Annotated in this window: 397 protein-coding genes, 1 tRNA gene, 18 pseudogenes and 1 riboswitch (2 of these 417 running past the window's edge); of the genes and pseudogenes, 217 read left to right on the top strand and 199 right to left on the bottom strand. The window is 66.8% G+C overall.

Features of this window, described 5'->3' with window-relative positions; all coding sequences use genetic code 11:
- Both GKZ92_RS21275 and GKZ92_RS21270 read right to left on the bottom strand, forming a co-directional pair.
- On the bottom strand, positions 1 to 60 hold the 5' end (the start) of the coding sequence (locus GKZ92_RS21275) for a hypothetical protein (protein WP_373278702.1). The gene continues 603 nt to the left of window position 1, outside the view; the window shows 60 of its 663 coding nt (coding positions 1-60); the start codon lies at positions 58 to 60; its stop codon lies off the left edge, out of view.
- A gap of 383 nt (positions 61 to 443) precedes the next feature.
- On the bottom strand, positions 444 to 1,118 hold the full coding sequence (locus GKZ92_RS21270; RefSeq protein ID WP_006357064.1) for a slipin family protein: 675 nt from the start codon (positions 1,116 to 1,118) through the stop codon (positions 444 to 446).
- On the opposite strand from GKZ92_RS21270, the gene GKZ92_RS21265 reads away from it, so the two are divergent.
- Positions 1,117 to 1,281, top strand: coding sequence for a hypothetical protein (locus tag GKZ92_RS21265; RefSeq protein WP_155225629.1), 165 nt, complete (start codon positions 1,117 to 1,119; stop codon positions 1,279 to 1,281). The two genes, GKZ92_RS21270 and GKZ92_RS21265, sit on opposite strands and share 2 nt — an antisense overlap.
- Before the next feature lie 264 nt (positions 1,282 to 1,545).
- Here the strand turns inward: GKZ92_RS21265 and GKZ92_RS21260 are convergent, their stop codons facing one another.
- Both GKZ92_RS21260 and GKZ92_RS21255 read right to left on the bottom strand, forming a co-directional pair.
- Positions 1,546 to 2,403: an alpha/beta fold hydrolase gene (locus tag GKZ92_RS21260; RefSeq protein WP_006357065.1), complete on the bottom strand. Its 858-nt coding sequence runs from the start codon at positions 2,401 to 2,403 to the stop codon at positions 1,546 to 1,548.
- A 32-nt stretch (positions 2,404 to 2,435) separates the two neighbouring features.
- The gene (locus GKZ92_RS21255) at positions 2,436 to 2,756 is read right to left on the bottom strand and encodes an ArsR/SmtB family transcription factor (protein ID WP_006357066.1); all 321 of its coding nucleotides are present in this window, start codon (positions 2,754 to 2,756) and stop codon (positions 2,436 to 2,438) included.
- A gap of 93 nt (positions 2,757 to 2,849) precedes the next feature.
- Here GKZ92_RS21255 and GKZ92_RS21250 point away from each other — a divergent pair, with 93 nt between their 5' ends.
- From GKZ92_RS21250 to GKZ92_RS21230, 5 genes are read left to right on the top strand one after another with little or no spacing between them, the layout of a single operon-like run.
- Positions 2,850 to 4,481, top strand: coding sequence for an ABC transporter substrate-binding protein (locus GKZ92_RS21250; protein WP_155225628.1), 1,632 nt, complete (start codon positions 2,850 to 2,852; stop codon positions 4,479 to 4,481).
- Positions 4,436 to 5,554, top strand: a complete 1,119-nt coding sequence (locus GKZ92_RS21245) for an ABC transporter permease (protein ID WP_006357068.1) — start codon at positions 4,436 to 4,438, stop codon at positions 5,552 to 5,554. The genes GKZ92_RS21250 and GKZ92_RS21245 overlap by 46 nt, the downstream gene beginning before the upstream one ends.
- Complete coding sequence (locus GKZ92_RS21240; protein WP_006357069.1) at positions 5,551 to 6,417, top strand: ABC transporter permease; 867 nt, start codon at positions 5,551 to 5,553, stop codon at positions 6,415 to 6,417. Before GKZ92_RS21245 ends, GKZ92_RS21240 begins: the two co-directional genes overlap by 4 nt.
- Positions 6,414 to 7,265, top strand: coding sequence for an ATP-binding cassette domain-containing protein (locus GKZ92_RS21235; protein WP_006357070.1), 852 nt, complete (start codon positions 6,414 to 6,416; stop codon positions 7,263 to 7,265). The genes GKZ92_RS21240 and GKZ92_RS21235 overlap by 4 nt, the downstream gene beginning before the upstream one ends.
- Complete coding sequence (locus GKZ92_RS21230; RefSeq protein WP_006357071.1) at positions 7,262 to 7,873, top strand: ABC transporter ATP-binding protein; 612 nt, start codon at positions 7,262 to 7,264, stop codon at positions 7,871 to 7,873. Before GKZ92_RS21235 ends, GKZ92_RS21230 begins: the two co-directional genes overlap by 4 nt.
- A 120-nt stretch (positions 7,874 to 7,993) precedes the next feature.
- Here GKZ92_RS21230 and GKZ92_RS21225 read toward each other — a convergent pair whose 3' ends face one another.
- Both GKZ92_RS21225 and GKZ92_RS21220 read right to left on the bottom strand, forming a co-directional pair.
- A complete protein-coding gene (locus tag GKZ92_RS21225) occupies positions 7,994 to 8,950 on the bottom strand; it encodes a R2-like ligand-binding oxidase (protein ID WP_035753747.1) in 957 nt (318 codons plus the stop codon).
- Positions 8,951 to 9,051: 101 nt separating this feature from the next.
- Positions 9,052 to 11,181: an MMPL family transporter gene (locus GKZ92_RS21220; protein WP_035753748.1), complete on the bottom strand. Its 2,130-nt coding sequence runs from the start codon at positions 11,179 to 11,181 to the stop codon at positions 9,052 to 9,054.
- A gap of 233 nt (positions 11,182 to 11,414) precedes the next feature.
- Between GKZ92_RS21220 and GKZ92_RS21215 the strand changes: the two genes are divergently transcribed.
- Positions 11,415 to 12,542 (top strand): NDMA-dependent alcohol dehydrogenase, encoded by a 1,128-nt coding sequence (locus GKZ92_RS21215; protein ID WP_006357074.1) that lies wholly within the window; start codon positions 11,415 to 11,417, stop codon positions 12,540 to 12,542.
- 34 nt (positions 12,543 to 12,576) lie between these two features.
- Here the strand turns inward: GKZ92_RS21215 and GKZ92_RS21210 are convergent, their stop codons facing one another.
- Entirely contained in the window at positions 12,577 to 13,155 is a 579-nt protein-coding gene (locus GKZ92_RS21210; RefSeq protein ID WP_006357075.1) for a potassium channel family protein, read from the bottom strand.
- The gene (locus GKZ92_RS21205; RefSeq protein WP_006357076.1) at positions 13,152 to 15,143 is read right to left on the bottom strand and encodes a M13 family metallopeptidase; all 1,992 of its coding nucleotides are present in this window, start codon (positions 15,141 to 15,143) and stop codon (positions 13,152 to 13,154) included. Before GKZ92_RS21205 ends, GKZ92_RS21210 begins: the two co-directional genes overlap by 4 nt.
- Before the next feature lie 85 nt (positions 15,144 to 15,228).
- Here GKZ92_RS21205 and GKZ92_RS21200 point away from each other — a divergent pair, with 85 nt between their 5' ends.
- The 3 genes from GKZ92_RS21200 (at position 15,229) to GKZ92_RS21190 (ending at position 18,311) form a co-directional block, all read left to right on the top strand.
- Positions 15,229 to 16,704 (top strand): dihydrolipoyl dehydrogenase family protein, encoded by a 1,476-nt coding sequence (locus GKZ92_RS21200; protein WP_006357077.1) that lies wholly within the window; start codon positions 15,229 to 15,231, stop codon positions 16,702 to 16,704.
- Positions 16,705 to 16,833: 129 nt separating this feature from the next.
- A complete protein-coding gene (locus GKZ92_RS21195) occupies positions 16,834 to 17,595 on the top strand; it encodes a FadR/GntR family transcriptional regulator (RefSeq protein WP_035753749.1) in 762 nt (253 codons plus the stop codon).
- Complete coding sequence (locus GKZ92_RS21190) at positions 17,595 to 18,311, top strand: sterol desaturase family protein (protein WP_006357079.1); 717 nt, start codon at positions 17,595 to 17,597, stop codon at positions 18,309 to 18,311. The genes GKZ92_RS21195 and GKZ92_RS21190 overlap by 1 nt, the downstream gene beginning before the upstream one ends.
- A 41-nt stretch (positions 18,312 to 18,352) precedes the next feature.
- Here GKZ92_RS21190 and GKZ92_RS21185 read toward each other — a convergent pair whose 3' ends face one another.
- Positions 18,353 to 19,114 (bottom strand): pirin family protein, encoded by a 762-nt coding sequence (locus tag GKZ92_RS21185; RefSeq protein ID WP_006357080.1) that lies wholly within the window; start codon positions 19,112 to 19,114, stop codon positions 18,353 to 18,355.
- A 188-nt stretch (positions 19,115 to 19,302) separates the two neighbouring features.
- Between GKZ92_RS21185 and GKZ92_RS21180 the strand changes: the two genes are divergently transcribed.
- Positions 19,303 to 20,940 (top strand): NTF2-like N-terminal transpeptidase domain-containing protein, encoded by a 1,638-nt coding sequence (locus GKZ92_RS21180; RefSeq protein ID WP_035753751.1) that lies wholly within the window; start codon positions 19,303 to 19,305, stop codon positions 20,938 to 20,940.
- 36 nt (positions 20,941 to 20,976) lie between these two features.
- On the opposite strand, the gene GKZ92_RS21175 is transcribed toward GKZ92_RS21180, so the two are convergent.
- Positions 20,977 to 21,426 carry a DUF3054 domain-containing protein gene (locus tag GKZ92_RS21175; protein WP_006357082.1) on the bottom strand — a complete coding sequence of 150 codons (450 nt, stop codon included), beginning with the start codon at positions 21,424 to 21,426 and terminating at the stop codon, positions 20,977 to 20,979.
- Positions 21,427 to 21,432: 6 nt separating this feature from the next.
- Positions 21,433 to 22,590, bottom strand: coding sequence for a lysylphosphatidylglycerol synthase transmembrane domain-containing protein (locus GKZ92_RS21170; protein WP_006357083.1), 1,158 nt, complete (start codon positions 22,588 to 22,590; stop codon positions 21,433 to 21,435).
- 76 nt (positions 22,591 to 22,666) lie between these two features.
- Here GKZ92_RS21170 and GKZ92_RS21165 point away from each other — a divergent pair, with 76 nt between their 5' ends.
- From GKZ92_RS21165 to GKZ92_RS21155, 3 genes are read left to right on the top strand one after another with little or no spacing between them, the layout of a single operon-like run.
- Positions 22,667 to 23,947, top strand: a complete 1,281-nt coding sequence (locus tag GKZ92_RS21165; protein ID WP_006357084.1) for an AI-2E family transporter — start codon at positions 22,667 to 22,669, stop codon at positions 23,945 to 23,947.
- Positions 23,944 to 25,164, top strand: a complete 1,221-nt coding sequence (gene macS, locus GKZ92_RS21160) for a MacS family sensor histidine kinase (protein ID WP_155225627.1) — start codon at positions 23,944 to 23,946, stop codon at positions 25,162 to 25,164. The genes GKZ92_RS21165 and macS overlap by 4 nt, the downstream gene beginning before the upstream one ends.
- 34 nt (positions 25,165 to 25,198) lie before the next feature.
- Positions 25,199 to 25,894: a response regulator gene (locus GKZ92_RS21155; protein WP_006357086.1), complete on the top strand. Its 696-nt coding sequence runs from the start codon at positions 25,199 to 25,201 to the stop codon at positions 25,892 to 25,894.
- Between the two features lie 42 nt (positions 25,895 to 25,936).
- Here GKZ92_RS21155 and GKZ92_RS21150 read toward each other — a convergent pair whose 3' ends face one another.
- The 4 genes from GKZ92_RS21150 to trmB all read right to left on the bottom strand — a co-directional run bounded on the left by GKZ92_RS21150 (position 25,937) and on the right by trmB (position 32,453).
- On the bottom strand, positions 25,937 to 27,283 hold the full coding sequence (locus tag GKZ92_RS21150) for an MFS transporter (protein WP_155225626.1): 1,347 nt from the start codon (positions 27,281 to 27,283) through the stop codon (positions 25,937 to 25,939).
- Positions 27,284 to 27,467: 184 nt separating this feature from the next.
- Positions 27,468 to 30,752 (bottom strand): MMPL family transporter, encoded by a 3,285-nt coding sequence (locus GKZ92_RS21145; protein WP_155225625.1) that lies wholly within the window; start codon positions 30,750 to 30,752, stop codon positions 27,468 to 27,470.
- Positions 30,753 to 30,981: 229 nt separating this feature from the next.
- Entirely contained in the window at positions 30,982 to 31,668 is a 687-nt protein-coding gene (locus GKZ92_RS21140) for an NYN domain-containing protein (RefSeq protein ID WP_155225624.1), read from the bottom strand.
- Positions 31,665 to 32,453, bottom strand: coding sequence for a tRNA (guanosine(46)-N7)-methyltransferase TrmB (gene trmB, locus GKZ92_RS21135; protein WP_006357090.1), 789 nt, complete (start codon positions 32,451 to 32,453; stop codon positions 31,665 to 31,667). The genes GKZ92_RS21140 and trmB overlap by 4 nt, the downstream gene beginning before the upstream one ends.
- 191 nt (positions 32,454 to 32,644) lie before the next feature.
- On the opposite strand from trmB, the gene GKZ92_RS21130 reads away from it, so the two are divergent.
- From GKZ92_RS21130 to GKZ92_RS21095, 8 genes are all read left to right on the top strand, one after another.
- Positions 32,645 to 33,511 carry a hypothetical protein gene (locus GKZ92_RS21130; RefSeq protein WP_230461854.1) on the top strand — a complete coding sequence of 289 codons (867 nt, stop codon included), beginning with the start codon at positions 32,645 to 32,647 and terminating at the stop codon, positions 33,509 to 33,511.
- The gene (locus GKZ92_RS21125; protein WP_035753753.1) at positions 33,508 to 34,992 is read left to right on the top strand and encodes a hypothetical protein; all 1,485 of its coding nucleotides are present in this window, start codon (positions 33,508 to 33,510) and stop codon (positions 34,990 to 34,992) included. The genes GKZ92_RS21130 and GKZ92_RS21125 overlap by 4 nt, the downstream gene beginning before the upstream one ends.
- Positions 34,989 to 35,435: a DUF6802 family protein gene (locus GKZ92_RS21120; RefSeq protein ID WP_035753754.1), complete on the top strand. Its 447-nt coding sequence runs from the start codon at positions 34,989 to 34,991 to the stop codon at positions 35,433 to 35,435. Before GKZ92_RS21125 ends, GKZ92_RS21120 begins: the two co-directional genes overlap by 4 nt.
- A gap of 173 nt (positions 35,436 to 35,608) precedes the next feature.
- Positions 35,609 to 37,435, top strand: coding sequence for a phosphoenolpyruvate carboxykinase (GTP) (locus tag GKZ92_RS21115; RefSeq protein WP_035753755.1), 1,827 nt, complete (start codon positions 35,609 to 35,611; stop codon positions 37,433 to 37,435).
- Positions 37,436 to 37,496: 61 nt separating this feature from the next.
- On the top strand, positions 37,497 to 38,504 hold the full coding sequence (locus tag GKZ92_RS21110) for an esterase-like activity of phytase family protein (RefSeq protein WP_035753757.1): 1,008 nt from the start codon (positions 37,497 to 37,499) through the stop codon (positions 38,502 to 38,504).
- 166 nt (positions 38,505 to 38,670) lie between these two features.
- Entirely contained in the window at positions 38,671 to 39,498 is an 828-nt protein-coding gene (locus GKZ92_RS21105) for an ABC transporter ATP-binding protein (protein ID WP_006357096.1), read from the top strand.
- 21 nt (positions 39,499 to 39,519) lie between these two features.
- Entirely contained in the window at positions 39,520 to 42,066 is a 2,547-nt protein-coding gene (locus GKZ92_RS21100) for an ABC transporter permease (RefSeq protein WP_035753759.1), read from the top strand.
- 96 nt (positions 42,067 to 42,162) lie between these two features.
- On the top strand, positions 42,163 to 42,936 hold the full coding sequence (locus GKZ92_RS21095; protein ID WP_006357098.1) for a hypothetical protein: 774 nt from the start codon (positions 42,163 to 42,165) through the stop codon (positions 42,934 to 42,936).
- Between the two features lie 3 nt (positions 42,937 to 42,939).
- Here GKZ92_RS21095 and GKZ92_RS21090 read toward each other — a convergent pair whose 3' ends face one another.
- Positions 42,940 to 43,701 carry a class I SAM-dependent methyltransferase gene (locus tag GKZ92_RS21090; protein WP_075863737.1) on the bottom strand — a complete coding sequence of 254 codons (762 nt, stop codon included), beginning with the start codon at positions 43,699 to 43,701 and terminating at the stop codon, positions 42,940 to 42,942.
- A 68-nt stretch (positions 43,702 to 43,769) separates the two neighbouring features.
- Between GKZ92_RS21090 and GKZ92_RS21085 the strand changes: the two genes are divergently transcribed.
- Positions 43,770 to 44,918, top strand: coding sequence for a glycosyltransferase family 4 protein (locus GKZ92_RS21085; RefSeq protein ID WP_006357100.1), 1,149 nt, complete (start codon positions 43,770 to 43,772; stop codon positions 44,916 to 44,918).
- Here the strand turns inward: GKZ92_RS21085 and GKZ92_RS21080 are convergent.
- Together GKZ92_RS21080 and GKZ92_RS21075 are read right to left on the bottom strand one after the other, a co-directional pair.
- Complete coding sequence (locus tag GKZ92_RS21080) at positions 44,884 to 46,599, bottom strand: hypothetical protein (RefSeq protein WP_155225622.1); 1,716 nt, start codon at positions 46,597 to 46,599, stop codon at positions 44,884 to 44,886. The genes GKZ92_RS21085 and GKZ92_RS21080 overlap by 35 nt on opposite strands.
- 15 nt (positions 46,600 to 46,614) lie before the next feature.
- A complete protein-coding gene (locus GKZ92_RS21075; protein WP_143933495.1) occupies positions 46,615 to 47,550 on the bottom strand; it encodes an HpcH/HpaI aldolase/citrate lyase family protein in 936 nt (311 codons plus the stop codon).
- 111 nt (positions 47,551 to 47,661) lie between these two features.
- Here GKZ92_RS21075 and GKZ92_RS21070 point away from each other — a divergent pair, with 111 nt between their 5' ends.
- Positions 47,662 to 48,852 (top strand): lipopolysaccharide biosynthesis protein, encoded by a 1,191-nt coding sequence (locus tag GKZ92_RS21070; protein WP_006357103.1) that lies wholly within the window; start codon positions 47,662 to 47,664, stop codon positions 48,850 to 48,852.
- Between the two features lie 68 nt (positions 48,853 to 48,920).
- A complete protein-coding gene (locus GKZ92_RS21065; RefSeq protein WP_006357104.1) occupies positions 48,921 to 49,391 on the top strand; it encodes an SRPBCC family protein in 471 nt (156 codons plus the stop codon).
- 3 nt (positions 49,392 to 49,394) lie between these two features.
- Here GKZ92_RS21065 and GKZ92_RS21060 read toward each other — a convergent pair whose 3' ends face one another.
- Positions 49,395 to 50,597, bottom strand: coding sequence for a DUF3068 domain-containing protein (locus GKZ92_RS21060; RefSeq protein WP_187346522.1), 1,203 nt, complete (start codon positions 50,595 to 50,597; stop codon positions 49,395 to 49,397).
- A gap of 44 nt (positions 50,598 to 50,641) precedes the next feature.
- Here GKZ92_RS21060 and GKZ92_RS21055 point away from each other — a divergent pair, with 44 nt between their 5' ends.
- Entirely contained in the window at positions 50,642 to 51,973 is a 1,332-nt protein-coding gene (locus GKZ92_RS21055; RefSeq protein ID WP_006357106.1) for an acyltransferase family protein, read from the top strand.
- An 830-nt stretch (positions 51,974 to 52,803) separates the two neighbouring features.
- On the opposite strand, the pseudogene GKZ92_RS21050 reads toward GKZ92_RS21055, so the two are convergent.
- The 5 genes and pseudogenes from GKZ92_RS21050 to GKZ92_RS21030 form a co-directional block, all read right to left on the bottom strand.
- Positions 52,804 to 56,079, bottom strand: a pseudogene (locus GKZ92_RS21050) (DUF3367 domain-containing protein); the annotation flags it as partial.
- A gap of 106 nt (positions 56,080 to 56,185) precedes the next feature.
- Positions 56,186 to 56,386 (bottom strand): DUF2613 domain-containing protein, encoded by a 201-nt coding sequence (locus GKZ92_RS21045; protein WP_005196483.1) that lies wholly within the window; start codon positions 56,384 to 56,386, stop codon positions 56,186 to 56,188.
- Between the two features lie 80 nt (positions 56,387 to 56,466).
- Positions 56,467 to 57,189, bottom strand: a complete 723-nt coding sequence (locus GKZ92_RS21040) for a DJ-1/PfpI family protein (RefSeq protein WP_155225620.1) — start codon at positions 57,187 to 57,189, stop codon at positions 56,467 to 56,469.
- Between the two features lie 37 nt (positions 57,190 to 57,226).
- A complete protein-coding gene (locus tag GKZ92_RS21035; RefSeq protein WP_127962215.1) occupies positions 57,227 to 58,192 on the bottom strand; it encodes a GlxA family transcriptional regulator in 966 nt (321 codons plus the stop codon).
- Between the two features lie 67 nt (positions 58,193 to 58,259).
- Complete coding sequence (locus tag GKZ92_RS21030) at positions 58,260 to 58,817, bottom strand: universal stress protein (protein WP_155225619.1); 558 nt, start codon at positions 58,815 to 58,817, stop codon at positions 58,260 to 58,262.
- Positions 58,818 to 58,846: 29 nt separating this feature from the next.
- On the opposite strand from GKZ92_RS21030, the gene GKZ92_RS21025 reads away from it, so the two are divergent.
- A complete protein-coding gene (locus GKZ92_RS21025) occupies positions 58,847 to 60,046 on the top strand; it encodes a glycoside hydrolase family 3 N-terminal domain-containing protein (protein ID WP_155225618.1) in 1,200 nt (399 codons plus the stop codon).
- Between the two features lie 99 nt (positions 60,047 to 60,145).
- Entirely contained in the window at positions 60,146 to 60,748 is a 603-nt protein-coding gene (locus GKZ92_RS21020) for a TetR/AcrR family transcriptional regulator (protein WP_042375238.1), read from the top strand.
- A 117-nt stretch (positions 60,749 to 60,865) separates the two neighbouring features.
- On the opposite strand, the gene GKZ92_RS21015 is transcribed toward GKZ92_RS21020, so the two are convergent.
- Positions 60,866 to 61,753: a MaoC/PaaZ C-terminal domain-containing protein gene (locus GKZ92_RS21015; protein WP_006357113.1), complete on the bottom strand. Its 888-nt coding sequence runs from the start codon at positions 61,751 to 61,753 to the stop codon at positions 60,866 to 60,868.
- On the bottom strand, positions 61,753 to 63,117 hold the full coding sequence (locus tag GKZ92_RS21010; RefSeq protein WP_075863741.1) for a 3-oxoacyl-ACP reductase: 1,365 nt from the start codon (positions 63,115 to 63,117) through the stop codon (positions 61,753 to 61,755). The genes GKZ92_RS21015 and GKZ92_RS21010 overlap by 1 nt, the downstream gene beginning before the upstream one ends.
- 89 nt (positions 63,118 to 63,206) lie before the next feature.
- Here GKZ92_RS21010 and GKZ92_RS21005 point away from each other — a divergent pair, with 89 nt between their 5' ends.
- The 3 genes from GKZ92_RS21005 to GKZ92_RS20995 all read left to right on the top strand — a co-directional run bounded on the left by GKZ92_RS21005 (position 63,207) and on the right by GKZ92_RS20995 (position 67,335).
- Positions 63,207 to 64,520: an acetyl-CoA C-acetyltransferase gene (locus GKZ92_RS21005; protein WP_006357115.1), complete on the top strand. Its 1,314-nt coding sequence runs from the start codon at positions 63,207 to 63,209 to the stop codon at positions 64,518 to 64,520.
- A gap of 268 nt (positions 64,521 to 64,788) precedes the next feature.
- Entirely contained in the window at positions 64,789 to 66,474 is a 1,686-nt protein-coding gene (locus GKZ92_RS21000; protein ID WP_051405971.1) for a VanW family protein, read from the top strand.
- A gap of 81 nt (positions 66,475 to 66,555) precedes the next feature.
- Positions 66,556 to 67,335 carry an SDR family NAD(P)-dependent oxidoreductase gene (locus tag GKZ92_RS20995; RefSeq protein ID WP_155225617.1) on the top strand — a complete coding sequence of 260 codons (780 nt, stop codon included), beginning with the start codon at positions 66,556 to 66,558 and terminating at the stop codon, positions 67,333 to 67,335.
- A gap of 70 nt (positions 67,336 to 67,405) precedes the next feature.
- On the opposite strand, the gene GKZ92_RS20990 is transcribed toward GKZ92_RS20995, so the two are convergent.
- The gene (locus GKZ92_RS20990; RefSeq protein WP_006357118.1) at positions 67,406 to 68,461 is read right to left on the bottom strand and encodes a zinc-dependent alcohol dehydrogenase family protein; all 1,056 of its coding nucleotides are present in this window, start codon (positions 68,459 to 68,461) and stop codon (positions 67,406 to 67,408) included.
- 180 nt (positions 68,462 to 68,641) lie between these two features.
- Entirely contained in the window at positions 68,642 to 70,477 is a 1,836-nt protein-coding gene (locus GKZ92_RS20985) for an acyl-CoA dehydrogenase (RefSeq protein ID WP_035753780.1), read from the bottom strand.
- Between the two features lie 306 nt (positions 70,478 to 70,783).
- Here GKZ92_RS20985 and GKZ92_RS20980 point away from each other — a divergent pair, with 306 nt between their 5' ends.
- Positions 70,784 to 71,299 (top strand): hypothetical protein, encoded by a 516-nt coding sequence (locus GKZ92_RS20980; RefSeq protein WP_035753782.1) that lies wholly within the window; start codon positions 70,784 to 70,786, stop codon positions 71,297 to 71,299.
- An 8-nt stretch (positions 71,300 to 71,307) separates the two neighbouring features.
- On the opposite strand, the gene GKZ92_RS20975 is transcribed toward GKZ92_RS20980, so the two are convergent.
- Positions 71,308 to 72,078 carry a deoxyribonuclease IV gene (locus tag GKZ92_RS20975; protein ID WP_006357122.1) on the bottom strand — a complete coding sequence of 257 codons (771 nt, stop codon included), beginning with the start codon at positions 72,076 to 72,078 and terminating at the stop codon, positions 71,308 to 71,310.
- A 70-nt stretch (positions 72,079 to 72,148) separates the two neighbouring features.
- The gene (locus tag GKZ92_RS20970) at positions 72,149 to 72,364 is read right to left on the bottom strand and encodes a hypothetical protein (RefSeq protein WP_005194730.1); all 216 of its coding nucleotides are present in this window, start codon (positions 72,362 to 72,364) and stop codon (positions 72,149 to 72,151) included.
- 248 nt (positions 72,365 to 72,612) lie between these two features.
- Between GKZ92_RS20970 and GKZ92_RS20965 the strand changes: the two genes are divergently transcribed.
- The 3 genes from GKZ92_RS20965 to GKZ92_RS20955 all read left to right on the top strand — a co-directional run bounded on the left by GKZ92_RS20965 (position 72,613) and on the right by GKZ92_RS20955 (position 75,099).
- Positions 72,613 to 73,890 (top strand): phosphatase PAP2 family protein, encoded by a 1,278-nt coding sequence (locus GKZ92_RS20965; protein WP_006357123.1) that lies wholly within the window; start codon positions 72,613 to 72,615, stop codon positions 73,888 to 73,890.
- A gap of 88 nt (positions 73,891 to 73,978) precedes the next feature.
- Complete coding sequence (locus GKZ92_RS20960; protein ID WP_052362759.1) at positions 73,979 to 74,338, top strand: hypothetical protein; 360 nt, start codon at positions 73,979 to 73,981, stop codon at positions 74,336 to 74,338.
- A 71-nt stretch (positions 74,339 to 74,409) separates the two neighbouring features.
- Positions 74,410 to 75,099 carry a DUF305 domain-containing protein gene (locus tag GKZ92_RS20955; RefSeq protein WP_042375110.1) on the top strand — a complete coding sequence of 230 codons (690 nt, stop codon included), beginning with the start codon at positions 74,410 to 74,412 and terminating at the stop codon, positions 75,097 to 75,099.
- 63 nt (positions 75,100 to 75,162) lie between these two features.
- Here GKZ92_RS20955 and GKZ92_RS20950 read toward each other — a convergent pair whose 3' ends face one another.
- Entirely contained in the window at positions 75,163 to 76,224 is a 1,062-nt protein-coding gene (locus GKZ92_RS20950; RefSeq protein WP_035753787.1) for a DUF4185 domain-containing protein, read from the bottom strand.
- 69 nt (positions 76,225 to 76,293) lie between these two features.
- Positions 76,294 to 77,160, bottom strand: coding sequence for an acyl-CoA thioesterase domain-containing protein (locus GKZ92_RS20945; RefSeq protein ID WP_035753789.1), 867 nt, complete (start codon positions 77,158 to 77,160; stop codon positions 76,294 to 76,296).
- 89 nt (positions 77,161 to 77,249) lie between these two features.
- On the opposite strand from GKZ92_RS20945, the gene GKZ92_RS20940 reads away from it, so the two are divergent.
- The gene (locus GKZ92_RS20940) at positions 77,250 to 77,831 is read left to right on the top strand and encodes an HdeD family acid-resistance protein (RefSeq protein WP_035753790.1); all 582 of its coding nucleotides are present in this window, start codon (positions 77,250 to 77,252) and stop codon (positions 77,829 to 77,831) included.
- A 15-nt stretch (positions 77,832 to 77,846) separates the two neighbouring features.
- Here the strand turns inward: GKZ92_RS20940 and GKZ92_RS20935 are convergent, their stop codons facing one another.
- Positions 77,847 to 81,728 (bottom strand): Pls/PosA family non-ribosomal peptide synthetase, encoded by a 3,882-nt coding sequence (locus tag GKZ92_RS20935; protein ID WP_155225616.1) that lies wholly within the window; start codon positions 81,726 to 81,728, stop codon positions 77,847 to 77,849.
- A gap of 143 nt (positions 81,729 to 81,871) precedes the next feature.
- Here GKZ92_RS20935 and GKZ92_RS20930 point away from each other — a divergent pair, with 143 nt between their 5' ends.
- From GKZ92_RS20930 to GKZ92_RS20920, 3 genes are read left to right on the top strand one after another with little or no spacing between them, the layout of a single operon-like run.
- Positions 81,872 to 82,846 (top strand): alpha/beta hydrolase, encoded by a 975-nt coding sequence (locus GKZ92_RS20930; RefSeq protein ID WP_155225615.1) that lies wholly within the window; start codon positions 81,872 to 81,874, stop codon positions 82,844 to 82,846.
- Positions 82,847 to 82,850: 4 nt separating this feature from the next.
- Positions 82,851 to 83,225: a YidH family protein gene (locus GKZ92_RS20925; protein ID WP_006357132.1), complete on the top strand. Its 375-nt coding sequence runs from the start codon at positions 82,851 to 82,853 to the stop codon at positions 83,223 to 83,225.
- 47 nt (positions 83,226 to 83,272) lie between these two features.
- Positions 83,273 to 83,554 (top strand): hypothetical protein, encoded by a 282-nt coding sequence (locus tag GKZ92_RS20920; RefSeq protein ID WP_155225614.1) that lies wholly within the window; start codon positions 83,273 to 83,275, stop codon positions 83,552 to 83,554.
- A gap of 56 nt (positions 83,555 to 83,610) precedes the next feature.
- Here GKZ92_RS20920 and GKZ92_RS20915 read toward each other — a convergent pair whose 3' ends face one another.
- Positions 83,611 to 85,530, bottom strand: a complete 1,920-nt coding sequence (locus tag GKZ92_RS20915; protein ID WP_035753793.1) for an ABC transporter ATP-binding protein — start codon at positions 85,528 to 85,530, stop codon at positions 83,611 to 83,613.
- A gap of 182 nt (positions 85,531 to 85,712) precedes the next feature.
- Here GKZ92_RS20915 and fgd point away from each other — a divergent pair, with 182 nt between their 5' ends.
- A complete protein-coding gene (gene fgd, locus GKZ92_RS20910; protein WP_006868839.1) occupies positions 85,713 to 86,723 on the top strand; it encodes a glucose-6-phosphate dehydrogenase (coenzyme-F420) in 1,011 nt (336 codons plus the stop codon).
- A gap of 42 nt (positions 86,724 to 86,765) precedes the next feature.
- Here the strand turns inward: fgd and GKZ92_RS20905 are convergent, their stop codons facing one another.
- Positions 86,766 to 87,665 (bottom strand): LysR family transcriptional regulator, encoded by a 900-nt coding sequence (locus GKZ92_RS20905; protein ID WP_081724841.1) that lies wholly within the window; start codon positions 87,663 to 87,665, stop codon positions 86,766 to 86,768.
- Positions 87,666 to 87,748: 83 nt separating this feature from the next.
- Here GKZ92_RS20905 and GKZ92_RS20900 point away from each other — a divergent pair, with 83 nt between their 5' ends.
- From GKZ92_RS20900 to GKZ92_RS20880, 5 genes are all read left to right on the top strand, one after another.
- Complete coding sequence (locus GKZ92_RS20900; protein WP_042375114.1) at positions 87,749 to 88,807, top strand: DMT family transporter; 1,059 nt, start codon at positions 87,749 to 87,751, stop codon at positions 88,805 to 88,807.
- Between the two features lie 84 nt (positions 88,808 to 88,891).
- Complete coding sequence (locus GKZ92_RS20895; protein WP_006357138.1) at positions 88,892 to 89,449, top strand: TetR/AcrR family transcriptional regulator; 558 nt, start codon at positions 88,892 to 88,894, stop codon at positions 89,447 to 89,449.
- A 7-nt stretch (positions 89,450 to 89,456) separates the two neighbouring features.
- Entirely contained in the window at positions 89,457 to 91,067 is a 1,611-nt protein-coding gene (locus GKZ92_RS20890; RefSeq protein ID WP_155225613.1) for an FAD-binding oxidoreductase, read from the top strand.
- A gap of 16 nt (positions 91,068 to 91,083) precedes the next feature.
- Positions 91,084 to 93,264 carry a phosphate acetyltransferase gene (gene pta / locus GKZ92_RS20885; protein ID WP_155225612.1) on the top strand — a complete coding sequence of 727 codons (2,181 nt, stop codon included), beginning with the start codon at positions 91,084 to 91,086 and terminating at the stop codon, positions 93,262 to 93,264.
- A complete protein-coding gene (locus tag GKZ92_RS20880) occupies positions 93,261 to 94,484 on the top strand; it encodes an acetate kinase (RefSeq protein ID WP_155225611.1) in 1,224 nt (407 codons plus the stop codon). The genes pta and GKZ92_RS20880 overlap by 4 nt, the downstream gene beginning before the upstream one ends.
- Here the strand turns inward: GKZ92_RS20880 and GKZ92_RS20875 are convergent.
- The 3 genes from GKZ92_RS20875 to GKZ92_RS20865 are packed head-to-tail and all read right to left on the bottom strand — an operon-like array spanning position 94,481 to position 99,587.
- Positions 94,481 to 97,129 carry a serine/threonine-protein kinase gene (locus GKZ92_RS20875; RefSeq protein WP_155225610.1) on the bottom strand — a complete coding sequence of 883 codons (2,649 nt, stop codon included), beginning with the start codon at positions 97,127 to 97,129 and terminating at the stop codon, positions 94,481 to 94,483. The two genes, GKZ92_RS20880 and GKZ92_RS20875, sit on opposite strands and share 4 nt — an antisense overlap.
- A complete protein-coding gene (locus tag GKZ92_RS20870; protein ID WP_006357143.1) occupies positions 97,129 to 98,145 on the bottom strand; it encodes a glutamate ABC transporter substrate-binding protein in 1,017 nt (338 codons plus the stop codon). The genes GKZ92_RS20875 and GKZ92_RS20870 overlap by 1 nt, the downstream gene beginning before the upstream one ends.
- Positions 98,142 to 99,587 carry a hypothetical protein gene (locus GKZ92_RS20865; protein ID WP_006357144.1) on the bottom strand — a complete coding sequence of 482 codons (1,446 nt, stop codon included), beginning with the start codon at positions 99,585 to 99,587 and terminating at the stop codon, positions 98,142 to 98,144. Before GKZ92_RS20865 ends, GKZ92_RS20870 begins: the two co-directional genes overlap by 4 nt.
- Before the next feature lie 275 nt (positions 99,588 to 99,862).
- On the opposite strand from GKZ92_RS20865, the gene GKZ92_RS20860 reads away from it, so the two are divergent.
- Positions 99,863 to 100,345, top strand: a complete 483-nt coding sequence (locus tag GKZ92_RS20860) for an NUDIX hydrolase (RefSeq protein WP_006357145.1) — start codon at positions 99,863 to 99,865, stop codon at positions 100,343 to 100,345.
- On the opposite strand, the gene GKZ92_RS20855 is transcribed toward GKZ92_RS20860, so the two are convergent.
- On the bottom strand, positions 100,342 to 100,710 hold the full coding sequence (locus tag GKZ92_RS20855) for a hypothetical protein (RefSeq protein WP_006357146.1): 369 nt from the start codon (positions 100,708 to 100,710) through the stop codon (positions 100,342 to 100,344). The two genes, GKZ92_RS20860 and GKZ92_RS20855, sit on opposite strands and share 4 nt — an antisense overlap.
- 350 nt (positions 100,711 to 101,060) lie before the next feature.
- Positions 101,061 to 101,732, bottom strand: coding sequence for a thiamine phosphate synthase (gene thiE, locus GKZ92_RS20850; protein ID WP_230461853.1), 672 nt, complete (start codon positions 101,730 to 101,732; stop codon positions 101,061 to 101,063).
- Positions 101,733 to 101,779: 47 nt separating this feature from the next.
- A riboswitch (TPP riboswitch) is annotated at positions 101,780 to 101,889 on the top strand.
- Here thiE and thiO point away from each other — a divergent pair.
- The 6 genes from thiO (at position 101,883) to GKZ92_RS20820 (ending at position 108,583) form a co-directional block, all read left to right on the top strand.
- Entirely contained in the window at positions 101,883 to 102,947 is a 1,065-nt protein-coding gene (gene thiO / locus GKZ92_RS20845) for a glycine oxidase ThiO (protein WP_155225608.1), read from the top strand. It overlaps the preceding riboswitch by 7 nt.
- Positions 102,944 to 103,144, top strand: coding sequence for a sulfur carrier protein ThiS (thiS, locus tag GKZ92_RS20840; RefSeq protein ID WP_006357149.1), 201 nt, complete (start codon positions 102,944 to 102,946; stop codon positions 103,142 to 103,144). The genes thiO and thiS overlap by 4 nt, the downstream gene beginning before the upstream one ends.
- Positions 103,137 to 103,958, top strand: coding sequence for a thiazole synthase (locus GKZ92_RS20835; protein ID WP_042375133.1), 822 nt, complete (start codon positions 103,137 to 103,139; stop codon positions 103,956 to 103,958). The genes thiS and GKZ92_RS20835 overlap by 8 nt, the downstream gene beginning before the upstream one ends.
- A gap of 131 nt (positions 103,959 to 104,089) precedes the next feature.
- Positions 104,090 to 105,058 (top strand): ABC transporter ATP-binding protein, encoded by a 969-nt coding sequence (locus GKZ92_RS20830; RefSeq protein WP_035753816.1) that lies wholly within the window; start codon positions 104,090 to 104,092, stop codon positions 105,056 to 105,058.
- Entirely contained in the window at positions 105,055 to 105,813 is a 759-nt protein-coding gene (locus GKZ92_RS20825) for an ABC transporter permease (RefSeq protein ID WP_035753818.1), read from the top strand. Before GKZ92_RS20830 ends, GKZ92_RS20825 begins: the two co-directional genes overlap by 4 nt.
- A 130-nt stretch (positions 105,814 to 105,943) precedes the next feature.
- Positions 105,944 to 108,583, top strand: a complete 2,640-nt coding sequence (locus tag GKZ92_RS20820) for a LuxR C-terminal-related transcriptional regulator (protein ID WP_155225607.1) — start codon at positions 105,944 to 105,946, stop codon at positions 108,581 to 108,583.
- Here the strand turns inward: GKZ92_RS20820 and GKZ92_RS20815 are convergent.
- The 4 genes from GKZ92_RS20815 to GKZ92_RS20800 form a co-directional block, all read right to left on the bottom strand.
- Complete coding sequence (locus GKZ92_RS20815; RefSeq protein ID WP_155225606.1) at positions 108,525 to 109,193, bottom strand: phosphoribosyltransferase; 669 nt, start codon at positions 109,191 to 109,193, stop codon at positions 108,525 to 108,527. The genes GKZ92_RS20820 and GKZ92_RS20815 overlap by 59 nt on opposite strands.
- A gap of 11 nt (positions 109,194 to 109,204) precedes the next feature.
- Positions 109,205 to 109,666: a nuclear transport factor 2 family protein gene (locus GKZ92_RS20810; protein ID WP_006357155.1), complete on the bottom strand. Its 462-nt coding sequence runs from the start codon at positions 109,664 to 109,666 to the stop codon at positions 109,205 to 109,207.
- Positions 109,663 to 110,529 (bottom strand): SCO6745 family protein, encoded by an 867-nt coding sequence (locus GKZ92_RS20805; protein WP_035752978.1) that lies wholly within the window; start codon positions 110,527 to 110,529, stop codon positions 109,663 to 109,665. The genes GKZ92_RS20810 and GKZ92_RS20805 overlap by 4 nt, the downstream gene beginning before the upstream one ends.
- Before the next feature lie 63 nt (positions 110,530 to 110,592).
- Positions 110,593 to 111,708 (bottom strand): DMT family transporter, encoded by a 1,116-nt coding sequence (locus GKZ92_RS20800; protein ID WP_155225605.1) that lies wholly within the window; start codon positions 111,706 to 111,708, stop codon positions 110,593 to 110,595.
- 231 nt (positions 111,709 to 111,939) lie between these two features.
- On the opposite strand from GKZ92_RS20800, the gene GKZ92_RS20795 reads away from it, so the two are divergent.
- The 4 genes from GKZ92_RS20795 (at position 111,940) to GKZ92_RS20780 (ending at position 116,484) form a co-directional block, all read left to right on the top strand.
- Positions 111,940 to 113,124, top strand: coding sequence for an ATP-grasp domain-containing protein (locus GKZ92_RS20795; protein WP_075863754.1), 1,185 nt, complete (start codon positions 111,940 to 111,942; stop codon positions 113,122 to 113,124).
- A 152-nt stretch (positions 113,125 to 113,276) separates the two neighbouring features.
- Positions 113,277 to 113,465: a hypothetical protein gene (locus tag GKZ92_RS20790; protein WP_006357159.1), complete on the top strand. Its 189-nt coding sequence runs from the start codon at positions 113,277 to 113,279 to the stop codon at positions 113,463 to 113,465.
- A gap of 110 nt (positions 113,466 to 113,575) precedes the next feature.
- Complete coding sequence (locus tag GKZ92_RS20785) at positions 113,576 to 115,156, top strand: MFS transporter (protein WP_035752973.1); 1,581 nt, start codon at positions 113,576 to 113,578, stop codon at positions 115,154 to 115,156.
- A gap of 65 nt (positions 115,157 to 115,221) precedes the next feature.
- Positions 115,222 to 116,484 carry an oxygenase MpaB family protein gene (locus GKZ92_RS20780; protein WP_155225604.1) on the top strand — a complete coding sequence of 421 codons (1,263 nt, stop codon included), beginning with the start codon at positions 115,222 to 115,224 and terminating at the stop codon, positions 116,482 to 116,484.
- Here GKZ92_RS20780 and GKZ92_RS20775 read toward each other — a convergent pair.
- The 10 genes from GKZ92_RS20775 to GKZ92_RS20730 all read right to left on the bottom strand — a co-directional run bounded on the left by GKZ92_RS20775 (position 116,436) and on the right by GKZ92_RS20730 (position 129,005).
- On the bottom strand, positions 116,436 to 117,092 hold the full coding sequence (locus tag GKZ92_RS20775) for a pyridine nucleotide-disulfide oxidoreductase (RefSeq protein ID WP_155225603.1): 657 nt from the start codon (positions 117,090 to 117,092) through the stop codon (positions 116,436 to 116,438). The two genes, GKZ92_RS20780 and GKZ92_RS20775, sit on opposite strands and share 49 nt — an antisense overlap.
- A gap of 163 nt (positions 117,093 to 117,255) precedes the next feature.
- Positions 117,256 to 117,984 (bottom strand): TetR/AcrR family transcriptional regulator, encoded by a 729-nt coding sequence (locus GKZ92_RS20770; RefSeq protein ID WP_155225602.1) that lies wholly within the window; start codon positions 117,982 to 117,984, stop codon positions 117,256 to 117,258.
- A 42-nt stretch (positions 117,985 to 118,026) separates the two neighbouring features.
- Complete coding sequence (locus GKZ92_RS20765) at positions 118,027 to 118,773, bottom strand: ABC transporter ATP-binding protein (RefSeq protein WP_035752968.1); 747 nt, start codon at positions 118,771 to 118,773, stop codon at positions 118,027 to 118,029.
- Entirely contained in the window at positions 118,770 to 119,648 is an 879-nt protein-coding gene (locus GKZ92_RS20760; RefSeq protein WP_006357165.1) for an ABC transporter ATP-binding protein, read from the bottom strand. Before GKZ92_RS20760 ends, GKZ92_RS20765 begins: the two co-directional genes overlap by 4 nt.
- Positions 119,641 to 121,650 (bottom strand): ABC transporter permease, encoded by a 2,010-nt coding sequence (locus GKZ92_RS20755; RefSeq protein WP_006357166.1) that lies wholly within the window; start codon positions 121,648 to 121,650, stop codon positions 119,641 to 119,643. Before GKZ92_RS20755 ends, GKZ92_RS20760 begins: the two co-directional genes overlap by 8 nt.
- A 146-nt stretch (positions 121,651 to 121,796) precedes the next feature.
- The gene (locus GKZ92_RS20750; protein ID WP_006357167.1) at positions 121,797 to 123,065 is read right to left on the bottom strand and encodes an ABC transporter substrate-binding protein; all 1,269 of its coding nucleotides are present in this window, start codon (positions 123,063 to 123,065) and stop codon (positions 121,797 to 121,799) included.
- A 343-nt stretch (positions 123,066 to 123,408) separates the two neighbouring features.
- Entirely contained in the window at positions 123,409 to 124,584 is a 1,176-nt protein-coding gene (locus GKZ92_RS20745) for a phosphatase PAP2 family protein (protein WP_155225601.1), read from the bottom strand.
- Positions 124,585 to 124,714: 130 nt separating this feature from the next.
- Positions 124,715 to 126,001: a hypothetical protein gene (locus GKZ92_RS20740; RefSeq protein ID WP_006357169.1), complete on the bottom strand. Its 1,287-nt coding sequence runs from the start codon at positions 125,999 to 126,001 to the stop codon at positions 124,715 to 124,717.
- Between the two features lie 149 nt (positions 126,002 to 126,150).
- Positions 126,151 to 126,786, bottom strand: coding sequence for a TetR family transcriptional regulator (locus tag GKZ92_RS20735; protein ID WP_075863755.1), 636 nt, complete (start codon positions 126,784 to 126,786; stop codon positions 126,151 to 126,153).
- Positions 126,787 to 126,788: 2 nt separating this feature from the next.
- A complete protein-coding gene (locus GKZ92_RS20730; RefSeq protein WP_155225600.1) occupies positions 126,789 to 129,005 on the bottom strand; it encodes an MMPL family transporter in 2,217 nt (738 codons plus the stop codon).
- Between the two features lie 145 nt (positions 129,006 to 129,150).
- On the opposite strand from GKZ92_RS20730, the gene GKZ92_RS20725 reads away from it, so the two are divergent.
- A complete protein-coding gene (locus GKZ92_RS20725; protein WP_155225599.1) occupies positions 129,151 to 130,242 on the top strand; it encodes an IS630 family transposase in 1,092 nt (363 codons plus the stop codon).
- A 190-nt stretch (positions 130,243 to 130,432) separates the two neighbouring features.
- Here the strand turns inward: GKZ92_RS20725 and GKZ92_RS20720 are convergent, their stop codons facing one another.
- Positions 130,433 to 132,337, bottom strand: a complete 1,905-nt coding sequence (locus GKZ92_RS20720; protein ID WP_230461852.1) for a Vgb family protein — start codon at positions 132,335 to 132,337, stop codon at positions 130,433 to 130,435.
- Between the two features lie 295 nt (positions 132,338 to 132,632).
- Between GKZ92_RS20720 and GKZ92_RS20715 the strand changes: the two genes are divergently transcribed.
- The gene (locus GKZ92_RS20715; protein WP_035752957.1) at positions 132,633 to 133,922 is read left to right on the top strand and encodes a sensor histidine kinase; all 1,290 of its coding nucleotides are present in this window, start codon (positions 132,633 to 132,635) and stop codon (positions 133,920 to 133,922) included.
- Complete coding sequence (locus GKZ92_RS20710) at positions 133,855 to 134,535, top strand: response regulator transcription factor (protein ID WP_035752955.1); 681 nt, start codon at positions 133,855 to 133,857, stop codon at positions 134,533 to 134,535. The genes GKZ92_RS20715 and GKZ92_RS20710 overlap by 68 nt, the downstream gene beginning before the upstream one ends.
- 20 nt (positions 134,536 to 134,555) lie before the next feature.
- Here GKZ92_RS20710 and GKZ92_RS20705 read toward each other — a convergent pair whose 3' ends face one another.
- A complete protein-coding gene (locus GKZ92_RS20705; protein WP_006357175.1) occupies positions 134,556 to 134,942 on the bottom strand; it encodes a DUF5997 family protein in 387 nt (128 codons plus the stop codon).
- A gap of 41 nt (positions 134,943 to 134,983) precedes the next feature.
- Here GKZ92_RS20705 and GKZ92_RS20700 point away from each other — a divergent pair, with 41 nt between their 5' ends.
- Entirely contained in the window at positions 134,984 to 135,766 is a 783-nt protein-coding gene (locus tag GKZ92_RS20700; RefSeq protein WP_035752953.1) for a LysR family substrate-binding domain-containing protein, read from the top strand.
- A 15-nt stretch (positions 135,767 to 135,781) separates the two neighbouring features.
- Here GKZ92_RS20700 and GKZ92_RS20695 read toward each other — a convergent pair.
- The 4 genes and pseudogenes from GKZ92_RS20695 to GKZ92_RS20685 form a co-directional block, all read right to left on the bottom strand.
- A pseudogene (locus GKZ92_RS20695) lies at positions 135,782 to 136,465 on the bottom strand (NADPH-dependent F420 reductase); the annotation flags it as partial.
- A gap of 148 nt (positions 136,466 to 136,613) precedes the next feature.
- Positions 136,614 to 138,077 carry a sodium:solute symporter family protein gene (locus GKZ92_RS20690; RefSeq protein WP_006357178.1) on the bottom strand — a complete coding sequence of 488 codons (1,464 nt, stop codon included), beginning with the start codon at positions 138,075 to 138,077 and terminating at the stop codon, positions 136,614 to 136,616.
- The gene (locus GKZ92_RS23890) at positions 138,074 to 138,205 is read right to left on the bottom strand and encodes a hypothetical protein (RefSeq protein ID WP_006357179.1); all 132 of its coding nucleotides are present in this window, start codon (positions 138,203 to 138,205) and stop codon (positions 138,074 to 138,076) included. The genes GKZ92_RS20690 and GKZ92_RS23890 overlap by 4 nt, the downstream gene beginning before the upstream one ends.
- Before the next feature lie 738 nt (positions 138,206 to 138,943).
- Positions 138,944 to 139,017, bottom strand: a tRNA-Gly gene (locus GKZ92_RS20685).
- A 158-nt stretch (positions 139,018 to 139,175) separates the two neighbouring features.
- Here GKZ92_RS20685 and GKZ92_RS20680 point away from each other — a divergent pair.
- The 4 genes from GKZ92_RS20680 (at position 139,176) to GKZ92_RS20665 (ending at position 144,656) form a co-directional block, all read left to right on the top strand.
- Positions 139,176 to 140,675: an HNH endonuclease gene (locus GKZ92_RS20680; protein WP_155225598.1), complete on the top strand. Its 1,500-nt coding sequence runs from the start codon at positions 139,176 to 139,178 to the stop codon at positions 140,673 to 140,675.
- A 20-nt stretch (positions 140,676 to 140,695) separates the two neighbouring features.
- Positions 140,696 to 141,268 carry a dCTP deaminase gene (gene dcd, locus GKZ92_RS20675; protein ID WP_006359909.1) on the top strand — a complete coding sequence of 191 codons (573 nt, stop codon included), beginning with the start codon at positions 140,696 to 140,698 and terminating at the stop codon, positions 141,266 to 141,268.
- A 76-nt stretch (positions 141,269 to 141,344) separates the two neighbouring features.
- Positions 141,345 to 142,781, top strand: coding sequence for a UDP-glucose dehydrogenase family protein (locus GKZ92_RS20670; protein WP_155225597.1), 1,437 nt, complete (start codon positions 141,345 to 141,347; stop codon positions 142,779 to 142,781).
- Between the two features lie 81 nt (positions 142,782 to 142,862).
- Positions 142,863 to 144,656, top strand: a complete 1,794-nt coding sequence (locus GKZ92_RS20665; RefSeq protein ID WP_155225596.1) for a hypothetical protein — start codon at positions 142,863 to 142,865, stop codon at positions 144,654 to 144,656.
- Between the two features lie 12 nt (positions 144,657 to 144,668).
- Here the strand turns inward: GKZ92_RS20665 and GKZ92_RS20660 are convergent, their stop codons facing one another.
- Complete coding sequence (locus GKZ92_RS20660; RefSeq protein ID WP_155225595.1) at positions 144,669 to 145,259, bottom strand: TetR/AcrR family transcriptional regulator; 591 nt, start codon at positions 145,257 to 145,259, stop codon at positions 144,669 to 144,671.
- Positions 145,260 to 145,365: 106 nt separating this feature from the next.
- Here GKZ92_RS20660 and GKZ92_RS20655 point away from each other — a divergent pair, with 106 nt between their 5' ends.
- The gene (locus GKZ92_RS20655; protein ID WP_155225594.1) at positions 145,366 to 147,000 is read left to right on the top strand and encodes a DHA2 family efflux MFS transporter permease subunit; all 1,635 of its coding nucleotides are present in this window, start codon (positions 145,366 to 145,368) and stop codon (positions 146,998 to 147,000) included.
- On the opposite strand, the gene GKZ92_RS20650 is transcribed toward GKZ92_RS20655, so the two are convergent.
- The 6 genes from GKZ92_RS20650 to GKZ92_RS20625 all read right to left on the bottom strand — a co-directional run bounded on the left by GKZ92_RS20650 (position 146,962) and on the right by GKZ92_RS20625 (position 157,465).
- On the bottom strand, positions 146,962 to 148,089 hold the full coding sequence (locus GKZ92_RS20650; protein WP_035752944.1) for a PDR/VanB family oxidoreductase: 1,128 nt from the start codon (positions 148,087 to 148,089) through the stop codon (positions 146,962 to 146,964). The two genes, GKZ92_RS20655 and GKZ92_RS20650, sit on opposite strands and share 39 nt — an antisense overlap.
- 9 nt (positions 148,090 to 148,098) lie before the next feature.
- Entirely contained in the window at positions 148,099 to 149,010 is a 912-nt protein-coding gene (locus GKZ92_RS20645) for a metal-dependent hydrolase (protein ID WP_155225593.1), read from the bottom strand.
- Positions 149,007 to 150,785 carry an SDR family oxidoreductase gene (locus tag GKZ92_RS20640; RefSeq protein WP_127962251.1) on the bottom strand — a complete coding sequence of 593 codons (1,779 nt, stop codon included), beginning with the start codon at positions 150,783 to 150,785 and terminating at the stop codon, positions 149,007 to 149,009. Before GKZ92_RS20640 ends, GKZ92_RS20645 begins: the two co-directional genes overlap by 4 nt.
- 185 nt (positions 150,786 to 150,970) lie before the next feature.
- A complete protein-coding gene (locus GKZ92_RS20635) occupies positions 150,971 to 152,224 on the bottom strand; it encodes a pyridoxal phosphate-dependent aminotransferase (RefSeq protein WP_040004266.1) in 1,254 nt (417 codons plus the stop codon).
- Positions 152,225 to 152,344: 120 nt separating this feature from the next.
- Positions 152,345 to 155,851 (bottom strand): (Fe-S)-binding protein, encoded by a 3,507-nt coding sequence (locus GKZ92_RS20630; RefSeq protein ID WP_155225592.1) that lies wholly within the window; start codon positions 155,849 to 155,851, stop codon positions 152,345 to 152,347.
- 240 nt (positions 155,852 to 156,091) lie between these two features.
- The gene (locus GKZ92_RS20625; RefSeq protein WP_042375164.1) at positions 156,092 to 157,465 is read right to left on the bottom strand and encodes a WS/DGAT/MGAT family O-acyltransferase; all 1,374 of its coding nucleotides are present in this window, start codon (positions 157,463 to 157,465) and stop codon (positions 156,092 to 156,094) included.
- 167 nt (positions 157,466 to 157,632) lie between these two features.
- On the opposite strand from GKZ92_RS20625, the gene GKZ92_RS20620 reads away from it, so the two are divergent.
- The 4 genes from GKZ92_RS20620 (at position 157,633) to GKZ92_RS20605 (ending at position 161,999) form a co-directional block, all read left to right on the top strand.
- Positions 157,633 to 158,202: a SanA/YdcF family protein gene (locus GKZ92_RS20620; RefSeq protein WP_042375166.1), complete on the top strand. Its 570-nt coding sequence runs from the start codon at positions 157,633 to 157,635 to the stop codon at positions 158,200 to 158,202.
- 131 nt (positions 158,203 to 158,333) lie between these two features.
- Positions 158,334 to 159,359, top strand: coding sequence for an extracellular solute-binding protein (locus GKZ92_RS20615; protein WP_155225591.1), 1,026 nt, complete (start codon positions 158,334 to 158,336; stop codon positions 159,357 to 159,359).
- A gap of 13 nt (positions 159,360 to 159,372) precedes the next feature.
- Positions 159,373 to 160,914, top strand: coding sequence for an ABC transporter permease (locus GKZ92_RS20610; RefSeq protein WP_230461851.1), 1,542 nt, complete (start codon positions 159,373 to 159,375; stop codon positions 160,912 to 160,914).
- On the top strand, positions 160,911 to 161,999 hold the full coding sequence (locus GKZ92_RS20605) for an ABC transporter ATP-binding protein (protein ID WP_155225590.1): 1,089 nt from the start codon (positions 160,911 to 160,913) through the stop codon (positions 161,997 to 161,999). Before GKZ92_RS20610 ends, GKZ92_RS20605 begins: the two co-directional genes overlap by 4 nt.
- Positions 162,000 to 162,020: 21 nt before the next feature.
- On the opposite strand, the gene GKZ92_RS20600 is transcribed toward GKZ92_RS20605, so the two are convergent.
- Positions 162,021 to 164,249, bottom strand: a complete 2,229-nt coding sequence (locus GKZ92_RS20600; RefSeq protein ID WP_006359894.1) for an acyltransferase family protein — start codon at positions 164,247 to 164,249, stop codon at positions 162,021 to 162,023.
- Between the two features lie 156 nt (positions 164,250 to 164,405).
- Here GKZ92_RS20600 and GKZ92_RS20595 point away from each other — a divergent pair, with 156 nt between their 5' ends.
- The 3 genes from GKZ92_RS20595 (at position 164,406) to GKZ92_RS20585 (ending at position 167,527) form a co-directional block, all read left to right on the top strand.
- Positions 164,406 to 164,957: a dihydrofolate reductase family protein gene (locus GKZ92_RS20595; RefSeq protein ID WP_035752932.1), complete on the top strand. Its 552-nt coding sequence runs from the start codon at positions 164,406 to 164,408 to the stop codon at positions 164,955 to 164,957.
- A gap of 122 nt (positions 164,958 to 165,079) precedes the next feature.
- Positions 165,080 to 166,438 (top strand): styrene monooxygenase/indole monooxygenase family protein, encoded by a 1,359-nt coding sequence (locus GKZ92_RS20590; protein ID WP_006359892.1) that lies wholly within the window; start codon positions 165,080 to 165,082, stop codon positions 166,436 to 166,438.
- Between the two features lie 156 nt (positions 166,439 to 166,594).
- Positions 166,595 to 167,527: an oxidoreductase gene (locus GKZ92_RS20585; RefSeq protein ID WP_035752931.1), complete on the top strand. Its 933-nt coding sequence runs from the start codon at positions 166,595 to 166,597 to the stop codon at positions 167,525 to 167,527.
- 79 nt (positions 167,528 to 167,606) lie between these two features.
- Here GKZ92_RS20585 and GKZ92_RS20580 read toward each other — a convergent pair whose 3' ends face one another.
- The 3 genes from GKZ92_RS20580 to GKZ92_RS20570 all read right to left on the bottom strand — a co-directional run bounded on the left by GKZ92_RS20580 (position 167,607) and on the right by GKZ92_RS20570 (position 171,267).
- The gene (locus GKZ92_RS20580) at positions 167,607 to 168,692 is read right to left on the bottom strand and encodes an NAD(P)H-dependent amine dehydrogenase family protein (RefSeq protein ID WP_006359890.1); all 1,086 of its coding nucleotides are present in this window, start codon (positions 168,690 to 168,692) and stop codon (positions 167,607 to 167,609) included.
- Between the two features lie 21 nt (positions 168,693 to 168,713).
- Positions 168,714 to 170,021 (bottom strand): ISL3 family transposase, encoded by a 1,308-nt coding sequence (locus tag GKZ92_RS20575; protein WP_155225589.1) that lies wholly within the window; start codon positions 170,019 to 170,021, stop codon positions 168,714 to 168,716.
- Between the two features lie 181 nt (positions 170,022 to 170,202).
- The gene (locus GKZ92_RS20570) at positions 170,203 to 171,267 is read right to left on the bottom strand and encodes a Rieske 2Fe-2S domain-containing protein (protein WP_035752929.1); all 1,065 of its coding nucleotides are present in this window, start codon (positions 171,265 to 171,267) and stop codon (positions 170,203 to 170,205) included.
- A gap of 210 nt (positions 171,268 to 171,477) precedes the next feature.
- Between GKZ92_RS20570 and GKZ92_RS20565 the strand changes: the two genes are divergently transcribed.
- On the top strand, positions 171,478 to 172,506 hold the full coding sequence (locus tag GKZ92_RS20565; protein ID WP_042375179.1) for an alpha/beta fold hydrolase: 1,029 nt from the start codon (positions 171,478 to 171,480) through the stop codon (positions 172,504 to 172,506).
- Between the two features lie 64 nt (positions 172,507 to 172,570).
- Positions 172,571 to 173,227: a TetR/AcrR family transcriptional regulator gene (locus GKZ92_RS20560; protein WP_075862671.1), complete on the top strand. Its 657-nt coding sequence runs from the start codon at positions 172,571 to 172,573 to the stop codon at positions 173,225 to 173,227.
- Here GKZ92_RS20560 and GKZ92_RS23885 read toward each other — a convergent pair.
- Entirely contained in the window at positions 173,224 to 173,349 is a 126-nt protein-coding gene (locus GKZ92_RS23885) for a hypothetical protein (RefSeq protein WP_262338850.1), read from the bottom strand. The two genes, GKZ92_RS20560 and GKZ92_RS23885, sit on opposite strands and share 4 nt — an antisense overlap.
- A gap of 228 nt (positions 173,350 to 173,577) precedes the next feature.
- Between GKZ92_RS23885 and GKZ92_RS20555 the strand changes: the two genes are divergently transcribed.
- The 4 genes from GKZ92_RS20555 to GKZ92_RS20540 all read left to right on the top strand — a co-directional run bounded on the left by GKZ92_RS20555 (position 173,578) and on the right by GKZ92_RS20540 (position 177,340).
- Positions 173,578 to 174,222 (top strand): hydroxyethylthiazole kinase, encoded by a 645-nt coding sequence (locus GKZ92_RS20555; RefSeq protein ID WP_155225588.1) that lies wholly within the window; start codon positions 173,578 to 173,580, stop codon positions 174,220 to 174,222.
- A gap of 64 nt (positions 174,223 to 174,286) precedes the next feature.
- Positions 174,287 to 175,663 carry an LLM class flavin-dependent oxidoreductase gene (locus GKZ92_RS20550; protein ID WP_155225587.1) on the top strand — a complete coding sequence of 459 codons (1,377 nt, stop codon included), beginning with the start codon at positions 174,287 to 174,289 and terminating at the stop codon, positions 175,661 to 175,663.
- Positions 175,660 to 176,541 (top strand): sulfurtransferase, encoded by an 882-nt coding sequence (locus tag GKZ92_RS20545; protein ID WP_155225586.1) that lies wholly within the window; start codon positions 175,660 to 175,662, stop codon positions 176,539 to 176,541. Before GKZ92_RS20550 ends, GKZ92_RS20545 begins: the two co-directional genes overlap by 4 nt.
- Before the next feature lie 133 nt (positions 176,542 to 176,674).
- On the top strand, positions 176,675 to 177,340 hold the full coding sequence (locus tag GKZ92_RS20540; protein ID WP_035752921.1) for a GntR family transcriptional regulator: 666 nt from the start codon (positions 176,675 to 176,677) through the stop codon (positions 177,338 to 177,340).
- Positions 177,341 to 177,347: 7 nt separating this feature from the next.
- Here GKZ92_RS20540 and GKZ92_RS20535 read toward each other — a convergent pair whose 3' ends face one another.
- A complete protein-coding gene (locus GKZ92_RS20535; RefSeq protein ID WP_155225585.1) occupies positions 177,348 to 178,061 on the bottom strand; it encodes a cutinase family protein in 714 nt (237 codons plus the stop codon).
- Between the two features lie 161 nt (positions 178,062 to 178,222).
- Here GKZ92_RS20535 and GKZ92_RS20530 point away from each other — a divergent pair, with 161 nt between their 5' ends.
- The 3 genes from GKZ92_RS20530 to GKZ92_RS20520 all read left to right on the top strand — a co-directional run bounded on the left by GKZ92_RS20530 (position 178,223) and on the right by GKZ92_RS20520 (position 181,495).
- Positions 178,223 to 178,606 carry an SRPBCC family protein gene (locus GKZ92_RS20530; RefSeq protein ID WP_196222059.1) on the top strand — a complete coding sequence of 128 codons (384 nt, stop codon included), beginning with the start codon at positions 178,223 to 178,225 and terminating at the stop codon, positions 178,604 to 178,606.
- Between the two features lie 289 nt (positions 178,607 to 178,895).
- Complete coding sequence (locus GKZ92_RS20525; protein ID WP_196222019.1) at positions 178,896 to 179,786, top strand: alpha/beta hydrolase; 891 nt, start codon at positions 178,896 to 178,898, stop codon at positions 179,784 to 179,786.
- A 65-nt stretch (positions 179,787 to 179,851) separates the two neighbouring features.
- Positions 179,852 to 181,495 carry a flavin-containing monooxygenase gene (locus GKZ92_RS20520; RefSeq protein ID WP_155225583.1) on the top strand — a complete coding sequence of 548 codons (1,644 nt, stop codon included), beginning with the start codon at positions 179,852 to 179,854 and terminating at the stop codon, positions 181,493 to 181,495.
- Between the two features lie 590 nt (positions 181,496 to 182,085).
- On the opposite strand, the gene GKZ92_RS20515 is transcribed toward GKZ92_RS20520, so the two are convergent.
- The 7 genes and pseudogenes from GKZ92_RS20515 to GKZ92_RS20485 all read right to left on the bottom strand — a co-directional run bounded on the left by GKZ92_RS20515 (position 182,086) and on the right by GKZ92_RS20485 (position 188,034).
- Positions 182,086 to 183,015, bottom strand: coding sequence for a vWA domain-containing protein (locus GKZ92_RS20515; protein ID WP_155225582.1), 930 nt, complete (start codon positions 183,013 to 183,015; stop codon positions 182,086 to 182,088).
- 66 nt (positions 183,016 to 183,081) lie between these two features.
- Positions 183,082 to 184,035, bottom strand: a pseudogene (locus GKZ92_RS20510) (AAA family ATPase); the annotation flags it as partial.
- 140 nt (positions 184,036 to 184,175) lie between these two features.
- Positions 184,176 to 184,385, bottom strand: a complete 210-nt coding sequence (locus tag GKZ92_RS20505; protein ID WP_155225580.1) for a dodecin — start codon at positions 184,383 to 184,385, stop codon at positions 184,176 to 184,178.
- A gap of 59 nt (positions 184,386 to 184,444) precedes the next feature.
- Complete coding sequence (locus GKZ92_RS20500) at positions 184,445 to 184,963, bottom strand: hypothetical protein (protein WP_155225579.1); 519 nt, start codon at positions 184,961 to 184,963, stop codon at positions 184,445 to 184,447.
- 357 nt (positions 184,964 to 185,320) lie between these two features.
- Positions 185,321 to 186,487: an acyl-CoA dehydrogenase family protein gene (locus GKZ92_RS20495; RefSeq protein ID WP_155225578.1), complete on the bottom strand. Its 1,167-nt coding sequence runs from the start codon at positions 186,485 to 186,487 to the stop codon at positions 185,321 to 185,323.
- 57 nt (positions 186,488 to 186,544) lie between these two features.
- The gene (locus tag GKZ92_RS20490; RefSeq protein WP_155225577.1) at positions 186,545 to 187,276 is read right to left on the bottom strand and encodes an SDR family NAD(P)-dependent oxidoreductase; all 732 of its coding nucleotides are present in this window, start codon (positions 187,274 to 187,276) and stop codon (positions 186,545 to 186,547) included.
- Complete coding sequence (locus GKZ92_RS20485) at positions 187,273 to 188,034, bottom strand: SDR family NAD(P)-dependent oxidoreductase (RefSeq protein WP_155225576.1); 762 nt, start codon at positions 188,032 to 188,034, stop codon at positions 187,273 to 187,275. The genes GKZ92_RS20490 and GKZ92_RS20485 overlap by 4 nt, the downstream gene beginning before the upstream one ends.
- Positions 188,035 to 188,687: 653 nt before the next feature.
- Here GKZ92_RS20485 and GKZ92_RS20480 point away from each other — a divergent pair.
- Complete coding sequence (locus GKZ92_RS20480) at positions 188,688 to 190,034, top strand: MFS transporter (protein ID WP_196222018.1); 1,347 nt, start codon at positions 188,688 to 188,690, stop codon at positions 190,032 to 190,034.
- A gap of 202 nt (positions 190,035 to 190,236) precedes the next feature.
- On the opposite strand, the gene GKZ92_RS20475 is transcribed toward GKZ92_RS20480, so the two are convergent.
- Positions 190,237 to 191,757 carry a class I adenylate-forming enzyme family protein gene (locus GKZ92_RS20475; protein ID WP_155225575.1) on the bottom strand — a complete coding sequence of 507 codons (1,521 nt, stop codon included), beginning with the start codon at positions 191,755 to 191,757 and terminating at the stop codon, positions 190,237 to 190,239.
- 239 nt (positions 191,758 to 191,996) lie between these two features.
- On the opposite strand from GKZ92_RS20475, the gene GKZ92_RS20470 reads away from it, so the two are divergent.
- Positions 191,997 to 192,326, top strand: coding sequence for a putative quinol monooxygenase (locus GKZ92_RS20470; protein WP_155225574.1), 330 nt, complete (start codon positions 191,997 to 191,999; stop codon positions 192,324 to 192,326).
- An 87-nt stretch (positions 192,327 to 192,413) separates the two neighbouring features.
- On the opposite strand, the gene GKZ92_RS20465 is transcribed toward GKZ92_RS20470, so the two are convergent.
- From GKZ92_RS20465 to GKZ92_RS20440, 6 genes are all read right to left on the bottom strand, one after another.
- A complete protein-coding gene (locus tag GKZ92_RS20465) occupies positions 192,414 to 193,514 on the bottom strand; it encodes a 3,4-dihydroxy-2-butanone-4-phosphate synthase (protein ID WP_155225573.1) in 1,101 nt (366 codons plus the stop codon).
- Positions 193,511 to 194,017, bottom strand: coding sequence for a flavin reductase family protein (locus GKZ92_RS20460; RefSeq protein ID WP_442903319.1), 507 nt, complete (start codon positions 194,015 to 194,017; stop codon positions 193,511 to 193,513). Before GKZ92_RS20460 ends, GKZ92_RS20465 begins: the two co-directional genes overlap by 4 nt.
- Positions 194,018 to 194,044: 27 nt before the next feature.
- Entirely contained in the window at positions 194,045 to 195,226 is a 1,182-nt protein-coding gene (locus tag GKZ92_RS20455; protein WP_155225571.1) for an acyl-CoA dehydrogenase family protein, read from the bottom strand.
- A gap of 19 nt (positions 195,227 to 195,245) precedes the next feature.
- Complete coding sequence (locus GKZ92_RS20450) at positions 195,246 to 196,031, bottom strand: enoyl-CoA hydratase/isomerase family protein (RefSeq protein WP_230461850.1); 786 nt, start codon at positions 196,029 to 196,031, stop codon at positions 195,246 to 195,248.
- Positions 196,032 to 196,195: 164 nt separating this feature from the next.
- On the bottom strand, positions 196,196 to 197,962 hold the full coding sequence (locus GKZ92_RS20445; protein ID WP_155225569.1) for a sigma-54-dependent Fis family transcriptional regulator: 1,767 nt from the start codon (positions 197,960 to 197,962) through the stop codon (positions 196,196 to 196,198).
- 225 nt (positions 197,963 to 198,187) lie between these two features.
- Positions 198,188 to 198,784 carry a TetR/AcrR family transcriptional regulator gene (locus GKZ92_RS20440; protein ID WP_155225568.1) on the bottom strand — a complete coding sequence of 199 codons (597 nt, stop codon included), beginning with the start codon at positions 198,782 to 198,784 and terminating at the stop codon, positions 198,188 to 198,190.
- A 151-nt stretch (positions 198,785 to 198,935) separates the two neighbouring features.
- Here GKZ92_RS20440 and GKZ92_RS20435 point away from each other — a divergent pair, with 151 nt between their 5' ends.
- Together GKZ92_RS20435 and GKZ92_RS20430 are read left to right on the top strand one after the other, a co-directional pair.
- A complete protein-coding gene (locus tag GKZ92_RS20435) occupies positions 198,936 to 199,667 on the top strand; it encodes an SDR family NAD(P)-dependent oxidoreductase (protein WP_155225567.1) in 732 nt (243 codons plus the stop codon).
- A 33-nt stretch (positions 199,668 to 199,700) separates the two neighbouring features.
- A complete protein-coding gene (locus GKZ92_RS20430; protein WP_155225566.1) occupies positions 199,701 to 200,156 on the top strand; it encodes a MaoC family dehydratase in 456 nt (151 codons plus the stop codon).
- A gap of 76 nt (positions 200,157 to 200,232) precedes the next feature.
- Here GKZ92_RS20430 and GKZ92_RS20420 read toward each other — a convergent pair whose 3' ends face one another.
- A complete protein-coding gene (locus GKZ92_RS20420) occupies positions 200,233 to 201,138 on the bottom strand; it encodes an alpha/beta hydrolase (RefSeq protein ID WP_196222017.1) in 906 nt (301 codons plus the stop codon).
- Between the two features lie 25 nt (positions 201,139 to 201,163).
- Complete coding sequence (locus GKZ92_RS20415; protein WP_155225563.1) at positions 201,164 to 202,231, bottom strand: LLM class flavin-dependent oxidoreductase; 1,068 nt, start codon at positions 202,229 to 202,231, stop codon at positions 201,164 to 201,166.
- 350 nt (positions 202,232 to 202,581) lie between these two features.
- Between GKZ92_RS20415 and GKZ92_RS20410 the strand changes: the two genes are divergently transcribed.
- Positions 202,582 to 203,433 (top strand): mycofactocin-coupled SDR family oxidoreductase, encoded by an 852-nt coding sequence (locus tag GKZ92_RS20410; RefSeq protein WP_155225562.1) that lies wholly within the window; start codon positions 202,582 to 202,584, stop codon positions 203,431 to 203,433.
- Positions 203,434 to 203,538: 105 nt separating this feature from the next.
- On the opposite strand, the gene GKZ92_RS20405 is transcribed toward GKZ92_RS20410, so the two are convergent.
- From GKZ92_RS20405 to GKZ92_RS20355, 11 genes are read right to left on the bottom strand one after another with little or no spacing between them, the layout of a single operon-like run.
- Positions 203,539 to 204,570, bottom strand: a complete 1,032-nt coding sequence (locus GKZ92_RS20405) for an NAD(P)-dependent alcohol dehydrogenase (protein ID WP_155225561.1) — start codon at positions 204,568 to 204,570, stop codon at positions 203,539 to 203,541.
- Between the two features lie 42 nt (positions 204,571 to 204,612).
- Positions 204,613 to 205,023 (bottom strand): MaoC/PaaZ C-terminal domain-containing protein, encoded by a 411-nt coding sequence (locus tag GKZ92_RS20400; RefSeq protein WP_230461849.1) that lies wholly within the window; start codon positions 205,021 to 205,023, stop codon positions 204,613 to 204,615.
- Between the two features lie 23 nt (positions 205,024 to 205,046).
- Positions 205,047 to 205,544: an FAS1-like dehydratase domain-containing protein gene (locus tag GKZ92_RS20395; protein ID WP_155225559.1), complete on the bottom strand. Its 498-nt coding sequence runs from the start codon at positions 205,542 to 205,544 to the stop codon at positions 205,047 to 205,049.
- A 26-nt stretch (positions 205,545 to 205,570) separates the two neighbouring features.
- Positions 205,571 to 206,329: an SDR family NAD(P)-dependent oxidoreductase gene (locus tag GKZ92_RS20390; protein WP_155225558.1), complete on the bottom strand. Its 759-nt coding sequence runs from the start codon at positions 206,327 to 206,329 to the stop codon at positions 205,571 to 205,573.
- Positions 206,329 to 207,447, bottom strand: a complete 1,119-nt coding sequence (locus GKZ92_RS20385) for an acyl-CoA dehydrogenase family protein (RefSeq protein ID WP_155225557.1) — start codon at positions 207,445 to 207,447, stop codon at positions 206,329 to 206,331. Before GKZ92_RS20385 ends, GKZ92_RS20390 begins: the two co-directional genes overlap by 1 nt.
- A complete protein-coding gene (locus GKZ92_RS20380) occupies positions 207,444 to 208,625 on the bottom strand; it encodes an acyl-CoA dehydrogenase family protein (protein WP_155225556.1) in 1,182 nt (393 codons plus the stop codon). Before GKZ92_RS20380 ends, GKZ92_RS20385 begins: the two co-directional genes overlap by 4 nt.
- Positions 208,625 to 209,098 carry a Zn-ribbon domain-containing OB-fold protein gene (locus GKZ92_RS20375; protein ID WP_155225555.1) on the bottom strand — a complete coding sequence of 158 codons (474 nt, stop codon included), beginning with the start codon at positions 209,096 to 209,098 and terminating at the stop codon, positions 208,625 to 208,627. The genes GKZ92_RS20380 and GKZ92_RS20375 overlap by 1 nt, the downstream gene beginning before the upstream one ends.
- On the bottom strand, positions 209,095 to 210,273 hold the full coding sequence (locus GKZ92_RS20370) for a thiolase family protein (protein ID WP_155225554.1): 1,179 nt from the start codon (positions 210,271 to 210,273) through the stop codon (positions 209,095 to 209,097). Before GKZ92_RS20370 ends, GKZ92_RS20375 begins: the two co-directional genes overlap by 4 nt.
- A complete protein-coding gene (locus tag GKZ92_RS20365) occupies positions 210,273 to 211,400 on the bottom strand; it encodes a hypothetical protein (protein WP_155225553.1) in 1,128 nt (375 codons plus the stop codon). Before GKZ92_RS20365 ends, GKZ92_RS20370 begins: the two co-directional genes overlap by 1 nt.
- On the bottom strand, positions 211,397 to 212,143 hold the full coding sequence (locus GKZ92_RS20360) for an SDR family oxidoreductase (RefSeq protein ID WP_155225552.1): 747 nt from the start codon (positions 212,141 to 212,143) through the stop codon (positions 211,397 to 211,399). Before GKZ92_RS20360 ends, GKZ92_RS20365 begins: the two co-directional genes overlap by 4 nt.
- Entirely contained in the window at positions 212,143 to 213,321 is a 1,179-nt protein-coding gene (locus GKZ92_RS20355; RefSeq protein ID WP_155225551.1) for a thiolase family protein, read from the bottom strand. The genes GKZ92_RS20360 and GKZ92_RS20355 overlap by 1 nt, the downstream gene beginning before the upstream one ends.
- Before the next feature lie 179 nt (positions 213,322 to 213,500).
- Between GKZ92_RS20355 and GKZ92_RS20350 the strand changes: the two genes are divergently transcribed.
- On the top strand, positions 213,501 to 214,886 hold the full coding sequence (locus GKZ92_RS20350) for an epoxide hydrolase family protein (RefSeq protein ID WP_329602392.1): 1,386 nt from the start codon (positions 213,501 to 213,503) through the stop codon (positions 214,884 to 214,886).
- A 532-nt stretch (positions 214,887 to 215,418) separates the two neighbouring features.
- Here GKZ92_RS20350 and GKZ92_RS20345 read toward each other — a convergent pair.
- Positions 215,419 to 216,120 (bottom strand): helicase associated domain-containing protein, encoded by a 702-nt coding sequence (locus GKZ92_RS20345; protein WP_155225549.1) that lies wholly within the window; start codon positions 216,118 to 216,120, stop codon positions 215,419 to 215,421.
- Between GKZ92_RS20345 and GKZ92_RS20340 the strand changes: the two are divergent.
- From GKZ92_RS20340 to istB (GKZ92_RS20325), 4 genes and pseudogenes are all read left to right on the top strand, one after another.
- A pseudogene (locus GKZ92_RS20340) lies at positions 216,041 to 217,338 on the top strand (Mu transposase domain-containing protein). The gene GKZ92_RS20345 and the pseudogene GKZ92_RS20340 overlap by 80 nt on opposite strands.
- Entirely contained in the window at positions 217,335 to 218,183 is an 849-nt protein-coding gene (gene istB / locus GKZ92_RS20335) for an IS21-like element helper ATPase IstB (RefSeq protein WP_155225548.1), read from the top strand. Before GKZ92_RS20340 ends, istB (GKZ92_RS20335) begins: the two are co-directional and overlap by 4 nt.
- Positions 218,184 to 218,655: 472 nt before the next feature.
- Complete coding sequence (gene istA, locus GKZ92_RS20330) at positions 218,656 to 220,167, top strand: IS21 family transposase (RefSeq protein ID WP_075863973.1); 1,512 nt, start codon at positions 218,656 to 218,658, stop codon at positions 220,165 to 220,167.
- Positions 220,164 to 220,949 (top strand): IS21-like element helper ATPase IstB, encoded by a 786-nt coding sequence (gene istB, locus GKZ92_RS20325; RefSeq protein WP_006361228.1) that lies wholly within the window; start codon positions 220,164 to 220,166, stop codon positions 220,947 to 220,949. Before istA (GKZ92_RS20330) ends, istB (GKZ92_RS20325) begins: the two co-directional genes overlap by 4 nt.
- Before the next feature lie 346 nt (positions 220,950 to 221,295).
- On the opposite strand, the gene GKZ92_RS20320 is transcribed toward istB (GKZ92_RS20325), so the two are convergent.
- Both GKZ92_RS20320 and GKZ92_RS24020 read right to left on the bottom strand, forming a co-directional pair.
- Positions 221,296 to 222,549, bottom strand: a complete 1,254-nt coding sequence (locus GKZ92_RS20320; protein WP_075862536.1) for an IS256 family transposase — start codon at positions 222,547 to 222,549, stop codon at positions 221,296 to 221,298.
- Between the two features lie 416 nt (positions 222,550 to 222,965).
- On the bottom strand, positions 222,966 to 223,538 hold the full coding sequence (locus GKZ92_RS24020; RefSeq protein WP_442903318.1) for an HNH endonuclease: 573 nt from the start codon (positions 223,536 to 223,538) through the stop codon (positions 222,966 to 222,968).
- 1,425 nt (positions 223,539 to 224,963) lie between these two features.
- On the opposite strand from GKZ92_RS24020, the gene GKZ92_RS20310 reads away from it, so the two are divergent.
- Positions 224,964 to 226,442, top strand: coding sequence for a hypothetical protein (locus GKZ92_RS20310; RefSeq protein WP_155225546.1), 1,479 nt, complete (start codon positions 224,964 to 224,966; stop codon positions 226,440 to 226,442).
- A 365-nt stretch (positions 226,443 to 226,807) separates the two neighbouring features.
- Here GKZ92_RS20310 and GKZ92_RS20305 read toward each other — a convergent pair.
- A protein-coding gene (locus tag GKZ92_RS20305; RefSeq protein ID WP_155225545.1) for an IS3 family transposase occupies positions 226,808 to 228,108 on the bottom strand; the annotation gives its coding sequence in 2 pieces (ribosomal slippage) (positions 226,808 to 227,835 and positions 227,835 to 228,108; 1,302 coding nt in all).
- An 808-nt stretch (positions 228,109 to 228,916) separates the two neighbouring features.
- Here GKZ92_RS20305 and GKZ92_RS20300 point away from each other — a divergent pair.
- The 6 genes from GKZ92_RS20300 (at position 228,917) to GKZ92_RS20275 (ending at position 235,398) form a co-directional block, all read left to right on the top strand.
- A complete protein-coding gene (locus GKZ92_RS20300) occupies positions 228,917 to 229,135 on the top strand; it encodes a hypothetical protein (protein ID WP_155225544.1) in 219 nt (72 codons plus the stop codon).
- Between the two features lie 188 nt (positions 229,136 to 229,323).
- Positions 229,324 to 230,489 (top strand): IS3 family transposase gene (locus GKZ92_RS20295; RefSeq protein ID WP_085948641.1). Its coding sequence is split into 2 segments (ribosomal slippage): positions 229,324 to 229,608 and positions 229,611 to 230,489, totalling 1,164 coding nucleotides; the frame shifts between segments, so codons are not numbered across the junction.
- 19 nt (positions 230,490 to 230,508) lie between these two features.
- Entirely contained in the window at positions 230,509 to 231,699 is a 1,191-nt protein-coding gene (locus GKZ92_RS20290) for a hypothetical protein (protein WP_155225543.1), read from the top strand.
- Positions 231,696 to 233,051, top strand: a complete 1,356-nt coding sequence (locus tag GKZ92_RS20285; RefSeq protein WP_155225542.1) for a lipase family protein — start codon at positions 231,696 to 231,698, stop codon at positions 233,049 to 233,051. Before GKZ92_RS20290 ends, GKZ92_RS20285 begins: the two co-directional genes overlap by 4 nt.
- Positions 233,052 to 233,247: 196 nt before the next feature.
- Positions 233,248 to 233,760: an alpha/beta hydrolase gene (locus GKZ92_RS20280; protein ID WP_035752911.1), complete on the top strand. Its 513-nt coding sequence runs from the start codon at positions 233,248 to 233,250 to the stop codon at positions 233,758 to 233,760.
- 153 nt (positions 233,761 to 233,913) lie between these two features.
- Positions 233,914 to 235,398: a DHA2 family efflux MFS transporter permease subunit gene (locus GKZ92_RS20275; protein ID WP_035752908.1), complete on the top strand. Its 1,485-nt coding sequence runs from the start codon at positions 233,914 to 233,916 to the stop codon at positions 235,396 to 235,398.
- 40 nt (positions 235,399 to 235,438) lie between these two features.
- Here GKZ92_RS20275 and GKZ92_RS20270 read toward each other — a convergent pair whose 3' ends face one another.
- Entirely contained in the window at positions 235,439 to 235,858 is a 420-nt protein-coding gene (locus GKZ92_RS20270; RefSeq protein WP_035752906.1) for a DoxX family protein, read from the bottom strand.
- Positions 235,859 to 236,143: 285 nt separating this feature from the next.
- On the opposite strand from GKZ92_RS20270, the gene GKZ92_RS23600 reads away from it, so the two are divergent.
- The 3 genes from GKZ92_RS23600 (at position 236,144) to lon (ending at position 239,420) form a co-directional block, all read left to right on the top strand.
- Positions 236,144 to 236,287 (top strand): hypothetical protein, encoded by a 144-nt coding sequence (locus GKZ92_RS23600; RefSeq protein ID WP_006359874.1) that lies wholly within the window; start codon positions 236,144 to 236,146, stop codon positions 236,285 to 236,287.
- 68 nt (positions 236,288 to 236,355) lie between these two features.
- Positions 236,356 to 236,961, top strand: a complete 606-nt coding sequence (locus tag GKZ92_RS20265; protein ID WP_075862677.1) for a glyoxalase — start codon at positions 236,356 to 236,358, stop codon at positions 236,959 to 236,961.
- Between the two features lie 131 nt (positions 236,962 to 237,092).
- Positions 237,093 to 239,420, top strand: a complete 2,328-nt coding sequence (gene lon / locus GKZ92_RS20260; RefSeq protein WP_006359872.1) for an endopeptidase La — start codon at positions 237,093 to 237,095, stop codon at positions 239,418 to 239,420.
- 57 nt (positions 239,421 to 239,477) lie between these two features.
- On the opposite strand, the gene GKZ92_RS20255 is transcribed toward lon, so the two are convergent.
- From GKZ92_RS20255 to GKZ92_RS20245, 3 genes and pseudogenes are all read right to left on the bottom strand, one after another.
- Positions 239,478 to 240,296, bottom strand: a complete 819-nt coding sequence (locus tag GKZ92_RS20255; RefSeq protein WP_006359871.1) for a DUF1353 domain-containing protein — start codon at positions 240,294 to 240,296, stop codon at positions 239,478 to 239,480.
- Positions 240,297 to 240,413: 117 nt separating this feature from the next.
- Positions 240,414 to 241,678, bottom strand: a pseudogene (locus GKZ92_RS20250) (sulfotransferase).
- Complete coding sequence (locus GKZ92_RS20245) at positions 241,678 to 242,760, bottom strand: DUF1214 domain-containing protein (protein WP_155225541.1); 1,083 nt, start codon at positions 242,758 to 242,760, stop codon at positions 241,678 to 241,680. The pseudogene GKZ92_RS20250 and the gene GKZ92_RS20245 overlap by 1 nt, the downstream one beginning before the upstream one ends.
- Positions 242,761 to 243,260: 500 nt before the next feature.
- Between GKZ92_RS20245 and dnaK the strand changes: the two genes are divergently transcribed.
- The 8 genes from dnaK to GKZ92_RS20205 all read left to right on the top strand — a co-directional run bounded on the left by dnaK (position 243,261) and on the right by GKZ92_RS20205 (position 250,770).
- Positions 243,261 to 245,108, top strand: a complete 1,848-nt coding sequence (dnaK, locus tag GKZ92_RS20240; RefSeq protein WP_035752900.1) for a molecular chaperone DnaK — start codon at positions 243,261 to 243,263, stop codon at positions 245,106 to 245,108.
- Positions 245,105 to 245,728, top strand: coding sequence for a nucleotide exchange factor GrpE (grpE, locus tag GKZ92_RS20235; protein WP_035752899.1), 624 nt, complete (start codon positions 245,105 to 245,107; stop codon positions 245,726 to 245,728). The genes dnaK and grpE overlap by 4 nt, the downstream gene beginning before the upstream one ends.
- Before the next feature lie 248 nt (positions 245,729 to 245,976).
- Complete coding sequence (dnaJ, locus tag GKZ92_RS20230; RefSeq protein WP_035752897.1) at positions 245,977 to 247,173, top strand: molecular chaperone DnaJ; 1,197 nt, start codon at positions 245,977 to 245,979, stop codon at positions 247,171 to 247,173.
- Between the two features lie 3 nt (positions 247,174 to 247,176).
- The gene (locus GKZ92_RS20225) at positions 247,177 to 247,575 is read left to right on the top strand and encodes a heat shock protein transcriptional repressor HspR (RefSeq protein ID WP_006359865.1); all 399 of its coding nucleotides are present in this window, start codon (positions 247,177 to 247,179) and stop codon (positions 247,573 to 247,575) included.
- A 54-nt stretch (positions 247,576 to 247,629) separates the two neighbouring features.
- Positions 247,630 to 248,097 (top strand): SRPBCC family protein, encoded by a 468-nt coding sequence (locus tag GKZ92_RS20220; protein WP_006359864.1) that lies wholly within the window; start codon positions 247,630 to 247,632, stop codon positions 248,095 to 248,097.
- 75 nt (positions 248,098 to 248,172) lie between these two features.
- The gene (locus tag GKZ92_RS20215; RefSeq protein ID WP_006359863.1) at positions 248,173 to 248,475 is read left to right on the top strand and encodes an antibiotic biosynthesis monooxygenase family protein; all 303 of its coding nucleotides are present in this window, start codon (positions 248,173 to 248,175) and stop codon (positions 248,473 to 248,475) included.
- Between the two features lie 40 nt (positions 248,476 to 248,515).
- Complete coding sequence (locus GKZ92_RS20210) at positions 248,516 to 249,610, top strand: hypothetical protein (RefSeq protein WP_006359862.1); 1,095 nt, start codon at positions 248,516 to 248,518, stop codon at positions 249,608 to 249,610.
- A gap of 83 nt (positions 249,611 to 249,693) precedes the next feature.
- Positions 249,694 to 250,770 (top strand): hypothetical protein, encoded by a 1,077-nt coding sequence (locus tag GKZ92_RS20205; protein WP_155225540.1) that lies wholly within the window; start codon positions 249,694 to 249,696, stop codon positions 250,768 to 250,770.
- A 16-nt stretch (positions 250,771 to 250,786) separates the two neighbouring features.
- Here the strand turns inward: GKZ92_RS20205 and GKZ92_RS20200 are convergent, their stop codons facing one another.
- Complete coding sequence (locus tag GKZ92_RS20200; RefSeq protein WP_006359860.1) at positions 250,787 to 251,938, bottom strand: FAD-binding oxidoreductase; 1,152 nt, start codon at positions 251,936 to 251,938, stop codon at positions 250,787 to 250,789.
- 131 nt (positions 251,939 to 252,069) lie between these two features.
- On the opposite strand from GKZ92_RS20200, the gene GKZ92_RS20195 reads away from it, so the two are divergent.
- Entirely contained in the window at positions 252,070 to 253,197 is a 1,128-nt protein-coding gene (locus GKZ92_RS20195) for an amidohydrolase family protein (protein WP_040004269.1), read from the top strand.
- A gap of 15 nt (positions 253,198 to 253,212) precedes the next feature.
- Here GKZ92_RS20195 and GKZ92_RS20190 read toward each other — a convergent pair whose 3' ends face one another.
- Positions 253,213 to 254,172: a serine/threonine-protein kinase gene (locus tag GKZ92_RS20190; protein WP_006359858.1), complete on the bottom strand. Its 960-nt coding sequence runs from the start codon at positions 254,170 to 254,172 to the stop codon at positions 253,213 to 253,215.
- An 87-nt stretch (positions 254,173 to 254,259) separates the two neighbouring features.
- Complete coding sequence (locus GKZ92_RS20185) at positions 254,260 to 254,685, bottom strand: nitroreductase/quinone reductase family protein (RefSeq protein WP_006359857.1); 426 nt, start codon at positions 254,683 to 254,685, stop codon at positions 254,260 to 254,262.
- Between the two features lie 87 nt (positions 254,686 to 254,772).
- On the opposite strand from GKZ92_RS20185, the gene GKZ92_RS20180 reads away from it, so the two are divergent.
- Positions 254,773 to 256,137, top strand: a complete 1,365-nt coding sequence (locus GKZ92_RS20180) for an FAD-binding oxidoreductase (RefSeq protein WP_035752887.1) — start codon at positions 254,773 to 254,775, stop codon at positions 256,135 to 256,137.
- Here the strand turns inward: GKZ92_RS20180 and GKZ92_RS20175 are convergent.
- Entirely contained in the window at positions 256,115 to 257,323 is a 1,209-nt protein-coding gene (locus tag GKZ92_RS20175) for a GGDEF domain-containing protein (RefSeq protein ID WP_006359855.1), read from the bottom strand. The two genes, GKZ92_RS20180 and GKZ92_RS20175, sit on opposite strands and share 23 nt — an antisense overlap.
- Before the next feature lie 293 nt (positions 257,324 to 257,616).
- Between GKZ92_RS20175 and GKZ92_RS20170 the strand changes: the two genes are divergently transcribed.
- Complete coding sequence (locus GKZ92_RS20170; RefSeq protein WP_035752884.1) at positions 257,617 to 258,528, top strand: LysR family transcriptional regulator; 912 nt, start codon at positions 257,617 to 257,619, stop codon at positions 258,526 to 258,528.
- 19 nt (positions 258,529 to 258,547) lie between these two features.
- Here the strand turns inward: GKZ92_RS20170 and GKZ92_RS20165 are convergent, their stop codons facing one another.
- From GKZ92_RS20165 to GKZ92_RS20155, 3 genes are all read right to left on the bottom strand, one after another.
- A complete protein-coding gene (locus GKZ92_RS20165; RefSeq protein ID WP_006359853.1) occupies positions 258,548 to 260,230 on the bottom strand; it encodes an acyl-CoA dehydrogenase family protein in 1,683 nt (560 codons plus the stop codon).
- Positions 260,230 to 260,871, bottom strand: coding sequence for a TetR/AcrR family transcriptional regulator C-terminal domain-containing protein (locus GKZ92_RS20160; RefSeq protein WP_006359852.1), 642 nt, complete (start codon positions 260,869 to 260,871; stop codon positions 260,230 to 260,232). The genes GKZ92_RS20165 and GKZ92_RS20160 overlap by 1 nt, the downstream gene beginning before the upstream one ends.
- Positions 260,872 to 260,948: 77 nt before the next feature.
- A complete protein-coding gene (locus tag GKZ92_RS20155; protein ID WP_006359851.1) occupies positions 260,949 to 261,782 on the bottom strand; it encodes an alpha/beta fold hydrolase in 834 nt (277 codons plus the stop codon).
- Between the two features lie 76 nt (positions 261,783 to 261,858).
- Here GKZ92_RS20155 and GKZ92_RS20150 point away from each other — a divergent pair, with 76 nt between their 5' ends.
- The 4 genes from GKZ92_RS20150 to GKZ92_RS20135 all read left to right on the top strand — a co-directional run bounded on the left by GKZ92_RS20150 (position 261,859) and on the right by GKZ92_RS20135 (position 264,733).
- The gene (locus GKZ92_RS20150) at positions 261,859 to 262,314 is read left to right on the top strand and encodes a MarR family winged helix-turn-helix transcriptional regulator (RefSeq protein WP_081474357.1); all 456 of its coding nucleotides are present in this window, start codon (positions 261,859 to 261,861) and stop codon (positions 262,312 to 262,314) included.
- Positions 262,315 to 262,616: 302 nt separating this feature from the next.
- A complete protein-coding gene (msrB, locus tag GKZ92_RS20145) occupies positions 262,617 to 263,090 on the top strand; it encodes a peptide-methionine (R)-S-oxide reductase MsrB (RefSeq protein WP_006359849.1) in 474 nt (157 codons plus the stop codon).
- The gene (msrA, locus tag GKZ92_RS20140; protein ID WP_006359848.1) at positions 263,087 to 263,635 is read left to right on the top strand and encodes a peptide-methionine (S)-S-oxide reductase MsrA; all 549 of its coding nucleotides are present in this window, start codon (positions 263,087 to 263,089) and stop codon (positions 263,633 to 263,635) included. Before msrB ends, msrA begins: the two co-directional genes overlap by 4 nt.
- A 147-nt stretch (positions 263,636 to 263,782) precedes the next feature.
- The gene (locus GKZ92_RS20135) at positions 263,783 to 264,733 is read left to right on the top strand and encodes a PfkB family carbohydrate kinase (protein ID WP_006359847.1); all 951 of its coding nucleotides are present in this window, start codon (positions 263,783 to 263,785) and stop codon (positions 264,731 to 264,733) included.
- Here the strand turns inward: GKZ92_RS20135 and GKZ92_RS20130 are convergent.
- Positions 264,730 to 265,362: a flavin reductase family protein gene (locus GKZ92_RS20130; protein ID WP_006359846.1), complete on the bottom strand. Its 633-nt coding sequence runs from the start codon at positions 265,360 to 265,362 to the stop codon at positions 264,730 to 264,732. The two genes, GKZ92_RS20135 and GKZ92_RS20130, sit on opposite strands and share 4 nt — an antisense overlap.
- Positions 265,363 to 265,417: 55 nt before the next feature.
- On the opposite strand from GKZ92_RS20130, the gene GKZ92_RS20125 reads away from it, so the two are divergent.
- Both GKZ92_RS20125 and GKZ92_RS20120 read left to right on the top strand, forming a co-directional pair.
- Entirely contained in the window at positions 265,418 to 266,167 is a 750-nt protein-coding gene (locus GKZ92_RS20125; RefSeq protein WP_006359845.1) for a tyrosine-protein phosphatase, read from the top strand.
- Between the two features lie 134 nt (positions 266,168 to 266,301).
- Entirely contained in the window at positions 266,302 to 266,646 is a 345-nt protein-coding gene (locus tag GKZ92_RS20120; RefSeq protein ID WP_230461847.1) for a DUF2470 domain-containing protein, read from the top strand.
- On the opposite strand, the gene GKZ92_RS20115 is transcribed toward GKZ92_RS20120, so the two are convergent.
- The 6 genes from GKZ92_RS20115 to GKZ92_RS20090 all read right to left on the bottom strand — a co-directional run bounded on the left by GKZ92_RS20115 (position 266,647) and on the right by GKZ92_RS20090 (position 273,076).
- On the bottom strand, positions 266,647 to 267,885 hold the full coding sequence (locus GKZ92_RS20115) for an acetyl-CoA C-acetyltransferase (RefSeq protein WP_035752876.1): 1,239 nt from the start codon (positions 267,883 to 267,885) through the stop codon (positions 266,647 to 266,649).
- On the bottom strand, positions 267,882 to 269,579 hold the full coding sequence (locus GKZ92_RS20110; protein ID WP_006359842.1) for an AMP-binding protein: 1,698 nt from the start codon (positions 269,577 to 269,579) through the stop codon (positions 267,882 to 267,884). Before GKZ92_RS20110 ends, GKZ92_RS20115 begins: the two co-directional genes overlap by 4 nt.
- On the bottom strand, positions 269,576 to 270,448 hold the full coding sequence (locus tag GKZ92_RS20105) for an alpha/beta fold hydrolase (protein ID WP_006359841.1): 873 nt from the start codon (positions 270,446 to 270,448) through the stop codon (positions 269,576 to 269,578). Before GKZ92_RS20105 ends, GKZ92_RS20110 begins: the two co-directional genes overlap by 4 nt.
- Entirely contained in the window at positions 270,445 to 271,179 is a 735-nt protein-coding gene (locus GKZ92_RS20100) for a hypothetical protein (RefSeq protein WP_006359840.1), read from the bottom strand. Before GKZ92_RS20100 ends, GKZ92_RS20105 begins: the two co-directional genes overlap by 4 nt.
- A complete protein-coding gene (locus GKZ92_RS20095; RefSeq protein WP_006359839.1) occupies positions 271,176 to 272,369 on the bottom strand; it encodes an acyl-CoA dehydrogenase family protein in 1,194 nt (397 codons plus the stop codon). Before GKZ92_RS20095 ends, GKZ92_RS20100 begins: the two co-directional genes overlap by 4 nt.
- Positions 272,370 to 272,452: 83 nt before the next feature.
- The gene (locus GKZ92_RS20090) at positions 272,453 to 273,076 is read right to left on the bottom strand and encodes a TetR/AcrR family transcriptional regulator (RefSeq protein ID WP_035752851.1); all 624 of its coding nucleotides are present in this window, start codon (positions 273,074 to 273,076) and stop codon (positions 272,453 to 272,455) included.
- A gap of 119 nt (positions 273,077 to 273,195) precedes the next feature.
- On the opposite strand from GKZ92_RS20090, the gene GKZ92_RS20085 reads away from it, so the two are divergent.
- Positions 273,196 to 273,684: a nuclear transport factor 2 family protein gene (locus GKZ92_RS20085; RefSeq protein WP_006359837.1), complete on the top strand. Its 489-nt coding sequence runs from the start codon at positions 273,196 to 273,198 to the stop codon at positions 273,682 to 273,684.
- 54 nt (positions 273,685 to 273,738) lie between these two features.
- Complete coding sequence (locus GKZ92_RS20080) at positions 273,739 to 274,551, top strand: mycofactocin-coupled SDR family oxidoreductase (RefSeq protein WP_006359836.1); 813 nt, start codon at positions 273,739 to 273,741, stop codon at positions 274,549 to 274,551.
- 15 nt (positions 274,552 to 274,566) lie between these two features.
- Here the strand turns inward: GKZ92_RS20080 and GKZ92_RS20075 are convergent, their stop codons facing one another.
- On the bottom strand, positions 274,567 to 275,574 hold the full coding sequence (locus tag GKZ92_RS20075; RefSeq protein ID WP_042375221.1) for a LacI family DNA-binding transcriptional regulator: 1,008 nt from the start codon (positions 275,572 to 275,574) through the stop codon (positions 274,567 to 274,569).
- Positions 275,575 to 275,709: 135 nt separating this feature from the next.
- Between GKZ92_RS20075 and GKZ92_RS20070 the strand changes: the two genes are divergently transcribed.
- Together GKZ92_RS20070 and GKZ92_RS20065 are read left to right on the top strand one after the other, a co-directional pair.
- Positions 275,710 to 276,882 (top strand): acyl-CoA dehydrogenase family protein, encoded by a 1,173-nt coding sequence (locus GKZ92_RS20070; protein ID WP_006358185.1) that lies wholly within the window; start codon positions 275,710 to 275,712, stop codon positions 276,880 to 276,882.
- Positions 276,879 to 278,015: a CaiB/BaiF CoA transferase family protein gene (locus GKZ92_RS20065; protein ID WP_006358184.1), complete on the top strand. Its 1,137-nt coding sequence runs from the start codon at positions 276,879 to 276,881 to the stop codon at positions 278,013 to 278,015. Before GKZ92_RS20070 ends, GKZ92_RS20065 begins: the two co-directional genes overlap by 4 nt.
- Positions 278,016 to 278,109: 94 nt before the next feature.
- Here the strand turns inward: GKZ92_RS20065 and GKZ92_RS20060 are convergent.
- Together GKZ92_RS20060 and GKZ92_RS20055 are read right to left on the bottom strand one after the other, a co-directional pair.
- A pseudogene (locus GKZ92_RS20060) lies at positions 278,110 to 278,643 on the bottom strand (hypothetical protein); the annotation flags it as partial.
- Between the two features lie 47 nt (positions 278,644 to 278,690).
- Positions 278,691 to 279,683: an isopenicillin N synthase family dioxygenase gene (locus GKZ92_RS20055; RefSeq protein ID WP_006358182.1), complete on the bottom strand. Its 993-nt coding sequence runs from the start codon at positions 279,681 to 279,683 to the stop codon at positions 278,691 to 278,693.
- Positions 279,684 to 279,850: 167 nt separating this feature from the next.
- Between GKZ92_RS20055 and GKZ92_RS20050 the strand changes: the two genes are divergently transcribed.
- A complete protein-coding gene (locus tag GKZ92_RS20050) occupies positions 279,851 to 280,534 on the top strand; it encodes a GAF and ANTAR domain-containing protein (RefSeq protein WP_006358181.1) in 684 nt (227 codons plus the stop codon).
- Between the two features lie 24 nt (positions 280,535 to 280,558).
- Here the strand turns inward: GKZ92_RS20050 and GKZ92_RS20045 are convergent, their stop codons facing one another.
- Positions 280,559 to 281,005, bottom strand: a complete 447-nt coding sequence (locus GKZ92_RS20045; RefSeq protein ID WP_006358180.1) for an STAS domain-containing protein — start codon at positions 281,003 to 281,005, stop codon at positions 280,559 to 280,561.
- A 420-nt stretch (positions 281,006 to 281,425) separates the two neighbouring features.
- Between GKZ92_RS20045 and GKZ92_RS20040 the strand changes: the two genes are divergently transcribed.
- Entirely contained in the window at positions 281,426 to 282,232 is an 807-nt protein-coding gene (locus tag GKZ92_RS20040) for a SigB/SigF/SigG family RNA polymerase sigma factor (RefSeq protein WP_155225539.1), read from the top strand.
- A gap of 73 nt (positions 282,233 to 282,305) precedes the next feature.
- Here GKZ92_RS20040 and GKZ92_RS20035 read toward each other — a convergent pair whose 3' ends face one another.
- The gene (locus tag GKZ92_RS20035) at positions 282,306 to 283,484 is read right to left on the bottom strand and encodes a zinc-dependent alcohol dehydrogenase (protein ID WP_006358178.1); all 1,179 of its coding nucleotides are present in this window, start codon (positions 283,482 to 283,484) and stop codon (positions 282,306 to 282,308) included.
- Position 283,485: 1 nt separating this feature from the next.
- On the bottom strand, positions 283,486 to 283,920 hold the full coding sequence (locus GKZ92_RS20030; protein ID WP_006358177.1) for a hypothetical protein: 435 nt from the start codon (positions 283,918 to 283,920) through the stop codon (positions 283,486 to 283,488).
- Between the two features lie 298 nt (positions 283,921 to 284,218).
- Here GKZ92_RS20030 and GKZ92_RS20025 point away from each other — a divergent pair, with 298 nt between their 5' ends.
- On the top strand, positions 284,219 to 284,644 hold the full coding sequence (locus GKZ92_RS20025; RefSeq protein ID WP_006358176.1) for an anti-sigma factor: 426 nt from the start codon (positions 284,219 to 284,221) through the stop codon (positions 284,642 to 284,644).
- Between the two features lie 9 nt (positions 284,645 to 284,653).
- On the opposite strand, the gene GKZ92_RS20020 is transcribed toward GKZ92_RS20025, so the two are convergent.
- From GKZ92_RS20020 to GKZ92_RS20000, 5 genes are all read right to left on the bottom strand, one after another.
- Positions 284,654 to 285,559 carry a glycosyltransferase family 2 protein gene (locus GKZ92_RS20020; protein WP_042375273.1) on the bottom strand — a complete coding sequence of 302 codons (906 nt, stop codon included), beginning with the start codon at positions 285,557 to 285,559 and terminating at the stop codon, positions 284,654 to 284,656.
- Positions 285,556 to 286,533 (bottom strand): hypothetical protein, encoded by a 978-nt coding sequence (locus tag GKZ92_RS20015; RefSeq protein WP_006358174.1) that lies wholly within the window; start codon positions 286,531 to 286,533, stop codon positions 285,556 to 285,558. Before GKZ92_RS20015 ends, GKZ92_RS20020 begins: the two co-directional genes overlap by 4 nt.
- Positions 286,530 to 287,639, bottom strand: coding sequence for a glycosyltransferase family 4 protein (locus tag GKZ92_RS20010; protein WP_006358173.1), 1,110 nt, complete (start codon positions 287,637 to 287,639; stop codon positions 286,530 to 286,532). The genes GKZ92_RS20015 and GKZ92_RS20010 overlap by 4 nt, the downstream gene beginning before the upstream one ends.
- Complete coding sequence (locus GKZ92_RS20005; protein ID WP_006358172.1) at positions 287,632 to 288,798, bottom strand: glycosyltransferase; 1,167 nt, start codon at positions 288,796 to 288,798, stop codon at positions 287,632 to 287,634. Before GKZ92_RS20005 ends, GKZ92_RS20010 begins: the two co-directional genes overlap by 8 nt.
- 153 nt (positions 288,799 to 288,951) lie before the next feature.
- A complete protein-coding gene (locus GKZ92_RS20000) occupies positions 288,952 to 289,599 on the bottom strand; it encodes a PAS and ANTAR domain-containing protein (RefSeq protein ID WP_006358171.1) in 648 nt (215 codons plus the stop codon).
- Between the two features lie 294 nt (positions 289,600 to 289,893).
- Here GKZ92_RS20000 and GKZ92_RS19995 point away from each other — a divergent pair, with 294 nt between their 5' ends.
- The 5 genes from GKZ92_RS19995 (at position 289,894) to GKZ92_RS19975 (ending at position 295,569) form a co-directional block, all read left to right on the top strand.
- Positions 289,894 to 290,757 (top strand): SDR family oxidoreductase, encoded by an 864-nt coding sequence (locus GKZ92_RS19995; protein WP_006358170.1) that lies wholly within the window; start codon positions 289,894 to 289,896, stop codon positions 290,755 to 290,757.
- Positions 290,758 to 291,023: 266 nt separating this feature from the next.
- Positions 291,024 to 292,169: a CynX/NimT family MFS transporter gene (locus GKZ92_RS19990; RefSeq protein WP_006358169.1), complete on the top strand. Its 1,146-nt coding sequence runs from the start codon at positions 291,024 to 291,026 to the stop codon at positions 292,167 to 292,169.
- Between the two features lie 56 nt (positions 292,170 to 292,225).
- On the top strand, positions 292,226 to 293,578 hold the full coding sequence (locus GKZ92_RS19985) for a hydroxysqualene dehydroxylase (protein ID WP_155225538.1): 1,353 nt from the start codon (positions 292,226 to 292,228) through the stop codon (positions 293,576 to 293,578).
- A gap of 13 nt (positions 293,579 to 293,591) precedes the next feature.
- A complete protein-coding gene (locus GKZ92_RS19980; protein ID WP_006358167.1) occupies positions 293,592 to 294,380 on the top strand; it encodes a PaaI family thioesterase in 789 nt (262 codons plus the stop codon).
- A 250-nt stretch (positions 294,381 to 294,630) separates the two neighbouring features.
- Entirely contained in the window at positions 294,631 to 295,569 is a 939-nt protein-coding gene (locus GKZ92_RS19975) for a phytanoyl-CoA dioxygenase family protein (protein WP_006358166.1), read from the top strand.
- 66 nt (positions 295,570 to 295,635) lie between these two features.
- Here GKZ92_RS19975 and GKZ92_RS19970 read toward each other — a convergent pair whose 3' ends face one another.
- From GKZ92_RS19970 to GKZ92_RS19960, 3 genes are read right to left on the bottom strand one after another with little or no spacing between them, the layout of a single operon-like run.
- On the bottom strand, positions 295,636 to 296,775 hold the full coding sequence (locus GKZ92_RS19970) for a CoA transferase (protein WP_006358165.1): 1,140 nt from the start codon (positions 296,773 to 296,775) through the stop codon (positions 295,636 to 295,638).
- 33 nt (positions 296,776 to 296,808) lie between these two features.
- Positions 296,809 to 297,828, bottom strand: a complete 1,020-nt coding sequence (locus tag GKZ92_RS19965) for a MaoC family dehydratase (RefSeq protein WP_006358164.1) — start codon at positions 297,826 to 297,828, stop codon at positions 296,809 to 296,811.
- Positions 297,821 to 298,636, bottom strand: coding sequence for an HpcH/HpaI aldolase/citrate lyase family protein (locus tag GKZ92_RS19960; protein WP_081790077.1), 816 nt, complete (start codon positions 298,634 to 298,636; stop codon positions 297,821 to 297,823). Before GKZ92_RS19960 ends, GKZ92_RS19965 begins: the two co-directional genes overlap by 8 nt.
- Positions 298,637 to 298,838: 202 nt before the next feature.
- On the opposite strand from GKZ92_RS19960, the gene GKZ92_RS19955 reads away from it, so the two are divergent.
- Positions 298,839 to 299,990, top strand: a complete 1,152-nt coding sequence (locus GKZ92_RS19955; RefSeq protein ID WP_042375229.1) for an acyl-CoA dehydrogenase family protein — start codon at positions 298,839 to 298,841, stop codon at positions 299,988 to 299,990.
- Positions 299,991 to 300,036: 46 nt separating this feature from the next.
- Positions 300,037 to 300,780 (top strand): GntR family transcriptional regulator, encoded by a 744-nt coding sequence (locus GKZ92_RS19950; RefSeq protein ID WP_006358161.1) that lies wholly within the window; start codon positions 300,037 to 300,039, stop codon positions 300,778 to 300,780.
- 72 nt (positions 300,781 to 300,852) lie between these two features.
- Here the strand turns inward: GKZ92_RS19950 and GKZ92_RS19945 are convergent, their stop codons facing one another.
- A complete protein-coding gene (locus GKZ92_RS19945; protein WP_006358160.1) occupies positions 300,853 to 302,331 on the bottom strand; it encodes an MFS transporter in 1,479 nt (492 codons plus the stop codon).
- Positions 302,332 to 302,426: 95 nt separating this feature from the next.
- Between GKZ92_RS19945 and GKZ92_RS19940 the strand changes: the two genes are divergently transcribed.
- The gene (locus tag GKZ92_RS19940) at positions 302,427 to 302,930 is read left to right on the top strand and encodes a MarR family winged helix-turn-helix transcriptional regulator (protein WP_006358159.1); all 504 of its coding nucleotides are present in this window, start codon (positions 302,427 to 302,429) and stop codon (positions 302,928 to 302,930) included.
- Positions 302,927 to 303,799: an SDR family oxidoreductase gene (locus GKZ92_RS19935; RefSeq protein WP_006358158.1), complete on the top strand. Its 873-nt coding sequence runs from the start codon at positions 302,927 to 302,929 to the stop codon at positions 303,797 to 303,799. Before GKZ92_RS19940 ends, GKZ92_RS19935 begins: the two co-directional genes overlap by 4 nt.
- A 43-nt stretch (positions 303,800 to 303,842) precedes the next feature.
- Here the strand turns inward: GKZ92_RS19935 and GKZ92_RS19930 are convergent, their stop codons facing one another.
- The 7 genes and pseudogenes from GKZ92_RS19930 to GKZ92_RS19905 all read right to left on the bottom strand — a co-directional run bounded on the left by GKZ92_RS19930 (position 303,843) and on the right by GKZ92_RS19905 (position 309,839).
- On the bottom strand, positions 303,843 to 304,259 hold the full coding sequence (locus GKZ92_RS19930; RefSeq protein WP_155225537.1) for a carboxymuconolactone decarboxylase family protein: 417 nt from the start codon (positions 304,257 to 304,259) through the stop codon (positions 303,843 to 303,845).
- A 43-nt stretch (positions 304,260 to 304,302) separates the two neighbouring features.
- Complete coding sequence (locus tag GKZ92_RS19925) at positions 304,303 to 305,091, bottom strand: IclR family transcriptional regulator (protein WP_006358156.1); 789 nt, start codon at positions 305,089 to 305,091, stop codon at positions 304,303 to 304,305.
- 50 nt (positions 305,092 to 305,141) lie between these two features.
- Positions 305,142 to 306,002 (bottom strand): carbon-nitrogen hydrolase family protein, encoded by an 861-nt coding sequence (locus tag GKZ92_RS19920; RefSeq protein ID WP_006358155.1) that lies wholly within the window; start codon positions 306,000 to 306,002, stop codon positions 305,142 to 305,144.
- Entirely contained in the window at positions 305,999 to 307,003 is a 1,005-nt protein-coding gene (locus GKZ92_RS19915) for an LLM class flavin-dependent oxidoreductase (RefSeq protein ID WP_006358154.1), read from the bottom strand. The genes GKZ92_RS19920 and GKZ92_RS19915 overlap by 4 nt, the downstream gene beginning before the upstream one ends.
- Position 307,004: 1 nt before the next feature.
- Complete coding sequence (locus GKZ92_RS23880; RefSeq protein WP_269320238.1) at positions 307,005 to 307,631, bottom strand: amidohydrolase family protein; 627 nt, start codon at positions 307,629 to 307,631, stop codon at positions 307,005 to 307,007.
- Positions 307,579 to 308,418, bottom strand: a pseudogene (locus GKZ92_RS23875) (amidohydrolase family protein); the annotation flags it as partial. The pseudogene GKZ92_RS23875 and the gene GKZ92_RS23880, both read right to left, overlap by 53 nt.
- Before the next feature lie 62 nt (positions 308,419 to 308,480).
- Positions 308,481 to 309,839: an aminotransferase class III-fold pyridoxal phosphate-dependent enzyme gene (locus tag GKZ92_RS19905; protein ID WP_006358152.1), complete on the bottom strand. Its 1,359-nt coding sequence runs from the start codon at positions 309,837 to 309,839 to the stop codon at positions 308,481 to 308,483.
- A gap of 346 nt (positions 309,840 to 310,185) precedes the next feature.
- On the opposite strand from GKZ92_RS19905, the gene GKZ92_RS19900 reads away from it, so the two are divergent.
- The 3 genes from GKZ92_RS19900 to GKZ92_RS19890 are packed head-to-tail and all read left to right on the top strand — an operon-like array spanning position 310,186 to position 312,589.
- Entirely contained in the window at positions 310,186 to 311,028 is an 843-nt protein-coding gene (locus tag GKZ92_RS19900; RefSeq protein ID WP_006358151.1) for a substrate-binding periplasmic protein, read from the top strand.
- A 24-nt stretch (positions 311,029 to 311,052) separates the two neighbouring features.
- A complete protein-coding gene (locus GKZ92_RS19895) occupies positions 311,053 to 311,709 on the top strand; it encodes an amino acid ABC transporter permease (RefSeq protein WP_006358150.1) in 657 nt (218 codons plus the stop codon).
- A 49-nt stretch (positions 311,710 to 311,758) separates the two neighbouring features.
- Positions 311,759 to 312,589: an amino acid ABC transporter ATP-binding protein gene (locus tag GKZ92_RS19890; protein ID WP_006358149.1), complete on the top strand. Its 831-nt coding sequence runs from the start codon at positions 311,759 to 311,761 to the stop codon at positions 312,587 to 312,589.
- A gap of 116 nt (positions 312,590 to 312,705) precedes the next feature.
- On the opposite strand, the gene GKZ92_RS19885 is transcribed toward GKZ92_RS19890, so the two are convergent.
- Positions 312,706 to 313,578: a siderophore-interacting protein gene (locus tag GKZ92_RS19885; protein ID WP_006358148.1), complete on the bottom strand. Its 873-nt coding sequence runs from the start codon at positions 313,576 to 313,578 to the stop codon at positions 312,706 to 312,708.
- A 106-nt stretch (positions 313,579 to 313,684) separates the two neighbouring features.
- On the opposite strand from GKZ92_RS19885, the gene GKZ92_RS19880 reads away from it, so the two are divergent.
- Positions 313,685 to 314,758, top strand: coding sequence for an enoyl-CoA hydratase/isomerase family protein (locus GKZ92_RS19880; protein WP_006358147.1), 1,074 nt, complete (start codon positions 313,685 to 313,687; stop codon positions 314,756 to 314,758).
- 30 nt (positions 314,759 to 314,788) lie between these two features.
- A complete protein-coding gene (locus GKZ92_RS19875) occupies positions 314,789 to 315,565 on the top strand; it encodes an enoyl-CoA hydratase (RefSeq protein WP_006358146.1) in 777 nt (258 codons plus the stop codon).
- 91 nt (positions 315,566 to 315,656) lie between these two features.
- Here GKZ92_RS19875 and GKZ92_RS19870 read toward each other — a convergent pair whose 3' ends face one another.
- Complete coding sequence (locus GKZ92_RS19870) at positions 315,657 to 316,547, bottom strand: LysR substrate-binding domain-containing protein (protein WP_006358145.1); 891 nt, start codon at positions 316,545 to 316,547, stop codon at positions 315,657 to 315,659.
- 90 nt (positions 316,548 to 316,637) lie between these two features.
- On the opposite strand from GKZ92_RS19870, the gene GKZ92_RS19865 reads away from it, so the two are divergent.
- The 4 genes from GKZ92_RS19865 to GKZ92_RS19850 are packed head-to-tail and all read left to right on the top strand — an operon-like array spanning position 316,638 to position 320,097.
- Positions 316,638 to 317,873: an acetyl-CoA C-acetyltransferase gene (locus GKZ92_RS19865; protein ID WP_006358144.1), complete on the top strand. Its 1,236-nt coding sequence runs from the start codon at positions 316,638 to 316,640 to the stop codon at positions 317,871 to 317,873.
- Positions 317,870 to 318,655 carry a 3-oxoadipate enol-lactonase gene (gene pcaD, locus GKZ92_RS19860; protein ID WP_006358143.1) on the top strand — a complete coding sequence of 262 codons (786 nt, stop codon included), beginning with the start codon at positions 317,870 to 317,872 and terminating at the stop codon, positions 318,653 to 318,655. The genes GKZ92_RS19865 and pcaD overlap by 4 nt, the downstream gene beginning before the upstream one ends.
- A complete protein-coding gene (locus GKZ92_RS19855; protein WP_006358142.1) occupies positions 318,652 to 319,434 on the top strand; it encodes a CoA transferase subunit A in 783 nt (260 codons plus the stop codon). Before pcaD ends, GKZ92_RS19855 begins: the two co-directional genes overlap by 4 nt.
- Positions 319,435 to 319,443: 9 nt before the next feature.
- A complete protein-coding gene (locus GKZ92_RS19850; RefSeq protein WP_006358141.1) occupies positions 319,444 to 320,097 on the top strand; it encodes a 3-oxoacid CoA-transferase subunit B in 654 nt (217 codons plus the stop codon).
- A gap of 55 nt (positions 320,098 to 320,152) precedes the next feature.
- Here GKZ92_RS19850 and GKZ92_RS19845 read toward each other — a convergent pair whose 3' ends face one another.
- The 4 genes from GKZ92_RS19845 to benA are packed head-to-tail and all read right to left on the bottom strand — an operon-like array spanning position 320,153 to position 327,694.
- On the bottom strand, positions 320,153 to 322,837 hold the full coding sequence (locus GKZ92_RS19845; protein WP_006358140.1) for a helix-turn-helix transcriptional regulator: 2,685 nt from the start codon (positions 322,835 to 322,837) through the stop codon (positions 320,153 to 320,155).
- A 43-nt stretch (positions 322,838 to 322,880) separates the two neighbouring features.
- Positions 322,881 to 325,694: a benzoate 1,2-dioxygenase electron transfer component BenC gene (gene benC / locus GKZ92_RS19840; protein ID WP_006358139.1), complete on the bottom strand. Its 2,814-nt coding sequence runs from the start codon at positions 325,692 to 325,694 to the stop codon at positions 322,881 to 322,883.
- Positions 325,695 to 325,748: 54 nt separating this feature from the next.
- Positions 325,749 to 326,288: a benzoate 1,2-dioxygenase small subunit gene (gene benB / locus GKZ92_RS19835; RefSeq protein WP_006358138.1), complete on the bottom strand. Its 540-nt coding sequence runs from the start codon at positions 326,286 to 326,288 to the stop codon at positions 325,749 to 325,751.
- Positions 326,289 to 326,299: 11 nt separating this feature from the next.
- Complete coding sequence (gene benA / locus GKZ92_RS19830; RefSeq protein WP_006358137.1) at positions 326,300 to 327,694, bottom strand: benzoate 1,2-dioxygenase large subunit; 1,395 nt, start codon at positions 327,692 to 327,694, stop codon at positions 326,300 to 326,302.
- A gap of 227 nt (positions 327,695 to 327,921) precedes the next feature.
- Here benA and GKZ92_RS19825 point away from each other — a divergent pair, with 227 nt between their 5' ends.
- The 4 genes from GKZ92_RS19825 (at position 327,922) to catC (ending at position 331,180) form a co-directional block, all read left to right on the top strand.
- Positions 327,922 to 328,869, top strand: a complete 948-nt coding sequence (locus GKZ92_RS19825; protein ID WP_006358136.1) for a LysR family transcriptional regulator — start codon at positions 327,922 to 327,924, stop codon at positions 328,867 to 328,869.
- Positions 328,866 to 329,969, top strand: a complete 1,104-nt coding sequence (locus tag GKZ92_RS19820; RefSeq protein WP_006358135.1) for a mandelate racemase/muconate lactonizing enzyme family protein — start codon at positions 328,866 to 328,868, stop codon at positions 329,967 to 329,969. The genes GKZ92_RS19825 and GKZ92_RS19820 overlap by 4 nt, the downstream gene beginning before the upstream one ends.
- Positions 329,970 to 330,032: 63 nt before the next feature.
- Positions 330,033 to 330,899 carry a catechol 1,2-dioxygenase gene (gene catA / locus GKZ92_RS19815; protein ID WP_006358134.1) on the top strand — a complete coding sequence of 289 codons (867 nt, stop codon included), beginning with the start codon at positions 330,033 to 330,035 and terminating at the stop codon, positions 330,897 to 330,899.
- On the top strand, positions 330,899 to 331,180 hold the full coding sequence (gene catC, locus GKZ92_RS19810) for a muconolactone Delta-isomerase (RefSeq protein ID WP_006358133.1): 282 nt from the start codon (positions 330,899 to 330,901) through the stop codon (positions 331,178 to 331,180). The genes catA and catC overlap by 1 nt, the downstream gene beginning before the upstream one ends.
- A gap of 66 nt (positions 331,181 to 331,246) precedes the next feature.
- On the opposite strand, the gene GKZ92_RS19805 is transcribed toward catC, so the two are convergent.
- Together GKZ92_RS19805 and GKZ92_RS19800 are read right to left on the bottom strand one after the other, a co-directional pair.
- A complete protein-coding gene (locus GKZ92_RS19805) occupies positions 331,247 to 332,122 on the bottom strand; it encodes an alpha/beta fold hydrolase (RefSeq protein ID WP_006358132.1) in 876 nt (291 codons plus the stop codon).
- A 21-nt stretch (positions 332,123 to 332,143) separates the two neighbouring features.
- Entirely contained in the window at positions 332,144 to 333,319 is a 1,176-nt protein-coding gene (locus tag GKZ92_RS19800) for a metallophosphoesterase (RefSeq protein WP_042378483.1), read from the bottom strand.
- A gap of 116 nt (positions 333,320 to 333,435) precedes the next feature.
- Here GKZ92_RS19800 and GKZ92_RS19795 point away from each other — a divergent pair.
- The 17 genes and pseudogenes from GKZ92_RS19795 to GKZ92_RS19715 all read left to right on the top strand — a co-directional run.
- Positions 333,436 to 334,020, top strand: a pseudogene (locus GKZ92_RS19795) (sulfurtransferase); the annotation flags it as partial.
- A pseudogene (locus GKZ92_RS19790) lies at positions 333,932 to 334,156 on the top strand (IS3 family transposase); the annotation flags it as partial. The pseudogenes GKZ92_RS19795 and GKZ92_RS19790, both read left to right, overlap by 89 nt.
- A gap of 59 nt (positions 334,157 to 334,215) precedes the next feature.
- Positions 334,216 to 335,418: pseudogene (locus tag GKZ92_RS19785) on the top strand (NAD(P)/FAD-dependent oxidoreductase).
- 134 nt (positions 335,419 to 335,552) lie between these two features.
- The gene (locus tag GKZ92_RS19780) at positions 335,553 to 336,620 is read left to right on the top strand and encodes a BtrH N-terminal domain-containing protein (RefSeq protein ID WP_006358127.1); all 1,068 of its coding nucleotides are present in this window, start codon (positions 335,553 to 335,555) and stop codon (positions 336,618 to 336,620) included.
- 77 nt (positions 336,621 to 336,697) lie between these two features.
- Positions 336,698 to 336,922: pseudogene (locus tag GKZ92_RS19775) on the top strand (ATP-binding protein); the annotation flags it as partial.
- A gap of 406 nt (positions 336,923 to 337,328) precedes the next feature.
- Positions 337,329 to 338,036: an MlaE family ABC transporter permease gene (locus tag GKZ92_RS19770; protein WP_006359633.1), complete on the top strand. Its 708-nt coding sequence runs from the start codon at positions 337,329 to 337,331 to the stop codon at positions 338,034 to 338,036.
- A 10-nt stretch (positions 338,037 to 338,046) separates the two neighbouring features.
- The gene (locus GKZ92_RS19765) at positions 338,047 to 338,910 is read left to right on the top strand and encodes an ABC transporter permease (RefSeq protein ID WP_006359632.1); all 864 of its coding nucleotides are present in this window, start codon (positions 338,047 to 338,049) and stop codon (positions 338,908 to 338,910) included.
- A gap of 8 nt (positions 338,911 to 338,918) precedes the next feature.
- Entirely contained in the window at positions 338,919 to 339,953 is a 1,035-nt protein-coding gene (locus tag GKZ92_RS19760) for an MlaD family protein (RefSeq protein WP_040004233.1), read from the top strand.
- The gene (locus tag GKZ92_RS19755; RefSeq protein ID WP_155225536.1) at positions 339,954 to 340,958 is read left to right on the top strand and encodes an MlaD family protein; all 1,005 of its coding nucleotides are present in this window, start codon (positions 339,954 to 339,956) and stop codon (positions 340,956 to 340,958) included.
- Positions 340,955 to 341,950 (top strand): MlaD family protein, encoded by a 996-nt coding sequence (locus GKZ92_RS19750; protein WP_042378899.1) that lies wholly within the window; start codon positions 340,955 to 340,957, stop codon positions 341,948 to 341,950. Before GKZ92_RS19755 ends, GKZ92_RS19750 begins: the two co-directional genes overlap by 4 nt.
- On the top strand, positions 341,944 to 342,993 hold the full coding sequence (locus GKZ92_RS19745; protein ID WP_035756044.1) for an MlaD family protein: 1,050 nt from the start codon (positions 341,944 to 341,946) through the stop codon (positions 342,991 to 342,993). The genes GKZ92_RS19750 and GKZ92_RS19745 overlap by 7 nt, the downstream gene beginning before the upstream one ends.
- A 32-nt stretch (positions 342,994 to 343,025) precedes the next feature.
- Entirely contained in the window at positions 343,026 to 344,030 is a 1,005-nt protein-coding gene (locus GKZ92_RS19740; protein WP_230461845.1) for an MlaD family protein, read from the top strand.
- Positions 344,031 to 344,056: 26 nt separating this feature from the next.
- Complete coding sequence (locus GKZ92_RS19735; protein WP_006359626.1) at positions 344,057 to 344,989, top strand: MlaD family protein; 933 nt, start codon at positions 344,057 to 344,059, stop codon at positions 344,987 to 344,989.
- Positions 344,990 to 345,038: 49 nt separating this feature from the next.
- Entirely contained in the window at positions 345,039 to 345,725 is a 687-nt protein-coding gene (locus GKZ92_RS19730) for a hypothetical protein (protein WP_230461844.1), read from the top strand.
- A gap of 460 nt (positions 345,726 to 346,185) precedes the next feature.
- A complete protein-coding gene (locus tag GKZ92_RS19725; protein WP_004023647.1) occupies positions 346,186 to 346,467 on the top strand; it encodes a transposase in 282 nt (93 codons plus the stop codon).
- Positions 346,468 to 346,580: 113 nt separating this feature from the next.
- Positions 346,581 to 346,751, top strand: coding sequence for an IS3 family transposase (locus tag GKZ92_RS19720; RefSeq protein ID WP_155225535.1), 171 nt, complete (start codon positions 346,581 to 346,583; stop codon positions 346,749 to 346,751).
- A gap of 44 nt (positions 346,752 to 346,795) precedes the next feature.
- Positions 346,796 to 347,125 (top strand): annotated as a pseudogene (locus GKZ92_RS19715) (helix-turn-helix domain-containing protein); the annotation flags it as partial.
- A gap of 35 nt (positions 347,126 to 347,160) precedes the next feature.
- On the opposite strand, the gene GKZ92_RS19710 reads toward GKZ92_RS19715, so the two are convergent.
- Positions 347,161 to 348,299, bottom strand: a protein-coding gene (locus GKZ92_RS19710; RefSeq protein ID WP_085948638.1) for an IS3 family transposase whose coding sequence is annotated in 2 segments (ribosomal slippage) — positions 347,161 to 348,029 and positions 348,029 to 348,299 — 1,140 coding nt in all. Because the reading frame shifts where the segments join, the coding sequence is not laid out codon by codon here.
- 81 nt (positions 348,300 to 348,380) lie between these two features.
- Between GKZ92_RS19710 and GKZ92_RS19705 the strand changes: the two are divergent.
- Positions 348,381 to 349,349: pseudogene (locus GKZ92_RS19705) on the top strand (Mu transposase domain-containing protein); the annotation flags it as partial.
- 6 nt (positions 349,350 to 349,355) lie between these two features.
- Entirely contained in the window at positions 349,356 to 349,505 is a 150-nt protein-coding gene (locus GKZ92_RS19700) for a hypothetical protein (protein WP_230461843.1), read from the top strand.
- A 9-nt stretch (positions 349,506 to 349,514) separates the two neighbouring features.
- Here the strand turns inward: GKZ92_RS19700 and GKZ92_RS19695 are convergent.
- Positions 349,515 to 350,680, bottom strand: a protein-coding gene (locus GKZ92_RS19695) for an IS3 family transposase (protein WP_085948641.1) whose coding sequence is annotated in 2 segments (ribosomal slippage) — positions 349,515 to 350,393 and positions 350,396 to 350,680 — 1,164 coding nt in all. Because the reading frame shifts where the segments join, the coding sequence is not laid out codon by codon here.
- Positions 350,681 to 350,877: 197 nt separating this feature from the next.
- Here GKZ92_RS19695 and GKZ92_RS19690 point away from each other — a divergent pair.
- Entirely contained in the window at positions 350,878 to 351,402 is a 525-nt protein-coding gene (locus tag GKZ92_RS19690; RefSeq protein ID WP_196222016.1) for an integrase core domain-containing protein, read from the top strand.
- A gap of 267 nt (positions 351,403 to 351,669) precedes the next feature.
- Here GKZ92_RS19690 and GKZ92_RS19685 read toward each other — a convergent pair whose 3' ends face one another.
- Positions 351,670 to 354,774 (bottom strand): MMPL/RND family transporter, encoded by a 3,105-nt coding sequence (locus GKZ92_RS19685; RefSeq protein ID WP_240199397.1) that lies wholly within the window; start codon positions 354,772 to 354,774, stop codon positions 351,670 to 351,672.
- 42 nt (positions 354,775 to 354,816) lie between these two features.
- Positions 354,817 to 355,158 carry a DUF4873 domain-containing protein gene (locus GKZ92_RS19680; protein WP_006361213.1) on the bottom strand — a complete coding sequence of 114 codons (342 nt, stop codon included), beginning with the start codon at positions 355,156 to 355,158 and terminating at the stop codon, positions 354,817 to 354,819.
- A gap of 133 nt (positions 355,159 to 355,291) precedes the next feature.
- Between GKZ92_RS19680 and GKZ92_RS19675 the strand changes: the two genes are divergently transcribed.
- The 6 genes from GKZ92_RS19675 to GKZ92_RS19650 all read left to right on the top strand — a co-directional run bounded on the left by GKZ92_RS19675 (position 355,292) and on the right by GKZ92_RS19650 (position 361,674).
- Positions 355,292 to 356,260, top strand: coding sequence for an AurF N-oxygenase family protein (locus GKZ92_RS19675; protein WP_006361212.1), 969 nt, complete (start codon positions 355,292 to 355,294; stop codon positions 356,258 to 356,260).
- Positions 356,261 to 356,418: 158 nt separating this feature from the next.
- Positions 356,419 to 357,942 carry a flavin-containing monooxygenase gene (locus GKZ92_RS19670; RefSeq protein ID WP_006361211.1) on the top strand — a complete coding sequence of 508 codons (1,524 nt, stop codon included), beginning with the start codon at positions 356,419 to 356,421 and terminating at the stop codon, positions 357,940 to 357,942.
- A 39-nt stretch (positions 357,943 to 357,981) separates the two neighbouring features.
- A complete protein-coding gene (locus GKZ92_RS19665) occupies positions 357,982 to 358,851 on the top strand; it encodes an SDR family NAD(P)-dependent oxidoreductase (RefSeq protein ID WP_006361210.1) in 870 nt (289 codons plus the stop codon).
- Positions 358,848 to 359,918, top strand: coding sequence for a ferredoxin--NADP reductase (locus GKZ92_RS19660; protein ID WP_035756060.1), 1,071 nt, complete (start codon positions 358,848 to 358,850; stop codon positions 359,916 to 359,918). Before GKZ92_RS19665 ends, GKZ92_RS19660 begins: the two co-directional genes overlap by 4 nt.
- A gap of 4 nt (positions 359,919 to 359,922) precedes the next feature.
- Positions 359,923 to 360,840 carry an alpha/beta fold hydrolase gene (locus GKZ92_RS19655; protein WP_155225743.1) on the top strand — a complete coding sequence of 306 codons (918 nt, stop codon included), beginning with the start codon at positions 359,923 to 359,925 and terminating at the stop codon, positions 360,838 to 360,840.
- An 81-nt stretch (positions 360,841 to 360,921) separates the two neighbouring features.
- Positions 360,922 to 361,674, top strand: coding sequence for a TetR/AcrR family transcriptional regulator (locus tag GKZ92_RS19650; protein WP_155225532.1), 753 nt, complete (start codon positions 360,922 to 360,924; stop codon positions 361,672 to 361,674).
- A gap of 199 nt (positions 361,675 to 361,873) precedes the next feature.
- Here the strand turns inward: GKZ92_RS19650 and GKZ92_RS23970 are convergent, their stop codons facing one another.
- Entirely contained in the window at positions 361,874 to 362,239 is a 366-nt protein-coding gene (locus GKZ92_RS23970; RefSeq protein WP_316042977.1) for a hypothetical protein, read from the bottom strand.
- Positions 362,240 to 362,485: 246 nt separating this feature from the next.
- Between GKZ92_RS23970 and GKZ92_RS19640 the strand changes: the two genes are divergently transcribed.
- Positions 362,486 to 363,478 (top strand): IS481 family transposase, encoded by a 993-nt coding sequence (locus tag GKZ92_RS19640; RefSeq protein ID WP_035754036.1) that lies wholly within the window; start codon positions 362,486 to 362,488, stop codon positions 363,476 to 363,478.
- Between the two features lie 411 nt (positions 363,479 to 363,889).
- On the opposite strand, the gene GKZ92_RS19635 is transcribed toward GKZ92_RS19640, so the two are convergent.
- From GKZ92_RS19635 to GKZ92_RS19620, 4 genes are all read right to left on the bottom strand, one after another.
- A complete protein-coding gene (locus tag GKZ92_RS19635; protein WP_006359124.1) occupies positions 363,890 to 364,804 on the bottom strand; it encodes a metal-dependent hydrolase in 915 nt (304 codons plus the stop codon).
- A gap of 590 nt (positions 364,805 to 365,394) precedes the next feature.
- Positions 365,395 to 366,945 (bottom strand): flavin-containing monooxygenase, encoded by a 1,551-nt coding sequence (locus GKZ92_RS19630; protein WP_042378920.1) that lies wholly within the window; start codon positions 366,943 to 366,945, stop codon positions 365,395 to 365,397.
- Positions 366,946 to 367,224: 279 nt separating this feature from the next.
- Entirely contained in the window at positions 367,225 to 368,739 is a 1,515-nt protein-coding gene (locus GKZ92_RS19625) for a 4Fe-4S binding protein (RefSeq protein WP_042378911.1), read from the bottom strand.
- A 31-nt stretch (positions 368,740 to 368,770) separates the two neighbouring features.
- Positions 368,771 to 369,811, bottom strand: coding sequence for an AurF N-oxygenase family protein (locus tag GKZ92_RS19620; RefSeq protein WP_006359127.1), 1,041 nt, complete (start codon positions 369,809 to 369,811; stop codon positions 368,771 to 368,773).
- Between the two features lie 406 nt (positions 369,812 to 370,217).
- Between GKZ92_RS19620 and GKZ92_RS19615 the strand changes: the two genes are divergently transcribed.
- The 3 genes and pseudogenes from GKZ92_RS19615 (at position 370,218) to GKZ92_RS19605 (ending at position 373,844) form a co-directional block, all read left to right on the top strand.
- Positions 370,218 to 370,712 carry a MarR family winged helix-turn-helix transcriptional regulator gene (locus GKZ92_RS19615; protein ID WP_230461842.1) on the top strand — a complete coding sequence of 165 codons (495 nt, stop codon included), beginning with the start codon at positions 370,218 to 370,220 and terminating at the stop codon, positions 370,710 to 370,712.
- Positions 370,713 to 372,342, top strand: a pseudogene (locus GKZ92_RS19610) (MDR family MFS transporter).
- A 202-nt stretch (positions 372,343 to 372,544) separates the two neighbouring features.
- Positions 372,545 to 373,844, top strand: a pseudogene (locus tag GKZ92_RS19605) (IS3 family transposase).
- On the opposite strand, the gene GKZ92_RS19600 reads toward GKZ92_RS19605, so the two are convergent.
- Both GKZ92_RS19600 and GKZ92_RS19595 read right to left on the bottom strand, forming a co-directional pair.
- Positions 373,784 to 374,554 (bottom strand): IS3 family transposase, encoded by a 771-nt coding sequence (locus GKZ92_RS19600; RefSeq protein WP_230461841.1) that lies wholly within the window; start codon positions 374,552 to 374,554, stop codon positions 373,784 to 373,786. The pseudogene GKZ92_RS19605 and the gene GKZ92_RS19600 sit on opposite strands and share 61 nt — an antisense overlap.
- A gap of 29 nt (positions 374,555 to 374,583) precedes the next feature.
- The gene (locus GKZ92_RS19595) at positions 374,584 to 374,865 is read right to left on the bottom strand and encodes a transposase (RefSeq protein WP_004023647.1); all 282 of its coding nucleotides are present in this window, start codon (positions 374,863 to 374,865) and stop codon (positions 374,584 to 374,586) included.
- A 141-nt stretch (positions 374,866 to 375,006) separates the two neighbouring features.
- On the opposite strand from GKZ92_RS19595, the pseudogene GKZ92_RS23870 reads away from it, so the two are divergent.
- The 3 genes and pseudogenes from GKZ92_RS23870 to istB (GKZ92_RS19585) form a co-directional block, all read left to right on the top strand.
- Positions 375,007 to 375,588 (top strand): annotated as a pseudogene (locus GKZ92_RS23870) (transposase); the annotation flags it as partial.
- A pseudogene (istA, locus tag GKZ92_RS19590) lies at positions 375,562 to 376,896 on the top strand (IS21 family transposase); the annotation flags it as partial. The pseudogenes GKZ92_RS23870 and istA (GKZ92_RS19590), both read left to right, overlap by 27 nt.
- Positions 376,893 to 377,678 (top strand): IS21-like element helper ATPase IstB, encoded by a 786-nt coding sequence (gene istB / locus GKZ92_RS19585; RefSeq protein WP_006361228.1) that lies wholly within the window; start codon positions 376,893 to 376,895, stop codon positions 377,676 to 377,678. The pseudogene istA (GKZ92_RS19590) and the gene istB (GKZ92_RS19585), both read left to right, overlap by 4 nt.
- A gap of 284 nt (positions 377,679 to 377,962) precedes the next feature.
- Here the strand turns inward: istB (GKZ92_RS19585) and GKZ92_RS19580 are convergent, their stop codons facing one another.
- From GKZ92_RS19580 to GKZ92_RS19570, 3 genes and pseudogenes are all read right to left on the bottom strand, one after another.
- On the bottom strand, positions 377,963 to 378,328 hold the full coding sequence (locus GKZ92_RS19580) for an XRE family transcriptional regulator (protein ID WP_006359780.1): 366 nt from the start codon (positions 378,326 to 378,328) through the stop codon (positions 377,963 to 377,965).
- Positions 378,328 to 378,729 (bottom strand): hypothetical protein, encoded by a 402-nt coding sequence (locus GKZ92_RS19575; protein ID WP_006359781.1) that lies wholly within the window; start codon positions 378,727 to 378,729, stop codon positions 378,328 to 378,330. Before GKZ92_RS19575 ends, GKZ92_RS19580 begins: the two co-directional genes overlap by 1 nt.
- A gap of 190 nt (positions 378,730 to 378,919) precedes the next feature.
- Positions 378,920 to 379,372: pseudogene (locus GKZ92_RS19570) on the bottom strand (HNH endonuclease); the annotation flags it as partial.
- A gap of 262 nt (positions 379,373 to 379,634) precedes the next feature.
- Here GKZ92_RS19570 and GKZ92_RS19565 point away from each other — a divergent pair.
- Entirely contained in the window at positions 379,635 to 380,708 is a 1,074-nt protein-coding gene (locus GKZ92_RS19565) for an ADP-ribosylglycohydrolase family protein (RefSeq protein ID WP_006359783.1), read from the top strand.
- A gap of 54 nt (positions 380,709 to 380,762) precedes the next feature.
- Here GKZ92_RS19565 and GKZ92_RS19560 read toward each other — a convergent pair whose 3' ends face one another.
- Positions 380,763 to 381,470: a type 1 glutamine amidotransferase gene (locus GKZ92_RS19560; RefSeq protein ID WP_006359784.1), complete on the bottom strand. Its 708-nt coding sequence runs from the start codon at positions 381,468 to 381,470 to the stop codon at positions 380,763 to 380,765.
- 58 nt (positions 381,471 to 381,528) lie between these two features.
- On the opposite strand from GKZ92_RS19560, the gene GKZ92_RS23810 reads away from it, so the two are divergent.
- Together GKZ92_RS23810 and GKZ92_RS23805 are read left to right on the top strand one after the other, a co-directional pair.
- Positions 381,529 to 381,888, top strand: a complete 360-nt coding sequence (locus tag GKZ92_RS23810; RefSeq protein ID WP_006359785.1) for a hypothetical protein — start codon at positions 381,529 to 381,531, stop codon at positions 381,886 to 381,888.
- A gap of 608 nt (positions 381,889 to 382,496) precedes the next feature.
- Positions 382,497 to 382,733: a hypothetical protein gene (locus tag GKZ92_RS23805; protein WP_230461840.1), complete on the top strand. Its 237-nt coding sequence runs from the start codon at positions 382,497 to 382,499 to the stop codon at positions 382,731 to 382,733.
- Here the strand turns inward: GKZ92_RS23805 and GKZ92_RS19545 are convergent.
- The 6 genes from GKZ92_RS19545 to GKZ92_RS19520 form a co-directional block, all read right to left on the bottom strand.
- Positions 382,730 to 383,461 carry a mycothiol-dependent nitroreductase Rv2466c family protein gene (locus GKZ92_RS19545; RefSeq protein ID WP_040004259.1) on the bottom strand — a complete coding sequence of 244 codons (732 nt, stop codon included), beginning with the start codon at positions 383,459 to 383,461 and terminating at the stop codon, positions 382,730 to 382,732. The two genes, GKZ92_RS23805 and GKZ92_RS19545, sit on opposite strands and share 4 nt — an antisense overlap.
- A 75-nt stretch (positions 383,462 to 383,536) precedes the next feature.
- Positions 383,537 to 385,777, bottom strand: coding sequence for an NADP-dependent isocitrate dehydrogenase (locus tag GKZ92_RS19540; RefSeq protein ID WP_006359787.1), 2,241 nt, complete (start codon positions 385,775 to 385,777; stop codon positions 383,537 to 383,539).
- A 220-nt stretch (positions 385,778 to 385,997) separates the two neighbouring features.
- On the bottom strand, positions 385,998 to 387,665 hold the full coding sequence (locus GKZ92_RS19535; RefSeq protein ID WP_006359788.1) for a SulP family inorganic anion transporter: 1,668 nt from the start codon (positions 387,663 to 387,665) through the stop codon (positions 385,998 to 386,000).
- On the bottom strand, positions 387,662 to 388,027 hold the full coding sequence (locus tag GKZ92_RS19530; protein ID WP_005198129.1) for an ArsR/SmtB family transcription factor: 366 nt from the start codon (positions 388,025 to 388,027) through the stop codon (positions 387,662 to 387,664). The genes GKZ92_RS19535 and GKZ92_RS19530 overlap by 4 nt, the downstream gene beginning before the upstream one ends.
- 151 nt (positions 388,028 to 388,178) lie before the next feature.
- Complete coding sequence (katG, locus tag GKZ92_RS19525) at positions 388,179 to 390,404, bottom strand: catalase/peroxidase HPI (protein WP_005198130.1); 2,226 nt, start codon at positions 390,402 to 390,404, stop codon at positions 388,179 to 388,181.
- Between the two features lie 49 nt (positions 390,405 to 390,453).
- Positions 390,454 to 390,885 carry a Fur family transcriptional regulator gene (locus GKZ92_RS19520; protein ID WP_006359790.1) on the bottom strand — a complete coding sequence of 144 codons (432 nt, stop codon included), beginning with the start codon at positions 390,883 to 390,885 and terminating at the stop codon, positions 390,454 to 390,456.
- A gap of 193 nt (positions 390,886 to 391,078) precedes the next feature.
- On the opposite strand from GKZ92_RS19520, the gene GKZ92_RS19515 reads away from it, so the two are divergent.
- A complete protein-coding gene (locus GKZ92_RS19515; RefSeq protein ID WP_035754652.1) occupies positions 391,079 to 391,822 on the top strand; it encodes an alpha/beta fold hydrolase in 744 nt (247 codons plus the stop codon).
- Between the two features lie 33 nt (positions 391,823 to 391,855).
- Here GKZ92_RS19515 and GKZ92_RS19510 read toward each other — a convergent pair whose 3' ends face one another.
- The 4 genes from GKZ92_RS19510 to GKZ92_RS19495 form a co-directional block, all read right to left on the bottom strand.
- The gene (locus GKZ92_RS19510; RefSeq protein WP_006359792.1) at positions 391,856 to 392,320 is read right to left on the bottom strand and encodes a cupin domain-containing protein; all 465 of its coding nucleotides are present in this window, start codon (positions 392,318 to 392,320) and stop codon (positions 391,856 to 391,858) included.
- A gap of 209 nt (positions 392,321 to 392,529) precedes the next feature.
- Positions 392,530 to 393,546, bottom strand: coding sequence for a hypothetical protein (locus GKZ92_RS19505; RefSeq protein WP_035754513.1), 1,017 nt, complete (start codon positions 393,544 to 393,546; stop codon positions 392,530 to 392,532).
- 259 nt (positions 393,547 to 393,805) lie between these two features.
- A complete protein-coding gene (locus tag GKZ92_RS19500; RefSeq protein WP_005198135.1) occupies positions 393,806 to 394,651 on the bottom strand; it encodes a 3-hydroxybutyryl-CoA dehydrogenase in 846 nt (281 codons plus the stop codon).
- 496 nt (positions 394,652 to 395,147) lie between these two features.
- Positions 395,148 to 396,536, bottom strand: a complete 1,389-nt coding sequence (locus tag GKZ92_RS19495; RefSeq protein WP_006360329.1) for an IS1380-like element ISGosp1 family transposase — start codon at positions 396,534 to 396,536, stop codon at positions 395,148 to 395,150.
- A gap of 128 nt (positions 396,537 to 396,664) precedes the next feature.
- On the opposite strand from GKZ92_RS19495, the gene GKZ92_RS19490 reads away from it, so the two are divergent.
- The 3 genes from GKZ92_RS19490 to GKZ92_RS19480 all read left to right on the top strand — a co-directional run bounded on the left by GKZ92_RS19490 (position 396,665) and on the right by GKZ92_RS19480 (position 403,590).
- On the top strand, positions 396,665 to 397,723 hold the full coding sequence (locus tag GKZ92_RS19490; protein WP_035754515.1) for an alpha/beta hydrolase: 1,059 nt from the start codon (positions 396,665 to 396,667) through the stop codon (positions 397,721 to 397,723).
- 175 nt (positions 397,724 to 397,898) lie between these two features.
- Positions 397,899 to 402,161 carry a non-ribosomal peptide synthetase gene (locus GKZ92_RS19485; protein ID WP_006359795.1) on the top strand — a complete coding sequence of 1,421 codons (4,263 nt, stop codon included), beginning with the start codon at positions 397,899 to 397,901 and terminating at the stop codon, positions 402,159 to 402,161.
- 79 nt (positions 402,162 to 402,240) lie between these two features.
- A complete protein-coding gene (locus GKZ92_RS19480; RefSeq protein WP_230461839.1) occupies positions 402,241 to 403,590 on the top strand; it encodes a sensor histidine kinase in 1,350 nt (449 codons plus the stop codon).
- Here the strand turns inward: GKZ92_RS19480 and GKZ92_RS19475 are convergent.
- From GKZ92_RS19475 to GKZ92_RS19465, 3 genes are read right to left on the bottom strand one after another with little or no spacing between them, the layout of a single operon-like run.
- Positions 403,551 to 404,240, bottom strand: a complete 690-nt coding sequence (locus GKZ92_RS19475) for a response regulator transcription factor (protein WP_035754655.1) — start codon at positions 404,238 to 404,240, stop codon at positions 403,551 to 403,553. The genes GKZ92_RS19480 and GKZ92_RS19475 overlap by 40 nt on opposite strands.
- 58 nt (positions 404,241 to 404,298) lie before the next feature.
- Positions 404,299 to 404,778, bottom strand: a complete 480-nt coding sequence (locus tag GKZ92_RS19470) for a DUF2231 domain-containing protein (protein ID WP_006359798.1) — start codon at positions 404,776 to 404,778, stop codon at positions 404,299 to 404,301.
- A 52-nt stretch (positions 404,779 to 404,830) separates the two neighbouring features.
- Positions 404,831 to 405,727, bottom strand: a complete 897-nt coding sequence (locus GKZ92_RS19465) for an MBL fold metallo-hydrolase (RefSeq protein ID WP_035754517.1) — start codon at positions 405,725 to 405,727, stop codon at positions 404,831 to 404,833.
- 92 nt (positions 405,728 to 405,819) lie between these two features.
- Between GKZ92_RS19465 and GKZ92_RS19460 the strand changes: the two genes are divergently transcribed.
- On the top strand, positions 405,820 to 406,593 hold the full coding sequence (locus GKZ92_RS19460; protein WP_035754519.1) for a DUF427 domain-containing protein: 774 nt from the start codon (positions 405,820 to 405,822) through the stop codon (positions 406,591 to 406,593).
- Here the strand turns inward: GKZ92_RS19460 and GKZ92_RS19455 are convergent, their stop codons facing one another.
- Positions 406,594 to 407,193, bottom strand: a complete 600-nt coding sequence (locus GKZ92_RS19455; RefSeq protein ID WP_006359801.1) for a mycothiol-dependent nitroreductase Rv2466c family protein — start codon at positions 407,191 to 407,193, stop codon at positions 406,594 to 406,596.
- A 43-nt stretch (positions 407,194 to 407,236) separates the two neighbouring features.
- The gene (locus tag GKZ92_RS19450; protein WP_006359802.1) at positions 407,237 to 408,475 is read right to left on the bottom strand and encodes a cytochrome P450; all 1,239 of its coding nucleotides are present in this window, start codon (positions 408,473 to 408,475) and stop codon (positions 407,237 to 407,239) included.
- 116 nt (positions 408,476 to 408,591) lie between these two features.
- On the opposite strand from GKZ92_RS19450, the gene GKZ92_RS19445 reads away from it, so the two are divergent.
- A complete protein-coding gene (locus GKZ92_RS19445) occupies positions 408,592 to 408,978 on the top strand; it encodes a DUF2784 domain-containing protein (protein WP_006359803.1) in 387 nt (128 codons plus the stop codon).
- Positions 408,979 to 409,033: 55 nt separating this feature from the next.
- Here GKZ92_RS19445 and GKZ92_RS19440 read toward each other — a convergent pair whose 3' ends face one another.
- Positions 409,034 to 410,275 (bottom strand): esterase/lipase family protein, encoded by a 1,242-nt coding sequence (locus tag GKZ92_RS19440; protein ID WP_035754521.1) that lies wholly within the window; start codon positions 410,273 to 410,275, stop codon positions 409,034 to 409,036.
- A 407-nt stretch (positions 410,276 to 410,682) separates the two neighbouring features.
- Here GKZ92_RS19440 and clpB point away from each other — a divergent pair, with 407 nt between their 5' ends.
- Positions 410,683 to 413,235 carry an ATP-dependent chaperone ClpB gene (gene clpB / locus GKZ92_RS19435; protein ID WP_006359805.1) on the top strand — a complete coding sequence of 851 codons (2,553 nt, stop codon included), beginning with the start codon at positions 410,683 to 410,685 and terminating at the stop codon, positions 413,233 to 413,235.
- A gap of 158 nt (positions 413,236 to 413,393) precedes the next feature.
- Positions 413,394 to 414,485: a GIY-YIG nuclease family protein gene (locus GKZ92_RS19430; RefSeq protein ID WP_006359806.1), complete on the top strand. Its 1,092-nt coding sequence runs from the start codon at positions 413,394 to 413,396 to the stop codon at positions 414,483 to 414,485.
- 160 nt (positions 414,486 to 414,645) lie between these two features.
- On the opposite strand, the gene sigK is transcribed toward GKZ92_RS19430, so the two are convergent.
- The gene (gene sigK / locus GKZ92_RS19425) at positions 414,646 to 415,206 is read right to left on the bottom strand and encodes an ECF RNA polymerase sigma factor SigK (RefSeq protein ID WP_006359807.1); all 561 of its coding nucleotides are present in this window, start codon (positions 415,204 to 415,206) and stop codon (positions 414,646 to 414,648) included.
- Between the two features lie 223 nt (positions 415,207 to 415,429).
- Here sigK and GKZ92_RS19420 point away from each other — a divergent pair, with 223 nt between their 5' ends.
- From GKZ92_RS19420 to GKZ92_RS19375, 10 genes are all read left to right on the top strand, one after another.
- Positions 415,430 to 416,023, top strand: coding sequence for a DNA-3-methyladenine glycosylase I (locus GKZ92_RS19420; RefSeq protein WP_006359808.1), 594 nt, complete (start codon positions 415,430 to 415,432; stop codon positions 416,021 to 416,023).
- Positions 416,024 to 416,053: 30 nt separating this feature from the next.
- Positions 416,054 to 416,800, top strand: a complete 747-nt coding sequence (locus tag GKZ92_RS19415) for a maleate cis-trans isomerase family protein (protein WP_006359809.1) — start codon at positions 416,054 to 416,056, stop codon at positions 416,798 to 416,800.
- Complete coding sequence (locus GKZ92_RS19410) at positions 416,797 to 417,189, top strand: PPOX class F420-dependent oxidoreductase (RefSeq protein WP_006359810.1); 393 nt, start codon at positions 416,797 to 416,799, stop codon at positions 417,187 to 417,189. Before GKZ92_RS19415 ends, GKZ92_RS19410 begins: the two co-directional genes overlap by 4 nt.
- Before the next feature lie 250 nt (positions 417,190 to 417,439).
- On the top strand, positions 417,440 to 417,538 hold the full coding sequence (locus tag GKZ92_RS19405; protein ID WP_081474355.1) for a potassium-transporting ATPase subunit F: 99 nt from the start codon (positions 417,440 to 417,442) through the stop codon (positions 417,536 to 417,538).
- Positions 417,539 to 417,544: 6 nt separating this feature from the next.
- On the top strand, positions 417,545 to 419,353 hold the full coding sequence (gene kdpA, locus GKZ92_RS19400) for a potassium-transporting ATPase subunit KdpA (RefSeq protein WP_006359811.1): 1,809 nt from the start codon (positions 417,545 to 417,547) through the stop codon (positions 419,351 to 419,353).
- Positions 419,350 to 421,491: a potassium-transporting ATPase subunit KdpB gene (gene kdpB, locus GKZ92_RS19395; protein ID WP_006359812.1), complete on the top strand. Its 2,142-nt coding sequence runs from the start codon at positions 419,350 to 419,352 to the stop codon at positions 421,489 to 421,491. Before kdpA ends, kdpB begins: the two co-directional genes overlap by 4 nt.
- Before the next feature lie 5 nt (positions 421,492 to 421,496).
- The gene (locus GKZ92_RS19390) at positions 421,497 to 422,132 is read left to right on the top strand and encodes a potassium-transporting ATPase subunit C (protein ID WP_006359813.1); all 636 of its coding nucleotides are present in this window, start codon (positions 421,497 to 421,499) and stop codon (positions 422,130 to 422,132) included.
- A 19-nt stretch (positions 422,133 to 422,151) separates the two neighbouring features.
- Complete coding sequence (locus tag GKZ92_RS19385; RefSeq protein ID WP_081474356.1) at positions 422,152 to 424,737, top strand: sensor histidine kinase; 2,586 nt, start codon at positions 422,152 to 422,154, stop codon at positions 424,735 to 424,737.
- Positions 424,734 to 425,432, top strand: coding sequence for a response regulator (locus GKZ92_RS19380; RefSeq protein WP_035754527.1), 699 nt, complete (start codon positions 424,734 to 424,736; stop codon positions 425,430 to 425,432). Before GKZ92_RS19385 ends, GKZ92_RS19380 begins: the two co-directional genes overlap by 4 nt.
- Positions 425,429 to 426,364, top strand: a complete 936-nt coding sequence (locus GKZ92_RS19375; protein WP_155225530.1) for an aminoglycoside phosphotransferase family protein — start codon at positions 425,429 to 425,431, stop codon at positions 426,362 to 426,364. Before GKZ92_RS19380 ends, GKZ92_RS19375 begins: the two co-directional genes overlap by 4 nt.
- A gap of 3 nt (positions 426,365 to 426,367) precedes the next feature.
- Here the strand turns inward: GKZ92_RS19375 and GKZ92_RS19370 are convergent, their stop codons facing one another.
- Positions 426,368 to 427,093 (bottom strand): maleate cis-trans isomerase family protein, encoded by a 726-nt coding sequence (locus GKZ92_RS19370; protein WP_035754657.1) that lies wholly within the window; start codon positions 427,091 to 427,093, stop codon positions 426,368 to 426,370.
- A 59-nt stretch (positions 427,094 to 427,152) separates the two neighbouring features.
- Here GKZ92_RS19370 and GKZ92_RS19365 point away from each other — a divergent pair, with 59 nt between their 5' ends.
- From GKZ92_RS19365 to GKZ92_RS19350, 4 genes are all read left to right on the top strand, one after another.
- Positions 427,153 to 428,559 carry an amidase gene (locus GKZ92_RS19365; RefSeq protein ID WP_035754531.1) on the top strand — a complete coding sequence of 469 codons (1,407 nt, stop codon included), beginning with the start codon at positions 427,153 to 427,155 and terminating at the stop codon, positions 428,557 to 428,559.
- Positions 428,556 to 429,068 (top strand): DUF3830 family protein, encoded by a 513-nt coding sequence (locus tag GKZ92_RS19360; protein ID WP_035754533.1) that lies wholly within the window; start codon positions 428,556 to 428,558, stop codon positions 429,066 to 429,068. Before GKZ92_RS19365 ends, GKZ92_RS19360 begins: the two co-directional genes overlap by 4 nt.
- A gap of 10 nt (positions 429,069 to 429,078) precedes the next feature.
- On the top strand, positions 429,079 to 429,867 hold the full coding sequence (locus tag GKZ92_RS19355) for a GntR family transcriptional regulator (RefSeq protein WP_081724860.1): 789 nt from the start codon (positions 429,079 to 429,081) through the stop codon (positions 429,865 to 429,867).
- 125 nt (positions 429,868 to 429,992) lie between these two features.
- Positions 429,993 to 431,387, top strand: a complete 1,395-nt coding sequence (locus GKZ92_RS19350) for an MFS transporter (RefSeq protein ID WP_035754538.1) — start codon at positions 429,993 to 429,995, stop codon at positions 431,385 to 431,387.
- Here the strand turns inward: GKZ92_RS19350 and GKZ92_RS19345 are convergent.
- From GKZ92_RS19345 to GKZ92_RS19320, 6 genes are read right to left on the bottom strand one after another with little or no spacing between them, the layout of a single operon-like run.
- Positions 431,384 to 432,595 (bottom strand): M20 family metallopeptidase, encoded by a 1,212-nt coding sequence (locus GKZ92_RS19345; protein ID WP_035754539.1) that lies wholly within the window; start codon positions 432,593 to 432,595, stop codon positions 431,384 to 431,386. The two genes, GKZ92_RS19350 and GKZ92_RS19345, sit on opposite strands and share 4 nt — an antisense overlap.
- Positions 432,592 to 433,842 (bottom strand): aminotransferase-like domain-containing protein, encoded by a 1,251-nt coding sequence (locus GKZ92_RS19340; protein WP_035754541.1) that lies wholly within the window; start codon positions 433,840 to 433,842, stop codon positions 432,592 to 432,594. The genes GKZ92_RS19345 and GKZ92_RS19340 overlap by 4 nt, the downstream gene beginning before the upstream one ends.
- Before the next feature lie 48 nt (positions 433,843 to 433,890).
- Complete coding sequence (locus GKZ92_RS19335; RefSeq protein ID WP_042378519.1) at positions 433,891 to 435,084, bottom strand: M24 family metallopeptidase; 1,194 nt, start codon at positions 435,082 to 435,084, stop codon at positions 433,891 to 433,893.
- Positions 435,085 to 435,142: 58 nt separating this feature from the next.
- On the bottom strand, positions 435,143 to 436,648 hold the full coding sequence (locus GKZ92_RS19330; protein ID WP_042378521.1) for an NAD-dependent succinate-semialdehyde dehydrogenase: 1,506 nt from the start codon (positions 436,646 to 436,648) through the stop codon (positions 435,143 to 435,145).
- A complete protein-coding gene (locus GKZ92_RS19325; protein ID WP_155225529.1) occupies positions 436,645 to 439,734 on the bottom strand; it encodes an FAD-binding and (Fe-S)-binding domain-containing protein in 3,090 nt (1,029 codons plus the stop codon). Before GKZ92_RS19325 ends, GKZ92_RS19330 begins: the two co-directional genes overlap by 4 nt.
- Entirely contained in the window at positions 439,718 to 441,025 is a 1,308-nt protein-coding gene (locus GKZ92_RS19320) for an aspartate aminotransferase family protein (protein ID WP_006360984.1), read from the bottom strand. The genes GKZ92_RS19325 and GKZ92_RS19320 overlap by 17 nt, the downstream gene beginning before the upstream one ends.
- Before the next feature lie 87 nt (positions 441,026 to 441,112).
- Here GKZ92_RS19320 and GKZ92_RS19315 point away from each other — a divergent pair, with 87 nt between their 5' ends.
- From GKZ92_RS19315 to GKZ92_RS19300, 4 genes are all read left to right on the top strand, one after another.
- On the top strand, positions 441,113 to 442,126 hold the full coding sequence (locus tag GKZ92_RS19315; RefSeq protein ID WP_155225528.1) for a D-2-hydroxyacid dehydrogenase: 1,014 nt from the start codon (positions 441,113 to 441,115) through the stop codon (positions 442,124 to 442,126).
- A gap of 37 nt (positions 442,127 to 442,163) precedes the next feature.
- Positions 442,164 to 443,084, top strand: a complete 921-nt coding sequence (locus GKZ92_RS19310; RefSeq protein WP_006360986.1) for a hypothetical protein — start codon at positions 442,164 to 442,166, stop codon at positions 443,082 to 443,084.
- Positions 443,085 to 443,182: 98 nt separating this feature from the next.
- Positions 443,183 to 443,764 (top strand): orotate phosphoribosyltransferase, encoded by a 582-nt coding sequence (gene pyrE, locus GKZ92_RS19305; RefSeq protein ID WP_006360987.1) that lies wholly within the window; start codon positions 443,183 to 443,185, stop codon positions 443,762 to 443,764.
- Positions 443,757 to 444,443: a TrmH family RNA methyltransferase gene (locus GKZ92_RS19300; protein WP_006360988.1), complete on the top strand. Its 687-nt coding sequence runs from the start codon at positions 443,757 to 443,759 to the stop codon at positions 444,441 to 444,443. Before pyrE ends, GKZ92_RS19300 begins: the two co-directional genes overlap by 8 nt.
- A 4-nt stretch (positions 444,444 to 444,447) precedes the next feature.
- On the opposite strand, the gene GKZ92_RS19295 is transcribed toward GKZ92_RS19300, so the two are convergent.
- On the bottom strand, positions 444,448 to 445,179 hold the full coding sequence (locus tag GKZ92_RS19295; RefSeq protein ID WP_006360989.1) for a VTT domain-containing protein: 732 nt from the start codon (positions 445,177 to 445,179) through the stop codon (positions 444,448 to 444,450).
- Between the two features lie 76 nt (positions 445,180 to 445,255).
- Positions 445,256 to 446,236 (bottom strand): DUF368 domain-containing protein, encoded by a 981-nt coding sequence (locus GKZ92_RS19290; RefSeq protein WP_035754557.1) that lies wholly within the window; start codon positions 446,234 to 446,236, stop codon positions 445,256 to 445,258.
- A gap of 186 nt (positions 446,237 to 446,422) precedes the next feature.
- Between GKZ92_RS19290 and fbaA the strand changes: the two genes are divergently transcribed.
- The gene (gene fbaA / locus GKZ92_RS19285) at positions 446,423 to 447,460 is read left to right on the top strand and encodes a class II fructose-bisphosphate aldolase (protein WP_006360991.1); all 1,038 of its coding nucleotides are present in this window, start codon (positions 446,423 to 446,425) and stop codon (positions 447,458 to 447,460) included.
- Positions 447,461 to 447,590: 130 nt separating this feature from the next.
- On the opposite strand, the gene GKZ92_RS23800 is transcribed toward fbaA, so the two are convergent.
- Positions 447,591 to 447,755: a hypothetical protein gene (locus GKZ92_RS23800; RefSeq protein ID WP_230461837.1), complete on the bottom strand. Its 165-nt coding sequence runs from the start codon at positions 447,753 to 447,755 to the stop codon at positions 447,591 to 447,593.
- Positions 447,756 to 447,907: 152 nt separating this feature from the next.
- A complete protein-coding gene (locus GKZ92_RS19275) occupies positions 447,908 to 449,659 on the bottom strand; it encodes an Rv0361 family membrane protein (RefSeq protein ID WP_329602388.1) in 1,752 nt (583 codons plus the stop codon).
- Positions 449,660 to 450,169: 510 nt separating this feature from the next.
- Here GKZ92_RS19275 and GKZ92_RS19270 point away from each other — a divergent pair.
- From GKZ92_RS19270 to GKZ92_RS19250, 5 genes are all read left to right on the top strand, one after another.
- Positions 450,170 to 450,616 carry a DUF3151 domain-containing protein gene (locus GKZ92_RS19270; RefSeq protein WP_006360994.1) on the top strand — a complete coding sequence of 149 codons (447 nt, stop codon included), beginning with the start codon at positions 450,170 to 450,172 and terminating at the stop codon, positions 450,614 to 450,616.
- Positions 450,617 to 450,635: 19 nt separating this feature from the next.
- A complete protein-coding gene (locus GKZ92_RS19265; protein WP_006360995.1) occupies positions 450,636 to 451,757 on the top strand; it encodes an FUSC family protein in 1,122 nt (373 codons plus the stop codon).
- Between the two features lie 52 nt (positions 451,758 to 451,809).
- Positions 451,810 to 452,721 carry a cation diffusion facilitator family transporter gene (locus tag GKZ92_RS19260; protein WP_035754561.1) on the top strand — a complete coding sequence of 304 codons (912 nt, stop codon included), beginning with the start codon at positions 451,810 to 451,812 and terminating at the stop codon, positions 452,719 to 452,721.
- A gap of 48 nt (positions 452,722 to 452,769) precedes the next feature.
- The gene (locus GKZ92_RS19255) at positions 452,770 to 453,597 is read left to right on the top strand and encodes a polysaccharide deacetylase family protein (RefSeq protein ID WP_035754563.1); all 828 of its coding nucleotides are present in this window, start codon (positions 452,770 to 452,772) and stop codon (positions 453,595 to 453,597) included.
- Positions 453,598 to 453,705: 108 nt separating this feature from the next.
- Complete coding sequence (locus tag GKZ92_RS19250) at positions 453,706 to 455,109, top strand: MFS transporter (protein ID WP_035754565.1); 1,404 nt, start codon at positions 453,706 to 453,708, stop codon at positions 455,107 to 455,109.
- Between the two features lie 12 nt (positions 455,110 to 455,121).
- On the opposite strand, the gene GKZ92_RS19245 is transcribed toward GKZ92_RS19250, so the two are convergent.
- A complete protein-coding gene (locus GKZ92_RS19245) occupies positions 455,122 to 455,778 on the bottom strand; it encodes a hypothetical protein (RefSeq protein ID WP_035754567.1) in 657 nt (218 codons plus the stop codon).
- Positions 455,779 to 455,869: 91 nt separating this feature from the next.
- Here GKZ92_RS19245 and GKZ92_RS19240 point away from each other — a divergent pair, with 91 nt between their 5' ends.
- Complete coding sequence (locus tag GKZ92_RS19240; RefSeq protein ID WP_006361000.1) at positions 455,870 to 457,156, top strand: adenylosuccinate synthase; 1,287 nt, start codon at positions 455,870 to 455,872, stop codon at positions 457,154 to 457,156.
- Between the two features lie 308 nt (positions 457,157 to 457,464).
- On the opposite strand, the gene GKZ92_RS19235 is transcribed toward GKZ92_RS19240, so the two are convergent.
- Positions 457,465 to 458,871: a carotenoid oxygenase family protein gene (locus GKZ92_RS19235; protein WP_035754664.1), complete on the bottom strand. Its 1,407-nt coding sequence runs from the start codon at positions 458,869 to 458,871 to the stop codon at positions 457,465 to 457,467.
- A 148-nt stretch (positions 458,872 to 459,019) separates the two neighbouring features.
- On the opposite strand from GKZ92_RS19235, the gene GKZ92_RS19230 reads away from it, so the two are divergent.
- Positions 459,020 to 460,648, top strand: a complete 1,629-nt coding sequence (locus GKZ92_RS19230; protein ID WP_006361002.1) for an adenylate/guanylate cyclase domain-containing protein — start codon at positions 459,020 to 459,022, stop codon at positions 460,646 to 460,648.
- A gap of 4 nt (positions 460,649 to 460,652) precedes the next feature.
- On the opposite strand, the gene GKZ92_RS19225 is transcribed toward GKZ92_RS19230, so the two are convergent.
- A complete protein-coding gene (locus GKZ92_RS19225) occupies positions 460,653 to 461,045 on the bottom strand; it encodes a hypothetical protein (RefSeq protein ID WP_006361003.1) in 393 nt (130 codons plus the stop codon).
- 119 nt (positions 461,046 to 461,164) lie between these two features.
- On the bottom strand, positions 461,165 to 461,373 hold the end of the coding sequence (locus tag GKZ92_RS19220) for a Na+/H+ antiporter (RefSeq protein WP_006361004.1). 1,384 nt of this gene lie beyond the right edge of the window; 209 of the gene's 1,593 nt are visible here — the last part of the coding sequence; the start codon falls outside the window, past its right edge — the gene reads right to left on this strand; the stop codon is at positions 461,165 to 461,167.

Below are 461,373 nucleotides of genomic sequence, written 5' to 3'. Positions count from 1 at the left end.
CGATCCGCCCGAGGCCCGGCCGGTGGTCACGTGGACGAGGCTGAGATCCGGATGGAGCATGGGTAACTCGTGAAGGGCTGCGGCGGAGACGTGGCTGAGTGGATGACCGTCGGAGGGGCCCGAGGTTGCGACCGCCAGGGCACGTAGGCGGTGGCGCTTCTCCAGGGAGTCCACGCCGGTCGGTTGGTCGGCGGCGGGAACCCAGACACCCGGTACCAGTCGTACGAGTTCGCGGCGCGTGACGGCGCCGGACAGTTGCTCGTCGGAGAAACCCGCGTGCAGTGCGCGTCGCGATGTACGAGCCCGAACCGATCGGTGGGGAAGGGTGGCATGGAGATACGACGCAGCGCGCGGCGATTGGGTTCCCGCTTGAGCGATCGCTCACACGATCCGTTCCCGCTCACTTTTCATGGGTGAGCGGGAACGGACATTGTGAGCGAAACTCAGTCCGCCGACGGCACCTCGGCACCGCCGACGCTGAGCACGACGCGCGCACCGTAGGGCACCGACTCGACGAGCCGCAGCTGCGCCAGCGCCGGGTGCGCGTCGAGGAGGCGACCCGCATTCGCAAGTGCCCGCAGTGACGCGGTCTCGGCCCGGGCCGCCTCGAGCTTCGCCAGACCGCGGGTCCTCGCGGTGACCACCTCGAGTGCGGCACTTCGGATCTCCGACGGCACGATGATGTCGCGGATGACGGCATCGAGGACCTCGACACCGACGGTTGCGGCGACCTCGGCCGCCGCCTCGCGGATCGGGCCGACGTCGACGACATCACCGCGTCGGATCAGGTCCTCCGACGCGGTGTCGGCGCAGACCTGGCGCAGTGCGATCTGCGCGGCCAGGTAAACCGCACCGATCGGATCGGCTGCCCGCTCGACGAACGCTCGCGCGTCGACAACCCGGGCACGCAACGACATCGAGACACGTATCGAGATCGAATCCGAGGTGAGGATCTCCTGCGGCGCAACAGGGATCAGTCGGTCGCGCAGGTCGACTGTCACCGTCGAATCGGGCTTGGAGATCCGATGACGACCGGTCGGCAGGGACCGGACCTCGGTACCCCGGTAGGTCAGCACCGTGTGACCCGGTGGGACGGTGATCTCGCGGTAGAACAGCATGGCGATCCTCCTTTCCGTTGCGTCGCAATGCTCGTCGGTCTACGTGGTGGCGACACCGCTCGCGGGCGGTCCGGCCGGTGGGATCGCATCGTCGAATCGCGAACGATCCGTCGACACGACCGCAGGACCGACCGATCCCGTGATCCCGGGAGCGGTGCCGTGATCAGGACTCGAACCTGAAAGGGTTGAGAAGACCCGTTGCCATCAAGGTAGGCACCAGGATTCCGACGCGCAGGAACACGTCGCGGTACCCCGCTCCGGCCTGCTGGTCCTCGTGCCGAACGGGAACTATGCCAGCGAAGAGGATTCGGGGCAACGGATTATTCAGAGACATTCCCGCGGAACGGTTGCCTTCCGGCTTATCGAGCTCGATAAGCCGGAAGGAAACGGAACGGGTTGGAGGAGACGGCGCCGCGGGAACGAGCGGTCAGCGGGACAGGAAGGAAGTGACCGTCGCCTCGAAGGCCTCCTTGGCCTCGATCATCACCCAGTGGCCGCACTTCGGGAAGATGTGGAGCTCGGCGTCGGGGATGAGACGCATGGGGACCATCGCCATGTCGGGCGGGCTGACGCGGTCGTCGCGGCCCCATGTAAGCAGTGTCGGGCAGGCGACCTTGTGCATCGACGCCCAGTACGGCGGGGTGTCGGAGGCGGCCATGAACTGCTGCTGCATCTCGAAAGCCGCAGAGCCGTACATCATCTGGGCGGTCTTCTGGGCGTCGGGGTTGATGGCGGCTTCCCATCGTTCCGCGATGAGTTCCTCGGTGACCAGGGAACGGTCGAAGACCATCGAGTTCAGCCAGCGGACGAGCTTGTCCTTGTCGGGGGCGTCGGTGAACTCCTGCAGGAGTCGCAGGCCCTCGCTCGGGCTGGGGCTGAACACATTCGGGCCCACGCCGCCGATGGTGACGAGCTTCTCGACGCGGTCGGGCTTCTTGATCGCCAGGTTGACGCCGACGACGCCGCCCATCGAGTTGCCGATCATCGGGGCCTTGTCGATGCCGAGCGCATCCATGAACCGGATGACCGAGCCGCTGGCGGTGAGGACCGGGTGACCCTCGACCGCATCGCTGACGCCGAAGCCGGGGAATTCGATCACGTAGCAGTGGTGCGTTTGCGCGAAGTGCCCGAGGTTGCCCCGGTAGTTGCGCCAACCGGTGACACCGGGACCCGACCCGTGCAGCAGGATCAGTGGCGGCGCGTCGGCGTCACCCGCCTCGTGGTAGCGCAGGGTGCCCTGGTCGGTCGTCAGTTCCCGTTTGGTCGCATCGAAGGAGACATCCACGCGAATAGACTAGAACGTGTTCTAATCCGTTGTCACGGGTGTGCGTGATCGTGCCTGTGAACTGGGGTGATGTGACCCACTCCGATGATGTCGTGGAGGATGCGGTGCACGATCGCGTCGCCGACGACCTCGTAGTGGACCCTCCGGCCGACCTTCTCCGACCGGACCCAGCCCTGATCGCGGAGGGCGCGGATCGACTGCGAGGCCGCGTTCTCGGTGATGCCGATGGAGGCGGCGAGTTCGGCGACGGTGGAGCCGGGGTGGGCGTGCATCTCGGCGACGAGCCGCAGTCGCGTCGGGTCGCTGAGCAGTGTGAAACGTGCCGCCCATGAGTCCGCGTCGAAATCGGTCACTGGAGCCTCCTCTGCTCGTCCCGCCCCACGAATTACACCACCGGTCGAGATCGCCGGGGTCGAGTGGCGACAGTCGTATGTCTGGGAGAACATATGTCTGTGACGACACGTGTAGGCCGCCGGTCCCTCGGACGCCGCGGACGACCGGTGACCGTGTCGGTTGCCACGACGCTGCTCGCCGGATTCGTTCTCGCGGGATGCGCCGATGGGCAAGGCTCTCCGGAGTCGGATCAGATCGTGCTCGCCGAAAGCCAGGAGCTCGGACAGTTCAACCCGATGCTCGGCTACGGGCAGTCCGGGGTGTCGCCGATCTACGACGGACTGTTGGTGCCGGCCGCCGACGGCGACGACCGCATCCCCGATCTCGTACCGGCGCTGGCCGCGTCGAAGCCCGAACGCGTCGCACCGCGCACGTGGCGGATGCCGCTCAAGGACGGCGTCACCTTCTCCGACGGCAGTGCCTTCGACTCGGCCGACGTGGTCGCGACCTATCGCGCCGCTGTCGACCCGAAGGTCGCGTCGAGCATCTCGACCGACTTCGCCCCGATTGTCACCGTCGAATCCGACGGGCCGCAGGCGATCAGGCTGACCATGAACACCGACGCCGATCCCTCGCCGTACCTGCTGCTGGGCATCGTCCCGTCGGAGAAGGTGGAGACGGTGCCCGCCGCGCGGTGGGCGCTCAACACCGAACCAGTCGGGACAGGCCCGTATCGCCTAGAATCCCTCGACCCCGACCAGGCGGTCCTCGTCGCCCGCGACGACCGTCCGGAGCCGCCCGCGCTGCGCAAGATCGTCTACACACATGTCTCCGAGGACAATTCCCGTGCGCAGCGGGTGCAGGCCGGCGAGGCCGACGGGGCGAGCCTCCCGCCGCGACTCGCCGACGGGTTCGTCGATCGGCCCGGTGTCGACGTCGCCGTGGTGGCGTCGGCGGACTGGCGGGGCGTGTCGTTGCCGTCCGAGAACGCCTTCACCGCAGATCCTTCCGCGCGGCTGGCGATGAACGTCGGCGTCGATCGATCGGCGATCGTGGATGACGTCCTCGTCGGCAAGGGTGAGCCGGCCAGCACGCCGATCGCGAAAGTCTATGGAGACGCCTACGATTCCGACGCCCAGTTCGCCTACAACCGGTCACGAGCCGCGTCGATCCTCGACGATGCAGGCTGGCGGCCCGGGCCCGATGGCGTGCGTGTCCGCGACGGTGTTCGCGCATCCTTCGTGCTCCTCTACAACGCCGAGGACACCCTGCGTCGTGATCTGGCGGTGGCGTTCGCGGCGTCGATGAAGAGGATCGGGGTCGAGGTGCTGACGCGGGGCACCAGCTGGGACGAGATCGTCACCAAGATGGACACGGCGGGTGTGCTTCTCGGCGGTGGCGCGACCCCGTACAGCATTGACGCCCAGGTCTACGACGCCCTGCACACCCGTGTGCCGGGCTCCTCGCCCTACTCCAACCCCGGGAACTTCACGGCACCCGGTCTCGACGAATTGCTGGACGCGGCACGCGAATCAGCAGCGGGGCCGGAGAACGACGAACGGTACCGTCGCATCCAGCAGGTCTACGCCGCCCGGCCGTCGCAGGTCTTCCTCGCCTTCGTTCACCACGCCTATGTCGCGAGGAGTGTCGGATGGTCGCATGATGCGCCGATTCTCGAACCCCACTCGCACGGCGTGACGTGGGGGCCGTGGTGGAATCTGCCGTCCTGGACGCCGACGTCGTGACCACGCAGACCCGAGCGGCCACCGAGCCGGTCGCGGGTACCCCGCGTCCCGCCCCGGAAAGGCCCTTCGGCACAGTCGAACACACACGACGCCCCACTCGCTCCCGGACCGTCCTTCGACTCCTCGGACGTCGAATCCTGGTGATGATCCCCACGGTGCTTCTCGTGTCGCTGGGGGTGTTCGCGGTCGCCGCGGCCTCGCCGTTCGATCCGCTGACGGCGCACCTCGGCGACAATTACCAGTCGGCGACGCAGGCGCAGCGGGGTGCCGTGACGCAGGCATACGGACTCGATGACCACTGGTTCGCGGCCTGGTGGAAGTGGTGGGTCGCGGTGTTCCAGGGGGACCTGGGGTGGTCGTCGACCATGCGCCAGTCGGTGGCGGACGTGATCGGCCAAGGGCTCCCGTTCACCCTCGGAATGTCATTGGCGGCGTTGCTGTCTGCCGCGGCCGTCGCCATCGCTCTCGGCGCGGTCATCGGCATGCGGCGTGGTGGGCTCCTCGACCGCGCCTGCACGGCGCTCGCCGCGATACTCGCCGCCACCCCGCCGTTCGTGGTGTCCCTCGTGCTGGTCAGCGCATTCGCGGTGGGGCTCGGGTGGTTCCCGACGTCGGGCGCACGACGACCGGGTGACGACTATTCGTTCGACGGACTGATCACGCACGCGGTGTTGCCCTATCTGGCGCTGACGATCTCGATGATCCCGTGGCTGCTGTTGACGATGCGCTCGGCGGTCGTCGACGCGGCCGCTTCCGACGCGGTCCGGGGCGCCCGTGCCCGAGGTGTGGGCGGATGGACCTTGCTGCGCGGGCACGTCGTTCCGGTGTCGGTGTTGCCCACGCTGGCCCTGCTCGGGACACGGTCGCCCGAACTCATCGCGGGCGCCGCGATCGTCGAAACCGTCTTCGGCTGGCCGGGTCTCGCCGAGGCACTGGTCGATTCGGCAGTGGCACTCGACTTCTCACTTCTCGCGCCGTTGGCCGTCGGATCGGTTGTCCTCGTCCTGATCGGATCGGCATTGTCGGATGCGGCCGCGGTGTGGATTGACCCACGGATCGGGTTACGGGCATGACCGCGGTCTTCCAGCCGGCGTTGCGCGACGAGAACCGTTGGGCCACAGCGGCCGACCGGATCAAGACTGCCGCCCCGTGGATTGTTCTCGCCGTCATCGGAGTGCTCGCGGTCGGATGGCCGCTCATCGCGGGAGACCAGACCGCCGACTTCGCGCAGGCGTTGCGCGCCCCCGGCGACGGTGCACTGCTCGGCACCGACCATTCCGGGTACGACCTCGGGGTGCGCACCGCAGAGGGCCTGCGGATCTCGTTGCTGATCGCGCTGGCGTGCGCGGTCCTGGCCACGCTCCTCGGCGTGACGATCGGCATCGCGTCGGTGACGGCCGGGGGGTGGGTCGACGCGATCGTGATGCGCGTCGTCGACGGCGTCAACGCGTTACCGCACCTCGTCGTCGGCGTGGTGATCGCCGCGATGTGGCGCGGCGAGCCCGTTGCGATCATCGCCTCGATCGCGCTGACCCACTGGCCGGCCGTGGCACGGGTGGTTCGCGCCGAACTGCTCGAGGCGACCTCAGCGGGGTGGGTGGAGACCGCCCGGCTCGCCGGGGCGTCGCGGACGTTCGTCGCGACCCGCCACCTCCTGCCTGCGGTGTCGGGCCAGGTGCTGGTGGCGATGACGGTGCTTCTCCCGCACGCGGTGTGGCATGAGACGACGCTGTCGTTCCTCGGCGTCGGCCTCTCTCCGGACGCTGCGAGCCTGGGCACGCTCCTCGGGCAGGCCCGCGGCGACGTCATCACCGGCGCCTGGTGGACGCTGGTGGTACCCGGTGTGGCGCTCATCGTCACCGCGCTCGCGTGCTCGGGCGCTGCGGCCTCGCTGCGTCGGGCCACGCTGCCGCCGAGCGGGGAGGTGTGGCGTTGAGCGCTCGTCTCGACGGGGTGACCGTCGACGTCGCAGTCCGACGCCGCGAACGGGTACGGGTACTCGACGACGTGACCCTGGAACTGCCTGCCGGGTCGATGACGGCGCTCGTCGGCGAGTCGGGTTGCGGGAAGTCGATGGTCGCGGCCTCGCTTTGCGGACTGCTCCCACCTGGGTCGAGCGTGACGGGGCGACTCTCGTTGGGCGACGACTCTTTCAGCGGGGAGGAGATCAGTGGACGCGACCCACGCTGGCGAGAACTGCGTGGTCGCCGGGTCGGGTTGGTCCCCCAGTCGGCGGCGACGTCGTTCACGCCGGTGCGCACGCTCGGCTCTCAGCTCCACGAGGTGATCGCCGGCCTTGACGGCGCGCGCGACGCCGTCGAGCTGTGTCACGCTGTCCATCTCGATCCCGATGCGTTGGAGCTGTACCCCCACGAACTGTCCGGCGGTATGGCGCAGCGTGCCGCCATCGCCGCAGCCCTGGCCGGCGATCCGCAGGTGCTGGTCGCCGACGAGCCGACCTCCGCTCTGGACCCCGAACTCGCCGCCGCCATCTGGGACCTCCTGGCGGCTACCGCCCGACGCGGAGCCGCAGTACTGGTGATCACCCATGACACGGAGACGCTGAGGGGGGGCCTTCGTGACGCGTCCTCCGCAAGCTCCGGACGCTCCTCAGGGGGCGAGGGGTTGGGTGTCGCCGCAAGGGTGGGGGTTCGTTCAGGGGGCGAGGGGTTGGCCGGGGTCGCGGTCATGCGCGCCGGCCGGGTCGTCGAGCATCGCCCAGCCGCCGACCTCGCTACGTCCGATGACGAGTACGTCGCCGCCTTCTTCGAGCCGGTCTCATGACGGCGACGCTCGTCGGCAGCGGCCTGACCGCGAGTTTCGGCGATCGTGAGGTGTTCACCGGCCTCGACATCGCGGCGCACGCAGGATCGATCACCGGCGTCGTTGGACGGTCGGGAACCGGTAAGACGACGCTGCTGCGCATCCTCGCCGGTCTCGCCGAGCCCGCAGCAGGCAGCGTGGAGCAGCGCGGTGTGGACCCACGCCCGGGGAACATCGGGTTACTCGCGCAGCATCCCCGCGTGGTCGCGAACCCACGATGGACGTTGCGACGGATCGTTGCCGAACCCGCCGCGATCGTGCGACGGAACTGTGACGTCGAGGCGATCGCCGGCCGCGTGGGCCTCGACCCCGCTCTGCTCGACCGCTTCCCGTCACAGGTCTCCGACGGTCAGCTCCAGCGCGCCTGCGTCGGCCGCCTGCTGGTGCAGGCTCCACGGTTCGTGCTGTGCGACGAACCGACCGCGATGCTCGATCCCATCTCGGCGCGGGCGGTGATCGGACTACTTCAGGAGCTGGTCGACGACGGTGCGGGAATGGTCCTGGTCAGCCACCAGCGTCGGCTCGTCGGCGCGCGGAGCGATCAGATCATCGACCTGGACCCGTCGTGACGGGCGGTCGGCTCGCAATTCCGGCCCCCTGAGCGCCGTCCGAGGGCACATTGCCCTCGAACCACGCTGAGAGGGACGGAAATCACCACGGCGTCGAGGTCCTTGGCGGAGGGACGTGACCTACATCTGCAACCGCGCCGCGTCGTCCTCGCCCATGGCGTCTTCGAGAACCTCGGGGGAGTAGTCGACGTCGATGTCGGCGACCGAGCGGCCGCGGGCGGATTCGATCGCGGAGAGTCGGCGTTGGGCGCGGTCGGCGGCGTAGGTGAGGAACTCGTTGTTGTCGAGGCCGAAGGGTTGCTCGTCGAACTGCTGGTTGACCCAGTCGATCATGCCGAGCGCCAGGGGGAGGAGCTCGTCCATCCGCTCGCCGACGGTGGCCCACAGCGAGTCGTCGGCGGCGACGTGTCGGCGGCAGGTGAAGGTGCCCCACGCCATGTGGCGACGCTCGTCGTCGCTGATGAACCGGATCAGCTTCTGCATGCCGGGGAAGATGTCGAAGCGGGTGCAGACCTTCTGCCAGGCGTGATACCCCGTCAGCGCCAGGCTGCCCTCGATGACGTGGTTGTAGGTGACACTGGCGCGGATCTGGTTGCGCGGGGACGCGTCGTGCTCCAGAGCGTGCAGAGATTCTGGCAATTCCTCGTAGAACAGCCGGCGATAGAAGGGGTTCTCCGCGACGAAGGCCTGGAGATCGCCGCGCAGGCCGACGGAGTCCATCCACATCCGGAAGACCTGGGTGTGTTTGGCCTCTTCGAAGCAGAACTGGGTCAGGTACATCTCGTCGCCGAAGCGACCCTCGGTGGCCATCGCCTTCATGAACGGCTGGATGTCCTCGGTGACCGCTTCCTCGCCCGCGATGAACTGACTCACGAGATAGGTTGCGCTGCGGCGCTGCTCGTCGTTCAGCTCCACCCAGTCCTGGGCGTCGCGCGAGAAGTCGATCGCCAACGGGTCCCAGAACCGTGAGTTCCCTTTGATGAAGAGACGCAACGGGAATGAGTCCCAGTTGAGACCTCCCGGCCGCAATGACGTGAAGTCTTGGCGGCCCTCTTCCTTGTGCTCGATAAGGGTCATGAGATCACCAGCCACTGACGGGGAATATGCGAATACCCGACGCTAACCCTTTACTGCGCGAACGGCATCAGGTTCAGCGAATTCGCTTGTCGTAGCTGATGTTACGCCTTGTCGAGGACCGGCTCCCGGGCCGCGTCCGGATCTTGTTTCATCGTGAGGGCGCTGGGCCACCAGATCTTGCGGCCGATGTCGAGGGTCAGGGCGGGAACCAGAAGCGTGCGCACGATGAGGGTGTCGATGAGGACACCGAACGCGACCAGGAACGCCACCTGTGCGAGGAACAGCAGCGGGATCACGGCGAGTGCCGCGAACGTCGCCGCCAGCACGACACCGGCCGAGGTGATGACACCGCCGGTCGCGGTGAGACCGCGGATCATGCCGATCCGGGTCCCGTGCCGCAGCGCCTCCTCGCGCACCCGGGTCATCAGGAAGATGTTGTAGTCGATGCCGAGCGCCACGAGGAACACGAAGGCGAACAGCGGGACCACCGGATCGGCGCCGGGGAAGCCGAACGGGCCGTTGAACAGCAGCGCCGCCACGCCCAGCGTGGTCGCGAACGACAGCACCGTGGTCGCCAGCAGGATCGCCGGTGCCAGGATGCTGCGGAGCAGCGCGACCAGTACGAGGAACACCACGATCAGGACGATCGGGATGATCAGGTTGCGGTCGTGGATCGACGTCTCGCGAGTGTCGAGATCGATGGCGGTGGTGCCGCCGACCAGCGCGTCGGCGTTCGGGACGGAGTCCACCGCCGATCGGATGTCGGTGACGGTCTCCTGGGCGGCAAGCGACTCCGCGTTGTCGGTCAGCGTCGCGGTGATCGCGACCTTGCCGTCGACGACCTTCGGGGCGTCGCCCTCGGTGATCAGTTCGGCGTTGGCCACGCCGTCGGTCGCACGAACCGCCTCGAGAACCGCGGTTCCGGCGGCCTGATCGGCGATGACGTAGGTGGGCGTGCCGCTGCCGGCGTCGAAGTGCTTCGCCTGGATCTCGGCGCCCTCCACGGACTCGACCGAGCCCATGAAGAAGTCGGTCGAGGCGATGCCGTCGGCCTTGAAGGTGGGGGCGAACGCCGCGCCGATGAGCAGCACGATCAGCGTGCCGGCCCAGATGGCGCGCGGCTTGGAGGCGACGGTGTCCGCGATGCGCTTCCACAGGCGGTGGGTGGCACCGCTGTCGGCCGAGGTCTCGGGGGCGTACTTGGGGCGAAGCGGCCAGAACGCGGAGCGGCCGAGGAGCGCGAGCGCGGCGGGCAGGAAGGTCATCGACGCCAGGAACGATGCGACGATGCCGATCGCGGCGACCGGGCCGAGGCTCTTGTTGGAGTTCAGATCGGACAGCAGCAGACACAGGACACCGGCGATGACTGTTCCCGCCGACGCCGCGACCGGCTCGATCGTGGCGCGCCACGCCTGCCGGAGCGCCGCGTATTTGTCCTCGGTCGCGATCAGTTCCTCGCGATACCGGGACACGAGCAGCAGCGCGTAGTCCGTCGCCGCGCCGAACACCAGGATGAACAGGATGCCCTGGCTCTGACCGTTGAGGTCGAGAACGCCCTGCTTGGTCAGGAAGTAGACGAGCCCCGACGCGAGTCCGAGGGCGAAGACCGCGGAGATGACCACCACGAACGGCAGGATCGGGCTGCGGTAGACGACGATCAGGATCAGGATCACGACGGCGCCCGCGACCAGTAGCAGCAGCCCGTCGATGCCGGCGAAGGCCTCGCCGAGGTCGGCGACCTGGCCCGCTGGGCCGGTGACCGCGACCGTCAGGCCGTCGGGGGCGTTCGCCAGTTTGTCGCGCAGGATCTCGACCGTGTCGGCGGGTTCGCCGGCGCTCTGGATCGGGACGAAGACCTGCGCGGCCTGGCCGTCCTGCGACGGGATGGGCGGGGAGACCGCCGGACCGAAACCGGGCGTGCCGGCCAGGTCGGAGGTGGTGGTGCGCAGGAACTCGAGGTCGCCGGGGGTGATCCCGCTCGAGCGTTCGGCGATGACGATGCCAGGGATCTCGTCGGTGTCCTGGAAGTCGGCCAGAAGGTTCTGAACCTGCGTCGACTCGGCCGAGGCGGGAAGGAACGAGCTGTTGTCGTTGCTCGCGACGCTCGCGAGCTTGCCGGCGAAGGGTCCCGTGATCCCGCCGACGATCAGCCAGGCGAGGAGTAGGAGCGCGGGGATCAGCCAGCGGAGCTTGCGGGTGGGACGGGGACTCGAAACGGTCTTGTCCGGCATGGGGCCATCGTTCCATGTGTTGCTCTCACGTGCCGACAAGGGGCTCGAGGACGGTCGCATGCAACCGATTCGACGCCGAGCACGTGCCGGATGGCCGCCGCGCAAACACACGGCACGGATCGCGTGAAATGGCTGCGGCAACCGAGTGCGTGGACCAACATGTGAGCTACGTCGCGTAAGTAGACGGCGATATCTGACGCCCTGTCTCGGGGCGGCACGAGCGAGGAGTACATGTGAAGACCAAGGGTGCAGTTCTCCGGAATCCGGGTGAGAAGTGGCAGATCGAGGAATTCGAGCTCGGCGACCCGGTGGCAGGCGAAGTCCAGGTGAAGCTCGTCAGCTCGGGTCTCTGCCACAGCGATCATCACCTCCGCACCGGTGACAGTCCGGCACCGATGCCGGTGCTGGGAGGTCACGAAGGTGCCGGTGTGGTGACCAAGGTCGGCCCGGGCGTCTCGAACTTCAAGGAAGGCGACCACGTCGTGACCGCGTTCATCCCGGCGTGCGGCACCTGCGAACCCTGTTCGCGGGGCCAGCAGAACATCTGCGACGAGGGTGCGCGTCTGCTGACCGGCCTCGCGATTTCCGACGACACGAACCGCGCGCACACACACGACGGGCTCCCGCTCGTGCAGATGTGCATGCTCGGCACCTTCGCGCCGTACATCACCGTCAACCAGGCATCGGTGGTGAAGATCGAGGACGACATCCCGCTCCAGGCCGCGGCACTCCTCGGATGCGGTGTGGCGACCGGTTGGGGATCGGCGGTCGAGATCGGTGGCACCCACGCCGGCGACACCGTGATCGTCGTCGGCATCGGCGGTGTCGGCATCAACGCGATCCAGGGTGCGGCCGCCGCCGGCGCCCGGCACGTGATCGCCGTCGACCCGGTGCCGTTCAAGCTGCAGATGGCCGAGAAACTCGGTGCGACACACACCTTCCCGTCGATGGAGGCGGCACTCGAGGCGATCGGCGACATCACCTGGGGCAAGATGGCCAACACCACCATCCTCACCGTCGGTGAGATCGACGGCTCGATGATCGCGCCCGCTCTGGCCCTCACCGGCAAGGGCGGACAGGTCGTCGTCGTGGGTATGGGCAACTTCCAGGCGATGGACGCCCAGATGAACCTGTTCGACCTCACGCTCATGCAGAAGCGGGTGCAGGGTGCGATCTTCGGCGGCGCGAGCCCGCGGACCCAGGTCCCGGCCCTGCTCAACGAATACCGCGCGGGCAAACTCAACCTCGACGACCTGGTGACCAACACCTACCGGCTCGACCAGATCAACGAGGCCTACGACGACATGCTGGCGGGCAACAACATTCGCGGCATGATCGTCTACGGGGAAGACGACTACTGATCGCTCCGACGACACGCGAATCGACGACGCCAGGTCACCCCGCGGTGGCCTGGCGTCGCTGATTGATCAGCAGGTTGAGGAATCGCAACCCCAGGCCGAGGAGCACCAGGGTGCTGGCCATCTGGATCGACACCGCTACCCGGGCGCCCTGTGAATCCGCGGCGATGTCGCCGAAGCCCGTCGTGGTGAACACCGTCAGGCAGAAATACAGGGCGTCCACGCGGGTGAGGTACTCGTTGAAGCTGCCCGGATCGTATTCGGAGAACAGGTAGTACGTGGCGGCGAAGGCGACGACATAAAAGGTCGCCAGGGCGACCAACATCTCCATCGCGGTCGCGATCGGATGGATCGACCGGGCGAACCTGCGGACCTCCCAGACGCAGAACGACACGAGCAGGGTCGCGCCGAGCAGCATGCCGAGGACGTTGAGGTCGCTGTTCTTGTTGATCGGCAGCAGAAAGTACCCGGCCAGCAGCACGACGGCGGCGCCGATGGGCCGGAGGAGCGCGACCGTCAGCTCGCGGCCCTTCGCCAGGACGAGGGCATCCCGCGACCCCGGTACCGGCGGCGGGGCGCCGTCATGCGGGCCGCGGGCGCCGGATGCCTCGCTCACCAGATCCGAACCCGCTGCTCTTGTTCGAGATACAGGTCGTCGCCGGGCTTCACGTCGAAGGCCTCGTAGAACGCATCCATGTTGCGCACGACGCCGTTGCAGCGGAACTCCGGCGGCGAATGCGGATCGATGGACAGGCGGCGGATCGCCTCGGCGTCGCGGGTCTTGGTGCGCCAGATCTGCGCCCAGCTGAAGAAGACTCGCTGCGTACCCGTCAGCCCGTCGATCACCGGGGGTTCGGTGCCTTCATTGGCGATCTCATAGGCAACCAGCGCGATCGACAGCCCGCCGAGGTCGCCGATGTTCTCACCGATGGTGAAGTCGCCGTTGACCTTGTGCTCCGGGTCGAGGCCCGTCGGGGTGAACTCGCCGTACTGATCGATGAGTTTACGTGTGCGGGAGGAGAACTCGGTGCGGTCGAGGTCCGTCCACCAGTCGACGAGGTTTCCGTCGCCGTCGTACTTCGCGCCCTGGTCGTCGAACCCGTGGCCGATCTCGTGGCCGATGACCGCGCCGATGCCGCCGTAGTTGACCGCGTCGTCGGCCTCGGGATCGAAGAACGGCGGCTGCAGGATGGCCGCGGGGAAGACGATCTCGTTCATGCCCGGGTTGTAGTAGGCGTTGACCGTCTGCGGGGTCATGAACCATTCGTCGTGATCGACCGGTCCGCCGATCTTGGCGAACTCGCGGTCCTGCTCGAACGACGATGCGCGCGCGACGTTCCCGATGAGATCGCCACGGTCGACGCTCAGTGCGCTGTAGTCGCGCCACTTGGCCGGGTAGCCGATCTTCGGGGTGAACTTCTCGAGTTTCGCGAGGGCCTTCTCCCGGGTGTCCGGGGTCATCCACGGGAGTTCGGAGATGTTGCGGCGATAAGCCTTCACCAGGTTGGCGATCAACTCGTCCATCCGGGCCTTGGCCTCCGGCGGGAAGTGTTTGGCCACATAGAGTTTGCCGACCGCGAAGCCCATCGCGCCCTCGACGAACCCGACGCCGCGCTTCCAGCGGTCGCGGATGGTCTCCGCGCCGGTCAGCGTGCGGCCGTAGAAATCGAAGTTCTCGTCGACGAAGTCCGACGACAGGTACGACGCCGCGGAGCGGAGGAGGCGCCACGTCAGCCAGGTCTTCCACTCGTCCAGCGGACGCGAGGCGATGAGTGCCGACGCCCCGGACACGAACGAGGGTTGGGCGACGACGACCTCGGCGAAGGTCGGATCACCAGTGGTGCCCAGGCCGCCCAACCACTCGCCGATCGGGAAACCGTCTGCGGCGGATGAGAATTCGTCCAGCGTCATCAGGTTGTAGGTGAGTTCGGCGTCGCGGCGCTTCACCACGTCCCAGTGCTCGGCCGCGATGGCGGTCTCGAGGTCGAGGATGGTGGCGGCGCGGGTGGCCGCATCGTCGAACCCGGCGAGGGCGAACATCCGCTCCACATGCGCCATGTAGGCGGTGCGGGTCTCCGCGTGCTTGTCCTCGCGGTAGTACGACTCGTCGGGCAAGCCGAGCCCGGACTGGGTGACGTGCACCAGATAGCGGTCGGACTTCTTGGCGTCGGTGTCGACGTAGTAGCCGAACAGTCCGCCGGCGCCGTGACGCTGGAGCCGGCCGATGCGCCGGGCGAGTGCGTCCACCGAGTCGATGGCGGCGATCTTCTCGAGCTCGCCGGTGATCGGGCCGATGCCGAGCGCCTCGATGTGGTCGGTGTCCATGAACGACGCGTAGAGGTCGCCGATCTTCTGTGCGTCGGAGCCGCTCGCGGGGCTCGACTTCGCACACTCGGTGATGATGTCGCGAACGTTCTCCTCGGAGTTGTCGCGCAGCACGTGGAACGCTCCGTCGACGGAACGGTCGTCGGGGATGACGTGCGACTCCAACCACTTGCCGTTGACGTGGGCGAACAGATCGTCCTGGATGCGGACGGAATCGTCGACCCACTCGAGGTCGAGTCCGGACTTGAGATCGGTATTCGAAGCAGTCACGCGCTCCATCCTGTCACCGGATGGGCGATCCGTCAGCAGCGTTCGGTACCGGCGAAATCGCGCGAGGTCCCGCGCAGGTCCCTACGGTGGATCCATGGTGGGAGAAACCAGCTACGACGTCGTCGTGATCGGCGGCGGGCCGGTGGGCGAGAACGCCGCAGACTATGCGATACGGGGCAGCGATCGCACCGCCGCGATCGTCGAACACGAACTGCTGGGCGGGGAGTGCTCCTACTGGGCGTGCATGCCGTCCAAGGCGCTGCTCGGCCCCGGGAACGCTCTCGGCGAGGCGCGATCGCTGGGCGGATCCCGGGAACGGGCGTCGGCGTCGAACCCGGAACCCTCCGGCGTGCTCGAGTGGCGCGACACGGTCACCGGCCGGCTGGACGACAGCTCGGCACATCGGGGCGGGGCGACGCACGACGACGCCGGTCAGGTGCGGTGGGCCAACGGTGCCGGTATCGAGGTGATCCGCGGCCATGGCCGGCTCGTCGGCGAGAAGCAGGTCCGAGTCGGTGACCAACTGCTGACCGCGCGCGAGGCGGTGGTCATCGCCACCGGAAGCACCGCCTCCGTCCCGCCGATCCCGGGACTGCGCGAGGCGCTGCCGTGGACGTCGCGCGACGCGACCAACATCCTCGAGATCCCGGAGCGGGTGGTGGTGCTCGGCGGCGGGGTCGTGGCCTGCGAGGCCGCGACGTGGCTGCTCGACCTCGGCGTGCGCGGCCTCGTGATGGCGATCCGCGGGGACCGGCTGCTGCCACGGATGGAACCCTTTGCCGGAGAACGGGTTGCCGACGCGCTGCGGGCGCGCGGCGCCGACCTCCGCTTCGGGACGACGATCGAGGCGGTCGACCGGCCCGATGCCACTGGCTCGGGATACGGGCGACTGCACGGCGGCCCGGCGGTCGTCCGGCTCACCGGCGACGGTGCGGGTGAGCTCACCGTCGACGAGATCCTGGTTGCGGCCGGACGGTCGCCGGCGACAACCGATGTGGGTCTCGACGCGCTCGGACTGACGGCCGAGGGGCCGCTGGGGGTCGACGATCACCTCACCGTGCCGGGCCACCCCTGGCTCTACTCGGTCGGAGATGTCAACGGCCGCAATGCGCTGACCCACATGGGTAAGTATCAGGCGCGGGTCGCCGGTGACGTCATCGCCGCGCGGGCCGAGGGCCGGGAACTCGACGACATCAGGTACGTCGCCGGTTCCGACCATGCCGCGGTGCCGCAGGTGGTGTTCACCCGACCGGAGATCTCGTCGGTCGGGCTGACCCGGGAGCAGGCCGCCGACGCCGGGATCGACGTGCGGGTCGCCGAGGGTGAGATCTCGGTGGCCGGGTCGTATCTGCTGGGGCCGGACTACTCGGGGTACGCGTCCGTGGTCGTCGACGCGACGCGGGATGTCCTCCTCGGCGCGACCTTCGTCGGACCGCAGACCGGTGAACTCGTGCACTCGGCGACGGTCGCGATCGTCGGAGAGGTTCCGCTTGCGCGGTTGTGGCACGCGGTCCCGTCGTATCCGACGGTCAGCGAGGTGTGGCTGCGGCTCCTCGATCAGCTGCGCTGACCTCGCAGAATCGCGACTTCATCACGGATTCGCGACGTCGAGACAGCGCGGCCACGTGCAGCGCTTCCGACCAGGCGAAATTGGTCTGACCACTTGACCACCTGACCGAGCGTGGTTACCGTCACACGTATGCCCTTCGAGCCGGTGACCCAGCAGAGCGCACCCGAGATCGTCTTCGACCAGATCGTCGAAGGCGTGCTGTCCGGCGATCTGGCTGCCGGCGAGGCGCTCCCCAGCGAGCGGGAACTGGCGCGGATGCTGGGGGTCTCCCGGCCGACGGTGCGCGAGGCTCTCAAGCGAGTCGCAGCGGCCGGCCTGGTCACCATCCGCCAGGGCGACGGCGCGCGCATCCAGGACATCGCCCGCACGGGCGGACTCGACCTGCTGCCGAGGCTGCTCCTCCGCGGCGGGGCGCTCGTGCCCGGCGTCGCGCGGTCGATCATCGAGGCGCGTGCCGCCGTCGGACCGGAGGTCGCCCGCCTCGCGGCGCGGCGTGCCACCGACAACGATCTCGTCGCGATCAGAGCGGTCCTCGATCATCTCGCCGCCGAGTCGGACCCGATCGGCCAGCAGGTCGCCGCCCTCGAGTTCTGGAGCGCCGTTGTCGACGCGGGCGACTCGATCGCCTTCCGGCTCATGTACAACTCGCTGCGCGCCGCCTACGAGCCCGCTGTCCCCGCTCTCGCCGGGGTCCTGGAACCCGAGGTCGGGAACATCGAGGGCTACCGGGCGCTCGTCGACACCATCGCCGCGCACGAACCCGAACGGGCCGAGGTCGCGGCCAGAGCTCTGCTCGAACCCGCGACGGCGACTCTGCTCGCAGTGTGCGAGGCACTCGAGAACGCCGAGACCGACCAGAAAACCGACACCAAACAGGGAGAGGGACACTGATGTCCGCCGACGAGATCGACATCCGGGCACGCCGACAGGTGGCCGCCGAGGAACGACGCATGCGATCGCGGCACTCGATGTCGTTGCGCGACGCCTTCGCCGAGTTCCTCAGGCACCCGTCGCCGTGGATCATGGCGGCTTTCCTCGTCGCCGCGCTGGTGGCACGAGTGTGGTTGGGCGGCTGGGGTCTCGCCGACCTGATCGTCCCCGTCGTCATGGTCGCGAGCTTCCCGCTGGTGGAGTGGCTGATCCACGTGTTCGTCCTGCATTGGCGCCCCAAGCGGCTGGGGCCGATCACCATCGATCCGCTCGTCTCGCGCAAACACCGGGAGCATCATCACAACCCCCGCAACATCCCGCTCATCTTCATCCCATGGCAGGTGCTGATCGTCGTGATCGTCGCCGCGCTCGTCGTCGGACTGCTGGTCTTCACCAGCGTCGAGCGGGGACTCACGTTCCTCGTCGTACTTCCGGCGATCGGCCTGGTCTACGAGTGGACGCACTACCTGATCCACTCCGACTACCGGCCGCGACACGCGTTCTACCGCCGACTCTGGCGCAACCACCGGTTCCACCACTACCGCAACGAGCACTACTGGTTCACGGTCACCACCGCCGGGACCGCCGACCGGTTGCTCCGGACCTACCCCGACCCGGACACCGTTGAGAAGTCGCCGACGGCGAAGGATCTGCACGCGCTGTCGCGGACGGAGTAGGACAGGGCTTCGACACGGCTCGTCGCAAGCTCCTCGCCCACTCAGCCGGCGGAGGAACCCCCGAGCCCTGTCGCCATCGACCAGACGAGGATCTCGGCGCCGGCGCCGGAGGTGATCGACATCAGTTCGGCGTCGACGGCGCGCACGGCGTCCCCGGCGTTCAAGGCGGCGGATTCCCCCTCGACGGTGGCCTCTGCCTGGCCCTCGACAACGAACAGGTGTGTGAAGCGGGCAGTCGGGAGTTCGACCGTCCCGCCGGGGCTCAGCCGAGCGGCAAAGAGGGTGGCGCCGGCGTTGGCGACCGAGATCGCGGCCCCACGGTCGGGGTCACCGGAGGCGACCGGGACCAGCTCGCCGGCCGCCAGTCGGTCGGCGACGTCGGCCTGGTCGTAGGACGGAGCGAGTCCATGCCGGTCGGGCATGAGCCACATCTGCACGTAGCGCACCGGTTCGGTCCCGGAACCCGGTAGCCCGGGCCAGGAGTCGTTGCGCTCGGAGTGTTCGACGCCGGTGCCGGCACTCATCCGTTGCACGAGACCCGGATAGAGCACGCCCGAGTGCCCGGCCGAATCGCGGTGCACGAGCGTCCCGGAGACCACCCAGGTGACGATCTCGCTCTCCTGATGGTGGTGGAGTTCGAAGCCCTCGCCGGGCGCCACCTGTTCGTCGTTGAACGCGAGGAGGGCGCCGAAGTGGGTGTTGTCGGGATCATAGTGATCGCCGAAGGAGAACCCATGCCGCGAGGTGAGCCAGTCGGTCGTCGTGACCATGCGATCGTCGCCGGGGATCACCGTGAAAGCCATGGGTCCATCATCGCAGTCGGACGACTCGGGCCGGGGTCCGGTTTGCCGCGGTTTCGTGAACGGAACCACCCCCGGCCGTCAGCTGTGGCGCGAAGATTGCGGGACGAGACGCGTTCGTGACCGGCTTGATTCCCGAATGGAAGCTGGGAGCGTCGATTTCGAGTGTTACAAGAGTGAAAATTGTCGTCATGAAGATCTGGGTCAAGCGCGCAACGTCCGCCGCTTGTGCCGCGGTCGCCTGTGCCGTCGTTGTGAGCTCCTGTTCGCTCACCGGAACGTCCAACACCGGTGCCGCCGCCGCCATCGACGCTTTCGCCACCGCGCTGAGCCGCCAGGACGCCGGCGGTGCCGCGCAGTTCACGACGGCCCCTGGTCAAGCCGGTGAGAGTCTGACCACGACGCTGAAAGAGATGTCGGCACAACGGATCGACGTCGACATCGAGAAACCCGTCGAGTACAGCGACGGCACCGCGACCTTCGCCCTGACCACCAAGTGGAACTGGGACAAGGGGCGCGTCTACGAGGCGAACAGCGAGGGAACCGCGCGGAAGCTGTCGTCCGGGTGGAAGGTCACCTGGGATCCGGCGGTCCTGCATCCCGGCCTCGGTGCCGGCGGCCACCTCCGCGAGATCCGCACCGACGCGACACCCGCGCCGTCGGTGCGCAGCTGGTCGGGCAAGGTCTTCATGTACCTCCAGCCGGTCAACGAAATCGTCATCGACCCTGCACAAACCCGCGATCTGGCGGCCACGACGCGAGCGCTGGCCGGCGTGATCGCGCCGATCGCGCCGCTGATCACCCCCGCGGTCATCGGCGAGAAGCTGGCCGAGACGCCGGGTAAGCCGGTCATCGCCGTCACGCTGCGCGATCCCGACATGCAGGTTCTCGCCGGCGACCCCGGGCGGGTGCCCGGTGTGAGCGTCAACCGCACGGACAAACTCGTGATGGCCGACCGTCGGTTGTCGTCGCCGCTCGAGGACGGCCTGACCAACTACTGGCAGGCGATCCGCGATGCCACGGCCGGCTGGCAGGTCGAGATGGTCAACCCGGGCCTCCGGCCGCGCCGCCTCGCCGGTGAACAGGGGCCGCCCGGACCGGATGTGTTGTCGACCGTCGATCAGGGTGTGCAGCTGACCCTCGGCGACGCTGCGGTCGAGGTGGGGCAGCCGGCCACGATCCTGACCCTCGACGCGCAGAGCGGCGCCATCCTGGGCATGGCGCAGAACACCTATGCGGTCGAGCGTGGCATCGAGATCGATCGGGCCTACCCGGTCGGCTCGACGCTGAACCCGGTCTTCGACGAGGTCGGGCGCATCGCCGGGCCGCAACCCGAGAAGGCGGAGACGTTGCTCGACCGCCTCGGTCTCGGTGTCCAGTTCACTGTGCCGGGGGCCAGTGTTCCCACGCCGGGCCAGCCCGGGATCGCGACCATCGGCTACCGCCCGGGCCAGACCAACATGTCGATGACCAACATGGGTGCGTTCGGCGTCGCACTGGCACGCGCCGCGGCGGGACAGCCGTCATCGGTGGCGCCGTTCGTCCTGAAGAACGTGCCCACCAAGGTCGCCGGTGGTGAGCTCGGCGGCCTCGACCCCGCGCTCGTCGGTCCGATCCTGAAGGCGATGACCACCACCGCGGCCACCGGAGACGCCAGCGACCTCACCCGTGCACCCGGCTTGAAGGCGCTCGTCGGGACCAACGGCCCGGAAGGCCCCGGCTGGTTCGTCGGTGTCCAGGGCGGTCAGGTCGTCGTGATCTACACCGAGGGGCCGAAGTCGGGCACCGCTGCGCTCCAGGTGGCGCAGAAGTACTTCACCATCAAGTAGGCGCGAACACCGGCAGTCCGAGACGCCGGCGAGGGGTCAGCGGGTGGCGGCGCGGCGGCCCAGGTAGGCGAAGACCGCGCGCCACCCGAGCAGGAACAGCGCCAGCGTCACGGTCGCGACGATGACGAAGCTGACCGCCACACCCTGGCTGAGGATGAACCGCAGGATCATCGCGACGGTCACCGTGCAGAACCAGATGACGATCCCGACCGGCACGACGCGGTCGGGCCGGAAGTCGTGGCCGAAGAAGTCGCTGGACCGCACGTGGGCGTACACGTAGGTGATCGACCAGCCGGCCGCACATCCGACCAGGAACGGCCACAGCGTGTGCAGGAAGGCGGCCGGTGCGTACCCCTCTTCGTGGCTGGCCCGGCCGATCACCACGAAGATCGTGATGGCCACCGCGTCGAACAGGGCGGCGACCGGTCCGGTCGCGGTCCCCCGCACCGGCGAGGTCCCCTCCTCGGCGGGGTTCGGGATCGACATGGTGGATTACCGTACCGGGTCCGGCGGCGGATCAGTGTCGGACCCTTGACCGGGTTCCGTACCGGAGGAGTCCTCGCGCGCGGCCGCGTCGACGTCGCGCTCCACCTCGTCGATGAAGGTGTCGTCGCGCCTGATCCGGTTGCGGAACATGAGCGCGATGACGACCCAGCCGACCGCCGCGACGAACACGTAGCTGATGATGCGGTAGATCAGGACGGCGGTGATCGCGTCGGCGGCGGGCATCCCGGCACTGGTGAGGGCCGGGACCAGCACGGCGTCGACTACCCCGATCCCGCCCGGGAGCAGCGGGATCGCCGTACCGACGGCCTTGCCCGCCGCGTAGGCGACCATCAGTCCCGCGATGCTCGGATGTGCGTCGACGGCCCAGCAGGCGAACATCAGACAGGCGACGTCGGCGACCCAGTTGAACAGGCTCCAACCGAAAGCGATGGAGGTGTCGCGCTTGGTGAGCTGGACCGCCCGGAGCTGTTCCAGCAGCTCGAGGAGCTTCTCGGTGCCGTGATCGTCGGGCTTGTTGCGGATCTGGTTGGTCCACCCCAGCATCCGGATGCCGGTGCTCTTCAACGATTCGGGATGGCTCGCGAGGTACTGCAGGACGACGGCGACGGCGAGCAGCCCGGCCACCGAGAAGACGACCGAGAACGGGCTGGTCTTGGCGCCGGCGAGCAGTGCGCCGCCGAAGCCGAGAACCGCGAGTCCGACACCCGCGAGCAGACCCGACATCACGACCTGCCACGACGCGACGACCGGGGTCGCGCCCCACTTGCGGGTCTCGCGGTAGGTGAAGGCCGGGGCGAGCACCTGGCCGCCCGGCATCGTCTGGCTCAGCGAGTTGGCGGCGAGGATGACCGAGAGCGACTTCCACTGCGTCACCCGGACGCCGGCCGAGCGCAACAGCGCACGCTGGACCTGAGCAAAGCTGTCCATCGACAGCATCGCGGCCACGACGCAGGCGAACACCCAGTGCCATTTGATCTCGCCGATGCGTAGCCACGCGCCCTTCAACTCGGGCCAGATCAGCACGATCTCGACACCGAGGATCACCAGGACGACGGCAAGGAGGACCCAGCGCACCCACCAGAAGCGGGGACGGGAGGCGGGGCGGGCGGTCACGTCCCCCGGCGAGCCAACATCCTCCGACATAGGTGACACCCTAGGCCAGGGTGTACTCCAGCATGTCCACCACCGTCGGGTGACTCCACTGTCTACTGTTGCTCTCGTGAGCGAAGCCGAACCGGCCGGTCGGCCGTCCGTTGCCCCCGACCTCGCGTCCCTCGACCGTGCCAGGGTCCACCCGCAGGTGCGGGCCGCCGCGGAATGGGCGTGGCGACTGCTCCTGCTCCTCGTCACCGCTTACGTCGCCGCGAAGCTGTTCGTGGAGTTCGAAGAGGTCCTGGTCCCGGTCGCGCTGGCGATCCTCGTGGCGGCGATGCTCGTGCCCGCGGTCGACGCCCTCGACCGTCGCGGGGTGCCGCGATCGCTGGCGGTGCTCCTCAACATCCTCCTGGCCCTGGGCTTCATCGCCGGGGTCATGACCTTCGTGGTGCGCGAGTTCATGCGCGGCGTCCCGCAGTTGGTCGAAGAGGTCAGCGCCACCGTGGAACGCACCAAGTCGTGGTTGATCGAGGGGCCGCTCGATCTCGACCCCGAGCAGGTTCGCAACGCGGGCACCGACATCCTCGACTTCCTGCAGCACAACCAGGACCGGGTCACCAGCGGTGCGCTCGCGACCGCCACCACGGCGAGCGAGATCATCACCGGTGCTCTGCTCACCCTCTTCCTCCTCATCTTCTTCCTCTACGGCGGCGGCCAGATCTGGCGGTTCTCGACCGGCGTCGTGCCCGACGGAAGTCGCGATCGGGTGTGGCGAGCGGGGATCGCCGGGTTCGGAACGCTCGTCGGCTATGTCCGGGCAACGGTCGCCGTGGCCTTCGTCGATGCCTGTGGAATCGGCGTCGGCCTCGCGATCCTCCAGGTGCCGCTCGCGCTTCCGCTGGCGTCGCTGGTGTTCCTGGGAGCGTTCATCCCGATCGTCGGTGCGCTGCTGAGCGGTTCGCTGGCCGTGCTGGTCGCCCTGATCACCCAGGGCTGGATCGCGGCGGTCGTGGCACTCGCGATCGTGGTCGGCGTGATGCAGCTCGAAAGCCATGTGCTGCAGCCGTTCCTGCTGGGCCGTTCGGTCCGGTTGCATCCGGTCGCGGTGGTCCTGGGCATCGCCGCGGGCCTGGTCTCGGCGGGGATCATCGGCGGCTTGCTGGCGGTGCCGCTGATCGCCTTCCTCAACACCGCGATTCGGCACCTGAAGGGCACCTCGGACGCCCACGCCGCTTCCGAGGCGGTCACCGGCGGGTACGTCGCCGAACCCAGTGAACCCGTGTGGGACACCGCCGATCCCGATGCGACCGCGGACGTGCTGGCCGAAGGCGGGACGACGGCGGACGGAGAGACCCCGAAATCGGCCGAGCCCGAGTCGAAACCGCAGGACCCCGGGACGTCATGAGCGCGCAGCCGTCGGCGCGGTGGGTCGCGCAGATGCGGGACACCGAGGCGGGCCGGTTGGCCCGCGCCGCCGACGTCGATCCGGTCGGCCCACTATGGCGTGGTGCGCAGATCTTCCGGCTCCTGTCCTATCTCTACGCGCTCGGCTTCCAGCTGGCGATCAACGACGACCTGGAACATCGGGCCGTCGCGTGGGCGCTCTTCGGTCTGCTGACCGTCTGGACGGCGGTCAGCGGCGTCGGGTACTTCGTCGGCTTCGCCCGCAACCGCTACTGGGTGAGCGTCGAGGTCGTCGTAGTCTGCGGCCTGATGCTGTCCACCTCGTATGTCGCCGACGCCGATTGGGCGTGGAACAACCAGACCTGGCCGACGACGCTGTGGGCCACCAACGCGGTCATCTCGGTGGCGATCCTGTCGGGACCGGTCGGCGGGATCGTCGCCGGACTCGTCGTCGGGGGAACGAGCACGTTCGTCAAGGGCGAGCTGAACCTGAACTTCGGACGCAACGCCACGATCATCGTGATCGTCGCGACCGGTATGGCAGTGGGGCTGGCCGCGGCGAATGCCCGGCGCTCCCATGAGAAGCTCTCGGCGGCAGCACGAATCGCGGCGGCAGCCGAGGAACGCGAACGCCTGTCGCGCGAGGTGCACGACGGAGTGTTACAGGTGCTCGCACTCATCGCCCGGCGCGGACGTGAGATCGGCGGGCCCACCGCAGAACTGGCTTCGCTCGCCGCCGAACAGGAACGGGCTCTGCGCCGATTGATCTCCGACGGCGACGCGAGCCCGGAATCCGTGCTCGACGGCGCAGGAGGAACCGCCGACGTCGACCTCGCGGCCGCCCTGCGGGTCTTCGCCGACGACCGGGTCTCGGTGAGCGCACCCGCCGACCCCGTTCCGGTACCGGCTCACATCGGGCAGGAGATCCGCGCCGCGGTGGTCAACGCCCTCGACAACACCCACCACCACGCGGGTCCCGGAGCGCGGGCCTACATCCTGGTGGAGGATCTCGGGGACGACGTGGTGGTGAGTGTGCGCGACGACGGCGTCGGGATCGGTGAGGGCCGGTTGGCGCAAGCGGTGTCGCAAGGCCGTCTCGGTGTCGCGAAATCCATTGTCGGACGGATCGAGTCGCTGGGTGGCAGGGCCGTCCTCGACACCGAACCCGATGGCGGGACCGAGTGGGAGTTCACCGTTCCGCGGCAGCTGGGCCGGTAGGACCGAGGGTCGGCGGGACTGATGGGAGAGACGGATGGGCACGGTCGAATCGGAGGGTGGGCGCATGGTGGACGGTGAGGCCGGACGGCTGCGGATCATGGTCGTCGACGATCACCCGATCTGGCGCGACGCGGTCGCCCGAGATCTCGCCGACGAGGGCTTCGACGTGGTCGCCACCGCCGACGGGGTGGCCAGTGCGGGCCGACGTGCCGCCGCGGTCACGCCGGACGTCGTGCTGATGGACATGCAACTCCCCGACGGCTCCGGCGCCGATGCGACCGCGGAGGTGCTCGAGGTCTCGCCGCGCACCCGCATCCTCGTGCTGTCGGCCTCCGGGGAGCGCGACGACGTTCTCGAGGCCGTGAAGGCCGGGGCGAGTGGATATCTCGTGAAGTCGTCATCACGTGAGGAGCTGGTGTCCGCGGTCCGTGCGACCGCCGACGGACAGGCGGTCTTCACACCCGGACTCGCCGGCCTCGTCCTCGGCGAGTACCGCCGGATGTCGCAGCAGCCGGATGCCTCCCCGGCGACGCCGGTACTGACCGAGCGGGAGACCGAGGTTCTACGACTCGTGGCGAAAGGGTTGAGCGCCAAACAGATCGCCCGGCGATTGTCCCTCAGCCACCGCACGGTCGAGAACCACGTCCAGGCCACGCTCCGTAAGTTGCAGTTGGGCAATCGGGTGGAGCTGACCCGCTACGTCATCGAGCACGGCCTGGAGGAGGACTGAGTCCTCGTCCCGACCGTCCGTCGAACCTGTTGTGCCTGGCGACTATTCGGTGGCAGCGAGCGCGGTCGGCAGGACCGGCGTCGGCGGCGCCTCCCTCGGTGTGACCACCAGCAGCGTGGCCGCCGCGCCGACCAGCGCGATGCCGGCAAACAGGTAGAACGCCGTGCCCGACGAGATCCCGGCGCCGATCAGCAGACCGCCGACGGCCGGACCGACGATCCCACCCAGGCGGCCGAAGCCGGCACACCAGGCGACACCCGCGCCGCGGGCCTCGGTCGGATAGAAGTTCGACACGAAACCGTAGATCAGCACCTGGGTTCCGATGGTGCCCGTGCCGGCGACCGCGACCGCGGCGAGCAGGATCGGCAGCGGCAGACCGAAGGTCAGGCACACGAGCGCAAAGGTGGCCAGGCAGAACGATGTCGCGACCACCTGCTGCGGGCCGCGGCGATCGGCGAACCGGGCGGCGATCAGGCCGCCGACGATGGCGCCGCCGTTGAGGACCAGCAGGAACGACAGCGATCCCTTCGCATCGAATCCGTTCGCCTTCATGATCTGCGGAAGCCAGGTGTTCAGGCCGTAGGTCAAGAGCAGTCCGACGAAGCTCATCATTCCCAGAAGCATTGTGGGAACAGCGAATCGGCGCGTGGCGAGGGCGGCGAAGCCGAGTTTCGCGGGCACGGATTCCGGCGCGATGCCGAGATGGCGTGCGCGCAGATCGACGGGAATACCGGTGTGCGTACTGATCCGACGGGCCTCTTCGTACCGTCCGCGTGCCGCGAGCCACTGCGGGGACTCGGGCATCTTGAGCACCGCCAGCGGAAGGAGCGTGACGAGGGGCAGTGCTCCGATCCAGAACAGACCGCGCCACCCGATGTGATCGGCGAGCAGCATCGCCAGCACCGAGGCGAGGACACCGCCCGCCGGGACCCCGCTGTAGACCATGGCGTTGAACAGGTTTCGCTTGGAGGTCGGCGCGAACTCGGCGACCATCGCCCCCGCGGTCGCGACCAGGCCGCCGATGCCGATACCGGTGAGACAGCGCAGGATTCCGAACGAGACGAGGTCGGTCGCGAGCGCGGTGAACGCCATGCCGACCGAGAACCACACGATGTTGAACAACATCATCCGGCGCCGGCCGACCCGGTCGCCGAACGCTCCGGCCGCCAGGGCGCCGATCATCACGCCGACGAGGGCGTAGGAACCGAGAGCGCCGGCGGTGGCCGGGGTGAGACTGCCCAGTTGTCCCGGGTCCTCGAGCAGCGTGGGCAGGACCGTGCCGTAGACGACGAGGTCGTAGCCGTCGAAGACGATCGCGACGGCGGCGAGGGTGACGATCCAGAGCACACTGCGACGGTGCTCCGGAGACGTCCAGGTCGAAGAGTCCATGCGGGCTGTACCTCCAGCGTTGGTGGGCTGGAAGACATCATGCGTCAGGTGTGGGCACAGTCACATCGGGGCAATGTCCAGTCCTGACCAATCCGCGATTGATCCACGCCGACACCGGATCCATAACGAGAACGGCCGGCGGGGGCGAACCCCCACCGGCCGTCGGCGACTCACTTCTCGGTGCTCATTTCTCGGAGCGGCTGCGCTTCAGCAGCTCCTGCACGCTGATCTGGGCGTCGTCACCGGTCTCGTCCGAGCGGGCGTGCCGGTCGGTCCGCGGGCGTCGACGGCCCGAGTCGGCCTCCCCGGACGGCGGGACGGGGCCGGTTCCCGGACGGGGCGTGGCCGCCGGGGTGGCGTCCGGACTCAGTCCACGCTCCATCGGCGACGGTCCGGAGGTCCGGCGACCACGAGTCGTCGGCGTCGAGTTCTCCGGCGACACAGATGCGGCCAGCGGCCGGCGACCCGCGTCGTCGAGGGTCGGGCGTCGACCCAGTGGGGACCGCGAATCGGCGTCACGCGCAGGTGCGGCGGCCGGCTGAGGCGCCTGGACCGGCGGTGCCGGCGGGGGAGTGGTGCCCGTCGGGCGGTCGCCGTTCCCCCGCGGGGCGGCGTCGCCGAGGCGGATGCCGCCCTCGCCGAGCGTCCACCCGCCGGTGTCCGGACGGTCGCTCTTGGGTAGACCCGATCGCCGGTACGGCGCCATCGGGCGCCGCTCGGGACGAGGTGCCTCGGCCGACGCGCCCGGTGCCCGGGAACCGGCCGGCTGCGCGGTGGGCGGTGCCGACGGACCGACACGGCCGGGGGCCGCGCGACCGGGGGAGTCCCCGGGCATGGGTGCGGGCGGGACGGGACCCGGGCCTCCGTTGCGCTGCACGGGTGCACCGGGTTGGCGCGTCTTCGCCGCCGGCGCGTTGGTGAGCGGCCCGTTCGGCTGGGGTACACCGGGCTGGGGCGCGTTCGTCATGGGTGCGCCGGGTGCGGGACGCGGGGGAACGGGCTGCCGGCCGTCGCGTCCGGGTGCCCCTCGGCGAGCGGGTGCAGGTCCGGTGGGCGCGGTGCGCGGCCGGGCTGCGGCCATGACCGAGGTCGGGGCCTCCGCGACCAGCGTGCCGGCACTCATCTTGCGGGCCGCGCGGGAGTCGCGCTGCTCGTCGGGCTCGTCCTCGAGGACGGCCTCGCCGAGACCGATCTTGCGCTGCACGGTCTGCATCCAGCGAGGTGCCCACCAGCAGTCGTCGCCGAGCAGCTTCATCACCGACGGCACGAGCAGCATGCGGATAACGGTGGCGTCGAGGATGAGCGCCGCGATCATGCCGTACGCGATGTACTTCATCATCACGATGTCGGACAGGCTGAAGGCGCCGGTCACGACGACCAGGATCGCCGCCGCCGCGGTGATGATCCCGCCGGTGTGGGCGATGCCGCTCCGGATGGACTCGGTGGTGCTGGCTCCCCGCTGTCTGGCCTCGACCATTCGGGAGAGCAGGAACACCTCGTAGTCGGTGGAGAGACCGAAGATGATCGCGATGATCAGGACCAGGATCGCGGCGAACAGCGGACCCGGGGTGAAGTTCGCGAGGCCCGCGCCGTGGCCGTCGACGAAGATCCAGGTCAGGATGCCCAGGGTCGCGCCGAGACCGAGAGCGGTCATCAACGCCGCCTTGATCGGCAGGACCAGCGATCCGAACTGCAGGAACATCAGCAGTCCGGTGATCAGGACCAGCATGATCGCCATCAAGGGCAACCGGTTCATCAGCGCGTCGATCGAATCCTGGGTGAGCGCAGGGGTGCCCGTCACGTACATGGTGAGGCCCTGGGTGTCGATCGCCCGGAGCTGGTCGATCGCCTTGGCCGCCTTGGTGCGGTCGACCAGGCCGGCCGAGACCTGGTAGACGCCCACGTTCGGGTACCGCTCGGCGTCGTACGAACCGAAGCCGGCCTTGTCGGGATCACTGAACTTGTTGGTGAAGCCCGGAACCTGGTCGGCCTGGCGGGCGATGGCCTCGAGCTTGTTCTGGTCTTCCTGGTTTGTCTCGTCGTAGACGATGACGAGCTTGACCGCCTCGGTGCGCTCGCTGGGGAAGTACTCGTCGAACTTCTCCTGCGCGACACGTGCGGAGTTGTCCGGCGGCAGGAACTTCTCGCTGATGCCGCCGAACTGGATGCTGCCGAACGGGACCGTCAGGGCGAGCAGGAGGAGCACGGTCGGGATCGCCGTCTTCAGCGGGTTCTTCATCACCCACGTCGCGAGGCGTCCCCAGAAGCCGTTCTCGACTTCCTGGCTGGTCTTCATCCGGCCGGAGAAGCGGTTCTCCAGCGCGACGGCGCGCTCCTCGGTCGAGAAGCGGCGGACCAGCGGGATCGCGGTGTACTTGAGGATCGAGCCGATCGACAGCATGTTGACCCGTGGCCCGAGGATGCCCAGGATCGCCGGCAGCACGGTGATCGACAGGATCGCGGCGAGGGAGACCGAGGCGATGGCGCCGTAGGCCACCGACTTGAGGAATCCCTGCGGCATGATCAGCAGGCAGGCGAGAGCGGCGACGATGATGGTCGCCGAGAAGACCACCGTCTGGCCCGCGGTCATCACGGTTCTTCGGACCGCCGCCTTGGTGGAGTAGCCCTCGCCGAGTTCCTCTCGGAAGCGCGAGACGATGAACAGGCCGTAGTCGATCGCGATGCCGAGACCGATCAGCGTGACCACCGACTGCGCGAAGATGTTGAGCTCGGTGGTCAGCGCGAGGATCTTCATGATGCCCAGCGATCCCGCGATCGTCAGGCCGCCGATCAGGACCGGCAGACACGCCGCGACGACGCCCCCGAAGACGAAGAACAGCATGAGCGCGACGACCGGCAGCGCGATCACCTCGGCGCGCTTGATGTCCTTGTCCATGCCGTCGGCCATCGACCCGGAGACCGGCTGCAGGCCGGCGAGTTCGAAGGTGGCGCCGGGTATGTCGAAGCGTTCGGCGATGTCGTCGAAGAACGGTTCGATGGTGTTGTAGTTGGCCAGCACCGTGGTGTCGTCGTTGCCGGCGACACCGATGCTGATGAAGGCCTGACGTTTGTCCGGGGTGAACAGTCGCTCCTGGACTGCACTCTGTGCGGGCTGGACGAGGAACGGGTCGTAGAGGCCCGGGTCGGCGCGCCCGACGATGTCGGGGTGCGTGGCGATCAGGTCTTCGACGAAGGTCTCCACCTTCTTCCCGAACGCCGGGTCGTCGACCGTCGTGCCCTCCGGTGGTGTGACCAGGAGGATGACATCAGACGTGTGATCGCGTCCCAGTGCCTTGTCGGCGTAGCGGGCACCGAGATCGGATTCCGACGTGGGGTCGAACCAACCGCTCTGACTCAGATGCTTGCTGAGATCGAGACCGTATAGTCCGAGTCCCGCCATCAGTGCGATCATCACCGCGATGACGAGGAAGCGCATTCGATACACGAATGTGCCGATTACTCGGAACACGCTGATGTCCTTTCGTGTGCGACGTGTCGGGCGCCGGCCGCGATCGGGGTTGTCGGGCCGTCGATGCGCTCGGACGGGGCGCCGTGCCGGAGGTGAACGGTGCCGGTCGCGATTCTGTCAGTTCTTCGTGAGATCTTGACAGTGTTGCCTGAGTGATCCCTGAGGTGTCGGGGTCGGTGACGCCCTCAGTGAGCACCTCGGCGTCCTGCGACCAGGCACCATACGCCGGTCAGCGAAGTAGTGCGCTGAGCGGTCGGAACGGTGTGAGCCAGGCGCCTTCGTCCGGGAGCGAGTCCAGCCCGATGCGGGGCAGGGGCTCCCGGAACACGCCCGGGATGTCCTCGAGTTCGATGAACTCCAGTTCCTCGGTGGTGAGGGCCCAACTGGCGTGTTCGCGGAATCCGATGACGGTGACGGGCACTCCGTCGCCGGCCACTTCGAGGAGCGGCTCGCGGAACGCCTGGCCGTCGGCGGACGCCACGATCACGCCGGCTAGTCCCACAGTGTGCCTGCGAAGTTCGATGTGGTCGAGCATGTCGGAGTCCACATCGCTGTCCTCCGACAGCTTCGGCTTGGCGAAAACCGCAAAACCGACGTTACGCAGGGCATCCACCCAGGGACGCACAACATCGGCACTACCTGGGGCGATGTTGGTGAAGACGGTCGCCTCGGGCTCGACGCCGCCGCCGTTCTCCGTGAGAGCCGACACATCTGCCGTGCGTTGCAGCAGCCAGCGGCCCAAGGCGTCGAATCGAGGGCGATGTGCGGCGGTCGGACGGCCGCCAAGCAGGGCGCCGAGGCCCATGTCCATGTTGGGTGCGTCCCAGACCAGCAGCATCCGGCGTGTGCCGGTCTGGCCCGCGATGGTGTCCGCGAATCCGCCGGTCGTTCCGGCCGGGGTGGTCTGGTCGGTCATGCCGGGCTCCCGTCGAGGGTGTCGCCGGACGCGGAAGCCGGCGGGATGGGCCGCGTGTACACGAACTCGCTGACGTACCGGCCCTCTCGTTCCGCACGACCCTCGAACTTCGTCGTCGGCCGCTCCAGCAGGATCGGGGACTCGCGGGTGAGCTGAACGACGTGGGGGCGGTCGGCGTCCTGGGTGGCGAGCTTCTCGGCGATCCACTCGGCATAACCCGCGTGGTCGGTGGCGATGTGCAGCACGCCCCCGGGGACGAGACGGTCGGCGATCAGCTCCAGTGTGCCCGTCTGGACGAACCGGCGCTTGTGGTGACGCGACTTCGGCCAGGGGTCGGGGAAGAACAGCCGGACGCCGGTGAGGCTCGACGACGGGATCAGTTCCCGCAGGACGATCGACGCATCGCCGCGGATCAGGCGCACGTTGGTCAACCCGTTGCGGTCGACGAGACCGAGCAGCTGGGCCAGTCCCGGCTTGTAGACCTCGACCGCCACCACGTCGACGTCGGGTTCGGCCTCGGCCATCGCGGCGGTCGAGATGCCGGTGCCGCTGCCGATCTCCAGCACCTTCGGGTTGTCCCGGCCGAACATGGCGTCCAGGTCGAGCTGGGGTTCGGGAATGCGCTCCGGACCGATCTCGAGGTCGCGGCCCAGGACGGGCCAGAGGGTCTCCCAGTTGCGTTGCTGTCCGGTCGTCAAGGTCCCCCGGCGGAATCGGAAGCTCGTCACGCGGGGGTACAACCGTGACCTGTCAGCGCTGTTGTTCACCCGTCCATCGTTGCGCATCGTGGCCTGTCCGCGAAGTCGCGGGTGATCGTGTCCGTCGAGCGGTCGGGGATTCGTGGGGACAGAACGCGCTGTCGGCGGGGATGTGGAGGTCCGGAAGCCCATCGGGGCCAATCCGGATTAGTCTCGGGCCAGCCGCGGAACACGCGGGGTGTCGGGTGGGGAAGGGCTGTTGAGACGTGGGGGCGAACGTGCGCACGACGACGAACCCGCCACCCGGGTGGCGGCCGCCCCGGGATCCGCTTTCGGCGGCCGCTGAGCAGGGCGGACTCGCCGACCTCGTCGAGCCGTCGTCGCCGCTGGTCCCGGTCCTCTCCGCGGCCGGACACCGCTTTCTGCGTCCTCTACATGTGCAGGTGGTCGGCCGGCCGGGCGTCGGGCGCGACACGATGGCGCGCGCCCTGCGCGAGCGACTCGCGCCGACCGTGACCGGTCTGGGCGAGGACGCACCCGCCGCCGACCTCTGGCTGCACGTCCTGGCCGGGCCGCCGCGCCGCGCCGACCACGAACTGCTGAGCTCGCTGCCCGCCGACCGCGTGGTCGTCGTCCTCGGCAAGGCCGACACCCACCCGGACTGGGAAGCCGCCGTCGATGTCGCCAGGCGATGCTCGACGCAGCTGGGCCTTCCCGTGCACGCCGTCTCCCAACTGCTCGCGTGTGCCGACCTCGGCGCCGCGGAGTTCGCCGCCCTCACCCGGCTGGCCGCCGAGCGGGCCGAGATGCCGTCGATGGCCGGCCGGTTCCTCGCCGGTGCGCCCGAGTTGCAGGAGCGGTTGCTGCGGCAAGGACTGCTGTGCCGGATCGACGCGTTCGGCATCGGCACCGCGCTGCGGCTGATCGCGGAGGAATCAGAAGAGGCGGCCGACGCGGACGCGCTCAACCGTGCTCTTCACGCCCGAAGCGGGGTTACGCAGCTCGGCGCGGCGTTCGGTGACCGCGTGGGCCGCGTCCGCTTCTGGCGCGAGGTCGAGATCCGCGCCGAGCTCGAACGTGCCGCGGCCCGGGGCTGCGATCGGGAGAACGCCGAACGTCTGCTCGCGGCCGGAGGTGCCGGATGAGTACGCGGGTTCTCGAGGCAGCGCGGGAACTGACCGGATTCGACGCCGCGGCCGTCGGTACCGGCTCCGGGGTCCTGGTCGTCGGGACCGACGGCGTCGGAGTGCGCACACTCGTCGACGCCGTGCGGGAACTGGCCCCCGATCTCGAAACCCACGCCCGGGCCCTGGAGGTCGGAAACCAGCCGGGCGTCGCGCTGGTCGTCGTCGACCCGTCGTCGTCGGTGGGTGACGAGGAACTCCACCTCGTCGAGCGGGTGCGTGGGACGGTCGGGACCGTCGCGCTGGTGTGCACCAAGATCGACGCCTTCTGGGAATGGCCCCGCATCGTCCGTGCCCATCGCAAGACCCTCGATCCGTTCGGGACGATGCCGCTGTTCGGGGTGTCGGCGGCCGCTTCGCTGGGCGGCGCCGTCGAGGAGTCCGGGGTCGACGCACTGGTCGGCTGGATACGTGAGGCGCTCGAGGCCCCCGCCGCGGTGCGCATCGAGCGGGCCCGCCTCGCTGCGGGAGCCGGGGCCGTCGAACATCTGCTGGACGACACCGACGCCGGAACCGACACCGACACATCCGGCGCGCTGGACGAGCTGATGAGTACGCGGCGCCGGCTGGTGTCGTCGCGGGATCGCGGTCGGGTCGATCGACTCGCGGCCGTGCGCGCCGGCCTGACCCGAGCCCGCGCGCAGTCCTCGGCCGAACTGCAGTCTCGAGTCCGCGGGCTCGCGGCGCTGGTCGCCGACGCCGCGCCGGGGACCGGCGCCGAGCACCAGTCGTGGCTGCGCAGTCGGTGGGCCGACCTCGCCGACGGAATCCGCCGGGACGCCGACGAGCGCATCGACGAGGTCGCGGCCACCTCGCTCGTCGGGCTCGACCCCGAACCGTCCCCGCAGGAGCCGTGGCCGGAGACCCCGTTGCCCGCCGACGGGCCGGGCAACCGGCGGCGGCGCGGAGGTGCGGAGGACGCGCTGCTCGTCATCATCGGCGCCTCGACCGGATTGGGCGTGGGGCGTCTCGTCGTCGCGCCGATGGCGTCGGTGCAGACACTGCAGTGGATCAGCATGCCGCTGACCCTGTTGCTGGGGATCGGCGTCGCGGTCTGGGTGATCCGCGTCCGGCGTGGTGCGCTGGATCGCGCCGACCGCACGGGCCGCAGCACCGAGCGGCTGACCGTCGCCCGCTCCGCACTCGACCACCAGCTCGGACTGCGGTTCGCCGCGGCCGAGACCCGGATCGCGGGGCAGATCGCCCGGGCCCACGAACGCAGAGCCCGGCGGACGAGCGAGCAGGTCGCGCAGATCGACGACGAGATCCGGAGGCTGCGCAGCGGCACGGCGAACCAGGACGTGCGTGTTCGCCGCGACCGCGCGGAAGCCGTGCACCGCGAACTCCTCGCCCGCTCCGAACAGCTGTGGGCGGATGACAAGGACGAGAACGACCCGAGCACGAATGATCAGGCCGGCTCCGGCGAGGACGGGACAAGGTGAACGAGATGGATTCGATCTTCGACGGCGACCACGCAGGGGCCGATCCGCGCGACAGCGGCCGACCCGACGCGGCGGCGCTGTCGGGCGGGTCGTTCGAGACCGCCGACCTGCCCGGCACCGGCCCCGGGTTCGAGCCGCACGTCGACTCGGTCGCCGCGGTCCATGCGGAATCGGCCGCCGACGACCTCGACGACCACCTGTGGATGCACGAGGACGGCCGCATCTGGGATCTCGGCCCGGCGGAGGTCGACACCGACAACGACGGGGTCAACGACTCCCTCACGCGAAACGGTCCGGACGGGTTCACCGTGTACACCGACAGCGACCGGGACGGCCAGGTCGACAAGATCACCGAGATCGGCGCCGACGGCGGCTTCAGCTCGGCCGTGCTCGACCCGGAGACCGGCGAGTGGATTCCCGGCGGCTCGGGGCGTATCGGCTGAGCAGGCCGACGGCCGTCTTCCAGGGACTTTGGTCCCATATCGCCTGAGTGTGGGATAAGCCGCAGTCGCCGACCCCCACACCTAGCGCCCGCTCGGTGCACGTATCCTGGACACCTAGACGACTGACCGGTGACCATTCCAGCAGGTCACACGCTCGCCAGGAGGCCCCAACGATGACCGCAGCCACCATTCCCGGACTGGACCCGAGCAGCGCGCCGACCAACCATCAGGGTCTGTTGGCCTGGATCGCCGAGATCGCGGAACTGACGCAGCCCGATCGGGTCGTGTGGTCCGACGGCAGCGACGAGGAGTGGGAACGCCTCACCGACGATCTGGTGAAGGCCGGCACCCTCGTGAAGCTCAACGAGGAGAAGAAGCCGAACTCCTTCCTCGCCAGCTCCGACCCCGCCGATGTCGCCCGCGTCGAGTCGCGGACCTACATCTGCTCGGAGAAGGAAGAGGACGCCGGTCCGACCAACAACTGGGTCGAGCCCGCCGAGATGCGCGCCACCATGACCGAGCTGTACCGCGGCTCGATGCGCGGCCGCACCATGTTCGTCATCCCGTTCTGCATGGGCCCGCTGGACTCGGATGACCCGAAGCTGGGCGTCGAGATCACCGACTCCGAGTACGTCGTCCTGTCGATGAAGATCATGACCCGCGTCGGTCCGCGCGTCCTCGAGATCCTCGGCGACGACGGCTTCTTCGTGAAGGCACTGCACTCGGTGGGTGCGCCGCTCGAGCCCGGCCAGGCCGACGTGCCGTGGCCGTGCAACACCGAGAAGTACATCACCCACTTCCCCGATACCCGCGAGATCTGGTCCTACGGTTCGGGTTACGGCGGCAACGCCCTGCTCGGCAAGAAGTGCTACGCCCTGCGCATCGCCTCGGTCATCGCCCGCGACGAGGGCTGGATGGCCGAGCACATGCTCATCCTCAAGCTCACCAGCCCGGCGAACAAGGTCTACTACGTCGCCGCGGCGTTCCCGAGTGCCTGTGGCAAGACGAATCTCGCGATGCTGCAGCCCACCATCCCGGGCTGGAAGGCCGAGACCGTCGGCGACGACATCGCCTGGATGCGCTTCGGCGAGGACGGCCGTCTCTACGCGATCAACCCGGAGTTCGGTTTCTTCGGCGTCGCGCCCGGCACCAGCTACGACTCGAACCCGAACGCGATGAAGACCATCGAGGCCGGAAACACCTTGTACACCAACGTCGCTCGCACCGACGACGGCGACATCTGGTGGGAGGACATCGACGGGCCCACGCCTGCGCACCTCACCGACTGGCTCGGCAACGACTGGACTCCGGAGTCCGGTCACAAGGCCGCACACCCGAATTCGCGCTACTGCACCCCGATCTCGCAGTGCCCGTCGCTGGCCGACGAGTGGGACGACCCGAAGGGTGTGCCGATCTCGGCGATCCTGTTCGGTGGCCGCCGCAAGACCACCGTCCCGCTGGTGACCGAGGCCCGCGACTGGCAGACCGGCGTCTTCATGGGCGCCACCGTCGGCTCCGAGCAGACCGCCGCGGCGGAGGGCAAGGTCGGCACCGTGCGTCGCGACCCGATGGCGATGCTGCCGTTCATGGGCTACCACGTCGGCGATTACTTGCAGCACTGGGTCAACATCGGCAAGAACGCCGACGAGTCCAAGCTGCCGAAGGTGTTCTACGTCAACTGGTTCCGACGTGGCGACGACAAGCGCTTCCTGTGGCCCGGATTCGGCGAGAACAGCCGCGTGCTGAAGTGGATCATCGGCCGCATCGAGGGCGAGGCCGACGGTGTCGAGACGCCGATCGGCATCGTCGCCAAGCCGGAGGACATCGACGTGTCCGGGCTCGACGTGCCGGCCGAGGACGTCGCCGAGGCGCTGGCGTTCAAGGCCGACGAGTGGCGCGAAGAGATCCCGTCGATCGAGGAGCTCTTCGAGTTCATCGGCCCGAAGCTGCCGACCTCGCTGCGCGACGAGCTCGAAGGTCTCAAGCAGCGTCTCGCCTGATCCGCGGCCATCAGGCAGTTCGGCCTGAGGCTGATGTGACGGTTGAGGTATCGTGCCCCTCATGAAGCCACGTTTGTGGGGGGCCACGATCGCCGGAGCCTGTGTACTCGGGCTGTCCTCTCCGCTCGCAGTTCAACCAGCCACTGCCGCACCGGCTTCCGGTGCCGGCGTCAGCGCGTACTACACCGACACGACGACGCTCGGCGACTTCGTCCCGACGTTCAACCGGATCACCGGCCTGGACCGGACCGGTAACGGTCAGTACGCGCTGATCGCCGAAGACGTGCTCCCCGCACGGTTCTTCACCGCCCGGATCGGATACTCCTCGGAGACCGCATCATTCGTCGGTCGTCCCGCACTCAACGGTGGCGGCACGGTCCTCGGGCCGTGGTTCGTCCCGTTGCTGCCGGGCGGCGCGCAGTTCGAGGGCATCCGGAAGACCAACGGCGGTTACACCGTCGTCAGCGGCGGCAACAACCAGTTCGTCCGGCAGATCGGTCCGCTGGGCCAGTTCACCCGCGATCTCCCGCTGCCGGCCGCATGGCGTCCCTCGTCCAAGTCGGGCGTCGCCGGACAGCGTGGGCTCACCGGCCTCGCCGTCGGTCCCCAGGGCCAGGTCTCGGTGCTCACCGCGGGCGGACTCAAGCAGGACGGTCGCACCTCGGCGCGACTGCTCACCTTCGGCAAGCCCAACCGCGAATTCGTCTATCGCACCGACGCCAACAAGGTCGCGGCCGACGTGCTGGCCATCAACTCCACCGACTTCCTCGTCCTCGAGCGCGGTGCAGGGAAGCTGACCAACATCTTCTGGACCACCACCCGCGGCGCGACCTCGGTGACCGGCAACAAGAAGCTCTCCGGCAAGGAGAAGGCGATGCCGAAGCGTCGCATCTTCTCCACGACCGGCACGCCGCGCCTCGTCACCGGCGACATGTCGGGCCTCGCCTGGGGCAACTGGCACCCCGACAACCCGTTCGCCAACGCGCGCAGCAGGACACTGCTCGTCGTGTCCCAGAACGCCGGCGCGCCCACCCGCGTCCACTCGTTCGAGGTTCAGCTGCCCAGATAGCGACTCTCGGAAGCTCTGCCCTACCCAGCGAGCGGTGGGGATCGGTCCTCCGTCGGTTCGGGGCTGAGCGGGGAGCGGATGGGAAGGTGTGACAATTCCCGCCTCAGGGTGGTGTCAGGGGGTTACCTGATAGCCATTCGGCGTCGGATTTGGCACCGTTGAGGGCATGACGACGACTGATGCGGCCGCCCGCGATGCCGGAGCGCCGAAACACGGAGTGGCTGCGGGTGCGGAGAACCTGTCCAAGAGGTACGGCACGGGCGACACCGCCGTCGAGGCCCTGAAGGGCGTCTCGATCGAGTTCCGCGAGGGCGAGTTCACCGCCATCATGGGCCCGTCGGGGTCGGGCAAGTCGACGCTGATGCACTGCCTCGCCGGCCTGGACGTCGCGAGCGACGGCCGTGTCCACATCGGCGACACCGATCTCACCGCGTTGTCCGACAAGGCGATGACCATGCTCCGCCGCGACCGCATCGGGTTCGTCTTCCAGGCGTTCAACCTGGTGCCGACGCTCACCGCGAAGGAGAACATCACCCTCCCGGTCGACATCGCCGGCCGTACCGTCGACACCGAGTGGTTCGACGCGGTCACCGAACGACTCGGCATCACCGACCGACTCGGGCACCTGCCCAGCGAACTCTCCGGCGGCCAGCAGCAGCGTGTGGCGTGTGCCCGGGCGCTGATCGGCAAGCCCGCGATCATCTTCGGCGACGAACCCACCGGCAACCTCGACTCGCGGTCCTCGGGTGAGGTCCTGTCGATCCTCCGCGCCGCCACCGACGAGTTCGGGCAGACCGTCGTCATCGTGACCCACGATCCGCGCGCGGCGTCGTACGCCGACCGGGTGGTGTTCCTCGCCGACGGACAGATCGTGCAGGAGCTCGCCCGCCCGAGCGCCGACGACGTCTTCGAGGTGATGAAGAACCTCGACGTGGTCCACCACGCCGACGCTCCCTCCCAGTCGGCTCCCGCCGAGACCTCCAGAGCGCTCTGAGCCGTGGCGTCATCATCGGTGATGCGCCGGGTTTCCCTGCGAAACCTGCGGGCGCACAAGCTACGTCTGTTCCTGACCCTCTTCTCGATCGTCCTCGGCACGTCCTTCGTGGTCGGTTCGATCGTGTTCACCAACTCCGTCTCGAAGGCCTTCACCGACATCTTCGACAGTGCCGCGCAGGGTGTGGCGGTCGAGGTGACGCCCGCTGATCGGCAGTCGCCGGGCGTTCCGCTGTGGGTGGTCGACCAGTTGCGTGACCAGCGCACCGCACTCGGCATCGACAAGCTCGTCGTCAACAACAGCGGGTTGGTCACCGTCGCCGACTCCGACGGCAAGGCCATCCAGACGGGTGGTGCGCCGAGCGTGGGCACCACCTACATCCCGGAGAACGAGGCGCTCGATCCCGACGAGTCCCGGATCCTGCCGGGTGGTCGCGGGCCGGCCGACGCCGGCGAGATCGCCCTGAACGCCTCGGCTGCCGAGGAGGCCGGGCTGAAGGTCGGGTCGAAGACCAAGGTCGTCATCGGCCAGGGCAGTTCCACCCCGCTCGACGTCACCGTCGTCGGACTGATCGACCTGCCCGCCTCCACCGGCGGGTACGTCAACGCACAGTTCGACGCGGCGACCGCGTTGGGGCTCTTCACCGACGGGCGCCACGTCGGGCTCGTCGACATGTCGGCCGTCGACGGGGTGTCCCCGAAGCAACTGCAGGAGCGGGTGCGCACCTTCCTCGGCTCCGACGCCGATCTGTACGAGGTGCGGACCGGCGATCAGGTACGGGAGGACCAGAAGGCGCAGGTCAACGAGTTCCTGCAGATCTTCCAGTACATCCTGCTGGCGTTCGCGGCGATCGGCCTGGTCGTCGGCACGTTCATCATCTACAACACCTTCTCGATGATCGTCGCGCAGCGTAACCGCGAGTTCGCGCTGCTGCGTGCGGTCGGGGCGAGTCAGCGACAGGTGTCGCGGTCGGTCCTCTTCGAGGCGTTCGTCGTCGGTGTGCTCGGCGGAGCGCTGGGCCTGGCCATCGGCATAGGCCTGGCGGCCGCGCTCAAGGCGTTCACCAGTGCGTCGTCGGGTCTGCCGGAGGGCGAGCTGACGATCGGGGTCGGCGCGGTACTCGCGGGCATACTGGTCGGCGTCGTGGTGACGATGATCAGCGCATGGGTACCGGCAGCTCGTGCCGCCCGGGTGCCGCCGGTGGAGGCGATGCGTGCCTCGGCCGCCGAGGGATCGGCATCCCTGCGCAACCGCACCCTCATCGGTGCGGTCATCGGCCTGGCCTCGATCGTGGCGATCGTCGTCGGCGCGATGGACGAGGGCTCCGGACCGGCGCTGACGGTCGGCGCGGGCGCGGCCGGTCTGGTGCTGGCCGCGGTGCTGGTCGGACCGGCTTTCGCGCGGCCGTTCGTGGGAGTGCTCGGCCGTGTGGTCGGTGCGCCCTTCGGCACGATCGGACGGCTCGCACGCACGAATGCTGTTCGGAATCCCCGACGTTCGGCTGCGACGGCGTTCGCCCTGACGCTGGGCCTGATGCTGGTGGCGATCATCGGCACGCTCGGCCAGTCGTTCAAGGGCACGGTCGACGAGGCCGTCGACTCCGGCATCACCGCCGATTACATCCTCTCGGGCACCAACCAGGGGCCGTTGCCGCCCACGGTGGGTCCCTCGGTGGAGAAGGTGCCGGGTGTCGGCGAGGTGGTCTCGTTCGGCGTCGTGCAGGCGAAGGTCGACGATCAGCCGGTGCAGGGTTTCTCCGCGCTCGGTGGACCGCTGAGTGACGTCACGGTCATGGACATGGAGGACGGCGCGTCGTCGACGCTGCCGGCCGACGGGATGCTGATCAGTCACCGCACGGCGATGACGAAGGGCTGGGAGCGCGGCCAGGTCCTGAACTTCACCTCACCCATCGGTGAACAGGTTCAGGTCCCCATCGCGGGCGTGTACGCCGACAACGAGGCTCTCCAGCCGTGGGTCGTCGGTCCCGCGGTCTACGACCGCCTGGTCCCGCCCCCGGCGCGTTTCGACATCACGGTCTTCGTGAAGGCCGAGGCCGGTGCCGATCTGGAGACCCTGCGGACCGGGCTCGAGGACGCGACCGCCGGGTACCTGACCGTCCAGGTCAAGGACCGCGACCAGTTCAAGGGCCAGATCTCCGCGCAGATCGACCAGATGCTCGGCACGCTCTACGCGATGCTCGGCCTGGCGCTGCTGATCGCGGTGCTGGGCATCATCAACACCCTGGCGTTGTCGGTGGTGGAGCGGAAGCGCGAGATCGGCATGTTGCGTGCGATCGGCATGGTCCGAGGTCAGGTGCGTCGTTCGATCTACCTCGAATCGGTGCTCATCTCGATCTTCGGTGCCGTCGTCGGCGTCATCCTCGGAACGCTGATCGGCGTCGCCCTCGTGCGCACGCTGGCGGCGTGGGGTCTGGGCGCGCCGGTGATCCCGTGGTCGCTGATCGTGATCACGCTGGTCGCCTCGGCGGTGGTCGGTGTGCTGGCGGCGCTCTGGCCGGCGGTCCGCGCCGCCCGGACGGGGCCGCTCGAGGCGATCGCCGACCTCTGACGCCCTCCTCCTGTTCTGTGGCCCACGCGACCCGGGTTCTGTCCGGGCCGCGTGCTCACAGGTCGATATCAGGAACCGGATGACAGAATCGTCCGCATGACGCGACCACCCCAGGGCGATCCGAACGATCCGCGGAACAATCCGCCGGAGACCCGACAGTTCGATCCCGACTTCGACCCCTCGGCGCCGCCGTCGCAGGCCTACACCCAGCCGCACGCCGGTGAGCCGTATCCCGGGCCGTACACCGAGCCGCACGCCGGACCCCAGTACGACGAACCCCAGTACGCGGATCCCCGGTACACCGGCGGCTCGCCGTATGCGGGATCGCCGTACGACGCACCCCCGGGTGGTGAGCCCCCACGCGGCGGATCGTCGAAGGGACGCACCATCGGCCTCGCGCTGGTGGCGCTGGCCGCCCTGGTGATCCTCGGACTCGTCGTCGTGCTGGTCACGAAGTCCGGCGGTGACGAGGACTCACCCACCGCAGCGGGTTCGTCGTCGACGACGGCCACCAGTGAGGAGACGACGACCACCAGTTCGTCCCCGACCACCACGACGACGACGACCGAGGAGACGACGTCGAGTCCGAGCAAGAAGCCGGGTCCGGCGACGGTGGTCTACCAGCTCACCGGAAACGGTGACGTCGTGGCGCTCAGCTTCAGCAAGGGTGGCGGTTCGCCGACGGTCATCGCTGCCACCGGTTCGCCCTGGTCGCAGCGGGTGAACGTGAAGGGCAACAAGGCGACCCTGTCGGCCATCGTCGTCCGCGGTCCGGTCACCTGCAGCATCCTCGTCGACGGGGAACAGCTCGCGACCGCCACCAGCAACGGCGGCACGCTGAACTGCACCGCCGATCTCCCCGCGGAATAGGGGCTACCGCTTACGCAGCACCAGCACGAGGTTCGTGCCCAGCACCTCGCGGAGGCCCGGGACGCGCATGACCCACCACATCCAGCGCGGGATGTAGCGGGGGAAGGCGGCCAGCAGCTCGGCCCGATCGGTCACCGATCCCGCCCAGCGCAGGCCGTCGGCGGCGTGGACGGCGAACAGCGAGGTCCCGAAGAGGTTCTTGGGCGGGTGGCCGTGGCGTCGGGTGTAGAGACGTGCGGCGCGGTGTCCGCCGAGGTAGTGGGTGAGACCCATCTCGTGGCCGCCGAACGGACCCCACCACAGCGTGTAGCTGATGATGACGACGCCGCCGGGACGGGTCACGCGCAGCATGTCGTCGGCCATCTCCCACGGCGTCGGCGTGTGCTCGACGACGTTCGACGACACCGTCACGTCGATGCAGTCGTCGGCGAAGGGCAGATTCTGGCCCGACCCGCGGACCGAACCGCGATGTTCGAGACCGCCGGCGTGCATCTCCGTGGGGTCCGGCTCGACCGACATGTAGTGCGCGCCCCGTGCGCGGAAGGCGTCGGCGAAGTAGCCGGGACCGCCGCCGACGTCGAGGATGACGCCGCCGTCGAGGTCGGGTACGAACGCCTGCACCATCTCCGCGGTGTCGGCCGCCAGGGCGCCGTAGAACCGGGCGGGATCGGACTGCTCGTAGCGGAAGTCGTTCAGCAGCCCGGCCGCGCGCCGCAGGGTGGCCAGTCGGGCCATACGGTCGCGGCCGGAAGTCGTGGTCGTCATCGTCGGGAAACTCTAATCGACCGGAGTCTCGGCAGTTCATCAGCTACTCGGCGGTAGGCTGTCGTGCGATGCGCGTACCTTCCGACGTCCTGCTGCTGTGCTGGCGGGATACCCGCCACCCTCAGGGCGGTGGCAGCGAGACATATCTGGAGCGCGTCGGTGCCGAACTGGCCCGACGCGGTACCCGCGTCACCTTTTTGACCTCGGCGTATCCGGGCGCCGCCGGCGAGGAGTACCGCGACGGCATGCGGTTCGTGCGCGCCGGCGGGCGGATCAGCGTGTATCCGCGCATGCTGGCGACGATCCTGGCCGGGCGTCTCGGCTTCGGGCCGCTCCGGGACTGTCGGCCGGAGGTCGTCGTCGACACCCAGAACGGGGTGCCGTTCTTCGCGACCGCCGTCGCCTCGGCACCGACGGTGGTGCTGGTCCATCACTGTCATCGCGAGCAGTGGCCGGTTGCCGGTCGGTTACTCGGGCACGTCGGATGGTTCATCGAGTCACGACTCTCGCCGCGGGTTCATCGCCGGAACCGCTATGTCACCGTGTCCACGCCGTCGAAGACCGAACTCGTCGCGCTCGGCGTCGACGCGGATCGGATCTCCGTCGTGCGCAACGGCATCGACCCCGTCCCCGCCGGCGCTGTGCTCGCCGTACGGTCGTCCGACGCCGGCTCCGAGCCGGTGCGCCTGTGTGTCCTGTCGCGACTGGTGCCGCACAAGCAGGTCGAGGACGCGCTCACGGTGCTGGCGCAGCTGCGTCGTTCCGGGATCGATGTCCACCTCGATGTCATCGGCGGTGGTTGGTGGTCCGACGAACTGCGCTCGGCGGCAAGCGAACTCGAGGTCACCGACGCGGTCACCTTCCACGGTCACGTCAGTGAGGAGCGCAAGCACGAGCTGCTCTCGCAGGCGCGGGTCCACCTGATGCCCTCGCGCAAGGAGGGTTGGGGTCTGGCGGTGGTCGAAGCTGCGCAGCACGGGGTTCCGACCATCGGCTACCGCAGCTCGGTCGGTCTCGCCGACTCCATCGACGATGGCAACACCGGTCTCCTCGTCGACGGCGTCGACGAACTGGTGAGTGCCACCAGGAAGCTCATCGACAACCCGGACGAGGCCCAGCGGCTGGGGGACAGCGCCCGGGTTCGGGCGGGCCGCTACTCCTGGGCCGCCACGTGCGACGGGTTCATCGAGACGTTCGACGCCGTTCTCGCGCGCTGACGACGATCGCCCCCACGACCCCGGTCCCCAGCATCGCCGCCCAGAGAAGGTGTGCGGCGATCGCCATGGTCCGATCGGCCGCTCCCGCACCGCGATCGGCCGGATCGTCGACCCGGTACAACCGGAGATCGTCCCCGTCGTGGGCGAGGCGCGCGTCCGCCGCGAGCCGGGCGGGCGGGGAATTGTTCTCGACGAGAACCCAACCCACACCGAGTGCCGCGAGATCCTCGGGTGAGCCGCCGGCCTCGAGCGCCGACGCCACGGCCGCTGCGTGCTCACTCGGTGGGTCGACGACCTCGCCGTCGACGGTGAGTGCACCGGACTCGATCACCGGGGCCCGCAGCATCCGCGCCGCCGGATCGAGCGAGACGCCGTCCGCGAATCGGTAGTGCCGCACGGTGTCCGCGGGCCAGAGGGCGACCGAACCCTGATCGTCGGGCACTATCGCCGACACCGCGGCCCAGTCGTCGGGGTAGGCCACCGGCCGCACCGAACCGCCGGCACCCCAGGCGAGATCGGGCAGCGGGGCGACGACGAGTAACACGACCCCGACGAACGCGAAGCCCGACGGCACGCGCCGGCAGGCCGCCGCGACCGCACCGGCCACGGCCAGCGTGACCCCGGGGACGAGCAGTGCGGAGAACTTCTGGGTGTCGCGGAGCAGACCGGCACCGGGGACGTGTTCGACCGCGAACTCCAGCAACCACTCTCCCGGACCGAAGCTGCCGCCGATCAGCAGAACCGCGACGGCGACAGACAGTGCGGCGATTCCTCGCACCAGCGGATCGAGGGTCGTCCGACGACGGAAGAGGTGGACGGCGCCCATCGCGACCACGAGCAGCAGGCACAGCGTCGCGATCGCCGCCCACCAGATGGAGCGACTGGTGGGCACCGCATCAGCGTTCCAGATGCCGCCCAGCGAAAGGACGGTTCCCACCGGTCCCAGGCCCGGCTCCGACCGGAGGCCGAACGCATCGACGCCGGCGGCGGCGGAAGTCGTGGTGGCGTCGCTGATCACGGCCGTCACGACCCACGACAGAGTGCTCAGGACCCACAGTCCGGCGGCGATGAGTGCGGGGCGCAGGCCGACCGGACGGCACCCGAGCCCCACGATCAGCACGACCCCGGCGAGCACCGATCCCGTCGGTGTCAACCCCGCAGCGGCCAGCAAACCACCCAGCCGGAGAAACCGCGCCGCGTCGTGGTGATCCCGAAGTTCCGATGCCGCAACGAGAATCCAGCCCAGCGCGGCGTACCCGACCAGCAGACTCCAGTGCCCCTGCAGGAGACGTTCGGCGACATAGGGATTCCAGATCGCCGCGAGAGCGGCGGCCGCCGCGCCCGTACGCCCGGCGCCGGGGACGAGCCGGAATGCCAATCGGCCGAAGCCGACACCCGCGAACACCAAGGCGGCCAGCAGGATCGCGGTGACCACCGTGCCACCGTCGACCACTGTCGACGCCATCGCGACGAACCAGTCCTGCGGTACCGCGCGCGGCGGCAGGTCACCGATGCCCAGCGTGGTGTCGGTGACGTGGGTGCGCGGCGTCGACACCGCGTCCCGGTACAGCAGGTAACCGGGTCCGACGCCGATCGATCCGGGGAGCAGCGGCGCCAGGACGGCCACGGCCGCAACGGCACTCACCAGGTAGAGCGTCGGGAGCAACCGTCCGGAGAACACCGCGGCCCGGGTGGCTCAGAAGTGGTGGGTGTCCGACGGCGCGGGTGCGTGCACCGGGTCGTCGTCGAACTCCGACTCGGTGATGCCGTAGGCGCGCGCGAGGTCGAGGATCTTGGTGGCGCGTGCGATGCGGGGGAGGTCCGAACCGTTGCGGATCTCCCCGCCGTCGCGCTCGAACTCCGCGAAGAATTCCCGCGCCCAGGTGATCTCGTCCTGGGACGGCGACAGGCCCTCGTTGACCGGGGCGCACTGCGCGGGCGTCAGGCAGATCTTGCCCGTCATGCCGAACTCCGCACTCACCGCGGTGGCCTCGCTCAGTTTGAGGGCGCTCGAACCGACGGTCGGGCCGTCGATGGCACTGGGAAGGTGAGCGGCCTTGGCGGCGATGGTGAATCTCGACCGGGCGTAGGCGAGGGTCTGCGGGCTGTCGCCGAAGCCGGTGTCCCGGCGGAAGTCACCGATACCGAAGGCAAGGCGGAAGGTGCCCTTGGCGGAGGCGATCTCGCTGATCCGCTCGAGTCCGCGGGCGGTCTCGACGAGAGCGACGATCGGGAGGCCCGGTAGGCGCTTGGCGGTCTCGGTCACGTGGTCGACGGACTCGACCATCGCCAGCATCACGCCGCCGATCGCGGTCCCCGCGAGTGCCTCGAGGTCATCGGCCCACCACGGGGTGCCGAAGCCGTTGATGCGGACCCATTCACCGGCGCCGGGACCGGAGCCGTCCTTGGGGCCGATCCAGCGCACGACGTTGTTCCGCGCCTCGACCTTGTCCTTGGGAGCCACGGCGTCTTCGATGTCGAGCACGACGATGTCGGCGCGCGAGCGAGCCGCCGGCTCGAACTTCGCGTAGTGGGCGCCGTTGACCAGGAGCCAGCTTCGGGCCAGCACCGGATCGATACGCGAACCGACATCGGTCGATTCGGCGTCGTAGGTCGTGTTGTCGTCGTACATCGATATCTCTCGTTCGTGAATTCTGCAGCCTACCCATCGTTGCCTATGCCCGATGACCGGTGCAAAGCACCCTGCGCGCGGGAGCCGGTGTCAACTCGGCACACTTGTGCCATGCAGCAGACCAGGCCGACCGGACGGCGCCGGGCCGCTTCGGGCACCGTCGGCGCCGTCGGATCGGTGGCCGTCGGCTCGATGGTCGCCAACATCTGCATGTACGTGGTCCATCTGAGCGCGAGCGCGCGCTATCTGGATGTCAGCGAATACGGCGAGTTCGCGGTCCTGCTGTCGGCGATGCTCGTGTTGGGCGTACCCGCGCTGGCGCTGCAGAACGTCGTCGCACGCGAGGTGGTCCTGGGCTGCGACGAGCGCCGTCTGCGGCGGGTGGGGATTCAGACGACCCTGTATGTGGTCCTCCTGGTCGCGGTCGCCACACCGCTGGTCGCCCTGCTGATGCGCACCGATGTGGTCACGACACTGGCCGCCCTCGGCGCTGCCCCGTTCCTCGCACTGATCGCCGCAGGTCAGGGCATTCTGCAGGGGCGCGGCGAGTTCCGGACGCTGTCGTGGGTGTTGGCCGCGGTCGGGATCCTGCGCTCGATGCCCATCGTGGGCGCTTTCGTCGCGGGTGCCGGTCCGGCGGGCGGACTCCTCGCCGGAACCGTGGGTGCCGCGGTCTCGGCGGTCGTCGTCTGGCTGGTCGTCGGGAAAGTCGGGGAGCGCGCGTCGGACGCGGGCACGGTGGGAGTCCTCAGCGTGGTCCGCGCGTCGCAGGTCCAGTTGGTGCTCATCGTGGCGTCGTCGGTGGATCTGCTGCTCTCACCGCGGGTTCTCGACGCCGAGTCGGTCGGCGTCTACGCGCTCGGCGCGATAGCCACCAAGGTCGCGTTCTGGCTGCCGCAGGCCATTGGCGTCGTCTTCTACCCGCGCCTCGCCGACCCCGCCCGGTCCCGGGTCTCCCTGCGGCAGGCAGTGGCGGTGGTCGCCGGCGTCGGCGTGGTCCTGACTCTCGGCGCGGGGCTCGCGGGACCGCTGGTGCCGACCGTGTTCGGCGACGGCTACGACCAACTCGTCCCACTCCTGTGGCTCTTCGCCTACATCGGTGCCGCCCTCGCCGTCCTCCAGGTCGTGTTGCTGTCGGCGATCGCCCGTGATCGCACCCGCGTCGCCTTCGTGACGTGGATCGTCGTGGCGATCGAGGTGGTGGTCATCCTCACCGCTGCCGGTTCGGTGCTCGGGGTCGCGGCCACCGCGGCGGTCGCGGTGACGATCGCAGCCGCCGGCACGTGGGCGCTCACACGCTGATCGGCGGTTACATTCGGCCCAGACGCAGGAACGTTGCCGGGATCGGGAAGTTTCGGCAGGGTTGTGTGATGAGCGACAACGGAGTCACCAAGGTCACTGTCCAACGAGTCATCGAGGCACCGGTCGACGCGGTGTTCGACGTCCTCTCCAATCCCGAGAGGCATCAGGCACTCGACGGTTCGGGGTTCATCCGCGGCGTCGACCACGCCGATCGCATCCAGAACGTCGGTGAAGTGTTCACGATGAACATGGCGGGCGACCACATGGGCGGCGAGTACAAGACCGACAACCACGTCACCGGGTACGCCAAGGACAAGCTGCTGGCGTGGAAGACGACTCCCGCCGGCACCGAGCCTCCCGGCTGGGAGTGGTTGTGGGAGCTGGAAGCCCAGGGCCCCAACGAGACGCTGGTCCGGCACACCTACGACTGGTCGAAGGTCACCGACAAGAAGCTCCTCGAGCAGGTGAAGTTCCCGCTCGTGACCGAGGCCCAGCTCGAGGACACCCTCGGCCGTCTTGCGGCCGAGGCTGCTTCCTGAGTTCTATCCGTCGGTTCCGGCGGTGCCACCGCCGCCGGACCGCCGGAACCTCGCGGGCATCCACGCCGGGTTGATCAGGAGCGCCCCGACGACCAGCGCGGCGACGCCGAGGACGCCGGTCACGATCGGCACGATACGACCCCAGATCGTGATCGGCGTCGCGAGATCCGAAGCGAGACGCGACATCTGGGACTGTGTCGTGTCGTCGTAGGAGAAGGTCGCCTGCAGGTGCGGCAGCCGGAAGTCCGGCGGCACACCGGGAGTGCCGTCGGGGAAGGCGTAGAACTCGTCGACGGTGATCTTCGCGTCGACGATCGTGCCCGTCCGCGGTTCGACGGCCAGGTCCCACGAACTGCGGTGTCGCAGAGTGGCAGTCAGGTCGCGGCGCGGGCCGTCGATGCCGAACCACGATGCCGGCCGGGTGATGACGACATCCGTGCCGACCGGCCTGCCGAGCGCGGCCCGGGCGAGGTCGGTCTCGGGGACCTCGGCGCGGAACCGGGCGACGTCCTTGCCGACGACCTCGGTGTCGCCGTCGTACTTCAGGGGCACGGTCGTCCGCGTGACGACGTCGAAGAACTCGTGGTCGGTCAGGCGGGTGTCGAAGGGCAGCAGGTAGGTGAAACCGCGGCGGTCGGGCACCAGCACCGGCGCCTGATTGCTGTCGTACTGGATTTCCGACGCCCCGCGCGCGGACAGCTGCGGTTCGGCGGTCTCCCGGTCGAGGGTCACCCGGTCCTTGACCGCGTTGACCGTGGCGTCGTTGCAGGCGTCCGGCGAATCGGCGTCGGCGCCACTGCCGGGCCGCGGATCCTCCGGCTCCACCGCCCGGTCGTCGATGCGCAGCGTCTCGGCCTGGACCGAGGTGCCGGCCTGCAGCGTGACCCGATGTTCGTCGGACGGCTGGACCGCGACGACCCGCTGCTGGCGGACCAGATCGGCGTCGAGTGTCCGTGCCGCGGGTGTCGCCAGCGAGCAGCGGTCGAGGATCGTCGCGTCCTCGGCGGTGGCCACCGTGGTGAAGTCGGTGCTCAGCGGGATCTCGCGGAAGTTGCCGACGAGCAGTGTCGGCAGCGCGATGGTCACCGCGACGAGGAAGCTGCCGATGAAGATGAGCGTCGGTCCGGCCAGATCCGCGGTCGACCAGCGGTGAGGTGCGGACTGTTCCACCGCGGATGGGGGCACCGGGGACGGCTCCGAAGACATGGTGGCGAGGGTAGTGGATGCCACCGGGCTACCCTGTCACCAGCATGACCAGCACCGACTCCGCCCGCGACTCAGTCGCAGCATCGAACACCGATTCCCGCTCCGGCGCGCCGCGCTCCGACGCCGCCGGTCCGGCGGCCACGTCGCGACGCTTCTACCCACAACTCGAGGGCATGCGTGCGCTCGCCGCGATCGGCGTCCTGATCACGCACGTGGCCTTCCAGACGCGGGCCGTCGAGATCGCGGTCCTCGGCCCCGTCCTCGGTCGCCTCGACCTTGCCGTCGCGCTGTTCTTCGGGCTCTCCGGGTTCCTCCTGTGGCGGCCGTGGGTCGACGCCGCGCACCGAGGTGCCGGGCATCCGTCGATCCCGCGGTATCTCAAGCACCGCGCCGTCCGCATCTGGCCCGCGTACGTCGTGGTCGTCGTGCTGGTGCTTCTTCTCCTGCCGGAGGCCCAGGGCGCCGACTTCGACGTCTGGCTCGCCAACCTCACCCTGACCCAGGTCTTCGTGCCCCTGACGCTGACCGCAGGACTCACCCAGATGTGGAGCCTGTCGGTCGAGATCGCCTTCTACGCGCTGCTCCCGCTCATAGGTCTCGCACTGGTGCGGTTGCGGGGCCGACAAGCTGGTGCGCGCATCCCGGTGCTCTTGGTGCTCGGCGTTCTCAGCCTCGGCTGGGCCTGGGTCGGCACCTCGCTCCCCGTCGCCGATGGTGTGGAGACCAAGAACTGGGTGTTCGGTCACCTGCCGTGGTTCGTCGCCGGCCTGATCCTCGCCGAGGTCGCCGGCGTGCTCGACACCGCAGGAGCGCCACGCGGGCGGTGGATGAACCTGGCGATACGGCTCAGCGCGAACCGGTGGCTGATGTTCGGGGTCCTCGTCGTCGCCTACGGGCTGGCGTGCACCCGCTTCGCCGGTCCGACCGGTCTCGGCGACGTCACCAACATCGAGTTCGTCGCCAAGATGACTCTCGGTGCGCTGTGCGGCTACGCGCTTCTCGCGCCGCTCGTCTGCAACCCGGGGCCGTTCCGGTTCCTCACCTCACGCGTGATGCTCGCGCTGGGACGCTGGTCCTACGGCATCTTCATCTGGCACGTCGCGGTCCTCGCAGTAGTCTTTCCGCTGTTCGGCATCGTGCCGTTCAACGGCAACACTCTCCTGGTCCTGGTGATCACTCTGGGACTCTCGGTCGGGATCGCCGCGGCGTCTTACGCCTTCGTCGAGGAACCGGCGCGGAACTGGTTGCGCAACCGCGACACCCGACGACGCAACCGGCCGGCTGCTGCTTCCTCGTCGGCGGATTCTTCGGATTCCCCGGCCGACCAGAACACCAGCCAGCCGGTCATCAACACCGCGATCAACGCGGGCAACTGAACCCACCACTCCCAGCCGTGGTAGCCGCCGGCGGCGTGCCACGGACCGGCGGTCAGACCGACGGTCGCGAGCATCATCATCGCGAAGGTCGTTGTCACCCCGGCTTTCGGCGGGATCGCCGCGGCGACCACACCCACCCCGATGCCCACGGCCAGGCCCCACCAGCCCGACAACAACCACGACGCACCGAGAATCCCCAGACCGGCAGCCATCAGGGTGAACCGCCCGGTGGTCACGGTTCGCGGTTCGGCGACGGCCTCCCGTCGCGAGGACGGCCACCATGCCGCGACGAGCAGCAGGGCCATCAGCACGAGTCCGACGACAAGCGACCAGCGGTACAGCGAGTCGAACCGGTAGGTGAGCTCGACCGTGCCCGACGCCCCGGCCGGCACGATCCAGCCCTGCTGCCAGCCGTTCACGACCACCGGCGACAACTCCCGGCCGTCGACCCGCGCGACCCAGCCCGGGTTGGTGGATTCGGGGACCACGAGCAGGCGTTCGGGACCGGAATCGATCTGCACCGCACGACTCGCCGCGGTCCACTCGGAAACGTCCGGCGTGGTCGTCGCGGCGCCGTCCACCGGCGACCCGACCGTCAGTGACACGGCGTCGACGGTGAACGCCTGACCGGGATTGACGGACACCTCCTGCTGCCCGGCGGGCAACCGCAGCTCGCCCGGCGTGCAGGCACGGGCCACCACTGGTTCCCCGGAACGCAGTGCGGCCGTGGTGGTCCGCGCGGAGATCCCGACCACCTGACCGGCGGCGGTGATGCCGAGGCCATCGCCGCAGCGGATCTCGACGACCCGGTCACCGTCAGCGGGTGCGCGCGGTGCCGGGAAGACCTCGACCTCGGCGATGCCCGGTGGTGCGGGCGTCGCGAATCCGAGGCTGTTGACGTCGATCAGGTCGCGCTGTTCGCGGATGGTGATCTCGATGCGGTCGGTGATCGCCGGGTCGAGCCGCAGGACGCCGTCCTTGCCGACCTCACGGATCTGTTCGCCGGTGCCGAGATCGACGGCGACCTCGGTCGGGGTGGCCGGGTAGTCGCCCGGCGCAACGAGTTTCACTGATTCGACACGCTGCTCGGCGGGCAGGTGGACGACCAGGGTCGGCGTGGCGTCGTCGGCCGGCTCTTCGTCGTCCTCGCGATCCTCGGGCTTCTCCTCGTCGGGGATCTGCGGCGCGGTCCACGTGGTGCCGGGGTCGCCGTCGACGGCCGCGGCCGGGCTGCCGCGGGGGTCGGTGACCGGTCGCGGTCCGGTGGCCGTCATGCCGCCCGGTGTGGCGAGCAGTCGGTTGAGTGCGGCGCCGGGACGTGGCCGGAGAACGGCCGACGGGGTGACCGCGGTGTCCTGGGGAACCGACAGGGCGCGGCTGAACACCGACGACGTCTCCGGTGACAGGCCGAGGCCCGGTGCGCAGCGGGTCTTCTCGCGAGCCGGATCGGCGACGCACCAGGCCCGCCCGTTGAGTTCGGAGTACAGCAGCCACTGGGCGACGGTGGTGCCCGCCCCGAGTTCGGGCAGGACGACGCGGTGTCTGATCTGCAGCGGCGTGGAGGTGCGCAGGTTCGACACCTCCACCTCACCGAGGGCGAACTGGTTTCCGGCGGTGCCGTCCTCGGTGCGCAGGGCGCGGATCTGAATCCAACGGGTCGGGCCGCTCGGGGCGGTCACCGTCGTCGGCTCACCCGGCTCGAGCCCCGACGCCACGGTGCTGCCGGCCTCCGTGGTGATCAGGACGCTGGTCACGTCCGAGCCGAGGGCCTTCGCGGTGGTCAGCGACAACGCGAGATCCGTCTGGGGAGTGGTGAACCCGATCCGCATCCACCGGCCGACAGCCCCTTCGAGTCCGCCGCTGACCCAGGCCGTCTGGGGGTTGCCGTCGAAGGCCGCGGCGGGGGAGTTCGCCGGCGAGGTCTGTCCCGGTTGCACCGCGTCCGATGCCGAGCCCGACGTCGTGACCTCGATCTCGCCACTCCGGTTGTCCAGCAGCCATTCCCCGCGGACGAGCGGCTGATCGTCGACCGGGTAGTCGGCGGCCGCGTTCTGCGTGCGCCGCGGGTCGTCGGCCGACCGGATGGCGGAGCTGTGGTCGTCGACCCGTCCGAAGTCGGTTTCGCGGTCGCTCGGGGTGTCGGTGACGATGAGTGGGCCGTCGGCGATCCCGGCGCGTCGGGCATCGGCGTCGAGCAGGACCGGTCCGAGAGGCGGAAGGCCTTGTCGTGCACGTACTTCGGCGAGCGCCGCGATGGCCTCCGGGCCGCCGGCCACGCGCGGGATGCCCCGCTCGTCGACGAGGAGGGGGCCGGTGCCGTCGAATCCCGTCGCCTCGACCGCATAGATCTGGACGGCGGGCATGGTGGGTCGCAAACCGTTGTCGCGCATCACGCCCCGGACGCTCGGCGGTCCGACCTGGGGACCGAACTGTGCCACCCGCGTCAAGCCGGGGGAGGTGTCGAGTGCCTGCTGCGCGAGGAGGGGTCGCGCGGACCGGGAGGTCTCGGGGTCGAGATCTGCGCGCAGCACGACGAAGCCCACGCCCTGCTGGGCGAGGGTCTCGGCCAGGCCGGGTGACCCCCGGCCGGCGGCGATCTCGCGTTGCACGGAGTCGAGTGCGCGGATGGCTCCGGGCGGGGTCAGCGGGATGGCGTCGCGCACGGCCCACGGGGCGTCGGCGAGCGGTTGCAGGGGTTCGTCGCGGGTGAGACCCCACAGCTGATCGGCGAACGGCGCGCCCGGGACGACGAGGGCGCGCGCTGGTGGCGAGTCGTCGGGGCGAGCGCTGTGTTCGGACAACCAGTCCGCGGTCTGCTTCCAGTGGTTCGGGATCGCGGTGTAGGTGCCGGCGGGAGCGAGCTGACCGGTCCAGATGAGCGACCCGGCGCCGATGACCGCCACCAGCAGCACGATGGCCGCGGCCACCGGGCGGGATCGCTGGGGATGTGCGAAGGCCGAGAGTGTCTCCCGAACGGAGACGGTGCCGGGCAACGGGACCCGTGCCAGCAGGTGCGCGACACCGAGTACCAGCGGGATGCGGATGAAGGGTTCGAACTTGTGGATGTTGCGCAGCGGCGCACCCGAACCGTCGAGGAACACCCGGACCTGCTCGGCGATCGGCGACCCGAGACCCCCGGCGAAGCCGACACACATGACCACCAGGCCCACGCCCAGGATCGCCACGAGGCGACCGCGGAACGGCATGTGCCGCATGCACAGACCGGCGAGTCCCGCAGCGGCGATCGTGCCGGTGGCCAGTACCGCGGCCGGTTGGGTGACGAGGACCGCGCCGGCGACACGCTCGGTCGACACGAACGGGGTCCACGAGCTCGCGCCGCGCATGACCTCGGTCAGCGACGTCCACTGCGTCGTGACGCGGGCGGACTCGATGTAATCCAGGAAGGGCGGGCTGACGCGGGACAAGATGAGCAGCGGGACGATCCACCACGCGCACGCCAGGAACAGGCCCAGGGCGGTCCAGGCACCGAAGCGCCACCAGCGGCGGTCTCGTGGCCGGTGCAGAAGCCACCACATGGCCGCGACGCCGAGCGCGGCGGCCGTGGCGACCGCGTTCACCGCACCCATCAGGGCGACGGCAGCCGCTGACCGTGCGGCCTCCCGCCAGAGCGGCCGACCATCGGAGGCAGAGGCGTCGAGCGCCCGGATCACCGGCAGCAGGACCCAGGGCGCCAGCATCATCGGCAGTGTCTCCGACGAGATCGAGCCGAGGGTGGTGAGGACGCGCGGACTCAGGACGAAGACGACGCCCGCGAAGATCCGCGACGCCGGTGAGCCCAGTCGCAACGCCTCCGCGACACGCACGATGCCGACGAAGCCGACGGTGAGGAGCAACGCCCACCACAACCGCTGGACGATCCAGGGCGGGACCGACAGCAGATCACCGAGGGCGAAGAAGGCGCCGTGCGGGAAGAAGTATCCGTACGCCTGGTTCTGGACCTGCCCCATCGGGGCATTCGGGGTCCACAGGTGCGCCGCCCGCGCGAGGAACCCGAGCGGGTTCGCCGTCAGGTCGAGCTTGGTGTCGGCGGCGATCTGGCCCGGGGACTGCAGCAGGCAGACGATCAGCGCGATCGCGGCAGCCACACCGATCCCACGTGCCGACAGGACACCTGTGGAAGCGGTGGTCGATGTACTACTCAGTTGCTGCTGCCGTCAGAAGGGCCCCGACGCCGAGCATCGGGGGCGGGCGTCAGTTGGTCTCGCCCGCGCCGCCGCGCGATCCGTAGTCGACCGAACCCTGGACGAATCCGCTGTTCGGATTGATGTTGTTCAGGTCCGTCGACGGGCTGTTCTCGGAGGCGAGGAACCCGCCGAGGAACACCGCGCCGAGTCCCACCAGGATGCCGGCCACTCCGGCGACAGCGCCGGCCACAAGGCGGTTGTTGGTCATGGCGAAGAAACTACCATCGCGCGGTGTCTCACCTCGGTGTCACCCGCGCATGTCCGGCGGTTCGGGCACGGGTTTCGACATCAGCGGCGCGAGCGGACCTTCGCCAGCGTGCGATCCCACAGCAGTTGGGTGCTCAGTTTCAGCACCTCTGGCTTGTGGACGTCGCGGCTGAGCAGCAGCGTCGACGCCGTGATCGTGCCGGCCGACGCCTTCGACCGGTGGCCGGAGTCCAGATGCGGTTGCGGGTCGTATTCGATGGCGAGCTGGATCGCCTCGGCCTTCTTCGTCCCGGCGATCTCGTCGGCGAGCCACAGCGCGAGGTCGATGCCGGCGGAGACACCGGCCGCGGTCACGATGCGTTCGTCGGGGCCGGCGCGCACGATGCGCTCGTCCGGCACCGCGGTCACGCCGTAGAGGGACAGCGCGGTCAACGACGACCAGTGGGTGGTCGCGCGGAGACCGTCCAGCAGCCCGGCGGCAGCCAGGACCACCGAGCCGGTGCAGACCGACGTCGTCCATTGCGCGCCCGGGCTGACAGCACGCAGCCAGTCCAGGAGCTTCTCGTCCTTCGCCGCGCCGAAACACCCCGGGCCGCCGGGGACGAGGATCAGATCGGGTGACGGCGTCTCGTCGAACGAATGCGTCGCACCGATGAGGAGAACACCGGAATCGGCGACGACCGGTCCGGCCTCGTGCGTGACGAACCGGACCTCCGCGTCGGGAAGCATGCGCAGCACCTCGTAGGGGCCGATGAGGTCGAGGGCGGTGAACCGCGGGTAGAGGACGATCGCGATCTGCGTCATGGGTGTGCCTGTCTGTTCGGTGATGGTGGTGCGGTGGTCAGCGAAAGGTCTTGCGATAGTGATCGGGGGAAACGCCGAGGCGTCGGATGAATGTGCGGCGCAACGACTCCGAGGAGCCGAATCCGCAGCGCGCGGCGATCACCGGCATGGTGTCGGAGGATTCGGTCAATGCACGACGAGCCGCGTCGGTGCGGACCCGCTCGATGTAGTCGCTGGGCGGTTCGCCGGTCTCCTCGGTGAAGACGCGGGAGAAATGGCGAGGACTCATCGCGGCTTCCTGCGCGAGGTCGTGAAGCCGGTGGGGCAGTCCGGGTTCGGCCTCGATGCGTTGCTGCGCATCGCGGATCACGTCGCGGCGCGCCCGTGGCATCCACACCGGCGGAGCGAACTGGCTCTGCCCGCCGGGGCGCCGCATGTAGAGGACCAGCCAGCGGGCGACCAGCTGGGCGAGCTCGGTGCCATGGTCCTCTTCGACGACGGCGAGGGCGAGGTCGATGCCCGCGGTGACGCCGGCCGACGTCCAGACGTGATCGGAGCTGCGGACGAACAGCGCCTCGGCGTCGACCTGCACCGTCGGGTATCGCTCGGCGAGGTGCTCGGCCATGGCCCAGTGCGTCGCCGCGCGCCGGCCGTCGAGGAGACCGGCCTCGGCGGCCAGGAAGGCGCCGTTGCAGACGCTGATGACGCGCCGCGCCCGGGTGGCCGCCTCCCGAATCCACTCGATGAGTTCGGCGTCGTCGACGGCCCGGTGGACGCCCATGCCGCCGGGCAGCAGCAGGGTGTCGACGGGTTCGGCGGGGTCTGGCAGTGCGTGGGCGACGAACTGCAGTCCGACGCCGGTGTCGATCGGCTGCCCGTGCTGCGACACCAACCGCAGGTCATAGGTGACGGGCGACCCCTGATCACGCAGGGCGATCGACGCGGTGGTGAAGACGTCGGCCGGTCCCGTCACGTCGAGCGACTGCACCCCTGGGAACCCGAGAACCAGCACGGTTCGTGTCATGAGCTCATCGTGGCCGACACGGCTCACGTCGTCCAGGACATGCATCCCACACTTGAGGACATCGGGACTAGAGCGTCACCTGCGGTTGCGTATCGCATTTCGCCGGGACGATGAACACCGGTCGGTGGCAGTGCTTGAGTACGCGCTCGGCGACGCTGGACCGCAGCAGCGCCTTGAGGCCCGACGCCCCGCGGGTCCCGGTGACGAGCAGATCGACGTCGAGTGCCTCGGCGGCGGCGACGAGAGCGCCCCACACCGTCGACTCGACCTCGACGAGCGTGCCCTTCGTCGACAGTCCGCATTCGCGGGCCAGGGCCACGCCGCGTTCGTTGATCTTCGCGGCCTCGTCCTCGAGGGCGCGGTCGACCCCGGCGTCGAGTTGCGTGTCGACGAACGGCTGCATGCCGCCGGCGAGGGTGGACATCCGGGCGGGTGTCATGCCGCCGGGTTGCCAGGCGGTGACGACGACGGCGGATTCGGCGCGCAGGAAGTGTCCGGCATAACGGATCGCACGATCGGCGTTCGGTGAGCCGTCGTAGGCGATCATCAACGTCTGTCCGGCGCGATTGGCACCGCGACCGCTGGGGGCGGTCGCGGATTCGGCCGAGATGGACCCCACGTCCATTTGCTCAGGTTACATGCCAGACTCGAGCCATGGGCCCAACTCGACGACCTCGCTGGATTCGGAACGCGCTGACGACTGCGACGGTCGCGGCATTGGGTCTCGGTCTCGTCGCCTGTGATTCGTCGACGCCCGAATCCGCGCCGCCCACACCGTCCGCGTACAGCTCGCCCACGGCGTCCCCGTCGTCGGTGGCCGCGACGACCACTCCTGTCGCAAACGCTTGTGGCGCGGAACAGCTCGCGAAGCTCACGCTGCGGCAGAAGCTGGCCCAGCTGATCGTCGTGGGTGTCACGGGCGCCGGCGACGCGCAGCAGATCGTGGAGGACGAGCAGATCGGCGGGATCTTCGTCGGGAGCTGGACCGACAAGGCGATCCTGACGAGTGGTGCGGCATCACGGATCTCGCAGAACTCGTCTATCCCGCTGATGGTCACCGTCGACCAGGAGGGCGGTCGGGTGTCGCGGCTGTCGGCGCTCGGCATCGACCACGCCTCGCCGCGTGAACTGGCGCAGACCAAGACGCCCGCCCAGGTGAAGGAGATCGCCGCCGGCGTCGGTCGCAAACTCAAGAACCTCGGCGTCACCGTCGACTTCGCGCCCGTGGCCGACGTCAGCGACGAATCCGACAACGAGGTGATCGGCGACCGTTCCTTCAGCAACGACCCGGCCGTCGTCACCGAGTACGCGGCCGCCTACGCCGCCGGCCTCGCCGAGGCCGGAATCACGCCGGTGTACAAGCACTTTCCCGGACACGGCCACGGTTCGGGCGATTCGCACCTCGGTGTGGTGACCGTCCCGTCGCTGGCCGAACTGCAGAACAGCGATCTGGTGCCCTTCCGCAATCTGCTGCGTGACCCGGGCATTGCGGGCGCCATGGTCGGTCATCTCATCGTGCCCGGCCTGACCGACGGATTGCCGGCGTCCATCAGCCGGCCGGCCATCCAGATGCTGCGGACGGGCGTGGGCTACAACGGGCCGCGGTACAACGGCGTGATCTTCTCCGACGACCTGTCGGGCATGGCGGCGATCAGTCAGCGCTACCCGATCGAGCAGGCGGTCGAGAAGTTCATCCTCGCGGGTGGCGACGTCGCGCTGTGGCTGTCCACCGACCGCGTCCCGTCGGTCCTCGACAACCTCGAGACCGCGGTGAAACGCGGACGCCTCGCACCCGCGCGCCTCGATGCGAAGGTGACACGCATCCTCCGGTCGAAAGGCGTCATCACCTGCTGAGTAATCTGTCGTGGGCGGCCCGAGCGAACGTTAAACTTACCGATTGGTAAGTTTATTGGGTATGGTCCTTCGGACACGACAGTGAGGATGGAGGCGGCCATGTCGGGCGGAACCAAGCGCCTGCCGCGTGCAGTGCGGGAGCAGCAGATGCTCGACGCCGCCGTGAAGGTGTTCTCGCAGAACGGTTTCCGTGAGACCTCGATGGACGCCATCGCGTCTGAGGCGCAGATCTCCAAGCCGATGCTGTACCTGTACTACGGCTCCAAGGAGGAGCTGTTCAGCGCCTGCATCGCCCGTGAGTCCGGACTGTTCATCGACGCGATGAGCGTCGGTTTCGACCCGTCACTCACCCAGCGCGAGCAGGCCGTCACCGTCATCCGCGAGTTCCTGCGCTTCGTGCACGAGAACCGAGAGTCGTGGCGCGTGCTGTACCGCGTCGCGATCGGGACCGCGAGCTTCGCCGGCATCGTCTCCGACAGTCGCCAGCGGGTGACCGAGATGGTCGCGGCGCTCATCAAGGCCGGCACGACCGTCGAGACCGCCGGCGACATCGACTTCGAACTCACCGCCGTCGCCATCGTCGGCGCCTGCGAGGCGGTCGCCGACCGCATCACCGAGGGCGACGTCGACCTCGACAAGGCCACCAACATGCTCGTCGGCATCGCCTGGCGCGGCCTGAAGGGTGTCGGTACCGACATCTGAGCAGCGAGCTCGCGAGCGTATCGAAGGGTCGCTCACTCGATCCGTTCCCGCTCACGCGATCCGTTCCCGCTCACGCGAATGGTGTGAGCGGGAACGGAAACGGTGAGCGAAAAGCCCTCAGCCCTTCCGCGTCGTCGCGGTGAGGTGCGGGAATCCCTTGCGACGGTCGCGGATCGCGATGTCGAAGTTGCCCTCGCCGTCGATGCGGCGGGTGTAGAGGTTCACCTTGGCGGGCAGCAGGATCGGCTTGCCGAACTTGACGTCGTAGGTGACCGCGCCGGGCAGCTGGGCCTCGACGTTTGCGATTGCCGCTGCGGCGCTCCACATCCCGTGGGCGATCGCCTTGGGGAAGCCGAAGGCCTTGGCGGTCAGGTTCGCCATGTGGATCGGGTTGCGGTCGCCCGATGCGGCGGCGTACTCGCGGATGCGTCCCAGGTCCACGGACAGAACCGAATCCGGCGGCGGCGGGGTCTTCGACTTCGGTTCGGGACCGCGCGGCTCGTCGGACAGGCTGGTCCGCTGCTGCTTGAGGAAAGTCGCGGTCTGTGTGGTCACCAGTTCGGTGCCGACGCTGATCTCGCTGATGACGTCGACGAGGATGCCCTTGCGGTGCTCCCGCAGGTTCTCCGCGTGGGTCTCGATGGACAGCGGCTCGCCGACCTCGATCGGACGCTTCCGCTCGATCTTGTTCGTCATGTGGACCGAACCGATTGCACCGAACGGGAACTCGTCCGACGTCAGCAGCTTCATGACCACCGGGAACTGCAGCACGAACGGGTACGTCACCGGCAGAGTGGCGCCGAAGCGCTGACCGGTTGCATGGCAGTACGCCTGCAGCGCAGCGGGATCGACGCGGACGCCCTCGAGCCGGTAGTGAGTGTCGGGCAGCGGCGCGTCGGCCGGGACGCGGGCCGGCTTGCCGACGCCCGGCAGCATCCCGGTGACGGCCTTGCCGTACAGCTCGCCGGTGCCGGGGGCGCCGGGAAGAGTGATCGTCTTACCCATCACGCACCCAGGAATCCCTGGCCGCAGACGCGGACCACGTTGCCGGTGATGGCGCTGCTCGCCGGGTTGGCGAAGTAGGCGACGGTCTCGGCGACGTCGACGGTCTGGCCGCCCTGCTGCAGCGAGCTCATCAGGCGACCGGCCTCGCGGGTGGCCAGCGGGATCGCCGCGGTCATCTTGGTCTCGATGAAGCCGGGGGCGACGGCGTTGATGGTGATGCCCTTCTCGCCCAGGATCGGCGCGTAGGCGTCGACCAGGCCGATGACACCGGCCTTCGATGCGCCGTAGTTGGTCTGGCCGCGGTTACCGGCGATCCCGGCGATCGACGAGACGTCGATGACCGCGCCGCCCTCATGGAGCGCACCCTTGTCCAGCAGCTTCTCGACGAGGGTCTGCGGAGCGATGAGGTTCACCGCGATGACGGCGTCCCAGCGGGCGTCGTCCATGTTGGCGAGCAGCTTGTCGCGGGTGATGCCGGCGTTGTTGACGATGATGTCGATGCCGCCGTGCCGCTCGAGGGCGTGCTCGGCGAGCTTGTCGCCGGCGTCGGGTGCGGTCACGTCCAGCGGGAAGGCGGTGCCGCCGACCTTGTTGGCCGTCTCCGACAACGCGTCACCGGCCTGCGGGACGTCGGCGGCGATGACGTGGGCGCCGTCGCGCGCGAGCACCTCGGCGATGGTGGCGCCGATGCCGCGGGCGGCACCGGTCACCACGGCGACCTTGCCCTCGAGCGGACGATCCCAGTCCTTCGGCGCGATCGCGTCGGCCGACCCGACGCGGATGACCTGTGCGTCGACGAAAGCGGACTTGGCCGACAGCACGAAGCGTACGGTCGATTCCAGGCCGCTCAGACCGGTCTTGGCGTCGGGCGAGACGTACACGAGCTGGACGGTGGAGCCCTTGAGTAGCTCTTTACCGAGCGAGCGGGTGAAGCCCTCGAGAGCACGCTGTGCGACGCGCTCGGACGGGTCGGTCACCAGCTCCGGCGTGGTGCCGATGACGAGGAAGCGAGCGCACGGCGCGGTCGAGCGCATGGCCGGCTGGAAGAACTCGAACAACTGACGCAACTCGGCCGGGGAGGTGATGCCGGTGGCGTCGAAGACCAGGCCGCCGTACTTGTCGGCGCTGCGGCCGGTCAGGGCGTTCTGGATGAGGTCGTAGTCGTCGCCCGAGAGCATCTCCCGGAGCGGTTCGACGAGGCGTCCCGAACCTCCGAGCAGCACCGGACCCGGCAGCGGCGGCTCCGACGCCTTGTAACGCCGCAGGGGCGGCGGGACGGGGAGCCCGGCCTGCTTGGCGATGAATGCGCCCGGGCCGGAATGGACGAAGCTCGAGTACAGGCCAGTTGTTCCGTTGGCGGCCATGTTGGATCTCCTCTGACTGTCGTTCGACAAGGAACTTACTCTTGAGTAAGAATACGCTATAGATACCGCACACGACCCTGGAGATCGACGTGGCAGAGAACAGCACCACCCCGAAGAAGCCCGAGACCCGCACCGAGCGCCCGGTGGCGATCCTCGGCGGCAACCGCATTCCGTTTGCCCGCCAGGACAAGGCATATGCCAAGGTCAGCAATCAGGAGATGTTCACCGCCGCTCTCGACGGCCTGGTGAGTCGCTTCAACCTGCAGGGTGAGCAGCTCGGCATGGTCGCCGGCGGCGCCGTGCTCAAGCACGCCCGTGACTTCAATCTCATCCGCGAATCGGTGCTGGGCTCGGCCCTGTCGCCCTACACCCCCGCCTTCGACATCCAGCAGGCGTGCGGCACCGGTCTGCAGGCCATCACGACCGTCGCCGACGGCATCGCACGGGGCCGCTACGACGCCGCGATCGGTGGCGGCGTCGACACCACCTCCGACGCCCCGATCGCCGTGGGCGAGGGCCTGCGTCGCCAGCTGCTCGAGGTCAACCGCGCCCGCTCCACCAAGGACCAGATCCTCGGCGCCGCGAAGCTGCTCACCAAGCTCGGGATCGAGATCCCGCAGAACGGCGAGCCGCGCACCGGGATGTCGATGGGCGAGCACGCCGCCATCACCGCCAAGGAATTCGGCATCAAGCGCGCCGACCAGGACGAGCTCGCCGCACGCAGCCACCAGAACATGGCGGCCGCCTACGACGACGGCTTCTTCGACGACCTGATCACCCCGTTCATGGGTCTGACGCGCGACCAGAACCTGCGCGGCGATTCGACCGCGGAGAAGCTCGCCAAGCTCAAGCCCGTCTTCGGTGTCTCCCTCGGCGACGCGACCATGACCGCGGGCAACTCGACCCCGCTCACCGACGGTGCATCGACCGTGCTGCTCGGCAGTGACGAGTGGGCCGCCGAGCGCGGTCTGCCGGTGCTGGCGTACTTCGTCGACAGCGAGACCGCGGCCGTCGACTACGTGAACGGGCCCGACGGCCTGCTCATGGCCCCGACCTATGCCGTGCCGCGCCTGCTGGCCCGCAACGGTCTCACCCTGCAGGACTTCGACTTCTACGAGATCCACGAGGCGTTCGCGTCGGTCGTGCTCGCGACGCTGCAGGCGTGGGAGTCCGAGGAGTACTGCAAGGAACGTCTGGGCCTCGACTCGGCGCTCGGACCCATCGACCGGTCCAAGCTCAACGTCAACGGCTCGTCGCTCGCCGCCGGTCACCCGTTCGCCGCGACCGGCGGCCGCATCGTCGCGCAGGCGGCGAAGCAGATCAAGGAGAACGGCGGCGGTCGTGCGCTGATCTCGATCTGTGCCGCCGGCGGCCAGGGCGTCACCGCCATCATCGAGGGCTGACCCCTTCGATAAGGCGACGGATCGGGCGACGAATCGCCCGATCCGTCTCTTTTTCGACCTCGAAATGGGGTCCTTCGTCACATGTTTGGACTAAACGTGGCCCCGAACGTGTCATCGGCCGAAAAGTAGCGTAAACATGAAGACAGCTCCGGCAGAGCTGTCAGACCCCCGACCCGACAGCTCAGCCGGAGCACCTACATTTCTGGGGTATGAGTTCTGCGGCCACCACCCCGACTGGCCCAGGTAGTCAGCCGTGATGGATGGAGTTGTGACCACAAGCGCCCGGCGAGCACGCCACGCGGTACGCGCTGCGGTCGTCGTCGTCATCATTTTGGCGCTCGCCCTCTCCATCGACTTCGTGGCCACCCGCGATCACTCCGCACGCGGAGCCGTCGTCGGCGGGATCTCGGCGGGCAACCGCCACGCCGCCGAGCTGAACCCCGTCATCGACGAGCTGACCGCCCGCTCCACGCAGCCGGTCGTCCTGCGCACCCCCGAGGGCTCGGCCGAGGTCGCGCCGACCGAACTGGGGCTGACCTTCGACGCGGACGCGACCCGCGCACGTCTTCTCGAACAGCCGCGCAACCCGCTCACGCGCTTCCTGTCGCTCTTCGGTCGTGACCTCGACGTCGAGCCCGTCGTGACGATCGATCCCGCCGCCATGAACAAGGCCCTCGACGCCCACCGCAGGTCGCTGGAGAAGGCCGCGGTCGAGGGTGGAGTCCACTACGACGGCGCCACGCCGGTCGGCGACGAGCCGGCACCGGGTGAGCGCGTCGCCCGCCAGGCCGCCGCCGTCGTGCTCGTCGACCACTGGCTCGACGGCACGCCGATCGACATGCCGATGGAACCGTTCTCGCCGACCGTGACCTCGGAGGTCGTCGCCGCCACCGTGGCCGGCCCCGCCGACCGCGCGACGTCGGGGTCGGTGAAGCTCATCGACCGGCGCAAGCGCACGGTCGAGGTTCCGGCAGGCGACATCGGGGCGATGCTGACCTTCGTGCCCGACGGAAAGGGCGGTCTCACCCCGCACGTCGACGTCAAGAAAGCGCGCGAGTCTCTCGGCCCCGATCTCGATCCGTCCCAACGCCCCGCCGTCAGTGCGACATTCAGTTTCGCCAGTGGCCGCCCGACCGTCGTGCCCGCGATCACCGGTTCGAAGATCAACTGGGACAAGACACTTCAGGCGCTCGCCACGACGGCGACCGCAGCCGGTGGCAACCGTACCGCCGATGTCGTCTACGACGATGTCGACCCCAAGCTCACCACCGACGCCGCCCGCAAACTCGGTGTGCGCGAACTGATCAGCGAGTACACCACCGACGGCTTCTCGAGTGCCTCCGGTGAGAACATCCGCCTCGTCGCGGCCGAGGTCGACGGCGCGTTGGTCCTGCCCGGCAAGGTCTTCTCGCTCAACGGCCACACGGGTCCGCGAGGCACGGCCGAGGGTTACGTCGACTCGACGATCATCAACAACGGCCGCGCCGCGACGGCCGTCGGCGGCGGCATCTCCCAGTTCGCGACCACCCTCTACAACGCCGCGTACTTCGCGGGTCTCGAGGACGTCGACCACACCGAGCACGCGTATTACATCTCGCGCTATCCGGAGGCCCGGGAGGCCACCGTCTTCGAAGGCGCCATCGACCTGAAGTTCCGCAACAACACCCGGCACGGGGTGCTCATCGAGACCGGCTGGTCGCCGTCCGCGGTGACCGTGAGGTTGTGGGGCACCAAGGCATTCGAGGTCGAGTCGATCACCGGCGAGCGGACCGACCCCACCGAACCGGAACGGATCAAGCTCCCCAAGGGCGACGACTGCATTGCGAGCAGCGGCAGCAAGGGCTTCACGACGTCGAACACGCGGATCATCCGCGACGCCCGCACCGGACAAGAGGTCGACCGGCGCACCCGGACCGTGCGCTACGCACCGGAGCCGATAGTGAAGTGCATCTGAGACGAGCACGTACCGTGAGGTGAATGGAACAGCGCCCCGCATGTGTTCCACATCTCACGAACGTTCGATATATTCCGAGACGTGGATATCAACGGAGCTAGTGCAATCGTCACAGGTGGAGCGTCGGGCATCGGCGCAGCGTCGGCCCGCCAGCTGGCGGCCAAGGGTGCGAAGGTCGTCGTCGCCGACCTGAACGCCGACAAGGGGGAGGAGCTTGCCAAGGAGATCGGCGGTGTCTTCGTCAGCGTCGACGTCACCTCGACCGAACAGATCGAAGCCGCCATCAACGCGGCCACCGAACTCGGCCGGCTGCGTGCCCTGGTCAACTCGGCCGGCATCGGCTGGGCACAGCGCACCATCGGCCGCGACGGGGAGTTCGGTTCGGCGCACAACCTGGACGCCTACAAGAAGGTCATCGCGATCAACCTGATCGGCACCTTCGACTTCATCCGTCTCGCCGCCACCGCGATGAGCCGCAACGAGCCGCTCGACGCCCACGGCGAGCGCGGCGCGATCGTCAACATGGCCAGCGTCGCCGCCTTCGACGGCCAGATCGGTCAGGCGTCGTACTCCTCGTCCAAGGGCGGCGTCGTCGGCATGACCCTGCCGGTCGCGCGTGACCTGGCGGCGGTCGGCATCCGCGTCAACACCATCGCCCCCGGCCTGATCGACACCCCGATCTACGGCGAGGGCGAGGCCGCCGAGGCGTTCAAGGCGAAGCTGGGCGAGTCGGTCCTGTTCCCGCACCGTCTGGGCGCTCCCGACGAGCTGGCCTCGATGGTCGTCGAGCTGGTCACCAACAGCTACATGAACGCTGAAGTGATCCGCGTCGACGGCGGCATCCGGATGCCTCCGAAGTAGTCCGAACCAACCACTTCCCAGCCGAACCCACTGCCCCGCGGGGTGGTGGGTTCGGCCGTTCGTGGGTTACTCAGGCCTGTAGGACCACCTTGAGTGCCTTGGTCTCCGCGGCCCGGCCGAAGACGTCGTAGGCCTCCATGATGTCGCCGAGGGCGAAACGGTGGCTGATGAACAGGTCCGGGTCGATCCGACGCTGCGCGACCAGCTTGAGCAGGACGCCGAGCGTGTCCGTGTTCACCAGGCCCATCGAGACGTTGATGTTGGAGATCCACAGATCCTGGAGAGCGAACTCCACCGGGGCGCCGTGCACGCCGACGTTGGCGACATGACCCGCGGGCCGGACGACATCCAGACACATCTGGAAGGTCTGCGGGATGCCCACCGCCTCGATCGCGACGTCGACGCCGAGCCCGTCCGTCATCGCGAGGACCTGGTCCTTCCAATCGGCATCCGACGACACGACGCCGTCGGTCGCGCCGAAGGACTTGGCCTGCTCGATGCGGTTGGGGTCGATGTCGATCGCGATCACGCGGCTCGGTCCGTAGAGTCCCGACGTCGCGATCGTCGCGAGACCCACCGGTCCGGCTCCGACGACGGCCACCACGTCACCGGGTTTGACGTTGCCGTAACGGATACCGATCTCATGCCCGGTCGGCAGGATGTCGCTGAGGACGACGCCCTGCTCGGGCGTGACGCCCGACGGCAGTTTGTAGACCGAGGTCTCGGCGTAGGGGACTCGTACGAGCTCGGCCTGGGTGCCGTCGATGAGGTGTCCGAAGATCCAGCCGATACCCGACGCCCCCTCGTCACCGAGGCAGTGTGAGTGCACTCCCTGCTTACAGAAGTCGCACTTGCCGCAGGCCGATATGCACGACAGGATCACCTGGTCGCCGACTGCGAGAGTGGTTACCGCAGGGCCGATCTCGGTGATCGTCCCGACGCCCTCGTGGCCGAGGATTCGCCCCTTCTCGACCGCGGGGACATCACCTTTGAGGATGTGCAGATCGGTGCCGCAGATGGTGGTGGCGTCCATCTTCACGATGACGTCGGTGGGTTGGAGGATCTTCGGATCGGGTACGTCGTCCCAGCTCTTCTTGCCCGGTCCGTGAAAGACGAGTGCCTTCATGGCTCTCCCTCTAGTTGTCCCCGACTGCCTGTGGTTCCCTTCCCGAGGCTAGGAAACATCGACGGGACTCGCCCGGAGCATCTCGTATTGAGATGCGACCGCAACCGGAAACCCACCACAGATCAGTAAACCCACCGCCTCGCAAGGCGGTGGGTTTACCGATCAAGGGTGGGTGTGCTGTCAGAAGGCCGCTTCGTCGAGCTCCATGATGTCGTTGTCGACGTTCTCGACGGTGACACGGACGGCGGTGAGCAGCGGCAGCATGTTCTTGGCGAAGAAGCTCGCCACGGCGACCTTGCCCTCGTAGAAGGCCTTGTCGCTGTCCGATGCGCCGTTGTCGAGTGCGGCGAGGGCGATCTCGGCCTGGCGCAGGAGCAGCCAGCCGATCATCAGGTCGCCGACGGACATCAGGAAGCGGACCGAACCGAGGCCGACCTTGTACAGCTCGGCCGAGTTCTCCTGGGCGGCCATGAGGCTGCCGGTCAGAGAGGCGGCCATTGCCTGCACGTCTTCGAGGGCGGTCTTCAGCAGGGCGCGCTCGGACTTCAGGCGACCGTTGCCGGCCTCGGAGTCGATGAAGCTCTGGATCTGGCCGGCGACGTGTGCCAGCGCCTGGCCCTTGTCGCGGATGATCTTGCGGAAGAAGAAGTCCTGCGCCTGGATGGCAGTGGTGCCCTCGTAGAGCGAGTCGATCTTCGAGTCACGGATGTACTGCTCGATCGGGTAGTCCTGCAGGAAGCCGGAACCACCGAGGGTCTGCAGGGACTCGTGGCCGAGGGTGCCGTAGGCGCGCTCGGAACCGACACCCTTGACGATCGGGAGCAGCAGATCGTTGACCCGAGCGGCCATCTCGGCGTCGGCGCCGGAGACGATCTTCGCGGCGGCGACGTCCTGGTGCGACGCGGTGTAGAGGTAGACCGCACGCAGGCCCTCGGCGTAGGCCTTCTGGGTCATGAGCGAACGACGCACGTCCGGGTGGTGGGTGATCGACACGCGCGGTGCGGCCTTGTCGGTCATCTGGGTCATGTCGGCACCCTGGATGCGCTCCTTGGCGTACTCGAGCGCGTTCAGGTAGCCGGTCGACAGGGTCGAGATGGCCTTGGTGCCCACCATCATTCGAGCGTGCTCGATGACCTCGAACATCTGGGCGATGCCCTTGTGGACCTCGCCGACGAGCCAGCCCTTGGCGGGGATGCCGTGCTGACCGAAGGTGACCTCACAGGTGGCCGACGCCTTGATGCCCATCTTGTGCTCGACGTTGGTGACGAAGACGCCGTTGCGCTCGCCGAGTTCACCGGTCTCGAAGTCGAAGTGGAACTTCGGCACGAAGAACAGCGACAGGCCCTTGGTGCCCGGGCCGGCGCCCTCGGGGCGGGCGAGCACCAGGTGGAAGATGTTCTCGGTCATGTCCTGGTCGGCCGAGGTGATGAAGCGCTTCACACCGTCGATGTGCCAGGAGCCGTCCTCCTGCTGGGTGGCCTTGGTGCGGCCGGCGCCCACGTCCGAACCGGCGTCCGGCTCGGTGAGGACCATGGTGGCGCCCCAGCCGCGCTCGGCGCAGATGGTGGCCCACTTCTTCTGCTCGTCGGTGCCGTTGTTGTAGAAGATCTCGGAGAACCCGGCGCCGGCGGCGTACATGAACACCGGCGGGTTGGCGCCGAGGATCATCTCGCCGATGGCCCAGTACAGCGAACGCGGGGCGGGGAGGCCGCCGAGTTCCTCATGGATGCCGATCTTGTCCCAGCCGCCTTCGACGAGGGCGTTGTAGGACTTCTTGAAGCTCTCCGGGATGGTGACGCTGTGGGTCTCCGGGTCGAAGACCGGCGGGTTGCGGTCGGCGTCGACGAAGGATTCGGCGATGGGGCCCTCGGCGAGTGCCTTGACCTCGCGGAGCATGTCGACGGCGGTCTCGTGGTCGAGATCGCCGAAGTCGCCCGACTCCAGCACCTTGTCGAGCTCGAACAGCTCGAACAGGTTGAACTGCAGGTCGCGCATGTTGCTCTTGTAATGGCCCATGGTGAATTCCTTCTCTGGTGTGGCCGTATGGGTGATGACGGTGTTGTCTTCCAGGTCCGGTCCGACCCCACTCGGTTGAAGTGGGTACCGGCCGGGCGTGGTGTAGCTGTCTCGGTTCGAGCTAAGTTACTCGCCGGTAACCCCCAATATAGACCCATATCGCCAGGGGATCAATCGCCGTTTATGTGATCTCCTCCGGCGGCAGGACGGACTAAGTCCCACGACAATTCCGACAACCGCTGCAGGTGAGGGCCGGATGCGGTCCAATCGGACATGCGCACACGACGCGGGACCAGAATTCGGATCATGACCTTCGTGGCAGCGGTCGTCGCTGTCGGACTGGCACCGATGGTGAGCGCCGCTCCGGCGCACGCCGCCGATCCCGCGTGGAACGGGGTGTACTCGCTCAAGCGGTTCGCGGCGTCGAAGACGGGCACCAGCCTCGCGGCGAGGCAGGCGGAGCCGGACTTCTCCGACGACTACACCTTCACGACCTCATGCGACGGCGGTACGTGCGTGGCGACGGTGATCGACGGGCCGAAACCCGCGAACCCGACGCTCCCGCAACCGCCTCGCTACACCTGGGAGGCGGGATCGTGGGTGCACCGCTACGACTGGCAATGGGATTGCTGGCAGGGCGCGGGTGTGCCCAAGGTGTGGCGACCGGCGACGTCGGTCGCCACGTACGCCCCACAGGGCGACGGCACGCTGAAAGGCGTGTGGCGAACCACGATCGACGGCGGGCCCTGCGACGGGACGGTGGTCATGAACGTCGCCGCGTATCCGGTGACTCCGCCGGCTCCCGGCTGGAACCTGTCGTGACAGACGCCCTACAGCGCTGAGCGCAGGTACTCGAGGTCTTCGGGGATGCCCTCGGCGGGTGTCTCCAGGATCACCGGTGCGTCGGCGGCCTTGGCCACGGCGGCGAGTATCTCGGGGTCGATCTGACCCGACGCCAGGTTGGCGTGACGGTCGCGGCCGGAGTCGAACTCGTCGCGAGAGTTGTTGAGGTGCACCAGGTCGATGCGTCCGGTGATCTCCTTGACGCGCTCGACCAGTCCGACGAGATCCTCCCCGCCGGCCCAGGCGTGGCAGGTGTCGAGACAGAAGCCGGCCTGCTCGAAGTCGCCGACTGCTTCCCACAGCCGGTCGATGGACTCGAGGGTGCGTGCCATCGCGTGGTCGCCGCCGGCGGTGTTCTCGATCAGGATCGGCACCCCGAAGCCGCCCTTGTCGACCTGGCGGTCGAAGAGCTTGCGCCAGTTGGCGAATCCCTCGGCCGACGCCTCGCCGTCACGCAGATGACCACCGTGTACGACGAGGCCGAAGGCGCCGAGTTCGGCGGCCGCGGCGGCCTGCTGTTCGACGGCCTTGCGCGACGGCATGCGCAGCCGGTTGTTCAGGCTCGCGACGTTGATCTGATAGCTGGAGTGCACGACGACGTCGATGTCGGATTCGCGGATCGCGGCCGCATGAGGATTCGGTTGCGGCTTCTTCCAGCTCTGCGGATCGGTGACGAACATCTGGAAGACGTCGATGCCGAGTTCGGCGGCGGTGACCAGTGGGTCGGTGTCCTCGCGAAGGTGTGCTCCGATGCGCATGGGTCAACGATAGTGGCCGCCTCCGGGCGGCACCGCCGATGCCCGGGGTCGGCTCGCTCGGCGCGTCGGGTCACTCGCCAGGCGCCGGCTCCGTCTCGATCGTGATCGGCACACCGGCTGCGATCAGCAGACGGCAGGGGGCCGCGCTGTCGTGATACAGATTCAGCCACTCATGGCCGCGGGTCCCGTCGGAGTACACCGCATCGAGGGTGCGATTCAGTCGAGCCTCCGCCTCCTTGGTGATGATGTAGCGCTGGTCGCCGTAGCGCAGGTAGCGATTGGGCACCGAGACCTCCTCTGGGATGGGGCATTGCAGGTCTTCAGTGTGATCCACGACACGCCCAGTGGACGTGAATCCGTCGAAACGGGTCGTCGGCGCGGGTGATCACGGTGGTCGCGACGACCAGCCCGCACGTGCTGTGCAGCGGTGGCTCACCAATCGGACATGGCCACTACACTGACGGCAGGTTACGAGCGTGGGTGCCCTGAGGGGCGTGACGGGCGGGATTGTGTCGGGTGAGTGTTGACGAGTCGGTGGGCTTCCCGCGGCCGGGTAAGTCCTCGGAGCGCGGTGAGGGCCAGGAGCCTGATGACACGACCTCGGCGGAGGTGACGCTGTCGAAGTCTGACCGGTCGAGCGCAGGATCAGACGTCGACCCGCCCGAGATGGCGCCGGTCTTCGACGACCTGGCCGCTGCCGCCGAGATGGAAGCCCACCCGGAGAACCGTCGCGACCTGACCATGGTCCGGCGCATCGCGGTCACGGCTTGGTTCCTGGTGATGGCAGTGCACATCTACCTCGAGGGTCTGGCGTGGGACCGCACGCGGCTCATCATCCTGCTCTGCCTCGGACTGGCTGCGGCGAGCATCGGGCGCCGCAAGTTCATCACGATCATCCTCGACTGGGCGCCGTTCGCGCTGATCCTGATCCTCTACGACTGGACGCGCAACATCGCCCAGATCGTCGGCATGCCGACTCACTGGCACCTGGCGATCGATTTCGACAAATGGCTCATGGGTGGCGACATCACCCCGACCGCGTGGCTGCAGGAGCAGCTCAAGCAGGCGAGTCCTCCGTGGTGGGAGGTCATCGTCAGCATCGTCTACATGTCGTACTTCATCGTCCCGTACGCGGTGGCGGCCTGGCTGTGGCTCAAGGACCGCACGGCCTGGCGCCGTTACGCGGCCTGCTTCGTGGCGACCACATTTCTCGCGCTGGTCGGCTACACCCTCGTCCCCGGCGCACCGCCGTGGGCGGCGGCGCGGTGCACCGCGGTCGAGGTGCAGGACTACCCCCGCGATCCGATCTGCATGTACTCGACGGAGGCCGACGATCAGGGAGGTCTCCTCGGACCCCTGGACAATGCGTACCCCGACGCCGAGCCGTACGTCGAGCGGATCTCCGCGCGTGGCTGGAACTACCTGAACATCAGCATGGCGTCGCAGCTCGTCACGCTCGGACAGGGCAAGTCCAATCTCGTCGCCGCCATCCCGTCCCTGCATGCCGGTCTCACCATGTTGCTGGCACTCTTCATGTGGCCACGGGTCAAGGCGCTCGGAAAAACGCTCTTCATGGGCTACGCGCTCGCGATGGCCTTCGCCCTCATCTACACCGCCGAGCACTACATCTTCGACATCCTGCTCGGGTGGGGTCTCGCCGCGGGCGTGATCGCGGCGTACCGGATCATCGACCGGAAGTACCTGATCCCGCGGCAGAAGCGTCTGGCCGCCGAGGCGGAAGCCGAAGCCGCCGAGGTCGAATCCGACAGCGAGGACCCGGACGCGGAGAAGGTCTCGACGCCCGCGTCATGACCTCGCTAGGCTGGGAGAGGTGAGCCGGCCTGGGCCCCGGGCCGCCATCTGGTTCCGGGGGCTGATAGTTCCTCTCGCGCTCGCGGTGATGCTCATGCACACCGTGATCGCGGGTCCGGCCACGGCGTCCAGCCATCCCGACGCCCACTTCGACCCTGCCGGTCACCACTCGCCGTCGACGGGTTCGGCGATGACACCAGCCGCAGTGATGGGCGAACACCCGTCGATGTCCGGTGAGGACTGCGGCGACCATGACCACGCGTGTGTGTTCACCCGCGCCGCCGGCATCGACATCCCGCCCGTGGTCCTCGTACTACTGATCTGGGCATTCCTGTCCTTGTCGGTGGCCGGGCTGTACCGTCCGGCTCGCCGGGGCATCGTCGTCCTGGGGCGTCCGCCCCCGTGGGCGATCCGAACCCACCTGCAGTTGCAGGTGGTCCGCTGCTGAGGAGACGTCTGCGGACCTTTCGGGTCCGCCATGTCGTCGTATCCGAAAACCCTCAGTAGCAAGGAAATCCAATGTCTGTACAGCACAATGCCAATATTCGACGCCGCGTCGCGGTCGGAACCGTCGTCGGCGCCGCGCTCGCTCTGGCCCTCGCCGGGTGTTCATCCGACGAGTCGCCTTCCGGCACCACCACCACCGCCGACCGCCCGGCGACCTCGTCCCCGGCGGACGCGTCTGCGCCGGGCCAGTCGCCCGCCGCGAAGCACAACGACGCGGACGTCGAGTTCACCACCGAGATGATCCCCCACCACCGGCAGGCGGTGATGATGGCCGACCTCGTCGAGGGCCGGACGCAGAACCGCGAACTGATCACCCTCGCCGACACCATCGAGGACGCGCAGGACGACGAGATCGACCAGATGACAGCGCGTTTGAAGTCGTGGGGGGTGCCGGTGGCCGGACACATGGACGACGACGGGGACATGGGCCACGGGAACATGGGCCACGGGAACATGGGTCACGGGGACATGCCGGGAATGATGTCCGCCGAGCAGATGGCGGCGCTCCGTCAGGCGAGCGGTGGCGAGTTCGACCGGCTGTGGCTCGAGGGCATGATCCGGCACCACGAGGGTGCCATCGCGATGGCCGACGAGGTGCTGGCCAACGGCACCGACCCGGCGACCAGAGCCCTTGCCACACAGGTCAAGACGACACAGCAGGCCGAGATCGACCAGATGCGGGCGATGCTGGGCCAGAACTGACGGCATGAAAGCGAGGTGGGGCGGTTCGGAGGAGATCTCCGAACCGCCCACATCTCTCGAGCGTCATCGCTTGAGCGGCAACCTCATCAGGTAGACCTGGTAGCCGATCGAGATCGAGTACGTGAAGTACAGGGTGCTGCCCTTCGACCACGGGTGGATGTACGGCGCATAGCCGGTGTACGGGTCGGCGGACGGCGCCACGAGCTCACCCGAAGTCCACGGACCCCAGGGCTTGTCGGCGGTCCGGAGGGTCACGCCGATGTCCTGGCTGGCCAGCGAGATGTACTTGCCGAGATAGTCGTTCCACGCGACAGACATCTCGCCGGTCGGCGCGCCCATCACCGGGGTGGCGGCGCCGGGGTTGTTGCGGACCCAGCGGCCGTAGGAGAAGTAGTCCCACTTGCCGAGGTTCTCGATGTCCTTCTCGTCGACCCGGGCCAGGTACACGCCGCCCCAGCGGCCGTCGGGGGTGCCGTAGTGGTAGACGGTCTTGCCGACCTTCAGGAAGGCGCCCATCTGGAACTTCTTGTTGCCACCGCCGTTGGGGCGGAAGGCGTCGAGCGCACGCCAGTTCTCGCCGTTGTCGTCGGACACCACCAGGCCCGACCAGTTGGTCGTCCAGATGCCCGGCGAATCCCACCGTTTGACCGACATGACGGTCATGTACTGCTTGCCGTTGGCGGCGACACCTGCGGTCGGGATGATGGTGACCTCGCGACGGACGTTCGGCTTCAGTAGCCGCTTGGCGTGCCCGGGACGGCCGGCGTGCGAGGTGAACGTCATGCCGTCGGCCAGGTTGCGGTCGGTGCTGCGCAACAGGACGTTGGACCGCCAGTAGTACAGCTCGCCGTACAGCAGTGACCAGCCGTTGAACGACTGGGTGTCGCCGAAGGCGGTGAGAATCTCGCCACGTCCGTTGTCCCACATGACGCCCAGATCGGTGCCCACGATATTGTGGCGGCCGACGGTGTCGTTCATGGCGAACGGGCCGGTGAGGCGGTTGACGATGGTCGCCGGGCCCGCGGCGTTCGTGGCCTGCGCCGGCGAGGCCAGCGTGGACGTCAGGGCAAGCGCGAGGGTCGAGACGACGAGACCCAGGAGAAGCCGATGAAGGCGTCGTGTCATGGGCGTGACCATATCAAGACCTGAGAGCCCTGTGGGAAGTAATTTGCCTGGTTAAATACAGGTTCTTCCTCATGCTTCGCGGTAGCGCTCGGAGGTGTCCACAGTGGTGAAGTCGATCTGGGCGGCGGCGTTGTTGACCGCCGTGACGAGGGCCGTCCCGAACATGCCGTCGGCGTCGTAGAGACCGGCGTTGCTGACCGAGACCCCGTCGTCCTCGATGTGGATGTCCGCCTCGACACCGATCCGCTCACCGTGGGGCAGGCGGCTCAGCGCAACGGTGAGATCGCAGTTGATGAAGCCGATCCCGGTACTACCCCAGTTCGAGATGAGGCTCGCCGACTCGGCGCTGACCACCGCACGCTGGAACGGCGTCGGCTCCTCGCCCGGCACGATCGGGGCCGCGCGGGTCCAGATCCGCTTGCGGTGACCGTTCTGGTGACCCGACATGTCCCGCTGCCACTCGCCGAGGCCGCCGTCCGGCGCGTCGGAGGCGAATCGCGGTGCGAGGTCATCGCCGGTGGTCGCCGGCGGATGAAAGGTGACCATCTCCGGCGGCCGGTGCCACCGCTCACCCGGAGGGTTGGTCGACGTTCGCAGGAACACCGTCGTCCCGCGTGCCACCACCACCTCGTCGGCGCCGTCGGGATGCTGGACGATTTCCACGTCGACGACGCGGATTCGCCCGCCGGAACGGATGAGCCGCGTCCGGGTCGAGGTGAGAACGTCTCGGGCGGCCTTGAACAGATCGATCGTGCACCGGGCGGGCAGGAACTCTTCCGTGCCGAATTCCACCTCGACCGCCCGAGCGGCGAGCGCGCACACCGCCGGACCGTTGAGGGTTCCCGGGGCCCAGAGACTCGCGGCGAAGGCGGTCGGACGGTACCTGATCTCGCCGGACGGGTCGCCGGCCCTCTCGAAGAACGCGATGGAGGTCATTCGATACTTACTACCGGTACGAGTATCAGTTTGTGCCACGGGCCCTCAAGGACAGCGTGTCACGGCCCTCCGGGCGATAACCTTCGACCATGACTTTCGCGACGGCGTACACGAAGCATTTCCCTGATGAACTGATCGGCGCCGTCCGGACGGCCCTGATCATCACCTCGATCGTCGGCATCGTGCTCGGCATCGTTGCCATCATCTGGCCCGGCCCGACCATCGTCGTGGTCGCGATCCTGTTCGCGATCTCGCTGATCATCGCCGGCATCTTCCGCATCTACCAGGCCTTCGCGGCGTCGTTCCTGAGTACGGGCGTCCGTGCCCTGCTCGGTGTGGTCGGCGTGATCGTGCTGCTCGCGGGCATCATCGCGCTCTTCAGCCCCGGTGACGCGGTCTGGCTGCTCGCGGTCTTCATCGGCATCGGCTGGATCTTCCAGGGCGTCGCCGACCTCTACGGCGCGGTCACCAAGTCCGGCCACAGCCCGACCTGGTTCCTGATCCTCTCCGGCATCATCTCGGTGATCGCCGGCATCGTGATGATCATCCTGCCGGTCTTCTCGCTCCAGGTCCTGGCCTGGGTCGGCGGCATCATGCTTGTCGCACTGTCCATCGCGACGCTGCTGACGCTCCCGAAGAAGGTCGAGGCCCCGGCCGAGCCCGCGGTCTGACCGCAGCGGCGAGACCTATCTCGCCGTCGGCCATGGGGCGATGGGGTTGCCCTGCCAGCGGGTGTGCGCGGGTACGACGTCGCCGCGCATGACCAGCGATGCCGGTCCGACCGTTGCCGATTCGCCCAGCCCCGACGCCGGGAGCGCGACGCAGTGCGGCCCCAACGTCGCGCCGGCGTCGAGGGTGACACGGTCGATGGCCATGACGCGGTCGTGGAACAGATGGGTCTGGACGACGCAGCCGCGCTGGACGGTCGCGCCGTCGCCGAGGCTGACGAGGTCGGCCTCGGGGAGCCAGTAGGTCTCGCACCACACGCCACGTCCGATGCGGGCGCCGAGCAGGCGCAGCCACAGGTTGAGGATCGGTGTCCCGGTGGCGGCGTTGGCGAACCACGGTGCGGCCACGGTCTCGACGAAGGCGTCGGACAGTTCGTTGCGCCAGACGAAGGAGCTCCACAGCGGGTGCTCGCTGACGGTGATGCGGCCGACGACAAGCCATTTCGCGGCGGCCGCGGTGCCACACGCGACGGCGCCGACCCCGAGCAGCAGTAGTCCGCTGACCAGCGCGGTGACGCCGTAGTGCACGTGGACGGCGACGTACTGCAATGCGATCAGCATGCCGACGCCGAGCCCGAAGGACACCATCACCGGGATGAGGCGGAGGGTCTCGATGACCGAACGTGCCACCTTCAGCTTCGTCGGCGGATCGAAGGTGCGGGAGGTGTCGGTCTCGGCGGCGGTGCGGCGCAGGCGGACCGGGGGACTGCCGAGCCAGCTCGACCCCGACTTCGCTCGGTTCGGCGTCGCCGACAGCACGGCGACCAGGCCGTTCTTGGGCACCTTGCGGCCCGGGCCGGTCATCCCCGAATTGCCGAGGAACGAGCGTTTGCCGATCTTCGCCTCGTCGATGTGCAACCAGCCGCCCCCGAGCTCGTACGACGCGACCATCGTGTCGTCGGCGAGGAAGGCGCCGTCGCCGATGGTGGTGAAGCGCGGCAGCACCAGTGCCGTCGAGATCTCGGTGCCCTTGCCGACCTTGGCGCCCAACACGCGGAACCAGACCGGCGTGAGCAGGCTCGCGTAGAGCGGGAACAGGTAGGTGCGGGCGGCGTCGAGGAGGCGTTCGGTCAGCCAGACCTGCCAGCCGACGCGTGACCGCACCGGGTGGTAGCCGGTGCTCAGGCCCAGGGATGCCAGCCGCACCAGCACCGCGGTGATCGCGGCGAAGACGGCCAGACTGGTGAGGGTCGCCGCCGGCAGGAGGATCACGGCGCGGATCGCGACGTCGCGCAACCGCTCGGCGGACAGGGCCCACAGGGCGATGACGGCGAGTCCCGCGGCCAGTGAGATCAGTGGGATCGCGGCCAGCACCAGCGACGACAACCCGTATATCGGCACCCAGGCGCGGGCGCGTGGCGGCCGATGATCGGGCCATGGGTGCATGGCCTTGCCGACCTTGACCGCGGGTGAACCGGCCCAGTGCTGGCGCGCCTTCACCCGGCCGAACACCGCCGACCCGGGTGCGACGACGGCGTCGCGTCCGACGACGGCCCCCGGCATGAGCGTCGAGCGCGCACCGATCGACGCCCCGCGCTTGATGGCGATCTCCCCGATGTGGACCACATCGCCGTCGATCCACCAGCCGGCGAGGTCGACCTCCGGCTCCACCGACGCGCCCTCACCGACCGTCAGCAGACCGGTGACCGGCGGGATCGTATGCAGGTCGACGTCGCCACCGATCCGCGCCCCGAGTGCCCGGGCGAGGTAGATCATCCACGGCGCACCGGACAGGTTCGCCGCGCCGCTCGCGTCGAGGAGCCGTTCGGCCACCCACAGACGCACATGCACGTTGCCGCCGCGCGGGTACTCACCCGGTGTGACCCCGGCGAGGAGCAGGCGGGAGCCCAACGCCGCGATGCACATCCGGCCGGGCGGGGTGATGAAGAGCAGGAAGGCCGCGAGCAGGACCCACCAGTTCACCTCGACCAGCCACGGGACCGAACGATCCAGCCGGTCGGCCACGACGGCGCCCAGGTTGTTCACCACGCCGAGCCAGGTCGCCCACTGCAGACCGGTCAGGGTAGTCAGCGGAACGGTCAGCGCGAGCTGGGCGAGACCCGTCGCGCGTGGCGTGGGTGCGACATCGCGTTCGACGATGCTGGTCGCCGGTCGGCGCGCGTCGAGCATCTCCGCCATCGATCCCAGTCGCGGATGGTCGTAGAGGTCGGCCACCGAGATGTCGGGGTGGCGCCCACGGATCGCGGTCACCAGCTGCGCGGCCGCGAGCGAACCACCGCCCTCCGCGAAGAAGTCCACGTCGGGATGGGTGATCCGGATGCCGAGCACATCGGTCCACAACTGGGCCAGCCACAGCTCGGTCTCGCCGAGTTCGACGTCGTCATCCACTGGTCTGCTGCTGCCCGGCAGAGGCCAGGGCAGCGCATCACGATCAACCTTTCCCGAAGTGCGCGTGGGCAGTTCGTCGACGACGGCGAGGGTTGGGACCATCGCGGCGGGCAGATGGCGGGTGAGCTCGGCGTGTGCTGCCGAAGCGTCGAAGTCGGGGTCGGTGGAGACCAGATAGCCGACGAGCAGGCTGTTGCCCGCCGCGGACTTGCGGACTGCGGCGGCAGCTCCGCTCACGCCGGGCAGATTCTGCAGGGCGTTGTCGATCTCGCCGAGTTCTATGCGTCGACCGCCGACCTTCACCTGGTCGTCGGCGCGGCCCATGAAGATCAGGCCCGTGGGGTCGAGCCGCACGAGATCTCCGCTGCGATAGGCGCGTTCCCAGCCCAGGGCCGGCATCGGTGCGTACTTCTCGGCGTCCTTGGCCGGGTCGAGGTAGCGGGCCAGGCCGACGCCGCCGATGACCAACTCGCCGACCTCGCCCTCGGCGACGGGGTTGCCGTCCGCGTCGACGACCGCGAGATCCCAACCCTGCAAGGGCAATCCGATGCGCACCGGCCCGGGGCCGCCCAGTGGGGCGGCGCAGGCGACGACCGTCGCCTCGGTGGGGCCGTAGGTGTTCCAGACCTCGCGACCGGGTACGGCGAGGCGGTCGGCGAGTTCCGGCGGGCAGGCCTCGCCGCCGAAGATCAACAGCCGCACGGCTTCCAGGGCCTCCGGTGGCCACAGCGAGGCCAGGGTCGGCACGGTGGAGACGACGGTGATGTCGCGGGCCACCAGCCACGGCCCCAGGTCCATGCCGCTGCGCACCAGCGATCGGGGCGCCGGGACGAGGCAGGCGCCGTTGCGCCAGGCCAGCCACATCTCCTCGCACGAGGCGTCGAAGGCGACCGAGAGCCCGGCCAGGACCCGGTCACCGGGTCCGATCGGCTCGTCGGGGAGGAACATGTGTGCCTCGGCGTCGACGAAGGCTGCCGCATTGCGGTGCGTGACCGCCACGCCCTTCGGCGTTCCCGTGGAGCCCGAGGTGAAGATGATCCACGCGTCGTCGGCAGGGGTCGGCCGTGCCGGGGCCGTGCTCGTCCCGGCGGCGGGTTTCGTCGGGCGAGGGCCGTCGGCGTCGACGATCGCATCGACACCGGCCTCGCCGAAGACGAGTTCGGCGCGCTCATCGGGGTCGTCGGCGTCGACGGGGACGTAGGCGGCACCGGCGTAGAGGGTGGCCAGGATGGCGACGTAGAGGTCACGCGACCCGGAGGGCATCCGGATGCCGACGCGGCTGCCGTGTCCGACGCCGACCTCGGCGAAACGCGCGACGGTGCGGCGGATCAGGGCCAGCAGCTGGCCGTAGGTGAGGGTGACGTCGCCGTCGTCGATCGCGGGCGCATCGGGGTGCGCACGCGCGGTCGCGGTGAGGACATCGCACAGGGTTCGCGGATCGCCTGCCTGCGCGGACCGCAGGAACTGCGGAAGGATCTGTACCTGCGTCACGGCCACCGTCTTGTCACGAGTTCGAGAATATAGCGGACCCAGGTGGCCGGCAGGCCAAGGCTTGGTGAATGTTTTTGCTCGGCGTTTACCGGTTATACGGAGGCGCCGAGGGTGTAGCTTCGGCTCAGACTAGGAGGAGTCCCATGCCCATCGTTCACCACCGGCGGCCGAGCCTCCTGTCGTATCCCCTCTGGTTCGGCTCCCGCGTGTTCCTGAAGCCGCTGCTCACGCTGTGGCCGATCAACAAGGCGGGCATGGCCGGACTGTTCCTCATCGACCGGGTCGTCGCCGTGGGGCCCAAGCCCCGGGGGGTGGTCCGTGAACAGCTGACCCTCGCCGGGCGCTCGACGGAGCTGGCGATGCCGGCCGGCCCGTCACGCCGCGACAGCGACACGGCGATGCTGTACCTCCACGGTGGTGCCTTCGTCGTCTGCGGTATCGGCACCCATCGCTCGATCGCCGCGCGGCTGGCCCGGGCCTGCGAGGTCCCGGTCTTCTCGCTCGAGTACCGGCAGCTGCCGGAGGCCGGGGTGGGCGCGTCGGTGGCCGACGCCGTCGCCGCCTACGCCGAGCTCATCAACGAACGCCACTATCGACGGGTCATCGTCGCCGGCGACTCGGCCGGCGGGTTCCTGGCGGCGAAGGTCGTGGAGGCCGCCGTCGAACGCGGACTCCCCGCCCCGGCCGCACTCGTCGGCTTTTCCCCGCTGCTCGACGTCGACCTGGGCACCAACCCGGACCGGTCCAGCCGCTCCGACGCCTACATTCCGAAGTCGAAGATGGCGAAGCTGGCACCGCAGTTCGATCGCGGTCCCGTGCCGCTGACCGGGGTGCGCCGTATCGCCGACCTCGACCCGGTCGAGTTCCCGCCGACGGTCATGGTCACCGCAGAGGGGGAGATGCTCGAACCGGACGTCATCGGCCTGATCGAGATTCTCGACGAGGCCGGGGTCGAGGCCCTCGCCCACAGTTACGCTTGGCAGGTACACGCGTTCCCGGTGCTCGCCTCGCATCACCCGGAGACGATCCACGCGATCGAGGTGACCGCGGCCTTCGCGAAAGAGGCGATACGAGAGGGCAAGAGCGCTGACGACCGAGAGGACCAACGGGCCGGCTGACGGAGTGGGCGCCGGACCCGGCGAGGGCGCGACTCCGACCCCCGCGCCACCTGGTGCGATCGACGCGCGCTTCACCCTCGCCGCCGAACGCACACTCCTCGCGTGGGTTCGCACCGCCCTCGGGTTCATGGCCGCCGGGATGGCGATCGTCTACCTGGCCCCGGACATCGACAATCCGGTCCTCGAACTGATCCTGGGGCTCATCCTCGTCGCTCTGGGCTGCTCCCTGGCGGTGATCGGTGCGTGGCGCTGGCGTCGAACGATGCGCGTCCTCCAGCGCGGTGGGCAGATGCCGGGCCCGGCCCAGATCCTGTTCGTCGTCACTGCGATAGTGGTGGTGGCCATCCTGATCGCGGTCGTCGTCGTAATCCAGACGTGATCGGGTCCAGACCTGATCGCCAGCAACCGTTCTATCCAGGAGTTCCCGTGAGTACCGGCCCCGACTTCTCCCGCGGCGCGCAGACGCTGTCGACGACGATGACCAGCATCGGAGCGGCCATCCTCGTCGTCTGCATCGGCTGGCTGACCGTCGGCTGGTGGCAGGACGGCCGCTGGTTCTGGGTGGCCGTCGGCATCGCCGTCATCGTGGTCAACATCGTGCTGATCGGCATGCAGCTGCGCCGCCGCCTGAGCGAGCGCGTCAACGATCCCCGGAAACCCCGCCGCCCGCTGATCGACACCTTCGACGACCTCGAAGACGAGCAGTGAGCCCTGCGTCCCCTGTCGCCTGAGGTGCGAGGAGCGCAGCGACGAGCCTCGAAGGCCTAGGCGCTCAGCGTGCCGTCGTCGTCCTCGTCCCCACCGTCGGCGAACTGCGTGCGGTAGAGCTCGGCGTAGCGACCGTTTCGTGCGAGGAGCGTCGGATGATCGCCGCGTTCGACGACGCGTCCCGCTTCGAGCACCACGATCTGATCGGCCGCGCGGATCGTCGAGAGCCGGTGCGCGATCACGATCGAGGTACGACCTTCGAGGGCCTCGCCCAAGGCCTCCTGAACTGCCGCCTCCGAGGTCGAATCCAAGTGTGCGGTCGCCTCGTCGAGGATCACCACCGACGGCTGTGCCAGCAGCAGGCGTGCGATCGTCATCCGCTGACGCTCACCGCCGGAGAGCCGGTAGCCGCGTTCGCCGACGATGGTGTCGAGTCCGTCGGGCAACGATGCCACGAGCTCCTCGAGGCGTGCTCGGCGTAGCGCGTCCCAGATCTCCTCATCGGACGTGTCGGGCCGTGCGAGAACGAGATTGGCGCGGATGGTGTCGTGGAAGAGGTGGCCGTCCTGGGTGACCAGGCCGACCGTACGATGAACCGACGCGATCTGCAGGTCACGGATGTCGACGCCGGCGAGCTGGACCGAGCCCTCGTCGACGTCGTACAGCCTCGTGGCGAGACTCGCGATGGTCGACTTGCCGGCACCCGAACTGCCCACGAGCGCCACCATGCTACCCGCGGGAACATCGAGGTCCACGTGGTGCAGGACGGTCTGTCCGGCCCGGTTGTCCAGCTGCGCAACCTCTTCCAGCGACGCCAGCGAGACCTTGTCGGCCGACGGGTAGGCGAAGGAGACGTCGTCGAAGCGCACCGACACCGGCACCGGCCGGCCGCTCTCGGTGCCGGGCACCGGGCGAGCGTCCGGGGCGTCGACGATCAGCGGTGTCAGGTCGAGGACCTCGAAGACGCGCTCGAAACTCACCAGCGCGCTCATGATCTCGACGCGGGCGTTCGCCAGGGCGGTGAGCGGCGCGTACATCCGGGTCAGCAGCAGTGCGAGGGACACGACCGCGCCCGCCGACAGATGTTCGTGCACGGCGAGCCATCCGCCGAGGCCGTAGACCAGTGCGAGCGCGAGTGCCGACACGAGAGTCAGAGCGGTGAAGAAGTAGGCCTGCAGCATGGCGCGCCGGACGCCGATGTCGCGCACGCGATCTGCGCGGTCGGCGAACTCGCGGGATTCCAGGTCGGGCCGTCCGAACAGCTTGACCAGGGTGGCACCGGGAGCGGAGAACCGCTCGGTCATCTGCGTCGACATGCGCGCGTTGTGCTCGGCTGCTTCACGTGACAGGGCAGCCATCCGGCCTCCCATCCGACGTGCCGGGATCACGAACACCGGGAGCAGCACCAGGGCGAGAATCGTGATCTGCCAACTGATGTAGATCATCACGCCCAGAGTCAGGGTGAGCGTCACGATGTTCGACACGACACCGGAGAGGGTGTCGCTGAAGGCGCGCTGGGCGCCGATCACGTCGTTGTTGAGCCGGCTCACGAGCGCGCCGGTCCGGGTTCGGGTGAAGAAGGCGACCGGCATGCGCTGGACATGGTCGAAGACCGCCCGCCGAAGATCGAGGATGAGACCCTCACCGATGTTCGACGACAACCAGCGGACACCGATCCCGGCCGCGGCCTCGGCCACCGCGATCAGTGCGATCGCCACCGCCAGCCCGACGATCATCGATTCGGCCCCGTTGTCGGTGATGAGGTTGACGACGCGCCCGGCGAGGAGCGGGGTCACCACGGTCAGGACCGCGGTGAACACCGACAGCACCAAGAAGAGGGCGATCCGCCGCCGGTGGGGGCTCGCGAACCCGCCGATCCGGCGCAGCGTTGCGCGCCGGTCCCCGCGCAACCGCTTACCGCCCGGCGAGGTCGACGACTTGTACATCATGTCCCAGGCGACCGACTCCATGCTCATGTCGCCCAGGGTAGAACTTAAAGTTGACTTGAGGTCCAATCGAGGGACTGCGGCGCCGAATCGGGCGGGAAGAGTCGCACCTCCATCGATGCTCTAGGTTGGTAACCGTGGTCACAGCGGCGATCACGATCAGCGGATCGACCGGGAAAGGTCGGCACGGCCGACGGTTAGGGGCGAGGCTCATGGCAGAACTCAAGCTCGGTTTCAAGGCGTCGGCGGAGCAGTTCGATCCGCGCGAGCTGGTGGAGATCGCAGTCGCGGCCGAAGAGCACGGGCTGGACTCCGTCGCGGTGAGCGACCACTTCCAGCCGTGGCGGCACAACGGCGGCCACGCTCCCTTCTCGCTCGCGTGGATGGCTGCCGTCGGCGAGCGCACCAAGCGAGTCCAGATCGGCACGTCGGTCATGACCCCGACCTTCCGCTACAACCCGGCCGTCATCGCCCAGGCGTTCGCGTCGATGGGCTGCATGTACCCGGGCCGCATCATGCTCGGCGTCGGAACCGGCGAGGCCCTGAACGAGTACGCCACCGGATTCCAGGGCGAGTGGCCCGAGTTCAAGGAGCGCTTCGCCCGCCTGCGCGAGTCGATCAAGCTCATGCGCGAACTGTGGACCGGCGAAGAGGTCAACTTCGACGGCGAGTACTACCACACGCAGGGCGCGTACATGTATGACGTTCCGGAGCAACCGATCCCGGTGTACGTCGCCGCCGGCGGGCCGGTCGTCGCACGCTATGCCGGCCGCTCCGGCGACGGCTTCATCTGCACCTCGGGCAAGGGGGCCGAGCTCTACACCGAGAAGCTGCTGCCCGCGGTGAAGGAAGGTGCGGAGAAGGCCGAACGTGATTTCGACGCCATCGACAAGATGATCGAGATCAAGATCTCCTACGATCCGGATCCGGAACTGGCGCTGGAGAACACGCGCTTCTGGGCGCCGCTGTCGCTGACTCCCGAGCAGAAGCACAGCGTCAACAGCTCCACCGAGATGGAACGCCTCGCCGACGAGCTGCCCATCGAGCAGGTCGCCAAGCGTTGGATCGTCGCCTCCGATCCCGACGAAGCCGTCGAGAAGGTCAAGTTCTACACCGACGCCGGACTCAACCACCTCGTCTTCCACGCGCCGGGGCACGATCAGCGTCGCTTCCTGGAGAACTTCCAGCGCGATCTGGAACCGCGCCTGCGCAAGCTGGGCTAGCCGGGTTTCGTAGCAATAGTGCGCGCTATGGCCGCACTATTGCTACGAAATCGACTGCAGTACAGCAGCATCGAGCAGTTCCAGCACCCGCCGGACCGGCGGGAGGTCGTGTGCGCTCTGGCGCACGCGCACCCGGATCGCGCGGGTGGGTGTGGGATCGACGATGGGGATCGCCACCACCCCCGGGGGCAGGTCGGTGAGCGCGAGTTGCGGTACCACCGTGAGGCCGACGCCGGCGGCGACGAAGCGGATCGCCGTCGGGTAATCCTGTGTCTCGATGCTGAAGTCGGGCACGAAGCCGACGGACGTGCACGCGCTGAGGAGCGCCTGCCGGCACGGGCCGCGCGCGACGTCGTTGTCGACCCAGGGCACCTGGGAAAGCTCGCGCAGGGTCACCGACTCGTGTGCTGCCCACGTCGAATCATTCGGCACCACAGCGTGATACGGATCTGAGGTCAGCGGCCGGCTGATGAGCCCGGGGGCGTCGAGGGCGGGTCGCTCGGTGTCCTCGACGTAGATCTCCACGTCCGGCGACGCGGTGGACGGCGAGACGAGCTCGATGAGTCGCAGGTCTAGGCGTAGGCCGGGGAACTCCCGCGAGATCGTGGCCACGATCGGTGGAATCCAGGCGGCGCCGGCGGATGCGAAGTAGTTCATCCGCAACTGCCCGAGCCGCCCGTCGCGCAGTTCGGAGATCAGCCCGTCCACCCGGGACAGTTCCTCGAACACCGCCTCGGATTCGGCGGCGAGGATGGTGCCGGCCTCCGTGGGCACGATGCCGCGCCCGTCCCGTTCCACCAGGGTCAATCCGGTCTCGCGCTGAAGGGCGGCGATGTGCTGGCTCACCGCCGACGGTGTGTAACCCAGGGCGTTGGCGGCCCCGCCGATGGAACGCTCGCCGATGACCGAGCGCAGAACCCGAAGCCGGTGGACGTCGACCATGAACATGACGATACAGCCAGACTTAACAAATCGATAGAAACTTTCACTTGTCCTGAAGTGGCTCATGCCGGACGCTGAATGACATGACCTCGCGCCCCTCGTCTCCTGCAATTCTCGGCGTCTCCCTCCCGGCTCTGGCTGCCCTCGTCACCGTCGTGCTGTGGGCGTCGGCGTTCGTGGGCATCCGGGCGCTGGGCGAGTCCTTCTCGCCGGGTGCGATGGCGTTCCTGCGATTGCTCGCGGCGGTCCTCCCGCTGACGGTCATCGTGCTGGCGGTGCGACTGCGCCGGCGCAGTGTCGGCGGCGACGACCGTCCGGTCACCACCCGGTTCCCGCGCGCGCGTCCGTTGATGCTGGTCATCGCGTATGGCGTCGCGTGGTTCGCCGGCTACACCATCCTGCTGAACTGGGCCGAGCAGCACCTCGACGCCGGGACCGCGGCGTTGCTGGTGAACCTGGCCCCGATCCTCGTCGCCGTCGCGGCCGGGCTGTTCTTCGGCGAAGGGTTCCCACGGCATCTGGTGATCGGCATGACCATCGCGTTCGCCGGTGTCGTGCTGATCGCCACGGGCGGATCCGCCACCACCGACGCACACGCCGACTGGCTCGGAGTGCTCCTCGGGATCGCTGCCGCGGTGCTCTATGCGGCGGGCGTCCTCATCCAGAAGTCTGCACTCCGCACGGTCGACGCGCTGACCGCCACGTGGCTCGGCGCGCTCGCGGGTCTGGTCGCGACGCTCCCGTTCGCGCCGACCGCGGTCTCCGAACTCGCGCGTGCCGACGCGTCTGCGATCGTCGCGGTGATCTATCTCGGCGTCGGACCCACTGCGATCGCTTTCTCGACGTGGGCATATGCCCTGGCGCGCACCGACGCCGGTGCCATGGCCGCGACGACTCTGGTGGTCCCCGCGATCGTCATCGTGATGTCCTGGGCACTTCTCGACGAACTGCCGACCGGCGTCGGGATCGTCGGAGGCGTGCTCTGCATCGGCGGGGTGGCGATCGCTCGCCGGTTGTTTCCGCGCACCCGCAGGGGCGGCCGCGTCGACGCCGCTCGTTCTCACCCGGTGATCGACGAGGCGCCCGGTGCGGACCTCGAGACGGAATCCCGGGTCGCGGATAGAAGCGCGACTTCCACGTAGCGCTACCGACGCGAAGTGGCGACTCTTCTTCGACAACCGCGACCAGGTCGGCCACGCCCCACCCCGATTCGATAGATTTTTCGCATGGATCGTGACCGCATGGTGGATGTCGGAGTGGGACTCGTCTCCCGCTTCGGCGCCAAGACGTTGAGTCTGACGTCCGTGGCGCGTCACGCAGGTGTCGCCCGGGCCACCGCATACCGCATGTTCGGCGGACGGAATGCGCTGGTCGCGGCGATCGTCGACCGCGAGGTGTCACTTCTGCGCGTGAAGCTGCGGGAGTGGTCGGCCTCCGCGCCCGACGCCGCGGGCAAGGTCCGCGCGCAGGTCGTGAACGTGCTGCCCTACATCCGTGAGCACGAGGCGCTGCAGTACGTGCTGCGCAAGGAACCCGAGGAGATCGTGCGGGCGCTCGTCGCGACGAGCGATTCCTCTGGTTCCACCCTCATCCACCAGATCGTCGACCAGACGCTGCCCGATCTCGATCCGCTGATCCAGGACCAGCTCGTCCCGGACCCGCGTGGGGCCGCGGAGTTCCTGGTGCGGACGATCTACTCGCTGATGCTCATCCCGGACAGTTCGCTCACCGACGAGCAGATCGCCGATCTCGTCGTGCGGGCGGTCGTCAAGAACGAGGAGTGATCGCAGGATGACCGGGAAACAGGGGTCCACCGCGGACGAGACCGCGATCCCGGTCGTCGACATGCGCCGGCCGCGTTGGGGCGACCCGGCGCGCGTCACCGAACTGCCCGCCGCCGCGGCCGCGCTGGCCGGCGACGCCACCGAGGATCGCGGTGTCGCTCCCGAGGCGGTCACCCCGCCCGCGCAAACCGTGCCGTCGGCCGTGCGTGCCGATCTCGAAGCCCTCGTCGGCTCCGAGCACGTCGTCGGCTCCGACGACGCACGCGTGCAGCACACCCGGGGCTACTCGACGCCCGATCTGCTGCGGCTGCGCATCGGCGACGCCTCCGACGCTCCGGACCTGGTGGTCTATCCCGCCGGTCACGACGAGGTCGTGGGGACCCTGCAGATCTGCGCCGCGGCGAAGGTCGCGGTCGTGCCGTTCACCGGCGGGACCTCGGTCGTGGGCGGGCTCGCCCCCGACCGTGCCGGGTTCGCCGGTGTCGTCAGCCTCGACCTCCGCCGCCTGGACCGTCTCGTCGAGATCGACGAGATCTCTCGTGTCGCCACCCTCGAGGCCGGGCTTCGCGGGAGCGCCGCCGAGGCACTTCTGCGTGAGCGGGGATGGACACTTGGTCACTTCCCGCAGTCCTACGAGGGCGCCGGGATCGGCGGCTACGCGGCGACCCGGTCGGCGGGGCAGTCGTCGGCCGGCTACGGACGCTTCGACGAGATGGTCGAGGGACTCGTGCTCGCCACCCCGCGTGGCACCGTCGAACTCGGGACTGCACCCCGGTCGGCGGCCGGACCCGACCTCCGCCAGCTGATTCTCGGCTCCGAGGGCGCCTTCGGTGTCATCACCAGCGTCCGGCTGCGCGTCCGTCCCGCCCCGACGACCCGGATCTTCGACGGCTGGCGGTTCGCCTCCTTCGCCGACGGCGCCGCCGCGTTGCGTCGCCTCGCCCAGGACGGCCCGCTGCCCACCGTCATCCGCCTGTCCGACGAGGTCGAGACCGCGATCAATCTCGCCGATCCCGCACAGCTCGGCGGTGAGTCGACGGGATGTCTCGTCGTCACCGGATACGAGGGCGAAGAGCGCGAGGTGCTCCGACGCCGCGACGCCGCGTCGGAGGTGCTCGTCGGCGCCGGTGGCACGGCACTCGGGGCCGGCCCCGGAGAGTCTTGGCGCACAGGACGTTTCGCCGGACCCTACCTACGCGATCCGCTGCTCGACGCCGGTGTGCTCGTCGAGACCCTGGAGACCGCCACCTATTGGTCGAAGCTCCACGAGCTGCGGGCCTCGGTCACCGCCGCGATCACGGATACGCTGACCGCTTCGGGTACTCCGCCGCTCGTGATGTGTCACATCAGCCACGTCTACTCTTCCGGTGCCTCGCTGTACTTCACCGTGGTCGCACCGTTCGGCGCCGACCCGATCGCGGAGTGGGCGGCGGCGAAAACCGCGGCGAACGCCGCGATCCGGGCCACCGGCGCGAGCATCACCCACCACCACGCCATCGGCCGCGACCACCGCGACGCCTACCACGACGAGATCGGTCCGCTGGCGCTCGAGGCTTTGCGGGCGGTGAAGGCGACCGTCGATCCCGACGACGTCTGCAATCCCGGCATCCTGATCTGAACCCCAGGGCGCCACTATGCTGGGGCGCATGGCCACCGACGCTGCCGTTACCGACCCCGCCGCTGGAGATCGAACCGCCAGGGATGGAGGTGCTGCGGACGAGTCGACGACCAGCATCTATCTCGCGTCGGCGGAGGGGGAGACCGGGAAATCCGTCGTGGCGCTGGGCCTGCTGGCACTGCTCGCGGCGACCGGCGGCCGGGTCGGCGTCTTCCGCCCGATCATCCGTGCCAACGGTGACAAGCGGGACCCGTTGCTCGACCTCCTGATCGACTACGACTCGGTGGACGTGCCCTACGAGGACTGCCTGGGCGTGACCTACGAGGAGGTTCACGAGGATCCCGACGCCGCGATCGGCGAGATCGTCGCCCGATTCCATGCGCTGGCAACGCACTGCGACCGAGTCGTGATCGTCGGGTCGGACTACACCGACGTCGGAACCCCGTCGGAGCTGAGCTTCAATGCCCGCATCGCTGCCAACCTGTCGGCCCCGATGGTGATCGCGTTGAAGGCCGACGACCGGTCTCCCGCCGAGATCGCCGATCTCGCCGCGGGGTTGGTGTCCGAGGTCGGCGCGGCCCATGCCACGCCGATTGCGATTGTCGCGAACCGCTGCGACCCGGACCGACTCGACGAGATCCGGACGACGCTGCGCCGCACCGGGGTACCGAGTCTGTGTCTGCCCGAGGAGCCGATCCTGTTCGCGCCCACCATGGCCGAACTCAAAGAGGCGCTCGGCGCCACCATGTACAGCGGTGACGAGGAACTCCTCGACCACGAGGCCTTGCGGGTGATGGTGGGCGGCATGACCGTCGAACACATCCTGGAACGCCTCACCGACGGCACGGTCGTGATCACCCCTGCCGACCGCTCCGACGTCCTCTTGGCCCTCGTGAATGCCAATACGGCGCACGGATTCCCGAGACTGTCGGGCATCATCCTCAACGGTGGACTCAAACCGCACCCGATGATCGAGGCGCTGGTGAGCGGGCTCAAGCCGACGCTGCCGATCATCAGTTGCCCGCACGGCACCTACGACACCGCGCGGACCGCGGCCCACACCCGGGGCCGACTCAATGCCGGATCGGCCCGCAAGATCGAGGCGGCGCTGTCGCTGATGGAGACCTATGTCGATCCCGAGGTCGTCATGCGCAACCTCAACGTCGACGTCCCGTCGGTCGTCACCCCGCAGATGTTCGAGTACCGGCTGATCTCCCGGGCGCGGGCACAGCGCAAGCACATCGTGCTGCCCGAGGGCGGCGACGATCGCATCCTGCGGGCGGCGAGCAGGCTCCTCCGTCGCGGCGTCGCCGACCTGACTCTGCTCGGCGACCCGGAGGCCGTGCAGGCGAGGGCGATCGAACTCGGCCTCGACCTCTCGGAGGCCATCGTCATCAACCCGGCCACCTCGGAGTACCTGGACGAGTTCGCCCGGATCTACACCGACCTTCGCAAGCACAAGGGCATGGATCTGGAACGCGCACAGGAGAAGATGCTCGACGTCTCCTATTTCGGCACCATGATGGTGCACACCGGGCGCGCCGACGGGATGGTGTCGGGAGCGGCTCACACGACCGCCCACACCATCCGACCGGCCTTCGAGATCATCAAGACCAAGCCGGGCGTCTCCACGGTGTCGAGCGTGTTCTTCATGTGCCTGGCGGACACCGTGCTCGCCTACGGTGACTGCGCGATCGTCCCCGATCCCACGGACGAACAGCTCGCCGACATCGCCATCTCGTCGGCGGAGACGTCGGCGGCCTTCGGCATCGACCCGCGCGTGGCGCTGCTGTCGTACTCCACCGGGACGTCCGGCTCGGGTGTCGACGTCGAAAAGGTCAAGACCGCAACAGAACTCGTTCGGAAGCGTGCTCCCGAGCTGCTCGTCGAGGGGCCGATCCAATACGACGCGGCGGTCGAACCGTCGGTCGCGGCGACCAAGATGCCCGACTCCCCGGTCGCCGGTCGGGCGACCGTGCTGATCTTCCCGGATCTCAACACCGGCAACAACACCTACAAGGCGGTGCAGCGCAGCGCCGGTGCCGTCGCGATCGGTCCGGTCCTGCAGGGTCTGAACAAGCCGATCAACGACCTGAGCCGTGGCGCGCTGGTGTCCGACATCGTGAACACGGTCGCCATCACCGCGATCCAGGCGCAGCAGGTCGACGCCGACACGGTCGCCGGAGACGTGCGTTGAGCGCCGACACCGCCGGGGCGGTCCTGGTTTTCAACGCCGGCTCCTCGTCGCTGAAATATCAACTGGTACAGCCCGACACCGGGGTGGTCATCGCGGACGGAATCGCCGAACGCATCGGTGACGCCGGATCGTCGATGACGCACGAACAGAACGGGGACACGGTCACCGAGTCGGTGCCGCTGCCCGATCACCTGACGGCGGTTCGGCGGGCCGAACAGTTCTTCGCCGACAACGGCACCGATCTGGTGCACGCCGGGCTCGCCGCGGTCGGGCACCGCGTGGTGCACGGAGGCCGGTCGTTCTACGAGCCGACCCTCGTCGATGACTGGGTCATCTCGGAGATCAAGCGGATCTCCACCCTTGCGCCGCTGCACAATCCGGCCAACCTGGTGGGCATCGAGGCGGCCCGGACCCTGCTCCCCGACGTGCCGTCGGTCGCCGTGTTCGACACGGCCTTCTTCCACGGCCTGCCCCCGGCGGCCGCGACCTACGCGATCGACCGCGCGGTGGCGGCCGAACATGCCATCCGGCGGTACGGATTCCACGGCACCAGCCACGAGTACGTGTCGGGCCGCGTCGCCGAGTTTCTCGGGAAGGACCCCGCCGGCCTGGACCAGATCGTGCTGCACCTCGGCAACGGCGCGTCGGCGTCGGCCATCTCGGGCGGACAACCCGTCGACACCAGTATGGGCATGACCCCGCTGGAGGGGCTGGTCATGGGAACCCGCAGCGGCGACATCGATCCCGGCCTGGTGCTGCATCTCAACCGAGTGGCCCATCTGTCCGTCGATGAGATCGACACCCTGCTCAACCAGCGGTCGGGACTCCGAGGCCTGTGCGGCGAGAACGACTTCCGTTCCATCGCCGCACTGGTCGACGCCGGTGACGAGGACGCCCGGCGCGCCTACGACGTCTATATCCACCGGCTGCGGCACTACCTCGGCGCGTACACCTTCGGGCTCGCCAAGCTCGACGCGATCACCTTCACCGCCGGCGTCGGCGAGAACTCGGCCCGCGTCCGGGCGGATGCGCTCGAGGGGCTGCAGCGTTTCGGGATCGTCCTCGACCCGGACCGCAACGCCGCCGCGGGCCGGTCGGCGCGTCGGATCTCCGCCGACGACAGTGCGGTCGAGGTCCTGGTGGTCCCGACGAACGAGGAGCTCGCCATCGCGCGGCAGTCGGCGGCGCTTGTCGCGGACTCGGCCGGCGGGCAGCCCTAGAACAGCGTGTTCGGCCGCACATAGTTCGCGAGATCGACCAGCATGAACCGATGCTCGCGGTTGTTGCGGGTCTGACGTGCGAGCTGGCGCAGGGATCTCTCGGTGCCGGTGCGGATTCCGTACTCGGTGAAGGGGAAGCCGAGCAGGGTGGAGGGTTCCTTGTCCGAATCCTCTTCCTCGGGGTTGTCGTGGATCCAGCCGAGCGCGGTGCCGAGCACGATCAGCAGCATCCGCGACTTGCGGGGTTCGGTGTCGGGGATCTGTTCGAGTCGTCGTGCGGCCTCGACGATCTGGTTGCGGGTGACCTGCGAGGTGGGCCGGCCGTGTACCAGGGCGATGATCGCCGTCGCCCGGGCGGTGTTGAAATGCCTACTGGTGGCGGGCACTTCGTCGAGGGGGCGGATCGCGCCGTCGTAGTCGCCGGCCGCCACGGCGAGGCGGGCCAGCCCGAAGGCGGCGGTCACGATGCTGTGATCGGTGAGCCACAGGTCGTGATAGTGGTGTTGCGCGACATCGTAGAGCCGGGAGATCTTGTCGGCCGACTTCGACGACCCGTTCTCGTCGGCGAGCCAGCGTCCGATCAGTTCGGCGGTCCCGGCGACCGCGAGTTTCGGCGCCACCTCGCCGGGCATCGCGCCCAGCACCTCGTCGAAGCGTTCGTAGGCCAACTCGGGCTCGTCGTTCATCAGCGCGCAGATGCCCATGTACCACTCCACCCGCCACGAATCACCGTGGTGCTCACGGACATCGCGGAGCAGCGCCAGAGCGGTGTCGACGTCGTCGAGCTGCAGGTGGGCGCGCGCCTCGGCCAGGTCGATCTCCAGCGACGGATGGGCGTTCTTCACCGGCCGGCCGCCGAACAGCGACGCGAACCCTTCGGCGCGTGCGGTGTTGATCGAGTCGAGAGTCTGCCGCGGGTCCGACAGGGCCGCCGACGTCAACAGGCTCGCGGCCGGATCCAGCGGATTCACCAGGGGCAGGGGGAGTGCGGTGGCGATGTCGACCGGATCGTAGAACGCGGCCTGGTCGGGGTCGAAGAAGCCGTCGACCGGGGCGAGCATCAGGTCGGTGCCGAACGTCGACCGCTGCGGGGTGAAGACCGTGGACAGCGAGGGCCGGGGGACGCCGGTGTGTACGGCGACCGTCTCGCGCAGCACGTTGAGCACCTGGGTGCTCATCTCCTCCGCGGAGGCGAACCGGTCGGCCGGATCGGGGGCGGTGGCACGTTGCAGCAGAAGGTAGAACGACGGATTGTCGCGGAAGACGGCAGTCTCGTCGGGGGCCGGCAGACCGTCGACGTAGCGGCCGTTGCGCATCTCCATCGGCACGGTCAGCACCGCGAGGGTGCGTCCGACGCTGTAGATGTCGGTGGCCACCTGGGGCCCGGTCTTGACGATCTCGGGGGCCTGGAAACCCGGTGTGCCGTAGAGATGTCCGTAACCGTTGATCGGTGAGACCGCCCCGAGGTCGATCAGCTTGACCTCGTCGCTGCCGACCATGATGTTCTCGGGTTTGACGTCGTTGTAGACCAGGCCCACCGAGTGGAGATAGCCGACGGCCAGCAACACCTCGAGGATGTAGGCGAGGCCTTGTTCGACCGACAGCAGCGACTTCTCCGGGTCGCCCGAGGTGATCTGTTTGAGCGTCTGACCGCCGATGTACTCCATGACGATGTAACCGAAACGCTCACCGTCGTCGCTGATGTGTTCGACGAAGTTGTAGATCTTGACGATGCCCGGATGGTTCACCGACGCGAGGAACTGCCGCTCGGCCACGGCGACGCGTTGGGCCTCCGAATCAGAGGAATTCAGAAGGCCTTTCAGAACGACGGGCCGGTCGCTGACGTTGCGGTCGATGGCCAGGTAGATCCATCCGAGGCCGCCGTGGGCGATGGCGCCGGCGATCTCGTACTGGTCCGCGACCAGTGTCCCCTGGGCGAGTCCCGGCACGAACGAGTACCGCGCACCGCAGTTGGCGCAGTCGCCGGTGGGTGGGCCCTCGCCTTCGCCCTCGAGTCGCCCGACGGGTTTGCCGCAGCGCCAACAGAATCGCTTGCCCTCGGCGATCACCGGATCGTCGATGACCGCGTCCTCGGGTTCGATGTCGGTGATCTTCGGCATCTCGACCAGGCCGCTGCCCAGACGGCGCTCGTGGACCGGCGGGCGACGCCGTGGGACGAGTCGCCGCCCGAGCGGACCCGAATCCGGTTCCGGTGTCGCCCGGGTACGGACGACCCGGTCGGTCCGGCCGTCGAAGCGATCCTGCGGCGCGATGCCGACGGTGAATGCGGGTGCGGCCGCCTGTGTTCCGACCTCGGGGTCGGTCACCGCGCGGGGTCTGGTGGTGTCGTCGGCGGTGTTGTCGCCCTCGGCCATGAGTGCGTCGAGATCGACCTTCTGCGTGCCGACTTCGACGACCTGGTCGGTGGTGCCCTCGTCGGGGGAACGGACGTCGGTCGTGTGGTCGTCGGTCGTGTGGTCGTCGGGGGTGTGCCGGTCGGTGTCCGTCGCGTCGTCACCCATCAGGTCGGCGAGCGAGACGCGCTGGGTACCGACCTCCTCCGGGGTGTCGGGGGTGGGTGCGTCCGGACCCTCGGGTCCGTGAGGGTCTGCCTGGGATGGTTCGCCGGCGTAGTCCATGGGCATCAGTCCCGGTAGTACGGCTGCGGAGCGCCGAATCCACTGTCGAGGATGGTGAGCCAGCGATCGCGGATCTGTTGCCAGCGCCCGGTCGCGCGGGCGCGTTCGAGGACCCCGTTGACGAAGCGGACCATGTCGTCCTCGCCCTTCGGGATGCCCACGCCGTAGAACTCCTCACCGAGGCTGGGGCCGACGACCCGGACCCACGGGTCCTGCGCGGCGAGCCCGGCGAGGATGGCGTCGTCGCTGGTGACCGCGTCGACCTGACCCTGCTGCATGAGCACGAGGCAGTCGGCCCAGGTGGTGGTGCTGACGATCCGCACCCGCGGCTGGATGGACTGCATCCGGCCGATCGAGGTGGTGCCGCGTGCGGCGCAGACCCGCTTGTCGGCGAGCTGGGACGGTCCGACGATGTTCGAGTTACGGAACGACAGGATACGTTGCGACGCCACGTAATACGGGGCCGAGAACGAGATGTCGCGGAGGCGGTCGCAGGTGATGCTCATCGTCTTGATGACGACGTCGACGGTCTTGTCCCGCAACGCGTCGATGCGTTGCGCGGAGCTGAGCACCTGGAATTCGACGCGGTTCGGGTCGCCGAAGATCGCACCCGCGATCTCGCGGGCGATGTCGACGTCGAAGCCCTCGATGTCGCCGGAGATGGGGTCCCGGAAGCTGAACAGGTTGGACCCGATGTCGAGTCCGACGATGAGCCGCCCGCGTTCGAAGATGCCGGCCATCGTCGAGTTCGGCGGCATGCGTCCGGGCGCCGGCATCTGGGCGGGTGGGCGCAGGGTGAGGGTCGCGTTGCACGCCTCCGAACTCGGCGGCGGCTCGACCGGCACGTCGGTCTGGACGCCGGGCAACACCAGCGGTCCGGCGGTCGCGGTCGGAGGCGGTGCGTCCGGGGCGGGAAACCGGACACAGCCCGTGGCGACCAGAGCCACGAGCAGGAGGACCGCAACGACCAGCGGTCGCCGCGAGCGGGCGGGGCCGGACAGATGGAATCGGGGGCGGGTCATCGGTACTCCCGTATTCGGGGGACGAGTCCGCCGACGATCGCGACGGCGGCGAGGACCGCGAGCAGGAGTATCCCGGTCCCGGTGAAGCCGAGTACGCGCTGAGCGGTGTTGATGTCGTCGCGGAACGACGTTCGCGCGGTGGTGATCGCGTCGACGAGTGCACTGTCCACGGCTGTATACGCGCGGGCCGAGCTGTTCAGCCCGTCCCCGACGGTGAGTTGCCGGGCGCGGTCGAAGTTGCCGGTCTGGATGTACCGCCGGACGCCGGCATCGGTGCGTCTCCACTCCGCCAGCGCCGAGCTCACCGTGTCGAGCTGCTCCGCCGACACCGATCCGGTCTCCTTGGATGTGCGGACGTCGTCGACGATGCCGCCGATCTTGGCGGTCGTCGCGGCGAAGGTGCGTTCCAGCCCACCCTGATCGCCGCGGCGGATGAGGGACAGGGTCTCGGCCGATCGCGCCTGCTGGGTCAGGATGCGCGCGGCGGTGAGTTCGCGGAGCGGGTCGGCGCCGTCGGTCCGGGCGTTGCTGGTCGCGGCGACCGACATCAGGCCGGACGCGAGCAGCCACACCGTCCCCAGGAAGAGCGCGCCGATCGCGGCGACCAGTCCGATGTTGAATCGGCGGCGGGTCCTGCGTGCCAGGTAGCGGGACGTCAGCACCATGGCCGTGAGCAGCAGCAGCAGGGGGATGTAGACCGTCCACGGCGGGCGGGTCAGCGAATGCTGCGGATCGGCGATCGCCATCGAACGTCGCTCGTAGAGGCGCTGGGCGGCCGGCAGGATCTTGTCCTGCATCAACGACGACGCCTGGCCCAGGTACGCCGACCCGACTGGATTGCCCAACCGGTTGTTGGTACGGGCCGTCTCGATGAGCCCGCTGTAGACCGGGATCGACGTCGACAGGGTGTCGAGGTCCGACGACAGGGCCCGCTCGGTGGCGTCCTCCGTCATCCCCGGTCCCGGTTCGCTCGAGGTTCCGGTCGCGAGAATCAACGACGACGCTGCCGTCGCCAGCGCGTCGGAGTAGCGTTGCCGCAGCTCCGGCGTCTCCAGGCCGCCCGAGATGAACGCGGCGTTCGCGGACGCGTCGGCGATCGACAGGGAGCTGTAGAGAACCTGCGCGGCCTCGGCGAGCGGTTCGGTGCGATCGATCAGGCGCTGCAGGGTCTGGGTGCGGTCTTCGAGCACGGTCGAGGCGTACAGGCCGGTGGTCACGCAGCCGAGGAAGAGGATGACGCAGATGATGATCAGCTTGCCCGGCGTGGTGACCGAGTAATGCCGCAGCGTTTGGAACGGTGACTGCGCACGCTCGCGGGCCGTGGCGACGAGCTCTCGACGATCGGCGAGGACCTGGCGGATCGGCGGCGACGACTGGGCGGGACGGATCATGCGACCGCCACGGGTGAGTGCCGTCCGCACGGAGGACGCATCGCCGGTCACCTAGCTGATCCCCTTCTCGAACGCTGGATCGTCTCCGGTGTGGCCGCTCGGTCGCCGGTCCCCGTTCCGGCTCCCGCGACCTGTAAGAAGAAATGACTCATCAGGGTCATCGCTCACCGGGTCGTGCGTGTTTCAGCCTATGCCATCGGGGAGGGTTCCTCCGGGCATCGCCGTCGCCACGCCGACGGGTTCGTGATCGCCCTGGCAGGTCGCGCGTGTCTCACTTACGGTGGAGGAAATCCGGCGATCGGCTCGTCGGGCGGCAAGGAGGCGTGGTGCGCGGAGACGGCGACGGCTGGCTGATCGATCCCGACGGTTCACGGTATTGGGGTGTTCACGGCGCGGCGGGTCTGCTGCTCCGGGCGCCGCTGACCGACGGCGCGACCGGCGTTCTGCTCCAGCATCGCGCCGCGTGGTCGCACCAGGGCGGCACCTGGGCCCTGCCCGGCGGTGCGCGCGACTCCCACGAGGGCGCCATCGACACCGCGATGCGGGAAGCCGAGGAGGAAGCCGGCATCGACAGCGCCGACCTGCGTGTCGTCGCCGCCGTCGTCACTCACGAGTCACCGGGCGGCTGGACCTACACGACGGTCATCGCCGAGACCGATGCGCCGGTCCGCACGGTCGCCAACTTCGAGTCGACGGAACTGCGCTGGGTCGAAGAACAGCACGTCGATCAACTCCCGCTGCATCCGGCGTTCGGCCGGGCCTGGCCCACCCTGCGCGAGCGGATCGCCGCACTCGACCCGCAGGGTTAGGGGCTGAGCAGCCGGTTGGCGCCGGAGATCAGCGCGGCGATGTTCGCCTCGTCCCCGGTCCTGCCCTCGCCGAAGGCCCACGCCTGCCGACCGTTGTTCTCACACAGCAGGAACGTGGCGATCGCCCCGTCGACCTCGCGCTGGTGCAGCCGCAGGATCTGAACGGGTGCGCCGAGGTCGTACAGGATCGACGTCATCGCGCCGAGCGGTCCGGCGGCGACAGCGCTGCACGACATGAGGCGATCGGCGATCGCGATGGTCGCGCGGCATTCGACGAGGTCCTGCCGCGCCGGTGCGACCGACCACGATCCGAGCCGGATGGCTCCGTTGCCCGCGTACTCGTCGGTGAAGTGTTGCCAGCTCATCCCGATGGCCTCCTCGCGCATACCCGCGGGCAGCGGACGGCCGAAGTGTTCGGTGATGGGATCTCCCGACGGCGCGGTCGTGTGCCCGTGTCGTGAGAAGGATGGGTGAGGCAGATGAAGAAGGTGCATCTCGAAAGCCGATTTCGGTCGAAGAACGGATGACCGACAAGAGCGTGCAACCGACCCGCAGCGGGGGGTCGGTCAGAATCAGACCCCGCTGCGGCGGGTTACGAGCGCGCTCTTGATGCACATCATGATCGGTCCAGGCTAGACCGCGGTGTCCGGATCAGGCAAACGGATTCCGCCTCGGCAGTCCACTCTGACAACCGACCCTGAGGACCGCCCCTGGGCTACCACCGGCCGAGGAGGTCGGCGGCCGCGGCAGCGGGATCGGTGGCGGCGGTGATCGCCCGCACCACGACGATCCGGCGGGCACCTGCGGCGGTCACCTCCGGCACCCGCGGGGCGTCGATGCCGCCGATGGCGAACCACGGCTTGCCGGGCGCGGCGCCGGCGGTCGTCGTCACCAGGTCGAGGCCGGCAGCACTGCGACCAGGCTTGGTGGGCGTGGTCCAGCACGGGCCGACGCAGAAGTAGTCGACGTCGGGGTCGGCGGCTGCGGCCGCGGCCTGCTCGGGGTCGTGGGTGGACGCCCCGATGATCGCGTCGGGGCCGACGATCCGGCGCGCCACCGCCGGCGGCAGGTCGCCCTGTCCGACGTGGAGGACGTCGGCGCCCGAGAGAGCGGCGATGTCCGCGCGGTCGTTGACCGCCAGCAACGCGCCATGGGCGTCGACGACGCCCCGCAGCGCGGCGAGGATCTCGAGCTCCTCACGGGCCTCGAGCGTGCCGAACTTCTTCTCGCCCGCCGACCCCTTGTCGCGTAGCTGCACGATGTCGACGCCGCCGGCGAGGGCGGAGCCGACGAAGTCGAGCAGGTCGCCGCGCTCGCGTCGCGCGTCGGTGCACAGATAGAGCCGGGCGGAATCAAGGCGGCGGCGCGATTCGGAAGCAGTCGTCACGGCGACCAGGCTAGCCCCGCGTCGACCGGCCGGGCGTAGGGTGGACCGCGAGAACACACGGGAGCCCGGGCAGGCGGGCTGAGAGTGCGGACCCCTCCGCAGACCGTCGAACCTGATCCGGGTCATTCCGGCGAAGGAAGGTGATCTGGCTTGAGCAACACCCCAGCAGGATTCGACCGTGCACTCACCGTCGTCGGCGGTGGCGTGATCGGTCTGACCTGTGCGCTCGCCGCCGCCGACGCCGGCTGGCAGGTGCTCGTCGTCGACGCCGGTCACGACGAGCGGGCCTCATGGGTTGCGGGCGGCATGCTCGGCTCGCTGGGCGAGGGACATCCGGGGGAGGAGGCCGCGCTCGCGCTGTCGGTCGAATCGGTGCGGCGCTGGCCGACGCTGGTGAAGCGGCTCGCCGACCCCGCGATCGTGACGGCCACCGACTCCCTGTTCGTCGCCGGTTCGGCAGCCGACGCCGAGTACCTGCGCCATCTCGCCGACTTCGTCTGGGCCAATCAGCCGCGCACCGACGCCACGCTCAGCACGGTGACGGGTCGTGAGATCCGTTCCCTGGAGCCGTCGTTGAGTTCGCGGCTCGTCGGCGGCTACCGGGCGGTCGGGGAGTGGTCGATCGACAACCGACGGCTGCTGGCGACCCTGCGCAGCGCCGGGGCCGCGGCCGGGGTGCGGTTCATGGATGCACGGGTGGAGAGCCTCGCCGACGTCCGCGAACAGGCCGGCCCGCGAGATCAGATCCTCCTCGCCGCCGGAATCGCCACGGCGGCACTGCTTCCCGAGGTGCCCCTCCACGCGGCCAAGGGGGAGATCCTTCGCTTGCGCCGGACACGGTGGTCGGTTCCGCCGCCCGGCCACGTGGTCCGGGCCCGGCTCCACGGCCGGGCGGTCTACCTGGTCCCGCGCGAGGACGGGATCGTGGTCGGCGCAACGCAATACGAGGCCGGTGACTTCGGCGACCGCACTCCGCAGGCAGGTGGCGTCGCCGATCTGCTCGCCGACGCGATCGAGGTCATGCCGGGACTGCGCACCTACGAACTGACCGAGGCGGGCGCCGGACTACGGCCGTGCACCGCCGACGGACTGCCGATCGTGGAGCGGATCGACGACCGTACAGTGGTCGCGACCGGCCACGGCCGCAACGGCATCGTTCTCGCACCGGGCACGGCGGACAGGGTGCTCGGGATTCTGGAAGGAGCATCCGCGTGACCATCACCGTGAACGGAGAGAACCTCGACGTGGGCGACGACGAGTCGGTGAAGGATGTCGTCACCCGCCTCGGACTGCCTGACCGCGGGATCGCGGTGGCCGTCGACGGCGCAGTCGTACCGCGAGGACGATGGTCGGAACACACGATGACCTCGGGAGCCGTAGTGGAGATCGTGACGGCGGTGCAAGGTGGCTGAGTCCGGCATCATCGACGGCGCAGACGTTTCCGAGGCAGACCCGCTTCGGATCGCCGGCCGCGAGTTCTCCTCCCGCCTCATCACCGGAACCGGTGGCGCGACGAATCTCGCGTCCCTCGAGCGTGCACTCGTCGCGTCGGGTACCGAACTCACGACCGTCGCCGTGCGTCGCGTCGACGCCGCGTCGGGGACGGGGGTGTTCGACCTGCTGCGCCGCCTGGACATCGCGGTCCTGCCCAACACCGCCGGATGCCACACCACCGCCGAGGCGGTGCTCACCGCGCAGTTGGCCCGCGAGGCGTTCGAGACGAACTGGGTGAAGCTCGAGGTGGTGGCCGACGAACGCACCCTGATGCCGGATGCCGTCGAACTCGTCGACGCCGCAGCCGCATTGGTGGCGGACGGATTCGTTGTGCTCGCCTACACCAACGACGACCCGGTCCTCGCTGCGCGACTCGCCGACCTCGGCGTCGCCGCGGTGATGCCACTCGGCTCACCGATCGGGACCGGACTCGGAATCCTCAACCCGCACAACATCGAGATGATCATCGACCACTGTTCCACGGCCTTCGACGATCCCCTCCCGGTGATCCTCGACGCCGGTATCGGCACCGCCAGCGACGCCGCTTGTGCGATGGAACTCGGTTGCGACGGAGTGCTTCTCGCGACCGCCGTCACCCGTGCGGAGAATCCGGAGCGAATGGCGACCGCGATGCGGCATGCGGTGATCGCCGGACGACTCGCCGCACGGGCGGGTCGCATCCCGAAACGGTTCTGGGCGCAGGCATCGTCGCCGACGCCGGAGCGGGGCTGATCCCACGCAACTGCCTGCTGCCCGACCCGCCCTTTGCTGCCTGAGGTGCGGGGAGCGCAAGCGACGAGCCTCGAGGGCCCGGTGTGTCGCAACCACCCGGCGCACCCCCGGTCGGCGGCTATGGTCGACTCGTGTTGCGGGTAACGAATCTGACGAAGGACTTCGGGAGTCAGCGCGCGGTCGACAACCTCACCTTCGAGGTGGGGCCGGGGCGGGTCACCGGCTTCCTGGGGCCCAACGGTGCTGGTAAGTCGACGACGATGCGCATGATGCTCGGACTCGACCGTCCGACGTCGGGGACCGCGACCATCGACGACGTGCCGTACCGCGATCTCGACCATCCGCTGCGCCAGGTCGGTGCGCTGCTCGACGCACACTGGGTCCACCCCAATCGGAGTGCGCGTTCGCATCTGCGTTGGCTCGCCGCGAGCAATCGGATTCCGAAGTCCCGGGTGGACGAGGTGCTCGAGATCGTCGGCCTGGCGTCGGTGGCCCGGAAGCGTGCCGGTGGGTTCTCGCTCGGTATGTCGCAGCGGCTCGGACTCGCGGGTGCGCTGCTCGGCGACCCGCACACCCTGTTGTTCGACGAACCGGTCAACGGGCTCGATCCCGAGGGCATCGTGTGGATTCGGGGCTTCATGCGGCAGTTGGCCGCCGAAGGCCGCACCGTACTCGTCTCCAGCCATCTGCTGACCGAGATGTCGCTGACGGCAGACCATCTCGTCGTCATCGGTCGTGGGCGTCTCATCGCCGACTGCTCAGTCGGTGAGTTCACCGGCCGGGCCCGGCAATCGGTGCGGGTGCGCGGTCCCGAACTCGAGAAGCTGCACACCGCACTGGCGAAGGCCGGCCTCGCGCCGGCGCCCGGTGCACCCGACGCCCACGGGCGGCCGGTGATGCGGGTACCCGACACGACGACCGACCGCGTCGGGGACATCGCCGCCGCGGCCGGCGTGACGCTGCACGAGCTCGCCGCCGAATCGGCCTCGCTGGAGGAGGTGTTCATGTCGATGACCGCCCACGCCGTCGACTATCACGGTGGCGACGGCTTCCGGTCCGTCGAATCCGGTCCGGGCACCCCGGAAGGGAGCCGGCGATGATCGGCCAGGCGCTCGCGGCGGTTGACGCCGAACGCATCAAGCTGTCGAGCACCCGTGCCCCGTACTGGTGCCTCGCGATGGTGGTCCTGTTCGGCATAGGCGTTGCGGTCCTGCTCGGTTGGCTGCTGTCGGGCGGTTACGCCGACTCGGCGTCGGTAGACACCCGGACCATCGACTACCTGGTCGGCGTCAACCAGTTCGGGGCCGCGGTCTTCGCGATCATGGCCGTCCTGGGCGTGACCACCGAATACCGGTTCGGCACCATCCGGCCGACCTTCGCCGCAGTACCCCGACGGCCCCTCGTGATCCTCGCGAAGACCGTCGTGTTCGGTGGACTCACCTTCGTGGTGGCCGCGATCGTGGGGCTCCTCGGTGTCGTTCTGGGGCAGGCGCTCACCGGTAACGGCATCGCGCTCGGTGGTCCGGACACGATACGACAGCTCTGGGGCACGCCGGTTTTCGCGATGCTGTGCGCACTGATCGGGCTCTCGGTGGGTGCTCTCGTACGGCATTCCGCCGGAGCGGTGGCGATCGTGCTGGGATGGATGTTCGCGCTCGAACGCATCCTGTCGGTGCTCCCGCGTATCGGCGAGAACATCACGCCGTTCCTGCCGTTCCTCAACGGCTGGAACTTCTTGTCCGGCGGCGACCCCACCTTCCACTGGAACGCCTACGGCTCTTTGGCGTACTTCGCGGTGGTCACCGCGATCCTCTTGACGATCGCAATTGTCGTGACCAGTGCCCGGGATGCGTAGTTCGCGGATCTGCTCATACGTCCTGTGACCCGGAACGGCCGCCGAGAGAGGTGCGATTCGGCGGCCGAATGACGATTGACGATCCTTCGCGCAGCCCGCCGAAGGCCGCCGCGGACTAGAATTCAGTGGCATGTCCACAAATTGGCCGATGGTCGAGCGTGAGCGTGAGTTCCGCACGATCCTCGCCGCACTCAGTGGAAAGACGAACGGATGCGGGGTCGTGCTCACCGGCGATTCGGGGGTGGGCAAGACGACCCTCGCCCGGCATGTCACCGCCGAACTGCCGACCGGCGTGCGCTGGGTGGCCGGGACCGAGTCGGCACGATCGATTCCGTTGGGGGTCTTCGCCCACCTGGTCGGTCCGGCGACGTCGAGCGATCCGGTCACTTATCTGGCGGCCGCCCGGGAATCTCTGCTCGCCGACGGTGATGTCGTCATCGGAGTCGACGACGCGCATCTGCTCGACGAGTTGTCGGCCACCCTGCTGCATCAGCTCGCGATCGACCGTGCGGTGCACATCGTGGCGACCGTCCGGAGCGGGGAGGCGGTGCCGGACGCCGTCACCTCCCTGTGGAAGGACAATCACCTCACCCGGATCACGCTGTCGCCGTTCACCAAAGAGCAGAGCGTCGAGCTGATCGAATCCGTCCTCGGTGGGCAGCTCGAAGAGCATTCGGCCTCCCTGATGTGGGAGGCATCGGGTGGAAACGCCCTGTTCCTGCGGCATCTCGTGGACGGCGCCCGCCAAGCGAACACCTTGCGACAGGTCAACGGGGTCTGGCAGTTGCGCGGCCGCGCGGCCATCACCTCCGAACTCGCATCGCTGCTCGAGGGGCGGATCGAACAACTCGATGCGTCGGTCCTCAGCGCGCTCAAGTACCTGAGCCTGTGTGAACCGCTCGACATCGACGTGCTCGCCGAACTCGCCGGCGAGGAGGCCGTGGAGGAGGCCGAGATCGCCGGCCTCGTCCGCATCACGCGCGACGGCCGCCGGTTGAATGTCGCCTTCCACCACCCGCTGTTCGGCGAGGTGATCCGCCGCAGACTCGGGATGGTGTCGTCCCGACGACTCCGCGGCAACCTCGTCGAGGCGCTGCGATCCCGCCCCACCGACACGCCCGCCGAGCGGATCAGGCTCGCCGACCTCGCGATCGAGAGCGACGTCGAGATCGATCTGTCGCTCGTTCGCACCGCGGCGAGCGACGCCCTCAAACTCGCGCAGACCTCACTCGGTGAACGGTTCGCGCGGGCGGCCCTCGACGAGGGCGCCGGGGTCGACGTCGCCGAACTGCTCGCACGCGCCCGGATGTGGCAGGGCCATCCCGACGAGGCCGAGGAGATCCTGTCGCGGTTCTCCCCGGACGATCTGGACGAGGCGCAACTCCTGCTCTGGGGGAATCTGCGGATCGGCAACGCGTTCTGGGCCCTGGGCGACGCCGACCGTGCCGGTGAGATCCTGCAGATGCTGCGCAAGCGGGACATGCAGCCCGCGCTCGTGCCCATCGTCACCGGCATCGCCTCGGCCTGCGCGCTGTTCGAGAACCGGATCGGTGAGGCGATCGCGTTGTCGGACAGTGTCTTCGCCGAGAAGCGCAAACTTCCGTGGGCGATCGAGTGGGCCGTGTTCGGTGGTTCTCTCGCGCGAGCAGTCGCAGGGCGCGGCAACGAGGTGGAGGCCCTGGCCGCGCACTCGCGTGAGGTGGAGGTCGACGGACTCCTCCGGTTCCCGACGGGTTTCGGTGAGATCCTCGCCCTCACGCTGACCGGCCGGCTCGACGACGCGGACACTGCCGCCGGGCGCTTCCTGACGGCCGCCCAGACCGCGCAGTACCTGGGCTGGGCCATGTCGGAGATTCTCGTTGCCGCAGTAGAACTCTCGCGCGGCGCATGCGTCTCGGTGACCCGGCGGATGGAGCAGACCCTCGCCACCCTCGACAGCGGTGAGTTCTCCGAGTCCTGGAACTTCCCGGCCCACATCTTCCTGATCCAGGCACTGAGTGCACTCGGTCAGGTCGACCGTGCCGCCGAGGTGCTGGAGAAGGCGAGGGCCCGGTACGGCAGGCACGTCGCGATCTTCGGTCCGATGCTGGCCATTGCGCAGGCCTGGCAGTCGGCGGCCGCCGGCACCATCACGCCGGCCGTCGCGCTTCTCCGTCGGACCGCCGAAGAGGCAAGGGAGACAGAACAACTTGCCATCGAGGCGGAGGCGCTGCACTCGGCTGCCAGGTTCGGTGACGCCACCGTCGCCCAGCGACTCACCGAACTCGCCGGACTCGTCGACGGCCCACTGGCGCCGCTGTACGCCCGGCACGCCATCGCGCTCGCTGCCGGTGACGCCGTCGAACTCGACCTGTGCTCAGCCGATTTCGAGTCATTGGGCGTTCGGTTGTCGGCGGCCGACGCCGCCGCGCAGGCGAGTGTGCTGCATGATTCGGCGGGCAGCAGGTCGGCGACCGTTGCCTCGGCGGCGGTGGCCAACCGACTCGCCTCGGAATGCGGCGGTCTGCGCACTCCCGCGCTCATCACCGCCGCACAACCGCTCCCGTTGACCTCACGTGAACGCGAGATCGCGAATCTCGTTGCGGCAGGCCTGTCCAACAAGGAGATCGCGGAGCGGCTCACTGTTTCGGTGCGCACCGTCGAGGGGCACATCTACCGTGCGTCCACCAAACTCGACGTCACCGACCGTGAGGGCATCGCCAAGCTGTTGCTCAAGGACGGTGATCGCGCTCCAGGCACTCGATCACCTCTTCGTCGTCGACCTGACTGAAGTCGTCGTAGGAGAGTCCGACCGCCTCGAACGGTTCCGGGGTGGTCAGTACGACGACGTCGTCGACGCCCCGATCGATGAGGCGGCCGACCGAATCCGACGGTGCCGTGGGTACGGCCACGATCAACCGTGCGGCACCGGCGGCATCCATCGCGTCGATGGCCACCGCCATCGTCGAGCCGGTGGCGAGACCGTCGTCGACCAACACCACGACCCGGTCCTCGACCTCGACCGGTGGCCGTCCGCCGCGATAGAGCTCCTCGCGGTTGTGCAGGATGCGACGTTCCCGGTCGGCTACCGCGTCGAACTCGGCACGCGAGACGCCCAACCGGCGGGGTATGTCGTCGTTGACCACGAGATGGCCGGCGGTCAGGGCGCCCATCGCGAACTCCTCGTGTCCCGGTGCGCCGATCTTGCGTACGACGAGGGCGTCGAGGTCGCCGCCCGTCGCATCGGCGACCTCACGGGCCACGGGCACCCCGCCGCGCGCCAGGCCGATGACCACCGGCCTGGCCCCGTGGGTGTCCTCCCGGGACCGCAGGCCCTCCGCGACCCGGGCGCCGAGGGCACGTCCCGCCGCGATTCGGTCGGGGAAGACGCGGCCGGACATGTCGGGTGTCCTCAGAGGTGCACCGCGGGACCGACCTCGAGCTTGAAGCTCGGCAGATCGGCCAGTCCGATGGTGGCCTCGTAGGTGCGGTCGTAACCGGTGGCGCTGATGCGCCAGCCGTCCTCGGTCCGGCGGTAGGTGTCCTCGTAGAAGGCGGCTCCGATCAGCATGAACGAGAACTCGGCGACGATCACGCGGTCCTGCAGATACCAACGGCCGCGGGCGGTGTCGCCGGAGACCTCGATCTCGGGGTGGTTCACGCGGTGCTCGGTGATGACCGCCGGACCGACGTTGGCCTCCATGTACCCCACGAGCTCGTCCCGGTTGGCGAAGGACAGGCTCGCACCGTAGTTGCCGGTCACATCCTCGGTGAGCGTCGACGCGAACGTCTTCCAGTCCTTGGTGTCGAGTGCCCTCAGGTAGCGGTACTTGAGGTTCTCGATCTCGCGGACGTCTTCGTTGTGATTGCTCACTTGCGCCTCGTTCCGGGCAGGACGCCGGCATCGAGCACGGCCTTCACGATCGGACGGGTCCGTTCGAGTAACTCGGAGTTGCCCGACCACAGCGACTCGCCCGCGGCGTCGGTGGTCGCCTCGATGTCGTCGTACACCGCGGCACCCTGTGCCGTGAGTCGATGGCCGTCCTCGGTCCGTTCGGCCAGGCCCGCCTCCGCCAGTCGGTCGATGCTGTCCTCCCAGTCCTGTTCGGTGTAGCCACGCGTGAGCAGCACGACGCGCTTGCCCATGACCTTGCGTTTGACCGTCGGGTCGGGCAGCTGGGCCTCGTGGAAGACCGCCGCATCGAAGCCGTTGAGTCCGTGCAGGACGAGGGCGGCGATGTGGTTGTCGCCCCGCCACTCCCGCAGTACAGCGGTCGCCTGCCACAACCTCAGGCGCGGTGTCTCCGGGATCGGCGCCGACGCCCACGCCGCAGCGAGGGGACGACCGCCGAGCGGAAGGTCCGCGGCGAGCCGGGTGTACCCGGAGGCGAGTTCGTCGAGGAGGGCGTCGTCGGCGGAATCGCCGAGGATCTGCCGCAGGGAGTCATCCAGCATCGCGTTGCGACGTTCGTGGACTCGGTCGAGGCCTGCGTCGACCGCGGCGTGCCAGGACTTGGCGACCAGGTCGGGGTTGAAGTTGTAGAACGCGGCGGAGACGACCGGGGCGGCGCAGGGGCCGAGGGGAGCTCCGCGTGCGCCCACGTAGAAGGCGTGGCCGTCGAGACCGGTGTCCTCTTGTGCGGGGCCGAGTCCCGGGTTGAAGTACGCGAGAATGTGGAAGGGCTCGAGGGTCTCGTAGGCGAGGCGGGAGAGCGACGTGGTCGCTGTGGGCGTCATCACCCCACCTTCTCCACCGGCGGAACGGGTGTCAACCACTTTCGCGGCGATGGACGCTCGCGATCAGTTGTGCCGCGAGTCCCGGCTGCCGACGGATCGATCGCCGGACGCGGAGCCGTCCGGACGCAACCCTGCGTCGTCGTCGCGCGAGTCGGGATCACCCGGTCCACTTCGGAACTCCGCCTCGAAGGCCTCCGCCTCGAACGCGCCGGGTTCGGACTTCTCTGGGTCGGAATACTCCGGCTCCTCGCGGCCGCGACGCCAGCCGCCCTTCATCGGCGGAGCCTCACCGAGGTGGTCGGGGTCGACCGAGCCGTACCACGCCACCAGCACGGCACCGATGACGGCGCCGACGAAGCCGAGGATCGCAAGCCAGCCGAGTCCGGGCTTGGCCGTGTCCTCGAGGAACACCACACCCACCAGGCTGGGTCCGGCGGTCTCGCCGACCACCAGCACGGCGGTGACGCCGTTGACCGCGCCGAGCTGGAGCGCGACGGTCTGGATGTAGAAGCCGACCGCGCCCGCTGCGGCGATGGTCCACGCCGCCGGGTCGGTCAGGAGCGCAACGGGATCGAACGGCTGGACGCCGTCGAGGATGCGGACCGCGATGGCGATGATGCCGAACAACAGACCCGCGGCGGCGCCGCCGACGATGGCGCCGGCGGCCGAACCGAGGTTGTAGACGGCGACGAGCGCGAAGGCGCACAGCGCGACGGTGGCGAGGAACAGACCCCAGTGGAAACCGACCTCTTCGCCGCCGCCGGTGTGATGCGACGAGGAGACACCGAGCAGGCACAGCGACATGACGACGAGCCAGATGGCGACCCATTCGCGGGTGTGCAGGGCGATGTTGAGGATGATCGTGCCGAGGAGTGCGGTGACGACGAGGTTCGCCGACACGATGGTCTGCGACAGGAAGAGCGGGAGGAACCGGGCGGCGAGTGCCCCGCCGGCGAAGCCGAAGACGACCATCGTGGTGCCGAGGATGAAGGCGGGATCGACGAAGGTCGACATCGTCGAGGAGATGGTGGGAGCACCCGTCTCGGTGGTAATGCCCTTACCCTCTTCGGCGGCTGCCGCGGCGACACGACGCGCGCCGAGCGCGCGGAGCACCGTCGACATCCCGTAGGCGACAGCGGCAAGGCATGCGGCGATGACGCCGACCACGAACAGTTGCATGCCTCCTCCAACTCGGTCCGGAACCCCCGGTTCTCGAGGTCATCCGGTCCGTCGCCCAATCCGACTGCCTGCCACCACAGGCTCGACCGGCACAAAAGCCCGGTCGTGCGGAAACTAACAGGACGAACCGACAGATAGATACCGAATATTCCCGTAGTGTCCGATTCCATTCAACAGGCGTAGGGCCGACGCGGCGCGTCAGGGTCCGGAGTACCCCCTAGACTCTGTCGGGTGGACAGCGCCGGACGAGCTCATGTACTGATCACCTTCGGTCGGTCGTTCCTCTCCCTGGAACTCGCACGACTCATGGCTGCGGGTGGTCATCGCGTGACGACCGTCGACTCTATTCCCGTCGCCATCAGCAGATTCTCCAACGCGGTAGGCGAATTCCACCGTGTTCCGCCGCCGAAGTTCGAGCCCCTCGAATACTGCCGTGCCCTCGCCCGGATCGTCGAGGAGAACGACGTCGACATGGTGATCCCGGTGCACGAGGAAACCGACATCATCGCGATGCTCGCCGAACTGTTCCCGCCGACATGTCGGCTCTTCCTCTCCGACTTCGACATCGAGAACCGGCTGCACCACAAGTACGAATTCCAGGAACTGCTCGTCGAACTCGGAATCCCCACCCGCACATTCGCGCGGGTCGCCGGCCCCGAGGACGCGGGTTCACTCGACTTCGACAAGCCCTTCGCGCTCAAGCGGTGTTACTCGCGCGGTTCGCAGAAGGTGCACAAGGTGCAGCCGGGGGACCCGCTCACCTGGCTCGAGCACGACGAACAGAACCCGTGGGTTGCACAGGAATGGGTCTCGGGCGACAAGTACTGCACCTACTCGGTGTGCCACGAGGGCCGGATCTACGCGCACGCCACCTATCCGGTCGACTACGCCATCGACGGCAGCTCATGCCTGAACTTCCGGTCCGTCGACCACCCGCGCATCCAGGCGTGGGTCGCCGACATCGTCGAGCGCGTCAACTTCACCGGGCAGATCGGCTTCGACTTCATCGAGGACGGACCGGACGAGGACCTGTTCTGCATCGAGTGCAATCCGCGCGCGACGAGCGGCATCATGATGTTCTCTCCGGAGGACGGCGTGGACCGCGCCTTCCTCGGCACCTCCGACCCCGACACCGAGATCATCACTCCCGCACCCGGTGTCGACAAGATGATCGGTGTCGGCATGATGCTCTACGGATGGCGTGCGCCCTCTCGCAACGGCCGGTCGTTCCGTCAGTTCGCACGCGACTTCCGCGGCGCGTCGGATGTGATCACCCGGTCCGGCGACCAGAAGCCGGCGGTCCTGCTCCCGTTCGCCTACGCGGGCATCCTCCGCAGCTGTCTGAAGTACCGGGTCGGGCTCGCCGAGGGGTTCATGCACGACCACGAGTGGGACGGTCTGCGGATCAGCCTCTGAGCCCGGTCCACGGACCGGTTCCACCCGTGTCCCCCAGATGTGCGACACGATCTCCGGCCCTGTCGGCGTAGACTCGAAACCTAGCACCACCTGCGGCGATGGGTCACGTGAGCGGGTTCGGTGCGGGGGAAACGTGCTCGAGGGGGCTCGCTATGTACACATCCAAGATCACTCGTCGTCTGACTGTCGGGATCACGACTGTCGCCGCGGCCGGCGCACTCGCACTCGCCGGTGCGCCCACCGCCGCAGCGGCGCCGGTCGAGGCGCAACCCGTCGTGGGGTCCGTGGCGCTCTGCTTCGGAGTCCCGCTGGGTTCGCTGTCGTTCAACATCTGCATCTGACGGCACGACTCTCCCGTCCCGGGGCCGATGGTCCCCGGGACGTGACAATTCCGTGCCGCTGACGCGCGGAAGTCCTGCTCGGGCAGTGATTCCGCACGTACGATTCACCGATGACGTCGACGACGCCCGAGGTTGACACCGGTACGGCACCGGCACGCGCGCGTGCGATCCTCGTCGCGCTGATCCTCGTCGCGGGCGTGGCCAACATCAACCTCGCGGTGGCCAACGTCGCGCTGCCCGACATCGGCAAGGATCTCGACGCCAGTTCGACGCAGCTGAACCTCATCGCGGTCGGGTACTCGCTGGGTCTCGCGGCGTCGGTGCTGTACTTCGGTGCGCTGGGAGATCGCCACGGCCGCAAGCGGATGCTCGTGTTCGGCATGGCTCTGTCGATCCCGGCGTCGCTCGTGGCCGGCTTCGCGCCGAACGTCGAGGTCTTGTTCGGTGCCCGTCTGGTCGGCGGCATCGCGGCCGGCCTGGCCTTCCCGACGACCCTCGCGGTGATCACCGCGCTGTGGTCGGGTCCCAAACGCACCCGGGCGATCGCCGCCTGGTCGGCGTTCGGCGGAGCGATCTCCGCTCTCGGACCGGTGATGTCGGGTGGTCTGCTGGAGGTGTTCGACTGGCATTCGGTGTTCCTGGTGACCCTGCCGCTGGCGGTCCTCGCGCTGGCGGCGGCATGGAGGCTGGTGCCCGACGACACCGGCGACGAGGCGGCGGTCGTCGACAACCTCGGCGGCATCGTCTCGATCGTGATGGTCGGGGCGCTGGTCCTCGCCATCAATTTCGCCCCCAACAGCGATCAGCGGCTGCAGGTCTACATCCTCGCCGCGATCGCGATCGTCGCCGGTGCCGGATTCGTGTGGCGGCAACTGCGCGTGCGTGTTCCGCTCTTCGACCTCCGCATCGCATCCCGACGCACCTTCTGGGTCGCGGCGCTCGGCGGGCTCATCGTCTTCGGCACGCTCATGGGCGCGATGTTCATCGGCCAGCAGTACATGCAGAACGTGCTCGGCTACTCGACTCTCGCCGCGGGCGCGACGATCCTGCCCGCCGCCGGCGCGATGGTCGTCGTCGCACCGCGGTCGGCCAAACTCGTGCAGAGCATGGGATCACGGTTCACCCTGCTGTCCGGGTACGCCTTCATCGTGCTCGGGCTGGTGTTCGCGATGCTCACCTGGGATCAACACGCCCACTTCTGGCACGTCGGGCTCGTCTACGTCCTCGTCGGCATCGGCGTGGGCCTGGCCGGCACCCCGGCGTCGCAGTCGCTCACCGGATCGGTGCCCGTCCAGCGGGCGGGCATGGCGTCGAGCATGTCGGATCTGCAGCGCGACCTCGGCGGAGCCATCCTGCAGTCGACGCTCGGCGCGATCCTGACGGCCGGTTACGCCAACCAGTTGCGGGAGACGATCGCGAACTCCCCGCAGGCGGATCAGGTCACCGACCAGACCGAGGCGGCGCTCACCAAGTCCTTCTCGAGCGCCGAGGTGCTCGCCGAGCGGTATCCGCAGTACGCCGATCAGATCATCGGCGCCGCCCGGGACGCCTTCGTGCACGGGGACAACCGCGCCTACGGTGCCGCCGCGGCGATCGTGCTGGTGGGCGCCGCCATCGTCTTCTTCTTCTATCCGGATCACGACGGCGAGCGCGCGGCCATGGCCGAGTACGCGGAGCAGCGCAGTCTCTGAGGTCGCTCTCGGCCGGCGCGGGAAAAACGAATGGAAAGTGAGCACGCACGTGTTCTCATTGAGTCATGGAGCGGATACCCACTGATCTGGTGAACGCCGACCTGGCCGTACAGCGATACGGGGAGGCCGGACGAGTCTGGCTCGACCAGATGTGGCTCGCCGATCCCCTCGCCGACGCGGTGGCGGCCGACTCGCATCCGGGCGGGTCCACGACCACCGTGCTCCGGAGAGCGCTCGCCCACGGGATCGGATCGCTCGACGAGTCCACCGAGTCGATGCGGGCGCTGTTCGCTTTTCTCGACGACGAGCCGGACTGGGTCGACCACGATCGGATGGCCCGGGCCGCGGACGCGCTCATCGTCAACACCGCGCCGCTCGGCATCGTGCTGGGCGCGGCTTCGCTGGTGCGCGGCGCGGGAAACACGATCGCCGCCAAACCCCTTGCGATCACCGGACGCTATGTGTCGCAGCCGGCGATGCGGTCGGTGGAGGTGGGGGAGTGGCTGAGTCAGGTCATCACCCCGGGCGGGATGCGACGCGACGGAGACGGTTTCGCCTACACCGTGCGCGTCCGCATGATCCACGCGCACGTCCGGCAGATGCTGTGGAAGCGCGGCGACTGGAACGAAAATGCTTGGGGTGTACCGATTCCGCAGCCGTACATGGCGTTCACGATCGCCGAGTTCGGCCACATCGCGATCGACGCGATGCACACCCTCGGGGTCCGGTTCACCGACCGTGAGCTCGAGGACATCTACCACCTCTGGCGTTACGTCGGCCATGTCGTCGGGATGAGTCCCGAACTCGGCCCGACGTGCGAGGCCGATCATGTCCGCATCGAAGAGCTGTACCGCCTGACGTCACCGGGACCCGGGCCCGACGATCACGACTTCGTGGTCGCGCTCACCGAGGACTACCTCGTCCCTGAGCTCGCCAACGTACTGCCCGGCCCGCGCATCCTGCGAGATCGATTGGCCACCAACCTCATGTACGGGTTGCAGCGGGTGTTCATCGGCGATGACGACGCCGATGCCCTGGGCATCCCGGACGGGAAGATCAAGCACCTTCTCGGCCGGGTCGGTCCGTCCCTCGCGCTGGCCGGCTCGGCACAGCGTCTGGGCGGCTCACGGCGCGCTCGTGCACGGATCGAGAAGGCCTACCGCGTGCGCGATGCCGAGATGGCCCGGATGCGCGACGACTACCGGGTCACCCATGGTCTGGTCGATGCGGCCGCGAACTCCGCATCGTCGGGCCAGCCGCCGGTTGACGGGCCGACCGCTCAGCCGCCGAATGCGCTTGCGGCGGTGACGTCCTCGGTCAGGCAGTAGCCGATCGAGGTGGGCTGTGTGAAGGTCCACTTCGTCTGGTCATCGGGGCAGCCGATCGATCCGTCGCCGCGGCTGACAGTCTTGGCGATGACCGTGTTGTCCACCGGGGATGCGCCGCATTCGACCTCGCGGTAGTCGGCGAGCTTTCCGCCGTTGAGCGGGATCTGATAGCAGGTGTCGGTCGCGAAGTTCGGTGTCATGCACAGTTTCTGGTCTCCGCCGGAGAAGGTGAGGGTCGAGGTGTAGTCGGCGGTGCATTCCGCGTCGGACGCCACCTTGTCGGCGGCGAAGAAGGTGAGGCCCTCGGTGCCCTCGCAGTCCTCCTTGGTGGCCTCCACCTTGCCCTCGCCGGCCTCGTCACCGATCTGCAGGCACTCGCCGACGTCGATGTCGGAGGCCTCCTCGACGGTCTGGGAGCCGATGCTGAAGCTGCAGGCCGTCAGGGCGGTGAAGCCCAGACAGGCGACGATGACGGTGGCGCGGCGACCGATCTGCCACAGCGGCCGGCGGGGGCCGGAGACGGGGCCGATCTCCGTGTTGTGCAGGGTGTCGATCTGCTCGGTCGCGAGGTGGTCGGTGTCGGGCTGGGTGTTCTGCGGGCGGGACATGGGGTTTCCTCTCCTGGGCGGTCGTCGTCCGGGGTGCCCGGAGGCGGTTCGACCGCGGGGGTTCGTGTGACAGGAGAAAGAATCGCCCGGTCCGCTTGTGGGGAACTTGGGGTCGACTTGTCCGGACCTTGGACCGTCTTGGACAGAGTTCTCGAATGGGGTGTCAGCGCTGGTCGAGCGACGCGTCGAGCGCCTGGAGCTGCTCCGGCCGGACGTCGCGGAGCACGGCCATGGTGGCGGTGATCGCGAGGTCGCAGGCCTCGTCGATGCCGGCGCCGTCGACGATGAGCGCACGATGCGCGACGTCGAGACTCATGCCCAGCAGCAGAGACGCGAGCGTGTCCGCGCCCGCGGAGATGTCGGCACCGCGCTCGGCGTAGTTCTTCCGCAACCGCGCGGAGATCCTCGGTTCGAGTGCGGCATACAGGCGCCGGTTGCTACCGCCGCCCCCACTGTGTCCCATGAGCACCCGCAGGCCGGCGGGATGGTTCCGGGCGTAGTCGAACAGGCACTGCACCGAATGGCGGGCCCGCGCCCCGTAGGGCATGTCCTCGCTCTCGTCGTAGACGCGGAACATGAACGAGGTGAAGATGTCGAGCTCGCGGTTGATCACGCGGGCGACGAGCTCATCGCGGGACCCGAAGTGTGCATAGAGCGTCACCCGTGTGGTGCCACCGCGTTCGGCGATCGCGGTCATCGTCGCCCGGTCGGCGCCCACCTCGGCGATCACCTCGCAGGCGGCATCGAGCAGTTGTTCGTCGGTCGGACGATTCCGGGTGCTGCGTGCCGGACGGTCCTGGCCGGTGCGGCGCCGAGCGGACCGGCCGGGCCCTCGCCCGTTGGGATCGTGCCCGTTCGGATCGTGGGTGTTCGGATCGTCGACCGTGACCACGGCGTCCCCGGATTCGTCGGTGGTGGCGTTCTTCGGCCGGTCTCAGGAGGCCTGTTCCTCTATGGTGCGACCGAAGTATGCGGCCTCCACCATGTCCCGACGGCTGCGCAGGTCGGCGGCACTCGCCGACAGTGCGACCCGGCCGTGATGGAGGACGATCGCCGAGTCCGCGATCCCGAGGGCGAGGTCGATGTGCTGCTCGACGAGGACGACCGCCATCTGGTGCTCGTCGGCGAAGGCGCGGAGCCGCGGGAGCAGATCCTGCACGGCGACCGGAGACAGGCCGAGACTCATCTCGTCGATGAGCAGAACGCGCGGACGCGCGAGGAGTGCCTTGGCCAGGGCGAGCATCTGCTGTTCGCCGCCGGAGAGATTGCCGCACTGCCGCGAGCGCATGGTCTTCAGTTTCGGGAAGTACCCGAAGACTGTGTCGAGATCGGTTCCGTTCTTGCGCTTCGCGAGTCGCAGATTGTCCGATACCGACAGCTTGTGGAAGAGGCCGCGGGTGTCGGGGACCAGGGTCACGCCGCGGCGGGCGTTGCGTTCGATGTGATGGTCTATCGGTTCGCCCAGCGCGGTCACGCTGCCCGACATCAACGGCAGGGCGCCGACGGTGGCGAGCAGAGTGGTCGTCTTGCCTGCACCGTTGGGGCCGAGCAGGGCCAGGATCTCCCCGGCGCGGACCGAGGCGCTCAGACCGCGCACGGCCGGCACACCGCCATAGCCGACGGTGATGTCGTCGAGTTCGAGGACGGGGGACGCCGAGGAGGCGTCGTTCGGCGTGCTCATCGGTTCTCCTCGGGCGCGGCGGTCGTGGTCGGTTCGGTTCCGGCCGCGAGATCGGTTGGCCCACCGGATGACCCGGCCGCATCGAGCTCGGCCACCGCATCCGGGTCCACCTCCGGGCTTCCCAGGTAAGCGGAGATCACCGCCGGATCGTCCTGGATGGCCGCGGGTGTGCCGCTGGCGATGACCTTCCCGAAGTCGAGCACGTAGAGGCGGTCGCAGACGTCGAGGACCAGCGACATGTCGTGGTCGATGAGGAGGATTCCGATGCCGGTGGCAGCGATGCGCCGCAGCTCGGCACCGAAGTCGCGGCTCTCGTGGGTGTCGAGGCCCGCCGCCGGCTCGTCGAGCAGGACGAGTCGGGTCCCGCCGACCAGGGCCCGGGCGACGCCCACCAACTTCTGTTGTCCCAGCGTGAGTTCGCCGGGACGCTGATCGGCGGCGTCGCGCAGACCGACGAGATCGAGTGCGTGGTCGATGGTCTCGGCGGGTGGCCGCGAACCGTTGAGCACGTCCGACACCATCGCGCGCAGGCCGACGGGCTGCACGGCGACGGCCAGGTTCTGGGAGACGGTGAGGTCGGTGAACAGCTCGCCGGCCTGCCAGGTGCGTGCCATTCCGGCTCTACGCCGACGATGCGGCGAGGCCTTCTCGAGGCGTTCACCGGCCAGCGAGACGGTGCCGGTGGCCTTGGTGAACCCGGTGACGGCGTCGACGAAGGTGGTCTTTCCCGCGCCGTTGGGGCCGATCAGGCCGACGATCTCGCCGGAGCCGACGGTGATGTCGACGTCGGTGTTGGCGCTGACACCGCCGTAGCGGACGGAGAGCCCGCCGGTCTGGAGCAGGGTGGTCCGTTCCAGGACGGTCGACTCAGACATGGACACCTGCCTCCGCGCTCTGCGCCGCACCGGGCGCCTCGGGTTTTGGATCCGGTTCTCGGCGGTGCCGTAGGGCCCGGATCTTGTCGCCGAGTTCGGACGCCGCGCCGGCCACGCCGACGGGGTTCATCACCGCCATCAGCAGAAGGCTGCCCGCGGCGATCAGTTCGTAGTACTCGCCGAAACTCAGTGTCTGGGTGAGGAACACATAACCGACGCCGAGCGGGCCGATGATGCCGGCGATGACGGCGCCGGCGAACGAGGTGATTCCGCCGACGTAGGTCATCGCGAGCAGCGTCAGGCCGATCATCACGGTGAACGAGCCGGCCGAGAGCTGGCCGCGGCTGTAGCCGATCAGGCAGCCACCGATGCCGGCCAGGAAGGCCGACAGGGCGAAGCCGAGGAGTTTGGTTGCGGCGACGTTGATTCCGACCGATGCCGCCGCGCGTTCGTTGGAGCGAACCGCGAGGAAGGCGCGGCCGGTGGAGCCGCCCATGAACCGAAGGACCACGAGGGTGGCGATCGCGACGACGACGAGAACCATCAGCGCGAACCGCAGGGTGACGAGGTTGGTGCCGTCGCGCACACCGAGGTCGATGCCGAAGAGTGTCGGGTCGGCGATCATGTTGCCCTCGAACGCGGTGATGGCCGGGTTGTTGAACACGAAGCTCTGGATCGCCAGTGCCGCGGCCAGGGTCACCACTGCGAGCTGCGCGCCGCGGATACGGAGGGCCGGCACGCCGACCAGCACGCCGAGTCCCGTCGCGATCAGTGCGGCGAACAGCATGCTGAACGGGAACGGCACATTCCAGTTGGTGGTCAGCTTCGACAGGGCGAATCCGGCGGCGCCGGCAAAGGCCATGGACGCCAACGAGATCTGGCCGAGGTAACCGGTCAGCAGGACCAGCGAGAGCGCGATGAGCGAGAGGATCACCGAGGTGACCACGCCGAACCGCCAGGTGCCGGAGGTGAGCAGGATGGCGAGGACGACGGCCGCGACGATCGCCACGGTCGGGATGACCCGGATGCGGGGGATGCGCACCGCAGGCATGCGTACCTCGCCGAGCGAGCCGCGCGACGGGATTCGTCCGCCGAGGAGGAACAACGCGATCACCACGATGACGAAGGGCACGGCGTCGCCGAGACCGGCCTGCGCCCACTCCGGCCACCAGGCCTTGGTGGCGAGCCACGAAATCACCGACTGGAAGGCGCCGAGCACTAGTCCTGCCGCGCAGGCGACCCCGAAGGAGGTGAGCCGTCCGACGAGTGCGACCGCCAGCGCCGGGATGACGAAGAAGGTGTAGCTGGTGACCGTCAGGCCGATGGTGAACGAGGCCAGCACGACGATGAGGCCGGTGGCCGCGCCGGTGATGACCCACACGATGGCGGCGAGGCGGTCGGGGGAGTAGCCGGACAGGCGGGCGGCCAGTTCGTCCTCGGATCCGGCGCGCGTCGCGACCCCGAGCGTGGTGAGACGGAAGTAGGCCCACAGCAGCAGGGACACCGCGATGGCGACACCGGCCAGGATCAGGTCGGAGACGTTGACGACGGCACCGGCGATGTCGACGGTGTCCTCGGGCAGGATCGACTGGGCGAACAGATTTTCCGTGTCGAAACGCAGCTGGACGAGGGCCTGGAGGAAGAGCATGAGGCCGACCGACGCGACGACTTGTGCGAGCACGGGCGCGTGTCGTAGGGGACGGAAGACGAGGACGTGGGCGAGCAGGGCCCAGACCACCGCGCTGACCACGCCGAGGGCCAGAGCGAGTTCCATCGACGTGGGGTTGTCCTCACTGCCGATACTCAGGGTGCCGATGGGCAGGACGAGACTGCCGTCGGTGCGCAGCGCGGCGACGAGATAGACCGAGTAGAGACCGATGGCACCCTGGGCGAAGTTGATGATTCCGGTGGCGGCGTAGATGCCGACCAGAGACGAGGCGAGTACCGAGTAGATGGCACCCGCGGCTAGCCCGAGGAAGGCGAACTGGAGGAACTGGCCCATGTGCGTACTCATTCGTTCGGCGCGTGTGCATCTCACGCGGACGGATTGCGCGGACGGGTGGGTGGGTCACCCGGGAGAACGGTCGGGGAGCGGGTGGTGGGGATGGGCCCCGGGTGCGGGGCCCATCCCCACCGTGTCGTGCTCGGTTACGCGGCGCCCGGGATGAGCGCGAGCGCGGCCGGGAGCGGGGTGATGAATCCCCCGGTGGCGGGCTCGGTCTTCTTGTCGGCGACGACGTTGAACAGCAGCATCTCGGTGGTGCAGTTCGGGCTCGTCGGCTTGCCGCAGTTGAGCTTCGGTCCGATGAAGGACTGGTAGTCCTTGACCGCCTTCAGTGCGCCGAGGATGCTCGGGCCGGTGTAGTCGCTGAGCTCGGCGTTGCCGACGGTGGTCGCGAAGTCGGCGAGGATCGAGAAGGTGCCGTAGGCGTAGAAGCCGGCGGTGCCGCTCTGGTCGTCGATGAACTTCTGGGCGGTCTCCAGGTTGCCCTTGACCTCGGCCGGGGTGGAGTCGAGCGCCGGCGTCTGCCAGAACGGTGAATACGTCTGCGCGCCGACGGCCTGCTGGCCGAGGGTGTCGATGAAGTCGGTGCAGGCGGCCAGGAAGATGGTGCCCTCGAACTTCACCGAGCGCAGCGACTGGGCGAGCTTGGTGCAGACGTTGTCGTTGGGTGCGGTCATGAGACCGGCCGCGTCGGGACTGCCCTCGGCGAGCTGGCTCGCCAGCTGCGTGAAGTTGGGTCCGGCCGGCGGGTAGTACACCGACTTGACCTCGATGCCGAGCTGCGCGCCGAGCGGCTTCATGAGGCCGTCGAAGACCTGATGTGCCTGCGGCAGATCGGCATTCGCGAGCGTGAGTGAGTTCTTGCCGTCGGCCTTCAGCTGCTGCATGAAGCCGACGAGGAACGCGGCCGGCGGCGGTCCGAAGTACACACGGTTGTCCGCCGATGCGCCGGTGATGGTGCTGAACGGGATCTGGCCGACCAGCGGGATCTTCGCGGCGGTCAGGATCGGCACGGCGGCAGCGGATTCGGCGTTGAATCCGTCGATCGCGGCGACCACGCCGGCTTCGACGAACTGGTTGGCGCACGACACCGTCGACTCGGGTGCGGTCTGGTCGATACCGCAGTCGATGATCTCGATGGGGCGGCCGTTGATGCCGCCGATCTGGTTGTTGATGTAGTCCACGGCCGCCTGCTTGCCGGTGGTGACACCGGGCTGGGTGGCCGGGCCCTTGGAGGGGTTGAACAATCCGACCTTGATGGCTTCGCCGGAGGCCTTGGTACCGCTGGAATCCGCGGCGGAGCCATCCGATCCGCCGTCGTCGCTGCTACATGACACGACGGAGAAGATGCACGCCGCGGCCACGGCGACCGCCGCCAGCCGTCCGGCTCCTCGAGAGTTCGACAAACGCATGTTTCGACTGCCTTTCGGCGATGGTCTCCGGGCACGACGAAGCAGCCCGGGAAGCGGGCACGGCGACATCGCCCCGGCGGGGCTTGAAGGTGAGTGAGTTCGTTAACCCAGTCGTCGGACTGGATGCGAGATTCGGCACCGTCCGCCCAGTTCACGGGCGGTGAGTCCACCTCGGGTGTGACGTGGACCACCCGAAAATTAGCCGTATCCTTACTCTGGTGTCAAGCTGTTCGGGCAAACTGGACACACACTGACGCCCACGACACGACGAGATGGCGCGTGCGGGTGAGTTCGCAACGCGCAGTGGGACAAACGATTCAGTAAGGGAAAGCGGAAAGCGCCGTCAGTGAACGGTGACGCCGCCGTTGTCGTCGACGGTCACCCGGGCGGTGTAAGCCCGAACGAGATCGAGGCGCTGCCAGGAGGCGCGTCCCGGTCGCTGGTCGTCGAGCGGGTAGCCGGCGGGATGCGCGGTCGCAACGAGGATCTGGCGACGCTGCGCGTCGGACAGTGACGGGAAGGCGGGTGAGATCATGTCGACGGCCTGCTGTGGCACCACCATTCGATGCGTGGGCGAGGCGACCCGGCCGAAGCCGTACGTGAGGCGGTCGGTGTAGATACGCTTCGCCTCGTCGTCGGTCAGATACGGGGTGTCCTGGTTAATGCAGGTGGACAACGGAGCACCGCAACGCCATTCGAGTTCACGACGGATCTCGGTCGCGGAGGCGCGGAGCAAACGCTTGAATTCCGGGTCGTTCCACCGGTCGGCGGCCGCGGCTTGGCCGACCATGGCGCCGCCGATCACGTCGAGCGGGTAGTGCACGCCGAGTACGACGCGGTGGTAACCGCCCTCGGAAGCACGGGTGAGGAACTGCGGGGCGAACTCGGGAAGCATCAGCGCGAGAAGCGTTCCGCGCCAGAAGAACATGCCCGCGTGTCCGGAGGGGAAGGACGGGTTGGCCCCGAGGGCGTCGTACTCGTTTTCGTCGGTGCGCGTGTACTTCCGGATTCGCTTGGGGGCGACGACGAACGGGCGGTCGTTGCCGAAGACGTACTTCTCGACCAGCGTCGTGTTGGCGATGCCGCCACCGCGGGCCAGGTAGTCGCTGAAGATCGACTTGGTCTTGGGCAGGCGACCGGCAGCCAGTGCGTTCCGGAAGTGGCTTCCGAGTTTCTGTCCGAACGCGTCGGACATCGTCACGAGCGGATCGTCGTGGGCGTCGGTGAGTGCGCGCCGCTGCAGGGCGGGGTCGTCGGCCGCGGCCTGGTTGATGGCCACGACCTTGTCGAGGTTCTGCGCCATGATCTCGGGGTGGTCCCGTCGCAGCGCGCTGAACGTCTCGATGGGCTGCAGGTAGGCGCCGCCGGGGAACGACGAGACGTCCGACGGATAGAGCCGGACGAGATCTCCGGTCGGGAACGGCACCGGTGTGGGCTTCGCGGGGGCGGCCTGTGTGGGGGCGACCAGCGCGACGGTGGCGGCGACTGCGGCCGCGGTCGCGATGACAGGCGCGAACATCCGCGTGAGGGTCCGCCGGCGTGGGCGAGGTGCGGCGGTCCTGCGGGGTCGGGCGACGCTGTCCGAGATCACCCCACGATCCTAGATGTTCCTTCGCCGGACGAACGGCCGTGACCGTCAGTGGTCGGATTCAGCAGGCCGGGCTACCCGGGAACGCCGGCACGCCGAGACCGCAACCGACCGCGGTCACCGCGCGGATTCGGGCCTCGGGATTGCGCCGCTCGAGTGCGGGGATCAGGCCGTTGGTGACCACCGTGGTCTTCGCTGCCGGGCTCGTGGCCGCCGGGTTCAGCACCCCGCGCTCGCGGGCGAAGTTCACCAGCTCGTCGTAGACCATCGAGAGGGCTGCCTCGGTGGTGCGGTCCTCCGCAGCGAGATCGTGGAAGTCCACGCCGGTCTCGTATTCGTGGCGCACCGCATGCGGTCCCTGATTGCAGGCGCGATCGAGCAGGTCGATGTCGAAGGCACGGTGTCGCGGCGTCGGTGGGGTCATCGTGGCCCGGTCGGTGCACGTATGGTGCGAGATCCGGTCGCCGAGGGCGTGGATGTAGATGCCGATACGCGCGTTTGCCGACTGCTTACCGACGTAGGAGTCGAATCGCTCCGAGGTCACCCCGTCGGTGATGACCTGGCGGCCGGTCACGTTCTGGAAGGGGAGCGTGACCGGATAGGCGACGCTGTACTGCCCGGTGATCTGGGCCGGGTTGTTGCGCCCGCCGTAACACGTTGTTCCGGTGGCAAAGTCGCCGCGCGCGGTCCGGTCGGTGAAACCGCCGGTGCACAGGGGTGCGTCGCTGCCGGGGCCTTCCATGGCCCAGCGCCGGATGTGGGTGAGCATCACCTCGTGCCGCGGATCGTTCACGTTGGGTCGCAACCCGTTCGGTACCGGCGATCGCGGACCACGCATCGTCGGCAGCACGTGGAAGAGGAACCCGCCGGTGTTGAAGTGAGTGCGCACGAGACCGCTGATGTCCTTGGTGGTCAACGCGGCTGCGTTCGGGACCTTGTTGCTGCGCATGTCACGGGGCGCGAAGGTACCGAGGTCGGTGGCCTCGCTGTAGGCGGCGATCCAATAGGCGTCCTGCAGCGAGAAGCCCACCTTACGCGCCATGATGTACGTCGAATCGGTGTGCACCAGACTGCGTCCGCCGAGCGGTTGCTGCAGCGTGTAGCCGTAACGGATGGCGCCGCGGATGCCGCACAACGGATCGTCGCCGTTGTTCGGCGGGCAGGCGAACGGCAACGGTGCGCAGTTGTGAGGTGGTGCTCCCGGCGTGTAGCAGATGTCCTCGGCGAAACCCCGGGCCGTCGGCGGTGATGCCACGATCAACGACGTCGCGGCCAAGACCAGTGTCAGCGCGGAGACCGCGAGAGTACGTGGCCAGAGCCTGATCTGGAGGTGTCGGGTGGGGCGCATGCTGATCCCTCCTGCAAGGATCAGCTCATCGTAGGTTGGGTCATGCCCGTGCACTGTGGCTTTCGGGAACTGCATCGGAAGCCGTCACGAAGATGCGCCCCTGACAACGCCCTCGAAATACGCCGTCCACAGTTGGACCGGCGACGTAGTCAGTCGAGCGGAAGCCCCTGTTCGAGAAGATCGATCGCCCGCAGGGTCGTCTCGATCTGCAGATCCGCGGGGTTGTCGTCGCCTTCGGTCGCGAGTCGGAAGGTCACCCCGGCCACCGCGTCGAGGAACACGCCGAGGGCGAAGTCGTCGGCGTCGCGACCGAGGTAGTCGGCGATGAGTTGCCGCATCCCGGTCATCATCCGCTCGGACTCGGCCTGGAAGGTTTTCTGCAGCAGGGGTTCCGACCGGATCAGCTGCATCCGAAGCGGATTGCCGACCCACGGGTCGTCGACCGTGAGGCGGTGGAGTTCGGTGAACAGACGCCGGATGAGGTCGAAGTGGCCGAGTCCGGGCGGCATCGACTCGACGATCGCTCGGGCCTCGGTCTCGAAGTGTTCTCCGCCGATCACCACCTGTTCCTTGGTGGGGAAGTAGCGGAAGAAGGTCGTGTGGGAGACGCCCGCGGCCTCGGCGATCTGCTCGACGGTCGTCTTCGCATAGCCGTGTTCGGAGATGAGGCGAAGCGCCGCTTCGCGAATCGTGTTGCGGGTCCGCGCCTTCTGCTGCTCACGTAACCCGGGCCGACGCCCCGGGCTGTTGCCCGGGGCGTCGGTGGTGGATGGAGCGCTGGACACGGTCAGCTCGCCGGTACCGGCGTCTTCGTCTCGTCGGGATCGGTGAGTCCGCGGTGACGGACCGACTCGCCTTCGATGTCGAAGTTGATGACGAGCTTGTCGAGCCACTTGGGCAGACCCCAGGCGCGGTCGCCGAGCATCGCGATGACGGCCGGGACGACCAGCATGCGGATCACGAAGGCGTCGAACAGGACTGCCGAGGCGAGGGCGAAGCCCATCATCTTGGCCGTCGTCTCCGGCGAGAGCATGAACGCGGCGAAGACGCTGATCATGATGATCGCGGCGGAGGTCACCACACGAGCGCCGTGACGGTAACCCGCGACGATGGCCTCCTTCGCGGTCATGCCGTGGATGTACTCCTCGCGCATTCGGGTCACCAGGAACACCTGGTAGTCCATCGCCAGGCCGAAGACCACTCCGATCAGGAAGATCGGCAGGAACGAGATGATCGGCTGGGTGTTCGTGATGATGCCGAACCAGCCCTCCTGGAAGATCGCGACGGTGATGCCGAAGGTCGCGAGGACCGAGAAGATGAAGCCGACCGTGCCGATCAGCGGCACCCACAGGGAGCGGAAGACGCCGATCATGATCAGGAACGCGAGCCCGACGACGACGATCAGGTAGGGGATCAGCGCGTCGTTGAGCTTCTGCGAGAGGTCCGACATGATCGCGGTCTGTCCACCGACATGCAGTTCGGCGCCCTGCTTGTCGACGACCGGTGAGTACGCACGGATGTTCTCCATCAGCGTGTGCGTCGCCTCGGACGAGGGTGCGCTCTTCGGTGTCACGGTGATGAGTGCGGTGCTGCCGTTCTGCCCGCCCTCGTTGCCGATCCAGGTGAGGGAGCCGGGGTTGACGACGTCCTTCAGCCCGGCGATGTGCTTGACGGCCTCGTTCGCGACGGGCGCGATCGGGGCGTCGTCATCGTGCAGGACGACGAGCAGCGGGCCGTTGATGCCCTCACCGAAACCCTTGCTCAGCAATGCCTGTGCCGGTGCCTCGTCCTCGGTCGACAGCGACAGACCCAGCTCCATCTTGGTGGCGGGGATGGCCGCGGCGGCGAGAGCGAGCAGGCCGATGACGATGAACGGGATCGGGGCCTTGACTACGGTGCGGCCCAGACGGACACCCAGGGTGTCGCCGTCCTCGGTCTGCTCGGCGTGCTTGATCCACGGGATCTTCGGGCGGAAGGCGAAGCGGCCGAACGCGCCGAGGAGAGCGGGGATGAGCGTGAGTGCGGCGGAGACGGCGATGAAGACCGCCACCGCGGCGCCGGCACCCATCTGGGTGATGATCGGGATGCCGATGACCACGAGGGCGACGACCGCGATGATGACCGTGAGACCGGCGAACACGACCGCTGATCCGGCCGTTCCGACCGCGCGGCCGGCGGCATCGGCCGCATCACCACCCCGGTTCAGTTCGGCCCGGTACCGGGACACGATGAACAGCGCGTAGTCGATGGACACCGCGATGCCGAGCATCGTGACGATTGCGGTCGCGGACTGGTTGATCGAGAGCAGCTCCGCCGACAGCGTGAGCAGCATGATGGTGATCGCGACGCCGACGATGGCGGTCACCAGCGGGATGAACGCGGCGATCAGGGCGCCGAAGGCGACGATCATGACCACGAAAGCGATGGCGAAACCGATCAGCTCGGCGGCGCCACCCTGTTCCATCACCTGCATCAGGGCGCCGGTGGCCTCGACCTGCAGGCCGTTGCCGCGGTTCTCGTCGAGGATCTTGACGAGCTCTTCCTTGTTCTCGGTCGTCAGGTCCATGACCGTGATGTTCTGACGGACCTGGATGAGGCCGACGCGACCGTTGTCACCGAGGACCGAGGGCGCGATCGCCGGGTCGACGGCAGCGGCCACGACCGGGTTCACCACGGTTTCCGGCGCGATGACATCGGGCAGCGTGCGCAGATCCTCGGCCAGCTTGTTGATCTGCTCGGTGTGGTTCTGCAGGCCGTCGTCGGCGGCCACGAGGATGCTCGTGGAGGCGCGCTCCTGCTCCTTCATGACCTGCGGGAAGTACTCCTCGACCTGCTCGGTCGCGGTGCCGGAGTCGGTTCCGGGGAGGCTGAAGTCCTGGGCGAACTTCGGCTGTAGGACGCCGACGAGCGAGACGACCGCGATCATCGCGGCCAGCCAGGCCGCGATCACGGCCCATTTGTGCCGGAAGGAGAAACTCCCCAGCCTGAACAGAAGCGACGCCATGGCGTGTGAACCCTTTCGGTTTTCGAGCGCAGGGTCGGCGTCGGCGCCGACCGGTGGTGCGACATGCGACGGTCGCGTCACATGTGTTAGTGACTAACACTAGTGTCCTGAGTCATTAATTTCCGTTCGGTTGTTAGGCTAGGGAATGGCAACCCGGGGTCCGCGAGCAGTGGATATTGTTCTGACTGATGACGAGCGCCGTGAGCTCGAAGGGTGGGCGCGTCGGCGAACGACGGCCTCGGGTTTGGCGATGCGCTCACGAATCGTTCTCGCCGCCGCTGATGGCGGTTCGAATACTGAAGTGGCACAACGACTCGGCCTCAATCGCAGTACCGTGCGGCGCTGGCGAGGCCGGTTCGTCGAGCACCGCTGCGAGGGGTTGCTCGACGAACCCCGGCCTGGGCGACCTCGCACCGTCGACGACGAGCAGATCAAAAACTTGATCACCGCGACTCTCGAGACCACTCCGAAGAATGCGACACACTGGTCGACGCGGGCGATGGCCGAGCATCTCGACATGTCACAGTCAACCGTGTCGCGTGTGTGGCGGGCGTTCGGATTGGCTCCGCACAAACAGGATTCGTGGAAGCTTTCGAGAGATCCCCTGTTCACCGAGAAGGTCCGCGATGTCGTCGGGCTCTATATGAACCCACCCGAACATGCCCTGGTGCTTTGCGTTGACGAGAAGACCCAGATCCAAGCTCTCGATCGCACCCAGCCGATCTTTCCCATGCTCCCGGGCACCCCGCAACGGGCCAGCCACGACTACGTGCGCAACGGCACCTCCAGTCTGTACGCGGCGTTGGACATCGCGTCGGGAAAAGTGATCGGTTCGCTTCACTCACGGCATCGGGCAACAGAATTCATCGGGTTTCTCCGCAAGATCGACGCCGAGGTGCCCGACGAGCTCGACGTCCATCTGGTCATGGACAACGCCTCTACCCACAAGACGCCCGCGGTCAAACGATGGCTGACCTCGCACCCACGATTCGTTGTCCACTTCACCCCGACGAGCTCATCCTGGATGAACCTCGTCGAACGCTGGTTCGCCGAACTGACCACCAAGAAGCTCCAACGCTCCACCCACCGCACCGTGAGAGCGCTCAACGCCGACATCAGAGCATGGATCGAGACCTGGAACGACAACCCCCGCCCCTACGTGTGGGTCAAGACCGCTGACCAGATCCTCGACTCCATCGCCCACTACTGCACACGAATTAATGACTCAGGACACTAGTTACTGAGTACCACTTTTGCACTGGTCCCGATTCCGGCGCGAGAGACAAGCGTGACCTGCACGCTTCCGTTAGTCACGCGAATTAGCGCGAATTCTGTGACAAAGTTCCGCAAATCGGACACGAAGACGCGATGTCGGTCACACCTGCGTCCCCGATATGAGGTGCTCTGCGTCTGCGAAGGGTGCCCGGTCAGCGCACCGGTACCGGTGCCGCAGCACCGACCAGGGCGACGATGTGGAGTCCGCCCGGGTTGGTCTGGAGCGGGACCTCTTTCCAGTTGTTGGTGGTCCAGACATTGCCCGCGGGGTCGACGATGATGCCGGTGCTGCGCGCGAGCCCGTCGAAGAAGTAACCGGTCACGTCCGGGGAGATGGCGTCGCCGGTGCTTTTGCCGGGCGGGCAGGTGGCGGCGTTCGCGCCGCAGAACTTCGAGACGCGCTTGCCGGCGAAATTGCCGACCCAGACATTGCCGTCGCCGTCGGTGGTGATGCCCCACGGGATCGTGATGCCACCGCCGCGCAGCGGCCCGACGAGGGTCTTGCCCGTCGGGCCCAGAGCGGACACGGAACCGAACGATCCTGTGCCGGTGGGACGGTCGGGACACGGCAGCGTGATGGCCCCGGAGTTCGCGATCCACACGTTGCCGCGGGCATCGGTGGCCAGGCCCAGCGGATTGTCGACGTGGGGTCCGGTGATCGGGGTTCGCAACGGTCGTCCGGAGCGGTCCAGCATCGCGATCGAGCTGCTCTGTAGGCCGCTGACGAAGAGGGCCCGGCCGTTGTCGACGAGATGGAAGGGCTGCTTCACGCCGACCTTGATGCTGCGGGCGCGGCTCGGGTCGCCGTCGGGGAAGACGGTCAGTGAGTTGGTGGCGCAGTTGGTGGTCCACACCGATCCGGTGCGGTCGGTGGTCATGCCCTGCGGCCAGCTGATCGATCCCTGCGTGAAACCGGCGGGCGGAGAGAGAACTTCACCCTGCGCGCTGAACTTCGACAGCGAGTTGTGTGGCGGCTGGCGGTCGGCGGGGCAGCCCGGTTCCGGTGCGGCGAAGCCGTAGTTGCTCACCCAGATGTCGCCGGAGTGGTCCCGGGTGATGCCGTAACCGGCGCCGCTGAGGCCGCCGCCGGTGATCGGGCGTCCGCCGACGAGTTTTCCGTCGGGCCCGAAACGGAACAGGTACTTGCTGCCGCACACCGCAGTTCGCGGGTCGGCGTTGTACTCGTAGTTCGCGTTGACCCAGATGTCGCCGCCCTCGCCGATGACGAAGTTGCCCGGGCCGGCGAGAAGTCCACCGCCACCGTCGAATCGGAGGGCCAGCGTCCAGGCGGCGGGCGGAAGCGGAAGTGCCCCGGCGCGAGCGGGTCTCCGCAGTGCGACCCCGAACAGTCCGGCGGGGTTGTGTTCCGGGCTTCTCGCCATGTTCGCCATCGCCTCGACCATGTTCGACGGCCGGCCGCTCAGCGGGGTCGTCGTCGCGGACCGCAGAGCAGCGCAACCCTCGGGTGACGAGGTGCAGGCGGCGAGCGCATTGGACAGCGAGAGGAACGCGGCCTGGGTCGACGTCTGTGCACCGTTCGGTGCTGAGGCGAGGGTGGAACCGATCCGGCCGCTGGTCGGATCGGCGAGGTTGCCCGCCATCGACGCCGCGTTGCGCACGCCCGGTGCCAGGCCGCTGATGCGAGTGCCGTCGACGAACTGTGCCATCGCGTAACCCGTTGCCACGGTGGTCAGCTCGTTCACGGTCAGGCGGGAGGGCAGGGTCGGGGAGATCGTGGCGAGGGCGGTGAAGGAGTTCGGTTGTCCCGCCGGGGTGGCGGTCACGTAGAAGGCCTCGTCCGTGCCGGGCTGTGCGGTGGGTCGGAGAGTGAAACGACCGGACCGATCCGACCGCGCGACACCGGCGCTGCGCACCGGCGACGAATCCGTCCCGGTGATCCAGGCGCGCACCTCCCACGCCCGTGCCGGACCGTCGGCGACCACGGTGCCGGCCACATCACCGGGTGCAGCTGACGCATCCGAGACGCCGACGATGCACAACGAGGCGATCGCACCCATCGTCGCCAGTAGGGTGACCGGAATTCTTGGAAGTCGCACGGGAACTCCTCGCAGCACGCGCTGACCCGCCGAGGTCGCGAGCCGGGAACGTTCCGGAGCGTACCGAGGATCGGTGGCCCGGCGGTGCGTCGTCGTGCAGGGTTCCCGGACGCCCCAACCATTCGGACTGGTAACGGCCCTCGCGTACTGCGGACGTAGTAGACGATCCATACCGCGTATGTCGCATTTGCCGCGATTGCGGCTAGGGGGACCGTAGGAGACGGAGATGGAGACGGATCGCCGCGGGTGATCAGACCACAGGTGCGTAGCCCTGATCAGCGGTAATCTGCTGCGCGTGGACCTCGACGAACGGTGGGTGCGATTCGCCCGTCGTCGTCCGCTCATCTCGTCGGTGGTCGTCGCCGGGCTGGTCGCCGTCGGCACGGTGCTGGCGTTGCGGGTGGTCCAGCGGGGCGGCCCGGGTGACACGAGTCTCGAGGCGGCGTTGCTGGGCGTCGCGGCGTCGGCGTTCCTGGTGGCGAAGAATCGCGCGCCACTGGTGTCGGTGGCGGGAACGACCGCCGGAGCGGTGATCTACATCGTGGCGACCGGCTCGTTCAACTCGGCGATGAGCCTGCCTCCGGCAATCGCGTTGTACACCATCGCCTCCCGATATCCGATGCGTCGGGCGATGACCGTGACCGCGGCCGCAGCCGGTGCGCTCCTCGCGGCATCGTTCATCTGGGGTGACGACTGGTTACCGGTCGAACGGATCGGCGCCGTCGGCTGGCTGTTCCTCGGCATGTGCGTCGGGGCGCTGGGCCGTGCTCGCAACGGGTACCTCGAGGCCATGAAGGCACGCGCGGAGGCGGCCGAGTCACAGCGGGAGGTGGAGGCCGCGCAGGCGGTGCTCGCCGAGCGGATGCGTATCGCCCGCGACATCCACGACGCGGTCGCGCACCATCTGACCGCCATCAACCTGCAGATCGGAACGGCGCGGCGACTCGTGCACGCCCGCCCGGAGGTGGCCGAACAGATGCTCGCGCAGATGCACGACATCGCCGGTGCCGCGCTGAGCGAGGTCAAGGCGACGGTGGGGATGCTCCGTCGGGATTCGCTGACGGTCCCCGAGCCGGGTGCCGGGATGTCGAGCATGCCGGGCATGGTCGAGGTGTACCGCAATGCCGGAGCGTCGGTCGTGGTGACCGTGTCGGGCGAGGAGCGGGCGCTGCCCGACGACGTGGATCAGGTCGCCTACCGGGTGATCCAGGAGTCGCTCACCAACGCGGTCCGCCACGCGCCCGGGACGCCGGTCGCGGTGCGCTGCCGATACGACGACGATGCCGTCGCGATCGTCGTCGAGAATCGGTTGCGCCCCGACGACGCCCGTGCAGGCGAGGGGGGTCGGGACGCCCGTGACCTGCCCGGGCTCGGGATGATCGGCATGCGTGAACGGGTCGTCGCAGTCGGCGGGACGCTCGACGTGCGGTGGGTGGACGACCTGTTCGTCGTCGACGCCGCCCTGCCGGCCGGTGGTGGATCGGCTGATCGCGAGGCCACCGTGAGAGGAGATGTCGATGACCATCCGGATCGTCCTGGCCGACGATCAGGGTCTGTTCCGCAGCACCCTGCGCCTACTCGTTGACACCGAACCCGACCTCGAGGTCGTCGCCGAGGCGACCAACGGCGGCGAGGCCGTTCGTGCGGCCCGACGCTTCCACCCGGATGTCGTGGTCGCCGACATACAGATGCCCGGCATCGACGGCATCGCGGCCACCCGCTCGATCACCTCGGACCCGCTGCTGCGCGGGACCCGGGTGATGGTGCTGACCACCTTCGAATACGACGACAACGCCGCCGCCGCATTACGCGCGGGCGCAAGCGGTTTCATCGGCAAGGACGCCTCACCGCAGGAGCTCCTGGACGGGATACGCGCGGTGGCGCAGGGCGACACGCTGATGTCTCCCACCGCCACCCAGATGCTGGTGAGTCACTTCCTGTCTCGCCCGGCGGCCGGATCGGCCGCGGAGTCCGCGGTCGTCGGGACGTTGACCCCGCGCGAGCGGGAGGTGGTGGTGCTGGTGGCCGAGGGGTTTGGCAACGCGGAGATCGCCGACCGCCTGCAGATCAGCGTGCTGACCGCGAAAACCCATGTGAACAGGGCGATGACGAAGTTAGGCGCGCGGGATCGGGCGCAGTTGGTGGTGGCGGCATACGAATGCGGACTCGTGGTGCCGGGGCGACGCTCGGTGCGATGACCGGGGCGGGAATCCGCCGGTCAGTTGTCGGCGTTCTCGGCTTCCTCGCGGTCCCGACGACGGTCCTCGTGGAGTGACTTGACGCGTCGTTCCTCGCGGCGGACCTCCACCTGCGTGGCGCGTTCGGCGGCGAGCCACTCGGGCATCTCGGCGAGCAGGTCGTTGATCTGTGCGGTGGTCAGCGCCTCGGCGATCCCGTTGCGGACCAGGGCGGAGTTGGAGACACCGAGCTTGGCCGCGACCAGGTTCTTCGGGTGCGGTCCCTCGGCCCGGAGGGTCTTCAGCCACTCCGGCGGGTCGGCCTGCAGGGCGGCGAGCTCGGCGCGTGTGATGGAACCCTCGCGGAACTCCGCGGGGGTCGCCGGCAGGTACACGTCCAGCTTCTTGGCGGCGGTGGCCGGCTTCATCGACTGCGAACTCATTCCCCCAGGGTATCGGGCGGTAGCCTTTGGTCGTGACCACACCCGACCGGGCAGGCGATTCTGGGGCTTCGACGTTCCGACTGGCATACGTCCCCGGCGTGACCCCCGGCAAGTGGGTCCGCATCTGGGAGGAACGGCAACCCGACGTCCCGCTGGAGCTCGTGGCCCTCGAGGTCGCCGAGTGTGCGGGGGCCATCGCCCAGGGAAGTGTGCAGATGGCGATCACCCGTCTGCCCGACGCTCTGCGGCACGGCGATGCCGGGCCACACCACACGATCGAACTGTATGAGGAGACCACTGTCGTCGTGGTTCCCAAGGATCATGTGCTCACCGCGGGTGACGAACTGACCCTCGCCGACCTCGCCGACGAGCAGATCCTGTGGCCGCTCGACGAGCCGGCGACAGGCTTTGACGATCCAGCCGGCCGTCCCGGCACCGCCGTCGAGCACCGTCCGGAAACGACCGGCGACGCAATCGAACTCGTGGCCGCCGGTATCGGTGCCCTTCTCGTGCCTCAGTCATTGGCGCGGCTACATCACCGCAAAGACCTCGTCTACCGCCCGGTGACCGACGCTCCGACCGGCACCGTCGGCCTGCTGTGGCCGGCCCCGACCACCGAGCTGGCCGAGGAGTTCATCGGGATCGTCCGCGGCCGCAAGGCGACGTCGTCGCGTGGACACTCCGAGCCGGTGCCGAAACGGTCAGCCAAGGAGAAGGCCGCCGCGAAGCGGGCCGCGCGAGAGGCCGCGGGCAAGGTCCCGGGAAAGAGTGGCCGAAAAAAGCCCGGGGTGCGTCCGAAGCGACGGTGACGTCGGCCGGAAGGCTCAGGCGGCGCGCCACTCCGGGGTGCGTTCCGGCGAGGCTTCCTTGAGTGCCGCGAGCGTGTCGTCGACGCCGAAGTCCTTGCCGTACACGGGTGTTCCGGGCTGTTGACGCCACGACTCGGCGAGCGGTCCGGCGTCGACCGGGTCGAAACCGAGCTCGTCGACGATGCTGAACACGATCGTCTTGCCGTCCGCGTCGTCACCGGCGATCGGCAACGCGATCCGACCCTCGGCGCCGTCCGGAAGACCCTTCTTGAGCAGGTGCTTCCAATAGATTCCGTTGAACACCTTGTACACCGGCACACCGAGCTGCTCGGACACCCACACGCTTTCCGGTGTGCCGTTCTCGATGGCCGCGATCTTCCCGTCACGCTGCTGCGGGTAGTAGTTGTTGGTCTCGATCACCGGGGCGCCCGGCTTACGAGCGTCGAGGATGCCCGGGGCCAGGTCAGGCGTGTTCTTCTGCGGGATGGACACGATGACGAGGTCGGCGTCCCGGGCCGCGTCCTTCGCCCATACCGCCGTTGCGCCGGTTTCTTCTGCCAGGTCTGAAAGCGTCTCGGGCGCGCGCGAATTCGACACGCGAACGTCATGTCCCAGTTCGGTGAGTCGACGAGTCAGCGTTCCGCCGATGAATCCTGCTCCGATGATCCCGATCTTCATGCTGTACCTCTTCCGACGATGTCGTTGACTCTTCGCGCAACGGTGGTCGGGGTGGGGGCATTCCCCGGGCCGGGTTTATGTGATCTGGGGATCAGAAAGTGCCTGGGCCGTGCGGCGCGACGGGGCGGCCTTTCGCATCTCTGCGAAAGGCCGCCCGGTCGCGTGGTGGTCACACTGTGGAAGCCACCGGCTGTTCAGCAGTGGTGGGCTCGGTGGCTGTCGCTTCCACCCGTCGACCGTCCCACCAGGATCCGACCACCATCGCGATGATCGCGCACACCAGCGTGGGGACGATGCCGTGGAGTTCGATCACCCCCTGCTTGCGCAGGACCTCGAACACGATCAGCACGATCACGCCGACAACCATCGACGCCACCGCACCGGTCTTCGATGCCCCCTGCCAGAGCAGTCCGATGAACAGCGGCACGAACAGGCCTGCGGCGAGGAGTGAGACCGCGTACGAGGCGAACGTGAGGATCAGCGGTAGCGGGCTGAACGACATGAACGTGGCGGTGGCCACCGCCAGTGCACCGATGACGCCGGTCGAGATTCGCGAGAGCTTCAACGCTGTCGCGTCGTCCGCGGTCTTGCGCAGCGTGCACACGATGTCGCGACCGAAGTACACACCCATCACGTGGAGAAGTGAGTCGGTCGTCGACATCACCGCGGAGATCAGACCTGTCAGCGCAATAGCCGCGATGATGGTGCCGCCGTGGGTGAGCAGGAATGACGGCAGTGCCGAGTCGCCCGTCATGGACGGGTCGATGATCGCGATGCCGATACCGATGACGAGGATGGGTGCGTTCACGAGCCAGAAGGAGATCGCCGATCCCCAGCCGAGCACGAGTCGGGTGGTCCGGACATCCGGGCAGGACAGGATGCGCTGCAGATAGTTCGGCATGCACGCGACGCCGAGTCCCCACGAGAGGCCCCAACCGAAGGCGAGCATCCAGGTCGGCACCGGGCCGCCGAGGAACTGCGACAACCCGGGGCCATCGCTCCAACTCAGGCCGTCGCTTCCGACTTTGGTGATGACCAGGACGAGCGTGATCAGAACCGCCGCCACGAGTACCACGAGTTGGTAGGCGTCGGTGCGGGCGACTGCTTGCATACCACCGGTGAGGGTGTACAGCACGAAGATGGTGCCGACCACCAGGATCACCGCCCACACCTCGAAGCCGATCGTGGTGGAGAGCAGGATGCCGACCGCGAAGAGCTGAGCGATGAGGTAGACGAAGTAGGCGATCACGATGGTGCCTGCGGAAGTGACGCGAACTGAGCTGTCGCCGTAGCGTTTTCCCAGGAGTTCGGGAACGCTCTCCGAGGTGCGGCCGGCCCGGTGAACGCGACTGGACATGAGGACGAGGAACAACAGTCCGCAGCCGAGGCCGAGGAATGTGTACGGGACGAGGGCGAGGCCCATGCCGTTCGCGGAGCCGACCAGACCGATCACCGTCAGGGCCGAAACGTATGTGGCGGTGAAGGTCATCGTGCCCAGTACCGGACCCATGTTGCGTCCGGCGACACTGTAATCCGACGACGTGGTGATCTTCTTGTTGCTGCGGAGCCCCACGATGAGGATCAGAACGAAGTAGATCGCGACCAGAATGGTGAAGGCTGTCTGCAGACTCACTGGTCGACACCCTTCGCCTTGACCCGGTCGCGCCAGTTGAGGATGAGCGCTGCCGCCAGCGGCGCACCGCCGCCGAGCACCATCACGGCGATCGAAGCGGCGACTGCAGGAACGGATACTGAATCCATCCGGAGGCCTTCTTCCTAGATGTTGGGATGATTGTGTACACGTGCAGATTTATGCAAGGGAGGATTCCCAGCTGGCGACTTCGCAATTCAACGCTAAGCCGTACGGGGAAGCCCGGTTTCACGAGGTGTGAGCATAGTTAGCTTATGTAACGGTCATGTGACGCGCAACACTCTGACGAGTTAACCGTAGCGGGTTGTATACATTCCTGCAACGGTTGGAGGCGATTCGCCAAGCGGTCCAACGGTGTTCCAATGAACGGGAACGGCGAGAGATTCAGAACGGCGGCGTGCTGGACTGTTGGACTGTTGGGGTGTTGTGCCGCGTCTAGTGCGCGCGGAGCGGGTCGACGTGATGGCGGAGCCGATGACGGGAATCGAACCCGCGTAATCGGTTTCGGCGGTCGAAACTCAGGCCCAAAGGGCGCCAGTGGGATTCACTGAGAATGCTCCATGACCTGAACCGATAGTCCGACGAGCGCCAACGGGAAACAGCGGAACTCGGGGGCCGATGTGGCCCGGCAACCGCCGCAATAACTCAGATCACGAAAGAAATGATCGACGCGGAGCTGGCCGGCCTGGACTACAAGCGTTCCGCTGGCGCCGTCACCTCGAGAACGGACTCACTGCGTGGGGAGTGTTCTGCGCAGTGTTCGCGGCGAACCTGGCGACCGGCATCGTGACGTGGCTCGTCTTCGTTCTGGGGAGTTGGTAGGAACCGACTCTCGCCTGCGGTTTCCGTGGAGCCGATGACGGGAATCGAACCCGCGTATTCAGCTTGGGAAGCTGATGTTCTGCCATTGAACTACATCGGCGTGCGAGCGCTGGGCTCGCGATCGAAAGCCTAGCAAACTGCGGTCGGGGTCTCCGCGAGCGGCGCGAAGATTTCTTGCGGATCGGGTTGCGCACCTGCGTAGACGCACGTACACTCGAACATAGTTTCGAGTAAAGCCATGATGACGGGGGTTAAATCATGGCTTTCTGCGAGCCATCTGCATCACAACCACTTCTTCTCGACCAGTACGAGCGTCTGCACGCATTGCTGGACGAGATCAGCGAGACGGCGTCCACGGACTGTTCCGACACCGACCTGCTCAAGGTCGCGATCGAGCACGAGCGCGCCGAGCGTCGCATGCTCACCTCGTTCGCCGACCACATCATCGACATCGACGAACGCTCCGCGTACCGGAAAGCCGGCTGCCAGACCGTCACCAACTTCGTCACGAGCGTGCTCAACCGCAGCGGAGAGGCCAACCGGCTCCTGAATCGCGTGTGGGCAATCGGGAAGTTCCCCGACATGCAGGGCGAGGTACTCGAGCCGCGATTTCCGGAGACCGCCAAAGGCGTTGCCGAAGGCGGGATCTCGGGGAGGAATGTCGACGTCATCGTCGAGGTGATGAAAAAGGTCCCGGCCGCCGTCGACCCGGCCGACCGTGAAGCCGCCGAGGCGACGCTTGCGCATTACGCGCGCGACTACGATCCGTCGTCGCTGCGCCAGCTCGGCGCACGCATCCTCGCGCACCTCGACCCCGATGGGAGCCTCACCGACGATCGCGATCGCGCCCGAATGCGCGGCATGCGCCTCGGTCCGCAGGACGCACAGCTGATGTCCAAGCTGACGGCCACCCTCGATCCCAAGACCCGCGCCATGCTCGACGTCGTGCTGGCGGTGTGGGCAGCGCCGGGTATGAACAACCCCGACGACCCGGAGTCACCCGCCGGAGACCCAGGGAGCGCAGATCCCGACGCCCTTGCGGCGGCCGCCGAACGCGACGACCGATCGGCCGAGAAACGCAATCACGACGCCTTCAGTGCTCTACTGCGTCTGGTGCTCGACAGTGGCGCGCTCGGCCGATCCCACCACGGGCTGCCGCCGCAGGTCATCGTCACGATCACCGAATCGGCGCTCCGCGAGCGGGCCGGGGCTCCCGCGCGCACTGCTACAGGCGCGCTACTGCCGATCAAGGATGCCGTCGAACTCGCCGCAGAGTCGCAGCAGTACCTCGAGGTGTTCCGCGACCACACCAGTGAGGTCCTCTACCTCGGACGCGCCAAGCGCCTCGCATCCCGGGCCCAGCGGATCGCCGCGGTGGGCCGCGACGGTGGCTGCACGTGTCCACGCTGCACCCGGTCGTCCTTCGACTCTGAACTCCACCACGTGGCCGAATGGACGGCCGACCACGGTCCCACCGACATCGACAACATGACCACCGCATGCGGACCGCACAACCGTGCCGTCGGCCCCGGCGAGGACCAGTGGGCCACCACGATCGCCACGGAGGGGGTCGACGCGGGTCGCGCTGTCTGGCACCCGCCGACGTCGCACCCGGATCAGACCCCGAGGGTCAATCACGCCAACCGCACCGACGAGGTCCTCAACCGCATGCGCGCCGACGCCCGACGGCGCCGGTCGGGCGGCCGCGGGGGAGGTGAATCGTCCGGGCCGTCGGACACCGCCGCAGATCCACCGTGACCATTCGATAACCTCGACACGTGCTGCTCTCCGACCGCGACATCCGCTCCGAGATCGCTGACGGGCGCCTCGCCATCGATCCATTCGATCCTGCGCTCGTCCAGCCCTCCAGCGTCGACGTCCGGCTCGACAGTCTGTTCCGCGTGTTCAACAACACCCGGTACACCCACATCGACCCGGCCCAACGCCAAGACGAACTCACCACCCTTGTCGAACCGACAGAGGGTGAGCCTTTTGTGCTGCACCCGGGTGAGTTCGTGCTGGGCTCCACCCTCGAGGTGTGCAGCCTGCCCGACGATCTCGCCGGACGCCTCGAAGGAAAGTCGTCGCTCGGTCGCCTCGGCCTCCTGACCCACTCGACCGCCGGCTTCATCGACCCCGGCTTTTCCGGCCACATCACCCTGGAACTCTCCAACGTGGCCAACCTGCCGATCACACTGTGGCCAGGCATGAAGATCGGCCAGCTGTGCCTCATCCGCCTCAGCAGCCCGGCCGAGCACCCCTACGGCAGCGAGAAGGTCGGCTCGAAGTACCAGGGACAACGCGGCCCCACCCCGTCCAAGGCGTACCTGAACTTCATCAAGAACGACTGACAGTTCACCCACCCGATCACCACACGCAACGCGACGGTTGGTTGGCGGCACACCTGCCTGGGTAATCGTTGCGACCATGAAGCTCACGGTGATCGGTTGCGGGTACCTCGGCGCGACGCACGCGGCCTGCATGGCCGAACTCGGCCACGACGTCGTCGGTATCGACATCGACCCGCAGAAGGTCGAACGCCTGCAGGCCGGCGACGTCCCGTTCTTCGAACCCGGGCTCTCCGACATCCTTCGCCGCAACCTCGACGCCGGGCGACTGCGCTTCACCACCGACCATTCGGTCGCCGCCGACCACGCCTCGGTCCACTTCATCGGCGTCGGCACCCCGCAGGAGGTGCGAGGACACCGCGCCGACCTGTCCCACGTCCACGCGGCCGTCGATGCACTCGTGCCCACGCTGCGGGGCACCCACGTTCTGATCGGCAAGTCCACCGTCCCCGTCGGCACGTGCGGGGAACTCTCGCAACGGATCTCGCACCTCTCGGCCCCCGGAGCCGACGTCGAGTTGGCGTGGAGTCCGGAGTTCCTGCGCGAAGGCTTCGCCGTCGAGGACACCCTCGCGCCCGACCGGATGGTCGTCGGCGTCGGACGGCTCGTCGACGACCCGCGGGTCCCGCAAGTGGAATCCCTGGCCGGCGAGGTCATCCGGGACATCTATCGCGAAGTGCTCGAAACCGGTATCCCGCTCATCGAGACCGATTGGGCCACCGCTGAACTGGTCAAGGTGTCCGCGAACGCCTTTCTCGCGACGAAGATCTCGTTCATCAACGCGATGAGTGAACTGTGTGAGATCGCCGGCGCCGACGTCGGCACACTCGCTGACGCGATGGGCCACGACGCCCGGATCGGACGGCGATTCCTGAACGCGGGACTGGGATTCGGCGGCGGCTGCCTGCCCAAGGACATCCGGGCGCTGACCGCCCGTGCCGACGAGATGGGCGCACCTCGCGCGGTCGGGTTTCTGCGCGAGGTCGACGCCATCAACATGCGACGACGCGGTGCCGCCGCGGAACTGGTCGCCGAAGCGCTCGGGGGAGAGGTGCTGGGTCGCAACGTCGCCGTCCTCGGAACCGCATTCAAGCCGGAGAGCGACGACGTCCGGGACTCTCCCGCACTCGCCGTCGCGGGCCGTCTCGCACTCGACGGTGCATCGGTCACCGTGTTCGACCCTCAGGCCATGGACAATTCGCGTCGGGTGCAACCGATGCTGAGCTATGCGAGCTCGGCGCGCGCGGCCTGCGATCGAGCGGATGTCGTCGTCGTCGCAACCGAATGGGCGGAGTTCGTGCACATGTCCCCGGACGAGCTCGCACCGGTGGTGCGGCACAAGCGCATCGTCGACGCGAGGCGCTGTCTCGACTCTCAGGCCTGGCGGTCGGCGGGGTGGGACTACCGCGCGCTCGGCGGGCCCGTGCCCGCGCGAAAAACTGAGACAACTACTTCGTTCACGCAGGTGAACGGGTTGCCGTCGAAAGCGATTCCCCGCGTAGACGTGTTAGGTTGAACCCCGCGATTGATCAGGGGGGCACCTTCTCGCCGTGGGGGCGTGCTGGGCGAGGTGCACACAAGTGCAGGAATTAGTCAGATGACCGACACAGTGTTCGATTCGGCTGTGGGGCCGGCCTCTGCGGCAGCAGAGGTCCCGGTGGACCCCACAGTGCTCGACGACGTGCGGTCCAAACTCCGTTCGCGCGGTCTGGACGACGATCCTCAAGTGGTTCTCCTGGGGCTCGACGGGAACGGATGCGTGTCGGTCGGACGTTTCGACACATCCCGCGGCACGGTCGCCGACACGTACGCCGACGCCGCGCTGTCGCTCGGGGCGCTCGACCGTGCCATCGCCGACCACCTGACCCGGATCGGACGGGTCGAATCCCCGACCTCGCCCGAGTGGCAGGACGAACTCTTCGAGCTCATCTCGCGCGGACGTGAACGACTGCAGGATTCCGATGGCACATTTTTGATGGGACGCCGACACATTCGGTTGTTCCGGATGGCGCGGCGAGATGTCGAGGAGGCCGGTGGTGCGCTCATCGCACGCGGTGAAGAGTTGGCTCGTGCGGCGGTGGCCGGCGCGCAGGCCCATGCAGTCGTCATCGCCGACGGCCTGGGCGTGTGGCCGGGTCTCCGCGACGGGATCGCGAAAGCCGTACCGGTACCGATCGTCGACGCCGCTCCCGGTCCGTTGACCGACGCAGTACCAGCCGGGCCGCTCGGTGTACCCCAAGACAAGCCCGAGGTACCCCAAGACAAGCCCGAGGTACCCCAAGACGAGCCCGAGCCAACAGTGACCGCCGAGAGTGACGCGACCGGTACCGACAGCCCGCCCACGACCGTCGAGGAGCCCGCGGCCGACAGCAACAGCGCTGACTCCGCGGAGGTCACCGACGCGACCGACAGCTCAGACCCGGTCGAGCCGGAACCCGTGGACGACCGAGACGAGACACCGGCGTCCATGCAGGCGGAGGCGGCCGAGACGTCGGACGGTCGCGAGTCCGACCCTGACGACAGCGAGGCCGACCGTGACGACAGCGAGGCCGAGGTCGAGGACGTCGTCGACTCTGCGCCAGAGGACCTCGTCGACGTGGCGCCCGAGCGTGCTGCCGTCGAGGTGACCGCACCGACCGCTCCGAAGGTGTCCGGGTCCGTCGGGCCTGACGACGCCCCGACCGGCAAACTCTCGCTGCCGTTCGATTCGCCGTCCGGAAGCCCCGGTCGCTCAGGTGATTTCCCGGTCATAGGTGCCGAGCAGATGTTCCAGGCGCCTGTTGCGCGCCCGGTGGACCATGCTCCCGCAACGGCATTCGGCGCCCTGACGGCACATTCCGGACCCCCGCCGGTTCCGGAACCCGTGCCGGTTCAACACCACACGCCGGTCTCACCCGAGGGCAGCTTCCGGACGCCGCGGCCCGATGCCGGCCATCCCGGTGCGGGCCCAGCCCCTGACATGCCACCGCATGCGAACGTCCCTGCACCGGAACCACTTTCATTGGTCAATCGGCCAGGTCCGGCGCCGGTTCGCCCTCGGCGTGAGGTCCCGGCGAAGCGGGTGTTGGCAGGAGTGGCACTGGTGTGCGCGCTCGCCATCATCGGAGTGGCGGTCGCGCTGGCCGCGGGCGGCAGCAACGGTTCCTCCCCGGCGCCGGTCGCCGGTCCTACCACGCCGACCACGACGGCGCCGACCACCCAGGAGTACGCCGATCCGGCCATCTTCGCGGAGGCACGTCAACCGGCTCAGCGCTACACGCCACCGCCACCGCCCGTGGCGACGAACGAGCCGGCACCTGCACCTCGACCCCGCTCCCGCGCACCGCGACCGCAGCGTGGTGTGACGATCCCGAATCCGATCCCCGGACTGCCGCCGATCGTCCTGCCGTGATCGGGCAGGGGTTCACTCGGCAGGCTGTGCCCGCAGACCCCGCGCGATGAAGTCGAGTACGTTCTCGTAGTTCGTGTCGGCATCGACGTTCGGCGGCAGCGCACCCATGAGTTCCAGACTCACCGCCCCGTGCACCGCCGACCAGGTCTGCATCGCGAGCGTCGTCGGGTCGCCCGTCGCGACCACTCCCGCGACCTGGCCGTAGCGGATGACGTCGACCAGCACCTCGAACGCATGAGCCGCGACCTCGAGGTCCGGTGTGAACCGGGCGGAGAACATCAGTCCGTAGACCACGGGACTCGACGTGGCAAAGCGACGGTAACCGCGCCCCGAGCTCCGCAGGCGCGTGGACGGATCGTCGTCCGTCGCGGCCACCGCACGACCCAGCTCGGCGTAACCGTCGGTGACCAGCGCATCCAGCAGCCCGTCGCGGCCGTCGAAGTGGTTGTAGACGCCCATCGGCGCGACCTTCGCCTCGGCCGCCGCCGCTCGCACGGTCAGTCCCGCCTCGCCGTCCCGCTCGAGGATCGTGCGGCCGGCACGGATGAGGGATGACCGGACTTCGGTGGCTGAGGTTCGCGTGCGCGGCTTCGCGGGAGACATATTGACAAGCTACTAGCACGGTGTTCTTCTTGTATAGAACGGTGTTCTACAACAGTGGAGCGGCGTTCCATAACCGAACTCTCGCTCACGGAACAGGAGAATGCCGATGCGTACTGGACGTATGGGCTCGCGCTGGTGGGCGCTCGGCGCCCTCAGCTTTGCCGAACTGCTGGTCATGATCGACAACACGATCGTCAACGTCGCCCTGCCGACGCTGGCCCGCGACCTCGACGCCGGGATCTCCGGCCTGCAATGGATCGTCGACGCGTACACGCTCGTCTTCGCCGGCCTCCTCCTGACCGGCGGCTATCTGGGCGACCGGTTCGGCCACCGGCGGATGCTCCTCACCGGTGTCATCGGCTTCATGGCGGTGTCGGTCCTCGCTGCGTCGTCGCAGAGCCTCGGACAGCTCATCGCTTCCCGCGGCGGCCTCGGACTCTTTGCGGCACTGGTGTTCCCGGCGACGCTGGCGATCATCACGACGATCTTCGTCGACGCCAAGGAGCGGGCGATGGCCGTCGGCATCTGGGCGGCCGTCTCGGGTATCGCCGTCGCCATCGGTCCCGTGACGGGTGGCTGGTTGCTCGAGCACTTCTCGTGGACCTCGGTGTTCTGGGTCAACGTCCCGTTCGGGCTGGCCGCGCTCGCCGTGATCCTCGCGGTCGTGCCCGGTACCCGGCCACTGGCGGTGCCCCGATTCGACGCTGTCGGAGTGAGTCTCTCGGTCGCCGGTCTGGGGTTGCTCACGTACACCCTGATCGAAGCGCCGCACGTCGGTTGGGGTGAGACCCGCACGGTCCTCGGAATCGTCGCTGCTCTTGCGATTCTGGCCGTGTTCGTCGTGACCCAACTGCGTATCGCCCATCCCATCCTCGACGTGCGGCTGTTTGCCAACCGGCACTTCGCCACCGCGGCCGGGATGATCAGCGTGGCGTTCCTCGCGCTCTTCGGGTTCATCTTCCTGATCACCCAGTTCTTCCAGGCGGTCAAGGGTTACGGCCCACTCGCCGCCGGTGTGCGAACCCTGCCGTTCGCCATCGTGATGGCGGTGCTGTCGCCGGTGGCGATGGCTCTCTCACACCGGTTCGGGGCGCGCTACGTCGCGGTGACGGGTGCCTTCCTGATGTCCGGTGGGTTCGCGCTCGTCGAGTTGTCCTCGCGGACATCGGGATACTGGGAGCTCATCGTCTGGGCGATGTCGCTGATGGCTGCCGGCCTGGCGTTCATCTCGGGTCCGTGCACGCAGCTCATCATGGATGCGCTGCGTCCGGAACAGGCTGGTGCGGGCAGTGCGGTCAACGACACCACCCGCGAGATCGGCGGCACGCTCGGCGTCGCGGTACTCGGCTCGATCCTGACCTCGGCCTATGTCGCCGGCATCGGGGATCGGCTGTCGGGCAGTGGGTTACCGCGCGAGGTGGTCGCCACCGCGGAACAGTCGGTGATGGCCGGGGTCGAGGTCGCCGGCCGGGTGCCCGACGCCATGAGCGACACGGTCCGCGCCGCGGTCCAGGAGGTCTTCATGGACGGCCTGCACAACGCGGTGTGGGCGGCGGTGGCCATCACCGCGGCAGCCGGTGTGGCAGCGGTGTTCCTGCTGCGCGGCACGGTTGCCGGGCGTCACGTGCCCTTCGAGACGCATCCTCCGCAAGCTCCGGATGCTCCTCAGGGGGCAGGGGTTGCGCGTGCGCGGGGGGATGTCTCACAGATCGAGCGTGAGGTTCCCGCCGGCACTGCGTGACACGCAGGTCAGCATCGTCCCGGCCTCGCGTTCGGGCTCGGTCAGGATGTTGTCGCGGTGATCGATGTCGCCGGACAACGTCCTGACCTTGCATGTGCCGCAGAAGCCTTGCTGACACGAGTACGGCACCGACGGCATCACCCGCCGGATCGCCGCGAGCGCCGACTCGTCGGCGGCCACCGGGATCTGTGCACCCGTGGACGCCAGCGTCACCGTGAACGGTGAGCCGTTCTCCACCGGAGGCGGACTGAAGCGCTCGTAGTGCAGCTCGATGTCGGCGCGGTCGGCCAGATGGCGGCGGAGGCTCTCCAGCATCGGCACCGGCCCGCAGCAGTACACGGCGAGATCGGCGTCGGAATCGGGGACCGGGCCGACCAGCTCCGACATGGTCGGGAGTCCGTGCTGATCGTCGGTCCGGATGGTGATGCGGTCGCCGAACTTCGCGACCTCGTCGAGGAAGGGGATCGAGTCCGCGGAGCGCCCGGTGTAGATCATCGACCAGTCCAGCCCGAAGCGCTCGGCCACCGCGAGCATCGGCAGGATCGGCGTGATGCCGATCCCGGCGGCGATGAAGCGAATCCGACGTGCGGGGGAGCCATGGCCGGGAACCGCCAGCGGAAAAGCGTTGCGCGGACCCTTGATCGACACCACATCCCCGACCTCCAGGGCGTCATGGACCTCGATCGAACCCCCGCCGCCGTCGGGGATGCGACGCACCGCGATGCGGTAGTGCTCGCGATCGGCGGTGTCACCGCACAGCGAATATTCTCGCATCCGCCCGGATGGCAGCAGCACGTCGATGTGGGCGCCGGCGTGCCAGGACGGCAACACGCCCCCATCGGCGGCGGCCAGCGTCAGCGCGATCACGTTCTCGTCATATGCGACGACTTCGCGATTCACGATGCGCACCTGAGTGATCCCAGGGTTGACCGGTGCCGGCCTCAACGGGGACAGCGGACGCCACGCAGGCCACCAGGCCCGCATGAACGCGGTGCCGACCGTGAGGATCGGATCACGGCGCCACCGCCCGTAGAGATGTGGGGGCGGTTGGGTCAGGCTCGTCGAATGTGGATGTGCGCGTTGATTCATCGGAGTCCCTCACGCGGCGTTGCGCGCGGCCGGCGACGAAGCGAGGTAGGCGACGGCCTGGGCGGTGCTGCCGATCTGCTCCGGGCGGAACCCGGGACGGAAGTAACTGAACGTGGAGAAGACGATGCTCCGCAGCGGCGGGAGCACGTCGGCGCGTACGCCGCGGTGGAACTGCCACTTCTTCTGGATGTAGTTGAAGGACACCGACGTGTCCTGCTTCATGATGAAGCGGTATCCGCGCTGCACCAGGAACAGCAGTATCGGGAGGACGGCGAGCATCGCGCGCCCGCGGCGCAGGTAGCTGTCCCCGAAGTGCGCGGCGACGTCGTGCGCGACGGCGCGGTGTTCGACTTCCTCGGCGCCGTGCCACATGAACAGGTCGGCCATCGTCGGATGCGCGCCTGCCTCGATCCAGTTGTTGTTCAACGCGAAATCGCCGAGCACTGCGGTGTAGTGCTCGAGCGCCGCGATCAGCCACAGGCGCTCGACGAGGTGCTTGTGGCGGGCCTCGGTGGAGCCGCTCGTCGCCGGACCGAGAACCCGACGGAAGATCCACTCCATCTGCAGCTGGTAGGGGCGGGGATCGATGCCGTGGTGATCGAGGAACTCCCACAGCACGTGGTCGTGCGCCTCGGCGTGCATGGCCTCCTGGCCGATGAAACCTCGCATCCGGGAGGCGAGTTCCTCGTCGGCGACCAGCGGCAGCGCCTCGTTGTAGGTCTGCACGAACCAGCGCTCACCCTCCGGTAGAAGGAGATTCAGCACGCTGATGAAGTTCGAAGCGACGGGGTGACCGGGAATCCAGTGCAGGGGGACGTCGTCCCAGTCGAAGGCCACATTGCGGGCGTGTAGTTCGACGGGTCCGGGATCGGCCTGATCGGTCGGGGACAGATCGGGACGCGGGCGTTCGACGGTGCTCATCCGGTGACCTTCTGTCGGGCGCCGATGCGCGACAACCACGGCGCGAAACGGTAGATGCGATAGCCGACCTTCGCCTCGGGCGTCACCGGGACGACGGCCTTGTTGTGCTCGATGGCCGAGACGATCTCGGTGGCCACCCGATCCGGGGTGAAGCCACGACGCTGATAGAAGCGGTCCAGGCGATCCCGTTGTGACTGTTCGGAAGCGGAGTCGAGACCGGCGATCGGCGTCGACGCCACGATGTTGGTGTCGACGATCCCCGGGCAGATGGCGCTCACGCCGATGCGGTGTTCGGCGAGCTCGGCCCGCAGCGACTCGGAGAACAGCAGGACACCGGCCTTCGACGCCGAGTACAACCCGAGGCTGCGCGAAGGCGTGAACGCCGCGGCCGACGAGACGTTGACGATGTGTCCGCCGACCCCGCGTTCCACCATCTGCCGGCCGAACTCGCGGCTCCCGGTGATGACGCCGCGCAGGTTGACGTCGAGGAGTCGGTCGACCTGCTCGTCGGTAGCGGCGAGAGCTCCACCGGCCAAACCGATTCCGGCGTTGTTGAGCACGACGTCGGGGACGCCGTGCTGCTCGCGGACCGCCGCGGCGAAGGACACGAACGCGTCGGTGTCGGAGACGTCGAGCAGGTAGGCGTGAGCCACCGCCCCGGCGACCTTGCAGGCCTGCTCGGTTTCGGCCGCGGTGTCCAGATTCCGATCGGCGAGCACGAGTTCGCAGCCGCGCTCGGCGAGAAGAAGTGCGGTCTCCCGCCCGATACCGCTACCCGCACCGGTGATCACGACAAGCTTGCCGGCAAGGGGTTTCGGTTCGCCGAACACCCTCGACCGTTCGACGGTCGGCGGGGAGTCGCCGCCGGTCTGGGCGGCCAGAAAGTCCAGGACCGTCTCGGTCAGATAATCCGGGTTGGTGTACGGCAACCAGTGGCCGGTGGGGGTGTCGCGTCGCCACAGCTTCGCCGCAAAGGTCGGGGTGTTCTCGTAGATGGCCGGGCGCAGGGCGATGTCGCGTTCGTTGACCACCTGCAGGACGGGCACCGTTGTCGGGCGCGGCTCCGGACGGAGGAGCTTCTGGCGGATGTTGGCTCGGTACAACGCGAGCCCGGTGATCATGTCGCGGCGTAGGGTTCCGGCGACGACGACGTTCTCCGGTGGCGTGCCCTCGACGGTGTGCAGGAAACGCTTCCACGCCCGCGGATTCCCAAGCGCGGTCAGCAGCGCGTTCGGGAGTACGGGAAGCTGGAACAACCCCGTGTAGGCCGACGAGAGCGATTGCGTCGCAATGGTTCGCACGCGGTGGGGCGTCGGACGGGTCAGCCCGTTGCGGAGGAAGTGGCCGAGGTGATCGAGATTCGGCCCGGAGACCGAGACGAAGGATGCGATGCGGGTGTGCGCCCGCGGCCGGCTCACGGCCTCCCACGCCTGGACCGAACCCCAGTCGTGACCGACGACGTGGACGGGAGCGTCGGGGCTGACGGCTTCGGCGACGGCGAAGAGGTCGTCGGCGAGCTCGGCCAGCCGGTACGCCCCGACCTTGCGCGGGCGATCGCTCTCGCCGAAGCCGCGGCAGTCGTAGGCCACCACGTGGTACTTCTCGGCGAGCCGGGGCGCGATGTGCGTCCAGAGGTGGTGAGTGTCGGGCCAGCCGTGAACCAGCAGGACCGTCGGATTCCCCGGGTCGCCGAGCTCGAAGGTCGCCAGCGTGACGTCGCCGGACACCGTCCCCCGCCGCCAGTCGGGCCGCACCTGCACTGCCTGTTCGGACATCCGTGTCACCTCGCTGTAGACCCCGATTGGAGTTACACGTTACCAACGGTTACATAAATGTCCAGACCCTTGCGCAAACCCGTCTCAGTGCGGATTCCCCGGGTACGCGGACCGAAACCAGACCGGGACGCGAAAAGGCCCGGGTCCGTCGAGACCCGGGCCTGCCGCCGCGTGGGAGCTGCCGCCTACTGGCGGTACGAGGAAAGGAAGTTGCCGATCCGCTCGACGGCCTCTTTCAGGTCGCGTGACCACGGCAGCGTGACGATGCGGAAATGGTTGGTGTCATCGAGGTTGAACCCGCTGCCCTGCACGACGAGGATCTTCTCCTGCAGCAGGAGGTCCTGGACGAACAGCTCGTCGTCGTGGATCTCGTGCACCTCGGGATCGAGGCGCGGGAAGGCGTACAGGGCGCCCTTGGGCTTCACGCAGCTGACGCCGGGGATCTCGTTGAGCTTCTCCCAGGTGACGTTGCGCTGCTCGTAGAGCCGGCCGCCGGGGGAGACGAGCGCATCGATGGACTGATAGCCGCCGAGCGCCACCTGAATGGCGTGCTGCCCAGGCACATTCGCGCACAGTCGAGTGGAGGCGAGGATGCCCATGCCCTCGATGAATCCCTTGGCGTGTTCCTTCGGGCCGGTCATCACGACCCAGCCGGCGCGGTACCCGCACACCCGGTACGCCTTCGACAGGCCGTTGAAGGTCAGGCACAGCAGATCGGGAGCCAGCGACGCGACGTTCACGTGCTCGGCCTCGTCGTAGATGATCTTGTCGTAGATCTCGTCGGCCAGTATCAGCAGCGAGTGCTGACGAGCCAGTTCGACGAGCTGCTGCAGGACTTCGCGTGAGTAGACCGCGCCCGTCGGGTTGTTGGGGTTGATGATGACGATCGCCTTGGTGCGGTCGGTGATCTTCGACGCGATGTCGGCGATGTCGGGGTTCCAGCCGTTCGCCTCGTCGCAGCGGTAGTGGACGGGGGTGCCCCCGGACAGCGACGTCATCGCCGTCCAGAGCGGGTAGTCCGGTGCCGGGATCAGGACCTCGTCGCCGTCGTTCAGCAGCGCCTGCATCGTCATCGTGATGAGCTCGGAGACACCGTTGCCCAGGATGACGTCGTCGACGTCGAAGAAGGGGAAGTCGGGGATCAGCTCGTACCGCGTCACCACCGAACGCCGGGCGGACAGCACACCGGCGGACTCGGAGTATCCCTGCGAGTACGGGAGCGCGTGGATCATGTCGCGCATGATCACGTCGGGTGCCTCGAATCCGAACAGAGCCGGGTTGCCGATGTTCAGCTTGAGGATGCGGTGGCCCTCCGCCTCGAGCCGCTGCGCGTGCGCGTGTACGGGTCCGCGGATCTCGTAACACACGTTCTGCAGCTTGAGCGACTGCTCGAGCGGCTTGAGGTTCTGGTTCAGATGCGACACATGGGGCCTACTCACGAGTTCAATTGTCGCAGCCGGATGCAAATGGGTTTCCGCCAGTGCTGTCCGACCGTGGTCCAGCCCACGAAAAACGGGCTCCGACCGCGGTGGTCGGAGCCCGTTTCCGGTACTGCGTGACTACTTGTGGCCGGGCCGCTTCTTGCCGGCCGCGACGCCGAAGCCCTTGGCCTTCGACGCCCCGGTCTCGGCAATGGTCCGGGCGTCGCCCGAGCCGTTGCTCGACGGGGCCGAGACCTCGGTCCCGTTCGCCTCGGCCGGCGCCTCGGCTGCCGGGGTCTCCTCGACCTCGGGTGCCTCGGCGGGCTCCTCGGGTTCCGGAGCCGCCTCGGGAGCGGGAGCGGCCTCTGCCGGTGCCGCCGCTTTCGGAGCGGCCTTGCTCGCCCCACCGGGACGCTTCTTGCCCGCAGCCATGCCGAAGCCCTTGGCCTTGGCCGGCTTCTCCTCGGTCAGCGCCGCAGCCGAACCACCCTGGGGTGACTCCGCCGCCGGCTCGGCTTCGGCAGCCGGTGCCTCGGTCGCGGGGGCCTCAGCGGAGGGGGCCGCCGCCGGAGCGTCCGCAGCCGCGGACGGCTTGGGAGCGGCCTTGCCGATTCCGCCCGGACGCTTCTTGCCCGCAGCCATGCCGAAGCCCTTGGCCTTGCCCGGCACTTCTTCCGTTGCCGCTGTGGCGGTGGCGGTGGCCGACTCGGTGTCGACGGTCGGGGCGGCGTCGGGTGCCGACTCGGCCTCGTCGACCTTGTTCTCGGCGGGAGCGGTCACACCGGCGTCGGCTGCTGCCGCGTTCGGGGTGGACGCCTTCTGGCCGGGACGCTTGCCCGCGGCCATGCCGAAGCCCTTGGCCTTGGCCGGCTTCGCCTCCGCGGTCTTCTCTGCTGCCGGTGCCTCGGCCTTCACGGCCTCCGACGACTCGGCCTCGGCGGGAGCAGGAGCTGCCGAAGCGGCAGGCTTGCTCGCCGCACCCGGACGCTTCGCGCCGCCCTTCATGCCGAAGCCCTTCGAGGCGGGCTTCGTCTCGGCCGGTGCCTCAGCAGGAGCCTCGGCGGGTGCCGACGCGGCGGCCGGTGCTGCAGCCGCAGCACCCGGCTTCTTGCCGCCCTTCATGCCGAAGCCCTTGGAAGCGGGCTTCTTCTCGGCCGGAGCTTCCGCCGGTGCCTCGGTTTTGGCTGCGGCGCCGGGCTTCTTGCCACCCTTCATGCCCAGGCCGACCTTCGGCTTCGGAGCAGCCTCGGTGGTTGCGGTCGCGGTCGCGGCCGCTGCGGCCGGGACCTTCTCGGGTTCGGGCTCGGCCTCCGGCTCGGGAGCGCTCGGGCGCGGGCCGAGGTAACGGCCGCCGAGCTTGACCTCGGTCTTGCCGCGCTTGACCGAGTCGAGGAGCAGCTGTGCGACGTCGACGACCTCGACCTTGCCCTCGGACTCGGTGCCACTGGTCCGGGCGGTCACACCGTCGGTGAGCATCACGCGGCAGAACGGGCAGCCCGTCGCCACCTTCTTGACCTCGCCGGTGGTGTCGCCGAGGGTGTCGAGCGCCTCGTCGACCCGGTCGAGATTGATGCGCTTGCCGATCTGCTCTTCCATCCACATGCGGGCGCCGCCGGCACCACAGCACATGGACCGTTCGCCGTGACGCGGCATCTCGGTGAGAGTCGATCCGGCCGCACCCATCAGCTCACGCGGGGCGTCGTAGACCTTGTTGTGGCGGCCCAGATAGCACGGGTCGTGGTAGGTGACGCCCTCGCCGAGCGGGGCGACCGGCACGAGGCGCTTCTCGCGGACCAGGCGGTTGAGTAGCTGCGTGTGGTGGACGACCTCGTACTTGGCGCCCAGCTGCGGGTACTCGTTGCCCAGTGCGTTGAAGCAGTGCGCACAGGTGACGACGACCTTCTTGCGCTGCTCGGGTGCGGTCGAGAAGACCTCGCCCAGCATCTCGATGTTCTGCTGCGCGAGCATCTGGAACAGGAACTCGTTGCCGGCGCGTCGTGCGGAGTCACCGGTACAGGTCTCACCCTCGCCAAGGACCATGAAGTTGACCGCGGCCATGTCGAGGAGCTCGGCGACGGCCTTGGTGGTCTTCTTCGCACGGTCCTCGTAGGCGCCGGCGCAACCGACCCAGAACAGGTACTCGAAGCCCTCGAACGACTCGACATCCTTGCCGAAGACCGGGATCTCGATGTCCATCTCGTCGATCCAGGCGGTCCGCGCGGAGGCGTTCTGACCCCACGGGTTGCCCTTGTTCTCGAGATTCTTGAACATGCCGGCCAGCTCGGTCGGGAAGTCCGACTCGATCAGCACCTGGTAGCGACGCATGTCGAGGATGTGGTCGACGTGCTCGATGTCGACCGGGCACTGCTCGACGCAGGCACCACAGGTGGTGCAGCTCCACAGGGTCTCGGTGTCGATGACCGCACCCAACGCCTCGGGATCGAATTCACCCTCGGCCGACTCGATGCCCTCGCCGCCGCCGATCTTGCCCTTGGACTCGCCGACCAGCTTGCGGGAAGCCTCGGCGCGAGCGGCCTCGGGGATCGCGTTGAGCTTGTCCTCGAGGACGTTGCCCTCGGCGTCGACCAGGCCGACCTCGTCGCCGCCCATGTCCTTGCGGCCACCGGCCAGCAGGTACGGGGCCTTGGCGTTCCCGTGGTCGCGCAGCGACATGATGAGCAGCTTCGGCGACAGCGGCTTACCGGTGTTCCAGGCCGGGCACTGCGACTGGCAGCGGCCACACTCGGTACATGTGCTGAAGTCGAGCCAGCCCTTCCAGGAGAAGTCCTCGATCTTGCCCGCACCGAACGCGTCGACGTCCGGATCGGCGGTCTCCATGTCGAGGACCTTGCCCTGGCTCATCATCGGCTTGGCCGCACCGAGGGCGACGCCGCCGTCGGCCTCACGCTTGAAGTAGATGTTGAAGAACGCCGAGAAACGGTGCCACGCAACGCCCCAGTCGGTATTCAGGCCGACGACGGCCAGCCACACCATGCCGCTCATCAGCTTGATGACCGCGAAGATCGACACCAGCGTCGGCGACGCGGGCAGGATCTTCGCCACGTTCATGGTGAAGAAGTCCGAGTAGGCGTTGGCGTGACCGTAGGTCGCGATCTTCGACGCCTTCACCAGGATCATGCCCAGACCCTCGAGCAGGACGACGGCCTCGACGAAGTAGGCCGCGCCGAAGCGGGATCCGGAGAACCGCGAGATGCGCTCGGGGACGCGCGGGTGGTTGAGCTGGCGGATGACGATCAGCACCATGATGCCGACCACCGTGCCGATGCCCAGGATCTCGTCCCACAGGTGCCACGCGAAGGTGTCACCGAAGACCGGCCAGTGGAACTCCGGGTTGATCGACTGGCCATAGGCCTCGAACCACAGCAGGGCGCCGCCCATGAAGCCGATCATGACCAGCCAGTGGGCCCAGCCCACCGTCCGGAACTTCACCATGCGGGTGTGGGCGATGAACTCCTTGATCATCGTCACCAGTCGCGGGATCACCGGCCAGAATCGGGAACCGTCGACCTTCTGGCCGAGTTTGATGGTGCGGAACATCCGCACCACTCCGCCGAGGAACAGGTACCAACAGAAGAGGCTGATCACCGCTGCTGTGGTGCCGATGGCAATCGTCGTGGCTGTCACGGGCGCGTACCGGCCTTTCGTCTAGGTCGTCCCGCCGCCGGAGGAAGCGCACAGAGTGCGCAGGGCTGTCCCCGCGGAGCGGTGTACTACAGGTAACCGTAATTCTTCGCGCCGGTGGCGCGCTGCCAAGGTTGGCCTAATATTTGCTGGTCTTACCTCACAGCAAATGATACTCACCAGTAACTTACTGTCGAGTCAGGGTGGGGAGGATCCCAATCCGCCTCCGCGGCCGCGCCCGGGTCAGCGGACGTGGGCCACTTTTTCCAGCTCCTCGAGCGCGGTGTCGAGGTGCGTCAACAGCCGCTGCAGGCTTGGGACCTGCGCACGAGCGCCGATCAACCCGAAGTTGAGGTGCTCGACCGTGCTGCTCACCGTGATGTTCAGCGCGAGGCCCTCCATCGCGATCGACACCGGATACACACCGTCCAGCCGGGCGCCGTTCCAGTAGAGCTCCGTCGACGGTCCCGGGACGTTGCTGATGATGATGTTGAACTGCTGCGGGACGTACTGGACGAATCCCGGGATGGTGGCGAAGGCGAGCGGCGCGAAGTTGGCAGCACCGAGGGCCAGCGCCTGGATCGGCCGCAACCCGCGGACGACGCTCTTGGCCCGCCTGGCCGACGCGACGAGGGAGTTGAGCCGGCGTTCGGGGTCGGGCTGATCGGTGGCGAGGTCGACCATGATCGCGGTGACGGCGTTGCCGTCTTTCTCCTCGTCGGTGTGCATCGACACCGGCACGGCGGCGATCAGCGGTGAGTCGGGCAGCGCGTTCTGGTCGATCAGGTAGGACCGGAGAGCTCCCGAACACATCGCGACGACGACGTCGTTGAGCGTGATGTCCAGGGCGTCGGCGACCGCACGCAGGCGCGCGATCTCCCACTGCTGGGCGGCGAACCGGCGCGCGCTGCCGATCGCGACGTCGAGGATGGTCCGCGGTGCGCGGGGCAAAGGCGGCACGAAGTCCGGTTCCCGAAGCCCGGCGACGGCGACCTTGGCGGCCGCGGGTCCGAGCCCGGCCACCTGGAGGCCGGTGTCGGCGATCCCGGAGATGCGTGACCGCAGCGTCGGGGCCGGTCGCGGTCGTTTCTTCCCGACGAGGGCGGGATCCCACGGCGCCCTTCCGTTCCGGTCGTCGGGATCCGGGGAGAGCATGCGCTGCAGCAGTCGGAGTGCCGACACCCCGTCGACGATCGAGTGGTGGATCTTGCTGTAGATCGCGACCCGGCCGTCCTCGAGGCCCTCGATGATGTGGATCTCCCACATGGGTCGGTACCGGTCGAGCAGGGTGCCGTGGTTCAGCGAGACGTAGCGCAGCAGTTCGCGGATGCGGCCCGGGCGGGGGAGAACCGCGCGTCGGACGTGGTAGTCGAAGTCGATCTCGGCGTCGTAGGTCCAGGCGACGTTGCCGAGGATCGTGACCGGCGACGCGGGCCGCTTGCGGAACAGCGGCTGGAATTCGCGGCAGGACGAGAAGGTTTCGAGCACCTCCTCGGCGAGGTCGGCCGACGATTGCCCCTCGCGCGGCACGAACAGTTGGAGCCCGCCGACGTGCATCGGCTGCTCGCGTGTCTCGGCGAGGAGGAACATCGACGAGGTCACCGGCATGTACTGCATGCACACTCTCTTCCACGGTTGTCGGATACGCGTCGGGGCTGAGCGCGGCAGATGGTCTCAGTATCGGCCCGGGGGTCAGGGAGCGGCAGCGAATTGTCATCTTGGGTGAGATGTATTCCTACACCTAGGTTGTACAGGTGAGGTCAGCAGCACGTCTCGTCGCGCCGGTGGTGCTTGCGGTGCTGGTGGTCGTCGAACTGTGGATCACCGTCGCGGCCACGTGGATGTACGTCGTGGCCGACGACCGGGTTCTCGACGCCGAGCAGGTGCCGGAGGGGTCGACGCTCCTGGTGCTCGGTTCGCTGGTCGAGGACGGCGTTCCCGGCGACTACGTCCGCGGCCGGCTGGACGTCGCGGCGGAACTGTACCGGGACGGGCGCGTCGTACGAATCATCAATTCCGGCAACGGTTCCCCCGAGGCCGGCGACGAGCCGGCGGTGATGCGGAGTTACCTCGAGGCCGAGGGTGTCCCGGCGCAGGTCATGGTCGACGACCCGCAGGGACTCGACACCGCGGCCAGCTGTCGCCGGGCGCGGGGCGTGTTCGGCGTCGACCGACTGGTCGTCGTGACCCAGGACTTCCATCTCCGGCGCGCCATCGCGCTGTGCCGTGGCGAGGGGGTCGACGCCCGCGGCGTCGAATCCGAATGTGACTGTCCGTCATGGACATTGGTGCGCAACCACATTCGTGAGACGGTGTTCGCGGGCCCGAAGGCGGTGCTGAGCCGCGTCGGCTGAGGTCTCTGGGTGCGTGCGCCGCGTGCGGAACCCTCGGGTCCTGTTCTATGCGGGGTCCTAGTTCGGTTAGGCTAGCCAAGTCCAGAGGGCGGTCGCTTCGACGGGGAGCGGCCGGAGGAAAGTGAGAGCGCATGAGGACCACCGGCCTGATCCGACGAGCGATCGCGACGGCGGGGGCCGCGCTCATCGCCACGAGCGTCCTCGCCGCCTGCTCGGGGGGAGACTCGGCGGGAGACGACGAGACCCTCGTTCTGTACTCGGGCCGCTCGGAATCGCTGGTCGGACCCCTCGTCGAGCGCATCAACGGAACCATTCCGGTGACGGCGGCCTACGACAAGAAGGCTGCGCAGATCCTCGAGGAGGGCGAACGCTCACCCGCGGACCTCTTCTTCGCTCAGGACGCTGGGGAGCTGGGCGCACTGGCCGACGCCTCGCTGCTCGAACCGCTACCAGCGGATATCGCCGAGAGTGTCCCCGAGGCCTACCGCTCGGAAACCGGTGCCTGGGTGTCGACATCGGCGCGCTCGCGAGTCCTGATCTACGACCCCCGACAGCTGCCCCAGAACGAACTGCCCAACGGTATCGACGGCCTGCTCGCACCGGAGTTCCGTGGCAAGGTCGGATACGCGCCCACCAATGCGTCTTTCAAGTCCTTCGTGACCGCGCTGAGGTTGACCCGGGGCGAGGACGGGGCCCGGGAATGGCTCACCGCGTTCCTGGCGAACGACCCCCAGGCGTTCGAAGGCAACGGGCCGATCGTGGAGTCGGTCAACAACGGACAGCTCGCCGCAGGTCTGACCAACCACTACTACTGGGTCCAGGAAGTACAGGAGAAGGGCATCGAGAACGTCCCCGGCCGGTTGCACTTCTTCTCGGACGGAGATCCGGGTGCGCTGGTCAACGTGGGTGCCATCGGCGTCCTGAAGACCGCCGGGAACAAGGAAGCGGCCTTCGACTTCGTCCGGCAGTTCCTCACACCCGAAACCCAGACCTACTTCGCCACCGAGGTCGGGGAGTATCCGGTGATCGGCAACGAACCGCTCCCGGTCGACGGGCTGCCGACGCTGAACCAGCTGTCGCCGCCGAAGATCACGCTCGACCAACTCGCAGATGTGGCCGGTACCGACAAACTGCTCAACGAGGTCGGCGCTGTCTGATCGTCTGAAACCCGTGGTGTTTCGTCGTCCCGGCCGGACCATCCGGTCGGGACGACTGCTGTTGGGATTCATCAGCGTCATCATCGCCCTGTTGCTCGTCACTCCGGCGGTGTACCTGGTCGTCCGGGTGATGGAGATCGGGGCGGACGACGCCCTCGCCTACCTCTTCCGGCCGAGAACCGGCCAATTGCTTTGGCGGACGGCACAACTCGCCGTCCTGGTGACCTCCGCCTCGATCGTGATCGGTGTGGGTGCGGCGTGGTGCGTGACCCGCGGCGTCCGTCGTGGACGCGCGGTCGTGGTCGCCCTGCTCACCGCACCACTCGCGATTCCGTCGTATGTCTCCGGCTTCGTGTGGACCCGGTTGTTCCCCGGATTCGAAGGTCTGTGGGCCGCGGTGCTCGTGCTGACCCTGGCCTGTTATCCGCTGGTCATGCTGCCGGCGATGGCAGCGCTCGCGGGGACCGGGGGGAGAGAGGAAGACGCCGCTCGCACTCTGGGATGCAGCGCGCCGACCGCATTCCTGCGGGTGACCCTGCCGAGAATTCGTACTGCGGTCCTCGCCGGCGGACTGCTTGTCGCGCTGTACTCGATCAGCGACTTCGGCGGCCCCGCGATCGTGAGGTTCGAGCCGTTCACGGTCGGCATCTACAACGCCTACAACGGGACTCTGGACCGATCGGTCGCGGCGTTGTACGGGCTCGTGCTCGCCTCGATCGCCGTCGTCCTCGCGCTTGCCGAACGACGCGTACGTCGTGACGTCGATTCCGGTGCCACCCCGCCCCGCAGTCGCGACGCCCGTGACCGGCCCGTCGCCTGGACCCTCGTGACGCTGACCGTTTCGGTCGGCGTCTGCGTCCCGATCGTCGGCCTGCTGACCGAGATCCGCGAATCCCGCAGACTCGGCTTCGACGACTTCGGTGAGCTGCTCGCGTGGGTCGCCCCGTACACCCGCACCACGCTGGAACTGTCGGCACAGGCGGCCGTCGTGATCGCGATCCTGGCACTTCCGCTGGCGTTCTTCATATCCCGTCCGCGTACTCGCACCGGGGACTCCGTGGAGCTCGTTTCCTACCTCGGTTACACACTGCCGGGTGTGACGGTCGCGCTGTCGATGGTGTTCCTGGGGACGAGGGTCCTGCCGTCCTACTACCTCACCGCGGGAATGCTGATCGCGACGTACGTGGTCTTGTTCCTGCCGGTGTGCCTCGGTCCCGTCCGGTCCGGTGTCGACGCCATCCCGCTGCACGTGGCCGATGTGTCGCGAACCCTGGGCGCCGGACCGCTGGCCACTGCCGTCCGCGTGCAGTTGCCGCTGCTGATGCCGGCGGTGCTGGCCGGGTCCGCGCTGGCGTTCCTGTCGGTGGCCAAGGAACTCCCGGCCACCCTCATGCTGGCACCGATCGGCACCCGGACACTGGCCACCGACATGTGGAGTCTCAGCAACGACCTGAACCACGGGCGGGCGGCTGTCCTCGGCCTTGTCCTGATCATCGTCGCGTCGATACCGACCGCGGCTCTGTCCACGCTGTTCGGAAAGGGCGTTGACCGATGAATGACGCTGTGCGGGTCGAGAACATCTCGGTCGTCCTCGGTGATGCGACCATCCTCGACGGGGTCTCCCTGCGGGTGCCCGCCGGGTCGATCACCGCGGTCATCGGGCCCTCCGGGTGCGGGAAGACGACGCTGCTGCGCACGATCGCGGGCCTGGAACCGCTTCGGTCCGGACGAATCGAGATCGGCGGCATCGAGGTCGCGTCGGTACGCGGTGACGGAAGTCGTGACGTCGACATCCCCACCGAGCGCCGGAGTTTCGGGCTGGTCCCGCAGGAGGGCGCCCTGTTCGGCAATCTGAGTGTCGCCGGGAACGTGGGGTTCGGTCTGGGCCCGTGGTGGCGTCGGACTCCCGGACGCGCGGCGCGCACCACCGAGTTGCTGGAAGTCGTGGGGCTCAGCGAGTTTCGCGGTCGCCACCCCAGCGCATTGTCCGGCGGTCAGCGGCAACGGGTGGCGCTGGCCCGGGCGTTGGCCCCGCGGCCCGCGGTGATCGGCCTCGACGAGCCGTTCTCCGCACTCGACGCCCAGTTGCGCACCCGCCTGCGCGACCATGTGCGTGACACGATCCTGGCCGAGGGCTCGAGTGGTCTGCTCGTGACGCACGACCGTGAGGAGGCCATGGCGATGGCCGACGAGATCGTCGTGTTGATGGCCGGACAGGTGCGTCAGGTCGGGTCGCCCGAAGAGGTGTATCTGGCGCCGGCGGACGCCGAGGTCGCGCGGATGTTCGGCGAGGTCTCGGAGCTTCCCGGCGACGCGGACGGGGATGTCGTCCGGTGTTCGGCCGGACTGTTGCGATTGCGGAGGCCGGCTCGGGGTCCGGGGACGGTCATGCTCCGTCCCGGCGACCTCGACGTCGCGACGTCCCCGGACGGGTCGGAGCTCGGTCGTGCGACAGTTCTCTCGGTCAGGCCGTGCGGGGAGCACATCGAGGTCAGGGTGTCGCTGACGGCTGCCGATCCGGCCCGACACGACGACGGCGTCGAACTGTTCGTGCGGGCGGAACCGGAGTGGGCCGGTTCGCCGGGGGATCAGATCGCGTTCCGGCAGCGCCGTCCGGCGCACTTCTGCCCGGCCTGCTGACACCGACCCTCGTCCCGGGTCTCACCACCAGCCGGTGGCCTTCTGCAGGTCCGCCTCGATTGCCGGGATGAGGCTGCGCACGAACGTGGCAGACAGATGGTGGTAGTCGTGCCACATCAGGATGTTGCCGACCACCGCCGGGCAGTAGGTGTCGTCGCACATGGCGTCGGTGTAGTCCAGGAAGGTCATGTTCGGGAACTCGTCGGCGAGCGCGGCGGCCGGGTCGGTGGGCGCCATGGCCTGTGCGCGCGAGACCCCGCACACCTCGGGCTTGCGGCCGCTGGCGAGGCACTCCGGCGGCTTCAGCTTGCCGGTCGACCACGGGTTGTCGCGGATGCCGATCACCTTCTGCCCGCGGTCGCGGAACCGGGCGAAGATCTCCTTGTAGTCCTTGGGCACGTTGTCGCCCTTCTCGGACCCCTGCGGAGGACGCGTGGATGTGGTGAACACGTAGTCCGGCTTGTCCACGGCCAGGCGTTCCATCACACGATTCGACCAGTCGTTGCACTGGTAGTACTTCTGCCCGAACCAGGTGAAGACATGCTCGGTGGTGAGCGCGCAGCCCACCTTCAGATAGGTCGTCACGCGGAAGTTGTGCCGCTTGCCGATGTCGTTCAGCGCGGTGATCCACTGCTCGGCATGCGAGCCGCCGACCAGGGCGATGGTGCGGGTGGCGTCGACGTCGCCGTAGTACCCGACCTTGATCGACGGGTCCTTCCAGCCGCTGATGATCGAGTCGTAGGAGGTGATCGGCCAGTCCATGCCGACGACGTCGGGACTCGGCTGGGCGGTCACCTTCGGGACCGGCGCACCGTTGAGGAAGGCCCGTCCGCCGGGGTAGAGGCGGGGGTCGAGGTTCTCGGTGTCGAGGGTCGCGTTGGCGGCGTCGCGCTGCCAGGTCACCGCGGCGCTGCCGGCGGCCACGCTGATGACCAGCAGGATCGCGAGAAGGGCGCCGCGGTAGCCTCGCGAGTTCTGGAAGCCGGGCTTGTCCGTCTGCGTGGGCTTGATCGTCGTGTCCGGCGCGGCGTCGCCGTCGGTCGTTCTTGCGACGGTCTTCTTACGCCTGAGCGATCCAGACCGTAGCGGGGCCTCCACGTACTTGGTGGTGAGCCACGCGATCAGGACCGAGACGCCCAGGATTCCGGTGCCCTCGAGCCAGGACACCTCGTCCTGATAGCGCCACGCCATGTAGAAGATCAGCAGCGGCCAGTGCCACAGGTAGAGCGCGTAGGCGATGGAACCGAGCCACACGAGTTGCGGATGGGCGAGACCGCGACTCACCCGGGCCTGTCCCTCGGCCGGTCGGGCGGTGGCCGGGGAGCCCGCCCAGATCAGGATGAGCGTCGCGCCGACGGGCACGAGCGCCCACGCCGCGGGGTACTCCTGGACACCGGCGATCCACCAGCCGCAGGTGATGATCAGGCCGAGGGCGACGAGGCTCAGCAGGTTGCGCAGGCGCGCGGACAGCGCGAGCTTCGGCATCCACACCGCGAGCAGGCCACCGGCGAGCGGCTCCCACAGTCGGGCGACGGTGTCGTAGTAGGTGAACGGCTGGTTGATGCCGTGGCGGTAGTTCGCCCAGGCGAAGGAGACGAGCGCGACGCCGAGGAGCGCGAACCCCACGATGCCGCGCACGACCCGCGGGCGTCGGAAGAACTCGACCTTGAGTGACAGCGCGCGCAGCAAGCCACCGAGAGCGAGCGCGCAAAGCAGCGTCAGCACGAAGAACTGGCCCTGCATCGACATCGACCACAGGTGCTGCATCGGGCTGTTCGCGGAGTCGGCGGCCGCATAGTCCTGCGACTCGAACGCGAGATGCCAGTTCTGGTAGTACAGCGCGCTGGCCTGCAGCTCGGCACCGAGCGGACCCCACCGGGTCGTCGGCATCACGAGGGCGATCAGCGCGGCGGTGAACGCCAGCACCAGGAGCAGCGCGGGGAGCAGTCGTCGGACCAGGCGCCAGAACCGCGGCCACGGGTTGATCGCCCGGCCCCACGACGCGGAGGCGGGCTGGGTGGCGAGCACGTGCTTGAGTAGCGAGGCGACGAAGAAGTAGCCCGAGAGCGTCAGGAAGACGTCGACGCCACCGGAGACCCGGCCGAACCAGACGTGGAAGACGGCGACGAGCGCGATCGCGATACCGCGCAGGCCGTCGAGGTCGAGCCGATAGCCCGAGGTGTTACCGGTCGCGGCGTCCTCGTTGGGCGTCGCGACGACCGGGGTCACTTCGGGAACGGGCGTGCGCACAGAGGGCGATGGTACTTGTCCAGGACGGGGCCACGCCGCCGCCGCGGCGGGTGTCGGCGGACCCACAGGAGGTTCGAAGGTTCGCTTTGTCGGGCCTACCTCGGAAAACAGCCGTAGCCTCGGACAATCCCCTCGAAACCGACTGTGAGGAGTTGCATGCTGATCTACACGATGGGTGTCTCGGTGGACGGTTTCATCCACGATCGCGACGACGACTTCGACTGGCCGGGACACAGCGACGAACTCTTCGCGTTCCACACCGACCGCGTCGGCAGCCTCGGTGGCACGATCCTGGGCCGCCGGTTGTACGAGACGATGCGGGTCTGGGAGACCGACCCGGCCATGCGCGACACCGAAGCAGGAGCCGTCTTCGCCGACATCTGGACCGCGCTGCCCAAGGTCGTCTTCAGTCGCACCCTCGACGCGGTCGAGGGCAACGCCAGGCTCGCCCGCGCGGCTGTCGCCGACGAGGTCGCGGAGGTCGTCGCCGCGACGGACAGGGACGTCGAGATCGGGGGTGCGGACCTCGCGTCGCAGGCCTTTGAACTCGGGCTGGTCGACGAGCTGCGAATCTTCCGGTATCCGGTCGTCGTCGGTGGCGGCGCCCCGTTCCTGCCACCGGTCACCGATCGCGTCGACCTCGATCTGGTGGAGACCCGACTGTTCGGTGTCGTCGCATACGAGCGCTACCGGGTGCACCGCGACTGACGCCGCCCGGCGACCACCCATTTGTTCGTGCTGCGTCTAAACCTTCAGCGACGACGATCGCCCCGGCACCCTGTCTCCCAGTCATCACACGCAGTGCATGCAACCGATCTCAGGAGACACACATGACCACACGACGATCCGTCGCGATCATCGGGGCCGGACTCGCCGGGACCACTGCCGGTCTCGGATTTCTCGACGCCGGCTTCGACGTCACGATCTACAGCGACCGCGACCGTGACTCGCTGCGCAACAAGGTGCCGCCGACCGGCGTCGGCGTGCTCTTCGGCAAGTCCCAGGATTGGGATGCCGAGATCATCGAGGATCTCTACGAGGTCGGCAAGACCACCGGCATGAGCGTCCGCCTGTACGGCGGCGCGGGGGAGGATCGCGCCCCCGTTCTCGAATACGACCCCGACTACGGTTACATCTCCGCTGCCGTCGACCTCCGCCTGCGTGCCGACGACCGCCTCGGCCGGTTCCTGGACCGCGGCGGACGATTCGAGGTCACCACCGTCGACCTCGACAACCTCGACGAGATCGCCGGGGCGGCCGACCTCACCCTCGTCGCCACCGGCAAGGGCGGACTGTCGACGCTGTTCCCGGTCGACGAGTCGCGCACCAAGTACCGCGAGCCGCAGCGTCGACTGCTGCAGGTCACGTTGACGGGCGTCGACCACGGACCGGACGTGTTCGCCTACCGCTCGCAGGCGGGCGGAGGTCACTCGCTGTACAACCTCGACAGCGAGAACGGTGAGCTGTTCGTCGGTCCGTTCCTGCACAAGGACGAGGGTGCGACCTGGTCGTTCATCGTCTTCGCGAAGCCTTGGGGCGCCTGGGCGGCGCGCATCGACGACGTCCACGACGCGGTGGGTGCCCGTCGTACCATCGCCGGCATCTTCGCAGAGTTCTTCCCGGAGGACGCGCCGGTCATCGAGCAGCTCGAGGTCATCGAGTCCGACCCGGTGTCGTGGCTCAAGGGTGCGGTCACCCCGACCGTGCGTCGGGCCGTCGCGACCACCAGCGGCGGTCACGCGGTCGCGGCCATCGGCGACACCGCGATCTCGTTCGACCCGGTCGCCGGTCAGGGTGCACAGAACGCGCTCATCCAGGTCGCCGAGCTGGTCAAGGCCGCGCGCGCCCACGACGGTGAGTTCACCGCGGACTGGCTGGCCGAGGAGTTCGAGAAGCATTGGGAGCGTCGTGGTCACGCGGCCACCGAGGTCACCCGCCTGTTCCTCGGCGACCCCGACTTCGCGACCCACCTGGAGCTGTCGTTTCCGGCTGCCGCCGTCGATCCGAACGTCGCGCAGGCACTGCTCGGCCTGCTGTCCGACCCGAATCCGCTCCTCGGTCTGCGGACCCGTGAGGATGTCGAGAACTTCATCACAGCTGTGGCGGGAGAGCCGTACGACCAGGTCCTCGCCAGGTTCGCGCCGGCCGGTCAGTTCAGCGGCGCCGCCCCAGCGCCCGTGACGGTCTGACCCTTTCGTCGCACGACCACCGGGTGCACCGCACCCCGACTGCGTTCTCCAGAACGCGGCCGGGGTGCGGTCGCGTGTGACACCCGAACCGGAACTGTCACATGAGATGTGATACGAACAACAGCGTCCGTTGTGCCGGAATCAGAGGGGGAGCGCGTGAAGACGGGTTGGACATTGGCCGACGCGCCTCCACAGACCGGGCGGGTCGCCGTGGTCACCGGAGCCAACGGGGGCATCGGCCGTGAAGCCGCCCGCGGGCTCGCCACTCTGGGCGCCACCGTGGTGCTGGCGTGCCGCAACGCCGAGACCGCCGCCGCCGCACGCGACGACATCGTCGCCGAGGTACCCGGCGCGGAGGTGGAGATCCTCGACCTCGATCTCGCCAGTCTCGACTCCGTCCGCGCAGCCGCCGAGGAGATCCGGCGATGCCATCCCCGCATCGACGTGCTGGTGAACAACGCCGGCGTCATGCGCGCTCAGCGCGACCTGACTCCCGACGGTTTCGAGATGGACTTCGGTACCAACTATCTCGGTCATTACGCGCTCACCGGGTTGCTGATGGACCGGTTGCTCGCCGCCGACGCCGCGCGGATCGTCACCGTCGGCAGTCACGCCCACCGCGCGGGCAACATCGATTTCTCAGACCTGCCCATGGACCGCACGTTCACCAGTGCCGGGGCGTACTCACGAGCCAAGCTCGCTCAGATGCTGTTCTCGCTGGAGCTCGATCGCCGGCTGAAAGCGGCTGGGGCCACGGCGATCTCGCTCGCCGCCCACCCCGGTGGCACGCGGACCGGGGTGATGCGCGAGCAGAACAAATTCCTGCAGTGGGCGTATCACGCGCCGTCGCTGCGGTGGCTCACCGATCGGTTCATCATGGATCCGCCCGAAGGGGCCCTGCCGATCCTTCGGGCAGCCACCGATCCGAAGGTCTCGGGCGGCCAGTATTACGGTCCGACAGGGAGTTTCGGCCTCGCCGGCCCGCCGATGCTCGTCGAGCCGTCGCCGAAGGCCAAGGATCGCGCGGTCGCCGAACGGCTGTGGGATATCGGCGCCGAGCTCACCGGCATCAGTATCGATCTCGGCTGAAGGGGATTCCCGAAGAGGCTTCTCGAGGGAGGGAACCCGAGGGTGGATTCACCCAGGTCGATACCGACACCGCGCCGGCTCAGCGCTTGAAGCGGCCGGCGAAGCTTCGTAGCGGGAGATCGGCACTGGTCACGATCCCGGGCGGGGCCGCGACCACCGATCGGATCGAGTTGAGTGCGGGCAGGCCCGTGACGGTCATGCCGATCGACGCGAAGTTCTCCGGGTTGGAGAGGTCGAATCCCTTGCGCGGGAAGATCATGTGCTTGGAGTAGATGTTGGGGTCGCCGGTCACCTGGGTGATGTAGCAGGCCTGAATGTTCCACGACGGGTCGGTGTGCGGTGTCATCTGCCATTCCAGATGCGATTCGACGCGCGGCACACCGTCGACCATTCCCTGGTACTTGATGTAACTACCGCCCAGCGACCCGGCGGGGAGCTGGTACCAACCGAGGTCGACGTCCTTGGTGCACGCACCCAGTTCGTAGGAGAACGCCACCTCGTCGAGTTCGAGATCGAAGGCGTCGGCCATGAGGTACACCGAGTCGGCGAAGACGGCGGTGTACTTGTAGAGCGAGTCCGGGATGGACGGGTCGTCGACCGGCAGGCCGTAGCCGACGGCCTTCCAGGTGTCGACCGAGTGGTGGCAGGAGACGTCCACCGACTCGGTGACCGTGACGTTCTCGATCTCGGCGACGTCGGCGGTGTGCACGATGCCGAGGATCTGTGCCAGACCGGGATTCATGCCGGTTCCGTAGAAGGTGGCACCGCCCTTCGTGCAGGCATCGGCGATGATCTCGCTGACCTTGCGGCCGGAGTGGTGCGGATGGTTGGTGTCCCGGTGGAAACCGGTGATCCAGTCGGCGGTGGTCACGATGTTGATCCCGGCTTCGAGGACCTGGACGTAGAGGTCCTCGTCGGGGAACACGCCGTGGAAGGTGAGCACGTCGGGTCGTGCGGCGATGATCTCCTCGACGGTGCCGGTCGCGATCACACCGACCGGTCCGATGCCGACGATCTCGCCGGCATCACGGCCGACCTTGTCCGGTGAATAGCAGTGCAGACCAACCAGTTCCAGGTCCGGATGATTGCGGATGCGGTCGATCATCTCGGTGCCGAGGTTGCCGGTGGCCACCTGGAAGACCCGGATCGGTTCGGGTGTGGTCATCGTTTGGTGGCTCTTCCTGATTCAGAGTGCGTCGAGGTGTTGTGCGAGGCCGCCGGAGTGGATGAGTGACCGCAAGATGTAGTGGTTGAGGTTGCGGAAGCCCAACGCGATCCCGCGGAGGTGTTCCAGGCGGCCGTTGATCGCTTCGACGGGTCCGTTGGAGGCGCCGGTGTCGAAGTAGGCCAAGATCTCGGCACGCCGCGCCCATAATGATCGGCCGAGTTGGGCCAACTCTGCCAGCCCGGACGGAACGCCGGTATGAATCCGTTTGAGCAGCTTGTACATCGCGATCTTGCCGTCACGCTTGTTCTCCTGGCCGTAGGCGTTGATCAGCTCTTGGTAGATCGCGTAGGTGACCGAGACGGCCACGTGCTCCTCGTGAGCCTCCAACCCGCTACGTAGCCGGGCCTTCTGCTTGTCTGTCAGCAACGCGATCCGGGTCAGCAGTGGTCGGCGGATACCGTAGAGCGGATCACCCGTGCGGCCGCGGTGCCCACACGTATGGTGTTGCACGCGTTGACGACACACTGTGAGCTTCTCGGCGGCCAGATGGACCACGTGGAACGGGTCCATCACCGCCCGCGCCTTATCCAATGCCTCGGCGGTCGCGGTGCGATACCCGGTGAATCCGTCCATGGTGACCACCCGGATCCGGTCCCGAAAGGAGTCATCGCGGGCATCGAGCCAGTCCTTCAACGCCGCTTTGGACCGGCCGCCCACCATATCCAGCAAGCGCGCCGACCCGGTCCCATCCACAATCGGTGTGAGGTCGACCAGCACGGTCACGAAACTCGAATCACCATTGCCGCGAACATGTTTCCACTTGTGCTCATCAACACCGAGAACCCTGACACCGTCGAGTCGGCCAGGCGCCGAAGCCACCGTACGCGCCGCCTGCAACGCGAGGGCATTCACGGTGTTCCAGCCCAACCCGACCGACGCGGCGACCGCAGAGACGCTCATCTTGTCCAGAATCATCCGCCGAAGAATCCACGCGATCGTGCGGCGCGTCACCGCCGCGCGCGGCGCGACGATCGCCGAGATGTCGGCGCGAAAGATGCCCTGACCACACGCGCCGTTCTCGCAGGCGTAGCGCGGCACCCTCAGATGCAACCGGGTCGGATGGCCCACGATCGGTAGATCTGCCACCTCACGATCGACATGATCACGCAACCGACCCGCCCGCTCGCACCTCGGGCAGCTACTCTTCGGGGCCAAGACCTCGCAGAACAGGTGTGTGCGATCCTCGCCGTCGAGAGCGGCATCGGTGATCGTCACCCCGAGTTCGATCGTGCGGCAAATCGTGTCGGCAATGGCGCTACGCTGCAACGAGGGTCCTGTCGGTGTGAGTGATGAGGTGTAGGGGCTTTCATCTTCACACCACAGGACCCGCCCGCATCCCCGGCTCGCCGCCGCCGAACCCGACCTACATCTTGTGCCCGGTAGAACCCGTTCTACGCACCGTCAATCAGGAAGAGCCCGTTTGGTCCTTTCGGGACGGGCGTGGAAGTCAGGATTGCGCTGCCGCGCGAAGTGCGTCGAGCTCTGAGCGACGGATACGGACGAACTCGTCGGCTGACGCGCCGCCGTCGGGATAGAACTGTCGGGCCCATTGCCGCAGCGCGGTGAATCCGGCGTACTCCTTGCGGGACAGGGCGGGTGGATCGGAGTAGCGCTGGTGCGCCCAGATGTCGATGTCGGCGGCGAACTGTTCGATGACCAGGTCGGCCATGGTCTTTCCGTATCGGGTGATGTCGCCGGTCTCCTCGCCGGGCTTGCGGCCGATCCAGACGGTGAAGCGCACGTCCGAGGTGTGCTCGTCGACCGGCGTCACCGCGGGCATCGTCCGGTTGTCGACCATGCCCCAGCTCCGGGTGACCGAGCAGCCGAGGCCGGCGTTGATGGATTCGACACCGCTGGTGGCGTTTTCGAGGGTGGCGCCCTCGTCGAAGGCGATGGTGAAGTCGACGTAGGACACCGGACCGGAGAAGTCGTGCCGGGTGAAGTCCGGCATGAACGGTGTCTTGTGGACGAACTTGAAATGTGCGAAGTCGACGCCGTTCTCCATGATGTACTGCGGATGGATCTCCAGGCCCGGTCGGAAGAGCGTCGCGGCGGGCACCGGCGGGTAGTAGTCGTCGGCGGTGGCCTGCCCGTTGTCGCTGCCGAAGTCGGCGAAGATGTCCGGGACGTCGAAATGCGGTGAGCGCCCGTCGACGTCGTGCCAGATCCAGACGGCCTCGTTGCGTTCGACCACGGGGTAGCTGCGGATGCGCCGACCCTTGTTGGGGTGGTTCTCGTAGGGGATGCAGACGTTGCGTCCCTCCTGGTTCCACTCCCAGCCGTGGAAGGGGCAGACCAGGTTCTCGCCCTCCACGTGACCTCCGTGGCCGAGGTGGGCGCCGAGATGTTCACAGTAGGCGTCGAATACGGAGATCCGGCCGGACCGGGATCTCCAAGCGACCATGTCGCGACCGAAGTACTTCATCGTGTGCACGGTCCCGACGGCGATCTCGGTCGACCATGCGACCTGAAACCATCCGGTGGGTGTCATCGACAGCGGCGTTCGCGCCATGCGGTCACGGTAGGACGCGCTGGGCAGGAATACAAGAGGGTTCTGTGAAAAGGGTGAAACCCGCGTTCAAATGGAGGTTTGAGGGGTGCCTCGACCGGTTACTCGGGTGTCTACAATTTCCCTTCGAAACTGTTGGAACATTCAACGCTGGTTTGTATCATTGGACCGGTGCTGTGACGTGGCTTACAGCAATGACGCCGGGAGGCCGAGATGAACGCAGGTGGAGGGATCGGCGCTGCACGATTGGCGCTGACCGGACTGGTACGACCGGCTGAGGCCCGTCGCCGGCTGCGCAATCAGCAGTTCGAGAACGCGCTGTACAACTCGCGTGCGCCCGAACGCGCCTCCTGGGCCCTCACCGACGACGGTGCCCGGCTTCGGGTCCACCACTACGGTCCGGCCGATGCCCCGGTCCTGGTCCTGATCCACGGCTGGTCGTGCTGCATCGAGTACTGGAACCCGCAGATCAACGCCCTCGCCGAGCGTTACCACGTCATCGCCTATGACCAGCGGGGCCACGGGGAGAGCACGTGGGGCGGCCGCACGTTCGACGCCGACGTGCTGGCCGACGACCTCCAGTCGGTGGTCGACCAGTCCGTGCCGGTCGGGTCGAAGGCTGTGTTCGTCGGCCACAGCATGGGCGGCATCACCGTGCAGTCCTGGGCGTACCGTCACCGCGACCGGGTCGAGGAACACGCCTCCGCGCTGGTTCTCGCGAACACGACGTGGGGCGGGATCGTGGACGAGACACGCGTCCTGCCGCTGCTCAACAACCTGTGGAAGGCGCCGGCATGGCTCCCGCAGGCAGCCCTCTCGGTGCCCTTCCCGCTGCCCGGCGGCCGGTTCGCCCGCAGCCTTGTCCGGACCCGCATCCTCAACGGCCGGTCCGCGACCGTCGACCACGCCGCCTTCGTCCTCGCGATGACACGCTCCTGCGACCCGGCCGCCCGCGCGAAGGCCGCGGTCGGGCTCACCCGGCTGGCTCTCGGACCCGTGGGTGCCGAGGCGATCACGGTGCCCACCACGGTCATCGGTGGACGCCATGACCTGTTGCTGCCGCACGCGATGACCCAGCGCATCGCCCACACGCTCTCGATCCGGGGCTACCTCGACCAGCTCGTCGTGCTCGACACCGGTCATGCCTCCAACATCGAGGCGGCAGACGACTTCACCGCCGAGATCCATCGGGTCATGTACTCGGCATCGACGCCTCCCCGGTTGGAGGGTGCCGCGAGCTGAGCGGCCGGGTCTTCGCCGAGCGGCAGGGTCGAGGGTGGGTTCGCAACGGATACCATCAGCGTCCATGCCACCCGTCGATGCCGGTCGGCCGCCGGTTACTGCGGCGGCTGCCGCCCGCCGCGTGAACCGTCGCGGCCAGGCCACCCGCGACGCGATGCTCGACGCCGCGATCAGTTCGCTGGCCTCGGGTGACCCCGCGTCGGTGTCGGGCAACCGCATCGCCAAGGACATCGGCGCCACCTGGGGTGTGATCAAGTATCAGTTCGACGACATCGACGGCCTCTGGGCGGCGGTGCTGCACCGGACCGCCGAACAGCGTGGCGACCTACCTGTCAGTGTGAAACCCGAAGCGCCACTGGGCGAACGGGTGGAGGCGATCATCGAGCTCATGTACGAGGGACTGACCGCGCCGGAATCCCGCGCGATCGAGACACTGCGGGCAGCCTTGCCGCGCGATCCCGACGAACTCCGGCGACTGTTCCCCAAGACCGCCGCCGAGTTCGCCTCGTGGGGGCCGTCCTGGACCGAATCCTGTCAGCGCGCCTTCGCCGACCTCGACGTCGACCCGGAACGTGTCCGGGAGGTCGCGGCGTTCCTGCCCGGCGCCATGCGAGGTCTGGTGTCGGAGAAGCAACTGGGCAGTTTTCAGGATCAGGTGCTGGCCCGCCGCGGTCTCGCGCGGGCGATCGTCGCACTCCTCGCCCCTGCCCGGTTCGGCTAGCCTCGCCAGGCGTCCGAGGTCCGCGAGACGACGGTCTCGACGGTGAGGATCACGACGCACAGCATGGCGACCGTGCCCGGGATGAAGACCAGCAGGAGGACGGCGAACACCGACAGGAGCACTCCGGGTCGTCGGGTGTGAGGTCACGCATGGCATCCATCGTCGCCCAGGTCGGGGCGGATCGGAGTGAGGCCGCGTGGCTCGTTTCAACCCGGCGTGAATTTAAGTACGACCTCGCTGGCGAACTCCGCATCCAACTGTATACAACTAAATGCAGTTGTCGCCGTGCGATCACCTGGCGTCGTGAAGCGGACATCCCAGACTGGATCAACCAAGGAGTGAAGGTGGAGATGGAGACGACGACCATCGAGTCGTCCGAGGTGAAGACAGCCATCGCACGCCTTCGGGAGAAGGCGCCGTTCGTCTACGGCCTCACCAACTACGTCGCGGCGAACCTCAGTGCCAACGTGCTCCTCGCGCTGGGTGCCGGCCCCGCCATCGGGTCAGCGCCCGGGTGGGCCGCTGCGTTCCCCGCCGGTGCCGGCGCCGTCTGGATCAACGGTGCGGCCCTGATGTCGTCGGTGACACCCGACGAGCTCGACGAGGCGGCCGCGACGGCGCACAAGGCCGGTACTCCATGGGTGCTCGATCCGGTGGCGATCGGTGCCGGTGCGAGCGAGTACGACGCGATCCTCGCGTCGCTCGCCCGGCGTCTCGACGCGGTCGTCGCGGTGTCCGGTGAGGTCGACTATCTCTGCGACCCGGCGGGTCGCGCGACCGCCGTCCCCGGTGGCGACGCGAAGATGCCGCAGGTCACCGGGACCGGATGCAGTCTGGGTGCACTCAGTGCGGCATTCTGCGCTGTCGTCGATCCGTTCACTGCCGCGGCGGCCGCACATGCGGCGTTCGCAACCGCCGGCGAGCGGGCCGGTGAGCGTGCGACCGGCACCGCGTCCTTCGCCATCGCCTTCGTCGACGAACTCTCCCTCCTCTGACGCCGACCGCCTCCGACGTCTGCCGAACCGCCCATCGCCGATCACTCGCAAAGGAGCGAATGAGATGCCCAGCAGGAAGATTCATCTGGCCGCGTTCATGAACGCCGGCCCGCAGGGGACGGTCGGTTGGCGGCACCCGGACGCCGGTGACGGTTTCCTCACCGCCGAGCACTACCAGCACATCGCGCGGGTTCTCGAGGCGGCGCGCTTCGACATGGCGTTCGTGCCCGATGCGCTCGCCGTACCGCGCAGCCTGGGCGGCTCCTTCGCTCCGGCCGTCAGATTCGGTTCGGGCACACCGCGTCTGGACCCGATGACGGTTATCACGCTGATGAGTTCGGTGACCACGAAACTCGGGGTGGCCGCGACGATGTCGACCGGCTACCAGGAGCCCTACAACCTCGCTCGCAGCATGGGCACCCTCGATCACCTGAGTGGCGGTCGCGCCGGGTGGAATGTCGTGACCAGCTTCCAGGATGCGGAGGCGCAGAACTTCAACCAGGACAAGCTTCCCGACCGTGAGGAGCGCTACGCGCGAGCCGAGGAGTTCCTCGAGGTCACCACCCGATTGTGGGACTCCTGGTCCGACGACGCGTTGATCCGAGACAAGGCGTCGGGCCGCTTCGGTCATCCCGATCAGGTGGAGGCCATCGATCACAAGGGTCGGTTCTTCCGGGTTCAGGGACCGCTCGGCGTCCCGCGCCCGCCGCAGGGCTATCCGGTCATCGTCCAGGCCGGCGCGTCGCCGACGGGCCGTGACTTCGCCTCTCGCTGGGCCGATGTCGTGTTCTGCAGTCACGAGTCGCTCGACAGTGCGGTCGCCTTCTACCAGGACATGAAGCAGCGCGCGGCAGCCCACGGTCGAGATCCCGAGCAGCTCAAGATCCTCCCCGCCGCGACCACCGTCGTCGGCACCGACTACCGCGATGCGATGGCCAAGCACGAGGCGTTCTTCGATCTCGTCGACCACGAGGCGGGCCTGTCGCGACTGGCCTATCACGTCAACGTCGACCTCACGAAGTACGACCTCGACGGTCCGCTGCCTTCGCTCGAAGTGGTTGGTGTGGAAGGCCATTACCGCGAGGTCGTGGAGTTCGCCGAGCGGGAGAACCTGTCCGTCCGCGAGATCGGGCGCTGGTACGGCGCCCGCACCGAGGGCAACATGATCGGCTCGGCCACCGACATCGTCGACACGATGGAACAGTGGCTCGACGCCGGTGCGGCCGACGGTTTCATGATCCAGGCGACGCACGTCCCGGCAGCCTTCGAGGACTTCGCCACCCTCGTGGTGCCGGAACTACAGCGGCGCGGGCTGTTTCGCACCGAGTACGAGGGTGACACCCTGCGCGAGAATCTCGGTCTCGCGCGCCCCGAACGCGGTGAATGGCGCAACCGCGCCAGGAGCGTCGCCGACGCCGCAACTGGTGGGGCAGGTGCGTGACCGGTACCGAGAGCGCCCTCGTCTCCGCCGGATGGCTTCATCGCCGGCTGGATTCGACGATCGTCCTCGACGCGAGTGTCGAACGCTCGGTCGACGACAACGGGCAGACCGTGTTCGCCCCCGGTGGTGAGGTGTTCCGCACCGCCCACATCCCGGGAGCGCGGTTCGCCGACCTCTTCGCGGTCTTCTCCGATCCTGCGGCGGCGGTCCCCTTCACGCGGCCGACTGTGGCGCAGATGGCCTCGGCTGCACAGCAACTGGGCATCACGCCGTCGGACGAGATCGTGGTCTACGACCAGCTCAGCGGTGCGTATGCGGCGCGGGTGTGGCTGGTGCTGAGGTCCTTCGGCTTCGACCGGGCCAGGGTGCTCGACGGCGGGTTCGCCCAGTGGGTGGACCAGGGGTACCCGGTGGCCGATGGCGATGCATCGGGTGAGACCACCGAACCGCGCATCGACGTCCACCTACGCGATCTCACCGGCCGGGCATTCGCCGACCTGGACGAGGTCCGGGCGGTGGCCGTCGCCGAACAATCGTCCACGACGCTCGTGTGTGCGCTCCGCACCCCCGACTACACCGGTGAGTCCGGCGGCGCACGTCCCGGCCACATCCCCGGCAGCGTGAGCGTGCCCTACCCCGACCTGCTGAACGACGACGGCACGTTCTCGACCGAGCGAACCCGAAAGGCACTGCAGGCATCCGGGATCGACGCCGGTTCCGAGGTGATCCTCTATTGCGGCGGCGGGATCAACGCGGCCGGAGCCGCCTTGGCGTTTGCCGAGGCCGGATACCCGCTACCTCGTGTCTACGACGGATCGATGAGTGAATGGCGCGCTCATCCCGAACTCCCGCTGGTGACGGGTCCGCATCCACGATGAGCCCTGTCGCGCCCGGACACGGCCACCGGCTGGGAGGCCCACCGCAACACGTGCGGTGTCACGGCCGGTCTGTCTGCGAGGATCGAGGGGTTCGTCTGCCCGCCCCGCACGACCCCACGGAAGGTGACCGCCGATGAAGAGCGCCCGCGACGCGGTCTACGAAGCGCTGCACGAGCGGCTGACGCACGGCCACTACCCGGCCGAAGCGACACTGATCCCGCAGGCGTTGAGCGAGGAGTTCGGGGTGTCGCGGACCCCTGTTCGGGAGGCGTTGGGGCTGCTCGAACGCAAGGGACTGCTGGTCGCGGCGTCGCGGGGTTTTGTCCTGCGCATCCGCGGCGACGAGGAGATGCTCGAGATCTTCGAGGTGCGGGCCATTCTCGAGTCGAGTGCGGCCGCGGCGGCCGCCGAGCGTCACACGCCGGTCGACATCGCACGACTCAAGGAAGCGTTGGCGCTGAGTTCGAACTACACCGAACCCGCCGATATTCGGCAGGCGCTCAACGTCTTCCACGACTGTGTGCTCCGCGCCGCACACAACCAGACGATCTACGACATGGAACGAGACCTGCGCGACCAGATCAAGGTCAGTGCACCGTGGTTCACCCCGACCGGCCGCGAGAGCTTCGAGAGTTCGGTCAGCGAACACGAGCAGATCCTGTCGGCGATCATCGGCGGATCGGCTGAAAAGGCTCGGTTGCTGATGCTCGAACACCTGAATCACGACAGGGACGTGCGTATCTCGCAGCTGGTCTCCCGGACGATGGGCGTCGTCGCGGGGGAGAGCTCCGCTCCCTGAGCGGCAGTCAGGCGCGTCGGGCGACGAAGCGCGCGGCGTCGAGCGTCATGCCGTTGACCGAGTAGAGCGTGTGCAGGGCGTTCGGGCCGCCGACCGGCGAGCCGTCGCAGATGGTGTCACCGGCGACGCAGTAGCGCACCGTCTTGCCGCGGTAGGGGGTCGACACCCGCACCGGGGGCGCCCCGATGTCGGTGATGAAGCGATCCGACGGGGCTCCGAAAAAGACGATCGCCGCAACGTTGCGCGAGAGGGACGCCGGCAGCGGCGGCGGGACGAAACGGTCGTAGGCGGCGTACCGCGCCGGCAGGTCCAGGCCGGCGTGGACCGCATACCCCGCGACGACGGCGCCCTGGGAGTAGCCGCCGAGAACGACCTTGGTGCCCGGGCACTTGGCCGACAAATACTTCACGCGGTTCTGGGTGGTACGAACCCCGTCTGCGACGGTTCGGGCGAACTTCAGGCGGTTGCCGAACTGGTCACTCGCCGGGTACGGGACGCCGTAGGCGGCCACCGACTTGCCCGGCAGCTGGCTCCGAACGGCCTCGACGAACGACAGACCGGTCAGCCCCAGCGGTGGCGCGGGCTCGATGGTCCCGCGTGCGAACACGACCTCTACGTCGGGGCAGCCCGGCCTGGCCTCGGCCGCCGGGCTCCCGGCGATCACCGACCCGGCGACGGCCGCGATCAGGGAGGCGGCGACGATGCCCAGTCTGGTGATCATGCCTGTCGGCCGGGTCGTTCGTGGGTTCGCGTCGTGGTTCATTCTGATCCCGTCGGTGGTGGAGTCGCTCGTCGTCACGGTTCGCATGGGGTGACCCCCGTAGTCGTGACCATTCCAGGTTCCCCGTCATGTGTGCCACCAAACGCGGAATACTGTTCGCCATGCGGAGTCGTCATGTGAGCACGGTGATCGGTGCGTCCGCCGACCTGGTGTACGACTTCGTCTCCGATCCCGACAATCTCCCGAAGTGGGCGGCCGGACTCGCGAGTTCCGAGGTCGTCCGACGCGGCGACGACCTCCTGGCCGAGTCGCCGATGGGCACCGTGACGATCCGGTTCGTTCCGCGGAACACTCTCGGGGTCGTCGACCACGACGTGATCCTCCCGAACGGCGACACCGTGCACAATCCGCTTCGCGTGCTGCCCCATCCGGAGGGGGCCGAGGTGGTGTTCACGCTGCGGCAGCTGGCGATGTCCGACGCGGAGTTCGACCAGGACACCCGCATGGTGGAGGAAGACCTGGAGCGCCTCAGGGCGCTGTTCTGAGAGCTGCCTGCCAGAATCTTCGTCCGGCCGAACGTATTTCGGGGGATTCCTCCCGATTTACCGATTTCTCTCTGGATTGCTGTCGCTGCCTTCGTCACAGATCGTCGACATTAGAGGCAGCCACACTCCTGTCCCACACTGGGACATCTTTCGCCATTGAAGTTCGCGCATCATCGGTGATGCCAGTCACACTCTGGGCCGAGTGGAGCGAACTGCTTCCGGGGCATCCCGCAGCAAGGTCCAGTAGGTGGCCTGATCACCGCAGCACACCCTTGAAATGGAGCCATCAATGTCCCCCGAACTCACCCGAGCGCGAGGACTTCTCAGCCACCTCGTGTCCAAACCCGACGCGACCATGGACGACTACCGCACCCTTTACGACGAGGTGTTGGCCAACTTCACCCCGCCGCAGGACGCGGAGATCGAGCCGGTCGATGCCAACGGCGTCTCTTGTATCTGGGTCTCAGCTCCCGGAGCCGACCCGGCCCGGGTGACCCTTTTCGTGCACGGCGGCGGCTGGTGCATGGGTAACGCCCACGGATACCGCGAACTCGGGTACCGCCTTTCTGCGGCATCAGGCAGCCGGGTCCTCGTGGTCGACTACCGCCTGGCTCCCGAACACCCGTTCCCCGCGCCCTTGGACGACGTCGTCATCGCATACCGATGGGCGCGTCATCTCGATGGCGTCCGCGATGTTGCGCTCGCGGGAGATTCGGCGGGGGGTGGACTGGTGACCGGCGCCGCAATCGCACTCCGAGACGCCTCGGATACGGCGCCTGCCGGTGTTGTCGCCATGTCTCCGCTGGTCGACCTGGCCGGCGAAGGTGCTTCGCTTGTGGAGCGTGCCGACGTGGATCCGCTCCCTGCGGCTGCCCTGGTTGCAGGCATGGGTGCCGCGTACCTCGCCGGTCGTGAGCCGAAGGAGACCCCGCTGGCGTCTCCGCTCTACGCCGACCTCAGTGGACTTCCGCCGTTCCTCATCCTCGTCGGCACCGACGAGGGGTTGTACGACGACTCGACGCGCCTGGCTGACAAGATCCGGAACAGCGGCGGAGACGCCACCCTCGAGGTTGGCGAATCGATGGTCCACATCTGGCCGCTGTTCAACTTCCTCCCCGAGGCGGCCACCGCCATGGAGCTCGTCGGCAGCTTCCTCTCCAAGAGATTCGCCGAAAGCTGACTGCGCGAATCACGCCCTACATCAACATAATTCGACCTCGAAAACCTCCCGTCAGGAGTAGCACTATGCCAGTTCCCCAGCAGACGCAATCTGCGCAGCACACCGACGCACTCATCATCGGCACCGGCTTTTCGGGCCTCCGTGCACTCATCGAGCTGAAGAAGATCGGTCTCTCAGTCATCACACTCGAGGCCGGAACGGACGTCGGCGGTACGTGGTACTGGAACCGTTACCCGGGCGCCCGGACAGACAGCCAGAGCTGGTCGTACGCCTTCCCGTTCCCCGAGATCGAAGAACAGTGGACGTGGACCGAGCGCTACCCGAGTCAGCCGGAAGTGCAGCGCTACCTCAGCTTCGTCACCGATCAGTTCGATCTGCGCCCGCAGATTCGATTCGGGCAGCGCGTCGCGGCCGCGTCGTACGACGAGTCCAGCAACCTGTGGACCGTGACCACCGAGGACGGAAGCCAGTTCACCTGTACCTACCTGATTCCCGCCGTCGGCCCCCTGTCGATTCCGCAGGAGCCGAAGTTCAAGGGAATGGAACATTTCCAGGGCGAGGTCTACAACACCGGCCGTTGGCCCACCGAGCCGGTCGACTTCACCGGCAAGCGGGTCGCCGTGATCGGTACCGGCGCATCCGGTATCCAGACGATCCCGCTCGTGGCCGAGGTCGCAGAGCATCTAACCGTTTTCCAGCGCACGCCCAACTACGTCATGCCGGCACGGAACTTCGATCTCGATGACGAGTTCCAGAAGAAGCTCAAAGAAGACCTCCCGTCAGAGTGGGCGAAGGCCCGTAACCATGTGTTCGGATTCCCACTCGAGCCGGCCGGTCGGACATACGACGATGTGACCGATGAAGAGCGTGAACGGATCTTCGAGGACGGTTGGCAGAAGGGCGGGTTCCATTTCGTCTTCGAGACGTTCGACGACATCATCTTCGACCAGCGCTCCAACGACGCTGCTGCCGACTTCATTCGCCGCAAGATCAAGGAGACGGTGAAGGACCCGAAGGTCGCCGAGATCCTGACGCCGAGAAACTACCCGTACGTCGCGAAGCGTCCGCCGTCAGGCACGAACTACTACGAAACCTTCAACCGCGACAACGTCACCCTGGTCGACATCAAGAGCGATCCGATCGAGGAGATGACCAGTACGGGAATCCGGACGCGTGACAACGAGTTCGCGTTCGATGCCGTGATCTTCGCGACCGGTTTCGACGCTGTTACGGGTGCTCTGAGCAGGATCGATGTCACCGGTCGCGGCGGAGTAGGGCTCAACGAGGTGTGGAAGAATGGTCCGGAGACCCACCTCAGCGTCGGCGTACCCAACTTCCCCAATATGTTCATGCTCTTCGGCCCGCAGTGCTCCTACGCCAACGCTCCGGTGGTCGTGGAGTCGCTGGTGGCGTGGCTCAGCAGGGTCATCCGTCACATGGAAGAGAACAAGCTCACCCGCATCGAGTGCACCGAACAGGCCGCCTCGAACTGGAGCGCAGCCGTAGACGAGATCTTCAACATGACGCTGCTGCCCGCCGGCGAGGCCGCAGGCAGCTGGTACCTGGGTGCCAACGTGCCGGGCAAGCCGCGTCGCGTTCTGTTCTACTTCGGCGGTGCGGATCGTTTCGACGCCCTACTCAAAGAGAACGCCGAACAGAACTTCGACGGGTTCGTCTTCACCGAACAGCTCGTAGGAGCCAGCCGCTGACCACAGGTAAGCGCAGGCATCTCACATAACAGTTGGTCGTGGTCCCCGCACAGGAATGTGCGGGGACCACGACTGTATGTGCAAGAGACTCCGTTCCCGGACTACAACATTCACACAAATCGTGTGCGCTGATTCGTCTTCACGTAGTCGTACGCCGCGCCTGGGCGATGTTCTCGCGAACCACGGGCGCGATCTCGGTGCCGAAGCGGGTGATGGCGGTGGGATCGCCGCCGCCGATGATGAATCCGTTGATTCCAGCGGATTCATCACCGAATTGGCGCGGATTCCCAGAGGCGCCAACTCTTTCCCAGAGGCGCCAACTCTACTGCGAGATACTTGATCCGCATCTCACCCAAAGCCTTTGGTACGCCGACAGCGGCGTAACCCGGGACCACAGCATGCATGACTGCCGCGGCTGGTGACGAAGATGACGCTGCTCCCCGGCCGCATCAACGGAAGCGCTGACTCGGCTTCGTCCTCAGGCTGGGGGCAGACCAGGTTCCGATCAGTTTGTACATGACAACCTTTCGGTGTGCTCGTCCTTGGGTACTGCGGGTCTTCTGGGATACTGCGCTCTCGGGGTACTACGGTCATCCGAAGATGGACATCAGAGCAGGTGCCACATCGCGGTAGCTGTCGACGGTGCGACAGCGACCACGCCCGACGGTTGCGAGATCCTTCGCGAGGTCGGGATCGAACTCCTCCGATCTGTCGAGGAGGACGTCCAAGCGGGGCAGACCCGCCGCCACCGCGCGCGGATCGGGTCCGGCGTTGTGGACGCAGTCGCTCAGCAAGAGGACGCGTGCATCCGCGGGCGGTGTGCCGGCGAGCTGCTGTCTGGCGACTTCGAGAGCGAAGGCGACGTTCGTCAAACCTTGGGCCGGGATCGCGAGGAGCTGTTCGATGATCGCGTCTGGATGCGTCGTCTGTCCCATCCGGACGAGTAGGGACGCGTCGGACCAGAAGGCCACCACCGCGATGTCGTCTCGACCCAGTTCGCCGACCAAAGCGCCGACCGTGGCGGCCGCTGTGCGTACCTGTTCACCTCGGCGCGACCCGGAAATATCAACGACGAGAACCAGATTACGCCGTATTTGTAACCGATCCCGGACCAGGATGTCGTCGTCGGCGGGGTGCGGCGTGGATGCCAGAACTTCCAAAGTCGCATCCAGATCGATGTCGTCGCCCGCGCCGGTCCACCGCCGGGTGACCAGCTCGCCCGAAGGCGACCGTCGTGGCCGGAGATGTTGTCGCGGGCGAGTGAGCGCCAGCCGATTGGCGATCAGGCGTGCGCGCTCCCGAACGGCGTCATCGATGGTCGGTCCGGGGGCACTGGCGCCGACGACGTCTCCGCTGTCATCGGTCAGACCTGGCGCCGAGGTCCCCGACGGAAGGCCCTGCGGCGCACTCGGTGGGCGCCTGCCGGTGAGTACCGGGCCCGAGCCGGCACCACCGACACCGGGAAGGTGCAGGGTCGGTTCGGTGGTCAGGGTCTTCGGTTTGCGGCGCAGCGGGCGCATACGGCCGTGATCGTGACGGCGAGGGCTCCGATTCACCGCAAGTGGGCTTTCGACGGCGATGACTCTTCAACCCGGATCGGCGGCGGCAGGGCGGAGGACGAAATGATCCTCCCAGATCTCACGGAGTACGTCCTCTGGCGTCTTGAACGTAGTGTCGTCGAGATGGATTCGACCTGACAGTCCGACGATCATGGCGTCCAGGAATGCAGTCGTGTAGTCCTCGGGGAGGTCCCTGGGAGGTTCCGGACCGTCAGAAACCGGGGTGTGGACGCCGCGCATGCTGAGGAGTTGAGCTGCGAGCAGGGCGACGTCGATCGCTCCGCGCACGCTGCTGCCCTGTCGGACGTCGTCGTGGGTGCGGGTAAGGCGGGTGACGGCGACCGAGTCGGCGAGCATTCGGGGCGAGGCGACGGAGGTGCGACGAGCCACGATTTGCCTTTCTGCTTCGGCTTCCTGATAGGTCGTGACGAGGCGACACATCCGGTCGTGGACCGAGGTCGACAATCTGGTGGTACCGATGTTGTCGAACGGGTTCATCGAGGCGATGACTCGGAACGTTGGCAGGGCGGTGACGCTCCCGACACGCGGCACGGCGATCACCCGCTCGGCCATCGCCGTCAGCAATGTGTTCAGTGTGTCCTCGGGTGCGCGATTGAACTCTTCGATGTATAAGAAGCCGCCGGAACGCATGGCCGCGACGAGAGGGCCTTCGACGAAGTTGTCTGGCGTGTAGTCCTCGCGCAAGACCCGCGCCGGGTTGTGGTGGCCGACCAGTCGGGTCGGCGTGAGGTCGGCGTTGCCCTCGACAAACACCAGAGGGATGTTCCACTCAGAGGTGATCGCGTGTAGCAGTGTGGATTTCGATGTACCTGGCGGACCTTCGAGAATGAGGTCGCGCCCGGCGGCGACCGCGGCGAGCAACAGATCCAGCTCGCGCTCCCGGCCGACCACATGGCGGGCGATCGCCAGGCGCAGCTCGTGCAAGTTGTCGACGGTCGACGCGATGTCGGAAGTCATTGTCTCGTACCTCGTGTGGTGGCTTCAGATGAATGGCGAACGCTGAGAGGGCGGGTGCCGTGTGCGGGCGACTCTGCAGGCCTGTACGGCCGAAGTGCAGAGTCGCCCGCACACCCCTCGACGGCTCAATCGGTGATGCTGGGTCAGGTGTTGAGCTTGAACCCGACTTTCAAGGTGACCTGAAAGTGTGCGACCTTGTTGTCGCTGATGTGGCCGCGAGTTTCCATGACCTCGAACCAGTCGAGATGCTCGAGGGTGGACGCGGCGCGTCCGATTGCGCCGCTGATGGCGTCTTCGATACTCGTTGTGGATGTACCGACGATCTCGACGACTCGATAGATGTTGTCGCTCATGTGTTTTGCCTATTCGTTGAGTCCGGGGCGCGCCAGGACGACGCTTTGGGGGCTTCCGATCACACGGTGCCGTTGGCAGTGGTCGTCGTATCGCGGGGCCGGCTGAAAGCCCTGACCGCGTTGAAGATCAGCAGGGTGAGCAGCCCGATGAGCATGAGGTAGCCGCCGAGGCGGAGGTTGGGCAGAGCATCGATCGTCTGCGACCACGTCTGAGGGCCCTTAAGTGCGAGGGTGGTAAGGATCGCGGTGAGCAGGCCTACTCCGGCGCCGATCGCCGCCACGATCCGGCTGTTGGTGAGTAGCGTCGCGACGCTCAGAACGATGAGGGCTCCGAACAGGAACCATGCGAGCCAACCGAAATAGCTTGCCTGGATCGTCGACGGGCTCGTTCCGGTCGCGGTCACGAGATCGCTGAAGCTCATCGACGCTGCCGGCGTGTTGGCTGCGGGATTTGCCGGCATGAACAGCCAGGTGGTGGTGACGAGACTGATGAGAAGGAGCAGCGCCCCGACTCCCACGATGGCCACGTCCTTGACGTTGGTGGCGGCCAGTCGTCCGACTGCTGGTGCGGTTGTCATGTGTCCTCTTCCTGTGGCCACGGACGGCAGCTGTTGAGCTCTTCAGGCCGCATGACGAAGCTGACGGTGGCTCTGGGTGTGTGGGGTGACGTGACGAAGATCGATGCGATCTAGGTCGCTTAGGGACACTAGGGTGATGTAACTCACCGCATGTGTGCCAATTTGGGACGGTCGGACATGAAGCCAGATTCAGCAAGTGGGTACAGAACAGCCCGGTTCCTCGTGTTCCGAGAGCGGGATTCGAGAAACCGGGCTGAGTTCGCCGGTAGGTGAGAGACAACCGGCCGCCTGAACCGGTCGGTCGGGCCGGGCAGGGCTGACCGACCGGTCCGAGTGTCGTATGAGTGGCCTTATCGGTCAGTAGGAGCGAGGTAGTCCGTAAGTCTCGGCCAAGTTGTTGCGCACCATCTCGTTGCTGATCGGAGCGATACGGAACTGACGCAGATCTCTCCAGAAGCGCTGCGCATTCGTCTCCGAGGAGATGCCCATACCGCCGAGAACCTGGATGCCGCGGTCGGCGGCGGCAACGGCGAGTTCGGAGGTGACGACCTTGACGATGTTGGCTTCCTTGTGGCAGTTGGCGCCGGAGGATTCACGCCATGCTGCGTCGAAAGTGAGAAGTTCGCACTGCTTTTGGGCTAGCGCGGTGTCGGCAATGTAGTGCTGGATGATCTGGTGCCCGCCGATCACTTTCCCGAACGCCGTACGCGTGCTGGCGTATTGGACCGACTCTTCCAGAACGCCGTCCAACATGCCCAGGGCCAGTGCGCCGCTCATGATTCGCTCGTTGTTCAGCGAGGCGAGCAGGACCTTGAACCCCTCGTGCGCCGTACCGAGAAGTTGGGAGTCGGGAACGAATACATCGTCGAGAAACACCTCGCAAGAACCCATTGCGCGCATCCCGAGTTTCGGTATGTAACGCATCTCGATGCCCGATGAGTTCGTAGGCACGAGCAGCAGGGTGGTCGGTGGCCGTCCGCCGGGCGTCTCTGGGTCGCCGCTGCGGGCCAGCAGCAGCAGATAGGTAGCCTGCTTGGCTCCTGTCGACCACATCTTCTGGCCCGACACTCGCCAGCCGCCGTCGACTTTCACCGCCCGGGTGCGCATGGCTCCGAGAAGATCGGTGCCGCCACCCGGTTCTGTCACCGCGATCGAGAACCGGATCTGCCCGGCAGCCAATTGCGGAAGGTACTCGCTCTTTTGTTCCTCAGTGCCGCCATGGCTCAACGCCTTTGCGCCGGCAAACGACGGTATTCCCCACACCCAGGACAGGCCGCCTAGGCTGCGGGCGAGCTCGCGGGCGAGGACGGCGGTGTCGACCGCGTCTCCACCCTGGCCCCCGTAGGCCTCGTCGATTCCCATTGCGTGAAAACCGGCCTCAGCCATCGCGTCCCAGAGTTCGAATGGGTACTCGTACTCACGCTTCTCGAGTTCGATTGCGCGTTCGGCAGGATAGTTCTTGTCAACCCATCCACGCACGTAGTCCCGAAAGTCGCGACGAGAATCGTCAAGATCAAGCAACATGAGACAACCTTCCTCCGTAGTCGTAGTCGTAGCCGTTGCCGGCGGCAAACGGGTTCATCACACTCGCCACACGGATGGGCCTGGACGCGAGACCGGGACCATCGGAACGACTGCGGTGCGATCCAATCGGGTCAACGCAACGGCCAATTCGGCCACGGCATCCGGGCTGATCATGGTGTGCGCAGGTACGTTGTCGGTCAGCGGGGCCGTCATATCGGTGGCCACATAACCCGGACAGATGGCTGTCGCGCTCACTCCTGACGAGGACTCTTCGGTGTTCAGTGTGTCGCACAGTGAGGTCAGCGCGGCCTTGCTCGCACCGTAGGCCGAGTTCAACGGCTCGGCCGCAACGCCGGTCAACGACGATATCGCGATCACGCGACTGGCTTCGCCGGTGCCTGCAGTGGCACGCAGTGCGGGAAGTAGTCGCTGGATGAGTACATACGCCGAGCGGACGTTGATGGTCATCAACTTGTCCATGCGGCGCACCGGGAACTCTTCGAACGAGCCGATCGACCCCATACCCGCATTGAGCACCAACGCGTCGAGGCGATCGAAGTGCTCTGAGTGCGCGGCCGCGAGCCGGTGCAGGTCTTCTTCAGAGCCCATGTCGGCGACGATCGGAACGACGCGGGTCGAGGAGGTTCGTTCGAGATCGGCGGCGGCTTCACGCAGCGTCTGCTCAGACCGTGCCGAGATCGTCAGATCCCATCCCTGCTCGGCGAGTCGTCGAGCGATCGCGAGTCCGATTCCGCGCGAGGCGCCTGTGACCAACGCTGCACGTCTCATCGGGGAGCCATCCGTAGCGCTCCGTCGAGACGGATGGACTCGCCGTTGATCATTGCGTTGTCGACGATGTGCGCCACGAGATGCGCATACTCAGCAGGTTCGCCCAGGCGGGAGGGATGCGGCACCTGAGACTCCAACGATGCACGTGCCTCATCAGTGAGGCCCTGCAAGATTGGGGTGGCGAACATACCCGGTGCGATGGTGGCGACGCGGATCAACGATTGAGCGAGGTCGCGCGCGATGGGCAGAGTCATTCCCACGATCCCGCCCTTTGATGCCGAATACGACGCCTGACCCACCTGGCCGTCATACGCGGCGACCGAAGCGGTGTTCACGATGACGCCGCGCTCACCACCGACCGGTTCGGTGGCGGCGATCGCCTCGGCGGCGAGCCGGATCACGTTGAACGTTCCGATCAGATTGACCGTCACCACACGCTCGAAGCGTTCGAGATCAAGTGGGCCGTTCCGGCCCAGAGTGCGTGCCGGGTCACCGATGCCTGCGCAGTTCACCGCAATTCGGAGCGGTGCGATCGCAGACGCCGCAGCAACGGCCTCGGCGACCTGCGCGCTGTTGCGAACGTCGGTGGGCACAAAGGTCATCCGACCGCCGGACTCCTGTGCGACCTCGTGACCGTTCGACGACTCCAGGTCCGCGATGACCACGTGAGCACCGTCGGCACTGAGTCGTTGGGCGGTCGCTAGGCCGAGACCCGACGCACCTCCGGTGACCACCGCAGCACAATCGTTAATCTCCAACTCGCACTCCTTCAGTTTCGAACTCCGGGCATCGCGTCTCGCCGACGCACGTCGACGACCTCCCGATTGAATCTCGCAGAACGCAGTGGTGGTTGTGCCAGTTCGCTACATGAGTTCTCGAGGTACGCCCTTCGCGCGGCCGGAAGCTGAGGACGGTTCGCGAAATGGTTGCGGAGATATGCGCGCTAGCGGGTGCTCAACCGCTGGACAGACCCGCGATGTTGGTGTCCGGCCGCCAGGACCAACAATCGCCGATCGAGTTCGGAGCGGGTATCAGCGCTTGAGGTCCGCAGAATTGTCTGACCCACCCGGTCGTAGAAGTTGCGCGGGCTTACACCGAAAAGCACGAACACGTCGAAAGCTGGCGGACCCCCGAAGGGGGCCCAAGCTCTGGCGTAAGCCAGCATCTCGAGTTCCTGGGTCGGTCTCGGCACCCAATCCTCCGTCGAAGTCGGTGCACGTCGCGCATGTCGACGGGCGGGTAAGTGCACCGAGATTAGAACGATGAGACCGGCACCAGATGGCCGAGCCTGCTACAGCAGCTCGTATGTTCCACATTGAAACACCGGGACGTGACCCACGGAACGTATGTTCACGCCACATTCCCGTCCGGTTCACCTCCTGTGTGAACCACACGCTCCCAAGGAGTTTCTGTGTCCGACAGCGATCTTCAACTGACCAGCACTTCCCCGCCACGAAACCTCCGGACAGTCATCATCGCCGCGCTCGGCGCAAGCACCCTGGAGTGGTACGACTTCTACATCTACGGGACCGCCGCGGCCCTCGTCTTCAACAAAGTCTTCTTCCCCTCGGTGAATCCCGCACTCGGCACGCTCGCGGCATTCGCTACATTCGGTGTCGGCTTCCTGTTCCGCCCTTTGGGCGGAATCATCTTCGGGCACTTCGGCGACACCGTCGGCCGCAAGAAGCTTCTTGTTATCGCCATGATGATCATGGGTATTGCGACGTTCTTGATCGGACTTCTGCCCACATATGCGACGATCGGTGTCCTCGCGCCAGTTCTTCTGGTGGTCCTCCGGGCCGCTCAAGGTCTCGCAGTTGGCGGCCAGTACGGCGGCGCGATGCTTCTGGTCACCGAGAACGCGCCGGCGAACAGGCGTGGTTATTACGGCAGCTTCTCCCACATCGGACCGTCGCTGGCGGTGATCTTGTCCAACGTTGTGTTCCTTATCGTCGTCGCCGCGGTCAGCCCGGAAGCACTGGTCGATTGGGCGTGGCGCATTCCGTTCCTGCTGTCTGCGGTCGTCGTGATCGCAGGAATTTACATGCAGCTCAAGATCGAGGACACCGCGGAGTTCCGCGAACTGCAGGAGCGTCGGGCGGCCGAGGTCGTCAACAGTGTTGAGCCCAAGCGTCGTTCACCGATCATTGAGGCTCTGCGGACGCATCCGAAACAAATCCTGCAGGCCGGCGGGATGATCCTGATCATCCAGGTCTACTACTACGTACTCATCGTGTTCACGATCTCGTACGCGACGACTCATGACATCGACCGCACGACCGCGCTGATCGCAGTGCTGCTATCCAGTGTGGCGACGGTGGCGACAATCCCGATCGTGGCGTCCATGTCGGATCGCCGTGATCGCCGTGGCGTCCTGCTATGGGCTGCGGTCGCCACGACGATCACTGCGATCCCGTACGTGCTGCTGCTCGAGACCGGAAGTGTCGTTCTGCTGTTCGTTGCGGTGATCGTTCCCGGGTTGACGCTGGGAGCGCTCTACGGACCCATGGCCGCGTTCTACTACGAGATGTTCTCCGCGGAGGTGCGGTACTCAGGCGCGTCGATCGGTTATCAACTCGGTGCCGTGATCGGTGGCGGATTCTCGCCTCTGATCGCGACCAGCTTGCTCGAGGCAACGGGATCTTTGATCCCGGTCGGCATCTTCATTACGGTGGCGGGCCTGCTGAGTATTTGGGCCATTGCGTCGACTACTGCGCGTAAGGCAGCCGCAGCGGAGCAGGTCTCGACGACAACGTAATCGTAAGTTCAGACCGAGGGGGGTGTTCATGCACACCCCCCTCGGTGTTGTATCGCGTCGACAGTTTGCGCGCGGCACCGGGAGCCCGCCAAAACTATTGCGGTGGCGGTACATGTCGGGGACCTGGGACATGGACATGGAATCGCCGCCCATCTCAAGGCGAACACCTGAGATGGGCGGCGAGGTGGGTGAGACAGTCCCGCTAGTGGAAGACCTTCTTGAGTCGGGGACGATCGATCTTGTTGGTGGCCGTGCGCGGAATCGCCTCGACAACCTCGATCCGTCGAGGACGTTGCAGTCCACGGAGATTGGGGTTCGATGCGCAAAACGCCGCAATGTCTTCGGCGGTGACATCGGGCCGTGATGGGACGATGATGGCCGTCACCTGCTGTGACAGTCTCTCATGGGGTGTACCGATCACTGCCACCTCGGCGACGAGAGGGCAGGCGGCCAGATGCCCCTCCACCATCTGGGGATACACGTTCTCGCCGCCGCTGATGATCATGTCGTCGGCGCGGTCGACGTAGTAGAGGTACCCGTCCGCGTCTGCCCGCACCAGGTCACTGGTCCGGAACCAACCGTCGACGAACTTCTTCTTGTTGACCTCGTCGAGTTGCCAGTATCCCGGGGTCACCGCGTCGCCGCGAACCCACAACTCTCCGGTCTCTCCATTAGGGACATCGACACCTAAGGACTCTTCGTCGGTGGACACGATGCGAACCTGCACGATCTGATCGAGCGGCTTGCCCAGACTGCCCTCACGTCGCGGTTCGTTCAGCGGCTCGGTGACCGAAAGCCCCATTTGTTCGGTCTGCCCGTAGATGTTCACGGCAACGATCCCGGTCAGAGCGGTCAATTGCTGTAGACGACTGAGCGGGAGAGCGGACCCGCCGATGGCGCATACCCGAATCGACGGCAAGGGAAAAGGCTCGTCTTGTAGTTCGTTGACGATGTCGACCATCATCGCCGGCACGAGGGCGGTCACGGTGGGTTCGAGGCGACGCGCATCCTCAAGCCATTGACGAGCGTTCCAGCGCCGCAGTGTGATGGTGCCCCCGGCCAGGAGAAGGGGGAGCGCGAGCAGCTGTAGGCCACCGACGTGGAAAAGAGGCGTGCTGATGAGCGCGGTGTCTTTTACGTCGATCGACCACAGCTGGTGTTTTGCCTCGCACACCGCGGCGATATTGCGATGCGTCTGGCGGACGCCCTTGGGATTGCCCGTGGAACCGCTTGTGTACATCAGGACGGCGTCGTCGACGTCGAAACGCGGCACGACCAATGGCTCAGGTGACCGGGACAGCGCGTCGTCCCACGTCGCCATCGCATCCGGGTGATCGCCCACTGCCACCAAGCGGTCGTAAGCCCGATGCCCTGGGAGAGCATCCAACAAGCGCGGGATGTCGGCCGCTGGCGCCACCACCAACTGCACATCGGCATCGTCACTGGCATGTCGTAGGGCAGAGGGATGGAACAGATAGTTGTAGGGCACCAGACAAGCGCCTGCCTGCCAGATGCCCATCATCGCCACGATCCACTGTGGCTGGTTGTGCATCAGGACTCCGACACGCTGTCCCGGCTGAACGCCTTGCTCAATGAGAAACGACGCGAACCGCGCAGATTGATCGGCAAGCTCCTGGTACGTCATCTCTGTGTCGCCATGACGAACCGCCACTTTGTGTGGGTGGCGCCGCGCTGATCGCCGTATGACGTTGACGATATTCACCTCAGGTCCTCTCGCTACAGTCACGAGCCCGGCTGCTCCTAAGTCCGATCGGACTTGGCTAAAGGCAGCTGACTAAACCGCAGAGTAGGTCGCATCACACCGTGATGGATGTCGCATATCAGGACGACTCGTAGGGTCGGCCTCGGTGGAGCACATTGAGACACGCCACGGTCCCGGCGTGTACCTACTATCAGGCGACCGTCGCCGCCCGGTGCCGCTTCCCGCAAGGAGTTGTTGTCATGTCATCCGAACCAGTTGTCGTCGTCGCACGATGCGTGCCCCGCGAGGGGCACGCGGAACAAGTCGAAGCGGCCGTGCTCCGCGCCGTTGCGGCCACTCACGAGCAGGACGCAGGGTGCGAACTTTACGCGGCCCACCAGAGCGTGCGCGGGCGCCCGGGCATCGTGATCATTGAGAAGTGGTCCAGTGCAGAGCTTCTGCAGGCACATGGGACCGGCGACGCATTCGCCGCCCTCAACGGGGAGGTGGCCGAACTTTTGGCGGAGCCGCTCGACGTCATGGTCCTGCAGCCTCTACCGGCGGGCACCGACGAACTTGGAACTCTCTGAACCGCCGCTCTCCGGCATGAGCAAGCCCGGCCACTGTGATCCGTTCCAGGTCTCAGCGGCCGGGCTCTTTCGTTCGGCTGGTGGCGTTCAGCTGGCGTGCAGTGCCCGCTCGTCCCACCGGGCGGCCGCGGCTATCGGGGGTGCATCGCACAGCTCGATCTCTCGGCCACGCAGCACGGCGCGAAGTGGACCGTCGCCGTTCAACAACCGGACCGAGTGCACCCCGAGGTCGCCGAGAATGCTCGCGACGACGAACGGTAGCTTGTCGAGTCGACGGTCGGGTTCCCGGTCTGCCTGAACATGGATGATGATGCCGCTGCCGGAAGACACCATCGCGCGCTCGACCTCTTCGAAACCATGCGGATCATCCGTGGTTTCCACTGATTCAGGATGAACGTACAGCGGAACCGGCGCATCCGTATCGGTCGGTCCCACGACCGTGACGTGGTGGCGGGCCTGGGACGTCGGTCCGACATACGTGATGACCTGCTGTCCGAGCAGACGTGCAGCACTCTCCCGGTTGACCACCGGGGTGACAGCGAGCATGTACAGGTGCACATCGCTGATGGACACGAGGCTGAGCCGATGGGCGGTGGCGAAGGCTTCGAGCTCAGCTCGATGCGGAAGCCCGGTCTGCACGCTTTCGCCGACGGCGGCGGCGAACAGTGCGGCAGAACCTCGCCCGGACCGTTCACTCAGGAACGACGCCGCTTCAGCAATTCCTTGACGAGCCCGCAATCCATCCTCGGCGGTGCGCACCGGCACGACGTGCCCGGGTCGGGTGAAGTCATCGCGGGTCGCGCGCGGATCGGCGAGAAGCGCTGCCGTGCGGGCTCGGTCATGCGCCGAGATCCCGGTGGTGGTGCCTGTAGTCGCGTCAACGGTGACGCACGCGTGCGATCCGGTTCCGGATTTCTCGTCGACGCCTTCCATCACCGGGAGGTCGAGACGATCGCACGTGTCACCGCTGAGTGCGACGCAGACGAAACCCGACGAGTAGCGCACCACCGATGCGACCGCCGCGGCATCTACGTGTGCCGCACCGGCGACGAGGAATCCGCAGATTTCGCGGTCAGCGAGGTCATTGACTACGACGATCTGTTCGTTGCGCTCGAGTGCGGAGATCGCCTTCTCCACCCGCATCCGTCGGAGTGCCAGATCGGTCAGTGGCGGCATTGCGTGCGTCATGACTCCACCACCAGGTCGACGTCGTGCAGACGACGGAATCGGCTTCCGTGGAAGACCAGTGGGGGGAGATCGGGTTGGGTTTGCAGGCTGTGGATCTCGAGGAGAACTACGGTGTGATCGCCCGCAGGCACCTCGGCGTAGATCGAGCAGTCGAACCATGCCGATGCGTCGAGGACGAACAGCGCACCGTCCTCGGTTGCGCGCCAGGCTGTCTCGGCGAACCGGTCGCCGGTTTTCATCGACAGGCGCTTGCCTGCCGACACCTGGTTCTCTGCCAGGACACTCAGCCCGAGGCGGGATTGCTCGCGCAGCGTTGGCCAGGTCGTCGACGTGTTCTGCATGCACACCGACAACAGGGGCGGGTCGAGCGACACCGAGGTGAACGAGCTCACCGCCATGCCGACGGGGCCGTCCGATGCCTCGGCACACACGGCAGCGACGCCCGTCGGGAAGCAACCAAATGCGTTTCGGAGCACGGATGTCGGCTCTTCGAGTGTGTTCACGATGATCACGTAGTTCTCCAGGGGTGGTCAGCTGCGGGGGAGTCCGAGAACTCTCTCGCTGATGTAGTTGAGGATCGATTCGTTGTTCAGCGGCGCGATCTGGAGGACCCGGACCATCGGCCACACGGTGACGATGTCGGTCTCGTAGACGAACGCGGAGCCACCATGGGTTTGGATGGCGCTGTCCACTGCGGACAGTGCTGCGCGGCTGCCGAGCAGCTTCGCCATGTTCGCCTGATCGCCGGCATCGATTCCGTTGTCGTACGACGCTGCGGCCGAGTACATCACCTGCCGGGCCGCTTCCATCTCCGCCTTGGCCAGGGCCAGTGGGTGCTGCACTGCCTGATGCGATCCGATCGGGGTACCGAAGGGTGCCCGGACCTTTGCGTACTCGACGGCTTTGCGCAGTGCGTAGTCTCCGAGGCCCAGGGCCCAGGCGGCGACCGTGACGCGCTCCTGGTTCAGGCACGAGAGAATGTGGTCGAAGCCGAGTCCCTCGGTGCCGATCAACGCCTCGGGCCCGACCTCGACATCGTCGAAGAACACCTCGAACTGGCTCTCGGGTGCGTACCACTCGATGTCGAGCTTGCGCAGCTCGATCCCTGGAAGCGACATGTCCACGATAAAGAGACCAAATCCGCTTCGTCGACTGAGCTTCTCGCCGGGAGGAGCGGTGCGCGCGAGCAGCAGGATGTGGTCCGACTCATCAGCGCCGGAGATGAACACCTTCTGTCCCGAGATGCGGTACGAGCCCTCTGCCGTCTTGCGTGCGTAGGTACGCGCCGCGAAGGAGTTGGTGCCGGCTTCGGGCTCGGTGACGCCCAGGCAGATCTTGCGCTTACCTGAGATGGTGGTGACCACGTGGTCTTTGATCTGCTGCTCCGTACCGTGCCGCAGGATCGCCTCGCGAGAGAAAGTTGTCAGGCTGTACTGCAGAGGCGGGACCCCGGCCTGTGCCAGGGCTTCCATGACGGCGGTGGTTCCGGTGAGACCGCCGCCGGCGCCTCCGAGGTCCTCGGGTACGCCGATTGCCAGCAGGTCTGCGGTGACGATGGCCTCCCACAGTTCACGAGCATGTCCGCCCTCGCGAGCGCGCTGCAGGAACAGTGAACGGGGAAAGCTGGCCGAAATCCCTTTGACTGCCTCGAATACCGAAGCGACAAGCTCCTGGCTGTCGGGATGGACGGTCGGCATTGCGTCGAGCTTCATCAGGTGGGTCTCCTGTGGATCAGGGTTGTGAGTAGCGGGGCGTCCGCTTCTCGATGAAGGCGCGGGGACCTTCGGTGGCGTCTTCGGATCGAAGAACTCGCTCGTTGAGTGCGAGTTCGAGCGCGAACTTTGGCTCGTTACCCAGAGCGCGTACGGCGATTTCCTTGGCGGTGCGTACGGCAACAGGCCCGTTGCGACTGATGATCTCCGCGAATTCCATTGCCCGAGTCCGTACTTGATCGTCCGGTACGACCTCGTTGATGAGACCGATCCGGTGTGCTTCGTGGGCGCTGATGTGGTCGCCAGTCAGTAGTAGGTGCATTGCGGCTGCCCACGGCACCTGCTGCGGGAGTCGAACGTGCGTCCCGCCCCCGGGGACGAGGCCCCACTTCACTTCGGGCAGTCCGAAGATCGAACGTTCAGATGCCACCCGGATGTCGGTGCCCAGCAGCATCTCCAGGCCTCCGGCGAGGCAGATCCCGTTCACCGCGGCGATGATCGGCGTGAAGACGTCGGAAAAGAATCTCTTGGACGGGTCGGGTGCGAGGATGTCCAGCTCACCGGCAGTCAGTCGCGGGATGAGTTCGCCGAGATCGCCACCCGCACTGAAGGCGCGAGTCCCGGCACCGGTGAGCACGATCGCACGGACCTGGTCGTTATTTCTCGCCGCGTCGAACGCCTCGGCGAGTTCGCGAACCATGCGGACGGTCAGCGCGTTGTGCGCCGCCGGCCGATCCAGCGTGACCACTGCGGTCGAGTCCTCGACCGAGTAGGAGACGGTTCCGTCGGCGGTGGACGCAGTCACCGTGGTGGGCCTGGTTATAGATCGTTCGCTTTGTGACACCGATTACCTCCTCGTTGTGTCGAAGGTAACGACGTGGAGGTAGGTCTAGTTGTCGCATCGTGGCACAGTCGCGCGCACGGTCGGATGTTGCGCCCGGCCCGTGGGCGGTCAGATGTGCGACGTCATCAGAATGCGGACGTGGACAGGTCGATGCCGAGCGAGCGGATCTTTCGATACAGCGTGGACCGGGCGATGCCGAGGTCCTCTGCGGCCCGATTCTTGTTACCGCCGGCGTCCCGGAGTGCAGCGATGATCGCACCGGCCTCGACCTGCTCGAGTCCGACGAGCTTTCGACGCGAAGCGTTAGCGACGACGTCGGCCGGAAGATCGCTGGCGTTGATGTATCCGTTGCGGTTGTTCTGCAGCACTCGCAGGACGACGGTCTCGAGTGAGGAAACGTTGCCTCGCCACTCCAACCTCGACAGGGCTTGAACCGCGTCGGCCATCCATCGCACGGGCTTGTCGTCCCTGCCCAATCGCACCGCGCAGCGACGTGTCAGCGCATCGAGCAAGGCCGGGAGGTCCTCGAGGCGATCCCGCAGAGCGGGCACAGTGAGTACCGAGGCGAACTCAGAACCGAGCAGGGCTGGACGCCGGTCATCCTCAGCCCGTGTCGCGGTGGCAAAGACTCGAACCGAGCCGTCCCGGTGGGTGCGCAAGAGGTTCGCGACCGCCAGTGCAGTCGGCTCCGCGAGTTCATCACACCGTCGTAGAATCACCGCGCCGCCTGATCCCCGAAGACTCGAGTCGAGTTGTTGTAACCACGCTTGTGCACCATCGAATGCGGCGTCAGCCGCGTCGATGACGGTCACGGGACCGGAATGTCCAGCCATCGCGGTGGCCACGGCGACTTTCCCGCTACCGCGCTCACCTACTACGAGTACCGTTCCGCTACCGGCGACAGCCGCAGCCTGACGGCACAGATCGCGCCACCGGGGGCCCTCGCCCACCAAACCCGGCAATCCGGGTGCCGGGCGCACGGAGGACCCACTGCGGGCGTTGCGGTCCACAACCGGCCGAATCCTGAGGACGGCGCCCGCCGACTCAGCTGCGTTCGTGACCTCGTGACATTGCACCGACACGACGGTGCCATCGGTGAGCACCAGTGACCGAGAAGTCGAGATCTGATCGCGAATGGCGCGAGACGCGTGCTCCCACAACAGTGCCTGGTCCACCGACGTGAGCATCCTCGCTGCGGTTGCGTTAGTGATGATCGTTTGGTCGTTGAGAGCGACGAGCGGATGACGTGCATCCCGGTTCTCGTTCAGATACGCATCGAGCAGCATGCGCTCGCGCCGAGATGCCAACTCCTGAAAAGCACTCTGGATCTCATGGACCAGCTCCATAACCCACGACAGCAGCACTGGACTGGTGTCCTCATAGCGGGAGGTCAAGTTCAACGACCCGATTACCCTCCGTGTGACCGGGTGGATCACCGGGACACCGGCCGAGGTGACCGAGGCGTAATCGTCGGCGAAGTGCTCGAGCCCACGAACCATGCTGGGGCGTCCGTTCAGCAGACATATTCCGCTACTGGTCCCAATCGAGGTCTCGTCAACATTGATCGAGGGGACGATGCTCTGCTTCTCAAGCCAAGTGGACAGAGCAGGGTCCCGGACCCACTGCCGCAGGATCATTCCGTCGGCGTCGGTCAAACTCAGTCCGCACATCGCCTGTTCGAGTGCGGACTCACGCTTGGTAAGCACCTGATCAACCGTGTCGATGAACGACAGATTGGATTCGCGACCATCCGACTGCACGGGCCGCGGCGCTGATGCGTCGAGTCCGTAACGCAGCGACCGGCGCCAAGAGTCGAGCAGCTGCGAGGAGATGCCCGCGGCTTCGACATCATGAGGATCGGCGGAACCAGTGGCGAGAAAGACGTCTCTCACACGTTTGAAGGCTCGAGAATCGGGGCTGCCGAGCGTGAACCGTGGAGAGTGCGGCGAAATCTCCGACGCGCCGCTTCCGAAAGGCGCTACGGCAGTACTCACAAGCTTGTCCTCCGCTCCGGGCGTCGATGTCTCACCCGGGTTCGTGGGTGTGTGTACAACATCACCCCGCCACCCGTCTGCAAAGAGTGACCCACTACTGACAATCTGTCAAGATAGGTTCGATCAGCGAAGGGGAAGCGCCAACAAAGTGCACGTCAGAAGGTTGTGCACTGCCTTCCGATCCAACGTGCCGAGCCGTAGCCATTCGTCGGTTGCAGTGCTGACGAGCGACTGAAATGCCCGAACATGGGCCCGGTTGACCTCCGTGCGGGGTGCCCGCAGAACGGCGAGGAGACGTTCCTCCCAGACACGCATGCCGGACTGCAGGACCGCCTCGACTTCGGGGTCGCGACGGATAGACGATGCGCCGATCATGCCCAAGTAGGTCGCCCGGTTGTGTTCTACGATGTCGAGCCACCGGTCGAAGGTCTGATCAACAGCGCTGGCGATGCCGTCTGGCGAACCGCCGGTCACGTCGACCATTACTGGGGGTGCGGGCAGTCGCGCGAAACGGCGGACAACTTCCAGGTACAGGGCTCGTTTCGTGCCGAAATGGTGGTGGAGGTTGGTTCGCGTAGTTCCAGCGGCGGCGGCGAGCTCGGAGGTGGACACCTCTTCGTAGGAGCGCTCGGCGAACAGGCTCTGCGCGACCTGGAGGATCTGTTCGCGACGATCACCGGAGGTCAAACGGGTTCGTCGCGCGGGTCCCTCGTGTGTCATGCGATGACAGTAACGGGCCGCTCTCGATCAGGGAGGGCTGCTGAACGACCGTCGCATCTTGCTACATCGACGGTCTGCGTACGAGACCTAATCTATGCGCGGACCACTGTCACGCGACAGCGGTGCGCCCAGACCTACGCCTAGGAGCATCATGGATCTCGATCTCACCGGAAAAACCGCGCTAGTTACCGGAGGGAGTTCGGGAATCGGCGCCGCGTGTGCCCGCCACCTCGAACAACATGGGGCGAACATCGCCGTGGCCGACCTCAAGCCTTCGGCCACAGGTGAATACGGCATTCGAGGTGCGCTGTCCGTGACGGTGGATGTCACCGATCCCGATCAGGTTGCTGACATGGTCGCACAAGTGGTGGCCCGGTTTGGTTCACTCGATATCGCGGTCAACAGTGCGGGTGTGGGTATGCCGGTCAAAGCCCCCACTGCCGAGACAGCCGTCGAGGAGTGGCGTCGGCTGTTGTCGGTCAATCTCGACGGTGCGTTCTTGTGCATGCGGTCCGAGCTGGCGGTGATGTCTGCCGGTGCCAGCATCGTCAACATCGCATCCATCACCGGTTCGGTTGGGTTAGCCGGTGCCAGCCCGTACGTGTCTTCTAAACACGGCCTGATCGGCCTCACCAAAACGGCCGCACTGGATTACGCGACACATGGTGTTCGAGTAAACGCCGTGGCACCCGGCTTCATCGAGACCCCATTGCTGCGCAATCCCGACGACGCGAGCCGGGTCCGGCTCGCCGAGTTGCATCCAATGAGCCGACTGGGGACCCCTGACGAAGTAGCCGCCGCCGTCGCGTTCCTCGCTTCGCCGGCCGCCTCGTTCATCACCGGCGCGGTTGTCCCGGTGGATGGTGGCTACACCGCCCGCTGACGCACCATCAGTCTCTCTCAGAATGGAATTCCGATGAGCACAGTTGTTGAATCACCGAGTCAGCTTGCGGGCCTTGTGGGTTCGTCATTGGGCGAAACACCGTGGCGAGTACTCAATCAGAGCGACGTCGACACTTTCGGAGCGGTGACCAGAGACGAGCAGTGGATTCACGTCGATGTCGAGAGAGCCAAGGCAGGCCCCTTCGGCAGCACCATCGCCCACGGATACCTGACCTTGTCGCTGATGGGGCCGCTGTTCGCTGAGCTACTGACAGTCCGGGAGGTGTCGATGGTCGTCAACTACGGGCTGGAGAAGGTTCGATTCCCTGCCCCTGTCCCTGCCGGCGCGAGCGTACGGCTGACCGCCTCCGTCGCCGAGGTGACCGAGATCAACGGTGCCGTTCAGCTTGTTGCGGACGCGGTCATCGAGATCGAGGGAGCCACGAAACCGGGTTGTGTCGCTCGCCCGGTCTATCGCTTCTTTCCGTGACCGCCTGACACAGCGCACATCGAAGCACAACAGATCGGCCCCGAACCTCTGCGGTTCGGGGCCGATCTGTCGGTTGTCAGACCTGAGCGGGAGAGTCAGCCAGGTGCTTTTGCAGGAACGCACCAAACCGGTCGGTCGACTCCTGCGCCTGCGGCAAGAAGTTGAACAGCGGCCAGATGTGGATCATGTTTTCACCGATCTCGAGCTCGACGTCCACGCCGGCCTCGCGAAGCTTCTCCACGAGCCGAATCGAGTCGTCGTGCAAACCCTCGTCGGTACCGGTGAGCACACGAATCGGAGGCAGACCCTGCAGGTCGGCGTAGAGCGGCGAAGCGAGCGGGGTCTCCTTGGGGTCTTTGCCAGCCAGGTATGCACCACCCATGGCCTCGACCAGGGCGGCAGCCGGCAGCGGGTCAAGATGGGCGCGTTCGGTCAACGACGCGCCCTCTCCGGCGAGGTCGACAAGCGGCGAGCAGGCGACCGCGGCGTTGGGAGCGACGTCGCCGTCTTCCCGCAACTTGACCAGGGCGGCGACGACGAGATTTCCGCCCGCCGAGTCGCCGACGATTGCGACGTTGCGGATTCCGGGCTGCTGGCGAGCCCAACGGTATGCGGAGACAACGTCATCCATCGGCGCGGGGAAGGGGTTCTCCGGTGCGAGCCGGTAGTCGACGACGAGGACCCGAGCACCAGACGCCTTGGAGATCCGGTAGCCGAACTCTTTGTAGCCCTTGGCACTACCCATACAGAACCCGCCGCCGTGGACGAGCAGTATGGCTTGATCGTCAGCCGCGCCCGGCGCGCTCACCCAGTACGACGGCACGCCATCGGCGTCGACCGCCTCGACCTTGCCGTCCGAGGGGACCTCGAAGTTGGCCAGGACTTGCTCGTAGAGCCGGCGGAAGTCTTCGATCGTGGCCTCCGGCTCGGAAACCAGATGACCGAGCAGGTCACGGGCACGGGTCAATTCAGGACTTGTCATCAGTGTTTCTCCTCGACTGGATTGGTCAGAGCTTCTCGAGCTTGGGCTTGACCTCGCGGGTGAAGAGGTCGTAGGAGTCGGCCGCGGCCTGGCCGTGGAGGCCGCCGTACTGGAAGACCGAGATGATCTCGTAGTCACCCACGATGGCCTTGCGCTCTTCGTGCTTGGCGATCTGCTCTTCGGGTGTTCCCCAGATCTGCGCGTTGGCGTACACATCGGCAACCGCCTGGATGCCCATGGCGTCGATGGCCTCCTTGGCCGCCGCGTACGAGGCGTAGCCCTTGGTGTTCTCGAAGTGGCGTCCACCGAACTCGTAGTGCTCGACACAGGTGATGTAGTAGTTGACGCAGGCCTCGTAGGCCACCTTGCGTGCGTGCTCGGAATCGTTGTGGCAGTAGGTGAGGTCGATCATCATCGGCGGCGGGGCGTCGCCACCGTGGGTGTCTTTGAAGGCCTTGCGGTAGTCCTCGATCATCGGCATGTGCATGGCCTCCATCGGGCCCTGGATGAAGGCCAGCATGGGGACTCCGAGCTTGCCGGCGGCGATCGCCGAATCGGGGCTCATCGCGACCATGGTGGTACGTCCCTTGAAGGTGCCCAGCGGCTTGGGGTGGACCCCGACCTTCTTCTGCTTGTAGAACTTGCCGTCGTTCTCGACGAAGCCCTCTTCGAGGCCGCGCATGATCATTTCGGCGGCTTCGTCGAATCGCTCGCGCGACTCGTTCATGTCGAGACCGAAGCCTTCGTACTCGCGGCGTGCGAGACCGCGACCCATGCCGAACATTGCACGACCATCCGACAGGTTGTCGAGCAGAGCGATCTTCTCGACAACGCGCATCGGGTCGTTCCACGGGAGGATGACCGCGGTGGTGTGCATCTTGGCGTTCTTGGTGACCGCGGCGAGGTAGGACAGGAACTGGGTGTTGTCCGGGCACATGGAGTAGCCGGGATCAAAGTGGTGCTCGACGCAGCCGATGCTCTCGTAGCCATCCTGGTCGGCACGGATGGACAGCTCGAGCTGGTCCTTGAAGACTTCGTAATCCGATCGGGCGTTGTTGTAGTTCTGGATCAGGTTGGTCATGTGGACCTTCACGTGCACTCCTAGTCGAGAGTCGGCGGCGCGTACGCCGGGCGGTGATTGGCCACCGCGTGTGGTGACGCGGGGAGCGAGGCGATCCCACCCTGTTCTGGGATGTGATGCCTGTCACTCGGATGGCGAGTCCTAGAGTCGCAGCCGTTCACAGGGTCGAGTTGTCCCATCCCGCTACAGTCCGCAGCCTGGTGGACGACCTGACGTCGGGGCGGGCGGGCGCGCGGTGTTCCGGGACAACCGAGCCCGATGTCCCAAAAAGCGACAACAGTCGTGAGCTGGGTCACTCTACGGTCTTGGCATGGTCTGCACCGCAGGCTATTTCGCCGCAGTCAGAGATTGAGGAGTCCAGAATGGGTCGATTGACGAATAAAGTTGCGCTGGTCACCGGTGCGGCTCGGGGGCAGGGCCGCTCGCACGCGCTTCGGTTGGCGCAGGAGGGTGCCGACATTATTGCCGTCGACATTTGTGCACCGGTGGCGACTGCTCCGTATGCAACCGGTGAATTGACCGACCTGGAGGAGACTGCGAAGCTCGTCGAGCAGTTGGATCGTCGAATTCTGCACCGACAGGCCGATATTCGGGATCTGGATGGGTTGCAGAGCCTCGTCGCCGATGGGGTTGCCGAGTTCGGTGGCATCGACATCGTCGTCGCCAACGCCGGTATCGCCAGCTACGGACCGGCGTGGGAACTGACCGAGGATCAGTGGCAGGAGATGCTTGATATCAACCTGACGGGGACCTGGAAGACCGCCAAGGCGGCAATCCCGTCGATGATCGAACGCGGGGAGGGCGGGTCGATCATTCTCACCAGTTCGGTCGCCGGGTTGATCGCCTATGCGAACCTGGCCCATTACACCGCCGCGAAACATGGTGTGACGGGGTTGATGCGGGTGCTCGCGGTGGAGCTGGCCCAGCACAACATCCGGGTGAACTCGGTGCACCCCACCACGGTCAACACCCCGATGATCAACAATGAGGCGATCTACAATCTGTTCTTCCCCGGAGTGCCGGACATGGATGAGACGAAGGCCGCCGAAGGCTTCATCCACATGAATGGAATGCGGGTGCCGTGGGTCGAGCCGGAGGACATCAGCAACGCGGTGCTGTATCTGGCGTCGGACGAGTCGCGCTACGTGACAGGCACGACCCACGTCGTCGATGCCGGCGGTACCGCGCCTTACAGAATCCCGCACTCCATCTGACTCGCACTCTCGCAGGCAGGTTGCTTCGGTGGGGCGGGTTGGCTCGAAGCCTCCCGGCCCACCGAAGTGGTTGCGGCGCAGTACACCGGATCACTACCTTTCGCGTCACGGGACGACGACAGCGCGGCCGAGTATCTCACCGCGCGCGAGGCGCGCGTACACCTGTGGTGCGTCGGCCAGAGGATGGGTTTCCACCTCGATGTGTAGCCGGCCTGCGCGCGCGAGGTCGATGACCTCCCACAGTTCGCCACGGCTGCCCCAGAAAGTACTGCGCACGCTCGCTTCGAAGGCCAGTCGCCGATACCCGACGGGGATTGCGCCGCCACCCACCCCGATCACGGTGATCTCCGCATGGGTTCGTGCGACGCGTCCGGCAAGGTCGGCGGTCGGCTGGGCGCCGACGAAGTCGAAAACCGCGTCAACCCCGCGTTCCGCAGTCATCGACCAGATCGTCTGTTCTGCAGAGGAGTCCCCGATCACGACGTCGTCGGCACCGACCTCACGAGCGAGGTTGAGCTTGTCTGGGGAGATGTCCACGGCGATGACTCTCGCTGCGCTGAGTGCGCGGATGATCTGGATGGCGATGTGTCCGAGGCCGCCGACACCGATCACGAGTGCGACAGTGCCGGCACCGAGGCGGGGGAGGGATTGTTTCACAGCGTGATACGACGTCAGGCCGGCGTCGGTGAGCGCTACTGCCTGGACGGGATCGAGATCGCCGAGAGGCACGAGGTGCCGCTCGCTGTCGACCAAGAGGTACTCGCCCATCGCGCCGTCGACGGCGATTCCGGGCGGATGTACGCCGTCAGGATGTGTGCAGTAGTTCTCCCGACCGTAGGAACACTCCCGGCAGACGCCGCATCCCCACGGACCGTAGACGAGCGTCGGTGTACCGAGTTCGAATTGGTCGGCGCCCGCACCGACGGCCGCTACTGTGCCGGCTGCTTCATGGCCGAGGGTCATCGGCAAGGGGCCGAACCGGTAGTCGTCGGCGGACGCCTCGATGATGTGTAGATCGGAGTGACAGAGACCTGCGGCGGTCACTCGCAGCAGAACCTGTCCGGGACCCGGGCTGGGCCGGGGAACGTCGACGAGCTCCAATGGGCCGCCGATTCGCTTGTATTGCAGCGCTTTCATCAGCGGCGCCATTGTAGCCCTCCCTGGTCGTGAATCGTGCCGCTACTTCGTTCCCCAAGCGACGGTCGCTGTGCCGCCGATGACTGTCGTCGCCTCCGGCTGATCTGCCAGTCGCGCCCAGATATCGCATGTGACCGTTGTGTCGTCGGCGATGGTCTGGACGTCGGTGACGGTGCCGCCAACCTCAATAGAGTCACCCTCGAAGACATTCGCCTGGAAGCGACAGGTGACGCTGCGTATCGCCGATCGCGAACCGGCCCAAGCGATGAGCATGTTGATGGCATAAGCCATCGTCACGCCACCCTGGTTGACGTAGCGGTCGCCGAGACCGGCCGCACGCACGGCGTCGGTGTCGAAATGAATCGGGTTGGGATCGCGAAAGATCAGCGCCATGATCTTGATCTTGTCGGCGCTGACGTCGTCGACCCGAACGGCGGGGATCTCATCGCCCACTGCGGGGAGTGCCTTGTGCTCCATCATGCTCCTCGCTTGAAGATGTAGCCCGTCACGATGTCGCCGACTGCGTCGTTGTCCGAGTCGTCGTGGACCGTCGTCTGAACGGTGACGAAGTCCAGCACTCCGCCAGTGCGGGACACCTTTCTCGACACCGGCCGGACTTGTGCGCTGACCGTGAACGTACGGCCGGGCCGCAGCGGTCGGTGCTGATTGAGTTCACACGTGCCGAACAGCAAGGTGTCCTGGGGGCGCTTGGCGGCGAGGTCGCATAGCTCGTCGACGCTGATCCCCATTCCGCGCAGCGCGAGAATGAGCAACCACAGAGGGTGCGCGTCGCCCGAGTCGTCGGTGTCGGCGACCAGGGCGTAGTCGGCGAGTGCGCTCTCGTAGTCTTCGATCGTCAGCGTCGCCCCCGGGAGTTGCCGGTCGTTGAGGGTCTCGGCGAGTTGCTCGGGTGTGATCAACGCTGCGGGTGCAGCAGACGTGTCAGTCGTCTGCTCGGTTGTGGAATCGCTCATTGAATCGGGTCCTCTGCTGGGTGTGATCAGAAGATCGTGTAGCCGCCGTCGACCACGATCTCGTTGCCCGTGTGGAAGGTCAACGCAGGGTCGGCGAGGAAGGCAGCGACCTCGTGGAACTCTTCTGGTTCGGCCCACCGGCGAGCCGGGGTTCGTCCGGTGGTCGCGCGAACGAACTTCTCATCGGCCTGGAGGTGTTCGTTCATCGATGTCTTGGTCCATCCGGGGATGAGGATGTTGCAGCGCACCTGGTAGCGGGCGAGCTCCACAGCCAGGGTCCGGCCCAGACCGACTAGTCCGGTCTTGCTGGCTGCATACGCTGCCATCCCGGTGCCGCCGTACCGGCTGATCGTGGAGGACACGACCACCATCGAACCGCCGGAATCCTGGGCGATGAACTGGCGTGCGGCCTCGCGGGTACACAGGAACGACCCGTCGAGGTTGGTCGCGAGGACGTGTCGCCAGGTGTCCAGGGACATCTCGGCCAGCGGTTGTTCCACCGAGATACCCGAGTTGGCGACGAAGCACCCCAGGGGACCTAGCGTCTCGACCGTCTGTGCCATGGCACGGGTGACTGCGTCCTCGTCGGTGACGTCGCAACCCACGCCGAGCGCCTTCACACCGATGCGCTCGAGTTCGGCGATGGTGTCTGCGGTTCGGTCCGGATTACGCGCCCACACAGCGATGTTCGCGCCCGCATGGGCCATGCCCACGGCCAGCGCGCGACCGATCCCGTTGTTGCCGCCGGTGACGACGGCGGTCATACCGTTCAGGTCGATGGCCATCAGTTCGCTCCTGGTGCGGGAAGGTCGACGAGGGTGGCCAGCGCGCTGCGATGCCAGTCCGCTGTGCCGAGTCCGATGGCGTCGGCCTTGGCTCGCTTGAGGAACAGATGCGCGGGGTGTTCCCACGTGAAGCCGATGCCACCGTGGAGCTGAATGCATTCCTCGGCTGCTTGCTGTGCCACCTCAGAACAGATGGACTGCGCGAGCGCCACGGCGATCGCCAGGTCAGGGGAGTCGGTCGCGGCGCACTCGGCGGCGTAGCGTGCCACGGCGCGTGCCTGGGTGATCTGCACCCACAGGTCGGCCAGTCGGTGCTTCAGCGCCTGGTAGGACCCCAGCAGTCTGGCGAACTGGCGACGGGTCGCGAGATACTCCACCGTCAAGTCCAGGCACCGTTCGGCGAGTCCGAGTTGTTCGGCGGCCAGCAGCGTCGCTCCGATGTGCAGTGCCCGCACCAGCGCGGCGTCGAGGACGTCGCCGGCTTCGGCGATGAGGGTGGCCTGTGCGCCGTCGAAGGTCACGTCGGACAGCGGGCGGGTCATGTCCAAGGACACGATCTCGTCGACGCGAACACCCTCCGCTGCGGTCTCGACTGAGAACAGGCCGTCCGCGGTTGGCACCAGCAACACGTCCGCCACCCGCGCGTCGGCGACGCCGGTCACGTTGCCGTGCAGTCGGTCGTCGGAGACTGTCACCGCATGCTCGACGGCCCGGGGCGCGTGGGCGAAGGGGATTGTGAGTGCGATTGTCTGCTCACCTGCGGCGAGCCGGCTCAGGAAGTCCTCGGCGCGTAGCTCCATCAGCAGCGCGGCCGCGATGCCGGCTGATCCGAGGAACGGGATGGGAGCCACCGCGCGTCCCAGCTCCTCGGCGACGACAGCTGCCTCGCGCCAGCTACCTCCGGCGCCACCGAGATCCTCCGGTATCGGCATGGCAGCGACGCCGACTTCGGTGGCCAATGTCTTCCACAGCGCGGTGTCGACGGTGTGGGGGGATTCGGTGCGGGACAACACCGCTGTCCATTCGCACTTCCTGTCCAGCAGCGAGCGCACGCTCTCGCGGAGGTCGTCTTCGATCTCGTTGTAGAGCAGGTCACCGGTCTCTGGCGTGATGGTCAACGGGGTAGGTCCTTCCACGGCGTGTCTTTGTCTGCGCGGGGTTCGGCCGGTAGACGCAAGACGCGCTCGGCGATGATGTTGCGCATGATCTCCGAGGTACCGCCCTCGATCGAGTTGCCTTTGGCGCGCAGGAAGCGCCAGCCCGCGGGACTCTCCGCATGGGTGACGATCACCGGACGGCGAGCCGAGTAGTCGGTGTAGCGGAGGCTCTCGGCCCCGAGCAGCTCCAGCTCGAGTGAGGCGATCTGCTGGTTGAGTCGCGCGTAGGCGATTTTGGAGCCGGACCCCTCGGGACCCGGCTGGCCGGCAGCCTGTTGCTGACCGAGTCGTTCGGCGGTGATCCTGGCGGCTTCGGCCTCCACCCAGAATCGCAGGACCCGGTCGTGCAGTCCGTGGGTTCGCAACTCGGGACGCTCTCGCCACACCTTCGTCAATTCACCGATCGCGCCGCTCTCGCGGGGCACGGTGCCGGCCGCGATGGCCACGCGCTCGTTCATGAGGGTGTTCTGCGTGACTGCCCAACCCTGGCCGATCTCTCCGAGCCGTTGGTCGTCGGGGATCGACACGTTGTCGAGGAAGACCTCGTTGAACTCGCTCTCGCCAGTGATCTGGCGCAGCGGCCGCACGTCGACGCCCTCGGCGTTCATGTCACAGACGAAGAACGTCAGGCCCTTGTGTTTGGGCTGGCCGGGATCGGTTCGGGTGACGAGGATCGCCCACGACGCGTCGTGGGCAAGCGAAGTCCAGACCTTCTGTCCGTTGACGACCCAGGAGTCGCCGGACTGTTTGGCGCTCGTCGCGACGTTGGCCAGGTCCGAGCCCGCGCCGGGTTCACTGAAGAGCTGGCACCAGATCTCCTCGCCGGTCCACAGCGGGCGCAGCCATCGTTTCTGTTGGTCTTCGGAGCCGAACCGCAGCAGGGTGGGCGCGGCCATGCCGAGTCCGATGATGTTGCGGTGCGGCTCATTTGTCGGTGCGCCGGCCTCGGCGAGCAGACGATCCACAGCGGGTTGCAGTGTGCGGTCCCACCCGTGGCCGCCGAGACCTTCGGGGTAGTGCACCCACGCCAGACCGGCATCGAATTGAGCCCGCAGGAACTCCAGCCGGTCAGTAGACGCGGGATCGTGTGCCGCCAGGAAGTCTTCGACCGCCGTGGTGATCGTGGTGAGGTCGGTCATCAGATTTGCTCGAAGTGTGCGATGTCGAGGATCTGACCGGTGCGCTCCTCCGCCCACACCGCACGCACCCGGGTGCCGGGCGGGAGCTGCTCGGCGACCGCGGCGGGGTCGGATAGGTCGAGACCGCTGACGTAGTGCATCAGCAGCGTGCTCGCGCCGTCGAGTCGGATGCCGGCGATTGCGTAGGGAGGCTTGGGGCCGCCGCGGAAGCCGTGCCATGCGACGGTGAACACCTCGACCTCACCTTCGGGCGGGAGTTCCTGCCACTGGTCGGTGGCGACGAAGCAGGATTCGCAGTAGGCCTGCGGCGGGACGAACACACGCGAGCATTCCGGGCACGAGTTGGCCAGGATCTGCTTGTCGGTGAGGCCCTGCATGAACCGGCCCCACGTGCGGCCCAGATGCACGTCGTAGTCCAGATCCCAGTGGACCCGCTGAGTGGTGATCGTCCGCGGGGTGGTGTCAGTGGTCATGAGCGCTCGTGCCTTTCCAGTACAGCCAGATTCTCGAATTGGAAGAAGGTGCCGCCGGTGCCGTGAGCCAGACCGCGTCGTGCGCCGGCGACCTGCATGGCCTCGGGAGCGTCGCCCATCAATTGCAGCGCGACGTACACGTACGGGGCGAGTTCGCCGGCGACACCTGCGTTGGTGCACAACGGTCCGCCGGACAGGTTCACCGGGATCTGCCCGTCGATGCGGGTGGCCCCGGACCGCAGCAGATCGATACCACCGCCGGGGGGTGCGAAACCCAACGCCTCGAGCTGCATGGGCTGCATCGGGGCGTAGGGGGAGAAGACCTCGACCACATCGAAATCGGCGAGGGGATCGCGAATGTCGGCCATTCGGTAGACTTTTCGGGCCAGGATGGCGAGGTTCTCCATGGCCGCGAAGTCGCTCTTGCCGCCACCGAGGTAGGGGTCGCTGCTGGTGGCCATCGCCCCGATGAGTACTGGGGTAGGGCGCACGTCGGCGATGGCGTCCTCGGAGCAGATGAGCAGCGCGTTCGCCGACGTGGACACTGGACACACCATCGCCATCGTCATCGGGCTCGACAGCGGTCGCGAGGAGACGACATCGTCGATGGTGACCGTGTTCCTCAAGTGCGCGAACGGGTTTCGTGAGGCGTGCTCGTGGTCCTGCACTGCGCTGAACGCGAAGTCCTCCACGGTGGCGCCGTACCGACGCTGGTAGGCACTGGGGTAGAACGCGCCCATGTGGTAGGCCCCCATGCCCAGGGGCTGTTCCACGACCATCGGCGAGTTGGTGTTGATCGCCGACTGCAGATCGACGGCGCCGAAAAACGTTGGGCCACCGATACACAAGACTCGATGTCGGTCACCCGCTCGTACCTGACGGGCAGCGACCTGCATCAGGTTGCCGCCCGTCGTGCCGCCGGTGTTCACGACCGACACGGGGAGGTCCGTTCCGAGTCCGAGTCGCCGGACCAGGTGCTTGGCGCCGAGGACCGTACCCTCGAAGCCGTCGATGTTGCCGATGACGAGCCCGTCAAGTGCTGCCGGTGTGATTCCCGCGTGGTCAAGGGCACCCCACACCGCCTGCTGGACCAACTCGATGGCCGACGACGTCTGCTTACGCGGCGAGGTGGCCTCGGTGATCCCGACGCCGCCGATGAACGCACGTGTTGTCATCAGATTCCCTCCACGACCAACACCGTGGTGGTGTCGGCGATCGGACCGGTCAGCGGGTCGTTGGAATGCGAGACCCCGACGGTCGCATCGGTGTCTTCGAGCGCGTGGACGACTTCGAGCAACCGGAGCGCCCCGTTGGCGACGCCGGGGTAGGAACTACGCACTCCGCCTGAAGGGTTCACCGTGATGGACTCGCCGAGCTCGAGAGCGTCCAGCACGGGCCGGTGCATCGCCGGAGATGCTGCGGTGACCTCGGCTACCTGGATCTGGTCGGCGACGTCAGTGACGCCGGCTCGTCGATAGGCCTCGCTCGCAGCACGTCTCGCCGGAGCGGCGGGATCGCTCAACCACGAGGGACTCGCGGTGGTGTCACCCGTGGACTGTCCCCAGCCGGTGAGCACCGCACGAGGATTGCGGGAACGCCGCGCGCGGGCGAGTGACCCGAGCACGACCGCGATCGCTCCGGTCGAGTCCGCCGGCAACATCAGCTCGGTGAGAGGGCCGTTGATGTGGTCGGCGGCCAGCACGTCGGCTGCTGACACCGCGCGGCTCCGAACGGCGCGGGCGGACCCGGCGCCGCGGGTGATCTCCTCGGCCGACAACGCCGCAAGCGCCTCACGGTCGACATGACCGTGGCTCAGCGCATGTACCGCATGCATTCCGAAGGCGACCTCGGAAGTGAGGGCCACGGGCCTGTCGAAGTGTGGTTCGAAGCCGTAGTTCGAGATCTGCTGGACGAAAGCGCGTCGATCGGCCGCCGACACCTCGGGGTTGTAGACCCCGACGGCTACCACGACGTCGGCGTCGTTGGCGGCGATCGTCTGGGCGGCGGCGGCGATGGCCTGACCGGCGTCTCCCTCGAGGCGATACGACTGACCGAGGTAGCCACCCGAGGCGGCGTTGGTCAGGCCGCTGGAGATACTGCGGCCGTCGTAGATGTCCATCGACGCAGTGATCGACAGGTCGACCTCCTGCTTGCGGATGCCGGCCTCCTTCAACGCGCGCGAGACGGCGTCGAAGACGAGTTCATCGAGAATGGCATCGGATTCCACGACGAGGTCGGTGGTGGCCAGGCCGAGGATCGGAACCGGGTCGATTGCGGCCGCGGACGGGTTGAGTCTGGTCACATCGACACCCCGCCGTCTACGGGCAGCACGACGCCGGTGACATAGGCCGCCTGCTCGGACGCCAGGAAGCCAACTGCCGGTGCCATTTCCGCGGCGTCGGCGAAGCGACCGACCGGAACGCTCGCGGTCATCTCCGCCAGTTTGTCCGCCGGCACGGCTGCAACCATCGCGGTGGACGCGTTGGGCGAGATGGCATTGCAGGTGATGCCGAATCGTGCGACTTCCTTGGCCACGGTCTTGGTGAACGCGATGATGCCACCTTTGGCTGCCGCGTAGTTGGCCTGACCGATGTTGCCGTGCATACCGGTACAGGAGGTGACGTTGATGATGCGTCCCGCACCGGCAGCGCGCATGTGCGGAACGACGGCGCGCGTAACCATGAAGGTGCCGGTCACGTGGACGTCGAGGACCGAACGCCATTGATCGTCGGTCAGCTTCCACACCACCGCGTCGCGCGCGATTCCCGCGTTGTTGACGACGACATCGACGCCGCCGGCCCACGCGACGACGCCGTCGATCGCCGCCGTGACCGCGTCTCCGTCGCTGACGTCGACCGCCGCGGTGTGCACATTGTCGACACTGCCCCACGCCTTGTCGAGCAGAGCGGCGTCATAGTCGAGGACGGCGACCTTGGCGCCTGCGTCGCGGAAGTAGGAGACGATCTCGTAGCCGATTCCCTGCGCGCCGCCGGTGACGACGACCGTCGAGCCGGCGAAGTCGGGTTGGATTTTGCCGATGGTCATCAGAGCCTCTCGATGATCGTCGCGTTGGCCATCCCGCCGCCTTCACACATCGTCTGCAGCCCGTAGCGTCCGCTGGTGGCCTCCAGGTGATTGACCAGGGTGGCGAGCAGTCGGATGCCCGATGCGCCGAGCGCGTGTCCGAGGGCGATGGCGCCGCCGCGGGGGTTCAGCTTCTCGGGGTCGGCCTTCAGATCCTGTTGCCAGGCCAGCGGCACCGGCGCGAACGCTTCGTTGACCTCGTAGGCGTCGAAATCGTCGATTGACATACCTGCGCGGGCGAGAACCTTCTCGGTCGCGGGGATGACGCCGGTCAGCATCAGCAGCGGATCGCTGCCCGTGACCGCGAAGTCGGTGAACCGCGCACGCGGGGTGAGGCCGAGTTCGGAGGCCTTCTTCTCGCTCATGATCAGGACCGCCGACGCGGCGTCGGTGAGCGGCGAGGAGTTGCCGGGGGTGATGCTCCAGTTGATCTCCGGGAACCGCTTGTGCAGCTCATCGTCGGCGAATGAGGGCTTGAGCCCACCCAGTCCCTCGACGGTCGTGGATGCGCGGATGGTCTGGTCGACATCGTGAACGCGGCCGTCGACGGTGATCGGAATGATCTCGTTCTTGAAGCCGCCGGCTTCGGTGACCTGCGCGGCCAGCTGATGCGAGCGGGCCGAGTACTGGTCCAGGGCTTCGCGGTCGATGTTCCACCGAGCAGCGATCAGTTCTGCTGAGACACCCTGACCGATCAGGCCGTCGGGGTAGCGCGCGGCGAGCGGTGCGCGGTTGGGGTCCTGATCGACCGAGCTGTAGCCCATCGGCACTCGGCTCATCGACTCCACACCACAGGCGACGACGATGTCGTAGGCACCGGCGATTACACCCTGTGCGGCGAAGTGGACGGCCTGCTGGCTGGAACCGCACTGCCGGTCGACGGTCGTACCCGGCACCGATTCCGGGATTCCCGCAGCCAAGATGGCTGTCCGGGCAATGTTGAGGGCCTGTTCACCGGCCTGCGAGACGCAACCGGCGATGACGTCGTCGATCGTCGCCGGATCGAGATCGTTGCGCTCCAGCAATGCTCCGAGTGTGTCTGCGAGCAGATTCACCGGGTGAATCTGCGATAGTGCTCCGCCGGGCTTACCCTTACCGGACCCTGTTCGAACGATATCGACGATCACTGCTGACCCCATGTGGCCACATCTCCCGTTCACGATTGGGGGCCAGACGGCCCACGATTTCCTCTGTGGCGCCAACGCTAGGAACAAAAGGCCTGCGACCGGTGTCTCAATGCGCAACACGAATGTGTCGCAGATCACTGGTGTGTATCTCGTGAGGCAGTCCGCCGAAATCGTCGGCAGCGGTTAGCCGTATGCCACGTGGGGCGTCCGGCGCAACCAGTCGCGATGCGCGGTTCGTCGGGGGCCTAAGACTGTTCGATGTTGGGACACGCCGAGGCCTGGCCACCGCCGTACCTTGTGGCGGATATGAGGTCAATACCCGGCCTGGCAGACTGCACGGCGACCTAGCCGCGCGAGGGAGAAACATGAACGACGACAGGTCCCGCGCGTGCCGCCCACCACGCGCCGAAAAGTACGGACAGGAACCAGCCTCCAACTCCAGCGGTTCGAGGCGGTCGCACGTCGTGGACTGGGCGTGGGAGCCCGTCTCGGAGGAAGCGATATCCGACCTATCGTCCCGCCTGGAACATAGCCGAGACGCAGTGCTGTCGAGTGCCGACGCGTGGAGCCGTGGAGTACCCGCCGACTTCCTTCAGACGCTTCTGCGGCACTGGTCGAGAGCGTTCGACTGGCGCGTTCCGGAGCAGCGCATCCGGTCCTACCCATGGGTCCGGACCCATATCGACGGGGTGCCGGTCACCGCAATTCATCAACGCGCGACCGATCCGGACGCGCCGGTCGTCGTGCTGCTGCACGGTTGGCCGGACTCCTTCTTACGATTCGAACGCGTCCTGCCACTATTAACGGACGTCCACGCCGTGATCCCCTGCCTAATGGGCTTTCCCGGCGCCGTCGGCGTGTCCGATCGGGTGGCGACCCCGCAACTCATGGCCGACCAGGTCGCCGCGTTGATGAACGCACTCGGGTACGACCGGTATGTGGTGTCCGGTGGTGACGTGGGCAGCGTGGTCGCCACACATTTGGCCACGAACCACGGCGATGCCGTTGCCGCACTGCACCTGACTGACCTGCCGGCTATCCGTGTGCCCGAGGCGATTCGCGAAAGCCTGACCGAAAGCGAGCAGAAGTACTACCGGGACGCGCGTCGATGGCGTTCAGCCGAAGGGGGTTATCTGGTCGAACAGGCGACCAAACCCCACACCCTGGCACACGCCCTCGCCGACTCGCCCGCGGGTCTGGCGGCGTGGATCATCGAGAAACTGCACGGATGGTCCGACCACAACGGTGACGTCGAATCGGCCTTCACACGCGACGACCTCCTCACCTGGGTGAGCCTGTACTGGCACACCAGGGCGATCGGCACCTCTTTCGATCCCTACTCGGCTCTGCCGCTCGATGTTCCTTTCATCAAAACACCCACCGCGGTCAGCATGTTCAGTCACGGCCTGCTGCCGCCAGAGCGATCGCTGTTTGCCAAATTCTACAATGTGCGGTCCTGGGCACTTCATGACTCTGGGGGACATTTTGCGGCGTGGGAGAAGCCTGCAGAGTTCCTCAGCGGGCTGCACGCGGCGGTCGGTTTCGTAAGCCCCACAGTTTGCTCTGATGTCACGTGAGTAGTCACAGAGTGACGCCTAAAGACCCATAGCTCGTGTGGTCGGCAGCCAGGATGGTGCACGCGTCTACTTTAGTTCTTCGCGGACGAAAAGCTTCGGCGAAGTGGGCCGGGATACGTTCGAGCGGGGAGACGTCGAGCCCTCCACCACAGCGCACTCGCGAATCTGCACTGCGCTGTAACTGCTGCTGTGGCAGAACGAGTTCGACAGCACCTGCCACTCTCGTGAAGGTGTCGAGCAGCTCAAGAATCGGTGTTTCCTGCGCTAGCGTCGTCGTTTGGCGAAAATCAGATGATGACGTCCATCGACGACCTCGATGGACCGAAATCGCGGCCGCAGCTCCTAGCTGGAGACGTTGTAAGAATGGGCCCGGTTCGCTTGCCGAGCTCGTGCATCGCACGAAACTTAGGTGGGGACAGCCCTGTGTCGGCCACGTACTTACGAGCAGCTGTTTCTGGTGCCCCCGGTCAGACTCGAACTGGCACTGGACGGGTTTTGAATCCGTTGCCTCAATCCGACGGTCTTCGTCGGATCAGGAGCGGTTCCGCATGGTCCATCGCCAGTCGGCGAACTTGGTTTCGATGCGGCGGATTCGCTCGGCCGACAGCCGGCCTTTGCGGTAGTCGGCGCGACGGTTCGCCGCCCACTGACCGATGGGGAAGCCGTCGATCACGTCCCGCTGGCGGGGGTTGCTGGTGCCGTGCACGGCTCGGTACCGGTGCAGGTGCGCTAGGCCGGCCTCGAACGCGGCGGCCGATGCCGCGTCCTGAGGGTTCCATACCCAATCCGCAAACTCGTTCTCAATCAGCATGATTCGGTCACCGGACAGTCGGCCTTTGCGGTAGTCGGCGCGACGGTTCGCCGCCCACTGACCGATGGGGAAGCCGTCGATCATGTCGTGCTGGCGGGGGTTGCTGGTGCCACGGGTGGCGGCGTAGCGGCGCAGGTGCGCGACCCCGGCCGCGAAAGCGGCATCGAGCACGTTCCACCGCCAGCCGGGGAACTCGGTTTCGATCCGGCGGGCCCGCTCCGCGGGCAACCGACCTCTGCGGTAGTCGGTGCGGCGGTTGTCGACCCAGGCGCCGATCGGAAATCCGTCGATCATCGCATCGCGGGATGGCGAGCTCGAACCGTGTGCGGCGACGTAGCGGTGCATGTGTGCGATCCCGGCGTCGAACCGCCGATCGTCCGCACGACTGCGGCCAGTGGTGGGGGTATCGTGCTCGCCAGGCATGGCGTCACCGCCTGTTCGTGGCGGCGGGTCGTACCGTCCACTGCCAGTCCGGGAACTCGGTCTCGATGCGGCGGATCCGCATCTGTGGTCACGCACGTTGTGCGACGAACTCGAGGCCTCGGCTACGCCCAGTCGTATCAAACACTCACCCGCCAGATCCGTGCTCGTGGACTACGACCACGGTGTGTCGACTGCGCGGCGGTGACCGAACGGGCCAACGCGATCATCGAACACCCGCCCGGTGAAGAGACACAATGGGATTGGGTGGAGCTGCCCAATCCTCCAGCGCATTGGGGTTGGGGCTCGACCGCGTTCCTGCTCGTTGGGTCGCTGTCGCATTCGGGTCGATGGCGCGGTTATCTGGCACCGGAGATGACCCGACCCCACGTGATCGCCGGGATCGATCGGATCACCCGCCGCTTAGGTGGGGTCACCAAGACGTGGCGGTTCGACCGGATGGCCACGGTGTGTCATCCGGCGACCGGGGCGTTGACTGCCGAGTTCGCCGGCGTAGCCAAGCACTACGGGGTATCGGTGGCGGTGTGCCAACCACGACGCGGGAACCGCTAGGGTGTGGTCGAGAAAGCCAATCACACTGCCGCGCAGCGCTGGTGGCGAACTCTTCCCGACGAGGTGACCGTCGAGGATGCCCAGGCCAGTTGCGACACATTCTGCCGGACCCGCTCAGACGTGCGGATGCGTCGCACCCGCGATGGCCGGTCCAACGTGCTCACGGTGGCCAAACGCGAGCCCCTGAGTGCCCCACCGCCGGTTCCGTACCCGGCCACTGTCACCGAAGTGCGACACGTGTCTCGTCAGGCGCTGGTGTCCTGGAAAGGCAACCAGTACTCGGTGCCACCGGAGTTGGCGATGAGCGAGGTGACCGTCAGCGAGCGCCTCGGTGACGGGCATATCGACATTGCCACGACCTCGGGCATCGTGATCGCCCGCCATCGCCTCGCCACCGCCGGATCGGGAGCACAGGTGCGTGACCACGGGCATGTCGTCGCCCTGGACACCCTCGCCCAGGCCAGCGACTCACCGAGTCGTCGACCGCATCGCCGCAAGGAACGAATCCCGCCCGGCCAGACCGCGCGACAAGCTGCCGAAGTGTTGCGCCGCAACGCCTCCAACACCGGCGCCGCCCCCGTAGAGGCGTCGGTCATCGACCTCAACGTCTACGAACGCGCCGCACAGAACAGGACCCACCTCCCATGACCACCAAGACCACATCGTCGGACCCCAATAGTGCTGCACCACAGTCACAACCAGCGATCTCGCTGTATCAGCAACTACGCGGCCATCTGGCCGTACTCAAACTCGATGCTGCCGCCCAAGCCCTGCCCCAGGTCCTGGCAACCGCTGGCGAGCAGGAATGGACGATGACCCAGACCCTCGAGCATCTCCTCGCGATCGAGGTCGATGCCACCGAGGCCCGCCGACTGGCCGGCCGGCTACGGTTCGCCTGCCTGCCCACCCCGGCCACCCTGGATGGGTTCGACTACGACGCCGCCCCCGGCGTAGACCGAACGTTGATCCGCGAACTGGGCACCTGCGCCTACCTCGAGTCCGCGACGAACGTACTGCTCATTGGACCTCCAGGCACCGGCAAAACACATCTGGCCGTCGGCCTGGCCCACGCCGCAGTACACGCCGGATACCGCACGTATGTGACCACCGCCGCCGACCTCGCCGCCCGCTGCCACAAAGCCGCGATCGAGGGCCGATGGGCCACCTGCATGCGGTTCTTCGCCGGACCCACCCTGCTCGTCATCGACGAACTCGGCTATCTGCCATTACTGGCCGAAGCCGCCTCAGCCCTGTTTCAAGTTGTGGCACAACGGTATCTGAAAACATCCGTCGTGATCACCACCAACAGATCGGTCGCCGAATGGGGCGAAGTCCTCGGCGACACCACCGTCGCCGCAGCCATGCTCGACCGACTGCTACACCGCTCAGTCGTCCTCAAACTCGACGGAGATTCCTACCGCCTGCGCGACCACCACGCACGCACCCAGAACCAGCGCACCGCCACCGCACCAACCCGAAGATCGCTACAGTAGGAGCCGCCCACAGGTGGGGAAATTCAGTAAGCACACCTGGGGAACTTTCCTGAGCCTCGTCACAAACCAAGGCTGGCTCAACCCGGTTACTCAACCGGCGGCGGGCATGCCACTGAAGTCGAGTGGGGCTTCTTCGTCTGTGGATCGGCAGAAACTGGTCGTGCTTGGCGCCAGCACAGCAGTAGGCGTCGTGGTCGCGCTCATCCTCAACCTCACACTCGGGAACACAGGCGGGCCTGACTTTGAGAGTCGGGAACAAGCTCTCCTGAGCGCGGTCAGCGTGCCCGGAGTCTCCGATGAAGCTCTGCTGTCCATGGCCATGAGAAAGTCCCCACTGGTGGCCAGGTCGAGGTCCCCGCTGGTGGCCAGATAAAAGTCCCCACCCTGTGTTCGTCGTGTCGACCCGGAACTGAGGGCCCAGGCGATGACGGTGAAGGTGCCAACCGATCACCATCACCGCCTGGGAGTTCCATTGAAGTCTGCGAAGGACCGTATGGACATCATTTCTGCTTACCGAGAACTCGGAAGCTATCGCGCCGCAGCCGAGGTGTGCGGCACCACCCACAAGACCGTCAAACGTGTGGTCGACCGGTTCGAGGCCGACGATCAACCACCCGATCGCAAGGAACGGGCCCGCAACTACGACACCGTCGCCGAGCTGGTCGCCGAGAGAGTCGAGCGGTCACACGGCCGGATCACCGCCAAACGTCTGCTACCAGTAGCGCGAGCGGCGGGCTATGCAGGCTCGGCCCGCAACTTCCGTCGTCTCGTCGCCCAGGAGAAAACACAGTGGCGCCGTGATCACCATCGTGGGCGTCGCCCGGCAGTGTGGGCTCCGGGTGACTACCTGGTCATCGATTGGGCCGTGATCGGCGGCCTGCACATGTTCTGCGCGGTGTTGGCGTTCTCACGCTGGCGGTTCGTTCGGTTCGCCACCAATGAAACATCCACCACCACACTCGGATTCATCGCTGAAGCCTTTGAGGAGATCGGTGGAGTACCCAACAAGGTACTCGCTGATCGGATGGGCTGCCTCAAAGGTGGAGTCGTCGCCAACGTCGTCGTACCCACCCCCTCGTATGTGCGGTTTGCCACCCACTACGGGTTCGCCCCGGATTTCTGTCACGGCGCCGATCCGGAATCGAAAGGGATCGTGGAGAACCTCTGCGGGTACGCGCAGTCAGATCTGGCGCAACCGTTGTGGACCGAAGCCAAGATCGCCGCTGGTCGTGACGACGTGCAGCTGGATGTGCACGCAGCGAACCGGGCCGCGCGGGACTGGTGTGTCGAGGTCAACACCCGCCGCCACAGCGACACACTGTGCGTGCCTGCTGAGCAACTCGATGTGGAACGAGAAGTGCTGTCGACGTTGCCATCTCTGCGGGCCCAAGTCGGCCCACCGCCGGTCACCCGAAAGGTCGATCGCCTCTCATGTATCCGGTACGCCTCGGCCCGCTACTCGGTACCCAACCGGCTCATCGGCACCACCGTGACCCTCATCCAGGACGGTGAACGGCTCCTGATCGCCGAACCCGCCTCAGGCGAGGTGATCGCCGAACATCTGCTGGCCGCACCCGGAGAGGTCGTCCTCAACGATGACCACTACGGCGGGCCACGCACACCGCCCAGTCGTGCACCACGACCCAAAACCGCAGCAGAGAAGCAGTTCTGCGCTCTCGGTGAGGTTGCTGAGCAGTTCCTGGTCGGTGCCGCCGCGATCGGTAACACCCGCCTAAGCGGTGAACTCGACGACATCCTCGGGCTCGTCACCTCCCACGGCCACGAACAGGTGCTCACCGCCCTGACCAGGGCGGTGGCATTCCGACGGTTCAAGGCCGCCGATGTGCGTTCGATCCTCGATGCCGGAGCCGGCACCCCCAACCCGCGACCGGCCGGCACAGCACTGCTCGGGCACCTGCCTACCGCGCCCACCCGCTCGCTGGATGCCTACAAGCTCGGCGCCGGCGACAAGGAGGTGTCATGACCACCACAACATCGACATCAGTTGCACCAACAGTGCCGCCACTACCGGCCGACCTCGACCAAGCGCTACGCCGATTGAAGCTCGCCTCGATCCGCCGCACCGCACCCGAGGTACTGCTCACCGCGAAAACCCAGCGATGGACACCCGAAGAAGTGCTGCGGACCCTGGTCGAAGCCGAGATCGCCGCTCGTGATGCCTCCAACATCCGCAACCGACTCAAAGCTGCCGGGTTCCCGGTCACCAAAACCCTGGAATCGTTCGACGTGGCCGCATCCTCCATCCCGGCCAACACCTTCGAATACCTATCCTCACTGGAATGGGTTCGAGCCCAACACAATCTGGCCTTGATCGGCCCAGCCGGGACTGGCAAGAGTCACACCCTGATCGGGCTGGGGATCGCCGCAGTACACGCCGGACACAAAGTGCGGTACTTCACCGCCGCCGACCTCGTGGAGACCCTGTATCGCGGACTGGCCGACAACACCGTCGGCAAAACCATCGACACCCTGCTACGCCAAGATCTGCTCATCCTCGACGAGATCGGATTCGCACCACTCGACGACACCGGCACCCAACTACTGTTCCGGCTCGTCGCCGGCGCCTACGAACGCCGCTCTCTCGCGATCGCCAGCCACTGGCCCTTCGAACAATGGGGACGATTCCTGCCCGAACACACCACCGCCGCCAGCATCCTCGACCGGCTCCTACACCACGCCACCATCGTCATCACCGACGGCGACTCCTACCGCATGACACACCGAACGGAGGTACCACCCACCTAGAACATCCCGCACAGGGTGGGGACTTTTACCTGGCCACCAGCGGGGACATCAAACTGGCCGTTGACACTCTGCTGTTCCACGGATGGAACCTCTGTTCGGTCATCTGTCGCACCAGTAACAACCCGTACCAAGATCAGATGCTCCGGCATCGAGGCCAGTTCACCGTCGAAGAACAGATCGAATCAACCGTGTGACAGGTGGTAATCCCGATCTTCCGAACACCATTTACGCGAAACTGTGCCCAGAGATGGCGCCCTAGCTGCCGCGGACTCCCTCTGCGAAAGTGGGGTCTCCGTCGGTCAAGTCCCAGGTAGTGGTGTAACTCGTTTCTGATCCTTCGTCGCTTTCAGGCAGGCAGTTCGATCAGCGGGTCGGTAGTGGCCTCCGTTGTTGTGGTGGTGTCGGTGGTCAGGGTCAGTCGGCATCGGGTGAGGACCTCGAGGCCGAGGTATCGGCGGCCTTCGGCCCACTCGTCGGTCTGCTCGGCCAGGACCGCGCCGATGAGTCGGATGATGGCGTCACGGTTGGGGAAGATACCCACAACGTCAGTGCGGCGGCGAATTTCGCGGTTGAGTCGTTCGGTGGGGTTGTTGGACCAGATCTGTCGCCACACGTCATCGGGGAAGCCTGTGAAGGCCAACAGGTCCTCTCGAGCGTCACCGAGATGGTCAGCAACCTTGGGGAGTCTGCCTTCGGTGTATTCCAGGAGTCGGTCGAACTGCTCGTGCACGGCAGTGGCGGTGGGCTGGTCATAAACGCTGTGCAGCATCGCTTTGACCGCCGGCCACATGGACTTGGGGCACACCGCCATCAGGTTGGCCGCGTAGTGGGTACGGCACCGTTGCCACACGGCGCCGGGCAGGTTCGCCGCGATCGCCTCGACCAGTCCGGCGTGGGCATCAGAGGTCACCAGACGCACCCCGCCCAGCCCGCGGGCGACCAGATCGGCGAAGAAGGTGTTCCAGGAGGCTTTGGTTTCGCTGGTCGCTACTTGCATGCCCAACACCTCGCGGTGGCCATCGCCGTTGACACCGGTCGCCAGCAGGACAACGGCTTTGACGACCTGCTTGTTCTCGCGGACTTTGATCGTCAACGCATCGGCGGTGACGAAGGTGAACGGCCCGACCTCGTCGAGGCGACGATGGCGGAACGCTGTGACCTGTTCGTCGAGGTCGGTGGCCATGCGTGAGACCTGTGACTTCGACAGCGAGTCGATGCCGAGAGTTTTGACCAGCTTGTCCATCCGGCGGGTCGAGACTCCAGCGAGGTAGCAGTCGGCCACGACGGTGATCAGTGCTGACTCGGCCCGCTTGCGGCGTTCGAGGAGCCACTCGGGAAAGTAGCTGCCCGAACGTAGCTTGGGAATGGCGACGTCGACGGTGCCGACGCGGGTATCCAGTGGCCGGTGGCGGTAGCCGTTGCGGCGGTTGGTGCGCTCTGGTGTGCGTTGGTTCCATTCGGCTCCGCAGACCGCGTCGGCATCGGCCGACAGCAGCGCGTTGATCATGGTTTGCAGCAGCTCACGCATCAGATCTGGTGACGCCTCGGCCAGGGCTTGGCCAAGAAGGCCTGCAGGGTCGACAATGTGGGGTGCGGTCATCGCGATGACTCCTCGAGGATTCTGTGGAAGGTTGACTCGAAGGATCACGCGGTGGCCGCTCTGCATCCGTTAACGACACGACGTCGATAACGAACTCGGCCACCGAGTTACACCACTCTATGGGGCACTACTTCTCCGTCGAAACTTCAACTCCCACTGGACGGGTTGTGAACCCGTTGCCATCGGCTACTTCGACGGGTTCCGTACTGTCCACTGCCAGTCGGCGAACTCGGATTCAAGCGCCCAACCGGCGATGGTGCCGGGCCGGAACCGCAGCGGAACGGCCGAGGGGTGTTGGAGTGCTGCCGCGATGACGTCGTTAGGTTGCCGAGGATGGCTTCTCCGAACTGCTCAGCTAGCCAGCACGGCGAGGACAAGTATCACGACGAAGACGACGGCTGGTGCAAACTTGGCGGCTAGCCCGGGCGGTTGTCGAGGAATCGTTGATAGTGGCGGCGACATAGCTGACGGGTATGCACTTGCTTAGAGCAGTCGGCAACGGCGCACCTCTTATCGCCGATCAGATGCTTCCGGTAGTGCGACCGGCACATGCCTCTGCTCCGGGCTGGCTTGTCACAGTGGTCTGCGGTGCAGTGAGTAGGGTGCTGCGGTAGCTCTGTTGTTCCGTATTTCACCACCCGCCGACGGTGCTTCTGGCACATCCCATGAGACTCCGGGCGTCGTTCGCAGTCGGCAACCGAGCACGTCTTAGGTGGCTCGGTGAGGCCGTCACGATTCCACTCGGCGAGCATCGGTGCGACCTCTGCAGGATCGCGGCGCCACGTGGCTGGTCGACCGCCTTTGGCGATGTTGCACGTCTTATGAGCGAGCGCCAGGTTCTCTGGATCGTGTGTGCCTCCCCGTGAGATTGGCAGCACGTGATCAACTTCGGGAGCCAGGGGGTGAGGCTTCTGCGCTGTCGCTGGGACGAGGAGTCCACACAGGTGACAGTTGCCACCGTCACGGCGTCGAAGAGCATCAGCCGACATGTACAGCGATGCACTGCGATGCCGGCATTCATCGCATAGGCGCTTCGACACCGGTGTCAGCCGTCGGCTCGTTCCGTTAGCCGGCGCGAGGTAGTCAATGGCAGTGCCGCACTGGGCACAATCTCCATGCGTAGCTGCGTCCGCGTGACGGCGTGCGAGATTGCGGCAGACCATCGAACAGTACGAAGCGGTGCTCTGTGGCCCCACTGGTTCGTTGCACCAGGTACATGGCTGGTTCGGTGTCCGAACCTCGCGGACCTTTATAGGTTGGAGTGGCGTAATCCCAGCGCACCGTTGTTTCAGATGGGTCGAGCAAAGCCCTCGCCCCGTGACGTCACGAGTGCATTCCGGACCAGCGCATCGCGGCTTGCATGCTTCGCTGCAGTAGCGGCGCCCCCGCGGTAAACCGGCGAGGTCTGCGCCGCATCCCCGACATGGGCGGCGTACCACCGCGACGGAGGCAGATATAGCTGCGCCTTGCAGCGGTGCGGTGTGCAGGCTGCCCCGCCGTTGCAGTGTTGCGTAGTGGGTGTTGCATAGGCCACGTGCCTTGGCAGGCCTGCCGCAGCCGTCCTTGCTGCAAGCGCGACGGGACGATCGATGTGATCCGCGCTGCCGGTCATAGTGGGTTTGGCACAACCCTTTTGCCACGGACTTGAGGGAGCACTCGGGATGTGAACAGTCGGCGCGTTTACGCAAGTCGAGTCGTCCAGTGCGCTTTAACCGCAAGTAGTGCTTGTGACACAGACCGTCGGCGGAGGCACTTCTGCTGCCGCAGTCGGGTGCACGGCAAGGGCCTGGTCGCCGTTTGTTCGCGCTGCCGAGGGGGTCGCCGTACCTCCAGAACGCCTGGTAGTGCTTGGAGCAGAGCTGATGCTTCTTTATGTCGATTTTGTTGCCACAGCCGTCGACGGCACAACCTTCGCTGCCTGTTTGTGCTGGTTGAGGCATGATCGCAATTCTAGGTTGCCCGTACGACAAACTGCGGCGGCTCGCGCTAGGGCAGTACGGCGAGGTAGCGGACTGGTACGCGAAAAGAGCTGCACAAGGCCGTGGCGCGCTAGGAGCTGGCGAATCGAGTTCAGCGAATACGCTCTGATCGACTACCCGAGGTCTGGGGTGGCCACCGCAACCCTGTTCGCTACACCAACCTCATGATGTGGGCATCCAGCTCGATGAGTTGGCGCGCCGCTTGTTTCCACTCCACCTGAGGCTACCGCCTCCCGCTTGACCGCTCGGACCAACCCTGTATCCCGTTTACTTAATCCTGTGGTCACACAGACATCGTTCCCGGCGTGGGTTTGGTTTCTTCCTCTGGAAGACCCTTTGGATCTGCCCCAAGGCTCAGTTCACATGTTCTGGGATCCCCGACCAGCACGCGATCCTGGCTGGACACGCGCAGACTTTCCAGATGCAATCAGACCTATGGAGGCGGTAATCTCGCTGAAGATTTGGCAGATCGAGGCAGTACCGCAGTCTCCCATCGAGCGCGCCAGCCAGGCGGCCTTCACCGCCGCACGTCTGGCGTTTCCAAACTACTTCGATACTGAAGCAGCAGCTACGGAAGAACACGGCGCCCAGAACGCGCCCCAGGAACACCTTGTGAGTGCATCTACGACTGCTGCTGGCGGGCAACCTCCTCTGGCCCCCCGGACCGTGGTTGAGGCGAGCTGTGTGCAGTACCAGGTTGACACACCTGGCGCCGTCGAGATACCGAGAATGATGCTGGAGCGGGCGATCGAGCACGTCCAGCGGCTGCAGCGAGCGTGTAGTTACGTAAGTGGCCGTGCAGTGCGGGCGCTTACATTGCAAACTCTGCCGGTCACCATCCCGCTTGCGACGGCCACTGTCACGACGGCCACCGCTACTCCTCAGTTCACTACAGATGGAAGTGTCATCCCATACCTAATACCCGCAAATATGTACAGCCTCGCGAACCGATCGGAGTTCACCACCGACGAGGTGGCTCGGGTCATCGCATTCGCGGAACGCGATGAAGGGTTCCTTGGTGGTTTCCTTTCCTCTCAGGCAGAAGCTCGGGCTGCGTTGACTTTTCGCGGCGACTGCCGCGCTAGCGTTCTAGCGAGCGCCACCGGGTGCGAGATTTTGTTAGACGATCTCCTACGTCACCTGCTGTGGGAGAGCGGTCGCCGCCCTGAAGATTGCGTGCGCATCTTTTTCGACCAAGGGCAGGTCACGACTGCCCTCAAGCGGGCCCTTAAGCACACACAACCCTATTTAAAAGGCCAGTGGGACATCGCAGTTCAACCTGAATTGAAGGCGTGGCAGCATGACGTAGCGCGCATCCGACACATGACGATCCACGCAGGCTACCGACCCACCTTTGATCAGGCTCATGCCGCTCTCGATTCAGTCGACGGCCTGCAAACATACGTAGGCGATCTCGTTCTGGCCAAGAAGCACAAGTTCCCACGAACGGCGCTCATGATGTTCGGCGAAGATGAGATCATTCGACGGAACCTCTACACTGCGAAAGTTAAAGCTGCATATCAGGATCAGAGAGATAACGATTGGGCTACCAGATTCATCCGTTGGCGAGACTGTCTCGAGCGACTGATCGACGCCGAGCTTTATTCAGCCCAGGATGTCGAAGTAGACGACTTATCCCTGCTCGCAGTAATCCTCCCACCAAGGCGACTGACGTGGGTGCTACACGACGTCAAAGGTCACCGCGCGTGCCGGGCAGCGATCGAGGAGGGACAAGTGCCATCCCACGTTCGTTCGTCATTGACGACGATGATGAATGAACTGCCGTCGAACTCCGGGCCGGTCTCTGCGCTTGTGGATGGACTCTTTGGGGCCGTACCGGAGGAAGACTGGGTAAGTGAACACCGGCGACTGCCACTTTGGGAGGTCATGGTTGACGGTAGGGACTTCTACTGATGAGTGCACCCGATCGCGTGCCAGAAGGAGCGAGCTCGGCTGGCGTCCGAGAAGACTTGACGTCCGCGCGCACGCCCATAGTTAGTCTCGACAGGCGAACGTAATTGCCTACCACGGTCCGCATCAGGACCCAGTTGGCCAGTCGGCGAACGGAGGGCGGACCGCGTTCACCTTGCTCGTCAAGTTGGAAATGTCGTCGAGTGCGGCGCTGAGCCAATCATCGTCTATGAAGAATTGCGTCTTCCCAGTAATCCAGCGCAGGAGGCGCTGTTGTCTTCCTGGGTCCGTGGCTGGGCGGGCGTGGAGGACGTCGTTGCGAAGTCCTCCAGCGGCGCGCAGAGCTTGGCCGCCTACCTCGCAGTGAATCACCCTAGGTTCTGTGCCGCCTCCAATTTGGGCTGGTCCTCGGGGCCGAGGCCAGAGTAGTGGAGCGTTTCGAACTCGGTCGGGGGAATCTGGCCGATGCTCGAGTGCAACCTGCTGTTGTTGTACCAGTCGACCCAACCGGCGGTCGCGAACTCGACGTCGGAGACGGTCTTGTACGGACCGGAGTGGAAGATCGTGGTCCGGATGCACTCTGTCTTGTACAAGCCGTTCACCGACTCGGCCAGCGCGTTATCGTAGGCGTCCCCGACCGTTCCGATCGACGCGGCGATGTCTTCCAGGCGCAGACGCTCAGTCAGTGTAACCGATGTGTACTGACTACCGGCATCCGAATGATGAATCAGCTCAGCAGCTTTCACCGGATGCCCTTCCCGATTCCGCTGCCACAGTGCCATCCGAAGCGGGACCGTCACCAGCTCCACTGTCTTCGATGTCGATACGTGCCACGCCACGATTCGGCGCGAGAACACGTCGATGATGAACACCACGTACACCCACCCAGCCCATGTCCGGCAGTACGTGAAATCGGTCACCCAGACGCGGTTCGGTTCGGCGGCACTGAACTGTCGGTTCAGCAGGTCCTCCGCGCGTACACCATCAGCGGATCTGACGGTCGTGCGGACTCCCTTGGACCTTCGAATCCCGTTGTGGCCTAACACTTTCATCGCTCGATCAACGGCGCCATAGGACACCCCAGGCAGGGTTGTCCGGTGCAGATGGGCGCGCATCTTCACCCGCCCGTAGAGGCCCTCCGGAGTCATCTTCCGCCGGCCGTCGTCATCGGTGCGCCAGACAACGTTGCGCACCGCATCGACGACGTGGGCATCAGAGACGGTCCGTGCGGCAGGTGCCCGGGTTCGCCATGCCCGATAGGTTCGTGCGGCAATCGTGCAGCCCTGCTCCCGCAAGACCCGGCAGATCGACTCGACCGCAAAACCATTGGCGCGCATCTGGTCTATGAACGCCACGATCATCGGTTGCGGGGGTCGAGTTCCCCCGCGAAGAAAGTTGTCGCCGCTTTCAAAATGGCGACGTCTTCGCGTAACTGCTTGTTCTCCGCCTTGAGTCGCTTGATTTCGGCGGACTCCTTCGAGGTGGTCCCCGCGCGGGCGCCGGCATCGACCTGGGCTTGTACGGCCCACCGACGTACCGTCTCCCCGCCGACGCCGACCTGCTTGGCGATCGCCTCTGCCGCGGCAGTCAACGACGTGTACTCCCCGCCGTGCGCCTCCAGCAACCGTAAGGCCCTCGAACGGACCTCCGGATCGATTTTCTTAGGCATATGCTCATCCTTCCTGACTCAGAAGGAAGCGGCATCAAAGCTGGGGTGATTCACAGTACGTCCTGACCCCGGGATCGGACGCTTTGGGCGCTACGTCGAGGAACCGCTGCCCGATCCCGGTTGTTGTTGCGCCTGACAGGCTGTCGGCGGTGAACGCTTCAGGTAACGCCGGAGACAGTCGCGGCACATCGAAGAGCAATGTGCCTTCGAGGGACGTGACGGCGTACGCGAGCTCCCCGATCGCGGCAAGGTAGAGGTCACCAGGGGTTGCAAACTGAGAACGCATTTGGGCAACAACGTACCAGGCATCACACGTGCAACGGCGGCGATAGAACCGCGAGACGCGCGCGTGCGAGGGCTTCGCACCTCGCGTGACTCGGAAAGTACGTAACGTTTGAGAATCCAACAGCGTGGAGCAACGTGATGTCCTGCACCCACGTCGCTCCCGCACAATCACCCTGAATGCCGGGTTGCGTCCGATGGGGGTCACGCCGAGCCGGTTCGCCGGCGGTCGGTGTTGTGTGAGGTGCCGGCGTCCGCCGTCATCGACTGCCAACTGCGCTGACATCTCATCGGAGCGGCTACGCCGCACAGTGTTTCGCGGGTCTGCTTTGCTGACCCCTTCCATTCTCCTGCCCGCGGACGGCTGCCGCAAGGCGCGAAAAACTAATCCGCCCTACGGGTTTCAGGCCTTGCGGCCCGAATGACTTTCTCGCTTCTCCCCTTGCCCCAGACGCCCGCGGGCAAGAGATGGCAGGTGTCAAACAAAGCACCGGCCCGCCAGGGCCGACACCCACGGGGAGACACCATGAGCCGCAGCACCAAGACGACCAGCAGCACCGACCGCGAAGCCCGCGCCGCCAAGCAGCGCGAACGCGCCGCCGAGCTGCAAGCCACCATCACCGCAAAGATGGAAACCCTCACCCAGACCGACCAGTGGGCGGCATTCCTCGACTACGCCACCAAGTTGTCGAATTGCCGTCTGACTACATCAACGACTAGATTCCCTCCAGTTATACGAATGTGATTCGGCCGTGATGGTCGGGGGCCTGAACGGGAGCGTCGTGAACAAGGTCGTACGGGTGTCGGTCTGCGCGGCGGTGACAGTTGTCGTCGCGCTCGGTTCGCTGGTCGGCGGGGGGGGGGGGGCTGGTGCACGAGTAGGTGACATCTGATCTGGCTTGCCCTGCCGGGCGGCCTGGAAGGATGCCAGCTGTGCCCAAGCCCTATCCCCAGGAGTTCCGCGACGACGTTGTCCGCGTCGCCCAGAACCGTGAAGACGGTGTGACTCTCGAACAGATCGCTGCCGACTTCGGTATCCACCCGATGACCCTGAACAAGTGGATCCGCAAGGCCGACGTGGAGGCCGGGATCAAGCCCGGCACCACGTCGGCCGAATCGCGTGAGCTGCGCGAGGCCAAGCGGCGTGTGCGCCTGCTTGAACAGGAGAACGAGGTCTTACGCCGGGCGGCGGCGTACCTGTCCCAAGCGAATCTGCCGGGAAAAGGTGGTACCCGCTCGTGAGTGAGCTGGCCGCTGACGGCATCCCCGTCACGGTGGCGTGTCGGGTACTCAAGATCGCTCGCCAGCCCTACTACCGGTGGCGCAAGAACCCGATCACCGACGCCGAGCTCGCCGAGGCGTACCGGGCCAACGCCCTGTTCGACGCCCACCGCGAAGACCCGGAGTTCGGCTACCGCTACCTCGCCGACGAGGCCGAAGCCGCAGGCGAGAAGATGTGCCGGCGGACGGCGTGGCGGATCTGCTCCGCCGGCGGCTGGACCAGCACCATCAGCAAGAGAGGCCGCGGCAAGCACCGCAAGGCCGGCCCGCCTGTACACGACGATCTCGTCAAGAGAGACTTCACCGCGCCCGGCCCCAACGAGCTGTGGCTGACCGACATCACCGAGCACTGGACGGCCGAGGGCAAGCTGTACCTGTGCGCGATCAAGGACGTCTACTCGGGCCGGATCGTCGGGTACTCGATCGACTCGAGAATGAAGTCCCGCCTGGCCGTGGCCGCCCTGAACAGCGCTGTCGCCAGGCGAGGGGACGTGGCCGGCTGCGTTCTGCACAGCGATAGAGGGTCTCAATTTCGTTCGAAGAAGATGCAGAAGGCCATCACCCGGCACGGCATGCTCGGGTCGATGGGCAGGGTCGGTGCGTGTGGTGACAACGCGGCGATGGAGAGCTTCTTCTCGCTGCTACAGAACAACGTCCTCGACCGTCGATCCTGGGCCACCAGAGACGAGCTCCGGGCCGCCATCGTGCACTGGATCGAACGGACCTACCACCGCCGCAGACGACAGGACCGCCTCGGCAGATTGACCCCCATTGAATTCGAGACCATCATCAACCACGAGGCCCCTCAGGCCGCGTGACTAACCCTGTCACCTATCCGTGCACCAGGCCCGGGGTTCGGCAACCGCCGACTCCCTCTCGCGGTATCTGAACCTGCCGCTGGTCAATCGTGATGCGTCGCAGGGGCCGGGCGGTGTGCACCCGGCGCTGCCGACGGATGCCAGCACTCTGCAGCGGTTGGTCGACCAGGCCCGCGATCGCGGACTCGACCCGTCGTCGTATGAGGCGTTGCTGTTCCAGTACTGGCTTGTCGAGACCACGACTCGCGCCGGCATCGACCTCGCATCGTGGAACCCGCGCGACGGCGTCGGCGCCAATCATCAGAATCTGCTGAAGTCCTACCGCTACTACGAGGATCTGCAGCTCGCGCATCGCGAACTGCAGTGGGCCGGGATGGGCGGCCTGGTCGGCGGCGACTTCGGCGGTGGCCTGCTCGACTACAAGGACGCCACCGAGATCTTCGAGTTCAGCCGGCTGCAGCCCGTCGCACACGCGATCGTGGCCCGCGCCAACGAACTCGCGGGACCGCAAGCGGTCAACAGTCTGCCGGGCGGACTGCGCGCGCTGGCTCGCGTGGGCGCACAGATCACCGCCGACGATCTGCGCCAGGTCCAGGGCCAGATCCTGGTGATGCAGAAGAACATCTTCTCCGACCTGATGCCGATGCATCGCGCGTACGTCGTGGGCGGCCTGCCGGCGCTCCGGGAGATGAACGCCGCGGGCCTCTTCGACGACGAGATCATGCGCGCCTGGGAGGGCATCGCCTCCAAGGAACCCGCCGCGGTCGCGGCCGGCAATGCCCGACTGCTGCAGCGTGAACAGGGCGAGGTCATCGCGAAGCAGTGGGACGCCACCCGCAACTACAAGGGCGACGTCGGCGAGGCGATGACCTACGGCAGCACCGTGGCGGCCGCGCCGTCGGTTGCCGGTGTGGTCCCGCCGCGCGACATCCGTCAGCTGACGGTGCCGGGCCGTGCGCCCGACGGCCGTAAGGTGATCGTGAGTCTGCCACTGCCGGAATGGAACTGGTCAGTCCACGAGGACCGCTGGGTCTACATCTCCACCGAGCTTCTGCCGAAGTACCGCAAGCAGGTCGAGTACAACTGGCCGGCACTGAGCGCAGCCATGAGGGCTCCGTACTTCGAGCAGATGGAAACGCACCGACCCACCCGTAACCTGCTGCCGCTGATGCAGTCGGTCCTGACCTCGATCAAGGTGACCTACCAGTGATCTCATCCTTCTCGCGCATCTCCCGACGCGCCTCGCTCGTGGCCGTGCTGGTTCTGGTCCTGTCGGGTATCGGATTGGTCGCACCGGCCACCGCCGCACCCAACCGGACGCCGGGCCTCGACGAGGTGTTGAACGGCTTCGTCGTCGGCGCGCTGCGCGACGGTCGTCTCGCCAGCCCTCAGGAGGTCATCGATCCGCTCGTCTCCGGCGACCCCTTCTACGCCGAGCCGCGCCTGACCGGCCGCGAAAAGCCCGGTGACGTACTGAAAGCCAAGAAGGTCGCCGTCCAGTTCATGGGTGTGCGTCCCGGCAAGCTCGACGCCTACAAGCTGATGTACGTGACCCGCGGACTGCACGACGAGCCGGAGATCTCCACCGGCCTGCTGATGGTCCCGCGCGACGGACGCTCCGACGCCACCCGGCCGCTGATCGGATACCAGCTGGCCAACGACAGCGTCGGCGCCTACTGCCATCCCTCCACGATGTGGACCGGCGGCGATCCGATGGACGGCGCGTCGTGGTCGGCGCTGGGCCCGCTGGCGCAGTTCTTCGGCAAGGGTTACGCGGTCATGATGAGTGACGTCGGCAACGACGGCGATCCCAAGCCGCACGGCGTCTTCGCCGGCAAGTTCGCGAGTAAGGCGCTGCTCGACGGTCTGCGAGCTGCGCTGCGGCACAAGGACAACGGCCTCTCGGCCGAGTCGCCGCTCGGTGTGTTCGGCATCGCCGGCGGTGGCGTCGGTGCGGCCTTCGCTGCGGAGAAGGCGAAACAATATGCGCCCGAACTGGACATCAAGGGCGTCGTCCTCGAGGGAATGGTCGTCGACCAGAAGAACTTCATCGCCACCGCCGACGGCTCGGTCGGTTCGGCCTTCGTCCTCGCGACGCTGCTCGGTCTCGAACCGCGTTACCCGGCAATGAAGCTCGACGAGAAGTTCACCCCGGCAGGCAAGGCCATCGCCGACGTCTTCCGCACCCAGTGCCAGACCCCGGCCTACTTCACCATGCCGTTCGTGCCGATGAACACGCTGTTCAAGAGCGGGGAGAACCCCGCCGACATCGCCGACTTCCAGCCGGTCTACGAGGACAACAAGCTGGGTCGCAAGTCGCCCACCGCACCGGTGCTGATCGCCTCGTGTGCGAAGGACGACTCACCGATGTCGCTGGTGCCCGCGAAGGACTCCCGGAAGCTCGCCGCCGACTATCGCCGCGGCGGCACCGAGGTCGACTACCAGCCCACCGACTGCAGCATGGTCCGGTTCCTCACCAACCTCTACGGCTGGGGCACCGACCTGTTCGGCATGCAGACCGTGGACTGGCTGGCCGAGAAGCTGGCGGTCCGGGCTCCCTGAGCTGCGAGCGCTACCCCTGCTCCCTGAGGTGCGGACCCACCCCTGCTCCCTGAGCTGCGAGCGCTACCCCTGCTCCCTGAGGTGCGAGGAGCGTTAGCGACGAGCCACGAAGGGCTCGCAACCGGTGAACCCGGCGCGATGATTTCGTGTCCCCGCTTGAGTCGATCTCTCTGAGAGCATCGTTCGAGGAGGTCCGATGAGTCAGACACGGCTGCTGTTCATCCACGGCGCAGGTGGTTTCACCGACGACCGCCGGATCGCCGACGGTCTCGGGGACGCCCTCGGCCTGCCGGTCGACATGCCGGAGTTCTCCAGTGGCGACATGTCCTTGCAGGCCTGGGCGGATCCGCTGCGCACCCGGTTGTCGACGTTGGGCGCCGACGACCTGCTGGTCGCGCACTCGTTCGGCGCGACGATCCTGCTCCATGTGCTGGCCGAGCCGGGGTACGCCGGACCGAGACGCGCCGTCCTCCTGGCGATGCCGAACTGGGGGCCGGAAGGATGGGACGTCGACGAGTACGACTTCGACGGACAACCGCCGCGCGGCGTCGCGCTGTCCCTGCACCACTGCGTCGACGACGAGGAGGTCCCGATCGGGCACCTGGATCTCAACGCGGCACTGCTCCCGGACGTGCAGCTGCACCGCCACGAGACCGGCGGTCACCAGTTCGTCGGGCAGGTGGACGCCGTCGCTGCCAACGTGCGATGACTTGCCGCCACCGGTCGACCTCACGTCGACTGCCAGACCTCGATCGAAGTCTGCCCGTCGAGCTGACGTCTGCCCGCGCCGGCGGTGGTTGCGCGTACGCGTTCCGGCCCCGACCCTGGGTAGACAGCGACCCGAGGCGTCGGGAAGGCAGGCATGACCGTGAACCGTCCGGCGGATGCAGTCCCAGGCGGGATACCGGCTGCGTCGACGGCGGGCCGATGGCTGATCGTCGCGGCGGTCCTGGGGTCCGGCGTCGCATTCCTCGACGGCACGGTCGTGAACGTCGCACTGCCGGCCATCGCACGTGACCTCGACACCGGACTCCGGGGACAACAGTGGGTGCTCGACGGCTATCTGCTGACCCTGAGCTCACTCCTGCTGCTGGGCGGCGTCGCCGGCGACCGCTATGGCCGTCGGCTGATCTTCACCGGCGGCCTGGCGATGTTCGCGGTGGCGACGATCGGCTGCGGAATGGCCCCGACCGTCGAATGGCTGGTGGTCGCCCGGCTCGTCCAGGGTGTCGCCGCGGCGGCCGTCGTGCCCGGCAGCCTGGCACTGATCAACGCGGAGATCGCGCCCTCGGATCGTGGTGCGGCGGTGGGGTTGTGGGCCGGGATGTCCGGTGCGACCAGTGCACTGGGGCCGTTCGTCGGCGGCTGGCTCGTCGACGCGGCGTCGTGGCGCTGGGCGTTCTTCTTGAGTGTGCCTCTGGCGTTGGGTGCGCTGGTCATCGCGATCAGACATGTGCCGGAGTCGCGCGATCCGTCTGCGCCGAGGCGGCTCGACGTCGCGGGAGCCGTGACGATGACCCTCGGTCTCGCAGGCGTCATCTACGCGCTGATCGAGGGCCCGTCGCGCGGGTGGTCGACCGGAACGATCGTCGCGGGCCTTGCGGGTGTGGCGGTGCTTCTCGCGTTCGCGGTCATCGAGACGCACGTGCGGTCACCGTTGTTGCCGCTGAGACTGTTCCGCTCGTCGCAGTTCACCGGCGCCAACCTGACGACGCTGCTGGTGTACGCAGCGCTGGGCGGAGCGCTGTTCCTGCTCGCTCTGCAACTGCAGCAGAGTCTGGGCTACTCGGCCTTCGAAGCGGGCGCGGCGATGTTCCCGAGTACGTTCATCATGCTGTTCGGGTCTCCACTCGTGGGAAGGCTCGCCCAGACCACCGGGCCGCGGCTGCCGATGACCGTCGGCCCGCTCATCGCCGCCGGCGGCTTCGCGTTGATGGCGCGCGTGCAACCGGGCACGGACTACCTGGCCCAGGTGCTGCCGGGCGTCCTGCTGTTCGGGCTCGGCATGACGGTGACCGTCGCGCCGCTGACCGCGGCCGCGCTGGGAGCGGTCGACGACGCCCTCGCCGGCACCGCGTCGGGCGTGAACAATGCGGTGGCTCGCGTCGCCGGGCTGCTGGCCGTGGCGGTGTTGCCCGCGGTGGCCGGGATCGACGCCGGGCCCGGCGAGCCGCTCGGCGACGGATTCCGGACAGCGATGTACATCTGCGCGGCCTTCTGTGCCGTTGGCGGGCTCGTCGCCGCGCTGACGATCAGCTCCGGTGCGGGCTTCCGGCCGCAGGTCCGGTCCGGGGTGGACACCGCCTGCCAGGACGCCTGCACCCGTGAACGCGCAGCCAACTCATAGCTCGAAACCGCGGTGACCGCGGCTTCGAGCTACAAGACGGTTAGTCAGAACGCTTCCCGGTTCCAGCCGCGATCGCCCACAGCACCAGTACGGGTTGGAAGAACAGACGCGTCAGGCGCTTCTGGTCGGAGTCGAGACCGAAGGCGTCGATGTGCTCGACGTACTGATGGATGTTGCCGGGGAACACCGCGACGAAGAACGCCGCCACGATCCACGAGACGATCTTGCGGTGCCGCGGCAGGGCGATGAGCGCCGCACCCAGCGCGATCTCCACCCCACCCGACGCCAGCACCACGAAGTCCTTGCTGAAGGGAACCCAGTCGGGGACCTGCGCCTGGAACTCCTCGCGCTGCGCGGTCAGATGACCGATGCCGGCGATCGCCAGGATCGCTCCGAGCGCGATCCGGGCGATCGCGCGCCCCAACGGCTGACGGGCGGTGGTGGGGGACAGGATCGACATGCAGGCTCCTCGGATGGTGACGTGTGCGTTGCGTTCCCGGTGGTTCGTGGCCGTTGCGGTCAAGGACTGGCCGGGAGGGCGATTTGTCTGACTCATCCTTGGGCGGCGACAGTCGAAATTTAGTCGCGGTACCTAGTAAATGTGTGATACATATGTGATCCCGGACACTGTCGTCCGGGATATTTGTCCGCACGGAGGTCAGCCCATGCCCCTCGACTCGATGTCGGTCCGCCGACACCCGTCCATCGTCCACTCGTTCGCCACGACGCGCCTCGGAGAACGGTCATGACGCTGAAGTCGGTGTGGGATGCGCTGAAGGCTTCCGCGGGAGTGGTCATCACGGCGGCGGCGTTCGCCGTCGCGCTGGCGGTACTGGTCGTCGCTCAGGTCGTCGTACTCGCGACCCGCCTCGTCGACCTTCCCGGCTGAGCGGCCCGCCTGCTGATCGGTCAGGAATCGAGAAGCGGAGGCAGTTCGACGCGCCATAGCGTCGAAGCATGACGAACATCAACGCACTCACCCTCGAAGTTCCCGACCTCAGCGCGGCGGAGGTCTTCTACGACAAGGCTTTCGGACTCGGCGACCGACTTCGGTTCCGAGTAGCCGAATCACCCAGCCAAGGCTTCCGCGGCTTCGTGATCTCGCTCGTGGTTGCCGACCCGACGGTCGTCGACTCCTTCCTCGAACCCGTGGTCGACGCCGGCGCCACCGTGCTCAAACCCGCCAGAAGGTCCTTCTGGGGCTACGGCGGCGTGGTCCAGGCGCCCGACGGCACGATCTGGAAGGTCGCCGGCTCGTCGAAGAAGCCGACCGGTGCACCCGCGCGCAGGGCCGACGACCTGGTCCTACTCCTCGGCGTGGACGACGTTGCCGCCACCAAGCAGTTCTACGTCGAGCGTGGATTCACGGTCGGGAAGAGTTACGGCCGCAAGTATGTCGAGTTCGAGAGCGACCCGAACTCGGTGAAGCTCGCGCTGTACGGCCGCAAGGCCGCGGCGAAGGACGCCGGCGTCGACCCTGCGGGGGCCGGGTCGCATCGGCTGGTGATCGGCGGCGACGCCGGGCAGTTCAGCGACCCGGACGGATTCACCTGGGAGTGTTGAGCCCTCGGTGGCATCACCACTGGGCGGCGCTCGCTCGTTGACCTCACCCCGTTCGCCCCTGGCATAAATCAGTCGGGAACAAACTTCCAGCCATCTCAGTTGAGCCGATCAGACTTAACTCTGGAGGTTTCATGTCGCAGACATATTCACTGCCGGTCCTCTTCGTCCCGGACGTCGTCGTCCTGCCCGGCATGGTCGTGCCGATCCCGCTCGACGATGCAGCTCAGGCCACCGTCGACGCCGCCCGGGCGAGTGAGAGCGGAAGACTGCTGGTCGCCCCACGCCTGGACGACCGCTACCCCACGTACGGGGTGATCGCCTCGATCGTGCAGGTCGGGCGCATCCCGGGCGGCGGTCTGGCAGCCGTCGTCAAGGGTGAGAAGCGCGCGCAGATCGGGGCGGGAACCCCCGGCCACGGCGCCGCGCTGTGGGTCGAGGCCACCGAGGTCACCGACCCCGAGGTCACCGATGAGGTGCGGACCCTGGCCGGCGAGTACAAGAAACTCGTGCTGGCCATGCTGCAGCGCCGCGAGGCGTGGCAGCTGATCGACGCCGTCAACAAGATGTCCGACCCGTCGAATCTCGCCGACACCTCGGGCTACGCGTCCTGGCTCACCGACGAGCAGAAGCGCGAACTCCTCGAGACGCCGGACACCGCCGCGCGGCTGCGGCTGTTGATCGAGTGGACCGGCGACCATCTCGCCGAGTCCGAGGTCAGCGAGAAGATCGCCGAAGACGTCCGCGCGGGGATGGACAAGCAGCAGAAGGAGTTCCTGCTCCGTCAGCAGCTCGCCGCCATCCGCAAGGAACTCGGTGAGGACGAGCCCGAGGGGGCGGACGACTACCGGTCGCGCGTCGACGAGGCCGACCTGCCCGAGAAGGTGCGCGAAGCCGCACTGCGCGAGGTGGGCAAGCTCGAGCGCGCCAGCGACCAGTCGCCCGAGACCGGGTGGATTCGCACCTGGCTCGACACCGTCCTCGACCTGCCGTGGAACACGCGCACCGAGGACTCCACGGACATCAAGGGTGCCCGCGAGATCCTCGACGCCGACCACCACGGCCTCGACGACGTGAAGGACCGGATCGTCGAATACCTGGCGGTGCGTGCTCGACGCGCCGAACGCGGCCTGCAGGTCGTCGGCGGACGCGGATCGGGTGCCGTCATGGTGCTCGCCGGCCCGCCCGGCGTCGGCAAGACGTCGCTCGGTGAGAGCGTCGCCCGGGCGTTGGGTCGCAAGTTCGTGCGCGTCGCCCTCGGCGGTGTGCGCGACGAGTCGGAGATCCGCGGTCACCGACGTACCTACGTCGGCGCACTGCCCGGCCGCATCGTGCGTGCCATCGGCGAGGCGGGATCGATGAATCCCGTTGTGCTGCTGGACGAGATCGACAAGGTGGGCTCGGACTACCGGGGCGACCCGGCCGCGGCGCTGCTCGAGGTCCTCGACCCCGCGCAGAACCACACCTTCCGCGACCACTATCTCGATCTCGACCTCGACCTGTCCGACGTCCTGTTCCTCGCGACCGCCAATGTCATCGAGAACATCCCGTCGGCCCTGCTCGACCGCATGGAGCTCGTCACCCTCGACGGTTACACCGAGGACGACAAGGTGGCCATCGCCCGCGACTACCTGCTGCCCAGGCAGGCCGAGCGTGCGGCACTCACCACCGACGAGGTGACCGTGACCGACGCGGCGCTCCGCGAGATCGCGGCGAACTACACCCGGGAACCCGGTGTGCGACAGTTCGAACGGTTACTCGCCAAGGCTTTGCGCAAGGCAGCCACCAACCTCGCTCAGGAGAGTGCCACGGCACCGATCACCATCGACGAGCCCGACCTGCGCGACTACCTCGGCCGGCCCCGGTTCACCCCGGAATCGGCCGAGCGGACCGCAGTGCCCGGTGTCGCAACGGGTCTCGCCGTCACGGGAATGGGTGGCGACGTCCTCTTCATCGAGGTCAACGCCACCGACGGCGAGCCCGGACTCAAGTTGACCGGCCAGCTCGGCGACGTGATGAAGGAGTCGGCGCAGATCGCGCTGTCGTACGTGCGGGCGCACGCCGAACAGCTCGGCGTCGACCCCGAGTCGCTCAACAAGACCGTCCACGTGCACGTTCCGGCCGGAGCGGTGCCCAAGGACGGTCCGAGTGCGGGCGTCACCATGGTCACCGCGCTGGTGTCGATGGCGACGGGTCGACGGGTGCGCGCCGAGGTCGGCATGACCGGAGAGGTCACGCTGAACGGTCGCGTCCTGCCGATCGGCGGGGTCAAGCAGAAATTGCTTGCCGCGCAACGCAACGGGCTGAAGACCGTCTTCATCCCGCAGCGGAACGAGCCCGACCTCGACGACGTGCCGGCCGAGGTCCTCGACGCCCTCGACGTGCGTCCGATGACCGACGTCGCCGAGATCGTCGCGCAGGCTCTGGAACCCGCAGCAGGAGAACAGGTCAACGCGGCCTGAGGCAGATACAGGAGCGGGGCATCGTTCGGAACAAGCCGGACGGTGCCTCGCTTCTCGTCATCGAAGCCCCACCGTGCGGGCGGTCCACTCCAGCACGCGATACACCACCCAGGCGAGACTCGTCACGGCAGCGGCAGGCACCAGCCATAACGCGCCGACGGCCGCGATGAGACTGGCGGCCCACTGCCGTCCCCACAGTGGCGCGGCGACGAAGATCATCAACAGCGCCACCACGAACGACCAGCCCGGCGACGACACCGGCCACGGCCGATCGAACAGAAGCGCGCCCGCAGAGCCGACGGTCGCGGCGATCCCCACCACGCTCAACAACAACCACAACACGATGCTCCAGCGACGGTAACCACCTGCAACCCAACGGGTCCGGAGTGCCACGGCCGACCACATGATCCAGCGCTTCAACCACGGGACCCCAGAGGTTCGCATCATCTCCCGGAAGAACCGGTCGGACAGGGTGTCGCTGCCGAGCGCGCCCGAATTGACGGTGTCGGTGATGAGTTCGTCGTGGATCAACGCAGCGAGGGAGTGCCTTCCGTACGAGTCCTCGAACCAGCGCATGAAACGCGGCACCGATGCCAGGTCTGTCGGATTGTCCTCGCGCGGAACGAACGTCCGGGCTTTGTCGATCGCCGCACGGGCCTCCGGTTCCTCCATGCCACCGCGAACCAGCTTGGTGAGCAGGTCGTTCTCGACGACCTCGTCCGAATATCGAAAGGTGTTGAGGACGACGAATTGTCGCTCGTTGATCTGGACGACACCGACGCTGCCTCTACCGGTCGGGTCGTCGACCTCGAATCCCGAGGCCGGTGCCACGCGCCAGGGCGCCCACCGTGTGACACTCGATGTGGTCTCACCCATCTCGACCTCCCGACATCGGAATATCCGACGGTAGCGCCGCATGAGACAGCTCTACCGGGAACCCGACGGACGGAGACCCAAGTGCAACCCGACGTTGCGGGATCCGCGACCCGGCGATCACCGTGGGGTGGGGCTCGACGTCCATTCGGCGACGGCATCGGTGTAGAACGCCATCCGTTCCCTGAGCGCGTCGGGCTCGATCCCGAACTCCTCGGGGCTGTACCGATGTCTGCCCTTCCCGTGACGCGGTTGTTCCGCGTTGTGCTCGGCGAGCATCGTCGCCACGTCTGGAGCATCGAGATCGGCTGCTGCATAAACCCGTTCGATGGTCTCTGCGGGCCGGGACACCAGGTCCTGGTAGTCGATGTCGACGACTGTCGCCGATCCGGCCGCGCGGGAGTCGCGGAACTCGAGCGCACGCCGGAACCACAACTCCGACTGCTCGATCTGGAATCGACCGACGTCATGGCCGTCGACCTCGTCGCTGTAGGTCGAGCGGTAGGTCGCGAACAGGCTCGCGCCCGACGCCACGGTCTCCACGACGTCGCGATGCAGATGGACGATGCAGACGCCGGATATGTCTGGGCAAGGTCGACCAGCTCGGGCGTGTGGGCCGGTGCCTTCAGCAGCCAGCGTCGTCGAGAGCCGTCGTCGAGGATCTGCAGCATCGTCCGATGCGCTGCGTATTCACCGGCGAAGTCCTGGTCTGCCAGCCACCGGGAGTAGCTGTCGAGGCGCATCGTTGAGCTGAATGCCCAGTTGCGCAGGGTCGTTCCCATGCCGAGTACGCATTCCTCGGGGAGCGCCGGTCCGGAATCGTGGACCGCGGCCATCGCCGGATTCAGCAGGTGCAGCGGGTTGGGCTCGGCGGCCTGGGTCTCGATCAACCGTTCGCGTTCTTCCGGGGACAGCTTCGCGACCCGCCACGGGGCGTACAACTCCACGGGCCGCGGTGCGCGGAGCCGGGGGTCGCGGGCCATCAGCCGGTACAGGAACGTCGTCCCGGTGCGCCACCCGCCGATGATCACGATCGGCGGGAGCACCGCACGCTCGGCCACCTCCGGGTTCTCCACCAGGGTCTTGTCGAAGATGGAGCGCGCCCGTAGCTTCCCGATCACCGCGTCCTGCGCATTGCGGACGCCGACTGCGTTCAGACGCCCGTCCTCGGCTGCCGAAGCCAGGTACCGCTCCAAGCCAGGCCGCCACAGCGCCGGGTCGCCCAACCCCTCGACACCGTGCTCGGCAGTGGCCCGTTCGACGATCGCGTCGGTTGCCTCGACCCCCAGCCGGTACCGCTCGGGGCGGGCAAGCCGATCGGCTTCCGCGGCCGCGTAGATGTCCTCGGCGACCTCACTCCGCTGCGGCGGCGTCCACTTCACCATCACTCACCTCGCAGTTCGACGAGCGGGACAACCCGAGCGGACGGCAGGGGAGGGGGCGCGGCCGGCTGCAGGAAACGCATCACGATGATCCCGAAGTCGCGCCCCTCGGAATCGATCCAGTCGCCGACCTCGGGGCTCTCGGCGGCAATCACGAACCGATACCGGCCGTCGACGACGGTGGCGGTGGCACCCGTATACGACACCGGCCGGTACCGGAAGTCGAGGGAGTTCAGAAAACGACTGTAAGCCAGGATGTTCCAGTACCTGCACTCGACGACGTCGCCCTCGATCACCAGCGCCTGGCCCGGTTCGAGTTGCCAGCCGCCGCGAACGTAATGGATGCCGGGTTCGGTGAACACCGCGCCGCCGGCCATCTCCGACCAGTGCCGCAGGACGTTTGGCGGATCGAGATCGTCCTTGGTCGACATCTCGAAGATCGTCGGCAGCATCGAGGTCGTGGCCGCCAGTGTGCCCAGCGACGACACGAACCTCCCCGGGTCGATCGCCGGTGGCACCGGCGGTTCGACGATCGGTTCGATACCGCACCACCCCATTTCGTCCCGATGCACGTCGTCGTGGAAGACCCGGACCCAGATGACGCCGGACTTCTCCGGCAACTCCAGCCAGTCGCCGGCCCCCGGTGCGGTACCACCGAGGACGATCTCGAAGCCGCCGTCGTCGTCGAATCCGATGGCGTCGTTGTCGATGCGGGCGGTTGCCTCGGCGCCGAGGCCGCCCGTCCGCTGGTAGACGGTCACCGAGACGTACGACGCATCGCCGCGGTTGCCGCGGATGCGGTAGGCGCGGTCACCACGAACCTCGCCGACCCAGTAGCGGAAATCGGGGTTGTCCATCAGGAACTTGTGTCGCCACCCGTTGAACGGCACGAGCTCCGGGCGTTCTCGATCGACCTCGAAGCGCGACAACTGATTCGACAACCCGCGCACCAGGGCGCGGAATCCGTCGGCCTGCTCGGCCGGGTCCAGGTCCGCGGTGTCGGCGGCGACCTTGTCGCCCGCGGAACGGAGTGCGTCGACCAGACCGTTCCACGCGGCGACCTCCGGCCGAGCGTCGTCGGTCACGAGCGCCGGACCCGGGCGTCTCGCCGGGCGCACACCACCCCGAAGGTGGGGTCGCCCACCTCTCCGGGAACCCAAACAGCGACGCGATGCGGACGCCGGTGTGGGGAGTGCGTGGTGCCCTTCGTCCGGGTGGGGCTGGTCTGCGGCATGGGCAGTCCTCGGGAACGGTGGAAGAGGAATCGCTTGTTTCCTGTTGGAGGAAATCTGCCCGGTGCGTACAGGTGTGTCAAGAGTTACGCCGGCTGGGGCCTCTTGAGTGAAATTCGCTCAACTTTTTCCCGCGATCCGGGAACAAAGGCCACCGGGGCCCCGTTACACACTTCGAGAAACCTGAGCGATCCAGACTCAAGTAGGTTTGACTCATCGCCCTGAATTCAGTAGGACATGAGTCGGACGCACTGAAGTTCGGTCCCGCTGGGTTTCGGACATCATCCCCGCGTCATCGAACCGCGGGGCCAAAGGACTTGGGTGCACACCCACAAACTAGGAGGAAGCCAAACATGTCTCGTGCTGTTGGAATCGACCTCGGCACCACCAACTCCGTGGTTTCGGTGCTCGAGGGTGGCGAAGCATCGGTCATCGCCAATGCCGAAGGGTCGCGGACCACGCCGTCCGTCGTCGCCTTCGCGCGTAACGGAGAGGTGCTCGTCGGTCAGCCGGCCAAGAACCAGGCGGTCACCAACGTCGACCGCACCATCCGCTCGGTCAAGCGCCACATGGGTGAAGGCAACTGGACGATCGAGATCGACGACAAGAAGTACACCCCGCAGGAGATCAGCGCGCGCACGCTCATGAAGCTCAAGCGCGACGCCGAGGCCTACCTCGGTGAAGACGTCACCGACGCCGTGATCACCGTCCCCGCATACTTCAACGACGCCCAGCGTCAGGCCACCAAGGAAGCCGGCCAGATCGCCGGCCTCAACGTGCTGCGCATCGTCAACGAACCGACCGCGGCCGCGCTGGCCTACGGACTCGACAAGGGCGAGAAGGAACAGACCATCCTGGTCTTCGACCTCGGTGGCGGTACCTTCGACGTCTCGCTGCTCGAGATCGGCGACGGTGTGGTCGAGGTCCGCGCGACCTCCGGTGACAACCACCTCGGTGGTGACGACTGGGATCAGCGCGTCGTCGACTGGCTCGTCGAGAAGTTCAAGAGCCAGCATGGCGTCGATCTGACCAAGGACAAGATGGCCCTGCAGCGTCTGCGTGAGGCTGCCGAGAAGGCCAAGATCGAGCTGTCCAGCTCGCAGAGCACCTCGATCAACCTGCCCTACATCACCGTCGACGCCGACAAGAACCCGCTGTTCCTCGACGAGCAGCTGTCGCGCAGCGAGTTCCAGAAGATCACCTCTGATCTGCTCGAGCGCACCCGCGCGCCGTTCCAGGCCGTCATCAAGGATGCGGGCATCTCCGTCGGCGACATCGACCACGTCGTGCTCGTCGGTGGTTCGACCCGTATGCCAGCCGTCACCGACCTGGTGAAGGAACTGACCGGTGGCCGCGAGCCCAACAAGGGCGTCAACCCGGACGAGGTCGTCGCCGTCGGCGCCGCCCTGCAGGCCGGCGTTCTCCGCGGCGAGGTCAAGGACGTGCTGCTGCTCGACGTCACCCCGCTGTCCCTCGGTATCGAGACCAAGGGCGGCGTGATGCACAAGCTGATCGAGCGCAACACCACCATCCCGACCAAGCGCTCGGAGACCTACACCACGGCCGAGGACAACCAGCCGTCGGTGCAGATCCAGGTGTACCAGGGTGAGCGTGAGATCGCCTCGCACAACAAGTTGCTCGGCAGCTTCGAGCTGGGCGGCATCGCGCCTGCGCCGCAGGGTGTCCCGCAGATCGAGGTGACCTTCGACATCGACGCCAACGGCATCGTGCACGTCACCGCGAAGGACAAGGGCACCGGCAAGGAGAACTCGATCCGCATCCAGGACGGTTCCGGCCTGAGCAAGGACGAGATCGACCGCATGATCAAGGACGCCGAGGCGCACGCCGACGAGGACCGCAAGCGTCGCGAGGAGGCCGAGACCCGCAACCAGGCGGAGTCGCTGGTCCACCAGACCGAGAAGTTCCTCAAGGACAACGAGGACAAGGTCCCGGCCGATGTGAAGGACAAGGTCGAGGCCGCGGTCAACGACGCGAAGGAAGCGCTGAAGGGCACCGACTCGGCCGCGATCAAGACCGCGATCGAGAAGCTGTCGGAGGAGTCGCAGGCTCTCGGCCAGGCGATCTACGCCAGCGCCGCTGCGGAGTCCGCCGACGGTGAGGCCGGTGCTGCCGCCGACAACGATTCCGATGTCGTCGACGCCGAGGTCGTGGACGACGCCGACACCAAGGAGAACAAGTGACCGCAGGATCCCATTCGTCGAATGGGTCCGGCGAGGAGCCGGTGACGGTGACCGACCGTCGTCGCATCGACCCGGAAACGGGTGAGGTGCGCGACGAGCCGGCCGCCGGCCCCGGCCCGGCCGACGCCGAACCCGTCGTGGACGAGTCCGACACCGAGCAGCCTGCCGACGGGGCGTCCCCGGACGCCCGGCTCGTCGAGCTGACGGCCGACCTGCAGCGGGAACGCGCCCAGTTCGCCAACTTCCGGCGACGAGCTGCCGAGGAGAAGCAGGGATCGGTTGCCTACGGCAAGCAGATCCTGATCGACAAGCTCCTCCCGGTTCTCGACGACCTCGACCGTGCCCGCGAGCACGGCGATCTCGAGACCGGCCCGCTTCGGGCCGTCGCCGACAAGCTGGCCGCAGTGCTGAACGCCGAAGGTCTCAAGTCCTTCGGTGCCGCGGGTGACGAGTTCAACCCCGAACTCCACGAAGCGGTCCAGCACGACGGCACCGGTGACCACCCGGTCATCGGCGCGGTGTACCGCTGCGGTTACCGCCTGGGCGAGAAGGTGATCCGCACCGCCATGGTGACGGTCACCGATCCCGAACCCGCCGGCGACCAGACCGGTGCACAATAAGGCAACAGTCGCCCGTGCATGAGGGGCGATCCGACCACCGATCCCTGAGGTGCGAGGAGCGCAAGCGACGAGCCACGAAGGGCGACGAACCCTTCGTGGCTCGCTCCGCTCGCACCTCAGGGAGCGGGTGGGCTCGCTCCGCTCGCACCTCAGGGAGCGGGTGGGCTCGCTCCGCTCGCACCTCAGGGAGCGGGGAACAACTGAAACACCAATCCAGACAACAGAAGACCTGAAGGAGGTGACGTCTGGTGGCTCCACAACGTGAGTGGTTGGAACATGACTTCTACAAGGACCTGGGCGTTGCTTCTGACGCTTCGGCTGAAGAGATTCAGAAGGCCTATCGCAAGCTCGCCGCTGAGCTCCACCCCGACCGCAATCCGGGTGACGCGGAAGCCGAAGAACGATTCAAGCGAGTGTCCGAAGCAAAAAGCGTGCTGACGGACCCGCAGAAGCGCAAAGAGTACGACGAAACCCGTGCCATGTTCGCCGGCGGACGATTCCGCGGCGGCGGCAACGGCTTCCCGGGTGGATTCCCGGGCGGCGGCACGACGTACACGACCGGCGGCAACGACTTCGACCTCGGCGACCTGTTCGGCGGCGGTCAGGCCGGCGGCGGTGGCGGATTCGGCGACATCTTCGACGGACTCTTCAACCGTGGCGGCGGATCCCAGCGCACGTCGACGGCCAGCCGTCCCCGTCGCGGCAAGGACCTCGAGACCGAGACGACGCTGTCCTTCAAGGACGCAGCGCTCGGCACGACGGTCCCGCTGCGGGTGACCAGCCCGTCCCCGTGCACCACCTGTCACGGCTCGGGTGCCAAGCCGGGCACCAGCCCGCGAGTGTGCCCCAACTGCAACGGCTCCGGTTTCGTCAGCCGCAACCAGGGCGCCTTCGGGTTCAGCGAACCCTGCCAGGACTGCCAGGGCACCGGCTCGCGGATCGACGACCCGTGCACCGACTGCTCCGGCAGCGGCGTGAAGAACCGGACGCGCACCATCAACGTGCGCATCCCCGCCGGAGTCGAAGACGGACAACGGATCAGGCTCGCCGGACAGGGCGAGGCCGGACGCCGCGGAGCGCCGTCGGGCGACCTCTACGTCGTCGTCCACGTCACCCCGCACAAGCAGTTCACGCGCAGTGGCAACGACCTTCGGGTGCAGCTCCCGGTGCGGATCTCCGAACTCGTTCTCGGCGCGACGGTCTCGGTACCGACGCTCGAGGGCTCGGTCGGTGTCAAGATCCCGCCGAACACCACCGACGGCCGGACGCTTCGCGTGCGCGGCCGCGGCGTCCCCAAGCGATCGGGTGGCGCAGGCGACCTGCTCGTGACGGTCAAGGTCGCGGTGCCGGACAAGCTCGACGACGCCGCGATCGAGGCGATGCGCGCCTACGATCAGGCCGAGCGGGCAAGCGGGTTCGATCCACGGGCGAACTGGGGGAGATGAGTCATGGCCGGCCAGAAGAACTTCGACGCCGACGGCGCGACCTTCATGATCTCGGTGGCCGCCGAGCTCGCCGGCATGCACGCCCAGACCCTGCGGACCTATGACCGCCTCGGTCTGGTCACCCCGCAGCGGACGAGTGGCGGCGGTCGTCGCTACTCGTCACGCGACGTCGACCTCCTGCGTGAGATCCAGCGTCTCTCGCAGGAGGAGGGTGTGAACCTCGCCGGGATCAAACGGATCATCGATCTGAGTAATCAGGTCGAGGCGCTGCAACAGCGGGTCCGTGAGCTCACCGACGAGGTCGCCGCGTCGCGGAACCGCCGCGGAGGCGAGCTCGTCCCGGTGCCCCGGACCAATGCCCTCGTCGTGTGGCAGCCGCGGCGCAGACGATCCGGCGACTGAACGGTCTGACTCGTTCCACGAGGGTGATCGGCAGGGCCCGCGTACGTTGGATGTATGGCTTCCGACACCGTCATCACCGTTGACACGGGCCCGCACCGCGTTTCACGGCGCATCGTCGTTGACGCGCCGGCCGCCGAGGTCTTCGCCCTCATCGCCAACCCGCATCGGCATCCCGAACTCGACGGTTCGGGGACGGTGCGCGACACACCCGTCAAGGGCCCGGAAAGACTCACCCCCGGTGCGCGATTCAGCGTCGGGATGAAGCAGTTCGGCGTCCCGTACACGATCACCTCCACCGCGACCGACGTCGACCCCGACCGGGTCGTCGAGTGGAAGCACCCCATGGGTCATCGCTGGCGCTGGGACCTCGTCGCCACGTCGCCGACGACCACGCAGGTCACCGAGACCTTCGACTACTCCACGCTCAAGGTCCCGAAGATCATGGAACTGATCGGCTACGACAGGAAGAACGGTCAGGGCATCGAGGGCACACTCCGGGCTCTCGCGAACCGCTTCGGCTGATACCACCGCCATCTTGCCGACATCGTGTCGGTAAGATGGCGGAGACCTATCGGACCCGAACCAGGAGTCGACGAGATGTTCGTGATCACCAACCGCATCGATGTCACCGAGAACGCCGAGGCCTTCGAGAAGGCATTCTCGGACTCGATGCGCACCACGCTGAAGGGTGTCCCCGGCCTGCACCGCGCGACACTGATGCGTCCGGAGGCCGAGGGCCTGCCCTACGTCTCCACCATGGAGTTCGACGCCAAGGACGACTTCCTGGCGTGGCTGAAGTCGGATTCGTTCCGCGCCTCGCACTCCGATGACCAGGCCCCGGGCATGCAGGCTCCGTCGGCCGTCGAGCAGCACACCCTGATCGAGACCTTCACCGCCTGACCAGGCCGTCCCAGGGCGGCCGCGAAAGGAAGCCCTCTCCATGGAGTTCGAGGACGATACGCCGACATCAGACGACGAAGCGGTGGTCGTCCTCGGAGTCGTGGCCGCCCCCGGGCAACCGATCGGGTTGGCGCGTAAGCTCGTCGACGCGAACCTGATCGAGCACGTCCAGACCAGCTTCCCCGGAGCCCGATGGCAGATCGAGATCGTCGAGGCATCCGTGGTGCAGCCGCCCGCGACCGATGCCCAGATCGTCGACGCCGCGAGAGACGTTCTCCTCGAACGTGAATGGGACCTGGTGGTCTGTCTGACGGATCTGCCCCTGCACGTGGGCCGGCGCCCTGTCGTCGCGCATGCGAACGCGGTGCACGGCGTCGCGGTCCTGTCGGTCCCCGCCCTCGGCCCGACCGGCCTACGTCAGCGGGCGCGGACCACGGTCACCGGTCTCGTCGGACAACTCCTCGGTGCCGACGCCGACGACCTCCGCGACCACGAGAAGTCCCCGTCGAAGTCGCCGCTGCGGCATCGTGTCCGCCAGCTCGGCACCGACACCGACGAGGCGGGCACCGCCTTCACCGCCCGGGTGCTGACCGGCAATCTCCGGCTCCTTTCGGGGATGGTGCGCGCCAACCGACCGTGGCGCCTCGCGCTCGGACTGACCCGGGCACTGACCGGCGCCATCGCCGCCGGTGTCTTCGCACTGGTCACCGCCGACATCTGGCTACTGGCCGACACCTTCGGCTGGGTCCGCCTCACCGGCGTCGCCGTCGGTTCGATCGTCGCCATCACCGCCACCCTGATCGTCGGCGCCAACCTGTGGGAACGGGGGTCGTCGCGGCAGTCGCGCGAACAGATCGTCCTGTTCAACACCGTCACCGTCATCACCGTCGTGCTGGGAGTCGCGGCGTTCTATGCCGCTCTCTTCGTCCTCGCGACCCTCGGGGCCCTGTGCCTCGTGGTCCCACAGGTCTTCGGCGACGCCCTCGGTCACGACCCCGGGATCACCGACTACTTGGAGGTCGCGTGGCTGACGTGTTCGCTCGCCACCGTCGGCGGTGCGCTCGGTGCCGGGCTCGAGACCGACGAGGCGGTGCGCGACGCCGCGTACACCCAACATCCCGCCGAGTCGGTTTGACGGGGTACCACCGACGGTCCGGCTGCCACGAATTCGGTCCAAGCCGTTAGGCTGCATGGGCAAACGTCGATGTGGAGGTGACGATGACCCAAGATCCGGCGAGTGGGGGACTGCCCGGATCCGTGGTTCTCGGGATATCCGTCGTGGACGATCAGATCGCGTCCGTGGTGCGCGACGCCGATGGCCACATCCTGGCCAGCAACCTCGTCGACCTGCCTGATCCGTCGGCACCCGCGGTCGAGGCCGCGATCATCGAGCTGGTCGATTCAGTGCCGGTCGTCGTCGATCAGATCGGCGTCTCGGTGTCACGCGAGGACGTCCGCAAGCACCTGGCGCAGGCCTTCGGGTCGAGCGGCGCCGGGGAGTCCTGGCACGACCGCGTCGTCGTCACCGGTTACGCCTCGGCACTCGCCGAGATCGCGTGCACCCATGCCACCCGGGGCGGCGTCGTCGCCGTCGTGGACCTCGACCGGGATGCCGCTCCGGCATCCGGTACGTCGGTGGCCACCGTCGACACGACCTCGGGTGCGGTCCTCGGGACCGCCGACTTCACCACCAACCGGCTCGCCCCCGTCACCGATCCGGACGGGGCGTCCGAGCTGGCGACGGCGGTGTCCAAGCTGCCGCGCGGCCGCGACATCACCTCGATCATCGTGGTGGGACCCGGCGCGGAGATGCCCGGTATCGCGCCCGCGTTCGAATACGCCGCACAGCGGCCCGTCACGGTCGCTGGCAACCCGCCACTGGCCTCGGCCATCGGCGCGGCCGACGCCGCCCTGGTGGCGTTGTCGACGCCGGCGGCGGCCCCGCGGGTGTCGACCGGGCGACGCTGGTGGTTCGTCGGCGCCGCGATCGGTGCGGCGATGTTCCTGGGCGCGGTCGGTCTGACCCTGCTGCTGTCCGCGGAGCGCAACACCACCGAACCCGCCCCCGTGACGGTCACCGAGACGCCCGCTGCCGTGACCGTCAGCGCGGACGCGAAGACGGTCACCGAGACCGAAACCCAGTCGCAGCAGGCGCGCACGACGACGATCACCAGCACCCCGCGTCCGGTCACGAGGACGACCACGGTGACCGAGGAGATTCCGGGACCGTTCACGATCACCGAGACCGAGACGACCACGGTCGAGGTGCCGGCTCCGGGAGAGCCGGCTCCCTGACGCGGTGACCCGCGGGTCAGTACACCGGGTCGTGTTGGATGCGGCTCGCGCGGACCCCGGCGATGATCAGTTTGCGTCGGGTCGCCTCGATCATCTGCGCCGACCCGGCGATGAGCACCTGGTGGTCCTCCCAGTTCCCGGCGCCGACGACCACGTCGGCGAGGGTGCCGATCTCGTGGTCGATCCCGAGTTCGGCCGGCGTCGCCACGGCGGTGATCCACCACGGGTCGCGCTCCTCCTCCGACACCGCGGTGACCTGCAACCACGGGTTGGTGGCGGCGATCCGCCGAAGGACACTCAGGTCGTAGAGCTCGCCGGGGTAGCGCATCCCGTAGAAGATGTGGGTCGGGGGCGAGTCCGCGCGTTTGGACATCTCGATGAGCAGGGCACGCAGTGGGGCGAGCCCGGTGCCGCCGGCGACCATCAGGACGGGCCGGTCCCGGTCGACGTGCAGGGTCCCGTGACTCTGCGACAGGGTCCAGACGTCTCCGACGCTGGTCTCGCTGACGATGGCCGAGCTGACCGTCCCACCCTGGATCGCCCGGACATGGAACTCCAGCTCACCGGCCGGGTTCGGCGGGATCGACGGCGAGAAATTGCGCCACTGCTTGGGCCACTGCGGGATGTGGACCTCGAGGTACTGGCCGACGTTGAACGTCAGCGGCGCATGTGCGATGAGTCGTACCACGGCGAGGTCGCGGCTGATTCGGTACTTCTCCACGACCTCTGCCGTCCACCGGGCCGGGTGGGTGGCGGTCTCGGCAGCCCCGCGCATCACACCGGTGACGAGCATCATCGCCTGCGAGACGGTCTGCTGCGCCTCTTCGTCCCAGTACCCCTCCATCAGACTGGCGAACTCGCCCATGAGCGCGGTGTACATCACGTGGTAGTGCTCGGGTTCGACCCCGAACTTGCGATGGTCGCGGCCGAGCTGGGCGAGGAACTCGACGAGGTCGGCGTGGCCGGACTCCGCAGGGATGGCTTCGAGGACGTGGTCGATCACGCGATGGAAGGCGATCTGCTGTGCGGCCATCGAGACGCCGAACAGATCCCGGAGGTCGGGATCGATCGCGAACATCCGGGTGTAGACGTTGGTCACGAACCGGTCGGGCTGCCGGTTCACCGCTGTTCGCAGGTGATGCAACGTGTGGCGTGAGTGGCTCGCCATTCTCTTAGGACAACCTCCGTCGGCGTTCGTCCCCCGCCTGTTCCGAGAGCTCAACACTAGCGGTCGACGGTACAGAATTCAGGATCCGTCATCGTATGTCGGACTGTGATCCGGTGTGGCAAGGTACCAACATGACGTCCCTCGACGGTGTCCTCCCGGCCATCGTCGACGCGCATGTGCAGCACTGGAATCCGCGGCGCACCCCATGGGCGGCAACCCGCTCGTCGCGGCTGTACGGGTTCGTCCCCCGATTGGGGGACCGAGCCTTCCCGCTCATCGCCTCGCGCGCCGACCGGGAGTTCGTGCTGACACCGCGAACCGTCGCGCGCCCGTACGAGCCGCGGCAGTACGCCACCGATGCCGCTCTCGTCTCGACGGTCGTCGGGGTGCCCATCGACACCGTGGTGCACGTCGAGTCGCATTGGCGCAAGGCACTACCCGCGGGAGAGCAGGCGGCGGCACACAGCACCGCCGTGGAGGAGACGCGCTATCTGGAGCACCTGCCGTTTGGCCACTCCGGCGCTCCGCGTCTGGGGGCGATCGTCGCCCACGGCGACCCGCGCGACCATGACTTCGCCGAGACGCTCGATCAGCAGTTCACGGTCTCGTCCCGTGTCCGGGGCATCCGGCTGGTGGCGACGCGCCATCCCGACCCGCGTGTCCGCGACGGCGGCGACTCCGACAACATCCTGGCGTCGGCCTCCTTTCTCGACGGTTTCGCCGAACTTGCCGCGCGCAAACTCGTGTTCGAGGCGGCGGTCTACTCCCACCAGCTCTACGACGTCATCGTGCTGGCGCGCGAGTATCCCGACACGGCGATCGTCCTCGACCACTTCGGGATACCCGCCGGGGTGTTCGGGCCGATCGGGACACGTACCGGCGCGACGGCCGCGGCGCGCGCCGACATCTGGCGGCTGTGGCGGGAACGGATGACCACCCTGGCGTCGTATCGCAATGTGGTGGTGAAGCTTTCCGGGCTGGCCATGCCGGTTCTCGGTTACGGCCACGAACGGTGGGGCAACATCGGGGGACAGGCGACGCTGGGCGAGATGATCGGTCCGTTCGTCGAACACGTCGTCACCCACTTCGGTTCGGACCGCATCATGTTCGGCTCCAACTATCCGATCGACCGCCCCAATGCGGCGATCGACGTCCTCGTCGGCGCGCTGGTCGACTGTGCGTCCCAGTGGGGAGACGAGGCGTTGCGACGCATCTTCCGCGACACCGCGGTCCGCGTGTACGGACTCGACGAGGGCTGATCCGCGACCGGTCGGTCACGGATGACGCGGACGTCCCCACCATCGTGAGCGGGTCGGCTCGGGGACGGGCACGTCACGCATGAGACGGACCAGGATGTCGACGAGAGCCGTACACGTCGGATAGCGGTTCTGCGGTGACTTGGCGAGCGCCTTGGCGAAGATCGAATCCATCGCCGACGGGAGCCACGGACGGCGCCGGGTGAGGCGCGGCGGTTCGTCGTTGATGTGTGCGTAGGTGATCGCGAAGGACGTGCGCCGCGGATACGGCGGTGTGCCGGTGAACAACTCGACGAGACTGCACGCGAAGGAGTAGTTGTCGCTGGCCGGCGAAAGGTGATGTGCCTGAAGCAGTTCGGGCGAGGCATACCCGATGGAGCCCTGGACCCGGCCGTTGCGTGCGAGTGGTCTTGTGTCATCGAGGAATTGGGCGATCCCGAAGTCGGAGAGGTAGGCGTCGACCGGTGCGGAGGAGCTGGGCGTGGGCCCCTCCGGGTCAGAGTCGAGAGGTCGGGAGAGCAGGATGTTGGCGGGCTTGACGTCGCGGTGGAGGATCTCCTGGCCGTGTGCGTGGTCGAGGGCACCGGCGATCTGCGCGGCGACCCGCAGGATCGCGTCCACGTCGGGTTCGGTGTCGTCGCCGGGAATGAGTGCGGTGGCCGCCGGGCCCGCGACGTACTGCATCGCCAGCCACATCGACGGCTGGTGGCGAGGGCCGAGAGAGCCGGGCGGCGCGGCGATCTCACCGTGGGCGCGCATCCGGACGATGTGCGGGTGGTGGAGAAGCGACGCAATCCCGAACTCGCGCTCGAACCGTTCACGGACCCGGGCGTGATCGGCGGCGTCAGGGTGCAGCACCTTGAGCGCGACCGGCCCGTTCCCGTCGTCGCGATGAGCCCGGAAGACGTCCGCGCTCGCACCACCGCCGACGAACTCGTCGATGGTGAAGCCGTCCACGCGGTCGCCAACCTCGAACACCCTGCCCAGAGTAGAGCGGCGTCGATCTGCGGGTGCGGTGCCGGACAAGGGTGTCGAGACCAGGGTGCCCGTATCAGGCTCGAGAGGTCAGGATCTCGGGGTCAGACGGAAGATCGGGAACTTCCGGCCCTGAGCGGTCTCGGTGTACTTGACGAACTGGTCGGTGAACGCCGTGAACTTCGCCCAGGCGGCGTCCCAGTCGTCATCGGTGATCTCGGCGACCTGCGTCTCGTGGTGTTCGATGCCCTCGGCTGCGGGGGCCTCGACGGCAACCGAGTTGGGGTGCGCGCGAAGGTTGTGGACCCAGGCCGGCGTCGTCGGCGAACCCGCGAAAGATCCGATGACAAGCCAGGAGCCGTCGTCGGCGAGACCGAACAACGGGCTGATTCGCGGCTCCCCGGATTTCGCGCCGACGGTGTGCAGCAGGACGAGGTTCTTCCCGAACCCCGCGGTCTCGACATGTCCGTTGTTGGTGCGGAACTCGTTGATGATGGTCGAATTGAAGTCAGTCACGATCTCCTTGATACGCCTGCGGAGCCCTGACCGGCAGGTGTGCCGAAGTGAAACCGCGGTGCGGGCCTCGAAGAATACGCTGAACGCATGAGTGCCGAAACGAGTTCGTTGGCCGCCGCCCTTCCCGACGGAATGGTGATCACCGACCCCGACATACTCGCCGGGTATCGCCAGGACCGCGCTTTCGACCCGGCCGCCGGTACCCCACTCGCACTGATCCGCCCGACTTCGACCGATCAGGTCCAGACGACGGTTCGGTGGTGTGCCGAGAACCGGATTCCGATCATCACCCGCGGTGCCGGCACCAGCCTGTCCGGCGGCTCGACCGCGGTGGACGGCGCCGTCATGATCTCCACCGAGAAGATGCGCGAGATCGCCGTTGACCCCGCGACGCGCTCCGCCGTCGTCCAGCCCGGGCTGTTCAACTCCGAGGTCAAGGCCGCGGCGGCGGCGGAGGGTCTCTGGTACCCGCCGGACCCGTCGTCGTTCGAGATCTGTTCGATCGGCGGCAACGTCGCCACCAATGCGGGTGGGCTGTGCTGCGTGAAGTACGGGGTCACCACCGATTACGTGCTCGGGCTGCAGGTGGTGCTCGCCGACGGTCGAGCGGTTCGGGTGGGCGGCAAGCAGCTGAAGGACTCCGCCGGGCTGCCGTTGACCAAGCTGTTCGTCGGCAGTGAGGGACTCCTCGGCATCATCACCGAGGTGACCTTGCGGCTGCTGCCGCCGCAGGGGCCGGCGAGCACGGTCGTCGGGGTCTTCGACTCGGTACACGACGCCAGCCGTGCCGTCCTCGCCGTCACCGGCGAGATCCGCCCGGCGATGCTGGAATTCATGGATTCGGTGGCGATCAACGCGGTCGAGGACATGCTGCGCATGGGACTCGACCGCGACGCGGGCGCACTGCTCGTCGCCCAGTCCGACGCACCCGGGGCCGCCGGTGCCCAGGAGGTCGAACTCATCCGGAACGCCTTCGAGTCGAACGGTGCCGGCGAGGTCTTCACCACCGACGACCCCGCCGAGGGCGAGGCGTTCACCGCTGCCCGGCGAGCAGCGATCCCGGCGGTGGAGAAGCTGGGTTCGCTGCTGCTGGAGGACGTCGGGGTCCCGTTGCCCTCGCTGCCCGACCTCATCGACGGCGTCGCCAAGATCGCCGCGGACAACCAGGTGATGATCTCGGTGATCGCACATGCCGGCGACGGCAACACGCACCCGCTGATCGTCTTCGATCCGGCCGACACGGCCGAGGCCGACCGTGCGCAGACGGCATTCGGCCAGATCATGGACCTCGCCATCGAACTCGGCGGCACCATCACCGGCGAGCACGGCGTGGGCCGGCTCAAGAAGGGCTGGCTGCCTGACCAGGTGGGTCCGGACGTGATGGAGCTGACCGCGCTCATCAAGAACGCTCTCGACCCGGACGGGCTCCTCAACCCGGGCGTGATCCTGTAGGCGTGGTCGGCACCACGGCATAGGTGCCGCGCCTCTTCGCCTTCGCCTCGAACAGGGCGTCGTCGGCGAGGGCGAAGTCGCGTCGAATGCGCTCGGTCGCATCCTCGTCGGTCATGTGCTCGCTGTGCAGGGGACCCACCGCGATGCCGAGACTGACGGTCGCCCACTCGCCGTCGCCGGCGTCGACCGGTTGGCCGCGGATGTCTTCGGCGACGGCACGCACCGCCTGTTCGTCGAGCCGCGCCGCGATCGCGAACTCATCGCCGCCGAGCCGGGCGACGACCGCAGGCTCGGGCACGGCGCCCTGGAGGATGTCGGCGACCTGCTGCAGGACGGCATCGCCCACGGCGTGCCCGTGGTCGTCGTTGATCCGTTTGAAGCGGTCGACGTCGGCGATGACCAGTGCGAACCGGTCACCGGGACCCCGACGCAACAGTGTGGTCGTGGCGAGGATGAATCCGCGGCGGTTCAGCAGTCCGGTGAGTGGATCGGTATTGGCCATCCGCAGTTGGTGTTTCAGGGATCGCTGGAGGTCGGAGGTGTAGCCCTGGTGCAGGGTGACCGTCCCGCTCACGGCGACGAGCAGAGCAAGGGTGGCGGCGAACGCGGGCACGGGCGGAGCGCCGTCCAGCCAGGCGAGAACTCCGAGTGTGCAGGTCACTGCGCTCGACAGGGCCAGGTGCAGGTACACGACGCGGGCACGTACGAAATGTGCGCTGTAGGAGCCGATCACGGCGAACAGTGCCGAGAAGTACAGCGCCAGGCGTGGATCGGCGACGGCGAACAGGCACACCGCCACACCGATGTCGGCGTAGGCGACGAAAGCGTCGTTGAACCCTCGGACGTGTGACTTCTTGGTCCACCACATCACGCCCAGATGGACCCGGCTCACCGCGATCGCGGTGGGGATGGTGGTGGCGGCAGCGGTACCGAGGATCAGCGACCGCCACAGCGAACCCTGCGCGCCGCTCGGCGTGAACAATCCGAGCGCGCCCACGACGCCGAAGATCAGCACCAGCCCGGCGATGGTGTACCGGATATGGCGTTCGCGCAGACGCAGCTGCCGGAGAACGTCGAGTGTTTCGTCGTAGAGCCCGCTGCGCCGTGCGATCTCCGCGGTGATCGAGTCGCGACCGAGCCCGCCGAACGGAGTAGATCTCGGCGAACGGCCGACCGTTTCTTCCACCTGATCGAGCTCCGGAAATGGGGGTTGGGGCGAACAATGCGAAGTCCAGATGAGCATTAGCGATGCTTCATCAGAGCAATTGATAGCCGCCGACGCCCGGTTGCGGCAGCGAAAACACCGAAATGTGAGAAAGAAGCACCTGCCGAAGTCCTCCCGTCCCCTCCGCGGGGGACCTCAGCAGGTAGCCCAAAACGCGAATGACATCTGAACACGATGCCATGCAGAAATGAGCATATTGGGTTGAAGGTCAACCTACAATCACATCAATCCGGATAACTGACAGGAGATGGTTGATGAATGGTTCTGGGGACGCCGGACTCCGCGATATAGACCTGCGCCGACTCCGAATGTTCGTCGTCGTCATGGAGGCTCCGAGCCTCCGCGTCGCCGCCGACAACCTGTTCATCAGCCAGCAGGCGTTGTCCTCGGCGATCCGTGAACTCGAGCGACAGCTGGGAGTCGAGCTCTTCTCCCGTTCGCGGCGCAGCCTGACGCCGACGCCGGCCGGGGAGGCGCTCTACCGCGGCGCGGTGCCGCTGCTGGCCGGCGGGGAACAGCTCGCCACGCAGGTCAGACGGGTCAACGCAGGGGCACCCGCACCGTTCGTCATCGGCCATGCACCCGACCTCGCGTCGTCGGAGGTCTTCCGGATCATCGAACCCGTGGTCCTCGCCGACCCCTCGGTGCCGATCACGGTGCGCCCGGTGTTCGCCGACTTCATGCGTGAGGAATTGCTGTCGGGCTCGATCGACCTGGCGCTGGGCCGTGGTGTGTCGGCGCCACCGGACATGGCGACCACGATCGCGACCGAACACGAGCTCCGCCTCGCGGTGCGCAGCGATCACCCGCTCGCCGCGCATGCCCGTGTCGACATGGCCGCCCTCGCCGGTTACGAGATCGTCGTGTGGGGGCCCGAGCACGAATACGAGTACACCGACATCCTCGTCGGGTTGTGCCGGCGTGCGGGATTCGAACCGCGCATCATCCTGTCGACGCTCCTCGGTACACCGCCGCACACGGCGGTCATCGCCCACCCCAAAGCCTGTGCGTTCGTCACCAACGAGCCCGGCTGGATCTACGCGAACTCCATCCGCATCGTCGAGTTCACCGATCCGCCGTTCGCCCCCGTCCGGGCGATGTGGCTGCCCAACACCGCCTCGACGCTGCGCCGGCAGATCCTGGCGGCGGCGGAAGGGGTGGTGTGAGAACGGAAGGCGGGGTGTCTCAGTGACGTTCGAGGATGGCGGCGAGATCGGCGCCGTCGGGGAGCGCGCCGTACTCGAAGCTGCGGTCGGGTCCGAGGCGGCTGGCGATGAACGCGTCGGCGACCGCCGACGGGCTGTGCCGCACCAGCAGTGACGCCTCGAGCGCCAGGGCCATCGACTCGACGGTCGACCGGGCTCGGCGCTGGGCGTCGGCCGGGGCGAGTCGCGACAGCTCGCCGAGTTGCTCCCGGAGTCGGTCGAGGTGCGTGTCGAGAGTCCGGTCGGCGCCGCGGGCGAGGCTGACCTCGGCGTCGAAGGCGGCGACCGATTCGGGTTCTCGGGTCATCGCGCGCAGGACGTCGAGGGCGATGACGTTGCCCGAGCCCTCCCATACGGCCATCACCGGCTGCTCGCGGTAGCGCATGGCGAGGGGGAAGTCCTCGGTGTATCCGTTGCCGCCGAGGCATTCCAGCGCCTCGTAGGCGTGGTGGGGGCCGCGCTTGCAGATCCAGTACTTGGCGACCGCGGTGGCGAGTCGGCGGAAGGCGCGCTCCTGCGGATCGGCATCCTCGTCGTGGGCGCGGGCGAGGCGGATCGCGGTGGTGGTCGCGGCCTCGGATTCCAGTGCGAGATCGGCCAATACGGCGGTCATCGCGGGTTGGTCGGCCAGCGTCGCGCCGAAGGCGGCACGATGCCGGGCGTGCCACACGGCCTCGGCGACGGCCTGGCGCATGCCCGCCGCGGAACCGAGAACGCAGTCGAGGCGGGTCTGCGCGACCATCTCTATGATCGTGCGCACGCCGCGTCCCGGCTCGCCGACCATGACGGCGACGGTGCCGTCGAGTTCGATCTCGCTGGAGGCGTTGGACTTGTTGCCGAGCTTGTCCTTGAGACGCTGGATGCGGAAGACGTTACGGGTGCCGTCGGGCAGGATGCGGGGGAGCAGGAAGCACGAAAGTCCTTCGCCGCCGGCGCCGTGCGCCTGCGCGAGAACGAGGAATGCGTCCGACATGGGCGCCGAGCAGAACCACTTGTGACCGGTGAGGAGGTACTCGGCACCCGGTCCGCCGGTTCCGGCGGGGACTGCGACGGTGGTGTTGGCGCGGACGTCGGAGCCGCCTTGCTTCTCGGTCATCGACATCCCGAAGATGGCCGACTCCTTGGTGGCGCTCAGATCAGGGGAATAGCTGCGGGACAACGCCTTCGGCACCCAGTTCGCGGCGACGTCGGGCTGGAGTTCGAGTGAGGGGATGACCGCGTGGGTCATCGACACCGGGCAGGCGTGGCCCGGTTCGATCTGGCCGAACAGCATGAACGCGGCCGCACGCACGACGTGCGACCCGGGTTGAGGATCGGACCAGCAGCGCGTGTGGGCGCCGTGGGCGATGGATTCGGAGATGATCCGGTGGTATGCCGGGTGGTATTCGACCTCGTCGATGCGGTGACCCCAGCGGTCGAACGTCCGCAACACCGGCGTGATGGTGTTCGCGAGATGGGCGTCGTGCTTGAAGGATTCGCTGCCGACGAGCGCCCCGATCTCGCGGAGTTCGGCGTCGCCCCAGGCGCCGTCGTGCCGCGCGACCGCCTCGGTGAGGACGACGTCGAGCTCGTACTCGTTGACGTCCAGTCGCGGAGCGGACTGGTTGAACACCTCGTGGGTGAGGTGCGGCTGCGGATGGATGTGCGTCGCGGACTGGGTCATCATGCCTCCTGAGGCGTGGGTACGAGTGGCCGGTCCAGAACCCGGTCCGGGATCTGCAGATTCGTGAAGATCACCGCGACCGCGTCCTCGAGTCGATAGCCGAAGTCGGCTCCGGTGGCGGCCTTCTGAACCGCGAGACCGAAGATCGCCGACCAGAACGCCTTCGCCTCGACATCGATCCCGGCACGCAGTTGCCAGCCGGTGCGCACCAGCGTCGACATCAGCGCCTGCTCGCCGCGTTCGTGAAGTGTGCGCAGGGTGTCGGTGATGTGCTCCCGCAGGTCGGTGCGGCGCGACGTCAGCAGCATGGCGGTGGTGAACAGTTCGACGTCCCGCGCGCAGGGACCGAGGAGGGTTCCGACGAGCGTGTTCGTGTAGTCACGGACGGTCGTGGTCTCGGCGGCGGCCTCTTCGGCTCGACGTCCGGCCCGCAGTACACCGGCGCACGCGACCTCGACGAAGAGTTGTTCCTTGGAGCCGAAGTAGTAGGTGACCTGGTTGGGGTAGGCGTCGGCGCGCTGGCAGATCTGAGCGACCGACGCCGCGTCACCGTGCTCGGCGAACACCTCGCCGGCGGCACGCAGCAGCGCCTGGCGGGTTGCCCTGCCGGCTTCCCGGCTCGCGCGTCCGGTGGTTGCCACAGTGGGTTCCGATCGTCGACGTCAGTGTTTGTATGGCAAACAATAAACGCCGGGTGGCGCGCGGGCAAGGGTTGATTTCAGAAACGTGAGTCGGCGTAGTTGTCGGACCAGTGCCCGACGAGCTGCCGGTAGATGTTGTCCTGGTCGACGATGAGGGGCGTCAGGTGTCCATCGCCGACGAGGCCGCCGACGTGCACATGGGACATCGCGGAGGTGGCCGAGTGGATGTCGTCGGGTCCGGCTCCCATGGAGTCGGAATCGGCCACCATCATCAGGGTCGGCACGGCGATCGATGCGAGATCGGCCGTCACATCGGGGCGATGCAACATCATCGATCGCATGGCGTGGAACATCGGTCGGCGATCTGCGTCGACGAATGCCCGCATGATCTCGCACGCCCGATCAGGATGTGCAACAGCTGTTCTCGGTCCGATCAGGGCGTTCTGGAGCTGTGTACGCAACCATCGGTTGGGTCCGGTCACGCGATAGATCTGCACCAGTGGCCAGCACATCGTCCAACGCTCCCGCGGGTTGATGGGCCGGAGGGGCGTCCCGATCGTGGTCAGTGTGCGGAGTCGGCGAGGGTGTCGCGCCGCCACCTTGATGCCGATGTGGCCTCCCCAGGCGTTGCCCACCCAGTCCACGGGACCGTGGAGGGCCAGGGCGTCCATCACCGCGACCGCGCAGTCGGCGACCTCGTCGAAGGTGAAGTCGTGCGTCAGGCCCTCGCTCCGGCCGTGGCACGGGCCGTCGATGGCGATCGCCCGGTGGTCCTCGCGGACCCGGTCGAACAATGGCCCCCACGACGCCGAGTCGACGAAGAGGCTGTGCCACAGGACGACTGGTGGACCGGAGCCTTCGTGTCGGACGTGGATTCGGCCGAGCTGAGTGGGAATCGAATCGGTGCTCATGATCAGGCGCCTGCCTTTCGGCGAGGGAAATGCTTCGGAAACCGAAACTTCGGTATCCGTAGTATCCTCCGTTCCCATGGGCGGGTCAAGAGTGTCCGACGTGGAACGGCAAGCCATCGGTCAGCTGTTGGTGAGGCTCCTCGCGGAGTTCCGTTCCGACCTCGCCGGACCCCGCGCGGAGGCGGGGTTCGGTGACGTTCGCGATGCGCATCTGCAGATCTTCGGGAACATCCGGATGGGCGGAGTGCGGCTCACCGAGCTTGCGTCACGCGCGCAGTTGAGCCTGTCGGCCACGTCGGAACTGGTGAACGACCTCGAGAACCTCGGCTATTTGGCGCGTGAACCGGATCCGTCCGATCGTCGCGCCAAGTTGATCGTCCTGAGCAAGCGCGGACAGTCGCTGATGGCTGCGGCCGGGGTTCGGGTCGCCGACATCGAGCGGAGATGGGCGGCGGTGGTCGGCGACGACGACTTCGCCCACATGTGCGCGACGATGCAGCTGCTCCTGGATCGCCTGAACGCGGCCGACTGAAGGCCCGGGTTGTCAGACCTCGCGGACAGCCCGACGGAGATGAGGTTGGCGCCAGAACAGGACCATGAGCGCGACCAGCGCGGTCACCCATACGTTGACCGACGGCCCACCAGTAGTTGGAGGGTAGACCCGCGAAACAAAGCGAATTCACCAGCCTGAATTGGCTGATCTGTGCAGGTCAGTCGGCGATCTCGGACGCCGGAGAGGACGCGGGACCAAATCACGACCCCGCGTTGTTGTGCACGGTGCCGCCGGACGAGCTCCGCCAGACCGACGAGCGGCCGGCGTCGACAGGAGGAATCGTGAGCAACGAATACCGCAAGACCCCCGAGGCCTTGAACCGCCTCACCGACGCGCAGTTCCGCGTCACCCAGCGCGACGGCACCGAGCGCGCCTTCGACAACGAGTACTGGGACAACCACGAGCCCGGCATCTACGTCGACGTCGTCTCAGGACAGCCGCTGTTCTCATCGACCGACAAGTACGACAGCGGCACCGGATGGCCGAGTTTCACCAGGCCCATCGACGACGCCGCGGTGACCACCAAGACCGATCGGACCCTGTGGATGCGCCGCACCGAGGTGCGTTCGTCGGGCGCCGACAGCCACCTCGGCCACGTCTTCGACGACGGTCCACGAGATGCCGGCGGACAGCGTTACTGCATGAATTCGGCTGCGCTGCGCTTCATCCCGGTTCGTGACCTCGAGGCCGAGGGATACGGCGAGTACACCGAGCTGTTCCCCACCACAACCCACACCGAAGAGGAGACCGCATGACCATCGACACCGGTCAGATCACCGTCCGTCCCGGCACCGAGACCGCAGTCCTCGCCGGCGGATGTTTCTGGGGGATGGAGGACCTGATCCGCAAGCAGCCGGGAGTCCTCGACACCCGCGTCGGCTACACCGGCGGACAGAACGACCACGCCACCTACCGCAACCATCCCGGCCATGCGGAGGCCGTCGAGATCGTCTTCGACCCGAACGAGACGACCTACCGGGACATCCTGGCCTTCTTCTTCCAGATCCACGATCCGACGACCCGCGATCGTCAGGGCAACGACGTCGGGACGAGCTACCGCTCGGCGATCTTCCCGTTGGGTCCGGAGCAGGAGCAGGTGGCCCGGGACACGATCGCCGACGTGGATGCGTCGGGTCTGTGGCCGGGGCCGGCCGTCACGACCATCGAACCGGCGGGTCCGTTCTGGGAGGCCGAACCCGAGCACCAGGACTACCTGCTCAACTACCCGAACGGCTACACCTGCCATTTCCCGCGTGCGGGCTGGGTGCTGCCGAAGCGAGGTGCGTCGACCACGCCGTGATCCACCAGGGCCGGTCGAGGCCGGTGGATCGGTGGAGATGACATGGATTGACAGGTGACGCGATGAGATGCGGGATCGACAGCAGATAGGCGACGAGGCGAGGTGCCACAATCGGGCCAGACGACCGGGCTGACCGAAGGAGCCGACATGACCGATGCCGACGCGGCGAAGTTGCTCGTGATCGGGGCCGTGAACGTCGACCTGGTCGTCGCAGCCGAACGACTCCCGGGGCCCGGGGAGACCGTCGTCGGGCCGGACGTGAGCAGTCACGGAGGCGGCAAGGGTGCCAATGCCGCGGTGGCGGCGGCGCGCGCCGGAGCCGTCGTCCGGTACTGCGGTGCGGTCGGTGACGACGAGATGGGTGCGGGCGCACTCGGTGAGTTGGCGGAGGAGGGCATCGACGTCACCGAGGTTTCCCGCATCGACGGCGTCTCCACCGGCGCGGCGCTGATCGTGGTCGACCCGTCCGGTGAGAACCAGATTGCGGTGGGGGCCGGAGCAAACGCCCGGGTCGCTGCGGATGATGTGCGTGCAGCCGTGGCCCGCGCGGCGGACTGGGGTGTCGGATGCGTCCTGACCAGTACCGAGATAACCCCCGACGCCGCGGTTGCCGCAGTGAAAGCTGCTGCAGAGCACGGCATCACATGTGTGGTGAATCCGGCGCCGGTCCTCGACGAACTCGTCGGGGTGCTCTCGGTTCCGGACATCCTCACGCCGAACTCCTCGGAACTGCGCGACCTGTACGCGCGAACCCTGTCCGAAGGTCGGCACGACCCCACCGAAGCCGAGATGGCCACGGCGCTGGCCGAACACCTCGACGTCACCGTCGTGGTCACGCTGGGTGCCGATGGAGTACTGGTCGTCGACCGTTCCGGCGCGACGTCGGTGCCGGCGGGTGAGGTCGAGTCGGTGGTCGACACGACCGGCGCCGGCGACACGTTCAACGGTGTACTGGCCGCTTCGCTGGCGGCCGGGCACGACCTCGTCACGGCCGCGCGGCGCAGTGCAGCAGCGGCGTCCCTGACGGTGGCTCACGTCGGAGCCCGAACCGGGATGCCGACCGCCGAGGCTCTCGAGCGCGCCCCGTCGGGAAGCTAGCGCGACAGGGGTTTCGGACGTTCCATGTAGCGGTGGTGATCATTGCTCGGCAGGAAGTAGTCACCCCGGCCGCCGGCGCGCAGCAGCGGGCGTGCACGGGCGGTGTCGTAGACCAGGTCGTCGCCGAGCAGCTCCGTCGCGATGTGCACCTTCACGACCTCGCCGAGAACCATCCAGGAGTCCACGGACTCTCCTGCGGCCGAACGCAATTGGAAGGTATCGGTGACCAGGCATTCGAACGTGACGGGGCTCTCGGCGACCCGGGCCGGGCGCACGAGTTCGGAGTCGAGGGCCGTGAGTCCGGCGTGCTCGAACTCATCGGTGTCCGCGGGGAGTGCGGCCGAGGTGGCGTTCATCTTCTCGCCGATCGAATCGGTCGCGAGGTTCCACACGAACTCGCCGGTCGACTTCGCGTTGGCGACAGTGTCTTTCCATCCGACGCTGGCGAATCCGATGATCGGCGGGGTGTAGTTGAACAGGTTGAAGAAGCTGTAGGGGGCGAGGTTTCGCACCCCGGCGTCGGACACCGTGGAGATCCAGCCGATCGGACGCGGCGCGATGATCGCGTTGAGAGGGTCGTGAGCGAGACGATGCCCCTCGGCGGGGGCGTACGAGTGGAACTGGACCATCGCTTCACCGTACGTGACCGGGGTACGGTGATCCGGACATGGACCGGACGAGACGATGGGGGCCGGAGTGACCTTCTCCACTGCTGGTGAGCGCGATTCCGACCGGGTTCGGCGTTCTCTCGCGAACATCCGCGACCTCGGTGGGCTGCCGCTCGTCTCCGGCGGAACGACCTCGCCCGGGGTTCTGATCCGCAGCGACGCGCCGTATCCGGACGACGACGATCCCGTCGGTGTGCCGTGGCCGCCGTCGACCGTGGTCGACCTGCGCGATCCGTCCGAGTCGGGTGCGGTGCGGGTGACGTGGCCGGCCGAGGTGCGGTTGGTGCACCGGCAGGTGTCCTCGGGGGCCCGCATTGACCGCCTCGCCGACACCGCGCTGACCGACATCTACACCGCCATGATGCAAACCGGCGGGGATCGGCTGACGGCGGCCCTCAACGCTTTCGACCCGGCCGGCCCGACCCTTGTCCACTGCGCGGCCGGTAAGGACCGCACGGGCGTGATCGTTGCGATCGCCGAACTCCTCGCCGGTGTCGAGGAAGCCGCGATCGTCGCCGATTATCAGCGGACCGAGCAGAACATCACCGGGGTCCTGGCGCGCCTGCAGCACCGCGACCGGGTACCGAGAGGCATGTCGCTCGATGCACCGATCCTGCGCACGCCGCGGGAGGCGATCGATCTCGTCGTCGACGCCGTGACCGGGCACCGGGGTGGCCCGTGGGGCTGGTTCGAGGCGAACGGCGGCGACGTCGGGCATTTCGAGGGCTGGGTGACGCGATTCGCGCCCGGCGCAGCACCCGGGTAGGACGATTCCGCAGTCGGCCCGTCGGGCGTCAAGGGGTGGGCGCCCGACGGGCCTGGCGGAGAAACGTCGGGGTGGTGCATTTCTCCGCGAGGCGTATGCCCGACGCTCAGCCGCGTCAAACACTCGAGATACCAATGAAGATCCAACGAATCGGAAAGCAGGTCCATATGCCCGGTCACGACGACGCACGGCCGTTCCCCGAGGACGTTGTCGCGGGAGTGCTCGCGCACATGAACGGCGACCACGCCGACGACTCGCTGGTCATCTGCAAGGCACTCGGCGAACGGCCGGATGCGATCGCTGCGGTGATGACCGGCTTCGACGACCGGGTCGCGATCTTCGACGTCACGGTCCCCGAAGGCGCCGTGGAGATGCGGTTCGAGTGGGATCGTCCCGTGAACGACCGGACCGACGTGCGGAAGGCCGTCGTGGCGATGTTCCGGGACGCGCAGGCCCGGCTCGGTATCAACCCGGCCTGATCACACCCGCTCGAAGATCGCGGTGAGCCCCTGCCCGCCGCCGATGCACATGGTCTCCAGGCCGAAACGTGCCTCACGACGGTCGAGTTCACGCAGCAGAGTCGTCAGAATCCGCACGCCCGTCGCGCCGACCGGATGACCGAGCGAGATTCCCGAACCGTTGACGTTGGTGCGCTCGAGATCGGCGTCGGTGAACTTCCACTCGCGGGTGACGGCCAGAGCCTGAGCAGCGAAGGCCTCGTTGAGTTCGATGAGGTCGATGTCGGAGAGGTCGAGGCCTGCGCGGATGAGTGCCTTGGCGGTGGACGGGACGGGGCCGATGCCCATCACCTCGGGTCCGACACCGGCGACCGCCCACGTGACCAGGCGCGCGAGGGGCTTGAGTCCGAGGCGTTCGGCGTTCGCACGCGTGGTCACCAGCGTGGCTGCGGCTCCGTCGTTCTGGCCGCTGGCGTTGCCTGCGGTGACGGTCGCGTCTGGATCGGACTTGCCCATGATCGGCCGGAGACGAGCCAGCGACTCCAGCGTGGTGTCGGCCCGGGGATGTTCGTCGCGGTCGACGATCTTGTCGTCGCCTTTGCGCTGCGGAACCGACACGGGGACGATCTCTTCCGCGAACTTGCCGCTGTCGATGGCGGCCACGGCGCGGCGATGCGATTCGGCGGCGAGCGCGTCCTGCTCCTGACGCGGGATCGAGTATTCGCGCCGAAGGTTCTCCGCGGTCTCAAGCATCCCGCCGGGAACCGGATGGTTCTTTCCGCCCGACGTGACGCGGCCACGCGCCAGGCGATCGTGCAGAGTTGCCGGCGCACCCTTGGCGCCCCACCGCATCGACTCGGTGTAATACTCTGCGCGACTCATGGATTCGACGCCACCGGCAATAACCAGGTCGGCGACCCCGGTCTGGATGCGCATCGCGGCGTCGAGAACCGCCTGCAGGCCCGAGCCGCAGCGGCGGTCGAGCTGCGATCCCGGCACGGTGATGGGGAGTCCCGCGTCGAGTGCGGCGACGCGCCCGATCGCCGGCGCCTCACCGTTCGGATAGCACTGACCGAAGATCACGTCGTCGATGCTCGACGGATCGATCTCGGTGCGTCGCAACAGCTCCGAGAGAACAGTCGCAGCCAGCTCGGTGGCGGGTACGTCGACGAACGATCCGCCGTACCGTCCCACGGGAGTGCGGAGCGGCTCACAGATGACGACGTCGTCGGCTGCGGGTGGTGGCGTGGTGACGGTCATGCGGGTGTTCCTTTGCGGTAGTCCACTTCCTGGCCGGACCATCGCTGCGCCCACTCGCGCAGTTCGACGGCCCGGATCTTGGTTCCGTTGCCGCCCAACGTGGTCGGCATCCGCTCGATGACGTGTACGGCTGCGGGCACTTTGAATGCGGCCAGGCGATCACGGCACCAGGTCTTCAACGACGAGGCGTCGAGGTCTGCGCCGTCATCGACCGGAACGACGAAGGCCACGGCCTCGGTGTAACCACCCGAACCGCTGATCCCCACGACCTTCGCGGTCTGTACGTTCTCGTGTTCGGCGAGGCGGTGCTCGATCTCGGCCGGGTCGACGAGGAAACCCCGCAGCCGCAGGACATCTCCCATGCGGCACACGTAGCGGAATCCGCCGGTGTCGAGTGCGCGTGCGAGATCGCCGCTGCGGAACCAGCCGTCCGCGGTGAACGCACGCGCGGCGGCATCCGGGTTGCCGAGATATGCGTCGACGACGTTGGGGCCGCGGAACTGCAGCTCACCCTCCTCGCCGGTGGCCAGGACACGGTCATCGAGCGGATCGACGACGCGTACCTCGATGGCGGACTCGACCGGACGGCCACCGCCGTTCCAGCGCACCGACTCCGGGTCGTCGGACGACCAGAGCAGCGCGAGGGCGAAGACCTCCGACGAGCCGAAGACGCCGGTCGTCTCGGCTTCGGCCTCGTCGCGTACCCAACGCGCGATGTCGTGGGAGCGGCCGAGGAAGTCGGCGATGCCCAGCCACCGCAACGTGGTCAAATCCGTTCGCCGGCCCTCATGCCAGGTGTCGTACAGGCGCCCGAAAAGATCGTCACCGCCGACGATGTGGGTGACACGCAGCGACTCCACCCTCTCCAGGGTGGCCGCGGCGTCGAAGACGGGCTCCATCAGGATGGCTGCGCCACCCGCGAGACCGGCCATGGCAGTGCTGAATCCGAAGACACCGGACACCGGAAGGACGCCGAGGATCACGTCGCCCTCGCGGACCCCCATGATCACGGAATCGGCATGCGCATGCCGGACCACGGCCGAATCCCGGTGTGCGGCGAGCTTCGGTGTCCCGGTCGAGCCGGAGGTCGTGAACGCGACCGCGAGCTCGCCGGTGTCTGCGGCACGGTCGCCCGCCGAAGTCCAAGCCGTCGTCGACGGGGTCGCAGGTGCGGAAACGCCGGTGGTGTCGCCGCTTCCGGCGATCCAGGCCCCGGCGCCGAGGTCGAAGTCGGCCGCCGCTGCCCGTGGAGTCAGAGGCCCGGGAACGACCGCGATCGCCGGGACGGGGTCGGCCGTCGAGCTCGCCTCGCGCAGGGTGCCGAAGACGTCGAGTCCGTGGAACTCCGCGGGGACGGCGACCACCGCCGGTCGCGCCGAGGTGAGGATGTGCATGACCTCACCGACGTTGTACCGGGTGTTGACCCCGATGACATGCGCGCCGAGAGCTGATGCGGCGAACTGCCAGACCAGCGCGTCGGACCAGTTGGGCAGGTACACCGCCAGGCACTGGCCGCGGCGGACGCCGATGCGGGACAGCTCTTCCCGCAGCTGGTCGACACGGCGGCCGAGGTCGGCTCGGGTGAGGGTGATGACCTCGCCGCCGGCGACGTCCATCGCGACCGGACTGTCGGGGGACTCGTGGACGAGATCGGCGAGCATCCCGGCGAGCGTGGGATGGGTCGTGACGGTCATGACACGGCCTCCGGGGTGCGGGTGCCGGCCGGCAGGGATCGGAGCCAGGCGTCAGCGCGGGCACCGAAGTCGGGGAGCTCTTCCATCGGGTAGTGGCCGTACCCGGCCAGCTCGGTGAACTGCGCACGCGGACCGTCGAGTTCGTTGATCTCGTCGGCGGCGCGACGGACGGCGTCGACGCTGATCCACGGGTCGTCGGCGCCGCAGATCAGATGCAGCCCACAGGTGAGGTCGGTGAGCCGGTCGCGGACGTCGTGGCTGCCCCAGCCGATGAGGTCCGACGACGAGATCTCCGGGTCCTCGCGTTTGTGCATGAGGCCGATGAGATGTGCCTGTGCGGCGGGTACCGCCCGCCCGACGGACGCGAGACTGCCGAGGTACGTGCGCTCCGCACGCGCCGGTCCGGCCACATCCTCGAGTTCGCGTCGCAGGCCGGCGATCTTGACCCGGCCAGGCCCGGTCTCGGCGGCCATCGCGACGGCCCCGGCGAGCGGATAATCGGGCCGCGTCGCCAGTTCCAGTGTGAGTTTCCCGCCGATGGAGCAGCCGATCACAAAAGGACGCTCGATGCCCAGCTGCTGCAGGACGTCGGTCAACCAGTCCGCGTAGTCGACGAGGTTGGTGATCGGGCCCGTCGGGCAGGGTTCGGAACGGCCGTGGCCCGGCAGGTCCGGCACGACGACGCGGTACCCGCAGTCGGCGATGTCCTGTGCGGCACGGCGCCATTGGACGCCGCTCTGCCCCGCGGTGTGGATGCACAGCACGGTCGGGGTGTCGCCGTTGCATTCCCGGGGGGACGTGGAACCAGCGGTGACGATCTCGACGAACGCCAGGGCGCCTTGGATCTCGAGGTAGCGTGCCTCGATCATGAGTGCACCTCCCGTGCCAATGCGCGCGCGTTCTGGATGATCGCGTGCAACGGCTTGGTCAATCTCAGGTACTCGTAACCGTTTCCGGCGGAGGAGAACTCTCCTCGGAGAGCGCGGCGCATGAAGTCGTCCGAGTCGGACAGCAGGAGATCCACCCAGGTGGCGGGGGAGGTCTCGAAGGTGAAGGTGGCACCCAGCGGGGCGCGCCGTGTGACGTCGATGACCTGTCCCTTGTAGATGCGGAGGTGCACCTCGCGCTCGCCGCACCGCAGTCCGACGGTGCCGTCCCAGGTGGAGACCGACGAGGTGAACGCGGCGTCCCGGTGCAGGCGAGCGCGCAGTAGCTCACCCCACTCGACCGAGCAGAAGTCGAGGGAGGGCACCGACTCGGGACTGGCCTCGGTACGCCATGTCTCCGTGCCGGATTCGCGAACGCGTCCGGCGTCGTCGACCAGGCGGACCTCCCGGTCGATCCCGTCGGCACCGACTCTGGTCACCACGGTGGTCGCATGGACGTGGTCGGATTCCGCGATGGGGGCGGTTGCCGACCAGGTGATGGCGACACGTTCCGCGCACGGAACCGCGTCGGTCAGATACTCGGCGACGACCATCCCGAAAGACTGTGAACGAGAGGGGATGCGGAGTCCGTGACGGTCGAGGACATCGGCGACCAGACGGGTTCGGGTGGAGGTGCGGACTCCGACGCGGAGCGAGGCGATGGCGGTGGTCATGACCCGGCCCTGCCCAGCAGCTCGTCGGAGATGATCCGCATCTGGATCTCGCTGGTGCCCTCGAAGATCTTGGTGAGACGTGCGTCGCGCCAATGTCGTTCGACCTGGAAATCGGTGGTGTAGCCGGCGCCACCATGGATCTGGACGGCCTCACTCGTCACCCGTTCGGCCATCTCGGTGGCGACGAGCTTGCACATCGACGCCTCGAGCGAGCACCGCCGGCCGGTGTCGATGTCGGTGGCGACCGAGTACATGAGTTGCCGCGCCGCCTCGATGTCTGCGGCCATCGTGGCGATCTTGAAACGCAGGTGCTGGAAGTCCGCGAGTTCGTGGCCGAACTGCTTGCGGGTGTGCATGTAGGCGATGGAGTCCTCGAGTGCGGCGCGGGCCAGGCCGATGGCACGGGCGGCGGTGTGGGCACGCCCGACCTCCAGTCCGCTGACCGCGAGGTAGAAGCCCTTGCCCTCCTCGCCGAGCATCCGGTCGGCCGGGATGCGGAAGTCGTCGAAGGACAGTTCCCAGGTGCTCCAACCGAAGTAGCCGATCTTGCGGACCTTGGTGCCGGAGATGCCCTCGGGGAACTCGCCGCGTTCCTTCTCGACGAGGAAGGCGCTGATACCGCGGTGGGGCTTGGCCGGGTCCTTGTTCGGATCGGTGCGGGCGAACAGGACCAGGTAGTCGGCCTCGTCGGCGTAGGTGCACCACATCTTGGTGCCGTTGACGACCCACTCGTCGCCGTCGCGTGTCGCCCGGCACGAGATGTTGGCGACGTCCGACCCCGCCTCCGCCTCGGAAAGTGCATACGCGCCCAGGTATTCGCCGCGCGCCACGCGGGGCAGCATCGCGGCCTCCTGCTCAGGAGTGAAACCGCCGCCCATGCCGTTGCCGCGCGCCAGCAGGCCGGACACGCTCATCCACGCACGTGAGAGTTCCTCGGCGACAAGGCAGTACTCGAAGACTCCGAGGCCGAGGCCCCCGTACTCCTCCGGGATCATGATGCCGAAGAACCCGACCTCGGCCATCGCCTTCTTGAGCGTGTCGGGAATGGTGCCCTGGACGGGGTCGAGTTCGTTGGCAACCGGCAGGACCTGCTTCATCGCGAAGTCGCGGGCGAGGTCGCGGATCGCGATGCGCTCCTCGGTCAGGTAGCGCGGGCTGTCGGTCCGGGGCTGTGACGGCCGATGGGTCATGGCCTTCTCCTAGTGAATGCGGGCCGGAGTGATCGGGTCGGCCTGATCGCTCGTTAACGGTCGTTCACCATTTGGGCACCGGGTCAGGCCCGGGTCAATGGGTTGAGCGGGGTCCGGTATCCGACGAGGTTGAGTGCGTACTGCCCGTAGTCGTCGGCGACCTGGGTTGCGGTCCGGGGGCCGTCCGGTCGGAACCACACCGGGATGCCGGCGCACATCAGCAGTACGGCCGTAACCGCCTGATGGACTCTGTCGACGTGGAAAAGTCCCTGTTCGACCGCCCTTTCGGCGATGTCGACGAACTGCTGCTCCTGGGCGTCGCGGGACCCGACCACCCGCTTGCGATCGATCTCGCCCAGATAGCGCAGCTCCGTGTTCGCGACAAGGCACTCGCGCGGTCTCTGGGCGGTGTACAGCGCATGGGCGACGACCGCCGCGCGCCACTGTTCGGCGGGATCCTTGCCGGCCCGGCGGATCGCGTTGCGGGTCGCGGTGAACTGTTCGTCGCTCGCGGTTCGCAGGATCTCGACCAGCAGATCGGACTTGTTCTCGAAATGGTTGTAGACGTTGGCGGCGCTACAACCTGCACGATTGCCGATGGTTCGCATCGTCGCACCGTGAAAACCGGCCGTGTAGAACTCGTCGAGCGCGGCGTCGAGGATGCGGTCGCGGGATGCTGCGGTCGGCGAAGGCGATCGGGTGTTCATGTGCACAGACTAGGGCGATGCGGTTTCACCAGCAATGATGAAGGCAGGCCGCTCGATTGACCTGCCTATATCTCGCGCTTATGGTGTGGATCACGTGAACGAATGTTAATGGAGGAATCATGACCACCGAGTCCGAGCTGGCGTCGCGGCTCACCCGTCTGGAAGACATCGAGGCCATCCGCACGCTCGACGCCCGGTACTGCCGCCACCTCGACGACGGCAACTGGGACGAATTGATCGCACTGTTCACCGAAGACGGGGAGTTCGACGGCTTGTCGAACCCGCGGGGCAAGGCCGAGATGCGGGCGTTCTTCGCCGGCCTGGCCGACGGTGGCCTCACCTCGTTCTGGCACTTCATCACGAACCTCGAGATCGACATCGACGGTGACATGGCGACGGCGCGATCGTTCCTCTGGCAGCCGTGCGTTCTCGACGGCGTCGCCTCGATCGCCGCGGGCCGATACACCGACACGCTGGTCAAGCAGGACGGGCACTGGTTGTACCGGGTCAAGAAGGTCCGCTTCCACTTCTTCGGACCCCTCGCCGATGGCTGGGACGAGAACCTTTTCGCCCTCGAGTCCGCCCGCGCGGCCGCCGTCAATCCGTAGAGTCGCGCCGAGGGGGCCCGATCGGGTTCCGGCATCCGGCGGACAGGGAGTGGCATGGGACGGCTGGCAGACAAGGTCGCGTTCATCACCGGCGTTGCCCGGGGGCAGGGGCGGGCGCACGCGGTGCGAATGGCCTCGGAAGGGGCGCACATCGTCGGCGTCGACGTCGCCGGACCACTGCCGGGTGTGCCCTACGACTCGGCGACCGAGGATGATCTCGCCGAGACCCGGCGACTCGTCGAAGATCTGGGCGCCAAGGCGATTCTGACCCGGTGCGACACCCGCGATCTGGACGGACTCCGCGCGGCGGTCGGCGAGGGGGTGGAAGCACTCGGCGGACTCGACGTCGTGGTCGCCAACGCGGGGATCTGTATCCCCGAGACCTGGGACGAGGTGTCCCCGGAGAGCTTTCGCGACACCATGGACATCAACGTGACCGGCGTGTGGAACACGGTTACCGCGGCGGCTCCCCACCTCATCGACCGCGGCGGGGGATCGGTCATCCTGATCAGCTCCCTGGCGGGGAAGAAGCTGCAGCCGTTCATGGTCCACTACACGACAAGCAAACACGCCCTGGTCGGGATGTCGCGCGCCTTCGCTGCGGAGTTGGGGCAGTACGACATCCGCGTCAACACCGTGCATCCGGGTGCGGTCATCACGCCGATGGGCTCGGGCCGCATGGTCGAGCGGATCGAGGAGACCAACAAGGCCAACCCGCGCCTCGCCGGTATGGGGATGACCTTCCTGAACCAGTTCGCCGCAGAGGCGGGCGAGGTCGCGAACGCGGTGGCCTTCCTCGCGTCGGACGAGTCGAAATTCATCACCGCAGAGGAGATCTCGATCGACGGCGGCGCACAGCACTTCTAGCTGCTCCCGCGACTTCTAGGTGGTGCCGCGGACCACCAGCTCGACCGGCAGACGTCGCGACTCCACGTCACGTCCCGCCGTCAGATCCAAGAGTCCACGGACCGCGGTCTGGCCGATCTCCAGGGCGGGGGAGTGGATCGTCGTGAGCGGTACGGGAAGCTGCGCGGCGATCGGGATGTCGTTGTAGCCCACGAGTGCCAAGTCCTCGGGGATTCGCAGCCCGAGGTCGCGAGCGACGCCGAGGACGCCGACGGCGATGGTGTCGGACACCGCGAAGATCGCTCTCGGCCGGTCCGGTGCGTCGAGCAGAATCCGCCCCGCCTCGGTGCCCCCGCGCACCTCGAAACTGGACGGAACGATCCGATGGTCGGGGAGCTCGATCCCCGCCGCGGCGGTCTCGGACCGGAAGCCGGCCAGCCGATCCGTCGCCGTCGTGGCGTGGGCGGGGCCGGCGATCACCGCGAGGTCGGTGTACCCGCGATCGATCAGATGGCGTGCGGCAAGCGCGCCGCCGCGCACGTCGTCGCCGCCGACGAACGGGAGCCCGGCATCGGCGTGCCGGGTCAGCGTCATCATCGGCACGTCCCCGACGCGCAGGGACGCGATGAATTCCTTGCCCGGTCGGTGCAGCCCGCTGAGCAGGAGGCCGTCGACCTGACGTCCCACGAGCAGTTCGATGGCCGCGCGCTGGGCTTCCGGGTCGTCGGGCGGGCTGGACAGCAGCACCGAGTAGCCGGCCCGCGTCGCTTCCTCCTCGATGCCCTGATAGGTGGTGGCGACCACGCCGTCGGTCAGGCGGGTCATCACGACGCCGAGCGTGGTGGTCTTGCGGGTCCGCAGACTCGCCGCCCAGAGATTGCGCTGGTAGCCCAGCTCATCGGCGACCTCGCGAACCCGCAGTGCCGACTCCGACCAGCCGTCGGCGGGTTCGGACTGTCGCAGCACCCGAGACGCCGTCGACACGTGGACACCCGCAGCTTTCGCGATCTCCTTGAGGGTCGGCGTTCGCTGACCTCCGGCCACGCTGGTCCCCCATCCTGTCGGTAGCACTGTTGACGCTGCGCGTTCGAGCACCTACGGTAGCTCATGCAAACGTTCTCGCAAACGTTCTCGCTGAACTTGTACCATCAGTTGCAGGCCCGACCCCCGGAGGTTCCGATGTCCCGACCCAGCACCCTGGCGCAGCTCTTCGCCCTGGACTCGTTGCTCGACGCCGACGAGATCGCGATCCGCGATACCGTCCGTGACTTCGCCAATGCGCGTCTGCGGCCGCATATCGGCGACTGGTTCGAGAACGCCGAGCTGCCGGCGCGGGAGATCGCCAGGGAACTGGGCCAGATCGGTGCGCTCGGCATGCACCTGGAGGGCTACGGTTGCCCGGGCATGAGCGCGACCGCCTACGGCCTGGCCTGCCTCGAACTCGAGGCCGTGGACTCCGGTATCCGCAGCCTCGTGTCGGTGCAGGGCTCGCTCGCGATGTTCTCCATCCACCATTGGGGCTCGGAGGAGCAGAAGAACGAGTGGCTGCCGCGGATGGCTGCCGGTGAGGCGATCGGTTGCTTCGGCCTGACCGAACCCGATTTCGGCTCCAACCCGTCCGGCATGCGCACCAACGCCAAGCGTGACGGCGACGACTGGCTGCTCAACGGCACCAAGATGTGGATCACCAACGGCTCGATCGCCGACGTCGCGGTCGTCTGGGCCCAGACCGACGAGGGTATCCGCGGCTTCGTCGTCCCCACCGACACGCCTGGCTTCTCCGCGCCGGAGATCCACAAGAAGATGTCGCTGCGCGCGTCGGTGACCTCCGAGCTCGTGTTCGACAACGTCCGCTTGCCCGGTTCGGCGATGCTCCCGAAGGCCCAGGGCCTGAGCGGGCCGCTGACCAGCCTCGGCGAGGCCCGCTTCGGCATCATCTTCGGTGCGATCGGCGCTGCCCGCGATTGCCTCGAGACCGCCATCGACTACTCGCAGTCGCGCGAGGTCTTCGACAAGCCGCTCGCCGGTTACCAGATCACCCAGACCAAGATCGCCGACATGGCACTCGAGGTCGGCAAGGGGCACCTGCTGGCCTACCATCTGGGTCGTCTGAAGGACCGCGGTGAGATCCGCCCGGAGCAGATCAGCACCGGCAAGCTCAACAACACCCGCGAGGCCATCAAGATCGCCCGTGAATGCCGAACCATCTTGGGCGCCAACGGCATCACGCTCGAGTACCCGGTCATCCGGCATGCCAACAACCTCGAGTCCGTCCTCACCTACGAGGGCACCTCCGAGGTCCACCAGCTCACCATCGGCCGCGCCCTCACCGGCGAAGCCGCCTTCCGGTGAGCGAGCGCGCGGCTCTCGACGGACTCGTCGTCGCCGACTTCGGCCGGGTCCTCGCCGGGCCATACGCGACGATGCTGCTGGCAGACCTGGGTGCCGAGGTCATCAAGATCGAACGACCTGGGATCGGCGACGACACCCGGTCGTGGGGTCCGCCCTGGGTGGGCGAGGCGTCGTCGTACTTCCTGTCGGTCAATCGCAACAAGCGGTCCGTGGCGATCGACCTCTCCGATCCCGCGGGACTCGAGGAGGCACGACGCCTCGTCGATCGGGCCGACGTCGTCGTCGAGAACTTCATGCCGGGCACGATGGATCGCCTCGGACTCGGTTACGACGCCGTCGCCGATCGCCGGCCGGACATCGTCTACTGCTCGGTGACAGGATTCGGCGGGAACAACCAGCTGCCCGGTTACGACCTGCTGATCCAGGCGGTCGGCGGACTGATGAGCATCACCGGTCCCGACCCGCAGACGCCGACCAAGGTGGGCGTCGCGGTCGTCGACGTCATCACGGGATTGCATGCGGCCGTGGGCATCCTGTCCGCGTTGCGGCACCGCGACCGGACCGGGCAAGGACAGCGCATCGAGGTGAACCTGTTGTCGTCGCTGATCTCGGCGCTGGCCAACCAGTCGTCGGGCTACGTGGCGGCAGGCGTGGTTCCGACAGCGATGGGCAACCGGCATCCCAGCATCGCGCCCTACGAGGTGTTCCAGACCGCGGATCGTCCGTTCGTGCTGGCCGTCGGCAACGACCGCCAGTTCGCCGGGCTGTGCGAGGTCCTCGGACGCCCGGACCTACCCGCCGACGAGCGGTATGCGACGAACAGTGCGCGGGTGGCGAATCGGGAGAAGCTGGCGGCGATCCTGAACGAGGCGCTGTCAACGGCGAGCGCGGATCACTGGTTCGACGCACTCACCGCGCGGCGGGTGCCGTGTGGCCCGCTCAACGACATCGCCGACGCCATCGCGCTGGCCGAACGTCTCGGTCTCGATCCGGTTGTGGAGATCGACGATCCGCGCCGGGACTCACCGTTCCGATCGGTGGCCAACCCGATCCGGATGAGCGTCACTCCGCCGAGGTACCGGTCGGCACCACCGCTGCTCGACGAGCACGCCACGGTGTCGGACCTGGTCTGACTCACGCCACAAAACCCACCCTTTTGCGGTCTTTCCACCCTGACAGGACGCGGGGAGGTCTTGCCGAAAAAGGCTGGGTTTGCAGGGTTTACGGCTAGGCGGTGGCCAGCTCGCGGCTCTCGGCGAGTTCGCGGTACGCGCTCACGACGGCGTCGAGCTGGGCCTGCGAATGCCTGCCGAGCCCGCATTAGGTGGAGATCCCGAAGTCGGGCAGGAACTCCGAGACGATCGCGGCACGCTTCCGCGCGACGGTCGCGGCGTGGATGGCGTCGATCGGACGGGTCACGTGTCGCGACAGCCCATTCGCGACGGTGACGATGGCCGACGCGTCGCGCGGCAGGATGTGGCGTCCCGCGCGCGCGGCGGCCTCGGCATCCGGCGGATCACCCATGAACGGCGACGCCCCGAACTTCGAGTCGCCGTAGCACAGATGGAAGGTGAGTTCGGCGCCGTCGGGGATCCACGACGCCAGGCGTGCGATCGCCGCGAAGATCGCCTCATGCCCCGCATAAGGATTGGGGAACCAGCCCTCGACGGTGACCAGCTCGGTCGGCAGATCCCACTGGACGGCGAGGTCGGTCGCCGGGATGAGGGAGAAGAGCTTCTCGACGCTCGCCTGTAGCGCACGGGTGCACGGCGTCGAGCAGACAGTTCTGCTCAGCCCGACCGAAAGGCTCAGTACGCCGAAACAGGCTGGGACGGGATGATTCCGTGATGCAACTCGGCAACATCGGGATGGGCGCGGGTGCGCGACTTCCAGGCGTTCTCACCGTAGGTGCTGAAGATCGGGTTGTCCGGATCGGTTTCGACGCCGCGCGACGCTGTCGCCAGTTCGGGCGGGAGGTCGATGATCGGGATGACCTCATCGAGCGCGGGATTGAGGAAGAACGGGATCGAGACCCGGTCGGTCCCGGGGCGGGGTGCGCGGACCCGATGCCGGGTCGCACGGAGGTAGCCCCCGGTCGCGACCTCGAGCAGTTCGCCGATGTTGACTATGAACGCGCCCTCGACGGGCGGGACCTCCACCCAGCTGCCTGCAGCTGTCTCGACCTCCAGGCCCTCGGAGCCGGGTTCGACCAGCAGCAGGGTCAGTACTCCCGAGTCCTTGTGGGCGCCGACGCCCTGGGCGCTGTCGGCGGTCCCCGGGTAGCGAACGACCTTGATCAGGGTCGCCGGCAGTTCGGCGAACGCCGCGTCGAAGAAGGATTCCGGGGCGCCGAGCGACACCGACCAGTGCCGCAGCAACCGCAACCCGACTTCCGACAGCGCAGCACCCCAATCCTCGAAGGCGGTGCGGAAGCCGGCAGGCGACGAAGGCCAGAGATTCGGTCCCTGCAGCCTCCAGTAGCCCTCTGCGCCGGGGATGACCGCGCGTTCGGGGCCGATGTCGATCTGCTCGCGCCAATCCACCTTGCCGTTGGTCAGTTCACCACCGAGCCGCGAGTACCCGCGGAACTGTGGGCTCTGGAGCTGACTGATCTCGTTCTTGGCCTCGTCGGGCAGTGCGAAGAACTCGCGTGCCAGCCGCATGACCTCGGTGAGCGACTCGCCCGGCACCCCGTGGCCGGTCAGGTAGAAGAACCCGTGGTCGTGAGCGGCTTCCCGAAGCGCAGCACGGAAGGTCGCGGGGGCGGTGTCCGCGTCGCCGAGGTCGAGGATGGGGAGCATGGTGCAGAGCCTGCCAGAGCGTCGTACGCGGGAGGAACGTCGTTCAGGGACCGTGAAACCCCGTTCATGAGGTTTGCAGGCGCTACGTTGGTATTCGGGTCTGGGGCAGTGCGGCGGTGTCGACCCGGGCTCGCTACGTGGTCGGCCGCCTCGAGAGGAGTTCGATCGTGACCGAAGCGACCGACAATGTTCATCTCCGCATCGCGGAGCTGGCACGAGGGCTGCACGGCGACGAAGCCGACGACGAACAGGTGGCCAAGACGATCGTGGCCGGTGCGGTGGCCGAGATCCCCGGAGCCCAGTACGCCGGACTCACGGTCGCCACCGACCGGCGCTCCATCGAATCGTTCGGGGCAACCCACGAGATCGCGGAGATCCACGACCGGATCCAGGCCGATGTCGGAGAGGGGCCCTGCCTGTCGGCAGCCCTGCACGACCGGGTGGTCCGCGTCGACGATCTCCAGAACGACGAGCGGTGGCCGAAATACCGGAGCCGGGCGATGGGCGAGGTGCCGATCCGATCCGTGTTGTCGTTCCAGCTCTTCGCCAATCGCAACAAGATCGGGGCGCTCAACCTCTTCGCGGACGAACCGAATGTCTTCGACCTGCACGCCGAGGACATCGGCGTCGTGTACGCGACCCATGCCGCGCTGGCCTGGAACACCATCAAGAAGGACCAGCAGTTCAACAGCGCTCTGGCCAATCGTGACGTGATCGGGCAGGCGAAGGGCATCCTGATGGAGCGTTTCGACATCGATGCGCTGGCAGCGTTCGATCTCCTGAAGAAGCTGTCCCAGGAGTCGAACACCAAACTGGTGGAGATAGCACGGCAGATCACCCTCAAGAGGTGACCTGCCGGCGCGCTGCGTCGAGTTCTACTCGGAGACCGCGAACTCTGTTGTGCTGGGGCCGATCTCGCCTTCGGTGAGCGTGCGGCCGGCCTCGTCGACGGTCTCGAAGACGCGAACCCGGCCGGCCATCCCGCAGAGTTCGAGGGGGCGGCTGACAGTTCGTTCGCCGACCAGGACGACTGGAGTAGAGCGCTTCGCGGCATCGTCGACGAAGGTCTGCAGCAGTACGAGTCCGACCGTGCCGAAGAAGTTGACCGCGGAGAAGTCCAGGACGACGCCGTGGATACGATCGCGCGCGACGCGATCGAGCGCAGCAGCGAAGTCCGCCGCCGTCTCGCGGTCGACGCTGCCGGAAAAGCGCTGTACACAATACGATTTCGCGCAATCGAAACGTCGCGGTGACGTGCGCTCAGGGGAGCCGGTGCCGACGTCGAACGCCGAACGGAAAACGGTGGATGTGGTGAGCGGCATGAGGTGGTCTCATCTCAGTGGAAGCGTTTGCAGGGGCGATCTGTTGTGGACCGAACCCGGCGAGTGCCCGCTGGTGTTCGAGCGGAACCCAAGTTCACGATCGTCCTGAACGGAGATAAGCCGTGATGTCGCGTGAGTCGAGGGACCTTGGGTGCCCACTCGCTCTTTAGTGCGCGGCTCCGACCTGAACCGCACCCCTACCCTACGGGTCCTTCGGATGCCGAACAAGACCGACTCGGGTCACGGTAGAAAGTCGTCAAGAAATCCCGCATTGTGAGACGCCGAAAGTGGACGTGTGGCGAAGAACATGATTGTCTAGTACCTGATGCGCGTCGAGTCGCGTGCGCGGCATCAATCCATGCTAGATGGGGCAGCAGTCAGCCCATCGGTCGCAAGATCTGAACGTCTGGGTGGTGACAAATGGCGACACAACGCGCCGAGCACGACGATTACAGCGACGTCCTCCCGATACTGCGAGAGATTCGCAGTGAACGCGACGACGACCTACGTGCCAAGAAACGCGACGAAGTGATCGAGCGGTGCCTACCGCTCGCGGATCACGTCGCACGCCGGTTCTCCGATCGTGGTGAACCGGTTGATGATCTGCGCCAGGTTGCGCGGATCGGTCTCATGCATGCGGTCGACAGATTCGATGTCGATCGTGGCAACAATTTCCTCGCTTTTGCCGTCCCGACGGTCATGGGCGAGGTCAAGAGGTATTTCCGTGACAGCACGTGGTCGATCAGAGTGCCACGTCGTGCGCAGGAGGCCTCGCTCAACATCGCGAAGGCCAGCGAGGAACTCCTGCAGTCCCTCGGACGGTCGCCGCGGCCGAGCGAGATCGCCGAGCACCTCGGACTACCGGTCGGCGAGGTCATCGAAGGGATGGTCGCGCGGTCCGCATACACCGCGAGTTCCATTGACGCCGAAGCTGGTTCGTCCACGGACGGCTGGACTCTCGCGGACACGCTGGGCGACGAAGACGAGCGCCTGGACATAGTCGAGGAGTTCGTCACGCTACAGCCGGCGCTTGCTCGACTCACCGAACGCGAACGAACGATCCTCACCCTGCGGTTCTTCCGTTCGATGTCCCAGAGTGAGATCGCTCGCCAGATCGGGATCTCCCAGATGCACGTGTCGCGGCTCCTCACCCGGATGCTCGAAACTCTGCGTGAAGAGGTCGCCGACGACGAGGAGTACGAGGAGCCGCTGCTCAAGCACGCGTGAGACGCTGCCGGGCCACGTATGCGGTCACCGAGGGCCCATGCCGGGAGCACCTGGCATGGGCCCTCGATCCCGCTCAGGGCTTCAGGATGACCTTCACCATGCCGTCGGCCTTGCGCTGGAACTTGTCGTACGCCTCCGGCGCCTGATCGAGCGGTAGTTCGTGAGTGGCAAAGGTGTCCACTCCGAGCGGGTCGGCGTCGGTGAGCAGCGGGAGGATGTCGTCGGCCCACCGCTTCACGTTGGCCTGTCCCATGTGCAGCCGGATCTGCTTGTCGAACATGGTCAGCAGCGGCAGCGGGTCGGCCATACCGCCGTACACGCCCGACAGTGAGATCGTCCCGCCGCGTTTGACGATGTCGATTGCGGAGTAGAGGGCGCCGAGCCGGTCGACTCCCGCCTCCGACATGGCCTTGCGGGCAATCGGATCGGGGAGCAGCCCGACGACGGTCTGCATCGCCTTGTTCAGGGGTGACCCGTGGGCCTCCATGCCGACGGCGTCGATGACGGAGTCGGTGCCGAGGCCGCCGGTGAGGTCGCGGATCGCCTCTCCGACGTCGTCGACCTCGTCGAAGTTCACCGTCTCGATGCCGCGACCCTGTGCGCGCCGGATGCGTTCTGGCACACGGTCGACGCCGATGACCCGAGCTCCCTTGTGGGAGGCGATGCGCGCGGCCATGTCGCCGATCGGGCCGAGTCCGAGAACGGTGACCGTTCCGCCGCTGGGGATCTCGGCGTACTCGACCGCCTGCCAGGCCGTCGGTAGGACGTCGGACAGATACACGTATCGTGAGTCCGGATTCTCGGGCGGGACCTTGATGTGGGTGAATTGTGCCTGCGGCACACGGAGATACTCTGCCTGGCCCCCCGGCACCGAACCGTAGAGCTGCGAGTAGCCGAAGAGCGCCGCGCCCATGCCCTGTTCTTTCACGCGGGTCGTCGAACACTGGGTCATGAGTCCGTCGTTGCAGAATTGACATGCGCCGCACGAGATCTGGAACGGGATGACGACGCGGTCCCCGACCCGGAGGTCGCCGGTGTCCGAACCGACCTCCTCGACGATACCCATCGGCTCATGGCCGAGGATGTCGCCGGCGTTCATGAACGGGCCGAGTACTTCGTAGAGGTGTAGATCGGAACCGCAGATGTTGGTCGAAGTGACCTTGATGATGGCGTCCGTGGGTTCGATGATCTTGGGGTCGGGCACGGTCTCCACCGAGACATTGCGTTTTCCCTGCCAGGTCACTGCGCGCATTTCAGGCCTTTCCGTCGTGGTGTCGGTCTGCGGAGCGTTCGTCACGCGCTCGTTCGTGCTTGCCGGTGTGGTCGACCGGGAAGCCGTGGTAGCGCTCCTCGTACCGCTCGGCTTCCTCTGCGGTCGTCTCCGGCTGGATCGGATCCTGATGTGCGCGTTCGCCGTCGCGACCCGCACGTCGGCGTAGGAGCACTCGGCTGCCGACTAGGAGGCCGACGGCGAAAATGCCGGCGATGACTGCGCCGAGAGCGAGCCACACGGTCGCGTCCCGGTCGCTCGCCCCGGCCGCGATCGCGGTGCCGCCGAGCACCAACATGAGTCCGAGGCAGGCGAACCCGAGAAGGCCGATGGCCTTCAGGCCGCGTGACTTCCGTGCCGGTCGGCGTGCGATTGCTTCACGCGAGGCGACCTCGCGTTCCGGTGTGAGATCTGGCATAGCCGCCCCTTCGCCAGGTGGTGTGAACTCGGTTGGGATGCCGATCGGGTACCGCAGAGGCGTCCGCCTGAAACGTCAGACCCGTCCGCACCCGGCGTCGTTGCAGCTGAGAGCGCTGCAACGTAGCTGTTGGCGGTGTCGATCCGGAAGGTGCTCTGCTAACGTTGCGAGTCGTGCTGTTGGCGCATGGGGGAGTCGTGCAAATGGAAATACGCAGTTTGGACGACGTCAGCGTGGGGCATTCATGAGCGGTCCGATAAGAATCCACTCAAGACGACGTGCGAAGAAGACTCATTTGATGACCGACTCTGACGCCACATCCCAGCTGTCGATCGATGGCAGTCTGCCGACGGTCCTGCGGGTCCCGGCAGCCACCGACCGCCTTGCGTTGGTGCGTGCTCTGGTGGAGACGGCTCTGTACATCGACGACTGGTCGCTCGACGACGTGATCGACGCAAAGGTCGCGGTGGACGAGATCTGCTCGCAGATGATCTCCGCGGCCGCCGAGGAATCTTCCCTGGAGATAGTCCTGCACCTCGCCTCCAACGGGGTGGTCGGGGAGGTCCGGGGTGAACTCGTGAACGACGTCGAACTGGACGAGTCGACCTTTGGATGGCGCATCGTCCAGACCGTCACCGACACGCATTCCATCAGGTACGCCGACGCTGCGCCCGGAGAGGACGCCCGGAGGGTGACCATCGGATTCTCGAAGTTCCGGGAGTAGCCGCGATCGTCAGCCGGGTAGCGCCTCCGTAGCTGTCCGGCGCCAGTCGTCAGCGGTGTCGTCGTAGCGGATGAGGCCCATCTGCGCGAAGCCGTCCAGCCATCCCTCCATTGGCCATGAGCCCCACCGCCGGTGGAACGTCCGCGCATTGCGGAGGATGTCCTCGAGATGCTCGACGGGGGGATTCGACACCGGGTGATACTGGTGATACGCATCGGCGGCGCCGACCCAGGCGATCCGAAACCCGTTGCGCGCGGCGCACATCGCGAAGTCGGTGTCCTCGCCGCCGTAGCCGCGGTAACCGGTGTGGAATCCCCCGATCTCGAGCCAGTCGGAGACGTGAACCGCGAAGGACAGAGACCAGAACAGCGTCATCGCCGACGACAGTTGCGTCTGGCACGGACCCGGAGCGGGTCGTGCCGGATGGGGATCGAGAAAGCGGTGAAGTTCGCGCGGATCGAAGGTCGGCTGGTCATGCGGCAGGTAGGTCACGGGCCCGCAGTAGAGGAGTCGCAGTTCCGGTGTCGCGGCACAGGAACGGAGATAGCGTTCGATCATGACCGGTCCGGGGATGCAGTCGACGTCCAGGAACACCAGCAGTGTCGCGCCGGCCTCGATCGCGGTGCGGGCACCGGTGTTTCGGGCGTGGGCGAGCGGCAGCGTGCTGGGCTCGTCGCCGATGTGGACCACCCGCATCGGATGCCCCGGTGGCGCCGATTCCGTGACGACGGTGTCGACGCCGGGGTCGTTCATGGCGACGATGACGTGGACGGCGGGACGCACCGTCGAGTACTCGAATGCCTCGAGCTGACGGCGCAGATGCCGGTGGCGTCCCGACACGATGGTGATCACCGCGACGGTTTCGGAGCCGGGGCCGTCGGAGATGCCGTGATCGGAGGCCGGTCCGGTCGTCATCGGGCCACCGCTGCGACAACGCGGGCCGCGCGCTCGGCGGCGCCGGCGGTCTGCCATCGCGACCACATCGGTGCCGAGTCATCGACCGACTCCACGATGGCCCGCCAACGGTCGACGTCGGGCCACGTCGAGGCGACGAGCGCGAGCTCGGACCTCGCGAGGGTGTTCGCGGTGGCTCGCTGTTCGGCGAACGGACGATCCTCCGGCATCACGACCGCGGGGCGTCCGGCCGTGGCGGCATCCGCCACACTTCCCTGGCCTGCACCGATGACGGCGAGGCGGGCGCTGCACAGGAACGGCCACGGGTCTTCGACCCAGGTTCCGAAGGCCGGTCCGAGACCGACCACCTTCAGGTCGGGGAGTGCCTCGGCCAGGCCGGTTGCGGGATGCGATGTTCCCGGATCGCCGCCTGCGCCGGTGAGGACCAGGACGTCGGCGGCGAAGGTCGGATGGCAGACCTGCGGGCGTCCGTCGAATCGGGAGATCCCACCGGTGAAGACGGTCTTGGGGAGGTGCTCGGTCAGCCAGTCCGGCCGATACAGGTCGCCGGGCCAGGGCGCGATGATCGCGTCGGCGGCGCGGTAGGCGAGCTGGTGGGGTAGATCGTCACGCGCACCGGGCATCGCCATGACCACGACGGGCACACCCAGTAGCCGGAGGAACAGGGTGACCTCGACCGACACGTCGACGACCATCGCATCCGGCCGACGGGTCCCGACGAAGTCCGCAATCCGGGCCATCCGGTTGCGCAGCCCCGCGTCACGGCTGGGTGCCCAGTGCAGCAGTCCGCCCGCGTCGACGTCGGTGGGGGCGGGATCGGCGTCGTCCCGGTCGAGGGTGATCACCTCGCTGAAGGCGGGGTCGGTCAGTTCGGCGCTGGTCAGCGCGACGACGTCGGTCTGCAGGTGAGCGGCGATCGCGGCGGACCGGGAACAGTGTCCGCGGCCTTGGTGGTGGACGTAGTAGCCGATCATGCCGGGCACGCCTCCGCAGTCGCCGGGGTGTTCCGGCGTTCCCGGTCGTCCACCATCTCGGTGTAGATGCCGGTGTACCGGTCGATCATCGCGGTGTCGGAGCAGTGCTCCTCGGCGCGTCGGCGTACCTCGCGCCGGTCGAGGGTGAACGCCTTCTCGGCGGCCTCGGCGAGTGCGTCGACGTCGTCGCCCGGAACGAGCACGCCGGCGGTGTCGCCGACGATCTCGGGGATGCCGCCGCGGGCGAATCCGGCCACCGGTGTTCCGCAGGCGAGGGATTCGGCGACGACGAGCCCGTACGGTTCGTTCCACACCGGCGTCACGAGGGCGGCGCCGGCGGAACCGACCAGCCGGGCGAGTTCGTTCTGGTGAAGATGACCCTCGTAGCGGACGCGGTCACCGAGGAACGGGGCGACGCGGTCGCGGAAGTAATGTTCGTCGCTGATCGGTCCGGCGAGCCGCAATCGGCGGCCGGTGATGCGGGCGGCCTCGATCGCGAGATGGGCGCCCTTCTCGGGGACGAACCGGCCGAACCACACCAGGTCGTCTCCGCCGGTGCCGATCGGCCAGTGGTCCAGCTGGACACCGTTGTGCACCACCGGTATCGAGCCGAGAACATGCGACCACGCCTGTGCGGTGTGCCGGCTGACCGCGACGCACCGGGTCTCCGGTGCCAGTGCCAGCGCCGACTCGAGCCAGGGCGTGGGTGGGGTGTGCAGCGTGGTGACCATCGGCGTCTCCACCGATGGGCCCATCGCGACCGGCAGATGATGCAGGCTGTGATTGTGGATCACGTCGAAGTCGCCGGGGTTCCGGGTGAACGAGAGCATCAGCGACAGGTAGGCGTGGTGGTCTTGCAGCACCTCGATCGGCGGCATCGACACATCCGAACGAGCGGCGGCCGACGGCTCGAACAGCTCGGCGCGCAGGCGATCCGAGTCAACCGGCAGGTCGCTTCCGGCGCCGGCGAACAACGTGACCTCGTGGCCGGCCACGGTCAGCGCCCGGGTCAGGTGCCAGACATGGGCCTCGAGGCCGCCGGCGAACGGCTGCGCTATCGGGAATCTGCTGGACGCGACGACTGCGATTCGCAGCGGCTCACGCATCCAGCACTCGCGTGTAGAGGCCGGCGTGCGCCTGGGCGATCGTCGACCGTTGCGTGCGGCGGTCGCGCCACATCGCCGGTGCCGGTCGAGCGGAATATGCCTGGGAGAGTGCGGCAACCAGTGACTCCGGATCGAATCGGTCTTCGGCGAAGTCATAGGTGAAGCACTCCTGCTGCTGGTCATAGAACCCGCAGCTCGGCGCAATCACCGAGGTGCCGAGGTCGTGGCAGGCCTCCAGCCAGCCCGAGTGGGTTCCGAACCGGTAGGGCAGGACCGATGTCGAGATGTTGGCGAGGTAGTCCCACAGCTGATCGTCGGTGTAGTACTCGTGTACCAGAACCCGGGCGTACGGGTGGCGCGACAACGCGAGAGCTGTGGTGCCGAAGTCCGGGTTGTACCAGTGATTCCCGGGGACGAAGACCTCGTCGTGGAGGTTGATCTGGATCGTCATGTCCGGGTAGTCGGATGCTGCCTCCAGCAGCGTCATGATGACGGGGAGCGGGTCCATGTTGGCGCGCAAGCTCTTGGCGTGCACACCCACGATGAACTCGTCGGTCTGTGTCTCCCGCGGGACGAACCGGGCAGGCGGAACGACATGCGGATGCGGGAGCACGGTGGCGGACCGGGCCCAGCGCTGCGCGATCTGTTCGGCCGCACCCGGGGTCAGGGTGATGACCTCGTCGGCGGCCGGGACGAGGAGGTCGAGGACCTCTTCGTGGGCGCCGGGTTCCGGATGGTGCGGGTTGCGGAGGTCGTGCAGCGTGTAGACCAGCGGCTTGTTGTGCCGGTCGAGCTCGGTGAGTATGTCGGCCATCACCGACGGTTCGACGGCGTCGAAGCCGAAGTGGATGTGGAACACGTCGAATTCGTTGTGGTGCTCGGCAATCCACCGCGGATCCAGCATCAGCGGCGGCCACCAGCGACCGGGGACCTCAGCGCCGCCCGCGGGCACCGGATCGGGAAGTCGGGTCACCGACACGGAACCGGTGTCGAGAACGCTGACCGATCCGTTCACCGGTGAGAGGTGCCTCACGTAGACGTGCGACTGAGGGACGGAAGCCACCCGGATGTGTGCGGTACTCGTTCGCGTCGTCCGTGAGCTGTCCACCATCTCGAGGGTTGCCGCACCGCCGAGTTCCCCGCCAAGCCGTCCGTTCACTGTTCCATCCGTTCACTTTGTGACATGAACGGCTGTGTGCTCAACCGGGTCTGCTGGATGCGGCGTACACGCCGCAGAACTGCCGCAAATGGGCACGTCGTGTGCAGATACCCCGGTTGGGGGGTCGTGAAACCACGACGCGCCGCGCGGAACTCAGTTCTCGTTCTGGTGAGCGTTCAGGAGCAGGTGGTCGAAGGATTGGCGCACGGGATCGGGTAGCACCACGTACCTGTGCACGCCCGACACGATGTTCTTGGCCAGCTCGTTGACCTTGACGTTGGCAGTCTGGGACCGCCAGCGCATCACCTCGAAGGCGCGTTCAGGACTGACTCCGTAGGCCATCGAGATCATGCCCTTGGCCTGCTCGATCACACCTTGGTTCTCGCGGAACCGCGCGACGTGCTCGTCGACCTGGAATTTGACCGTCTCTTCGTCGTAACCGGTCAGATCGAGGTAGAAGCCCTCGGCGCCGATCGGTTGGCCGTTGTCGTCGATGATCTGCTGTGAGACCACGGCGACATGATGGACCGTGCCGGAGAGGTCGATGATGCGGTGGCGGCTGGAGAACGGCGTGCGTCGGCTCAGCATCGTCGCGACCATCTCGTCGAACGCATGGCGGTCGTCGGGGTGTTTGTGCCCGGCCAGCAGTTCGGTCGTCGGGGTGACCTCGCCCGGCTCGTAACCGTGCATCTCCGCAACCTCGTCGGACCACCACCATTCCTCGGTGTCGAAGAGGAACCGGAAGCTGCCGACATGCCGTATGCGGGAATCATCGGCAGAAATGTTGTCGATCTTTGGCACGGTCACCCCTAGGACTTCAATAAAAGGCACGCGAAAACAGCACGCCGACGGTCTCGGGCGAAATATGAGCTTACCTGGGATCCGCTGGACGCGAGAAGCGACCCGCGTCGTGCTGCGGCCAGGTGGCCCTGCTTCGAGAAATGGCAGTTCAGAGGCGTGGTTTCGGCGATCTGATCGGCTGGTAGCCAGTCAGCTCGAGCAGGAGATCCCCGACGGGAATCCCTGAACCCGATTCACGTGTGCGATGTGGAGGAGCCAGGGTTTCGACTCCGTCGCAGCGGGCAACCGACGACCATGACCGATCAGGAGAACTCCCCGCACGAAGCGAAGACCATTCCCTACCCGGGTGAGACCGGCGATATGCCCGATCGTCCGCGCGACGAGATGACCGAGTACCGCGGCCGTGATCTGCTCGCGGGTAAGACTGCGCTGATCACCGGTGGCGACTCGGGTATCGGCCGAGCGACCGCCATCGCGTTCGCCAAGGAGGGCGCCGACGTCGCGATCGCCTATCTCGAAGAGGACGAGGATGCGCGGCACACCGTCGAACTCATCGAGGCCGAAGGACGCAAGGCGCGGGCGTACCGCGGGGATCTGGGTGACCCGGGACATTGTGCCGAGGTCGTCGAGCGAACCGTTTCCGAACTCGGCGGCCTGAACATCCTGGTGAACAACGTCGCCTACCAGCAGGTGGTCGACGACTTCCTGGAGGTCGACCCCGAACAGTGGTATCGCACGTTCGACGTGAACATCCACAGCTTCTTCCACACCACCCGCGCCGCCGTGCCTCATCTGACCGGTGGCGGCGTCATCATCAACACCTCGTCGATCAACGGCTTGCGCGGCAACGACAGCCTCATCGACTACTCGGCGACCAAGGGTGCGGTCCTGGCGTTGACGTACTCCCTCGCACAGTCGCTGATGGAGAGGAAGATTCGCGTCAACTGCGTCGCGCCCGGACCGGTGTGGACCCCGCTGATCCCGGCGACGATGCCGGCTGACGCCGTCAAGGACTTCGGGACCCAGGCGCCGATGGGTCGCGCCGCACAGCCCGACGAGATAGCCCCGTCGTATGTCTTCTTCGCGGCCGATCAGCTGTCGTCGTATTACACGGGTGAGGTGCTGGCTCCGATCGGTGGCGAAACGCTCCCCGGCTGAGGAGGTTCGTCGTCAGCGAGCGGTTCGAACGGGAGGAAGGCTCGTTGTAGTTGGCCTACCGCGAGGAACATCGTCGTTCGCGGTGTCCCCTGACCGCCCATGATGTTGTCGTTGCGTGCACGCACCACCGCCGGGACGGGTCGAATGTTAGGTTGCGTAACGATGTCGGTTCCGTCTGTTCCCCGTTCCGCCGCGATCGCGCGGTCCAGGTGATTTCGTCGCGCACGACGCGCCCCCACGAGACGAACGAACGGACCACCGCCGGCGTGATCATCACCGCCGTCGGCGTGATGCTGGTGGCGGCGAACCTCCGTCCCGCCGTGGTGTCGGTGGGGCCGCTGATCGGGACCATCTCCGCCGACGCCGGATTCAGCAGCGCGGTGGCGGGTCTGCTCACCGCGCTGCCCGTCCTGTTCTTCGGCATCTCGGCCCCCGTCGCGCCGCGGCTGGCGAACCGGTTCGGCATCGAACGGGTCATCTTCGGCGCCCTGCTCGTGCTGATCCTCGGCATCGTCGTGCGCCTTGTGCCGTCGTCGATCGCCCTGTTCCTCGGGTCTGCGGTCATCGGCGCTGCCATCGGCACATGCAACGTCGTCCTGCCGGCACTCATCAAGAGGGACTTCGCGCATCGGTCGGGGTTGATGACCGGCTTCTACTCGATGACGCTCTCCGGCGGTGCAGCGGTCGCCTCGGGGGTGAGCGTCCCGATCAACGATGCGCTGGGCGGGGATTGGCGTCTCGCGCTCGCTTCCTGGGGACTTCTCACGCTGGTCGCGGTGGTCGTGTGGGTCCCGCAGCTGTCGTACGTGCACCGGGTGACCGCGGCGACCCCGACGTCGTCGTTGTTGCGGAATCCGATCGCGTGGGCGGTGACCGTCTTCATGGGCACGCAGTCGCTGATCTTCTACACCTTCGTGGCGTGGTTGCCGCAGTATCTGGTCGACGAGAACGGGATGACGCCGGTGGGGGCGGGTGCCGTCGTCGCGTCCGCACAGGTGGTGGCCCTCATCATGTCCTTGGTCGCGCCGATCGTCGCCGGACGGTTCGACGACCAGCGCGCGGTCACCTTCGTGGTGCTCGCCGTCTGTGCGATCGGCTTCATCGGACTGATCGCCACCGACGTGTGGCCGGGGTTCTGGGCGGCGTGCGTGATGGTCGGTCCGGGCGCTTCCATCAGCCTGTCCCTGCTCTTCATGGTTCTTCGCAGCACGGGATCGAAGCAGACCGGCCAGGTGTCCGGGATGGCGCAGTCGGTGGGCTACCTCGCGGCCGCGGTCGGGCCGATCCTGATCGGCCTGATCAATGACATGACCGGTTCGTGGACGGTGGCGATGGCCGTGCTCTCACTTGCCCTGGTGCCGCAGGCCGTCGCAGCCCTCGGCGCGGCCAGGAACGTCAAGATGACGTCCTGAGACGAAGGTGGAGAATCATCTCACGCCGGTGAACGCCGGCGGCTACGCTGTGGCGCATGCATTGCGTGGTCGTTGGTGGGGGACTCGCCGGTCTGGCGTCGGCGGTATGGCTCGCGGAGGCGGGGCAACGGGTGACGCTGCTCGAGCGGCGCGGTTCACTCGGTGGTCGGACCATCTCGATGCCGCTCGCCGCGGTGGACGACGTGCCCGACAACGGCCAGCACGTCTTTGCCAGCGGATACGAGCACCTCATGCGGTACCTCGAGAGTGTCGGTACACGCGAACATGTCGAATTCCCCGGCCACATGACCATGCGGATGCGGGGCGGCGCCACCCGGAGGTCGGCTTTCGGCGGACTGACCGGCCTGCGAGCGGCGCTCGGCGACCTCCCCGGCGTCACCGGGCTCGACCGACTTCGTACCGCCCTCGCCCAGGCCCGGCTGATCCGGCACGCGTTCCGGCAACCCGAATGGCTCGACGAGGTGACCGCCGACGAGTGGTTCCGTCGCATCGTCATGCCGCAGTCGGCGCGCGATGCACTCTGGGACGGCATCGTCATCGGCCTCACCGGCGACAAGACCGAGATCTCGTCGGCGAAGGTTCCGGCCGACCTGCTCGTGACCGGTGCTCGCCGTGCGATCGCGACGCGCACGCCGGTCTCCATCGGATTCCCGACCGTGGACCTCGACACCCTCTTCATCGCCGGAGCGGAAAAGCGTTTCGCCGACGCGGGCGTGGACGTCCGGCATCGCGCCGTGGTCTCGTCGATCGACGTCACCGACCGCGCCGTCACCGGGGTGACGCTCGCCGACGGGGAGAAGGTCGCGGCCGACGCCGTCATCTGCGCGGTGCCCGTGTGGAGCGTGAAGGGACTGCTCGATCAGGTCCCGGGACACGAGCGGATCTATGAAGCCGTCGATAACCTCACCCCCGTACCGATCGTGAGCGTCAACCTCTACCTCGACCGATCGATCGGGATGACCGACTGGGGCGAGATCCTTCATGGCGGAGAGGGAGTGCTGGAACAGGTCTGGGACCGCCAGCGCATGCACGGGCGGGAGCCGAAAGACAATTGGTTCTACTCGACGACGGTGTCGGCGTCGTATGACCTGATCGGCAAGACCAACGCCGAGATCACCGACATCCAGATGGACATGCTGCGCAAGTACTACCCGCAGGCCGCGGACGCACAAGTGATCCACAGCCACGTCGTCCGGATGTCCAAGTCGACGTTCGCCCAGCGCCCCGGGACCGCGGGAATCCGCCCGGACCAGCGCACCGCTGTCGACGGCCTGGCCCTCGCCGGCGACTGGACCAGGACCGACTGGACCACCACGATGGAGGGCGCCTGCCAGAGCGCATCGCGTGCCGTCGACGTGATCCTGGAGTACGCGAACTCCGAACGCTGAGTAAGTTCGTTCCATGCCGACGACTTCGTCTGTCTTCCACATCGGTGGCCCCGAGGTCATGCTGCGGATCAGTGGGCGCGCCGTGTCCGCCGAACGCGGCGAGGCCCGCATCGAGACCGGGCCGTGGCTCGCCGACCCCGCCGCCGGCGTCAACCGGGCGGCGCTTGCCGTCGCCCTCGACGACGTGACCGGATACGTGGTCGATGCGGGCAGCCCCGACGGACGCTGGCCGGTGTCCCTCGGAATCCGCATGGACTTCGTCGCCGACCCGCCCCTCGACGGGACGCCGTTGACCGTCACCGGCGAGATCGTCGCGCGTGACGAGCGGGGTGCGATGACCACGGGAACGGTGTCCGATCCGTCCGGTCGCCCGCTCGCGACGGTCGTCCAGCGCTCGCATCTCGTCGACGCCCCGACGGTCCCGGGGGCACATGCGACTGCCGAGGTCCTCGACGCGCCTGTGAGTCCGGTGCGCGAGCAGTTGGGTCTCGTGTCCACCGCCGCCGACGTGCTCACCATGGCCCCGACGGCCCTGTCGGCCAACGGCATGGGCAGCGTGCACGGTGGAATCCTCATCTGCGCTTCCGAACTCGCCGCGATGTCCTCGGTCGAGGCGAACGGGCAGCTGCGCACCACCAGCATCGACATCACCTACGTGCGTCCGTGCAATGCCGCCGACACCACCACGTTCACCTCGGAGACCCTGCATCGCGGACGAAGTCTCTCGGTCGTCCGGGTCGTGTCGGCGAATTCGTCGGGCAAGCCCTCGTCGATCGCGACCGTGGTCCTGCAACACGTCTGAGATACACCCCCCAACTCGGGGTTTCGCAAGCGGCATACCAGCATGGTTGCGGGGGACCGCATTTCCCTGGCAAGGTGCACTCATACGGCCTGATCAGGCGCGTGCAGCTGATCGCGCGCCCCGTGCAGCCGTACCGTCTCGCGGTCCGCCGTCCTGTGATGCGGACTCGCGCACAACACAATCACCTTGCCTGCCGCCGGATGTTTGTGCCCGAGCGGCCTGCCGGATGAGGGAAAGGATCGAATCGATCGTGGTAACTCAAACAGCAAACCAGAACACTCAGATCACAAAAACCGAAATCCCGAAGAACGGCGATCAGGCGCGCGGCGTCGACGTGTACCGGACCCGTCTCGCCCACCGCAGCCAGATCGAACCGCGCCCTCACAACACCGTGTGGGGCAGCATGGGGAACCCGGGACCGTTGTCGGCCCCCGAGCTGCGTCATTACGCCGACCGCGGGTACCACACCGAGAACAAGGTCCTGTCGGCCGCGGATATCGACGCATGCCTCCGCGAGGTCTCCGACATCACCGACCGTCTCGGGGAGGACGACCGGGTGATCCGCGAATCCTCCAGCGGAGACGTACGTTCGCTGTTCGCGGTTCACAAGCTCAGCGACCTCATCGCCGAGATCTGCGATCGTGATGCGATTCGCGGTGTCGCAGAACAGATCCTGGACGACGAGGTTACGATCCACCAGAGTCGGATCAACCTGAAGCCGGGCTTCGCCGGAGGACCTTTCTACTGGCACTCCGACTTCGAGACCTGGCACGCCGAGGACGGGATGCCGGCACCACGAGCACTCAGCGTCTCGCTGGCGCTCACCCCGAACCTGTCCACCAACGGCCCGTTGATGATCATCCCCGGGTCGCATCGCCGCTTCGTCAGCTGCGTCGGCGCGACTCCCGATGGTTACCACCGGGAATCACTGACCTCGTACCGGCCGCCGTTCGGCACGCCGGAAGAGGAGGATGTCGCAACCCTCGCCGACGAGCTCGGGATCGACACGATCACCGGACCGGCGGGTTCGGCGCTCTACTTCGACTCCAACTGCCTGCACGCCTCGGCCGGCAACATCACGCCGTACCCGCGGAGCAACCTCTTCGTCGTGTTCAACGCGAAGGCGAATGCCCTGCAGGAACCGTTCGGCGGCACCGCACCACGGCCGGACCACCTCGCGCACAGGTGACCTGAACACAGTGCGGGATCAGTGCCGGAAAACGGCACTGATCCCGCACTCTGTCTGTTGGGGGCGTCAGAATCCCGCCGACGATCCCAGCTCCGGGGCGGGTCCGGCGAAGTAGTGCTCACCGTCGAACCGGGCCGGGAGGCCGGCAGCGAGGTACGTGCCGATGCCCGGTTGGTACAGCTCGGTGAACAGCGGATTCTGCTGCAGCACACCTGATTCGACGACCTCGTCGAATGTTCGATAGCGCTCCGACAACACCGCGCTCTTCGACAGGGCCTCGTCGACCTCGGCGGCGGAGTGGCGTGCGAACCACGCGGCGAACAGTGGGGTGAGGACCCCACGATGGATGTACCGGTCGGCTTCGGTGGTGAAGTCGGCACCGAGGGCCTTCTCGATCGCCGCCACCGCGTCGCCGGTCTCGGTCATCGCGACCAGGTCCCGGAAGTGACGCGGGGTGAGGGCGACGAGCATGAACCGGCCGCCGTCGGCAGTGACGAAATCCGTTCCGTACGTGCCGTAGACGTCGTTCCCGGTCGCCGGCCGGCTGCCGACGCCGAGTTGCGGTTCGGTGAGGTAGCCGAGCGTTCCCGCGATCGCCAGGGCGGTGTCCTCCAGCGGCAGCGTGATCTGGGCGCCGGCGCCGGTCTGATCGCGGCGTCGGACGGCGGCGGTGATCGCAAGTGCTGCATACAAGCCGCAGGCGACATCCCACGCGGGCAGGGCATGGTTGACCACACCCGCGTAGTCGGTGGGACCGGTGATCGCCGGGAAACCCAGCGCCGCGTTGACCGTGTAGTCGACGCCGGGCGTGCCGTCGGTACGACCGAGGAGTTCCAGGGAGATGACGTCGGATCGCTTGGCCGAGAGGGTTTCGTGACTCATCCACGCCCGGCCACCGGCGTTGGTGACGAGGATGCCGCCACCGGGACCGCTCTCGGTGACGAGGTCCTGGATCAGCTTCTGTCCCTCGGGTTCCCGGAAGTTCGCGGTCACCGACTTCTTGCCGCGGTTGAGGCCGGTCCAGTAGATGGAGTTGCCGTCGTCGGTGACCGGCCAGCGGTTGGTGTCGGCCGCGCCGCCGATGGGGTCGACGCGGATCACCTCGGCGCCGAGCTGCGACAGTGTCAGACCGCACAGAGGTGATGCGACAAAGCTCGACACCTCCACGATGCGGAGACCCTTGAGGGGGCGGGTGTTGGTGCTCATGGGCGAAAGATCCTCCGGAAAGTGTGTTTCGGGTCAGGCCATCAGGACGTGGTAGCGCCAGTCGAGGACGTCGCGGTCCTCGGCTGACTGGTCGTCACCGTCGCCATGGGCGACGACCTTCGACCGGAGCCGCAGGACTCCACCGCCTCCGGCCAGCGGCGTCGCTTCCTCGACGTGGATCTCCGAACTCAGGGTGTCGCCCTCCCGGACGGGTCCGGTGTGATCGCAGGAGTCCCACGCCACCACTGTGACCAGGTTCGGCAGCGCCCGATTGGCCTGTGACAGAGCGAGTCCGATGGTGTGGCCGCCGTAGACCAGGCGTCCGCCGGCCGCCTTGCCGGCCACTCGCTCGTCGTGGTGGGTGGCCGCGATGTTCAGCGACAGGCGAGCGAGTTCCGGTGCGCTGGAGACGACGTCGGAGCTCGAACGGTAGACGCGTCCGGCCAGGTCGGGGGAGAAGTGCTGGCCGCCGACCGATGACCGGAAGGTGGCCAGATCCCAGCCGGGCAACGCCGGTTCGGCGTCGTCGCCGGGCCCGACGGTGCTCAGATCGTCGGCGTGCACGGTGCGGCCGGGGTCGGCATCCGGGGACAGCGGCAGCATCGCGCAGCGGTAGAAGTCGAGGACCGTCGCGCCGTTCTGGTCGGTGGTGATCATGTGCAGCGCGGCCAGACCGGTCGGGGCGCGGCCGGGCTTGGACTTGTTCTCCCGTAGCCCGACGACCTCGGTCACGGTGGTGAGCGTGTCGCCGATCTTCGGGTAGCTCAGGAAACGCAGCCCGCGGTAGAAGAGGTTGGCCTTGACATGGTGGGTGGCCAGCGTCGACTGCCCGATCGCGACGTCGGTGACGAGTCCGGGATGTGCGAGTGTGCCCTCGCCCAGGACGCGGCCCGCCAGATGTGCGTCCAGCGAAAGCCTCAGTCGGTCACCGAGAATCGCCTGATGGGAGGCGGCGAGACCGGAGGTGAGCGTCAGGGACGGAGCGTCGTCGAAGACCTGTCCGTGCGTCAGTTCGTCGAAGTAGGGTCCGCCGACGGCGATGGCTTCACTCATCGACTGCTCCCTTCGCGAGGACGCGGCGAGCGGAGACGGCAAGCGCCTCGTCGAGCATCCGGCCGTCGAGTTCGGCGGCACCGGCACCTGCGGCCGCAGCCTTCTCCAGCGCCTCGAGCACGCGTCGCGCATCCTCGATGGCGTCCGCGTCCGGGGTGAAGATCTCGATGGCGCTTGCCAACTGGGCCGGGTGGATCACCCAGGTGCCGTCGAAGCCGAGGTCGCGGACCCAACGCTTCGCGTCGCGGAAGGTGTCGTCGTCGGCGATGGTCAGGTGCGGGCCGTCGATCACGTCGACGCCGGCGGCGCGGGCGGCCAGCAGCACCGAGTCCTGAACCACGTGCCAGGTCTGCATCGGCAGGCCCGACGACCGGCCGAGTGACGCGCCGAGATCGGCGTAACCGATGAGGACGGCGTCGAGGCGGTCGGTTGCCCCGCAGATCGCTCCGGCATCGCGAATCCCGCGCGGGGTCTCGAGCAGGGCCTGGAGGCGGACAGCCGAATCGCCGAGCTGCTTGTCGGCCTCCTTCAGATCGTTCGGGGTGTCGGCCTTGGGGAGCACCACCGAGGTCAGGTTCGGCATCTGCGCGCACGCGGACAGGTCCTCCGCGGCCCACGGGGTGTCGATGGCGTTGATGCGCAGCGAGACCGCCCGATCGCCACCGAACTCGGCGACGAGTTCAGCAGCGGCCGCACGGGCCGAGTCCTTGTTGGCCGGGGTGACCGCGTCCTCGAGGTCGAGGACCACCTCGTCGGCGATGGAGGCCAGCGCCTTGCGTGCCTTGCGGTCGTCGGAGGCCGGAGCCACCAGAACGCCTCGTCTTCTCTGCACCATTGCTCCCAAATGATCGTGACAACCCGGCTGTCGGGTATCAAATGTGCGGCCAAAGTGTGCCGTCACGGTTGTATCAGACCTGGATGTCTGTTGGAAAGGTTGACATAGGTACGGCGGATAGACAAAATGGCCGTACAAATCAACCGGACCACGATGATCACAGGTGAGCCCCTCCATGAGCACGCTGTCAGCCGAAGAATCCTTCCTCGTCGAGACCGTTCGGTCCTTCGTCGACCGCGAGGTCAAGCCGACCGTGCAGGACGTCGAGCACGCCAATGAGTACCCCGAGAAGTGGATCGAGCAGATGAAGCAGATCGGGATCTACGGCCTGGCCGTGCCCGAGGAGTACGGCGGCTCGCCGGTGTCGATGCCCTGCTATGCGCGGGTGACCCAGGAACTCGCCCGGGGCTGGATGAGCCTCGCGGGAGCGATGGGCGGTCACACCGTTGTCGCCAAGCTGCTGACGCTGTTCGGCACCGAGGAGCAGAAGCAGAACTACCTGCCGCGGATGGCCACGGGCGAGATGCGGGCGACGATGGCGCTGACCGAGCCCGGCGGTGGTTCCGACCTGCAGGCGATGTCGACCGTGGCCAAGGAGGACGGCGACGAGCTGGTCATCAGTGGCGCGAAGACCTGGATCAGCAACGCGCGACGCTCCGGGCTCATCGCCCTGCTGTGCAAGACCGATCCGGCGGCACAGCCGCGGCATAAGGGCATCTCGATCGTCCTCGTCGAACACGGTCCCGGACTGACGGTCTCACGCGACCTGCCCAAGCTGGGCTACAAGGGCGTGGAGAGTTGTGAACTCTCCTTCGACGGGTACCGCGCACCCAAGTCGGCGATCCTCGGCACCGTGCCCGGCAAGGGTTTCGGACAGATGATGAAGGGGTTGGAGACCGGCCGCATCCAGGTCGCCTGTCGCGCACTGGGTGTGGCGACGGCCGCTCTCGAGGACTCGCTGGCCTACGCACAGCAGCGCGAATCCTTCGGCCAGCCGATCTGGAAACACCAGTCGATCGGCAACTACCTCGCCGACATGGCGACCAAGCTGACCGCGGCCCGCCAGCTCACCTGGCACGCGGCCGACCAGTACGACAAGGGCGAACGCTGCGACATGGAGGCCGGTATGGCCAAGCTGTACGCCTCCGAGGTCGCGATGGAGATCGCCCTCAACGCCGTTCGCATCCACGGCGGCTACGGTTACTCCACCGAGTTCGACGTCGAACGGTACTTCCGCGACGCACCGCTGATGATCGTCGGCGAGGGCACCAACGAGATCCAGCGCAACGTGATCGCCGCGCAGCTCGTGGCACGGGGCGGTATCTGACGGCGTCGTCTCGTCAGCGGAAGCGGTACTCGAACAGGGGAGTGGGATGAGCGAGGTCGGGCAGTCCGAGCCGGCGTACAAGGTGCTGGCCGCCGAACTGCGCTCGCACATCGCGCAGGGGCGCTACAAGGGCGGCGTCCGGCTGCCCACCGAGTCCGAGCTGTCGCAGGAGTACGGGCTGAGCAGGCAGACGGTGCGCCGGGCCTTCCTCGAACTGGTCACCGAGGGTTCGGTCTACCGCGTGCCCGGTCGAGGGACCTTCGCGACCGAGAACGCCGGTCAGTATCTTCGGCAGCTCGGTTCGATCGACGATCTGATGAACCTCTCGACCGACACCGAGATGCAGGTCCTCGAATCACCCTCGCGTCGAGTCGATCTCGAAGCGGCCGGGCGCCTGCGACTCGATACCGATGTTGTCTACCGGATCGTGTTCCAGCGATTCCACGACGGTGTGCCGTTCGTGGTCACCACCGTGTCGTGGCCCGAGTCGGTGGCCCGGCTGGTGATCGACGCGCCCGAGGTGAAGTCCGGGGCGACAAGCGATCACACGATGATCGGCCTGCTCGAACCCCACCTGCAGTATCCGATCGAGGAGTGCGCGCAGTCGATCACGGCCACCACCGCAGACGCTGACACCGCTCGGCGTCTCGGTTGTCCGGAGGGGCACGCCGTGCTGCGCGTCGACCGGCTCTACACCGACTCGCGGGGGCGGGCCGTCGAACTCGCGGTGAGCTACTTCCTCCCCGAGCACTACACGTATCGGGTGACGCTGCGCCGTAGCGGACTCTGAGGAAATGTCCGAAACACGAAGCGGCCCGGCAGTTCTCGTCGACTGCCGGGCCACTTCGCGCGGTGGGGAGGGTCAGTGCCCGGCACGCAACGGCTGCTCCTCGACGAGGCCCGAGGCCTTGCCCCTGGTGGGGATCAGCAGGGTGATCGCCACGCCGATGAAGGCTGCGGCGGCCGCGATCAGGAAGCACCAGGTGAATGTCGACTCGTCGGGAACCTCGGTGCCACCCAGCGAGATGGTTGCGCTGGCGAGGATGAGGGCCATGACGGCGGAGGCGACGGTGGTGCCCAGCGAGCGCATCAAGCCGTTCAGCCCGACGGCCGCGCCGGCCTCGGTGGGCGGCACCGAACCCATGATCAGGGTCGGCATGGCCGCGTAGCCGATGCCCACGCCGATGGCGCAGATGATCGAGGCCAGCATCAGCTTCCACGCCGCGTCCATGAGGAAGAAGGCGAAGATGTAGCCGATGCCGAGGATGCTCGCGCCGATGGCGAGGGTGAACTTGGCGCCGATCCGGTTGATCAGCAGACCCGACAGCGGGGCGAAGAACATCATCATCAGACCGCCGGGGGCCATCCACAGACCTGCGGCCAGGATCGACTGTCCCAGGCCGTATCCGGTCGCCTCGGGCAGACGGAAGAGCATCGGCAGGATGATCGACTGCGCCATCATGCCGAAGCCGATGGCGGCCGCCGCGATGTTCGTCAGCAGCACGGCGGGGCGGGCCGAGGTGCGGAGATCGACCAGCGGCTCCTTCTGGCGGAGTTCGAAGAATCCCCAGGCGACGAGAACGGCGATACCGCCGATGCCCAGGCCGAGAGTGCTGCCCGAGGTCCAGCCCCAGTCGTTGGCCTTCGACACCGCGATGAGGAAGGCGGAAAGACCTATGGCCAGGCCGATGGCGCCGGGGATGTCGAGACGTCCGCCGGCGGAGTTGTTCACGCGGGGGACCAGGACGAGGACGGCGATCACGATGAGCACGCCGAGCCCGGTGGCGACGTAGAAGAGGGCGTGCCAGTCCCAGGTCTCGACGATCCAGGCCGACAGCGGCAGGCCGATGGCGCCGCCGACGCCGAGGGTCGCCGACATCGCGGCCACGGCCATGGACGTGATGCGCGGCGGGGTGATCTCACGGATCAGGCTCATGCCGACCGGGATGAAGCCCATGGCCAGACCCTGGACGCCGCGACCGATGATCAGCGGGATCAGGGAGTCGCCGAGTGCGCAGAGCAGCGAACCCAGCGTGAGCAGTACGGCGCTGGCGAGCAGCACGCGCTGCTTGCCGAACATGTCGCCGAGGCGGCCGGCGATGGGCATCGCGACGGCTGCCGCGAGCAGGGTGGCGGTGATGACCCAGGAAGCGTTGCCGATCGAGGTCCCGAGGAGACGTGGCAGATCGGGCTGGATCGGGATGATCAGTGTCTGCATCAGCGAGGCGACGAGGCCGCCGAAGCAGAGCACCACGACGCTGCCGATGGCGCCCGCGGGTGCCTTGTCGGCCGCGACTGCGACCTGGTCGTCGGCAGGCGCCCGACCTTGTACGTGGCTCATTTTTGAGACCTCCTTCGAGGTATGCAGCATACATATGTAGCGTACATAGGCAAACCGGACAGTAGATTGTCCTGGTCGAATGTGATGGAGGAGTCATGCCCGAGGACCACACGCCGTGGCAATCGCCGGTACATCGTGACCTGGCGGCTGAATTGCTGCGCATGTCCCGGCGCCGAAGTCTCGTCCATCCGTCGGTGGGACTGGAGAAGTCGGCCTTCGCCATCCTGTGGGTTCTGTCCGACGGCCGGCCGCGCACGCTTCGTGAACTGACCGAGGAACTCGAACTCGAACAATCAACGGTCAACCGTCAGGTGAATGCCGCGATCAAGCACGGCTACCTCGAGCGCTTCGAGGTCGCGGACTCGGTCTCGAAGCTGATCCGCCCGACCGAGGAGGGCCGCGAGGCCTTCAAACGTGACGGATTGCTGCGGGCGCAGCGACTCGAGCAGGTCTTCGCCGACCTCGGGCCGGGCAGTCCGGAGGGGCTCCTCCACGAATTGCGGGCATTCAACGACGCCTATGAACGGACGCAGGACCGGCACGGTGCCGGCCGGCGTGACAAGAAGAGCGAACAGAGATTCAGGAGAGGGCTGATATGACCAGTGGGGGCGGCACGTACGCGGTGACCGGATCGGCGTCGGGGATGGGTGCGGCGGTTGCCGAATCCCTCCGGGCGGAGGGGCACACGGTGATCGGCGTCGATCTGCGGGATGCAGATGTCGTCGCCGACCTGTCGACCGCGGCCGGTCGGCGCGCGGCTGCCGACGAGGTCCTCGCCAAGGCGGGCGGCAAGCTCGACGGTGCGGTCCTCGCCGCCGGTATGGGGCCGAGTAAGGGGCGCGAGCGGATGATCACCGAGGTCAACGTCCTCGGCGTCACCGACCTGCTGACCGCCTGGCGTCCCGCTCTCGCCGCGGCCGACAAGGCGAAAGTCGTTGTTTTCGGCTCTAATTCGACGACCGTGACCCCGCTGGTGCCGCGCGGTGCGGTCCGGCGCCTCATCAACGGCGACACCGCGGGCGCGACCCGGCAGATCCTCCGGCGCCGCGGTGTCACCGCGCCGGTCGCGTACGCGGCGTCGAAGGTCGCGGTCACCCAGTGGGTCCGTTGGCAGGGCACCAAGCCGGAGTGGGCGGGCGAGGGCATCCGGGTCAACGTGATCGCACCCGGCCCGGTGATGACACCCCTGCTCCAGTCGCAGCTCGACAGCCCGCAGGCCAAGAGCGTGAAGTCGTTCCCGGTGCCCGTGCGCGAATACGGGACCCCGGAGCAACTCGCCGCGTGGGTGATGATCATGCTGTCCCCGGCCGCAGACTTCATGGCCGGCACTGTCATCACCGTCGACGGTGGGACCGAGGCCCTGATGCGTACCCGGGACTGGCCCAAGCCGCTGCCGGTGCGCGGGATGCCCAAGCTGCTGTGGAAGATGTACCGCGCACCGAAGGACGGGCAGGTAGCCCAGTACTGATCGCGGTGGTCAGTACTGGGCGGGAACCTACCCGGCTCGGGCTTCAGTCGGCCTGGTCGGCGGCGACGAGTTCGCGGAGTACACGCTCCGCGTTGCGGAAGGCCTCGAGAGCAGCTGGTACACCGACATATACGGCGGTCTGCAGGAGTGCTTCCTGGATCTCCTCGTCGGTGACCCCGTTGGCACGTGCACCGCGCACGTGCGTCGAGAACTCGGTCTGCCGGTTGAGGGCGGTCAGCATGACCAGGTTCAGCAGGCTCCGCGTTCGGCGGTCGAGGCCCTCGCGGGTCCAGATGCCGCCCCAGCAGTACTCGGTGACGAGATCCTGCATGGGCTGACCGAACTCGGTCACCGCCGACAGTGCCTTGTCCACGTAGGCGTCACCGAGGACGGTCTTGCGCATCGCCAGGCCGGCGTCGTAGAGCTCCGAATGTGGTGCGGTGGTCGAGGTCGTTGTCATGAGTAATCTCCTTGATCAAACGGTTGGGATGGGAAAAGCGTTGTCACAGAGCGGGACCCAGCTGAGTACCCGGCGGCGTCCGGGCGAGCACCCGTTCGATGTCCTGCGCGGTGTGACGGAGTTGTTCGGCGATCTCGGGAACCCGTTCCGGGGTCAGCCGATAGGCGGGGCCTCCCACCCAGATCGCGTAGGGCACGGTGCCGTTGACCCGAACCGGGCAGGCAACCGAGGCGGCCCCCGGCTCGAGCTCGTCGCGGGAGGACGCGTAACCCCGGTCCGCGGTCACCGCGAGTTCCTCGAGGAAGCCGTCAAGATCTCTCCCGCGTGAGGAATCCCGGAACTGCGGATCGGATTCGAGGTCCTGACGCACCGCCGCGGGATCACCGAGCGAGAGGAAGACCTTGCCGGTCGAGGTCGACCACGCCGGTTGCATGCGCGGCACCGCACGACGTCCGAGCCCGATGTTGTGCGGCGAGGCAGTCTGGGCGAGCACCATCACGGTGTTGGTGCCCTTGACCGCCTGGTCGAGTCCGCACGTTTCCATCGCCTGCGTGGCGAGCGTTTCCAGCAATCGGTTCACGTACGACAGCGCGGTGTCCCGGTCCGACGTCGGGCTGAGCATGAGCAGCACCGACAGGGACATGTGGAAGCGCTTCGTGTCCTCGTTGAGGACCACCCAGTCCTCGGCTGCCAGTGACAGCAGAATCCGGTGGCAGGTCGCCTTGGGGATGTCGGTGAGTCGGGCGACCCCGGACAGGCCGATGCCGTTCGGACTCGCGGCGACGGTCTGCAGGACGCGGAGAGTCTTCTGTACCAGCCCGGCATCGGCCACGGGTTCTCCTCAGATCGGTGTGATTGCAGGGGAAGCGGGAGTCGTAGGTGTCATTTGTATAGGGCAAACCGCCGATCGCGCAGGAAAGGACGGCTGAACGCTCGCTTGGCCGGGAGCTGACCCAGGTCGATGTCACCGACCACCAGCTCGTCACCACCGTTGTCCTCGGCCGTCGCCACCGTCTCCCCGTCGGGGCCGTAGATGGAGCTACCGCCGAAGTACTCCTTGGGTCCTTCGGCGCCGATGCGGTTGCTCGCCAGCACGTACATGCAGTTGAAGACCGCATGCGCCTTCAGCTCCAGGTCGAACGTCTCACGCGAGTACCCGTTGCCGGAGGCGATCGGGATGCCGAGCACGGTGGCGCCCTGTACGGCTGCGGTCCGGGCGAGTTCGGGGAAGTGCCGTTCGTAGCAGATGATCGTCGACACCGGGATACCGTCGGCGTCGACGACCTCGGGTGACTTGTCACCCGGACGGAAGTACGACTTCTCCGGGAAATTGAACGACAGCGGCAGATGCGACTTGCGGTAATCGAGGCGGCGTTCACCGCCGACGAAGACGGTCGCGGTGTTGTAGTAGACGCCGGCGGCCGCGGTCTTCTCGAAGATGGACGACACGATGGTCATCCCGTGCTCGCGCGACTTCTCCGCCACCATCGTGTTGCTGGGGCCGTCGAGCGGCTCACCGTAGACCAGGTAGTCGGGATCGACGGGCATGGGCGCCACGAAGGGGACCGAGAACAGTTCCGGCAGTTGCAGGACCTTGACCCCGCGGGCCGCCGCCTGGTCGATCAGATCGGCGACGACGGCGAGGTTGGCCTCCCGATCGGCGGTCGGCCGGAGCTGCAGGACGCCGGCGGTGACGATGCCGGGGGTGGTCTCTTCGGTGCGGGTCTTGTCGGGGGTGGTCATGCGGAAACCTTTGCGAGAGAACGGACAGTGTCAACAGGGATGGCGCCAAGCGGGAACATCACGGGCACTCGGACCCCGGCCGCGCGGTATTCGTCGATCATGTCGGCGGTCTGTGCGGTGGTGCCGTAGGCGGTGACGCGACGGACGAGGTCGTCGGGGACGAGCGGCATGGCCTTGCGGATGTCTTCCGGACGTGCCGGCCAGCCCGCGATCTCCTTGAGGCGGTCGACGAGTCCGGGTTCGACGCCGCAGTGGGAACCGATGTGCGGCTGCTGCATCAGGTACATGGTGAGGAACGCCTTGACCGCGTCCTTGGCATCTTCGGGGTTGGTGTCGTCGATCGAGCAGCAGATGATCTGGGTGATGTCGAGATCCTTGGTGAGCGTGCTGCGTTCGCGTCCGCGCTGCAGCGCGTTCACCGCCTCTCGGGTGTAGCTCGTCGGCATCAGGAAGTCGAGGTAGACGCCGTCGGCGAGCTCTCCGGACAGTTCGAGCATCTTCGGGCCGACCGGACCGGTGTAGATGGGAATGTCGACCGGCCGGTTCTCGGCGTACATCCGGTCGAAGCGGATCTTGTCCATCGAGAAGTGCTCGCCCTGGAGCGTCACCTCCTCGTTGGCGAAGAGCGACCGGCAGATCGAGATGAACTCGCGCATCGTGCCCAGCGGCTTGCGGATGGGGGCACCGACCTTCGAAGCGATCGGCTCCCACCAGGCGCCGACGCCGAGAATGATTCGGCCGGGCGCGATCTCGTCGAGCGTCTTGAACGTGACCGCAGTGAGCGCCGGATTGCGGGTCTTGTTGTTGATGACACCCGAACCGATCCGGACCTGATGGGTGCGGTCGGCGAGCAGGGACATGATGCTGATCGCGTCCCGGGTCAAGCGGCCTTCGGCCACCCACAGGCTGTCGAAGCCTGCTTCGTCGGCGACGTCGGCGATGGCCTTCGTCTCGTCCAGAGTGAAACGTTCACCGAGGTGAACTCCAAGGGGAATGGTCACATCACACCTCACAGTCGATGGGTCGGAATGATTCGGATCGGTTGGCGGGGAGAGGAATCGGTGCTCGTTCGCTCAGCGACGTCCGCGATTGGTAGCGACCGTGCCCGTACATCTCCACCAGTTCGCCGTCGCGGACGATCTGCTCTCCGCGCGAGAAGACTTGGCGCGGAGCTCCGCTGACCGACATGCCCTCGTAGAGGGTGTATCCGGCCCGGGACCGGTGTCGGTCGGCCGAGATGGTGTGCTCGGCCTGCGGATCCCAGATGACCACGTCGGCATCGGAACCGGGCGCGATGGTGCCCTTGCGGGGGTAGAGACCGAACGTTTTGGCCGGGTTGGTCGACGTCATGTCGACGAATCGGTTCAGGTCGAAACGTCCTCGCGCGACCCCCTGTTCGTAGAGAACCATGAGGCGTTCCTCGGCCCCCCGGGACTCCCGGCGGCACGTTCGGGAAGTAGCCGCGCCCCTGTGGTTTCTGCGGAGGCAGGTCCTCGGGCTGGTCCATCGTGTAGGTCGCGTGATCGGTGCCGACCGATCCCAGGACTCCGGTGGCCAGGGCGTTCCACAGCGGCTCTTGGTGCCTGCTCTCCCGGATGGGAGGCGAGCAGATGTACTTGGCCGCCTCATAATCCGCGTGTGAGTAGTCCTCGTACCCGGTCACGAGATAGTGCGGGCACGTCTCGCCGAACACGGGGCGTCCGCGATTCTGCAGGGCCTGGATCTCGTTCACGCCGTCGGCCGAGGACACGTGGACGATGAACAGCGGTGTGTCCACCCACTCGGCGATGGTCGCCGCTCGGACGATCGCCTCGCGCTCGGCGGCGGCCGGATGGCCGTGCATGTGGTGGTGCTCCTCGGTCAGGCCCTGTTCGACGAGCGCCTCGACCGCAGCATTGACCATGTGACCGTTCTCGGCGTGCACCATGGGCAGGACGCCGAGTGCTCTGGCCTCGGTGAACCCGCGGATGAGCACATCGTCGGGCACCATCAGTCCGGTGTAGGCCATGAAGAACTTCCAGCTGGTGGCACCGAACTCCTCGGTCAGGTGCCGCAACTGATCGAACGAGTCGTCAGAGTTCGCTGTCGCCGGCACCATCAGGTGGAAACCGAAATCGATCATCGAACCTTGTTCCGCGGCTTGCCGGCGACGGTGGAAGGCGTCGATCAGGCTCTCGCCGGGGAGGCCGCGGACGAAGTCCACGAACGTCGTGGTTCCGCCGGCCGCCGACGCGGCGCTGCCGGTCTTGAAGTCGTCCGCGGTTCGGGTGGTGCCCTTGAGGTTGTGGTGCTCGAAATGTGTGTGTGTGTCGATGCCACCCGGCAGGATGTAGTGCCCCTCGGCATCGATGACGCGATCTGCGGTCCACCCGTCGTCGGTGCCCAAGGCGACGATCTTGCCGTCGGCGATCAGCACGTCGGCGCGGAAGGTGTCCGCAGCGGTCACCACGTGGCCGCCACGGATGATGAGACTCCCTGTCACCGAACCACTCCCACGGCTTCGTCGGCGTGGACGAGTGCCTCGTCGAGGATCGACAGCGCGAGGTCGATCTCGTCCGCGGTGATGATCAGTGGCGGGGCGAGTCGGATGACGCTGTCCTGGCGGCCGATCCACAGACCGCGTTCCTTGGCAGCCTTCACGACGGCGAGGCCGGGGGCGGACTGCTCGGGGGTTCCCTTGAACGGGATCAGCGGCGATCCGTCGGCCCCGACGAGATCGATACCCCACATCAGGCCGAGGCCCCGAATGCCGCCGACGCTGGGATGGCGTTGCGTCAGCTCCTCCAGCCCACGCTGCAGGCGCGCGCCCTGGGTAGCCGCGTTCTCCACCACGCCTTCGGATTTCATGATCTCGATGGACGCGACGGCGCTGCCGCAGGCGAGCGGATGACCGGCGTAGGTGAGTCCTGCCGGCAGGGCGATGTCGCGGAGGACGTCACGGATGTGTGCGCCCACGATCGTGGCACCGAGCGGAACGTAGCCGGAGTTGATGCCCTTGGCGGTGGTGAGGATGTCGGGCACGACGTCGAACTGCTCGATGCCGAACCAGGTACCGAGTCGGCCGAACCCGACCATCACCTCGTCGCAGATCAAGAGGATCCCGTGCCGATCGCACACCTCGCGAATGGATTTGAGGTAACCGGGCGGGGGAACGATGGGCCCGTTTGTGCCGGTGACGGTCTCCATGATCACCGCAGCGACGCTGCCGGGGTTCTCGTACTGGAGGACCTCTTCGAGATGAGCAGCGGAGTAGCGGGGGTCGTCCACGTTTCCCCCACCCGGTACATAAGGATCGAGCATGCGCACGACACCCGGCGTGGTCAGGGGTTCCAACCCCCAGCGTCGCGAATCGCCGGTCAGTGTCATCGCTCCGGCACTGGCACCGTGGTACGAGCGGTATCGGGCCACGACCTTGTGCCGGCCGGTCACCGCACGGGCGATGGCGATGGCGGCTTCGTTGGCCGCGGCGCCGCCCGTGGTGAAGAAGCTTGAGGTGAGGTTCCCGGGGGTGAGTGCGTCGAGTTCGAGAGCCAGCCGGCTGCGCGCCTCGTTGGCGAATGTGGGTCCGATGAAGCAGGACTTGCGGGCCTGCTCGGTGATCGCCTCGACCAGCCGCGGATGTTGGTGCCCGAGATTGAGATTCACGAGCTGTGACAGGAAGTCGAGGTACCTGTTGCCGTTGCTGTCGACGAACCAACAGCCGGCGGCGTCGACGACGGTGATCGGGTCCGGGCCCGACTGCTTCGACCACGAGGTGAGCACGTGGTCGCGGTGGGCGCGGGCGATCCAGTCCGTTCCTTTCTCCGTCGAGGGCGTGAGCGTGCCGTTGCTCGTCATGGGTTCCTCCAAAGTGGGATTTGGTTCATCCAGTGAACCGGTGTCTCAGTGGGATGTGAGCAGCTTCGCCTGGCTCGGTTTCGGCCTTGTTACACAGCCGTTTCCATTCCGTTCGGAGTGAACATCACTGCCGCGCAATTACTTCTGCGGATGCTCTGACCTGCTGCGACTGGCTCGAAACCCAGTGTTCACATTCGGGCAACCTCCGCTAAACGACCGGAACGTTGACTCATTCACCGAACCGAGATCACGCTCAGTGAACCGAACCTGAGGTGGTCTTCTTCGGCTGTTCCCTCTCTCGTCCCGGTGACCCCGGGGCGATCCCTTTCGACAGAAGGACAACGCGATGAGAAAGCTGCCTTTCCGTGCCCTGGTGACCGTCTTCGGAGGCGTTCTGGCGCTCAGTGCCTGCGCGGCGACCGACGAGGGCAACGATGACGTGGTGACCGTGGCGACGTCGGCCAACTACGCGCCGTTCACCATGGTCGAGACCTCCGGGGACCTGACCGGCTACGCGATCGACATCGCGGAGGAGATGGGTGAGCGCATGGGCGCCACGGTCAAGTTCGAGAAGGTCGACTACAAGTCCCTGCTGCAGGGTGTCACCACCGGTCGCTACGACATGTCCGACGGTTCGGTGGTGTTCACCGAGGAGCGGGCGAAGCAACTCGACTACACCCACCCGGTCGCGTCCAGCGGATCGGTGGCGATGATCCGGTCCGCCGACAAGGCGAAGATCACCGGTCTCGACTCCTCGCTGGCCGGCGTGCGGATCGGCGCCGTCGACGGCAGTGTCCAGCAGCAATGGGCGCTGGCGAACAAGGCCGACCTCGGCTACTCCGATCTCGTCGCGTACGCGGGACCGTCGCAGGCGATCCTGGACCTGAAGAACGGTCGCATCGACGCGATCGTCTACGACACCATCAACGCGCTGTACTACGCCCAGAAGAACCCGGCCGACGGCGTCGCCCCGGTCGGCGATTCGGTCAACCCCTCGATCGTGGCCGCGACCACCAAGAAGGGCAACACCGATCTGCTCGACCGCGTCAACAAGGCCCTGACCGAGATGTACTCCGACGGGACCATCGGATCGCTGCAGGAGGAGTGGTTCGGTCAGGCACTCCCGACCCCGACGTCACTGGATGCGGCCGATCCGTTCCCGCTCGCGCCCACCAAGTCGGACCGGTAGTCCGCGGACCGGGTTGGTGACGACATGACATTCGACGCACAGGTATGGGGTGAGTACCTCGGTGCGCTCCTGGACAGCCTGTGGGCGACCATCTGGCTGTTCCTCGGGAGCATGGCGATCGGTACGGTCGGCGGCGCACTGCTCGCCTTGATGCGCACCACCCCGGTATGGCCGGTGCGCGCCGTATCCATCGCCTTCACCTGGGTCTTCCGTGGCCTTCCGCCGCTGGTGATCCTGTTCTTCACGTACTTCGGACTGCCGGCACTCGGTGTGGCGCTGACGCCGATGGCCGCGGGAATCCTGGGCCTCGGCCTGACCGCCGCGGCCTACACCGCGGAGATCTTCCGCAGTGGGTTGTCCGCGGTCGACCGCGGACAATGGGAGGCCGCGCAGGCCCTGGCGATGACTCCGACGCACTACATGTGGCGGGTCATCGCACCCCAGGCCTTCCGGGTCAGCATCCCGCCCTATTTCAGCAACGCCATCACCGCGCTCAAGGCGACGTCACTCGCGAGCACCATCACGGTCGCCGAGATCACCGGAACCGCGAACAGGTTGATCAGCACCACCTTTCAGCCGCTGGAGATCCTGACGATCGTCGCGATCATCTACCTGCTGCTGAACACGGTGCTGGTGTTGTTGCAGTTCCTGTTCGAGCGTGCGTTCGCACTGAAGTCATGAGCACGGTGGTCACGAGCACCGGAATCATGCGAGCCGAAGGAGTCCTGGCATGACTACACCCATCATCGAGATCTCCGGTCTCCGTAAGAGTTACGGAGACCGCGAGATCCTCCACGGCGTCGATCTCACCGTGAACCAGGGCGAGGTGGTCGCCCTGATCGGGCCGTCGGGCGCGGCGAAGACAACTCTGCTCCGTTGCCTGAACCTGCTCGAGACGCCGAGTGCGGGGGCCATCGACATCCTGGGCAAACGTGTCTCCGGACCGGATGCGAAGGGACGGCAGAAGCACCTCCGCGGACGCGAGCTCCGCGAGTTGCGTCGCGATGTGGGCATGGTATTCCAGTCCTTCAACCTCTTTCCGCACATGAGTGTGATCGAGAACGTCATGGACTCGCCGGTGAAGTCGCTGGGACAGCCGCGGGCGGAGGTACGTGCCCGAGCGATCGAACTGCTGGAGGAGGTCGGCCTCGGGGACCGAATCGACGCCTACCCCGGCCAGCTCTCCGGTGGGCAGAAGCAACGTGTGGCCATGGCGCGGACGCTCGCCATGCAACCGCGCGTGGTCCTTTTCGACGAGGTCACCTCAGCGGTCGATCCGGAGATGAAGGCCGAGATTCTGCTGGTCATGAAAAGGCTTGCCACGAAGGGGCTCACGATGATCAGCGTGACGCACGAAATGGGATTCGCCGAGCAGGTCTCCGATCGGGTCGTCTTCATGGAACAGGGGCAGATCGTCGCCCAGGGCGGCCCGGAGCTCATCGCCAAGCCGCCCACCGCGCGACTGGCCCGATTCGTCAACGCAGTCGTCGATCCGGTCGGTGTGGCGATCGCCCAGGACCAGGACCAGGACCAGGACGAGGGCCCGTCCGAACAGCGTTAGACGGCTGCCTCGTTCGCGCGGTCGGACATCGCCAGGTGGTGTCGGTCGTCGAAGCGAATGGTGAACGCCGCCAGCACAACTCCTACGACGACCACGCCGAGCGTGGCGGTTCCGCGCTAGAGTCCGACGCGCTCGAGCGCCTCGTCGAACTCCTCGGATGCTTCTTTCTCGGTCTTGCCGTCGGCGAGTGCCTGCCGGTACACCGCGAACAGTTCGGTGCTGCGTTCGGAATAGCGTCGGGTCCAGCGTTCGCTGTCCTGTCGCCAGTAGCCGATCACGTCGTAGGACTCCCGACCCCACCGCAGCTCGCTGCGCAGGTGCTTGCGGACCGCTCGTGACTCCGAGGCCTCCCCGGCGAACCAGCAGTATCCGGCGGTGTCCGGGAGGTCCAGGGTTGCGACTGTCTCGGCCAACCGGCTCGGCGTCCGTCCGTTGCCGCCGATCAGCGTGACCATCTCGACCTCGCGGTCGGGTAGGTAGGCGAGGTCGGTCGGCGACGGCACCTCGGCCACCACGGTCAGGCCGTCGGTCGACGGGAGTTCTTCGACGATCCGCGCGAGCGCGGGGAGTCCGGCGAGGTCGGCGGCCAGCACGAGTCGGCTGGTCTGGACCGGCGGAGTGAACCAGCTGCGGGCGTGCGTCATGACGACGTCGTGGCCGGGTTCGGTGCGCTGGGCCCAGGTGGTCGCCGGCCCTGCGGCGTGGATGACGAAATCGACGACGACGGTTCCCGCCACCGGGTCAGCGGCGCGGATCGAGTAGTTGCGCCCATCCGGCGCGGGAACGGTCTCGTAGTAGGCCCAGACTCCGTCCCGGCATTCCATGTCCGGCGTCGAGCGCTGCGACTCGAAAGGGAAGTAGATACCCACCGCCTCGTCGGCGACGCCGGGCAGTCCCAGGCCGGCCAGGTCATCGACGTCGAACGTCAGACGTCGCAGGTTGGGCGTCAGGTCGTCGACCCCGCGGACGCGTGCTCTCGAGTAGCCCATGAGGCCACCCTAACCTCACTACCGCCGAACACCCGGGGTCTGGCCTCTGTTACTAGGATATGCAACCATCTGTGGAGGCCTGTCGGTGTGGAGAGGAGTTTCGATCGTGTCGGAACAATCAGTGCTGGTCCCGTCTGTCCTGACGGAGGAGAACGGGTCGGCGCGGTCGCTGATCCTCAACCGTCCGAAGTCGATCAATGCGATCGATCACGAGATGGCCACCGAGATCGCGGAGCGACTCGACGAATGGGCCGGTGACGACTCGGTCGCGGCCGTCGTTCTCTACGGCGCCGGCGAGCGTGGACTGTGCGCGGGCGGCGACATCGTCGCGATCCACCGCGACGCCTCGGCGCTCAGCGGCAATCCCGACTCAACCGACATCGACGCCGAGAACTCGCCGTCGGCGAGGTTCTGGTTCGACGAGTACCGCTTGAACGCGGCGATCTCGAGCTACCCCAAGAGTTACGTCGCGATCATGGACGGCATCGTGATGGGCGGCGGTGTCGGCGTCTCCGCACACGGCAACGTGCGCATTGTGACCGACCGGACCCGTCTGGCCATGCCCGAGGTCGGCATCGGCTTCGTCCCCGATGTCGGTGGTACGCACCTGCTCTCGCGTGTTCCGGACGGACTCGGCCTGTATGCCGGCCTCACCGCGGCCCACCTCCGTGGTGCCGACGCGATCGCGATGGGGCTCGCCGACCACTTCGTCCCCTCCGAGTCGCTGCCCGCGTTCATCGAGGCCATCGGGGCCTCCGGCGTCGACGCCGCGATCGCTGAGTACGCCACCGAGGCTCCCGAGTCCGAGCTCGCCGCCCAGCGTGGGTGGATCTCCGAAGCCTTTGCCGCCGAGACCATCTCGGGGATCATCGAGCGTTGCCACGTGGTCGGTACGGAGGCGGCGACCAAGACTGCCGACACCATCGCGGCCAAGAGCCCCACTGCGCTCGCGGTCACGCTGCGGTCGCTGCGCGAGGCCGCGAACGACGCGACCCTCGAGGACACCCTGGTCCGCGAATACCGCGTCTCCCTCCGGTGCCTCCTGCATCCCGACATGGCCGAGGGCATCCGCGCACAGGTCATCGACAAGGACCGCAACCCGAGTTGGGCAGAATTCTCGGAGGCGGACGTCGACGCGTTCTTCGCGCCGCTGCCGCACGACCTGACGTTCTCTGCCTGACCGACCACCTCAACCGGAAGAAGGAAGCACGTGACCGAATACCAGACCATCCTCGTCGAACGCCGCGGCCGGGTCGGCATCATCACCCTCAACCGCCCGAAGGCGCTCAACGCCCTCAACTCCGAGCTCATGAACGAAGTGGTCGGCGTCGTCAAGGAATTCGACGTCGACGAGGCCATCGGTGCCATCGTCATCACCGGTTCCGAGAAGGCGTTCGCCGCCGGCGCGGACATCAAGGAGATGTCCACCAAGACCTACGCCGAGGTCGCGAACCAGCAGTTCTTCGGCGCCTGGGACGAGCTGGCACGCACCCGCACCCCGATCGTCGCCGCGGTCACCGGCTACGCCCTCGGCGGCGGCTGCGAACTCGCCATGCTCTGTGACTTCATCATCGCCGGCGACAACGCCGTCTTCGGTCAGCCGGAGATCAACCTCGGCGTCATCCCGGGCATCGGTGGCTCGCAGCGCCTCACCCGCGCCGTCGGCAAGGCCAAGGCGATGGACATGATCCTCACCGGCCGCAACATGAAGGTCGACGAGGCCGAGCGTGCGGGCCTCGTGTCGCGCGTCTTCCCCAAGGAAGAAGCCCTCGCCAAGGCCATCGAGATCGCCGAGGTCATCGCCTCCAAGTCGCTCATCGCGTCGGCCCTCGCCAAGGAAGCCGTCAACCGCGCCTTCGAGTCGGGCCTGACCGAGGGCGTCCGCGCCGAGCGGGGCCTCTTCTACTCGACCTTCGCCACCGACGACCAGACCGAGGGCATGGCCGCCTTCGTCGAGAAGCGGGACCCGAACTTCACGCACCGCTGATCCCTGAAACACCAGCAATCCCACCCTTTTTCGGTATTCCCACCCCCGTCGCGCACGGCGGGAATACGGAAAAAGGGTGGGATTGCGGCGTTCAGGAGAGCGTGCGCAACACCGCCACCGCCCGTTCGATGAGCGGGGTTCGACGAGCCGCCGCGTAGGCGGCCGCCAGAGCCACCTGGTCGATCGGTGCGGACAGGGGCCGGTAGACGACGCCGGCCACGCCGAGCGCCGAGGTCGGTTCGGGCACGATCGCCACTCCGAGTCCGGCCGCGACCAGAGTCACGAGCGTCGACGTCTCCTCGACCTCGTGTCGGATGCGCGGCACGAAACCCGCGCGCTCGGACGCGGCCGCCAGCACCCCGGCGAGCACCGACCGCCCCCCGCCGACGTGTGAGATGAAGTCCTCGCCGCGGAGCCGGCCGATCTCCACCGCCTCGTCCTCGGGGGTGTCGGCGAGCGGATGATCGGCGGGCAGAGCGACGATCAGCCGGTCCCGTCGGATCGATTCGACGTGGAGGCCCGGGGTCTCCACCGGCATGCGCAACAGGGCGAGGTCGATGTCGCCCGACGCCAGAGCCGCCAGCTGTTCCGATGCCAGCATCTCGCCCCGGACGCTCACGTCCACGTCGGGCAACACCTCACGCAGCGCGCGCACGAACTGGGGGAGCAGGGAGTAGGTCGCCGAACCTACGCAGCCGATCGCGAGATTGCCCTGCCGGCCGTCGGCGATGCGCTGCGCGCGACGGGCGGCGGCGTCGACCGAGTCGAGGATCGCCTCGACCTGACGCAGATAGTCCTGGCCTGCGGCGGTCAGCTCGACGCGCCGTGTGGAACGGACGAGCAGGGCCACGCCGAGTTCGTCCTCGAGCTGTTTGATCTGCTGGGAGAGCGGCGGCTGGGCGATGTGCAGCCGCTGTGCCGCCCGACCGAAGTGCAACTCCTCGGCGACCGCGCGGAAGTAGCGCAGGTGGCGTAGCTCCACGTGCTCATCGTACCGATTGATATTCCTGAGATATCAAAAACCGGCAAATGGATACTTCTCCATATAGCCGCAGGTCTCTACGCTGGACGCATGGCAACTTCGAGTACCCCGGACACCGACATCGTCATCTGTTCACCCCTGCGCACCCCGGTGGGTCGTATGGGTGGCGCACTGTCGTCCGTGCCGGTCACGCGCCTCGCCACCGATCTGCTCAAGGAGCTGACCGCGCGGACCGGGCTCGGCGAGGGCGACATCGACGACGTCATCCTGGGCCAGGGGTACGCGAGCGGGGAATCCCCTGCGCTCGGCCGGATCGCCGCACTCGACGCGGGGCTGGGTGTCGGTGTCCCGGGTATGCAGATCGACCGCCGATGCGGATCGGGCCTGCAGGCAGTGCTCACGGCGGCGTCGTCGGTGGCGACCGGCGGTGCGCGACTCGTGGTCGCCGGTGGAGCCGAGTCGATGTCGAACGTCGAGCACTACGCGCTCGGGCTCCGTTCCGGGATCAAGCAGGGCGGCGTCGAGCTGATGGATCGCCTCGACCGAGGTCGACTCACCGCCGGCGGTGAATCCCATCCGGTACCCGGCGGGATGATCGAGACCGCCGAGAATCTCCGCTCGGAGTACGGGATCTCCCGCGCCGATCAGGACGAGTACGCCGCCCGGTCGCATCACCGTGCCGTCGCGGCTCACGAGGCGGGCCGGTTCGACGACGAACTCGTCCCGGTCACCATCCCCGGCCGCCGGGGGAAACCCGACACCGTCGTCGATCGGGATGAGCATCCGCGTGCCGATGCCACCGCGGACTCGCTCGGCAAGCTGCGTCCCATCCGTCTCAAGGTCGACGCGGACGCCACGGTCACCGCGGGCAACGCGTCCGGACAGAACGACGGCGCCGCCATGTGCGTGGTGACCACCCGTGCGGAAGCGGCCCGTCGTGGACTGGAACCCCTTCTCGCCCTGCGTTCCTGGGCCGGGACCGGCTGCCAACCCGAGACGATGGGCGTCGGTCCGGTGAGCGCGACGGCAGCCGCCCTCGACCGTGCCGGCCTCACCCTCGACGAGATCGACCTGATCGAACTCAACGAGGCGTTCGCCGCACAGGTACTGGCCTGCCTCGACGAATGGAAGATCGACCCCGGTGACGAACGACTGAACCCCAACGGTTCCGGTATCTCCCTGGGTCATCCGATCGGCGCGACCGGCGCCCGCATCCTCGCGACCGCAGCCCACGAGGCGCGCCGTCGTGAGGCGCGATACGTCCTGGAGACCATGTGCATCGGCGGCGGTCAGGGTCTCGCCGCGATCTTCGAGGCCACCCGATGAGCGCCCGCGCCTCCGCCCCGGTGCAGGTACACGCCGTCGTCTCCGGACGCGCCGACGGTCCCGCGGTCGTGCTGTCGAACTCGCTCGGATCGACACATCGCATGTGGGACGCACAGCTGTCCGCACTCGAGGAGCGGTTCCGGGTCGTCCGCTACGACACCCGCGGCCACGGGCAGTCCCCGGTCCCGCAGGGGCCGTACACGATCGACGATCTCGCCGACGACGTCATCGCACTACTCGACCGCCTCGACATCGACCGTGCGCATCTCGTCGGCCTCTCGCTCGGCGGCATGACCATGATGCGCGTCGCCGCCCGGAATCCCGAGCGGGTCGACCGGCTGGCCGTACTCTGCACGGGCGCACAGCTCCCGCCGCGAGATGCGTGGCTCGACCGGGCCGCCGCGGTGCGGGCGAACGGTACCAAGGCCGTTGCCGAATCCGTCGTCCAGCGCTGGTTCACCCCGGAGTACCTGAGTACCTACGGCAGTTCACGGAAGTTCCACGAGGACATGGTGGCCGCGACCCCGGCCGAGGGTTACGCGGCATGCTGTGAGGTGATCGCCGCAATGGATCTGCGGGACGACCTGCCGTCCATCGCCGCACCGACGCTGGCCGTCGCCGGCGTCGACGACCCGGCCACTCCGCCGTCGAAGCTGCAGGAGATCGCCGACAACGTCCAGCAGGGGCGACTGCTCGTCGTGCCCGACTCGGCGCACCTGGCCAACGCCCAGCAGCCCGACATCATCAATCCCGCACTCACCGAACATCTGGAGCAGCAATGAGTTACGACAAGCGCGCCGCGTCGGCCGCGGAGGCCGTCGCCGACATCCCCGACGGCGCCAGCCTCGCCGTCGGCGGTTTCGGTCTCGCCGGTATCCCCGGCTTCCTCATCGACGCCCTCCTCGAGCAGGGCGCGAAGAACCTGACCATCGTGTCCAACAACTGTGGCGTCGACGGTGCGGGTCTCGGTCTGTTGCTGGAAGCGCGTCGCATCGACAAGGTGATCGCCTCCTACATCGGCGAGAACAAGGAGTTCGGCAGGCAGTTCCTCGCCGGCGAGGTCACCGTCGAACTCACCCCGCAGGGCACCCTGGCCGAACGTATGCGCGCAGGCGGCAGCGGGATCGGTGCGTTCTTCACCCCGACCGGGGTGGGAACACTCGTCGAAGAAGGCGGTCTGCCCTGGCGGTACAACGCCGACGGCACCATCGCCGAGGCCTCCCCGCCCAAGGAGGTCCGGACCTTCAACGGCAAGCCGATGGTCCTCGAGGAAGCCATCGTCACCGACTACGCCCTGGTGCGCGCCGCCGTCGTCGACACGGCCGGGAACTGCCGATTCCACGCTGCCGCACGTAATTTCAACCCTCCCGCGGCCATGTCGGGTCGCACGACGATCGTCGAGGCGGAGAAGGTCGTCGAAGTGGGCGAACTCGGGCCCGACGAGATCCACCTGCCCGGCATCTTCGTCAAGCGCATCGTCGAACTGACACCGGAAGAGGCCTCGCGCAAGGGAATCGAGAAGCGCACCATCCGCGAGCGCCCGACCGCTGCGACCGTATAGGAGACCACCATGACCTGGACACGGAACGAGATGGCTGCCCGCGCGGCGAAAGAGCTCACCCGCGGTGACTACGTCAACCTGGGAATCGGGCTGCCGACGCTGATCCCCGACCACATGCCCGACGACTCGGGTATCTTCCTGCACGCGGAGAACGGAATCCTCGGGGTCGGCCCCTTCCCGTACGACGACGAGGTCGATCCCGACCTGATCAACGCGGGCAAGCAGACCGTGTCGGTGCTGCCCGGCGCATCGTATTTCGACTCCGCCACCAGTTTCGCGATGATCCGAGGCGGGCACGTCGACGTGGCCGTCCTCGGTGGGATGCAGGTGGCGATGAACGGTGACCTCGCCAACTGGATGGTGCCCGGCGCGCTCGTGAAGGGGATCGGCGGCGCCATGGACCTCGTCAACGGGGCCGGCAAGGTGATCGTGCTGATGGAGCACGTCACCAAGAAGGGGGAGCCGAAGCTGCTCGAGCACTGCGCCCTGCCGCTGACCGGCCGGAGCGTGGTGAGCCGCGTCATCACCGACCTGGGCGTGTTCGACGTCGCCGGAACGGGTTTCGAGGTCGTGGAACTGGCTCCCGGTGTCGACTTCGCCACGGTCGTCGAGAAGACCGGTGCCCCGGTCACCGATCGCACCGCGGTGCACGCCGCGGTCTGAGGCAGGTACGCAGCGGTCGACCGAACCTGCGATCGAGGTCGGAGATGGCGGTCTCTCAACGGCGCGAGGCCGCCAGCTCCGACCGTGACCGCAGTCCGAGCTTCGCGTAGATCCGGGTCAGGTGGTACTGCACGGTCTTGGGCGAGATGAACAGTTCGGCAGCCACCTCACGGTTGGAGAGCCCACGCGCCACGAGCGTGGTCACCGCCTCCTCCTGCGGGGTGAGCTCGGCGACGTCTTTCGCGGCGTGGGCATTCTCGACGCGTGAGACCGCCAGGCCGCCGGCCTTCAACTCGCGGTCGCAGCGCTCCACGTAGGTCGTCGCGCCCAGCGAGACGTACAGATCGCGGGCGGTCCCGATGACGGCGTCGGCGGCGCGTCGTTTGCCTGCCCGTCGCAACGTCTGGCCGTACGCGAAATTGACCCGCGCCTGGTCGTAGCGGAGCCCGAGGCCGTCGAGGAGTTGGATGCCATCCTCGAAAGTTCGACGCGCACCGTGTATGTCGCCGGTGGCACCGAGGAACCGTCCGCGCGCGTACTTCATCCGGGCGGCCGACGAGCGGTGCCCGCGTTCCTCCGACCGTTTCTCGTAGTCCCGGAGCAGGTCGTCGGCCGCGTCGTATTGACCCTCCAGGACAAGGGCATTCCCCAGTACGTCCACCCAGGGCCACAGGCCGGGTTCGGACAGCGCGGGGACGCTCTCGGACATTGTTCTCAGCGGTGCGAGGATGCGCCGGACCTTTCCGTAATCCGCCGCGGCCTCGGCGAGCTGAGCACGTGCCAGCATGTCCGGGATGCGCATGATCTCGTAATCGCCCGCAGAGGTGGTGTTCTCGGCGACACTGCGGTGAGCTGCCTCCCAGTTGCCCCGCAGCGAATGGATCTGGCTCGCCGTCCAGTTCAGCAGCGGCGTCGTCAGCGCGATGCCACTGGAACGTGCCAGCCCATGGCCGGCTTCCACGTTGCGCATGGCCTCGTCCCAGTCGCCGGTGAGGAACTGCACCCGTGCCAGCCAGGCCACCGCCCACATCGAGATCCGCGTGGAACCGCCCAACTGTGCCATCGACACGGCGGTCTCGAGATTGGTTCGGGCGGCGTCGATCTCGTCGAGTCCCAGCTGCAACCACCCGCGACCCATGATCGCGCGCTGCGCCTGCGCGCCGTACCGGATCTGTTCGGAGACCGAATCGTACTCGGCGCGGGCGGCGTCGGGATGCCCCGACCACGCCAATCCGAGCCCACGGATGACCGCGGCCTCCACGCGGGCCGCCGACCCGCTCCCGGCCATCGTGATCGCCCGATCGGCCCAGGTCACCAACTCGGCGCCCTGGCACCGTACGAGGTTGTGCAGCACGTGGCGCTGGGCGATCAGGGCGGCCACGTCGGGTTCACGATCGACGTTGACGATGTCCCAGGCGCGGTCGAGGCGCAGCTGCGCTTCCGCCGAGCGTCCCCGCAGGATGGCCAGGTACGCCAGCGTCGCATTGCGCAGCGGTGTCTCGCGCAAGCTCTCCACCGTCGGGACCAAGGCGCCGGCACCGGTGCAATCGCCCGCGGCGAGAAGCGAATCGACCGCGAGGGTCACTCGGGTGTCGCGCTCGAGCGGATCGGGCGTGAGCCGGCCCGACTGGCGGTAGAGACCGGCGGCCTCCGCCCATGCGCCGTCGGCACCGCGCATGCGGGCGAGATCGGCCAGGTCGTCGGCGAGACCGGCATCGGCGGTCGGGGTGGCGGCCACCCGGTGATGGAGCCGGCGCGCCGGATCGACGACCACGTCGGCCGCCCGTCGGTGCGCAGCGCCCACGGCCTTCATCCCCAGGACCTCGAGGATCGCGGCGCGCACCAGGGGGGTGACGATCCGGGGCTGCACCTCGGCGGGCGTCAGCGCTCCGTCGGAGGTGACCAGTCCGGTGCGTCGCGCGTCGTCGATCGCCGCCAGCGGGTCCTCGACGCCGGCGAGGGCCAGGGCGGTCGAGAGTGGTTCGGCGACATCGAGTATCGCGAGCGCCTCGATGAGCGCGCCGGCGGGCGTGCCAGACTCCGGGAGTCGCTCGCGCACCGCACGGACGACGTGTGCGGGGGCCGGGAGTTGGGCGTCACTGCGTGCCCAGGTCCCGGCCGGTACCTCGTCGAGCAGGGCCACGATGTCTCGTGGATTGCCCGACGTGTGCCGGGTCAGTTCCGCCCGCATCGCGGGATGGAGCACGATGCCGCGCTGTCCGGCGAGATCCGCGGTGCCCTGTGCATCGACCCCCTCGAGTCGCAGCTCGTCGAAGGCCTGTCCGGCGAGGCGGGTACCGGGCCGAGCTGTCGTCACGACGACGAGGATGCGACGTGTCCGGTGCTCCCGGATCAGCGTCACCAACGCTTGGAGCGACTCTTCGTCGGCGAGGTCGGCGTCGTCGACGGCCACGAGCACCGGGACATCCGACGCCGTCGCCTCGAGTAGGGCGTCCACGAGATCGCCGGCGCGATCCGGCTCGACCTGCTGGTCCTGGAGAAGTTGACGGATCAGCGAACCCGGAGTGGCGGCCTGCCAGGGCGAGACCCGTGCCCACAACGTGGTGCCGGCGTCCGGGGACGCCAGGTGGTACTGGACGAGGTGGGTGAGGAGGGTCGACTTGCCGCAACCCGGATTCCCGGAGATGGCGATCAGTTCCGCCCCGGATACGGTGCGGAGCCGCGTCGACAACACGTCGATCTCGCGGTCCCGCCCGACACATGCGGCAGTGACCATCATCGCTCCATGGTAGGTAACCGTGGACGCCGGTGGCCTCGGGTTCCTATCCCTGGTCGCCGCCCGCGACCGGCAGGACCGTGCCGGTGATGTACGACGCCTCGTCCGACGCCAGGAAGCAGATCGCCGCGGCCTGCTCGTCGAGCGTCCCGTATCGGTTCATCAGGGACGACGCCTTGGTCTGATCGATGTGGGCCTGATACCACCGCGCCTCGGTCTCGTTCCGCGGCTCGGGGGTGCCGCGGGAGATCCGGCGGGGCGGGGCCTCGGTGCCACCGGGCGCAGCGGCCACCACGCGGACACCGGCGTCAGCGTATTCCATCGCCAGCGACGCGGTCATCGCGTTGACGGCGCCCTTGGCGGCCGAGTAGGGGATGCGATGGATTCCGCGGGTCGCGGCGGAGGAGACGTTGACGATCACCCCGCCGCCGTTGTCGATCATCGACGGCAGAACAGCTCGGCACGAGTACAGCGTGGTCATCAGGGACCGGTCGATCTCCGCCCGGATCTGTGCGTCGGTGAACTCGGTGAACGGTTTGAAGTTGATCGCCCCGCCGACGTTGTTGATCAGCACGTCGACCCGGCCGTAGGAGGCGATGGCCCGGCGGACCACCGACTCGGCGCCGTCGTAGGACTCCAGGTCCGCGATCGCCGACACCGCCCCGGGACCGGTCGACTCGAGGTCACGCGCGACCTCCTCGACGAGGTCCGACCGGTCGGCCAGGACGACCGTTCCGTCTTCGGCGCTGATCCGGCGCGCGGCCTGTTCACCGATTCCCTGTGCGGCGCCGGTGATCACCACGACCTTGCCGGCGAAGCGGCCGGGGGTGACGAAACGCGGGCGGCGCGAGGCCATCTCGTCGGCCATCGCACGACGCATCGTCTGCTTGGACCGTTCGGCATGAGCGGCGATCAGCTCCCGGGCGGCGTCGTGGTCGCCGGATTCGAAGGCCGACACGATGTCGAGATGGTCCTGTGCGCACAGCGGGTGGCACCACGTCGCGTTGCGCAGCACCTCGGTCATCCGGCCCTTCACCCCGAGGGCCTTGTAGGCCTCGAGCAGGTGGTCGTTGCCCGTGAGCGTGAACAGGTAGTCGTGGAAGGCGGCGTTGGTCTCGGTGTACTGGGCGGCATCGACGAACCGGTCCCCGTCGACGTAGGGCACGGTGGCATCGGCGAGCAACCGGTAGCCGGTCAGCTGCTTGGTGTTCAGGCGGCCGAAGGTCAGTTCCAGCGCGCCCAGTTCGAGCGCGGCACGCGCCTCGAACAGGGCGTCCGACTCGTGGATGGCCGGGTGTTCCTCGCCGATCTGATAACCCTGCGAACCGACCACGGTCGGAGCGGTGACGGGTTCGGCGGAATCGGTGTCGTCGTGCGGGGTTCCGGTGACCGGCGCGGGAGTGGGATCGGAAGCGTGTAGCTGGGTGAGGTCCGACGCCGCGAACATCTCCTGCCCGGCGATCGTGCGCACGGTCCCGGTCGCGTCCGACACCGTCGGCCGGATCGCGCCGTCATCGGGATCGAGGTCCGGGCCGCCGATCCCGCCGCGCCACATCTGTTGTCCGGCAACGCGTACGAGCGAGTCGTCGTCGGGGGTGCCGGATTGGGGTCCCGGCCGGCTGTCGAGTTCGGCAGCCGGCAGCGTCAGCTGTCCCGCGACCGCGCGGGCGTCGGATGCGAATAGGAGCTCTTCCACCGCCGCACGACCAGTCGCCGCCGCCACGACGACCGGAGCGGACTCGTCGGTCTCGGCCCCGACGACCTCGTCCTCCGCGGCGGCCGTAGGCTTGGCGGCCAGCGCGAACTTCTCGTAGTAGAAGCCGGTCGGTTCGATCCCGGCCTGCGCGACGTGCTTGCGCACGGCCTCGACCATGGGCGGCGGACCGCAGAGGTAGATCGCGACGTCGCCGTCGTAGAGATGAGCCGGTTCGATCAGGCTCATCACATAACCCTTGTTGGTCGCCGAGCTGGCCGGGTCCGAGACACAGTGGTCCCAGGTGAAGCCCGGCATCTTGTCGGCGAAGTACTCGATCTCGTCGGTCGCGACCAGGTCGGTGTCGGTGGAGACACCGTAGATCAGGTGTACCTTCCGACGGCTGTTGTCGGCGTGCAGCTTTCGCAGCATCGACAGGATCGGGGCCAGGCCGGTGCCGCCGGCCAGCAACAGCACCGGGCGGGTGGCCTCGCGAAGGAAGAACGAACCGTGCGGCCCGGTGAAGCTGATCTCCTCGCCCCGGTTGGCGCGGTCGGTCAGATACGTCGACATCGCCCCGCCCGGGGTGAGCTTGATCAGGAAGACCAGTTGGTCCTCGTGTGGCCCGTTGGCGAAGGAGTACGACCGCCGGATGGGATTCCCATCGCCGTCATCGCTACCCGGAACCTCGATGTTCACGTACTGGCCGGGAAGGAACGCCAACTGTCCGCGGTTCTCGATCCGGATCTCCAGGCGCATCGTCGACTCCGAGAGACGATCGAGCCCGACGACGGTGCCGGTGAACCTCGAGGCCTGTGTCTTCGCGACGTCCGAGGTGGCCGCGATCTGCAGCACCAGATCGGATTTCGGCTTCATGCAGCACGGCAGCGCAAAACCCTGTGCCGATTCGTCGTCGGAGAGCGCATCCTCGATGTAGGTGCCGCCGTCGTAGTCGCCGGACTCGCAGAACGCCTTACATGTTCCGCAGGCGCCGTCGCGACAGTCGAGCGGGATGTTGATGCGCTGCCGGTAGGAGGCGTCGGCGACGGTCTGATCCTCGCGGCAGGTGACGAATCGGGTGACCCCGTCCTCGAAGGACAGCGCCACCTGATGGGTGTTCGCGGTGCCGGCGGCGGCGCCGGCCTCTGCATCGGTGGTGACAGTCATGGACGGGATCCTCTTGATCGGCGTTTGGGGTGGTCGGGGCTGGTGAGGTGAAGGTCAGAAGTGGTACACGTCCACCACGTGGTGGATGTAGTCGTTCTTCAGCACGATCGTCTTGCGCCGGATCATCGGGCGTTCACCGGAGAAGTCGATGGTGTAGAACGAGGTCCCGTAGTACGGGTCGACCGTGTTGTACCGGAAATACATCGTGTGCCAATTGAATCGGACGTCGACGAGGTCGCCGCGCCGTTCGATCACCTCGACGTTGCTGATGTTGTGGCTGGTGCGCGGTTCGGGAAGTGAGGTCGCCGAGGACCTCTCGGTACGAATCCGGAACACCCGGTCCTCGAGGCCGCCCTTGTTGCCGTAGTAGATGAGCGAGATCTCGCGCTGCGGGTCCTCGGTCAGGCGATCGTTGTCGTCCCAGGCGGGCATCCAGTACACGACGTCGTCGGCATAACAGTCGAGCCACTTCTCGAACTCGCGGTCGTCGAGATAGCGCGCCTCGCGATAGAGGAACTGCTCGATCATGTTCTGCGTGATCAGTTTCCCGCCGGCGTCCGTCCCTGTTGCGGCGGTGTTCTCGGTGGTCGTCATCCCGTTCCCCTTCAGTGCTTCTCGGCTGCTGTGGTCGCGGATTCCTCTTCGGCGGCCACCGCAGCGCGCATCGTCTCGAGCCAGTAACCGTGCTGGACGGGGTAGAGGCCCTCGTCCTCGTTCTTGACTCCGGCGGAGATGACGCCGGTCATGCCCAGCGACTCGGCGACCTCGTCCGGTCCGGTCAGCCAGTGCTGCGCTCCTCGGCTCATGTCGTTCCACGGAGCAGCCTGCGCGCGGAAGGTGAGTTGGCAGGAGCGGAACTCCTCGAGATCGTCGGGGGTGGCCATGCCCGACGCGTTGAAGAAGTCCTCGTACTGGCGGATACGGTGCGCGCGTGCGGAGTCGCCGCTCTCACCCTTGGGGGCGATGCAGTAGATGGTGACCTCGGTCTTGTCCGGCGCGATCGGCCGGAAGTGACGGATCTGGGTCGAGAACTGGTCCATCAGATAGACGTTCGGGTACAGGCACAGGTTGCGCGAACCCTTCACCATGAACTCGCCCTTGGCATCGCCGTGGGTCTTCTTGAGGTCGTCCATCTTGTCCCAGAGCGGCCGATCCTGCGGATTGGCCGCCCAGGTCCACAGGCAGAGATGGCCATTGGGGTACGACCAGTAACCGCCACCGGACTTGCCCCATCCGCCGGCATCGAGTGCCCTGGTGTCGTTCTTGGACTCGCCGGTGCCGCGCCGCGAGGTGGTGGCGGCGTAGTTCCAGTGGGTCGCGGTGACGTGGTAGCCGTCGGCGCCGTTCTCCGCCTGGACCTTCCAGTTCCCGTCGTAGGTGTAGGTGGACGAACCGCGCAGCACCTCGAGGCCGTCCGGCGACTGGTCCACCAGCATGTCGATGACCAGGCGGGTGTCGCCGAGATGATCGTCGAGCGATTGCACGTCGTCGTTCAGGCTCCCGAACAGGAAGCCGCGGTAGCTGTCGAAGCGTGCGACCTTGGTGAGGTTGTGTGAGCCGTTGACGTCGAAGGTGTCGGGGTAGCCCGCGCCCTCGGGGTCCTTGACCTTCAGCAGGGTGCCGTCGTTGCGGAAGGTCCATCCGTGGAACGGGCAGGTGAGGGTCATCCGGTTGTCGGTCTTGCGGCGGCAGATCATCGCCCCGCGGTGGGCGCAGGCGTTGATGAGGCAGTGCAGCTCGCCGCTCTTGTCCCGGGTGATGACCACGGGTTGCCGGCCGATGTAGGTGGTGAAGTAGTCGCCGGGGTTGGGCACCTGACTCTCGTGGGCCAGGTAGATCCAGTTGCCCTCGAAGATGTGCTTCATCTCCAGCTCGAAGATGTCCTCGTCGGTGAAGATCCGACGGTTGGCGCGATAGACGCCGGCCTCGCGGTCGTCGACGACCGCGTCGCCGAGGACAGAGTTCACGTGGTGAAGATGTTCCGTTACGGACGCGGTCATGTGCTGTACCTCCAGATTTTGGCTGCTCGTTGCACTGTCGCACCCACGTGGTGCCGATCACACTAGGGCAATGGCCAGTCCTGACCAAGCATCCGATTGATAAACAGCTGCGATCAATGCGGTCTGCAAATGTCTTTGTCTTGTATGTATTCGACCTTTACCGTGTAATGCGTGGTCGCGGTCACACTTGATGACCGGCGACGGGGTTCTACGAGAAAAGACGAGTCATGGAGCTGAGGCACCTGCGCTACTTCGCAGCCGTCGCCGAGACCTGCCACTTCGGGCAGGCCGCGGCGACTCTGCACGTGGCCCAGCCGGCTCTGTCCTACGCCATCCGTCAGCTCGAGGCGGAACTCGACGTCACGCTGTTCGTGCGCACCACGCGCCAGGTGTCTCTGACCCCTGCGGGCGCATATCTCAAGGAGCAGGCCGAGCGCGTCCTGGCCGGCGTCGACGATGCCGTCGACGGGGTTCGGCGGATAGCGGCGGGGCGGAGCGGCCTGGTGCGTCTCGGTCTCACCGGAATCGCCGCGTTCTCTCATCTGCCCCGTATCGCTCGCATCGTCAAGCGTGAACTACCGGACGTCGACCTCGACATCCGAGCCGACATGCTGACACCGGGGCAGTGCAACGCTCTGCGCGCCGGTGCGATCGATCTCGGCATCCTCCGTCCGCCGGCGACCGGGGAAGACATCGAGTCCCGGGTGATCGACGTCGAACAGCTGGTGCTCGCCGCCTCGATCGATCACCGGCTCGCCATCGAGCCCGTGGTGTCGGTGGCGGACCTTCGAAGTGAGTCGTTCGTGATGTACGACAGCCGGGACTCGGCGGTCAATGACGCGGTGGTGAAGGCTTGTCGCGCAGCCGGATTCGTTCCCCGGCGGGCGTATCAGGCATCCGGTACCCCGGTGTTGCTCGCGCTGGTGGCCGCCGGACTCGGGGTTGCCGTCCTGCCGGCCTCCGTACGAGCCCTCCCGCTGGACGGGCTCGTCGTCCGCGACCTCGCCGACGCCGACACCGTGGAGGTCGCACTGGCCTGGAAAACCGGTGTCGAGAACCCGGTGGTCGGCGCGGTCGCCGATGTCATCGCATCCGCTTTCGCAACCGGTTCGGCCGACGCCGACCCGCGCGACCTCGACGCTCAGCTCAGTGCCCAGTTTGGAGATGAAAGATGAAGATCACCCGAGTGGACGCGATTCCATTCGCGATCCCGTACGTGAAACCGCTGAGGTTCGCCTCGGGCGAGGTGCACGTGGCCAATCACGTGCTGGTCCGTGTACACACCGACACCGGCGTGGTCGGCGTCGCGGAAGCGCCGCCTCGGCCGTTCACCTACGGAGAGACCCAGGACGGCATCATCACCGTCGTCAACACGATCTTCGCCCCGGCGATCGTCGGACTCACGCTGCTCGAACGTGAGGTGGTCGCCGCCCGGCTGGCGCGGACGATCGGCAACCCGGCTGCCAAATCAGCTGTCGACATGGCGATCTGGGATGCGTTGGGCAAGACCCTGGGGCTTCCCGTGGGCGACATGCTCGGCGGGTTCACCGACCGGTTGCGCGTCAGCCACATGCTCGGTTTCGCCGAGCCCGCGAAGATGGTCGCCGAGGCCGAGAAGATGGTCGAGACCTACGGCATCCGAACCTTCAAGGTGAAGGTCGGCAGGCACCCGGTGGGCCTCGACACCGCCGTGGTCCGGGCATTGCGCGAACGGTTCGGCGCCGAGATCGAGCTCTACGTCGACGGCAACCGCGGCTGGACCGCCGCGGAGTCGGCCCGAGCCATGAAGGAGATGTCCGACCTCGACCTGCTGTTCGCCGAAGAACTCTGCGACGCAGCCGATGTGATGGGCCGACGCTGGCTCGTGGAGCAACTCGACGTCCCGTTCATCGCCGACGAGTCGGTGCCCACGTCGGCCGACGTCACCCGGGAGATCCTCGGACGCTCCGCCACCGCGATCAGCATCAAGACCGCGCGGACCGGCTTCACCACCTCGCGCCGGACCCACCACCTCGCCGAGGGGCTCGGCATCCCGGTGGTCATGGGCAACCAGGTCGACGGTCAGGTCGGCACAGCGTGCGCGCTCGCCTTCGGCAGTGCCTTCGAACTGACCTCGCGCTACGCGGGCGAGCTGTCGAACTTCCTCGACATGAGCGACGACCTGCTGACCGAGCCCCTGCAGATCCGAGACGGCCACCTGTGTCGGTCCACGGCTCCGGGTATCGGCTTCGAGATCGACCCGGACAAACTCGAACGCTACCGAACCGACAACTGAAAACCCCGTCACCACAGATCGTTTCGTGGCAGCCCCACGAGCAAGAGTACAAGGAGAACCGACATGACCACCACCGAGCACCCGAACGAGGTCGCGACCGCTGCTGCCTCCGGCGCATCCGCCACCGAGCGTTTCCACGCCGACAAGTCGCCCTTCGAGGCAGTCAAGGACACCCCGCCGGAGCGCGTGGCCACGCTGATCAACGAGGTCCTCGCGGGGGTTCACGAGACCATCCGCAAGCACAAGGTCACCTACGACGAGTACAACGCCCTCAAGGCGTGGCTCATCAACGTCGGCGAGGACGGCGAATGGCCGCTGTTCCTCGACGTCTGGGTCGAGCACGTCGTCGAGGACGTCGCCACCGAGCACCGGGAGGGCAACAAGGGCAGCATCGAGGGTCCCTACTACGTCCCGAACGCCCCCGAGCAGGGCTCCAAGGGAGCAGTGCCGATGCGTGAGGACGAGAAGGGCGATCCGCTGTTGTGGAACGGCCAGGTCCGCTCGTGCGACGGCACCCCGCTCGCCGGCGCCAAGGTCGAGCTGTGGCACGCCGACGACGACGGTTTCTACTCGCAGTTCGCTCCCGGCATCCCGGAGTGGAACCTGCGCGCCACCTTCACCACCGACGACCAGGGCAACTTCGAGATCACCACGATTCGCCCGGCGCCGTACATGATCCCGACGGACGGCTCGTGCGGAAAGATGATCTCGGCGGCCGGTTGGCACCCGTGGCGTCCCGCCCACCTGCACCTCAAGGTGTCGGCGCCCGGCCACGAGCAGCTCACCGCGCAGCTGTACTTCCCCGGCGATGCCCACAACGACGACGACGTCGCCAGCGCGGTGAAGCCCGAGCTGATCCTCGATCCCCAGGACGACGGCAAGGGCGGCTACACGGTCGCTTACGACTTCGTCCTCGATCCGGAGAAGTGATGCTGTTCCACGTTCGGATGGACGTCAACATCCCCGACGATCTCGACCCGGACGTACGGGCAGACACCGTCGTCCGGGAGAAGGCGTACTCCCAGGATCTGCAGCGTTCCGGCAAGTGGCCGCACATCTGGCGCATCGTCGGTGAGTACTCGAACTACTCGATCTTCGACGTCGAGTCCAACGACGAGCTGCACATGCTCCTGTCGGGTCTCCCGTTGTTCCCGTACATGGACATCAAGGTGACACCGCTCGCGACGCACCCGTCGGACGTCAACGCCTGACGCAGACGCAAACCGCCCGCGACGGTCGTCGCGGGCGGTGTCGCGCCTCGTTCACGGGTTTGCGACTCACCTGCCGGTCAGCGTGGACAGCATCGCAGCCCAGTGCCGAAACGGGACAAGATGTCCTTCACCGGGGTACACGGAAAGCTCGGCATCCGGGAGTCGACCTGCGAGCCACTCTCCGACGGCGGGGATTGCCGTCGTATCGTCAGCGCCGTACCAGAGGTGAACTGGTGCGGAAACCTCGGAGAGACGAAAGTCCCAGGGGCCGACGAACGCGACGTTGTCCCACGCGATCGAATCGGGACCCTGCTTCATCGCCTCGGCGAAGGATTCGAAGAGCGCCCGACGGACCGGGGCCTCGGTGATGACCGCCGGATCGCTGGCGCCCCACATCCATTCGACCCAGGGCGCATCGGGATCGGTTCGCACGGACACCATTGCGTCGAGTAGTTCCCGGTTTCCGTCCAGGAAGATCTGGGCGGCACGTCCGGGGTCTCCCGGGAGATGGGAAAGTGCCTGGATGTCGTTGTCGTTGAGTTGCTCACGTACGCTTGGTATTTCGAGGGCGGGCCCGGGGCAGCCGGACAAACCGACACGTCGTACCCGAGCGGGTAGCGCTGCCGCTGTGGCCAGCGCGAACGGACCGCCGCCCGACCAGCCGAATACCGCGAACCGGTCCAGGTCAAGATGATCCGCCAGCGCCTCGGCATCTCGGGCGACGGCCGAGAGGCCGATGGGTGCCGGATCGGACAACCCGTATCCGGGACGATCGAAACTGACGACCCGGACGCCCCGCTGCCGGGACATCTCGTCGCCGAATGTGAGTTCGAGGCGGGAGCCCGGCGTTCCGTGGAAGTGGACGATCGTCGGTGCGCTCGCCTCACCCACTGTCCGTGCACGTACGCCTCGCCCGCCGACATCCACCGTGAACTCGGTCATCGTGCGAGCGTACGCGCAACGTCACGGTGTCGCCCGTAGCGTGAACATGGTGATCTCCGGCGGCGCGAGAACTCGCACCGGCGGATCCCACGCGCCGGCACCGCGGGTCGTGTACAGCACGGTGTTCCCGATCCGATCCAGGCCGAGGACCGAAGGCTGTTGCAACGGAACGAGATAGCGGATCGGCCACATCTGCCCACCGTGGGTGTGGCCGGAGAACTGGAGCTCGACGCCGAGGTCGGAGGCCTCGACGGCCTGCTTGGGCTGATGGGCGAGGAGCAGGACGAAGTCGTCGGGCGACGAACCCTCTAGCGCTGCAGTGAGATCCGGCTCGTACGGGTCCGGTGCGGTGGCATCGTGCACGCCGGCGAGCTGGATGGTCGCGCCGTCGACGGTCAGCGGGACCCGCGAGTTCCGCAGCGTCCGTATGCCGTATTCCTCCCACACGTCGAGCCATCTGCCGCCGTCGTCGGAGTAGTACTCGTGGTTTCCGCTGACGCCGAACACCCCGAGCGGTGCGCGGAGATCGGCGAGCGGTTCCAGGGTGTCGCGGACGTAGGGGATCGTGCCGTCGGTGAGGTCTCCGACCAGCAACACCAGATCGGGGTTCTGCGCGTTGATCTCGTCGACGACGCGCCGGGTGAACGAGGCATCGCGCGCGGGCCCGACGTGGAGGTCGGAGACCACGGCGATGCGGAGTCCGTCGAACTGCGGTGGCAGGCCGTCGAATGTCGCGCTGACCTCGGTCACCTGTGGCCGGGACGCCTCGAAGACGCCATACCCGGTGACCCCGAGCGCCACGACTACCACGGCCGCTGTCGCGATCCGCATGCGGTGCAGTCTGCGCGCGGCCGCGTCGGTCGTCTCGTCTGTCCCGGTCCGGCGTCGTCGAATCCGGCGAATGATGTTCGCCCCGAACGAGATCAGTCCGATGATCGCCAGGCCGAGGAACAGGTAGAAGACCATGCCGATCCAGATGAGGCCCACCGAGCCGATCGGCCGCGCCCACGACGGGTCCAGCGATCGGCCACTGGCGAACCCGATGACCGCCAGTGCCCACATCACGGTGAGCGCGACGTCGGCGACGCCCGACCACGGTCGGGGGAGTGCGGTGGCGCGGACGATCCGGCGGTGCAGCCAGAAGGTGATCAGACCGAAGAAGACCGCCGGAACCAGCACGGCCAGGAACAGCGCCACCAAAGGCCCCCTGTGAATCGCGGAGAGTCGTCCGCAGGTGCGGACCGCCTCATTCTCGCATCGCGGCCGACAGGCCTTCGCCGGGGTGTGGAGCGAGCGTCGATAGGCTGACCGACATGAGCGATGTACTCGTCACCCCGCTCGACCTGGCCGAGATGCTGCTCGGGACGCCGCCGGTGGTCCTCGACGTACGGTGGCAACTCGGCGACTTCGACGGTCGCGAGGCCTACCGGGACGGCCACATCCCCGGCGCGGTGTACGCCGACCTCGACACCGAACTCGCCGCACCACCGTCCGGAGCCGTCGGGGGCCGACACCCCATCCCCGCGATCGAGGACCTCCAGGCCGCCGCGCGGAGCTGGGGGATCACCGACGGCGTCCCGGTCGTGGTCTACGACGACTCGGGCAACCTGGCCGCGGCCCGTGCATGGTGGTTGCTGCGCTGGGCCGGGCTCGCCGACGTGCGACTGCTCGACGGTGGTCTCGCCGCCTGGACCGCCGAGGGCCTGCGCACGACGACCGGCGACGGCGGACGGCCCCGCGCCGGAAAGGTCACGCTGACCGGCGGGAACCTCCCGCTCGCCACGATCGACGACGTCGCATCCGGTACCGCGAGGGGGAGCCTGCGGCGACAACGCGGCGATGGAGAGTTTCTTCGCGCTTCTGCAACGCAACGTCCTCGACCGCCAGCGCTGGGACACCCGTGAACAGCTGAGGATCGCGATCGTAACCTGGATCGAACGGACCTACCACCGCCGGCGCCGCCAATCCCGCCTGGGCCGGTTGACGCCAGTCGAGTTCGAAGCAATGATCAACACCGCCGCTACCGCGGCATGACACCCCAACAGTCACCTATCCGTGCAGCAGGCCCTCCGCCTCACCCCGAAATCGAGAACATGACAATGCAGCGAACCATTATCGTCGGGGCTAGCCACGCCGGCGCCCAGCTCGCGGCCAGCCTGCGCCAGGAAAAGTGGAGCGACGAGATCGTCCTCATTGGAGACGAGTCGGCCCTGCCCTACCATCGCCCTCCGCTGTCGAAGGCCTACCTCGCGGACCGCAGCACCCTCGCCGACCTCGCGATCCGCAGCCCCGACTTCTACGCCAAGCAGCGCATCCATCTCCTCAATGCAACAGTAGAGAAGGTTGACCGCGCGGCTGGTCATGTGATCCTACATAACGGCGACGCCCTACCCTACGACAAGCTCGCGCTGTGCACCGGTGCCCGCCCTCGACGACTTCTCACCCCGGGAGCCGACCTGGCCGGGGTCTATTACCTACGCACTGCGGCCGACTGTCGCCAGGATCCGGGTGGCCGCCAGCCCCGGTTGTCACGCCGTGATCGTCGGGGGTGGCTACATCGGTCTCGAGACGGCGGCCTCGTTGCGAGCGCTGGGTCTGGAGGTCACCGTGCTCGAAGCGACCGGCCGCGTCCTCGAGCGTGTCACCGCGCCCGAGGTGTCGGCGTTCTTCGACCGGATCCATCGGGAAAAGGCGTCAACATCAGAACGGACGCGCTGGTGGAGGCCCTGTCCGGCGTCGGCAGGGTCCGGGAGGTGGCCCTGGCCGATGGTGAATCAATTCCTGCCGACCTTGTCATCGTCGGCATCGGTATTGAGCCGAACACCGATTTGGCCGCCGCCGCAGGTCTGGCCGTGGACAACGGCATCGTTATCGATGACCAAGCACGCACTAGCGCCCCCGATATCGTGGCCGCCGGTGACTGCGCCATTCACAACATGGCCCGATACGGCCGCCGCATACGCCTAGAGTCCGTGCCGAGCGCGGGCGAACAGGCCAAGGTAGCCGCTGCGACAATTTGCGGCAAACAGAGGAAAATTGCCGCGCTTCCATGGTTCTGGTCGGATCAATACCACCACAAACTCCAGATTGCCGGTCTTAATTCGGGGTATGACGAAACCGTCCTGCGCGGCGATCCGACCCGTGACGGCGACTTCACCTGCTTCTACCTGCGCGCCGGCGAACTCCTCGCCGCCGACTGCATCAACCGCCCGCGGGACTTCATGTTCAGCAAACGGGCCATCGCCCAGAAACTCCCCACCGACCGAACCAAACTGAGCTCACCAATAGCGGTATGACCCTGTACTCGCTGATTCGCGAGCACGATGAGAAGGTAATAACGGCGAGCATCAACGAAACCTTCAGCGTCGTACGCCGTCAAATACCTGCCAGCCCAACCAAACCCTGATCGACTGAGCCGTGAGGAGTACGGATGCGACGCCCAACCGTGATCGAGGACTACCCACACCGGATGGGGGGACACTGTGGTTCGGGCGCAATGCGCGATCTTCTGCACTGGCACGGTTTGGGATGGGATGGCCCACCCGATGAAGGCCTGGTGTTTGCCCTCGGTGGCGCTCTGGGACTGTCCTACCTCCGATCGAACGACCTCGTCCCACCGCTCTACCTGGTAGGACGAGGCGCCGACTTCGAGATCGATCTACCCCGCCGCCTCGGTGCACAGGTCCAAATCCTTACCACCGACGATCCCGAGGAAGGATGGTCGTGGATCCGCGACGAGATCGACGCAGGCAGGCCTAGCCTCGTTTGGGGCGACATCGCTGAGCTGCCATACCTGCGGGTCCAATTACAGATGAGTCGACACGACATCGTGATTATCGGCTACGACGAGGCCAAAGAGATCGCCTACGTCGTAGACAATGACCGCGCCGAGGTGCAACAGGTCTCACTCGAGGCGCTGGCCCGCGCGCGATCCTCGACATCATTTCCACAACCGACACGACACTGCACGTACCGCATCGCGTGGTCAAAAGAACTGCCAGACCTAGCGCAAGTGGCCGCGGAAGCGTTTCGCCAGTCCGCCGCCAGTATGCGACACCCGTCACAGCCAGGAATCGTCGACCTGACGGCACAGGCCGCAGGGGACGAAGGCCTCGCGGCGGCCGCTCAACTTGCAGCCGACATTCCGACCTGGACCGACCTCCCCGTAGACCAGCTCGAGATATTCCTGTTCAGCCTGAGCGCCTTCATCGAAAAAGCAGGAACCGGCGGAGGACTGTTCCGCCGGTTGCTCGCCGACGGATGCGCCGACATCGCACGATTAACAGGAGATCCCGCCACAGCAGATCTCGCCGTGGCCGCCGACCGTTGTGCACAGGCATGGACCGACACCGCTCGTGCGGGGGTCCAACGCGACATCGACGCGCACGCTCGCGCGGAAACAGTGGCCATGTCGGCCGGCCGTATGCCAGAGCTCGAACTGAACCTAGTCGAGTCCCTTGAGTCCGCTTCGAGCTCGCTGAGTGCAATAGCACGCTGACCTCAGTACTATTCCGCACACACCCCGGTGCGTATGGCCCTGGACTATTCTGCCCGAGCACATTGCGCACACGCGGATCCGATAATCTCTACGACCTGGTCTCCGACCGGGCAATCGCCGGCAAACCGCTGATCCTGACCAGCAACAGAGCGCCCAAAGACTGGTACCCCCTGTTTCCCAATCCGGTCGTCGCCGAATCACTGCTCGACCGGCTCATCAACACCAGCCACCAGATCCTTATGGACGGCCCGTCCTACCGCCCCCGTAAACGACCCGGACCGCCCGCCAAGAAGACCACCTGACCCCGACCGACCTGCTCAGCTACGCTGGCCCCAAGCACGCTCGAGCATGGGGAATTACCTGACGGAGACCCCTGAGGAATTACGTGACCGTCGACAAATAACGAACTCGGAGCAGACCTGCGAGCCCCGCAGAGCCACTGCCGCACATAGGGACGGGCCGGACGCGTCATCGAGGGTCAACAGGGCCGGTGTTCCGTCGTGCCGGCTGGTCAATTCGGGCAGAAGTATCCAAACCGCGAATGGGGTACTGCAAGTACCTGGTACTGTGCGAACACCCATCGCGGAGGGCTGTTCAGCAAGGTGAAGGAGAATCAGTATCGCTACGGAACTTGCTGGTCGTGCGACAGACAGTCTTGCGACCTTCGGAAACACGATTGCCCTCGCCGGCCAGGCATTACGGTGGGCCGTGCACGACATTGTCACCGGACGGTTTCCTTTCCGGGAGGTCGTTGTACAGACCTGGTTCGTCATCACCGTCACGACGTTGCCGGCGATCCTGGTGGCGATTCCGTTCGGCGTTATCGTCTCGGTGCAGGTCGGAAGTCTGACCCAGCAGGTCGGGGCCACGTCCATCGCCGGCGCCGCTGGTGGACTCGGGATCATTCAGCAGGGGGCACCGATCGTCACAGCCCTTCTGCTCGGTGGTGCGGCAGGGTCAGCCATCGCCTCTGACCTCGGCGCACGCACCGTCCGTGAAGAAATCGATGCCATGGAAACTCTTGGACTCAATCCGACCCGTCGAGTCGTCGCACCGCGGTTCGTTGCGGTTCTCATCGTCGCTCCAATGTTGTGCATGCTGATCGTGTTTACCGGTCTCGTGGCCGGCTACATCCTGAGCGTCAACGTCCAGGGCATCACGCCCGGAAGTTACGTCGCCTCGTTCGCCTCGTTCGCCTCGTCGGCGGACATCCTGGTGGCACTGATCAAGTCATTGGTGTTCGGTCTCGTGGTCGTGGCGATCGCATGTCACCGGGGTCTGTCCACGAAAGGCGGCCCGAAGGGTGTGGCCCAATCTGTCAACGCCACCGTGGTCCTGGGGGTGGTGGCGTGCTTCGTCATCAACGTGGTCATCACCCAGCTGACAATCATGTTCGTCCCGCAGACCATCGGATGACGGAGAACACGTGACCGCAGTACCATCCACCCGTTTCACTTCGGTCACTCGTCCGATCGTGCGTTCTGTGACGCCCCTCGCCGAAGTCCCCGCACAACTCGGGCACATCACCACGTTCATCATCGACACCGTCGCAGGAATTCGTCACGTCGCGACCACCTATCGACGACAGACGCTCTTGTACATACAGGAGTTTGCCTGGGGACGAGGCGCTGTTCTGGTCGGCGGGGGTACCGCAGTCGTGCTGGTCATTCTCGGAATGGCTGTCGGGGCATCTATCGGCATCCAGGGTTACGCCTCGCTGGACCTGGTGGGGATGGGGTCTCTTACCGGGTTCATCTCGTCATACGCCAACACTCGGGAGTTGGCACCGATGATCGCTGCGATCGGCTTTGCGGCCCAGGCCGGCTGTCGCCTCACTGCGGAGATCGGTTCGATGCGCATCGCCGAAGAGATCGACGCACTCGAATCGATGGCGGTGCGGCCGATTCCATACGTCGTCAGCACACGCGTGGTCGCAGCGATCACCACCATCATCCCGCTCTACATCGTGACGCTGATACTAAGTTTCGCCGCGGCCAAGCTGGTCGTCATCCTGCTACACGGCCAGTCAGGTGGCACCTACGACTTCTATTTCAATGCGTTCCTCAAACCGCAGGATCTGGCGTTCTCAGTCATCAAGGTCCTGATTTTCGTAGTTTCGGTCGTCATCATCCACAGCTACCAGGGTTTCTACGCCACCGGTGGAGCAGAAGGCGTCGGCCGCGCGTCTGGTCGAGCGATCCGCAGCAGTCTCATCGTCATTGTTGTGGAGGACATGATCTTGACCCTGCTGATGTGGGGCTTCGATTCGGGCGTCAGGATTTCGGGCTAGGGGTTGAAGTGGCTGTTTATAAAGATCCGTCAGGGCGCGCGCCCTCAATAACAAATTTGACACTGCGTGGGATTGGGGTCCTCGTCGTAGTGGTGGTTGCGGCCTATTTTCTGGTGTCAAACGCAACCGGAAAATTTGAAGATAACAAGACAGTGACGATCACCACCGACGCGATTGGTGACGGGTTGAAGGGCGGATCGGAGGTGAAGTATCGGGGCCTCACGGTGGGCAAGGTGTCCTCGGTGTCGGTGCGCGACCAAAGCACGTCTGTGAAAATTGAGCTCACCGGAGCGAACGACGACATCCGGTTGCGTCAGGGCTTGGCGGTGAATTACACGTCCGCCAGCGCGCTGGGGCCGACGGCACTGGATATTGTCGACCCCGGGCAGGGAGCGCTCATCCGTGATGGCGGCAGTGTCTATGTGAGCAAGCAGCAGTCCGAACAAACGTCGGTCTCGACCCTGATTCGAAAACTTTCCAAGCTGGTCAATGCTCTCGATCAGCCGGCGTTCAATTCTGTGGTGAAGTTTGTCGTCGACGATTCCCAAACGTTTGCCGACGCCGGCAAACTCATGTTCCAGATCGCACAGCTCACTCGGGACGTTCAACAGCGGCCAGTGGGCCAGGATTTGGCGATCGCGGCAGACGTGTCCGAGGGTGTTGCCGACTTCATGAAGCCGTTCATTCCGGGCATCCTCATAAACGTCGACATCGCTGACTTCTTCGCCACCGACGAGGCCATCAAACAGACCAAGGGCAACCTCAACGACACCGGCGAGGTCCTGTTCGGCGCACTCGGAGGACTGTTGAACAAAAACTACCCGGCGTTGAGTTCACTACTGGACGTCGGCCTCGATCTGGCGAGGCCAGTCGCCAGATCGGCCTCGGGGCTCGCGCGGACCGTTTACACCATCCCGCAGATCCTGGACAGCATCGACAAGGCCACGCCGCAGGTCGGCGAGCGAGTACAACTTCAGGTCGCCCTGGTAGTGCAGACGTCACCTGCGCTGCAGAGCGCGCTTGCAGTAGGAGGACCGAGGTAGATGAAGCTCAAGTCGTTAACTCCCACCATCATCAAGATCGTCGCGTTCGCCGCAGTCATCGGCGTTCTCACCTACGTGATCATCGCCATCCTCCAACCCAGCTCGGATGGACCGAGTTCTGAACGATCAGCGGTCTTCTCCGATGCCTCCGGGCTCAAACCTCGCGACGGTGTGCGGCTGGCTGGAGTCAAGGTCGGTTATGTGACGGCGATCGACCTGAACGGGCCCACGGCGGTCGTTCATTTCCAACTGAACGACGACATCACGATCACATCGAAAACCACCGCCGCCGTGCGTTATCAGAATCTTCTCGGACAGCGATATGTCGAATTGATCGGTGCGGCACAGGGGAAGACACAGGGGGAACTCACACAGGTGGCGCTCGACAAGACCATTCCCTCATTTGATGTGTCCACCTTGTTCAACGGATTCAAGCCGGTGTTCGACACGCTTAATGCCGACGAGATCAATGAACTGCAGTCCAATTTATTGCGCGTTGCTCAAGGTGATGGAAGGGGCATATCGCCTGTTCTGAAGCAGATCGCCAACATCACCGCCTACGGGAACCAGCGGTCTGAGATCATCACGAATATTGTGACGAGTCTCGGCCAGGTCTCCGACCAGCTCGAAGGCCGCTCGGCGGAGATGGTCGAACTCGTCGACAAGCTGGGATCGATCGTCGACGCCTTCAGCCGCGTGAGTGACCGGCTGCGAGAGTCGCTACGCGAGGTCAACCGGTCCATGTCGAAGACGGTCCTCACCGGCGAGCAACTCGAGTCAACGTACGACCAGAGTTTCGCGGCGATCTATCAGCGTCTGGCGCGAGAACCCGGGGAGTTAGAGGGTCTACTCAACGGTGCGGTGCTGCTCAAGCCCCTTATGGACTCGCTCACCGCTGCGACGAACTCCACGCCGAGCGAGGCGCAATGTTCGAAAGGTCTCCTGCCCCTGCCGGATACAGCGCAGATTGCGCTTATGGGGCAACGATTGGTGGTGTGTAAGTGAGGTTGTTCAATCGAAATCGATCGCATCACCAGCCCGAACGCAGACGCGACCTCATCGTCGCCGGTGTGGTGGTGGTGACCGTGGTGGTCGGTCTGGTCATCGCCGGGGCCGTGTATATCGCACCGCCCGGTCAAAAGGTGTACTCGGCCCATCTGGTCAACACCGGCGGGCTGGAGTCGGGTGATCAGGTGCGTATAGCGGGGATAAGACAAGGGAGGGTGTCGTCGGTGGACCTCACGGGAACGGTTATCACAGTCAAATTTCGACTCGACGACTCGGTGTCAGTCCGTTCGGATGCTACCGCAGCGGTTCGCCTGATCACGCCGATCGGCGGGCGAGTTCTCGATCTGGACCCAGGGTCAGGACCGACCGCGCTGTCGGGGGCCATCCCCCTTGTTCAGACATCGAGTACCTACGACATCTCCAACACGCTCGAGACGACGACGCCGGTGTTCCGTGATGTGAACGGCGTCGATCTCCGTCAAACTGCGGCGCTGCTGCAGAATGCGTTCTCCGACGGCAACACAAACATTCCCGACGCACTGAGGAACACCAGCAGTCTGATGGACCTCCTAGAGCGACAGTACGGTCAGCTCGACAAAACGGTCGCTCTATCGGATGAATACGTCAAAGCTTTCGCCGACCAAAAACAGGTGCTAGTCGACTTTCTCCGTCAACTCAGCTTCCTGGCCAGGACGCTGGGACCTGATATCCAGAACGTCCGCGACGGGTTCGACTATCTCAGGCGTCTGTTCAAACTCCTGACGAGGCCGCTCGTGGCGTACCGCGATGGCATCGAACCGTCCGTGCAACAGTTCAAGACGCTCCTGGACAAGGTGTCGACAGAGATGCCGGGCTACTCCAATGCCCTGACACAGATCGATCAGATCACTCAGCGCCTCGGCGTCCTCCTCCAGGCGCCGGTCGGTGCGCCGGCCACCACAGAACCAGAGGTTCGTGTGTGCATTCCGAGTGGTGACGACAAATGCTGACCACCTGGGTCCGAAGACTGCTGCTCCTGATCGCCGTGGTGGTGGTGGTCATCGCTGGTATCGGGATAGGCCGGACAGCGTCCGACGACACGCGCGCCCTGTGCGCAGAGTTCACCGATGCATCGGGCCTCTTCGAAGGCAACGCAGTCGCCATGCTCGGCAAGAAGGTGGGCAGCGTCGTCGGGGTGCACCAGAATAAAGGTCAGTCCGGTGTAAGGATCGACATGCGGGTCGACAAGAGCGTGCCGCTGTCTGCCGACGTCGGCGCGACTCTGGTGTCGACATCCATCGTGACCGAACGTCAGATCGAGTTCACCAAGCCGTACTCCGGTGGAGCCCGATACGAGACGAATCAGTGCATTCCGTTGAGTAAGACGAGAACCCCGCTGGGAATCAGTCAGACGCTCGACTCGATCAGCGACTTGTCCGAGGACCTGGTCAAGGACAACGGCAGAAACACCGACGCCGTCCTGCAGTCCCTCAAGCTCGTTTCCCGCAATCTGGAAGGGACCCAGGGTGACGTGGCCGGGATCATCAAGGACTCTGCCACGCTCATCAACGACCCGGCCAAGCGGGATGGACAGGTTCGCAGGATCGTCGGGAACCTCGCAACACTGACGGGGGTGGCAGCCGAGAACGACAAAGAGGTGACCGCCCTCTTCGACAACTTCGTGGGTGCCATCAATGTCATCGTCGCGTTCGGCCAGACGTTCGGCGCGGCAGTCGAGTACGCGGGGACGTTCGTACCGATCCTCTCGCGGCTCGCAACGGATTTCGGGCCCCCAATATTCGCGATCGGTGATGCTGCCGTTCCGCTCATCGCCGGCATGGGAGAGCAGCCGGACATGGTGGCAGCGGTCGCAGCCCGCACGGCAGACCTCATCATGAAACACCCCGATGCCAAGTCGATCGTGCAGGCGTTCGCAGTGTCGCTGCCTTTGCGAAGCCTCGTCAGTGGCTGCGCCGCGCCGGTGGCAAACGGCGTCTGCGGGCCCGGCGATGCATCAAGGACGATCGCCGGGATGATGGGGGGAGGGGCCTGATGATCTCAGTCAACCGGGCACGCCTCGGACCCATGGTGATCGCACTGATGGCAGCGATGGTGTTCGTGACGTCGTGTGGGATCAACGCTGACAATCCGCCGACCATAGGAACCTCTGATGGCAACGGCTACGACATCCAGATGGAGTTCACCAGCGCACTCAATCTGCCGGCCCTCGCAAAAGTCCTCTCAGAGGGGCTCAGCGTCGGAACCGTCGAGAATGTCACGTACGAGAACGGGCATGCGGTCGTCAAAGCTCGCATCGATAACAAGACTCAGCTGCCGGCCGAATCGCGAGCCGAGCTGCGTCAGGACACTCTCCTTGGTGAGATCTACGTTTCCATCCTTCCCCCAGCCGAGCCGTCGACGGGTGCCTTGCTGCGGTCGGGTTCGGTGATCCCGCTGGCACGGACCGAGCCGGCAGCGAATGTCGAGGACGTCATGCGTGGGATGGCGAATGTTCTCGGCGGCGGTGAACTCGACAAGATCCACACCGCGATCTCGACATTGAACACCTCGTTCCCCAAGGATCCGCAGGAATTCGACGCCCTGTATCGGACAACGCTGGAGACCGTTTCGGAGGTCTCCTCGAACACTGACAAGCTCGACGTGGTGTTGAGGTCGGCTGATCGGACTCTGAAGGTGATTTTGGCTGATCCGTCGGGAATCGACCGGATGCTGGCTAAGGGCGGAACCAACTTCTATGGCCTCGGCTACTCCCTGATCGACGTCGCGTTACTCATCGCCAACTTGCGTACATTTGCTACGGCCGCGGGCAGGATCGTGGATCCGGAGTACTCACGCATCAAGGAGTCGGTGGCCGCGATCGCCCCGGTGATCGCGTCGATCGCCAACTCCGACATTTACTCGAAGTCCGTCACGGAGCAGGCAACGCGCGTCATCCGCGACAAACTCATTCCATTCGTGGGGTCGCCTGACATCAACCTCTCGGACATCTCCATCGATGGTCGGGACCTGGCGCGGCGTGACGCCGAATCGTTCATTACCGTGTTGAAATCGATCGGAATGATGCCGTGAACCGCAGCAGCAGCACGCTCATATCGATGGTGGCTTTGGCCGTCGTGTTCGTCGTAGGGCTCGGCTACCTCGTCGTCGGCGTGGCACGCGTCAACCCCACCCGCTCCGAGTACTCGTTAACCGCCTTCATCGACAGCTCAGGCGGTCTACTGGACACGTCGCCGGTGATGGTGCGGGGGATACCCGTCGGAAAGGTGGCCTCCATCAACGTCGTGGATTCGGCACTTAAGGTCGAGATGGCGATCGATTCCGATCACAAGATCCCCCAGGACAGCGTGATGTCGATCCTGAATCTGTCGATCGCGGGGGAACAGTACATCAACTTCGTGCCCGGGGGCACGGCCACCGGCGGGTACTTTGACAACGGAGACGTGGTGCCCGCTGAGGCGGTGCACGTGTCGCAATCGGTGCCCCAGGTGTTGCCGAAGATGGCTGCGGTGGCAGATGGGCTCGACCCGGCTTCGATCGAGTCCATCAACAAGACCGTCGCCGAGGCCGTCGCAGGACGGCAGGGAGACCTCGACATGATCGGCGACATGATGCACCGTCTAGTCGATTTCGTCGGCAAAGATGGGTCCGTCCGGGTGACCGCGGACAACGCCGAGTTCCTGCTCGGCCTCATGTCCAATGTCGGGGACGTCCTCAGTACGGCAGCTGTGCGTACCCCTGACGCCGTGAACGGATTGGCGCGAATTCAGCGGGCGTTCATCGAGTTCACAACCACCTCGTACGACAAGTGGCCTCCCGTGTTGAAGCTTGTGGACAAGCTCAGTGGCTATATCCAGATCCTGCAGCCTGATCTGGTGACGATCACCCGGGCGGTGAAACCGGCGACAGAGAAGGTCGCGGACACATACGTCGACTTCGGATCGATCGGCGACCTCCTCGCCCGAACCTTCCCGACGTCGCGACCAGGTCGCGCCGAGGTCCCCATCACCGTGTCGCAATCACCAAGATGACGGCTTGTCCGCAAGCGACTGTCACCAGCAAGTACACAGAAGGCCCCAGATGACAAATGACGAGCAGACCAGACCGCCTACTGAGGCCACTGAGGTCGAGGGCGGCGCGGCAGCAGCGACGACGGATGGCGATCTGCTGGTGGACGAGAACGCCAAAACCGCTTCCGTAGCCGCGACGGGGGTTGACGACAGCGACGTCGACTCCCCCTCGCCGAGTGGGCGTCGCTGGTCAGTATGGCCGCGATCACGTGCTGCCGTGGTCGTTTCGGCCGTGATCGTGGTGCTCGCTGTGCTCGTCGGCGTGTTCGCCTACCTCTACCTCGAGGCCGACGACGCGAAGTCGGTATTGGAAAACGACGCCGCGCAACGGGCTGCGGCGGCGGAGGCCGCCTCGGATTACACGACCAAGTCCCTGACCTACAGCTATCAGAACACCGACGCCTTTTTTGCGGCGGTCAAGGAGAACGCAGGTGAGGCGCTCGTCAAGCGTTACGACGAGGTTCGACCGACGCTGACGCAGATCATGCAGCAGGCCCAGGTGCAGGCGTCGGGACGCGTGCTGGCCACCAGCGTCACTGGTGAAACCGACGGCGAGTACACGGTGATGGTCTTCGCGAGCCAGAAGACGCAGAACGTGCAGAACCCGCAACCGAGTGAACTGCCGACGTTGTTGAAGGTGGTCGTGTCGAAAACGGCTGGGGGCTGGCAGATCCAGGACTATGGCCCAGCTGAATAAGACTGAGACTGCCTGCTCCGCAGAAGGAGTTCCCATGAAGAACACGATGCAGGACGGTCACCTTTGACGGTGACGTCGATTCTCCGCCACGTCGCGACCGAATGACGCCGTAAGACAAGGTGATCACCTACGGGCGGAAACGAACCGGCTCGAGCCGTACTGGTCCCTTGAGGGACGATGCGGGTCAACTGACCAATGCTCTTGGGTAGCACCGGTGTTGGCGACGATGACCGTGTCGCCACTTTGCTGTGGAACCTCTTGGAGGCGCGTACGCTGCAGTTCCGTTCAAGGTGCCGTCCTGCGCACCCTGAACGTTGCGGTTGTCTCAGCGTCCGACTTGAGCTCATCGGCGAACCACGCTGAGGACCGGCGGGCCATTGGCGTGTCCCCCGTGAACCGGTCCGGGTGGTTCTAGAGTCCTGATTGCCCCGTTGAGGGCGGAGAAGGGACGATGAGGATCATGGCGGGACGGAAGCGTCACTCGGCCGAGGACATCGTGCGCAAGTTGCGCCGAGCCGATGAACTGGCGGCGGAGGGCAAGAACGGCGAGGAGATCGCCGCCGACCTCGAGGTATCGGCGGCCACCTTGTACAACTGGCGCCGCCAGTACGGCGGCATGGACGCTGATGCTGCCAAAGAGCTCAAGGAGCTGCGCGAGCAGAACGGCCGGCTCAAGCGGCTGCTCGCCGACGCCGAGTTGGAGAAAGACGCGCTGCGGGAGATCGCCAAGGGAAAATTCTGAGCCCAACCGCCAAACGCGCCGCGATCGACATGCTCAAAGACGTGAAGAGCGTGTCAGAACGTATGGCGTGCAGGGTTGTTGGGCTCTCTCGGTCTGCCTACCGCCGTGTGCCGTTGGCGCAAACTCCGGCCGACCCGGACGCTGGCCTGCGTGCACAGCTACGCACCTACGCCCGCAAGCACCCTAGGCACGGGTTCCGGCGGGCGTGGGCACACCTGCGGTTCGACGACGGCATCGAGGTGAACAAGAAGAAGGTGCACCTGTTGACGACGCCTGAAAACTGACCCCCTGACGACGGGTGAATTTTGACCCCCGTCTTGTTAGGAGGGTGATTTCAGTGGAGCAGTGGGCGGAGATCCGCCGTTTGCATCGCAGCGAGGGTGTGCCGATCAAGGAGATCGCGCGTCGGTTGGGGGTGGCGCGAAATACGGTCCGGGCGGCGTTGGCCTCAGATACGGCCCCGAGCTACTCGCGGCCGTCGAAGGGGTCGGCGGTGGATGCGTTCGAACCGCAGATCCGCGCGTTGTTGCGGGAGTATCCGACGATGCCGGCGACGGTGATCGCACAGCGGATTGGGTGGTCGAGGTCGTTGACGGTCCTCAAGGATCGGGTGCGGGTGATTCGCCCGGAGTTCCGCGGGGTGGATCCCGCTGATCGGGTGATCTGAGGGGGACCCATTCGATGGTCCAGTCGCTATGCGGCTTGAGGTTGGTGGGTCGTGGTCCACTGTAGGGCGAACTCGGCGGGGGTGAGTCCGTGGTGGGCCGAATGGGGTCGGTTGGCGTTGTAGTCGATCCTCCAGTCTTCGATGATGACCCGGGCTTCGCGCAGGGAGTCAAAGCGCCAGGAGTTGAGCAGCTCGTCGCGCAGGCGGCCGTTGAACGATTCGATCCAGGCGTTCTGCCACGGGGAGCCGGGGTCGATGAATAGTGATCCGGTGCCGTTGAATCGGCACCAGTCGTTGACGGCGTGAGCGACGAATTCCGGTCCGTTGTCGAACCGCACGTAGCACGGTGGACCATGTATCAGGGCCAGGCGGTCGAGAACGTCAACCACGCCATCGGCGTTGATGACGCGGTCGACGTGGATCGCCAGGGCTTCGCGGGTGAACTCGTCGATCACGTTGAGCATTTTGATGGTTCGGCCGTCGGCGGTGGTGTCGAATTGGAAGTCCATCGCCCAGATCACGTTCGGCCGGATTGGGCACATCGCCCCAACCGCGGTCCCGATTCCGGTGAGCCGTTTCTTCCTGCGGCGCTGGGGAACTCGCAGCCCCTCCTCGCGCCACAGGCGGCGGATGCGTTTGTTGTTGACCGTGAAGCCCGCTTTGCGCGCGGCGATCGCGGCGCGTCGCCAGCCCCAGCGGGGCCGGTCGGTGGAAAACCCACGTAGCCAGGACCGCAGCTCGGCTTCCTCCGCGGTGATCGGCGCTGGGTGCAGTCGCATCGTGGAGCGGTGGATGCCCACCACAGCACATGCTCGCCGCTCAGATACCCCGAACCGCTCACGCAGCATCGTCACGGCGCTGCGCTTGCGGTTCGGGGTCAGAAGTTTCCCGACGAAATCTCCTTGAGCATGTCGATATCGAGGGCCTGGTTGGCGACCAACTTCTTGAGCCGAGCGTTCTCAGCTTCGAGTTCTTTGAGGCGTTTGACGTCATTGGCCTTCATGCCCCCGTACTGGGCCACCCAGCGATGCCAGGTCGACTCTGTGACCTCCAGATGCCGGCACACCTCAGCCAACTCCTGCCCGGTCCCGAGGAGCTTGTTGCCCTCGGCCAGCTTGCGGATGATCTGATCCGGCGTATGCCGCCGGCGCTTGCTACCTGCCATGTCGTCGTCGATTCTTCCTGCCCAAACACTCGGGCAACAGAGTCGCACAACAACTGGACCACTACGAAGGGCCCACCTCAGATCTATCAACCCGGCGGGTGCTCGCAATGGGATCTGTGGTTCCCCGACTACCGAATCCCGGTGGGCCACAACCAGTTGTCGATGTTGCCGGTGTTGGTGATGACGTTGGCGTTCTCCCGGTACCGCTCGGCGGTGATGATCCCCTCCCGCCAGGGCGGAGACATCCTCGCCGGGATGTGGTTGCTGCTGTCGCAGCTGGGTGCGGTGACCCGCAAGCTGGTGTGGGACCGCGAATCCGCGATCGGCGGCAAGGGCAAGCCCACGGCGCTGGCGGCAGGATTCGTGGGCAGTCTGGGCACTCGACTCGAGCTGGCACCACCGTGCGATCCCGAATACAAGGGCATGGTCGAACGCAACAACCGGTTCTTCGAGACCTCATTTCTGCCGGGCCGCCATTTCGCCTCGCCAGCCGACTTCACCGCCCAGTTCGATCGTTGGCTGGCCGATTACGCCAACACCCGGGTGGTGCGCTCGATTGGTGATCGACGCCCCTGTGACGTGCTCACCGAGGACCTGGCGCAGATGGCGACGCTGCCGCCGAGCGCACCACAAGTCGGGTTGAGCACTCGGGTGCGGCTGGGCCGCGACTACTACGTGCGCGTGGCCGGCAACGACTACTCGGTGCACCCCTCAGTGATCGGCCGGTTTGTCGACATCACCGCCGATCTACACCGGGTGCGGATCGCGTGCGGCGAGGTCACCGTCGCCGACCATGACCGCAGCTGGGCCAACCACGTCACCATCGCCGACGCACAGCACGTGCGGGCGGCTAAAGAATTGCGCCGCGACTACCGCAACCAACAGCTGCAGAACCGGGCCCGCAATGCCGCGCGCGTACGCACCCACCCCGACGGCCACGAGGTGCCCATCAGAGCGCTACCCGACTACGACGACCTGTTCGGGGTGCACTTCGCCACCCCGCCACCAGGCGGACTCACACCCACCGCATCCACTATCACTGAAGGATGAAACACCATGTCTGACAATTCGATCGGCAAACATATCGAGTTCGCCGCACGGGCGTTGAAGATGCCCACCATCCGCCGCTGCTGGGCCGAGCTGGCTGAGCGGGCACGCGCCGAGAACTGGACCCACGAGCAATGGGCCTGGTGCACGGATAGGTGACAGGGTTAGTCACGCGGCCTGAGGGGCCTCGTGGTTGATGATGGTCTCGAATTCAATGGGGGTCAATCTGCCGAGGCGGTCCTGTCGTCTGCGGCGGTGGTAGGTCCGTTCGATCCAGTGCACGATGGCGGCCCGGAGCTCGTCTCTGGTGGCCCAGGATCGACGGTCGAGGACGTTGTTCTGTAGCAGCGAGAAGAAGCTCTCCATCGCCGCGTTGTCACCACACGCACCGACCCTGCCCATGGACCCGAGCATGCCGTGCCGGGTGATGGCCTTCTGCATCTTCTTCGAACGAAATTGAGACCCTCTATCGCTGTGCAGAACGCAGCCGGCCACGTCCCCTCGCCTGGCGACAGCGCTGTTCAGGGCGGCCACGGCCAGGCGGGACTTCATTCTCGAGTCGATCGAGTACCCGACGATCCGGCCCGAGTAGACGTCCTTGATCGCGCACAGGTACAGCTTGCCCTCGGCCGTCCAGTGCTCGGTGATGTCGGTCAGCCACAGCTCGTTGGGGCCGGGCGCGGTGAAGTCTCTCTTGACGAGATCGTCGTGTACAGGCGGGCCGGCCTTGCGGTGCTTGCCGCGGCCTCTCTTGCTGATGGTGCTGGTCCAGCCGCCGGCGGAGCAGATCCGCCACGCCGTCCGCCGGCACATCTTCTCGCCTGCGGCTTCGGCCTCGTCGGCGAGGTAGCGGTAGCCGAACTCCGGGTCTTCGCGGTGGGCGTCGAACAGGGCGTTGGCCCGGTACGCCTCGGCGAGCTCGGCGTCGGTGATCGGGTTCTTGCGCCACCGGTAGTAGGGCTGGCGAGCGATCTTGAGTACCCGACACGCCACCGTGACGGGGATGCCGTCAGCGGCCAGCTCACTCACGAGCGGGTACCACCTTTTCCCGGCAGATTCGCTTGGGACAGGTACGCCGCCGCCCGGCGTAAGACCTCGTTCTCCTGTTCAAGCAGGCGCACACGCCGCTTGGCCTCGCGCAGCTCACGCGATTCGGCCGACGTGGTGCCGGGCTTGATCCCGGCCTCCACGTCGGCCTTGCGGATCCACTTGTTCAGGGTCATCGGGTGGATACCGAAGTCGGCAGCGATCTGTTCGAGAGTCACACCGTCTTCACGGTTCTGGGCGACGCGGACAACGTCGTCGCGGAACTCCTGGGGATAGGGCTTGGGCACAGCTGGCATCCTTCCAGGCCGCCCGGCAGGGCAAGCCAGATCAGATGTCACCTACTCGTGCACCAGCCCCAAATTCAACCGTCGATAAAGGGTCAGTTTTCAGCCGCCGTTGACAGCACCGGCTGTGGAAGGAGGAGGGCCTGCAAGTCCGGCGGGCGCCGCGGCGTAAACGGGCCGGGCAATCCTCGGTGCCGATCGTGGCAGCGGATGCACCGAAAGTGGTGTGGGCATTGGACTTTCAATTCGACTCGACCGTGGATGGCAAGAAGGTCAAGATCGCATCAATGGTCGATGAACACACCCGGATGTCGTTGCTCAACATCGTGGATCGCTCGATCACCGCCGACCGGTTGATCGAGGAACTGGAGAAGACATTCGCGATCTGGGGTGGCCCACCCATGGTGCTACGCATGGACAATGGCCCTGAGTTCATCTCAGAAGCCCTCCAGACGTTCTGTGCAGGGTCGGTAGGCATCTCCTACATTCCGCCCGGCACGCCGTGGAACAACGGGTTCATCGAGTCGTTCAACAACCGGTTGCGCGACGAGTGCCTGAACCGCAACTGCTGGCCCACCCTGCTCGAAGCCCGGGTGGTGATCGGCGACTTCAAAGACGACCACAACCACCGGCACCGCCATTCGGCGCTGGGCTACCAGACCCCGGCCGAGTACGCTGCCCGATGCACCCACCAGCACCACCCCGTGGGCTGCGAGATCGACTGACCGACAGCTAGAAGAAACCTGGCTCTAGAACTGCCTGGACCGGTTATCGGGGACCTGCCACCATCATCACTGATAGTTTCCTGGTGCCGTTGGTGGCAACCGGTCCCGCCGAGCATCGCACCCTGGATGTGGATCTTTCGTCGATTAGTCTGGTCGCCTGCGGTGGTGCGCCGGTGCGGCAAGTCGTTAATCGAGGGATTCGCCGACAGGTTCGTGCATGCAAATCCAAGCGTGGGGGATGACGGAAACCTCGCCGCTCGCCGCCGGTCAGTCGACCGTCACCCGGTGTCGCACCCGAAGCCCGCCCTCGGTGGAATCCGGCTCACCGGCCGGGCGGTGCACCCTCCCTGGCCACCAGCTCACCTCGCCGAACAATGCTGCCAGCGCAGGGACGACAATCGTGCGGACGAGAAAGGTGTCCAGGAGTAACCCGATACCGATGATGAAGCCGATCTGCACCATCACGTCGATCGATCCCAGCATGAGTCCGAACATGCTCGCCGCGAAGATCAAACCGGCCGAGGTGATGACCGAGCCGGTGTATGCGACGGTGCGTAGAACTCCGAGCCGGATATTGGCCACCGATTCCTCTCTGAGCCGGGAAACCAACAGCATGTTGTAGTCGGCCCCCACTGCCACTAGAACGATGAAAGACACCAGCGGGACCGGCCAGGCAATTTCATTGCCGAAAATGTGTTGCAGAACTAGGACACCGATGCCCAGAGCGGCTGCGTAGTTGAGAACGACAGTGGCCAGTAGATAGATCGGTGCGACGATCGCCCTGAGTAAGAGCATTAGGATCAGGCCGACTATCAGGATCGTTCCGAATCCGAGTAACTTGAAATCGTACGCCAGAAGTCGTTGGATGTCGGCGTTGATCGCCGGGAACCCGGCGACAGATGCGCGCGCACCCTGCAGCGTGGTGTTCGGCATGGCGTCCTCGGCCACCTTCGACAGACTGTTCGCCAACGTCATGGCATCCGCGGTATACGGATCGTAGGCGGTCTGCACTACAAAGCGAGCAGTCTTGCCATCCGGCGAGATGAACTGGCGCGCCACTTGGCTGAACTGTTGATCCTTGAACGCGTCGGCGGGTAGGTAGAACCCCGTTGCCGAGTCAGTGTTGCCGATGTCCCGGGCGGGCGCGCGTAGCTGGGCGGCCACTTGAGACAGGCCCGCCAGCAGCTGTACGTTGCTGTCCACCAATGCGCTCACACCGCCGGACAGCTGTCGGGCCCCGTCGGCGAGCGCTCGGACGCCCGTCTGGAGCTGTGACAACCGACTGCCGAGGTCCTGGCCGTTGATCGTCTGCAGAGCGGAGTCGAGGACGTTCAATGAGCTCTGCAACTGCGCGAGGTCCGCCGTTCCCGGGCCCTCGACTCCACCGAGCTGGGTAGCGAAGTCCGCGATACGACCGAGGGACTGGTTGTCGGCCAATGCGCGGATGTCCGAGGTCTGTGTCTGCAAGGCCGAACACTGCGGGATCTGGACGCACCAGGGAGCATCGAGTGCACTCAACGCCGGTGCGACGGCGTCGGCAGCCGACTGTGCTTGTCGTGCCACTCGAGACAGCTCGGGAGCTTGTTGGGAGAATTCATCAAGTGCGGGCGCCGCAGCAGCCAGCTGATCGACGAGCGGACGATACTGGCTGAGCTGCTCGCCGGCCGACGAGGCCTGCTCGAGCAACCCCGACAGCGGCGCGAGGTTGGTGGTGACCTGCTCGTTCAGCAGAGCAAGACCGTCGGCGAGTTGTGATGACCCGGTCTTTAGTAGGTCCAGGTCGCCCTTCCGTGACTGTGCGTCATCGGTCTGTTCGGTGATACCACTACCGATCTGGTCGTTCTGCCATGACAACTCAGCCTGCTCGAGCTTCTCGCCCGTCGGGCGGGTCACCCCGATGACGCGGGTGACGCCGGGCGTCTGCGCGACGCGCGACGCCATCTGTTCAAGATCGGCCAGTCCCTGGCCGGTGCGCATGTCTTCGTTCGACTCCACCAGAAGGAATTCGGAGATGATGGTGTCTTTGGGAAAGTGCCGGTTCAGCAGCGCGTATCCCTCGTTGCTTCCGGTGTCCGGCGGCTGACCTTCCCGATCGTCATAGGTGATTGTCATGGTGGTCGCGATGAGGCCGAGAGCGATCAGTGCCACCAGGCTCACCGCGAGCAGCGGGACCGGCCGCCGGATCACCCCCGTTCCCACCCGATGCCAGTACCGTCTGGTGAGGTCACGACGAGGTAGACCCGCGCCACGCTTTGCCGCGAACGACAGCACGGGGGGCAGCAAAGTGACGGTTGCCAGGAAGCCGAAGGCGATAGAGATCGCGCACGCCGGGCCGAGCGTGTTGAACACGCTGAGTTTGGCGAACGCCATCGCTAAGAAAGCAAAGGCAACTGTCGCTGCGGACGCGAGCACCACGCGACCGATCGTTGCGGTGGCGTTCGCAATGGCCACGTCAGGGGTATCGCCCGCCCGGATGCCCTCGTGATACCGGCTTATGAGGAATACGGAGTAGTCGACTCCGGCGCCGAAGATGATTACCGTCATGAACATCGAGGTGAATTGAGACACGGGCATGCCCAATTCGCCCAGACCCGAGAGCACCCCGCGGCCCACTGCCAGGCTCATGCCGACCACCAGCAGCGGCATGAGAGCGGTGAAGATCGATCGGTAGACGATCAGCAGGATCCCGGCGATCAACAGCACCGTGGCGAGCGTGATCACGACCAGATCGGTCTCACCCACCGCGAGCTGGTCGGTGAACGTGGCAGGTGGACCGGTCACCCGAACAATTGTGTCGGTACCACTGAAGATTTCGTTCGCGGTGTCACGGACCGCTTCCACGGCGTTGGCAGCGTCCGGTCCGCCCAACGTCCCGGTGACACCGATAGGCAGATACCACGCCTTCTTGTCTTTGCTCAGCGCCTGACTCTCCGTGAGCGGGTCGCCGAGCAGGTCGCGGACTGCGATGACGTGTTCCGTGTCCGCACGCAGTGCGGTCACCAATTCGTCATACCTGGCGCGGGTGGTGTCCGAGAAACCCCTGTCGTTCTCCATGGCGACGAAGACGGTGGTCTTGGCCCCCTTCTCATTGAACGCCTCACCCATCCGGTCGAGCGTCTGAAATGACGGTACGCCCGCGGGTATCGGGTCCACCGACTGCTGTCGGATCACGGACTCCAGCTGCGGGAATAGCACCGCTAAGCCGACCGCAACCACGACCCAGACCGACGCCACGAATCCCTTGCGCCGCAGCGTGAACCAGGCGACCTTTTCCAGTTGAGCGCTGTATTCACCGGTGCCGGCAGAACGCCTTGATGGACGGTTGTGAACGATCGACGACCTGGCCACGTACGAATTTCCTCTCGGACTCATTGGATTGGGGGAACGCCCCACAGGCGGCTCCGTGCGGGTCGGTCAGCTGTGATGTTCACTCTCTGCTATCGACTCCACGTCTTCGAGCGTGGTGGGGATGTGGTACGGCGGCCTGCTCGTGCCCGTAATGCGATAGCGGTCCCAGAAATCAGGATCGCCCACGACGCACTCGGCGCGGCCCTCTGGTGTCACGAAGACAGCAACCGTGCGCCTGCCCGCGAGGAGGGCGTCGAGCGCATCATTTTTGTCGATCCTGCCGTACCAGGTGTACAAGCCGTTGAGGGGCTGGAAATAGCCTTTGATTTTCACCCGGACAGCAATCTCCTTGCCGCGGCACACCAAGGTGCCCTCGCCGGAGTAGTCGAGATCGTGGTCGTCAGACACGTAAAGCTCACTTTCTTCACATCAAGCGTTGACAAAAGAACACACTGGCAGTGACACTAGCAGTATCGGGTACCCAGAGTATCGGGTATAGAGACGAGACTCAGCTCGGCCCGGAACACAACGGAGGTGTCACATGACCGTTCAGAATGTTGAGATCAAGCCCGACGTTTCGACGGAAGGGGTGTCGCGCGTCAGTGCCCGCAAGCCCGTCGACATGCAAAGGTCTGCCGGCCGACTCCTGCGGGCGGCGGCCGAAAAGTTCTACGACGCGGAGATCGACATCGATTGGGACTCGCCCTGGGAGGAGGGAAAGTACTTCCTGCCCGAGCATCGTGTCTCGCTCTACGGCACCAAGCTGTGGGAGAAAATGAGCGATGAGCAGAAGGTGGAACTCGGGCGCCATGAAATTGTCAGCATTCTCAGCTTCGGTATCTACGCAGAGAATCTGCTCAGCTCAGCGCTGCTCCGAATGTCTGCCAAAGGTGCCCTGACAGATCAAAGGGCCCTCTACGCCCTTAACGAGATCGGCGACGAGGCACGTCACTCGACGATGTTTGCCCGGTTGATCAACAAGACGGGACTGGCGCCGTACAAGTTGCCGAAGGGATTCTTGGGCTTCGCGAAGATTCTGCATTTTGTGCCTCTCGGCCCGTCTGTATCCGGCGCGACATTGCTCATCGAAGAGATACTCGACCGCGCTCAGCGTGAGGCGATGAATGACCCGAAAATGCAGCCGCAGCTGCGCCAGCTCATGAAGATCCACGTTCTCGAAGAGGCCCGCCACATCACCTTCGCGCGGCTGGAAATGGTGGAGGGGATGCAGCGTCGCGGACGCATCTCGCGCGCTTGGCATCGAGGCACGCTGGCGGTCATTGCGAACTTTGCGTACCCGTTGCTCATCAATCCGAAGGTGTACCCCGCTGTCGGAATCAACCGTCTGCGCGGGCTGTGGGCGCAGCAGACGAGCCCGAACTATCGCGTCAATTTGCAGTTCATGTCCGAGCCTATGATCCGGTTCTTCCACGAGGCCGGGATGATGGAGGGGAAATTCACGATGGCGATGTGGCGCGCAACGCGCAGCCTGCCCGACGATCTGCGCTAACACCCTCAGCCTGGCCCCCTCGGCCACTCGCCAACCCTCGACCCCACGTTCGGATGTCTCCGTTCGCGGGCTCGGGTGGATGACATTCTCACACCTGCGACGCGTTCCCGCGCCGTGCAGGTCCGTCTGCTGTATTTGATCAGGGAGCTTTTCACTCAATGCCGTCCTCCAACACCAAGCGCGCGGCGCGCGCCGCCACGGCGACAGACCCGGGAATAGCCGAGCCTATAATCACCAAGGTACTCATCATCGGCAGCGGATTTTCTGGGCTCGGTATGGCCGTGCAGCTCCGCCGGCGCGGGTATAGCGATTTCATCGTGCTGGAAAAGGCCGACTCTGTCGGTGGAACCTGGCGCGACAACACCTATCCAGGATGCGCATGCGACGTGCCGTCACTGATGTACTCCTACTCGTTCGAGAGCCGCGGTAGTTGGTCGAAGGTGTGGTCTTCGCAGCCCGAAATCGAGCAGTACCTGAAAGAGATCTCCGACAAGCGTGGTGTCACTCAGAAGATCCATTTTGGGCAGAAGTTGGTCTCCGGATACTGGAGCGAGTCCGAATCTCGGTGGCACCTGCGTACCGAGTCGGGCCGGGAGTACATCGCGCAGTACGTCGTGTCCGGTGTCGGCGCTCTGCACATCCCGAACTATCCGAACATCCCCGGAATCGATGAGTTCGCCGGCCAGGCATTCCATTCGGCAAAGTGGGACCACACGGTGGATCTCCAGGGCAAGCGGGTGGCCGTCATTGGCACCGGTGCCAGCGCGATTCAGTTCGTGCCATTCGTGCAGAAGGAGGCCGGCACACTCACGGTCTTCCAGCGAACCCCGGCTTGGGTACTTCCACGCAAGAACTTCGCGGTGCCGACGGCACTTCGGACCGTGCTCAGCAAGATCCCTATCACACGCCGCCTCGCTCGGTGGTCGGTCTACTGGGGCGCAGAGAGCCTGGCCTTCGGGCTCAACGGCCACTCCAACCTTATGCGACCAATCGAAAAAGTGGCGAAATGGAACATCGAGCGTTCTATCGCCGACCCTGAGCTACGCAGAAAGCTGATGCCGTCCTACCGCATCGGATGCAAACGCATCCTGGGATCGAACGACTACTACCCTGCACTCGCCGCGCCCAACACGACAGTGATCAGTGATCGGATTGAAAAGGTCACCGCGGATTCTATCGTCACCGCTGACGGCGTGTCACATCCTGTAGATGTGATCATTTACGCCACAGGGTTCCATGTCACAGACGGATTCGATCAACTCGCGCTCAAGGGCGCCCGGGGCGAAGACTTGCCGTCGCACTGGCACCGGACGGGCATCAACACCCACCTCGGCATCACCACCGAGGGCTTCCCGAACCTGTTCTTCCTGCTCGGGCCCAACACAGGTCTTGGACACAACTCTGTCGTATTCATGATCGAGCAGCAGATCAAGTACATCATGAAGGCCATCGACGCCGTCGACAGTCGCGGAGCGCAGCGTGTAGATGTGCGGCCCGAGGTTCAAGAACACTTCAACAAGAACATTCAGCACAAGCTCGCCAAGGGGGTATGGACCAACGGCGGGTGTACGAGCTGGTATCTGGACTCGCAGGGTGTCAACCGTACGGTGTGGCCCGGGTTCACCTGGCAGTACTGGCGAGCGACGAAGGACTTCAAGCCCGCCGAGTACGAGATCGCCTGACAACCCAGCCGTAGGTCATCGAGAAGTGAGTATTCAACAGTGAGTAGTTCGACAACAGATAACTATGCGAACCAGGTCGCAGTCGTCACGGGAGCCGCCTCAGGGATCGGCCGGTCCCTTGCGCTTCAACTTGCCGCACGCGGGGCCAGCCTTTCCTTGTCCGACGTCGACGAGGTGCATCTCGCGGAGACGGCGGCTATGTGCCGTACCGCGCATCGGGCGAAAGTCGAGACCGCCGTGTTGGACGTGGCAGATCGTGCTGCCTTCCAGGATTACGCCGAAAGCGTCCAGTCATCTTTCGGGTGCGTGAACATGGTGTTCAACAACGCCGGCGTCGCCCTCGGCGCCGACGTTGTTGACATGTCTTGGGAGGACTTTGACTGGCTGATGGGTATCAATTTCGGCGGTGTCGTCAATGGGACGAAGGCCTTCCTGCCTTATCTGATCGCCTCCGGTGATGGTCATCTGGTGAATACCTCCAGCGTCTTCGGTCTGGTCGGTATTCCCAGTCAAAGTGCTTACAACGCCGCCAAGTTCGGTGTGCGTGGCTTCACCGAAGCGCTTCGCCAAGAGATGAAGATCAGTCGGCATCCGGTCACAGTGACATGCGTTCACCCCGGCGGCGTCAAGACAAATATCGTCAATAACGCTCGGGGTGTATCCGATATGGGGGCAGATACCGCCACCATTGCCACAATGTTCAACAGCATCGCCAGGACCACTCCGGAGAAAGCGGCGTCCACCATCCTCAAGGGAATGGACAAGAAGAAGCCCCGAGTGCTGATCGGCGCAGACGCACGGGGCTTCGACTTTGTCGCACGCGTTGTGGGTCCGCGCTACCAGGACATCTCTGCGCCTATCACCCGCGCGGGCTACGCCTTCGCTCGCAAGCGGGGAATCATCAAATGACCGTCGAGCAGGAGAATCGGCCGGGCACCACCGCGCGATCGCGGACGCTGACCGTGTCGGAGGTCGTGCAAGAGACCAAGGACTCGGTGAGCATCGCCTTCGAAGTGCCTGACGAGATCGTCGACGATTTCAAGCATCTACCCGGGCAGTTCATTACGCTGAAGATCCCGTCCGACCAGACGGGCCACGTCGCACGATGCTATTCGCTGAGCAGTTCACCTCATGTCGATGACTTCCGCCTCGAGATCGGGGTGAAGCGCACCGCTGGGGGATACGCGTCAAACTGGTTGTGCGACAACGTCTCCGTCGGCATGGAAATGACCGTACTGACGCCGTCGGGAAAGTTTACCGCTAAGAGCCTCGACGTCGACATGCTTTTCTTCGCCGGCGGAAGCGGCATCACGCCGATCCTGTCGCTGGTGAAGTCGGCACTGGTGTCGGGCAGTGGGGAAGTCGTCCTGTTCTACGCGAACCTTGACGCCGATTCGATCATGTACGAGCGCCAGCTTCAGCAGATCAGATCCGAATTCCCCGAGCGGTTCACTTTGGTCGACTGGCTTGAGTCGGAGAACGGGATCCCCACATCCGAGGCTGTCGAGAAGATTATTCGTGATCACAAGGGATCGGTGATCTTCACCTGCGGCCCTTCCCCCTTCATGGATCTGGTGGAAAGGTCTGCCACCGCGTGTGGAGTGGACCATTCGGATGTACATCGGGAGGTGTTCCAGTCGCTGGCGGGTGACCCGTTCGACACCGCCACACTGCGTCGACTCAGTGACGATGAGGGTGTAGCTACCGCCACGGTTTACCTCAACGGAGAGTGCATCACCACGGAGTGGCCACGTAACACGCCGCTGCTCGATGTGCTGCTCTCACGAGGGCACAACGCCCCGTACTCGTGTCGAGAGGGCGCATGCAGCGCGTGTGTGTGCAAGCTCATCGAGGGTGATGTCGACATGGTGCAGAACAACATCCTCGTCGACGATGACATTGAGGACGGTGAGCGACTCGCGTGCCAGGCACTTCCGCTCACCGACGCTGTGACGGTGAGCTTCGATGACCTCTGACTCGATGACCTCTGACTCTTCGGGAGCTGGCCTGTTGTCGCCGCGGTCGCGGGAGGTTCTCTCTAGTGACGGCACAAGGCTGTTCGTTGAGGAGTACGGGCTGGGTGATGATGCGCCGCTGTTGGTGTTCAGCCACGGGTGGGCTTGCCAGGGTCGGTTCTGGAGACCTCAGATCGAACACTTCGCCAACACACACCGTGTGGTGGTATATGACCAACGAGGACATGGCTGGAGTGACCGGGGTCGCGCCCCCTTCTCTTCGTCGTTGCTCGGCGACGATCTCGAGGCGGTCTTGCGCGCGGTCGTCACGTCGAGTCGTAAGGCCTTGGTGTCCGGTCACAGTATGGGCGGGATGTCCATCATGGGTTGGGCTGCCGAGCACCCGGAGTCGGTGCCCCTCCTAGCCCGTGGTGCCGTCTTGGCGAGCACTGGACCCTCCCAGTTGGTTAGCCGATCGACGTTAATAAGGTCGCCACGTCGACTCCGCGCCACACTGGAGCGAGCCTTCGCAGCCGGGCTCGCCATCGCGGGACCGGAGATGCTTGACACTCGTTTCAACCGACGGTTGGTAAAATACGGGACGATGGGCCCGCACGCGTCGGCCGACGTTGTAGCGGAGTGTTCCGACATAGTGCTGCGTTGCCCCCCTGCGGTGCGGGGAATGTGGGGCAAGGTCCTGGCCTCCATCGACGTCAGCAAAGGAGTCGACTCACTTGCGGTGCCGACGACAGTGATCGTGGGCTCTGCCGACAAGTTGACACCCGAGGTTCATTCCACTGATCTCGCCGAACGCCTGCAGCAGCGCGGTCGGTTGCACGATTTCGTGGTGTTGCCGCAGATCGGTCACATGATCAACATGGAGGCACCGAACGATTTCAACGAAGCAGCGGCGCGATTGGACGCAGCCACGGTAGAAAGTTGACTCCTGAACCGTATCTATGACCGAATGCACATGAGCTGATGATCGCTTGGGGGAGGGACTTCCGGTATTGTTACTCCTAGAATGTCAGTCGTCCGCCGAGTTTCCTCCGCGCCATCTCAGGTGCAGCGCCGGGTGATGGATGCCCGTAGCACTCGTTGGGATGAACACCGAGTCGCGGTACGCGCACAGCTGGTCGACGCGGCCATCCGGATCATCGAACGCTATGGCGCAAGCGTCAGCATGGACGACATCGCTGCGGAGGCCGGCGTATCTAAGCCGAAGCTGTACCGCTACTTCGGCGACAAAGCGGGCTTGAACGGGGCGGTGGCGGCAAAACTCGGTGCGTTGATGTGGGAGTCGGCGCAAGTCACAATCTTTGCTGAGCAAGATCATGCGTCTGTTGACGATATGATTCGCTCGTCGGTCCAGTCCTACGTCGCGCTGGTTGGGAAACACCCCGTGGTCGTCAGGTTCCTTATGGCGAATCACTTGTTTCAGTACTCCGGATCGGGAGATGGCGGAGTTGCTGACCAACTGAGGTCGGTGATGGAGGCCGTCGCCGACCGGTTCACTGAAAGTCTGCAGCGTGTTCACGCAGATGCCTCGATCATTCCCTTGGCCGTGGCGTCCATTCTGGGTGCTGGACTATCGGCGACTCAGTGGTGGATCGACAACGGTCGTGAGCAAGGGGTAGACGACAAGTTCTTCGCCGCACACCTATCGGAGACAACGTGGGGAATAATCAACGGCGCGGCCGCAACCGTAGGCGTTGCCTTCTCACCTGATCTGCCATTTAGCCATCCCGGTTTCGCGTCCCGCCTCGAGATGAACTGACCCGCGTTTGCAGCTAGTTGCTGGCCCAGTGTGCCGCTGGCTCTGGATGTAATTCCGCCGCCGGCACCCCCGGTACGCAGCCATCGGACTACTCACGCCACAAGCTTTTCCCTCTTCGCCGAGGCGCCCCTGCACGTCAGCGAACTCGACGAGTAATCCTTTCATGGCACTGCATTAGAGTGAATGTCGGCGGTCACTGTCAGGCTTGCACGACTCGCCTGCCGAGGAACCCGACATATGCGACCACCCCAATCAAACCGTAAACGCGGGACCGGCTGTTGGAGAGGGCGAGGCCGATCAGGGTCTCACTTGCACCATTCGCGTAAGTCCATTCACGCGTGTTCTCGGGAAATGCAAGCTTGGTGATCGATTCAAAAGCCTGCGGAACAACAAAGTGCGCCAACCCTGTTCCCGCCATTCCCAAACCGATCAATTTCGGCAACACCGACGTCGTCGCCTTTCCGGTCTTGTAGGCGGTTTTCGCTGTCACCACCGCCGGACTCCTAGACGCAACGGCCGCAGCCACATGCGTTGCCTTCGACTTCTGCTTTTCAGCAATTTTCAATTGCCGCACCTTTCGTCGCAATCATAATCTGAGCCCAGCCGGAATTGCGGCCGATCCACACCCGACGTGACCGCTCGGGTGTCAGTAATCTAAAACCCCCCGCCCACCCCGGTGGGCTAGCTGTACTGCCCAGGCAGGTTGGTTGAGGGATTGCGACGACACGCGGTAGTGGGTCGTTGAACAGCGAAGGTCTCCCGTCGTGAAGTGGAGCTGCTACGACACACACTTCACAACCGGGAGACCTTCGTGGTTCACGCTAACGCACCTTTGACCCCCAAGGGCCGACTACTGCTGGCCCGTCGCATCGTCGATGACGGCTGGCCCATCGTCAGGGCAGCCGAACACTTCAACGTTTCGTGGCCGACCGCCAAACGCTGGGCCACTCGCTATGTCGAGATGGGCCCAGAGGGCATGTACGACCGCTCGAGTCGTCCTCATCGCAGTCCGAACCGCACCCCCGAGCCGATCAAACGCAAGATCGTGGCCCTGCGGTGGCGTCAGCGCCTCTCACCCCAGGCGATCGGCTCCCGACTGTCGATGCCGGCCTCGACCGTGCACGCGGTGCTGGTCCGATGCCGGCTCAACCGGCTCTCCCACATCGACATCCGCACTGGGGAAGTGATCCGCCGCTACGAGCACCCTCATCCGGGCTCGATGATCCACGTCGACGTCAAGAAACTCGGCAACATCCCCGTCGGTGGCGGCTGGCGGTTCGTCGGACGCGCCAAAGGACGCAAGAATCGGCAGGCCACGCCGGGAACCCGCCGGAGCAAGCACCACAACGAACTACTCGGACATGCCTTCGTGCACACCGTCATCGACGATCACTCTCGCGTCGCCTATGCCGAGATCCATGACGACGAAACCGCTGTCACCGCAGCCGGAGTCCTTCAGCGAGCCGTGGGCTGGTTCGCGGCCCGCGGCGTCACTGTCGAACGAGTCTTGTCCGACAACGGTGGCTGCTACCGCTCAGCGTTGTGGAAGCGCACCTGCACCGAGCTCGGAGTCACGGCGAAGTACACACGCCCCTACCGGCCGCAAACCAACGGCAAGATCGAACGGTTCCACCGGACCATGGCCGCCGAATGGGCTTTCGCCCGGCACTACCGGTCCGAACAAGCCCGACGCGCAGCGTTGCCAGGATGGTTGCACACCTACAATCACCACCGGCAACACTCCGCCATCGGCCGGAACGTTCCCTTCAGCCGCTTGACCAACGTCCCTGGGCAGTACAGCTAGCCCACCACCAGCGCGATTCAGACCTCCCTTTTCAGTGCGGCCTCGTTGAATCCAGAGGAGTGAATCGCCCGGCTTGAAAAGCTCGATTAGGCGGTATCCGGCTTCTGCTGGGACCGGATTTCACGATGGTCGGTGATCGTCGGGTTCGACCAGTAGGCGGTCTCGGATTCGATGGGTGGACGTTCGATCTTGCCGCGTAGGCGGCGATGGTTGAGTCATTCGATGCTAAGTGCTCCGGCCCCGGGAAGGCCCCATAAGAGACGAAACCCTGATCCCGTCCATGCCCGACTTCAACCCTCCCGTGCCATCAGGAAATAGCCAGCCAGTGAGGTTATCTCGATCAACGAGCACCCGACGATTTCGCCGAGAAGATGGTTTCCTTGCCGTGTTGACCCGAAAGGAGGCCTCAGCTCAGCGCCGCTTGCTTGCACCAACAAGGTGGTCCGCCAAAATACCTTGGTCACCGAACAGCTCCGATCCCCAGGTCTCGAGCAAGTGCACTGTGGGGTTGTCGCTGGGATGGAACCCGCGCCGTGTGTAGGTTCCCAACTCACGCAACACATCTCGGTTTATCCACGGGTTGGTGCGCATAGCCGCCACGCTGCGTAGAACACGAGCGGGGTTGTACGTGGCGCGATCGGTGAGCATCGACGCCAGCGTGGACACGGTCACGAGCCCCAGGAACGTGATGTGGATGCCACGCATCGTGCCAATACGCAGAGCTTCACTGCCACCGATGGCTCGGTAGACGTCGAACGCCACCGCTTTGTGCTCGACCTCCTCGTAGGCGTGCCACAGCAAAAGCCCTCGCATTTCGTCCGAGGTGAGCAGACTGCGCGCCTCAGGATTCGTGAGAAGCAGAGAGGCCAGGGTCGCCGTGTAATGCTCGAGGCCTGCGGTCATGGCCAACGAATATTTATGTGGCGCATGGCGATAGATCATCGCCAACGCCCGCTTGGTGAGGCGGTCATTGAGCCTTGTGGGGTAACCCATCTCCTGGAGACGCTCGTTGATCTCTCGGTGCTCGCGTCCGTGTGTCGCCTCTTGGCCGATGAACCCGTCGACTTGAGCCCGCAACGTCGGATCGGTGATCTCATCCTTGTAGTACTTGACTGACCGGATGAAAAAGTCCTCGCCTTCGGGGAAGACGGACGACAGCATGGATACGACGTGACTCATTATCAGGTCGTCGGAGACATAGTGCCGGTTCATAGCGCCCTGCGGATAGGAGAACTTTATCCGCCGCGCACGTATGGGCGTCCCCGCCTTGGTGTCGGCCACCCCCGCGTCGTCGACGGACGAAATAGCGCGTTCGTTCCCGTTCATGCTGACCTCCGGTCGTGCCGCGAACCAGAGTATGTGTTGGCGGTCACAAGTATATCCGAGTATCGGTCTGCATGGACGTGTTGTCAATGGTCGAGCAGCCCCATTCAGCCCCGAAGTGAGTACCGCGCGGGGGGCGCTCAGGCAGGCCCCTCGGCTTTACCTACGCCCGTCCACCTACGCCCGGACCCCCGATCGGGCGATCCCGATGCCAGATCTGCACGCTGCGTTGCAGGCAATGCGCGCGGACATCGCCTGTGGAGAGGAGATCGCTTGAGGACGATCTCAGGGAGCCGCATACCGCTATCCGCGCTCGGTCGCGCCGGCGATCACCGATAAGCAGCACCACCGGTGCGATCTTGCAGTTACCGCCTCACCACACCCCGGCCCCACCCAAACAAGTGGTGGTTGCGGAGCAGCGATTGAGCGCCTGAGGATGAGTGCAGTGCAATGACGAAGCCGACGATCATCGCCAGTGCACCGATCCGCGTCGAACCCGACGGCGACCCGTCGTGAAGACGTCGTCGAAGTCCATGGGCGCAGGTTACGCACTTCCTTTAGGCTCGGGCGGGGGTTGCCTTGCGGTGTCGTCCTCAGGCGCGAATGGCGGTGCCGCTCGGGCTCGGTGTGGCCGGGCGGTCCCCGGCTCGGGCGAACCGCAGGACGTCGTCGGCGACGTCGCCGCGGAGCAGTCGACGGTCGGTGTAGTAGCTCATGGACATGACCCACGGGGCCTTCAGTCCTTGCTTTGGGAACGTGTCCAGCGATCGCTGAACGTAACCGGCAGCGAAGTCGAGCAGCGGACGGGTCTGCATCGACGGATCGGCGACCGCCCACACACTGTCGTATCCGTGAGAGTCCATGTAAGCCAGCAACTTACAGAAGTATTTACAGAGCAGGCCGATCTTTAGCGTCCAGGACGCATTCGTGTAGCCGACGGCGAGTGCGAAATTAGGTACGCCGGACAGCATCATGCCCCGATACACAACTGAGTCGGTCAACGATACGACGCGACCGTCGACGCTGAGTTCGACACCGCCGATGAGCTTCATGTTGAGGCCAGTCGCGGTGACTATGATATCTGCTTCTAGTTCTTCTCCGCTCGCGAGCAGAACACCGGTCTCGGTGAACCTGTCAATGCGGTCGGTGACGATCGACGCCTTGCCGGATCGAATGGTGCGGAACAGGTCGGAGTCGGGCACCACGCACAGCCGCTGATCCCACGGGTTGTAGGGCGGATTGAAATGAGTATCCACGGGATACCCCTTGGGAAGCTGGAACTGATTGATCTTACGGATCGCCCGGCGGGCCAGGCTAGGGAAGCGTACGGATAGATCGAAGGCCAGCCGCTGCTGGGCGACGTTCTTCTCGCGCGTGAGTGCATATCCACGCTTGTCGCCCAACACCTTCCGGAGGAAGTTCGCGATGACGTCCTCGCGTGGTAGCGGGACGATGTAGGTGGGCGTTCGCTGCAGCATCGTCACATGAGCGGCGCGCTCGGCCATCGCCGGCAACAGCGTCACCGCCGTTGCGCCGCTACCGATCACGACGACACGTTTGTCTGTGTAGTCCAGATCCTCCGGCCAGTGCTGTGGATGGACGATCTGTCCCTGAAAGCGTTCGCGCCCGGCGAAGTCCGGAGTGAAGCCCTCGTCGTAGTCGTAGTATCCGGAGCCGCAGAAGATCCAGCGCGCACTGATATGGATCCGTTCGCCGCTGTCGGCACGGTCGATGGACACCAGCCATCGCGCGTCGTCGGAGGCCCAGGACGCCGATACCACCCGGTGCTCGTACCGGATGTGATCGGACAGACCGTTCTCGTCAATCGTCTCGTGCAGATAGTCAAGGATCCGAGGGGCGTCCGCGATGGCCTGCTTGTCGGTCCACGGCTTGAACTCGTAGCCGAAGGTCTGCAAATCGGAATCCGACCGAACCCCCGGATATCGGAAGAGGTCCCACGTCCCGCCGGGAGCGCTCCGGGCTTCGACGACGGTAAACGTCTTCGCTGGGTGTTCGGTCCGCAGATACCGCGCAGCTCCGATGCCCGATATGCCGGCACCGATGATGAGGACGTCGACGCGGTCGGTGGTCGTTAAGGTCACGTGGGCTCCTTTGGTTGCTGATGCTGACACAGTGTCCAGCATGCACCGTGTCTAGCCACTGGTTTCACCGGGTTGGATGCACCACGTCGGCTGATCGGCGAGGTCGCGGCGGTGTTCTTTCCTCCGGAACGGGTCCGGGTCAGTGCCCAGGTTTACTTCTCGTGTTCGTGGTACGGGGCGGCACCGAGATCAAGAACGGGCCAGCGTTGTCGGGTCCAGCGTTGTCGGGTACGGACCTGAGTCGGTCCGGGATGATCTGCCACCGCACCAAATTCTCAAGGCCAAATCCTCAAGAAAGCGCCGTCCAGAGAATGCGGACCACTAGTGCAGACGTCGGCCGGATTCGAGGTCGGCGAGCAATGACGAGACGGTCTCGGCGGAGTCGGTCTTGTTGGTGCCGATGAATCCCGACGGTCCGCGTTTGATCCAGCCGGTCACGTACATTCCCGTCACCGGATCCGCTCCTGACAGCACACGGCCTTCGGCATTCGGGATGACCCCGCGTGCATCGTCGAAGGGCAGGCCCGGCACCGCGATCCCGCGATAACCGACCGAGGTCAGGATGAGTCCGGCATCGAGCACCGACGTCTCGCCCGTGGTTTCGATCCCGGCCGCGACGCCCGCATCGTCGATCACCGGACGGTTGCGGCCGATCCTCAATCCACAAGCCCGGCCATCCTGCCCGGCAATGACTTCCAGCGGCGAACTGAAGAACGCCAACCGGATTCGACGGCCCTTCGGCGCGGGACGGGCAGCGCATTCGGCGAGGAGATCGAGCTTGGCCCGCAGCGTCATGTCGAGGTCGTGCGCCGCAGGTGATGCCTTGTCGAGATCAGCCGGATCGACGGTGACGGCAACGCCGGAATCCACCAAGCCGATCATCTCGGGCAGGGTGAACGCCGCATGTAGGGGGCCGCGCCGACCCATCACGACGATCTCGCGTACGTTTGACCGCCGCAGTTCGGCCAACGCGGCCTGAGAGATCGAGGTCTCGGCGAGCGATTCGGGATCCGCCACGAGGATCCGCGCGACATCGAGGGCGACGTTGCCGTTGCCAACGACCACAGCACGTTCGGTGGAGAGATCGACGTCGAGGTCGGTAAAATCAGGATGGCCGTTGTACCAACCGACGAACGATGTGGCGCTCGAGACGCCGACGTGGTCGATGCCGGGCAGCGTGAGTGGCTTGTCGGTGGGTGCGCCGCCCGCCCAGATCACTCCCTGGTGACGCGAGCGCAGCTCGGCGAGGGTGATGTCACGCCCCACCTCGGTGTGCAGCAGGATCTCCAGGCGCGGGTTGCGGGCGATGTCGTCGAACAGTCGCATCACCTTCCGGGTGTTCAGGTGATCGGGGGCGACACCGAATCGCACCAACCCGAACGGCCGGTCGAGGCGCTCGTACATGGTGACCGAAATCTGCGGCTGACGTAGCAGTTCGTCGGCGGCGTACATCGCCGACGGCCCGGATCCGACGATGCCGATCGACACACGCTCGTCGACGGCGAGCTGATGGGGATGGCCGATGGGTGCGAGCGGCAACCGACGCGACGGGTCCACCGGAAAGCGAGCGGTCCAGTCGGCGGGGTGTTGATACTGAGCGGCGTTAACCTTGGCAAATCTTTCCTGCCCGACTGGCAGACGGTGGCTTGGAAAAATCGCACCGACGGGGCATGCGCTCACGCAAGCACCACAATCGACGCAGGTCGCGGGATCGATGTATAGCATTTCGGCGATGCCGAAATCCGGTTCTTCGGGCGTTGGATGGATGCAGTTGACGGGGCACGCGTATACGCATGACGCGTCCCCACAACACGCCTGGGTGATGACGTGGGACATGGTCTCGGTGAATACCCGCGCTCCGTGCCGCTCAGGCCGAGGTGTAGATGGGTTCGCTGCGGAAACGCGAAGGGCGACCGCTGATTCCGAGTGCACGCCACAACATGCGCGCCACCGGATTCATCAAGCCACTCTGCTCGCCGAGCATGCGGACGTCACCGAAGGTGTTTCTCAGGAACCGCTTCGATTCGGGGGACCGCCAGAAGCTGTCCTTCATGACCTCGCCGGGGATGTCGAATCGCTTGGCGAAGCTGCGCGGCGGAACGATGATGGCGTTGCACAGGACGCGCATTATGATGGGCAACATCAACGACATCATGAACCGCTGGAACCGGCCGCGCTGTGGGACCTGTTCGCGGATCAGGTGATGCGCGAAGGATATGTGGCGTGCCTCTTCGGCGACATGGAGCTGCATCACCGCCGCCATCGTTGGATGAAGGTTGGCGCGCGTGCGCAGAAAATCCTTCTGGATGTGATCGATCGGTTCTTCGCCGCCGAGCACCCCCAAGAAGAAGAGAGTAGGAAATACCGTCGACAGCAGCGGGACAAATGGCGAGATGAGGCGGAAGCCCACCTTCGCTCCCGGCACATCCATCCCAGTGCGATTGACGAACTCCTGGAACATCAGAGTGTGGTTGCACTCTTCCTTGCATTCATGCGTCGTATACCGGAATTCACGTGCCCCGTTGGGGAGCTTAAAGCTGTATTGCATGAGCCCGCGGATGAGAATTGATTCGAACTGCAGTCCGACCTTGGCAACGTTGGCCTGCCGCCACATGCCGATCTCGATCTGCTTCTCCTGCGGAAGCTGCTGATACCACGGATGTCGGCCGATTGGGTCGACCTCAGGTGAAAGGATCCACCGCGGGTCATTGTCGATGATCGCCATGTCCGGCGCGTCCCAGTCGATGTCGATGTAGGGATCGAAGTTGCGGTGGACAGACGCCGCGGACAAGTCGTCGAGAACCTGGACGTAATCGTGATCGGTACCGGTCTTGTCGTGCTCGGGCACGTACCGTGCCGGGGCGGGCTTGCGGGTGTCCGGAGAGGTTGGTGTCAATGCACTTGTCATCGTCGCTCCTTCGGGTGGCGCCGGATCGGACCACAGCGATACTTCCCTTTCCAGATTATTTCGACGACCCACTATTTGTCAACATTCGATGTCACGTTTGGGGCCGTGTGATGCCTGGTCGGCGCAGCCGCTGACGGGGGTGCCGCCGAGGTATCCGGTACGGAGCCCGTTGTGTCAGTGATGTACCTCGATGCGCTGGTGTCAAGGTCGAAGATGGTGCGCATGTACGAATAAGCACGCACACGATATTGGCCCCGACAGGGGCTGGTGGCATGTGCTGGGATCTGGATCCAGCCGTGACCAATCGAGTACAGGCAATGCTCGTTTTGGCCGGAAGTGGTGCGGGCCACACTAGTTGATTTCAGCATGCAACTTATGTAAGTTGTGTAACGCAATCATCTATTGAGTGGAGAAGGTGGTCATGGCGGTCTCAGCGCGAACAGCGATCGAGCTGATTGACGAGCTGTATCTGATGGGGCGTGCGTTCCGCGGGGCGGTGGCGGACGAGAGTCCGATCCTGCCAGGTGGTCTCGGTGTGCTCATGGCACTGGAGGCACGAGGACAGTGTCGCCAGAACGAGTTGGCATCGGATCTGTGCATCAGCCAGTCGGCGCTGAGTCGGCACGTGACCGAGTTGGTCGCCGAGGGATACGTCGCCCGCCGTCCAGATCCCGGTGACGGGCGGGCCACGCAGTTGCTGACGACGAGTGCAGGTCGCGAGCTCCTCGATCGAACGAGGGCTGCGCGTGCCGAGTCGTTACAGAACGCACTCGACGACTGGGACCAAGCAGACGCGCATGCGGCCAGCAGCGCCTTTCGCAAACTCAGAGCTTCATTGACCAGATACGCGCACCGGGCCGATCGGCCGGTACAATCTAAAATCACAGTAAAAGGGGTCTAGATGTCAAGTTCAACCGAGGCGGTGGCGAAGCCAGATCCATACGCGATTCGCACCGGGAAATCCTCGAGGCGATGGCCGGGTTGCTCGCAGCGTTGTTCACCGCTCTGCTGAGCACAACGATCGTCGCGACCGCCCTGCCGACGATCATCGCCGATCTGAAGGGGTCGCAGACGGCTTACGCCTGGGTCATCACCACCGCCTTGCTCGCCAACGCGGCGTCCACGCCGATCTGGGGCAAGCTGGCCGACATCTTCAGCAAGAAGATGCTTGTCCAAAGCTCGATCATCATCATCTTCGTGGTCGGCTCGATCATCGCCGGCGTGGCTCACAATGTGCCGATTCTCCTCGCGGCGCGCGTTGTCCAGGGCATCGGCATGGGCGGGCTCACCGCGCTGGTCGTGGCGATCATCGGCAGCATCGTGTCTCCCCGTGAGCGTGGCCGGTACTCCGGGTACATGGGCGCCACGATGGCGGTGGCTTTGTCCGGCGGACCAATTCTGGGCGGCGTCATCGTCGACAGCCCACTGGGCTGGCGCTGGTGTTTTTTCGTCTGCGTACCACTGGCAGTGATCGCGTTCTTCCTCCTCCAGAAGACCATCCGCATCAAGACCGAGCGCGCCGAGAACATCTCCATCGACTGGCTGGGAGCCACTCTGCTCACCGCAGGCGTCTCCGTGCTGTTGATCTGGGTCTCGTTCGCGGGCAAAGCCGGATACTACGACTGGGTCTCTCAGGAGTCCGCGATGTACGTCGGTGGCGGACTGCTCCTGCTGGCAGGCACCGTGCTGGTGGAATCGCGAGTCACAGCGCCGATCATCCCGCTCAAGATCGTGACCGAACGCACCACCGACTCGCCATCATCGCGTCCATCGCAGTGGGACTGGGGGTGTTCGGTTCGACGACGTTCCTGGGACAGTACTTCCAGACCGCGCGCGGTTTCTCGCCGACGATCGCCGGAGTTCTCTCGATTCCGCTTGTCATCGGAATGCTGATCGCGTCGGTGGGATCGGGGCAACTGATCACCCGATTCGGGAGGTGGAAGGTGTTCATGGTGACCGGTTCGTCCCTCCTCATCGCCGGCTTCGCACTGCTGGGGACGATCGACCACGCGACCAGTCTGTGGTGGGTGAGTATCTTCATCCTGATCGTCGGGCTCGGCACGGGCATGTTGATGCAGAACCTCGTGCTGGTGGTTCAAAACACGGTCAGCGTCCAGAACATCGGCGCGGCGTCGAGCAACGTCGCGTTCTTCCGGACCTTCGGCGGCGCAATCGGCGTCTCGGTCCTCGGGTCGGTCCTGGCCACTCGCGTGACGGATCTCTCATCGGGCGGCCTTGCTCGGCTCGGGATCACAGGTGGCTCCGCCGGCGGCAACCTCGACATCGACTCACTGCCGGACCCGGTGGAATCGATCATCCGAGTCGCTTACGGTGACGCAACAGGGCGGATCTTCCTGATCGCAGCTGCGGCAGCGGTGGTGGCGCTGATTGCCGTGTCGCTCCTGCCCAACCGGCCGCTGCGTCGGACGATCGACCTCGACTCGACACCTGACGGGACCCAATCCGAACCGTTCGGCGACTCCGAGTCAGCCGATCGAGACGACAACGATCGCGCAACCGACAAGGTCTGACCGGACGTCAACAACCGGGCATCCGTGCACACGCTGTTTCACGGGTGCCCGGTTGTCTCGTTTGAGGAGTTCCCTATTCCTAAGCTAAGTGGGTCCACTGCCATAAAATGGTAGGGATGGGGCTGGGGGTCGGAGGTTCGGAGGACCATTGAATCACCCCAGCTTTGATGCCGCTTCCTTCTGAGTCAGGAAGGATGAGCATATGCCTAAGAAAATCGATCCGGAGGTCCGTTCGAGGGCCTTACGGTTGCTGGAGGCGCACGGCGGGGAGTACACGTCGTTGACTGCCGCGGCAGAGGCGATCGCCAAGCAGGTCGGCGTCGGCGGGGAGACGGTACGTCGGTGGGCCGTACAAGCCCAGGTCGATGCCGGCGCCCGCGCGGGGACCACCTCGAAGGAGTCCGCCGAAATCAAGCGACTCAAGGCGGAGAACAAGCAGTTACGCGAAGACGTCGCCATTTTGAAAGCGGCGACAACTTTCTTCGCGGGGGAACTCGACCCCCGCAACCGATGATCGTGGCGTTCATAGACCAGATGCGCGCCAACGGTTTTGCGGTCGAGTCGATCTGCCGGGTCTTGCGGGAGCAGGGCTGCACGATTGCCGCACGAACCTACCGGGCATGGCGAACCCGGGCACCTGCCGCACGGACCGTCTCTGATGCCCACGTCGTCGATGCGGTGCGCAATGTCGTCTGGCGCACCGATGACGACGGCCGGCGGAAGATGACTCCGGAGGGCCTCTACGGGCGGGTGAAGATGCGCGCCCATCTGCACCGGACAACCCTGCCTGGGGTGTCCTATGGCGCCGTTGATCGAGCGATGAAAGTGTTAGGCCACAACGGGATTCGAAGGTCCAAGGGAGTCCGCACGACCGTCAGATCCGCTGATGGTGTACGCGCGGAGGACCTGCTGAACCGACAGTTCAGTGCCGCCGAACCCAACCGGGTCTGGGTGACCGATTTCACCTACTGCCGGACATGGGCTGGGTGGGTGTACGTGGTGTTCATCATCGACGTGTTCTCGCGCCGAATCGTGGCGTGGCACGCATCGACATCGAAGACAGTGGAGCTGGTGACGGTCCCGCTTCGGATGGCACTGTGGCAGCGGAATCGGGAAGGGCATCCGTGAAAGCTGCTGAGCTGATTCATCATTCGGATGCCGGTAGTCAGTACACATCGGTTACACTGACTGAGCGTCTGCGCCTGGAAGACATCGCCGCGTCGATCGGAACGGTCGGGGACGCCTACGATAACGCGCTGGCCGAGTCGGTGAACGGCTTGTACAAGACAGAGTGCATCCGGACCACGATCTTCCACTCCGGTCCGTACAAGACCGTCTCCGACGTCGAGTTCGCGACCGCCGGTTGGGTCGACTGGTACAACAACAGCAGGTTGCACTCGAGCATCGGCCAGATTCCCCCGACCGAGTTCGAAACGCTCCACTACTCTGGCCTCGGCCCCGAGGACCAGCCCAAATTGGAGGCGGCACAGAACCTAGGGTGATTCACCACCCGGGCTTCGAGCAGGGTGGGCCAGCAGTTGCGGTTCAGGCACTCGTCGCGCAACCGGTTGTTGAACGACTCGATGAACCCGTTGTTCCACGGCGTGCCGGGCGGAATGTAGGAGATGCCTACCGACCCTGCACAGAACGTCTGGAGGGCTTCTGAGATGAACTCAGGGCCATTGTCCATGCGTAGCCCCATGGGTGGGCCACCCCAGATCGCGAATGTCTTCTCCAGTTCCTCGATCAACCGGTCGGCGGTGATCGAGCGATCCACGATGTTGAGCAACGACATCCGGGTGTGTTCATCGACCATTGATGCGATCTTGACCTTCTTGCCATCCACGGTCGAGTCGAATTGAAAGTCCAATGCCCACACCACTTTCGGTGCATCCGCTGCCACGATCGGCACCGAGGATTGCCCGGCCCGTTTACGCCGCGGCGCCCGCCGGACTTGCAGGCCCTCCTCCTTCCACAGCCGGTGCACCTTCTTCTTGTTCACCTCGATGCCGTCGTCGAACCGCAGGTGTGCCCACGCCCGCCGGAACCCGTGCCTAGGGTGCTTGCGGGCGTAGGTGCGTAGCTGTGCACGCAGGCCAGCGTCCGGGTCGGCCGGAGTTTGCGCCAACGGCACACGGCGGTAGGCAGACCGAGAGAGCCCAACAACCCTGCACGCCATACGTTCTGACACGCTCTTCACGTCTTTGAGCATGTCGATCGCGGCGCGTTTGGCGGTTGGGCTCAGAATTTTCCCTTGGCGATCTCCCGCAGCGCGTCTTTCTCCAACTCGGCGTCGGCGAGCAGCCGCTTGAGCCGGCCGTTCTGCTCGCGCAGCTCCTTGAGCTCTTTGGCAGCATCAGCGTCCATGCCGCCGTACTGGCGGCGCCAGTTGTACAAGGTGGCCGCCGATACCTCGAGGTCGGCGGCGATCTCCTCGCCGTTCTTGCCCTCCGCCGCCAGTTCATCGGCTCGGCGCAACTTGCGCACGATGTCCTCGGCCGAGTGACGCTTCCGTCCCGCCATGATCCTCATCGTCCCTTCTCCGCCCTCAACGGGGCAATCAGGACTCTAGAACCACCCGGACCGGTTCACGGGGGACACGCCACTGACGAACGTGCGCAAGTGTGTGACGTTCTTAGCGACGAGCAGTTCACCGATTTGTCGATGTGCCAAACATATTGGCGTGCTTTTGATTCCGATATGATCCCGTGCTCGCAGAGCACGTTCTACCGGATTGCCAAGGCCGAACGGATGGTGGGAGATCGGCGTCGTGGCCGGCACAGTGGCAGCCCGTCGCGTCGAACACCGCGGGTCGCGGCAACCCGGCCAGGACAGCTGTGGTCGTGGGACGTCACCGAACTCAAAGGCCCGCAACGGCAACGATTCAAGCTGTATCTGGCGATCGATGTGTTTTCGCGATCTCCCGTCGCCTGGCGCATCGAGTACGTCGAGACCATAGCGTCAGCGGTGGACATGTTCGCCGCCGCGTTCACCACCTATGGACCGCCGCAGGTGTTGCATGCCGACAACGGTGCGATCATGCGCTCACGAGATCTGCTTGATGTGTTGGAGGCGGTCCACACCCAGGCCTCGTTCTCGCGGCCCCGGGTCAGCGATGACAACCCGTTCTCCGAATCCCTGTTCAAGACGATCAAATATGACCTGTTCTGCCCCGACCGGTTCGACAGCATCGACGACGCCCGACAGTGGACCGCGGAGTTCATGCACCGTTACGCCACTGAGCACCGCCACAGCGGGGGCCGGATCACCGCCAAACGTCTGCTACCAGTAGCGCGAGCGGCGGGCTATGCAGGCTCGGCCCGCAACTTCCGTCGTCTCGTCGCCCAGGAGAAAACACAGTGGCGCCGTGATCACCATCGTGGGCGTCGCCCGGCAGTGTGGGCTCCGGGTGACTACCTGGTCATCGATTGGGCCGTGATCGGCGGCCTGCACATGTTCTGCGCGGTGTTGGCGTTCTCACGCTGGCGGTTCGTTCGGTTCGCCACCAATGAAACATCCACCACCACACTCGGATTCATCGCTGAAGCCTTTGAGGAGATCGGTGGAGTACCCAACAAGGTACTCGCTGATCGGATGGGCTGCCTCAAAGGTGGAGTCGTCGCCAACGTCGTCGTACCCACCCCCTCGTATGTGCGGTTTGCCACCCACTACGGGTTCGCCCCGGATTTCTGTCACGGCGCCGATCCGGAATCGAAAGGGATCGTGGAGAACCTCTGCGGGTACGCGCAGTCAGATCTGGCGCAACCGTTGTGGACCGAAGCCAAGATCGCCGCTGGTCGTGACGACGTGCAGCTGGATGTGCACGCAGCGAACCGGGCCGCGCGGGACTGGTGTGTCGAGGTCAACACCCGCCGCCACAGCGACACACTGTGCGTGCCTGCTGAGCAACTCGATGTGGAACGAGAAGTGCTGTCGACGTTGCCATCTCTGCGGGCCCAAGTCGGCCCACCGCCGGTCACCCGAAAGGTCGATCGCCTCTCATGTATCCGGTACGCCTCGGCCCGCTACTCGGTACCCAACCGGCTCATCGGCACCACCGTGACCCTCATCCAGGACGGTGAACGGCTCCTGATCGCCGAACCCGCCTCAGGCGAGGTGATCGCCGAACATCTGCTGGCCGCACCCGGAGAGGTCGTCCTCAACGATGACCACTACGGCGGGCCACGCACACCGCCCAGTCGTGCACCACGACCCAAAACCGCAGCAGAGAAGCAGTTCTGCGCTCTCGGTGAGGTTGCTGAGCAGTTCCTGGTCGGTGCCGCCGCGATCGGTAACACCCGCCTAAGCGGTGAACTCGACGACATCCTCGGGCTCGTCACCTCCCACGGCCACGAACAGGTGCTCACCGCCCTGACCAGGGCGGTGGCATTCCGACGGTTCAAGGCCGCCGATGTGCGTTCGATCCTCGATGCCGGAGCCGGCACCCCCAACCCGCGACCGGCCGGCACAGCACTGCTCGGGCACCTGCCTACCGCGCCCACCCGCTCGCTGGATGCCTACAAGCTCGGCGCCGGCGACAAGGAGGTGTCATGACCACCACAACATCGACATCAGTTGCACCAACAGTGCCGCCACTACCGGCCGACCTCGACCAAGCGCTACGCCGATTGAAGCTCGCCTCGATCCGCCGCACCGCACCCGAGGTACTGCTCACCGCGAAAACCCAGCGATGGACACCCGAAGAAGTGCTGCGGACCCTGGTCGAAGCCGAGATCGCCGCTCGTGATGCCTCCAACATCCGCAACCGACTCAAAGCTGCCGGGTTCCCGGTCACCAAAACCCTGGAATCGTTCGACGTGGCCGCATCCTCCATCCCGGCCAACACCTTCGAATACCTATCCTCACTGGAATGGGTTCGAGCCCAACACAATCTGGCCTTGATCGGCCCAGCCGGGACTGGCAAGAGTCACACCCTGATCGGGCTGGGGATCGCCGCAGTACACGCCGGACACAAAGTGCGGTACTTCACCGCCGCCGACCTCGTGGAGACCCTGTATCGCGGACTGGCCGACAACACCGTCGGCAAAACCATCGACACCCTGCTACGCCAAGATCTGCTCATCCTCGACGAGATCGGATTCGCACCACTCGACGACACCGGCACCCAACTACTGTTCCGGCTCGTCGCCGGCGCCTACGAACGCCGCTCTCTCGCGATCGCCAGCCACTGGCCCTTCGAACAATGGGGACGATTCCTGCCCGAACACACCACCGCCGCCAGCATCCTCGACCGGCTCCTACACCACGCCACCATCGTCATCACCGACGGCGACTCCTACCGCATGACACACCGAACGGAGGTACCACCCACCTAGAACATCCCGCACAGGGTGGGGACTTTTACCTGGCCACCAGCGGGGACATCAAACTGGCCGTTGACAACTCCTCGTGAGCAAACCTCGCCAGAGCAACAGCCACCTCAATGTCCGAGCGGTCCGGGAGCGTGCCACTCGCGATTCTCCGTACAAGCAGGTGGTCCATCACCCGCTTCTGGCGGACGGTGCCTTTCCACGGGTCACGGCCGGGCACCGTGCGGTCGGTCCAGAAATCGACCGACCTCATCAGCTACCGGCCGCCGATCCCGGCCTGTTCACGGCCCTCATGCCCCGTCGACCAGCTGTGCAGGCAGCGCGACCTCGACGGTGCGGTCACCGAGACGGGCGGTGATGGTGACGTCGGTGGCGCCGGCGGCGGCCAGGTAGTTGGCCAGCGTCGACAGCAACAGGTCCTCACGTGCCTCCAACCCCGACACCGCAGCCTGCTTGATACCCATCCGCTGGGCCAGCTCGGTCTGGGTCAGCTGCGCAGCCTGCCTGATCGCCGCCAACCCCATCGCATGCGCCCGGTCGGCCTGGGCCATCTCCGCGCGGATCGTCTCGACCCGCGCCGCGGTATCGGGATCGGCCAACAGCTCCGCGATCCGCTCATTGCCGCGCCGGAACGTGGCCCGCTTCTCCTCACTCATCAGCCCTCACCTCTCTCAGTCTCGGTTTGCCGTTTCCACGCCTCGATCGCGACATCCGCGCGCGGTCCGACGCTGTCGTAGAACACATCACCCATGCGCGCCTTGTCCCCGGAAAACAGGGCCACCACCACATGCGCGTCGTCGGGAAACCACACGATCAGCCGCACCGCCACACCCTCGCGATACGGGTGCGACACCCGCCACACCACATACCGCTTCGACTGCCGCACCCGCTTGAGCGTCGCCGATTCCACCACCGGCGGCTCCTCGAGGTCAGCGAGCACCTGCAACTCCGCCAGCAGCAGATCCAGCCGCAGCCGATCCACGGCATTGCCCGCCGCAGCCGACTCCTCCAGCCGGGTCAGGAAGTCGTCGAACTCGCTCGACCAGTCGATCAACACACGCTAGATATTACTCCAAAGCAATATCGCTCACAAGCGATACGGCCAGGCCTCTGGCCTACACAAGTCACGATGCCCCCGGCTCCATTCCCCACCCTGGCTACCAACCTGTCTCACGACAAGGCTGGCAGCCAGCGTGCAAAGGTGAGCGGGAACGGAACTGGTGCGCGGGGAATCGCTTACACACCGTGGACTGAGTGACGTTGGCGTGGATGTCGACGCGACTGTCATCAGTCAGGTGGTGGGACAGGGTGTCGAGGGATCGGTCGTCGCAGGCGGGGAGGCCATCCTGATCGTCGGCGATGGTGTTTCCGATCGTCTGCGCATGTTTCTGTATTTCACGCCTCGACCTTGCCCAGCGTGCCGAGGCGGTCGGCGATGCGGGCGGCGCGGGTGGCGACTGCGGGCGGGAATCCCATCTCGATCAACAGTTTCTTGGTGGTCGACCCGGCTTTTCCGCAACGCCCAGCGAGTCGAGAGTCGCTGCGTGGGTGGCGATCTGGTGGCCGGCGACGTTGCGGATCAGTCGCCAGAACTCCAACTGTGCGTACGTCGTGCGGCCGGTGGGGTCGTCGGAGGGCGCGGTGATCTCGACGAGTTGGTCGAAGTGTGCGTCGAGTGACGTGGTGTCGGTGTCGATCATGACGGCAGCCGTCCCTCTCATGGAGGTAATGCGGTTGGTTGGGACCGTCGTCGACTACTGCTGTGTCATCGAATTCCTGTGTCTTCAGTTGTACCCCGGGGGTCTGACAAACCTGCGGACCGGCTCCGCCAACCGATCTGATCGGCAAAGGGATCCCACTACGGGAAACGAGACGTAGGCCTCAATCGAACCACCGGCCTGCGAACATCGTCGACCCGTGTGAACATGGTTGGAATTACTCGGGAAAGCGCAGGTGACGCCGATGAAAGAACGGTTTGTCGGTTGCATCGTGGGGGGTGCGGTCGGCGACGCACTCGGGGGATCGGTCGAATTCATGTCGCGCTCGGCGATCATGGAGCGGTTCGGCCAGACGGGCATCACTTCCTACGCGCCGGCATACGGCGGAACCGGAACCATCACCGACGACACCCAGATGACCCTTTTCACGGCCGAGGGACTGCTGCGCGCGTGGCTACGGGATTGCGACGGCGGGATCTCGTGCTTTGCGGCGTCGACGGCCCGCGCCTACCTGCGCTGGTTCATGACACAGGGGGAGCACCCCCGGCACGGCGTGCTGCCGATGGGCGAGCGCGCCAGCTGGCTGACCGAGCACCGGGAGCTCCACAGCCAGCGCGCCCCCGGCACGACCTGCCTGAGTACGCTGCGTTCCACGACGCGGCCGGGCACTCCGGCAGACAATGACAGCAAGGGCTGCGGCGGGGTCATGCGTGCCGCGCCGGTCGGGTTGTTCGCCGCTCGCGCGGAGTGGTCAGCGATGGGAACCTTCGATCTCGGAACCGCGATCGCCGCGCTGACCCACGGGCACCCGTCGGGCTCGCTGACCGGCGGCGTCCTCGCCCTGATGGTCCGTGAGCTCGCCGAAGGTGCCCCTCTCGAGGACGCGCTCGCCGCGGCAAAGAACATCCTCCGGACCAAACCCGAGCACGAGGAGACCCTGGCCGCCGTCGAACTCGCCGAGCGGCTCGCCGGTGAAGACGTCGCGCCGGAGGAAGCGATCTCCCGACTCGGCGAGGGTTGGGTGGCCGAGGAAGCGCTCGCGATCTCGATCTATTGCGCGCTCGTCGCAGGCGATTTCGAGCAGGCCATCGTGCTCGCGGTGAACCACGACGGTGATTCGGACTCGACCGGGGCGATCACCGGCAACCTGCTCGGCGCGCGCGAAGGGGCCGGCGTCATCCCGGAACGCTGGCTCGAGCAGCTTGAACTACGCGACGTCATCACCGAGGTGGCGACCGACCTGTACGAGTTCACCGACTGGGAGCTCGACGCCCCGGGCGTCGCCGACAAGTACGTGGGACTTCAGCCGACGGGCTGATTCGAGAGTCTGAGGCCGCCGCCTTCGTGGCTCGTCGCTAACGCTCCTCGCACCTCAGGCAGCAGTGATGCTGATCCCGGCGTGCTCGAGGAATCGTTCGACGAGTCGGTCGCAGCGGGCTGCGGTCTCGGGTGCGGCAGAATCGATCTCAACGGCGAGGGCCCGGGTGTCGATCTTCCCATCGTCGCTGCCCGACCGGGCGCTTGTGAATCCCTTGCGCCACCCGGAGAAGCAGTCCGGTGTGATCTCCGGGTGGAACTGCACGCCCAGATGTGGGCCGGAGACGTAGGCCTGCACCCCCGCGTCGTTGACCGCGATCACCTCGGCGACATCGGACACGGTGATGGTGTCGTGGTGGAATTCCATCCACGGGCCCGCTTCGACCAGATCGGGACGGGTGGTGCTGACGGTGACGAATCCGTGCTCGGGACGCGTGCTCGGCGCCACCGAACCGCCGAGAGTTCGCGCGAGGATCTGGGCGCCGAAGCAGATACCGAAGATCGGGATCTGTCGGCCGACCGTGTGGGAGAGGTACCGCAGTTCGGGTTCGACCCACGGCAGTGCGGCGTCGAAGGCCGAATCCGGGGAGCCGGTCACGCATACCAGGTCGAATCCGGTTGACGGGGGCGGGGGCCCGTCCTCGACGTCGTGGATGACGACGTCGAATCCGCGGTCGACGAAGGCGGGCAGCAACGAACCGAGCACCGTTTCGCGCCACTCCGGCCGCACACCGTGAACCAGTGCGAGAACCCTGCCGCCCACTTGAACTCCTTCCGAACATCTGTGTCCGGTCAGGTTAGTCGTTCGCGCGGCCGAGAAGATGCTCGGGGCGGCCGCCGCAGCGGTCCTGTTCGCCACCTACTTCTTTGCACTCATCGTGATCCTGCTGATCTCGGCTCGCGGTCCGCTGATCCGGCACACGCGCAAGGTCCTGCCCATCGCGTTCATCACGGCGATCGTCGGCGACCTCGTGGAGGTCGTCGGCGCCTGGTACCCGCTGGTGCTGTTCCCCGGCCGGTTGATGACGGGCGCGTCGGTGGCGCTGAGCACCGGTGCGGCGGCGGCGATGATGGTCGCCGACCGAGGTGAGAAGGGCCGTGCGTTCATGGCGACCGGCTCGCTCATCGGTGCCGGTACCGGTCTCATCGCGGGGATCCTCATCGCCGTGTATCTGCCCTGACAGTTGGTGACGGTCTACGCCATCCACGCGGTCGCGATGACGATCTGTCCCGAGTTCCTGTTCGCCGGATTGCGGGCGGCACCGGACCTCCTTGCGCCGGACCATGACCCGGTTCCAGCTATCGTCGAGCCAGGGTTCGCGGACGTACCGTCGGCACGCACCGGTGATCTCGACGTGGTGGTCGAGGAGTCCCGATCCCGCGACCCCGGTGCGTACCTCGTGGGGGCGCTCGGTGTCCGTCGTCTTCGCGCTCGCAGTGGTGTGGAAAGGTGCGACGGGGACCGCAGATCCGCGTCGCCTGCTGATCGATCTCGAGATAGCCTTCGCCGGCGCGGCCATCTGGATTCTGGTGTCCGCGGCGGAATGGACGTGGGTCACGCCGATCGTGCTGACCGTCATGACGGTGGTGCTACTCGACGCCGCACGCATCGCGGCGCGCCCCGCCGACGACGCGGCACCAGGCTGGCTGCGGGTCCTTGGCCGCGTCCTGGTCGGCATCTACGTCGCGTGGGCCACCGCGGCGGTGTTCCAGAACTGGGCGGCCGCGATCGGCACCGACCTCGCCGATTCGCAGTCCCTCGGCTGGCAGCTCATCATTCTCATCGTGTGTGCAGTCTTCGGACTCACTGTCACCGCCGCGGTCGGGTCCGTCCTGGTCGCCTACCCGGCTCACGCTGATCTGGGCGTTCCTCGGCATCCTGGCCACGGCGCAGGGCGAGACGACCGGCATCGTGGGCGTTGCCATCGCAACGATCGTCGCGCTGGTGGTCACCACGGGTGTCGTGTTCGTGTCGCGGCGTCGAGGTGCTGGTGCCGTCTCGACTCCAAAGCCGGTACGGCACTAGTCTTCGCGGGTCCGCCGACTGCCGGCGTGCCAGTCCTCCTGCTCGGGCGTCTCGTCGGCGGTCACGCCGAAGGCGCGCAGTTGCGGCTTCTCCCGCAGGCTCCGCTTGAGTTCGGCGAATCCGGGGAAGCTCGCCAGCCCGATCACGTGGTCCCACAACGTGACTGCGTCCTCGTCGCTCGGCAGGCGGCTGATGACCGGGCCGAAGAAGGCGACGCCGCTCGGCGGCTGGAAGTGGATGATCGGTGTGCCGACGTCACGGCCGGTCAGTGCGAGCGCCTCCTCGGTCTCGGCTCGGATCTCCGCGTCGAAGTCGGTGTTCTCGAGTGCGTCGACGTGATGGGTGGGCAACCCGAGCCCCTCCAGTACCGGGGTGAGGAAGCCGGCGGTGCCGCGGTGGTCGGTGTTGTCGACGGTGTACGTGCCGGTGTGTTCCTCGAAGAACAGCGTGCCGAGGGCCGTGTAGAACGGATCGATGGCGGTGCGGCCGTGCTCGCGACGGATGCTCGCGGCGACGCGGAGCAGCCGGAGACCGGCGGTGTGCCCGGCCTCGTACTCGGGTGGAAAATGCGCGGCGTAGTCGATGTGTGCGTTCAGCAGACGCAGCGAGATGAACCGCCAGTCGACGCTGTAGTCACGTTGCGCCTGGACCTTGCGAACCCATTTGCTCGTCATCCACGCGAACGGGCACACGGGATCGAAATAGAAGTTGATGTCGGCATCGGCCATGGTGTCGACGGTAGTGCCGAAAAACGCCCCGGGTGAACGGATCACCCGGGGCGTTCTCGATCGGTGCGGCGAGAACTAGAGGTCGAGCGAAGCGAGTGCCTCGTTGAAGGTCTTGCTCGGACGCATGACGGCAGCGGTCTTGTCCCAGTCCGGGTAGTAGTAGCCGCCGATGTCGACCTGCTGACCCTGCACGGAGTTCAGCTCCTCGACGATCTTCTCCTCGTTCGCGGCGAGGGTCTCGGCCAGCGGCGCGAACTGCTTGGCCAGCTCGGTGTCCTCGGTCTGGCCGGCCAGCTCCTGGGCCCAGTACAGAGCGAGGTAGAACTGGCTGCCGCGGTTGTCGAGCTCACCGGTCTTGCGCGACGGGCCCTTGTCGTTCTCGAGCAGCTTGCCGGTTGCGGCGTCGAGCGCCTTGGCCAGGATCACCGCACGCTGGTCGTCGAACTTCTTGCCCATGTCCTCGAGGCTGACCGCGAGGGCGAGGAACTCACCCAGCGAATCCCAGCGGAGGTGGTTTTCCTCGATGAGCTGCTTGACGTGCTTCGGTGCCGAACCGCCCGCACCGGTCTCGTAGAGACCGCCGCCGGCCATCAGCGGCACGATCGACAGCATCTTCGCGCTGGTGCCGAGCTCCAGGATCGGGAAGAGGTCGGTGAGGTAATCGCGGAGGATGTTGCCGGTGGCCGAGATGGTGTCCAGGCCGCGGACGACGCGCTCGAGGGTGTACCGCATGGCGCGGACCTGCGACATGATCTGGATGTCCAGGCCCTCGGTGTCGTGCTCGGGAAGGTACTTGTGCACCTTCTTGATCAGCTCGTTCTCGTGCGGGCGGTACGGGTCGAGCCAGAACAGGACCGGCATGCCCGAGTCGCGGCAGCGGTTGACGGCCAACTTGATCCAGTCCTGGATCGGGGCGTCCTTCACGATGCAGAGACGCCAGATGTCACCCTCTTCGACGGTCTGGGTCAGCAGGACCTCACCGGTCTCGATGTCGGTGATGTTGGCGGTGCCGCCGACCGGGACCTCGAAGGTCTTGTCGTGCGAGCCGTACTCCTCGGCCTTCTGCGCCATCAGGCCGACGTTGGGAACGGTGCCCATCGTCGTGGGATCGAACTGCCCGTTGGTCTTACAGAAGTTGATCATCTCCTGGTAGATGCGGGAGAAGGTCGACTCCGGGTTGACCGCCTTGGTGTCCTTGAGGCGGCCGTCGGCGCCGTACATCTTGCCGCCGGCGCGGATCATCGCGGGCATCGACGCGTCGACGATGACGTCGCTGGGGGAGTGGAAGTTCGAGATGCCGCGGGCCGAGTCGACCATCGCCAGCTCGGGACGGTGCTCGTGGCACTTGTGCAGGTCGTCGATGATCTCCTCGCGCTGGGCGCTCGGGAGCGACTCGATCTTGCTGTAGAGATCCGACAGGCCGTTGTTGACGTTGACGCCGAGCTCGTCGAACAGTTCGCCGTGCTTCTCGAAGGCGTCGCGGTAGAAGACCTTCACCGCGTGGCCGAAGACGATGGGGTGCGAGACGCGCATCATCGTCGCCTTGACGTGGAGCGAGAACATGACGCCGGTCTTGTAGGCGTCCTCGATCTGCTCTTCGTAGAACTTGATGAGCGCCTTCTTGCTCATGAACATGCTGTCGATGACGTCGCCGTCGGTGATGTCGACCTCGGGCTTGAGAACCAGGGTCTCGCTGCCGTCGTCCGGGATGAGTTCCATCTTGACCTTGCGGTCGCCCTCGACGGTCATCGACTTCTCGCCGTGGTAGAAATCGCCCTCGCGCATGTGCGCGACGTGGGTACGCGACGCCATCGACCACTCGCCCATGCTGTGCGGGTGCTTGCGCGCGTACTCCTTCACGGCCTTCGGCGCGCGGCGATCGGAATTGCCCTCACGCAGAACCGGGTTGACCGCGCTGCCCAGGCACTTGGTGTACCGGTCGCGGATCGCCTGCTCTTCCTCGTTCTTCGGGTTGCCGGGGAATTCGGGAAGGTCGTAGCCCTTTTCCCGGAGTTCCTTGATCGCGGCGAGGAGCTGCGGCACCGAGGCACTGATGTTGGGGAGCTTGATGATGTTGGTGTCGGGATCCTGGGTGAGCTTGCCCAGTTCGCCGAGGTTGTCGGTGACTTTCTGATCTTCGGGGAGGAGATCGGAGAACTCGGCGAGGATGCGCGCTGCGACCGAGATGTCGCTGGTCTCGACTTCGATGCCGGCCGCTCCGGCGAACGTGCGCACCACCGGTAAAAACGCGTGGGTGGCGAGCATGGGGGCTTCGTCGGTCAACGTGTAGATGATGGTCGGCTTCTGGGTGCTCATGCCTGATGTTCTCGATTCTGTCTGTATTAACCGGTGTCGCCGGCGACCTTGTGAGTCAGGCTTCACCGATACCACGCTTGCGGTGTGCTTGTGTGACAACTACTCCCCGATTCTGCCCCCTGTGATCAGCCTCGCGTTCAGGGGCCTCGGGTCTTGTGGTTTGATGCCGCCGGAGACGGGTCGTCCCGGTGCTCTTGAAACCAGCGTCGATGCAGGTAGTTCACATCCTCTCGCGTTCGACGTGACTTCGCGCGTGGGCGATGGCCTCGTCGAGGGTGTCGACGAGATGGTTGTCGTGGCGCAGGGAGTCGACGACGCCGACACCTTCGAGCAGCGCGAGGTGCTCGGGTTGCACCCCCTTGATGATCACGGTGACGCCGCGCTTCTCGAGATCGGCCACGATCTCGGCGAGCGAGCGGGCGCCGGTGGCGTCGAGCATGCCGAGGTGCGACATCCGGATGATGACGACCGACACCGACTCGTTGCGGTCGGCGCCCGCGGAGATGGTGGTCGAGATCTTCTCGGCAGCGCCGAAGAACATCGCGCCGTCGAGCCGGAGCAGGGCGATGCGCTCGTCGCCGGGTTGCGCGGGACCCGGCAGCGGCTCGCGGGTCACGCTCGCCCGCTGGGCGACCTGGCGCAGCGCGAAGAACGCCGCTACGACGATGCCGATCTCGACGGCCTCGATGAGGTCGAGCGTCACGGTGATGATCGCGGTGACGACGAAGATCAGGGCGTCCGAGCGGGTCGACCGCAGGATCGCGCGGACGGTCCCGACGGATACCATGCGGAACGACGTCACCATGAGCACGCCGGCGAGCGCGGCGAGCGGGATCTCCGACACCGGGCCGGTGGCCAGGTAGACGACGCCCAGGAGCAACAGCGAGTGCACGATCGCGGCGACGCGGGTGCGGGCGCCGGACCGGACGTTGACCGCCGTGCGGGCGATCGCGCCCGTCGCGGGCATGCCGCCGAAGAGACCCGACGCGATCGACGCCAGGCCCTGCCCGGACAGCTCGCGGTCGGGTTCGTACGGGCCGGTGGGCGACATGGTCGCCGCGACCCGAGCCGAGAGCAACGACTCGATGGCCGCGAGCGCGGCGATCGCCACCGCCGCGCTGAACATCGCCCGCAGTGCCTCGGAGTCGACGTGCGGGATGGAGGGCGCGGGCAGCGACGACGGCAGTTGCCCGATCGTCGCCACGTCGAAGACATCGGTGAAGTAGACGATCAGGGTGACCGCGATGACCGCGGTGAGAGATTCGGGAATGGAAGCATGGACACGCGGCAGCACCACCATGATCACCGCGACCATCGCGACGACGGTCAGCGTGGACCAGGCCTGCGACCAGTCGGCGTGGACGACGACGTCGATCGCGGCGTTCAGGGTCCGCATGCCCGCCGGGGCTGCCGTGTTGAACGCGGCCGGCACCTGTTGCAGGAAGATGATTGCCGCGATGCCGAGGGTGAAGCCCTCGATGACCGGCCACGGGATGAATGTCACGGCGCGTCCGAGTCCGAGTACGCCTGCGATCAGCACCAGCAAGCCCGCGAGGACGGTGACCATGGCGATGCTGCTCAGGCCGTGTTCGGCGACGATCGGCGCCAGGATCACCGCCATCGCGCCGGTGGGCCCGGACACCTGGACGTGCGAGCCGCCGAAGACCGCGGCGACGAGACCGGCGACGACCGCGGTGATCAGGCCCGCGGCGGCGCCGACGCCGGAGCTGATGCCGAAGGCGAGCGCCAGGGGGAGGGCGACGATGCCCACGGTCACGCCGGCGAGGATGTCGGTCTTCCAGCTCCGGGGGAGGTCGGCGTAATCGCTGCGTCGGGGGGCGAAGCCCTTGATCCGGGCGAGCGTGCCGGTGACGGCGTCGGTACTCACCGGCGGGTCACCGGTGGAAGTGACGAGATGGCGTCGAGGTGCTCACGCTGAGCGTCGAGGGTGTCTATCAGGAACGTGCGCGCGATGACCAGGAGATCGGAGATCTTCGGGTGGGCGAGTTCGTAGAAGACGGCGTTGCCGACGCGGTTGGCGGTGACCACCCGGTGCCGCTTGAGGACGCCCAGATGCTGCGACAGCAGCGTCGGCTCGAGGTCGGTGGCGGCGAGGAGTTCACTGACCGGCGTCGGATCACCGTTGGCGCTGAGCACCTCGAGGACCCGGATGCGAGCGGGGTGCGCGAGGGCCTTGAACAAGTTGGCCTTGATCTCGTACAGCGGCTTGTCGGGGCCGGGATCGGTCACGGGTCACTCCAACGGCGGTCGGTAGGCAGGCAGTGCCAGTTGATGACTTGACGGATTGAGAAATTCATCAATCCATACTATAGCTCGTCCCTGAACACGGAAGCACCCCGCGGCCCTGGTCCGCGGGGTGCCCCCGATCGATCAGGCTGGATCAGCCCAGATCGAAACGATCGTTCTCGGCAACCTTCACCCACGCCTTGACGAAGTCGTTGACGAACTTCTCGGCGTTGTCGTCCTGAGCGTAGACCTCCGACAGCGCGCGCAGTTGCGAGTGCGAACCGAAGGACAGGTCGGCGGCGGTCGCCGTCCACTTGGTCGCGCCCGACGAGCGGTCGACGACCTCGTAGACGTTCTCGTCGGTGCCCGACTTCCACTCGTAGTCCATGCTGACGACGTTGCGGAAGAAGTCGTTGGACAGCACGCCCGGGCGATCGGTGAACACGCCGTGCTTGGAGCCGCCGTAGTTCACGTCGAGGGCACGGAGTCCGCCGATCAGCACGGTGAGCTCCGGAGCGGTGAGGCCGAGCATGTAGGCGCGCTCGAGCAGCAGCTGCTCCAGCGGGGCCTTCTCACCGCCACGGCTGTAGTTGCGGAAGCCGTCGGCCGCGGGCTCGAGCACCTCGAACGAGTCCACGTCGGTCTCCTCCTGCGAGGCGTCCGTGCGACCCGGGGTGAACGGTACGGTGACCGGGAAACCGGCGGCCTCGGCGGCCTTCTCCACGGCGGCGGCGCCACCGAGGATGATCAGATCGGCCACCGACACCTTCTTGCCGCCGGACGCCGAGTCGTTGAAGTCCTTCTGGATCTGCTCGTAGACCGGCAGGGCCTTGGCGAGTTCGCTCGGCTCGTTGACCTCCCAGTTCTTGATCGGTTCGAGACGGATGCGTGCACCGTTCGCGCCGCCGCGCTTGTCGGTGCTGCGGAAGCTCGCCGCCGACGCCCACGCGGTCTTGAGCAGCTGGGTGGGCGATAGCGCCTCGAGCAGCTTGCCCTTCAGCGACGCGATGTCGGAGTCGTCGACGAGCTCGTGGTCGACGGCCGGCACCGGGTCCTGCCAGATCTGCGGCTCGGCAACCCACGGTCCGAGGTAGCGGGTGACCGGCCCCAGGTCGCGGTGGAGCAGCTTGTACCAGGCCTTGGCGAAGGCCACCTCGAGTTCCTCGGGATGGTCGAGCCAGCGGCGGGTGATGTCGGCGTAGATCGGCGACTCGCGCAGGGCCACGTCGGTGACCAGCATCGTGGGTGCACGTCCCGGTCCGCCGAACGGATCGGGGATCGTGCCGGCTCCCGCACCGTCCTTGGCGACGTACTGCCATGCGCCTGCGGGACTCTTCTGCAGCTCCCACTCGTAGCCGTAGAGGATCTCGAGGAAGCTGTTGTCCCACTGGGTCGGCGTGTTGGTCCAGACGACCTCCAGACCCGAGGTGATGGTGTCCTCCGCCTTGCCGCTGCCGTAGCTGGACTTCCAGCCCAGGCCCTGCTGCTCGATCGGTGCGGCCTCGGGCTCGGGGCCCACGAGATCGGCGTCGCCGGCACCGTGGGTCTTGCCGAAGCTGTGGCCGCCGACGATGAGGGCTGCGGTCTCCTCGTCGTTCATCGCCATCCGGGCGAAGGTCTCCTGGATGTCGTAGGCGGCCGCGATCGGGTCCGGCTTGCCCTCGGGCCCTTCGGGATTGACGTAGATCAGGCCCATGGTGGTGGCGCCGAACGGCTTTGCCAGTTCGCGTTCACCGGAGTAGCGCTTGTCGGTGCCGAGCCACTGGTCCTCGGGGCCCCAGAAGACCTCTTCCGGCTCCCAGATGTCCTCGCGACCGAAACCGAAGCCAAAGGTCTTGAAGCCCATGGATTCCAGCGCGACGTTGCCGGCGAAGACCAGCAGGTCCGCCCACGAGAGCTTGTTGCCGTACTTCTGCTTGATCGGCCACAGCAGGCGTCGGGCCTTGTCGAGGTTGGCGTTGTCCGGCCAGCTGTTGAGCGGGGCGAAGCGCTGCGCACCCTGACCGCCGCCACCGCGGCCGTCGAAGATGCGGTAGGTGCCGGCGGCGTGCCAGCTCATGCGGATGAACAGGCCGCCGTAGTGGCCGTAGTCGGCGGGCCACCAGTCCTGCGACTGGGTCATCAGCGAGACGAGGTCGGCCTTGAGTGCCTCGACGTCGAGCTTCGCGAATTCCTTCTTGTAGTCGAAGTCCTCGCCCAGCGGGTTGGACAGCGGGGAATGCGCATGCAGGACCGACAGATCGATCTGCTCGGGCCACCAGTCCTTGTTGGTCAGCGGCGCATGCGCTTTGGGCTCCGGCGACGGGATCGCCGGGTTCTCGCTCTCGCTGTTGCTCCGGGTGTCTTCTGCGGAATTCGGTGGGCGGCTGTCGGAGGTCACGACATTCCTTTCGATGGTGGAACCGATTGGGCTGCGATCACGGGCGTGATCAAATCGGGGCTGAACTGACGCAATCCGGGCAGAGTCCCCAGTAGATGACCTCAGCTTCGTCGAGGACGAAACCGTGATCGTGGGAGGCGGTGAGGCACGGTGCCTCGCCGACCGCGCAGTCGACGTCCTCGACGGTTCCGCAAGAGCGACAGACGACGTGGTGATGGTTGTCGCCGGTGCGGAATTCGTAGAGCGACACCGAACCCGACGGTTGGATCCGCCGGATGAGACCGGTTTCGGTCAGCGCCCGCAGGACGTCGTAGACGGCCTGGCGGGACACGTTGGGCAGCGTCTGGCGAACGATGCCGTAGATGGTCTCGGTGTCGGTGTGGGGATGTTCGTCGACGGCATGCATGACCGTCACCCGTGGTTGGGTGACTCGAAGGTCCGCGGCCCGGAGTTGCTGGGCATAGTCCGATGTCGATGCCACGCGACCACCTTAGGCACACCGTCTACGCGTTCACGTCGTTTTTCTGGATCTGATCAAAACTCCGTGGGAACAGCGGATTGACGGGTCAGCTGAGAGGGAGCGTGACGCGGTCGTCGTACACGACCACGGGAGACGCAGGGCCGCTGCCGGAATGGTGACAGTAGCTGTCCTAGAGGCCTGGCAGCCTCGTGACGTGACGACGAATGAGAGCAACCCACCCATCATCCTGATCGCCGGACATTGGCTGGGGGCGTGGGCATGGGACGAGGTACTGGAACACCTGACCGCGGCGAGTCGGCGGGCCATTCCGATGACGCTTCCCGGCCTCGACGAGCAGGACTGCGGACGGGCCTCCAGGACGCTCGACGACCAGGCGAAGGCGATCGGACAGACGCTCCTCGGAGCAGGGGCATCCGAGTCCGTGCCGGTGGTGATCGTGGCGCACAGCGGGGCAAACGCGCCGGTGAGTCTGGTGCTCGATCGGCGGCCGGAACTCATACGCCGCGTGGTCTGGGTTGACAGCGGTCCCGTCGCGTCGGGGAGCGTGTTCGCCCCGGATGCGCCGGAGGATCTGGACGAGCTTTCGCTGCCGCCCTTCGATGTACTCGGGGAGCAGGCGAGCTTCGAGGGGCTGAGCACCGAAGCGCTCCAGCGATTTCGGGCCAGGGCCGTTCCGGAACCCGGGCTCGTGCTCCGGCAGCGGGTGGAGCTCACCAACGACGCGCGTCTGGCGGTCCCGACCACTCTGGTGTGCTGCTCGATCCCGAGCGCGCGGATAACGGAGCTGGCCGACGCGGGTCACCCGATGTTCGCCGAGGTGTCGAGGCTCGAGCAGGTCGACTTCGTCGACCTGCCGACCGGGCACTGGCCCATGTGGAGCCGACCCGGCGACCTGGCGCACATCATCACCGAGGCGGCGGGTCTCCCGGTCGGTTGAGTTCGGTGCGTCGGAATGCTACGGCGCGAACGTCTACGGCTGCGCGCAGGCCGGTGCGTCGGCGTCCTCCGACAACGGCTTGCCGGGCGGCATCACGTAGAGGACGTCGAGGATCACCGGAACGGTGCCGAGGTTGGTGCCCTCGTGGGTGTTGACCTTCCCGCCGGGCTCTTCGATGATCTGGCCCGCCCGGTAGACGACCGGCTTGCAGTCCGCTCCCGGGTGGGTGAGAGTGCCCTGCCGGACGAAGCCGTAGATCTGGGCGTCGTGGTAGTGCCAGCCGGTGGTGCCGCCGGGGGCGATGGTGATCTCGCGGACCTCGACGTGAGCGCCCTGGGGGATGAACGGCAGCAGTCCGGCAGGGATGTCGGTGTGGGCGAGGGTGACCGCTGAGATCCCCGACGAGGGAGTCGCATTCGCGAGGGCCGGCCCGAGGAGGCCGGGCGTGAGGAGCGTGGCCGCGGCGAGGGCGGTGATTGTTGCGGTGCGGAAGGTCATCGCGCGAGATTACGACGCGACTGGGCGCGTGAGCTGCGATTTCGACGAATCGGTCGCGATTCTTCGCTCACTTCGTCCGTTCGCGCTCACGCGATATCGATGAGCGCGAACGGATCCCGTGATCGCGACGTCAGACGCGCGCGGTGCGGACACACGACGACGGCCGCCATCCGAAAAGGATGACGGCCGTCGTGTTGTCTTGTGCCAGATCAGCTGTCGATGCCGACCAGTTCCTTGGCGAGCTCGGCGAAACGGATCTCGATGGCCGAGACCACCCGCTGGCGGTTCTTGTGGGTCTCCTCGTAGGCGAGGGTCACCCGCAGATCGGCCGGCGTGGTGAGGTCCTTGACCGCGGCCACGGCATCGCCGACGTTGAGGTCGGTGTAGCCCTCGATCGGCAGGTCCTCGGCCTCGACAGTCCCGGTGATCGCGCGGAGCTGGTGGAGTGCGTCCGCGGCACCCTTGGCGCCGTTGTCGCGGGCACTCTCCTCGACAGCCTCGAGGGCTGCGTCGCGTCCGGCGGCGACGGTCTTCGAGACAGCGGTGCCCGCGTTCTCGATGGCGTCACCGGCGCGTGAGGCGGCAACCGCGGCGTCGTCTACGGCGCTCGCGAAGCGGCTGCGTACCAGCGCGACCGGATCGGGGATCTGTCGGGCGAAGTCGGCGGTCCGGTCGATGGCCCACGAGGCGCCGTTGGCCGGTGCGGCGAGCGCACGCGCGGCGAGTCCGCTGACCCACTGGGTCGGGCCACGACGCAGTGCGGTCGGCCCGCCCAATGCTTCTTCGGCGAGAACGGTGGTCAGCCAGTCGGCCGTCGCGGTGTGGGCGACGATCAGCTTCTCGGCGAGATCGACGAGTGCCTTGTCCTCCTGACCGGTGGCGAGGGCCTTGAGGTACGTCGAACGTGCGAGGAGTCGCTGCTCGAGGGCGAGATCGTCGAGGAGTGCCTCGTCCAGCGGCTGGGCCTGCTCGACGACGGTCTTGGCCAGGGCGCCGACCCGGCCGATCACGGGACGGATCACGTCGACGAGTCCCCCGCGTTCGCGGAGGGCTTCCTCGATCGCGACGGCGCGCAGCCGGGCGTTCTCGGCGTTCTCGGCGAGCTCCTTGCGGATCGCGTCGGTCCGGGCCTGGGCCTGACGCGTCTCGGCGATCTGGATCTCGGTGTGGGTCATCGCGAGGATTGCACGAAGTTGCTGGTGGACGGTGGTGGTCGAAACAGTCATTCGGTCTCGCTCCCTTCTCATCCGCGACGGGATGTGTACGTCCAGAGTGTTGCCACGACGACCGGGTACGTAACCTCCCTCTCGATATCCGCCGCAGTGTTGATCCGAAAACTGTTATGCCACAGTCGCCTACGTGGTTGGTGAGGTGGGTCACAGCCGGGTTTCGTGCACCGGGGGAAAAGCGCGAAGACGACAAAACGCCCCCGGTCGACGCATGGTGCGTCGTCGGGGGCGTTCTGCCGGGATCGTCCCGGCTCGATCAGTAGGAGTAGAAGCCGCGTCCGGACTTGCGGCCCAGGTGACCGGCGTCGACCATGCGGCGCAGCAGTGCGGGCGGCGCGAAGTGCGGCTCGGCGAACTCGTCGTACAGCGACTCGGCGGCGGCAAGGGTGATGTCGAGGCCGATGGTGTCGACGAGGGTCAGCGGTCCCATCGGGTAGCCGCAACCGCCCTTCATTGCGGTGTCGATGTCCTCGGCCGAGGCGTAGCCGGAGTCGTACATCCGGATGGCCTGACAGAGGTATGGGATGAGCAGAGCGTTGACGATGAAGCCCGAACGGTCGCCGGCGTTGACCGGGTTCTTGCCCAGAACGTCCTTCACATAGGTGCTGACCGCTTCGGCGGTCTCCGGCGAGGTGACCAGGGTCGAGATGATCTCCACCAGCGGCATCACCGGGACCGGGTTGAAGAAGTGGACACCCACGACGCGCTCGGGACGCTTGGTCGCGGTGGCGACCTTGATGATCGGGATCGACGAGGTGTTGGTGGCCAAGATGGTGTTCTCGCCGACGGCCTCGTCGAGGCGCGCGAAGATGTCGCGCTTGAGCTGCTCGTTCTCGGGAGCGGCCTCGATGACCAGGTCGCGGTCGGCGAGGTCGGCGTAGTCGAGGCTGACGCGCAGACGGCCGAGCGCGGCGTCGGCGTCCTCCTGGCTGAGCTTGTTCTTGCTGACGGCGCGGGCCAGGGACTTCTCGACGCGCGCACGCGCGGCGTCGGCGAACTCCTGCTTGACCTCGATGATGACGACATCGCTGCCGGACTTCGCGCACACCTCCGCGATGCCAGCTCCCATGGTGCCGCCGCCGATGACGCCGATGTTCTGCACAGTAAAACCTCCGAGTCGAGTTACACGACAAACGGTAGTACGTCGGTTGGGTCCGGCGGAGTCGAGGTCACCCGCGCCCTCGGCCTGACTCGCCCCGCGGACCTGGACGATCGACCAAGCGGTTCCCGTGCGCAATCCCACGTGTTTACGATGACGGAGCGCGGGGCCGTCGGCCCCGGTGCACGCCGAGGTGGGAGTTCCGTATGAAGCGCAAGTCGGGGAATGACGTCACCAGGCCTTCGTGGCTCGTCGCTTTCGCTCCTCGCACCTCAGGCAGCTGGGGGCCGGGCGCTTTCGCTCCTCGCACCTCAGGCAGCTGGGGGCCGGGCGCTTTCGCTCCTCGCACCTCAGCCTGGATCCGTGGAGGGGTGTGGGTGAGTGGTGGTGGGGTGTGCGTGAGTGGTTGATCGTGTTGTGGGCGTCGGGTATTCGCTGATCTTGCGTCAGCTTTTTCACTGGGTTTCCTGGTCGTGGGTGGGCGTGTTGGGGTGTTGGGTCAGGTGGTGTTCACCGCGGCCCACAGGGTGGTGAATGCGTGTTGGGATGGCCAGTGTCGGGGCAGGTGCAGGATGGGTGTTCGTGCTGGTCGGGCCAGTCGGGCGGGCACGGCGATGAGCGTGCGGCGCAGCGTCGCTCCGCGCGCGGCTCGTAGTCTGGGGGCCGCGCTGAGCGCGGCGAGGGTGCGCATGAGGTTGTGGCTGATGGCGGTCAGGGCCAGCCAGGCGGCGTTGGCGCCGAAAACGCCGGAGGGAAGATGCGCCAGCGGTCCGTCGATGAGGTCGGCGAACACGGTCTCGATGACGGCGTGGCCGCGGTGGTTGATGTCGGCGGTAACGGTGTCGTCGGTGGTGTTGGTGAAAAACGAGTGATACCGCCAGGCCGGCATCAGGGTGTCGGTGTCGGCGGGGTGATGGGCTTTGACTCGCCGCACGATGAGTCGGGCGGTGATCGGGTGCGGTGAGAGTGGTTTGACCGTGTAGGTGGTTTCGGCGACTTCGGCATCAGAGATCAACTCGCCGGTGTCGGGGTCGGTGACCGCCCCGGGATAGGACACCGGTGTCCAGGCGTCGTCGCCGATGGCGGTGATTGCGCGGGTGATCGCGGTGTTGGTCCGCAGGACCAGCGAGAACGTGGCGCCCAGGCGTTGGCAGGTAGCCATCACCTCGGCCGACCCGTAGGCGGCATCCGCGCGCACGGTGATCTCACCGGCGGCTCCGGCGCGGCGGGCGGTGGCGATGGTTTCGGCGAGCATCGTTGCTGCTCCGGCGCCGGAGGCGGCGCGCCCGGCGCGCAGCCAGGCGTTGGCGATCACCGGTGGGTGCTCGGGTGCACTGAGGGTGGCGATCAGCGGTGAGAGGCCCCGACGCAGCAGTTCACGTCCGGCGATCTTGGCGTGTCCGTAGGAGGCGCCGGTCTTCTGGTAGCCATAGACCGGGCGCAGCAGGGAATCGATATCGAGGAACACGCGGGCACCGTCGGTGGGTAACAATCCTGCCCGGGCACACATCGCCGGCAGCGAGCGCGTCATCACGGCGTTGAGTTGTCGGGTGTGCCCGGGGGTGAACTCCCGCAGGGTTTGTCCGATCGTGGCCGGGGCGTATACGCGGTCGAACAGGCGGGTGTGCCCACCGGCCCGGACGATGTCGAGGTCGTCGATACTGTCAGCGCCGCAACATAACCCGGCGATCACGGTCAGCAGTTTCGCTTCCAGGTTGGCTCCGGCGGAAGCGACCCGGGTGGTGCCCAGATCGACCCGTTCGGCCAGCAATGCGGCCACCCCGGTCGAGTGAGCCAATTCCATCACCGGCACCAACCCGGCATGCGACACCAGATTGTCATCGTCAAAGAGTGCCGACGTGGCCGAGAAGCTGTGTGATACTTTCACTGAAAGTGCCTTCTGAGCTGGGATGTTTAGTGTCTCAACACCACCAATCATCCCAGCTCAGAGGGCATTTTTATATCACCGACACCCCACACCCCTCCACGGATCCAGGCTCAGGCGGCAGGGCGTCGGTGGGCATCGCGATCTTCTCGGTGTTCGCCGTGGTCGTCGGCCTGCTGGGTATCGGAGCCGGTACCGCGGAGGCCCGCACGCTCGACGGCGTCCGGTACGCACAGGCGAGTCCCGGAGCGCCCTACCGGCAGACCTGGACGTCGCCACGGAATTTCGTCGCCTCGGTGTGGTCTCCGTCGATGCAGACGCAGGTCCCGCTGCTGGTACAGACCCCGGCGAACGGCCACCAGGCCGCACCGGTGATGTACATGCTGAACGGGTCGTCGGGCGGCGAGGAGAACGACGACTGGACCCACGCCACCGACGCGAACGCCTTCTACGCCAACAAGAACGTCTGGACCGTGACCCCGATCGGCGGCGCGGCGACCTACTACGCCAACTGGCGGCGCGTGGACCCGGCGGCGAACTTCCGATACCAGGTGAAGACGTCGCGACCGCTGCGCTGGGAGACGTTCCTGACCTCCGAACTGCCTGCGACGTTCGAGGGGAGGCACGGCGGATACAGCTTCGGGCGGTCGCGTGGCATCGCCGGGATCTCGATGTCCGGCAACTCGGTGATCCGCCTCGCGGAGAATCATCCCGGTCTGTACCGCGCGGTGGGTGCCTACTCGGGCTGTGCCGAGACCGCGACGCCCACCGGGCAGCTCTTGCTGAGGAATGTCGCTTTCGTTCCTTACGGAGCCGACGCGACGAACATGTACGGGCTGCCGGGCGACCCCGAATGGGCTGCGCAGGACCCCGTTGTCAACGCATACAAGCTGGCTCGTCGCACGCCGGCACTGTGGATCTCTGCGGCCACCGGCCTGCCGGGCGGGCACGACAACCCGGCCGACCGCTCGGTCCGCGGGGACGTCGGAAAGCTTGCTGCGCAGGTGACGGCCGGCGGCTTCAGCGAGGCCGCCGCCCGGAGCTGCACGGTCACCCTGGCTCAGCGGCTTGCGGCCCTTCGTATCCCGGCTGTCGTACGGTTCCCGGCGGTCGGGACCCACTCGTGGGGTTACTGGCAGGACCAGATGCACCAGTCCTGGCCCATGTTCGCCAGGGCGCTGGGGGCGTGAACTGCCTGCAGATGCGACGACAGGGCAGGCCGCGTACCTCGTACTTCAGCCGCCTTTCAACTTTCCGGGACTACGTTCGAGATGTGGACCCGGCTGAGCAGCACCGCCGACGATCGCCCGTCGAGGACCCGTCCCGGGGCGAACGGCGATGACGGCGACGCGACGTGCGTTGTGGATGTCCCAGGTCCTTCAACCGGACGTCTCTCACGTCATCGCATTCGGGCTCACCCTGCGTGGGCCGCTCGACGTCCCGCGTCTGGTCGAGACGACTCGTGCGGTACTCGAACACGTCGGGTGGGATGACGTACACATCCCGGCGGGATTCTCCCCGGCCGAGCCCACTACGCCGGATGGCGGTGTCGCCGAACCACTCCGGCGTGCGAACTCCTCACTCGAGTCGATGGTGAGTGTCGATCTCTCCCGGTCCGCTGATCCGGAAGCCGAAAGCGAGAGCCGCGCACAGCAGTTCATCGACGACGCCGACGGCGCAGACCTCACGATGCCGTTGTTCCGCAGTGAGCTGCACCGGCTGGCCGAGGATCGGCACCGATGGGTGATACGTGTCCACCACGTGCTGACCGACGGTGCCGGGGTCTTGCGGGTCATGGGTCATGTCGCCGATGTGTACGGCGGCTCGGCCTCGGCGGCCGATCTTCCGGTGTCAGACCCCGTTCAGCTGGCGGCCGACGAGGACCGGTACGCCGTGTCGCGCCGTCGGGAATCCGATGCGCAACATTGGAAATCCGTTCTCGCCGGACATGAACCGTCGTTGCTGTCTGCAGTGCCCGCGCGGATGACGTCGGAGATCACCCGCGTGACACGACGATTGACGAGTCCACGATCCGCCCGGTCGGAGGAGCTCATCGCGGCGCTGGCCGGTTTGTGCGCGCGGCTCCTCGACACTCCCGACGTGGGGCTCGCGCTCCCGGTCGCGGCGCGTACGTCGGCGGTGCGTCGAATCGCGGTGCAGCCGCTGTCGAATGTGGTGCCGCTCGCCCTGGGCGGGATCGGTGACCTCACGGCCGCGGAGTCGGTCGAAGCAGTGTCGTCGGCAGTGATCGACGTGTTGCGGCACCAGCTCTACTCGCGTGAGGACATGCTTCGTGACAGCCCGCGATCCGCCGCTGTCGGGGTGGTGGTCAACCTGTTGCCCTCGTTCTCCCCGCCGGTCGTCGACGGTCTCCACTGGTCCCTGGAGGTGATGCGGACCGGCCCGGTCGGTGACGTGGCGGTGACGATGCACCCTGCCGATCAGCTCGGGCACCGGGCGGTCACCTGGGAAGCGCCGGCGGTGAGCTTCGACGCTGCGGCACTGGACACTCTTGCCGCGCGATACGACAACTTCCTGACGGCCCTGGTTCGCGAGATCGACGACGAAGCGCCGATCCCCGACGACGCGGTCTTCCTGGAGGGGGAGTGGGATCGCTTCCGACGTCGCAACGGACCGCCGGCACCGCCTTTCAGCCCGACGGCAGCGTTGTTCGCCGACTACTGTGCAGCCGATCCGTCGGCGCCCGCGCTCGTCGACGGCGACATCGAGTGGTCACGCTCCGAGCTCGCGGAACGGGTTGGTCGCGGTGCGCGGCGGCTCGCGGCGGCGGGCGTGCGGGCAGGGGACCCGGTCGTCGTCGCCGTGGAGCGGTCGGCGGCCTCGGTGGTCGCCTTCTGGTCGGTACTGTTGGCCGGCGGCGCCTGGGTACCGCTGGGAGATCCGACGGCCCCGGAGGCGCGAACGCAGACGCTCCTCGCCCGCAGCGGAGCACGGGTCGGGGTGTGTGACCCGGGGGTGGTCGTCGACGGCGGTGTCCGCTGGGTCGACTTGACCGAAGAAGGGGACACCGCAACAACTTCCGTCGACACCCGCGAGTGGAGACCGCCGGGGCTCGACCGCGGTCCCGACGACACGGCGTACATTCTCTTCACCTCGGGTTCGACCGGGCGCCCGAAAGGTGTGGTCATGCCGCACCGCGGGATCCCCGCCCTGGTCGCCGAGATCCGGGAGTCGTATGCGCTGACCTCCCGGTCACGGGTGCTGCACGTCTCGTCCCCGACGTTCGACACCGGCTTCGTCGAGATGCTGTCCGCCGTCGCGACCGGCGCGACACTGATCGTCGCGCCGGCGTCGACCCGCGGCGGCGATCCTCTCGCCGAGCTCATTCGGCGAGCGGGCGTAACCCACATCATCATGACGCCGTCGGTACTCGACACCCTGCCGGTCGACCTCGCGGACGGGCTCACCCAGGTGATCGTCGGCGGTGAGGCCCTGCCGCCCCGACTGGTGGACAGCTGGAGTGGACGTGTGCCCATGCGGAATGCGTACGGTCCCACGGAAACCCGGTGCAGTATCAACATCTCCCGGCCACTGTCGCCGGACGGTGAGATCACCGTGGGCCCGCCGATGGTCGGGGTGACCGAGTCGGTACTGGACCGGCGCGGCCGACCTCAGCCGCCGGGCGCACTCGGCACTCTGTACTGTGCGGGAACGCAATTGGCCGACGGATACCTGGACGACCCCGAGCAGACCGCCGAGGCATTCGTCGAATGCACCATCTCCGACGATACGGTCATGTACCGAACCGGTGACATCGCCACCTGGACCGACGCCGGTGACCTGCGCATCCTCGGCCGGCGTGACGGCCAGGTCAAGTTGCGCGGTCTCCGGATTGAACTCGGCGAGATCGACGCGGCACTCATGCGCTGTGCAGGAGTCCGACGCTGCGCCACGACGTTTCGCGATCTGCCGGCGGGGATTCCCGGGATCGTGTCGTTCGTGGTCCCCGACGACACCTCCCGCCCTCCTGGTTCGCGTGCGCTTCGCCGGGAGCTGGCGCGGATGCTGCCGTCGTACATGGTGCCGACCATGGTCGTCGTCCTCGACGAGATGCCTCGTGCAGCCACCGGAAAGCTGAGTATCGCCGCGCTGCGGGACATCCCGTTGCCGGTCAACGCGCCGTCGCGGGAGGCGGCGGGCCCCCACGAAGCGCTGCTGGTGAAAGTGGTCGGGGAAGTGCTGGGAATCGAATCGGTGGACCCGATGATGGGTTTCGTGGAACAGGGCGGCGACTCGCTGGCCGTCGTGCGGGTGGCTCAGAGACTCGCAGAGGCAGGACACCCGGAGATCGGACCGAACGACGTGTTGACCGCGCCCGATCTCGCGTCCCTCGGCGAATTGATGACGGCGGCGACGACACCGGTGCGCGATGAATCGGCGGGCGACGCGACCGCCGAGCGTTCTCTGACGCCCGCCGAGCTGACCGTGGTGCGCGAGCCGGGTCACCCGTTCGCGCAACTGATCTGCGTCGCCTGGGTCCCAGCGTCATGGGCGCGGCCGGGCACACAGGAGACAACGGCGCTCATCGGCGCCCTCCTCGAACGCCACCCCGCTCTGCGCTCGGTGTATCCCGACACCGCCGCGGGCCCGGTTCGGCGGACGACGGGCCGCGACGTCGTCGACGCGGTCGTGGACCTGGCCGACGTGGTCGAGGTGCCGGATCGGGAGCGGCTGCGCGCAGAGGCGAAAGAGATGGCGGCCGGCCTCGATGTGCGGGTCGCGCCGCCGATCGCGGTGCGTCTTCTCGTCGGTTCGGACGGCGACGTCATGGCCGCGGTCGCGGTGATGCATCACATAGCGGTGGACGGGCGCTCGCTCGGGGTGCTCGCCCGCGACGCCGAGACACTGATGACGGGCGGGGCTCTGGCGCCGGAGAGTGCGTCGTTCGCGCTGGAGACCACGACGCCGCCGGGCGCCGACGAGGACGACCTCGAGCTGCACAATTTCTGGAAGGAATTGCTGGTGCAGCAGAGCGATTCGGTCTTCGAGTGGAACGGGGTCGACCCGGCGTCGCGGAGGAACGATGTCGCGGTCCGACGGCGTGTGTTGATAGACGCCGACACCTATGCCCGTTTCCGGAGCCGGGCGGCGGCCGAACACCTGACGCCGTTCGAAGCCTTCGGCGAGGTGGTGGCCACGGCATTGGCGAACATCACCGGTCAACTCCGAGTCCTGGCCGCGACAACGGTGTCGAAACGGCCCGCGGGTGCGGAGGACGTGGTGGGCAATCATGTGCTCGCGGTCATCACCCCGCTGTCGGCCGGTGATGACCGCGACGCCGCGGTCACGTTGCGACGCACCTGCATTCGAGCCGCGACGGCACCCATGGAGGACGTCCTGGATCTCGCCGGCCGAACCGTCGACGCCGACAATCTGTTTCCCGTACCCGTCCTGCTCGGCTGGACGCCGGTGATCTCGCCCCCGTCGGCAGGGGGAACCCTCTACGCGTTGCCGCCGCGTCGTACCCGGTGGCTGCTGCAGGTGGAGGGATGCCCGACGTCGGCCGGTGAACTCGAGATCGGTGTCACCGGCGCGGCTCAGGCGCTGGGGGCCGAACGGGCCGAGCGGGTGCTGGCGGAGGTCAGTGAGTGCCTACGTCGATGGTGAGATGAGTGCGACCGTGCCACAGCATGACCTGTTCGGGCTCAGATGGCGCAGTGTTCGACTGCGGCTGACGGTTGTCGGGGTGGCGACCCTCTTCGTGGCCTTGGCGGTCGCCGGCGGTCTGGTGTTGATCGTCGTCTACCGATCGCTGACGGACGCCGCCGATGAAGCGACGTCGACGCGGAGCCAGGAGATCGTCGATGCCCTCGCGCGGGGCGGTATCGGAGCGGTGCCACCGACGGAGCTGGAGCCGACCGACTCGATCGGCGTGGTGCAGGTCCTCGCCCGGGACGGGACCGTCCTCGCGGCCAGTCATGAACGGCAGCGGGTACGTCCGCTGGTGACCCCGGTCGACGCAGGAGTGCGGCGGACCGTGAACGACGCGACATTTCCGGGCGACGGCACCGAGTTCCGCGCCGTCGTCCGGGGTGTGACGACGCCGGACGGGACGGTGCTGAACGTCGTGGTCGGCGCCGGCGAAGGACACCTCCACGCGACGGTGTGGACGGTCTTCGGGGTGTTGTGCGTGGTGTTTCCGAGCATTCTCGTCGTGGCGGCCGTGACGACCTACCAGCTCGTCGGTCGCGCGTTGCGGCCGGTCGAGGCGATTCGCGCCGAGGTCGCGGAGATCTCGCGATCAGGCGTCGCGCGGCGCGTTCCGGTCGCCGACACCGACGACGAGATCGCCACCCTGGCGGTGACGATGAACGAGATGCTGGATGCGCTGGCCTTCGCTCGCGAACAACAGATCAGATTCGTCGGCGACTCCTCACATGAGCTGCGTAGTCCGCTGGTCACGATTCTGGGGTTGCTCGAACTCGCCGTCCGGACAGGTGAACCGATCGACTCCGGGACGGTGTCCACTCTTCTCCTGCCCGAGGCACACCGGTTGCGCGACCTCGTCGACGATCTTCTCCTGCTGGCGCGCGCCGACGAGTACGGACTCCGGCCGTCGCTCGACGAAGTGGATCTCGACGACATCGTCAACGACGAGGTCACCCGTCTCGATCTCACGACCGATCTCGACATCTCGGCGACCGTGCTGCCGGTCCGGGCGATCGGCGATCGTGATCAGCTCGGTCGCGTCGTACGGAATCTGTGCGACAACGCAGTTCGTCACGCCCGTTCCGCGGTTGCGGTGACGATGGCCGTCGAGCCGGATCGGGTGACGGTGAGGGTCGCCGATGACGGGCCCGGCATCCCCGCCGACGATCGTGCGCGTGTATTCGGCCGCTTCGTCCGGCTCGACGATTCACGAGATCGTCGCGGAGGTAGCGGACTCGGGCTCTCGATCGTGGACGAGATCGTTCGTGCGCATCACGGCACCGTCACCGTCTCCGACACCGACGGCGGGGGTTGCTCCATCGAGGTGTCGCTACCGCTCCGGGCGGATCAGGTCGACGGGTCACCGCCGTTGTCGGCGAGTCGGTAACCGGCGCCGCGTACCGTTTCGATGGAGCGGCAGCCGAAGGGCGTGTCGATGTGCCGTCGGAGATAGCCCACGTACACCTCCACGATGTTGTCGTCGCCGCGGTAGTGCTCGTCCCACACGGACTGCAGGATGTCGTCCTTGCTGACCACGTCGCCCTTGTGCCGCATCAGGTATTCGAGGACCGCGAACTCGCGGGCGGTCACGCGAATCGGTGTCTCCCCGCGTCGGACCTCCCGTCTCGCCGGGTCGAGGGAGAGCGAGCCGGCCTGCAGGACGGTGGGTCGTTCCGGGGCGCCGCGTCGTGCGAGCGCACGCAGTCGCGCGGACAGGACGACGAAGGAGAACGGTTTGACCATGTAGTCATCGGCGCCGAGGTCGAAGGCGTCGGCCTCGTCGTACTCGCCGTCCTTGGCGGTCAGCATGAGAACCGGCGTCCACACGCTGCGGTGCCGTAGCTCTCGGACGAGTTCGTAGCCGTTGCGCCCCGGCATCATGATGTCGCTGACGATGACGTCGTAGGTTCGGGCACAGGCGGATTCGACACCCTCCACTCCGTCGGCGGCCGTGTCGACGGCCCAGCCTTCGGCTTGCAGGGTCCGACGCAGGGTCTCGGCCGCCCGCGGATCGTCCTCGACGACCAGTACGCGCATGTGTTCCAGTATCTGCCCGGAGTCGGCGGGGTCGAGGAGATTCACACGTTCGTGCGTGTCAGGACCAGACCGACCTGGCACCGGATTCCCCGGTTCGGAACACGATGTACAGCGAACCGAGCGCCACCACGACCAGTGCGACCCCGAGAGCAACTGCCACTGCCCGCTGCGAGAGCTTGGACGACGCCGGGATTCTCGCGTGAACGGCGGTTGTCACCCGCTCGTTGTGCAGCGCCCACCAGACGACGGCGAGCGCGAACAGCGGCCCCACCCAATAGATCACCTGCTCGCCGAATCCGGCATGGCGTTCGATTGCCGCGCTGGGGCCGACCTGCTCCTCCAGTGATTCCCCGGCACTGGTGGTGAGCGGAAGGGCGATCAGCGCGACGAGAGCCACCAGGGGAGTGAGGATCCCCAGGCGGGCGCGAGCGGCGGGCCAGCACACCGCGGCGATCGCCATGAGCGCGCTGAGCGGCACCAGCACGACGACGATGTGTACGAGCAGGGGGTGGAGAGGCAATCCGTTGATGGTGTTCACGCAGTGACGGTAGGCCCGCGATGTTGAAGGGCAGCTGAATCTGTCGGGCAGGTCACCTCCGGTGGAATGACCCGTCGTCGCTGCGCGCGACCTGTCCGTGCCGGATGAGGCGCTCGAGATGGAGCCCGGCCGTACGGCGCTCGACCGCGTTGACGAACGGCATCTGCACATGCGGCCGGTACACGAGACGGTACTCGACGATCTCGTCGAGTGGCCGGGGCCGGTCGAGGAACGCCAGCAGGCGTTCCTCACGGCGGTGGATGACGCCCTCGTACGCAGTCAGGCGTTCCCGGAAGTCCTTGGCGCCCTCCACGACTCCCTTCTGATGGAAGGTTCCGTACCAGCGGGCGTCGACCTCGCGGACGCGCGCGAGGGAGGCCAGGTAGTCGTCGACGCTGCTGCCGACGTCGCCGTACATGGGTCCGAAGGACGTGAGGTCGATGTCGGCGATGTAGAAGAAGCCCGTCGGTTCCACGAGTACACCGCAGTGTCCGCGCGTGTGGCCGGGCAGGTGGACGACCGTCGCGGTGAGGTCGCCGAGGTCGAAGACATGACCGTCGCCTACACCCTCTGCCTCCGGGAAGCCGGGCGGGAGCGCGAAGGTGTCCCCGATCTGGGCGTCGACCGCGGCGCGTTCGTCCGGCGTGAGTCCGTAGCCGTCGAGGAGGACCTGAAGTGAGCGGACTCCGCCGACCTCGTCGTGGTGCGCGTACTTGGCGGTGTCGAAGTGGCGCAGTCCGGCGATGTGGTCCTCATGGGCGTGGCTGATCATGACCGCATCCGCGCCGACGGGGTCGTGATCGACGTCGAGGGAGGGATCGAGGACCAGCGTCGCCTCGCTGCCGTGCACGACGACGGTGTTGCCGCGAGGGAACGCTCCGCCGCCGGCCGGCGCCAGCACCGTGACTTCGTCGAAGCGGGTTTCGGTGAAGCTCGGCGCAGTGGTCACCTCGTCTGCCTACCCGCGCGCCGAGCGAACTGTCAACGGTGGTCGCCGCCCGGGCCCTGGCGAATCGACACGAGCCGGAGGACCATCGGTCCATGGCCACGTCACTGGATGAAGTCACGAAGTCTCAGGTGGATCTGCTGCGGTGGACGGACATGCGCCGTCGGGTCCGAGCATTCGTCGACGGCCAGGCGGTCGTCGATTCCGCCGCCCCGATCCAGGTGTGGGAGCCACACCGGGTGGTCGGGTGCTACGCGGTACCGTCCGCCGACATCGAGGGCCTGCTCGAACACCACCGACCGACGATGCCGCCCGCCGAGCACCCGCCGATCCTGACCCCGGCGCATCCGTTCGCGCTGCACACCGCGTCGGGCGCGACGTACGACATCGTTGCCGACGGGCGGATGCTCGCCGGGGCCGCCTTCCGGCTCGACGACCCCGATCTCGCCGACTATGTGCTACTTGACTGGGACGCGTTCGACGAATGGCGTGAGGAGGAACAGACCGTCATGGGGCACGCCCATGACCCGTACCAACGGATCGATTGCCTGCCCACCAGCAGACGCGTCGTCGTACGGATCGGGGACACGGTACTGGCCGAGAGCCGGAATCCCACGCTGCTGCTGGAGACGCACCTGCCGCCGCGGCATTACATCCCGCGGCAGGATGTCCGGATGGACGTTCTCCAGCGCTCCGACACCGTCACCGTGTGCGCCTACAAAGGTCAGGCGACGTACTGGTCGGCACTCGTCGGCGACGAGATCGTCCCCGACATCGCGTGGACCTACACCGATCCGCTGCACGACGCCGAGCCCGTGCGGGACCTCATCTGCTTCTACGACGAGCGGGTCGACCTGGAGATCCGCTGATCACGAGAACGTCGGCGGACCGGCCGGTCGCTTCAACTGGGCGAAGGTCGGGGTCCCCGCGAGGGTGACGAGCGAGGAGTAGAGCGCCTCGGCCTCGTCGCCGGTCGGGAGGTCGGCGAGCACGGGACCGAAGAAGAAGGTGCCGTCGATGCCGAGGATCGGGCTGCCGCCGTCCTCACCGAGAGCATCCTGACCGCGCTGGTGGGATTCACGCACCGCGGTGTCGAACGACTCGTCGTCCATGGCGTCGGCCAGTTCGGCGGGGAGTCCTGCCGCGGTCAGCACCTCGGCGACGACACCGGGTGTCATCTCGTCGCCGGCGTGGTGGATTCGCTTGCCGAGCGCTGTGTAGAGCGGGTCGATCGCGTCTGCGCCGGCTTTCGCGGTCGCAGCTGCGATAACGCGACCCAGACGGCGAGCCGTCTCGAGTCGGCGGTGCTGTTCGTCGGAGTCGGGTTCCTCGTTCTCGTTGAGGATCGCGAGGCTCATGAGATGCCAGTCGACGTCGGCACCGTGGGCGGCCGCGCGGTCACGGAGCCATCGTGACGCCGCCCAGGCGAACGGACACACCGGATCGAAGTAGAAGTCGAAGTGGGTCATGGACGTGCGTGTACCCAGTTCGGCCGGGTTCGATGCGTGCGGCTCAGCGCAGCGAGTAGCGGATCGGCAGGTGCTTGAGTCCGCCGACGAACACGGTCGCGGCCAACTCGGGCTCGCCGGCGAACTCGATCGAGTCCAGACGTGGGATCAGTTCGCTGAACAGGCTTCTCATCTCCATCCGGGCCAGCGCTGCGCCGAGACAGAAATGCACGCCGTAACCGAAGGCCAGGTGTCTGTTCGGGAAGCGCCCGACGTCGAAGGTGAACGGGTCGTCGAAGATCTCTTCGTCCCGGTTTGCCGAAGTGTAAGCGAGATAGACGGATTCGCCCTTGCTGATGGGTACGCCACGCACCGTGGTGTCCGCGGCGGCGGTGCGCATGAACTCCTTGACCGGAGTGGTCCAACGGATCATCTCCTCGACCGCGGTTCCGATGAGGTCGGGCTCGCGGCGGAGACGGTCGAGTTCGCCGGGGTTCTCGATGAGTGCGCGCAGACCTCCGGAGATCGCGTCCTTGGTGGTGTCGTGGCCGGCGCTGGCGACGATCACGTAATAGGAGGCGGTGTCGACGTCGGAGAGAGGCTCACCGTCGATGCGGCCGTTGGCGATTGCCGACGCCAGGTCGCCGGTGGGATTCGCGCGTCGGGAGGCGGTCAGCGTGCTGAAGTAGTTGAAGAAGTCGAGCAGGGTGGCCATCCGCTCCTCGAGCGTGGCGCCGCGCTGGTACTCCTTGTCGTCGGCGCCGAACATCTCCTGGGTGAGCTGGTGCATTCGAGGGAAGTCCTCTTCGGGCAGTCCCAGCAACGACAGGATCACGTACAGCGGGAAGTGGATGGCGATGTCCTCGACGAAGTCACACTCCGGACCGATCTCAACCATCTTGTCGACGTAACGCTTCGCCAGTGCGTCCACCTGTACTTGCAACTCGCGCAACGCGTTCGGCCGGAACCAATCCTGACCGATCGCGCGCACCTTCTTGTGGTGTGGGTCGTCCATGTGGATCAGGGTGCGCAACCCGGCGCCGGACTCGAGCTGCGACCTGGCGAAGTCATCGGCCACGGCGGTTACCAGCACCGGGCGCGGTTCGCTTAGCCACAGGTTGTTGTCGCGCTCGATGTCCATGATGTCGGCGTGCTTGGTGATCGCGTAGAAGGGCCGGTACGGAGCCTTGTCGACGTAGGCGACCGGGTTGTGCGCTCGAAGGTAGGTCATCGCCGCGTGCAGTCGCGGCTCGTCGGCGTAGGCCGTCGGATCGGCGAATACGTTGGCGGCCTCGTCGGTCATGCTCGCGCTCACCGTTGGCGTCCTTCCGTCGAACGGGTGCTTCTCGCTTCGAGTGTCCGATATCGGCGGGTTCCAGATCGGCAGATTGGTGAACCCGATCGATTTACGCTGGACATATGCCTTATCGGGTCCTGGCCGACGGCATCGCGGTCCTGCATCTGATGTTCCTGCTGTACGTCATGTTCGGCGGGTTCATCGCCTGGCGGTGGCCGCGCACCATCGCGCTGCACCTGGTCGCGGTCGGGTGGGGGATGGCGTCGGTGGTCGTCGGTCTGGAGTGCCCGCTCACCGACGCCGAGAACTGGGCGCGGCGTCGGGCCGGGGAGGCCGGATTGCCGCCGACAGGATTCATCGACAACTACCTGACCGGGGTGATCTACCCGGATTCGGCACTCGGGTTGGTTCGTGGGTTGGTCGCTGCACTGGTTGTCGTGTCGTGGGTGGGGTTGTGGTGGCGAGTGCGGACCGGCTCGCGCCGTCGCAGAATCTCGACTTCGGGGTAGGGGCGCCACCTGCAACCGGCGCTAGTGGGGCGAGGTCGCGATCGTGCGGGGCGGGTCAGTCGGTGCCCGGCGGTAGCGCACGCCGAGGCCTCAACAGGGGCAGCATCCACTCGTAGACGGCGTCATCGTTGAGCAAGGTGAAGTGATGGGCGCCGCCGACGTGGAGTCCATCATCGATCTCGAATCCGAGGTGTCGCCTCCGATCTCGACCGCCGCCGCTGTTCGTCATCACCAATCCGTCGCCGACGATGCGGCCGAAGGGGTGGTCGGGTCGCCGGGTCACGGTCGCTGTCACGTAAAGGTGTCGCGCCCCCTGCATGAGCGGCGGATAGTCGACGGCCGGCTGCCTAAAGGCGTCGGGATCGGTGTCGCGCCAATGATCTTCGGCGATCGCCCCGTGGAAGAGATCGCGAACGCCGGCACTGCGACGACCGAGGAGAGTGCCGAACGGGCGGCTGGTCGGCCGCAGGCGCAGGGCAGCAGTCGCCCAGTGAACCCCTCGTGCCAACGGTGCGCCGAGGTGCGGCGTCCCGAGGCATACGGTCTGTCGAACCAGCTTGGGCCAGTACGGGTCGACGGCCTGATGGCACGCACTGCGGATCACCAGGCCGCCCATCGAGTGGCCGATGAGGGTCAGGTCGGTCACCGGTACCGGCCACGACAACACGAGATCGTCGAGTAGCTGGGCGAGACGGCGGCCGTTGTCACTGATGTGTAGTCCCGAGTTGTACCGGATCATGACCTCGGTGCTGCCGAGGTCATCGGCGAGGCGCGCGCCGTAAGTGGGCTTGCCTCCGCGCTCCCACGCGAACTCGGTCTCCATGAGCCCGTGCAGAAACACCGTGAGGTGTCCGGTGGCCCGGGGGAAGGCCGTGGCCAGGTCGCCCGGGGTGATCGGAACGACGGCGCCGTCGACCCGGACGGCGATCTCCGGAGCCAGCGGTGACCGCTCGGCGGTCAGTTGATCACCGATCAACCCGTCGAGGATGCCGATGGCCGTGGCGCCCCGCTTGGTCTCGGACGGAACGCCGGAGTTGTGAACCGTCAGCGACTCGGCGAGGTCGCCGGCCACGTCGACGGTCGATGTGATCGCCGAGTAGACGGACGTGCTGATCGCGTCATGTATCACCTGGGCCGGACGGACCCTCGTTCCCCACGCCACGCGCAGACCGGCGAACACGGTGTCGGCGACGGATGAGTGGACGGCCGCGATGCCCGAGACCGCTTTGTTCAGCTCGTCGCGGCCCAGTGCCGCCAGTGCCGGCAGTTCGCGGGCGGGGGCGGAATCCACAGACATGATTTCAGTGTACGTGTGTCCACTGAAAGCTGGGTCCGGAACGCCGCGGTTTCGGTCACCCGGGACGGTTGAACGGACTGCTGCTCATCCATCCGGCGACGACGGCAAGGCGGGTGAGGCGCGTGCGAGTTCTCCGGGCTCATCCGACTCGATCGTTCTGGCGGTCAGTCCGGGGCGCGACCCACGAATGCGATGGCCTGACATCCCCCGCGGCGCAAAAGCGCGACCTCGACGACACCCGCGCTACTTCCGGCTAGCGCTTCGGGCGGGAAGCGGCGACTCTGGTAGGAGTGGCGCAGATCACAAAATAGAAAGCCATGAGCGGAATGGACTCAACTTTGTTGGCGTTGCATCCTCCGTATGGCTCATACTTGAGCCTGTTGGACTAAAGAGAAAGGTGCACGCGAGTGGACAGCTTCACCCCCACCACGAAGACACAGCAGGCATTGAGCGCTGCTGTGCAGGCGGCGGCCAGTGCTGGCAACCCCGACGTGCGACCGGCCCACATCCTGGTGGCGTTGCTCGATCAGTCCGACGGCATCGCGTCGCCGCTGCTCAAGGCAGTGGGCGTTGACCCGTCGAACATTCGTGCGCAGGCCCAGATGCTGGTCGACCGCATGCCGACGGTGGCCCAGGCCAGTGCCACCCCCCAGCTCTCCCGCGAATCGATCGCGGCGGTCAGCGCAGCTCAGCAACTGGCCGGTGAGCTCGGCGACGAGTACGTCTCGACCGAGCACATCGTCGTCGGTCTGGCGACCGGTGACTCCGATGTCGCCAAGTTGCTGCACAACGCCGGAGCAACCCCGCAGGCCCTGCGCGATGCGTTCGTCGCAGTCCGCGGGAGCAGGCGTGTCACGAGCGAGGACCCGGAGTCGACGTACCAGGCACTCGAGAAGTACTCGACCGACCTGACGGCAGCCGCCCGCGAGGGCAAACTCGACCCGGTCATCGGACGTGACACCGAGATCCGTCGCGTCGTGCAGGTGCTGAGCCGACGGACCAAGAACAACCCGGTCCTCATCGGTGAGCCCGGTGTCGGCAAGACCGCGATCGTCGAGGGCCTCGCCCAGCGTGTCGTCGCCGGTGACGTGCCCGAATCGCTGCGGAACAAGACCGTCATCTCGCTCGACATGGGTTCGATGGTCGCCGGCGCGAAGTATCGCGGTGAGTTCGAGGAGCGGCTGAAGGCCGTGCTCGACGAGATCAAGAACTCCGACGGCCAGATCATCACCTTCATCGATGAGCTGCACACCATCGTCGGAGCCGGTGCGACAGGCGATTCCGCGATGGATGCCGGCAACATGATCAAGCCGATGCTCGCCCGCGGTGAGCTGCGGCTGGTCGGTGCCACGACCCTCGAGGAATACCGCAAGTACATCGAGAAGGACGCCGCGCTCGAGCGTCGCTTCCAGCAGGTGTACGTCGGCGAACCGTCGGTCGAGGACGCCATCGGCATCCTGCGCGGCCTCAAGGACCGGTACGAGTTGCACCACGGTGTGCGCATCACCGACTCCGCATTGGTCGCCGCCGCAACGCTTTCCGATCGTTACATCACCTCGCGCTTCCTGCCCGACAAGGCCATCGACCTCGTCGACGAGGCGGCGTCGCGGCTGCGCATGGAGATCGACTCGCGCCCCGTCGAGATCGACGAGGTCGAGCGCATCGTCCGCCGGCTCGAGGTCGAAGAGGTTGCGCTGCAGAAGGAAACCGACGCGGCGTCGAAGGAACGGCTCGAGAAGTTGCGCGCCGAACTGGCCGATCAGAAGGAGAAGCTCAACGAGCTGTCCGCACGGTGGCAGTCGGAGAAGACGGCCATCGACGCGGTCCGCGACCTCAAGGAAGAGCTGGATCGTCTCCGAGGAGAAGCCGAACGCGCCGAGCGCGACGGTGACCTCGGACGCGCCGCCGAGCTCCGGTACGGCCGAATCCCGGGTCTCGAGAAGGAACTCGAGGCCGCGCTGGAGAAGACCGGTACCGATCCCGGTCAGGACGTGATGTTGCAGGAGGAGGTCGGACCCGACGACGTGGCGCAGGTCGTGTCGGCGTGGACCGGAATCCCGGCCGGACGCATGCTCGAAGGTGAGACCGCCAAGCTGCTGCGCATGGAGGACGAGCTGGGTAGGCGCGTCATCGGGCAGAAGGCTGCGGTCGAGGCCGTCTCCGACGCGGTGCGTCGTGCCCGAGCCGGTGTCGCCGACCCGAACCGGCCGCTGGGTTCGTTCATGTTCCTCGGCCCGACCGGCGTCGGCAAGACCGAGCTGGCCAAGGCGCTCGCCGAGTTCTTGTTCGACGACGAGCGGGCGATGGTCCGTATCGACATGAGCGAGTATGGCGAGAAGCACAGCGTCGCAAGGCTCGTCGGTGCTCCACCCGGCTACGTCGGGTACGAGGCCGGTGGCCAGCTGACCGAAGCGGTGCGGCGTCGGCCGTACACGGTGGTCCTGTTCGACGAGATCGAGAAGGCCCACCCGGACGTGTTCGACGTGCTGCTGCAGGTGCTCGACGAAGGTCGACTCACCGACGGCCAGGGACGGACGGTGGACTTCCGCAACACCATCCTGATCCTGACCTCGAACCTCGGCGCCGGTGGCGACAAGGACCAGGTCATGATGGCGGTGCGCTCGGCGTTCAAGCCCGAGTTCATCAACCGCCTCGACGATGTGGTCATCTTCGACGCCCTGAGCCCCGAAGAGCTGGTGTCGATCGTCGACATCCAGCTCGGACAGCTCAAGAAGCGGCTGGCCCAGCGTCGCCTCGACCTCGAGGTCTCGCCCAAGGCCAAGGAATGGCTGGGCGCACGTGGATTCGATCCGCAGTACGGTGCCCGTCCGCTCCGCCGCCTGGTGCAGCAGTCCATCGGCGACCAGCTCGCCAAGCAGCTGCTCTCCGGCGACATCCGAGACGGCGACGTCGTTCCGGTGAACGTCAGTGCAGACGGCGAGTCACTGGTTCTCGGCTGATCACGAGTGACACGACCAGGGGCCCATCCTTCGGGGTGGGCCCCTTCGTCGTCTGCGGCGGGTGGCGCGGACCGGTCTGGTAGTGGCGACGCGTCGGTGGGGGCGAGTCGACCGCTCGCAACCCCGCGCGTCCTGGCATCATCGCGGACATGAGCAGGATGGACGCCGTCGAGTTGCCGGCCACCGCGCTCGTCGAATTCCTCGAGTCGGCGGCATTCGCGGAGATGCTCGACCCCGAGGACGAGCGTTCCGCGTCACGGGATGCGCGGTCGCGGAGGGCCGAGGTCGTCGACGTCGTGAATGCGATCGACACCAACGCGGGCCGACGGTTCGTCGACCGTGAGCGTGCCGGCGAGGTGATCATCGGCGGTCTGCGCGGAGGCGGTCTCGGGGTGCGGCCGTCTGTAGTCGACGCGGTCCTCGATCTCCTGCGGCCGGTCGGGGTCGCGGCGCCGGGCGCCCCGAACCCCGTGCCCCTCGAAGTCCAGTCCGTACTCGGCGTCTACATCTACGCATTGGTCGATCCGCGTGATGCATCCGTGTTCTACGTGGGTGCGGGTCGCGGCAACCGGGTCCACCAGCACGCCCGCGCGGCGCTGGCCGGTGTCACGCCGGATGCCGGGGAGGTGGTGGGGGACGCCGAGTCGCCGGCGGTCTGGACTGCGACCGAGGAGCGCATCCGGGACATCGATGCCGACGGATTCGGCGTGGAGCACTGGATTCTCCGCCACGGCGACGACGTCGTCGATTCCGCTGAGATGTTGGCGGCGTATGTCCAGCAGTTCACGGTCGAGTTCGCCGGCCTGGCACGACTCCCGCTGACGAACAGTGCGTCGAGCGGCGCGATCCAACTGGACGAGATGGTGCTGCAGCACGCGGCGCCGCTCGCACCTCCGCTGCCCGAGCCGTGCGTGCTGGTGAAGGTCGACGATTCCGCCCGACCAGACGCCGGTGCCGAGCAGATCTATGAGTGGGCGCGCAGTGGATGGCGGGCCGGACCACATCGCACGGTGCCCGATCTCCCGGTCCTGGTGTTCGCCGACGACATCGTCCGCGCGGTGCACCGCGTCGATTACTGGGAGGCGTATCGGGATGCCGACGGCAACCTCGACCCGAAACGGTGGGTCTACACCGGCTCGCCGGATGCCGAGCTGGAGGCGCGGTACGTCGGTACGAGTCTGCGCGAGGTGCGCGAGCGTCGCGGCGGGAAGTGGAACCACAACGGATGGCACCCGTACGGACAGGTGTGACCGGTCCCGGTGACCGGCTCCTCGACGAGAAACGCCCCTGAGGACAACCCTCCAGAGGTTCGCGGACGACACTGTGTCGCCGGCGGTCCCGTGGAGGGGGTGTTTCAGGGGCGTTTCTCAGGGGTGCTTTACAAGGGGGGGCGAGCGAGGCGGCGGAACCCTAGCCGGTGGCAGCCAAGCCCGGCACGGTCTGACGCAGCCGGATGAGACCGTCGCGAATACGTGACTTGACCGTGGGAAGCGCGACCCCGAGGTGCTCGGCGACCTCGCGGTAGGTGAGTCCGTGGAAGTAGGCCAGTTCGATGGCCTGGCGCTGGATGGGGGTGAGGCTCTCGAGGCCGGTGTGGATCAGGCGAGCGATCTCTCGTCGCTCCACCGACTCACTGACCTCGTCGATCTCTCGGCTCGTGTCGGCGATGCCGTAGGCGACGGTGCGTCGGGTCGCGGCGGACTCCGACCGAACGCGGTCGACGGCCCGGCGGTGAGCCAGGGTCAGAATCCAGGAGAGTGCCGAACCGGAGCGGGGGTCGTAGGTCTCGGCGTTGCGCCAGACGGCCAGGAAGGTCTCCTGCGTCGCTTCCTCGCTGTAACCGGGATCGCGCAACACGCGGAGTGTCATGCCGTACACCCGGTCACAGGTTGCGTCGTAGAACTGGGCGAAAGCGTCCATGTCCCCGGTCGCCACGCGGGCAAGGAGGTTGTTCAGGTCGGATTCATGCATCACGAAACTCCTTGGCGCAGATGTGTTGTCTCGCTTCCGAAGCGGGATTCGGCGTCGGTGCCGGAGTGCTCTCGGTGCGATGTGACCAACGCTATGCGGGCAGCGGCGAGAAGTGACCATCGAGAGACACAACGGGATGCTTTCGCAATCTTTGGTAACGGAACGATAACGGCGGCCATCTGTCGTAGCCGTGCCGTAGCCTCCTCGCCACGAAGGGAGACGTATGTCCGCAGACACGATAGAGGGACCAGACGGTCGGCTGCGTTGCTTCTGGGCGGGCCGCGAGCCGGAAACCGCCTATCACGACACCGAATGGGGATTCCCGACCACCGACGATACGTCGTTGTTCGAGCGGGTGTGCCTCGAAGGCTTCCAGTCGGGCCTCAGCTGGCGCACGATCCTGATGAAACGGGAGAACTTCCGCGCGGCCTTCGCCGGCTTCGACGTGGAGAAGGTCGCGCGCTACACCGACGCCGACGTCACGCGCCTGCTGGACGACGCGGGCATCATCCGGCATCGCGGAAAGATCGAAGCGGCGGTCAACAACGCGCAGCGGGCCGTCGAGCTCATCGACGAGTTCGGCTCGCTCGAGTCGTACTTCTGGGGATATGCGCCCGCCGATGATCACGTGCCGAACTCGATGACGACGTCACCCGAGTCGGTCGCGATGTCGAAAGACCTCAAGAAGCGCGGATGGCGTTTCGTGGGGCCGACCACGATGTTCGCCCTCATGCAGGCGACCGGGATCGTCAACGACCACGCCTACGAATGCGTCATTCGGGACGAGGTGGCCGCGGCACTTCGGCAGCGATTGTAGACAATCACACAATGTGCCATCATCCGGAGCATGAACGCCCAGATCGGCATCGGGATGGTGTGCCCGTTCGACATGGCTCTCGACCGGGAGTTGTGGCGCTGGATGCCGGACTCGGTCTCGCTGTACTTCACGCGGACCGGTTACATCGATGCTCCCGTCGACGTCGAACTGTGCCGCGATCTGAACAATCACGCGGAGATCTCGGCAGCGGTCAGGGCAGTCTCGTCGGTCGGGCCGCGAACGTTCGGTTACGCGTGTGCATCGGGCAGCTTCGTCTACGGGATGGCGGGCGCGGTGGAGATCTCCAACTGCATGCTCGCCGCGGGCGCGGAGCGCGCGGTCACGACGTCAGAGGCCTTGATCCGGGCGCTGGACATGCTGAACGTGGGGACGCTCGCCGTCGCCACGCCGTACACAGCCGCGCTCACCGGACTCCTCTGCGACTTCCTCGCGGAGTCCGGCAGGAGCGTCGTGGCCCAGGCCGGTCTCGGTCGCGATCGCGAGATCTGGACCATCCCGTACCGCGTGACCGCGGATCTCATCCGCGCCGCGAATCATCCCGATGCCGACGCCGTCTTCGTCTCCTGTACCAACCTGTGGACCTACGACATCCTGGCCGACCTGGAGGCGGAGCTCGGCAAGCCGGTTCTCTCCGCCAACCAGGTGACCGCGTGGGCGACGCTGTGCGACGCCGGCGTGTTCGGCGGCGAGATCACCCCGGTGGGCTGGCCGACAACCCATGCGCAATCGCTGTTCGCCCGTAGCATTGCCGCATGACCTCTGACGCCGCGACGTTCGGCGAGGCGGGTACCGCCAAGTACGTGAACCTGACGACCTATCGCAAGGACGGCACTCCGGTCGCGACACCGGTGTGGGCGGTACTCGACGGAGCCCGATTGCTCGTGTGGACCGAAACCGAAGCATGGAAGGTCAAGCGGATCAGGCGGAATCCGAAGGTCCTGGTCCAGGCCACGGATGCGCGGGGCAAGAAGCTGTCCGGCGAGCCGGTCGCCGGCACCGCGGTTGTGCTCGACGCCGAGGGCACCGCACACGTTCGCAAGAAGCTCGGCGAGAAGTACGGGCTGCTCGCGCGGGTACTGATCTTCGCCAGCAAGGTGCGTCGTGGAGAAAGCGGCACCATCGGGATCGCGATCACGGCGACATAGCGGGACCCCCGGTCAGTACGACCGGTGACAAGGGGTCGTCAAGAACTGCCGGCGGCCCGTAAGAACGGCGTTAAGAACTCTCCGGTGCCCCGCGGGGCGCGTGATCCTTCGGTGTGCCCACCGCACGGTGGGCCATCGGTGCGATCAGAGAGTGAGTCATCGTGGCGGATGTGCTGTTCCTGCTGCTTGCCATCGCAGGGTTCGGTCTGTGCGTACTTGCCGTTCGCGGCCTCGATCTGCGGATCAAGTCGTGACCGCGGCCGGGGTGACCAACGTCGTACTCCTCGTGCTCGCGGCGGCGGCGATGGTGTACCTTCTCCTGGCTCTCGTGTTCCCGGAGAGGTTCTGAGAAACGATGGGCACAGTTGCTGCCGGCCTCCTGCAGTTCGGAGCGCTCATCGTGATCCTGGTCGCCGTCTACGTGCCGCTGGGCGACCACATGGCGCGTGTGTACACCGGGCAACGAGACCTCGGCGTCGAGCGCATCCTCTATCGACTGGCCCGTGTCGATCCGCGTAGGCAACAGTCCTGGTTGGGGTATGCCCTTGCCGTACTGGGGTTCTCGGCGGTCTGCTTCGCGGTCCTCTACGCGGTCCAGAGGCTCCAGGGAATCCTCCCGTTCTCCGACGGCAAGGCCGGCGTCTCGCCGGCAACGGCGTTCAACACCGCGATCTCCTTCGTCACCAACACCAACTGGCAGTCGTACTCACCTGAGCTCGTGATGACCAACCTGACCCAGATGGCAGGACTGGCGGTGCAGAACTTCGTCTCCGCGGCGGTCGGGATGGCCGTCGCCATCGCGCTCGTCCGCGGGATCGTCAACCGTGGGGCCACCGGCGAGATCGGGAACTTCTGGGTTGATCTCGTGCGCGGCGTGGTCCGGATTCTGTTGCCGCTGAGCATCATCGTGGCGACGCTGCTGCTGAGTCAGGGGGTCGTGCAGTCCTGGCACAGCGGATTCACGTGGACGACGCTCGACGGTGCGGAGGTGCACAGTGTGGTCGGTCCGTTCGCTTCGCAGGAGGCGATCAAGGAACTCGGCACCAACGGCGGCGGGACGTTGTCGGCGAACTCGGCGCACCCGTTCTCCAATCCCACACCGTTCTCGAATCTGGTCGAGATCTTCGCGCTGCTGGTGATCCCGGTCTGCCTCACCCGGACCTACGGGACCCTCGTCCGAGACCGGCGCCAGGGACTGACTCTTCTCGCCGTGATGGCGGGGATCTGGGCGATCATGCTTACCGTCGTATGGATCTTCGAGAGTCATGCGTCCGGGTCGGCAGCTCGGGCGGCGGGCGCCATGATGGAAGGCAAAGAGGTGCGCTTCGGGATTCCGGGTTCGGCGCTGTTCGCGGTGTCGACGACCGGGACCTCTACCGGTGCAGTCAATGCCGCGCACGACAGCTTCTCCGCGGCCGGCGGGGGTGCGGTCCTGTGGAACATGCTTCTCGGCGAGGTCGCGCCCGGTGGGGTCGGTTCGGGACTGTACGGAATCCTGATGATGGCGGTGATCACCGTCTTCGTCGGCGGGCTACTGGTCGGCAGGTCGCCGACGTTCCTCGGCAAGCGGATCGGACAGCCGGAGATGACCATGGCGGCGCTCTATGTCCTCGTCATGCCGGCACTCGTGCTGGCCGGCACGGCGATCTCGGTGATCCTGGCGTCGACCACGGAGGCGCAGGGGAACGGAGGCGAGCCGGGAACACCCGGTGCGATCCACGGTTTCGGTGAGGTGCTCTACGCCTACGCGTCGGCGGCCAACAACAACGGCAGTGCCTTCGGTGGGCTCGCGGTGACCGGTGACTGGTTCCAGTCCTCTCTGGGCATGGCGATGCTGCTGGGTCGGTTCGTGCCGATCGTGCTCGTGCTCGCACTCGCGGGCCTTCTCGCCCGGCAGCGTCCGCGCGGCACGGCCGACGAGGGCGCAGCCGAGAGCACCGGCATCATCGGTGCCCGCCCGACCGGACCGGTGGGACCCGGTCACGGGCGCGCCGTCCTGGAGGCCGCGTCGGCCCGTCCGGTGGCACGACCGGAGGTTCTCTCCGCCCTGCCCACCCACGGTCTTCTCTACGGAACGCTGCTCATGGCGACCATCGTGCTGGTCGCCGGACTCACCTTCTTCCCGGCCATGGCGCTGGGACCCATCGCGGAGGCGCTGCTGTGACCACACCCCTGATCGACACCGCCCCGGACGCCTCCCACGCCGAACCTGCCGCGGGCGACGAGCCGGAACTGTTGTCCCGCGGCGCTTTCGACGTCCGCTCGCTCGTGACGTCGATGCCGATGGCCCTGCGAAAGCTGAACCCTCGCGATCAGGCCCGCAACCCGGTGATGTTCGTGGTGTTCCTCGGCGCTGTCGTCACCACCGCCCTGGCGGTCCTTCGTCCGTCCTGGTTCGCCTGGACCGTGGCGGCCTGGTTGTGGTTCACCGTCGTGTTCGCCGCTCTCGCCGAGGCGGTCGCCGAGGGGAGAGGGCGGGCGCAGGCCGAGAGTCTGCGAAAGATCAAGCGTGACACCGTGGCCCGTCGACTACGAGCTGACGGTGGCTTCGACGAGGTCCTCGGTGGTGCGCTGCGGGTCGGCGACCTCATCGTCGTGGAGGCGGGCGAGGTCATCGCCGGCGACGGAGATGTGGTCGACGGCATCGCGACCGTCGACGAGTCGGCGATCACCGGCGAATCGGCTCCCGTCGTGCGGGAATCCGGGGGAGACCGGTCCGCGGTCACCGGCGGCACCGTCGTCCTCTCCGACCGGATCGTCGTCAAGATCACGACGGCACCGGGTGAGACCTTCGTCGACCGCATGATCGCGCTGGTCGAAGGCGCGGACCGCAAGAAGACGCCCAACGAGATCGCGCTCGACATCCTGTTGACGAGCCTGACGATCATCTTCCTGCTGGCGGTGGTGGCGATCGGGCCCATGCAGGAGTACGCCGGCCGGTCGCCGGATCCCGTCGAGTTGATCGCACTGCTGGTGTGCCTCATCCCGACCACCATCGGCGCCCTGCTCAGCTCGATCGGAATCGCGGGGATGGATCGGCTCGTCCAGCGCAACGTACTTGCGATGTCCGGCCGGGCGGTGGAGGCCGCCGGCGACATCGACACCTTGCTGATGGACAAGACCGGGACAATCACCTACGGCAACCGCCGGGCCACCGCCCTGCACCCGGCGCCGGGCGTGTCCGTCGACGAACTGGCGCGGGTGGCCTCGGAGTGCAGTCTCGCCGACGACACTCCCGAGGGACGGAGCATCGTCGAACTGTGCCGGACCTCGTACGGGGTGGAACCGGTCGCGGAGGCCCCGACCGTCGGCTCGACGCGCCGCGAGGTGGTCGCCTTCACCGCCCAGACCCGCATGAGCGGCGTCGACCTGCACGGGGCCGACCTGCACGACGCCGACGCGGTGGTCGTGTACCGCAAGGGAGCTGCCGACGCACTCGGACGGTGGGTCGCCGAGTCGGCGGGAACCGTGGAACCGGCGGTCCTCGCGGACGTGGAGCGCATTTCCACCGACGGCGGTACACCGCTCCTGGTCGGCGTGCACGAGGCGGGCCGGCCCGCCCGCGTGCTCGGAGTGATCGCGTTGTCCGACGTCGTGAAGCCGGGGATGACCGCGCGATTCGCCCAGTTGCGCTCGATGGGTATCCGCACGGTCATGGTCACCGGCGACAACCCGCTCACCGCCCGTGCCATCGCGGCCGAGGCCGGGGTCGACGACTTCGTCGCCGAGGCCACCCCCGAGGAGAAGCTCGCACTCATCCGTTCCGAGCAGCAGGCCGGGCGCCTCGTCGCGATGACCGGGGATGGAACCAACGACGCACCCGCGCTCGCGCAGGCCGACGTCGGGCTGGCGATGAACACGGGGACCTCGGCGGCCAAGGAGGCCGGCAACATGGTCGACCTCGACTCCGACCCGACCAAGCTCATCGAGGTGGTCGCGATCGGCAAGCAGCTGCTCATCACCCGCGGGGCTCTCACCACCTTCTCGCTCGCCAACGACCTCGCGAAGTACTTCGCGATCCTCCCGGCGATGTTCGCCGCGGTCCATCCGCAGCTCGAGGCCCTCAACGTCATGGGTCTGCATTCGGCGGAGTCGGCCATGGTCTCCGCGGTGATCTTCAATGCGCTGATCATCGTCGCGCTCATCCCGCTCTCGTTGCGGGGAGTGCGTTACCGCCCGTCGTCGGCATCGAAGCTGTTGGGCCGCAACCTGATCGTGTACGGGCTCGGCGGGGTGGTCGCACCCTTCGTCGGCATCTGGCTGATCGATCTCGTCGTCCGTTTCGTTCCGGGAATGGGGTGAGCACGATGACCACGATCGCGACCGGTCTCCTCCGGCAGTGCGGCGCCGCACTGGGGATGCTCCTCGGACTGACACTCATCCTCGGGTTCGCCTATCCCGCCGCGGTGTGGGCGATCTCGCGGGTGGACTCGTCGAGTGCGGAGGGCTCACGTCTGGTCGACGCCTCCGGGTGTGCGGTGGGCTCCTCGCTCATCGGAGTCGATCCGCAGGTCGAGGCCGGCGGACCGGACCCGTACCTCCACGCGCGTGTCCTCGGTGCCGAGGGCGCGCCGATGGCCACCGGCGATCCGTCCGCATCGTCGGCGAGCAATCAGGGGCCGAACAGCGTCATCCTCCTCGACAACGTCGAGGCCCGGCGTGCGCTGATCGCCGAGCGGGAAGGAGTGTCACCGCAGGCGGTTCCGGCCGATGCCGTCACCGGATCGGGGTCGGGACTCGACCCCCACATCAGTCCGGCATATGCCGCACTTCAGGTGCCGCGACTGGCACGCGAGAACCGTCGCCCGCCGGAGGAGATACGGTCGCTGATCGCCGCCCACACCCAGGGCAGACAGTGGGGGTTCCTCGGTGAGCCGCGGGTCGACGTCCTCGAGGTGAACCTGGCGCTCGGTCACGGGCCGGCCACGTGTCACACCCGTTGACCGGCGATAGAATCGGCGGATGACCTCAGCGGCGGGACCGGCGACGACGCGGGTCACGAGGCCTCAGGCGGCGTCGCGCCGACGCTCGGAAGGTCGCGGCACGTTGCAGGTGTTCCTCGGATGCGCACCCGGCGTCGGGAAGACCTACGAGATGCTGGCGCAGGCCCGGAACCTCAGGGACGAGGGTGCAGACGTGGTGGTCGCGGTCGTCGAATCGCATGGGCGGCCCGCGACCGCGGCCCTCGTCGAGGGTCTGGAGGTGATCCCCAGGATCGCCCTCCCGTATCGGGGGGCGACATTCGACGAGATGGACCTCGACGCCGTCCTGGCGCGCCATCCTCAGGTGGTGCTGGTCGACGAACTCGCCCACACCAACACTCCGGGATCGCGAAATGCCAAGCGGTGGCAGGATATCGAGGAACTCCGTGACGCCGGTATCGACGTCTGCTCGACCGTGAACATCCAGCACCTCGCCAGCCTGAACGACGTCGTCGCCCAGATCACCGGTGTCGTGCAGAGGGAGACGGTGCCCGACGACGTCGTTCGCGGCGCCGATCAGATCGAACTCGTCGACATCGACCCGCAGGCGCTACGGCAGCGACTGTCCGCGGGCAAGGTCTACCCGTACAGTCGGGTCGACGGGGCTCTGGGCAACTACTTCCGGCAGGGCAACCTCACCGCGCTGCGCGAGTTGGCCCTGTTGTGGCTGGCCGACCAGGTCGACGACAAACTCGCCGATTATCGTGCGGCACACTCGATCACCGACACCTGGGAAGCACGCGAACGAGTCGTGGTGGCGATCACCGGCGGGCCGGAGTCGCCCACCCTGTTGCGTCGGGCCAGTCGTATCGCGTCGCGATCGAGCGCGGAACTGCTGGCCGTACACGTGGTCCGCGGGGACGGGCTCAGTGATCGCGGCGTCGATCTCACCGCACTCCGAGAGCTCGCCGCCGGTTTCGGCGCACGGATCCACACGGTGGTCGGTGACGACATCCCGGCCACGCTGCTCGTGTTCGCGCGCGGGGTCAATGCCACCCAATTGGTTCTGGGTACGTCCCGTCGACCGCGTTGGCAACGGATCTTCGACGAAGGTGTCGGGGCGACGGTCGTGAGCGGTAGCGGGCGCATCGACGTGCACATGGTCACGCACGAGGAGACGCCCCGCCGACACCGGCTCGACATCCGTGACACCAGGTTCCATCGACCGCTGAGCTGGGTCCTCGCGGTGGTCGTACCGCTGGTGGCGACCGGTGTGCTGCGGTTGCTCGATCCCTGGCTCGGGTTCACCAGTCAGTCGGCGCTGTTCTTCGTGTCGGTGCTCGCGGTGTCGATGCTCGGAGGCATCGCGCCCGCGGCGTTGTCGGCGGTGGTCTCCGGCCTTCTGCTGAACTACTTCTTCACCGATCCCCGGTTCACCTTCACCATCGATCAACCGGACAACCTGATCACCATCCTGGTGATGCTGCTCATCGCGATCGCCGTGGCCGCCCTGGTCGATTCGGCGACGGTACGGCGTGCTCAGGCGCAGGAGGCCACCCGCGAGGCGGAACTGCTGGCGATGTTCTCCAGCGTCGTGCTCGGCGGCGCCGATGTCCCGGGCCTGCTCGAACGGTTACGTGAGACCTACGACCAGACGGCCGTCGCACTGGTCCGACGCACGTCGAAGACCACTCGGACGGTGGAGGCCTGGGTCGGCGACTGCCCGCTGAACGGTCCGGATGACGCGGACACGACGTGTTCGGTACCGGGTGGGCAGTTCGAGTTGCTGCTCCGCGGGCCGAGACTCGGCGCGCGGGACCGGCGGGTGCTGGCCGCCGTGGCCGGGCAGGCAGCAGGTGCCGTCGAGCGGCACGCCCTGGAGGTCGAGGCGGCCTCTGCCGAGGCGCTGGCCCGAACCGATGAACTCCGGCGCGCGTTGCTGTCCGCGGTCGGCCACGATCTCCGCACACCGCTCGCGGCGGCGAAGGCCGCGGTGTCCAGTCTTCGTAGCGACGACGTCACCTTCAGCCCCGACGACACCGCGGAACTGCTGGCAACGGTCGACGAGTCGGTCGACCATCTGGCGGGTCTCGTCGGCAACCTGCTCGACTCCTCTCGGCTCGCCGCAGGGGCGGTGCGACCCCAGATGCAGCACACGTTCCTGCCCGAGGTCGTGCACCGCGCCGCCGCCGAGGTGCAACGGCTCAACCCGGACCTCGTTCTGACCATCGAGCTCGGCCAGGCGTGGGCGTACACCGACCCCGGTCTACTGGAACGCGCGCTCGCGAATCTCGTCGACAACGCCCACCGGCACGGCGGATCCGAGGTCGAGATCACCGTCAGCGGAACCGGTGATGACCCGCCGCGCTGCGTGATTCGCGTCGTCGACCACGGGCCCGGATTGCCCACGACCGACCGTGAACAGGTGTTCGCGGCCTTCCATCAGGGCGGCGACACTGCGGGGGCGTCGTCCGGGGTGGGGCTCGGCTTGTCCGTGGCCCACGGGTTCATCTCGGCGATGGGAGGAGAACTGTCCGCCGGGGACACTCCCGGTGGCGGAGCCACCCTGGTCGTGGACCTGCCCACAGTGGCTGACCTTCCGCGATCGGAGGAGGGGAGCCGATGAACGCCGACAAGAGTCGCGTCCTCGTGGTCGACGACGAGCCCCAGTTGCTGCGCGCGCTGCGGATCAATCTGAACGCGCGCGGTTTCGCGGTGTCCACGGCGGCAACCGGCGCGGCAGCCCTGTCGGCTGTTGCGCGGTTCAACCCGCACGTCGTCGTCCTGGACCTCGGACTTCCCGACATCGACGGGTTGACGGTCCTCGAGGGTCTGCGCGGATGGACGTCCGTCCCGGTCATCGTGCTCTCGGCGCGGACCGACGCGGCGGACAAGGTGGTGGCGCTGGACTCCGGTGCCGACGACTACGTCACCAAACCCTTTGGGATGGAGGAGTTCCTGGCCCGGTTGCGGGCAGCCCTGCGGCGGGGCGCCGCGTCGGGGGTGACTGCGGAGTCGCCGGTGGTGGACGCCGGCGCGTTCGTCGTCGACCTCGCGGCGAAACAGGTGACCCGCGAGCAGGAGCCGGTCCATCTCACTCCGACGGAGTGGGGAATCCTGGAGATGCTGGTCCGCCACGAAGGGAAGCTGGTGTCCCAGAGCGACATCCTGAACTCGGTCTGGGGTCCCGGCTATCTCGGGCAGAGCAACTATCTTCGCGTCTACCTCGCGAGTCTCCGACGGAAACTCGAGGAAGATCCGGCACACCCGCGCCACCTGATCACGGAGGCGGGGATGGGCTACCGATTCGTGCGTGCATGATCGGCCCAGCCGACATCCCTGCGGGTCTGGCGGAGCAGTCCACGCTGGGGCCCGCCTGGCAGGGCTGGCTTCGCCGGCTGCCCGCAACCGCGTCGGGGCTTCTCGACGCCTGGGAGCTCCGCCGCGACGGGGAGGAACTGTGGCACGGCTTCGAGTCGCTGGTGATCCCGGTGATCGACCGGAACGGACAGCGTGCGGTCTTGAAGGTCGCCTTCGACGGCGACGACGAGGGCGCCCAGGAAGCACTCGGACTGCAGCACTGGGCCGGACGCGGTGCGGTGCGGATGCTGCGTGCCGACCCGCGGCTGCGCGCGCTGCTCCTCGAACGACTGGGGCGGACGGACCTCACGACGGTCGAGGACGACGAGGCCTGCCGCGTGGTCGCGGAACTGTATGGCGTCCTGCACATACCGGCGCCCGGACGGATGACGCCTCTGACCACGCATCTGGAGCACTGGCTGGCGGGGCTGGCCCGTATGTCCCGCGACGCTCCGGTGCCGAGACGGTTTGTCGAACAGGCACTTTCACTCGGCCGGAACTTTCTCTCCGATGAGTCGACGGTGGGTGTCGTCGTTCACGGCGACCTGCACCACGAGAACGTACTGTTGGCGCCGTCCGCCGGCCGACGTTGGCTCGCGATCGACCCGAGCCCGATGTCGGGCGACCCGCACTACGAGCCCGCGCCGATGCTGTGGAATCTCCTCGACCGCCGAAGGGGTGACCCGCGGTACGTGATCCGCTCCCGTTTCCACAGCATCGTCGACGCCGCCGGACTCGACCCGGACCGGGCGCGCGACTGGGTGATCGTGCGGATGATCCTCAACGCGCACTGGGCGACCGAGGATGCGGAGAACGCCTCGCGTGCCCTTACCGTAAGTGATCGCGAGTGGATCACCACCTGTATCACGGTGGCCAAGGCGGTCATCGACTGACCGTCAGCGAGTGAAGAGGGTTCCCAATTCCGGTATGAACGAGTTGATCCCGGCGAGACGCAACCCCTGCCACGCGGTGACCTGATTGGCGGTCAGGACCGGCTTCGCGAACTTCTCCTCGAGTCCGGTGATCCACATCGCGGTGTGCAGGGCGGTGTCGGGGATGAGGAGCGCCTCTGCGTCGGGGTGGTCCGCGGCCGCGATCATGTCGAAAAGGCCGTCTCCGTCCAGGATTCCGGCTTCGGAGGCGGTCCCGATGTCGTTGGCGCGCAGCGAGACCACCTCGATGCCGCCGTCGCCGAGGAAACCGATGAACCGTGAGGCCAGGGGATCGGGGTAGGTTGCGGCGATCGCGACCCGGGACAGTCCGAGGTGGTGACACGCCTCGACGAAGGCCAGCGAGGTCGACGACGCGGGAAGGCCGGCGAGGGCCGCGACGTCGGCCACCTGACGTCGGGCGCCGTCGAGGCCGTAGACGAAACTCCCGGAGGTGCAGGCCCACATCACCGACGCCGGTTGATCGGCCTGGGCTCGTCGCAGCCCCTCGGCGAGGCGGTGCTGTTCGCCGACCGCGGCCATGGCGTCGACGGTGTGGTCATCGGACTCGATCTCGGTGATGGTCACCGGCAGGCGGACGTCGGTGCCTGCGGCCACGAGCACGGACGCGATGAGCTCGTAGTCGTCTTCGGCAGCGTGACCGGGATAGAGCATCGCGACGGTGGTTGTCACCCGCACACCTCCAAGGTAGATTGTCAACAATCTACCAACTGCGACAGACTAGAGGGCGCATGTCGGAAACAGCACGGTGGCTCAGCGCCATCGAACTGGCCGACGCCTACCGGACCGGTGAGCTGACGCCGGAGGCGGTGGCCGTCGAACTGCTCGACGCCGTCGACCAGGTCGACCCTTCCGTCAACGCATTCTGCCTCGTGGATCGGGACGCGACCCTCGCCGCCGCCCGGGAGGCCGGCGAACGTTTCAGGGCGGGCACTCCGCTGGGGCCGCTCGACGGGGTGCCGGTCAGCATCAAGGACCTGCTGCTCACCGGCGGCTGGCCCACCCTGCGCGGGTCGCTGATGATCGAGTCGGATCAGATGGCGTGGGACACCGACGCCCCCGCGGTCGCGCGACTCCGCGAGGCCGGCGCGGTGATGCTGGGCAAGGTCACCACACCGGAATTCGGGTGGAAGGGCGTCACCGACAGCCCGCGTACCGGCATCACCCGCAACCCGTGGAACGCACTGCGGACGTCCGGAGGATCGAGTGGTGGTTCTGCCGCGGCCCTGGCGGCCGGACTCGGTCCGCTGTCGGTGGGAACCGACGGCGGGGGATCGATCCGGATACCGGCCGCCTACTGCGGGGTGGTCGGATTCAAGGCCACTCTCGGCCGGGTCCCGATGTATCCGCCGAGTCCGTTCGCGCCGGTCGCGCACGTCGGGCCGATGACCAGGACGGTCGGCGACTGCGCGCTGCTCCTCGACGTCCTCAGTGGGCACGATCCGCGGGACTGGTCGGCGCTGGCGACGCCCACCGAGAGCGCCGCCGCCGCCATCGCCGACGTCCGGGACCTCTCCGATCTGCGTATCGGGTACAGTTCCGACCTCGGCTTCGGCTCGAATGATCCTGGGATACAGTCCAATACGGACCGCGTGGTATCGGTGCTCGAACAGCTCGGGGCGACGGTGGAGAAGGTGGACCTCGGCTGGGAAGACCCGGCGTGGGCGTATCACATCATCTGGTTCGCCGGAGCCGACGTGGTGGTGCGAGGGCTCGGCCCGGGCGCGCAGGAGAAGGTCGACCCGCTGCTCCTCGAGGCGCTCGAACGACACCGAGACTTCACCGCGGACGACGTCGTCAGCGCGAACGCGCTGCGCATGGAGATGGGAACCACGATGGGTCTCTTCCACGAGGAGTTCGACCTGCTCGTCACCCCCTCGATGCCCACCGTGGCCTTCGAGGCGGGACGCACCGTTCCCGAAGGATCGGCATCGCCGGACTGGACGTCCTGGACGCCGTACAGCTATCCGTTCAATCTCACCGGGCAGCCCGCGATCACGGTACCCAGCGGATTCGTCGACGGTCTGCCGACCGGCGCTCAGTTCGTCGCTGCGCGACACCGGGATACGACCGTGCTGCGGGTCGCGGCGGCGTACGAGGCGGCCGCCGGCTTCACGATGTTGGGAGACCGTCCGTGACCGGCCGTGCCGAACGATTCATCACCGTGACACTCGAGAAGCGGGGGGTGACGGCGGTGGCGCGGATGCTCGACGCCGAGGCGCCGCGGACGGCGGCAGCGGTCTGGGATGCGCTGCCGCTGGGTGGCCAGGTGTTCCACGGCAAGTTCGCGCGCAACGAGATCTACACGCTGCTACCGGCATTCGCGCCGGTGGAGCCGGGTCCCGAGAACACTACCATCACGCCGATTCCCGGCGACCTGTGCTACTTCACCTTCGACGGTGTTTTGGACAACCCCGCATATGGGTACGATCCCACATCCGCACCGGCCGAACACCGGCTGCTCATCGACCTCGCAGTCTTCTACGGAAGAAACAACCTGCTGGTCAACGGCGATGTCGGCTGGGTACCGGGGAACGTGTTCGCCACCATCACGGAGGGCCTGGAAGACTTTGCGGCGGCTTGCAACGACATCTGGATGGGCGGCGCGCGGGGGGAAACGCTCACCTATGCGAGCTTCGAGCGGTAAGAAAGAAGGAATGACGGTGGCGATCACAGTGGATGGGGACGGCCCGGGCGTGGACGGCCCGGGGGGTCGGCGCGCCGCTTCTCACCAGGGAAAACGAGGCGGCTCGACGCGCCGTCGAGTGCTCACGCCACTGGTGCAGGAGTCGACACCGGCGATCATCGCGCGTAAGTTGCACAATGCCATTGCGAACGGCGACTTCCCACCCGGGTCGCAGTTGACGGAGTCCGGTCTCGCCGCAGACCTGGGCGTCAGCCGCGGCCCGCTGCGTGAGGCGATGCAACGTCTCACCGCGGAGGGTCTGCTGGTCAGCCATCGCAACCGGGGCCTGTTCGTCGTCTCGATGGAGAGAGACGACATCCGCGACATGTACGTCGCGCGCACGGCGGTGGAACGTGCTGCCGTGCAACAGGTCATCGCGCACAGCGAATCGGAGGCGGTGGCCGCGCTGGACGAGGCGGTGGAGGCCATGCGCGTGTTCGGCGACGAGCCGAACGGTGCCGGGATGGCCGAGGCGGACATGGGATTTCACCAGACGCTGGTGGAACTCGCGGAAAGCCGGCGCCTTTCGCGTCTCCACGAGACGATTCTCGTGGAAACACGAATGTGCTTGCGAGCCATGCGAGGAACATATTCATCGGGAAAGGAACGGATCGACGAACACCAGGCGTTGGTGGACGCCATAGCTGCGGGGGATTCTGCCAAGGCAGATGCGCTGATGATCGAGCACATGGCCGACGGGCTGCGCCGATTGATCGGTGACGGCGACGACGCCGGTGATGTCCCCGGGTCCGGGAGCTGATCGCTCGCGGTTCGAATGTCCACGGATGGTCGAGCAGGCTGCCGTCCGTGCACAAAGGCCCACCAACGCCGGAGATGACCTAGCGAGGGGCGAGTCACGGCCTCGATGACATTCAGGAAGCGCAGATGAGCGACACGACACCAGCGGATACTTATGAGCAGCTCGCACCGGACCCGGAGTCACCCGAGGGACGGAAACTCCTCCGCAAGGCCATCGGTGCCTCGGCGATCGGAAACGCCACCGAATGGTACGACTACGGCGTCTACGCCGCGGCCTCGGTCTATCTGACCCAAGCCTTCTTCCCAGGTGAGTTCGGAACCATCGGCACCATGCTGGGTTTCGCGGTCTCCTTCGTGCTCCGCCCCCTCGGTGGCATGATCTGGGGGCCGATCGGCGACCGTATCGGCCGCAAATCTGTTCTGGCCATGACGATCCTGCTGATCTCGGGCGCCACCGCGCTGATCGGCCTACTGCCCACGCACGCGTCGATCGGTGTATGGGCACCCATCCTGTTGATCCTGCTCCGCGTCATCCAGGGTTTCTCGACCGGTGGTGAATACGGTGGCGCGGCAACGTTCATGGCCGAGTACGCGCCGGACAACAAGCGCGGCAAGTACGGCTCCTTCCTCGAGTTCGGCACGCTCGCCGGCTTCTGCGGCGGTACCGCATTCGTTCTGCTCCTGCAGCTAGGCCTCACCGACTCGCAGATGGACCAGTGGGGTTGGCGTATCCCGTTCCTGCTCGCGCTGCCCATGGGTCTGATCGGGTTGTACCTGCGCTCGCAGATGGATGACACCCCCGTCTTCCAGGAGCTGGAGCGGGAGGACGAGATCAAGGGTTCGGCGTGGACCCGGTTCAAGGATCTGCTCGTCAACTACCGGCGACCGATCCTGACGATGTTCGGCATGGTCATCGCACTCAACGTCGCCAACTACACGCTGTTGGCGTATCAGCCGACCTACCTGCAGAACACCATCAACCTGTCCGAGACCTCGGCGAGCGTCGTCAACCTGATCGGGCAGCTCGTGATGATGCTGCTCATCCCGTTCTTCGGCTGGTGGTCGGATTCGACCGGGCGCAAACCCATGTGGTGGGGATCGCTGATCGGCCTGTTCGTCCTCGCGCTCCCGCTGTACTGGCTCATGGGGCAGGGATTCGTCTGGGCGATAGTGGCATTCGTGATCCTCGGAGCGCTCTACATCCCGCAGCTGGCCACCATCTCGGCGACCTTCCCGGCCATGTTCCCGACGCAGGTGCGATATGCGGGCTTCGCGATCTCCTACAACGTCGCGACCGCTGCGTTCGGCGGTACCGCGCCGCTGGTCAACGATGCCGTCGTCGAGAACACCGACTGGAACCTCTTCCCGGCGGTGTACATGATGGGGGCCTGCGCCATCGGCATGGTCGCGCTGCTGTTCCTGAAGGAGACCGCGGGCTGCTCGCTCCGCGGCACCGAGATCCCCAGCAAGGAGAACGACTTCCACGAGCTGCAGAAGAAGCCGGCGGAGTCGAGGGTCTAGGCCAGCAACCTCAGCCCGGCGAGCGTGTACGCCTTTGCCGCAGTGACGAGATCTGCGATGGCGACCGACTCGTCGGGCTGATGTGCGTCGGTGTTGATGTTGCCGGGGCCCAACACGATCGACGGGATGCCGAGGTCGCGGCTGACGAAACCGCCGTCGCACGCAGCGCTCCAGCCGCCCACCGAGGTCGCGGTGCCGGAGTCGGTGACCGCACCGACTGCTGCGGTGACGAGCGGGTGATCGGCGGCGGTCGCGAAACCCGGCATCTCCATGGTGACGCGGACATCGACGGTGATGCCGTCGGTGTCGATTGCCCTGTCGCGGATAGCTTTTCGGAGGTCCCCGGCGACCGCATGCGGGTCCTCGAAGGGCATCAGGCGCCGGTCGATACCGAGCGAGCATGTCGGTGCGACGACCGAGATGCCCTGTCCGCCTTGGATGGTGCCGACGTTCCAGGTGCCGCAGCCGAGCAGGTCGTCGAGCGTCTCGTGAAGGTGCTCGTGGTCGGCGCGGATGAAATCGACGATCGCGGCCGCGGCGTTGATGGCACTGCGCCCGTCGGCCGGTCGGCCGGAATGCGCGGCGCGGCCGGTCACCTCGATCTCGATGTACGACGCACCGCGGCAGCCGCGGACGATCTGCATGTCGGTGGGTTCGGCGACGATACAGCCGAGGAATTCGGAGTCGGCGGGACGGCCGACGAAGTCGCGCACGCCGATGCCGTGCTCCTCCTCGTCGACCGTGCACACCAGGCGCACGGGGCCCGAGAGTCCGACGCCGAAGTCGCGTGCCCGCGACAGCACGCTCATGGCTGCCACGACGGACGCGATCCCGCCCTTCATGTCGGTGGTGCCGCGTCCGTAGAGCCGGCCGTCGCGAGTCCGCACGGTGTACGGGTCGGCGGTCCAGTTCGGGCCGGCCGGCACGACGTCGGAATGGCCGAGGAACATCAGTCCCGGGCCGTCGCCGCCGGGGAGAGTGGCGATCAGGTTCGGGCGCTCGGCGGCCACCTCGTAGGTGTCGACAGCGAACCCCAGCGCGCGACACGCCTTTTCCAGGATCTCGACGGCGGCGCCCTCGGTGCCACCCGGGTTCTCGCTCGGTGCCTCCACCAGCGCGGTCGTGAGCGCGGTGACAGCGGCCTCGTCGATCAGATCGACGAGCGACTGCTCGGCCGGACTCAGCTCAGGTACGTGTTCACCGCTCACCGTGCCATCTTCTCAAGACTGGACGTGAGGCGTCGAATACCTTCGTCGATCCGGTCCGGCGTGCTCGACGCGAAGCACAGGCGCATCGAGTTGCGGAACCGGCCACCCGGCGACAGCGCCGGACCGGGGATGAAGGCGACGCCGTCGGCCAGGGCGATCTCGAACAGCTCCCGGGTGTCGATCTCGGCGAACTCCTCACGCAGCGTGACCCACAGGAAGAAGCCGCCCTCCGGGTTGGTGGTGACCACGCGGTCGCCGAGGTGGCGGGCGATGGAGTCGAGCATGGCGTCCTTGCGCTCGCGGTACAGCGAGCGGATGCCGGCGAGGTGGTCCTCGAGGCCACCGCGCGCGATGTACTCGGCCACGATGTGCTGGTTGGGCACGTTGGTGCAAGTGTCCATGGCCTGCTTGCCGTTGATGAGCAGCTGCCGCAACGACGGATCGGCGTCGACCCAGCCGACGCGCCAGCCGGGAGCCAGGATCTTGGAGAAGGTCCGCACCGAGAAGATCAGCGGATCGCCGGGACTCATCGTCTGGAAGGTCGGGATGTCGGTTCCCGCGAAGCGCAGCAGACCGTACGGATCGTCGTCGATGACGACCGAACCCCACGTGTGGGCCAGGCGCAACAGCTCGCGGCGTCGTTCCTCCGACATCGTGACGCCGGACGGGTTCTGGAACGTGGGGATCGTGTAGATCGCCTTGGGGGTCTTGTGGGTGCGCGCCACCAGATCGGCGAGCAGATCGACCTGCATGCCGTCGTCATCGACCGGTACCTCGAGCAGCTGTGCGCCGTAGGACAGCGCGGTCGCGCTGCCGTTGGTGTAGGTCGGGGACTCGACGATGACCAGGTCGCCGGGATCGACGAACAGTTTGCAGGCGAGGTCGAGGCCCTGCATGCCGCCGGTGGTGATCACCAGGCGGTCGTGGGTCGACGGGTCGGGCGTGGTGGCGAGATAGTCGACGAGCAGCTGTAGCAGCCGCGGTTCCCCTTCGGTGGCACCGTAGGTGAACGACGTGTGGTCGAGGATCTCGCCGGCGATCTGACGGAACTCGTCGGCCGGGACGGCCTCGTCGGCAGGTGAACCCATCGCGAAGCGCACGATGTCGTGGGACTGAGCGGCCAGCAGGGAGGTCGACGAGTCGATCATCGACCCGACCAGGTCCTTCGTCCGCCCGGCCAGAGGCAGCGTGGGGCCGGAATGCCGTAGGTCGTTCACGGGTTCGGTGGCGGTGTGGGTGGTGGTCATTCTGGTCACCTCATTCCTTCTCTGGAGTGGATTGCGTTGTGCTCGACACTATTTCTGGATCAATTCCCGCGGGAACGACGTGAGGCACTCGACGCCGGTGGGGCTCACCCGCACCGATTCGGAGAGCTCGAAACCGTAGTTCTCCATCCACATCCCGCAGACGATGTGGAAGGTCATGTTGGTCTCGAGGACGGTCTCGTCCTCGGAGCGGATGCTGATGGTGCGCTCACCCCAGTCCGGCGGGTACCCGATGCCGATCGAATACCCCAGGCGCGAGGGCTTTTCGAGTCCGTACTTGGCCAGGGTCCAGTTCCAGGTGGAGGCGAGTTCGCGCGTCGCCACCCCCGGCTTGATCGCCTCGAGGACGTTGTTCAGTCCCTCGGCGGTGGCCTTCGCGACATAGTCGAGGTCTTTGTTCGGGGTACCCAGCGACACCGTCCGCGCGAGCGGACAGTGGTACCGGTTGTGCGCGCCGGTCAGTTCGATGACCACCGCCTCGTCCTCGACGAAAGTTCCCTGATGCCAGGTGAGATGGGGTGTGTCGGCCGCCGCGCCGGTCGGCATCATCGGCACGATCGCCGGGTAGTCGCCGCCGAAATCCGGTGTCCCGGTGATCTGTGCCTGCGAGATCGCCGCCGCCGCATCGCATTGCCGCACACCGACGTCGATGGTGTCGATCGCCGCGCGCATGGCCTCCGAGCACACCATCCCGGCCTGACGCATCAGCTGGACCTCGGCCTCGGACTTGACCGACCGCACCCAGTTGACGAGTTCGAAGTTGTCGACGAGCTTCCACTCCGGGATCGCATTGTGCAATGCGCGATAGGCCTTGGGAGAGAAGAAGTGCGAGTCCATCTCCAGGCCGACCGAACCGCCGCGCGAGGCGGGCGCGATGGCGTGCCGCTGGCGGAGCGACCACGCGACCCAGTCGAAGGGATGCACGTGCGGCCGGTGCACGTAGCTCTCCGGGTACCCGACGATCTGCTCGTCGGGCAACCACGTCGTGCGGTGCGCGCCACGGGCATCCATCTCCCGGGCGTAGAAGACCATCTCGCCCTCGATCGGGACGAACAGCATCTGCGGGGTGTAGAACGACCACGCGTTGTACCCGATCAGATAGAAGATGTTGGCCGGGTCGGTGACGATGATCGCCGACAACCCCTGACGGTCCATGAGTTCACGAACCCTCGTCAGGCGCTGTTCGTACTCGCTGTCGGTGAACAGCTGAGTACCGAGGTACATGGGCTTGCTGCTCCTTGCTCACACGTCGGTGGTTCGGCGGGATGTTCTTTTCGCGTCCTCAGCGGCGGATCGGCGTCGCCGTGTACTTCATGTCGAGGAACTCCTCGATGCCCACGCGGCCGCCCTCACGGCCGAGGCCGGACTCCTTGACCCCGCCGAACGGAGCGGCCGGATTCGACACGATGCCCGTGTTGACCCCGACCATACCGGCTTCCAGCGCTCCCGACAGGCGAGCGCAACGGTCGACGTCCTGGCTGAAGAAGTAGGCGACCAGACCCCATGCGGTGTCGTTGGCGAGAGAGATCACCTCGTCGTCGGCGGCCGGGTCGAGGGGATTGCCGGCGTCGCCGAACGGGATGATCGCCGCGACCGGACCGAAGATCTCGTTGCGCACCAGATCGGCGTCGAGGCCGACGCCGGTCAGCACCGTTGGCGGGTAGAAGTAACCGGGACCCTCGGGCGCCACACCGCCGCAGGCCACCGTGGCGCCCTTGGACACCGCGTCGTCGACGAGCGAGGAGACCTTCGCGACGGCCTTGGGCTCGACGAGCGGACCGACCTGCGTTCCCTCGGCGGCGCCGTCGCCGACCTTCAGTGCGGCCATCTTCGCCGTGAATTGCTCGGTGAACTCGTCGATCACGCTGCGGTGCACGAAGATCCGGTTGGCCGCGGTGCAGGCCTGACCGGTGTTGCGCATCTTGGCCAGCATGAGTCCGTCCACCGCGCGGGAGATGTCGGCGTCGGCGCACACGATGAACGGGGCGTTGCCGCCGAGCTCCATCGAGGTGCGCATCACGGTTCCGGCGGCCTGCCGCAGCAACGTCTTGCCGACCTCGGTCGATCCGGTGAAGCTGACCTTGCGGGCGAGCCCGCTGTCCATCCACTCGGTGACCACCGTCGACGGATTCGTGGTGGTCACGACGTTCAGTACGCCGGCAGGCAGGCCCGCCTCGACGAGGATGTCGGCGAGGAGAAGTGTGGTCAGCGGGGTGAGCTCGGCGGGCTTGAGAACCATCGTGCAGCCGGCCGCGACGGCGGGCCCGATCTTGCGGGTTCCCATGGCCAGCGGGAAGTTCCACGGTGTTATCAGGATGCACGGGCCGACCGGCTGCCTGCTCACCACGATGCGGTGGCCACCGTCTCCGGTGGTGGTGTGGTCACCGCCGATGCGCACGGCCTCCTCGGCGAACCACCGGAAGAACTCGGCGCCGTAGGCGACCTCACCTTTGGCCTCGGCCAGCGGCTTGCCCATCTCGGCGGTCATCACCGAGGCGATCTCGTCGACCCGGCTCATGATGATCTCGTATGCGCGGTAGAGGATCTCGCTGCGGCTGCGCGGGGACGTGGCAGCCCACTCGGCCTGATGCGCGGCCGCGGTCTCGAGTGCGCGCCGGGCGTCGGTCGCGTCGGCGTCGGCCACCTGTGCGAGCACCTCGCCGGTCGCGGGATTGAGCACGTCGAAACGGTCGCCGGCGGCGGCCGGAACCCATTCACCGTCGATGAACAGGTCGGTGTGGACCGACGAGATGGCGTCGGGGACCTGGGTGGTGGCGATGGCCGTCATGATCGGGCTCTCCTCGGTTGATCGGGGGTGGGTCGGGGTCGGGTTGTGGAGGTGAGAAGTTCGGCGAGGTGGACCCCGCGGATCTCGCGTGCGTCGGTCAAGTCGTCGTCGACCATAGCGAGGTGTTCGACCGCCATCGCGCAGCTGAATCCGTCGGTGACGACGGGGCGATGCGGGTTGTCGCGCAACGCGGGTGCGAGTCCGTTCTCCGCGACGGCCATGCTGACCTCGTAGTGGCCCTTCTCGAAGCCGAAGTTACCTGCCACACCGCAACATCCGTCGGCGGAGTGCACGGTGACGCCGAGTGCTTCGAGAGCCGCGGTGCCGGTGCGGGCGCCGAAGACCGCGTACTCGTGGCAGTGGGTCTGGAGGGTCACCTCGTCCGGGAGCGGCGGCGGCCGCCATCCCGCGTCGAGCAGGGTCGGGAGGTGGGCGGCGAAGCTGCGTACGCGTGCGGCTACGCGACGTGCGCTGTCGGTGGGGACGAGTTCGGGCAGGTCCTTGGCCAGTGCAGCAGCGCAACTGGGCTCGGGCACCACGATGGGACGGTCGGTGCCGTCGTCGAGGTTCGCGGCGGTGCGTCGAAGTGTCCTGCGCGCCTTGCCCAGTTGACCGGTGGAGATCCAGGTGAGGGCGCAGCAGTTCTCCGACGTACAACCGACCTGCTCGCCCGTCGCGCCCAAGACCTCCGCGGCGGCGGCGGCCACCTGCGGGCGGAAAGCGCGGGTGAACGAATCGACGAACAGGATGATCTGCGAGGTCGGGGACACCGGGGCGAGCCCGTCCAGATGCGCCTTGCGGGTGCGTCGGGCCGCGAACGCCGGCATCGTCCGGCGAGGGTCGAGGCCGCCGGCGCGGGCGGCCAGGCCGCTGATCTTCGAGGACAGGGCGCGATTGATCAGCGGCGCAGCGGTTCCGGCCGCTGTCAGCCACGCCGGCATCCAGCCCAGGGAGTAGTGCGACAGCGGGCGGAGACGGCGACGGTAGTGATGGTCGAGGAATTCCGACTTGTAGGTGGCCATGTCGACGCCGGTCGGGCAGTCCGTCGAACATGCCTTGCAGGACAGGCACAGTTCGAGGGCCTCGGCGACCTCGGGTGACCGCCAGCCGTCGTCGACCGATGGGGCGGTGCGCACCATGTCCTGGAGGACCCGGGCCCGACCCCGCGTCGAATCCTTCTCGTCGCGGGTCGCCCGGTAGCTCGGGCACATGACGCCACCGGTGTCGGCGCGGCACCGGCCGACACCGATGCAGCCCTGGACCGCGTGGACGAAGGGATCAAGGAGCGGGAGTTCGCGAGAACCGCCCCTGACATCCGCCCCGGAGGGAGCCGCCGCCGACGTATTGTCATCGGCGCCGCTGCTGAGGGCGGATTTCGGGGGCGTATCCCGGGAGCCGTGGCCGTGGCCGTGGCCGAGGTCGAAGGCGGTCGGCCAGGTGCGGCGCGGGACGTCGGCCAGGGCGAGGTCGGCCGTGATCGACGGCGGGTCGACGATGCTGCCCGGGTTGAGGTTGCCCGCCGGGTCCCAGATCGACTTGAACCGAGCGAAGGCCGCCATCATGGCCGGTGCGTACATGATCGGCAGCAGTGCCGAGCGCGCCCGCCCGTCGCCGTGCTCGCCCGACAGTGAACCACCATGACGCACAACGAGTTCCGCGGCTCCGATGCAGAAGTGCTCCATCACGGCGCGACCCTCGGGGGTGCGCAGGTCGAAGGTGATGCGGACGTGCATGCAGCCGGCGCCGAAGTGGCCGTACATCACACCTGTGAGGCGGTGGTGGTCGAGGAGTTCGGCGAAGTCGTCGAGGTAGTCGGCCAGTCGCTCGGGGGCGACCGCCGCGTCCTCCCAGCCGGGCCAGGATTCGTAGTTGCCGCCGACACTCTCGTCGTCGGGGTCGGCCAGACGCGACGACAGTCCGGCGCCGTCCTCGCGGACGCGCCACAATGCCTTGCGCCGAACCGGGTCGTCGACGACGGTGGCGCCGATCATCCGGCCCTGCGCACGAAGGTGGTCGAGGAGTCGCTCGGCGGTCGCCGGAACGTCGGATTCGCCCTGTGCTCCGGCACTCTCGGAGTCGACGTCGATGAACAACCAGGCGGATCCCTCGGGAAGTCCGGCGACAGTGTCCCGGCCGCGGCGCGCGGCCATGGTGGCGACGATCTTGCGGTCGATGCCCTCGATGGCCGACGGCGCGAACGGGAGGATCGCGGGGACGTCGCGGGCGGCGTCGGCGGGGGAGTGGTAGCCGACGCAGAGCAGGAGCTGGGAGGTCGCGACCGGGACGAGGCGCACCTTCGCAGACACCACGATCGCGCAGGTCCCCTCGCTCCCGACGAGTGCGCGGGCGACGTCGAATCCGTTCTCGGGCAACAGCCGTGCGAGGTGATACCCCGAGACCTGGCGAGGGATGGTCTCCAGTTCGGTGCGCAGGATCGCGAGGTTGTCCGACGCGAGTTTCCGCAACTCGTCGGTGATCTCGGCGGCCCGCGCCACGGCCTGCCGGTCGCGGGGATCGGTGGCGTACAACCCGTCGCGCGTCGCGGTGAGCAGCAGCCCGTCGGCGGTGACGAGGTGCAGTTCGATCACGTGGTCGCTGGTGCGTCCGTATCGAACGGAGTGATTTCCGCAGGCGTCGTTGCCGATTGCCCCGCCGAGGGTTGCCCGTGACGCCGACGACGGGTCCGGGGCAAAGGTCAGCCGTCCTTCCGTCGCTGCACGAGCCCGCGCCGCCAGAGTGGTGAGCACGATGCCCGAACCCGCTACGGCGCTCGAGTTCTCGGCATCGACCGACAGCACCTGATCCAGGTGACGGGACAGGTCGATGACCACTCCGTCGCCGATGGCGTTGCCCGCCATCGAGGTCCCGCCGCCGCGCACGATCACCCGGACGCCGATGGCGTGACATCGCGCGACGATCGTCGCGACCTCGCGCGCAGACCGCGGGAAGGTCACGGCCCGCGGCGGGATGCGGTAATTCGAGGCGTCGTAGGAGTATTCGGCCAGACGGCGGGGCGAGGCGTCGGCATCGATGCCGAGGTCGGCGAGCTCGTCTGCGATGTCCACCGGCCTAACCCAGTGCGGCATGCAGCGCCGCGCCGAACCGCGCGACACCGAGGTCGATCTCGTCGGCGGTCACCACCAGCGCCGGGATGAGGCGGACGACGTTGGCCGACGGCCCGCAGGTCAGCGTCAACAGGCCCTGTTCCGTGGTGGCCTGCTGCACCGCGACGGCGGCCGGGGCGTCGGGCACCCGGTTGCCGGCGGCATCGGTGGAGACGAACTCGATGCCGGCCATCAGGCCGAGGCCCCGGACGTCGCCGACGCCCGGGAACGGCGCGCACACCTCGCGAAGCCCCGCGAGCAGTTGCTCTCCGCGCACGCGGGCGTTCTCCACGAGTCCCTCGGCCTCGATGACCTCGAGAGTCGCGACCGCGGCTGCGGCGGCCACGGCGTTGCCACCGTAGGTTCCGCCCTGCGATCCCGGCCACGCCTTGCTCATCAGCTCGGTCGACGCGGCGATCGCCGAGATCGGGAAGCCCGACGCCAGACCCTTTGCGGTGACGATGATGTCCGGGGTCAGGCCCTCGGCGTGCTGGTGGCCCCAGAATCTGCCGGTGCGACCGAACCCGGCCTGCACCTCGTCGAGGATGAGCAGGATGCCGTGGCGGTCGGCGCGCTCGCGCAGGCCCTGGAGGAATCGGGGCGGCGTCGGCAGGTAGCCGCCGTCGCCGAGGACGGGCTCGATGAGGAACGCGGCGGTGTCGTTGGGTGCGACGCGCGACTGCAGGAGGTAGTCGAGCTCCCGCAGCGCGAAGTCGACCGCGGTGTCGGTGTCCCAGCCGTAGCGGAAGGCGTAGGGGAACGGTGCCATGTGCACGCCGCCCATCAGCGGGGAGAAGCCGGCCGAGAAGCGGGTGCCCGCGGTGGTGAGGCTTGCGGCCGCGACGGTGCGGCCGTGGAATCCGCCCTGGAAGACGATGATGTTCGGCTTCGCGGTCGCCATGCGGGCAAGGCGGATCGCGGCCTCGACGGCCTCCGAACCCGAGTTGGCGTAGAAGACGGAGTCCAGGCCGGCCGGCAGGACCGCACCGAGTCGTTCGGTCAGCTCGAGCAGCGGCGGGTGCATGACGGTCGTGTACTGGGCGTGGATCACCTTGGCGCACTGGGCCTGCGCGGCCTCGACCACGTGCGGGTGGCAGTGGCCGGTGCTGGTGACGCCGATGCCGGTGGTGAAGTCGAGGTAGTCGCGGCCGTCGGTGCCGTGGATCCAGGACCCCAGCGCATGGTCGACGACGACCGGCGTCGCCTGCTTGAGCGCAGGACTGAGTGAGGCCGTCTGGTGGATGCGGGTGGGGGAGTCAACGCCGGCAGTCATGGGTACACCGTGACGCTAGATCGTACGATTGTCAACAATGTGACAGTCGGCGGTGCTCAGGGGTTGTTCTCGGGCTACGGTGGCCGCATGAGCACCCGACGTCCGGTCCTCGCGCTCCTCGGTGCCCCAGGTGTCGCGCCGCCATCGAACCTCGATCAGCTCGCCGAACTCGCCGAGATACGCCATTGCGTCGCAGACGATCTCGCGGATGCGCTGCCGGGTGCGGACGCGTTGGTGTTGTGGGACTTCTTCTCTCGGGCGCTCGCCGACAACTGGGGTGAGACGACCGCGTCGCTGAGGTGGGTGCACGTCTGCGCGGCAGGTGTCGACCCGCTGCTGTTCGACGAGCTGAAGACCTCCGATGTGGTGGTGACCAACGCGCACGGCGTGTTCGACCGGCCCATCGCCGAGTTCGTCCTCGCCTCGATCCTCGCCCGGGACAAGCGGTTACACGAGTCGATGGCCCTGCAGCGCGATCACGTGTGGAAGCATCGGGAAACCGTCGGCACGTCGCGTACCTCGGCCCTCGTCATCGGGACCGGCGGAATCGGCCGAGCCACCGCGCGGCTACTCCGTGCCGTGGGGATGCACGTCGTCGGCGGCGGGCGAACCGCGCGGGAGTCCGACCCCGACTTCGGCCGGGTCGTCGCCACCGCCGAACTCGCCGAGCATGTCGGCGACTTCGACAACGTCGTCACCATCGCGCCGCTGACCCCACAGACCGCCGGGATGATCGACGCGGAGGTGCTCGCCGCGATGAAACCGGGCGCGCATCTGATCAACGTCGGCCGCGGCGAACTCGTCGACGAGCCGGCGCTGATCGACGCGCTGCGGTCGGGGCGCCTCGGTGCGGCCTCGCTCGACGTGTTCGCGACCGAACCGCTGCCCGCCGACAACGAGCTGTGGGATCTGCCCGGCGTCGCGATCTCGGCGCACATGAGCGGCGACGCGCTCGGCTGGCGCGAGGCGCTGTCGGAACAGATCCTCGAGAACCTGCGCCGATACGTCGGTCTGGACGACACCGCGGACGGTGCCGTCGTCGCCGAGACGCTGGTCAACGTCGTCGACAAGGAACGCGGCTACCTAACCGGAGGCGGATGACGTCGTCGCGGCGCGGCCGATAGTAGGCTGTAGCGCGATGACCACCGTCTATTTCCTGATCGCCGCCGTGGCACTCGCGGGTGCGGGCGTCCTGTTGTGGCTCGACCGGCAGCGGTCGAGCGTCGCGCGGCACCAGCGTGCGATCTGGGGGGATGAGCACGAGTTCAAGTTCCGCGAGACGGACACCAAGCTGCGCAAGGTGTTCCGTCGGGCGACGATGAACGTCCCCGATCACGTCGAGGTCCGCGACGTCGCCTACGGCCGCTACGGCGGCGTGGAGACCGTTGTCTTCGATCTCGCCGAGACCGCGACCGTGATCGCCGTCCGCCGATCCTCGCCCTCGCCCGTCGTCGTCGACCTGCGTCACGAGGATGTGCTCGCGCCCGCCGAGGAGGACGTCGAGCTCCTCGGTGCGATGGGGCCGCGGGTCATGTTCTCCAACAACCTCGACGTCGCCCGGCGCGTGTGCGACCGGCGCATGGTCGCCCTGGCCAACAAGGCCCCGGCGTTCGTCGAGGTGCTGTGGAACGAGGGCAACTGGGCGCTCGGTTCGCTTCCGCTGACCAATGATCCCGCGACGCTCAACACCGGCCTCGAAGTGGTTCGACGCTTCGCCGACCTGCTGCGCGTTCTCCCGCCGGTGCGTGAACCCGAGGACTCGCCCGACCCACGCGATCCGCACGGACCCACGCGCGCCGAGCTCGCCGACGAGAAGACCGAGTCGATGCGCGACAAGCGTCGCCGGCAGGCCGCGGCGGCTCCCGCCACAGAGGCTTCCCCGGCCGCCAAGCCGAGTGCCCCGCCGGTCCGTAAGCCGCCGCCGGCGACCGGTACCTCGTCGACGACGGGCCGGGGCATGGCCCCGATGCCGGTCCGCGGGTCCGCGACGCGCAAACCCGAGGACTCGCCGCGTCGGCCCGAGGACACCGGCGAGCGGTCGAATCGCCACCGCAGCTGACCCGACAGGGCTGATCCGAACGGTGTCGCGGACACCGTAGGGTAATCGTCATCCAGTGCACCGGCCGACAGCCGGAGAGTTCGAGAGTGAGTGGTCGCATGTCCTCGTCAAGCCCGGTTTCCGACGGCACGCCGCCCCCGGTCGACCCAGCGGCGCGGGCGCGACTCGCCGAACTGGTCCGCGAACTCGCCGTCGTGCACGGCAAGGTGACACTCTCCTCCGGTAAGGAGGCCGACTACTACGTCGACCTGCGCCGCGCGACCCTGCATCACGAGGCCTCCCGCCTGATCGGCACGCTCATGCGCGAGCTGACCGCCGACTGGGAGTACGTCGCCGTGGGTGGTCTGACGCTCGGCGCCGACCCGGTCGCGACGTCGATCATGCACGCCGACGGTCGCGACATCGACGCCTTCGTGGTGCGCAAGGCCGCAAAAGCCCACGGCATGCAGCGTCGAATCGAGGGCCCGGACATCGTCGGCCGCAGCGTGCTCGTCGTCGAGGACACCAGCACGACGGGCGCCTCGCCGTCGACCGCAGTGGAGGCCGTGCGTGAGATCGGCGGCAACGTCGTCGGTGTCGCCACCGTCGTCGACCGTGCGACCGGCGCGGACGCGGTCATCACCGGGCTGGGCGTGCCCTACCGCTCACTGCTCGGGCTGAGCGATCTCGGCCTTGCCTGACGCACCCGATCCAGACGCCGGGGTCGCCGGTCCCACCGAGTGGGTGACGGGACCGCCGGTCGGTGTGGGCCCCTGGTCGGTCGAACACCCCGGTGAGCCGACCCCGGACGACGACCACCTCGACCCCGAACTGCTCGCGACCGGCGACACCCGAAACGTCGTCGACGCGTACCGGTACTGGAAGCGCGAGGAGATCGTCGCCGACATCGACACGCGCCGGCACCCGCTGCACGTCGCCATCGAGAACTTCGCCCACGACGCCAACATCGGCACCGTCGTGCGTACCGCGAACGCGTTCGCCGTCGCGGCGGTCCACATCGTCGGACGACGCCGCTGGAACCGTCGCGGCGCGATGGTCACCGACCGCTACCAGCACCTGATGCACCACGACACGGTCGGCGATCTGCTCGACTGGGCGCGCGGAGAAGGTCTGTCCGTCGTCGCGGTGGACAACACTCCGGGATCGCGTCCGCTGGAGACCGTGGAACTTCCGCGCGAATGCGTGCTGCTGTTCGGTCAGGAAGGTCCGGGCGTGAGCGACGACGCGCAACGTCAGGCCGACATGACGGTGTCGATCGCGCAGTTCGGGTCGACCCGCAGCATCAACGCCGGAGTGGCTGCCGGGATCGCCATGCACGCGTGGATCCGGCAGCACGCCGATCTGGATCAGGCCTGGTAGACGACTACTCGGCCGGGGGAGTGGGGGCCGGATCCTTCGAGGGGGCCAGCGGCTCCTCCTCGACGGGACGCTTGCGAGCCCGCAGGATGCGCTTGCCGATCTCCGAGATGATCGGGAGCACCGACACGAAGACGATGAGCAGGAAGATGTAGTCGACGTTGTCGCGGATGAACGCGATCTGTCCGAGGAAGTAGCCGAGCAGGGTCACGCCCGCGCCCCAGGCCACCGCGCCGACGATGTTGTAGGTCAGGAAGACGGGGTACCGCATCCGGGCGGCGCCCGCGACGAGCGGCGCGTAGGTACGGACGATCGGGACGAAGCGGGCCAGGATGATCGTGACCGGGCCGTGCTTCTCGAAGAACTCGTGGGCCTCGTCGATGTAGACCTGTTTGAGGACCTTCGCGTTCGGTGTGAACAGCGTGTACCCGAGTTTCTTGCCGATCCAGTACCCGACCTGGTCACCGAGGAATGCGGCGATCGGGATGGTCACCAGCAGCACCCACAGCGGCGCGAACGGCTCGATGTCGGCCGACTTCGCGGCGACGATCAGGCCCGCGGTGAACAGCAGGGAATCGCCCGGGAGCAGCGGGAACAGCAGGCCCGACTCGATGAACACCACCAAGAGCAGACCCGCCAGCATCCAGGTGCCGAACGAGTTGAGGAGGTTGACCGGATCCAGGAATCCCGGCAGAAGTGCCAGGTTGGTGGTCGTGGTGGCAAGTGCTGAGTCGATCACGGGAACCCAGAGTACCTGCGCGGGCGAGGAGGGTGGAATCGCGCGGGAACGGCGTCGGTGCGCCGCCCGGGAGCGATCAGCCCGCAGCCCCGGCGGGCCGGCCGTTCGACGAGCCGAGTCTGCGTTGGACGAGCGCCACCGCGCCGACGATCGCGGCACCCAGGACGAACATGCCCAACGCCCCCGGCCAGTCGTCGCCGATGGGCATCGGCGCACCGTCCGCCGGGTCCTGCCATGGCCACAGGGCTCGTAGCGAACCCAGCAGCAGGCCGGCGGCGCCGACCATCGCCAGGCTGTGGTGTGTGCGCAGCAGCCACTCGAGAGCCTGGACGAACGAGGCGAGGCCCACGACGGCGCCGGCGGCGAAAACCCCCAGATACATGAGGTCGCGGTCGTCGACGGCGGCCAGCGTCGGTGCGTAGAGACCGATCACGAGCAAGAAGAACGAACCCGAGACGCCCGGCAGGACGAGTGCGCAGACCGCGACCGACGCCGCGAAGAAGACCGCCACGAGCGGGGGATCGGACACCTCGGACCGCGGCAGCGACGTCAGCACGAACACGAGTACGGCCATCATCACGAACGTCAGGACGGCGGGCAGTTTCGACGAGGTGGTCGTGAACGTACCGCGCGGGATCTCCTGGAACGGGATGGCCACCGACACCGCGATCATGCCGATGAACAGAGCCTGGGAGTACACCGGCTGCTCGGTGACGAATCCCTCCATCACGCCGGCGATCGAGAACACCGCGATCGCCATTCCCGCCAGAACCGGGACCATTAGCCACCAGTCGACCCGGTTGGCATCGTCGGATCGGACGCCCCGCAGGCGACGTGCCGGGAACGTCGTCGCCGCCTTCGCCGTCGCGATGAGCCGGTCGTATATGCCGGTGATCAGGGCAACGGTGCCGCCGGAGACTCCCGGGATGGTCTCGGCCACGCCGATGAGGGCACCGCGGCCCACATCTGAGGCCACGGTGACCGCCGACGGTCGGGGGGACGGGTTGTCAGCGGGCGGGGAGTCGTCGGACCGGACCGGAGAACGTGAGGCTGCCACACCGAGATCCTATCGATGTCTCTCGGTGCAGGTCCGGGCCCGAATGGTGGGCGCACCGGCCGGTGTGGCACCTGCCATACTGAGGGAAGTCCGGCCGCGGGAAGTCCGGCTGCTCGCCACGGCGCATCAACCGTGGGCGAGAGAACCCGAACACCAGAGCACATCAACACCCTGGAGGATTCGTCGATGCCCATTGCAACCCCGGAGCAGTACGCCGAGATGTTCGACAAGGCGAAGAAGGGTGGTTACGCATTCCCCGCGATCAACTGCACCTCGTCGTCGACCATCAACGCCGCGATCAAGGGCTTCGCCGACGCCGGCAGTGACGGCATCATCCAGTTCTCGACCGGTGGTGCCGAGTTCGGTTCGGGCCAGGGCGTCAAGGACATGGTGACCGGTGCCGTGGCACTCGCCGAGTTCGCACACGTCGTCGCCGCCAAGTATGACGTCCTCATCGGCCTGCACACCGACCACTGCCCCAAGGACAAGCTGGACACCTACGTGCGTCCGCTGCTGCAGATCTCGCAGGAGCGCGTCGACGCCGGCCGCAACCCGCTGTTCCAGTCGCACATGTGGGACGGCAGTGCCGTGCCGCTCGACGAGAACCTGGAGATCGCCAAGGAGCTCCTCGCCAAGGCGGGCGCGGCCAACATCATCCTGGAGATCGAGATCGGCGTGGTCGGCGGTGAAGAGGACGGCGTCGAGAACGAGATCAACGACAAGCTGTTCACCACCCCCGAGGACTTCGAGAAGACCATCGAGGCACTGGGCGCCAGCGACTCGGGCAACCGCTACCTGCTCGCCGCCACCTTCGGCAACGTCCACGGCGTCTACAAGCCGGGCAACGTCAAGCTGCGTCCCGACGTGCTGAACACCGGCCAGGAGGTCGCCGCCAAGAAGCTGGGTCTGGCCGATGGTGCCAAGCCCTTCGACTTCGTCTTCCACGGCGGCTCGGGCTCGCTGAAGAGCGAGATCGACGAGGCGCTCAGCTACGGCGTGGTGAAGATGAACGTCGACACCGACACCCAGTACGCCTACACCCGTCCGGTCGCCGGCCACATGTTCGGCAACTACGACGGCGTCCTCAAGGTCGACGGCGACGTGGGCAACAAGAAGGTCTACGACCCGCGCAGCTGGTCGAAGAAGGCCGAGGCCAGCATGAGTGAGCGCGTCGTCGAGGCGTGCAACGACCTCAAGTCGAACGGCAAGTCGCTGACCGCCTGATCGTCTGACACAAGTTCTGCCCGCACCCCCGCGAGGGTGCGGGCAGAACTGTTTTCGAGCCCTGGTCGGACTCGACGTGGGGTCGTCCGGCGGTGACCTCACGCCGGGGAGGTGGAACGGCCGCAGCGCGTCAGGAGGTGAGCAAACCGACCATCACCGCCACCGCCAGCGCGATCATCACGAGCGCGGAGACGAGGACCGCGGGATCGGTGCGTGAACCGGACCCCGAGCCGGCGCGTGCACCGGTGCTCCGGGGATGCGTGGGCCGGATACGCCGCGACGGACCGCTCGACACGGGCGGAGGTGTGGGGCGCCGAGGGGTGAAATAGGCGGGGACATCCGACGGCCGATCCCGCTGTTCCGGCGGGCCGTCATACCGGACCGCATCCGGGACATGCTGCGGCGGCGGGGGTGTGGTCGACGGGGGACCCCACCCGTGACCGCCGGTCACGTGGGGTTGCACACCTTCCAGTCATCACCCTCGCGCTGCAGGTTCAGCGTCACCGTCTCGGGGGCGTCCGGGGCACTCGTGTGTACCGCGACGACCTCCACCACGGCCAGCTCGCCGCCCTCGACCACTCGGACGGCGTTGATCGCCTGGGTCTGGACGAGCTCGTTGCGTGCCTTCTGTGCGTCGTAGGTCTTCTGGTAGGCGGCGTCGTCGAAGTCCTCGTAGAAGGCATGGAGCTCGCCACACGTGACCGAACGCAGGGTCTCGAGGTCGCCCTCGTACAGCGCGGTCGTGTAGTCGAGCGCCACCTCGGCGGCCTCGTCGGCCGGCGGGGTCGCCGTCATGTTCTGGTAGGCGAAGATGCCGCCGATGACCGCCGCGATCACCACGAGGATCGCGGCGACGGCGATCAGTGGGCCCTTGCCGCGCTTCTTGGTGGTCTTGGTCGGCTTGCTGCCGGGGATGACCTGCGGCTGTTGTGTCGTGGTCGTCCACTCGCCGGTCGACGGCGCAGGGACCGCGGGCTCGGGGACGGTGTCGGTGCGCTCATCCGGCGTCGCAGCCTTCGCGCCGGCCGCGGCTGCTGCACCGGCGGCGGCCGCTGCCGGGATCACCTTCGTGGTGGCATCGGAGTCGTCGGCCGGCTCGTTTTCCGGCGTGGCCGTCGCGGGGTCGTCCTCGCCCTTCGCCAGCGATATCGCCTCGGTCGGGGCGTCGGCGGCCGGTGCCTCGTCGTCGGTCGCGGTGGTGCCTGCGTCTCCGGCCTCGGCCTCTTCGACTTCGGCGCCCCCGGACTCCGCACCCTCGGACTCCGCACCCTCGGGTTCGGTCGGCTCGTGCTCCGCTTCGGGTTCCTCTGCCTCGACCCCGTCAGTGGCGTCGGAGGGCTCCTCGGTCGCGATGGCGGCCTCGTCGGCGGGCTCGGCAGCCTGTTCGGCTTCGGCGTCGGTGTCCTCGGCCTCGCCTGCCGCAGGGGCGGATTCGGCCTCGCCGTCGGCGACGGAATCCTCGGACTCGGCTTCCGCGCCGGCCTGGTCGGTGACATCCTCGCCCGTGGTCTCGTCGTCGTCGCCGGCCACGGCAGCACCGGCGGCTACCGCACCCGCGGCGCCCGCCGCGACCGCGGCGGCAGCTGCGCCCGCCCCGGACTCGTCGGTGACGTCGGTCTCGGCGGCTTCCGACTCGTCGTCAGCCGAGTCCGACTCGACCGCGTCCGAGTCCGTGCCCGGCTCCTCGGCATCCGCCGGCTCGGCGGCCTCGTCCAGCTCCGAAGGCTCATCGGCCACCGGCTCGGTGGCGGCCTCTGCCTCTGCCTCTGCCTCGGCCTCTGCTGGCTCGGGCGCCGCAGAGGTCGCGTCGATGTCGTCGAGATCCTCGAGCTCGCTCGGGTCGGGGAGATCCTCGCGGCGGATCACGGTGGTCTTGGAGTCGCTCGGACCCAGGCGGGCGGGCTTGCTCTCCGGCTCGGCCGGGGTTTCCTCGGCGTCGGACGTGTCGGCATCGGGAGTGTCCGCGGCGTCGGTGCCGAGGGGATCGATCGAGTCCAGATCCTCGAGATCCTCCAGCGACGGCAGGTTGTCCCGGCTGATGATCTGGGTCGCACCGTCGATCCCGCGCCCGCCCTTCGGCTTCGGAGCCTTGGCCGAGGCCTTCTTCGCGGGGGTCTGGGCGTCAGAAGCGTCGGTGCCGGTGTCTGCCGCGTCGTCGGCTCTGTTCTCGGCGGTGTCGTTCTGGGCGGGATCGTCCACGGCTGGCTCGTGGCCCTCTCTGCTGGTGCTCTGGTTCTCGGCGTCGTCGCCGGTCGGAACAGTATCCGGGGTGATGTCCGCGATGTCCGGACGAGATCGGGAATTCTGGCCGGATTTCGTTGCGGGTGGCCTCGACGGGGCGGTGCCCGGTGTGTCGCCGGGGCCTGCGTCGGATCGGCCGGTGAGCTCCCGACCCGCGTCCGCGCCACCAGGAGCGGACGCAGCGGGCCCGGCGCCGGCGCCCGGTCGGCCGCTCCGCCGTGAGCGACGTTCGTCCCGGGCCTGGCGCAGCGTCGAAAGTGCTTTGGTGACAGCAGCTCTCGGCTTGTCGGATCGAGCCATCGACTGATCACCCCGCATTCTGCCCATCGCATGGTTTCGGTCCGGCCACCGAGTAGCTCGGCGACAGGACCGATTGCGCCATTCACCCTAGCGAATCGTCGGCAGGTCCAGCACTACGGCGTTCGGTCGATGCGGTCACAGGAGCGGGCTCGATGCTTGAATGGGTACATGACGTCTTTCGGAGATCTCCTCGGCCCGCAGCCGGTTCTGCTCACCGGCGACGACGACGCCGAGTCGGACCTGCTCAACGGGGCCGTCCCGGCCGAGGTCGCGGCCGCCCATCCCACCGCCTCCATCGCCTGGGCGTATCTCGCCGAGGCGGCGCTCGCAGCCTCGACCGCAGCCGGCGAGGCCGGCGACACCGGTGCCGTCATCGCCGCCTACGCCTACGCACGGACCGGCTACCACCGCGGGCTCGACCAGCTGCGTCGTCACGGATGGAAGGGCTTCGGTCCCGTTCCGTGGAGCCACGAACCCAACCGCGGATTCCTGCGATGCGTCGGTGCCCTCGCCCGGGCCGCGGAACTGATCGGCGAAGAGGACGAGCACCTGCGTTGCCTCGACCTCCTCAACGACAGCGATCCCAGGGCGGCCACCGAGCTCGGCCTGGTCTGACAGACCCGCGACTCGTCGAATGTCGGCAGCCGCGAGCGACTCGTTCCCGCGCAGGGTCTACGACTCCCTGCCCGGTGCGCTGAAACGACGCCTCCGTCGACTCCGGGTCTCCCTGGTTCCGATCGTCCAGTGCGCACTCGCCGCGGGCCTCGCGTGGTGGATCGCGATGCACGTGTTCGATCACCCGGACCCGTTCTTCGCGCCGATCGCCGCGGTGATCTCACTCGGGTTGGGCCTCGGGCGGCGCTGGCGCAGGTCGGTCGAACTCGTCGGCGGTGTCGCGATCGGCATCCTCGTCGGCGATCTCTTCATCGGTGCTGTCGGAGAGGGTGCCTGGCAGATCATCGTGGTGGTCGTGCTGGCGATGGCACTCGCCGTGCTGCTCGACGACGGCCCGCTGATCCCGATGCAGGCGGCGTCGTCGGCCGTCCTGGTCGCGACACTCCTGCCGCCCGGCGGCGTCGCCGGATTCCACCGGGCCATCGACGCGTTGATCGGTGGGCTCGTCGGAATCCTGGTGGGCGCACTCTTTCCCGTGAATCCCGCGGCACGGGCGCGCGAGGATGCCGCGGGGGTACTCGTCACGGTTCGTGATGCGGCGCGGTCGGTCGCCGCGGGTTTGCGTAGCGGAGATGCGGAGACGATCGCCGCCGCGCTCGAATCCGCACGCGGTACCCAGTCGGCGATCAACATGATGCGGGCCGACATGTCCGGGGGCAGAGAGGTCACCCGGATCTCCCCGTTGTACTGGAGTTCTCGAACCCGCCTGGACCGGCTGGTCGCCACGGCCGATCCCATCGACAATGCGGTCCGCAACCTGCGGATCATCGCGCGGCGATCGCTCGCCATCACCCAGCGCGGGGAGACGGTGCAACCGGCGCTGATCGACATCATCGACGACATCGGGGGCGCCTTCGAGGTCCTGCGGGCGATGATGATGGCCGATCCCGGCGACGATCCCGATCCGGTGGAGGCGGCCCGCGTCGTCCGGTCCATCGTCCGCAAGGCGCGCATCGAGCTGGCCGCGAACAGCGATCTCTCCGAGGCCGCGTTGCTCGCGGAGATCCGCTCCCTCCTCGTCGACCTGCTGATGATCGCCGGGCTGCGGCGCTCCTCGGCGCTGGCGACCCTGCGGAGCTGACGCGCGCCGGTGTTGCCTCATATGCAGACTTCTGCATATATTGACCGCCATCATGGGTCATTCACACTCGCATTCCCACACCCCCGGGACAGGCGTCGCGGGGGAGCGGCGGCTGTGGCCGATGGTGCTGGCGGTCGCGCTCATCGGCGGATTCTTCGTCGTGGAGCTCGTCACCGGCATCCTGGTCAACTCGCTCGCGCTGATCGCCGACGCGGGGCACATGCTCACCGACGTCGTCGCACTGATCATGGGCCTGATCGCGCTGCTGCTGGGTCGCCACGGCCGCACCACCGACGCCCGTAGCTTCGGCTGGCATCGTGCCGAGGTGTTCACGGCCGTCGCCAATGCGGTCCTGCTCATCGGGGTCGCGGCGTTCGTCCTGATCGAGGCCATCGAACGAATCGGCAACGATCCCCAGGTCCCCGGGCTGACGCTGATCATCGTGGCGCTGCTGGGCCTGGCGGTGAACCTCGTCGTGATGCTTCTGCTCCGTGCCGACGCGAAAGAGTCCATCGCCGTCCGCGGCGCCTACCTCGAGGTCCTGGCCGACGCCGTCGGCAGCGTCGGGGTCCTGATCGCCGGCATCGTCGCGCTGACCACCGGCTGGGGCTATGCCGACATCGTGGTCGCGGTCCTCATCGCCCTGTGGGTGGTGCCGCGTGCGCTCCGGCTCGCGATCGACGCGCTGCGAATCCTCAACCAACAGGCGCCGGCGCACATCGACGTCGAGTCCCTGCGCTCCGATCTCGCCGGAATCCCCACCGTCGACGATGTCCACGACCTGCACGTCTGGACGCTGACCACCGGCATGGACGTCGCCACCGTGCACCTGGGCAGCACCCGGCCCAACTCCGAGGTGCTGCCCGCCGCGCAGGCGGTCCTGGCGCGCCACGGGCTCGAGCACGCGACGGTTCAGGTGGACAACGACGATCAGGGACGATGTCGTGACGAGATGACGTGGTGAGCCCGCGTCGATGAGCCGAAAATGTCGGTTATGCCTTAAATTCGCCGCATGGAACGACGCGACTTCCTCGCGATACTCGCGGCCGGCACGGTGGGGGCCCTGACCGCGAGCACTATGACGGGGTGCGCCTCGCCGGTCCCGGCCGCCGAGATCACGCCCTCGACCCCGCCCACACCGACCACCCCGTCAGTACCCACTTCGATCGCGCCGTCGCTGTCACCGGCAGGTTTGCTGCCCCCGGCGATGGGCACGCGCCACCCGCTGCCCGCCGCACCGATCACCGGTCTGCCGGGCAGGGGCAGGCACATCGCCCTCACGGTCGACGACGGTGCCAGCTCCGAGGTCATCGGCGCCTACGTGAGGTTCGCCCAGGACACCGGCGCTCGATTCACCTTCTTCGTCACCGGATCGTTCGACGGCTGGACCGACCACCGCGCGGAACTGCGGCCGCTCGTCGAATCCGGGCAGATCCAGCTCGGCAATCACACCTGGACGCATCCGGCGCTCACCGAGCTCTCGGCGAAGGGCATCGCCGACGAACTCGGCCGGACCAAGCGGTTCCTGAAGAACCAGTACGGCGTCGACGGCACGCCGTACTACCGGCCGCCCTTCGGCTATCACAACGCGTCGGTCGACGCCGTGGCCGCCGACCTCGGCTACACGATGCCCACACTCTGGTACGGCTCGCTCTCGGACTCCGGGCTGATCACCGAGAAGTACCTCGTGCAGTGCGCGCGCAAGTACTTCCGGCCGCAGACCGTCGTGATCGGCCACGCCAACCACGATCCCGTCACCAAGGTCTATCCGAAGCTCGTCGACATCATCCGTCAGCGAAAGCTGCGCATGGTGACCCTCGACGACTACTTCGCGTCCTGACTCCGCGGAACGGCACACGCCGTCGGCGCGCAAGTGGGCGGCGGTTTTCGCTCACGCTGATTCGTAGTCGACGAGGCACGGCACGTCGCCGATACCGTGGGGCCGGTCATGGCCTCTTCTCTGCAGACCTCCGCGTCCCCGACGGCTCACGAGACCGACGCCGAGCGCCGCAAGCGACTCCGCACGGTCGTGGCCGCGAGTCTCCTCGGCACCACGGTCGAGTGGTACGACTTCTTTCTCTACGCGACCGCCGCGAGCCTGGTGTTCAACCAGTTGTTCTTCCCGGACCAGAGTTCCTTCGTCGGGACCCTGCTGTCGTTCGCGACCTTCGCGGTCGGCTTCGTCGTCCGGCCGATCGGTGGTGTGATCTTCGGGCACATCGGCGACCGGATCGGCCGCAAGAGAACCCTCGCGATCACGATGGTCATGATGGGCATCGCGACTGCGCTCATGGGTGTGCTGCCGACCGCGGAGGCCGTGGGGGTCGTCGCCCCGATCCTCCTTCTCCTGCTGCGCGTCGTGCAGGGCTTCGCGCTGGGCGGCGAGTGGGCCGGGGCCGTGCTGCTCGCGGTCGAGCACAGTCCCGATCGCAAGCGGGGGCTGTTCGGCAGCATCCCGCAGATCGGACTCGCCCTCGGTCTCGCACTCGGCACGGGTGTGTTCGCCCTGCTCCAGGTCGCGCTCGACGACGACGCGTTCCTGACGTACGGCTGGCGCATCGCCTTCCTCGTGAGCATCGTGCTCGTGGTCATCGGATTCGTGGTGCGGCTCAAGGTCGACGAGACGCCGGCCTTCGCCGAGGTCGCCGAACTCGCGCAGAAGTCGACGGCGCCGATCCGGGAGGTCGTGCTCCCGCCGAACACCCGCAACACCGTGCTGGGGCTGCTCGCACGCTGGGGTGAGGGGTCGGCGTTCAACACGTGGGGCGTGTTCGCGATCGCCTACGCGACCAGCGAACTCGACATGGAGAAGGTCCCGGTCCTGGTGGCCGTGACCATCGCCTCGCTCGTGATGGCGGTGCTCCTCCCGGTCTCCGGGAAGCTCACCGACCGGTACGGCGCCAAACCGGTCTACCTCGCCGGCATGACCGCCTACGGGCTGTCGGTCTATCCGGTGTTCGCCCTGTTCGGCACCGAGAACCTGGTCTGGTTCACCGTCGCGCTCGTGATCGTGTTCGGCGTGATCCACGCCCTCTTCTACGGCGCGCAGGGCACGCTGTTCGCGAGTCTGTACCCGACCCGGGTCCGCTACACCGGTTTGTCGGTGGTCTACCAGTTCTCCGGCATCTACGCCTCGGGCCTGACCCCGCTGATCCTGACCGCACTGATCGGTGCAGCCTCCGGGTCGCCGTGGCTGGCCGCCGGCTATCTCGCGCTCACCGCGGTCATCAGCGTCGTGGCGACGTCGCTCATCCGTCGCGAAGACCTGCACCTGACGACCGGCAAGGACGCCCAGATCGAGGCCGCCGGCAACCAGACCACCCCGACGCCGGCGCCGATCCCGGTCGGCTGACGGGGTTTTCGTTCAGGGGCGGACGAGTAGCAGATCGGTGACGTGGCGGTAGAACGTCGACCGCTTCAGCACGCGTTCGTTCACCACGCCCTCACGTTCGACCACGATGTTGGTGCCGCCGGTCTGCACCGCGCGGCCGGCGAACCACTTGCCCGGCAGCAGGAATCGCTCGACCTGGGCGCGCAGGCCGGGGGCGTCGAGCGTGGGTTCGATGAGCACCGAACGGACTTCGCCATCGAAGAGCCGTTCGCTGTCGACGTAGGACTCGCCGTGTAGCTTGGCGCCCTCGGCGCCGAGGTGGCGCGCGCTGCCGAAGATGACCGTCGCGGCGTCGTCGCGGATGAGGGGAACCGGACTCGCGGTGCCGTTCTCGGCGAGCTCACGCGCGGCCGGCCCATGCGGAAGGCGGTATCGGCGTGTCGCCGCGGTCGCCTCCGCCGAGACGTACGCCACTTCCACGTCGAGCCGCTCGGAGGTCATGAGGGCGGCGACCACCTGATCCAGGAAGGTGTCGGCCTCCTCGGCGAGGGTGGGTGCGAAGCGTTCGGCCACACGAGGTTCGACGATGAGGCGCGTGACGGCGGAATCGGACAGGGCGTCGGCCACGGCGGCGCGGATCGCCTTCTTGTCGTCGGCGCGACCGGCTTGGGTGATCAGGGCGAAAGACACGCGGATAGGGTATCGGGGGCGTGAACACAGTAGTGTTGGTGAGGTTTGTTCTGATCAGTTCAAGCGCGCCACACGAAGGAGTACCTGAATCATGGCCGCGATCGTGCTTATCGGCGCCCAGTGGGGCGACGAGGGCAAAGGGAAGGCCACCGACCTGCTCGGCGGCCAGATCAACTGGGTTGTGCGGTATCAGGGCGGCAACAACGCCGGCCACACCGTCGTACTCCCGTCCGGTGAGACCTTCGCCCTGCACCTCATCCCGTCCGGCATCCTGACCCCCGGCGTGCAGAACGTGATCGGCAACGGCGTCGTCGTCGACCCGGGTGTGCTGCTCACCGAACTCGGCGGACTCGAGGACCGCGACGTCGACACCACCGGTCTGCTGATCTCGGCCGACGCCCACCTCCTGATGCCGTACCACGTGGCCATCGACAAGGTCACCGAGCGCTTCCTCGGCAACAAGAAGATCGGCACCACGGGTCGCGGCATCGGCCCCTGCTACCAGGACAAGATCGCCCGCGTGGGTGTGCGCGTCGCCGATGTGCTCGACGAGAAGATCCTCACGCAGAAGGTCGAGGCTGCCCTCGAGCTGAAGAACCAGATCCTGGTCAAGATCTACAACCGCAAGGCCCTCGACCCGGCGCAGGTCGTCGACGAGGTCCTCGGTCAGGCCGAAGGCTTCAAACATCGCATCGCCGACACCCGCCTGCTTCTCAACCAGGCCCTCGAGCGCGGCGAGACCGTGCTCCTCGAGGGTTCGCAGGGCACGCTGCTCGATGTCGACCACGGCACCTACCCGTACGTGACCTCGTCGAACCCGACCGCCGGCGGCGCCGCCGTGGGCGCGGGCATCGGCCCCAACAAGATCACCACGGTCCTCGGCATCCTGAAGGCCTACACCACGCGCGTCGGCTCGGGCCCGTTCCCGACCGAGCTGTTCGACGAGTGGGGTGCCTACCTGGCGAAGACCGGCGGCGAGGTCGGCGTCACCACCGGCCGCGCGCGCCGTTGCGGCTGGTTCGACGCCGTGATCGCCCGCTACGCCACCCGCGTCAACGGCATCACCGACTACTTCCTCACCAAGCTCGACGTGCTGTCCAGCATCGACACGATCCCGATCTGCGTCGCCTACGAGGTGGACGGCGAGCGCATCGAGGACATGCCGATGACCCAGACCGGGTTCCACCACGCCAAGCCCATCTATGAGGAGATGCCCGGCTGGTGGGAGGACATCTCCCAGTGCAAGACCTTCGAGGAACTGCCGCCGAACGCGCAGAACTACATCCTTCGGCTCGAAGAGCTCTCCGGCGCCCACATCTCGTGTATCGGCGTCGGTCCGGGGCGCGAGCAGACGATCGTGCGTCGCGCGATCGTCTGACCTGTCGCTTCCTGATCCGAAAGAGCGCAACGCACCCAGCTCCTCTGCCTGATGGGAAAGAGCGCGACGCACCCAGGCCCGCTGCCTGAGGTGCGAGGAGCGCAAGCGACCTGCCTCGAAGGCCCGGTGAGACACCGTCGCTCACCCAACCACCGGTCGACGTCAACCCGACCTGCAGACTTCGATCGACGTCTGCCGGTCGAGTTGAGGTTCGGGGGTCAGGTAGCGGAGCCGGGTGCTCGCGTTCTTTCGGGATCAGGAAGCAACCCATCCGATCCCTGAGGAGCCCCGGAGCTTGCGAAGGGGCGTCACGAAGGGTCCGGCAGCCACGCCCCGTGCAGTCCGGCGGGAACGCGGATCGGTAGGTCCACGGTGGCGATCGGGCCGTCCTGCGGCGCGTCGGCGCTGAGCAGGTAGAAGTGCGAGGTCATATCGGTCGGGTCGGTGCCGATGGCACCCCAGTAGTCGCGTTCGGCGCCCGGGATGTAGATCGGTTCACCGATCGCGGCACCCGGGGTCCAGACCGTCTCCGTCCCGGCTGCGAGGTCGTGGAACCACAGGCTGTCGAGATCACCGCTGTCTCTGGGGCCCTTCGCGACGCTGGCGATGCGGTGATGTTCCCGCGTCAGCATCCGGTCGTCGATGCGCGGGAACTCCATGTCCGGTTCGGAGCTGTTCAGGACGGTCTTGGTGATCCCGGCGTCGGGACGGATCACCGCTCGCGTCAGGGACGACGCCGCTGGTGTGGGCTGGTCGGAGAACCCGCCGGGGTAGGTCCATTCCACGTAGTCGACGGTGACCGAACCGTCGGGATTGTCGAAGGCGTTGGCGAAGTGCCAGACCCAGAACGGGTCGGCGTCGATCCAGCGCACCGCCGTGCCGTCCCGCGGGATCAGCGCGATGCGGGTCCCGCGCCGGGGTTGCCACGACAACAACGACCCGCCGCTCATCACCGACTCGATATCGAAGATCAGCGGGCACACGAACAGCACGACGTATCGGCTGGTCAGTGCCATGTCGTGGATCATGATCGGGGCGTCGACGCCGTCGACCGGGGTCGGTGTGCGGATCGCCCGGCCGTCCGGGCCGACGACGGCCCAGGTCAGGTACGGCGCCTCGAGTACGTAGTTGAACAGCACCATCTCCCCGGTCGACGGATCGATCTTCGGGTGCGCGGTGCTGCCGACGAACATCGCACCGTCACAGTCGGTGCGGGCCAGCGTCGCGAGATCCTCGGGAGCGAGCTGATAGGGCCGGTCGGCCTCGGCCATCGCCAGCAGCCGCCCGCCGTGCCGCACGATGTTGATGTCGGGCAGCTCGCGGGTCGTCCCCGCCAGCTCGTCGCCGACCTCCGCCGCCGACGGTGTGTAACCGTCGGTGATGCCCGACCAGATGGCATGTCCGGCAGCCTCTTCCGTGAGCACCATCGGGGTGCGGACGAAGCGGTTGCGATACGACGCGCGGCCGCCGTCGAGGCTGATGCGATGCACCATCGCGTCCCCGTCGATCGGATAGACATACGAACCGATCGGGTCGAAGCGCATGTTGGGCCCGTTGCGCAGGTAGCTGCCCCGCAGGTCGGCCGGGATCTCGCCGCTCACCGGTAGGTCGACGGCGTCCACCTCGTCGCGCTGCGGGGCGAAGACGCCGGTGAGGAACGGGTTGCGGGACATGTCGACCGGAGCAGGGCGGGTCGGGACATCGGATGCGGTCATGGCGCTGCTTTCGGCGAGCCGTGGATGACGATGATCTCGGTTCAGGTTAGGGCGTTGACGCAGGTCGCGTCCGTCGATCGTCCGGTTCGTCCCGAATCGGCGGGGCCAGAGACGGGCGATCGACGCGGTCGTCGTGATTAGCTTGGGCATGCGTTCGAGGCGGGGGAGCCGCGACTACGGGTCGATTCTGCTCGGCTCGGTCGAGGAGAGCGGGGTCAAGCAGCGTGTCCGTATCCAGACGCTGCTGACGTCCTCGATCGTGGTGGCGAACATCTTCGGCGCGGTCGTCGCGACCGCCCTGGCCGCCGTGGGCATCCCGCAACCGACGGTCTTCACCGCCGAACTGTGGTGGGTGAACTACATCGCCGTACCCGTGTACATCCTCGGCGCGTTCGTGATCGGGATCGGTTGGGGCACCCTGGTGGGCGTCCGGAACCTCCGGTGGGCCATCCGGGACGAGGCCCCGACCAAGCGCGACGCACGCCGGACGATGCGCCTGCCGTGGCGGCTGTCGCTGGTGCAGGGCCTGCTCTGGGCGGGCGCCACGGTGATGCTGACGATCATGTACGGCGTCGTCGACCCGCAGCTGATCCCCAAGACGCTCTTCGTCGTCGGCATGAGCGGCGTCGTGGTGGTGGGGATCTCCTACCTCTTCATCGACTTCACCCTGCGGCCCATTGTGGCCGAACTGATCTCGGCCGGATTCCACCGCCGTAAGCGCACCGGTGTGAAGTCACGGGCGGTGGTGTCGTGGATGGTCGGTTCGGCGATCCCGATCATCGGCATCCTGCTGGTCGTGGCGTTCGGGGTGGGGCGCGACGAGACGTCCAAGCTCGATCTCTTCATCGGGGTGACGGTCCTGGGCCTCACCGCCCTGTTCACCGGTCTTCTGCTGACCCTGCTCTCGTCGATGAGCATCACCGGGCCGATCGGCTCGGTGCGTTCCGGGATGAACCGCGTGACCTCCGGCGATCTCGAGAACGCCGACCTCGTCGTCTACGACGGCACCGAACTCGGTGACCTGCAGGTGGGTTTCAACTCGATGGTGTCTGGGCTGCGCGAACGGGAACGGATGCGCGACCTGTTCGGGCGTCACGTCGGCCGCGAGGTCGCGGAAGCGGCGTTGTCGTCGGACCCCGAACTCGGCGGTACCGAGCGGGTGGCCGCCGCCCTCTTCGTCGACGTGATCGGCTCGACGACCCTTGCCGCGCAACGCCGTCCGACCGAGGTCGTGGAGATCCTCAACAAGTTCTTCGCCGTCATCGTCCGGGCCGTCGAGGACAAGGACGGGCTCGTCAACAAGTTCGAGGGCGACGCGGTCCTGGCGATCTTCGGCGCACCCATCGAACTCGACGACCCGGCCGGCGCGGCACTCGCGGCCGCGCGGCGCATCGTCGCCGACCTCGCGGTCGAGGTGCCCGAACTGTCCGCGGGGGTCGGGGTGAGTTACGGGACCGTCGTTGCCGGAAACGTCGGCGCCATCGAACGTTTCGAGTACACGGTGATCGGCGACCCGGTGAACGAGAGTGCGCGGCTATCCGAACTCGCCAAACGCGACCCGTCGAGTCCGCTGGCATCGGGGCGCGCGGTCGAGGCCGCCGACCCCGCCGAGGCCCGTCGCTGGACGCAGCAGGAGACCCTGCCGTTGCGCGGCCGGACGGCCGAGACGGTTGTCTACGCGGCCGCCGCGGGGGAGGACACGGCGACCGCGGAGAAGACGACCGGGAAGAAGACGGCGGCCAGGGAGAAAGCGACCGCGGAGACCGAGACCGGTTAGGTGCTCAGATGGCGTCTTCGGAGCTGATGAGGATGCCGTCGGGGCCGACGATGCTCAGGCCGAGCCCGTCGAAGACCGAGTACTTGTACCCGTTGTTGTAGGCGACGTAGTAGTAACGGCCGCTGCCGTTCTCCTGCTCGAACACCCCGGAGACGGGGATGCACAGGGTGTTGCCGGAGCTGCGTGCGACGCCACGGTATTCGAGGTCACCGTTGCCCCACTGGCAGATGGTCGCCGCCGACTTCGCGGTCACGACCGAGGTGACGGTGTACTGATCGGCGTCGCACGACGGTGTGACCGGGGCCGCGGTGGCCGTGGAGGTGCCGACGGCGAGTGCGCCGGCGGCGAGGACGAGTGTTGCGCCGGCCGTAATCAGGCGGATGTGCGTTGCTGTCATGAGAACCGAAGCTAGAGCAGAGTTTTCGTCTGCAACATGGGTAGAACTCCCCGCCATCGTTCGGACGGATGACCCTTCGATACGCCCTCCGCAGGCTCCGGGCTGCTCACGGAGCAGAGTCAGACGCCGCGGTCGCCCTGTCCCTCGGCGAAGTCCAGGCGGCGCAGTGCGATTCGGAGGACCTCGTCGTCGATGCGGCCGGCGTCGCGTTCGGCGATGAAGACCTTGCGTTGCAGGTGCAGGAGTTCGGTGCGGATCCGGGAGCCGGCGGCGGTGGGGCTCTCGCCGATCGTCTCGGGGCCACGGCCGAGTTCCTCCCACGCCACAT

Origin of the sequence: Gordonia sp. 135 (assembly GCF_009720185.1) — a bacterium.
In the GTDB taxonomy this organism is placed as follows: domain Bacteria; phylum Actinomycetota; class Actinomycetes; order Mycobacteriales; family Mycobacteriaceae; genus Gordonia; species Gordonia alkanivorans.
Note: the sequence above shows the minus strand (reverse complement) of the source record. Positions and strands in the feature narration are given on the sequence as shown.

Excerpts from the sequence above, each read along its gene's own strand:
- GKZ92_RS21265 (WP_155225629.1), top strand. The coding sequence starts at position 1,117 with ATGGCGATCCTCCTTTCCGTTGCGTCGCAATGCTCGTCGGTCTACGTG.
- GKZ92_RS21270 (WP_006357064.1), bottom strand. The coding sequence starts at position 1,118 with ATGCTGTTCTACCGCGAGATCACCGTCCCACCGGGTCACACGGTGCTG.
- GKZ92_RS21250 (WP_155225628.1), top strand. The coding sequence starts at position 2,850 with ATGTCTGTGACGACACGTGTAGGCCGCCGGTCCCTCGGACGCCGCGGA.
- GKZ92_RS21240 (WP_006357069.1), top strand. The coding sequence starts at position 5,551 with ATGACCGCGGTCTTCCAGCCGGCGTTGCGCGACGAGAACCGTTGGGCC.
- GKZ92_RS21230 (WP_006357071.1), top strand. The coding sequence starts at position 7,262 with ATGACGGCGACGCTCGTCGGCAGCGGCCTGACCGCGAGTTTCGGCGAT.
- GKZ92_RS21225 (WP_035753747.1), bottom strand. The coding sequence starts at position 8,950 with ATGACCCTTATCGAGCACAAGGAAGAGGGCCGCCAAGACTTCACGTCA.
- GKZ92_RS21220 (WP_035753748.1), bottom strand. The coding sequence starts at position 11,181 with ATGCCGGACAAGACCGTTTCGAGTCCCCGTCCCACCCGCAAGCTCCGC.
- GKZ92_RS21205 (WP_006357076.1), bottom strand. The coding sequence starts at position 15,143 with ATGGAGCGCGTGACTGCTTCGAATACCGATCTCAAGTCCGGACTCGAC.
- GKZ92_RS21200 (WP_006357077.1), top strand. The coding sequence starts at position 15,229 with ATGGTGGGAGAAACCAGCTACGACGTCGTCGTGATCGGCGGCGGGCCG.
- GKZ92_RS21195 (WP_035753749.1), top strand. The coding sequence starts at position 16,834 with ATGCCCTTCGAGCCGGTGACCCAGCAGAGCGCACCCGAGATCGTCTTC.
- GKZ92_RS21190 (WP_006357079.1), top strand. The coding sequence starts at position 17,595 with ATGTCCGCCGACGAGATCGACATCCGGGCACGCCGACAGGTGGCCGCC.
- GKZ92_RS21185 (WP_006357080.1), bottom strand. The coding sequence starts at position 19,114 with ATGGCTTTCACGGTGATCCCCGGCGACGATCGCATGGTCACGACGACC.
- GKZ92_RS21180 (WP_035753751.1), top strand. The coding sequence starts at position 19,303 with ATGAAGATCTGGGTCAAGCGCGCAACGTCCGCCGCTTGTGCCGCGGTC.
- GKZ92_RS21175 (WP_006357082.1), bottom strand. The coding sequence starts at position 21,426 with ATGTCGATCCCGAACCCCGCCGAGGAGGGGACCTCGCCGGTGCGGGGG.
- GKZ92_RS21170 (WP_006357083.1), bottom strand. The coding sequence starts at position 22,590 with ATGTCGGAGGATGTTGGCTCGCCGGGGGACGTGACCGCCCGCCCCGCC.
- macS (WP_155225627.1), top strand. The coding sequence starts at position 23,944 with ATGAGCGCGCAGCCGTCGGCGCGGTGGGTCGCGCAGATGCGGGACACC.
- GKZ92_RS21155 (WP_006357086.1), top strand. The coding sequence starts at position 25,199 with ATGGGCACGGTCGAATCGGAGGGTGGGCGCATGGTGGACGGTGAGGCC.
- GKZ92_RS21150 (WP_155225626.1), bottom strand. The coding sequence starts at position 27,283 with ATGGACTCTTCGACCTGGACGTCTCCGGAGCACCGTCGCAGTGTGCTC.
- GKZ92_RS21140 (WP_155225624.1), bottom strand. The coding sequence starts at position 31,668 with ATGACCGACCAGACCACCCCGGCCGGAACGACCGGCGGATTCGCGGAC.
- trmB (WP_006357090.1), bottom strand. The coding sequence starts at position 32,453 with ATGCGCAACGATGGACGGGTGAACAACAGCGCTGACAGGTCACGGTTG.
- GKZ92_RS21125 (WP_035753753.1), top strand. The coding sequence starts at position 33,508 with ATGAGTACGCGGGTTCTCGAGGCAGCGCGGGAACTGACCGGATTCGAC.
- GKZ92_RS21115 (WP_035753755.1), top strand. The coding sequence starts at position 35,609 with ATGACCGCAGCCACCATTCCCGGACTGGACCCGAGCAGCGCGCCGACC.
- GKZ92_RS21110 (WP_035753757.1), top strand. The coding sequence starts at position 37,497 with ATGAAGCCACGTTTGTGGGGGGCCACGATCGCCGGAGCCTGTGTACTC.
- GKZ92_RS21105 (WP_006357096.1), top strand. The coding sequence starts at position 38,671 with ATGACGACGACTGATGCGGCCGCCCGCGATGCCGGAGCGCCGAAACAC.
- GKZ92_RS21100 (WP_035753759.1), top strand. The coding sequence starts at position 39,520 with ATGCGCCGGGTTTCCCTGCGAAACCTGCGGGCGCACAAGCTACGTCTG.
- GKZ92_RS21095 (WP_006357098.1), top strand. The coding sequence starts at position 42,163 with ATGACGCGACCACCCCAGGGCGATCCGAACGATCCGCGGAACAATCCG.
- GKZ92_RS21090 (WP_075863737.1), bottom strand. The coding sequence starts at position 43,701 with ATGACGACCACGACTTCCGGCCGCGACCGTATGGCCCGACTGGCCACC.
- GKZ92_RS21085 (WP_006357100.1), top strand. The coding sequence starts at position 43,770 with ATGCGCGTACCTTCCGACGTCCTGCTGCTGTGCTGGCGGGATACCCGC.
- GKZ92_RS21075 (WP_143933495.1), bottom strand. The coding sequence starts at position 47,550 with ATGTACGACGACAACACGACCTACGACGCCGAATCGACCGATGTCGGT.
- GKZ92_RS21070 (WP_006357103.1), top strand. The coding sequence starts at position 47,662 with ATGCAGCAGACCAGGCCGACCGGACGGCGCCGGGCCGCTTCGGGCACC.
- GKZ92_RS21065 (WP_006357104.1), top strand. The coding sequence starts at position 48,921 with ATGAGCGACAACGGAGTCACCAAGGTCACTGTCCAACGAGTCATCGAG.
- GKZ92_RS21060 (WP_187346522.1), bottom strand. The coding sequence starts at position 50,597 with ATGTCTTCGGAGCCGTCCCCGGTGCCCCCATCCGCGGTGGAACAGTCC.
- GKZ92_RS21055 (WP_006357106.1), top strand. The coding sequence starts at position 50,642 with ATGACCAGCACCGACTCCGCCCGCGACTCAGTCGCAGCATCGAACACC.
- GKZ92_RS21045 (WP_005196483.1), bottom strand. The coding sequence starts at position 56,386 with ATGACCAACAACCGCCTTGTGGCCGGCGCTGTCGCCGGAGTGGCCGGC.
- GKZ92_RS21040 (WP_155225620.1), bottom strand. The coding sequence starts at position 57,189 with ATGACGCAGATCGCGATCGTCCTCTACCCGCGGTTCACCGCCCTCGAC.
- GKZ92_RS21035 (WP_127962215.1), bottom strand. The coding sequence starts at position 58,192 with ATGACACGAACCGTGCTGGTTCTCGGGTTCCCAGGGGTGCAGTCGCTC.
- GKZ92_RS21030 (WP_155225619.1), bottom strand. The coding sequence starts at position 58,817 with ATGGACGTGGGGTCCATCTCGGCCGAATCCGCGACCGCCCCCAGCGGT.
- GKZ92_RS21025 (WP_155225618.1), top strand. The coding sequence starts at position 58,847 with ATGGGCCCAACTCGACGACCTCGCTGGATTCGGAACGCGCTGACGACT.
- GKZ92_RS21020 (WP_042375238.1), top strand. The coding sequence starts at position 60,146 with ATGTCGGGCGGAACCAAGCGCCTGCCGCGTGCAGTGCGGGAGCAGCAG.
- GKZ92_RS21015 (WP_006357113.1), bottom strand. The coding sequence starts at position 61,753 with ATGGGTAAGACGATCACTCTTCCCGGCGCCCCCGGCACCGGCGAGCTG.
- GKZ92_RS21010 (WP_075863741.1), bottom strand. The coding sequence starts at position 63,117 with ATGGCCGCCAACGGAACAACTGGCCTGTACTCGAGCTTCGTCCATTCC.
- GKZ92_RS20990 (WP_006357118.1), bottom strand. The coding sequence starts at position 68,461 with ATGAAGGCACTCGTCTTTCACGGACCGGGCAAGAAGAGCTGGGACGAC.
- GKZ92_RS20985 (WP_035753780.1), bottom strand. The coding sequence starts at position 70,477 with ATGGGCCATTACAAGAGCAACATGCGCGACCTGCAGTTCAACCTGTTC.
- GKZ92_RS20980 (WP_035753782.1), top strand. The coding sequence starts at position 70,784 with ATGACCTTCGTGGCAGCGGTCGTCGCTGTCGGACTGGCACCGATGGTG.
- GKZ92_RS20975 (WP_006357122.1), bottom strand. The coding sequence starts at position 72,078 with ATGCGCATCGGAGCACACCTTCGCGAGGACACCGACCCACTGGTCACC.
- GKZ92_RS20960 (WP_052362759.1), top strand. The coding sequence starts at position 73,979 with ATGCTCATGCACACCGTGATCGCGGGTCCGGCCACGGCGTCCAGCCAT.
- GKZ92_RS20955 (WP_042375110.1), top strand. The coding sequence starts at position 74,410 with ATGTCTGTACAGCACAATGCCAATATTCGACGCCGCGTCGCGGTCGGA.
- GKZ92_RS20950 (WP_035753787.1), bottom strand. The coding sequence starts at position 76,224 with ATGACACGACGCCTTCATCGGCTTCTCCTGGGTCTCGTCGTCTCGACC.
- GKZ92_RS20945 (WP_035753789.1), bottom strand. The coding sequence starts at position 77,160 with ATGACCTCCATCGCGTTCTTCGAGAGGGCCGGCGACCCGTCCGGCGAG.
- GKZ92_RS20940 (WP_035753790.1), top strand. The coding sequence starts at position 77,250 with ATGACTTTCGCGACGGCGTACACGAAGCATTTCCCTGATGAACTGATC.
- GKZ92_RS20930 (WP_155225615.1), top strand. The coding sequence starts at position 81,872 with ATGCCCATCGTTCACCACCGGCGGCCGAGCCTCCTGTCGTATCCCCTC.
- GKZ92_RS20915 (WP_035753793.1), bottom strand. The coding sequence starts at position 85,530 with ATGAGCATGGAGTCGGTCGCCTGGGACATGATGTACAAGTCGTCGACC.
- fgd (WP_006868839.1), top strand. The coding sequence starts at position 85,713 with ATGGCAGAACTCAAGCTCGGTTTCAAGGCGTCGGCGGAGCAGTTCGAT.
- GKZ92_RS20905 (WP_081724841.1), bottom strand. The coding sequence starts at position 87,665 with ATGGTCGACGTCCACCGGCTTCGGGTTCTGCGCTCGGTCATCGGCGAG.
- GKZ92_RS20900 (WP_042375114.1), top strand. The coding sequence starts at position 87,749 with ATGACCTCGCGCCCCTCGTCTCCTGCAATTCTCGGCGTCTCCCTCCCG.
- GKZ92_RS20895 (WP_006357138.1), top strand. The coding sequence starts at position 88,892 with ATGGATCGTGACCGCATGGTGGATGTCGGAGTGGGACTCGTCTCCCGC.
- GKZ92_RS20890 (WP_155225613.1), top strand. The coding sequence starts at position 89,457 with ATGACCGGGAAACAGGGGTCCACCGCGGACGAGACCGCGATCCCGGTC.
- pta (WP_155225612.1), top strand. The coding sequence starts at position 91,084 with ATGCTGGGGCGCATGGCCACCGACGCTGCCGTTACCGACCCCGCCGCT.
- GKZ92_RS20875 (WP_155225610.1), bottom strand. The coding sequence starts at position 97,129 with ATGCCCATGGACTACGCCGGCGAACCATCCCAGGCAGACCCTCACGGA.
- GKZ92_RS20870 (WP_006357143.1), bottom strand. The coding sequence starts at position 98,145 with ATGACCCGCCCCCGATTCCATCTGTCCGGCCCCGCCCGCTCGCGGCGA.
- GKZ92_RS20855 (WP_006357146.1), bottom strand. The coding sequence starts at position 100,710 with ATGAGCTGGCAACACTTCACCGACGAGTACGCGGGCAACGGAGCCATC.
- GKZ92_RS20825 (WP_035753818.1), top strand. The coding sequence starts at position 105,055 with ATGATCGGCCAGGCGCTCGCGGCGGTTGACGCCGAACGCATCAAGCTG.
- GKZ92_RS20820 (WP_155225607.1), top strand. The coding sequence starts at position 105,944 with ATGTCCACAAATTGGCCGATGGTCGAGCGTGAGCGTGAGTTCCGCACG.
- GKZ92_RS20815 (WP_155225606.1), bottom strand. The coding sequence starts at position 109,193 with ATGTCCGGCCGCGTCTTCCCCGACCGAATCGCGGCGGGACGTGCCCTC.
- GKZ92_RS20805 (WP_035752978.1), bottom strand. The coding sequence starts at position 110,529 with ATGACGCCCACAGCGACCACGTCGCTCTCCCGCCTCGCCTACGAGACC.
- GKZ92_RS20800 (WP_155225605.1), bottom strand. The coding sequence starts at position 111,708 with ATGCAACTGTTCGTGGTCGGCGTCATCGCCGCATGCCTTGCCGCTGTC.
- GKZ92_RS20790 (WP_006357159.1), top strand. The coding sequence starts at position 113,277 with ATGTACACATCCAAGATCACTCGTCGTCTGACTGTCGGGATCACGACT.
- GKZ92_RS20785 (WP_035752973.1), top strand. The coding sequence starts at position 113,576 with ATGACGTCGACGACGCCCGAGGTTGACACCGGTACGGCACCGGCACGC.
- GKZ92_RS20780 (WP_155225604.1), top strand. The coding sequence starts at position 115,222 with ATGGAGCGGATACCCACTGATCTGGTGAACGCCGACCTGGCCGTACAG.
- GKZ92_RS20775 (WP_155225603.1), bottom strand. The coding sequence starts at position 117,092 with ATGTCCCGCCCGCAGAACACCCAGCCCGACACCGACCACCTCGCGACC.
- GKZ92_RS20765 (WP_035752968.1), bottom strand. The coding sequence starts at position 118,773 with ATGAGCACGCCGAACGACGCCTCCTCGGCGTCCCCCGTCCTCGAACTC.
- GKZ92_RS20760 (WP_006357165.1), bottom strand. The coding sequence starts at position 119,648 with ATGTCTGAGTCGACCGTCCTGGAACGGACCACCCTGCTCCAGACCGGC.
- GKZ92_RS20755 (WP_006357166.1), bottom strand. The coding sequence starts at position 121,650 with ATGGGCCAGTTCCTCCAGTTCGCCTTCCTCGGGCTAGCCGCGGGTGCC.
- GKZ92_RS20750 (WP_006357167.1), bottom strand. The coding sequence starts at position 123,065 with ATGCGTTTGTCGAACTCTCGAGGAGCCGGACGGCTGGCGGCGGTCGCC.
- GKZ92_RS20745 (WP_155225601.1), bottom strand. The coding sequence starts at position 124,584 with ATGTTCGCGCCTGTCATCGCGACCGCGGCCGCAGTCGCCGCCACCGTC.
- GKZ92_RS20740 (WP_006357169.1), bottom strand. The coding sequence starts at position 126,001 with ATGCGCCCCACCCGACACCTCCAGATCAGGCTCTGGCCACGTACTCTC.
- GKZ92_RS20730 (WP_155225600.1), bottom strand. The coding sequence starts at position 129,005 with ATGGCGTCGCTTCTGTTCAGGCTGGGGAGTTTCTCCTTCCGGCACAAA.
- GKZ92_RS20725 (WP_155225599.1), top strand. The coding sequence starts at position 129,151 with ATGGCAACCCGGGGTCCGCGAGCAGTGGATATTGTTCTGACTGATGAC.
- GKZ92_RS20710 (WP_035752955.1), top strand. The coding sequence starts at position 133,855 with ATGACCATCCGGATCGTCCTGGCCGACGATCAGGGTCTGTTCCGCAGC.
- GKZ92_RS20705 (WP_006357175.1), bottom strand. The coding sequence starts at position 134,942 with ATGAAGCCGGCCACCGCCGCCAAGAAGCTGGACGTGTACCTGCCGGCG.
- GKZ92_RS23890 (WP_006357179.1), bottom strand. The coding sequence starts at position 138,205 with ATGGATTCAGTATCCGTTCCTGCAGTCGCCGCTTCGATCGCCGTGATG.
- GKZ92_RS20680 (WP_155225598.1), top strand. The coding sequence starts at position 139,176 with ATGGCTTTCTGCGAGCCATCTGCATCACAACCACTTCTTCTCGACCAG.
- GKZ92_RS20670 (WP_155225597.1), top strand. The coding sequence starts at position 141,345 with ATGAAGCTCACGGTGATCGGTTGCGGGTACCTCGGCGCGACGCACGCG.
- GKZ92_RS20665 (WP_155225596.1), top strand. The coding sequence starts at position 142,863 with ATGACCGACACAGTGTTCGATTCGGCTGTGGGGCCGGCCTCTGCGGCA.
- GKZ92_RS20660 (WP_155225595.1), bottom strand. The coding sequence starts at position 145,259 with ATGTCTCCCGCGAAGCCGCGCACGCGAACCTCAGCCACCGAAGTCCGG.
- GKZ92_RS20655 (WP_155225594.1), top strand. The coding sequence starts at position 145,366 with ATGCGTACTGGACGTATGGGCTCGCGCTGGTGGGCGCTCGGCGCCCTC.
- GKZ92_RS20650 (WP_035752944.1), bottom strand. The coding sequence starts at position 148,089 with ATGAATCAACGCGCACATCCACATTCGACGAGCCTGACCCAACCGCCC.
- GKZ92_RS20645 (WP_155225593.1), bottom strand. The coding sequence starts at position 149,010 with ATGAGCACCGTCGAACGCCCGCGTCCCGATCTGTCCCCGACCGATCAG.
- GKZ92_RS20640 (WP_127962251.1), bottom strand. The coding sequence starts at position 150,785 with ATGTCCGAACAGGCAGTGCAGGTGCGGCCCGACTGGCGGCGGGGGACG.
- GKZ92_RS20625 (WP_042375164.1), bottom strand. The coding sequence starts at position 157,465 with ATGCAGTACATGCCGGTGACCTCGTCGATGTTCCTCCTCGCCGAGACA.
- GKZ92_RS20615 (WP_155225591.1), top strand. The coding sequence starts at position 158,334 with ATGAGGACCACCGGCCTGATCCGACGAGCGATCGCGACGGCGGGGGCC.
- GKZ92_RS20605 (WP_155225590.1), top strand. The coding sequence starts at position 160,911 with ATGAATGACGCTGTGCGGGTCGAGAACATCTCGGTCGTCCTCGGTGAT.
- GKZ92_RS20595 (WP_035752932.1), top strand. The coding sequence starts at position 164,406 with ATGCTGATCTACACGATGGGTGTCTCGGTGGACGGTTTCATCCACGAT.
- GKZ92_RS20590 (WP_006359892.1), top strand. The coding sequence starts at position 165,080 with ATGACCACACGACGATCCGTCGCGATCATCGGGGCCGGACTCGCCGGG.
- GKZ92_RS20580 (WP_006359890.1), bottom strand. The coding sequence starts at position 168,692 with ATGACCACACCCGAACCGATCCGGGTCTTCCAGGTGGCCACCGGCAAC.
- GKZ92_RS20570 (WP_035752929.1), bottom strand. The coding sequence starts at position 171,267 with ATGGCGCGAACGCCGCTGTCGATGACACCCACCGGATGGTTTCAGGTC.
- GKZ92_RS20565 (WP_042375179.1), top strand. The coding sequence starts at position 171,478 with ATGAACGCAGGTGGAGGGATCGGCGCTGCACGATTGGCGCTGACCGGA.
- GKZ92_RS20560 (WP_075862671.1), top strand. The coding sequence starts at position 172,571 with ATGCCACCCGTCGATGCCGGTCGGCCGCCGGTTACTGCGGCGGCTGCC.
- GKZ92_RS20555 (WP_155225588.1), top strand. The coding sequence starts at position 173,578 with ATGGAGACGACGACCATCGAGTCGTCCGAGGTGAAGACAGCCATCGCA.
- GKZ92_RS20550 (WP_155225587.1), top strand. The coding sequence starts at position 174,287 with ATGCCCAGCAGGAAGATTCATCTGGCCGCGTTCATGAACGCCGGCCCG.
- GKZ92_RS20540 (WP_035752921.1), top strand. The coding sequence starts at position 176,675 with ATGAAGAGCGCCCGCGACGCGGTCTACGAAGCGCTGCACGAGCGGCTG.
- GKZ92_RS20535 (WP_155225585.1), bottom strand. The coding sequence starts at position 178,061 with ATGATCACCAGACTGGGCATCGTCGCCGCCTCCCTGATCGCGGCCGTC.
- GKZ92_RS20530 (WP_196222059.1), top strand. The coding sequence starts at position 178,223 with ATGCGGAGTCGTCATGTGAGCACGGTGATCGGTGCGTCCGCCGACCTG.
- GKZ92_RS20525 (WP_196222019.1), top strand. The coding sequence starts at position 178,896 with ATGTCCCCCGAACTCACCCGAGCGCGAGGACTTCTCAGCCACCTCGTG.
- GKZ92_RS20520 (WP_155225583.1), top strand. The coding sequence starts at position 179,852 with ATGCCAGTTCCCCAGCAGACGCAATCTGCGCAGCACACCGACGCACTC.
- GKZ92_RS20515 (WP_155225582.1), bottom strand. The coding sequence starts at position 183,015 with ATGCGCCCGCTGCGCCGCAAACCGAAGACCCTGACCACCGAACCGACC.
- GKZ92_RS20505 (WP_155225580.1), bottom strand. The coding sequence starts at position 184,385 with ATGAGCGACAACATCTATCGAGTCGTCGAGATCGTCGGTACATCCACA.
- GKZ92_RS20500 (WP_155225579.1), bottom strand. The coding sequence starts at position 184,963 with ATGACAACCGCACCAGCAGTCGGACGACTGGCCGCCACCAACGTCAAG.
- GKZ92_RS20495 (WP_155225578.1), bottom strand. The coding sequence starts at position 186,487 with ATGTTGCTTGATCTTGACGATTCTCGTCGCGACTTTCGGGACTACGTG.
- GKZ92_RS20490 (WP_155225577.1), bottom strand. The coding sequence starts at position 187,276 with ATGAGACGTGCAGCGTTGGTCACAGGCGCCTCGCGCGGAATCGGACTC.
- GKZ92_RS20470 (WP_155225574.1), top strand. The coding sequence starts at position 191,997 with ATGTCATCCGAACCAGTTGTCGTCGTCGCACGATGCGTGCCCCGCGAG.
- GKZ92_RS20465 (WP_155225573.1), bottom strand. The coding sequence starts at position 193,514 with ATGACGCACGCAATGCCGCCACTGACCGATCTGGCACTCCGACGGATG.
- GKZ92_RS20455 (WP_155225571.1), bottom strand. The coding sequence starts at position 195,226 with ATGAAGCTCGACGCAATGCCGACCGTCCATCCCGACAGCCAGGAGCTT.
- GKZ92_RS20440 (WP_155225568.1), bottom strand. The coding sequence starts at position 198,784 with ATGACACACGAGGGACCCGCGCGACGAACCCGTTTGACCTCCGGTGAT.
- GKZ92_RS20435 (WP_155225567.1), top strand. The coding sequence starts at position 198,936 with ATGGATCTCGATCTCACCGGAAAAACCGCGCTAGTTACCGGAGGGAGT.
- GKZ92_RS20430 (WP_155225566.1), top strand. The coding sequence starts at position 199,701 with ATGAGCACAGTTGTTGAATCACCGAGTCAGCTTGCGGGCCTTGTGGGT.
- GKZ92_RS20420 (WP_196222017.1), bottom strand. The coding sequence starts at position 201,138 with ATGACAAGTCCTGAATTGACCCGTGCCCGTGACCTGCTCGGTCATCTG.
- GKZ92_RS20410 (WP_155225562.1), top strand. The coding sequence starts at position 202,582 with ATGGGTCGATTGACGAATAAAGTTGCGCTGGTCACCGGTGCGGCTCGG.
- GKZ92_RS20405 (WP_155225561.1), bottom strand. The coding sequence starts at position 204,570 with ATGAAAGCGCTGCAATACAAGCGAATCGGCGGCCCATTGGAGCTCGTC.
- GKZ92_RS20395 (WP_155225559.1), bottom strand. The coding sequence starts at position 205,544 with ATGAGCGATTCCACAACCGAGCAGACGACTGACACGTCTGCTGCACCC.
- GKZ92_RS20390 (WP_155225558.1), bottom strand. The coding sequence starts at position 206,329 with ATGGCCATCGACCTGAACGGTATGACCGCCGTCGTCACCGGCGGCAAC.
- GKZ92_RS20380 (WP_155225556.1), bottom strand. The coding sequence starts at position 208,625 with ATGACCGACCTCACCACGATCACCACGGCGGTCGAAGACTTCCTGGCG.
- GKZ92_RS20375 (WP_155225555.1), bottom strand. The coding sequence starts at position 209,098 with ATGACCACTGACACCACCCCGCGGACGATCACCACTCAGCGGGTCCAC.
- GKZ92_RS20370 (WP_155225554.1), bottom strand. The coding sequence starts at position 210,273 with ATGACAACACGTGCGTTCATCGGCGGCGTCGGGATCACCGAGGCCACC.
- GKZ92_RS20360 (WP_155225552.1), bottom strand. The coding sequence starts at position 212,143 with ATGACCATCGGCAAAATCCAACCCGACTTCGCCGGCTCGACGGTCGTC.
- GKZ92_RS20355 (WP_155225551.1), bottom strand. The coding sequence starts at position 213,321 with ATGGGGTCAGCAGTGATCGTCGATATCGTTCGAACAGGGTCCGGTAAG.
- GKZ92_RS20350 (WP_329602392.1), top strand. The coding sequence starts at position 213,501 with ATGCCACGTGGGGCGTCCGGCGCAACCAGTCGCGATGCGCGGTTCGTC.
- GKZ92_RS20345 (WP_155225549.1), bottom strand. The coding sequence starts at position 216,120 with ATGCCTGGCGAGCACGATACCCCCACCACTGGCCGCAGTCGTGCGGAC.
- istB (WP_155225548.1), top strand. The coding sequence starts at position 217,335 with ATGACCACCAAGACCACATCGTCGGACCCCAATAGTGCTGCACCACAG.
- istB (WP_006361228.1), top strand. The coding sequence starts at position 220,164 with ATGACCACCACAACATCGACATCAGTTGCACCAACAGTGCCGCCACTA.
- GKZ92_RS20320 (WP_075862536.1), bottom strand. The coding sequence starts at position 222,549 with ATGACCGCACCCCACATTGTCGACCCTGCAGGCCTTCTTGGCCAAGCC.
- GKZ92_RS24020 (WP_442903318.1), bottom strand. The coding sequence starts at position 223,538 with ATGTCGGCTGATGCTCTTCGACGCCGTGACGGTGGCAACTGTCACCTG.
- GKZ92_RS20310 (WP_155225546.1), top strand. The coding sequence starts at position 224,964 with ATGGAGGCGGTAATCTCGCTGAAGATTTGGCAGATCGAGGCAGTACCG.
- GKZ92_RS20300 (WP_155225544.1), top strand. The coding sequence starts at position 228,917 with ATGAGCCGCAGCACCAAGACGACCAGCAGCACCGACCGCGAAGCCCGC.
- GKZ92_RS20280 (WP_035752911.1), top strand. The coding sequence starts at position 233,248 with ATGAGTCAGACACGGCTGCTGTTCATCCACGGCGCAGGTGGTTTCACC.
- GKZ92_RS20275 (WP_035752908.1), top strand. The coding sequence starts at position 233,914 with ATGACCGTGAACCGTCCGGCGGATGCAGTCCCAGGCGGGATACCGGCT.
- GKZ92_RS20270 (WP_035752906.1), bottom strand. The coding sequence starts at position 235,858 with ATGTCGATCCTGTCCCCCACCACCGCCCGTCAGCCGTTGGGGCGCGCG.
- GKZ92_RS23600 (WP_006359874.1), top strand. The coding sequence starts at position 236,144 with ATGACGCTGAAGTCGGTGTGGGATGCGCTGAAGGCTTCCGCGGGAGTG.
- GKZ92_RS20265 (WP_075862677.1), top strand. The coding sequence starts at position 236,356 with ATGACGAACATCAACGCACTCACCCTCGAAGTTCCCGACCTCAGCGCG.
- lon (WP_006359872.1), top strand. The coding sequence starts at position 237,093 with ATGTCGCAGACATATTCACTGCCGGTCCTCTTCGTCCCGGACGTCGTC.
- GKZ92_RS20255 (WP_006359871.1), bottom strand. The coding sequence starts at position 240,296 with ATGGGTGAGACCACATCGAGTGTCACACGGTGGGCGCCCTGGCGCGTG.
- dnaK (WP_035752900.1), top strand. The coding sequence starts at position 243,261 with ATGTCTCGTGCTGTTGGAATCGACCTCGGCACCACCAACTCCGTGGTT.
- GKZ92_RS20225 (WP_006359865.1), top strand. The coding sequence starts at position 247,177 with ATGGCCGGCCAGAAGAACTTCGACGCCGACGGCGCGACCTTCATGATC.
- GKZ92_RS20220 (WP_006359864.1), top strand. The coding sequence starts at position 247,630 with ATGGCTTCCGACACCGTCATCACCGTTGACACGGGCCCGCACCGCGTT.
- GKZ92_RS20215 (WP_006359863.1), top strand. The coding sequence starts at position 248,173 with ATGTTCGTGATCACCAACCGCATCGATGTCACCGAGAACGCCGAGGCC.
- GKZ92_RS20210 (WP_006359862.1), top strand. The coding sequence starts at position 248,516 with ATGGAGTTCGAGGACGATACGCCGACATCAGACGACGAAGCGGTGGTC.
- GKZ92_RS20205 (WP_155225540.1), top strand. The coding sequence starts at position 249,694 with ATGACCCAAGATCCGGCGAGTGGGGGACTGCCCGGATCCGTGGTTCTC.
- GKZ92_RS20200 (WP_006359860.1), bottom strand. The coding sequence starts at position 251,938 with ATGGCGAGCCACTCACGCCACACGTTGCATCACCTGCGAACAGCGGTG.
- GKZ92_RS20195 (WP_040004269.1), top strand. The coding sequence starts at position 252,070 with ATGACGTCCCTCGACGGTGTCCTCCCGGCCATCGTCGACGCGCATGTG.
- GKZ92_RS20180 (WP_035752887.1), top strand. The coding sequence starts at position 254,773 with ATGAGTGCCGAAACGAGTTCGTTGGCCGCCGCCCTTCCCGACGGAATG.
- GKZ92_RS20170 (WP_035752884.1), top strand. The coding sequence starts at position 257,617 with ATGAATGGTTCTGGGGACGCCGGACTCCGCGATATAGACCTGCGCCGA.
- GKZ92_RS20165 (WP_006359853.1), bottom strand. The coding sequence starts at position 260,230 with ATGACCCAGTCCGCGACGCACATCCATCCGCAGCCGCACCTCACCCAC.
- GKZ92_RS20155 (WP_006359851.1), bottom strand. The coding sequence starts at position 261,782 with ATGAGCACCGATTCGATTCCCACTCAGCTCGGCCGAATCCACGTCCGA.
- GKZ92_RS20150 (WP_081474357.1), top strand. The coding sequence starts at position 261,859 with ATGGGCGGGTCAAGAGTGTCCGACGTGGAACGGCAAGCCATCGGTCAG.
- msrA (WP_006359848.1), top strand. The coding sequence starts at position 263,087 with ATGACCATCGACACCGGTCAGATCACCGTCCGTCCCGGCACCGAGACC.
- GKZ92_RS20135 (WP_006359847.1), top strand. The coding sequence starts at position 263,783 with ATGACCGATGCCGACGCGGCGAAGTTGCTCGTGATCGGGGCCGTGAAC.
- GKZ92_RS20130 (WP_006359846.1), bottom strand. The coding sequence starts at position 265,362 with ATGGTCCAGTTCCACTCGTACGCCCCCGCCGAGGGGCATCGTCTCGCT.
- GKZ92_RS20125 (WP_006359845.1), top strand. The coding sequence starts at position 265,418 with ATGGGGGCCGGAGTGACCTTCTCCACTGCTGGTGAGCGCGATTCCGAC.
- GKZ92_RS20120 (WP_230461847.1), top strand. The coding sequence starts at position 266,302 with ATGAAGATCCAACGAATCGGAAAGCAGGTCCATATGCCCGGTCACGAC.
- GKZ92_RS20115 (WP_035752876.1), bottom strand. The coding sequence starts at position 267,885 with ATGACCGTCACCACGCCACCACCCGCAGCCGACGACGTCGTCATCTGT.
- GKZ92_RS20110 (WP_006359842.1), bottom strand. The coding sequence starts at position 269,579 with ATGACCGTCACGACCCATCCCACGCTCGCCGGGATGCTCGCCGATCTC.
- GKZ92_RS20105 (WP_006359841.1), bottom strand. The coding sequence starts at position 270,448 with ATGATCGAGGCACGCTACCTCGAGATCCAAGGCGCCCTGGCGTTCGTC.
- GKZ92_RS20100 (WP_006359840.1), bottom strand. The coding sequence starts at position 271,179 with ATGACCACCGCCATCGCCTCGCTCCGCGTCGGAGTCCGCACCTCCACC.
- GKZ92_RS20095 (WP_006359839.1), bottom strand. The coding sequence starts at position 272,369 with ATGACCCATCGGCCGTCACAGCCCCGGACCGACAGCCCGCGCTACCTG.
- GKZ92_RS20090 (WP_035752851.1), bottom strand. The coding sequence starts at position 273,076 with ATGAACACCCGATCGCCTTCGCCGACCGCAGCATCCCGCGACCGCATC.
- GKZ92_RS20085 (WP_006359837.1), top strand. The coding sequence starts at position 273,196 with ATGACCACCGAGTCCGAGCTGGCGTCGCGGCTCACCCGTCTGGAAGAC.
- GKZ92_RS20080 (WP_006359836.1), top strand. The coding sequence starts at position 273,739 with ATGGGACGGCTGGCAGACAAGGTCGCGTTCATCACCGGCGTTGCCCGG.
- GKZ92_RS20070 (WP_006358185.1), top strand. The coding sequence starts at position 275,710 with ATGTCCCGACCCAGCACCCTGGCGCAGCTCTTCGCCCTGGACTCGTTG.
- GKZ92_RS20055 (WP_006358182.1), bottom strand. The coding sequence starts at position 279,683 with ATGCTCCCCATCCTCGACCTCGGCGACGCGGACACCGCCCCCGCGACC.
- GKZ92_RS20045 (WP_006358180.1), bottom strand. The coding sequence starts at position 281,005 with ATGCCGCTCACCACATCCACCGTTTTCCGTTCGGCGTTCGACGTCGGC.
- GKZ92_RS20040 (WP_155225539.1), top strand. The coding sequence starts at position 281,426 with ATGGCGACACAACGCGCCGAGCACGACGATTACAGCGACGTCCTCCCG.
- GKZ92_RS20035 (WP_006358178.1), bottom strand. The coding sequence starts at position 283,484 with ATGCGCGCAGTGACCTGGCAGGGAAAACGCAATGTCTCGGTGGAGACC.
- GKZ92_RS20030 (WP_006358177.1), bottom strand. The coding sequence starts at position 283,920 with ATGCCAGATCTCACACCGGAACGCGAGGTCGCCTCGCGTGAAGCAATC.
- GKZ92_RS20025 (WP_006358176.1), top strand. The coding sequence starts at position 284,219 with ATGACCGACTCTGACGCCACATCCCAGCTGTCGATCGATGGCAGTCTG.
- GKZ92_RS20020 (WP_042375273.1), bottom strand. The coding sequence starts at position 285,559 with ATGACGACCGGACCGGCCTCCGATCACGGCATCTCCGACGGCCCCGGC.
- GKZ92_RS20015 (WP_006358174.1), bottom strand. The coding sequence starts at position 286,533 with ATGATCGGCTACTACGTCCACCACCAAGGCCGCGGACACTGTTCCCGG.
- GKZ92_RS20010 (WP_006358173.1), bottom strand. The coding sequence starts at position 287,639 with ATGCGTGAGCCGCTGCGAATCGCAGTCGTCGCGTCCAGCAGATTCCCG.
- GKZ92_RS19995 (WP_006358170.1), top strand. The coding sequence starts at position 289,894 with ATGACCGATCAGGAGAACTCCCCGCACGAAGCGAAGACCATTCCCTAC.
- GKZ92_RS19985 (WP_155225538.1), top strand. The coding sequence starts at position 292,226 with ATGCATTGCGTGGTCGTTGGTGGGGGACTCGCCGGTCTGGCGTCGGCG.
- GKZ92_RS19980 (WP_006358167.1), top strand. The coding sequence starts at position 293,592 with ATGCCGACGACTTCGTCTGTCTTCCACATCGGTGGCCCCGAGGTCATG.
- GKZ92_RS19970 (WP_006358165.1), bottom strand. The coding sequence starts at position 296,775 with ATGAGCACCAACACCCGCCCCCTCAAGGGTCTCCGCATCGTGGAGGTG.
- GKZ92_RS19965 (WP_006358164.1), bottom strand. The coding sequence starts at position 297,828 with ATGAGTGAAGCCATCGCCGTCGGCGGACCCTACTTCGACGAACTGACG.
- GKZ92_RS19955 (WP_042375229.1), top strand. The coding sequence starts at position 298,839 with ATGAGCACGCTGTCAGCCGAAGAATCCTTCCTCGTCGAGACCGTTCGG.
- GKZ92_RS19950 (WP_006358161.1), top strand. The coding sequence starts at position 300,037 with ATGAGCGAGGTCGGGCAGTCCGAGCCGGCGTACAAGGTGCTGGCCGCC.
- GKZ92_RS19945 (WP_006358160.1), bottom strand. The coding sequence starts at position 302,331 with ATGAGCCACGTACAAGGTCGGGCGCCTGCCGACGACCAGGTCGCAGTC.
- GKZ92_RS19940 (WP_006358159.1), top strand. The coding sequence starts at position 302,427 with ATGCCCGAGGACCACACGCCGTGGCAATCGCCGGTACATCGTGACCTG.
- GKZ92_RS19935 (WP_006358158.1), top strand. The coding sequence starts at position 302,927 with ATGACCAGTGGGGGCGGCACGTACGCGGTGACCGGATCGGCGTCGGGG.
- GKZ92_RS19930 (WP_155225537.1), bottom strand. The coding sequence starts at position 304,259 with ATGACAACGACCTCGACCACCGCACCACATTCGGAGCTCTACGACGCC.
- GKZ92_RS19920 (WP_006358155.1), bottom strand. The coding sequence starts at position 306,002 with ATGACCACCCCCGACAAGACCCGCACCGAAGAGACCACCCCCGGCATC.
- GKZ92_RS23880 (WP_269320238.1), bottom strand. The coding sequence starts at position 307,631 with ATGAGGCGGCCAAGTACATCTGCTCGCCTCCCATCCGGGAGAGCAGGC.
- GKZ92_RS19905 (WP_006358152.1), bottom strand. The coding sequence starts at position 309,839 with ATGACGAGCAACGGCACGCTCACGCCCTCGACGGAGAAAGGAACGGAC.
- GKZ92_RS19900 (WP_006358151.1), top strand. The coding sequence starts at position 310,186 with ATGAGAAAGCTGCCTTTCCGTGCCCTGGTGACCGTCTTCGGAGGCGTT.
- GKZ92_RS19895 (WP_006358150.1), top strand. The coding sequence starts at position 311,053 with ATGACATTCGACGCACAGGTATGGGGTGAGTACCTCGGTGCGCTCCTG.
- GKZ92_RS19890 (WP_006358149.1), top strand. The coding sequence starts at position 311,759 with ATGACTACACCCATCATCGAGATCTCCGGTCTCCGTAAGAGTTACGGA.
- GKZ92_RS19885 (WP_006358148.1), bottom strand. The coding sequence starts at position 313,578 with ATGGGCTACTCGAGAGCACGCGTCCGCGGGGTCGACGACCTGACGCCC.
- GKZ92_RS19865 (WP_006358144.1), top strand. The coding sequence starts at position 316,638 with ATGGCAACTTCGAGTACCCCGGACACCGACATCGTCATCTGTTCACCC.
- pcaD (WP_006358143.1), top strand. The coding sequence starts at position 317,870 with ATGAGCGCCCGCGCCTCCGCCCCGGTGCAGGTACACGCCGTCGTCTCC.
- GKZ92_RS19855 (WP_006358142.1), top strand. The coding sequence starts at position 318,652 with ATGAGTTACGACAAGCGCGCCGCGTCGGCCGCGGAGGCCGTCGCCGAC.
- GKZ92_RS19850 (WP_006358141.1), top strand. The coding sequence starts at position 319,444 with ATGACCTGGACACGGAACGAGATGGCTGCCCGCGCGGCGAAAGAGCTC.
- GKZ92_RS19845 (WP_006358140.1), bottom strand. The coding sequence starts at position 322,837 with ATGATGGTCACTGCCGCATGTGTCGGGCGGGACCGCGAGATCGACGTG.
- benC (WP_006358139.1), bottom strand. The coding sequence starts at position 325,694 with ATGACTGTCACCACCGATGCAGAGGCCGGCGCCGCCGCCGGCACCGCG.
- benB (WP_006358138.1), bottom strand. The coding sequence starts at position 326,288 with ATGACGACCACCGAGAACACCGCCGCAACAGGGACGGACGCCGGCGGG.
- benA (WP_006358137.1), bottom strand. The coding sequence starts at position 327,694 with ATGACCGCGTCCGTAACGGAACATCTTCACCACGTGAACTCTGTCCTC.
- GKZ92_RS19825 (WP_006358136.1), top strand. The coding sequence starts at position 327,922 with ATGGAGCTGAGGCACCTGCGCTACTTCGCAGCCGTCGCCGAGACCTGC.
- GKZ92_RS19820 (WP_006358135.1), top strand. The coding sequence starts at position 328,866 with ATGAAGATCACCCGAGTGGACGCGATTCCATTCGCGATCCCGTACGTG.
- catA (WP_006358134.1), top strand. The coding sequence starts at position 330,033 with ATGACCACCACCGAGCACCCGAACGAGGTCGCGACCGCTGCTGCCTCC.
- catC (WP_006358133.1), top strand. The coding sequence starts at position 330,899 with ATGCTGTTCCACGTTCGGATGGACGTCAACATCCCCGACGATCTCGAC.
- GKZ92_RS19805 (WP_006358132.1), bottom strand. The coding sequence starts at position 332,122 with ATGACCGAGTTCACGGTGGATGTCGGCGGGCGAGGCGTACGTGCACGG.
- GKZ92_RS19780 (WP_006358127.1), top strand. The coding sequence starts at position 335,553 with ATGCGACGCCCAACCGTGATCGAGGACTACCCACACCGGATGGGGGGA.
- GKZ92_RS19755 (WP_155225536.1), top strand. The coding sequence starts at position 339,954 with ATGAAGCTCAAGTCGTTAACTCCCACCATCATCAAGATCGTCGCGTTC.
- GKZ92_RS19745 (WP_035756044.1), top strand. The coding sequence starts at position 341,944 with ATGCTGACCACCTGGGTCCGAAGACTGCTGCTCCTGATCGCCGTGGTG.
- GKZ92_RS19740 (WP_230461845.1), top strand. The coding sequence starts at position 343,026 with ATGGTGATCGCACTGATGGCAGCGATGGTGTTCGTGACGTCGTGTGGG.
- GKZ92_RS19735 (WP_006359626.1), top strand. The coding sequence starts at position 344,057 with ATGGTGGCTTTGGCCGTCGTGTTCGTCGTAGGGCTCGGCTACCTCGTC.
- GKZ92_RS19730 (WP_230461844.1), top strand. The coding sequence starts at position 345,039 with ATGACAAATGACGAGCAGACCAGACCGCCTACTGAGGCCACTGAGGTC.
- GKZ92_RS19725 (WP_004023647.1), top strand. The coding sequence starts at position 346,186 with ATGGCGGGACGGAAGCGTCACTCGGCCGAGGACATCGTGCGCAAGTTG.
- GKZ92_RS19700 (WP_230461843.1), top strand. The coding sequence starts at position 349,356 with ATGTCTGACAATTCGATCGGCAAACATATCGAGTTCGCCGCACGGGCG.
- GKZ92_RS19685 (WP_240199397.1), bottom strand. The coding sequence starts at position 354,774 with ATGAGTCCGAGAGGAAATTCGTACGTGGCCAGGTCGTCGATCGTTCAC.
- GKZ92_RS19675 (WP_006361212.1), top strand. The coding sequence starts at position 355,292 with ATGACCGTTCAGAATGTTGAGATCAAGCCCGACGTTTCGACGGAAGGG.
- GKZ92_RS19670 (WP_006361211.1), top strand. The coding sequence starts at position 356,419 with ATGCCGTCCTCCAACACCAAGCGCGCGGCGCGCGCCGCCACGGCGACA.
- GKZ92_RS19660 (WP_035756060.1), top strand. The coding sequence starts at position 358,848 with ATGACCGTCGAGCAGGAGAATCGGCCGGGCACCACCGCGCGATCGCGG.
- GKZ92_RS19655 (WP_155225743.1), top strand. The coding sequence starts at position 359,923 with ATGACCTCTGACTCTTCGGGAGCTGGCCTGTTGTCGCCGCGGTCGCGG.
- GKZ92_RS19650 (WP_155225532.1), top strand. The coding sequence starts at position 360,922 with ATGTCAGTCGTCCGCCGAGTTTCCTCCGCGCCATCTCAGGTGCAGCGC.
- GKZ92_RS19635 (WP_006359124.1), bottom strand. The coding sequence starts at position 364,804 with ATGAACGGGAACGAACGCGCTATTTCGTCCGTCGACGACGCGGGGGTG.
- GKZ92_RS19630 (WP_042378920.1), bottom strand. The coding sequence starts at position 366,945 with ATGCTGGACACTGTGTCAGCATCAGCAACCAAAGGAGCCCACGTGACC.
- GKZ92_RS19625 (WP_042378911.1), bottom strand. The coding sequence starts at position 368,739 with ATGTCCCACGTCATCACCCAGGCGTGTTGTGGGGACGCGTCATGCGTA.
- GKZ92_RS19620 (WP_006359127.1), bottom strand. The coding sequence starts at position 369,811 with ATGACAAGTGCATTGACACCAACCTCTCCGGACACCCGCAAGCCCGCC.
- GKZ92_RS19600 (WP_230461841.1), bottom strand. The coding sequence starts at position 374,554 with ATGCTCAAAGACGTGAAGAGCGTGTCAGAACGTATGGCGTGCAGGGTT.
- GKZ92_RS19595 (WP_004023647.1), bottom strand. The coding sequence starts at position 374,865 with ATGGCGGGACGGAAGCGTCACTCGGCCGAGGACATCGTGCGCAAGTTG.
- istB (WP_006361228.1), top strand. The coding sequence starts at position 376,893 with ATGACCACCACAACATCGACATCAGTTGCACCAACAGTGCCGCCACTA.
- GKZ92_RS19580 (WP_006359780.1), bottom strand. The coding sequence starts at position 378,328 with ATGAGTGAGGAGAAGCGGGCCACGTTCCGGCGCGGCAATGAGCGGATC.
- GKZ92_RS19565 (WP_006359783.1), top strand. The coding sequence starts at position 379,635 with ATGAAAGAACGGTTTGTCGGTTGCATCGTGGGGGGTGCGGTCGGCGAC.
- GKZ92_RS23810 (WP_006359785.1), top strand. The coding sequence starts at position 381,529 with ATGCTCGGGGCGGCCGCCGCAGCGGTCCTGTTCGCCACCTACTTCTTT.
- GKZ92_RS19545 (WP_040004259.1), bottom strand. The coding sequence starts at position 383,461 with ATGGCCGATGCCGACATCAACTTCTATTTCGATCCCGTGTGCCCGTTC.
- GKZ92_RS19540 (WP_006359787.1), bottom strand. The coding sequence starts at position 385,777 with ATGAGCACCCAGAAGCCGACCATCATCTACACGTTGACCGACGAAGCC.
- GKZ92_RS19510 (WP_006359792.1), bottom strand. The coding sequence starts at position 392,320 with ATGACCTTCCGCACCGCAACAATCACCGCCCTCGCCGCGGCCACGCTC.
- GKZ92_RS19505 (WP_035754513.1), bottom strand. The coding sequence starts at position 393,546 with ATGACTGTTTCGACCACCACCGTCCACCAGCAACTTCGTGCAATCCTC.
- GKZ92_RS19485 (WP_006359795.1), top strand. The coding sequence starts at position 397,899 with ATGTCCCAGGTCCTTCAACCGGACGTCTCTCACGTCATCGCATTCGGG.
- GKZ92_RS19475 (WP_035754655.1), bottom strand. The coding sequence starts at position 404,240 with ATGCGCGTACTGGTCGTCGAGGACGATCCGCGGGCGGCCGAGACCCTG.
- GKZ92_RS19460 (WP_035754519.1), top strand. The coding sequence starts at position 405,820 with ATGGCCACGTCACTGGATGAAGTCACGAAGTCTCAGGTGGATCTGCTG.
- GKZ92_RS19455 (WP_006359801.1), bottom strand. The coding sequence starts at position 407,193 with ATGACCCACTTCGACTTCTACTTCGATCCGGTGTGTCCGTTCGCCTGG.
- GKZ92_RS19450 (WP_006359802.1), bottom strand. The coding sequence starts at position 408,475 with ATGACCGACGAGGCCGCCAACGTATTCGCCGATCCGACGGCCTACGCC.
- GKZ92_RS19445 (WP_006359803.1), top strand. The coding sequence starts at position 408,592 with ATGCCTTATCGGGTCCTGGCCGACGGCATCGCGGTCCTGCATCTGATG.
- GKZ92_RS19440 (WP_035754521.1), bottom strand. The coding sequence starts at position 410,275 with ATGTCTGTGGATTCCGCCCCCGCCCGCGAACTGCCGGCACTGGCGGCA.
- GKZ92_RS19430 (WP_006359806.1), top strand. The coding sequence starts at position 413,394 with ATGGACGCCGTCGAGTTGCCGGCCACCGCGCTCGTCGAATTCCTCGAG.
- sigK (WP_006359807.1), bottom strand. The coding sequence starts at position 415,206 with ATGCATGAATCCGACCTGAACAACCTCCTTGCCCGCGTGGCGACCGGG.
- GKZ92_RS19420 (WP_006359808.1), top strand. The coding sequence starts at position 415,430 with ATGTCCGCAGACACGATAGAGGGACCAGACGGTCGGCTGCGTTGCTTC.
- GKZ92_RS19415 (WP_006359809.1), top strand. The coding sequence starts at position 416,054 with ATGAACGCCCAGATCGGCATCGGGATGGTGTGCCCGTTCGACATGGCT.
- GKZ92_RS19410 (WP_006359810.1), top strand. The coding sequence starts at position 416,797 with ATGACCTCTGACGCCGCGACGTTCGGCGAGGCGGGTACCGCCAAGTAC.
- kdpA (WP_006359811.1), top strand. The coding sequence starts at position 417,545 with ATGGGCACAGTTGCTGCCGGCCTCCTGCAGTTCGGAGCGCTCATCGTG.
- GKZ92_RS19390 (WP_006359813.1), top strand. The coding sequence starts at position 421,497 with ATGACCACGATCGCGACCGGTCTCCTCCGGCAGTGCGGCGCCGCACTG.
- GKZ92_RS19385 (WP_081474356.1), top strand. The coding sequence starts at position 422,152 with ATGACCTCAGCGGCGGGACCGGCGACGACGCGGGTCACGAGGCCTCAG.
- GKZ92_RS19380 (WP_035754527.1), top strand. The coding sequence starts at position 424,734 with ATGAACGCCGACAAGAGTCGCGTCCTCGTGGTCGACGACGAGCCCCAG.
- GKZ92_RS19375 (WP_155225530.1), top strand. The coding sequence starts at position 425,429 with ATGATCGGCCCAGCCGACATCCCTGCGGGTCTGGCGGAGCAGTCCACG.
- GKZ92_RS19365 (WP_035754531.1), top strand. The coding sequence starts at position 427,153 with ATGTCGGAAACAGCACGGTGGCTCAGCGCCATCGAACTGGCCGACGCC.
- GKZ92_RS19355 (WP_081724860.1), top strand. The coding sequence starts at position 429,079 with ATGACGGTGGCGATCACAGTGGATGGGGACGGCCCGGGCGTGGACGGC.
- GKZ92_RS19350 (WP_035754538.1), top strand. The coding sequence starts at position 429,993 with ATGAGCGACACGACACCAGCGGATACTTATGAGCAGCTCGCACCGGAC.
- GKZ92_RS19340 (WP_035754541.1), bottom strand. The coding sequence starts at position 433,842 with ATGACCACCACCCACACCGCCACCGAACCCGTGAACGACCTACGGCAT.
- GKZ92_RS19335 (WP_042378519.1), bottom strand. The coding sequence starts at position 435,084 with ATGTACCTCGGTACTCAGCTGTTCACCGACAGCGAGTACGAACAGCGC.
- GKZ92_RS19330 (WP_042378521.1), bottom strand. The coding sequence starts at position 436,648 with ATGACGGCCATCGCCACCACCCAGGTCCCCGACGCCATCTCGTCGGTC.
- GKZ92_RS19325 (WP_155225529.1), bottom strand. The coding sequence starts at position 439,734 with ATGCCGCACTGGGTTAGGCCGGTGGACATCGCAGACGAGCTCGCCGAC.
- GKZ92_RS19320 (WP_006360984.1), bottom strand. The coding sequence starts at position 441,025 with ATGACTGCCGGCGTTGACTCCCCCACCCGCATCCACCAGACGGCCTCA.
- GKZ92_RS19315 (WP_155225528.1), top strand. The coding sequence starts at position 441,113 with ATGAGCACCCGACGTCCGGTCCTCGCGCTCCTCGGTGCCCCAGGTGTC.
- GKZ92_RS19310 (WP_006360986.1), top strand. The coding sequence starts at position 442,164 with ATGACCACCGTCTATTTCCTGATCGCCGCCGTGGCACTCGCGGGTGCG.
- pyrE (WP_006360987.1), top strand. The coding sequence starts at position 443,183 with ATGTCCTCGTCAAGCCCGGTTTCCGACGGCACGCCGCCCCCGGTCGAC.
- fbaA (WP_006360991.1), top strand. The coding sequence starts at position 446,423 with ATGCCCATTGCAACCCCGGAGCAGTACGCCGAGATGTTCGACAAGGCG.
- GKZ92_RS19270 (WP_006360994.1), top strand. The coding sequence starts at position 450,170 with ATGACGTCTTTCGGAGATCTCCTCGGCCCGCAGCCGGTTCTGCTCACC.
- GKZ92_RS19265 (WP_006360995.1), top strand. The coding sequence starts at position 450,636 with ATGTCGGCAGCCGCGAGCGACTCGTTCCCGCGCAGGGTCTACGACTCC.
- GKZ92_RS19260 (WP_035754561.1), top strand. The coding sequence starts at position 451,810 with ATGGGTCATTCACACTCGCATTCCCACACCCCCGGGACAGGCGTCGCG.
- GKZ92_RS19255 (WP_035754563.1), top strand. The coding sequence starts at position 452,770 with ATGGAACGACGCGACTTCCTCGCGATACTCGCGGCCGGCACGGTGGGG.
- GKZ92_RS19250 (WP_035754565.1), top strand. The coding sequence starts at position 453,706 with ATGGCCTCTTCTCTGCAGACCTCCGCGTCCCCGACGGCTCACGAGACC.
- GKZ92_RS19240 (WP_006361000.1), top strand. The coding sequence starts at position 455,870 with ATGGCCGCGATCGTGCTTATCGGCGCCCAGTGGGGCGACGAGGGCAAA.
- GKZ92_RS19235 (WP_035754664.1), bottom strand. The coding sequence starts at position 458,871 with ATGACCGCATCCGATGTCCCGACCCGCCCTGCTCCGGTCGACATGTCC.
- GKZ92_RS19230 (WP_006361002.1), top strand. The coding sequence starts at position 459,020 with ATGCGTTCGAGGCGGGGGAGCCGCGACTACGGGTCGATTCTGCTCGGC.
- GKZ92_RS19225 (WP_006361003.1), bottom strand. The coding sequence starts at position 461,045 with ATGACAGCAACGCACATCCGCCTGATTACGGCCGGCGCAACACTCGTC.